429 protein-coding genes, 18 tRNA genes, 6 rRNA genes, 4 pseudogenes, 8 riboswitches and 1 other annotated feature (2 of these 466 cut by a window edge) are annotated in these 461,373 nt (G+C 46.9%); of the genes and pseudogenes, 310 read left to right on the top strand and 147 right to left on the bottom strand.

Going from position 1 to position 461,373, the window contains the following annotated elements:
* The 3 genes from EXW93_RS01460 to EXW93_RS01470 all read right to left on the bottom strand — a co-directional run.
* On the bottom strand, positions 1–1,395 hold the 5' portion of the coding sequence (locus EXW93_RS01460) for a methyl-accepting chemotaxis protein (protein ID WP_174315941.1). The gene continues 684 nt to the left of window position 1, outside the view; only the first 1,395 of its 2,079 coding nucleotides appear in the window; the start codon lies at positions 1,393–1,395; the stop codon falls past the left edge of the window.
* Between the two features lie 73 nt (positions 1,396–1,468).
* A complete protein-coding gene (locus EXW93_RS01465) occupies positions 1,469–2,500 on the bottom strand; it encodes an ABC transporter permease (RefSeq protein ID WP_174315942.1) in 1,032 nt (343 codons plus the stop codon).
* Positions 2,493–3,173 (bottom strand): ABC transporter ATP-binding protein, encoded by a 681-nt coding sequence (locus EXW93_RS01470; protein ID WP_174315943.1) that lies wholly within the window; start codon positions 3,171–3,173, stop codon positions 2,493–2,495. Before EXW93_RS01470 ends, EXW93_RS01465 begins: the two co-directional genes overlap by 8 nt.
* A gap of 149 nt (positions 3,174–3,322) precedes the next feature.
* On the opposite strand from EXW93_RS01470, the gene EXW93_RS01475 reads away from it, so the two are divergent.
* Together EXW93_RS01475 and EXW93_RS01480 are read left to right on the top strand one after the other, a co-directional pair.
* Positions 3,323–3,703: a hypothetical protein gene (locus EXW93_RS01475; RefSeq protein WP_174315944.1), complete on the top strand. Its 381-nt coding sequence runs from the start codon at positions 3,323–3,325 to the stop codon at positions 3,701–3,703.
* Positions 3,700–4,053, top strand: a complete 354-nt coding sequence (locus tag EXW93_RS01480) for a hypothetical protein (protein WP_174315945.1) — start codon at positions 3,700–3,702, stop codon at positions 4,051–4,053. Before EXW93_RS01475 ends, EXW93_RS01480 begins: the two co-directional genes overlap by 4 nt.
* A gap of 19 nt (positions 4,054–4,072) precedes the next feature.
* On the opposite strand, the gene EXW93_RS01485 is transcribed toward EXW93_RS01480, so the two are convergent.
* Positions 4,073–4,624: a DUF4352 domain-containing protein gene (locus EXW93_RS01485; RefSeq protein WP_174315946.1), complete on the bottom strand. Its 552-nt coding sequence runs from the start codon at positions 4,622–4,624 to the stop codon at positions 4,073–4,075.
* Between the two features lie 271 nt (positions 4,625–4,895).
* Positions 4,896–5,285, bottom strand: a complete 390-nt coding sequence (locus EXW93_RS01490) for a RidA family protein (RefSeq protein ID WP_174315947.1) — start codon at positions 5,283–5,285, stop codon at positions 4,896–4,898.
* Between the two features lie 89 nt (positions 5,286–5,374).
* Here EXW93_RS01490 and EXW93_RS01495 point away from each other — a divergent pair, with 89 nt between their 5' ends.
* The 7 genes from EXW93_RS01495 to EXW93_RS01525 all read left to right on the top strand — a co-directional run bounded on the left by EXW93_RS01495 (position 5,375) and on the right by EXW93_RS01525 (position 18,051).
* On the top strand, positions 5,375–5,698 hold the full coding sequence (locus tag EXW93_RS01495) for a nucleoside triphosphate pyrophosphohydrolase (RefSeq protein ID WP_174315948.1): 324 nt from the start codon (positions 5,375–5,377) through the stop codon (positions 5,696–5,698).
* Positions 5,695–8,019 carry a DEAD/DEAH box helicase family protein gene (locus tag EXW93_RS01500; protein ID WP_174315949.1) on the top strand — a complete coding sequence of 775 codons (2,325 nt, stop codon included), beginning with the start codon at positions 5,695–5,697 and terminating at the stop codon, positions 8,017–8,019. Before EXW93_RS01495 ends, EXW93_RS01500 begins: the two co-directional genes overlap by 4 nt.
* A gap of 80 nt (positions 8,020–8,099) precedes the next feature.
* A complete protein-coding gene (gene dptF, locus EXW93_RS01505) occupies positions 8,100–10,316 on the top strand; it encodes a DNA phosphorothioation-dependent restriction protein DptF (RefSeq protein WP_174315950.1) in 2,217 nt (738 codons plus the stop codon).
* Positions 10,317–10,433: 117 nt separating this feature from the next.
* A complete protein-coding gene (gene dptG / locus EXW93_RS01510) occupies positions 10,434–11,690 on the top strand; it encodes a DNA phosphorothioation-dependent restriction protein DptG (protein WP_174315951.1) in 1,257 nt (418 codons plus the stop codon).
* Positions 11,671–16,749: a DNA phosphorothioation-dependent restriction protein DptH gene (dptH, locus tag EXW93_RS01515; protein ID WP_174315952.1), complete on the top strand. Its 5,079-nt coding sequence runs from the start codon at positions 11,671–11,673 to the stop codon at positions 16,747–16,749. Before dptG ends, dptH begins: the two co-directional genes overlap by 20 nt.
* 99 nt (positions 16,750–16,848) lie before the next feature.
* Entirely contained in the window at positions 16,849–17,115 is a 267-nt protein-coding gene (locus EXW93_RS01520) for a hypothetical protein (RefSeq protein ID WP_174315953.1), read from the top strand.
* Positions 17,116–17,295: 180 nt separating this feature from the next.
* Positions 17,296–18,051, top strand: a complete 756-nt coding sequence (locus tag EXW93_RS01525; RefSeq protein ID WP_174315954.1) for an HNH endonuclease — start codon at positions 17,296–17,298, stop codon at positions 18,049–18,051.
* Positions 18,052–18,113: 62 nt separating this feature from the next.
* Here EXW93_RS01525 and EXW93_RS01530 read toward each other — a convergent pair whose 3' ends face one another.
* Complete coding sequence (locus EXW93_RS01530; protein WP_174315955.1) at positions 18,114–18,413, bottom strand: nucleotide pyrophosphohydrolase; 300 nt, start codon at positions 18,411–18,413, stop codon at positions 18,114–18,116.
* Positions 18,410–20,044 (bottom strand): DUF2075 domain-containing protein, encoded by a 1,635-nt coding sequence (locus EXW93_RS01535; RefSeq protein WP_174315956.1) that lies wholly within the window; start codon positions 20,042–20,044, stop codon positions 18,410–18,412. Before EXW93_RS01535 ends, EXW93_RS01530 begins: the two co-directional genes overlap by 4 nt.
* A gap of 145 nt (positions 20,045–20,189) precedes the next feature.
* On the opposite strand from EXW93_RS01535, the gene EXW93_RS01540 reads away from it, so the two are divergent.
* A complete protein-coding gene (locus EXW93_RS01540; protein WP_174315957.1) occupies positions 20,190–21,041 on the top strand; it encodes a P-loop NTPase family protein in 852 nt (283 codons plus the stop codon).
* Between the two features lie 36 nt (positions 21,042–21,077).
* Here the strand turns inward: EXW93_RS01540 and EXW93_RS01545 are convergent, their stop codons facing one another.
* The 4 genes from EXW93_RS01545 to EXW93_RS01560 all read right to left on the bottom strand — a co-directional run bounded on the left by EXW93_RS01545 (position 21,078) and on the right by EXW93_RS01560 (position 23,197).
* Complete coding sequence (locus EXW93_RS01545) at positions 21,078–21,548, bottom strand: hypothetical protein (RefSeq protein WP_174315958.1); 471 nt, start codon at positions 21,546–21,548, stop codon at positions 21,078–21,080.
* A gap of 319 nt (positions 21,549–21,867) precedes the next feature.
* Positions 21,868–22,275 carry a type VII toxin-antitoxin system HepT family RNase toxin gene (hepT, locus tag EXW93_RS01550; RefSeq protein ID WP_174315959.1) on the bottom strand — a complete coding sequence of 136 codons (408 nt, stop codon included), beginning with the start codon at positions 22,273–22,275 and terminating at the stop codon, positions 21,868–21,870.
* 1 nt (position 22,276) lies between these two features.
* Complete coding sequence (gene mntA, locus EXW93_RS01555; protein ID WP_174315960.1) at positions 22,277–22,678, bottom strand: type VII toxin-antitoxin system MntA family adenylyltransferase antitoxin; 402 nt, start codon at positions 22,676–22,678, stop codon at positions 22,277–22,279.
* A 90-nt stretch (positions 22,679–22,768) separates the two neighbouring features.
* Positions 22,769–23,197, bottom strand: coding sequence for a VOC family protein (locus EXW93_RS01560; protein ID WP_174315961.1), 429 nt, complete (start codon positions 23,195–23,197; stop codon positions 22,769–22,771).
* Between the two features lie 221 nt (positions 23,198–23,418).
* Here EXW93_RS01560 and EXW93_RS01565 point away from each other — a divergent pair, with 221 nt between their 5' ends.
* From EXW93_RS01565 to EXW93_RS01620, 12 genes are all read left to right on the top strand, one after another.
* Positions 23,419–24,432 (top strand): LacI family DNA-binding transcriptional regulator, encoded by a 1,014-nt coding sequence (locus tag EXW93_RS01565; RefSeq protein ID WP_174315962.1) that lies wholly within the window; start codon positions 23,419–23,421, stop codon positions 24,430–24,432.
* A gap of 204 nt (positions 24,433–24,636) precedes the next feature.
* A complete protein-coding gene (locus EXW93_RS01570) occupies positions 24,637–25,944 on the top strand; it encodes an ABC transporter substrate-binding protein (protein WP_174315963.1) in 1,308 nt (435 codons plus the stop codon).
* Between the two features lie 60 nt (positions 25,945–26,004).
* Positions 26,005–26,901, top strand: a complete 897-nt coding sequence (locus tag EXW93_RS01575; RefSeq protein ID WP_023466912.1) for a carbohydrate ABC transporter permease — start codon at positions 26,005–26,007, stop codon at positions 26,899–26,901.
* A 3-nt stretch (positions 26,902–26,904) separates the two neighbouring features.
* The gene (locus tag EXW93_RS01580; protein WP_174315964.1) at positions 26,905–27,828 is read left to right on the top strand and encodes a carbohydrate ABC transporter permease; all 924 of its coding nucleotides are present in this window, start codon (positions 26,905–26,907) and stop codon (positions 27,826–27,828) included.
* Positions 27,829–27,851: 23 nt separating this feature from the next.
* Positions 27,852–29,198, top strand: coding sequence for a GH1 family beta-glucosidase (locus EXW93_RS01585; protein ID WP_174315965.1), 1,347 nt, complete (start codon positions 27,852–27,854; stop codon positions 29,196–29,198).
* 61 nt (positions 29,199–29,259) lie between these two features.
* Positions 29,260–31,617 carry a carbohydrate binding domain-containing protein gene (locus tag EXW93_RS01590; protein WP_174315966.1) on the top strand — a complete coding sequence of 786 codons (2,358 nt, stop codon included), beginning with the start codon at positions 29,260–29,262 and terminating at the stop codon, positions 31,615–31,617.
* A 153-nt stretch (positions 31,618–31,770) separates the two neighbouring features.
* Positions 31,771–32,244, top strand: coding sequence for a hypothetical protein (locus tag EXW93_RS01595; protein ID WP_174315967.1), 474 nt, complete (start codon positions 31,771–31,773; stop codon positions 32,242–32,244).
* Between the two features lie 18 nt (positions 32,245–32,262).
* On the top strand, positions 32,263–32,424 hold the full coding sequence (locus EXW93_RS01600) for a hypothetical protein (protein ID WP_156357227.1): 162 nt from the start codon (positions 32,263–32,265) through the stop codon (positions 32,422–32,424).
* A gap of 109 nt (positions 32,425–32,533) precedes the next feature.
* On the top strand, positions 32,534–33,052 hold the full coding sequence (locus tag EXW93_RS01605; protein ID WP_052017215.1) for an RNA polymerase sigma factor SigV: 519 nt from the start codon (positions 32,534–32,536) through the stop codon (positions 33,050–33,052).
* A complete protein-coding gene (gene rsiV, locus EXW93_RS01610) occupies positions 33,036–33,890 on the top strand; it encodes an anti-sigma-V factor RsiV (protein ID WP_174315968.1) in 855 nt (284 codons plus the stop codon). The genes EXW93_RS01605 and rsiV overlap by 17 nt, the downstream gene beginning before the upstream one ends.
* A 113-nt stretch (positions 33,891–34,003) precedes the next feature.
* Entirely contained in the window at positions 34,004–34,300 is a 297-nt protein-coding gene (locus EXW93_RS01615) for an excalibur calcium-binding domain-containing protein (protein WP_174315969.1), read from the top strand.
* A 153-nt stretch (positions 34,301–34,453) separates the two neighbouring features.
* Positions 34,454–34,633, top strand: a complete 180-nt coding sequence (locus EXW93_RS01620) for a hypothetical protein (protein WP_035399099.1) — start codon at positions 34,454–34,456, stop codon at positions 34,631–34,633.
* Between the two features lie 75 nt (positions 34,634–34,708).
* Here EXW93_RS01620 and EXW93_RS01625 read toward each other — a convergent pair whose 3' ends face one another.
* A complete protein-coding gene (locus tag EXW93_RS01625) occupies positions 34,709–35,032 on the bottom strand; it encodes a thioredoxin family protein (protein ID WP_023466923.1) in 324 nt (107 codons plus the stop codon).
* A 299-nt stretch (positions 35,033–35,331) separates the two neighbouring features.
* Here EXW93_RS01625 and EXW93_RS01630 point away from each other — a divergent pair, with 299 nt between their 5' ends.
* Entirely contained in the window at positions 35,332–36,201 is an 870-nt protein-coding gene (locus EXW93_RS01630; RefSeq protein WP_023466924.1) for a cation diffusion facilitator family transporter, read from the top strand.
* A gap of 46 nt (positions 36,202–36,247) precedes the next feature.
* Here the strand turns inward: EXW93_RS01630 and EXW93_RS01635 are convergent, their stop codons facing one another.
* Positions 36,248–36,589: an ASCH domain-containing protein gene (locus EXW93_RS01635; RefSeq protein WP_174315970.1), complete on the bottom strand. Its 342-nt coding sequence runs from the start codon at positions 36,587–36,589 to the stop codon at positions 36,248–36,250.
* Between the two features lie 157 nt (positions 36,590–36,746).
* On the opposite strand from EXW93_RS01635, the gene EXW93_RS01640 reads away from it, so the two are divergent.
* From EXW93_RS01640 to EXW93_RS01665, 6 genes are all read left to right on the top strand, one after another.
* Entirely contained in the window at positions 36,747–37,232 is a 486-nt protein-coding gene (locus tag EXW93_RS01640; RefSeq protein ID WP_029343299.1) for a MarR family winged helix-turn-helix transcriptional regulator, read from the top strand.
* A complete protein-coding gene (locus EXW93_RS01645) occupies positions 37,225–38,949 on the top strand; it encodes an ABC transporter ATP-binding protein (RefSeq protein WP_174315971.1) in 1,725 nt (574 codons plus the stop codon). Before EXW93_RS01640 ends, EXW93_RS01645 begins: the two co-directional genes overlap by 8 nt.
* On the top strand, positions 38,946–40,802 hold the full coding sequence (locus tag EXW93_RS01650) for an ABC transporter ATP-binding protein (protein WP_023466928.1): 1,857 nt from the start codon (positions 38,946–38,948) through the stop codon (positions 40,800–40,802). The genes EXW93_RS01645 and EXW93_RS01650 overlap by 4 nt, the downstream gene beginning before the upstream one ends.
* A 215-nt stretch (positions 40,803–41,017) precedes the next feature.
* Complete coding sequence (locus EXW93_RS01655) at positions 41,018–42,814, top strand: mechanosensitive ion channel (protein WP_023466929.1); 1,797 nt, start codon at positions 41,018–41,020, stop codon at positions 42,812–42,814.
* 216 nt (positions 42,815–43,030) lie between these two features.
* Positions 43,031–44,419: a branched-chain amino acid transporter BcaP gene (gene bcaP / locus EXW93_RS01660; RefSeq protein WP_023466930.1), complete on the top strand. Its 1,389-nt coding sequence runs from the start codon at positions 43,031–43,033 to the stop codon at positions 44,417–44,419.
* 93 nt (positions 44,420–44,512) lie between these two features.
* Positions 44,513–45,292, top strand: a complete 780-nt coding sequence (locus EXW93_RS01665; RefSeq protein ID WP_158408683.1) for a GNAT family N-acetyltransferase — start codon at positions 44,513–44,515, stop codon at positions 45,290–45,292.
* Between the two features lie 21 nt (positions 45,293–45,313).
* On the opposite strand, the gene EXW93_RS01670 is transcribed toward EXW93_RS01665, so the two are convergent.
* On the bottom strand, positions 45,314–45,760 hold the full coding sequence (locus EXW93_RS01670; RefSeq protein ID WP_174315972.1) for an NUDIX hydrolase: 447 nt from the start codon (positions 45,758–45,760) through the stop codon (positions 45,314–45,316).
* On the bottom strand, positions 45,757–46,851 hold the full coding sequence (locus tag EXW93_RS01675; RefSeq protein WP_174315973.1) for a nitric oxide synthase oxygenase: 1,095 nt from the start codon (positions 46,849–46,851) through the stop codon (positions 45,757–45,759). Before EXW93_RS01675 ends, EXW93_RS01670 begins: the two co-directional genes overlap by 4 nt.
* A gap of 187 nt (positions 46,852–47,038) precedes the next feature.
* On the opposite strand from EXW93_RS01675, the gene EXW93_RS01680 reads away from it, so the two are divergent.
* Entirely contained in the window at positions 47,039–47,896 is an 858-nt protein-coding gene (locus EXW93_RS01680; protein ID WP_023466934.1) for a YihY/virulence factor BrkB family protein, read from the top strand.
* A 50-nt stretch (positions 47,897–47,946) separates the two neighbouring features.
* Here EXW93_RS01680 and EXW93_RS01685 read toward each other — a convergent pair whose 3' ends face one another.
* Positions 47,947–48,795, bottom strand: a complete 849-nt coding sequence (locus EXW93_RS01685; RefSeq protein ID WP_174315974.1) for a sulfite exporter TauE/SafE family protein — start codon at positions 48,793–48,795, stop codon at positions 47,947–47,949.
* A 115-nt stretch (positions 48,796–48,910) separates the two neighbouring features.
* Here EXW93_RS01685 and EXW93_RS01690 point away from each other — a divergent pair, with 115 nt between their 5' ends.
* The 12 genes from EXW93_RS01690 (at position 48,911) to EXW93_RS01745 (ending at position 62,180) form a co-directional block, all read left to right on the top strand.
* Positions 48,911–49,759, top strand: a complete 849-nt coding sequence (locus EXW93_RS01690) for a LysR family transcriptional regulator (RefSeq protein WP_058265538.1) — start codon at positions 48,911–48,913, stop codon at positions 49,757–49,759.
* A gap of 144 nt (positions 49,760–49,903) precedes the next feature.
* Entirely contained in the window at positions 49,904–50,167 is a 264-nt protein-coding gene (locus EXW93_RS01695; RefSeq protein WP_023466936.1) for a metal-sensitive transcriptional regulator, read from the top strand.
* A 56-nt stretch (positions 50,168–50,223) separates the two neighbouring features.
* Positions 50,224–50,703 carry a DsrE/DsrF/DrsH-like family protein gene (locus tag EXW93_RS01700; RefSeq protein ID WP_023466937.1) on the top strand — a complete coding sequence of 160 codons (480 nt, stop codon included), beginning with the start codon at positions 50,224–50,226 and terminating at the stop codon, positions 50,701–50,703.
* Between the two features lie 22 nt (positions 50,704–50,725).
* The gene (locus tag EXW93_RS01705; RefSeq protein WP_075642697.1) at positions 50,726–51,085 is read left to right on the top strand and encodes a rhodanese-like domain-containing protein; all 360 of its coding nucleotides are present in this window, start codon (positions 50,726–50,728) and stop codon (positions 51,083–51,085) included.
* A gap of 25 nt (positions 51,086–51,110) precedes the next feature.
* On the top strand, positions 51,111–51,407 hold the full coding sequence (locus EXW93_RS01710; protein ID WP_174315975.1) for a rhodanese-like domain-containing protein: 297 nt from the start codon (positions 51,111–51,113) through the stop codon (positions 51,405–51,407).
* 28 nt (positions 51,408–51,435) lie between these two features.
* Positions 51,436–52,011 carry a sulfurtransferase TusA family protein gene (locus EXW93_RS01715; RefSeq protein ID WP_058265541.1) on the top strand — a complete coding sequence of 192 codons (576 nt, stop codon included), beginning with the start codon at positions 51,436–51,438 and terminating at the stop codon, positions 52,009–52,011.
* Between the two features lie 35 nt (positions 52,012–52,046).
* Positions 52,047–53,183, top strand: coding sequence for an MBL fold metallo-hydrolase (locus tag EXW93_RS01720; protein ID WP_174315976.1), 1,137 nt, complete (start codon positions 52,047–52,049; stop codon positions 53,181–53,183).
* A gap of 43 nt (positions 53,184–53,226) precedes the next feature.
* Complete coding sequence (locus tag EXW93_RS01725) at positions 53,227–53,454, top strand: sulfurtransferase TusA family protein (protein WP_023466945.1); 228 nt, start codon at positions 53,227–53,229, stop codon at positions 53,452–53,454.
* Positions 53,455–53,640: 186 nt separating this feature from the next.
* Entirely contained in the window at positions 53,641–54,741 is a 1,101-nt protein-coding gene (gene msrB / locus EXW93_RS01730) for a peptide-methionine (R)-S-oxide reductase MsrB (RefSeq protein ID WP_174315977.1), read from the top strand.
* Between the two features lie 145 nt (positions 54,742–54,886).
* Entirely contained in the window at positions 54,887–57,733 is a 2,847-nt protein-coding gene (locus EXW93_RS01735; protein WP_055970109.1) for a S8 family peptidase, read from the top strand.
* Positions 57,734–57,878: 145 nt separating this feature from the next.
* The gene (locus EXW93_RS01740; RefSeq protein ID WP_055970112.1) at positions 57,879–60,449 is read left to right on the top strand and encodes a HAMP domain-containing sensor histidine kinase; all 2,571 of its coding nucleotides are present in this window, start codon (positions 57,879–57,881) and stop codon (positions 60,447–60,449) included.
* Between the two features lie 192 nt (positions 60,450–60,641).
* On the top strand, positions 60,642–62,180 hold the full coding sequence (locus EXW93_RS01745; RefSeq protein ID WP_023466950.1) for a GGDEF domain-containing protein: 1,539 nt from the start codon (positions 60,642–60,644) through the stop codon (positions 62,178–62,180).
* Positions 62,181–62,258: 78 nt separating this feature from the next.
* Here EXW93_RS01745 and EXW93_RS01750 read toward each other — a convergent pair whose 3' ends face one another.
* Entirely contained in the window at positions 62,259–62,897 is a 639-nt protein-coding gene (locus EXW93_RS01750) for a FusB/FusC family EF-G-binding protein (protein WP_023466951.1), read from the bottom strand.
* A gap of 123 nt (positions 62,898–63,020) precedes the next feature.
* Between EXW93_RS01750 and EXW93_RS01755 the strand changes: the two genes are divergently transcribed.
* The 3 genes from EXW93_RS01755 to EXW93_RS01765 all read left to right on the top strand — a co-directional run bounded on the left by EXW93_RS01755 (position 63,021) and on the right by EXW93_RS01765 (position 64,747).
* A complete protein-coding gene (locus EXW93_RS01755) occupies positions 63,021–63,755 on the top strand; it encodes a hypothetical protein (protein ID WP_023466952.1) in 735 nt (244 codons plus the stop codon).
* Positions 63,756–63,819: 64 nt separating this feature from the next.
* A complete protein-coding gene (locus EXW93_RS01760) occupies positions 63,820–64,269 on the top strand; it encodes a general stress protein (RefSeq protein ID WP_023466953.1) in 450 nt (149 codons plus the stop codon).
* 28 nt (positions 64,270–64,297) lie between these two features.
* Positions 64,298–64,747, top strand: coding sequence for a universal stress protein (locus EXW93_RS01765; RefSeq protein ID WP_023466954.1), 450 nt, complete (start codon positions 64,298–64,300; stop codon positions 64,745–64,747).
* 40 nt (positions 64,748–64,787) lie between these two features.
* On the opposite strand, the gene EXW93_RS01770 is transcribed toward EXW93_RS01765, so the two are convergent.
* Positions 64,788–64,985: a hypothetical protein gene (locus EXW93_RS01770; RefSeq protein WP_023466956.1), complete on the bottom strand. Its 198-nt coding sequence runs from the start codon at positions 64,983–64,985 to the stop codon at positions 64,788–64,790.
* A 128-nt stretch (positions 64,986–65,113) separates the two neighbouring features.
* On the opposite strand from EXW93_RS01770, the gene EXW93_RS01775 reads away from it, so the two are divergent.
* The 17 genes from EXW93_RS01775 (at position 65,114) to EXW93_RS01850 (ending at position 84,750) form a co-directional block, all read left to right on the top strand.
* Positions 65,114–65,557, top strand: coding sequence for a MarR family winged helix-turn-helix transcriptional regulator (locus tag EXW93_RS01775; protein ID WP_023466958.1), 444 nt, complete (start codon positions 65,114–65,116; stop codon positions 65,555–65,557).
* 31 nt (positions 65,558–65,588) lie between these two features.
* Positions 65,589–68,255: an MMPL family transporter gene (locus EXW93_RS01780; RefSeq protein WP_174315978.1), complete on the top strand. Its 2,667-nt coding sequence runs from the start codon at positions 65,589–65,591 to the stop codon at positions 68,253–68,255.
* Between the two features lie 84 nt (positions 68,256–68,339).
* Positions 68,340–69,188 carry an MBL fold metallo-hydrolase gene (locus tag EXW93_RS01785; protein ID WP_023466961.1) on the top strand — a complete coding sequence of 283 codons (849 nt, stop codon included), beginning with the start codon at positions 68,340–68,342 and terminating at the stop codon, positions 69,186–69,188.
* Between the two features lie 77 nt (positions 69,189–69,265).
* A complete protein-coding gene (locus EXW93_RS16560; protein WP_256429265.1) occupies positions 69,266–69,394 on the top strand; it encodes a hypothetical protein in 129 nt (42 codons plus the stop codon).
* A gap of 107 nt (positions 69,395–69,501) precedes the next feature.
* Positions 69,502–70,206 carry a hypothetical protein gene (locus EXW93_RS01790; protein ID WP_035399056.1) on the top strand — a complete coding sequence of 235 codons (705 nt, stop codon included), beginning with the start codon at positions 69,502–69,504 and terminating at the stop codon, positions 70,204–70,206.
* 110 nt (positions 70,207–70,316) lie between these two features.
* Positions 70,317–71,477 (top strand): ROK family transcriptional regulator, encoded by a 1,161-nt coding sequence (locus EXW93_RS01795; RefSeq protein WP_023466966.1) that lies wholly within the window; start codon positions 70,317–70,319, stop codon positions 71,475–71,477.
* 221 nt (positions 71,478–71,698) lie between these two features.
* Positions 71,699–72,181: a hypothetical protein gene (locus EXW93_RS01800; protein ID WP_050678941.1), complete on the top strand. Its 483-nt coding sequence runs from the start codon at positions 71,699–71,701 to the stop codon at positions 72,179–72,181.
* 29 nt (positions 72,182–72,210) lie between these two features.
* Positions 72,211–73,521: an ABC transporter substrate-binding protein gene (locus EXW93_RS01805; RefSeq protein WP_035399053.1), complete on the top strand. Its 1,311-nt coding sequence runs from the start codon at positions 72,211–72,213 to the stop codon at positions 73,519–73,521.
* A 72-nt stretch (positions 73,522–73,593) separates the two neighbouring features.
* The gene (locus EXW93_RS01810) at positions 73,594–74,556 is read left to right on the top strand and encodes a carbohydrate ABC transporter permease (protein WP_174315979.1); all 963 of its coding nucleotides are present in this window, start codon (positions 73,594–73,596) and stop codon (positions 74,554–74,556) included.
* Positions 74,557–74,569: 13 nt separating this feature from the next.
* Entirely contained in the window at positions 74,570–75,355 is a 786-nt protein-coding gene (locus tag EXW93_RS01815; RefSeq protein WP_023466970.1) for a carbohydrate ABC transporter permease, read from the top strand.
* 25 nt (positions 75,356–75,380) lie between these two features.
* Complete coding sequence (locus EXW93_RS01820) at positions 75,381–77,375, top strand: beta-galactosidase (RefSeq protein WP_075642688.1); 1,995 nt, start codon at positions 75,381–75,383, stop codon at positions 77,373–77,375.
* A 14-nt stretch (positions 77,376–77,389) separates the two neighbouring features.
* Positions 77,390–79,513 carry an alpha-galactosidase gene (locus EXW93_RS01825; RefSeq protein ID WP_174315980.1) on the top strand — a complete coding sequence of 708 codons (2,124 nt, stop codon included), beginning with the start codon at positions 77,390–77,392 and terminating at the stop codon, positions 79,511–79,513.
* Entirely contained in the window at positions 79,510–80,682 is a 1,173-nt protein-coding gene (locus EXW93_RS01830; protein ID WP_035399048.1) for a galactokinase, read from the top strand. The genes EXW93_RS01825 and EXW93_RS01830 overlap by 4 nt, the downstream gene beginning before the upstream one ends.
* The gene (galE, locus tag EXW93_RS01835; RefSeq protein WP_075642686.1) at positions 80,683–81,681 is read left to right on the top strand and encodes a UDP-glucose 4-epimerase GalE; all 999 of its coding nucleotides are present in this window, start codon (positions 80,683–80,685) and stop codon (positions 81,679–81,681) included. It abuts the gene before it with no gap.
* 30 nt (positions 81,682–81,711) lie between these two features.
* Positions 81,712–83,208 (top strand): UDP-glucose--hexose-1-phosphate uridylyltransferase, encoded by a 1,497-nt coding sequence (locus EXW93_RS01840; protein WP_075642685.1) that lies wholly within the window; start codon positions 81,712–81,714, stop codon positions 83,206–83,208.
* A complete protein-coding gene (locus EXW93_RS01845; protein WP_055970140.1) occupies positions 83,205–84,209 on the top strand; it encodes an aldose epimerase family protein in 1,005 nt (334 codons plus the stop codon). The genes EXW93_RS01840 and EXW93_RS01845 overlap by 4 nt, the downstream gene beginning before the upstream one ends.
* Positions 84,210–84,339: 130 nt before the next feature.
* Positions 84,340–84,750 (top strand): VOC family protein, encoded by a 411-nt coding sequence (locus EXW93_RS01850; RefSeq protein WP_058714019.1) that lies wholly within the window; start codon positions 84,340–84,342, stop codon positions 84,748–84,750.
* On the opposite strand, the gene EXW93_RS01855 is transcribed toward EXW93_RS01850, so the two are convergent.
* From EXW93_RS01855 to EXW93_RS01885, 7 genes are all read right to left on the bottom strand, one after another.
* Positions 84,724–85,224 (bottom strand): methylated-DNA--[protein]-cysteine S-methyltransferase, encoded by a 501-nt coding sequence (locus tag EXW93_RS01855; protein ID WP_075642683.1) that lies wholly within the window; start codon positions 85,222–85,224, stop codon positions 84,724–84,726. The two genes, EXW93_RS01850 and EXW93_RS01855, sit on opposite strands and share 27 nt — an antisense overlap.
* Before the next feature lie 78 nt (positions 85,225–85,302).
* Positions 85,303–86,700, bottom strand: a complete 1,398-nt coding sequence (locus EXW93_RS01860) for a dihydrolipoyl dehydrogenase family protein (RefSeq protein WP_174315981.1) — start codon at positions 86,698–86,700, stop codon at positions 85,303–85,305.
* Between the two features lies 1 nt (position 86,701).
* Positions 86,702–87,919: a dihydrolipoamide acetyltransferase family protein gene (locus EXW93_RS01865; RefSeq protein ID WP_174315982.1), complete on the bottom strand. Its 1,218-nt coding sequence runs from the start codon at positions 87,917–87,919 to the stop codon at positions 86,702–86,704.
* Positions 87,920–87,932: 13 nt separating this feature from the next.
* The gene (locus EXW93_RS01870) at positions 87,933–88,931 is read right to left on the bottom strand and encodes an alpha-ketoacid dehydrogenase subunit beta (protein WP_174315983.1); all 999 of its coding nucleotides are present in this window, start codon (positions 88,929–88,931) and stop codon (positions 87,933–87,935) included.
* A gap of 1 nt (position 88,932) precedes the next feature.
* Positions 88,933–89,982 carry a pyruvate dehydrogenase (acetyl-transferring) E1 component subunit alpha gene (pdhA, locus tag EXW93_RS01875; protein WP_174315984.1) on the bottom strand — a complete coding sequence of 350 codons (1,050 nt, stop codon included), beginning with the start codon at positions 89,980–89,982 and terminating at the stop codon, positions 88,933–88,935.
* A gap of 13 nt (positions 89,983–89,995) precedes the next feature.
* Entirely contained in the window at positions 89,996–91,138 is a 1,143-nt protein-coding gene (locus EXW93_RS01880) for a Glu/Leu/Phe/Val family dehydrogenase (protein WP_050678955.1), read from the bottom strand.
* A gap of 37 nt (positions 91,139–91,175) precedes the next feature.
* Positions 91,176–91,577, bottom strand: a complete 402-nt coding sequence (locus EXW93_RS01885; RefSeq protein ID WP_174315985.1) for a thioesterase family protein — start codon at positions 91,575–91,577, stop codon at positions 91,176–91,178.
* A 331-nt stretch (positions 91,578–91,908) separates the two neighbouring features.
* Here EXW93_RS01885 and EXW93_RS01890 point away from each other — a divergent pair, with 331 nt between their 5' ends.
* The 12 genes and pseudogenes from EXW93_RS01890 to paaX all read left to right on the top strand — a co-directional run bounded on the left by EXW93_RS01890 (position 91,909) and on the right by paaX (position 102,303).
* Positions 91,909–93,186 carry a phenylacetate--CoA ligase family protein gene (locus EXW93_RS01890; protein WP_023466988.1) on the top strand — a complete coding sequence of 426 codons (1,278 nt, stop codon included), beginning with the start codon at positions 91,909–91,911 and terminating at the stop codon, positions 93,184–93,186.
* 18 nt (positions 93,187–93,204) lie between these two features.
* Complete coding sequence (gene paaA / locus EXW93_RS01895) at positions 93,205–94,176, top strand: 1,2-phenylacetyl-CoA epoxidase subunit PaaA (protein ID WP_023466990.1); 972 nt, start codon at positions 93,205–93,207, stop codon at positions 94,174–94,176.
* A 14-nt stretch (positions 94,177–94,190) separates the two neighbouring features.
* Positions 94,191–94,535 carry a 1,2-phenylacetyl-CoA epoxidase subunit PaaB gene (paaB, locus tag EXW93_RS01900; RefSeq protein WP_023466991.1) on the top strand — a complete coding sequence of 115 codons (345 nt, stop codon included), beginning with the start codon at positions 94,191–94,193 and terminating at the stop codon, positions 94,533–94,535.
* Positions 94,532–95,317, top strand: a complete 786-nt coding sequence (gene paaC, locus EXW93_RS01905; protein WP_023466993.1) for a 1,2-phenylacetyl-CoA epoxidase subunit PaaC — start codon at positions 94,532–94,534, stop codon at positions 95,315–95,317. The genes paaB and paaC overlap by 4 nt, the downstream gene beginning before the upstream one ends.
* Before the next feature lie 14 nt (positions 95,318–95,331).
* Positions 95,332–95,826, top strand: coding sequence for a 1,2-phenylacetyl-CoA epoxidase subunit PaaD (gene paaD / locus EXW93_RS01910; protein ID WP_035399031.1), 495 nt, complete (start codon positions 95,332–95,334; stop codon positions 95,824–95,826).
* A gap of 15 nt (positions 95,827–95,841) precedes the next feature.
* On the top strand, positions 95,842–96,165 hold the full coding sequence (locus EXW93_RS01915) for an EthD family reductase (protein WP_023466996.1): 324 nt from the start codon (positions 95,842–95,844) through the stop codon (positions 96,163–96,165).
* Entirely contained in the window at positions 96,143–96,922 is a 780-nt protein-coding gene (locus tag EXW93_RS01920; protein ID WP_023466997.1) for an enoyl-CoA hydratase/isomerase family protein, read from the top strand. Before EXW93_RS01915 ends, EXW93_RS01920 begins: the two co-directional genes overlap by 23 nt.
* 5 nt (positions 96,923–96,927) lie before the next feature.
* A pseudogene (locus tag EXW93_RS01925) lies at positions 96,928–98,435 on the top strand (aldehyde dehydrogenase family protein).
* Positions 98,436–98,509: 74 nt separating this feature from the next.
* Complete coding sequence (locus tag EXW93_RS01930) at positions 98,510–99,376, top strand: 3-hydroxyacyl-CoA dehydrogenase (protein ID WP_174315986.1); 867 nt, start codon at positions 98,510–98,512, stop codon at positions 99,374–99,376.
* Entirely contained in the window at positions 99,373–100,581 is a 1,209-nt protein-coding gene (locus EXW93_RS01935) for an acetyl-CoA C-acyltransferase (RefSeq protein ID WP_023467000.1), read from the top strand. The genes EXW93_RS01930 and EXW93_RS01935 overlap by 4 nt, the downstream gene beginning before the upstream one ends.
* Entirely contained in the window at positions 100,578–101,345 is a 768-nt protein-coding gene (locus tag EXW93_RS01940) for an enoyl-CoA hydratase-related protein (RefSeq protein ID WP_023467001.1), read from the top strand. The genes EXW93_RS01935 and EXW93_RS01940 overlap by 4 nt, the downstream gene beginning before the upstream one ends.
* Positions 101,346–101,418: 73 nt before the next feature.
* A complete protein-coding gene (gene paaX / locus EXW93_RS01945; RefSeq protein ID WP_023467002.1) occupies positions 101,419–102,303 on the top strand; it encodes a phenylacetic acid degradation operon negative regulatory protein PaaX in 885 nt (294 codons plus the stop codon).
* A 56-nt stretch (positions 102,304–102,359) separates the two neighbouring features.
* Here the strand turns inward: paaX and EXW93_RS01950 are convergent, their stop codons facing one another.
* Positions 102,360–102,899, bottom strand: a complete 540-nt coding sequence (locus tag EXW93_RS01950) for a gamma carbonic anhydrase family protein (RefSeq protein ID WP_023467003.1) — start codon at positions 102,897–102,899, stop codon at positions 102,360–102,362.
* A gap of 91 nt (positions 102,900–102,990) precedes the next feature.
* On the opposite strand from EXW93_RS01950, the gene EXW93_RS01955 reads away from it, so the two are divergent.
* The 4 genes from EXW93_RS01955 (at position 102,991) to EXW93_RS01970 (ending at position 105,674) form a co-directional block, all read left to right on the top strand.
* Complete coding sequence (locus EXW93_RS01955; protein WP_023467004.1) at positions 102,991–103,929, top strand: NAD(P)H-dependent flavin oxidoreductase; 939 nt, start codon at positions 102,991–102,993, stop codon at positions 103,927–103,929.
* A 137-nt stretch (positions 103,930–104,066) separates the two neighbouring features.
* Positions 104,067–104,495 (top strand): DMT family transporter, encoded by a 429-nt coding sequence (locus EXW93_RS01960; RefSeq protein ID WP_023467005.1) that lies wholly within the window; start codon positions 104,067–104,069, stop codon positions 104,493–104,495.
* A gap of 15 nt (positions 104,496–104,510) precedes the next feature.
* Positions 104,511–105,179: a Crp/Fnr family transcriptional regulator gene (locus tag EXW93_RS01965; RefSeq protein WP_023467006.1), complete on the top strand. Its 669-nt coding sequence runs from the start codon at positions 104,511–104,513 to the stop codon at positions 105,177–105,179.
* Between the two features lie 12 nt (positions 105,180–105,191).
* Positions 105,192–105,674, top strand: a complete 483-nt coding sequence (locus EXW93_RS01970; RefSeq protein ID WP_174315987.1) for a DMT family transporter — start codon at positions 105,192–105,194, stop codon at positions 105,672–105,674.
* 53 nt (positions 105,675–105,727) lie between these two features.
* Here the strand turns inward: EXW93_RS01970 and EXW93_RS01975 are convergent, their stop codons facing one another.
* The 4 genes from EXW93_RS01975 to EXW93_RS01990 form a co-directional block, all read right to left on the bottom strand.
* Positions 105,728–106,948, bottom strand: a complete 1,221-nt coding sequence (locus tag EXW93_RS01975) for an MFS transporter (RefSeq protein ID WP_174315988.1) — start codon at positions 106,946–106,948, stop codon at positions 105,728–105,730.
* A gap of 14 nt (positions 106,949–106,962) precedes the next feature.
* A complete protein-coding gene (locus EXW93_RS01980) occupies positions 106,963–107,562 on the bottom strand; it encodes a winged helix-turn-helix domain-containing protein (RefSeq protein WP_075642670.1) in 600 nt (199 codons plus the stop codon).
* Positions 107,563–107,793: 231 nt separating this feature from the next.
* Positions 107,794–108,324: a peptide-methionine (S)-S-oxide reductase MsrA gene (msrA, locus tag EXW93_RS01985; RefSeq protein ID WP_023467010.1), complete on the bottom strand. Its 531-nt coding sequence runs from the start codon at positions 108,322–108,324 to the stop codon at positions 107,794–107,796.
* Positions 108,325–108,419: 95 nt separating this feature from the next.
* Positions 108,420–108,523: riboswitch (SAM riboswitch) on the bottom strand.
* Positions 108,524–108,585: 62 nt separating this feature from the next.
* Positions 108,586–109,764, bottom strand: a complete 1,179-nt coding sequence (locus EXW93_RS01990) for a M20 metallopeptidase family protein (protein ID WP_174315989.1) — start codon at positions 109,762–109,764, stop codon at positions 108,586–108,588.
* A gap of 77 nt (positions 109,765–109,841) precedes the next feature.
* Here EXW93_RS01990 and EXW93_RS01995 point away from each other — a divergent pair, with 77 nt between their 5' ends.
* A complete protein-coding gene (locus EXW93_RS01995; protein ID WP_174315990.1) occupies positions 109,842–110,135 on the top strand; it encodes a putative quinol monooxygenase in 294 nt (97 codons plus the stop codon).
* 58 nt (positions 110,136–110,193) lie between these two features.
* On the opposite strand, the gene EXW93_RS02000 is transcribed toward EXW93_RS01995, so the two are convergent.
* Entirely contained in the window at positions 110,194–112,548 is a 2,355-nt protein-coding gene (locus EXW93_RS02000) for an SH3 domain-containing protein (RefSeq protein WP_254606173.1), read from the bottom strand.
* A gap of 141 nt (positions 112,549–112,689) precedes the next feature.
* The gene (locus EXW93_RS02005) at positions 112,690–113,244 is read right to left on the bottom strand and encodes a GNAT family N-acetyltransferase (protein WP_023467014.1); all 555 of its coding nucleotides are present in this window, start codon (positions 113,242–113,244) and stop codon (positions 112,690–112,692) included.
* A 269-nt stretch (positions 113,245–113,513) separates the two neighbouring features.
* Between EXW93_RS02005 and EXW93_RS02010 the strand changes: the two genes are divergently transcribed.
* From EXW93_RS02010 to EXW93_RS02020, 3 genes are all read left to right on the top strand, one after another.
* The gene (locus EXW93_RS02010) at positions 113,514–113,843 is read left to right on the top strand and encodes a DMT family transporter (protein WP_023467015.1); all 330 of its coding nucleotides are present in this window, start codon (positions 113,514–113,516) and stop codon (positions 113,841–113,843) included.
* Positions 113,840–114,157, top strand: a complete 318-nt coding sequence (locus EXW93_RS02015) for a DMT family transporter (RefSeq protein ID WP_023467016.1) — start codon at positions 113,840–113,842, stop codon at positions 114,155–114,157. The genes EXW93_RS02010 and EXW93_RS02015 overlap by 4 nt, the downstream gene beginning before the upstream one ends.
* A gap of 128 nt (positions 114,158–114,285) precedes the next feature.
* Entirely contained in the window at positions 114,286–115,029 is a 744-nt protein-coding gene (locus EXW93_RS02020; protein ID WP_133208351.1) for a general stress protein, read from the top strand.
* Between the two features lie 111 nt (positions 115,030–115,140).
* Here the strand turns inward: EXW93_RS02020 and EXW93_RS02025 are convergent, their stop codons facing one another.
* Positions 115,141–115,956, bottom strand: coding sequence for an aldo/keto reductase (locus tag EXW93_RS02025; protein WP_174315991.1), 816 nt, complete (start codon positions 115,954–115,956; stop codon positions 115,141–115,143).
* Positions 115,957–116,088: 132 nt separating this feature from the next.
* On the opposite strand from EXW93_RS02025, the gene EXW93_RS02030 reads away from it, so the two are divergent.
* A complete protein-coding gene (locus tag EXW93_RS02030; RefSeq protein ID WP_174315992.1) occupies positions 116,089–117,114 on the top strand; it encodes an iron-containing alcohol dehydrogenase family protein in 1,026 nt (341 codons plus the stop codon).
* Between the two features lie 51 nt (positions 117,115–117,165).
* Here the strand turns inward: EXW93_RS02030 and EXW93_RS02035 are convergent, their stop codons facing one another.
* The 8 genes from EXW93_RS02035 to EXW93_RS02070 all read right to left on the bottom strand — a co-directional run bounded on the left by EXW93_RS02035 (position 117,166) and on the right by EXW93_RS02070 (position 123,719).
* The gene (locus tag EXW93_RS02035; protein WP_023467020.1) at positions 117,166–118,128 is read right to left on the bottom strand and encodes an EAL domain-containing protein; all 963 of its coding nucleotides are present in this window, start codon (positions 118,126–118,128) and stop codon (positions 117,166–117,168) included.
* 178 nt (positions 118,129–118,306) lie between these two features.
* Positions 118,307–118,570 carry a DUF1294 domain-containing protein gene (locus tag EXW93_RS02040; protein ID WP_023467021.1) on the bottom strand — a complete coding sequence of 88 codons (264 nt, stop codon included), beginning with the start codon at positions 118,568–118,570 and terminating at the stop codon, positions 118,307–118,309.
* An 18-nt stretch (positions 118,571–118,588) separates the two neighbouring features.
* Positions 118,589–119,326, bottom strand: coding sequence for a TPM domain-containing protein (locus tag EXW93_RS02045; RefSeq protein ID WP_023467022.1), 738 nt, complete (start codon positions 119,324–119,326; stop codon positions 118,589–118,591).
* Positions 119,323–119,916, bottom strand: a complete 594-nt coding sequence (locus EXW93_RS02050) for a LemA family protein (RefSeq protein WP_023467023.1) — start codon at positions 119,914–119,916, stop codon at positions 119,323–119,325. The genes EXW93_RS02045 and EXW93_RS02050 overlap by 4 nt, the downstream gene beginning before the upstream one ends.
* Positions 119,917–120,023: 107 nt before the next feature.
* Positions 120,024–120,860 carry an undecaprenyl-diphosphate phosphatase gene (locus EXW93_RS02055; protein ID WP_023467024.1) on the bottom strand — a complete coding sequence of 279 codons (837 nt, stop codon included), beginning with the start codon at positions 120,858–120,860 and terminating at the stop codon, positions 120,024–120,026.
* Between the two features lie 359 nt (positions 120,861–121,219).
* Positions 121,220–122,032: a ZIP family metal transporter gene (locus EXW93_RS02060; protein ID WP_023467025.1), complete on the bottom strand. Its 813-nt coding sequence runs from the start codon at positions 122,030–122,032 to the stop codon at positions 121,220–121,222.
* A gap of 51 nt (positions 122,033–122,083) precedes the next feature.
* The gene (locus EXW93_RS02065; RefSeq protein WP_023467027.1) at positions 122,084–122,413 is read right to left on the bottom strand and encodes a YolD-like family protein; all 330 of its coding nucleotides are present in this window, start codon (positions 122,411–122,413) and stop codon (positions 122,084–122,086) included.
* Positions 122,397–123,719, bottom strand: coding sequence for a Y-family DNA polymerase (locus EXW93_RS02070; RefSeq protein WP_023467028.1), 1,323 nt, complete (start codon positions 123,717–123,719; stop codon positions 122,397–122,399). The genes EXW93_RS02065 and EXW93_RS02070 overlap by 17 nt, the downstream gene beginning before the upstream one ends.
* Before the next feature lie 176 nt (positions 123,720–123,895).
* On the opposite strand from EXW93_RS02070, the gene EXW93_RS02075 reads away from it, so the two are divergent.
* Positions 123,896–124,534, top strand: coding sequence for a pentapeptide repeat-containing protein (locus tag EXW93_RS02075; RefSeq protein WP_023467029.1), 639 nt, complete (start codon positions 123,896–123,898; stop codon positions 124,532–124,534).
* A 68-nt stretch (positions 124,535–124,602) separates the two neighbouring features.
* Here the strand turns inward: EXW93_RS02075 and EXW93_RS02080 are convergent, their stop codons facing one another.
* The 6 genes from EXW93_RS02080 to EXW93_RS02105 form a co-directional block, all read right to left on the bottom strand.
* The gene (locus tag EXW93_RS02080; RefSeq protein WP_174315993.1) at positions 124,603–125,358 is read right to left on the bottom strand and encodes an MBL fold metallo-hydrolase; all 756 of its coding nucleotides are present in this window, start codon (positions 125,356–125,358) and stop codon (positions 124,603–124,605) included.
* A 60-nt stretch (positions 125,359–125,418) separates the two neighbouring features.
* On the bottom strand, positions 125,419–125,907 hold the full coding sequence (locus EXW93_RS02085; RefSeq protein ID WP_174315994.1) for an arsinothricin resistance N-acetyltransferase ArsN1 family A: 489 nt from the start codon (positions 125,905–125,907) through the stop codon (positions 125,419–125,421).
* A gap of 125 nt (positions 125,908–126,032) precedes the next feature.
* Positions 126,033–126,569, bottom strand: a complete 537-nt coding sequence (locus EXW93_RS02090) for a 1,2-dihydroxy-3-keto-5-methylthiopentene dioxygenase (protein ID WP_023467032.1) — start codon at positions 126,567–126,569, stop codon at positions 126,033–126,035.
* Positions 126,570–126,585: 16 nt separating this feature from the next.
* Positions 126,586–127,206 (bottom strand): methylthioribulose 1-phosphate dehydratase, encoded by a 621-nt coding sequence (locus tag EXW93_RS02095; RefSeq protein WP_023467033.1) that lies wholly within the window; start codon positions 127,204–127,206, stop codon positions 126,586–126,588.
* Complete coding sequence (locus EXW93_RS02100) at positions 127,203–127,862, bottom strand: 2-hydroxy-3-keto-5-methylthiopentenyl-1-phosphate phosphatase (RefSeq protein ID WP_174315995.1); 660 nt, start codon at positions 127,860–127,862, stop codon at positions 127,203–127,205. The genes EXW93_RS02095 and EXW93_RS02100 overlap by 4 nt, the downstream gene beginning before the upstream one ends.
* Positions 127,859–129,049: a 2,3-diketo-5-methylthiopentyl-1-phosphate enolase gene (locus tag EXW93_RS02105; RefSeq protein ID WP_174315996.1), complete on the bottom strand. Its 1,191-nt coding sequence runs from the start codon at positions 129,047–129,049 to the stop codon at positions 127,859–127,861. The genes EXW93_RS02100 and EXW93_RS02105 overlap by 4 nt, the downstream gene beginning before the upstream one ends.
* 70 nt (positions 129,050–129,119) lie before the next feature.
* Positions 129,120–129,221, bottom strand: a riboswitch (SAM riboswitch).
* Between the two features lie 205 nt (positions 129,222–129,426).
* Positions 129,427–129,530: riboswitch (SAM riboswitch) on the top strand.
* Positions 129,531–129,608: 78 nt separating this feature from the next.
* Here EXW93_RS02105 and mtnK point away from each other — a divergent pair.
* The 35 genes from mtnK (at position 129,609) to ligA (ending at position 172,624) form a co-directional block, all read left to right on the top strand.
* Positions 129,609–130,775 (top strand): S-methyl-5-thioribose kinase, encoded by a 1,167-nt coding sequence (gene mtnK / locus EXW93_RS02110; RefSeq protein ID WP_174315997.1) that lies wholly within the window; start codon positions 129,609–129,611, stop codon positions 130,773–130,775.
* The gene (mtnA, locus tag EXW93_RS02115) at positions 130,772–131,821 is read left to right on the top strand and encodes an S-methyl-5-thioribose-1-phosphate isomerase (RefSeq protein ID WP_174315998.1); all 1,050 of its coding nucleotides are present in this window, start codon (positions 130,772–130,774) and stop codon (positions 131,819–131,821) included. Before mtnK ends, mtnA begins: the two co-directional genes overlap by 4 nt.
* A gap of 11 nt (positions 131,822–131,832) precedes the next feature.
* Positions 131,833–132,915 carry a sugar ABC transporter substrate-binding protein gene (locus EXW93_RS02120; protein WP_174315999.1) on the top strand — a complete coding sequence of 361 codons (1,083 nt, stop codon included), beginning with the start codon at positions 131,833–131,835 and terminating at the stop codon, positions 132,913–132,915.
* Positions 132,912–134,420, top strand: a complete 1,509-nt coding sequence (locus EXW93_RS02125) for a sugar ABC transporter ATP-binding protein (RefSeq protein WP_174316000.1) — start codon at positions 132,912–132,914, stop codon at positions 134,418–134,420. The genes EXW93_RS02120 and EXW93_RS02125 overlap by 4 nt, the downstream gene beginning before the upstream one ends.
* Positions 134,417–135,421: an ABC transporter permease gene (locus EXW93_RS02130; protein WP_023467044.1), complete on the top strand. Its 1,005-nt coding sequence runs from the start codon at positions 134,417–134,419 to the stop codon at positions 135,419–135,421. Before EXW93_RS02125 ends, EXW93_RS02130 begins: the two co-directional genes overlap by 4 nt.
* Before the next feature lie 365 nt (positions 135,422–135,786).
* Entirely contained in the window at positions 135,787–136,743 is a 957-nt protein-coding gene (locus tag EXW93_RS02135; RefSeq protein WP_174316001.1) for an AAA family ATPase, read from the top strand.
* Positions 136,740–137,822, top strand: coding sequence for a DUF58 domain-containing protein (locus EXW93_RS02140; protein WP_023467046.1), 1,083 nt, complete (start codon positions 136,740–136,742; stop codon positions 137,820–137,822). The genes EXW93_RS02135 and EXW93_RS02140 overlap by 4 nt, the downstream gene beginning before the upstream one ends.
* Positions 137,819–139,891, top strand: coding sequence for a transglutaminase TgpA family protein (locus EXW93_RS02145; protein WP_174316002.1), 2,073 nt, complete (start codon positions 137,819–137,821; stop codon positions 139,889–139,891). Before EXW93_RS02140 ends, EXW93_RS02145 begins: the two co-directional genes overlap by 4 nt.
* Before the next feature lie 40 nt (positions 139,892–139,931).
* Positions 139,932–140,033, top strand: a riboswitch (purine riboswitch).
* A 129-nt stretch (positions 140,034–140,162) separates the two neighbouring features.
* Positions 140,163–141,683 carry a glutamine-hydrolyzing GMP synthase gene (gene guaA / locus EXW93_RS02150; RefSeq protein WP_051353615.1) on the top strand — a complete coding sequence of 507 codons (1,521 nt, stop codon included), beginning with the start codon at positions 140,163–140,165 and terminating at the stop codon, positions 141,681–141,683.
* A 296-nt stretch (positions 141,684–141,979) separates the two neighbouring features.
* The gene (locus EXW93_RS02155) at positions 141,980–142,513 is read left to right on the top strand and encodes a hypothetical protein (protein ID WP_174316003.1); all 534 of its coding nucleotides are present in this window, start codon (positions 141,980–141,982) and stop codon (positions 142,511–142,513) included.
* 151 nt (positions 142,514–142,664) lie between these two features.
* A riboswitch (purine riboswitch) is annotated at positions 142,665–142,766 on the top strand.
* A gap of 135 nt (positions 142,767–142,901) precedes the next feature.
* The gene (locus EXW93_RS02160; protein WP_035398981.1) at positions 142,902–144,206 is read left to right on the top strand and encodes an NCS2 family permease; all 1,305 of its coding nucleotides are present in this window, start codon (positions 142,902–142,904) and stop codon (positions 144,204–144,206) included.
* Positions 144,207–144,289: 83 nt separating this feature from the next.
* Positions 144,290–145,201 (top strand): proline dehydrogenase family protein, encoded by a 912-nt coding sequence (locus EXW93_RS02165; RefSeq protein ID WP_023467063.1) that lies wholly within the window; start codon positions 144,290–144,292, stop codon positions 145,199–145,201.
* Positions 145,202–145,519: 318 nt separating this feature from the next.
* Positions 145,520–147,081, top strand: a 16S ribosomal RNA gene (locus EXW93_RS02170).
* Positions 147,082–147,247: 166 nt separating this feature from the next.
* A 23S ribosomal RNA gene (locus tag EXW93_RS02175) occupies positions 147,248–150,161 on the top strand.
* Between the two features lie 46 nt (positions 150,162–150,207).
* Positions 150,208–150,323, top strand: a 5S ribosomal RNA gene (gene rrf, locus EXW93_RS02180).
* Together the 16S, 23S and 5S rRNA genes form the textbook arrangement of a ribosomal RNA operon.
* 99 nt (positions 150,324–150,422) lie before the next feature.
* Positions 150,423–150,620: an NETI motif-containing protein gene (locus EXW93_RS02185; RefSeq protein WP_023467064.1), complete on the top strand. Its 198-nt coding sequence runs from the start codon at positions 150,423–150,425 to the stop codon at positions 150,618–150,620.
* Between the two features lie 209 nt (positions 150,621–150,829).
* A riboswitch (purine riboswitch) is annotated at positions 150,830–150,931 on the top strand.
* Between the two features lie 89 nt (positions 150,932–151,020).
* Complete coding sequence (gene purE / locus EXW93_RS02190) at positions 151,021–151,512, top strand: 5-(carboxyamino)imidazole ribonucleotide mutase (protein ID WP_023467065.1); 492 nt, start codon at positions 151,021–151,023, stop codon at positions 151,510–151,512.
* Positions 151,509–152,612 carry a 5-(carboxyamino)imidazole ribonucleotide synthase gene (gene purK, locus EXW93_RS02195; protein ID WP_174316004.1) on the top strand — a complete coding sequence of 368 codons (1,104 nt, stop codon included), beginning with the start codon at positions 151,509–151,511 and terminating at the stop codon, positions 152,610–152,612. Before purE ends, purK begins: the two co-directional genes overlap by 4 nt.
* Complete coding sequence (gene purB / locus EXW93_RS02200) at positions 152,609–153,904, top strand: adenylosuccinate lyase (protein ID WP_035398969.1); 1,296 nt, start codon at positions 152,609–152,611, stop codon at positions 153,902–153,904. The genes purK and purB overlap by 4 nt, the downstream gene beginning before the upstream one ends.
* A gap of 59 nt (positions 153,905–153,963) precedes the next feature.
* A complete protein-coding gene (gene purC / locus EXW93_RS02205; RefSeq protein WP_023467068.1) occupies positions 153,964–154,671 on the top strand; it encodes a phosphoribosylaminoimidazolesuccinocarboxamide synthase in 708 nt (235 codons plus the stop codon).
* Entirely contained in the window at positions 154,668–154,916 is a 249-nt protein-coding gene (gene purS, locus EXW93_RS02210) for a phosphoribosylformylglycinamidine synthase subunit PurS (RefSeq protein WP_023467069.1), read from the top strand. Before purC ends, purS begins: the two co-directional genes overlap by 4 nt.
* On the top strand, positions 154,913–155,596 hold the full coding sequence (gene purQ / locus EXW93_RS02215) for a phosphoribosylformylglycinamidine synthase subunit PurQ (protein ID WP_023467070.1): 684 nt from the start codon (positions 154,913–154,915) through the stop codon (positions 155,594–155,596). The genes purS and purQ overlap by 4 nt, the downstream gene beginning before the upstream one ends.
* On the top strand, positions 155,577–157,796 hold the full coding sequence (gene purL / locus EXW93_RS02220; protein WP_035398968.1) for a phosphoribosylformylglycinamidine synthase subunit PurL: 2,220 nt from the start codon (positions 155,577–155,579) through the stop codon (positions 157,794–157,796). The genes purQ and purL overlap by 20 nt, the downstream gene beginning before the upstream one ends.
* Positions 157,772–159,181, top strand: a complete 1,410-nt coding sequence (gene purF, locus EXW93_RS02225; RefSeq protein ID WP_035398966.1) for an amidophosphoribosyltransferase — start codon at positions 157,772–157,774, stop codon at positions 159,179–159,181. The genes purL and purF overlap by 25 nt, the downstream gene beginning before the upstream one ends.
* A gap of 16 nt (positions 159,182–159,197) precedes the next feature.
* Positions 159,198–160,232 (top strand): phosphoribosylformylglycinamidine cyclo-ligase, encoded by a 1,035-nt coding sequence (purM, locus tag EXW93_RS02230; RefSeq protein ID WP_174316005.1) that lies wholly within the window; start codon positions 159,198–159,200, stop codon positions 160,230–160,232.
* A complete protein-coding gene (gene purN / locus EXW93_RS02235) occupies positions 160,229–160,804 on the top strand; it encodes a phosphoribosylglycinamide formyltransferase (RefSeq protein WP_023467073.1) in 576 nt (191 codons plus the stop codon). Before purM ends, purN begins: the two co-directional genes overlap by 4 nt.
* Complete coding sequence (gene purH / locus EXW93_RS02240; RefSeq protein ID WP_035398962.1) at positions 160,801–162,321, top strand: bifunctional phosphoribosylaminoimidazolecarboxamide formyltransferase/IMP cyclohydrolase; 1,521 nt, start codon at positions 160,801–160,803, stop codon at positions 162,319–162,321. Before purN ends, purH begins: the two co-directional genes overlap by 4 nt.
* 15 nt (positions 162,322–162,336) lie before the next feature.
* Complete coding sequence (gene purD / locus EXW93_RS02245) at positions 162,337–163,599, top strand: phosphoribosylamine--glycine ligase (RefSeq protein ID WP_023467075.1); 1,263 nt, start codon at positions 162,337–162,339, stop codon at positions 163,597–163,599.
* A gap of 210 nt (positions 163,600–163,809) precedes the next feature.
* On the top strand, positions 163,810–165,549 hold the full coding sequence (locus EXW93_RS02250; RefSeq protein ID WP_023467077.1) for an adenine deaminase C-terminal domain-containing protein: 1,740 nt from the start codon (positions 163,810–163,812) through the stop codon (positions 165,547–165,549).
* A gap of 68 nt (positions 165,550–165,617) precedes the next feature.
* The gene (locus EXW93_RS02255; protein ID WP_023467078.1) at positions 165,618–165,932 is read left to right on the top strand and encodes a YerC/YecD family TrpR-related protein; all 315 of its coding nucleotides are present in this window, start codon (positions 165,618–165,620) and stop codon (positions 165,930–165,932) included.
* 37 nt (positions 165,933–165,969) lie between these two features.
* Positions 165,970–167,349: a TrkH family potassium uptake protein gene (locus EXW93_RS02260; RefSeq protein WP_035398960.1), complete on the top strand. Its 1,380-nt coding sequence runs from the start codon at positions 165,970–165,972 to the stop codon at positions 167,347–167,349.
* A gap of 12 nt (positions 167,350–167,361) precedes the next feature.
* Positions 167,362–167,586 carry a hypothetical protein gene (locus EXW93_RS02265; protein WP_035398958.1) on the top strand — a complete coding sequence of 75 codons (225 nt, stop codon included), beginning with the start codon at positions 167,362–167,364 and terminating at the stop codon, positions 167,584–167,586.
* A gap of 74 nt (positions 167,587–167,660) precedes the next feature.
* Positions 167,661–168,344, top strand: a complete 684-nt coding sequence (gene pcrB / locus EXW93_RS02270) for a heptaprenylglyceryl phosphate synthase (RefSeq protein ID WP_035398956.1) — start codon at positions 167,661–167,663, stop codon at positions 168,342–168,344.
* A gap of 45 nt (positions 168,345–168,389) precedes the next feature.
* Complete coding sequence (gene pcrA / locus EXW93_RS02275; protein WP_174316007.1) at positions 168,390–170,615, top strand: DNA helicase PcrA; 2,226 nt, start codon at positions 168,390–168,392, stop codon at positions 170,613–170,615.
* Positions 170,616–170,629: 14 nt separating this feature from the next.
* Positions 170,630–172,624, top strand: a complete 1,995-nt coding sequence (gene ligA, locus EXW93_RS02280; protein ID WP_174316008.1) for an NAD-dependent DNA ligase LigA — start codon at positions 170,630–170,632, stop codon at positions 172,622–172,624.
* A gap of 72 nt (positions 172,625–172,696) precedes the next feature.
* Here ligA and EXW93_RS02285 read toward each other — a convergent pair whose 3' ends face one another.
* Positions 172,697–173,278, bottom strand: coding sequence for a class D sortase (locus EXW93_RS02285; RefSeq protein ID WP_023467085.1), 582 nt, complete (start codon positions 173,276–173,278; stop codon positions 172,697–172,699).
* A gap of 134 nt (positions 173,279–173,412) precedes the next feature.
* On the opposite strand from EXW93_RS02285, the gene EXW93_RS02290 reads away from it, so the two are divergent.
* From EXW93_RS02290 to EXW93_RS02300, 3 genes are all read left to right on the top strand, one after another.
* Positions 173,413–174,591 carry a CamS family sex pheromone protein gene (locus tag EXW93_RS02290; RefSeq protein WP_023467087.1) on the top strand — a complete coding sequence of 393 codons (1,179 nt, stop codon included), beginning with the start codon at positions 173,413–173,415 and terminating at the stop codon, positions 174,589–174,591.
* A gap of 272 nt (positions 174,592–174,863) precedes the next feature.
* Positions 174,864–175,718: a MurR/RpiR family transcriptional regulator gene (locus tag EXW93_RS02295; RefSeq protein ID WP_023467090.1), complete on the top strand. Its 855-nt coding sequence runs from the start codon at positions 174,864–174,866 to the stop codon at positions 175,716–175,718.
* Between the two features lie 13 nt (positions 175,719–175,731).
* Positions 175,732–176,907 carry a M20 metallopeptidase family protein gene (locus EXW93_RS02300; protein WP_035398948.1) on the top strand — a complete coding sequence of 392 codons (1,176 nt, stop codon included), beginning with the start codon at positions 175,732–175,734 and terminating at the stop codon, positions 176,905–176,907.
* A 56-nt stretch (positions 176,908–176,963) separates the two neighbouring features.
* Here EXW93_RS02300 and EXW93_RS02305 read toward each other — a convergent pair whose 3' ends face one another.
* A complete protein-coding gene (locus EXW93_RS02305) occupies positions 176,964–177,158 on the bottom strand; it encodes a YwbE family protein (protein ID WP_023467094.1) in 195 nt (64 codons plus the stop codon).
* Between the two features lie 195 nt (positions 177,159–177,353).
* Here EXW93_RS02305 and EXW93_RS02310 point away from each other — a divergent pair, with 195 nt between their 5' ends.
* The 3 genes from EXW93_RS02310 (at position 177,354) to glsA (ending at position 181,854) form a co-directional block, all read left to right on the top strand.
* A complete protein-coding gene (locus tag EXW93_RS02310) occupies positions 177,354–178,211 on the top strand; it encodes a DnaJ C-terminal domain-containing protein (protein ID WP_035398947.1) in 858 nt (285 codons plus the stop codon).
* Between the two features lie 6 nt (positions 178,212–178,217).
* A complete protein-coding gene (clpB, locus tag EXW93_RS02315) occupies positions 178,218–180,794 on the top strand; it encodes an ATP-dependent chaperone ClpB (RefSeq protein WP_075642980.1) in 2,577 nt (858 codons plus the stop codon).
* A gap of 127 nt (positions 180,795–180,921) precedes the next feature.
* Positions 180,922–181,854, top strand: coding sequence for a glutaminase A (gene glsA, locus EXW93_RS02320; protein ID WP_023467099.1), 933 nt, complete (start codon positions 180,922–180,924; stop codon positions 181,852–181,854).
* Here the strand turns inward: glsA and EXW93_RS02325 are convergent.
* Positions 181,845–182,633, bottom strand: coding sequence for a CHAD domain-containing protein (locus EXW93_RS02325; RefSeq protein ID WP_023467100.1), 789 nt, complete (start codon positions 182,631–182,633; stop codon positions 181,845–181,847). The two genes, glsA and EXW93_RS02325, sit on opposite strands and share 10 nt — an antisense overlap.
* 92 nt (positions 182,634–182,725) lie before the next feature.
* On the opposite strand from EXW93_RS02325, the gene EXW93_RS02330 reads away from it, so the two are divergent.
* The 5 genes from EXW93_RS02330 (at position 182,726) to EXW93_RS02350 (ending at position 190,141) form a co-directional block, all read left to right on the top strand.
* Positions 182,726–184,081: an MATE family efflux transporter gene (locus EXW93_RS02330; RefSeq protein ID WP_174316009.1), complete on the top strand. Its 1,356-nt coding sequence runs from the start codon at positions 182,726–182,728 to the stop codon at positions 184,079–184,081.
* Entirely contained in the window at positions 184,078–186,636 is a 2,559-nt protein-coding gene (gene mprF / locus EXW93_RS02335; RefSeq protein WP_023467102.1) for a bifunctional lysylphosphatidylglycerol flippase/synthetase MprF, read from the top strand. Before EXW93_RS02330 ends, mprF begins: the two co-directional genes overlap by 4 nt.
* A gap of 183 nt (positions 186,637–186,819) precedes the next feature.
* The gene (nagA, locus tag EXW93_RS02340) at positions 186,820–187,977 is read left to right on the top strand and encodes an N-acetylglucosamine-6-phosphate deacetylase (RefSeq protein WP_035398942.1); all 1,158 of its coding nucleotides are present in this window, start codon (positions 186,820–186,822) and stop codon (positions 187,975–187,977) included.
* Entirely contained in the window at positions 187,974–188,735 is a 762-nt protein-coding gene (gene nagB, locus EXW93_RS02345; RefSeq protein ID WP_023467104.1) for a glucosamine-6-phosphate deaminase, read from the top strand. Before nagA ends, nagB begins: the two co-directional genes overlap by 4 nt.
* Positions 188,736–189,034: 299 nt before the next feature.
* Positions 189,035–190,141 carry an LCP family protein gene (locus EXW93_RS02350; RefSeq protein WP_238987958.1) on the top strand — a complete coding sequence of 369 codons (1,107 nt, stop codon included), beginning with the start codon at positions 189,035–189,037 and terminating at the stop codon, positions 190,139–190,141.
* A 51-nt stretch (positions 190,142–190,192) separates the two neighbouring features.
* On the opposite strand, the gene phnF is transcribed toward EXW93_RS02350, so the two are convergent.
* On the bottom strand, positions 190,193–190,927 hold the full coding sequence (gene phnF / locus EXW93_RS02355; protein ID WP_023467107.1) for a phosphonate metabolism transcriptional regulator PhnF: 735 nt from the start codon (positions 190,925–190,927) through the stop codon (positions 190,193–190,195).
* Between the two features lie 128 nt (positions 190,928–191,055).
* Between phnF and EXW93_RS02360 the strand changes: the two genes are divergently transcribed.
* From EXW93_RS02360 to lysA, 12 genes are all read left to right on the top strand, one after another.
* Complete coding sequence (locus EXW93_RS02360; RefSeq protein ID WP_035398938.1) at positions 191,056–192,204, top strand: alanyl-tRNA editing protein; 1,149 nt, start codon at positions 191,056–191,058, stop codon at positions 192,202–192,204.
* The gene (locus tag EXW93_RS02365) at positions 192,201–192,629 is read left to right on the top strand and encodes a GNAT family N-acetyltransferase (protein ID WP_023467111.1); all 429 of its coding nucleotides are present in this window, start codon (positions 192,201–192,203) and stop codon (positions 192,627–192,629) included. The genes EXW93_RS02360 and EXW93_RS02365 overlap by 4 nt, the downstream gene beginning before the upstream one ends.
* A 118-nt stretch (positions 192,630–192,747) precedes the next feature.
* Positions 192,748–193,953 (top strand): argininosuccinate synthase, encoded by a 1,206-nt coding sequence (locus tag EXW93_RS02370; protein WP_023467113.1) that lies wholly within the window; start codon positions 192,748–192,750, stop codon positions 193,951–193,953.
* Complete coding sequence (gene argH, locus EXW93_RS02375; RefSeq protein WP_174316010.1) at positions 193,950–195,320, top strand: argininosuccinate lyase; 1,371 nt, start codon at positions 193,950–193,952, stop codon at positions 195,318–195,320. Before EXW93_RS02370 ends, argH begins: the two co-directional genes overlap by 4 nt.
* A gap of 70 nt (positions 195,321–195,390) precedes the next feature.
* Positions 195,391–195,568, top strand: a riboswitch (Lysine riboswitch).
* Positions 195,569–195,680: 112 nt separating this feature from the next.
* Positions 195,681–196,880 (top strand): aspartate kinase, encoded by a 1,200-nt coding sequence (locus EXW93_RS02380; RefSeq protein WP_023467116.1) that lies wholly within the window; start codon positions 195,681–195,683, stop codon positions 196,878–196,880.
* A gap of 13 nt (positions 196,881–196,893) precedes the next feature.
* Positions 196,894–197,886: an aspartate-semialdehyde dehydrogenase gene (locus tag EXW93_RS02385; RefSeq protein ID WP_023467117.1), complete on the top strand. Its 993-nt coding sequence runs from the start codon at positions 196,894–196,896 to the stop codon at positions 197,884–197,886.
* Between the two features lie 17 nt (positions 197,887–197,903).
* Positions 197,904–198,785, top strand: a complete 882-nt coding sequence (dapA, locus tag EXW93_RS02390; RefSeq protein ID WP_023467119.1) for a 4-hydroxy-tetrahydrodipicolinate synthase — start codon at positions 197,904–197,906, stop codon at positions 198,783–198,785.
* A complete protein-coding gene (gene dapB, locus EXW93_RS02395) occupies positions 198,782–199,528 on the top strand; it encodes a 4-hydroxy-tetrahydrodipicolinate reductase (RefSeq protein WP_023467121.1) in 747 nt (248 codons plus the stop codon). The genes dapA and dapB overlap by 4 nt, the downstream gene beginning before the upstream one ends.
* On the top strand, positions 199,515–200,222 hold the full coding sequence (gene dapD, locus EXW93_RS02400) for a 2,3,4,5-tetrahydropyridine-2,6-dicarboxylate N-acetyltransferase (protein WP_029340774.1): 708 nt from the start codon (positions 199,515–199,517) through the stop codon (positions 200,220–200,222). The genes dapB and dapD overlap by 14 nt, the downstream gene beginning before the upstream one ends.
* Before the next feature lie 25 nt (positions 200,223–200,247).
* A complete protein-coding gene (locus EXW93_RS02405; protein WP_035398934.1) occupies positions 200,248–201,180 on the top strand; it encodes a branched-chain amino acid transaminase in 933 nt (310 codons plus the stop codon).
* Positions 201,177–202,235 (top strand): alanine racemase, encoded by a 1,059-nt coding sequence (alr, locus tag EXW93_RS02410; protein ID WP_035398933.1) that lies wholly within the window; start codon positions 201,177–201,179, stop codon positions 202,233–202,235. Before EXW93_RS02405 ends, alr begins: the two co-directional genes overlap by 4 nt.
* Positions 202,236–202,248: 13 nt before the next feature.
* Positions 202,249–203,565 carry a diaminopimelate decarboxylase gene (lysA, locus tag EXW93_RS02415; protein ID WP_174316011.1) on the top strand — a complete coding sequence of 439 codons (1,317 nt, stop codon included), beginning with the start codon at positions 202,249–202,251 and terminating at the stop codon, positions 203,563–203,565.
* 125 nt (positions 203,566–203,690) lie between these two features.
* On the opposite strand, the gene EXW93_RS02420 is transcribed toward lysA, so the two are convergent.
* Positions 203,691–204,686, bottom strand: coding sequence for a LysM peptidoglycan-binding domain-containing protein (locus tag EXW93_RS02420; protein ID WP_035398929.1), 996 nt, complete (start codon positions 204,684–204,686; stop codon positions 203,691–203,693).
* A 192-nt stretch (positions 204,687–204,878) separates the two neighbouring features.
* Here EXW93_RS02420 and EXW93_RS02425 point away from each other — a divergent pair, with 192 nt between their 5' ends.
* Positions 204,879–206,006, top strand: a complete 1,128-nt coding sequence (locus EXW93_RS02425; RefSeq protein ID WP_035398927.1) for an ABC transporter ATP-binding protein — start codon at positions 204,879–204,881, stop codon at positions 206,004–206,006.
* The gene (locus EXW93_RS02430; RefSeq protein ID WP_023467129.1) at positions 206,003–207,586 is read left to right on the top strand and encodes an ABC transporter permease/substrate-binding protein; all 1,584 of its coding nucleotides are present in this window, start codon (positions 206,003–206,005) and stop codon (positions 207,584–207,586) included. The genes EXW93_RS02425 and EXW93_RS02430 overlap by 4 nt, the downstream gene beginning before the upstream one ends.
* A gap of 145 nt (positions 207,587–207,731) precedes the next feature.
* Here the strand turns inward: EXW93_RS02430 and EXW93_RS02435 are convergent, their stop codons facing one another.
* Together EXW93_RS02435 and EXW93_RS02440 are read right to left on the bottom strand one after the other, a co-directional pair.
* On the bottom strand, positions 207,732–207,917 hold the full coding sequence (locus EXW93_RS02435; protein ID WP_023467130.1) for a hypothetical protein: 186 nt from the start codon (positions 207,915–207,917) through the stop codon (positions 207,732–207,734).
* A gap of 111 nt (positions 207,918–208,028) precedes the next feature.
* Positions 208,029–208,568 carry a gamma carbonic anhydrase family protein gene (locus EXW93_RS02440; RefSeq protein WP_023467131.1) on the bottom strand — a complete coding sequence of 180 codons (540 nt, stop codon included), beginning with the start codon at positions 208,566–208,568 and terminating at the stop codon, positions 208,029–208,031.
* Between the two features lie 124 nt (positions 208,569–208,692).
* Between EXW93_RS02440 and ade the strand changes: the two genes are divergently transcribed.
* Entirely contained in the window at positions 208,693–210,426 is a 1,734-nt protein-coding gene (ade, locus tag EXW93_RS02445; protein ID WP_055966612.1) for an adenine deaminase, read from the top strand.
* A gap of 262 nt (positions 210,427–210,688) precedes the next feature.
* A complete protein-coding gene (locus EXW93_RS02450) occupies positions 210,689–210,946 on the top strand; it encodes a hypothetical protein (RefSeq protein WP_023467133.1) in 258 nt (85 codons plus the stop codon).
* 116 nt (positions 210,947–211,062) lie between these two features.
* On the opposite strand, the gene EXW93_RS02455 is transcribed toward EXW93_RS02450, so the two are convergent.
* Both EXW93_RS02455 and EXW93_RS02460 read right to left on the bottom strand, forming a co-directional pair.
* Positions 211,063–212,697, bottom strand: coding sequence for a peptide ABC transporter substrate-binding protein (locus EXW93_RS02455; RefSeq protein WP_023467134.1), 1,635 nt, complete (start codon positions 212,695–212,697; stop codon positions 211,063–211,065).
* Positions 212,698–212,806: 109 nt separating this feature from the next.
* On the bottom strand, positions 212,807–213,490 hold the full coding sequence (locus EXW93_RS02460) for an MgtC/SapB family protein (protein ID WP_023467135.1): 684 nt from the start codon (positions 213,488–213,490) through the stop codon (positions 212,807–212,809).
* A gap of 111 nt (positions 213,491–213,601) precedes the next feature.
* Here EXW93_RS02460 and EXW93_RS02465 point away from each other — a divergent pair, with 111 nt between their 5' ends.
* Positions 213,602–214,999 carry a basic amino acid/polyamine antiporter gene (locus EXW93_RS02465; protein ID WP_200934658.1) on the top strand — a complete coding sequence of 466 codons (1,398 nt, stop codon included), beginning with the start codon at positions 213,602–213,604 and terminating at the stop codon, positions 214,997–214,999.
* Positions 215,000–215,056: 57 nt separating this feature from the next.
* Here EXW93_RS02465 and EXW93_RS02470 read toward each other — a convergent pair whose 3' ends face one another.
* Positions 215,057–217,084 (bottom strand): EAL domain-containing protein, encoded by a 2,028-nt coding sequence (locus tag EXW93_RS02470; protein WP_055966617.1) that lies wholly within the window; start codon positions 217,082–217,084, stop codon positions 215,057–215,059.
* 186 nt (positions 217,085–217,270) lie between these two features.
* Here EXW93_RS02470 and EXW93_RS02475 point away from each other — a divergent pair, with 186 nt between their 5' ends.
* From EXW93_RS02475 to nagE, 3 genes are all read left to right on the top strand, one after another.
* Positions 217,271–218,473 carry an ornithine--oxo-acid transaminase gene (locus EXW93_RS02475; RefSeq protein ID WP_023467138.1) on the top strand — a complete coding sequence of 401 codons (1,203 nt, stop codon included), beginning with the start codon at positions 217,271–217,273 and terminating at the stop codon, positions 218,471–218,473.
* Between the two features lie 154 nt (positions 218,474–218,627).
* Entirely contained in the window at positions 218,628–218,825 is a 198-nt protein-coding gene (locus tag EXW93_RS02480; protein WP_023467139.1) for a CsbD family protein, read from the top strand.
* Between the two features lie 212 nt (positions 218,826–219,037).
* A complete protein-coding gene (nagE, locus tag EXW93_RS02485; protein WP_035398909.1) occupies positions 219,038–220,546 on the top strand; it encodes an N-acetylglucosamine-specific PTS transporter subunit IIBC in 1,509 nt (502 codons plus the stop codon).
* Positions 220,547–220,567: 21 nt separating this feature from the next.
* On the opposite strand, the gene EXW93_RS02490 is transcribed toward nagE, so the two are convergent.
* The 4 genes from EXW93_RS02490 to yhfH form a co-directional block, all read right to left on the bottom strand.
* Complete coding sequence (locus EXW93_RS02490; RefSeq protein ID WP_035398907.1) at positions 220,568–221,470, bottom strand: EamA family transporter; 903 nt, start codon at positions 221,468–221,470, stop codon at positions 220,568–220,570.
* 100 nt (positions 221,471–221,570) lie between these two features.
* Positions 221,571–222,212 carry a YkyA family protein gene (locus EXW93_RS02495; protein ID WP_052017209.1) on the bottom strand — a complete coding sequence of 214 codons (642 nt, stop codon included), beginning with the start codon at positions 222,210–222,212 and terminating at the stop codon, positions 221,571–221,573.
* A gap of 15 nt (positions 222,213–222,227) precedes the next feature.
* Positions 222,228–222,854: a polysaccharide deacetylase family protein gene (locus EXW93_RS02500; RefSeq protein ID WP_235515858.1), complete on the bottom strand. Its 627-nt coding sequence runs from the start codon at positions 222,852–222,854 to the stop codon at positions 222,228–222,230.
* 411 nt (positions 222,855–223,265) lie between these two features.
* Positions 223,266–223,412: a protein YhfH gene (gene yhfH, locus EXW93_RS02505; RefSeq protein ID WP_064505459.1), complete on the bottom strand. Its 147-nt coding sequence runs from the start codon at positions 223,410–223,412 to the stop codon at positions 223,266–223,268.
* A 185-nt stretch (positions 223,413–223,597) separates the two neighbouring features.
* Here yhfH and EXW93_RS02510 point away from each other — a divergent pair, with 185 nt between their 5' ends.
* The gene (locus tag EXW93_RS02510; protein ID WP_035398905.1) at positions 223,598–224,224 is read left to right on the top strand and encodes a nitroreductase family protein; all 627 of its coding nucleotides are present in this window, start codon (positions 223,598–223,600) and stop codon (positions 224,222–224,224) included.
* Positions 224,225–224,362: 138 nt separating this feature from the next.
* Positions 224,363–224,435, top strand: a tRNA-Val gene (locus EXW93_RS02515).
* Between the two features lie 47 nt (positions 224,436–224,482).
* Here EXW93_RS02515 and EXW93_RS02520 read toward each other — a convergent pair.
* Positions 224,483–225,037 carry a YdhK family protein gene (locus tag EXW93_RS02520; protein ID WP_035398904.1) on the bottom strand — a complete coding sequence of 185 codons (555 nt, stop codon included), beginning with the start codon at positions 225,035–225,037 and terminating at the stop codon, positions 224,483–224,485.
* 148 nt (positions 225,038–225,185) lie between these two features.
* Here EXW93_RS02520 and EXW93_RS02525 point away from each other — a divergent pair, with 148 nt between their 5' ends.
* From EXW93_RS02525 to EXW93_RS02535, 3 genes are read left to right on the top strand one after another with little or no spacing between them, the layout of a single operon-like run.
* Positions 225,186–226,535 carry a HAMP domain-containing sensor histidine kinase gene (locus EXW93_RS02525; protein ID WP_035398902.1) on the top strand — a complete coding sequence of 450 codons (1,350 nt, stop codon included), beginning with the start codon at positions 225,186–225,188 and terminating at the stop codon, positions 226,533–226,535.
* 1 nt (position 226,536) lies between these two features.
* Complete coding sequence (locus EXW93_RS02530; protein WP_023467148.1) at positions 226,537–227,187, top strand: response regulator transcription factor; 651 nt, start codon at positions 226,537–226,539, stop codon at positions 227,185–227,187.
* A gap of 16 nt (positions 227,188–227,203) precedes the next feature.
* A complete protein-coding gene (locus tag EXW93_RS02535; protein ID WP_058713860.1) occupies positions 227,204–227,770 on the top strand; it encodes a histidine phosphatase family protein in 567 nt (188 codons plus the stop codon).
* A gap of 59 nt (positions 227,771–227,829) precedes the next feature.
* On the opposite strand, the gene EXW93_RS02540 is transcribed toward EXW93_RS02535, so the two are convergent.
* Entirely contained in the window at positions 227,830–229,317 is a 1,488-nt protein-coding gene (locus EXW93_RS02540) for a phytoene desaturase family protein (protein ID WP_174316012.1), read from the bottom strand.
* A gap of 16 nt (positions 229,318–229,333) precedes the next feature.
* The gene (locus tag EXW93_RS02545; RefSeq protein ID WP_023467151.1) at positions 229,334–229,879 is read right to left on the bottom strand and encodes a methyltransferase family protein; all 546 of its coding nucleotides are present in this window, start codon (positions 229,877–229,879) and stop codon (positions 229,334–229,336) included.
* Positions 229,880–230,092: 213 nt separating this feature from the next.
* On the opposite strand from EXW93_RS02545, the gene EXW93_RS02550 reads away from it, so the two are divergent.
* On the top strand, positions 230,093–230,926 hold the full coding sequence (locus tag EXW93_RS02550) for a M15 family metallopeptidase (protein ID WP_035398898.1): 834 nt from the start codon (positions 230,093–230,095) through the stop codon (positions 230,924–230,926).
* Between the two features lie 65 nt (positions 230,927–230,991).
* A complete protein-coding gene (locus EXW93_RS02555) occupies positions 230,992–231,468 on the top strand; it encodes a hypothetical protein (RefSeq protein ID WP_035398896.1) in 477 nt (158 codons plus the stop codon).
* Positions 231,469–231,528: 60 nt separating this feature from the next.
* Here the strand turns inward: EXW93_RS02555 and EXW93_RS02560 are convergent, their stop codons facing one another.
* Positions 231,529–234,669: an efflux RND transporter permease subunit gene (locus EXW93_RS02560; protein WP_058713859.1), complete on the bottom strand. Its 3,141-nt coding sequence runs from the start codon at positions 234,667–234,669 to the stop codon at positions 231,529–231,531.
* A 186-nt stretch (positions 234,670–234,855) separates the two neighbouring features.
* Between EXW93_RS02560 and EXW93_RS02565 the strand changes: the two genes are divergently transcribed.
* Positions 234,856–234,928: transfer RNA gene (locus EXW93_RS02565), tRNA-Val, on the top strand.
* Between the two features lie 97 nt (positions 234,929–235,025).
* Here EXW93_RS02565 and EXW93_RS02570 read toward each other — a convergent pair.
* On the bottom strand, positions 235,026–236,048 hold the full coding sequence (locus tag EXW93_RS02570; RefSeq protein ID WP_029340800.1) for a PTS sugar transporter subunit IIC: 1,023 nt from the start codon (positions 236,046–236,048) through the stop codon (positions 235,026–235,028).
* Between the two features lie 362 nt (positions 236,049–236,410).
* Here EXW93_RS02570 and EXW93_RS02575 point away from each other — a divergent pair, with 362 nt between their 5' ends.
* Positions 236,411–237,145 carry a metallophosphoesterase family protein gene (locus EXW93_RS02575; protein ID WP_058713858.1) on the top strand — a complete coding sequence of 245 codons (735 nt, stop codon included), beginning with the start codon at positions 236,411–236,413 and terminating at the stop codon, positions 237,143–237,145.
* Positions 237,146–237,180: 35 nt separating this feature from the next.
* Here EXW93_RS02575 and EXW93_RS02580 read toward each other — a convergent pair whose 3' ends face one another.
* Positions 237,181–237,459, bottom strand: a complete 279-nt coding sequence (locus EXW93_RS02580; protein ID WP_174316013.1) for a hypothetical protein — start codon at positions 237,457–237,459, stop codon at positions 237,181–237,183.
* A gap of 125 nt (positions 237,460–237,584) precedes the next feature.
* Here EXW93_RS02580 and EXW93_RS02585 point away from each other — a divergent pair, with 125 nt between their 5' ends.
* On the top strand, positions 237,585–238,220 hold the full coding sequence (locus EXW93_RS02585; RefSeq protein ID WP_058713857.1) for a sterol desaturase family protein: 636 nt from the start codon (positions 237,585–237,587) through the stop codon (positions 238,218–238,220).
* Positions 238,221–238,236: 16 nt separating this feature from the next.
* On the opposite strand, the gene EXW93_RS02590 is transcribed toward EXW93_RS02585, so the two are convergent.
* The 3 genes from EXW93_RS02590 to EXW93_RS02600 all read right to left on the bottom strand — a co-directional run bounded on the left by EXW93_RS02590 (position 238,237) and on the right by EXW93_RS02600 (position 242,214).
* Positions 238,237–238,791, bottom strand: coding sequence for a TetR/AcrR family transcriptional regulator (locus EXW93_RS02590; RefSeq protein ID WP_023467163.1), 555 nt, complete (start codon positions 238,789–238,791; stop codon positions 238,237–238,239).
* Positions 238,778–241,096 carry a YhgE/Pip domain-containing protein gene (locus tag EXW93_RS02595; protein WP_058713856.1) on the bottom strand — a complete coding sequence of 773 codons (2,319 nt, stop codon included), beginning with the start codon at positions 241,094–241,096 and terminating at the stop codon, positions 238,778–238,780. Before EXW93_RS02595 ends, EXW93_RS02590 begins: the two co-directional genes overlap by 14 nt.
* Positions 241,097–241,248: 152 nt before the next feature.
* Positions 241,249–242,214: a quinone oxidoreductase family protein gene (locus EXW93_RS02600; protein ID WP_058713855.1), complete on the bottom strand. Its 966-nt coding sequence runs from the start codon at positions 242,212–242,214 to the stop codon at positions 241,249–241,251.
* A gap of 104 nt (positions 242,215–242,318) precedes the next feature.
* Between EXW93_RS02600 and yidD the strand changes: the two genes are divergently transcribed.
* The gene (gene yidD, locus EXW93_RS02605) at positions 242,319–242,603 is read left to right on the top strand and encodes a membrane protein insertion efficiency factor YidD (RefSeq protein ID WP_023467166.1); all 285 of its coding nucleotides are present in this window, start codon (positions 242,319–242,321) and stop codon (positions 242,601–242,603) included.
* 108 nt (positions 242,604–242,711) lie between these two features.
* On the opposite strand, the gene EXW93_RS02610 is transcribed toward yidD, so the two are convergent.
* Positions 242,712–243,101 carry a tautomerase family protein gene (locus EXW93_RS02610; RefSeq protein WP_035398885.1) on the bottom strand — a complete coding sequence of 130 codons (390 nt, stop codon included), beginning with the start codon at positions 243,099–243,101 and terminating at the stop codon, positions 242,712–242,714.
* Positions 243,102–243,157: 56 nt separating this feature from the next.
* Positions 243,158–244,642, bottom strand: coding sequence for an aldehyde dehydrogenase family protein (locus tag EXW93_RS02615; protein ID WP_081637438.1), 1,485 nt, complete (start codon positions 244,640–244,642; stop codon positions 243,158–243,160).
* 181 nt (positions 244,643–244,823) lie between these two features.
* Between EXW93_RS02615 and EXW93_RS02620 the strand changes: the two genes are divergently transcribed.
* The 6 genes from EXW93_RS02620 (at position 244,824) to EXW93_RS02645 (ending at position 249,479) form a co-directional block, all read left to right on the top strand.
* Entirely contained in the window at positions 244,824–246,053 is a 1,230-nt protein-coding gene (locus EXW93_RS02620; protein ID WP_023467172.1) for a DUF2254 domain-containing protein, read from the top strand.
* Positions 246,054–246,090: 37 nt separating this feature from the next.
* A complete protein-coding gene (locus EXW93_RS02625; RefSeq protein WP_023467174.1) occupies positions 246,091–246,573 on the top strand; it encodes a DUF456 domain-containing protein in 483 nt (160 codons plus the stop codon).
* Between the two features lie 192 nt (positions 246,574–246,765).
* Positions 246,766–248,103: a hemolysin family protein gene (locus EXW93_RS02630; RefSeq protein ID WP_023467176.1), complete on the top strand. Its 1,338-nt coding sequence runs from the start codon at positions 246,766–246,768 to the stop codon at positions 248,101–248,103.
* A gap of 176 nt (positions 248,104–248,279) precedes the next feature.
* Positions 248,280–248,714, top strand: coding sequence for an organic hydroperoxide resistance protein (locus tag EXW93_RS02635; protein ID WP_023467178.1), 435 nt, complete (start codon positions 248,280–248,282; stop codon positions 248,712–248,714).
* A gap of 52 nt (positions 248,715–248,766) precedes the next feature.
* The gene (locus EXW93_RS02640; RefSeq protein WP_023467179.1) at positions 248,767–248,940 is read left to right on the top strand and encodes a hypothetical protein; all 174 of its coding nucleotides are present in this window, start codon (positions 248,767–248,769) and stop codon (positions 248,938–248,940) included.
* A gap of 26 nt (positions 248,941–248,966) precedes the next feature.
* Positions 248,967–249,479, top strand: coding sequence for a type 1 glutamine amidotransferase domain-containing protein (locus EXW93_RS02645; protein WP_075642965.1), 513 nt, complete (start codon positions 248,967–248,969; stop codon positions 249,477–249,479).
* Between the two features lie 46 nt (positions 249,480–249,525).
* On the opposite strand, the gene mce is transcribed toward EXW93_RS02645, so the two are convergent.
* Positions 249,526–249,936 (bottom strand): methylmalonyl-CoA epimerase, encoded by a 411-nt coding sequence (gene mce / locus EXW93_RS02650; protein WP_058714095.1) that lies wholly within the window; start codon positions 249,934–249,936, stop codon positions 249,526–249,528.
* 262 nt (positions 249,937–250,198) lie between these two features.
* Here mce and EXW93_RS16585 point away from each other — a divergent pair, with 262 nt between their 5' ends.
* From EXW93_RS16585 to EXW93_RS02685, 8 genes are all read left to right on the top strand, one after another.
* Positions 250,199–251,638, top strand: coding sequence for a murein hydrolase activator EnvC family protein (locus EXW93_RS16585; RefSeq protein WP_023467184.1), 1,440 nt, complete (start codon positions 250,199–250,201; stop codon positions 251,636–251,638).
* A gap of 198 nt (positions 251,639–251,836) precedes the next feature.
* Positions 251,837–252,085, top strand: a complete 249-nt coding sequence (locus EXW93_RS16345; RefSeq protein ID WP_254606175.1) for a hypothetical protein — start codon at positions 251,837–251,839, stop codon at positions 252,083–252,085.
* A gap of 47 nt (positions 252,086–252,132) precedes the next feature.
* Positions 252,133–253,113 (top strand): murein hydrolase activator EnvC family protein, encoded by a 981-nt coding sequence (locus EXW93_RS02660; RefSeq protein WP_254606176.1) that lies wholly within the window; start codon positions 252,133–252,135, stop codon positions 253,111–253,113.
* A gap of 64 nt (positions 253,114–253,177) precedes the next feature.
* Positions 253,178–253,288: riboswitch (TPP riboswitch) on the top strand.
* Positions 253,289–253,403: 115 nt separating this feature from the next.
* Positions 253,404–254,207 (top strand): bifunctional hydroxymethylpyrimidine kinase/phosphomethylpyrimidine kinase, encoded by an 804-nt coding sequence (gene thiD / locus EXW93_RS02665; protein WP_023467188.1) that lies wholly within the window; start codon positions 253,404–253,406, stop codon positions 254,205–254,207.
* A complete protein-coding gene (thiM, locus tag EXW93_RS02670) occupies positions 254,188–254,955 on the top strand; it encodes a hydroxyethylthiazole kinase (RefSeq protein ID WP_055966644.1) in 768 nt (255 codons plus the stop codon). Before thiD ends, thiM begins: the two co-directional genes overlap by 20 nt.
* A complete protein-coding gene (gene thiE / locus EXW93_RS02675; protein WP_035398847.1) occupies positions 254,945–255,583 on the top strand; it encodes a thiamine phosphate synthase in 639 nt (212 codons plus the stop codon). The genes thiM and thiE overlap by 11 nt, the downstream gene beginning before the upstream one ends.
* Before the next feature lie 20 nt (positions 255,584–255,603).
* Complete coding sequence (locus EXW93_RS02680) at positions 255,604–256,038, top strand: hypothetical protein (protein ID WP_035398846.1); 435 nt, start codon at positions 255,604–255,606, stop codon at positions 256,036–256,038.
* Between the two features lie 56 nt (positions 256,039–256,094).
* Complete coding sequence (locus EXW93_RS02685) at positions 256,095–256,463, top strand: ArsR/SmtB family transcription factor (RefSeq protein WP_041254995.1); 369 nt, start codon at positions 256,095–256,097, stop codon at positions 256,461–256,463.
* 370 nt (positions 256,464–256,833) lie between these two features.
* Here the strand turns inward: EXW93_RS02685 and EXW93_RS02690 are convergent, their stop codons facing one another.
* Positions 256,834–257,472 (bottom strand): CHASE3 domain-containing protein, encoded by a 639-nt coding sequence (locus tag EXW93_RS02690; RefSeq protein WP_035398843.1) that lies wholly within the window; start codon positions 257,470–257,472, stop codon positions 256,834–256,836.
* A 191-nt stretch (positions 257,473–257,663) separates the two neighbouring features.
* Positions 257,664–258,530, bottom strand: a complete 867-nt coding sequence (locus EXW93_RS02695; RefSeq protein ID WP_023467195.1) for a YitT family protein — start codon at positions 258,528–258,530, stop codon at positions 257,664–257,666.
* Between the two features lie 136 nt (positions 258,531–258,666).
* Here EXW93_RS02695 and EXW93_RS02700 point away from each other — a divergent pair, with 136 nt between their 5' ends.
* Complete coding sequence (locus EXW93_RS02700) at positions 258,667–259,044, top strand: hypothetical protein (RefSeq protein WP_174316014.1); 378 nt, start codon at positions 258,667–258,669, stop codon at positions 259,042–259,044.
* Positions 259,045–259,450: 406 nt separating this feature from the next.
* Entirely contained in the window at positions 259,451–260,287 is an 837-nt protein-coding gene (locus tag EXW93_RS02705; RefSeq protein WP_023467197.1) for a formate/nitrite transporter family protein, read from the top strand.
* A 36-nt stretch (positions 260,288–260,323) separates the two neighbouring features.
* On the opposite strand, the gene EXW93_RS02710 is transcribed toward EXW93_RS02705, so the two are convergent.
* Positions 260,324–260,743 carry a YkvA family protein gene (locus EXW93_RS02710; RefSeq protein WP_023467198.1) on the bottom strand — a complete coding sequence of 140 codons (420 nt, stop codon included), beginning with the start codon at positions 260,741–260,743 and terminating at the stop codon, positions 260,324–260,326.
* Positions 260,744–260,841: 98 nt separating this feature from the next.
* Here EXW93_RS02710 and EXW93_RS02715 point away from each other — a divergent pair, with 98 nt between their 5' ends.
* Complete coding sequence (locus EXW93_RS02715) at positions 260,842–262,065, top strand: aminopeptidase (RefSeq protein ID WP_023467199.1); 1,224 nt, start codon at positions 260,842–260,844, stop codon at positions 262,063–262,065.
* A gap of 55 nt (positions 262,066–262,120) precedes the next feature.
* Here the strand turns inward: EXW93_RS02715 and murB are convergent, their stop codons facing one another.
* A complete protein-coding gene (gene murB / locus EXW93_RS02720) occupies positions 262,121–263,032 on the bottom strand; it encodes a UDP-N-acetylmuramate dehydrogenase (RefSeq protein ID WP_035398835.1) in 912 nt (303 codons plus the stop codon).
* A gap of 247 nt (positions 263,033–263,279) precedes the next feature.
* Here murB and EXW93_RS02725 point away from each other — a divergent pair, with 247 nt between their 5' ends.
* From EXW93_RS02725 to EXW93_RS02740, 4 genes are all read left to right on the top strand, one after another.
* Complete coding sequence (locus EXW93_RS02725) at positions 263,280–263,795, top strand: GNAT family N-acetyltransferase (RefSeq protein WP_023467201.1); 516 nt, start codon at positions 263,280–263,282, stop codon at positions 263,793–263,795.
* A gap of 14 nt (positions 263,796–263,809) precedes the next feature.
* A complete protein-coding gene (locus EXW93_RS02730; protein ID WP_055966650.1) occupies positions 263,810–264,295 on the top strand; it encodes a GNAT family N-acetyltransferase in 486 nt (161 codons plus the stop codon).
* A 28-nt stretch (positions 264,296–264,323) separates the two neighbouring features.
* A complete protein-coding gene (locus tag EXW93_RS02735; protein ID WP_050678267.1) occupies positions 264,324–264,683 on the top strand; it encodes a hypothetical protein in 360 nt (119 codons plus the stop codon).
* Positions 264,684–264,795: 112 nt separating this feature from the next.
* A complete protein-coding gene (locus EXW93_RS02740) occupies positions 264,796–265,731 on the top strand; it encodes a hypothetical protein (protein WP_023467204.1) in 936 nt (311 codons plus the stop codon).
* On the opposite strand, the gene EXW93_RS02745 is transcribed toward EXW93_RS02740, so the two are convergent.
* Positions 265,720–266,559 (bottom strand): GNAT family N-acetyltransferase, encoded by an 840-nt coding sequence (locus EXW93_RS02745; protein WP_035398871.1) that lies wholly within the window; start codon positions 266,557–266,559, stop codon positions 265,720–265,722. The genes EXW93_RS02740 and EXW93_RS02745 overlap by 12 nt on opposite strands.
* 128 nt (positions 266,560–266,687) lie before the next feature.
* Here EXW93_RS02745 and EXW93_RS02750 point away from each other — a divergent pair, with 128 nt between their 5' ends.
* Complete coding sequence (locus EXW93_RS02750; protein ID WP_023467206.1) at positions 266,688–266,951, top strand: hypothetical protein; 264 nt, start codon at positions 266,688–266,690, stop codon at positions 266,949–266,951.
* An 88-nt stretch (positions 266,952–267,039) separates the two neighbouring features.
* On the opposite strand, the gene EXW93_RS02755 is transcribed toward EXW93_RS02750, so the two are convergent.
* Positions 267,040–267,951: a hypothetical protein gene (locus EXW93_RS02755; RefSeq protein WP_023467207.1), complete on the bottom strand. Its 912-nt coding sequence runs from the start codon at positions 267,949–267,951 to the stop codon at positions 267,040–267,042.
* 144 nt (positions 267,952–268,095) lie between these two features.
* Between EXW93_RS02755 and nfsA the strand changes: the two genes are divergently transcribed.
* From nfsA to EXW93_RS02780, 5 genes are all read left to right on the top strand, one after another.
* Complete coding sequence (gene nfsA, locus EXW93_RS02760; RefSeq protein ID WP_023467208.1) at positions 268,096–268,842, top strand: oxygen-insensitive NADPH nitroreductase; 747 nt, start codon at positions 268,096–268,098, stop codon at positions 268,840–268,842.
* 15 nt (positions 268,843–268,857) lie between these two features.
* On the top strand, positions 268,858–270,099 hold the full coding sequence (locus EXW93_RS02765; RefSeq protein WP_023467209.1) for an LCP family protein: 1,242 nt from the start codon (positions 268,858–268,860) through the stop codon (positions 270,097–270,099).
* A 156-nt stretch (positions 270,100–270,255) separates the two neighbouring features.
* Entirely contained in the window at positions 270,256–270,966 is a 711-nt protein-coding gene (locus tag EXW93_RS02770; protein ID WP_023467211.1) for an NAD(P)H-binding protein, read from the top strand.
* Between the two features lie 240 nt (positions 270,967–271,206).
* On the top strand, positions 271,207–271,659 hold the full coding sequence (locus EXW93_RS02775) for a TlpA family protein disulfide reductase (protein ID WP_371811107.1): 453 nt from the start codon (positions 271,207–271,209) through the stop codon (positions 271,657–271,659).
* Between the two features lie 2 nt (positions 271,660–271,661).
* Positions 271,662–272,114, top strand: coding sequence for a hypothetical protein (locus tag EXW93_RS02780; RefSeq protein WP_023467213.1), 453 nt, complete (start codon positions 271,662–271,664; stop codon positions 272,112–272,114).
* Positions 272,115–272,205: 91 nt separating this feature from the next.
* Here EXW93_RS02780 and EXW93_RS02785 read toward each other — a convergent pair whose 3' ends face one another.
* Both EXW93_RS02785 and nhaC read right to left on the bottom strand, forming a co-directional pair.
* Positions 272,206–272,415, bottom strand: coding sequence for a DUF3006 domain-containing protein (locus EXW93_RS02785; protein ID WP_023467214.1), 210 nt, complete (start codon positions 272,413–272,415; stop codon positions 272,206–272,208).
* A gap of 259 nt (positions 272,416–272,674) precedes the next feature.
* Entirely contained in the window at positions 272,675–274,051 is a 1,377-nt protein-coding gene (gene nhaC, locus EXW93_RS02790; protein ID WP_023467215.1) for a Na+/H+ antiporter NhaC, read from the bottom strand.
* A gap of 507 nt (positions 274,052–274,558) precedes the next feature.
* Here nhaC and argC point away from each other — a divergent pair.
* From argC to argF, 7 genes are read left to right on the top strand one after another with little or no spacing between them, the layout of a single operon-like run.
* Positions 274,559–275,590 carry an N-acetyl-gamma-glutamyl-phosphate reductase gene (argC, locus tag EXW93_RS02795; RefSeq protein ID WP_055966654.1) on the top strand — a complete coding sequence of 344 codons (1,032 nt, stop codon included), beginning with the start codon at positions 274,559–274,561 and terminating at the stop codon, positions 275,588–275,590.
* 30 nt (positions 275,591–275,620) lie between these two features.
* Positions 275,621–276,838 carry a bifunctional glutamate N-acetyltransferase/amino-acid acetyltransferase ArgJ gene (gene argJ, locus EXW93_RS02800; protein WP_035398822.1) on the top strand — a complete coding sequence of 406 codons (1,218 nt, stop codon included), beginning with the start codon at positions 275,621–275,623 and terminating at the stop codon, positions 276,836–276,838.
* Positions 276,835–277,608 (top strand): acetylglutamate kinase, encoded by a 774-nt coding sequence (argB, locus tag EXW93_RS02805; RefSeq protein WP_023467220.1) that lies wholly within the window; start codon positions 276,835–276,837, stop codon positions 277,606–277,608. The genes argJ and argB overlap by 4 nt, the downstream gene beginning before the upstream one ends.
* Positions 277,574–278,719 (top strand): acetylornithine transaminase, encoded by a 1,146-nt coding sequence (locus tag EXW93_RS02810; RefSeq protein ID WP_058265753.1) that lies wholly within the window; start codon positions 277,574–277,576, stop codon positions 278,717–278,719. Before argB ends, EXW93_RS02810 begins: the two co-directional genes overlap by 35 nt.
* Positions 278,716–279,765 carry a carbamoyl phosphate synthase small subunit gene (locus tag EXW93_RS02815; protein WP_174316015.1) on the top strand — a complete coding sequence of 350 codons (1,050 nt, stop codon included), beginning with the start codon at positions 278,716–278,718 and terminating at the stop codon, positions 279,763–279,765. Before EXW93_RS02810 ends, EXW93_RS02815 begins: the two co-directional genes overlap by 4 nt.
* A complete protein-coding gene (gene carB / locus EXW93_RS02820; protein WP_174316016.1) occupies positions 279,755–282,787 on the top strand; it encodes a carbamoyl-phosphate synthase (glutamine-hydrolyzing) large subunit in 3,033 nt (1,010 codons plus the stop codon). Before EXW93_RS02815 ends, carB begins: the two co-directional genes overlap by 11 nt.
* Complete coding sequence (gene argF, locus EXW93_RS02825; RefSeq protein WP_174316017.1) at positions 282,784–283,713, top strand: ornithine carbamoyltransferase; 930 nt, start codon at positions 282,784–282,786, stop codon at positions 283,711–283,713. Before carB ends, argF begins: the two co-directional genes overlap by 4 nt.
* A gap of 53 nt (positions 283,714–283,766) precedes the next feature.
* On the opposite strand, the gene EXW93_RS02830 is transcribed toward argF, so the two are convergent.
* Positions 283,767–284,576 (bottom strand): MBL fold metallo-hydrolase, encoded by an 810-nt coding sequence (locus EXW93_RS02830; RefSeq protein WP_023467227.1) that lies wholly within the window; start codon positions 284,574–284,576, stop codon positions 283,767–283,769.
* Positions 284,577–284,728: 152 nt separating this feature from the next.
* Positions 284,729–284,802, bottom strand: a tRNA-Gly gene (locus EXW93_RS02835).
* 169 nt (positions 284,803–284,971) lie between these two features.
* On the opposite strand from EXW93_RS02835, the gene EXW93_RS02840 reads away from it, so the two are divergent.
* A complete protein-coding gene (locus tag EXW93_RS02840; protein ID WP_023467228.1) occupies positions 284,972–285,517 on the top strand; it encodes an imm11 family protein in 546 nt (181 codons plus the stop codon).
* Positions 285,514–285,933, top strand: coding sequence for a hypothetical protein (locus EXW93_RS02845; protein ID WP_023467229.1), 420 nt, complete (start codon positions 285,514–285,516; stop codon positions 285,931–285,933). The genes EXW93_RS02840 and EXW93_RS02845 overlap by 4 nt, the downstream gene beginning before the upstream one ends.
* A gap of 73 nt (positions 285,934–286,006) precedes the next feature.
* Here EXW93_RS02845 and EXW93_RS02850 read toward each other — a convergent pair whose 3' ends face one another.
* Both EXW93_RS02850 and EXW93_RS02855 read right to left on the bottom strand, forming a co-directional pair.
* Complete coding sequence (locus EXW93_RS02850; protein ID WP_041254998.1) at positions 286,007–286,963, bottom strand: alpha/beta fold hydrolase; 957 nt, start codon at positions 286,961–286,963, stop codon at positions 286,007–286,009.
* A gap of 16 nt (positions 286,964–286,979) precedes the next feature.
* On the bottom strand, positions 286,980–288,659 hold the full coding sequence (locus tag EXW93_RS02855; RefSeq protein WP_023467231.1) for a formate--tetrahydrofolate ligase: 1,680 nt from the start codon (positions 288,657–288,659) through the stop codon (positions 286,980–286,982).
* A 166-nt stretch (positions 288,660–288,825) separates the two neighbouring features.
* Here EXW93_RS02855 and EXW93_RS02860 point away from each other — a divergent pair, with 166 nt between their 5' ends.
* From EXW93_RS02860 to EXW93_RS02880, 5 genes are all read left to right on the top strand, one after another.
* Positions 288,826–289,713, top strand: coding sequence for a carbohydrate ABC transporter permease (locus tag EXW93_RS02860; protein WP_023467232.1), 888 nt, complete (start codon positions 288,826–288,828; stop codon positions 289,711–289,713).
* A complete protein-coding gene (locus EXW93_RS02865; protein WP_023467233.1) occupies positions 289,710–290,597 on the top strand; it encodes a carbohydrate ABC transporter permease in 888 nt (295 codons plus the stop codon). Before EXW93_RS02860 ends, EXW93_RS02865 begins: the two co-directional genes overlap by 4 nt.
* Before the next feature lie 144 nt (positions 290,598–290,741).
* Positions 290,742–290,989: a binding site (T-box leader), on the top strand.
* Positions 290,990–291,055: 66 nt separating this feature from the next.
* On the top strand, positions 291,056–292,030 hold the full coding sequence (gene asnA, locus EXW93_RS02870; protein ID WP_035398809.1) for an aspartate--ammonia ligase: 975 nt from the start codon (positions 291,056–291,058) through the stop codon (positions 292,028–292,030).
* A gap of 250 nt (positions 292,031–292,280) precedes the next feature.
* A complete protein-coding gene (locus EXW93_RS16350; protein WP_238238902.1) occupies positions 292,281–292,418 on the top strand; it encodes a hypothetical protein in 138 nt (45 codons plus the stop codon).
* Positions 292,419–292,434: 16 nt separating this feature from the next.
* The gene (locus EXW93_RS02880) at positions 292,435–293,058 is read left to right on the top strand and encodes a DedA family protein (protein WP_023467236.1); all 624 of its coding nucleotides are present in this window, start codon (positions 292,435–292,437) and stop codon (positions 293,056–293,058) included.
* Positions 293,059–293,123: 65 nt separating this feature from the next.
* Here EXW93_RS02880 and EXW93_RS02885 read toward each other — a convergent pair whose 3' ends face one another.
* Positions 293,124–294,584 carry a potassium/proton antiporter gene (locus tag EXW93_RS02885; protein ID WP_174316018.1) on the bottom strand — a complete coding sequence of 487 codons (1,461 nt, stop codon included), beginning with the start codon at positions 294,582–294,584 and terminating at the stop codon, positions 293,124–293,126.
* 188 nt (positions 294,585–294,772) lie between these two features.
* On the opposite strand from EXW93_RS02885, the gene EXW93_RS02890 reads away from it, so the two are divergent.
* Positions 294,773–296,053 carry an ABC transporter substrate-binding protein gene (locus EXW93_RS02890; protein ID WP_023467238.1) on the top strand — a complete coding sequence of 427 codons (1,281 nt, stop codon included), beginning with the start codon at positions 294,773–294,775 and terminating at the stop codon, positions 296,051–296,053.
* A 58-nt stretch (positions 296,054–296,111) separates the two neighbouring features.
* Here EXW93_RS02890 and EXW93_RS02895 read toward each other — a convergent pair whose 3' ends face one another.
* Positions 296,112–297,401: an NCS2 family permease gene (locus EXW93_RS02895; protein ID WP_023467239.1), complete on the bottom strand. Its 1,290-nt coding sequence runs from the start codon at positions 297,399–297,401 to the stop codon at positions 296,112–296,114.
* 197 nt (positions 297,402–297,598) lie between these two features.
* On the opposite strand from EXW93_RS02895, the gene EXW93_RS02900 reads away from it, so the two are divergent.
* The 11 genes from EXW93_RS02900 to EXW93_RS02950 all read left to right on the top strand — a co-directional run bounded on the left by EXW93_RS02900 (position 297,599) and on the right by EXW93_RS02950 (position 308,499).
* Positions 297,599–299,362 carry a sensor histidine kinase gene (locus EXW93_RS02900; RefSeq protein ID WP_055966660.1) on the top strand — a complete coding sequence of 588 codons (1,764 nt, stop codon included), beginning with the start codon at positions 297,599–297,601 and terminating at the stop codon, positions 299,360–299,362.
* A complete protein-coding gene (locus EXW93_RS02905) occupies positions 299,359–300,063 on the top strand; it encodes a response regulator transcription factor (RefSeq protein ID WP_023467243.1) in 705 nt (234 codons plus the stop codon). Before EXW93_RS02900 ends, EXW93_RS02905 begins: the two co-directional genes overlap by 4 nt.
* A gap of 24 nt (positions 300,064–300,087) precedes the next feature.
* On the top strand, positions 300,088–300,795 hold the full coding sequence (deoD, locus tag EXW93_RS02910; protein WP_174316019.1) for a purine-nucleoside phosphorylase: 708 nt from the start codon (positions 300,088–300,090) through the stop codon (positions 300,793–300,795).
* Positions 300,796–300,895: 100 nt separating this feature from the next.
* The gene (locus tag EXW93_RS02915) at positions 300,896–302,278 is read left to right on the top strand and encodes an aldehyde dehydrogenase (RefSeq protein WP_174316020.1); all 1,383 of its coding nucleotides are present in this window, start codon (positions 300,896–300,898) and stop codon (positions 302,276–302,278) included.
* A gap of 40 nt (positions 302,279–302,318) precedes the next feature.
* Positions 302,319–303,512 (top strand): CDP-glycerol glycerophosphotransferase family protein, encoded by a 1,194-nt coding sequence (locus tag EXW93_RS02920; RefSeq protein ID WP_023467248.1) that lies wholly within the window; start codon positions 302,319–302,321, stop codon positions 303,510–303,512.
* Between the two features lie 17 nt (positions 303,513–303,529).
* Positions 303,530–303,919: a glycerol-3-phosphate cytidylyltransferase gene (gene tagD / locus EXW93_RS02925; protein WP_023467250.1), complete on the top strand. Its 390-nt coding sequence runs from the start codon at positions 303,530–303,532 to the stop codon at positions 303,917–303,919.
* A 63-nt stretch (positions 303,920–303,982) separates the two neighbouring features.
* Positions 303,983–305,116 carry a CDP-glycerol glycerophosphotransferase family protein gene (locus EXW93_RS02930; protein ID WP_235515859.1) on the top strand — a complete coding sequence of 378 codons (1,134 nt, stop codon included), beginning with the start codon at positions 303,983–303,985 and terminating at the stop codon, positions 305,114–305,116.
* Positions 305,117–305,274: 158 nt separating this feature from the next.
* A complete protein-coding gene (locus EXW93_RS02935) occupies positions 305,275–305,988 on the top strand; it encodes a Crp/Fnr family transcriptional regulator (RefSeq protein WP_023467252.1) in 714 nt (237 codons plus the stop codon).
* A gap of 221 nt (positions 305,989–306,209) precedes the next feature.
* Positions 306,210–306,323, top strand: coding sequence for a hypothetical protein (locus EXW93_RS02940; protein WP_023467253.1), 114 nt, complete (start codon positions 306,210–306,212; stop codon positions 306,321–306,323).
* Positions 306,324–306,335: 12 nt separating this feature from the next.
* Positions 306,336–306,806: a cytochrome c oxidase subunit II gene (locus EXW93_RS02945; protein ID WP_023467254.1), complete on the top strand. Its 471-nt coding sequence runs from the start codon at positions 306,336–306,338 to the stop codon at positions 306,804–306,806.
* A gap of 1 nt (position 306,807) precedes the next feature.
* Positions 306,808–308,499: a b(o/a)3-type cytochrome-c oxidase subunit 1 gene (locus tag EXW93_RS02950; RefSeq protein ID WP_023467255.1), complete on the top strand. Its 1,692-nt coding sequence runs from the start codon at positions 306,808–306,810 to the stop codon at positions 308,497–308,499.
* Positions 308,500–308,796: 297 nt separating this feature from the next.
* Here EXW93_RS02950 and EXW93_RS02955 read toward each other — a convergent pair whose 3' ends face one another.
* From EXW93_RS02955 to EXW93_RS02975, 5 genes are read right to left on the bottom strand one after another with little or no spacing between them, the layout of a single operon-like run.
* Positions 308,797–309,426 carry a response regulator gene (locus EXW93_RS02955; RefSeq protein ID WP_023467256.1) on the bottom strand — a complete coding sequence of 210 codons (630 nt, stop codon included), beginning with the start codon at positions 309,424–309,426 and terminating at the stop codon, positions 308,797–308,799.
* Positions 309,423–310,448: a sensor histidine kinase gene (locus EXW93_RS02960; protein ID WP_035398797.1), complete on the bottom strand. Its 1,026-nt coding sequence runs from the start codon at positions 310,446–310,448 to the stop codon at positions 309,423–309,425. The genes EXW93_RS02955 and EXW93_RS02960 overlap by 4 nt, the downstream gene beginning before the upstream one ends.
* Positions 310,445–311,164 (bottom strand): cell wall-active antibiotics response protein LiaF, encoded by a 720-nt coding sequence (gene liaF, locus EXW93_RS02965; protein WP_023467258.1) that lies wholly within the window; start codon positions 311,162–311,164, stop codon positions 310,445–310,447. Before liaF ends, EXW93_RS02960 begins: the two co-directional genes overlap by 4 nt.
* A 59-nt stretch (positions 311,165–311,223) precedes the next feature.
* Positions 311,224–311,841, bottom strand: coding sequence for a PspA/IM30 family protein (locus EXW93_RS02970; protein WP_023467259.1), 618 nt, complete (start codon positions 311,839–311,841; stop codon positions 311,224–311,226).
* Between the two features lie 51 nt (positions 311,842–311,892).
* Positions 311,893–312,270, bottom strand: a complete 378-nt coding sequence (locus EXW93_RS02975) for a lmo0954 family membrane protein (RefSeq protein WP_023467260.1) — start codon at positions 312,268–312,270, stop codon at positions 311,893–311,895.
* A gap of 273 nt (positions 312,271–312,543) precedes the next feature.
* Here EXW93_RS02975 and rsgA point away from each other — a divergent pair, with 273 nt between their 5' ends.
* Positions 312,544–313,593, top strand: coding sequence for a ribosome small subunit-dependent GTPase A (rsgA, locus tag EXW93_RS02980; RefSeq protein WP_055966661.1), 1,050 nt, complete (start codon positions 312,544–312,546; stop codon positions 313,591–313,593).
* A 72-nt stretch (positions 313,594–313,665) separates the two neighbouring features.
* On the opposite strand, the gene abc-f is transcribed toward rsgA, so the two are convergent.
* The 3 genes from abc-f to pflB all read right to left on the bottom strand — a co-directional run bounded on the left by abc-f (position 313,666) and on the right by pflB (position 318,644).
* A complete protein-coding gene (gene abc-f, locus EXW93_RS02985) occupies positions 313,666–315,366 on the bottom strand; it encodes a ribosomal protection-like ABC-F family protein (protein WP_055966666.1) in 1,701 nt (566 codons plus the stop codon).
* A gap of 274 nt (positions 315,367–315,640) precedes the next feature.
* Positions 315,641–316,360 carry a pyruvate formate-lyase-activating protein gene (pflA, locus tag EXW93_RS02990; protein ID WP_023467263.1) on the bottom strand — a complete coding sequence of 240 codons (720 nt, stop codon included), beginning with the start codon at positions 316,358–316,360 and terminating at the stop codon, positions 315,641–315,643.
* A 34-nt stretch (positions 316,361–316,394) separates the two neighbouring features.
* Entirely contained in the window at positions 316,395–318,644 is a 2,250-nt protein-coding gene (gene pflB / locus EXW93_RS02995; protein ID WP_055966668.1) for a formate C-acetyltransferase, read from the bottom strand.
* Positions 318,645–318,983: 339 nt separating this feature from the next.
* Between pflB and EXW93_RS03000 the strand changes: the two genes are divergently transcribed.
* The 3 genes from EXW93_RS03000 to EXW93_RS03010 are packed head-to-tail and all read left to right on the top strand — an operon-like array spanning position 318,984 to position 321,254.
* Positions 318,984–319,412, top strand: coding sequence for a hypothetical protein (locus tag EXW93_RS03000; RefSeq protein WP_023467265.1), 429 nt, complete (start codon positions 318,984–318,986; stop codon positions 319,410–319,412).
* A 28-nt stretch (positions 319,413–319,440) separates the two neighbouring features.
* On the top strand, positions 319,441–320,613 hold the full coding sequence (locus EXW93_RS03005) for a DEAD/DEAH box helicase (protein ID WP_023467266.1): 1,173 nt from the start codon (positions 319,441–319,443) through the stop codon (positions 320,611–320,613).
* A complete protein-coding gene (locus tag EXW93_RS03010; protein ID WP_023467267.1) occupies positions 320,610–321,254 on the top strand; it encodes a hypothetical protein in 645 nt (214 codons plus the stop codon). The genes EXW93_RS03005 and EXW93_RS03010 overlap by 4 nt, the downstream gene beginning before the upstream one ends.
* Positions 321,255–321,309: 55 nt before the next feature.
* Here the strand turns inward: EXW93_RS03010 and EXW93_RS03015 are convergent, their stop codons facing one another.
* From EXW93_RS03015 to EXW93_RS03045, 7 genes are all read right to left on the bottom strand, one after another.
* The gene (locus EXW93_RS03015) at positions 321,310–323,097 is read right to left on the bottom strand and encodes a GGDEF domain-containing protein (protein ID WP_035398791.1); all 1,788 of its coding nucleotides are present in this window, start codon (positions 323,095–323,097) and stop codon (positions 321,310–321,312) included.
* Between the two features lie 10 nt (positions 323,098–323,107).
* Positions 323,108–324,949: a diguanylate cyclase domain-containing protein gene (locus EXW93_RS16615; protein WP_174316021.1), complete on the bottom strand. Its 1,842-nt coding sequence runs from the start codon at positions 324,947–324,949 to the stop codon at positions 323,108–323,110.
* A gap of 171 nt (positions 324,950–325,120) precedes the next feature.
* Positions 325,121–327,022, bottom strand: coding sequence for an ABC-F family ATP-binding cassette domain-containing protein (locus EXW93_RS03025; RefSeq protein ID WP_058713982.1), 1,902 nt, complete (start codon positions 327,020–327,022; stop codon positions 325,121–325,123).
* A 1-nt stretch (position 327,023) separates the two neighbouring features.
* Positions 327,024–327,722: a lysophospholipid acyltransferase family protein gene (locus tag EXW93_RS03030; protein WP_174316022.1), complete on the bottom strand. Its 699-nt coding sequence runs from the start codon at positions 327,720–327,722 to the stop codon at positions 327,024–327,026.
* 78 nt (positions 327,723–327,800) lie between these two features.
* Positions 327,801–328,058, bottom strand: coding sequence for a hypothetical protein (locus tag EXW93_RS03035; protein WP_023467272.1), 258 nt, complete (start codon positions 328,056–328,058; stop codon positions 327,801–327,803).
* 38 nt (positions 328,059–328,096) lie between these two features.
* Positions 328,097–328,402 carry a hypothetical protein gene (locus tag EXW93_RS03040; RefSeq protein ID WP_075642943.1) on the bottom strand — a complete coding sequence of 102 codons (306 nt, stop codon included), beginning with the start codon at positions 328,400–328,402 and terminating at the stop codon, positions 328,097–328,099.
* A gap of 125 nt (positions 328,403–328,527) precedes the next feature.
* The gene (locus EXW93_RS03045) at positions 328,528–328,695 is read right to left on the bottom strand and encodes a hypothetical protein (protein ID WP_023467274.1); all 168 of its coding nucleotides are present in this window, start codon (positions 328,693–328,695) and stop codon (positions 328,528–328,530) included.
* 232 nt (positions 328,696–328,927) lie between these two features.
* Here EXW93_RS03045 and EXW93_RS03050 point away from each other — a divergent pair, with 232 nt between their 5' ends.
* The 5 genes from EXW93_RS03050 to map all read left to right on the top strand — a co-directional run bounded on the left by EXW93_RS03050 (position 328,928) and on the right by map (position 334,085).
* On the top strand, positions 328,928–329,782 hold the full coding sequence (locus EXW93_RS03050) for a CvfB family protein (RefSeq protein ID WP_023467275.1): 855 nt from the start codon (positions 328,928–328,930) through the stop codon (positions 329,780–329,782).
* Between the two features lie 332 nt (positions 329,783–330,114).
* Entirely contained in the window at positions 330,115–331,674 is a 1,560-nt protein-coding gene (gene cshA / locus EXW93_RS03055) for a degradosome RNA helicase CshA (RefSeq protein ID WP_035398788.1), read from the top strand.
* A 106-nt stretch (positions 331,675–331,780) separates the two neighbouring features.
* Positions 331,781–332,047 (top strand): hypothetical protein, encoded by a 267-nt coding sequence (locus tag EXW93_RS03060; protein WP_023467277.1) that lies wholly within the window; start codon positions 331,781–331,783, stop codon positions 332,045–332,047.
* A gap of 72 nt (positions 332,048–332,119) precedes the next feature.
* Positions 332,120–333,310 (top strand): EAL-associated domain-containing protein, encoded by a 1,191-nt coding sequence (locus tag EXW93_RS03065; RefSeq protein WP_023467278.1) that lies wholly within the window; start codon positions 332,120–332,122, stop codon positions 333,308–333,310.
* A 13-nt stretch (positions 333,311–333,323) separates the two neighbouring features.
* Positions 333,324–334,085: a type I methionyl aminopeptidase gene (map, locus tag EXW93_RS03070; RefSeq protein WP_023467279.1), complete on the top strand. Its 762-nt coding sequence runs from the start codon at positions 333,324–333,326 to the stop codon at positions 334,083–334,085.
* Positions 334,086–334,163: 78 nt separating this feature from the next.
* Here the strand turns inward: map and menC are convergent, their stop codons facing one another.
* The 6 genes from menC to EXW93_RS03100 form a co-directional block, all read right to left on the bottom strand.
* On the bottom strand, positions 334,164–335,234 hold the full coding sequence (gene menC, locus EXW93_RS03075) for an o-succinylbenzoate synthase (RefSeq protein WP_174316023.1): 1,071 nt from the start codon (positions 335,232–335,234) through the stop codon (positions 334,164–334,166).
* Positions 335,231–336,604 carry an o-succinylbenzoate--CoA ligase gene (gene menE, locus EXW93_RS03080; RefSeq protein WP_174316024.1) on the bottom strand — a complete coding sequence of 458 codons (1,374 nt, stop codon included), beginning with the start codon at positions 336,602–336,604 and terminating at the stop codon, positions 335,231–335,233. The genes menC and menE overlap by 4 nt, the downstream gene beginning before the upstream one ends.
* Before the next feature lie 72 nt (positions 336,605–336,676).
* Positions 336,677–337,501, bottom strand: a complete 825-nt coding sequence (gene menB, locus EXW93_RS03085) for a 1,4-dihydroxy-2-naphthoyl-CoA synthase (RefSeq protein WP_023469886.1) — start codon at positions 337,499–337,501, stop codon at positions 336,677–336,679.
* An 18-nt stretch (positions 337,502–337,519) separates the two neighbouring features.
* Positions 337,520–338,296 carry a 2-succinyl-6-hydroxy-2,4-cyclohexadiene-1-carboxylate synthase gene (gene menH, locus EXW93_RS03090; RefSeq protein WP_055966678.1) on the bottom strand — a complete coding sequence of 259 codons (777 nt, stop codon included), beginning with the start codon at positions 338,294–338,296 and terminating at the stop codon, positions 337,520–337,522.
* Positions 338,293–339,936 carry a 2-succinyl-5-enolpyruvyl-6-hydroxy-3-cyclohexene-1-carboxylic-acid synthase gene (gene menD / locus EXW93_RS03095; protein WP_174316025.1) on the bottom strand — a complete coding sequence of 548 codons (1,644 nt, stop codon included), beginning with the start codon at positions 339,934–339,936 and terminating at the stop codon, positions 338,293–338,295. The genes menH and menD overlap by 4 nt, the downstream gene beginning before the upstream one ends.
* Positions 339,926–341,311, bottom strand: a complete 1,386-nt coding sequence (locus EXW93_RS03100) for an isochorismate synthase (protein WP_174316026.1) — start codon at positions 341,309–341,311, stop codon at positions 339,926–339,928. The genes menD and EXW93_RS03100 overlap by 11 nt, the downstream gene beginning before the upstream one ends.
* 159 nt (positions 341,312–341,470) lie before the next feature.
* On the opposite strand from EXW93_RS03100, the gene EXW93_RS03105 reads away from it, so the two are divergent.
* From EXW93_RS03105 to EXW93_RS03120, 4 genes are all read left to right on the top strand, one after another.
* Entirely contained in the window at positions 341,471–342,364 is an 894-nt protein-coding gene (locus EXW93_RS03105; RefSeq protein ID WP_023467284.1) for a 1,4-dihydroxy-2-naphthoate polyprenyltransferase, read from the top strand.
* 178 nt (positions 342,365–342,542) lie between these two features.
* The gene (locus tag EXW93_RS03110; protein WP_023467285.1) at positions 342,543–343,454 is read left to right on the top strand and encodes a guanosine-inosine kinase; all 912 of its coding nucleotides are present in this window, start codon (positions 342,543–342,545) and stop codon (positions 343,452–343,454) included.
* Between the two features lie 28 nt (positions 343,455–343,482).
* Positions 343,483–343,911, top strand: a complete 429-nt coding sequence (locus EXW93_RS03115) for an NUDIX hydrolase (RefSeq protein ID WP_058265777.1) — start codon at positions 343,483–343,485, stop codon at positions 343,909–343,911.
* Positions 343,912–343,997: 86 nt separating this feature from the next.
* Positions 343,998–344,906 carry a YihY/virulence factor BrkB family protein gene (locus EXW93_RS03120; RefSeq protein ID WP_174316027.1) on the top strand — a complete coding sequence of 303 codons (909 nt, stop codon included), beginning with the start codon at positions 343,998–344,000 and terminating at the stop codon, positions 344,904–344,906.
* Positions 344,907–344,955: 49 nt separating this feature from the next.
* Here the strand turns inward: EXW93_RS03120 and EXW93_RS03125 are convergent, their stop codons facing one another.
* Positions 344,956–346,905, bottom strand: a complete 1,950-nt coding sequence (locus EXW93_RS03125) for a heavy metal translocating P-type ATPase (RefSeq protein WP_023467288.1) — start codon at positions 346,903–346,905, stop codon at positions 344,956–344,958.
* A gap of 185 nt (positions 346,906–347,090) precedes the next feature.
* Here EXW93_RS03125 and EXW93_RS03130 point away from each other — a divergent pair, with 185 nt between their 5' ends.
* Both EXW93_RS03130 and EXW93_RS03135 read left to right on the top strand, forming a co-directional pair.
* Positions 347,091–348,020, top strand: coding sequence for a DMT family transporter (locus tag EXW93_RS03130; RefSeq protein ID WP_023467289.1), 930 nt, complete (start codon positions 347,091–347,093; stop codon positions 348,018–348,020).
* Between the two features lie 163 nt (positions 348,021–348,183).
* On the top strand, positions 348,184–348,471 hold the full coding sequence (locus tag EXW93_RS03135; RefSeq protein ID WP_023467290.1) for a hypothetical protein: 288 nt from the start codon (positions 348,184–348,186) through the stop codon (positions 348,469–348,471).
* Between the two features lie 41 nt (positions 348,472–348,512).
* Here EXW93_RS03135 and EXW93_RS03140 read toward each other — a convergent pair.
* The 3 genes and pseudogenes from EXW93_RS03140 to yfkAB all read right to left on the bottom strand — a co-directional run.
* A pseudogene (locus tag EXW93_RS03140) lies at positions 348,513–349,667 on the bottom strand (MFS transporter); the annotation flags it as partial.
* A 68-nt stretch (positions 349,668–349,735) separates the two neighbouring features.
* Positions 349,736–349,918, bottom strand: coding sequence for a hypothetical protein (locus EXW93_RS03145; RefSeq protein WP_023467292.1), 183 nt, complete (start codon positions 349,916–349,918; stop codon positions 349,736–349,738).
* Between the two features lie 87 nt (positions 349,919–350,005).
* Positions 350,006–351,118, bottom strand: a complete 1,113-nt coding sequence (yfkAB, locus tag EXW93_RS03150) for a radical SAM/CxCxxxxC motif protein YfkAB (RefSeq protein ID WP_035398770.1) — start codon at positions 351,116–351,118, stop codon at positions 350,006–350,008.
* A gap of 84 nt (positions 351,119–351,202) precedes the next feature.
* Between yfkAB and EXW93_RS03155 the strand changes: the two genes are divergently transcribed.
* Positions 351,203–351,415 (top strand): SE1561 family protein, encoded by a 213-nt coding sequence (locus tag EXW93_RS03155; RefSeq protein WP_023467294.1) that lies wholly within the window; start codon positions 351,203–351,205, stop codon positions 351,413–351,415.
* Between the two features lie 40 nt (positions 351,416–351,455).
* On the top strand, positions 351,456–352,841 hold the full coding sequence (gene rlmD / locus EXW93_RS03160) for a 23S rRNA (uracil(1939)-C(5))-methyltransferase RlmD (RefSeq protein ID WP_035398768.1): 1,386 nt from the start codon (positions 351,456–351,458) through the stop codon (positions 352,839–352,841).
* 50 nt (positions 352,842–352,891) lie between these two features.
* On the opposite strand, the gene EXW93_RS03165 is transcribed toward rlmD, so the two are convergent.
* The 7 genes from EXW93_RS03165 to EXW93_RS03195 form a co-directional block, all read right to left on the bottom strand.
* Positions 352,892–353,770, bottom strand: coding sequence for an aldo/keto reductase (locus EXW93_RS03165; protein WP_035398766.1), 879 nt, complete (start codon positions 353,768–353,770; stop codon positions 352,892–352,894).
* Positions 353,771–353,802: 32 nt separating this feature from the next.
* The gene (locus EXW93_RS03170) at positions 353,803–354,369 is read right to left on the bottom strand and encodes a TVP38/TMEM64 family protein (RefSeq protein ID WP_023467297.1); all 567 of its coding nucleotides are present in this window, start codon (positions 354,367–354,369) and stop codon (positions 353,803–353,805) included.
* Positions 354,366–355,760, bottom strand: coding sequence for a sensor histidine kinase (locus EXW93_RS03175; protein ID WP_023467298.1), 1,395 nt, complete (start codon positions 355,758–355,760; stop codon positions 354,366–354,368). Before EXW93_RS03175 ends, EXW93_RS03170 begins: the two co-directional genes overlap by 4 nt.
* Positions 355,757–356,440: a response regulator transcription factor gene (locus tag EXW93_RS03180; protein ID WP_023467299.1), complete on the bottom strand. Its 684-nt coding sequence runs from the start codon at positions 356,438–356,440 to the stop codon at positions 355,757–355,759. The genes EXW93_RS03175 and EXW93_RS03180 overlap by 4 nt, the downstream gene beginning before the upstream one ends.
* Positions 356,441–356,567: 127 nt before the next feature.
* Positions 356,568–357,128 carry a GNAT family N-acetyltransferase gene (locus tag EXW93_RS03185; RefSeq protein WP_174316029.1) on the bottom strand — a complete coding sequence of 187 codons (561 nt, stop codon included), beginning with the start codon at positions 357,126–357,128 and terminating at the stop codon, positions 356,568–356,570.
* Positions 357,129–357,358: 230 nt separating this feature from the next.
* Positions 357,359–358,498 carry an amidohydrolase gene (locus EXW93_RS03190; RefSeq protein ID WP_023467301.1) on the bottom strand — a complete coding sequence of 380 codons (1,140 nt, stop codon included), beginning with the start codon at positions 358,496–358,498 and terminating at the stop codon, positions 357,359–357,361.
* An 18-nt stretch (positions 358,499–358,516) separates the two neighbouring features.
* Positions 358,517–359,425: a TIGR01777 family oxidoreductase gene (locus EXW93_RS03195; RefSeq protein ID WP_023467302.1), complete on the bottom strand. Its 909-nt coding sequence runs from the start codon at positions 359,423–359,425 to the stop codon at positions 358,517–358,519.
* A gap of 133 nt (positions 359,426–359,558) precedes the next feature.
* On the opposite strand from EXW93_RS03195, the gene EXW93_RS03200 reads away from it, so the two are divergent.
* The 5 genes from EXW93_RS03200 to EXW93_RS03220 all read left to right on the top strand — a co-directional run bounded on the left by EXW93_RS03200 (position 359,559) and on the right by EXW93_RS03220 (position 365,148).
* Positions 359,559–360,374, top strand: a complete 816-nt coding sequence (locus tag EXW93_RS03200; RefSeq protein ID WP_058265788.1) for a RecX family transcriptional regulator — start codon at positions 359,559–359,561, stop codon at positions 360,372–360,374.
* A 321-nt stretch (positions 360,375–360,695) separates the two neighbouring features.
* On the top strand, positions 360,696–362,423 hold the full coding sequence (locus EXW93_RS03205; RefSeq protein WP_174316030.1) for an ABC transporter ATP-binding protein: 1,728 nt from the start codon (positions 360,696–360,698) through the stop codon (positions 362,421–362,423).
* A gap of 14 nt (positions 362,424–362,437) precedes the next feature.
* On the top strand, positions 362,438–364,498 hold the full coding sequence (locus EXW93_RS03210; protein WP_174316031.1) for an ABC transporter ATP-binding protein: 2,061 nt from the start codon (positions 362,438–362,440) through the stop codon (positions 364,496–364,498).
* Between the two features lie 60 nt (positions 364,499–364,558).
* Positions 364,559–364,879 carry a DUF1811 family protein gene (locus EXW93_RS03215; protein ID WP_023467306.1) on the top strand — a complete coding sequence of 107 codons (321 nt, stop codon included), beginning with the start codon at positions 364,559–364,561 and terminating at the stop codon, positions 364,877–364,879.
* Complete coding sequence (locus tag EXW93_RS03220) at positions 364,876–365,148, top strand: YfhJ family protein (protein ID WP_023467307.1); 273 nt, start codon at positions 364,876–364,878, stop codon at positions 365,146–365,148. The genes EXW93_RS03215 and EXW93_RS03220 overlap by 4 nt, the downstream gene beginning before the upstream one ends.
* 47 nt (positions 365,149–365,195) lie before the next feature.
* On the opposite strand, the gene EXW93_RS03225 is transcribed toward EXW93_RS03220, so the two are convergent.
* A complete protein-coding gene (locus EXW93_RS03225; RefSeq protein ID WP_058265791.1) occupies positions 365,196–366,179 on the bottom strand; it encodes a metal-dependent hydrolase in 984 nt (327 codons plus the stop codon).
* A gap of 103 nt (positions 366,180–366,282) precedes the next feature.
* Between EXW93_RS03225 and mutY the strand changes: the two genes are divergently transcribed.
* The 4 genes from mutY to EXW93_RS03245 all read left to right on the top strand — a co-directional run bounded on the left by mutY (position 366,283) and on the right by EXW93_RS03245 (position 370,207).
* A complete protein-coding gene (mutY, locus tag EXW93_RS03230) occupies positions 366,283–367,299 on the top strand; it encodes an A/G-specific adenine glycosylase (RefSeq protein WP_023467309.1) in 1,017 nt (338 codons plus the stop codon).
* On the top strand, positions 367,299–367,724 hold the full coding sequence (locus tag EXW93_RS03235) for an SRPBCC family protein (RefSeq protein ID WP_023467310.1): 426 nt from the start codon (positions 367,299–367,301) through the stop codon (positions 367,722–367,724). The genes mutY and EXW93_RS03235 overlap by 1 nt, the downstream gene beginning before the upstream one ends.
* A 116-nt stretch (positions 367,725–367,840) precedes the next feature.
* On the top strand, positions 367,841–368,383 hold the full coding sequence (gene ntdP / locus EXW93_RS03240) for a nucleoside tri-diphosphate phosphatase (protein WP_023467311.1): 543 nt from the start codon (positions 367,841–367,843) through the stop codon (positions 368,381–368,383).
* Between the two features lie 90 nt (positions 368,384–368,473).
* A complete protein-coding gene (locus EXW93_RS03245) occupies positions 368,474–370,207 on the top strand; it encodes an ABC transporter ATP-binding protein (protein WP_055966722.1) in 1,734 nt (577 codons plus the stop codon).
* Between the two features lie 49 nt (positions 370,208–370,256).
* On the opposite strand, the gene EXW93_RS03250 is transcribed toward EXW93_RS03245, so the two are convergent.
* Complete coding sequence (locus EXW93_RS03250) at positions 370,257–371,555, bottom strand: glutamate-1-semialdehyde 2,1-aminomutase (protein ID WP_174316032.1); 1,299 nt, start codon at positions 371,553–371,555, stop codon at positions 370,257–370,259.
* 175 nt (positions 371,556–371,730) lie between these two features.
* Between EXW93_RS03250 and perR the strand changes: the two genes are divergently transcribed.
* On the top strand, positions 371,731–372,153 hold the full coding sequence (perR, locus tag EXW93_RS03255; RefSeq protein WP_369792039.1) for a peroxide-responsive transcriptional repressor PerR: 423 nt from the start codon (positions 371,731–371,733) through the stop codon (positions 372,151–372,153).
* 14 nt (positions 372,154–372,167) lie between these two features.
* On the opposite strand, the gene EXW93_RS03260 is transcribed toward perR, so the two are convergent.
* Positions 372,168–372,530, bottom strand: a complete 363-nt coding sequence (locus tag EXW93_RS03260) for a DUF2614 family zinc ribbon-containing protein (protein WP_029340912.1) — start codon at positions 372,528–372,530, stop codon at positions 372,168–372,170.
* Between the two features lie 114 nt (positions 372,531–372,644).
* Between EXW93_RS03260 and EXW93_RS03265 the strand changes: the two genes are divergently transcribed.
* From EXW93_RS03265 to EXW93_RS03375, 23 genes are all read left to right on the top strand, one after another.
* The gene (locus EXW93_RS03265; protein WP_035398755.1) at positions 372,645–373,514 is read left to right on the top strand and encodes a nucleotidyltransferase-like protein; all 870 of its coding nucleotides are present in this window, start codon (positions 372,645–372,647) and stop codon (positions 373,512–373,514) included.
* 345 nt (positions 373,515–373,859) lie between these two features.
* Positions 373,860–375,421 (top strand): 16S ribosomal RNA (locus tag EXW93_RS03270).
* Between the two features lie 166 nt (positions 375,422–375,587).
* Positions 375,588–378,501 (top strand): 23S ribosomal RNA (locus EXW93_RS03275).
* Positions 378,502–378,603: 102 nt separating this feature from the next.
* Positions 378,604–378,719 (top strand): 5S ribosomal RNA (gene rrf / locus EXW93_RS03280).
* Between the two features lie 6 nt (positions 378,720–378,725).
* Positions 378,726–378,800, top strand: a tRNA-Asn gene (locus EXW93_RS03285).
* A 26-nt stretch (positions 378,801–378,826) separates the two neighbouring features.
* Positions 378,827–378,917 (top strand) — tRNA-Ser (locus EXW93_RS03290).
* Positions 378,918–378,938: 21 nt separating this feature from the next.
* A tRNA-Glu gene (locus EXW93_RS03295) sits at positions 378,939–379,013 on the top strand.
* 10 nt (positions 379,014–379,023) lie between these two features.
* Positions 379,024–379,097 (top strand) — tRNA-Met (locus EXW93_RS03300).
* 8 nt (positions 379,098–379,105) lie between these two features.
* Positions 379,106–379,181 (top strand) — tRNA-Asp (locus EXW93_RS03305).
* Positions 379,182–379,188: 7 nt separating this feature from the next.
* A tRNA-Phe gene (locus tag EXW93_RS03310) sits at positions 379,189–379,264 on the top strand.
* Between the two features lie 31 nt (positions 379,265–379,295).
* A tRNA-Tyr gene (locus EXW93_RS03315) sits at positions 379,296–379,379 on the top strand.
* Positions 379,380–379,383: 4 nt separating this feature from the next.
* A tRNA-Trp gene (locus EXW93_RS03320) sits at positions 379,384–379,454 on the top strand.
* A 9-nt stretch (positions 379,455–379,463) separates the two neighbouring features.
* A tRNA-His gene (locus EXW93_RS03325) sits at positions 379,464–379,536 on the top strand.
* Positions 379,537–379,546: 10 nt separating this feature from the next.
* Positions 379,547–379,618 (top strand) — tRNA-Gln (locus tag EXW93_RS03330).
* An 8-nt stretch (positions 379,619–379,626) separates the two neighbouring features.
* A tRNA-Gly gene (locus EXW93_RS03335) sits at positions 379,627–379,701 on the top strand.
* 6 nt (positions 379,702–379,707) lie between these two features.
* Positions 379,708–379,781: transfer RNA gene (locus EXW93_RS03340), tRNA-Cys, on the top strand.
* 36 nt (positions 379,782–379,817) lie between these two features.
* Positions 379,818–379,898 (top strand) — tRNA-Leu (locus tag EXW93_RS03345).
* A gap of 4 nt (positions 379,899–379,902) precedes the next feature.
* Positions 379,903–379,973, top strand: a tRNA-Gly gene (locus EXW93_RS03350).
* A gap of 38 nt (positions 379,974–380,011) precedes the next feature.
* A tRNA-Gly gene (locus tag EXW93_RS03355) sits at positions 380,012–380,082 on the top strand.
* 87 nt (positions 380,083–380,169) lie between these two features.
* The gene (gene queG, locus EXW93_RS03360; RefSeq protein ID WP_023467317.1) at positions 380,170–381,330 is read left to right on the top strand and encodes a tRNA epoxyqueuosine(34) reductase QueG; all 1,161 of its coding nucleotides are present in this window, start codon (positions 380,170–380,172) and stop codon (positions 381,328–381,330) included.
* The gene (locus EXW93_RS16590) at positions 381,305–381,784 is read left to right on the top strand and encodes a methylated-DNA--[protein]-cysteine S-methyltransferase (protein ID WP_023467318.1); all 480 of its coding nucleotides are present in this window, start codon (positions 381,305–381,307) and stop codon (positions 381,782–381,784) included. Before queG ends, EXW93_RS16590 begins: the two co-directional genes overlap by 26 nt.
* A 3-nt stretch (positions 381,785–381,787) precedes the next feature.
* Positions 381,788–382,261: a tRNA (uridine(34)/cytosine(34)/5-carboxymethylaminomethyluridine(34)-2'-O)-methyltransferase TrmL gene (trmL, locus tag EXW93_RS03370; protein ID WP_023467320.1), complete on the top strand. Its 474-nt coding sequence runs from the start codon at positions 381,788–381,790 to the stop codon at positions 382,259–382,261.
* Positions 382,262–382,499: 238 nt separating this feature from the next.
* On the top strand, positions 382,500–383,066 hold the full coding sequence (locus EXW93_RS03375; protein WP_023467322.1) for a DUF5366 family protein: 567 nt from the start codon (positions 382,500–382,502) through the stop codon (positions 383,064–383,066).
* A gap of 1 nt (position 383,067) precedes the next feature.
* On the opposite strand, the gene EXW93_RS03380 is transcribed toward EXW93_RS03375, so the two are convergent.
* Entirely contained in the window at positions 383,068–384,843 is a 1,776-nt protein-coding gene (locus EXW93_RS03380; protein WP_058713998.1) for a transglycosylase domain-containing protein, read from the bottom strand.
* A gap of 206 nt (positions 384,844–385,049) precedes the next feature.
* On the opposite strand from EXW93_RS03380, the gene EXW93_RS03385 reads away from it, so the two are divergent.
* Genes EXW93_RS03385 through EXW93_RS03400 form a run of 4 tightly spaced genes read left to right on the top strand, consistent with a single transcriptional unit; the run spans position 385,050 to position 391,242 of the window.
* A complete protein-coding gene (locus EXW93_RS03385; protein WP_023467324.1) occupies positions 385,050–386,210 on the top strand; it encodes a glucose-1-phosphate adenylyltransferase in 1,161 nt (386 codons plus the stop codon).
* A gap of 13 nt (positions 386,211–386,223) precedes the next feature.
* Positions 386,224–387,324: a glucose-1-phosphate adenylyltransferase subunit GlgD gene (gene glgD, locus EXW93_RS03390; protein ID WP_023467325.1), complete on the top strand. Its 1,101-nt coding sequence runs from the start codon at positions 386,224–386,226 to the stop codon at positions 387,322–387,324.
* Positions 387,325–387,338: 14 nt separating this feature from the next.
* On the top strand, positions 387,339–388,790 hold the full coding sequence (glgA, locus tag EXW93_RS03395; RefSeq protein ID WP_029340919.1) for a glycogen synthase GlgA: 1,452 nt from the start codon (positions 387,339–387,341) through the stop codon (positions 388,788–388,790).
* A 28-nt stretch (positions 388,791–388,818) separates the two neighbouring features.
* Positions 388,819–391,242, top strand: coding sequence for a glycogen/starch/alpha-glucan phosphorylase (locus tag EXW93_RS03400; protein WP_035398490.1), 2,424 nt, complete (start codon positions 388,819–388,821; stop codon positions 391,240–391,242).
* Positions 391,243–391,283: 41 nt separating this feature from the next.
* Here the strand turns inward: EXW93_RS03400 and EXW93_RS03405 are convergent, their stop codons facing one another.
* A complete protein-coding gene (locus EXW93_RS03405) occupies positions 391,284–392,102 on the bottom strand; it encodes a sulfurtransferase (RefSeq protein WP_035398489.1) in 819 nt (272 codons plus the stop codon).
* A gap of 92 nt (positions 392,103–392,194) precedes the next feature.
* On the opposite strand from EXW93_RS03405, the gene EXW93_RS03410 reads away from it, so the two are divergent.
* Positions 392,195–393,931, top strand: a complete 1,737-nt coding sequence (locus tag EXW93_RS03410; protein ID WP_058714000.1) for a phospho-sugar mutase — start codon at positions 392,195–392,197, stop codon at positions 393,929–393,931.
* Between the two features lie 138 nt (positions 393,932–394,069).
* Positions 394,070–394,966 carry an aldo/keto reductase gene (locus EXW93_RS03415; RefSeq protein ID WP_058714001.1) on the top strand — a complete coding sequence of 299 codons (897 nt, stop codon included), beginning with the start codon at positions 394,070–394,072 and terminating at the stop codon, positions 394,964–394,966.
* Between the two features lie 188 nt (positions 394,967–395,154).
* On the opposite strand, the gene EXW93_RS03420 is transcribed toward EXW93_RS03415, so the two are convergent.
* The 5 genes from EXW93_RS03420 to EXW93_RS03440 all read right to left on the bottom strand — a co-directional run bounded on the left by EXW93_RS03420 (position 395,155) and on the right by EXW93_RS03440 (position 399,121).
* Positions 395,155–395,343, bottom strand: a complete 189-nt coding sequence (locus EXW93_RS03420; RefSeq protein WP_174316033.1) for a hypothetical protein — start codon at positions 395,341–395,343, stop codon at positions 395,155–395,157.
* A gap of 141 nt (positions 395,344–395,484) precedes the next feature.
* Positions 395,485–396,135: an amino acid ABC transporter permease gene (locus EXW93_RS03425; protein ID WP_023467332.1), complete on the bottom strand. Its 651-nt coding sequence runs from the start codon at positions 396,133–396,135 to the stop codon at positions 395,485–395,487.
* A complete protein-coding gene (locus EXW93_RS03430) occupies positions 396,132–396,899 on the bottom strand; it encodes a transporter substrate-binding domain-containing protein (protein WP_023467333.1) in 768 nt (255 codons plus the stop codon). The genes EXW93_RS03425 and EXW93_RS03430 overlap by 4 nt, the downstream gene beginning before the upstream one ends.
* Before the next feature lie 163 nt (positions 396,900–397,062).
* On the bottom strand, positions 397,063–398,169 hold the full coding sequence (locus EXW93_RS03435) for an ABC transporter ATP-binding protein (protein WP_023467334.1): 1,107 nt from the start codon (positions 398,167–398,169) through the stop codon (positions 397,063–397,065).
* A gap of 118 nt (positions 398,170–398,287) precedes the next feature.
* On the bottom strand, positions 398,288–399,121 hold the full coding sequence (locus EXW93_RS03440) for a PucR family transcriptional regulator (RefSeq protein ID WP_023467335.1): 834 nt from the start codon (positions 399,119–399,121) through the stop codon (positions 398,288–398,290).
* Positions 399,122–399,195: 74 nt separating this feature from the next.
* Here EXW93_RS03440 and EXW93_RS03445 point away from each other — a divergent pair, with 74 nt between their 5' ends.
* The gene (locus EXW93_RS03445; protein ID WP_035398483.1) at positions 399,196–400,332 is read left to right on the top strand and encodes a DUF445 domain-containing protein; all 1,137 of its coding nucleotides are present in this window, start codon (positions 399,196–399,198) and stop codon (positions 400,330–400,332) included.
* A 20-nt stretch (positions 400,333–400,352) separates the two neighbouring features.
* Positions 400,353–400,727: a YlbF/YmcA family competence regulator gene (locus tag EXW93_RS03450; RefSeq protein WP_023467337.1), complete on the top strand. Its 375-nt coding sequence runs from the start codon at positions 400,353–400,355 to the stop codon at positions 400,725–400,727.
* Positions 400,728–400,779: 52 nt separating this feature from the next.
* Here EXW93_RS03450 and EXW93_RS03455 read toward each other — a convergent pair whose 3' ends face one another.
* From EXW93_RS03455 to EXW93_RS03465, 3 genes and pseudogenes are all read right to left on the bottom strand, one after another.
* Complete coding sequence (locus EXW93_RS03455; RefSeq protein ID WP_023467338.1) at positions 400,780–400,992, bottom strand: YhzD family protein; 213 nt, start codon at positions 400,990–400,992, stop codon at positions 400,780–400,782.
* Positions 400,993–401,050: 58 nt separating this feature from the next.
* Positions 401,051–402,129: pseudogene (gene dinB, locus EXW93_RS03460) on the bottom strand (DNA polymerase IV).
* Between the two features lie 63 nt (positions 402,130–402,192).
* Positions 402,193–403,098: a magnesium transporter CorA family protein gene (locus EXW93_RS03465; protein WP_023467340.1), complete on the bottom strand. Its 906-nt coding sequence runs from the start codon at positions 403,096–403,098 to the stop codon at positions 402,193–402,195.
* Between the two features lie 104 nt (positions 403,099–403,202).
* Here EXW93_RS03465 and EXW93_RS03470 point away from each other — a divergent pair, with 104 nt between their 5' ends.
* Together EXW93_RS03470 and namA are read left to right on the top strand one after the other, a co-directional pair.
* A complete protein-coding gene (locus EXW93_RS03470) occupies positions 403,203–404,123 on the top strand; it encodes an HD domain-containing protein (protein WP_174316034.1) in 921 nt (306 codons plus the stop codon).
* A 12-nt stretch (positions 404,124–404,135) separates the two neighbouring features.
* Positions 404,136–405,167 carry an NADPH dehydrogenase NamA gene (gene namA, locus EXW93_RS03475; protein ID WP_055967023.1) on the top strand — a complete coding sequence of 344 codons (1,032 nt, stop codon included), beginning with the start codon at positions 404,136–404,138 and terminating at the stop codon, positions 405,165–405,167.
* 63 nt (positions 405,168–405,230) lie between these two features.
* On the opposite strand, the gene EXW93_RS03480 is transcribed toward namA, so the two are convergent.
* The 4 genes from EXW93_RS03480 to EXW93_RS03495 form a co-directional block, all read right to left on the bottom strand.
* Positions 405,231–406,148 (bottom strand): peptidylprolyl isomerase, encoded by a 918-nt coding sequence (locus tag EXW93_RS03480; protein ID WP_023467343.1) that lies wholly within the window; start codon positions 406,146–406,148, stop codon positions 405,231–405,233.
* A 259-nt stretch (positions 406,149–406,407) separates the two neighbouring features.
* Positions 406,408–406,977, bottom strand: a complete 570-nt coding sequence (locus tag EXW93_RS03485) for an HTH-type transcriptional regulator Hpr (protein ID WP_023467344.1) — start codon at positions 406,975–406,977, stop codon at positions 406,408–406,410.
* 83 nt (positions 406,978–407,060) lie between these two features.
* Complete coding sequence (locus EXW93_RS03490) at positions 407,061–407,402, bottom strand: hypothetical protein (RefSeq protein ID WP_023467345.1); 342 nt, start codon at positions 407,400–407,402, stop codon at positions 407,061–407,063.
* 114 nt (positions 407,403–407,516) lie between these two features.
* Positions 407,517–407,942 carry an HIT family protein gene (locus tag EXW93_RS03495; RefSeq protein ID WP_023467346.1) on the bottom strand — a complete coding sequence of 142 codons (426 nt, stop codon included), beginning with the start codon at positions 407,940–407,942 and terminating at the stop codon, positions 407,517–407,519.
* 128 nt (positions 407,943–408,070) lie between these two features.
* Between EXW93_RS03495 and EXW93_RS03500 the strand changes: the two genes are divergently transcribed.
* A complete protein-coding gene (locus EXW93_RS03500; protein ID WP_023467347.1) occupies positions 408,071–409,123 on the top strand; it encodes a TcaA second domain-containing protein in 1,053 nt (350 codons plus the stop codon).
* A 36-nt stretch (positions 409,124–409,159) separates the two neighbouring features.
* Here the strand turns inward: EXW93_RS03500 and EXW93_RS03505 are convergent, their stop codons facing one another.
* Entirely contained in the window at positions 409,160–409,411 is a 252-nt protein-coding gene (locus EXW93_RS03505; protein WP_023467348.1) for a GlsB/YeaQ/YmgE family stress response membrane protein, read from the bottom strand.
* Positions 409,412–409,444: 33 nt separating this feature from the next.
* Entirely contained in the window at positions 409,445–409,693 is a 249-nt protein-coding gene (locus tag EXW93_RS03510; RefSeq protein ID WP_023467349.1) for a GlsB/YeaQ/YmgE family stress response membrane protein, read from the bottom strand.
* A gap of 328 nt (positions 409,694–410,021) precedes the next feature.
* Between EXW93_RS03510 and EXW93_RS03515 the strand changes: the two genes are divergently transcribed.
* Positions 410,022–410,756 (top strand): ABC transporter ATP-binding protein, encoded by a 735-nt coding sequence (locus tag EXW93_RS03515; protein WP_023467350.1) that lies wholly within the window; start codon positions 410,022–410,024, stop codon positions 410,754–410,756.
* Complete coding sequence (locus EXW93_RS03520; RefSeq protein ID WP_023467351.1) at positions 410,753–411,889, top strand: ABC transporter permease; 1,137 nt, start codon at positions 410,753–410,755, stop codon at positions 411,887–411,889. Before EXW93_RS03515 ends, EXW93_RS03520 begins: the two co-directional genes overlap by 4 nt.
* Before the next feature lie 55 nt (positions 411,890–411,944).
* Here EXW93_RS03520 and EXW93_RS03525 read toward each other — a convergent pair whose 3' ends face one another.
* Positions 411,945–413,243 (bottom strand): ammonium transporter, encoded by a 1,299-nt coding sequence (locus EXW93_RS03525; protein WP_023467352.1) that lies wholly within the window; start codon positions 413,241–413,243, stop codon positions 411,945–411,947.
* A 117-nt stretch (positions 413,244–413,360) separates the two neighbouring features.
* Between EXW93_RS03525 and EXW93_RS03530 the strand changes: the two genes are divergently transcribed.
* The 7 genes from EXW93_RS03530 (at position 413,361) to mscL (ending at position 420,131) form a co-directional block, all read left to right on the top strand.
* A complete protein-coding gene (locus EXW93_RS03530) occupies positions 413,361–413,663 on the top strand; it encodes a MerR family transcriptional regulator (protein ID WP_023467353.1) in 303 nt (100 codons plus the stop codon).
* 143 nt (positions 413,664–413,806) lie between these two features.
* Complete coding sequence (gene hemE, locus EXW93_RS03535) at positions 413,807–414,853, top strand: uroporphyrinogen decarboxylase (protein ID WP_023467354.1); 1,047 nt, start codon at positions 413,807–413,809, stop codon at positions 414,851–414,853.
* Positions 414,850–415,782 carry a ferrochelatase gene (gene hemH, locus EXW93_RS03540; RefSeq protein ID WP_174316035.1) on the top strand — a complete coding sequence of 311 codons (933 nt, stop codon included), beginning with the start codon at positions 414,850–414,852 and terminating at the stop codon, positions 415,780–415,782. Before hemE ends, hemH begins: the two co-directional genes overlap by 4 nt.
* On the top strand, positions 415,772–417,181 hold the full coding sequence (hemG, locus tag EXW93_RS03545; RefSeq protein WP_174316036.1) for a protoporphyrinogen oxidase: 1,410 nt from the start codon (positions 415,772–415,774) through the stop codon (positions 417,179–417,181). The genes hemH and hemG overlap by 11 nt, the downstream gene beginning before the upstream one ends.
* A gap of 136 nt (positions 417,182–417,317) precedes the next feature.
* Positions 417,318–418,769, top strand: coding sequence for a cardiolipin synthase (gene cls, locus EXW93_RS03550; RefSeq protein ID WP_023467357.1), 1,452 nt, complete (start codon positions 417,318–417,320; stop codon positions 418,767–418,769).
* A gap of 75 nt (positions 418,770–418,844) precedes the next feature.
* On the top strand, positions 418,845–419,726 hold the full coding sequence (locus EXW93_RS03555) for a Cof-type HAD-IIB family hydrolase (RefSeq protein WP_023467358.1): 882 nt from the start codon (positions 418,845–418,847) through the stop codon (positions 419,724–419,726).
* A 12-nt stretch (positions 419,727–419,738) separates the two neighbouring features.
* The gene (mscL, locus tag EXW93_RS03560) at positions 419,739–420,131 is read left to right on the top strand and encodes a large conductance mechanosensitive channel protein MscL (protein WP_055967014.1); all 393 of its coding nucleotides are present in this window, start codon (positions 419,739–419,741) and stop codon (positions 420,129–420,131) included.
* A gap of 261 nt (positions 420,132–420,392) precedes the next feature.
* Here mscL and EXW93_RS03565 read toward each other — a convergent pair whose 3' ends face one another.
* Positions 420,393–422,555, bottom strand: a complete 2,163-nt coding sequence (locus tag EXW93_RS03565) for an ATP-dependent helicase (protein WP_174316037.1) — start codon at positions 422,553–422,555, stop codon at positions 420,393–420,395.
* A gap of 246 nt (positions 422,556–422,801) precedes the next feature.
* On the opposite strand from EXW93_RS03565, the gene EXW93_RS03570 reads away from it, so the two are divergent.
* Positions 422,802–423,299 carry a GNAT family N-acetyltransferase gene (locus EXW93_RS03570; RefSeq protein WP_035398466.1) on the top strand — a complete coding sequence of 166 codons (498 nt, stop codon included), beginning with the start codon at positions 422,802–422,804 and terminating at the stop codon, positions 423,297–423,299.
* Positions 423,300–423,346: 47 nt separating this feature from the next.
* Here EXW93_RS03570 and EXW93_RS03575 read toward each other — a convergent pair whose 3' ends face one another.
* The 3 genes from EXW93_RS03575 to EXW93_RS03585 all read right to left on the bottom strand — a co-directional run bounded on the left by EXW93_RS03575 (position 423,347) and on the right by EXW93_RS03585 (position 426,981).
* Positions 423,347–424,813 carry a glycoside hydrolase family 32 protein gene (locus tag EXW93_RS03575; protein ID WP_035398465.1) on the bottom strand — a complete coding sequence of 489 codons (1,467 nt, stop codon included), beginning with the start codon at positions 424,811–424,813 and terminating at the stop codon, positions 423,347–423,349.
* Between the two features lie 88 nt (positions 424,814–424,901).
* Complete coding sequence (locus EXW93_RS03580) at positions 424,902–426,485, bottom strand: diguanylate cyclase domain-containing protein (protein ID WP_023467365.1); 1,584 nt, start codon at positions 426,483–426,485, stop codon at positions 424,902–424,904.
* Positions 426,486–426,510: 25 nt separating this feature from the next.
* Entirely contained in the window at positions 426,511–426,981 is a 471-nt protein-coding gene (locus EXW93_RS03585; protein ID WP_023467366.1) for a GNAT family N-acetyltransferase, read from the bottom strand.
* Positions 426,982–427,134: 153 nt separating this feature from the next.
* On the opposite strand from EXW93_RS03585, the gene EXW93_RS03590 reads away from it, so the two are divergent.
* Positions 427,135–428,052: an ABC transporter ATP-binding protein gene (locus EXW93_RS03590; RefSeq protein WP_023467367.1), complete on the top strand. Its 918-nt coding sequence runs from the start codon at positions 427,135–427,137 to the stop codon at positions 428,050–428,052.
* On the top strand, positions 428,030–428,773 hold the full coding sequence (locus EXW93_RS03595; RefSeq protein WP_023467368.1) for an ABC transporter permease: 744 nt from the start codon (positions 428,030–428,032) through the stop codon (positions 428,771–428,773). Before EXW93_RS03590 ends, EXW93_RS03595 begins: the two co-directional genes overlap by 23 nt.
* A 59-nt stretch (positions 428,774–428,832) precedes the next feature.
* Here the strand turns inward: EXW93_RS03595 and EXW93_RS03600 are convergent, their stop codons facing one another.
* Positions 428,833–429,474, bottom strand: a complete 642-nt coding sequence (locus EXW93_RS03600; protein ID WP_023467369.1) for a YczE/YyaS/YitT family protein — start codon at positions 429,472–429,474, stop codon at positions 428,833–428,835.
* A gap of 170 nt (positions 429,475–429,644) precedes the next feature.
* Here EXW93_RS03600 and EXW93_RS03605 point away from each other — a divergent pair.
* The 14 genes and pseudogenes from EXW93_RS03605 (at position 429,645) to EXW93_RS03670 (ending at position 443,031) form a co-directional block, all read left to right on the top strand.
* Positions 429,645–430,207 (top strand): annotated as a pseudogene (locus EXW93_RS03605) (glycerol-3-phosphate responsive antiterminator).
* A gap of 195 nt (positions 430,208–430,402) precedes the next feature.
* Positions 430,403–431,227 (top strand): MIP/aquaporin family protein, encoded by an 825-nt coding sequence (locus EXW93_RS03610; RefSeq protein ID WP_023467371.1) that lies wholly within the window; start codon positions 430,403–430,405, stop codon positions 431,225–431,227.
* 30 nt (positions 431,228–431,257) lie between these two features.
* Complete coding sequence (gene glpK, locus EXW93_RS03615; RefSeq protein ID WP_023467372.1) at positions 431,258–432,748, top strand: glycerol kinase GlpK; 1,491 nt, start codon at positions 431,258–431,260, stop codon at positions 432,746–432,748.
* Between the two features lie 132 nt (positions 432,749–432,880).
* Entirely contained in the window at positions 432,881–434,536 is a 1,656-nt protein-coding gene (locus EXW93_RS03620; RefSeq protein WP_174316038.1) for a glycerol-3-phosphate dehydrogenase/oxidase, read from the top strand.
* Between the two features lie 145 nt (positions 434,537–434,681).
* Positions 434,682–435,362, top strand: a complete 681-nt coding sequence (locus tag EXW93_RS03625) for a DsbA family oxidoreductase (protein ID WP_023467374.1) — start codon at positions 434,682–434,684, stop codon at positions 435,360–435,362.
* A gap of 39 nt (positions 435,363–435,401) precedes the next feature.
* Positions 435,402–436,391, top strand: coding sequence for a lipoate--protein ligase (gene lplA / locus EXW93_RS03630; RefSeq protein WP_174316039.1), 990 nt, complete (start codon positions 435,402–435,404; stop codon positions 436,389–436,391).
* A gap of 50 nt (positions 436,392–436,441) precedes the next feature.
* Positions 436,442–437,329, top strand: coding sequence for an SDR family oxidoreductase (locus tag EXW93_RS03635; RefSeq protein ID WP_023467377.1), 888 nt, complete (start codon positions 436,442–436,444; stop codon positions 437,327–437,329).
* 124 nt (positions 437,330–437,453) lie between these two features.
* The gene (locus EXW93_RS03640; RefSeq protein WP_174316040.1) at positions 437,454–439,001 is read left to right on the top strand and encodes a fatty acid--CoA ligase family protein; all 1,548 of its coding nucleotides are present in this window, start codon (positions 437,454–437,456) and stop codon (positions 438,999–439,001) included.
* A gap of 66 nt (positions 439,002–439,067) precedes the next feature.
* Positions 439,068–439,502, top strand: coding sequence for a methylglyoxal synthase (gene mgsA / locus EXW93_RS03645; protein WP_023467379.1), 435 nt, complete (start codon positions 439,068–439,070; stop codon positions 439,500–439,502).
* Positions 439,503–439,598: 96 nt separating this feature from the next.
* Positions 439,599–439,754: a hypothetical protein gene (locus tag EXW93_RS03650; protein ID WP_174316041.1), complete on the top strand. Its 156-nt coding sequence runs from the start codon at positions 439,599–439,601 to the stop codon at positions 439,752–439,754.
* A gap of 134 nt (positions 439,755–439,888) precedes the next feature.
* A complete protein-coding gene (locus EXW93_RS03655; protein WP_023467381.1) occupies positions 439,889–440,551 on the top strand; it encodes a response regulator transcription factor in 663 nt (220 codons plus the stop codon).
* On the top strand, positions 440,548–441,942 hold the full coding sequence (locus EXW93_RS03660) for a HAMP domain-containing sensor histidine kinase (protein ID WP_058712901.1): 1,395 nt from the start codon (positions 440,548–440,550) through the stop codon (positions 441,940–441,942). The genes EXW93_RS03655 and EXW93_RS03660 overlap by 4 nt, the downstream gene beginning before the upstream one ends.
* 110 nt (positions 441,943–442,052) lie before the next feature.
* Positions 442,053–442,526, top strand: coding sequence for a competence protein ComK (locus tag EXW93_RS03665; RefSeq protein ID WP_035398461.1), 474 nt, complete (start codon positions 442,053–442,055; stop codon positions 442,524–442,526).
* Positions 442,527–442,623: 97 nt separating this feature from the next.
* Positions 442,624–443,031, top strand: a complete 408-nt coding sequence (locus EXW93_RS03670) for a hypothetical protein (protein ID WP_023467385.1) — start codon at positions 442,624–442,626, stop codon at positions 443,029–443,031.
* A gap of 42 nt (positions 443,032–443,073) precedes the next feature.
* Here EXW93_RS03670 and EXW93_RS03675 read toward each other — a convergent pair whose 3' ends face one another.
* Together EXW93_RS03675 and EXW93_RS03680 are read right to left on the bottom strand one after the other, a co-directional pair.
* Positions 443,074–443,415 carry a hypothetical protein gene (locus tag EXW93_RS03675; RefSeq protein WP_023467386.1) on the bottom strand — a complete coding sequence of 114 codons (342 nt, stop codon included), beginning with the start codon at positions 443,413–443,415 and terminating at the stop codon, positions 443,074–443,076.
* A 60-nt stretch (positions 443,416–443,475) separates the two neighbouring features.
* Positions 443,476–443,853 carry a truncated hemoglobin gene (locus EXW93_RS03680; RefSeq protein WP_035398458.1) on the bottom strand — a complete coding sequence of 126 codons (378 nt, stop codon included), beginning with the start codon at positions 443,851–443,853 and terminating at the stop codon, positions 443,476–443,478.
* A 137-nt stretch (positions 443,854–443,990) separates the two neighbouring features.
* On the opposite strand from EXW93_RS03680, the gene addB reads away from it, so the two are divergent.
* The 9 genes from addB to EXW93_RS03725 all read left to right on the top strand — a co-directional run bounded on the left by addB (position 443,991) and on the right by EXW93_RS03725 (position 459,538).
* Complete coding sequence (addB, locus tag EXW93_RS03685) at positions 443,991–447,422, top strand: helicase-exonuclease AddAB subunit AddB (protein ID WP_058712900.1); 3,432 nt, start codon at positions 443,991–443,993, stop codon at positions 447,420–447,422.
* Complete coding sequence (gene addA / locus EXW93_RS03690; protein WP_058712899.1) at positions 447,419–450,970, top strand: helicase-exonuclease AddAB subunit AddA; 3,552 nt, start codon at positions 447,419–447,421, stop codon at positions 450,968–450,970. The genes addB and addA overlap by 4 nt, the downstream gene beginning before the upstream one ends.
* A 194-nt stretch (positions 450,971–451,164) precedes the next feature.
* Positions 451,165–451,542, top strand: coding sequence for a response regulator (locus EXW93_RS03695; protein WP_023467390.1), 378 nt, complete (start codon positions 451,165–451,167; stop codon positions 451,540–451,542).
* Positions 451,523–454,066: a HAMP domain-containing sensor histidine kinase gene (locus tag EXW93_RS03700; RefSeq protein ID WP_023467391.1), complete on the top strand. Its 2,544-nt coding sequence runs from the start codon at positions 451,523–451,525 to the stop codon at positions 454,064–454,066. The genes EXW93_RS03695 and EXW93_RS03700 overlap by 20 nt, the downstream gene beginning before the upstream one ends.
* 84 nt (positions 454,067–454,150) lie before the next feature.
* On the top strand, positions 454,151–454,531 hold the full coding sequence (locus tag EXW93_RS03705; RefSeq protein WP_023467392.1) for a DUF1516 family protein: 381 nt from the start codon (positions 454,151–454,153) through the stop codon (positions 454,529–454,531).
* A 140-nt stretch (positions 454,532–454,671) separates the two neighbouring features.
* On the top strand, positions 454,672–455,670 hold the full coding sequence (locus EXW93_RS03710; RefSeq protein ID WP_023467393.1) for a class I SAM-dependent methyltransferase: 999 nt from the start codon (positions 454,672–454,674) through the stop codon (positions 455,668–455,670).
* A 106-nt stretch (positions 455,671–455,776) separates the two neighbouring features.
* Positions 455,777–457,267 carry a phytoene desaturase family protein gene (locus EXW93_RS03715; protein ID WP_035398449.1) on the top strand — a complete coding sequence of 497 codons (1,491 nt, stop codon included), beginning with the start codon at positions 455,777–455,779 and terminating at the stop codon, positions 457,265–457,267.
* A complete protein-coding gene (locus tag EXW93_RS03720; RefSeq protein ID WP_023467395.1) occupies positions 457,264–458,745 on the top strand; it encodes a phytoene desaturase family protein in 1,482 nt (493 codons plus the stop codon). The genes EXW93_RS03715 and EXW93_RS03720 overlap by 4 nt, the downstream gene beginning before the upstream one ends.
* Complete coding sequence (locus tag EXW93_RS03725; RefSeq protein WP_023467396.1) at positions 458,705–459,538, top strand: phytoene/squalene synthase family protein; 834 nt, start codon at positions 458,705–458,707, stop codon at positions 459,536–459,538. The genes EXW93_RS03720 and EXW93_RS03725 overlap by 41 nt, the downstream gene beginning before the upstream one ends.
* A 421-nt stretch (positions 459,539–459,959) precedes the next feature.
* On the opposite strand, the gene EXW93_RS03730 is transcribed toward EXW93_RS03725, so the two are convergent.
* Positions 459,960–461,373, bottom strand: the 3' portion of a protein-coding gene (locus EXW93_RS03730) for a phytoene desaturase family protein (protein WP_035398446.1). It continues 59 nt past the right edge of the window; only the last 1,414 of its 1,473 coding nucleotides appear in the window; its start codon lies beyond the right edge, outside the window — the gene reads right to left on this strand; it ends in the stop codon at positions 459,960–459,962.

Raw genomic sequence — 461,373 nt, forward strand, 5'->3', positions numbered from 1 at the left:
TGAACGACTAGCGTTATCGACGACGAGAGCCGATGTCTGCGCAGTTTGCTCGATTGTTGCCGTCAAGGATTGTAAGGACGCTGTATGCCCATCAAATGCGCCAGACTGTTGCTGGGCGGTTGCGGCAATTCCAGTCATTGCTGTTGCCATCTCTTTTGTTCCGTGTCCGGTCTCTTCGGCTTCAACGACGAGCTCAGCGAGAGAGTCATCAATCGTCCGTGACATTGCATCGACTCGCTGTACCAAATTGATTAAAGAGAGGCGCATTGTCTCGAATAAACGGGAGAGCTGTCCAATTTCATCACGTGACGTCGCAACGACCGGTTGTGATAAATCGTGTTCGGCAATCGCGCCCGCACTATGCAGTAACGCGCGAATTGGTCGGACGAGCGTGCGTGTGAAGAGGATCGCAGCAAGTGCTACCAAAGCAATTAACGCCACTAACGCAATCAATAGCTTTTGAACGAAATCAGATAAAGAAGCAAACACTTCTTCCGTATGGACTTCTGTGATCAGTCCCCAGTTGAGACCAGCGATTTTTAGTGGTGTGAAAGACGTCACGACTTCATGACCATCGGTGTCCGTTGTTTCTGTCGTTTTCGTCTGACCGGCAATGACTTGTTTGACCGGCGTCGACTGGATACGTTTTTCACCGACTTCGGTCTGTTTTGTCGCTCGGAAATCAGAGCGTAAGCGTTGATCGGCACCGACAAGATACGATTCACCGGTTTTGCCGAGTCCAGCTGTTGTTTTCATGATCTGATTGATTCGATCACCGGCGAGCTGAAGCGCAAGAACTCCACGTGGTTTGTTCGTCTTTGGGTCGACATAGGGAATCGCAAAGAAAGCAGCAGGAGCTTTTGACGGTTCGTAGTACGCATAATCAGCAATGACGCCTGTTTGTTTTGTTAAGGCGTCCTGATACGCTTTTCCGAGCCCTGACGATTTGAGATCACCGGTGACGACATTCTGACCGAGATCTGGTTCTTTGAACGCCGTATAGACGACATTTCCGTCCGGATCAATAAAGAAGACATCATAGAAGCCGAACTGCTCGATGTATTGATTGAAGTAGGTATCGAATTTTTTGGCTTCTTGTTGGTAGGCGTCGTTTGCCAGTCCACCGTCCGCAAACTGTTTCGTTAAGGGAGCGAATGCTTGCTGGACTTGTTCGTTCTCTGCTAATGCTTCGAGGTTCAAAAATTTCTCATCGATATGTTGCGTGACAGTCGCTTTTTTAGCATCACGAATCGCCTCAAGTTTCGCGTAAGCTTCGTCCGTTAAGGCACTCTTCGTTTCAACATACAAAAACGAACCGATCAAGACGATCGGTACGATCGCAAGACCGAGGAAAGCGAGTAACATTTTCGGATACAGACCCCACTTCATACGCATACACTCCGTTCGTTTTAGGTTACCTTTAGTGTACGAAAGGAATACGAGAAGAGATATTGGATTCCCATATCTTTTAAATGACTTTATTTTCCGCAGAAGCTGTAATACGAGAGTCAACGAGCCGATAGAAGCGCTGCTGTCTAAACCACAGAGCGTGTTGTTTTACTTCTTGATACAGGACGAACAGAACGAAGGCGATGACAAGACCACGTCCGATCCATGGTAAGACGAGAAGACCATAGTTCATCGCAGCAAACAGCTGAAGTAAGAAACGACGTTTACTCGAATCCCGCAGATACGTGATCAGCGGGAGTTGCTGATGCGTCTGATTGAATAATCGCAGATGAAGGAACGGACGCTTTCGATGCGACGGTTTTGGTAAGGCACCGTTCAATTCAAGGACGGTCGCCGATAAACTCGACTGTCGTTTCGTCGATAGCAGGATGTCCTCCGTTAATCCGTCCTCGCGCCGTGACCAGCGCCGGACATGAAGGGATCCGAGCAACAACACACACAGTGCGACGACGAAGAGGACAGAATGCGGTTGCAGCCAAAGCAGGAGTAACAGGGTGATACGTCCGGTTGCTAGGACGAGATGACCGCTCCATTTCCGCAAGAATCGTTGCCCGGATAGCCGGTATGTCCAAAAGCTAAAGAACGGTTGGAGCAAAGAGAGCACGAGACTAATCAGCAGTACTGTGATACTAGATTGGTCAAACCGGATGCTATGTAACGGAAAACAGAGTAGATGTAATCCGGCAGTCATTAGAAAAATCCGCACGAAGTGATACCGAACGGAATACCACTTCATTCGAACGATCGCTCCAGGAACCGGTTTGAAGAAGAGGCGATCTGCGGGTTCGAACCAAGCGTAAAAAGCGGGCAGGAATCCATACAAGATCCAACCGAGTAAAATCCAAGCGACCGGAACTGTTTGAACCCAGTCCGCTTGACCGTTTAAAATCTGAACCGTCTCATAGATGATGAATAGACCGACCGGAACGACGAGATACAGCAAGATTGTCCAGTCAAAGATTTCTCGAAAGAAGCGACGTTGTTCCGCGTGCCGTCGACGGATCCGTTGCTTCAAAAAGGTTTCAATCATGCTCGAGCACCATCGCTTCCATGATGTCGAACAAGCGAGCGCCGGGTTGACCAGAGGCTTCACCGATTTGAGCGAGTGTTCCTTGATGTTTGATGCGCCCCTGATCAATCCAGACGAAGTCGTCACAAAGACGTTCCGCGGAATCAAGGACGTGGGTGACGAGCAGAATCGCTACGCCACGCGTTCGTTCTGCTTCGAGTAAATGTAACAAGCGAATCGTCGCGACCGCGTCAAGACCAACGAACGGTTCATCGATGATTAAGCAGTCCGCGCGTTGCATCAAGGCACAGACGAGCATCACCTTCTGTTTCATTCCTTTAGAGAAAGAAGAGACATAGTCACCTGTGACAGCATGCAGTTCGAACGTCTGTAAGAGTCGTTCTGTATAGGCATGATCCGTCTCGTGGAGCGAGGCGACCAGCTCAAGGTGCTCGGCGAGCGTCAAATATTCGTAATAGGTCGGTTGCTCCGGAATATAGGCGAGTGAGACCGGTAAATCGATCTCTCCTTCGACCCAAGGTAGCGTACCGAACATCGCTTGAATCGTCGTACTTTTTCCCGCACCGTTCGTACCGACCAAACCGGTGATGGCTCCAGAGTGTAAGTCAAACGCGATTTCTTGTAAGACAGGCTGACCGACGTCATATCCAGCTTGCTGTATGGATACATGCATAGTAAACATCTCCTTTCACTCCATCTACTGATAGAAGAAGAAAAATGTTTCACAGCAATAGAAATCAGTAGAACCATAGTAAAAAATGTAACAGGTTGAAAATAATAAATGGAGTATACTGGGAACATCAAATTTAGGGGATGATTATGATGGAGACAGTAAAACAGATCTATTACCGCGAGTCCGGCATGGGAAAAGGACAAACGTTTTGGTGGGACCGCGCAAGTCGGATGATTCGAGCGGAAGATGAAGAAAATCGATTGACGGCACCCGGAGGACGCACACTGACACAAGACGATCTAGCGTTCATGGATACGTGGATGAGGAAGTATGATCTAGTAGCGTGGGGGACGTATCCTGAGTCAGTCCATGAGATGCTAGACGGGACGGATTGGACGCTTGAAGTAACAACGAATAACCAAACCGTCTGTATCAGCAAGTCAAATGTCTATCCACCTGGATGGAGAAACATCCGTGACGCGTTGTATCGTTTTTTCACATCACAAGCGAGTCAGGAGGGGCAGCGATGAAACGAACATGGTTGTATGTGATTCCCTTTGCTTGGTTTGGACCCTATTTTGATTGGAAAGAAGGTTCACTTCTAGGCTATGCCTTATTTTTGTTTGGACTCGGTGCTCTATCGTATTCACTTGCGCGGAGTGGGAAACCGAAATATATCGTCATCGGCAATCTAGTTTCGTTTGCGATTTCATACGGGATCGCGCTCAGCGTAGGGAGAGGATATGGCGAAGGGTACTTCAATCCATTGACGATCAGTCAACTAGTGATCGGAGTAAGTATCTTGAATCTGGTTGTACAAATACCAATCGTGATGCATGCGATTCAACGACGAGCAAAACAAAGTAAAAGCGCTCCTTAAAACTAGGAGCGCTTACTCATTAATTTTCACCTTTAAAGACGACTTCGTTATCGTTCCATGAGAAAGAAGGTTTGTAGATAAGTTCGAGGGACTGACCTTTTGGTGCATCGTAAAAGAGTTTACCTTTTAACGTCTTACCTTTGTTTAAATCACCACTGATTGCCATGTCATCTCCGAAATAAGAATCGACTTGTTCATCATTAATATAGAGGTTGAATTCCGTATCATCGATGAAAGCAGAATCATCTCCTTTATTGATTGCTGTTACATCAAATACAACGACATTGCCATTTTTTGATTCGCTGTATTGAGCAGGAGACTGGTTTTGAGCTTTTGAAATCGTGAGCTGTACATCACCGACTTTGATCGTATCGCCGAATGCAAAATGCTTAGGCGTATTTTTTTGTTTATCGCCTTTAGCCTGTTTTGAATCGACTGTAGTGACTTCTCCTCCTTTTTTGAGCTCTTTGTCTACTTCGTTTGCGAAGAATGATGTACATGCGACCATTGCAACGATAAGAATGACGATTGCGATGATCAAACCAAGTACCAATTTAAGAAGCTTTTTCATACTGATAAACCGATCCCTTCGAATTCAATAAGAATTGCTATGTATTTCCTACACTTATTAAAATGGAAAAAATGCTATACTTTTTAACAAATAACAAATTTTAATATAAAATAAGTAAGAATTAATAATAATCTATCATAAAACCCAAATTAATACCATAATTTATTTATATTAAAATAATTTTGAAATTTCTATTTTTTAGGTTTTGAATAGAGAGGACACCACAAGGATTTACAAATAAAAAACATCACGCAAAATGCGTGATGTGTGATTAGAGGAGTCCTAAAATCTCGACTTCGACCAAGGCACCTTTCGGTAGTTCTTTCACAGCGATACAAGACCTAGCTGGGAAGTGATTGTGCGGTGCGAAGTAATCGGAGTAGATCGTATTAAAAGAAGCGAAGTGTTCCATGCTCGTTAAGTAGCATGTCGTCTTGACGACGCGGTCAGGTGTCAGTCCTGCCTCTTTCAGGATGGCATCGACGTTTCGCATGACTTGTTCCGTCTGCTCCGTGATCCCGCCTGGTACAAGCTCACCTGTTGCTGGATCGATCGGGATTTGCCCGGAAGCATAGAGTGTTCCGTTTGCGATAAAGCCTTGCGAGTAAGGACCAATCGCAGCAGGGGCGTTCGTTGTGTCGATCTGTTTGAATATAGACATGAAAAGAACCTCCTCTTATAAAATACATATGTACGACACCGAGTGATTCGACTCGGATATCCCTCAACCCTTCAAAGGAGTGAATTGATATGCCACTTTATCATAAATTAGTTCGAGACGCGATTCCAAACATCATCGACCAAAACGGGAAAAAAGCGACGTTCCGCACGTTGGACGAAAATGAATTCCTAGTGGAAGCGAAAAAGAAATTACATGAAGAACTCGCTGAATACGAGGAAGCGACGACGGACACAGACGCTGTCGAGGAGTTAGCTGATTTACTGGAGCTCATCCAAGCGTTAGCGAAGATACATCGCGTGACAGTCGAGGAACTGGAAGCCGTCCGAGCGAAGAAACAGCAACAACGCGGCGGATTCGAAGAACGTCTCTATCTGATTGAGGTCAAAGATTGATCCCGGAAGCGAAGCTGACGACGCATCATGTATATGACTCACTTATCGAAGCCATTGATTTGGCAGAGGAAGTCTATATCGTCGCAGCGTTTGCTCAGAAGTCAGGCGTCGCTTTACTCGTCCCGGCGTTTCGTCGTGCGTTGCAACGAGGAGCCGAGATTCGTCTGTTGATTGGCGACTATCTACATATCACTGACCCAGAAGCATTAGCACAGTTGCTTGCGCTGGATGGGTTGTCAGTTCGCTTTTATCGGTCTGGTGGACGCTCTTTCCATCCGAAAGCGTATCTGTTTCGAAACGCAGAGACTGGCTTATCAATCGTCGGTTCGTCGAACATCTCGAACAGTGCACTTCGGTCTGGAATCGAATGGAACGTCCATCTACCACAAGCTGTCGCTCCACAGATCCTTGATGATGCGATTGATGCCTTCATGGATCTTTACCTCAGCGAATCGGCAGAAGAACTGAATCCGGTTGTCTTAGAAACCTATCGTCAAGAGTATGCGGCACGTCAATATGTCGCAGAACCAGAAGTCGAGTATGACGAAGGAACAGTCGTCGTTGCACCAGAAATCCTGCCGCACCGAGTGCAGGAAGAAGCGCTCCGCGCGTTACGGGAAACGATGGAAGAAGGGCGGACACGGGCGTTGGCGGTGCTTGCGACTGGACTAGGGAAGACCTACCTCAGTGCGTTCTTTGCGGGAGACTTTACACGAGTCCTGTTCCTGGCACATCAAAAAGAACTATTACTGCAAGCGGAGCGTTCGTTTCAAAAAGTCAATCCGGCGTGGCAGACCGGCTTTTATATCGGTAGTGACCGGACCGTCACGGAGACGACAGAGATCGTCTTCGCTTCCGTCCAGACGCTGGCGCAAAAGCGTCACTTGGACCGTTTTGCAACGGATCAGTTTGATCTCATCATTGTTGACGAGTTCCATCACGCGGCAGCGACGAGTTATCGAAAGATCATCGATCATTTCACGCCCCGTTTCCTGCTCGGTCTGACAGCGACACCAGACCGGATGGACGGTGCGGATGTCTATGCAATCTGTCACCATAACGTTGCTTTCCAGATGCATTTTACAGCAGCGATTGCTGAAGGATTTTTGACGCCGTTTCATTATTACGGTATTCATGACACGATTGACTATTCCCAGATACGACGAATCGGGCGGACCTATGATGCGACGCAGCTCGAGCATAAACAACTTGATCGAGAGGTCGCGGATAATATCTATCATTCGTGGGAGAAACATCGGCAAACGAAGACGATTGGCTTTTGTTCGTCGATCAAGCAGGCAGAATATCTGGCGCAAGTATTCCGGGAAAAAGGAACGACGGCATTTGCACTGACAGGGCAGACGACGAATCGCGCGAAATATATGCAAGCATTCGAGCAAGGTAAGATTGACGTTCTCTTTACCGTCGATTTGTTCAACGAAGGTGTCGATATTCCGAAAGTGGATACACTCCTGTTCTGTCGACCGACTGAATCTGTCGCCATTTACACGCAACAAATCGGACGCGGCTTACGTTTAGCGCAAGACAAATCGCACTGCGTCATCATCGACTTGATTGGGAACTATCGTAACGTCGAGACGAAACTGAAACTGCTAGGAACAATGAAAGAATCGTTCAAGCGAGGGGAGAGAGAACCGATTACGCCACCGCCCGGCTGTGTGATTGAGTTCGATACGCGGGCACTGGAATTGATTCATCGACTACGACAGCCAAACCAGCGAAAGTTACGATTGATTGAGCAATACGAGCAAATCAAATATGAACTCGGTCGTCGACCATCGTATGTTGAAATCGGAGAATATGCAGCAGTTCCACAAGGTTATAAACAAGAGTGGGGTTCTTATGTTGGGTTCTTGAAGGAGCATCAGGAGCTATCAGACGAAGAGGTCAAAGCGTACGACGCAAATCGAGAATTGATCGAGCAGGTTGAAAAAACGATCATGAACCGAAGTTATAAGATGGTCGTTCTGTTAGCGATGCTTAAGCGGGGAGAAGAGCGCTGGATGGAACCGATCACTGCAGAGGAAGTCGCACCATTCTTTTATGATTATTTGCATGCGGAAAAGTATCGAGAGTCGAAAGATGCACAAACAGCGGAGTTGAAAGGACCGTTTGATTCAGCAAAAGTAGAACGGTTATTGAAAAAGATGCCGTTTCCGAAAATGGGTAATCCATTCGTATTCGAAAACAACAAATTAACCATTTCGACAGTTGGTTATGCGTCGGATGATTTTTATGAAATGATATTAGAAATTGTTCGATATAGAATTAATATATATTTTGCTAAAAAAGGAAACTGAATGTTCATTCTATCCAAGTAATGATAAAATTAAATATAACTTACTAAAATAAATGTATAAACTAATTGGGGTGAGATTAATTGAAAGAAGTAGAGGTTTGGGGAGAGTTACAGACGCTTCTTCATGTAGACGAAATAATTTTTCATTTCGATGAGATTAATCAAATGATTGAAGATAGTCCGACGGAAGCATTAGCGTATCTTGATGGATTATTCATAGCATTATCTGAAAAGCGTTCGACACAATTAGCTGAGCAAATTGGCCAAGATAAAACGAAATCACACTTATTTCAAAAAAATTTATTACATTTGGCATGGAAACATATGCGAGTTGGACTTAATGTATCGATGCGCGAATTTCAAATTGCGAATGAATATATTAAAATAAGCGATTCAATTTATGCAGAGAATCTTCGTGTTTCAAAAGGATTTAGAGCGCTTAGTATTTTAATCGAAATAGCTCAATATTGGGTCAGTGCTCGTAAGTTCTTTGCTAAAGAGAATGAGATTTCAGATTTTCCGATGTCTAAAATTATTGAGACGAGTCCTACACCCGTTGAGATGGCTATCGAGAAACCCGAACACTTTGAAGACAAAGAAGCGAACACTAGTTTCAGAACAGAGTCTGGTGACTTTTTGACGCGAATGCGTGTCTTACAATCTTCATCGAAAGAATCTGTTGTTCATGCAGAATCGTTTGGATCTCTTCGGGCTTATATGCATGTTGTTCGTCCTATTCAGGAAATATTGACGGAAAAACTGGAAGTGGCTCGCAAGAGTCCCTCGCCTAGCCTGATTCTCTTATGCGGTAGTGTAGGGGATGGGAAAAGTCATCTACTTGCTTATTTGATGGAGAATCGTCCTGATCTTTTTGAAGAGGTGCTGGTACATAATGATTCGACCGAAGCACATAATCCAAGTGAAAATGCGCTTGAGACACTGGAGAGAGTCTTACATCATTTCGATGCATCACCGGAAAAGGCGAGGACGACAATTATTGCCATCAATTTAGGGGTCTTGCATAATTTTTATCATCTTCAAAAATCTAAAGGGCGTTTTAATCAAGTGACGTCATTTATCGATCGAAGTGAAGTGTTTGCATCAGCCGCGAGTAACGGAAAAAGCGAAGGGCATTTCCATCTACTTAATTTCTCTGGAGAACAATTTTATGAAGTGACGTCGAATGGGGCCACTTCTAGAGTTTGTTTGGAAATCATCCGACGTATCACAGCGAAGGATGAAAAAAATCCATTTTATGAATCATGGTTAAAAGATATTCAACAAGAAAATGTAACGGTAGCTCATCAGAATTTTGAGTTGTTGCAACATGAATCTGTACAACAAGCAGTCGTCAAAGCTTTAGTCGAGGCGATGATTAAGCAAAAAGTAATCATATCTATGCGGGCATTGTACAACTTCATTTACGATATCATCGTACCGGTAAAGGTGACGACAGCTATCTCTTCACTTCAAGAACATATTGACGCTATGTTACCAAATCTATTATTCGCACACCCTGACCGTTCTCCTCTTCTTCATATTTTACATGAAGTTGATCCTTTGAAGATGCGCCTTCAACATTTCGATATGATGTTGACACGTTTCATCATGACTGAACATCCTGAAAGAATGGTTAAAGAAATTCTAGGTAATCGAGCATTGGGTGGTATATGGGAACGTCTATCAGAAGTTGATGGTCGTGAGACACAGCTTGCATTCGCACGTCTGTTGATTCGTAACTATGCTTTACTCTATCCAGAAAAAATTGATGATATCTATGAATCATTCGTCCAGTTATTATTTGCTTACTACACCGGGGACGAAGAAGGTATGGGCGAGGTCTTTGAACTATTAAACAACGTATTGTATATGTGGAAAGGTTCGCCGCGCGATGGTTATATATACATCGATCCACCGAATAAACGATTCCGTATGGCCATCACGTTAAAAGTCGAAGAAAGTGTCGACGAAGAAACGTATGGGATGGCTGAAGGGCAGAATATCTTAACTCGTTTTGAGCCTTCGGTCCGTATCGGATATCAACAAGATGCGACAAACCACTTATTTGATTTGGATTATTCTTTGTTTGCTTTACTGAAAAAAGTAGCATCCGGCTACCGTCCTACAAAACAAGATGTACAAAATGCACTTCAATTTGCTGAATTTCATGAAAAGCTAATTCAAGGGGCAGATAAAACGAATAAATTATTGCTTGTCCATACACTAGATTACTCGATGCTAGAAATTTCAAAACCAAAATTCTCAAAATCACGATACGAAGTAAAGAAGGTGAAGTAAGTGTATCAACTTAAGAAGGAAAGCATTCGGCGTTTTGCAGGAAAAGGTGGAAAATATGTTTTTGCACGAAGAAAGAACGTCTATCTTCTGCCTTTTCCTACCCGAGAGCCAGAGCGTGTGAAATTTGAGAACGGTTTTTTATCAGTTACCGGTGCATTCGTACGGATGATTAAAGGGAAATCTGCAGAAATCGATTTAAAAAGTCAGTCTTTTGATGACGTGCTAAGACTAGGAAAATTCGACGATGATGAGTCTAAGCAACTGTTTGAGTACTATCTCGAAGAATCAAATCATGACGTAACAAGTCAGCGAATCGATAAAATTGAGCAATTGGAGCGAGTACCTCTCTCGGAAAATGAACGAGAACAAATAGGGGAAATCGACTTTGCTCGGTACCTATATGACACATATGCGAGAGAAAGCCGAACTGTCTTACATGACCACTTCCAGACGACTGAGGAGATGGATATCATCACTACAGTACTCATGGAGCAATTATCTCCAGTAGCGCGCTACGATCAAGGAGAAGAGACGTATCGCTCATTATTTCCTGGACTTGAGGAACGTTTTCAAGAGGATGTAGCACATATGCGGCGTAATCCAAAATTCCTAATAGAGAATCTGTCAGCATTACTTGTCCATTATGCATTCACATCGATTACGCAAACTATCTTCAAGGTGAACAAAATCGGGCATTTTGAGGCGCACCATCTTCAACCTTTATACTTTCTTCTTCGATGGGAAAAGGGAGCAAAATGGCGTGAAAATTATGAGAGTGGATACAGACTGATTAAGTACGGACTGGAACATTTCTATGCACATGAGCATGCATTGAATATTTTATCGATGAACGATTTTATGGATCATGATAAGAACCGTCTATATCATGACTACTTCGAGTTTTTCGCTGAAAAACCAGAAGGAAGACACCAATTCATATCATCGATTTATGAATGGTTAGAAGAAGAATATGCCACTTGGACGAAACAGGATGTACCACATAATTTAGAAGGAAAAACATTACGGGATGCCTTCGAAGATTTACATCGAACGATTCGGATAGGAGTATCAAAAGAATTGAATTCCCGATATCCGAAGACACTTGAAATGCTTGTAAAACAATTCTATCGGAAAAACGGTGGTTCACTTGGAACGTTGTTATCCTTGTCACAAGAACAGTTATTGATGTTGGTTGCAGTATCAGTAAAAGAGGAGCGAATCGAATTACGTGAGCTATGGAATCGGCTCGAAGAACGAGGTGTTTGGTTCGACTATAATTCGAAAGAAGAAGTCGTTAAACTACTTGATAAATTAAATTATTTGGAAAAGAAAAGCGATAGTGGGGATGCTCAATATGTCAAATCCATTCTTTAATCATATTAGTCAACAATTGAATCGCTTCTTTCAGCAAGAGGCACTAAATCAACAAACGGATCGATATTATGTTCACTTGCCCTCTAGGAAACACGTCGTAGAAATGTATGATGCACTATCCAATTTATCGACGAGTAAACCATTTCAGTACCGTCATCCATCTGGAACGCGAACGTACGAGACGATTTCCTTAGAATACGGCAGTCAAAAATTCGTTATTGCTGCAACGGGGATTGATACGAGTATCGACTTCTTAGTTACACTTCGAAATGAGATGAGTGAACAAAAAGGAATTTGGAAGGGAACTTCTCTGGTCCTTCTTTCCGACACGCTTAATGACTCAATTCGTGGCGGTGGACGGAATCTCATGAGTGAGGGACTTCCACTACACGTCAGTCAGATGGTCAAGAGTATGGATGAGTTGCTAGAGGTCAGTCGATTTTCGAAGGTAGAACAAGCCGCCTTCATGCATTATCTAAAGAATCGTGAACAAACAACGCGTATGCAAAATACATCCTTCCTTGATTTCGAGGAGACGCTTGCTTTGCTAGAAAAGGGGAATTTAGAACAAGCGGATTATCGTGCGCTTCATTACTTCCAAGATAGTGGACTTGGTATCTTATTAGAAGAGCAAGCGCAGTATGAAATGACCTCGAGAGAATGGATCAAACGTCAACGAGAAATCGACCGACGTCTTGACGTGAATACTCGAAAGCATGAAGAAATAGGTCGGTTAGTCGAGATGGGGAATGCAAGAGATCGTTTAGAGGAATTGTATGACAAAGGGGCTTCGATCTTAAGTGATGATGAAAAGTGGTATGTACAGGATTTCAATAAGATTCTTGAGTGGGAAGAGGTCGCTTCAGAGAAGAAAGTGATTCATTTCGAGGCAAACGGCATCCAAGTATCAACGGATGATATAACACCAATCGAGGAAGTCCAACTTGAGAAACGACCTAAGGCAGACACAAAAGCCGGACGACGCGAATGGAATCTATTGTTATTTGCTCCTCCACATGTTTCGACTATCGAACTAAAGTTACCATTTGATCGTCACGTTAGTAATAAGTTCATCTCGACAGGAAATGCTGTATCGAGCGGACACTCAATTCGAGTTAACATTGATGCTTCATCAGGTGAAACGTTGTTCGAGCGAGTAGTTTACAAACACGAGAATAAAGCGGCGAGTACGTATAAATTTAATATTGCTATCTTACGTTGTCCGAAGGAATGGTTAGTACCTCATTTTTCTTCTTTCCAAGTCGATACGACACCTAAAAGCAAACAGGCAATCCGGTTGAATTTTGATGGAAGAGGTGTTCGAATCGGCGAAGGAGAAACAGAAATTCCTGTTCTAGTAGATGATGAGACGGTAACTATCGATGAAGGAGCTATCTTACTTTTTAAAGGTGACCAAATCGAGGAGCAGGATGAGTTTCGATTCCGAATCTCGGATGGGCGAACTTCGATACCAATCGTCGTTAAAGATATTGCGATCCGTTCGATTCCATTGGAAGGTTCGAAGTTATGGGAAAAGAAACGTCAATCTCGTTCTTCTTTTAAAATGCTTGAAGATGGAAAGCGTGTCGAAATTGATAACCTACCTTACACGATTTATGAGAATGACCGCCGTTATTTGATGATGGAGAAAAACTGGACGACTACACAAATGCGATCTGCTGTAATTCGTTTGGATGAACTGGAGGAAGTTGAATTAGAGCTTCCATACACACTTGAAGAGATATACATGGAATTTTTACAAACTATCGAGCGAAAAGGCGGAATGCCTTCCTTGATTCACTATGATGAAGAAATGATTGAGGTGGGAACACGATATGTCGATGCATATCTCGATAGCATCGAACAAATAGAAAGTTCACAAGTCATGATAGACGCAGAACGAAATCTTTTCCGTCTGGGAATGATTCGGGAAGGGAAATCCATATATTTCTCACCTTTCGCTCCATTAAATGTCGCCTATCAGCTGCAGGTATCGGCAGAATTAGCTGAAGAACAAGTTGATTCAAATATATTGCGGCGTTTGAAAGCAATGTATGTTATACCCTATCTAAAGGTGCAAGATGATTTATACATGCCGATTGATGAAAGTCGAATGGCAGAGTGGCATTTATATCGGCCGAGTGAAGAGGCGTCTGTAGGAGAAACAAGCAGTTATTTGGCTAAAATCGTTTCAGAGAAGATGACACAATTCGTTGATCATTATGAGTATCTATTCTCCATTGATGAAAGAGCTGCACTTCGTATCAACGTCGTAAATATTGCGAATGATCGTGAAGTTCTTCGTGGTATCGTGGATTGGCTGAAGAGTCAAGTACGTCAGTCAGGTCACTTGGATGCATTACGCCATATTGAGGTGACTTCTTATAAACTAGATGAAAAAACGTCTAGTGTCTTCGATGAACTGAACGAAGCGAGTTCAGCATCAATTTTCAAAGAACGAATTGGTATAGATTTCGCAACAAAAGATTTTGAAGCGGATGAGGTGATGGTCGCTTTCCAGTCTGCGATTCATTACATGAAAAAGGATTTTGAAGAAACGATGGAGTATGCGCATGTAACTTTTTATAAGATGCGAAACGAAGAGAACATATCCCGTCAATTGATGACGAGTTTACCATGCAGTATGAATCTTAACGGATTATTCACGACGAGTGTTTCTTCACGAACAGATAGTAGTGGATATCGTTCAGGGTATGGAATCGGTGAAAGTGACACGAGAAGAACGCAACTGACACGTTTTGGTTATCAGATGAACGAACTTATCGCCAATATGCAAGGAGGCGGACATGATGCATACACTAAAGGTATTGCGCTCGCAATGCACGTGCGTACCGAGAGTGAACGCTTCTTAAAATCTCTCTATGAAAGCGCACATTGGGTGACGTTCATTGATCCGTCCGTAGATTTGAAATATTTCCAAGAATCTTCCGACCATCTCGTTATTGTCCATTACAGTGACCAACTGTCCTCATCGAGTAGTTACGATGCAATCACAGTAACTGATAAATCAAACCTTTACTTCAATGTCATCGAAGAAATCATGCAGAGTCAGCAGGTAGAGATGACGAAAGAGGCGATTCAGAACGTCATTCTTGCATTCAACACTTTTAATGGAGAATGGTTGTTACGGGCTGTCCAAAATCGTAGCCATGATAAGCGTGAAAAGATGAGTTTGGTCTCAGCGATCAAAAGAATCTTACTACATGTTGACCATCCGAATATTCGATGGGTCCCTGTTGCGATGGAGGAAATTGTAAGGGTGACTGGGAGCGTAGGACTCAGTAGAAAAGATGGATTGTTCTCAGGCAAGACAATTGGTAGACGTGGGAATTGTAGTGATGATTTAATGTTGATGGGTCTTGAACAAGTGGATGGTCGACTTAAATTACATCTTTATCCGGTCGAGGTTAAAATTGGTTTAAATGAAACACCTATTATTGATAAAGGAATTTCGCAGGTCAAAGAATTAAAACAACGCTTGCATGATTATCTTGTTGCAGACGAAGGTTTTGATGCACGGTTCCTGAGAAATTATTTCGCGCGAATCTATCTCAATAATCTTGAAAAGATAAAGCATAATCAGGTTTGGCCAGAACGCGATTATACAGTATCAGGTGAAGAAATCGACGGTCTCTTGAATGACGATTTTGATATTACGAATGAGCTTGAAAAAGAATTCGGTGCAGGTTTTGTCGTCTCTTTCCGTAAAGCAGCAGAAGCAGCAACGAGTCAAAGACGAAACGGTGTAGTGGTGCTTGAATATCCAGAATATGAAGGCTATGCTACTCTTGCATATTCAATGAAAGAGCTTTCGGAGGGTGTGGCGATTAAACCGCCACCGAAGCCGCCAGTAGTGACACCGCCAGTAGTGACACCGCCAGTAGTGACACCGCCAGTAGTGACACCACCAGTAGTGACACCACCAGTAGTGACACCGCCTGATAAAGAGATACGCCCTTGGATTGGGAGAAGCTTAGGTAAAGCAGTTCATTGGGAGTTCATGGATAAAAATTTATCGAATCGTCATTTGCTAATCGGTGGAAGATCAGGTCAAGGGAAGACTTATTTTATTCAATCAATTTTGCTTGACTTGGCTAACAGTGGACAATCGGCACTTGTGATAGATTATTCAAGTAGTTATACGTTAACACAACTGGATGAAGTTTTTTTAAAGCGAATGGAAGGGAAACTGACGGAACGCATTGTTTATCATGAAGGATTCCCGTTGAATCCATTCCGCCGTCGTGATAAAGAAGTTGTGGGACGGATTGAGAAAGAAAAGCCTAATGAAGTGGCAACACGTGTCGCGGATGTATTCCAAGCTGTCTACAAGACATTCGGTCCACAACAGAAGAGTGCGCTTTATGAAGCGACGAAACGTGGAATCATCAAACATGGCGACCATATGCGAATGGAACATTTATTGGAGGAAATTAAAGAGTTGGATATAGCTACTTCGAGCGTAATCGCATCGATCACAAGTAGATTGACACAATTTGTTGATATGGATCCATTCGACTATGAAGGAGAAGATAAATGGAAAGAATATTTTGGACCAGGTGGAAAGGTGACCGTCATTCAACTCGCTGGTTACGACCAAGATGATATTAAGAAATTGATGACGGAATTCATTCTATGGGATTTATGGTACTTTACACAGGATGGAACAAAGGATGAACCCATTCCAGTTGTATTAGACGAAGCACAAAATTTATCATTTACAGATGGTTCGCCGGCAGCAAAAATTTTACGTGAGGGTCGAAAATTTGGTTGGTCAGCATGGTTTGCGACTCAAACTTTTAATAATTTCGCAAAAGATGAACTATCAATTTTAGATAATGCTGGGACAAAGATATATTTTTCTCCTGCTGAAAGCGAACTCAAAATTCTTGCGAGTCGAATTGGCATGGCGAATCCGGACGATTTACGCCAATTACGCAAAGGACAGTGCCTCAGTGTAGGGCATTTCCTGGATGAGCAAGGTCGTTCATATAATGGTCAGCATATTGTAGATATACCGGCGTTGAATGAGAAGTGATGAAGCATTTTTTGAGAATCAAGTAGGAAATATTATGTCTGTTCCACTAAAAGAAATAGTATTAGAGGCGAGGAACAACGTTACGACTGCTCATTATCCTTGATTGGACAAAAACGTATTATTTATCGAGGAGTAACAAGCGAGAATAAAACGATTAAACTTTGTACACCGGAGACGAAGTTATATAAAGAAGAGCATGGATGGTTTGATTTAACTACAAAGCAAGTAGATGAGTTGGATCAGGCAGATATTTCGATTATGGCAATTCGTGTTGAAGGCGGAAAAGTATATTATGTTGAATTTAGAAAATTACGTCGTTTGATGACGGAGGAAATCACTCTTGATTACTCAAATGATGCAAAATGAAGATTCTATATTTGGGAAAATCATATTAAGTTGCGAGGTAGTGACGAGAAGTTCTATGCAAGTGGAGAAATAGTAAGGACTATACAATCAGTTTGATAAGTAATGGTTATGAAGGCTGACATCGTTTTTGCGAAGTTAGCCTTCATTTTATAAACAAGAAAGTAAAGAGGGGGAGCTGAGATGAGCAAATCTAATTTTATTATATGGATGCAAGAGACATCGACCGTTTCGTCACAATCGATCAAAAAGTATGCTTTTGCTATCGATAGTGTCTCCAGAGAGCTAGATTCATATGGGTTGTCTAATGAAAAGGAGCTATTCGATATCGAGTCTGAAGAAATGATTAGAAAAATTATGGAACATCCAGATTTCATCGATAAGAACAAACGCGGAAATAATATGTATGGTGCGGCATTGAATCATTTATTGAGGTGGAAACAAGAACTTGAAGTTAGAGAAATAGAGGATGAGTACGCATATGAGATGCGTGAGTTTCACCAGTATTTGCTAGCGGATTCTGATAATGGAATCAGGATGGAAGAGGCTCCTAAAACAACACCTAAAAAAATCATTGTTCATGGAAGAGAGGTCTGGTTCCGTAATCCGAGATATGCTCGCGAGGCACTGGAACGAGCTGGATACTTATGCGAATTGGATGAAACGCATCAGTTGTTTGTATCTAAATTTACTGAGGAAAATTATGTTGAAGCTCATCATCTCATTCCGATACAGTTTCAAAATAAATATACGAATAGCTTAGATACACATGCTAATATCGTTTCTATTTGTCCAATGTGCCATAGAAAAATTCATTATGGTACATTTGAAGAGATTCAAAATATGATTAAAAGATTATTTCATAGCAGAAAAGCACGCCTCAACTCTAGTGGGATAGATTTAACTATTGATGAATTATATGATTACTATAAGCAGTGATGAAAATCAATAAGAAGGACAACTCATGAAATTTTTATACAGAAATTGCCTTCTAATTTAAATTATATTTTGTATTTTATCCCATTTTTTAGAATCTTATCTATTACAATTTTTTCTACATCGATATTTAATTCACTACATAAAGTCAATGCGTAAATCAATACATCAGCAATCTCTTCTTTAATATTCTCTTTGTTTTCTTTCCAAGCTTCTTCACTTGTCTTCCACTGAAAAGCCTCCAATAACTCAGACGCTTCGATAGATAAAGAAATCGCTAAATCTTTAGCGTTATGGTATTGCCTCCAATTCCGTTCATCCCGAAAGTCATCGACTTTTTTTATTAAAGATTCAATTTCATTCATGAGTCATTCTCCTTTAGCTGTAATAGACGTTTTCGCAATTGCAGATTCGTAGCATAAAGATAAAGTCCTTTTACGCCTCGCTTCATCAAAACATTTAATGAATTTAATATGATATCTTCTTTGGCTTGTTCATTTTCTGATTTACTTAAGTCCTGACGCGAAACAAAGGCGCCTTTATCCTTATACTGCGTAGAATCAATGACTAGCTGCTGAGTCTCTTCGTCATATTGAATGGAAGGACCAAGCACAACACCTACATAATTTAAATCAAATCCTTGAATTGTATAGATTGATCCAACTTCATTTATCGTTTCGGTTTTTTCGGCCCACGTTATATTTGAATAACTACGATTCCAGGGAAGGTTGATGCCATCCTCGTCTACATAATAGTCAGCACCGTCTTTTTTATGCAGATAATCAAAGGTTGATACCATTCTTGAAAGCCCATATTCTTGATCTTTTTGAAAAACTGCGTGTTTGAATGCTTCAGGATCTTCAAAAATTTGAAAATCATAGTTAGAGTCTGATGGTAGTGGTAGAATCTCTCGTTCTACAAAACGATTGATCCAATGTAATGTTTTTTGACTAGCCTGCATTCGAAATTGCTTGGATAATCGTAACGTTTTCGTTGCGAAGGGACCTACGATTTCCTCAAGAGTAGTACGTCCCCAGTGGCTCTTGATTTTTAACACTTGTTTAGGATCAAAAATTAGAATAGTGATTTTACTACGTGTGATGATTTCGTTCAGCTGATTTTTTTGATGAAAGTTGTTATACGTATCTTCTTTTGTTAAGAGTAGGTGTGCTTCATCAATTAGTACAATGTCTACCATTGTGTTTTGATTACTCAATGTATTTATGAATGGTGTAGGTTTTTGAAATTGTTTTTTCTTCAGATTCGGTAAGCTTCCCGCAATCGATTTATACGTTTTTAGCATTTCACTATGATTAACAAGTAAGTAATTGTCTGTTTGATAAAGAGCGGAACTTGTATCTTTCGACAGGTCCTGGATTGTATTGAATAAAGAACTAAGCAAAACACTTTTGCCTGTCCCAGCATCTCCTTCAACAATAAATACATGATGTCCTGATTGTGTAATATTTATTTTGCAATATTCTAGTATTGCTTGTTTTACTTCGAGTTGTTGCTCAGACAATTCACGATATGGAGAAAGTTTATAAACATCTTTATTGCGTAGGTGTTCAAGTGTTCCTTTAGCAATGCTTTCTTCACGCAATCGTTGCCAAATGTTTTCGAAGACCGTCTCATTAAAAAAGGACTTTTGATAATAATTATGAGTATAGCGAGAGGCTGTTTGACTGACGTTCTGCAACTTATAATTGCCGTCAGCAATCAGAAAGTTGATCAAATTAGACTCTATGTTATAAGTGGCCGATTGGTTAAACTGCTCGTGTCCAATTAAAATTGTTTGATCAAGTTGTTTACGTCGAGAATCTTTTAAATGGGATTTTAATCTTTGATTTTTTTGAACCGTTTGCCCCACATATGCTTGTTCTTTAGTTGAATTATACAATAGGTAAACGATCGGATAATCGTCTATAAAATCCGACTGTGTATTGATTACGTCACTATAAGTAAATTTGCGTTTCTCGAAATAGAGATTTTTCACTGTATGAGATCCCCTCAAGTTAATAATAAGTGATTTGACTCACATGTAATATAATGTAATTTATATAACTGAATAATACTATAAATTGTAATGTATATAGTGTATGAATTTTTAACATGCTATTTAGTTAGGAGGAGAAGGACTAATGACAAGATTGTTTATAGTTGAAGGGCTCCCAGGCTCGGGCAAAACAACAACAGCTGAAGCATTAACTCGCTTACTACAAGAGAAAAAAACAAACACGCGTCTTCATATCGAAGGAGATCTCAACCATCCTGCAGATTATGAGAGTGTCGCTTACTTAACGATGAATGAATGGACAGACTTTCAAAGCAAGTATGCTTCACTCGATGTCTCACGATTTGCTGAGGTGTTCAATGACTACGTGCTGGTTTCATATCGCCAGTGGCAGTCAGAACAGGATATTCCTGAAGCAGCACTTGCGTTTCTGCAAGTAAGAGATATCTATGAACTACCGTTCGAGTTACATCAGTCATTGATCTTTAAAAAGTGGGAAGTGTTCGTCGCTCAAGCGTTAACGACGGATACAACATATGTTTTTGAGTGCTGTTTCTTACAAAATCCATTGACGATGGGACTCATCAAATACGATCTACCGAAAGCGACGTTGCGAGCGTATATTGAACGCATAGCGACGATTATCGCACCGTTACAACCCGTTCTCGTTTATGTTGATCAAAAGGACGTAGAAAAAAGCTTTCGTAAAGCATTAAACGAGCGTCCGACAGAATGGGCGGACGGATTCGTATCCTATTACACTGAGCAAGCATATGGTGTAAATCGCTCTTTATCAGGAGTGGAAGGGACGATTACGATTTTACAGGCACGACAAGTACTAGAGCATCAGTTGTTAGAAATGCTTCCGTTCAGAGTAGAGGTATTCGGAAATGAAGATTTTTCAGTAGAAGCAAGACAAGTCTGGTTAAAGCAGTTGATTCAGTCAACTGTGCGTTCGACTTCTTTAAGTGAGAGCTAACTAAAAGGCGATTCCAAGTCACGGAATCGCCTTTTATCATTGCGACAAGCTCTCTATTTTTTCGAGTAAATCATCCTCGTATTTTTTATCAGAAATGATCTCGACGAGCTGATGAAAAGATAAAGCTGCTTGTTTAAAAGCTTGAATGAAGTCTGATGTATCATAGACTGCTTCTTCTTGATCAATGGTTAATGAGAAGCGATTTTCACTTATTTTTTTAAAGCATACTTCGATAGGTATGTTCGGGTAATAGAATGTAGCAGATCCATCCTCTAGACAGTTTTTCAAAGCATCTGCATAGTACTGCCACAATGGTGCAAGTTCGTCTGAGTGATCGGCTCCTTGCATGATTCCATTCTGGGTAAAAGAAATCGTACCGTCTAGATTTAAAAAGCCATCTTCTAACCAATCCTCTTTTTGCTGAATATACACTTGAATGCGATCTTGCTCTGTGATGTTCACATGTTTCTGTTCATTTTCTAAAAAGATAAAGGCTTGGATATCCATAAAGCACACTCCTTCTTCCATTCATGAATTAAGTTAATATATATGTCCTTCTTCAACGCCTATGACATATTTTAAATCATCAACCATTCCTATAAATTGCTTTGAACCTGTAGAAACATTTGAAAGATCACTCTATTTTGTTTGGCTACATTACAATGGAGAGGTCTGTGGAAATGGAGGATTTTCCACACATAAGACAATAATAGTTGGAGCCGTTAATTCAGCCAATTATGCATGCAACTTTTTAAGCGATAGCTAAACAAAAGGCGATTCCAACTTACGGAATCGCCTTTACCTATAAAAAAAGCTTCGTAGCGAATCAATCTTCTAGTTCAATGACAGTTCGAGTGAATGTCAAAAAATCATTAAGATGACGATCTAATATCGCTTGAAGAATGTCTAGATTCAGTGATTGATAGTCATGTACTGCAATGTTACGAAATCCGACCATGTTCATGAGGCTAGTAGCTAGGGAAGTATCGATGAGCTGAGCTTCCTCGAGCAACTGAAATCCATCACGACTCGATTTAGGTAGACCAAGCTTCCGTGTTCGAACTAGATGCATGGCAATATCGATACTTGCCTCACATGCCCGCTGGATGTTCAAAATGATACTATCTTGTTTGGTGTAATCCTTTAAATGACTAGGTTCGTTCTGGTAGACGTCCTGTATTCTTAATAAACAACGTTCAATGGTCGCTATCTTATTTAACAACACATCGTTCATATTAAAAAACACTCCCCTGATCTTTGATTGACTGTACGATTGGAGCCCTCTCCTCAGAAAAGGCAGCATACATGCTATAAGCACGCATTTGTTGTCGTGTCAGCTCATTCGGATTTTGACAGTCGATGACTAAACCTTCTGTGAAGATTTGCATCGTCAAAATCGGATCAATCTGTTTTATATCGACGAGATCAACTTCACGACCAGCGAGTCGTGCTAATTGACCCGCCAATAAAAATCGATCGTAGGAGGAGAGGGTGTGGTCACTTAAATAAGCGATATCCAAATCACTATCGTCTGTCATGTTTCCCGTAGCTCCGGAGCCGAATAAGATAATAAAATGAGCATGCACGTGTACGTTAATCGCTTGAACGAGTTGTTGTCGCAACGTCACCGATATCATATGATTCGCTCCTTCTAACCCTTTTTTCAAAGTATACCATGGCTTGATAGACTAAAAATAAACTCCCCGGGTTTTCGAGGAGTTTAAAGGTTACACCGCTACTTCACTCTCTACATGATTGACCTGCCACTGCACACCAAACGCATCTTCGACGATTCCGTAGGCTTCACTCCAAAATGTCTTTTGGATCGGCATGATGACGGTGCCGTCTTTTGCGAGTTGATCAAATGTCTTCTGTAACAGATCCACGTCAGATAAGTGGAGTGCCAAGGTAACATTCTGACCAATCGTGACCGGATCATGCGGCATTGCGTCTGAGAACATTAAGCGGGTACCATGAACGATCAGTTCAGCATGTAGAACAAGTGACTGCATCTCTACTGGGTAGGGCTGACCGTCAGGACCGGGTCCTGGTCCGAACTCCATGATATCCGGTAGTTCTTGACCAAAGACCTGTGCATAAAACGTCAGTGCCTCACGCGTGTTGCCGTTGAAGACAAGATACGGATTAATGGGCATGGGAAAGCTCCTCTCTAAAAAAGGCGAAGTGTGTTTTTAAAAGTATACCAAACATTTGTTCGTATTAAAAGAAAAATCGATTTCTTTTTGTATTGAATCCAGTATAAATGATAACGTTTTCAATTTATCTGATTTTTCATAAAAAAATAGGTTGCAACTTCCAGAGAGACTTCGTATACTAAATTTATCGAAAGCGCTTTCGGTGAAATGGAGTGAGTAGCATGGGAACAATTTATGATTTAGCGAAGATGACCGGTTTTTCAATTACAACGGTCTCAAAAGCCTTAAATAATTATTCGGATGTCAGCGAAAAGACGAAAGCAAAAATCGTCCAAGCAGCAGCCGAGATGGGATACTTACCGAACGCGCACGCCCAGTCGCTCTCGACGAAACGTTCGTGGACGATCGGTGTCATGTTCTCGGAAGCACATGGCGTCGGAATGATGCATCCGTTCTTCAACGCGATCATTGAGAGTTTCCGAAAAGCAACAGAACAACAAGGGTATGACCTCATCTTCGCATCGCGAAACTTACGCAATCGTGATATGAGTTACCTCGAGCATTTCCGACACCGGGCAGTCGACGGCATCGTCGTCATCTGCTCCGATCAGATGGACCAGCACGTCCAGGAGTTGATTCAAAGTACGATTCCGATCGTCGTCGTCGACATGGACAGTGCCGATTGTAGTGTCGTCTACTCGGATAACATCACTGGTGGCACACTCGCCATCAATCATTTGCACGAACTCGGTCATCGGTTGATCGCCCACATTGCGGGGGATACGTCGACAGATGCGGGAAGAGCGCGGATTGAAGGCTATCAGCAAGCGATGGAACAACTTGATTTGCCGATTCCGGACGGATATCTCGTCAACGGTGGATTCTTTTCCGGGGAAGAAGGCAAGCGGGCAATGAACGAATTGCTAGCATTACCTGAACGACCGACAGCGGTCTTCGTTGCCGGGGATGAAATGGCAATCGGTGCGATTGAAGCGATTCATGAAGCCGGGTTACGGATTCCAGAAGACATCTCAGTCATTGGGTACGATGATATCTATGTCGCGAAATACATTACACCGAAGTTGACGACGGTCCGACAAGATACGGAAACGATTGGTCAACATGCAGCATCAGTCTTGATTGAACAGATCGTCAACAAAAAACGGGTTACGACACGCGATGTCATTCCGGTTAACTTGATGGTTCGTCAATCGACAGGTCCAGTACCTGAATAACACAATGGTTGTTTCGGAATCGCTCTCGCTCGTTGTCAGTGAGGAAAAGCGAGAGCGATTTCGAAATCATTTTTTATCACTTTTTCCGAAAGGGCTTTCGGGAATTTTCTTTAAAGCCTTTTCGAAAGCGCTTTCGGTATTTTTGAATAATTAATTGAAACCGCTTACTTACAAGCGGAATACTTAACAAAAGGATGAGATGAGATGAAGAAACAATTAGTTAGCGTGTTAACAGTCGGTGCGTTAACAGCAAGCGTCCTTGCTGGATGTTCAGGTAGCAGCGAAGAAAAGACGAGCGGCGGGAAAGAAGTCTTGAAAATCTGGTCGTTCACGGATGAGTTAAAAGAGCCTATCAAAAAGTTCGAAGAGAAAAACGGAGTCAAAGTCGAATTGACGATCGTGCCAATCGCCGACTACCCGACGAAGTTGAAACCAGCTCTTGAAAGTGGCGTCGGCGCACCGGATATCTTCACAGGTGAGATCGCGTTCTTGAAACAGTGGGTTGATGCCGGCTACTGGGCGAACCTCTCTGAAAAACCATTCAACGCAGGCGAAGTCAAAGATGACTATATTCCGTACGTCTATGACATGGGGAAAGATAAGGACGGCAACGTGCGTGCGCTGTCATGGCAAACGACACCAGGTGGCGTCTACTACAAACGAAGCATCGCGAAAAAAGTTCTCGGTACAGACGATCCAAAAGAAATCGGCGGCATGATGGACTCGATGGACGGCGTCTTCGAAGTCGCTGAAAAAATGAAGAGCAAAGGCTACAAGATGTTCCCGGATGAAGGATCGATTCGTTGGTTCGCACAAGGGAACGACCCACAACCTTGGGTCAACGATAAGCAAGAGCTTGTCTTGACGCAAGACAAGAAAGATTACATGGATTACGCAAAAGAACTCCGGACGAAACAATATACGGCACTCGCACCAGAATGGTCACCATCATGGTTCGCAGGCATGGATAAACCGGTCAAAGTTAAAGAAAACGGTAAAGAGACTGAAACAGAAGTCTTCTCTTACGTCCTCCCGACATGGGGTCTTCACAGTGTCCTCAAAGAAAACGCGAAAAAATCAGCGGGTGACTGGGCGGTCACAAGCGGACCGAGCCCATACTTCTGGGGCGGTACATGGTTAGGTGTCTACAAAGATTCGAAGAAACAAAAGCTTGCGTATGATTTCGTCAAGATGATGACGCAAGACGAAGCGTTCTTAACAGATTGGGCAAAAGAAACAGGTGACGTGTTAGCGTACAAACCAGTCACAGACAAAATCAAGACAGACTTCAAAGATGAGTTCCTCGGCGGACAAAACAACTATGAGTTCTTCCTTGATCAAGCAGATAAGATCACACCAGGGATCGTCACGAAGTATGACCAACAGCTCGATACATTGTATGGTGCATCGGTCATGGAATACGTCCAAGGTAAAAAATCAAAAGACGAAGCACTTGCTGAGTTCTACAAAAAAGTCAAAAACGCGTATCCGGACGTAAAAGTACCGGAATAAGGAGAGTAGGTGGGGCGATCCTCGCCTCACCTCTTCTTGTTTAAGAAAGGGGTTTGACCTGTGAAAAAACTCGATCGCCATGGGTATCTGTTCATCGCACCGTTTTGGATCGTCTTCTTGATCTTCAGCATCTATCCGGTTGCTTTGACTTTCTATTACAGTTTCACGAACTACACGGGCGCTGAAGGCGAACAACTCGTCGGACTCGCGAACTATACGCGGTTACTCGGGGATACGTACTTCATCGAAGCGTTCTTTAACACTCTGAAGATTTGGGGTCTGAACTTCATCCTTCAGATCGGTGGCGCTTTATTGCTCGCTTTGTTGTTCTCGGATCTCCAGTTGAAATTAAAAGGGCTTGCCTTCTTCCGGGCGACGTTCTACTTACCGAACTTGATCACGATCAGCTCGGTCGCCTTATTGTTCGGCATCTTGCTCGACTGGCAGCATGGTTCACTGAACATGATGTTGATGAAAATCGGAATCATCTCGGAGCCGATCAACTGGTTGACGCAACCGGTGACCGCACAAATTTCCGTCTCGCTTATCCTGACATGGATGTGGCTCGGTCACTCGTTCATCGTCGTCATGGCGGGCGTATCCGGGATCTCGAAGGACTACTTCGAAGCAGCCTTGATTGACGGGGCAACACGTTGGCAGATTTTCTCACGCATCACGTTGCCACTCTTAAAACCGATTTTGCTCTACATCATGATCACGTCGTTGATCGGTGGTCTGCAATTGTTCGACCTCCCGATGTTGATTACGGATGGTGTCGGTGCGCCAGATGGTGCCTTGAACACGATGGTGCTCTATCTCTATAACCAAGCTTTCAAATACAACAACTATGGCTACGCCGCTGCTGTCGCATACGGACTGTTTGCCATCACGCTCGTCTTTTCAATCATCGTCTTCAAAGGGATGTTCCGAAAAGAACGTTCGCCGAAAGGAGCCTGACCGATGGAACGAAATGCAGAAGCACGTCGGATCGTGCCACAAACGGAGGAACAACCGGAGCGTTCCGAACGCCCGCTCAAGTTGACGCCACCACCGAAACAAAAGAAAGCCTGGTTCGGCAAAAGTGTCATCTATATTGGTCTCGTCGTCTTAACGATCGCCTGTATCATCCCGTTTTTGATGATGATCATCAACGCAACGCGCTCGAACGAAGAAGTCTTGTCCGGATTCTCGTTGATTCCGGGGAACTCACTCGCTGAGAACTACGCCGCACTCAGCGCTTACGTCAACATCTGGTCCGGTTTCAAGAACAGCTTGATCATCGCTGTTCTTGTCACTGTCTTATCGGGGTATTTCTCGGCGTTGACAGCATTCGGATTCGCTTTTTATCAGTTCAAAGGGAAGAATGCGATGTTCGTCTTCATGCTCGTCATGATGATGGTTCCGGGTCAGCTCGGATTGATCGGTTTCTACGAATTAAGTAAAAATCTCGGGTTGCTCGATAGTTATATCCCCTTGATCGTTCCGGCGATTGCAAGTCCGTTCACGGTCTTCTTCGTCCGACAGTATGTCCAGACGGTCTTGCATCCGAGTCTGATCGAGGCAGCACGGATGGACGGAGCGAGTGAGTTCCGGATCTTCCATACGATCGCTTTGCCGATGATGATGCCGGCGATCGCGACGATGTCGATCTTTACATTCATCGGTTCATGGAACAACTACATCATGCCGCTCGTCTTACTCTTCTCTCCAGAAAAGTATACGTTACCGGTCTTGATGGGCTTCTTGAAAGGGTCACAAGTCGCAGAGAACTTAGGCTCGCTCTATCTCGGGATCGCGATTTCCGTCGTACCGATCATGATCGCCTTCTTGTTCCTCTCGAAATATATCGTCAGCAGTATCTCGGCAGGTGCCGTTAAAGAATAAGTAGCTTAAAGGAGAGTACACATATGAAATTTGCACCGAACTTCGTATTCGGAACGGCGACGTCGTCGTATCAGATCGAAGGAGCCCACAACGAAGGCGGACGTACGCCTTCGATCTGGGATGCCTTCTGTGATGAGGACGGAAAAGTCTTCGAACAACATAACGGCGATGTCGCTTGTGACCATTACCACCGTTATGAAGAGGACATCCAGCACATCAAACGTCTCGGCGTCGACACGTACCGCTTCTCGATTGCCTGGCCACGGATCTTCCCGCAAAAAGGGGTTTACAATCCGGAAGGCATGGCGTTCTATAAGAAACTCGCGACACGTCTGCGGGCTGAAGGCATCAAGCCAGCCGTGACGCTGTACCACTGGGACTTACCACTTTGGGCACATGAAGAAGGCGGCTGGGTCAACCGGGCATCGGTCGACTGGTTCCTCGACTTCGCCCGTGCTTGTTTTGCGGAGCTCGACGGGATCGTCGACTCGTGGATCACACACAATGAACCATGGTGTGCCGGGTTCCTCAGCTACCATCTCGGACAACATGCACCAGGTCATACGGACATGAACGAAGCCGTTCGTGCCGTGCACCACTTGTTGTTATCACACGGAAAGGCAGTCGAGCTGTTGAAGGGTGAGTTCAAATCGGTCACACCGATCGGTATCACGTTGAACTTGGCACCGAAGTATGCGAAGACGGATTCCGTCAACGATCAGCTGGCGATGAACAATGCAGACGGATATGCGAATCGATGGTTCCTCGATCCAGTCTTCAATGGTCAGTATCCAGTCGACATGATGAACCTGTTCTCGAAATACGTCCATTCGTACGCGTTCATCGAGGAAGGCGACATGGAGACGATCTCCGTCCCGTGTGATTTCTTCGGGATCAACTTCTACAGCCGAAACCTCGTCGAGTTCAGTGCTGCGAACGATTTCCTGCAGAAGGATGCGTACTCGGATTACGACAAGACAGGTATGGGCTGGGATATCGCCCCGAGCGAATTCAAGGACTTGATTCGTCGTTTGCGTGCCGAGTATACGGATTTACCAATCTACATCACGGAAAACGGTGCGGCATTCGACGATGAATTGGTCGATGGTCGCGTCGCTGACCAGAACCGGATTGATTACGTCGCACAACACCTCCAAGCGGTGTCTGATTTAAACGAAGAAGGGATGAACATCCAAGGCTATTATCTTTGGTCACTGCTCGACAACTTCGAGTGGAGCTTCGGCTATGATAAGCGTTTCGGAATTCTCTACGTCGATTTCGAGACACAGGAACGGATTTGGAAAGACAGCGCCCACTGGTACGCGGGCGTCATCGAGCAACATAAGGCAACGATTCCACAAGAAGCGTGACAAAGGAGGCAAGGTCGAACATTCGTCCTTGCCTCTTTTTGACTAAGAGGAGGAAACAGACATGAAGACATGGGTAGCACTGGCGGTCGGGACCGGTTTATTGCTGAGCGGTCAAGCGGTCGACGCGAAGGCAGACAAAAAAGAGACGAAGTGGAAGCTCGTCTGGTCGGATGAGTTTCAGACAAAACAACTCGACCGGACGAAATGGACGTATGATACGGGGAACTGGATCAAGGATGCGAACGGACAACCGGTCTCACCGGGTTGGGGCAACAATGAAAAACAATACTACACGACGAAGCAAGATAACTCGTTTATTCGCAACGGGAAACTCGTCATCAAGGCGAAGCAGGAAAAGACGACGGATGATCTCGGTACATACGATTACACGTCAGCGAAGCTAAAGACGAAAGGATTATTCAGTAAGACGTACGGTCGTTATGAAATCAAAGCGAAGCTCCCGACCGGAAAAGGGCTTTGGCCTGCGTTCTGGATGTTACCGGAGCAAGATAAATACGGGGCCTGGGCAGCGTCCGGTGAGATTGACGTCATGGAAGCTTGGGGCAGTCAGCCGGACAAGGTCGCCGGAACGATTCACTACGGAGAAAACTGGCCGAACAATAAATACACGGGGAAAGACTATCACTTCCCAGACGGACAGCGGATCGACCAATGGCATACGTACGCAGTCGAATGGGAGCCGGGCGAACTCCGCTGGTACGTTGACGGCAATCTCTATCAAACACAAAACGATTGGTACAGTAAAGGCTTGAACGCAGCAACGAATTATAGTTATCCGGCACCGTTCGACCAAAACTTCTATCTCGTCATGAATCTCGCGGTCGGTGGTTGGTTCGATGGAGAAGTCGATGCGACGACGAAGTTCCCAGCCGAGATGGAAGTCGACTACGTCCGGGTCTATGATTTGAAAAATCGAGCGTACCGTGAACCGGTCGAACCGAGCTACGAAAACGTGACGTTACCGGACGGAGCTAAGCAACCGATCGATGGTAATCTCGTCTACGACACAGCATTTGAACAACCGGTCACGATGATCACCGGGAATCAGTCGTTTAATCCGCTGTACTGGAACTACGTCACGCTCCCGGACTTCGGTGGCAAAGGAAGTCTTGCGATCATTGAAAAAGAGGGGCAACGGATGGCGGACGTCACGATTGATCAGCCGGGTTCACAGACGTACTCCCATCAGTTGATTCAAAACGTATCCCTCGCGCAAGGTGGACGTTACCAAGTCAGCTTTGACGCGAGCAGCACAGCAGACCGGAAGATGATGGTCAAAGTCGGCGGTGGAGCAGAGCGTGGGTACACGAAATATTCGAATGAACAGTCGATTGCTCTGACACCGAGCGTCAAACGGCATACGTTCACATTCGATATGGCGGCAGAGACGGATCTCGCAGCACGTCTTGAGTTCAACCTCGGACTTGAAAAAGCGGGTGTTCAGATCGGGAACGTCCGTGTCGAACAGATTCCGCGCGGCGTCATCGATGAAGATGCAACAAAACCGGCACTACCGGACGGGAATCTCGTCTACAACGGGACGTTCGATCAAGGAGCGATGGACCGTTTGACGTATTGGCACTTCAACGGTAACAAGCGGACGACAGGGGCTGTTGATCCTGAGTCACGTGATTTCCGTTATGAAGGACATGGACAAAAAACGACGGCACGTTTAACGCAAAAGGGACTTCAACTAGAAGCCGGGCATGCGTATCAGCTTCGATTCACAGCAGGTGCGAAAAAAGCGAAATCACTTCAGGTGAAGATCACTGGGGCACAAGAGCAATTGAAGCAGACGACTGTACCGTTGACGAAACAAGCAACGACCGTCGACATTCCGTTTACGGCTTCACAAACGGCAGATGACAATCAGCTTGTCTTTGACTTCAGTGGACAAGCGGGAAAAATCTCGCTCGATGATGTGGAATTGATCGATGTGACACCAGTGCCGGTCGATCCGTCACCACTGAAGAACGGTTCGTTTACAAACGGATTGACGTCGTGGTCGTCATACGTCCACTATGATGCGCAAGCCGCTATCGCAGCGGTCAATGAGGCGGCAAAAGTCCAAGTCACGGCGGAAGGACAAGAACCATGGAGTGTCTTGCTCGAGCAAGGAAACTTGTCACTCGCGAAAGGCAAAACATATGAATTGAGCTTCACGGCATCGTCGACTGTATCGCGTCCGATCGAAGTGACGATTGAAAATGCTTCGTACACGCGTTACTTCAGTCAAGTCGAGCCAATCACGACAACACCGAAGACGTATAGCTATACCTTTACGATGGAACAAACGGATACAGGTGCGTTGAAGTTCCTGATGGGACGCGCAGAAGGTTCGCCGTTCGCTGTCCATGACGTAACGATTGATGATGTGAATCTCAAAGTGAAGGAATGACTAAGGCAAGGCAATGGACACGTCCATTGCCTTGTTGTGGTTTAAACGACAGAGACGAATAATTTATTGAAATGGAAGAGGAACAAAACCTATCATATGGAATATTAAGTAAAAGAAAAGATAGGTACTTATGCTTTGGGGAGGAAACATATCATGCGTCAAAGGAACATACCATGTCGACTGCTCTTTCTGTTAATTTTAATGAGTATGATTGGCATCAATGGCTGGTCCGCTATACTTCATCCCGACGGAACGATAAATGGATGGCAAAGCATTGCTTCAGTCATCTGGTTCGGCTATTTAGTCGGCTCGCTGTTTTACATAAAGGAAGAGAAGATGTATCGATTAATCGCGAGGTATCTTTGGTTCGGTCTGATTTCGACACTGTATATTTATAGTGTCTGGTTGCTCGAAGGAATGTTTTCAGAGACACTTTGGTTTGATCTATTAGCGAGTCTTGAGTTTTTACTGTATTTTATTTTTGTCATTCCATTGTTTGGATTAAATGCTTGGACGAATGTCCTGTTTGGTGAATTTTCGTTATACATGAGTGTCTTATATGGTATCGCGCTCATTTTACTTCAGGTGAAAATGTGGAGTGATACATCACGACATTTGCATTATTAAGTAGAAAAGGTGAGTTGTATGTTGAGTCCCGTAAATGAACGTGAAGAACGGACGGGGAAACGTGAACGCCGAAAACAGCGAAAGGTTGATATTGGATGTATCACGATTGTCGGCATTCCATTACTTTTCATCGTTCCGTTTCTGTTGATTATCCTTATCTTAATGAAGTCTGCTCCATGAAAAGGTGACCTTGTGTCACCTTTTTTTGTTGTGTCGTCAACTTTTTTCTCGACTCGCCCGTCTTAATGATGTATACACAGAACGATATCGAAAAAAGGAGCCGCGGCCTATGACCTCTCGTCAAATGAGAAAACGGGAAAAAGCATTCGTCCGTTTTTTAAAGCAATACAAACCGAATCTCTACTGGTTGACCTACAGTTATATGAAAAATGAACAGGATAGTCTGGATGTGATTCAGGACAGCATCCAAAAAGCGTTGCAATCGCTCGATCGACTCGAAGATGAGGAACGGATGAAAGCCTGGTTCTATCAGATTTTGACACGAACAGCGATTGATGCGATCCGGAAGCGTCAGCATAGTATCAGTTACGATACGGATCGACTGATCGAACTCGTCGCGACAAAAGAAGATACGTATCCCGATTCCGATTTGCGACAGGCGCTTGAGGAGCTCCCAGTTATGTACCGGGAAGTCGTCATCTTACACTATTTCGAGGACTTGATCTTAAAAGACGTCGCAACGATTTTGGAGCTGAATTTAAGCACGACCAAGTCCCGGCTGTATAAAGGATTGACCTTATTAAAAATGAAATTGAATGGAGATGAGTTAGATGTCGAACAAACTTGACGATCTGAAACAAGCTTACCAACAACCACCGGTTCCAAAAGAACTCGATGAGATGATTGCACAAGTCGAGCGCCAGATGCGTCCCTCGCGAACAAAACGCTCCGTGTGGATCACAGCCGCCGCGATCACGTTATTCGTTGGTGGATTAAATAGTAATGCGTCGTTTGCGGACGCGATGGCGAAGGTGCCAGTTTTTGGTCAACTGACTGAGATCGTGACGATTGACTGGAAAGAGACGAAAACACAGCAGTCGGCTGATATTAAAGCTCCTCAAGTGACGTTACCGGACAAGGCACTCGAGCAACAATTGAACGAAAAGTATATTGCGGAAGGACAAGCGCTCTACGAAAAGTTTGAGCAGGAGACGAACGGACAGGAAGGGGCATTTGCCGTCGATAGCCGCTATGACGTCAAGACGGATACGGAAGACTTGTTGTCGATCGGTCGAACCGTCACTGAAACACGGGCGAGTGCATCAGAAAGCGTCCAGTACGATACGATCGATAAGAAACAACAGCTCATCCTGACATTACCATCTTTGTTCAAGGATGACGGATATATCACGACGATCAGTGATTACCTAAAAGAAGAGATGCGTCGGCAAATGAAGACGGATGAAGGGAAAGTCTACTTCGCCGAAGGAACACCGGATGTACCGGAGGACGAGCAGTTCAAACAGATTTCCGCAAAGCAAAACTTCTATATTACGGCAGATCACAAATTAGTCCTATCGTTTGATGAGTACAGTATCGCTCCAGGATATATGGGCATCGTCGAATTTAAGATTCCGACGTCGATCTTAAAAGATGAACTCGTCAGTTCGCATTATATTCGCTGAATTTCAAAAAATGTAACCATTGATATAAATTCTAAAAAAATAGCCATTTTTTAAAAATAACCTCTTATAATCAAAAGACGAATCGTTGTTTTTTGAAAAAAGGAGGAATCCCTATGAAAAAATGGAGTCGGCTTGTACTCGCGGGTGTCGTCAGTCTCGCCTTGATCCATGTTCCAGCAGCTAGTGAAGCGGCAACGAAAGCAAAAGCCTTTAAAAACTGTACGGAAATGCAGAAGACGTACAAAGGCGGCGTTGCGAAAAAAGCGGGGCTAAAAAATCGGACAGGGTATGACAAGAATGGAAAACCGATCTACAAAGCAACCAAGTACAAGACGTACGTGAGCCTTGCGACGTATAACGTAAACACGAAGAGCGACCGGGATAAAGACGGTATCGCGTGTGAACGTTAAATAAGCAAAAGTAGTCTTTCTCGAGCGGGAGAAAGACTACTTTTTTGTAGAGGCTCGTTGTTCCTTTCAATTATGTAATCCTTAGAAATCATTATGTATGGTAGTGTTGTAGCGACAAAAGACGACAAATATGTATTGAGTAGGAGGACTACGATGCGAAAGCGAGATTATCTCATTTTCTTTATTTTATTTTTTATTCTGAACCTTATTAATTTCTTAGGAACACTAGGCATGCAGGATGTTTTAGCGATTGTAGTCGTCGCTATGATCGAAGCAGCGATAGCGGGAACGATTACGAATCTATTCACCCGTATCTTTTTTAAGAAAAGCTGAGATGGATTGAAGTAGCACCCAAATCAGATCGATACATAAAAATAACCTGACGCTGCGGCGTCAGGTTATTTTTGCTTAGTTGAAGTTTTGCTTTAAGAATGCTGTAACTTCTTCTGGTGTTTTGGCATTTGCACTATGCAAATGCGCCAGTTTTTCATTGTTTTTGAAGACGAGCAAGCTTGGGATTCCCATGACATCGTGGTTCGATGCGATTTCAGGGAACTCATCCTTGTCGATCGTATGGATTGGTAAGTGGTCGAATTGTGACTCGACGTCCGGCATGAAGTAATCCATCCGTTTGCAGTCCGGGCACCAGTCTGCTTCGAACTTGATGATGACCGGTGCATCACTTGAAATCAATTCCTTGAATGTTTCTTCACTCTTAATGAATTCTGCCATTGTGAGAACTCCTCCTCTTGGTGTTGTACCTTTAGTCTACCGATTCCCTTCAGAACTTGCACGAATTATGTTCGTTAAAGAGTCTGACAAGTCAAAAAAGTTGGTTGCTCTTTAAGATAATGCTACCGATTTTCTTGAAAAGAGCCACATGACTCAATCGAATTTGGTTTGGTATAGGGAAACATTATTGCGCTTTTGTTAATTACCTAGTTCGAAACAAAATGATTTCTCTAGACCCACTCGATTTCCGACTGGTACGATGAGGTTTGCTAATCGCAGAGAAAGTGGGGGCGACGAGAATGGAACAACAAAAATACGATAATCTAAAACGCGGTGAACGCGGTGCGATGATCAGTATCGCAGCCTATATCTTGTTATCATCTTTAAAATTAATCATTGGGTATACAGCAGATTCTGCCGCACTCCGGGCGGACGGTTTGAACAACGCGACTGACATCATCGCGTCGATCGCGGTCTTGATCGGCTTACGGATTTCACAACGTCCGGCAGATGACGATCACAAATACGGACACTGGAAAAGTGAGACGATTGCCTCGCTCGTAGCTTCCTTCATCATGATGGCAGTCGGTCTTCAAGTCTTGATCGATACGATCTCGACGTTGTTCGAAGGCAAACAGGAGTCACCGGATATCCTCGCGGCATACGTCGGAATCGGTTCAGCCCTCGTGATGTACTTCGTCTACCGCTACAATAAGAAGTTATCCGAGGAGATTGAAAGCAAAGCCGTCATGGCAGCGGCGAAAGATAATCTATCGGATGCTTGGGTCAGTGTCGGGACGACGATCGGGATCGTCGGATCACAGTTCGGCATGCCATGGCTCGATGTCGTGACCGCGATCATCGTCGGCTTCTTGATCTGTAAGACAGCGTGGGACATCTTTACGGAAGCGTCACACGAACTGACGGATGGCTTCGATGAGAAGAAGCTGAAGATGTATGAAGATGTCATTTTCGATCTCGAAGGCGTCAAAGGGATCAAGTCAATCAAAGGACGTAACTACGGCAACAATGAAGTCGTCGATGTCGTCATCCTCGTCAACTCCACATTGAATATCCATCAGGCGCACGATATTGCGACACGTGTCGAGGATACGCTGACAGAAGAATATGGTGTCTACGATATCCATGTTCACGTCGAACCGGAATGAATCGAAAAAACGTCTTTTCTACTGTAAGTGTAGAAAAGACGTTTTTTTATGGTTCTAATGTGATCGTCAGAGCCAGTGCCCCGTACTGTTGCTCGGCTTCCGGTGAATAGATCGAGTAAGTTGACGTTACGAGTTCGTCGAGCGACCAACCGACACAGTCGACAGCTTCGTTTGGGATGTGTTCATAAAGCGCTCGGAAATCAGGAAAGACTTGTCGTTTTGTTACACGAACAAGTAGTGTCTCGCTCGTTTCCGTATGCGTGAACCGAATCTGATCACCGACGTGTACCTGTTGTCGTTTTAAATCATTTAGTTGAATCTCGACGGTCTTTCGTCCTTGTTCAATCGAACGAAACGGTTCTTCGAATAAGCCCATTTCATGTCTCATCTATGCTCACTCCTTGTCTTCCTTGAGCATAGCAAAAACTATGTGATTTTTCACATTGCCTTTTCGTTGACAATCAAAAATAATCGGCGTAATTTAATTCATATAAGTAATTGTTCCTTTTGGAACGATTTGAAATGGAACAAGGAGGCGAAACAAGATGGATCAAACGGAAACGACCCGTTCGACTGCGATGATGCAGTCGTTTTGGAATGTCCAGCGCCATCTGGTCCGAGCAGCGCATCAGACGGCACAGGAAAACGGACTCAGTTTACCGCAATTTCATAGCTTGATGACGATTGCACCGCGTGGACCGATCTCGCAAAAAGAGCTCGCCGCACATACGCACTTACCGAAAAGTACCCTCAGTCAGTCGATTGAAGGTCTCGTCCAATCGGGCTGGGTCATTCGGGAGACGAATCCCGACAATCGACGGGAAGTCGTCTTAAAGCTTAGTGATCAAGGGCAGCAATTCGTCACTGACATCAAGGAACAAGAGAAGGGGATGCAACGTCAACTGGAGCAAGTGCTTGCGACGATTGACCCGGACGTATTCGAACAGATGCTTGAAACACACGCAGTGATTGCTGAGGGAATCGGTCAGATTTTACGTCCAGATCTGAAAGGAGGATGTTCGGATGATTAAGTTACTCAAACGGTTGACGGTCTATAAATGGGCAGTCTTTGCTGTGCTTATCCTTGTATTTGCGCAGTCGATGTCCGATTTGTATTTACCGACACTGATGGCGGACATCATCGATAAAGGCGTCGTCACCGGCGATACCGCGTATATCTGGAAAATTGGTGCCGTCATGCTCGGGATTACCGGTATCGGAGCGTTAGCCGCGGTTGCCGCCAGTTATTATTCATCGAAGGCATCGATGGGACTCGGACGGGATATCCGTCGTCAAGTCTTCAACCATGTCGAACGATTTTCTCTGCAAGAGTTCGACCAAGTCGGAACGGCGTCACTGATTACGCGGACGACGAACGACATCACACAAGTCCAACAAGTCGTCATCATGATGTTACGGATGGTCGTCAGTGCACCGATCATGTTCATCGGTGGATTGATCATGGCCGTCTCAAAAGATGCCAAACTATCGCTCGTCATCGTCGCGGCGATGCCGGTCCTTGTGATTTCAATCCTGTTGATCCTGTGGAAAGGGGTTCCGTTGTTTGGGAAAGTCCAAAAACGACTCGACCGTCTGAACCTCGTCTTGCGGGAGAACTTGACCGGAATTCGTGTCATCCGTGCCTTTAACCGAGAACGCGATGAACAAGTACGATTGACGAAAGCGAACGCGGATTTGACAGAAGTCTCGATCAAGGTCAATAAGATCATGGCGTTCTTGATGCCAGTGATGATGCTCGTCATGAACTTGACCGTTGTCGGTGTCATTTGGTTCGGGGGCATCCGGATCGATAATGGTGGCATGCAAATCGGTGACTTGATGGCGTTCATCCAGTACGTTATGCAAATCATGTTCGCGCTCGTCATGGCATCGGTCATGTTCGTCATGATTCCGCGGGCAGCCGTCTCGGCGAAACGGATCAATGAAGTCCTCGAGATGACTCCGACGATGACAGATGAAGGTACACAAACCGCTGACCGTGAAAAAGGAACGCTCGTCTTTGATCGTGTCACGTTCCGTTACCCAGGAGCTGAGACACCTGTCTTATCCGACATCAGCTTTGCGGCACGACCAGGTGAAGTGACGGCTGTGATCGGCGGAACGGGTTCCGGTAAATCAACGCTCGTCAATTTGATTCCTCGTTTTTATGACGTGACGGAAGGGAGCATCCGGGTCAACGGTGTCGATAGCCAGGATGTACCGCAAGAGGAACTGCGGTCGAAAATCGGCTTCGTTCCCCAAAAGGCGTTACTGTTCACGGGGACGATCGCGGAAAACATTCGCTTCGGGAAAGAGGACGCGACAGACGAAGAAGTCGCGCATGCAGCGCAAATCGCACAAGCGACCGATTTCATCGAACGGATGCCGGACGGTTACGAAGCACGGATCGAACAAGGTGGGTCGAACGTCTCCGGTGGGCAAAAACAACGGTTGTCGATTGCGCGAGCACTCGTTCGTCGACCAGATTTATATGTCTTTGATGACAGTTTTTCAGCGCTCGACTTTAAAACTGATGCGGCACTTCGAAAAGCGTTACGGGAAGAAACACGCGATGCAACCGTCTTGATCGTCGCTCAACGTGTCAGCACCGTCATCGATGCCGATCAAATCATCGTCCTGGATGAAGGGAAAGTCGCTGGAATCGGAACGCACGATGAATTGTTTGCTGACAATGCCGTCTATCAAGAAATCGTTAAATCACAACTATCAGAGGAGGAAATCGCATGAGTGAGAAAAAACGACCTGCCGGCGGTCCTCCGCCTGGTGGTCCCGGTGGCGGAAATATGATGATGCTCGGAGAAAAACCAAAGGATTTCAAAGCAACGTTCCGTCGTCTGCTTCGGTATCTGCGTCCGCGTCGGACGGCACTCGTTGGTGTTTTCCTTGCAGCCATCCTCAGTACGGTCTTCATGATTGCCGGTCCGAAAATCATGGGAACGGCAATTACGGAATTGTTTGAAGGGGCATATGCGAAGTTCCAAGGTGTACCGGGAGCAGCGATCGATTTCACGAAAATCGGACAAATCCTGCTCTGGCTGGCTGGACTGTATATCATCAGTAGTCTGTTCAATTACTTGCAACAGTATTTGATGTCAGGTATCGCTCAAAAAACAGTCTACGATTTACGCGAAGACGTCAATCATAAACTCGAACGCCTGCCATTGAAATATTACGATGGTCGTCCGAACGGGGAGACACTCAGCCGCGTGACGAATGATATTGATACGATCGGGAGTACGTTACAACAAAGTGTGACATCGTTCATCACCTCAATTGTGACAATCGTCGGAATTCTGATCATGATGTTGACGATTAGTCCGATTCTGACATTGATTTCACTTGTCTCATTACCGGTCTCGATTTTTGCGATCCGTCCGATTTTGAAACGGTCCCAAAAATACTTTGCCGATCAACAACGGACGCTTGGACAATTGAACGGACACGTCGAAGAGATGTATACCGGACACTCGGTCGTCAAGGCGTTCGGACATGAACGCAAAGCGGTCGAGCAGTTTGATGCCGTCAACGAAGAGTTGTATGAAGCAGGACGTAAAGCACAGTTCATCTCCGGGATCATCATGCCAATGATGATGTTCATCGGGAACATCAGTTACGTCTTGATCAGTATCGTCGGCGGGATTCTCGTCACGCAACGGGCGATCTCGATCGGGGATATTCAAGCGTTCATCACCTATACACGCCAGTTCACGCAACCGATCACACAGACGGCGAACATCGCGAACATCGTCCAATCGACGGTCGCAGCAGCGGAACGTGTCTTCGAATTACTGGACGAAGAAGAAGAAATCAAGGAAGTGACGACACACCGTCTTACGCAGGCTGAAGGGGCGGTCGCGTTCGAACACGTTGATTTTGGTTACGGAACCGATCTCTTGATCGAGGACATGAACATCGATGTCTCACCGGGACAAACCGTCGCAATCGTTGGACCGACGGGTGCCGGTAAGACGACAATGATCAATCTATTGATGCGCTTTTATGAGTTGAACGGGGGGACGATTCGGATTGACGGCATCGATACCCGCGAGATGTCACGCGAAGACTTACGGACGACGTTCGGGATGGTCTTACAAGATACGTGGCTCTTCAACGGTACGATCCGGGATAATCTTGCTTACGGTAAGAGTGGAGCGACCGAGGAGGAAATCATCGCCGCAGCCAAAACGGCGCACGCTGATCACTTCATCCGGACGTTGCCGGACGGGTACGATACGGTCTTGAATGAGGAAGCCTCGAACATCTCGCAAGGTCAGAAACAGTTGTTGACGATCGCTCGGGCCGTTCTTGCCGATCCTCCGATCATGATTCTCGATGAAGCGACCTCTAGTGTGGATACACGGACGGAAGTCTTCATCCAGCAAGCGATGCGTCGCTTGATGGAAGGGCGGACGAGCTTTGTCATTGCCCATCGTCTCTCAACGATCAAGGATGCCGATTTGATTCTTGTCATGAATCAAGGAAGTGTCATCGAACAGGGAACACACGAAGAATTGCTCGAGGCAGATGGTTTTTATGCGGATCTGTACAACAGTCAATTCTCTGAAAAAGAAGTCGTTTGATATAAGGCAGTGTCGTCATTTAGACGATACTGCTTTTTTACGAAATGATTGTTGTAGCAGTGTATCCTCACATATAGTAAACATCCAGTTTTTTGTAGGAGAAACAAGAAACGCCACATTCTGGTACGGACAAGGGTTTAATAAATCCTTTAGCTGGGGAAATTAAAGAAGTGTCAGAAATATATAATTTTATTTAGGTGAAGGAGTGTGGCAGGATGAATAACATTTGGAACGGAACGTCGTTGAACTTGAACGGCATTCTCGGATCACTCGGCAACTTGCTTGGAGCGATCATCATTTTCTTGATTGGATGGCTCATTGCCAAGCTGATCGCGAACGGAGTTCAAAAAGCGTTAGAGAAGTCTGGGGTCGTCAACAAGTTGTCACCTCAAAAAGAGGGTACGCCACCAAAGAAGAAAAAGTGGACACCTGAAAAAATCATCGGGACCGTCGTCTTCTGGGTTCTCATGGTCTTCGTTCTTATCTTGGTCTTCAACATCCTTGATCTGAACATCATTGCTGGACCACTTGCGGATACGATGAGTACATTACTCGCGGCAATCCCGAATATCTTGAAAGCAGCTCTCATCCTTCTCTTGGCATACGTCATCGCGGTCGTTCTCCGCATGATCATCGTCAAAGCAGGAACGAAGCTGATGGCGAACGACAAAGTACGTTCGAACAAGATGCTTCAAGGTCAGACGGATCTTTCAGCTTATCCAAAAGTAGCAGGGGAGATCGTCTTCTACCTCGTCTTGCTTCTGTTCCTACCGGGTGTACTCGGTGCCTTGAACATTGAGAGTGTCTCACAACCGTTCAGCCAATTGTTATCGTCATTCCTTGGATTCATTCCACGCTTGATTGCTGCGGCAGCCATCTTCTTCGTCGGCTTCCTCGTAGCGAAAATCGTCCGCGATATCGTGACGAATTTCCTTCATGCTGTTGGAACAGATAAATTCGCAGCTCGCTTCAACCTCGGGTCAACGGATCAAAAAGATGCGAAATCACTTTCGTCGATTCTCGGAACAGTCGTCTTCATCTTGATTCTGATTCCAATCACGATTTCAGCACTTGATCAATTGAACATTAAAGGAATCACAGGACCAGCGATCAACATGTTGAACGATGTCCTCGGTATGATTCCAAACATCATCGTTGGTGTCGTACTGATTCTTGTCGGTCTTTACGTCGGACGTTTCGTTAAGAAATTCGTGACGGATCTCTTATCACGTCTTGGTTTCAACAACCTGACACGTCACTTGAAAATCGGTACGTGGGATGCAAACCAAGCTTCTACATCACCAGCTTCGATCGTTGGTGCACTCGTTGAGATCGTCATCGTCGTTCTCTTCGTCGTCGAAGCCTTCAACTTGATTGGTCTTGACTTCATGGTCGACCTCGGTCGCGCCGTCCTTGCGTTCTTACCGAGCGTCCTGACAGCGATCATCATTCTCGCAATCGGGATCATCGTCAGCAACCTCGTCAAACGTACGATGGACAGCCTGTTCGGTAACTCTGAACTAAAAGTCCTCTCAAGCGTTGCGAAGTATGCAATCCTTGCACTTGCTGTCTTCATGGCACTTGATCAATTGGGTGTTGCTGATACGATCGTCAACTCAGCCTTCATCTTGATCTTGGGAGCACTTGCGCTTGCGTTCGGTCTTGCCTTTGGTCTCGGTGGACGTGATAATGCATCGCGTTACCTCGATCGTCTGCAAAAGAAAGCAGAGAACACGGAAGTTGACACATCGAACCTTCCAAGTAAGTCAGCATCGACTTCTTCATCACCGAGCTTGAAAGATGCAGCAAAAGGTGCAGCTTCACAAGCAGCAGATGATGTCACACCAGATCGTGCACCACGTTCAGCGCGCTCTTCTTCAACAGATGAGACGACACATGGTACACCAAAAGGTGCATTGCCAGAAAACGATTTAGCACAGCAAGATGATTACCCGATCGATCCAGATGATCATAAAGGTCCTAACCTCGATCATCCAAACGATCGTCCGTAATACGAGTACATCCTTTCCTCTCATTTTGAGGAAAGGGTGTTTTTGCGTTGACGCATCAAAGCGTTGTCGCATTTTCACAAAAGTGGTTTGACCACTTTGTGAAAAAATACAGAAAAAAAGACTTATCGAACCTGACATCGTTTGTTATGATAAGAAAGTCAATTACCTCAATGATTTGAATATTCAGAAAAAAGAGAAAAGTTCGGAGGATGAAACATGAGTTTGCTTCGCAAGAAAGATGTCAGTGTGATGATGGACATGAAACAACATTCCAAACTGGCACGTCACTTATCAGGGTTTGACCTTATTTTACTTGGAATCGGTGCCATCATCGGTACCGGGATTTTCGTTCTGACAGGAACGGGCGCTCTTTATGCAGGACCTGCTTTACCGATCTCATTTATTATTTCCGCTATCGTCTGTGCGCTCGCAGCCCTTTGTTATGCTGAATTCTCGTCGATGATTCCCGTCTCAGGTAGTGTATATACGTATACATACGCAACGATTGGGGAAGTCGTAGCTTGGATCATCGGCTGGTGTCTCATTTTAGAATACGGACTCGCTTCGAGTGCCGTTGCGACCGGCTGGTCAGGGTACTTCCAGTCACTGTTAGCAGGCTTTGGTCTCCATTTACCGACAGCTTTAACAGCTGCTCCAGGTGCTGTACCAGGAAGCGAAACGTTCTTTAACTTACCAGCGTTCTTGATTCTGATGGTCATCACGCTCTTGCTTTCGCTTGGGATTAAAGAAACAAAACGCGTCAACAACATCATGGTACTCGTCAAAGTTGCCGTCGTCGTCTTGTTCATCGTCGTCGGGATCTGGTATATCGAACCAGGCAACTACAAGCCGTTTGCGCCGTTCGGTATGAGCGGTGTCTTGCAAGCATCAGCGATTGCCTTCTTCGCTTATCTTGGATTTGATGCCGTCACATCGGCAGCAGAAGAAGTCAAAAACCCGGGACGTAACTTACCGATTGGGATTCTAGGATCGCTTGCGATCGTTACCGTTTTGTACGTCGTCGTCTCTGCTATCATGGTCGGAATCGTTCCATTCAAACAGTTTGAAGGTGTTGATAGCCCAGTATCCCTTGCCTTAAAAGTGGCTGGGCAAGACTGGGTCGCTGGATTCGTTGACTTAGGAGCCATCGTTGGTATGACGACGGTCATCCTCGTCATGACATTTGGTCTCGTCCGTCTCTTGTTCGCGATGAGCCGTGACGGATTATTACCGAAAGTCTTCTCAGACGTCAATGAAAAGTCACACACACCAGTTAAAGCGACTTGGATTCTCGGAACGACTGCTGGTTTAATCGCTGGATTCGTGCCGCTTGGTACACTTGCTGAATTGATCAACATCGGAACATTGGCAGCCTTCTCGCTCATCTCGATCGCGGTCATCGTCCTACGCCGGACGCGTCCCGATTTGAAGCGCGCCTTTAAGGTTCCGTTCGTCCCAGTCTTACCGATTTTGTCAGTCCTTGCTTGTATCATGCTTATGTTCAACTTACAACCATTCACGTGGATTGCCTTCTTTGTCTGGACAGCCATTGGATTACTGTTGTACTTCGGATATGGACGCAAGCGTTCGAAACTCCATCAATGAATCGACTAACACCCTTGGCGACAAGGGTGTTTTTGTATGCAGGAAATGAGGCGAACGAAAGCGAAACAGCTCAGTGGAAAAGGAGGTTTTTCGATGATTCATATTCAACGCGCACCTGGCGTAAAAACGGCGTACAAAGCGATGCAGGATGGATTCCAAGATTATTTGATTCCACTGCACTTATCGGAAGCAGAATTCCAAGAGCGCATCATCGAACGAGACGGGAACCAATTGGAGCATTCATTCGTTGCCTATCATGGAGAAATACCGGTCGGTCTCTGGCTGAACGGTTGGAAGGAGATCGAGGGTCAACGCATCATGCGGTGTGGGGGACTGGGGATTTCACCACAATATCGTCGTCTTGGGATCGCGAAAGCCTTGTATCAAGCACAACTGAGCCATGCTAAAGAAATCGGAATGGATGGTCTGATGCTTGAAGTCATTCAAGGGAACGATCCGGCAATTCGCTTGTATGAATCGCTTCACTACACGATTGTTGGAGAAATCGGTTATTTTCATTTAACGGATGAACGTCAAGAGGTCGCTCTGCCGACGATCGAAGAAGTGGAGTTTTTAAAACAATACCATGGACAAGGAGAATACATCTGGCAGCAAGATCCTCATGTCATGCAGCAATTACAAACGGATTATTACCAATTAGAAGCAAGTGTAGTGGCAGTAGCCGGATCATCTCTCTTGTCAGTCGTAGGTCCAGCAGAACAAAAAGCACGACATGCCACAGAAGTCGTCCGTCGTTTACCGGGAACGACCTACCATTATCAATCAACAGATGTGCAGGTTTGGGAGGCATTACGTTCTGAAGGGTGGACTCAGCGGGATTTGAAACAATACATCATGCGTCAGTCGCTATAAACAAAAACCGCTGCTATTCATTTAGCGGCGGTTTTTGTAGTCTTCAATCATTCGAGCGTGAGAACCGACTAAGTGATCAGGTAAGTCATCAAGCGGGATAAACTGGAGCTTGATACTCTCATCACTTTGTTTTAACATTCCGATCGGATGTTCACCGATATAGGCGAGGGTGACGCTTTGAAAGATGTCTCCGTTCGTTAACGTCGTCACGTATTGCGGACCGGAGTAGACATTGAGTAACGTTAATCGTTCCACCTCTAAGCCAGTCTCTTCTTTAAGCTCTCGACGCGCGGTCTCTTCCGGTGATTCGGCCCATTCCATCAATCCGCCTGGTAAACCAAAGCGAGCTTGTGCTTCGTTCCGTTGTTCGAGCAAAATGTGTTCATTTTGTACGACGAGGACGACGGAGCCGACTAGAATGACTGGGTCATGACCGATTTTTTGACGTAACTGTTCGACATAATTCATTTCAATGCTCCTTGGTGAAACGGACAGCCGGTCACAGGTGCCGTCTGTGTTGATTTTGGAAAGAAGTTCGGTCGTTTGATTTCTGGGTCGTAATCCTTATGGAACATATGCGTCGTTGCCCCACTCATCGGTGGCACGAGCCAGGACCATTCCCCGGTGACATCACGACCACACGCGGCTTCGTTTTTTTCAAAACGAGCGAATTGTTTCGCAGCCGTATGGTGATCGACAATCGTCACACCGGCGCGTTCGAACGATTCGAGTACGGCAACGTTCAGTTCGACGAGCGCTCGGTCTTTCCAAAGCGAACGTTCACGCGAGGTATTCAGACCGAGTTGTGTCGCGACGAGCGGTAACAGATCGTAACGATCCGTATCAGCGAGGTTACGGGCACCGATCTCTGTTCCCATGTACCATCCGTTGAACGGAGCACACGGATAGACGATGCCACCGATCTCAAGCTGCATGTCGGCAATCATCGGCACAGCATACCAGCGGACTTCGCGACCACCGAACAGGTCAAAGTCAGGATGTGTGATGCTGACTTCGAGCACGAGCTCATCTGGAATCGGATGCAGGCTGACTTGTCCATCGAGTTCAATCAAGAGGGGCAGGATATCAAAGGGGGTACGCGCTCCGGTCCAGCCAAGTGCTTCACATTGTCGCGTCAGTTGGATCGAAGCCGGATCGCCGATGATTCCTGCTGCGGTTTCGTAACCAGCGTAGCGGATCAGTTGGTGATTATGCAGCCGGACACGTGTCGGATGGAAAATCGTGATCGTCGAGCGAATTCGTCCCTCGTTCGTCGCGAACCGGATATGCTCAAATAACGCGTCGCGGACCGCTTCGACGGTCAATGCATCCCGCGCGTCAAAGACATGGAGTTGTTCCCAAAAGAGACGTCCGACACATCGGTTACTGTTCCGCCAAGCGAGCTTCGCGCCGAACGCGAGCTCGGAAGCCGTCTGTTCGTACGTTCCTGTCGTTTCAATCGACCGGATGACTTCTTGCTGACGTCCGGCCATTTCGGGGTATTGCTCTATATAAGAAGTAAAGAAGCGTTCTGCTTCGGTTTGAATGAGTGAGTACACGAATCGAAATCCTTTCTAAAAAACAAGCACGATACAATCTCTGTTCCTAGTGTACCCCGCGCAGAACCGAAGCGCCAAACTTGAATGATGTATAAGGTTGTTATAAGTTCAAAAGACTTCCAAAAGTTTAAAGGAGGTATGAAATGGGGGATAGTGTAGAGAATTAGTTGAAAGTGAGGAAATTTGTATGTCTTTAATCAAACCTGTATTTGCCCGTTTTTTTGGTGAAGCCTTTTTTGATAAATCGGCTCAGCTCGCCTATTATTTGATGTTGTCCTTATTCCCGTTCTTATTATTCGTAGTTGGGATCGTCTCGTTCTTACCGTTTACGTCCGATAACGTGCTGGATTTAATTCGACCGTTTGCTCCGGCAGAGACGTACGATTTGATTCAGCGGAACGTCGTTGGAATCTTTGATCAAGGCGGCTTTAAACTTGCCTCGATCAGTTTCCTTGCCGCCTTTTGGCTTGCTTCGATGTCGGTCCAGTCACTTGTCCGCTCGCTGAACGATGCGCTCGAAGTGACACGAAAAGCGCCATTTTGGCGCGGACTGTTGCAAGACTTCGCTTTTACGATCGGGATGATGATCATCTTACCGATTTCATTGATTGTTCCGATTTCAGAAAAGTTAACACGGCGTTTCATCAACCACTTTGCAATCGTCGCTGATTTCGTGACGAACTATTCGTGGATCTGGTTCTTATTCCGCTGGGGACTCGGGACGTTGTTCTTACTTGTCTTTTTCATCTTATTGTATCGGATTTTACCGAGTGTCCGACTGACGGTTCGTCAAGTACTCCCTGGAGCCATTTTTGCGACGATCGCTTGGCAAGTCGTTTCGGAATTCTTCTCTTACTATGCCGAGTTCGGGAGTTACGATCGTCTTTACGGTCAGCTTGCCGGAATCATCGTCTTGATGACATGGTTCTATTTATCTGCTGTCGTCCTGATGTTAGGGGGACTAATGAATGCAGAACGCATGCGTCAGAAAAAAGAAGCAAAAATCATGAAACCACAAAAAATCAAAGAAGAAAGCGTACGTTAATCATTAAGCACGCACAAAAGCAGCTGACGATGTGTCAGCTGCTTTTTCATTTAGACCGTTTTAAGAATCCGGTAACCGAAGACGCTTAACAGGCTGAGTGTGAACAAAGCGAGTAAGACGAGTGACAGATAGGGAAGACCGAACACTTTTACGATGACGCTTAAGGCGACAACACCATAAAAGATTCCTAACGTCTTTTGAACGAACGGTTCATTGAAGCGATGCAAAAGTGAAGCACCGAGTGGTGAGCCGATGAACGCACCGATGATTAAAGCAATCCCGAGTGATAACGGAGCGCTGGTTCCGGAAGCAATATAACTCGTCACTCCTCCAAGAACAATCAATGTCGCAGAGGCGATACTCGTTCCGATTGCTTGTTTGAGCGGAAAACGAACCCATCCGAGCAAGAGAGGCGTCAACAAGAATCCACCGCTGACCCCCATCAATGACGAGAGGATTCCGGCAGCAAGTCCGATGACGGCGAGCTTTACGATCGAAGCATCATAGACCGGAAAAGACGGACGTTCCTTGGAACGGGGACGAAGGAACTGAATCGAAAAACCAATCAGTAAAACGATGTAGAGACTCGATAATACGACATCAGCACCAGCATGACGCTCGAGCCAAAAGACAATTGGTGTGATCAACGCAGAACCGATGATGCCGGACAGACCAATAATCCCGGCATCACGAAAACGGAATGTTTTTAATCGAAGATGTGAAAGCGTGCCGGTCACAGTCGATCCGAGTGTCAGCAACAGACTGAGGACAATCGCGGTGCTGGCTTCATAGCCGAGAATCAATAAAAGTGGGGTCAGGATGATGCCGCCACCGATTCCGAAAAAGCCGGAGAGTATGCCGATGGTTGCTCCTAATAACATAAATGAGATATATATCATGAAACAGTCCTTCTTTCTAATACGTGATACCTTGAGTATGAAAGAGGAATACAAGATTATAAAAATGAATTAATTATATATAAATGATTATGAAATGTAATAAGGAGGGGTATTGTTGAAATTAACTGAACTCAGAACGTTCGTCACACTCGTTGAAACACGTCACTTTACGAAAACAGCGGAACAGTTATTTCTGTCGCAACCGACGGTCAGTGTTCACGTCAAACGACTAGAAGAAGAGATCGGACATTCATTGTTAATACGTGATTCATTCACAATAGGGGTCGAGGTATCGGAAATGGGCTGGATTGTCTATCGCCATGCAAAAGAAATTCTATTCCAACTCGAACAGATGCAGTCCCAGCTGGATGAATCGGAAGGTGTCTTCCGCGGAACCTTACGGATAGGAGCAACGCATACGATTCACGAAATGTTGCTCGATGACATGATTCATCTGTTTTCAAGCGCTCATCCCGAGGTATCACTAGATATCCAATTAATGAATCACGATCAAGTGGCAGCAGCCTTAAGACATCGTGATATTGATCTCGGGATGATCGAAGGAGAACTGACACTTGATGGGGTCAAACAAATCGTCTTTGCAAAAGATCAACTGCACATCATGGGTGCGTCCCACCTTTCGTTAAACGATGCAACGTGGATCGTTCGCGAAGAAGGATCTGCCTCCCGCTATGCGCTCGATCGTTGGCTAGATGCTTCGTCGATCGTTCCCGCACGAAAGATTACAGTCGATGCCAACTATTTAGTGCGTCAACTTGTTTTTAATGGGAGTGGCATTGCAGCATTGTCGGAACGACTCGTCACGTCTTTCCCGTCCGAGTCCTTTACGCTTCATGCGAAAGGGATTTCTAAACGAACGTTTCGTTATCTGTTACCAGAGAAGATGCCGACTCGCCTAGCAGAACATTGGATCACTTTTTTACAGGCGAATTGGAAAGGTTAAATGCAAAAAGATTTCCGGACGTTCTACAATGGCGACAAAATCGGAAATCTTTTTCGTTGACTTATACCCCTATAGGTATTATTGTATGAAATGTACCAACGAGATATGACGTATGTCACATTCAAAAAAGGAGATGAACTTCATATGGAAAACGGTTATGAAGATCGCATCATTCATCGGATGAATCGGATTGAAGGACAAATCCACGGTATCGTTCGAATGATGAAAGAAGAGGCGTCCTGTAAGGATGTCGTCACACAACTGAGTGCGACACGTAGTGCAATCGATCGTGTCATTGGTCTTGTCGTCAGTGAGAACTTGATCGACTGTGTCCGTCAGGATGATGCGACGGAAAATCATGAACAAGCCGTTGCAGAAGCCGTTCAACTCTTAATGAAAAGCAGATAAAAAATTTTTACGAATTAATATACCCCTTAAGGTAAGTGATTGGAGGAATTACGTTCATGTCAGATACGAAAAAAACAACCATCGTTTTATTTAGTGGAGAGTACGACAAAGTCATGGCAGCTTATATCATTGCCAACGGTGCAGCCGCATACGATCACGAAGTCACGATTTTTCATACCTTCTGGGGTTTGAATGCGATGCGTAAGGATGAACCGATCCAGCCGGATAAAACATTCCTTGAGAAGATGTTCGGTAAGTTCATGCCACGCGGTGCTGATAAGATGCCACTCTCGAAAATGAACTTCGGTGGTGCAGGTCAAAAAATGATTAAAAACGTCATGAAGAAGCACAATGCGATGCCACTTCCAGACTTAATCGAATTAGCGAAAGAACAGGATGTCAAACTCGTCGCCTGTACGATGACGATGGATTTACTCGGTTTGAAACAGGAAGAATTACACGATGGGATTGAGTATGCAGGTGTTGCCGCCTACCTCGCCGATGCGGAGAACGGAAACGTCAATCTATTCATCTAATGATCTGAAGGAGGAATGACGCATGGATGTACGATCGATTATCTTGTTGCTCGTCGTCGGCTATCTCGCTTATAAGATGTTCGCCCCAACAAAAGGCGTCAAGCAAGTGTCGACCACGGAACTGAAGCCGTTACTAAACGACCGCAAACGATTTTATCTCGATGTTCGGACACCGGCAGAATTCAAAGGCAATCACATCAAAGGATTTAAGAACATTCCGTTACAAACGCTAAACAGTCAACTGAATCAAATCCCGAAAGACAAAGAAGTGCTCGTCATCTGTCAAAGCGGGATGCGAAGCAAACAAGCCGTTAAAGTACTAAAAAAAGCCGGTTATTCAAATGTCACGGAAGTCCGTGGCGGAGTGAATGCCTGGCGCTGAATCGAATCAAGAGGAGGAATTGAACATGAAACGCATGACAGCAACAGAAGTACAGGAAAAAATCGAACGTGGTGAACAACTGAAAGTCATTGATGTCCGGGAAGTCGATGAAGTCAAAGAAGGAATGATTCCGGGAGCGATCCATATTCCACTCGGATTGATTGAATTCAAGATGAACGAACTCGACAAGAAAAAAGAGTATGTCATGGTATGCCGTTCTGGTGCGCGCAGTGGTCGCGCAACGACATATCTCGAAGGACAAGGATATGACGTGACGAACATGGATGGCGGCATGATGTCGTACGAAGGCGAAACGAAATAATACCCCATACCGTAAAGGAGCGGATTGTATGACTAGGATTAAATCAGATATCGTATTGGACGCTAAAGGTCTCGCTTGTCCGATGCCGATCGTTCGGACGAAAAAAACGATCAAGATGTTAGAACCGGGACAAGTCATAGAAGTCCAGGCGACGGATAAAGGATCAACTGCAGATCTCCGTGCCTGGGCAAACAGCACCGGCAATCATTATTTAGGCACGATCGAAGAAGGCGAAGTACTCCGTCATTACGTTCGGAAATCAACAGGTGATGTCACGGAACCAGCAGCATTCGCTCAAACCGTCGACAACGCAACAGTCGAAGCAGCACGCCAAGACGACTCGATCACGGTGCTTGATGTTCGTGAACAAGCAGAATATGCCTTCGCCCATGTACCGGGAGCCATCAATATTCCGTTAGGCGAACTGGAGACACGCCATGCAGAATTGGATTCAAATCAGACGATTTATGTCATCTGCCGGACAGGTAGCCGAAGTGACATGGCATGCCGACAGCTCAGTGACAAGGGGTATACGATCCACAATGTCGTACCGGGTATGCAGGAATGGGCGTCTGAGACGACGACACTCGTTTCAGCGAAATAATACAACAGCGTAAAGTAGAGGAGGAACGAGTAGATATGGCACAAGCAATGACAGCCGCACAAGTTACAAAAAAAATCATTGGAAGTGAGTCTCTGTTCATCTTAGATGTCCGGAATGAGGATGCGTTTCAAGATTGGAAAATCGAAGGAGGGAACTTCAAGTACCTCAACATTCCGTATTTTGAATTGTTGGATGGTGTCGAGGAGATTCTCGATCAGCTTCCGACGGATCAGGATGTTCTCGTCGTTTGCGCAAAAGAAGGGTCATCGATTTTCGTCGCCGATATGCTAGAAGAAGCAGGACGAGACGTATCGTATCTGTCAGGCGGCATGAAAGCATGGAGTGAACATCTAGAACCGATTTCAATCGGAACGCTGAACGAAACAGGAACTGATCAAGGCGAAGTCGTTCAGTTCGTCCGAATCGGTAAAGGGTGTCTCTCGTATATGGTCATCTCAGAAGGAGAGGCCGTACTCATCGACGCGACACGAATGACGGATGTGTATTTGGATTATGCCGCATCACGCAACGTCACGATTAAGCATGTATTTGATACACATCTTCATGCGGATCATATTTCTGGAGGACGCGACATCGCCGAAAAAACAGGCGCGACATACTGGTTGCCGCCAAAAGATGCGTCGGATGTCACATTCGATTATGCACCACTTGAAGACGGTAGTACGGTTCAAGTGGGGGATACAGCGATTGAAGTACGCGCTCTTTATTCCCCGGGACATACGATTGGATCGACTTCATTCATCGTCGATCAGCGTTATTTATTGACAGGTGATATCTTGTTCATCGACTCGATTGGTCGTCCGGATTTAGCCGGTCTCGCGGAAGACTGGGTCGGTGACTTACGCGATTCGCTCTACAACACGTATCGTGATCTTTCACCAGAACTCATCGTCTTACCGGCACATTTCATGATCATTGAAGAATTGAACACGGATGGTAGTGTAGCGGAAAAATTAAGCATCTTGCTTGCGAACAATCATGGTCTCAACATCGACGATGAAGCAACATTCCGGAAAATGGTCACAGAGAACCTGCCGCCACAACCGAACGCGTATCAAGATATCCGTGAAACAAACATGGGGAAACAGACACCCGATCTTGAAACACAACGGGAAATGGAAGTCGGACCGAACCGCTGTGCGGTACGCTAAGCCGATGCATAACGAACATCAAATCATTCAGGAGGAATACAACATGAAATCAGAACTCGTACTCGACGCAAAAGGACTTGCTTGTCCGATGCCAATCGTAAAAACAAAAAAAGCCATCGCTGGACTCGAATCAGGTCAAATCCTTGAAGTCCATGCAACGGATAAAGGGGCAAAAAACGATCTTCAGGCGTGGGCGACATCAGGTGGTCATGCACTCGTCAAACATGAAGAAGAAGCAAGCGTCCTAAAATTCTGGATTCAAAAAGGTTAATTTTCGAAAAGAGTCGATATGAGGCTCTTTTTTTTTGTGGAGAAACACACAAGAACTCTACATAGTATTGAATGTGCTTCTTTTGAGCACATGCTACGACAAGACGGTATTAGCGCGGTACAGTTAAATAAAAGAACATCCAATCGACGTCATGCGACGTAAGCTAAATAAAGGAGGCGAAGGGAGATGAAGAAACGAATGTGGACGATTTTATCAGTCATCGGTCTCATCGTCATCATGGTCGGGGGATACTTCGTGTTCCAGCAACAGCAAGCAAAATCAAGTGGCAGTAAGGAATTGAGTTATCGACCGGAAGAGACAGCGATTTTAGCTGGAGGATGCTTCTGGTGTATGGAGCCCCCGTTCGAAGAATTAAAAGGAGTCAAGTCCGTCATTTCTGGTTATACGGGCGGTGATGTTGAAAATCCGACGTATAATCAAGTGTCAGCGGAGACGACAGGTCATCGGGAAACGGTATTGATCACGTTTGATCCGAACGTCATCTCGTACAAGCAATTATTAGATGTCTACTGGCGCCAGATTGATCCGACGGATGCAGATGGTCAATTCGTCGATCGTGGTGAGTCTTATACAACGGCGATTTTCTATACGAATGAGAAACAAAAAGAAATCGCAGCACAATCGAAACAGGATTTAGAGAAACAACAGATCTTCGATGATAAAATCGTCACACCGTTGATTGCGGCAGGTCCTTTTTATGAAGCGGAAGCATACCATCAGGATTACTATTTGAAGAGTGAGAAGAAATATAAGTTTTACCGGGCAGCTTCTGGACGCGACGACTTCATCGATCGCTACTGGAATGATCAACCCAAACTCGATCTTCCAACCTATCCAAAATTATCAGACGCAGAAATCAAAAAGAAATTAACCGCCATCCAGTATAAAGTGACACAAGAGGATGGAACGGAGCCAGCGTTTGATAATCCGTATCACGATTTGAAAGCAGACGGGATCTATGTCGATCTGATTTCTGGAGAACCACTGTTTTCATCAAATGATAAATATGATTCGAAGACAGGATGGCCGAGTTTTACGAAACCACTTGAGCCAGGTAATATCATTGAGAAAAGTGATTTTTCAATCGGCATGAAACGGATGGAAGTCCGAAGTCGACATGGAAATGCCCATCTTGGACACGTCTTCTCGGATGGTCCAGAGCCAACAGGGCTTCGGTATTGTATGAACTCAGCCGCCTTACGTTTTATTCCGAAAGAGGACTTGAAACAAGAAGGATACGGCGAATATGTAGCAGATTTTAAATGAATGGAGTCAGACGCATCGTGTTCTTTAGAACATGATGCGTCTTTCTTTCAAAATTGTAAGATTTCACTATAAATTAATTATCCATTTTATCCATATACTGTTTATAATCAAATTAAAGTATATCCATTTTGAAGGAGGAGCATGTGTGAAGAAACTGATGATTTGGGTCATGCTGAGCTGTTTAGTTTTAACGCTCGGCGTAGGACCAACTACTGCAAAAGCGGAGACCGCTCTTGCAAGCGCAACACTTTTACAAGCAGGACAAGAAACGACACTTAAGACCGGAATGGAAGAAAAAAATACATATTGGTACCGTGTCAATCATGAAGCAGGTGTAGAAAAAACAGCGTCACACTTTGAGTTATCAATCGATACGGATCAACCTGTTCAAGTGACAGCTTACCCGAGCGAAGCGATGGCAGCTGAAGATGATACATTTGATCGTTACCGGACAGAAGCAGAACCGAATGAAAAAGCAACGACAAAATTAGCCGTTCCATATGCATGGGATGGACCGTATTATGTCAAAGTCGAATATTACCCGAACATCGAAGAGGGGAAAACGACAAAAGCAGCAAACGTTAAGCTGACATACAATAACGTCAAATTAGCTGTCGAATATGAGCCAATCAGTGATATTAGCTGTATGGCAGAAGAAGCATTAAAACAAACAAAAGAAGAAAAACCAATGCTTGCTCTTATGCACTCGATCCAAAAACAGGTATTGAGTCAATCGGACGCAGGTCGTGCCTTGACGTCGCTTTATTACAAAACATCGCCTTACGTTGTCAAAACGCTTCTTTTCAATAAAGATAAGCGTCAACAAGCGTACGAAGATTTAAAAACATTGAAACCTGCAATGGAGGCACTCGTACGTGGAACATCGTACACGCTGACAAAGACAGATCAACAAGCCGTTGACCGTCTTTATACATTATCACGCGATGCATCGCCTGCTGTGATTGCAGAAGAAATCGATGGATATGCCAAAAAAATGAAGATATCTGAGATGAGCGGCAGTACGTTAGACGATACGTTCGGAACATTAGGGATGAACATTCAGTCAAAAGAAACTACGCGATTCATCGTTAAGTTAAAGCCAGGGAAAACAGTCAGTTCGATGAAAATTGCTGGAATTCAATCAGCAGATGTTGAGCGTTTACCGCTTGGTAAAGCTGGTGATTTCATTGTAGTGACAGAAGATCCAACGGTGAAGGGACAATCAGCGTCAGCATTAAAGCAATCGATTGGTCGCTCATCAGCAGTCGAATATGTGGAAAAGATTCAAACTTACAAAGCAACAAGTGATATCAATTTTGATTACCAATGGGCCATCAATAAGAAAACAGTCTTCGAACAGTTCCCGAATGTTGGAATTGGTTTTGAGGAGTTCCAAAAACGATTTAGTGGGAAAAAATTAGCACCTGTCAAAATTGCGGTCATCGATACAGGTGTTGATTATCGCTTAAAGGATTTACAAGGGAAAGTTGATATTGCGAATGAGAAGAACTATGTTTCCGTAAACGGAGATGGCGACGCGATTGATGATAATGGTCACGGAACACACGTGGCAGGTGTCATCGCAGCGACAATCAACAATGATTACGGGATCCAAGGGATTCATCAGTCGGCACAAATCTTACCAGTTAAAGTATTGAATGCAAATGGCGAAGGAGAAACGGATGCCATCGCACTTGGAATTAAATATGCTGTTGATCATGGAGCGAAAGTCATCAATATGAGTCTTGGTGGCGGTGAAAGCCGCACGATGGCTTATATGATGAAATATGCAGCAGATCATGGTGTTACGGTCGTTGCGGCTTCAGGAAACGACTACGATATGATGGTCGGGTTCCCAGCAAACTCAGAATATGCGATTTCTGTTGGAGCGACGAATACGCTCGGTATGGTTTCAGATTACTCGAATTATGGAGTCGGCCTTGATGTCGTTGCACCGGGTTCAAAAGTAGCGAGTTTGATTCCAGACGGAAATACGGTGTATATGGATGGAACAAGTATGGCTTCACCACACGTCGCAGCTGTTGCGGGAATCTTGAAGTCACTTAATCCTAAACTAACACCTAAACAAATCGAACAAATTCTACAAAAAAGTGCAGAACCACTAGCTTTCGAAAATCCGAATGATTGGTTTGAGGAAGAAGAGGGAGAAGAGCTTGAATTCAAGTTTCCTGCCTATGTCAGTCCGGTTTCAGGATACGGTAAAGTCAGTATTCCTCGGGCAATTTCGCAATTGAATCTGAACGGAACTGTCAACAACGTATATGATAATAAACTGACTGTCACAGGAACGGTTAAAACCGGAACAAAAGTGGAAGTATGGTCCACTAAGAAGTTGGGTTCTACTACAGCTAAATCCGGAAAATATAGTGTGACGATTCCACGTCAAAACAAAGGTACGGTCCTAACAATTCGTTACACAAATGGACTGGATATCACGTCAGAACGTACAGAAGTCCTTCCTGGAAAAGCGCCAGCAGCTCCAAAAGTTAAACCAGTACTTGCCGGTGCAACAAAAATGACAGGTACAGCTCTTGCGGGCGGTACGGTTACTGTCAAAGATGCAAAACAAAAGAAAATCGCCACAGCGAAAGTCGACGCAAAAGGTCACTTCAGTGCGAAATTACCAAAACAAGTCGGTGGTTCAAGCTTGATCGTCACAGTGACGGATATTGCTAAACGCACAAGTAAACCGACGATCGTAAAAGTCCTACCAGCCCCAGCAGCACCGAAAGTGAAATCCGTCTATGCCGGACAAACGAAAGTAACCGGGACAGCTGAAAAGAAATTAAGTGTTTATGTAAAAGATGCGAAGAAAAAAGTCATCGGAAAAGGAACGGTTTCTGCAAAAGGAAACTATTCTGTCAAAATTCCGAAGCAAAAAGCAAAAGCGAAGCTTTCTGTCTACGTTAAGAATACGCGTGGTCAAGTGAGCCCTGTGACTTCTGTGACAGTGAAGAAAGCAAAAAAATAAGCGGATAAAAAGACCTTTTTTCGGGTACATTCCGAGAAAAGGTCTTTTTTTGTATATCCTAGCTGTTGCTTCGAAAGCGTTTCTATTATATTTAAAGAAACAAATGAAAAAGCATCATTCGATGAATGATGAGGAGGATACATTCATGGTGAATTGGATTCGGCGACGAATCGGTCGGCAGTTGCTGACTGTTTTTTATGCGGTACTGATCGTAGTATCGATTACTTCGTTCTTTGTCTATGACTATATGGAAGGACGAATCGAAACATCAAAACAGAATCTCGAGACGATCAGTGAACAAAATCGCCGGGCCAATGATTTGTGGGACAATTGGCAAACCGTCCAGTTTGGATTGCGAGGATTCGTCATTTTTGGTAACCAAGAACGGTTTGATGAGATTCAGGCGCTCCGAACAGATATCAAAAGTGAGACGGATTGGTTCATGCGAAACGCAAAAACGGATGAAGAAGAAGAATTCGCAGCGCAAATGACGAATTTATATGAGTTATACTATGATGCCTTGTTCCCGTTGACCCAGTCTTACGTCAATGAGAAAAAGGCGAATCGGATCAATGAGGACTTCTTACAGGGGGATAGTCTGTTTTCTTTACCGATTGCGGAGCGTCTTGTCGATCAAGGGCGATTAAAGCCAACTGCCGATGGTTCGATTGATATTACACCAGACATTGAAAAAGCCTCTGCAGCACTTGATGAATACCGGACGAATCTCAGCCAACAACAAGAAACGGCTGTCGGGGAACTGCGGAGTGAAGTCGCAAAGTCACAATGGATTTGGATATCAAGTATCGTTGTGCTCATTGCCTTCATCCTTCTCTTCGTGCACCCGTTCCTTCGCCGGATGACACGGCAATTGTTACGTTTGATTGATGATAATCAAAAACTTGCTCGAAAAGAACCAATTAAGATTGATAAAGCTGCCGAGCAGCGACCAGACGAAATCGGATTATTGCGCGCAGCCTTTAATCGGATGGTCGTGACGACGAATGCCCATACGGATGCGATGCAAGGAAAAAATGAAGAGTTGCAGGCGCAAAGTGAAGAGTTGCTCGCGCAACAAGAAGAATTGCAGGCGCAACAAGAAGAACTCGAAGAAGCTTATCAAACGACGAAAAAGAATGAGGAAAAGCTCCGATTACGTAGCGAACTGACAGAGGCGCTTGCTGTTCGCGAAACCGTCGAATCGTATCCGGCAATCGTTCAAAAGATGATCGATATCACCTCTTCGGAGTACGGTGCACTATTGCTCTATGAAGAAGGAGCGTTCATGGGTGCGACAACGAATGGGATGACGATGGATTATTTAAAAGTTCTCCTGAAAGATGAGATGTCCGTCATCAATCGATCGGTTCGGCAGATGGAATTTATCCAATCGGAAAAACGAGTCACGCGTCAAAAAGACTATCCGTATTCATTTAGCACGTATGAAGTGACGATTCCGATCGAAGATCCGGAAACGCATGAACTAATTGCAGCGATTTATCTGGTTCGTTATAAATCTGCCTATAAAGGGCAACAGTTGACGGATATTCGCGAGTTTGCGCAACAGATGACGTTATCGCTCCTGCGTACGCGTTCGTATGAAGGAATGCGTCAAGAAAAAGAAAAGACTGAGCAAGTGTTAGACTCCATCCGAGAAGCGATCATTTATCTTGAAGATGGAAATGGAGAGTTATACGTCAACCGTCCATTGTTTGAATTGATTCCAGAACTTCAATCGGAATTCACAGTAGATCGGACGTTACCGTCGAGTGAGTATGTCATCGATGTGATGCGCCAGTTGGTGGATGATGTCGAGGCTTTTAATACGTATCTAGATTTGATTCGTTCCGGTGAGATTTCACCGGAAAAGGTCCGATTTGATATTCGAAATAACACAGCTCATCTGGAAGTCTACGCGGAACGTATTGATGTCGTTGGTGGATGGAAGGGAATCATTCTTGTTTTACGAGATATTACCCGGGAAACAGAAGCCGATCGTCTCAAAACAGAACTCGTCTCAACCGTGTCGCATGAGTTGCGGACACCGCTCTCTTCGATTTACGGCTTTACAGAATTGATGTTGAATCGAGAAATCGATGACTCGAAACAGAAGAAATATCTAGCGACGATTCATAACGAGACGGAACGGTTATCAAACCTTGTCACGGACTTTTTAGATGTTCAGCGCATGCAGTCAGGTGGGCAGTTATACCAAATGGCACATCTCGATTTATTTAGCCTGACTGAACAGGTGATGTCCTTATACGACGCTTCAAGTGAACGACACGATCTTCATTTGCAATTGCTTAGTCCGGATCGTCCGTTCATTTTAGGAGATGAGGACCGAATCAAACAATTGATGAATAACTTGATCAACAATGCGATCAAGTACTCTCCGGATGGTGGGCGTGTTGACGTCTGGATTGATACGAAAGACGATCAAGCCATCATTGAAGTGAAAGATGAAGGAATTGGAATTCCGCATCATGCCTTTGCCCACTTGTTTGATAAATTTTATCGCGTCGATAATTCCGATACACGTCGAATCGGTGGAACGGGACTCGGGTTATCAATTTGTAAGGAAATTGTCAAAGAGCATGAGGGTGTTATTCATGTGGAATCTGAAGTAGGAAAAGGCAGTCGTTTCATCATCGTATTACCCCTCAGTCTGACCGAATCGATCGAGTCGACAGAAGAAAATCGACGTTCTATTTAAAGAACTAGAATACATTCCAACTAAACCGTGTTCAATCCGCTAGGTGCGATCACGGTTTTTTCTTATGTTTAAAACGAGTAATCTTGTCAAAAAAAGATTCCAATAAAATAAAAAAAGGTGAATAAAATGCAATGATGAACCGATATACCTATAGGACAAACGGACTATGATTAAAAAAGGAGGGGGATCGTCGTGTATCAGAATTGGTTAGGAGTCGTTGTTTTTTGGCTTCTTTTACACATCGGTTGGGTGACATACGTTGGGACGGATACAGTAATCGGACAAGTCGTCAATAGTCTGTTCACGATTGGTGGTGTCTCGGTCTCTCTCTATTTAATTTGGCAGGCACGACGTCGCCAAATGCGACGTCCTTTTACCTCTCGTTTATTTCTTCTTTTATTGTTTGCCAATACGATGCTCGGTCTAGGTGAATGTGGACAACTCCTTTATTTCCTTCAAGGACGTACACGAACGGAACCGTTTGATTGGATCGACTTGATCTTTAGTCTTCAAATCTTGATCTATATCATTGCTTTCGGTTATTTCCTGCGTAATCGACGACAAGAAGTTAATTTGCGGGTCTTTTTGTTTGATGAGTTCATCATTTTAGTCGTTGCAGGATCTCTTTCGTGGCACTATTTAGTGACACCTTATTTAGAAGGAAATGCCTTGCTGACGATCGAAACGCTTTTATGGCTTCGTTATCCGATTGGTGATTTATTGTTGCTCGGTGGAATGATTGTCTTATTCTTTGGTTTGATGAAACGTGGCAATGGAAGCTCGCTATTATTGATTCTACTCGCATTTCATTTTCAATTACTTGCCGACCTCCTATACGTCGTCCTAGAACGATTTGATTATCCATTTCCTTCGAGTTGGCTCGATCCGTTATGGTTAGCGACTGTCCTGATTGTCGGGCTTGCCGCATATCGCTTTGACGCTGAAGAATCTCTCGTTCCTCTTGACGTTACACGGAGATGGATTGATGTCTTACGTTTAATTACACCTTACTTATTCTTATTGATTCTATTCGTGACGATGGCACGGCAAACGATTAGTTGGAACGGTTTGACGATTGGTTTGATGATTGCGATCCCGTTATTGATTTCCCGTCAAATCCGGATTGTCGTTGACAATCAACGGTTGCGCGAAAATCTCGAAGCGAAGGTGGAAGAGCGAACGGAAGCATTAGCAACTGCCATGGAGGAGATGCGGCACATGGCATACCACGATGCCTTAACAGGGTTACCGAATCGGTATCTGTTTGCGCGACTGTTCCAAGATGCCTTGTACCGGGCGGAAGCGAGTGAAGGACAAGTCGGATTATTCTTTATCGATATCGATCACTTCAAAGAGATTAACGATACGTACGGTCATCGCGTCGGAGATCAACTCATCGTCGATGTCACGACGCGCTTACAAAAGAAATTGCCGCCCAATACAGTCATTTCAAGACAAGGCGGAGATGAGTTCGTCGTCTTATTGTTTGACGTTGAACAAGAAGCAGAAGTGGTGCAGTGTGGAGAACATCTCGTTTCCTTGTTCCAAAAGTCGTTTCGCCATGGCATCATTCCACTTCCCGTAACGGCAAGCATTGGTGGAGCGATCTATCCGGCGCATGCAGCCTCTCGATCAGATTTGATCGAGCAAGCAGACCTAGCGATGTATGAGGCAAAACGTCGCGGGAAGAATCAATTTTGCTTACATGATCCAGCGATAACGAACACCTGAACGCCGTCACATGCAAAAACACGCTCGTATACTGAACCTCATCGGATCAGTCATACGAACGTGTTTTTTTGATGCCGATCATTTCTTTTGCGTGCGTGCTAAGAACGTTTCAATGACTTCTGGATTCGTCACAGCTTGATTACATGCATCGCTGTCGATACATATATGATGACCAATCGTCTGATGCTGTTCAGCTGAACGACGTGTCGTTGCGGTTACGAGCGTGATGTCACTATACGTATGGCAAATCGCACAGATCCCTTTTTGGATCGATGGCAGATAGGTTCCCTCGACGCCGATCCATTGACCGTCCAAAGGATAGACGAAGTATTTTTTTCGATTTCCGGTATCGTTCCAGCTTAAAAACGTCGTGTGAGCCCATTCAAAGGAGTGAAGTGGCGGAACATGTAACTTTTTCGTTTTTTTGAAGAGCTGACGGATCCGTGATTCAGAAATGCTCGGAAACGGTTGGACGAACGGTTCGACTTGTGCTAAATACGCGAGGAGATCTTGTTCGGATTCAGCGTCACGAATGTTCGTCAACAGCGCTTCCTGTTCCGGTGTAAGTACGGGCAATAGATCGAATATTTTTTCAGCAGCACTATACCGGACAGCATCACGAACATCGGGATCATGAACGGCAGCGAATTGATGTTGCAGTAGGTCGACTTGATTCCGAATGAAGTTGTATTGATAAGGCAATAAAAATGCGTCCATTCGCGTTCCTCCTTTTCTTTTTATCGTACCGGAATTTGGCAGCAGAACAAAGCGACATTTTTGTTTTTCTGCCTCTTGCAACGGGAATTGAATAACAGAATGAACGAGGAGGTGAAGGGGGGCGTGCAGTATTTAACATTTTTACGCTTCATGAATATAGGAGCATTCCTCTTTGCATTGCTAGCGCGCGTCGTTTGGTCAAATCCGGTTACCATTCCTGCGTTACCTCTTGTTCCAGCACCTTTTTTTGATGCGATTACAGGTGTCGTGTTCACAACGTTGTTAATTTGGTGTATTCGACCGATTCGTGCCTTTCCTGCAGATCGAGAACTGATTGAAGATATCGGAGGATGGCTCGCGTTATCACTTGTGACGCTTGGCGTCAGTAGTATGACCGGACCACCGTGGGAACTTGTCTGGACAACGATTTCATTCATTAGTCTGTGCTTAGTTTATATGAAAATTCAACACCATCCGCGACGATCGCCTTGGATGCGCTCTCCGATTTCAGTCCTTCTCGCTTGGATGAGTACGATGTTGTTGATTTTACCATTTCGGATCTTATCCGATTTTCAGTTCACTTCGCTATTTGGTCTTTCCGAACAGCAATGGAGTACGATTGCACTCATCGTAGCGATTATCGGAGGACTATTGTTTGTCGTCATTCATTCCGATTGGGTGTTTGGTCTCGCGCTCGTCTGGTATTTGATTGGATTGTACTTTAACGATCGCCTCTTTCTTCTGCAACAAATCGTAACAGGGGTCGGAATCGTATGTGTTTTACTCTTGTGCTATTACGTCTTCTATAAACGGCAACGTCTTTTTCGACAGCAATCGCCGAAGTCTTCTTCATCCTAGTCATGTTTTAGATGAATTTGGGGTATATCTCATATAGTTGTTATAAAAGGGGGAGACGTGTGACATGGGAAAAAAACAATGGATCGGTGTATATCAAAATGAAACGGATTTGATTCGAAAAATTGAGGATCTACATTTTGCGGGTTATCTAGAAGAAGATTTATATGTCGTGTTACAAGATAAAACCGATATGGCGATGTTACGCGGACAATCAGCGGCGCAACTCGTCTCTGGAAAACGGACGCTGTTTGAGCGATTTACAGGCAAACAGGCTTCGGCTGAGGAAATTCAAACTGCCTTTACGGAACTCGGATTACCGGAGTCGGATATTCGTCAGCATGTCTTACGTGTTCAACAAGGTGAGTATGTCCTGTTAGCAGACGAAGCAGGGGCAACACGTCCTGCGCCGAAACCAAAAAGTATTTTGGAGACAGAGCCAGAAGGAATCGAGGCAGAACGGAAACTCGATCATGAAAACCGCGCCCTCGAAAATGAAAATGACCGGATGCTGTAAGAGAGTCGTGCAGAAAGGATGATTCTTGATGGAGAGCCAGTATCATACGATTTTAGTGGCAGTCGATGGATCAAAGACGGCAGATCTTGCCTTTGAAAAGGCAGTGAAATTCGCCAAACTCGATCATGCCAAACTCGTCATCGCCCATGTCATCGATATTCAGACATTTGCTAATGTACGTGCCAATAAGCGTTTCATTGATCAAAACGTCACGGAATATGCACAAGGACTGCTCGATCGTTACGAGAAGCGGGCACGAGAAGCAGGCGTCGAGACAGTTGAACTGGTCATCGAAAATGGCTCTCCAAAAACATTGATTCCGAAGGTCATCGCACCACGTGTCGGTGCTGGGTTGATTGTCTGTGGGGCGGTCGGGATGAATGCGATGGAACGCATCATGATCGGGAGTGTCTCTGAAAACATCTCCCGTTATGCAAAATGCGATATCTATATCGTCCGTCCGAAAACCTTGAAGTGATATAAAACAGCACACATCGGTTGATGTGTGCTGTTTTATATCATGTTAAAAAATAATAGAAGATGCCTAATAAAATCAAAATGATCGGAAGAAAAATGAAATACATCCAAGACATGTTTTTGGCCGAAGTTTTGTGGTCATACTTTTCTTCTGCTGGTTGCTTGGCAATACGTAACGTAAAGACAAGACCTACGAGACAGATGACTAACGCAATCCAAAACAAAGTCAACATAAGCATGCTCCTCTCTTCCTTTATCATACAGAAATTGGTCATGTTCTGCATCGGTAAGTTGTGACAGTTTAGAGTTGACAGACTTCTAGTTGAGGGGCTAAACTAACTTCATAAGTTTAGGGGGTAAACTAAAAATGAAAGACAATTTACGTGAAGCAGTCCTCCTGTTTGAAGAAGTCATGATCCACGGAACAGAACGCGTGTTGAAGTCGGTCGAAGCACCCGTTTGGCAAATGTATTCACCGGAACAACTTCATGTGTTGAAGCTCGTCGGAAAATATGGACCGATTTCGTCTGGGCGTCTCGCGGCAGTGCAGGGTGTTCACAAAAGTGCCATCTCGAATCGGCTGAAAAAGTTGACGGAAAAAGGTCTCGTCATCGTCGAACGTCGAGAAGATGACCACCGAACGAAGTACATCTCGTTGACGGAAGCAGGTCGGTTAGTGGCAACTGAAGCAGAGCAAGAAATCTATACGTATCTGGAGAATTTGATTGAAGGAAAGGTCGAGGAAGAAGAAATCATCCAGTTCATCGAAACCTTTAAGAAGATCAAAGAGATTTTGCAGTTGAACGACTAAAGACAGAATCGAAGGAAGAGGAGAATCGGATATGCGACAAATCGTCAAATGGCGTTGGGCAATTCTTGCATTATTGCTTATCGTCACAGTAGGTTTACTATTTACGGCACCAAACTTGGCTAAACAAGCAGAAGAAGCAGGTGCGATTCAGCTTGCAAATGATGCCGATTCACAACGGGCAGCTGACATTTTAGAAAAAGCGGGGGCAAGTGAAGAAACCATTTCTCTCGTCATTCCGCTCAAAGACAAAGTCAGCGATGCCGATCGAACATCAATCGGGCAAATCGTTCAGGATTTAGAAGCACTTGATCGTCCGGTCACGGATGTGCTCGATCCGTTTGAAAACAAAGAGACAGAAGGACAGCTCGTCTCAAAAGACAAAAAGACAGTTCTCGTGCCAATCACGGTCGACGGTTCGCAAGAAGAGATCGTCAAACTGGCAAAACAAATCCGGACGGACCTCTTACCAAAGGATCAAACGATTTATCTAACGGGTGAAGCGTTAATCAATGATGACGTCAATACGAGCTCGCAAGAGGGACTGAAGCGGACGGAACTGATTACGGTCGGATTGATTTTCGGACTGCTTCTGCTCGTCTTCCGTTCAGTCGTCACACCGTTCGTCCCACTCGTTGCAGTTGGGTTTACGTACCTGATCAGCCAATCACTCGTCGCCTTTTTCGTCGATTGGTTCGGCTTCCCAGTATCGAACTATACGCAAATCTTCCTCGTTGCCATCCTGTTCGGGATTGGGACGGACTATTGTATCTTGCTCCTGAGCCGGTATAAGGAAGAGTTGACGGCAGGACACGACGTTGAGACAGCAATCGTCAACACGTATAAGACAGCAGGGCGTACGTTACTAATCAGTGGTCTCGCTGTTCTCGTCGGCTTCTCGGCGATTGGATTTGCGGACTTCCCGATCTTTAAATCGTCGGTCGCAGTTGCAGTCGGGATTGCCGTACTCTTGCTTGTCTTGTTTACACTTGTTCCATTCTTCATGGCGACATTAAAAGAAAAGCTATTCTGGCCATCGAAGAAGGCGGCGAGTCACCAAGACAGTAAACTGTGGGCACAGTATGGTGGATTATCGATTCGTCGCCCGTTGCTTGCGATGATCATCGTTGCGATCATCACGGTCCCGACACTCTTTACGTATGATGATGACCTTTCGTTTAATACCGTCGATGAGATTGGTGCGAAGTATGAGACGGTCAAAGGACTGAATGCGATCTCGGATGGATTTGGTGCAGGTGAGTCGCTCCCGGTCAACGTCATCCTGAAGAGTGACGATGATTTGATTACTGAAAAAACAGTTCCTTATGCGGAACAACTCAGTCGCGAACTGGTGAAGATTGATGGGGTCAAATCGGTTCGTTCGATTTCTCGTCCGACAGGCGAAGTCATCAATGATTTCTACGTCGATCGTCAATTAAAACAAGTTGCTGATGGTATGAAGAAAGCTACCGCCGGCCTCACGGATGTTCAGTCTGGTCTGACGACAGTGGAAGATAATTTGAATGGGATTACAGGACAGCTACCAGCAGGAGACGCGGCTTCAGCAGGTGCGAATCAGTTGCAACAAGCAGCAGACGGACTTGGGCAAATTAATCAACAGTTGACGCTCGTCGGTCAAGGTCTACAATCGACCCAAAACATTCCGCAAACCGTCGGAACGTTGAATGCCTTGTCTGGTCAATTGAGCCAAGTTCAAGCCGGCATCAGTCAAGCAGCAAGTGGGATTGCGTCTCAAGGTGCGCAAGCCGGTCAACTTGGAAGTGGGTTGACTCAACTCGCGGACGGTGTCGGTCAAGCGAACGCAGGATTGACGAAAATTGAAAGTGGTCTTGAAGACATTTCTGATCTTCTGACCGAGATGGGACAAGCGACATCGATTCGGGGGACAGGTGTGTTCGTTCCAAAAGATACGCTGTCGGATAAAGCCTTTAAACCAGCAATTGATCGTTACGCGATCGATCAACAGACGGGATTGAAGTTCGAAGTCATCCTCGAAGATGATCCGTATTCTCCGGAAGCGATTCAAACCGTCGCTGCAATAAAAGAGACGACAGCGAAGACAATCAAAGGTACACCGTTTGAAGATAGCACCGTTGCATATGGTGGGATTTCAAGCGTCAACAGTGATTTAAACGATACGTCGAAAGCCGATTTCAAACGAACAGTGACGGTCATGCTGATCAGTCTCTTCGTGATTCTAGCAATCATGTTCCGTTCGTTGATCATGCCGTTGTTCATGATCGGTTCGTTATTGCTGACGTATTATACGTCGATGTCGATCGCAGAGCTGATCTTCGTCAACGGACTCGGATATGACGGTATCAGTTGGGCCGTTCCGTTCTTCGGATTCGTTATGTTGATTGCCCTTGGTATCGACTACTCGATTTTCCTACTCGACCGTTTCCGGGAAGAGACCATCAAGGGACTCGATACGAAGGAAGCGATGTTCCTGTCGATGAAAAAGATGGGATCTGTCATCATCACGGCAGCGATCATCCTCGCAGGAACGTTCGGAGCGATGATGCCGTCTGGTGTCTTGAGTCTCGTTCAAATCGCGACGATCGTCATCACAGGTCTACTCTTGTATGGTTTGATCGTCTTACCACTCTTGATTCCAGCGATCACGGTATCGTTTGGCAAAGGGGTCTGGTGGCCGTTTCGACCAAACGCTAAAAAATAATAACTAACCAGACCGGGTTCGTCTTCTAGATGAACCCGGTTTTGTCATGACGTATACTAAAAGCAGATGATAAGGAGGTAGAGCATGCAACACTTCAAACAACTAACTTCACGGATTTGGTATCAGACACCGGTCAGCGAGACGGACCGCCCGATTCTCGCCGTCGTACGTGGGGAAAATCATCAATTGATGATCGATGCGGGAAACTCGTCAGCTCATGCAGCACTATTCTTAGAAGAAATGAAGAAACACAATCTTGGATCACCTGATTTATTGGCATTGACCCACTGGCACTGGGATCATATTTTTGGGATGAAACATCTCGGTCTGCCGTCAATCGCGACCAAGCAAACGATCGAACGAATGAAGGAGATGCAACCATACGCTTGGACAGATGGAGCGTTACAAGAACGAATGGATCAAGGCATCGAGATTCCGTTTTGTGCGGACGCGATCAAGCTCGAGTTCGGTTCGACACGTGATATTGAAGTCGTTTTACCGACGATCGGCTTTGAAGGACAACTGGATCTTGATTTGGGCGGGGTACACTGTCAGTTGATTGAAGTCGAAAACGATCATTCCCCGGGAAGTCTACTCGTCTACATTCCGGAAGAACGTGTCGTGTTCTTAGGCGACGCGATGTATGCCGATATCTTTTCACCGAAGTGGAATTATACGGTCGAACGGACGACGCGTTTACTAACGACACTCGATCGTTTAGATGCCGACTATTATATCTGGTCGCATGGAGAAGCGATGCCGAAGTCGGAATTTGAAGAAGAGATCAACATGTTGCGTCGAGCCATTCGCGTAACAGAAGCGACCGGAGGACGACTGAAGGACATGCGGACCTTATATGCAGAAGAGACAGGACGACCGTTGACAGAAGATGAGACCGAAACATTGATTTATTTCGCAAATGGAACGAAATGACAGATCATAACAAGGGATTGGATACGAGACGTCGAAAAAGAGAAGTACTACGAGCTTGTTAAAGGGAGCGGTACTAGATGACGAAGCCAAGATTCGAACGAGATGAAACCGTCGATCGCGTCTTTTTTGGGAAAACGGGCATCTTCTCATTTGTAATCATCGTCGGAGGCATTCTATATCTACTATATGATTTGTATTTACAATGACCGGGACGCATGCGTTCCGGTTTTTTGAATTCAGGGGAGTGCACGAAAACCAGATATTGGGTAATAACTTGCGTGAGGCTGTTCGAGAAGGTGAGAGGAGATGTCGGATGAAACGAATTCAAATTGCGGATTTTGATCGACGCATGCCATCGATTGAACTGGTCGAAAAGGATGATCACTATGAAGCGATGCTTGTTCCGAGTTATGACCATACGTATCCTTCGACACAAATCCGGACGATCCGCTTAGCGGATATCTCCGTCAATCTGATTGTGACTCCGCAAGAAACACTGCTTGTTTCTGCGCTTTTTCATAAACCGGTTCAAGTGACGGATATTGTTTCCTGGATGCAATTGTATACGATTAGTTTTGCCCAGTCGGATGAGACTGGTTATTTCGTCGAACAAGCGGATGAAATTTTAGAAGTCGTCTTGTATCAGAAACATCCGATCGTCATCGCGACACGTGGTCAGGATCGATTGTATTACGATACGACGGGGGCGATCGAGGTCCGACGGGCGATGAATGAATCGGTCGGCGAGCGTCCGTTGCTTTATTTGAATGGGGAAGCCTGGTACGGTGTTCCACGTCTGACGTTTAATCGCATGAAGGATGAGTTACACGTCAACGGCACATTTTTATATGCGGACTATATGGATGCGTATCATGGAAAAATCGGTTTCTTTCGCGAGAATGATCCGTCTCAACCGATTGTTTTGCTGGTCGGTCAAGCCATCGTCGAAATTGAACTGACCGAGAATCCGGACGGTTCACGTGTCTTGATCTTGGAACAACCATACGACGAAGCATGAAAGTGCACAAAAACCGTTCAGCAGATGAACGGTTTTTGTGTGAGACCGTGAAATCCCTTACAAAATATGCGAAGATAGTAAAGAGACAGACCAAAGGGGTTGAGGGGGACATGGCGAAAGAAACACCGCGTAATTCTAAATGGATGCGTTCTTATAATCGAGCACTCGTCTTGCGACTGATCCGGATGCATCAACCGATTTCGCGGGTCGAGTTAGCACAACGGACGAACTTGACGAAGCCGACGGTATCAAACATCGTCAGTGAATTGATTGCAGAACAACTCGTGACGGAGCGAGAGCTTGGGGTATCAAATGGGGGACGAAAACCGATCATGCTCGAACTCGTCGCAACAGAGCAATACGTCATCGGCATCGATGCAACAAGTCACCAATTCATCGGTGTCGTTGCGGATTTAAGTGGGAACACGATTCATGAGTCCGAAGCCGTGGGACGCTTTGAGACGAATGAAGAACTGATTGAAGCAATCGGTCGCTTATGCGAGACCTTGATTGCACAGACAAAAGGACGGGGAACGATTCACGGAATCGGGATCTCCGTCCACGGGATGGTCAATCCGGAGACAGGTGTCATTCTTTTTGCTCCACGATTCCATCTGCATGACGTTGAGTTGAAGGTACAACTCGAAGCACGTTTTGACTATCCTGTCTTCATCGAAAATGATGTCCGGGCACTCGCTTCGTTTGAGTTATTGTTCGGTGAAGGCGTCGGGGTCGAACAATTCTTCTATCTCTATGCTGGGGAAGGGATCGGGGGTGCTTATGTGCTCGACGGACAGCTTGTCGACGGACAACATCATATTACGGGAGAGGTCGGACATATGCGCCTTGATCTCGATGGTCCGATTTGCTCGTGTGGAAACCGAGGATGTCTTGAAGCGTTGGCAGGCGAAAAAGCATTGTTACGGGATTATGCTGTCGTTGATCCACAAGTCTCGACGCTTGCTGATTTGCGCAAGCGGTTGAACGAGGGAGACGAGCAGGCGGTTCGTGCGTATGAACGGGCGGGGGAATATATCGGAATCGGGGTCTTGAATACGATTCATCTTTTGAATCCACGCCGGATTTTACTTGGGGGACCGATGTTCGAGCTCGCACCTACGATCGTTGATCAAATCAAGGAACGGGTCGAGCATACGGCGTTGACCGCTGCTTCACGTGAAACCGATGTCAAGATGGTCCCGTGGGGTGAAAAACAGGGAGCACTCAGTGCTGCGGCCCTTGCAACGAACAGTTTATTTCAAACGATTTAATGAGCCGATTCCGTGTCTTGCGAACCAGCAAGAGATGGAATCGGTTTTGTTATTCAAAAATAATTTAATGAAACCGTTTACAAATTAAAAAGTGATGTGCTATAGTCGATGTAAAGTTAGATAATAAATTTAATTTACTAAGTTCATGGTCAACTAAGTGGAGGTGGATGCAGGTTAGCAGGGGCTAATCAAGCTGAAGCAGGAAAGGGAGGCATCGCGCAATGGAACCATACGATCCATGGGTTTCGTACCGTGAAGCTTTCGGGCGTTACGGAGCAATCCGCGGTTTTTATTTTCATCGGTCGACGCAACAGATGACAGAACAGGGTCCAGGCGATGTCCCGACAGACGAGCAGGATATCGTGCTCGTCCGACCACGACGTGACGGTGTGTTTCAATTCCGGATGTCATCGGTACAAGGGGTCCTGACGATCCGTTCATCCGAGCTACACATTCGAAAAAATGAGAGCGGATACATTGAATTACGCGCACTCATGCAACACATGCGCTCTGCCGGTTGTTTAACGCTCGGTGGGGAGTTATATCTCTTCGTCCGACCGGACGTTGATACGCTGGCGTACCGTCTTCGATTGATTGCCCGCGTATTGATTCAGCTACAGGGAATGCCGATTCAGACGAAAGTGATCGAAGAATGGTGCAAACAAGCACAAATTGAAGGGGAACACGCTAGACGATACGCTTGACTACTTACACATAAAAGGGGAGCTCTTACATGAAATTCAAAAAAACGAAACTCGTTGCTGCAGCATCTGTCCTGACATTATCCGCATTCCTTGCTGCTTGTGGTGGAGAAGATGAGCAACAAACGAAAACGAAAGACGGTAAGACGATCGTCACATGGTGGGGCTGGGCGCCACAACCTGAAGCGGGGAAAGCAGTTGTTGATGCGTTCAACGAATCGCAAGATAAATACGTCGTTCAATTCAAACGCTACAGTGAAGACTATGAAAAACAATTACAAGTCGCGATGTTGTCAGGTAAGGGTCCAGACATCATCGGTCTAAAAGAACCGATGATCCAACAGTACAAGGATCGTGTCGTACCGGTTGATTCGTACATGGATAAAGCAGCCGGCAAAGGCTGGAAAGATAAGTTCGTCGAGCTTGGAATCGAACAGACGACACTCGACGGTAAACAATACGCGGTCCCAATCGGGTTCACAGGTCAAGCGTACTTGATGTACAACAAGACGATGCTCGACAAATACGGCGTGACACCACCGAAGAACTACAAAGAAACAGTCAGCGCAGTCAAGAAGATTAAAGACTCAGGTGATAAAGTCATCCCACTCATGCTCGGAGCAAAAGATGCGTGGATCGATATCGACGTCTACAACGTCCTCAGTCACCAAGTGGCGCCAGGTTACATCCAAAAAGTTCTTTCGGGTGAAGCGAAGTGGACAGACGACGAGATGGTCAAAACAGCACAAATCTGGCAAGACCTCTTCAAGGATAAAGTCTTCCAAGAAGGTGCACTTGGTCTAGCGACATACAATGATGGGATGAACCAGTTCTTCGATAAAAAAGCAGCGATGTGGGTCATCGGTTCATGGGAAGCACACTCGATGACGACGAAAGAGAAAAAAGAAAAATGGAAAATCGATGATGAGCTCGGATTCGTTCCACTCCCGAACTTAGCAGGCGGAACAGAGCAACCTGTCATCGCATCGATCGATATGGCACTTGGTGTCAACAAAGAGTCAAAACAACAAGAGGGTGCAGCGGAGTTCATCGCTTTCATGAGCCAAGGGAAAGGACAAGAAGTCTACATGGGTGAGTTCGAGATGGCGCCTGGCATCAAGGACGTCAAAGTCGATTCGGATGCTGCCTTCACAACGGAAGGTGAAAAAGAGTCGTACAAGATGTTGAACGACACATTAGCAAAAGCGGTTGCTAGCCGTGGTATCCGGGATACGAAATTAAACGATATCCTCGGTAAGGAACTTCAAAACATCGCGACAGGACAAGATCCGAAAGAAGCATTACAACGCGTTCAAGACGCAGCGGATCAATCAGCGAAATAAGACTCGACAGTGAAGTGGTACGCCTGCGTGCCACTTCCTGATTTTTGGACTTGAGGAAAGTGGGGAATCCATATGCAGACAGAGCGACAGGAATTGCCGATTAAACCAAAAGCAGAACCGCTCCAGCCGGTAGCGACACGTACGCCTGCGCCAAGGAAGAAAAAGAACATGAAGCGGAACATGGTCGGATGGGCTTTCGTTGCCCCGATCGTCTTGTTCGTTGTCAGCTTCATCTATTATGGGATCTTCTATAACGCCTATAACTCGTTCTTCTCGTGGGACGGAATCTCGTTTGACAAAGCGTTCGTCGGACTCGACAACTATGCTGAGATGTTCCAAGATCCAGACTTCTATCTCTCGCTGAAGAATACGTTCATCTTCACGATTTTAACAGTCACGATCCAAGCCGGTATCGGTCTTGTCTTGGCGTACTTCCTGCATACACCGGGACCATTGCGGACGGCGATGAAGTCGGTCTTCTTCTTCCCGGTCGTCTTGAGCCCTGTCGTACTCGGTGCGGCATTCTCACAAATCTATGATTTCCAGTTTGGTTACATCAATGAGTTCCTCCGTGCGATTGGTCTCGGTAGCTTCGAACAGAACTGGCTCGGTGATCCGGACATCGCGCTTTATTCCGTCATTGCAATCAACATCTTCCAGTGGACGGGTTCTTCAATGGTCATGTACTACATGGCGATGTTGACGATTGAGAAGGAAATCTTCGAAGCAGCAAAAATCGATGGAGCTGGATTCTTCCGGACACTGTGGAGCATCGTCTTCCCGAACTTGAAAGGAACGACGTTCACACTTTCGATCCTCGGTGTCATCGGTGGTCTGAAGACGTTTGACTTAGTCTGGATCACGACAGCCGGCGGACCGGGATCGTCGACGGAGTTCATTTCGACTTATCTATTCCGGAAATCGATGTTGCAACAGGAAGTCGGTTACTCGAGTGCTGTTGCCATCATCCTATTGACGATTGCCCTGCTCATCACGTACTTCCAATTGCGCGTACAAAAGAAAATGGATAACTAAGGAGGAACGACCCATGGATGTAGAATCTAAAAAAAGCCGCTGGATGATCAACCTTGTATTGGTGCTGGCATCAATCGTCTGGTTATTCCCGATTTTCGTCATGTTCAAAGAGAGTCTCCGAATCAATGGATTCGACAACTATATCGCGACACTACAAAACCCGAACTTCCCAACGTTCGTCTTCAACAGTTTCTTCGTTGCCTTCTTCATGATCATCATCTCGATCACGATTCTGGCATTCGCGGCGTTTGCCTTCTCGAAACTTGAGTTTGCTGGAAAACGCCTGTTGTTCAACATGGTCTTAGCGGGTCTGATGTTACCCGTCGCTTCGATGATCGTTCCATTGTTCTTCACGCTCCGTTCGTTTGACGGACTGAACAACCACTGGGGACTGATCGGAGCGGAAGTTGCGTTCTTCTTACCATTCGGTCTAATGCTCATCAAAGGATACTTTGATGAACTACCAAACGAACTGATGGAAGCGGCGTATATCGATGGGGCGACGATTCTTGAAGTGTTCTTCAAAGTCATGCTACCACTCGCAAAACCAGCGCTCGCAACAGCTTTAATCTATGCGTTCCTTAACTCATGGAACGAATACTTGATGGTTCTTACGTTCATGACGGATCCTGCCTATCAGACAGTGACGATGGCACCAAGTTTCTTCAAGGATGCGCTCGGTGGGGATCCAGGAAAAATCTACGCATCACTTGTTTTGATCAGTTTACCGACGATGATCTTCTATATCTTCTTCCAACGTTTCTTCCAAAAAGGAATGACGGCGGGTGCAGTAAAATAATTGTTTTTGCGTAAGGGGGAGCACAATGTATTTAGGAGTCGATTATTATCCAGAACAAACACCACGAGCACTATGGGAGGAAGACTTCCGACTGATGAAGGAACTTGGCGTCAACGTCGTTCGTCTCGCGGAATTCGCTTGGTCGATGATGGAGCCGGAAGAAGGCGTCTATGACTTCAGCTTTTGGGATGACGTCATCGAACGCTTGAGTGCGGAAGGATTCGATATCGTACTCGGAACACCAACTGCGACACCACCGGCTTGGTTATGTACGAAGTATCCAGAAATCTTACCGGTCGATGAGAACGGTGTGACGATCAGCTTTGGTGCCCGTCGCCATTATACGGTCCACAGCGAAACGTACCAGCGTCTATCCGTCAAGATCACGGAAGAGATGGCGAAACGCTACGGTCAACATCCTCGTGTCATCGGGTGGCAAACGGATAATGAATACGGGCATGAGAAATCGGATCGTTCTTACGGTGATGTCGACCGCACTGCTTTTCAGCGTTGGTTAGAAAATCGTTACGGAACGCTCGATGCCTTGAACGAAGCGTGGGGAACCGTCTTCTGGAGTCAGACGTACACGGCGTGGGAGCAAATCCCGGTACCGCGTAAAGTCTATCAGGAACACAACCCATCACTGCTCGTCGACTTCGATCGCTTCTGTGCCGACGGCTATACGTACTACAACAAATTACAAGTCGATGTCTTACGTCGCTACATTCCAGAGAACGTCTTCATCACGCACAACCTGGTCTACAGTGACATGGCGGTCAATCAGCAACAAATGGCGCAAGACCTTGATTACGTGGCGTTCGATAACTACCCAGTCTGGGGTGGACTACCTGAGCCGAACCGGTTCGAGAAGATGGCGAGTGATCACGATCTTTGCCGCTCTTCGAAGCAAGGAAAAGGGTTCTGGGTCATGGAGCAATTGAGTGGCGCACAGGGCTGGAGCAAAATCGGTTACTTGCCACGACCAGGACACATTCGCCTCTGGACGTACCAAGCGGTCGCGCGGGGAGCAGAAGCGATTGTCTACTTCCGCTTCCGGGCTGCTCATTTCGGAACAGAGGAGTTCTGTCACGGTATCATCGATCATGATGGCAAACCGAAACGGAAATTCGAAGAAGTCAAGCAGATCATGACGGAACTGAATACGTATGGCGATGAGATCAACGCGAGCCGTTACGACGCGAAAGTCGGTGTCTATTTCGATCAAGAAAACGTCTGGGCGTGGACACACCAGCCACACAGTGATGCGTTTGATTTCCGGACGGAGTTCGTCCGCTTCTATGGTGGAGCGGTTCGTCAACAAGTCGCAACCGACATCGTCTTCCCAGGTGATGATCTATCTCGTTATAAACTGATCATCGTTCCGCTCTATTTCTTGACGAATCCAACGTTCGATGACGCCTTGATTGCGTACATGGAACAAGGCGGTCACGTCATCTTCACGTACCGGACAGGCGTGAAGGATGCACGGAATCATGTCGTACCGACGACGTTACCAGGTAAGTTCGCACCGTATGCGGGCATCGAGATCGACGAATACGAGTCACTCCAATCCGTTCAGCAACATCAGGTGGCAGGCATCGGCGAGATGGCAGGACAATCCTCAACAGCCCGCCTCTGGTGTGATCTCATCACACCAACGACAGCGGAGACGCTCGCTGTTTATAAAGATACGTTCTACGAGGGTGTAGCGGCTGTGACGCGCAATGCCTATAAAGGAATGATTACCTACATCGGCTCATCGATTGATGACGCGATGATCGATACGATTTACCGTCAAGCGTTCACGGAGGCCGGCATCGAGATGATCGAGGCGCCGGATCAAGTCGAAATCGTGCGTCGTCACGGCGAAAAACGCGATTTCCTCTTCTTGATGAACCATGACACGAAAGAAGCACGGGACGTTAACTTGGACGGCACATATAAAGTATTGACAGATGAAGAGACATATCGTGGAACGGTCCGGCTCGCACCACTCGAGACACTGATTCTGACGACGTAAGGAGGAAGAGAACCATGGCAATCTTTGAAGTAGCAGGACGTCGTTTCGTCGTCGAAGGGAAACGGGTCGCTCACGTCGTGACGGTCGGTGCGAACGGTAAGCTGATTCACACCTATTTCGGTGCCAAGTTACCATACCGGGATGATTATAAAGCGTTACCGAATCCAGTCGTCGCGCACAGTTCGTTTGAATCACCAGACGGCGTCGCGACGTACGATTTCGTACCATTCGGCGAGATGTTGTATACGGAGCCAACTTTGAAATCGGAACGAGAGGATGGACAGCGGATTCACCAGTTCCAGTTTGAGCGCTCCGAACAGACGGAAACGAAATTGACACTCTGGCTGTTTGATCCCTTGCAGGAGATGCGTGTCGGGGTTCAGTACGAAGTGTTCGCTGATTACGACATCATCGGTCGTTCGATTGTCGTTGAAAACACAGGTCGATTACCTGTTCGTTTAACAGCAGCCCAGTCCTTTGCGATGGGACGCTGGCATCAACCGAATTTAAAACTGCATCACTTCGCTGGCATGTGGATAGGTGAGTTCAAGAAACAGATCACACCAGTGACACCAGGGCGCCAGACGATTGAAAGTCGACGTGGAGTGACAAGTCACCAAGCGAACCCTTGGTTCGCACTCGAGCAGGACGCGACAGAAGATGGCGGTGAAGTCGTCTACGGACATTTTGCTTATTCCGGTAACTGGGCGATTCACGTCGAACAAGATGCGTTCGGTTTCGTTCAGCTATCAGGTGGCATGAATCCGTTTGACTTCAGTTGGAAACTATCACATCAACAACAGTTGACGACACCAACGTTCTACATCGGCTATGCGGACGGTTTCGCGGATATGAGCGCCCATGCGCATGCCTTTCAGCGTGACGTCATCATGCCACGTGCGACCGATCGTCCGGTTCTTTATAACTCATGGGAAGCGACGTATTTCGATGTCACGGAATCTGGTCAACGTGAACTCGTTGATCTGGCAGCAGGAATCGGCTGTGAACTGTTCGTCGTCGATGACGGGTGGTTCGGTGAACGCCATACCGATCAAGCGGGACTCGGTGACTGGCATGTCAATCGAGAAAAGTTCCCGAACGGTCTTCAGCCTTTGATCTCGTATGTGAAACAACAAGGGTTACAATTCGGTCTGTGGGTCGAACCGGAGATGGTCAATCCGGATTCTGATCTATACCGGGCGCATCCAGACTGGATTTACCATGCGCGCGATGCGGTTCGGACGACGTCACGGAATCAATACGTCTTAAACCTCGGATTACCAGAAGTCGAGCAATTCATTCTCGAGATGATGGACGACTTGCTGACGCGTCACGCGATCGACTACATCAAATGGGACATGAACCGCGCCTTTTCAGAACCAGGTGTTCCAAAAGACCAGACGGATCGCCAACAGGAATTATGGAAACGTCACGTCGATGCGTTGTACCGAATCTTTGATGAATTACGTCGCTTGCATCCGACGGTCGACTTTGAAGCCTGTGCAGGTGGTGGCGGACGGATTGACCTTGGAATCCTCTCACGGACGGAACAAGTCTGGACGAGTGATAACACCGATCCACTCGATCGCTTACAAATTCAGTACGACTTCTCGTATGCTTACAATGCGAAAATGATGAGCTGTTGGGTGACGGACGGACCGAACTGGTTAAATGGACGCAACGTACCGCTTGCAACACGCTTTGTCTCCTCGATGCAAGGCACACTCGGCATCGGTGGTAACTTAAGCGAATGGTCAACGGATGAACTTGCGGAAGCAAAAGGCTGGATCGAGACATATCAAGCGATTCGTCCGACGATTCAACGCGGTATCCAGTATCGCTTATCTGCTTTTACACAACAGACGCCAAGCGTCATGCAGTATACATCAGAAGAAGAAACGGTCCTACTTGCGATCGCGCCACTTCGACAATACGGAACACATCAGTATCACTTCAAGCTAAAAGGACTCGACCCAGCAATGCGTTATCAAGTCGAGGACCGGACGTTAAGCGGCGCTTACTTGATGCAGCAAGGCTTGACATTCTCATACACGACGGACTATGAAGCCCGCTGCTTGCGGATTCAGCCAGTCCACCGTGCGCTCTCACTACTCGAATCAAAGGAGACGATCGTATGACAGACCAGACGTTAGAAGAACAATTTGAACAGCGGTTTGGCTTACCGTCGACGCATCGCTTCTTTGCACCAGGACGGATCAACTTAATCGGCGAACATACGGATTACAATGGCGGTCACGTCTTTCCATGTGCGTTGACGTTCGGTACGCATGCGATCGCACGAAAACGAGACGATCAACGCTTCCGCTTCTACTCACTGAATTTCGAGCAAGACGGCATCATCGAAGTCGCGCTCGACGAACTTGCGTATGACGCGACGCACGGTTGGGCGAACTATGCGAAGGGTATGATTACAGTCTTACAGGAAGCAGGATACCGAATCGATACGGGATGTGACATCCTGATTCAAGGTGACATCCCGAACGGGGCAGGTCTTTCATCATCGGCTTCGCTTGAACTCGTCATTGGTGTCTTGCTCGATCGATTATACGGATTAGAGATTCCACGTCTTGATCTCGTCCGGTTCGGTCAACAAGTCGAAAACCGTTATATTGGCGTCAACAGTGGCATCATGGATCAATTTGCGATCGGTATGGGAAAAGCAGGAGCGGGATTGTTGCTCGATTGTGAGACGCTCGATTATACGTATGCCCCACTCGATTTGACAGGATATACGATCATCATCATGAATACGAACAAACGCCGTGAACTAGCGGATTCAAAATACAATGAACGCCGTGCAGAGTGTGAAGCAGCACTCGCTTATCTCAATCAATTCACGCCACGGGAAGCACTCGGACAATGGACGACGTCAGAATTCGCAAAAGTGGCGTGGGAAGAAGAAATCTTGATGCGTCGCGCTCGCCATGCGATTTCAGAAAATGAACGAACGCTTCAGGCGCTAGCGGCACTCGAAGCGGGAGAACTGACGACGTTCGGTCAGTTGATGAATGCGTCACACGTCTCGTTACGGGAAGATTATGAAGTGACAGGGATTGAACTCGATACACTCGTCGAAGCCGCTTGGGAGCAACCGGGCGTACTCGGCGCACGGATGACAGGTGCTGGTTTTGGTGGCTGTGCGATTGCGATCGTTGAAGACGAGGTAGTCGATGCGTTCAAACAATCTGTCGGCGAACACTATGAAGCACGGATCGGATACCCGGCGACGTTCTATACGGCGACGGTCGGTGACGGAGCACGTGAAATCGAACGGGAGGTCATCTAAATGGCAACGTTAGTCGTAGGTGGAGCTGGTTATATCGGCTCCCATGCCGTCTATCAATTGATTGATGCCGGAAAGGATGTCGTCGTCATCGACCATCTGCAATCCGGTCATCGTGAAGCGGTTCACCCGCAAGCACGTTTATATGAAGGAGATATACGCGATCGTGCTTTTCTCGATCGCGTCTTTACGGAAGAGACGATTGAACAAGTCGTTCATTTCGCTGCTTTTTCACTTGTCGGCGAGTCGATGACGGAACCATTACGCTACTTTGATAACAACGTTTACGGGACACAAGTGTTGCTCGAAGCGATGATTGCTCACGACATCAAACAAATTGTCTTCTCTTCGACGGCAGCGACATACGGTGAACAGGAACAGATGCCGATTCTCGAAACAGCGGAAACGAGTCCGACGAATGCATATGGCGAGACGAAGTTGATGATGGAGAAGATGATGCGCTGGTCTGAACAAGCGTATGGCTTACGTTACGTTGCGTTACGTTACTTCAATGTCGCCGGTGCACGGGCGACAGGTGAGATCGGGGAAGACCATACACCAGAAACACATTTGATTCCGCTCGTCCTTGAAGTCGCCAACCGACAACGGGCAGAAATTTCGATCTATGGCGATGATTATCCAACGCCGGATGGCACATGCATTCGTGATTACATCCATGTTGAAGACTTGATCGATGCCCATGTACGAGCACTTGATTATTTAGCGGACGGCAACGACAGCGCAGTCTTTAACCTCGGTTCAAGCCAAGGGTTTTCCGTGCGGGAAATCATCGAGGCAGCCCGTCGCGTGACGGGACACCCGATTCCGGAACGCATCATTGAACGTCGTGCAGGGGATCCGAGTATCTTAATCGCTGGATCCGCCAAAGCAAAAGAAGTCCTCGGCTGGACGCCACAACGCACCGACATCGAAACAATCATTCGTGATGCTTGGAATTGGCATGCGCACAACCCAGAAGGATACCGGACGAGCGTTCGTTAATAGAGAGACAGAAAGAGGAGAGTGACGGCGATGAATGAACTCATCCAACAGTTAGTAGCACAAGCGATCCAGGAACGCTTGATTGAACCGGAAGATGCGATCTATGCCCGAAATCGAATTCTAGCACAAATTGGTCAAGCCGATTATGAAGAACAGGCAGACGTACCATCACGTCCAATTCCGGATATTTTGGACGACATGATTGAAGTGTTGATCACAAGCGGACAGCTACCGGCGCGCCTTGAGGATAAAGAACAGTTTGCTGCAGACGTGATGGATGTCTTCGTCGCCCGTCCGTCTGACGTGACAGCGACATTCCGGCGTCTGTACGCTGAATCACCAGTAGCGGCGACGGATTACTTTTATCAACTCAGCCAAGCGAGTAACTACATCCAAACAAAACGAATTGCTAAGAATAAACGCTATCAAGCGGATACGGCTTACGGGACGATTGATGTCACGATCAACTTATCGAAGCCGGAAAAAGATCCACGTGAAATTGCGGCAGCTCGAACGGAGGTACCAACGACATCGAACTATCCAACGTGTCTGTTGTGCGTCGAAAACGTCGGCTACGCGGGGCGTGCGAATCATCCAGCCCGTGCGAACCACCGGATTGTTCCGTTGACACTGACGGAAGAATCGTGGGCATTGCAGTATTCACCATACGTCTATTACAACGAACATAGCATCATCTTGTCGCAGGAACATCGTGACATGGTCATCAATCGGGATGCGTTTGCACGTCTGCTCGCCTTCGTCGAGCAGTTCCCACATTACTTTGCTGGTTCGAATGCGGACCTGCCGATCGTCGGTGGATCGATTCTGACGCATGATCATTATCAAGGTGGACGCTATACGTTTGCGATGGACCGGGCAAACGCATTAACATCCTTTACGTTCCCGGATCAGCCGACAGTCACTGGCGAAACCTTACACTGGCCACTGAGTGTGTTGCGTCTGAAGAGTGAAGATGCGTCGGCACTACTCGATGCTGCGACGACCGTTTATGAGACGTGGTTGACGTATACGGATGAGAGTCAAGAGATCCGTTCACATACTAGTGAGACGCGACACAATACAGTGACGCCGATTGCCCGTCAACGTGATGGACAATTCGAGCTCGATCTCGTCTTACGGAACAACCGGACGTCAGCAGAACATCCGGACGGTATTTTCCATACGCATGCCGATATTCACCACATCAAGCGGGAAAATATCGGTTTGATCGAAGTGATGGGACTGGCGGTCTTACCGGCACGCCTGCTCCAAGAGTTGCAACAGGTCGAACAGTTCATTACAGGTGAAGTCGACGAAGTAGCTGTCGCTCATGCTGACTGGGCGCAAGAACTAAAACAAGCGTATGACGGTCAAGATGTCACAATGTACGTCGAGCAAGCAGTCGCTGCGAAATTCGTACGTGGTCTCGAAGACTGTGGCGTCTTTAAACAGACGGAAGAAGGTCAGACGGCGTTCGGACGATTCGTTCAACTCGTGACGCGCCAACCGGTGGAGGAACAACGATGACACAACTACTTGAGAAAGAATTGATCCGACATACGTTACGTCAGGAAGGCATCGAAGTGACGCTCTGGAACTACGGTGGCATCATCCAAAATATCCGGACGACCGATCGGGATGGTCATTTGGAAAGTGTCGTCCTCGGTCTTGAGACGGTAGAAGAGTATCAACAGCACTCGCCTTACTTCGGGGCAATCGTCGGACGCGTCGCTGGTCGAATCGGACAGGCACGCTTCGAAGTAGCGGAAGAGGTCTATCCGCTCGTCGCAAACGACGGTGCGAATCATCTGCATGGGGGGATTCACGGATTCGATCAAGCATGGTTCGATGTCATCGAAGCGACGGATACATTGTTTCATTTGCGTTTGAACAGTCCGGATGGAGAAGAAGGGTATCCGGGAACGGTCACACTCGACGTGCATTATCGATTAGAGGGAACGACATTGACGCTTGAGATGACAGCCGTGACGGATCAGACGACACCCCTCAATCTAACGAACCATACGTACTTCAACTTATCGGGAAATGCAAAGCGAGACGTGCTAGATCACGTCTTGACGTTACCAAGCGACTGCTACTTACCGGTCCAGCCAGACGGCTTACCGACAGGGGAACAACGGGATGTCTCCGGAACCCCGTTTGATTTCCGTAACGGTCAGTCGATTCGTGATGGGATTACGCTTGATCATCCCGAGACGATTGCTGTTGGAAATGGCTATGATCATCCCTTCGTATTGCGGGATGACACACTTCGACTTGAAGATCCGGTGTCCGGTCGTTTCGTCGACGTGACAACGAATCAACCTGCAGTCGTACTCTATACCGGAACGCAACTGCTGACCGATTATACGGTTCATGGTGTTACTGCTCGACCATCACTTGGTTTATGCCTTGAAGCACAAGTGCATCCGAATGCAGTCCATGAATCTGATTTTCCATCAATCTTGTTGTCACCAGGTGAGACCTATCACTGGAAAACAGCTTATCGCTTTGGTGTAGTGTCTTAATGGATTCGAAGAAGAAGCCCCATTTTCCATGTTCGGTTGGACAGGAAAGTGGGGCTTTTTGTGTATAGAAGGAAATCGGGAAGAAAAGTGCGAAAGGTGATACTAAACCATAATGAAAGGAGGGCTTTCCATGCAGTATGCCGCTACTCCTTGTCTCGTTTTTTCGGGACAAGCCAAGCAGGCGATCGTGTACTACGAAAACGTATTTGCGATGACACGTCGGCGTATCATAATGGATGAAGCAGGAGATACCGTCTACCACGCGCATTTATCCAATGGGGCGTTTGAATTGATGCTCTGGGACGAGAGTGACGCACCGAATACCTCTTCTTCGCTCCATCTGTTGTTGACTTTTACGTCGCTTGAAGAGCTCGAGCAAGTGTATCTGCAATTAACGACAGACGGTCAAATCGTCACACCCCTTGCGGTAGCAGACTTTGGAGGTTGGTATGCGCAAGTCCGCGACCCGTTCGGGATTCTGTTCGCTCTATCTTTCAGCGAAGAGGGACGAGAATCAGAGGCGTTGCTCGAGCGCGAGTAGTGTCCGCTTCATATTCAGACCGCCATGATAGCCGAGTAGATCGCCTTTTTTGCCAATGATCCGGTGACACGGAATCGCGAGCAGTAATCGATTTTTCCCGATTGCCGTGCCAATCGCGCGAGTCGCGTTCGGTCGAAAGAGACGTTCCGCGATATCGGAGTAGGTGGCGGTTTGACCGTACGGTACCGCGCGTAGAGCATGCCAGACTTCAAGTTGGAACGGGGTACCGACTGGTGCGATTGGAAAGGACAGTGTCGTCGACTGTTGATTCAGATAAGCCAGTAGCTGTTCCGTATACGGGGCAAGCGCGGTATCAGAAGCAATCCGATCGGCTCGGGGGAAGTGTTTCCGCGACCAGTCGTCGAATAAATCCTCCGGTTCATCCCAAGCGCCAACATAACAGAGACCATCTGCTGTAGCAGCGACCGGAAACGTATGCGTATTCCAGTGCAAACGAGTGAAGTACAGTTCCATGACATGTTTTCCTTTCTACGCGAAATGAAGTGATGAATCCAAAAGAGGTGCTTCTGACGCAGAGGCACCTCTTTTGGATTACGCGCGCGATCCGACCTGTTGACGTGGTGGAAGATGGATCGATTGACCAAATAAGGCTTCCATCGATTCCGTCAAGGCTTCGCTTCGACTCGGATGTGCCATGACAGGGAAGAGGAGATCTTCCCGTTTTGCTGTCAGTTCCAGTGCTTGGGTGAATTGTCCGACGAGACGATGGGCATCGTCCCCAATCATGTGAATACCAAGGATCAGTGATGTTTGCTCGTCAGCGATGACCTTGACGAATCCACTACCACCTTCGATCGTCGTCGCTCCGTTTGCATTCAGCGGGAACTGTCCGCTCTGAACAGCATGTCCGGCTTCGACCGCTTCTTGTTTCGTCATCCCGATCGAAGCAATCGGTGGGAAGGTTCGTAGAACCGTCGGATAATACGGTGTCGTCGGATCGACGTCTTGACCAGACAAGTGGGCTGCCGTTCGCTTCGCTTCATGAATCGCACGGATGGCGAGCTGTGGACCCGGTGTGACATCACCGATTGCGTAAATGTGGGGTTGATTCGTTCGTCCATTTACGTCAACTAGAATCGTCCCGTCTTCTGCAAGCGTCACACCAATCCGTTCGAGACCGAGTGTCAAACTGTTCGGGATCCGGGAAAGGGACTGGAACAGATAGGCACCCTGATAGGCGACTTCTTCTCCGTTTTTCATGACGGTGACGGTCGCGTCCGATGAAGCCTCGATACGTGTCACGACATCCGACACGAGACGGATTTTTTGTTTTTTGAATGTCCGCTTCAGTTCCTTTTCAAGGCTTGGTTCGAGTGGCAATTGATCCGCGAACAACGTCACCTCTGTCCCAAGTGCATGGAAACAGGCGGCCGCTTCGAGTGCTAGCGTGTCAGATCCAATGATCAATAAGCTCTCTGGTAGTTGCTCGAGTTGATAAAGCTGTTCGGCATTCAAGCGGCACGATTCCTCGTGTTGGATGCTGTGACTGCCGGTCGCAATGATGACGTCCTGGAACCGGTACGTATCGAACTGATGTCCCGACTCGACGCCGATCCGGTCCTCTGACAGGAAGGAGGCTGCACCAGTGATATGCTCAATCTGGTTCGCCTGACAGAGGGCGACCACTCCTTGACGTAATTGTTGCACGACACGATTCCGGTAAGCACTCAGTTTACTGAAATCATGGACAGCAGGGGCGGTGAATCCAAGGTCTTCAAGATGCGGCAAGCGTAACATCTCTTCTGCCGCATGCGCATAGACCTTGGACGGGATACAGCCTCGGTTCAGACAAAGTCCACCGAGTTCAGCTTGTTCAATCAATGTAACGTTTCGACCGCCTTGTGCAGCACGGATCGCTGCCGTATAACCTGCGGGACCTCCACCGATGATCAGAAGATCCCGTTCTTGTGTAAGTTCGCCAACAACCATGTTAGATCAACTCCAGAAGTAGGGTAGTCGGATGTTCAATCAGTGACACGAATCGGTTCGTAAAGGCAACAGCCGTTGCCCCGTCTGCGACACGATGATCGAACGACATCGACAAATTCATCATCGAGCGAACGACGATTTGATCGTTCTCGTCGACACAGGCTCGTTTTTTCGTCTTATGGAAGGCAATCAGTGCTGTCTCCGGATAGTTGATGATCGGTGTTGCTCCCGTACTGCCGAGCGGACCCACATTACTCATCGTAAAAGTGCTTGTTTTTAAATCCGCTGCGCGCAAGGCACCGTTTTGAGCACGTTGTTGCAACGCGACCAATTGTTCATGCAGTTCCGTCAGTGAGAGCTGATCGGCATGACGGATGACCGGAACCATCAACCCGTCCGGTGTTTCGGTTGCCATGCCAAAGTGGAAATCTTGCTCTAATCGAATACACGCATTCGTTTCATCAAGCTTGGCATGAAAGACAGGATATTCTTTTAAGGCAACGATCAAAGCTTTGATGAAGAAAGCGTTGACGTTGATGTTTCGTCCAGCTGCTTTCCATTCGGCACGTAGTGCGAGTAAACGCGTCATGTCGACTTCCTCGAAGTGAGTGACGTGGGGAATCGTGTACAGCGACTGGGTCATCTTTTTCGCGATTTGCTTGCGAATGCCGCGGAACGGAATCGTTTCCGCTGTTGTTTCTTGGTACGTGACCTCTTCAATAATCGGCGCAGCTGTCTCTTGTGGAGCAGTAGCAGCCTGGACGAAGCGAAGCACGTCGTCCTCCGAGACGCGACCCGATGGATCGGAAGCCGTGACAGCTTCGATATCAATCCCGTGATCACGAGCGATTTTTCGTGTATATGGTGTCGCGAGGACCCGTTTTGCTGGAGAAACTTGAACAGGTGGGGCAGTGACAGCAACCGATGCTGGTTCAGGAGCGGACGACGCTTCAGGTGTTACCGCGACCGGCATGTCGGAAGCGTTACTTGCTTCGATGTGCAATAATGTCGTACCGACTTGCACCGTCTGACCGACCGGGATGATGATTTCCTTGACGATCCCGGAAACAGGAGCCGGTAGTTCGGCGACCATCTTATCGGTCGCGACCTCGACGACCGGTTGATCCGTCGTGACATGGTCTCCGACTTGGACGAGGTAATGGGCGATTTCACCTTCTGTCATTCCTTCACCGACATCATGTAATTTAACTTCGATCATGGCATTCAGCTCCTTAAAACTCGACCGTACGCTGAATCGTCGCAAGGACACGTTCTGGCGTCGGAATGTAATGGTCTTCGAGGGCGAACAGCGGAACGGGAACATCAAAACCGGTCACGCGGGCAATCGGTGCCCGTAAATAAAGAAACGCTGTATCGTTGATCAACGTCACGAGATCATTACCGAGACCACCCATCGCTGCGGCTTCATGCACGATGACGGCACGACCTGTCTTTTGAACGGAAGCAGCGATTGTTTCCCGGTCGAGCGGATAGAGCGTCCGTAAGTCGAGTACTTCGCAAGAGATGCCGCGTTCCTGTGCAGCCGTTGCTGCCTTTTGAGCTACTTGAACCATTGCTCCCCAGGCAATTAACGTCACGTCCGTTCCTTCGCTGACGCAGCGTGCTTTTCCAATCTCAACAGTATACGATTCGCTCGGTACGACTTCCTTGAATGAGCGGTAGCTACGCATCGACTCAAGAAACAACACGGGATCTGGATCTTCAATCGCAGCAATCAATAACCCTTTTGCATCGTATGGCGTCGCCGGACAGACGACCTTGAGACCAGGCATCGATGTAAAGAGTGCTTCTGTGCTGTCGGAATGGATTTCCGGTGCCCGGATGCCGGCACCATAAGGCGCACGAATGACCATTGGCACACTGTACCGTCCCATCGTCCGCATCCGGATCCGGGAGACGTGCGTCATGATTTGTTCATAGGAAGGGTAGATGAAGCCAAGAAATTGAATCTCGACGATCGGTTTAAAGCCATTGATGGCAAGACCGATCGACGTACCGACGATGCCAGCTTCGCTAAGCGGTGTATCGACGATCCGGTCTTCCCCGAATTCTTCCTGTAAGCCGTCTGTCGCTCGGAAGACACCACCGTTTTTTCCGACGTCTTCTCCAAGAACGAGCGTTGTCTCATCCTCCGACAATTTTGTCCGCAGGGCATCCGTGACAGCTTGAACGAGTGTCATTTCTGTTTGACGATTGATTGGTGTTGCCATCTCATTTCCCCCTTGCTAGCAGATACGCTTCTTTTTGTTGCTGGACATCAACCGGTAAGGTCGCGTACGTATGGTCGAACAAGTCATTGACGTCTGGTGCCTTGAATTGCTCCATCGCAGCTACTGCCGCTTCTACTTCTGTCTGGTGCCGTTCCTGCAGCTGTTGCATCCAGGTTTCGTCAAAGTAGCCTTGATGTTTTAAGAACTGTTCGAGTCGATCGAGCGGATCGACCCGATCACGCGAACGGGCTTGATCACGGTATTTCGTTGGATCATCTGCTGTCGTATGGGCACCAAATCGCCATGTGACGGCTTCAATCAATGTTGGTCCACCACCAGAACGGGCACGCGCAACGGCTGCTTGCATCGTGAAATAGACGGCAAAGGCGTCGTTCCCATCGATCCGGACGCTTGGCATCCCGTAGGCGATCGCTTTTTGTGCGATCGTCTCGGAATGCATCTGTTTTTCGATCGGAACAGAAATCGCGAATTGATTGTTTTGGTTGAACAGAATGACCGGTGCTTGGAAGACACTGGCGAAGTTCATTCCTTCGTGGAAGTCACCTTCAGACGTCGCCCCGTCACCAAAGTAGGCGACCGCAACGTTCGTCGTACCTTTTCGTTTTTCTGCCCATGCGGCACCGACGGCATGCGGAATTTGCGTCGCAATCGGTACGGCAGGAGGGAAGATGTGTTTCTCAGACGGCACGCAACCTTCGACGCGACCGTTCCAGTAGAGGAGGGTCCGCACCATATCGGCACCGAACGTCAACGTCGCACCGTGATCTCGGTATGTCGGGAATAACCAGTCCTGATCGGACAACGCCAGTGCACTACCGACTTGCGCTGCCTCTTGTCCTTCGAACGGTGCATAAGTGCCAAGGCGCCCTTGGCGTTGTAAGTTGATCGCCTTCCGGTCGAACGTCCGGATCCGGTGCATCTGTTCATATAGGGTGAGGGCGAGCTCTTTCGTCAGATCGTGTTCTTTTGAGGCGTCGATGATACGACCTTCTTCATCGATGATGCGTTGAATCGGAAAATGTTGCTCCATGTCAGTCCCTCCTTCAGTGGTTACGGATATCCCATTTTGGCTTTGTCGTATTCGTAAAGATGTTGTTGTGTTTCGCCCGGATCTGCATCCGTTTTTCACACATCCGGTTCGCTGCTTCGACCGTCGTGATGTTCTCTGCTTGCGACTCCTTGAAGACTTCGAGCACTGCGTCATAGATGTGACGCGTCTTCAGGAGAACCCGTTCATGATTTGCTCCGTACAGTTCGTCAGCAACTTGGATCAACCCACCACCGTTGACGATATAGTCTGGTGCATACAAGATGCCGCGATCCATCAAGACGTGAGCGAGCTGTTCATCTGCAAGTTGATTGTTCGCCGAACCACAGATGGCTTTGCACGGTAAGAGCGCGATGTTTTGAGCGTGAATGACACCGCCGTATGCACATGGAACGAAAATATCAGCGTCTGTTAAATGGATTTCGTGAGGCGAGACGACGCGAACCGTGCCAGGTGCCATTTCGGCTTGGGTCACGATTGCTGCGAGCGCTGCTTCGTTGACGTCTGAAACATAAATCGTCGCACCGGCGAGTAACAGTTGTTCTGCAACCTTGAAGCCGACCTTTCCAAGTCCTTGAATCGCATAAGTCGCGCGACTTAAGTCGTCCGAACCGAATAACATCTCGATCGTCGCCCGCAGTCCGTAGACGACGCCTTCAGCCGTCGGGATCGATGAATCACCACTCCCGCCAAAGGCTTCCGGAATGCCGACGATCCGTGACGTTTCCCGGCTAGCGTGAACGAAATCATCCATCGTCGTGCCCATGTCCGTTCCGGTGTAAAAACGTCCACCGAGCGAATCAACGAAACGACCGAAGGCGCGGAAAAGCTCTGGTGATTTATCCGTTGCCGGATTGCCGATGATGACGGCTTTACCGCCACCAAAATCAACATCAGCGGCAGCGCATTTATACGTCATGCCACGCGACAGGCGGAGGACATCGTCAAGTGCTTCATCGACAGAAGCGTAAGGCGCCATGCGGCAACCACCGAGAGCGGGGCCGAGCGTCGTATCGTGGATGGCGATGATTGCTTGTAACCCTGAGACAGGATCGTTGCAAAAGACGACTTGTTCGTGACCCGCGATTTTTTCCATGATCGAGAGCGTTGGATTCGTAGATGGGTTTAACATGTTCATAGTAGAGTCCTCCTCTATCAAATATAAGTAAGCGCTTTCATTTTGCTGGAGCATTCACTTGCAATTTTTCTTGAATCCGGCTTTTTTCTAAAATGAATTGTGTCACTTCTCCTGTACCGATGATCGATTGTCCATCTCGGACTTCGATGTCAGCGTCAACGCGACGTGCTGTGACGCGTGTTACTGTAGCGGTCACGATCAATCGTGCGCCTTCTGCTGCCATGCCAAGATGCTTCAACGAAACCGCGCCCCCGACACCTTCTTCGCTTGCCTCTAGGTAAGGCAGGATGAGTTGACGTGCTGCCCATTCCATATGGTAGACCATCGAAACGGTGGAGTATGCTGGATGAACCAATTGACCTTCGAACCGTGCAAACATATCTTGCGAGACGACCGCTTGAATCTCTGCTGTATCCCCGACAGCTAAACCTGGTTTCATCGTGATCCCCCTTCACTACAACGAATCCTCATTCAATCAAGTGGTCTTACCAAAAATAGTATAACACTTGTCACACGATATTTTATCAACCCGTTACAAAATGAGCAAATCATTTCAGAAATATTTTCCAAAAAAAGACTCTCGATCATGAAAAATAGCTTTATAAGCCAATTGATTTACTGATAAAGTGCGTTGAAGTGATAAAGTGAGAATCGTTTGGGAGCATTTAACAAAACAAGATTGACAACATTGTGAACGTGTCGTACGTTAAACATATAACTAAAAATAAACGACCGTTTTATTATTGTATACATGATGAGGAGGTGCAGGTATGTACGATCAACATCACGAAACGATGGATGCGCAAACGCGGGAGCAGCTACAGATGGAGCAATTGCGTCAAACGATGGAACACGTCACGCGTGTCCCGTTCTATCAAGAACGCCTCCAGGCCTTACAGATGACAGCGAATGACTTTCAAACGATTGAGGATCTACGAAAGTTTCCCTTCACACGTAAACAAGATTTACGCGATCATTATCCGTTCGGGCTATTTGCCGTCGAACGAGAACAGATCACCCGGATTCACGCGTCGTCTGGAACGAGCGGTAAACCGACCGTCGTTGGTTATACGCAAGAAGATTTAGATGACTGGGCCGGTGCCGTGGCACGCAGTTTAGTCTTAGCTGGTGGATCACCAGCCGATTTGTTGCACAATGCATACGGTTACGGACTGTTCACAGGTGGTCTCGGTCTTCATGCAGGTGCCGAAAAACTAGGCATGACGATCCTACCGATTTCCGGTGGCAACACGGATCGCCAAATCACGTTGATCGAAGATTTCCGACCGGACGGTATCTGCGGTACGCCTTCGTATATTTTGCGATTGGCAGAACGCATGATTGAACGTGGTATCGATCCAAGGAAGACAAGCATGCGTTATGGCATCTTCGGAGCTGAACCATGGTCGGAAGAGATGCGGCAGACACTCGAAAAGACCTTTGATCTACAGGCACTCGATATTTACGGACTCAGTGAAATCATGGGACCGGGGGTCGCGATGGAGTGTCAAAAGCAGGCAGGTCTGCATATCATGGATGACTTATTCATTACAGAAGTCGTCGATCCCGTTACGGGGGAACCGTTACCAGATGGCATGGTCGGGGAACTCGTTTTTACAAGCTTGAAAAAGAAAGCGCTTCCAATCATTCGTTACCGGACAGGTGACTTAGCATCGATCACGCATGAGGCATGTGCTTGTGGTCGGACGACGACACGGATGTCACGTGTCAAAGGGCGAACGGACGACATGCTGATCATTCGAGGGGTCAACGTCTTCCCGTCAGAAATCGAGCGGGTCTTGCTCCAACAACCGGACGTGACGCCGCATTATCAAATCCATCTTGTGCGCAAAGCGGGACTCGATGCCGTTGAGCTACATATCGAATTCGAAAATATCTCGGAGCGACAAATGCGTTCGATATGTGACGCCATCAAGTCGGAATGCCTCATTTCCATTGATCTCGTCTGTCACCCGCACCAAGGGTTACCACGATCGGAAGGGAAAGCCGTTCGGATCGTTGATCGACGCTCGACATCACTCGTCTGATTCAAAGGAGGAACTAGCATGTATGATGCAACACAACTGTTCGAACCCGTCCAACTGACGGAAGAAGAAAAATTAGCTCGCTTCAAGGAACGAATCGAGCAAGGTGAAAAGATCGAAGCCGATGACTGGATGCCTGATTTTTACCGGGACACGCTGATTAAATTGATTTCGATGCACGGTATCAGTGAAATCATGGGTGCGCTTCCGGAAAAAGAATGGGTTCCAAAAGCACCATCACTTCGCCGGAAGCTCGGCATCATGGCGAAGGTCCAGGATGAGATGGGGCATGGACAACTGTTACTTCGTGTCGTCGAGGATTTGATGAAGCCGTATGGCAAGACACGCGGGGATTTGATGGATGATTTGTTCACGGGACGATTGAAGTTCCACAACGTCTTCCACATGCCGACGCGGTCATGGGCTGATGCCGGGATGATCGGTTGGCTCGTCGATGGCGCGGCGATCATCACGCAGACAAACATGCTCGGGGCTTCGTACGGTCCTTACGCACGGGCTTTGCAACGAATCTGTGCGGAAGAGGTCTTCCACGCGCAACACGGGGAATCAATCATTATGGCACTCGCAGAAGGAACACCGGAACAGCGGGCGATGATTCAGGAATCACTGGATGAGTGGTGGGAATCCTTGTTGATGTTCTTTGGACCAGCCTCGAAAGAGACGACCGGGACATCAAAACAGGACGTGACGATCGCTTATAAGATTCGGACGAAAACGAATGAAGAGCTCCGACAAAACTTCTTTACGAAGTACGTGCCACGGATTCGTTCACTCGGACTCGTCATTCCAGACCCGACGTTACGTTTTGATGAAGAGACCGGGCAATGGGAATATGCACAGCCAGACTGGACAAAATTCAAGACAATCATCCAAGGGGGAGGACCACGTTCGAAAGAGCGACTGGACCTGCGCCGGACATCTTACGAAAATAACGCCTGGGTACGGGATGCACTCGCTGAAACGAAGGCATGAGAGGGGAAAGCACGATGAACGAGACGTTCTATCACGAATTTGAAGTCTTTAGCAAACGGACGCCGAACGCGGCGTTCACCCATCAATTCAGCTTGCTCGCTCCAAACAAGGAGATGGCACTGTTGATGGCGCAAGAAAACTTCATGCGCCGGGAACCGGTCGTCGACATCTGGGTCGTCAAACGGGAGGATATCCGTGGTTTATCACCCGATGAGAAGCAGATGCTCCAACGCCTCGATAATAAGGACTACCGAACAACGAAAGGGTACGGCTACTTGAAGAAAAAATGGCGCCATTACGAGCAACAGATGCTCGATGAAAAAGAGATCATGTCTTGGCAAGGAGGCGATTCCAAATGACGGAACAAGAACGGACGGCACTCGCTTCCTTACTCTATCAACTCGCGGATGATGATTTCCTTTACGCGTATCGTGGTTCGGAATGGCTCGGACTCGCACCGCATATCGAAGAGGACGTCGCTTCGTCGTCGATTGCGCAAGATTCGATGGGACACGCGGCGATGTATTACCAACTTCTCGAAGAACTTGGCGAAGGAAATGCTGATGCATTAGCTCATGTCCGACTGGCGCATGAACGAAAGAATTCGATTCTCGTCGAACGTGTCAACGGACCTGGCTACTACATGGAGAAGCCTGAATATGACTGGGCATTCGCCGTCGTACGGAACTATTGCTACACGGTCGCGAAAAAGATCCGGATCGATGCTTTGAAGTCGAGCAGTTATGAGCCACTCGCTACGGCTGCCGTCAAGATCAACATGGAATTGTACTATCATTTGCTGCACTGGCAAACATGGTTCACCCAGCTTTATCAATCGACGGAGACGGCGCGGCAGAAGATGGATGCAGCCCTAGAAAAAGTCCTCTATGACTTCGGTGACATGTTCGATTATGGCGAACACGGTCAATTGATCGAAGAGATGCGGTTGATCGAAGGACAAGGCATTTTACTCGATCGTTGGTATCAGACGATCACACCGTTACTCGTCGAATTGAACGTGACGCTTCCGGAAATGCAGATGACGCGTAACGGGCGGGACGGCGATCACACGGAAGATTTGAACGACGCGCTTGCGACACTCGGAGAAGTCTACTTGATCGATCAGACGGCGACGTGGTGAAAGGAGAGGGAAGCATGACGACGACACTCCAGGATGCAATCCGGGAAGCCCTGAATGGGGTGAAGGATCCGGAAATTGATAGCGTCAGTATTTTAGATCTTGGCATGGTCGAGACGATGGACGCGGAGGCGACGGAGCATGGTTACCTGGTGCGCGTCACGCTTCTCCCGACGTTCCTCGGTTGCCCGGCGCTTGAAATCATTAAAAAAAACACCGAATCTGCCTTGCAGGTGATTCCAAATGTCGAACAGGTCGACGTCCAGTTCCGGTTTGATCCACCGTGGACATCGGACCGGATCACGGAACAAGGCATGCAAGGATTGAAGGAATTCGGTATCGCTCCTCCTCGGTTCGAGCAAGGAAAGTGGGAGATCGACTGTCCGTATTGTGGATCGACGTATGTGACGATGGAAAACTTATTCGGACCGACCGCTTGTCGAAGTATTCTCTACTGTAAATCATGTAAAAATCCATTCGAGGCGATGAAACCCGTCTCTACTCTCATGTGAAGGAAGGTAATCAAGATGGCAAAATTAATCGCACTTTACAAACACCCAGAAAACAAGGAAGCATTCGATCAGCACTACTTTGAGGTCCATGGTCCATTGACAGCAAAAATTCCAGGACTGCAAGAAATGAATGTCACGAAAATCGTCGGCTCACCGATGGGCGGAGACGGAAAGTACTACTTGATGTGCGAGATGGTCTATGAAAGTCAGGAAGCGATGCAAGCAGGTATGCGTTCGCTCGAAGGAAAAGCATCCGGGAAAGACTTGATGAGCTTTGCGGGGGATCTCGTCACATTGATGATTGGTGAAGATGTCCATGCCGACACAACAGTACGTTAAGACGGAAATGGTTGATCGGATCGGTCGGATTCGACTCGACCGAACGGCACGATACAATGCGCTGAACCGGACGATGGTCCGGGAAATCGTCGAGGCGATGGAGACATTCGACCGAGACGAACGGGTGACGGTCATCGTCTTGACCGGAAACGGAAAATCGTTCTCAGCGGGCGCCGATATCGAGGAGATGCTCGAGGCGACACCGATCTCGATGGAACTCCTCGATCCGTTCGCGGACTGGGACCGAATCAGCCGAATCAAAAAGCCGATCATCGCAGGTGTCCATGGTTTCGTCCTTGGCGGCGGTTTTGAACTGGCACTCGCTTGTGATTTAATCTACGCCGATCCTGAGACACAGTTTGGATTCCCGGAAGTCGGACTCGGCGTCATGCCAGGAGCAGGCGGGACGCAGCGCTTGACGAAATGCATCGGTCGAACGCGGGCGCTCGAGTGGCTTTTCACCGGCGACCGGATGAAGGCAGAGGAAGCGGAACGACTTGGTATCATCAACCGGGTGACGGCTGATGTCGAAGCGACGGTGCTGGCAATGGCAGAGCGGTTATCAAACCAACCGAGTATGGCGTTACGACTGATCAAGGACGCGGCAAACAAAGCCGTCGATTTATCGTTACAGGATGGGATGGAGCACGAACGCCGTAACTTCTATCTCTTGTTCGCGACAGCCGATCAAACAGAAGGCATGCAAGCGTTTCTCGAAAAACGATCACCGATTTTCAATCAACAGGAACAGGAGTGAATACAATGTCGACAGTACATGAAAAAACACTTGAAATGAAACGGTCCGTCTATCACTTGCTCATCAACGGCGAACAGGTCGAGGGCGCAACAGGCGAGACGTTCAAAACATACAATCCGGCAACGGGCGAAGTGATCGCAGAAGTCGCAAAAGCGTCGAAGGAAGACGCCGATCGTGCTGTTCAAGCGGCACGTGATGCGTTTGATCACGGAAAGTGGAAGATGTGGCCGGTCGGGCGTCGGGCACAAATCTTGAATAAGATTGCGAGCATCATGCGTTCCCGCTTCAACGAAATCGTCGAACTGGAGATTCTTGATACAGGGAAATCACTGGCAGCGGCGCAAGGACAAGTCACGCAAGCGATTGAAGACTTTGAATTCTATGCGGGTGCGATCGTCGGTCATCGTGGTGTCGTCAATAACGTACCGGGGCAATTCCATAACTACACGGAAAAAGAAGCAGTCGGTGTCTGTGCACAAATCATTCCGTGGAACTATCCGTTGATGATGGCAGCTTGGAAAGTCGCACCAGCAATCGCAGTCGGTTGCTCGGTCGTCGTCAAACCAGCGACATTGACACCATTGACAGCAATCATTCTCGGAGAGATTTGTCTAGAGGCTGGCGTACCAGCAGGTGTCGTTAACGTCATCCCGGGATCCGGACGCGAGATCGGCAACCATCTCGTCGAGCATCCTCACGTCGATAAAGTCGCCTTCACGGGCTCAACGCCAGTCGGTAAAGACATCATGGGACGTGCGTCCGAGACGCTAAAACGAGTCACACTCGAACTCGGTGGGAAATCACCGAACATCGTCTTTGAAGATGCGGACGTGACAGCAGCCGTTGATGGTTCGTTGTTCGGCATCTTCTATAACAGCGGTCAATCGTGTGAAGCGCGCTCGCGCCTGTATGTCCACGAAGAGATCTACGAAGCATTCATGGAACAGTTCGTCGCAAAAACAAACAACTCGTCCTTGGTAATCCATTCGATAAAGGAACACACGTTGGAGCGATCATCGACCAACAGCAAGTCGATGTCATCGATGGATACGTCCAGTCAGCGAAAGCGGACGGGGCAACAATCGTCACAGGAGGTCATGCTTCAGCACCAGAAGGATACGAAAAAGGCTTCTGGTACGCACCGACGATTATCACAGACGTCACACATGAGATGAAAGCGGTCAATGAAGAAATCTTCGGACCGGTCGTCGTCGTCATGCCGTTCAAAGATGAAAAAGAAGCGATTCGTCTAGCAAACGATACATCGTTTGGACTCGGCTCAGCTGTTTGGACGAAAGACGGCGCGAAAGCGACACGTGTCGCAAATCAAATCAAAGCTGGCATCGTCATGGTCAACTGTCCGTTCTCTGCCTTCCCGGGTACACCGTTTGGTGGCTATAAACAATCGGGCTTCGGTCGTGAACTCTGTATTGAAACGCTTGATCTGTACACGGAAACAAAAAGTATCTTGTCGTATTACGGCAGTCGTCCACTCAATCCGTTCGGACTATAAGCAAGAGGGAAGGCTGGGGTTCCGTCGGGAAGTCCAGCCTTTTTTAACAGCACAGGGGATAAGGGGGAATTCAGATGGTAGAACAAATCGTCGTTGTCGGATCCGGTGTCATGGGACGTGGCATTGCGTACGTTGCCGCACACCGCGGATTTCAGGTGACACTCGTTGATATTAAAGAAGAATATATCGAAAGTGCCTATCGAGAACTCGAACGCATCGCAGAGAAAGGAATCACGCGAGGGAAGATGTCCGCGAATGAGGTCGAGGGACTGTTCGATCGACTGCATCTGTCGACCGACCTAGCTGAGGCGGCACAACAAGCGGATCTGGTCATTGAAGCAGTACCGGAACAACTTAGCATCAAACAGCAAGTCTTTGAAACGCTAGAAGCGAATGCGCGCCCGGACTGTTATTTCGCGACGAACACGTCGACTATGAGTCCGACGGAGATCGCCTCCTTTACGAACCGGGCGGACCGGGTCATGGCGATGCATTTCTTCAATCCGGTCCATCTGATGCCACTGATCGAGCTCGTTCGTGGTCTTGAAACATCGGATGAGACGGTCGCAGCTCTTGAGCAGGTAGCGCGTCAGATGCAGAAGGAAACGGTCGTCATCCGTGAGTTTCCTGGGTTCGTGACTTCGCGGATCAGTGCGCTCGTCGGAAACGAAGCGTTCTACATGTTACAAGAAGGACTCGGGACAGCAGAAGAGATCGATAAAGCAATCAAACTCGGCTTAAACTATCCAATGGGACCATTCGAACTCGGGGACTTAGTCGGACTCGATACCCGTCTCCATAACTTAAAGTATCTGCATGAGAAGCTCGGCGAAAAATACCGTCCGGCACCACTGCTCGAACAGTATGTCAAAGCCGGACGACTCGGACGTAAAACCGGTCGTGGCGTCTATGACTATACGAATCGCGAGGTGACATCATGAAACGGGTCGCCATCATCGATGCCGTTCGGACACCGATCGGTCGCTATAACGGCGCATTGCGTCAGGTTCGTCCAGATGACTTAGGAGCACGCGTCATCGAAGCGTTGCTTGAGCGTAATCCACAAGTCGATCCGAAGACGATCGAGGAAGTCATTTTTGGCAATGCGAATCAGGCGGGAGAAGACAATCGCAACGTCGCCCGGATGTCGGGACTACTAGCTGGTCTACCGGTCGAAGTCGCCGGTACGACGATTAATCGCTTATGTGGGTCAGGGCTCGACGCTGTCATCGCGGCGGCACGAGGGATTGCCTTAGGTGAAGGCGATATCTATATCGCTGGTGGGACGGAAAGCATGACGCGTGCACCGTTCGTTCTCGCGAAGCCGGATCAGGCCAACCCACGTGGCAATCAGACGATGTACGATACGACGATCGGTTGGCGCTTCGTCAATGATCGTTTAGCAGATCAATACGGAACGGATTCGATGCCGGAGACAGCCGAGAACGTCGCCCGTCAGTACGGGATCTCACGCGAAGCGCAGGACGACTTTGCGTTCGAAAGCCAACAACGCGCGAAACGAGCAATCGAGACAGAGCGCTTCACGGACGAACTGGTTGCGGTCACACAAATGGACCGGAAAGGCAACGTCAGCGTCTTCGATCGTGATGAACATCCTCGTCCCGAGACGACACGTGAGAAACTGGCGACACTTCGTCCGTTATTCCCAAGTGGTACCGTGACGGCGGGGAATGCATCTGGTGTCAACGACGGTGCGTCGGCACTGTTATTGATGAGTGAAGAAAAAGCGAACGAACTCGGTTTGACGCCACTCGGGTATTACCGGGCGAGTGCGACAGCAGGGGTCGAACCTGCCATCATGGGAATCGGACCAATCGACGCGACGGAAAAAGTTCTCCGGCGGGCAGGGTTGACGGTCGAACAGCTCGATCAAATCGAGTTGAACGAAGCCTTTGCGGCTCAAAGTCTTGCCTGCATCGAAGCACTTGGTTTACCAAGCGAAAAAGTCAACGTCAACGGTGGTGCGATCGCTTTCGGTCATCCACTCGGTGCGAGTGGAGCGCGGATTTTGACGACATTATTGCATGAGATGCGCCGAACGAACCGGACGTATGGTCTCGCGACGATGTGTGTCGGAGTCGGACAAGGGATCGCACTCGTCGTCGATCGGGAGGGACTCGTATGATTCACTTAGAACGAGAAGGCTATATCGCAATCGTCCGGATTGATCGTCCAGAACGTTTGAACTGTCTCGATTATCCGACGCTTGTCGCTTTGCAAGAACAGGTCGATGCGTTATCGGTCGACCCGGAAGCGCGGGTCGTCCTGTTTACGGGAACGGGGAAAGCATTTAGTGCGGGTGCCGATTTAAAAGAACGCGTGCATTTAAACGAAGAAGAAGTCCGGCGCAATGTCCTTGCGATCCGCAATGTCTTCACTTCGATCGCACAATTACCGCAACCAACAATCGCAGCCGTCAACGGTCACGCGCTCGGCGGTGGGTTCGAGTGGATCCTTGCCTGTGATTTCCGTTTTCTCGTCGAGGATGCACTCGTCGGCTTGACGGAAACTAGCTTCGGGATCATTCCAGGAGCCGGTGGAACACAACGCTTGCCACGACTGATTGGGGAGACGCGGGCAAAGGAATTGATCTTCACGGCGAAAAAAATCGATGCGATGACAGCAGAACGGTACGGACTCGCGACAGCCGTTGTTGCCCGGGAAGCGTTGATGACGACGTGCCTTGAGTTTGCTAATCAGATGTTACAGAATGGTCCGATTGCCTTGCGCCAAGCGAAGCGAGCGATTGATCAAGGGCGGGATGTCTCACTCGAAGAAGGACTACAGCTCGAAACAGAAGCTTATGAAGTCGTCATTCCGACGGCTGATCGTCAGGAAGCGCTACAAGCCTTCGCTGAAAAACGACCACCACGCTTTGAAGGAAGATGAGGATGGTCGACGTTTGAAATAACCCGTATACTAACGATACACACTATGAACGACTGAAGAGAGAGTGAATACCATGAGTGCGAACACCCAATCGATGATCTTTACGATTTACGGCGATTACATTCGCCATTACGGCAATCAAATCTGGGTCGGGAGTTTAATTCGACTCGTCAAAGAGTTCGGACATAACGAACAAGCCGTTCGGGTCGCGGTATCCCGAATGGTTAAACAAGGCTGGCTCGTCTCCGAGAAACAAGGAAATAAAAGCTTCTATTCATTGACACCACGTGGGGTGGAACGGATGGAGGAGGCCGCACGTCGGATCTACAGATCAACACCGCACGACTGGGACGGGAAATGGCGGACGCTGATGTACACGATTCCGGAGGATAAACGCCAGATTCGCGATGAGCTCCGCAAAGAACTGACGTGGAGTGGGTTTGGCAACTTATCGAACGGGGTTTGGATTTCACCGAACCCGCTTGAAAAAGAGGCGGAACGATTGATCGCGTCGTATGAGATTGAAGAGTATGTCGATTTCTTCGTCGGTGAATACCACGGTCCGAAGCAGGATCAATCCCTTGTCGAGCGTGCGTTTCCGCTGGAGGAATTGCAGGAGCGTTACGAGACGTTCATCACGGATTACAGCCGGCAATATATCGTCCATCAGAGTCAGCTCCAACTCGGAGAAATGACGGATGAACAGTGTTTCGTCGAACGGACGATGCTCGTACATGAATACCGGAAGTTTCTATTCACGGATCCCGGATTACCGCAAGAATTGTTACCAGATGCATGGAGCGGACATCATGCGGCACTCTTGTTCGAGCAATATTACCGATTGCTCGCACAACCAGCGAGTCGGTTCTTCGAATCGATCTTTGAAGAGACGCATGATGTATCCCAACGCAGTGCCTCGTACGACGCGGCGGAACATCCGCTGTTTGCAGAGCGGTGAGCATTTATTCGAATGAAAAGAGCGGGACGGATCAGTTGATCCGCCCCGCATTCGTGTCATTCAGATATATTCTGTTCAGCAGATTCTGCGAGAATGTTTCGGAAGGCATATCCTTTATCGACATAAGAATCAATTGACTCCTGAATCATCGCAAGATCCGCTTCTGTTAGTTCACGCACGACTTTACCGGGTGAGCCGATGATCAGCGAACGGGGTGGGAAAACTTTTCCCGATGGAATTAGCGTATTCGCCCCGATGATGCATTCTTCACCGATCTCTGCATGATCAAGAACGGTCGCACCCATTCCGACGATCGAACGACGTCCGATTTTGCAACCGTGTAAAATTGCGTTATGTCCGACCGTTACTTCATCTTCAATGACGACGGGTGCCCCTTCATAGAGATGAATCGTCGCATTGTCCTGGATACTGCATCGTTTCCCAATTGTAATCGGTCCTTCGTCACCGCGTAAGACAGCGTTGAACCAGACGGTAGACTCGGAACCGATCGTGACGTCTCCGATCAGATAAGCGCCAGGAGCGATGAACACATCGGAGGCGACGTTCGGATGAATCGATTGATACGGAATCTTCATAACAGAATGACCTCGTTTCTATAATAAGATGAACTACTATTCATTCCATGTCAGTATAGCATGTGAGTGAAGGCGAGAACGGAGGAAAGACATGTTTCCGATTTGTGAGCTCTTTAAAATTCGATATCCTTTGATCCAAGGAGGAATGGGTAACATTAGTCATGCGGCGCTGACGGCAGCGGTTTCGAATGCCGGGGGACTCGGAACGCTCGGGTGCGGGACATTGTCGGTCGACGAAGTGGCGTCGCGGATTCGCGAGACACGAATGCTGACGGATCAACCATTTGCCTTGAACATTGCGATTCGTGTGTCTCCCTATACAGAAGCACTGATTGATCTCGCGATCGCAGAAAAGATTCCGGTCGTCTCCTTGTCGGCAGGAAATCCAGCACCTTACATAGCGCGACTTCAAGCTGCTGGCATCAAAACGATCGCGGTTGTCGCTTCAGTCAAACAGGCGTTAAAGGCAGAACAGGCAGGCGCTGATGTACTCGTAGCGGAGGGAGTTGAAGCGGCAGGTATCAATTCACCGCTCGAGTTGACGACGCTGACCTTGATTCCGCAACTCGTCGATCGGATCAACATTCCGATCCTGGCAGCGGGTGGGATTGGTGACGGGCGTGGACTAGCAGCTGTTCTGTTGCTTGGTGCGGCTGGTGCCCAGCTCGGAACACGATTGATCGCGACGGAAGAGGCGAAGGTTCATTCGGCATACAAGGCGCACTTAATGGATGCGACCGATACCGATACACGCATCATCGGACGTTCCGTCGGATTCGTCCGACGTGTCCTTGATGGTCCTTACGTCGAACGACTCACAGCAGAGACACCTGCTGCTTTTCTTGATCAGACGAATGAGTCGTATCATATTACGGGCGCTCTTGAGGGCGATGAGGAGAAAGGGTATGTCAACGCTGGACTAGTTGCGGGATTGATTCATGATGTGCCGACTGTTGCGGAGTTGTTTACGCGCATGATGACGGAAGCAGAGGAACAGCTGAAGCAAACGACGACTCGTTTTACGACATGAGCATATAGTGAGGGACCCGTGATTCCACTTGTGGACAGCGGGTTTTTTCATGTTTTTTTGAAAATGGGACATTTGTCCTTTTCAAGTAGGGCACGAGTAAGGTCTACTCTAGTGTAGAGATTAAAGGAGGAGATGACGTGCAAGGAGTCATGTTTGCTTTGATGAGCGGTCTGTTCATCGCCCTGCAAGGCATATTCAATGCGCGCCTTGCGACAGGCGTCGGACCGTGGTTGTCCGTATTGATCGTCCACTTTGTTGGTCTGATGGGTTGTTTAGTCATTTATAGTTTCGTACGAGACCGGAAAATCGGTGGCTTCCGTCAGTTACCGTGGATTTATGCGAGCGGCGGTTTGATTGGTGTGCTAGTCGTCGTAACGGAACTGACAGCAATCCAAAAACTCGGGATGACATGGGCGATGTGTTTATTACTCGTCGCACAGATTTTATGTGCGTTTGTGATTGATTTAAAGGGATGGTTCGGTGTCTTAAAAAAACAAGGAAATCGTGGTCAATGGGTTGGTGTGGGTCTCATGCTTGCAGGAGTTGCGATTTTCTCACTTGCCTAAACGGGGGAAATGAACATGGAAACCGTCATTCAACAGTATGGACTGGATACGATTTTGACGGAAGAGACGCGCGCTTGGTTGCGTCAAGAAACCTTCCAAAAAGGGGAACTCCTCTGTACGACAGGGGCAGCGATCGACCGGATGTACTTCATCGTCGCAGGCAAAGTTAAGATATCTGCTGCCTCGTCAGAAGGGAAACAACGGATTCTACGATTCAAGACACCACTGACGGTGATCGGTGACGCTGAGTTCATCAATGAACGGGAAGTGCTGAATACGGTCGAAGCAGTGACCGATGTCGAGGTGTTGAGCGTACCGTATGCGATTTTACGCGAGCACAATACAACGAACGTCTTTCTGCAATTCTTATTACGCACGATCACAGCGAAGTGGTATGCCGACTCGAAATCAGCGTCGCACCATGTGTTGTATACAGTTGAAGAGCGATTTGCAGGGTATTTGTTATCGATCGCTTCTGAAGCCAGTGACAGTTTATTTTATCAGGAGATGCGGACGTCGAACTTACATGACGTCGCCGACTGGCTTGGAACGAGTTATCGCCATCTCAATCGGATCATCACGAAATTGTGTGAAGAGGAGATTCTCGTTCGACGACGCGGGAAAATCATCATCGTTGATCTGGAGAGGATTCGCGAGAAGGCGAACGGCAATAGCTATGAGTAAGGAGGAACGAACATGGTAATAGGCATCGTGTGTGCCGTATTGGCAGGGATGTTGATCAGTTTACAGACGGTATTGAACGCCCGGATGAGTGACGCGTTCGGTGCTTGGGCGACAACGACGCTAGTCTTCTTCGTTGGCTTCATCGGAGCAAGTGTCACGTATGTTCTGTTTCGTGGTGGAACAATCGGACAGATTCAAAACGTATCGCCACTCTATTGGTTTGGTGGACTTGTCGGTGTCGGCGTCGTTTTTTGTGTCATGCGTGGGATTCAGTTACTTGGTCCGTCCGTCGCGATCTCTGTCGTTCTGATTTCGCAGTTAAGCTTTGCTCTTGCTGTTGATACGTTCGGCTGGTTCGGTTTACCACAAATTGATTTATCGTTCGGTCAGCTCTTCGGTCTCGCCGTCATGGTATGTGGGATCTTCGTTTTGAAACGGTATCAAGTCGTCGCGCCGGAAGAGAAGGCGGCGGATCAAGTAGAACGTGTTTCGTAATAACCGAATACAGAACGAGGACGGTGGTATTCCAATCCACTGTCTTTTTTTGACTAGTTTTTGACCTGGATCATGCGTTTTCTAAAGTAAAGCGAGAGGACAAGGATGAGAAGACCACAGTACAACATGATCGTCGTGATTGAAACATGAAACGACAGTAGAAAAGAGAGAAGCGCATAAGATAATGGAACGAGACCGTTTGACGCGGCATTCACGACACTCATGACACGTCCCATCGTCTGTTCCGCACACTGAGACTGGATGAACGTAATGAAGCGAATATTGATGATGGAAGAAAGGACACCAAGTGACAACAGGATGATCAGGTACAACGAAATCTGCTGGACTTGACTAAGCAGGAAGAAAAGCAAACCTAAGGCGCCAATCAATCGGACCGATGAGGTAAGCCCGTTTTCTTTCTTCTGCGTTAAACCACTCCAGAGCGCCCCTCCGAGCATTCCCATTTGATAAGCCCCTTGCATATAACTTAAATCCATCGCATCTCCTTGGAGCACATCATGAACGAGTAAGGGGATTCCGAGTAAGAGTGGTCCAAAGAAAAAGAAATTGACACAGATGACAAGAAAAAGTGTCTGCTTGAGTTGCTGAAGGTGAAAGACGTAATGTAGCCCTTCTTTTAGTTCAAAGAGAGCTGAATGCTGAAGCGATCGCTTGATCTTAGATTCACGAATACCATACGTGAAGAGAAGCGTCAGACAGAGTGTGCCGAAAATCACGAGAAAGACGTGCGAGTAAGAAGAATGGCTGAGGATGACTCCACCAAGAATCGGACCTGAAAAGAGGGCGATTTGATTAGATGTTTGAATCAGTGAATTGGCTTTAGTGAGTTGTTCTTTCGGAACGAGTGTAGGCAGTAAGGAAGCATTCGCCGGCGAAAAGAATGCATCCACACTACCGAATAGCAAGGCGAATACTAAAATCGTCAGCAATGTAAGCTGATCGGTATGAAGTAATGCGAGAAGACAGAGAATGAAACTGATCCGTAAAGCGCTCGAGATGCGCATGATCGTCGAACGTTTATAGCGATCGGATAGGACGCCACCGAATAACATGAGAAAAATACGGGGTAACAAGGTGGCCATGAGGATGAATCCGAGATATGACGCCTGGTTTAGCGTATGGATGACATACCATTGTTCAACAAACAGATAGGTTGATAGGGAGAGGGCAGAGCACATACCGGACCCCCATAAAAATAAAAAAGATGGATTTTTAAACAGCGATTGTTGCGTATCCATTTCAACAGGCAGCATATGGCACCTCCGGTTTAGACGTCGTCATTCTCAAATAGTGGTTCATCAATTGCAAAGGCAGTCGTCATGATATAGAAGTGTTTTTTATCTTCTTCGTCTAGTGAAGGGGACTGTGTGAACTCGTCCAATAGAGCACGATATTTGGTAGAAAATTGCCGAAAATTGGCTTCAGACATCGTCAGTTCCTTTTGAAGCGATAAGCTCATCCAGTCTTCAACGTTTGAAGACACAGGAGAAAAAGCAGTAGTTGGAGCGGTGAGGACGCGTGTCTTTGCTCGGTCCAATACTTCGAGATACGACTGCCGGGTCGCTTCATTCGTCTCGACGAAGTTCAGTAGATGATCGGCAGGAATGTAGCCTCGAGCAATCGCTTGATAGTATTTCAATAGATTGCCGCCCTGTTCTTCCGTCCGGACGAGGCGAATCAAGTCATGCTTTTCAAGTTCTCGTACATGATAGAGGATCTTTGCGCGGGATAACGTCAGCAAGTGGGCTAACTGATGTACCGTATGTGGTTTTTCGACGAGAAACATGAGGATTTTTGTTCGTAACGGATCACTGATCACTTTTAACTGTTCATAGCTCTCTAATATGTGAATCGCTTTTTGTTCCATGCAATAATCTCCTTTTTAACCGGTTAATTTTTATTAACCGTAAAACAAAAGACTTCATTTGTAAACGATTACAAATTTATGTGAGGGTGTTGGTAAAGAAGACATCATTTGTTTACATACAAAAAGACTGACTCCAGTGACATCTCGGTCATCCTCCACTTTCTACTGGAAAGTAGGGGAAGAACGAGATGTTTGAAATCAGTCTCAGCTACTGTATGTGGTTCGAGGTGATTAGACCGTCGTCGTATCTTTCCATTCCTGCTCGATGAAAGCATCGCGACCAGAAGCAGCACGATCTTTTTTATAGTGTTCTGGATTTTTCTTATGGAAGTCTTGATGGTACTCTTCCGCCGGATAAAATTCAGAAGCGGCATCGATCCGCGTTACGATTGGTTGTTTGAAACGATTGCTTGCAGCAAGGGCGTCACGGGAAGCGATTGCTGCTTCATGCTGCGCATCCGTATGATAGAAAATCGCTGGTGCGTACTGCGTGCCACGATCTTGGAATTGACCTTCTGCATCCGTCGGATCCGTTTGTGGCCAGTAGAGTTCGAGCAGACGCTCGTACGGGAATAGGCTCGGATCAAACGTGATTTGGACGACTTCGAGATGTCCCGTCGTTCCTGTTTTGACTTGCTCATACGTCGGATTGTCGACGTGACCGCCCATGTAACCTGATACGATTCCCTCGATTCCTGGTAATTCTTCAAATGGTGTCACCATGCACCAAAAACATCCACCTGCAAATGTTGCTTTTTCCATCCGTCTCTTCCTCTCCGTGGGAAATTCCCATTGTATGTCTGACAGCGAGAAAAACGAAAACGACTCCTTCGCTTGGTTGCAAAAGGAGTCGCCGCTTTTTATCAACCAAAGCTTTCGCTTTGCTGGTCGTAGCACCTTGCTATGCGCAGGTTGCTGGGACGTCATCGATCCAGATCTCTCGGTCCACTCTTGATAAGGGTATATGAAGTTGATGTCATTCGTTATCATTGTTGTGATGATACCATTCACACAGAAATAAAGTCAATCCTTAGGTTTCAAGGCACGTAAAACCGTCGCTCCGAGTGTCTTCGCACCAATCAACAACGCCTGTTCGTTGATTTCGTACTGCGGATGATGCTGTGGATAGTTGACGCGACCGTCCGTATATCCGGAGCCAGTAAAGAAATAACTTCCCGGGACATGTGTTAGATAATGCGCGAAGTCATCCGCAGCCATCATTGGTGTGAGTGCCCGGACGGATGTTTCCGGTAAGAAAGAAGCGGCTTCCTGAACAAGTTTTGTCTCGTCCGGATGATTCCAGAGCGCCGGGTAACCAGTCGTGAAGTCGATTGAATAGGTGGCACCAATACCGGCACATGTCGTTTTGGCGACAAGATCGACTTCTTGCCGGAGCTGATGCCGCAATGTCTCATTGAACGTCCGAATTTCACCGACGATGCGTGCTTCACCCGTGACGATGTTCGGTGCCGTTCCCGCATGGAAGGATCCGATTGCGAGAACAGCCGGCTCGAACGGATCGACCCGTCGACTGACGAGATGCTGTAAGTTACAGACGAGCTGCGCTCCAGCGACGAGCGCATCTTTTGTTTTGTGCGGTGCTTGCGCATGTCCACCTTGACCATGAACGATGATTTCGAATTCGTCGATTGCACATAATGTATGTCCTTCCCGAAACCCAATCGTACCGACTGGTAAATCATTTTCGAGATGTGTCGCAAAAATCGCATCGACATCTTCGAGGACGCCGGCTTCGATCATTTGGATGGCTCCGCCAGGAAAGACCTCTTCTCCATGCTGATGGATGATTCGAATCGTTCCTTGCAATTGATCGCGTAACGGATAGAGTGTAGCAGCAAGGGCCATCACCATCGCCGTGTGACCATCATGCCCGCAAGCATGCATGACACCGGGATGGATCGACCGGAAGGCAAGCGTCGTCTCTTCTTGAAGTGGTAAAGCATCGAAATCTGCACGGACCGCAATCGTCGGACCAGGCTGTTTGCCTTCGATCGTCGCGACGACACCACGACCTCCGACGGCTGTTTGATAAGGGATGCCCTGCTCCGCGTAAAAGTTTGCAATTCGTTCTGGTGTGCGGACTTCCTGGAAAGAGAGTTCCGGATGTCGATGAAAATCACGACGTAACGCGATCATCGTCGGTTCGAATTGTTCAAGTGCTTCAAAAAGTTGAGTTTGCATCTTCAAGCTCCTTTGACGTGTGTCTTTTCGTGAAAATGGGTACAGATACAGGTAATCACGAAAGGGGATAATGAAACATGGGAGAAATCGTCGTCAACGCTATACTTACAATCAAAGCAGGACTCGCGGATCAAGTTTTCCCGATTCTACAAACGGTCTATCATGCCTCACAAAAAGAAGAAGGATGCTTACGTTATTCCTTGCACCAATCGATCGAGGATGAGCATCAATTCATGCTGTATGAAGTGTATCGGGACGAAGAGGCGCTTGAAGCGCATATCGCATCCGATCATTATAAAGCATACCGTGAACAGATCGAGTTATACTTGATGGATCGACAAGTAACGAAATACGTCGAGATGACATTCTGACGTGTTGCGATAAGAAGAGACGAAGCCGTCGAATTCGACGGCTTCGTCTTTTTTTGTCTTACATCGATTTAAATCCGAGGAAATGCTCTTGCCAACGCGGTTCATAAATCGAATTGATTTGGAGCTGTGAACCGCCCGCATGGATGAAGTGTTCGCTATCGAGCATGATTCCGATATGCGATGGACCATCCGTGTAGGTGTTCTGGAAGAAGACGATATCCGAGCGTTTACCACTCGAGATACTCGTCCGGCGATTCGTAAAGAAAGCACCGTACCAGTAGCCGCGAACGTTCGTCCGACCACCGTATTTTCCAGCCTTATTTGTCGCGTAGTGAATCAAACCGGAACAATCGAAGCCACCGTTCACGGCATTTTGCGATCCCCATGTGTAAGGTGTACCGATATGTTGGACGGCTGCTTGAATCAGCTTTTCACCGCGCGTGTTATTCTTTTTAATGACCCGTTTATCAGACGTAATCGTCACAGCTGAGACCGGAAGATAGACGGGTGTCCAGCCTGACTGGATGACATAGAAGTTTCCGACCCGGTGACGCGGATAAACACGTTTGCCTTGCTCAACGAGTCCGCTGCCTTTTGGACTGGTTGGACTCGAAAAGAAGGATGTCGTCTGTTTGACGGTATAGATTTTCGTTCGATTGATTGCTTTTTGTGTCAGTTTCATATCGGGTTTGCTCGTGCTGATATAAGGGTTGAGGACGTAACCCGTTTGACCGCTGACTAAGCGAACTTGCCAAAAATCATCATCAATTGATTTCAGACCAATCAATTTTGTCCCTTTTTTCAAATAGGCAGCTGGCCGACTGTAAGCGACGTCAGCAGAGAAGAGTGGCGTTTGGTCCAGATGGACATAAAACGTTGTCCCTTTTTTCGCTTTTGCTTTTGGTTTATTTAGTCCGATCCGACTCGAATCGACGAAACCAAAGATATTGTTATATTTGACACGTGTAAAATAACCGCTTTTTCCATAGATGGTGATCGATTTTCCTTTTTTCAACGTACCGATTTTTTTACCCGACAGTTTTGCCTGTGACCGAATGACGACGTCGTCCTCTGTCACGTAACGTTGACCGGTAACGTCATACAGATCCGGCTTTTTCGTGACGAGATCACTCGTCTTGACGTAACCATAGACCGTCCCTTTTTTTAATCGTGTGTAACTACCGCTCGTGCCGTAAATCGTTAGTTTGTCAGCTCGTTTGACAGAATACATCATTTTACTTTTCGTTGAAGCAGACGTATAGACGGACAAGTTGCGTTTGGCGTACCGTGTTCCGGTTGCGGTGTATACTTTTTCACTACCAAGATCAGCTGTTTTAACGTAGGCATGGACTCCGCGGAAAATAATTCGACTGTAGACGCCACTTTTACCGTAGATCGTTAATAAAGTATTTGTTTTTTGTTGATCGATTATGGAGCCGGAAGCATTCGGTGCATTATAGATCGGTGTAGCGCGCTGAACATAGAGGCGTGCGGTCTTTGGATAGTATTTCAACGTACCGAGATGTGCCGTCAATACATAGGCATACTCGTCGTTTCGTTTGATTCGTGTAAATGAACCCTCGACGCCGTACGTCTGAAGAGAAGTATTCACAGGAAGCGATTGTACGACTTCTCCTTTCGTAGTCGCAGTGGCATAGACCGTCGTCTGCTGTTGGACGTAACGCACTCCTGTTTCTGGATGGCTCACGACCTGCGTATCAGCTAAATCAGTCGTCAATACGAAGGCGTAACCGGTCTTAGTCGCCACACGTGTAAAAGTACCCGTCGTCCCGAACGTTTCGAATGCTTGATTTTGAGTGACGGCAGTCTTCGCGCTCGTCGTCTTCGGCTCAACGAAAAGAGAAGTCGCTCGTTTGGCATAACGCGTCCCAACCAATTTCGGAAGTTGCTCGAGTTGTGTCGTTGATACATAGACGTATTGCTCGTTCCATTTCAGACGCGTGAACGTGTCGAAGGTGCCGTATGTATCGATTCGCTGATAAGCGGGAAGTGTCGTCACGACGGTGGGATCAAATGGTGAAGCAACTAATGAGAGTGGACTTTTCGACATCAGCGTTGCTTGTTTTTGAAAAACAGGTGCTGTTTGCGTTAACGCGTTTGTTGCGACATAAGCAGTACCTTCTTGCCAACTGACACGAGTGAAGTCACCGTCCGTACCGAGTGTCTTGAATGTCGTTCCCGCTGGTAGTTGTTGGATGACCGTTGTGGAATCAGCCGTTTGTAGCAACGCAGCATCCTCTTTCAAATAAGCCGTCCCGGTTGTCTCGGTGACTGTTTGTGTTTCTGCTGTCGGTTGAACAGGTGGCGATTCAGCAAAAGCGGGTGCGGGTAAAACCGAGCTCAACATTAACGTTGCGGCAAGTCCAGCAACATGAGCAGTCCATTTTTTCATCAAGAGGTTCACTCCAATTCTTAAAATTTGTCATTATGAATAGTGTAGCATGCGCTTGTTTAAAAATTGATAAAAATCAAAAAAATAGGAGGTTGTTCATGAAAAAACGGTATGCCTCGGCACACCGTTTGAAGTCATATGTTAGTTATCTTCTTCGTGATCCACTTGCCATTCCCAGTCGAGCATGCCGTAAATCAAGGAATCACGCCAGTGGTCTTCGAGATAGACCGTCTCGCGAAGCTGTCCTTCCTTCGTCATGCCGACCTTTTGCAAGACACGTTCGGAAGCGACGTTTCGTGGGTCACACGTTGCCGTGATTCGGTGTAGTTCTAGTTTTTCGAAACCGAATTGGAGAAGGAAAGAGGCGATTGACGTCGCGTATCCGTTCCCCCATTCATCAGGCGAGAGGACGTATCCGATTTCGGCGATTTTATTCTCAACGTCTGTGATGACGAGTTCACCGGCACCGATGACGACGTCACTTGGAAACGTCACGGCAAAGACATAACGACGTCTTGGTGTCTCGAGTTCACTTTCAAGCGCATCGTGTAGGAATTGTTTCGTATCCGTTTCGGTATTCGGTCCCCATGACTGGAATTGACTGACGATGGGTTGTGAGGCATAGGCGTGAACCGCTTCTACATCTTCTGGTGTAAAACGACGAATCCGAAGTTGATCATTGATTTTATAACGCATGCAGCATCCTCCTCATTCAGATGAAGTCACTTTGATTCTATTTGACAGATGGGGAACAGATTCCTGTTTGACATGGGAAAAAGGGCGTGCTAGGGTGGTTGTATCGAATGGAATAGGGAGTATCCTCTAGGGTTCCGTACGGCTGGACCGAGGGAGGAACATGGACGTTTGTCCATGCAACGGAGGGATAAAAGCCCGGGAGTAAAGCGAATCGTCTCGCTTGCTCCCGGGCTTTTTCATTTGAATTTACCTATTAGGAGGCAATTATTATGGCAAAGTATTGGATTGGGATCATCGTCGCAGCGTGTTTTGAAGTGGGCTGGGTCATCGGATTAAAACATGCGGCAACACCACTTGAGTGGGCTGCAACGATCGTCTGTATCATCGTTAGCTTTACCGTGCTAATTAAAGCGAGTAACCATTTACCAGTTGGAACGGTCTATGCTGTTTTCGTCGGTCTTGGAACAGCAGGAACGGTCGTGACGGACATCGTGTTATTCGACCAAGCCGCTTCCGTGATGAAATTAGTATTGATCGCTGTCTTACTCGTCGGCGTCATCGGTCTGAAGTTAGTCAGTGGAGAGGAGAAATCAGCATGAGTTGGATTTATTTAATCATTGCCGGAATCTTTGAGATGTTTGGTGTCGTCTTGATCAATACGTTCAATCAAAATAAGAATGCGAAGAATTTACTGTTGATGGGAACAGGATTCGGACTCAGTTTCCTATTCTTAACGCTTGCAATGAATGGTTTACCGATGGGAACGGCGTACGCGGTCTGGACGGGAATCGGAGCAGCGGGCGGTGCGATCCTCAGCATGGTGCTCTATAACGAATCAAAAGACTGGAAGCGACTGGTTTGTATCGGTCTTGTCTTAAGTGCGACGATTGGTCTGAAACTCGTCGGCGAATGATCGTTTACATGTCAAACAGATGACGTTTTAACGGAACGCATGTTTTTTGGCATATTTTAACGCAAAAGAGGAAATACTCCTTATAGAAGTCACGCATGACAAATCGTGTTAATAAGGGGAGAACATCCATGAAAACGAAACAATATATCGGAACGTTCTATTCAGAGGAAGAATTGATCTCAAAAATGGACGAACTGCACATTCAAGGACACCGGGAGGAAGACTTCTACGTCATCGTCAAGGAGAAGTCGAACATCGCACTCGTCCGTAGCCAAATGGACGCAGAAATCGCGACGACGAAACCGTCTTGGATTGATCGGATTCGTGGGAATAAAGGACGCGATCAAGAAGTCGATGATTTGTTTGGGTCACTTGATCTATCAGACAATGAAATCGAACAACGCAAAACGGAAGTCGAAGGTGGGGGCTTCGTTCTGTTACTTGAAGTCCAAGACATCCAGTTCGATCCACATTTAAATACAGACAATACGCATCCTGATGTAAAAGTCCGTTATGGTAGTGGCGAAGAGACGCATACGTCATCAGATGCGAACTCCAATGCACAGCTCGGCTCCGGTAATCCGCTTGATGTTGATAAAGATTCGAAGGAAGAGCATGCGGAAATTGATTTGCATCGCGCCGGTACGGATAAGATGCCGCAAGACGAGCAGGCAATCGATCATTCAAAAAAACTCGACGGGAACCGAGAACCGGATATTGCAATGCGTCGGGATGACGATTTCCGACGTCCGGAAACAGAACGCGAGGAAAAAGAACATGATGCAACGCAAGACGGCGAAGAACGTCGTCAATCGAAACATCAATCGGATGACATCGCCAAGCAAGATCATGGAAATAATTTAGACCGCTAAAATAATCGATTGGAATCACGCGTTAGGGTCATCATCAAAGAAGGTACTTTCCGGATCAAATCCGAAAAGTACCTTCTTTTTGTATGGAGATTAAATGAGAATCGTCTCGCCTTATTTATGATCCGGATTTGATCCTGTACGCACGTTGGCGTTCAATTGATCAATCGCTTGCATATCAACGTCTGACAAGCTGAAGTCGAAGACATCAAGATTTTCGCGAATGCGGCTTGGCGTGACGGATTTCGGAATCGCGACGATGTCGTGTTGCAAGTGCCAACGGAGGACGACTTGAGCCGGCGTTTTCTGATGACGATTCGCGATATCGACGATGACCGGATGCGTCAACGCGTCGCGTCCTTTCATCAACGGACTCCAAGCTTCAACGACGATACCGTGCTTGCGGCAAAAGTCTCGGATCGCTTCTTGGCTAAGGAACGGATGGAGTTCAATCTGATTGACGGCAGGAACGATCGATCCTTCGGCTAAAATTCGTTCCAAGTGCGGAATATGGAAGTTCGAAACACCGATAGCACGCGTCTTCCCTTCGGCATAGAGATGTTCGAGCGCCCGCCATGTCTCGACATAACGATCTTCTTTTGGCATCGGCCAATGAATCAGATACAAGTCAACATAATCGACACCAAGCTTTTGTAGACTCGTCTCGAAAGCGGCAAGTGTCTCTTCGTAGCCGTGATCGGAATTCCAGACTTTCGTCGTCAGAAAGATCTCTTCTCGGGGAATGCCGGAGTCACGCAGCGCGCGACCGACACCTTCTTCATTCTCGTAAATCATCGCCGTATCGATCGAACGATACCCGGCGCGGAGTGCTTCGCTGACCGCTTCATATACTTCTTCTTCCGGTACTTTAAAGACACCATATCCGAGTTGGGGCATGCTGATACCGTTGTTTAACGTAACCTGTTGCATCGATTCATCGACTCCTTCTTAGTAAATTCTTCTCTTTTCTAGTGTACGCGCTCCTCTTATAAAAATCGAATGATTGCCGAAGCGGGTTCTTTTGCGTATACTGAGCGATAACAAATATTAGGAGGCGATTCTGTGATTCGACAAGCTGTTTTGCAATACATACATGAGGAAAACGCGCTCGATCAACTCAAAGAAGTGATAGGTAATCGTTCAGCAGTCCTGATTCATGGACGTCAAGCCTATGAAGCAGCCGCTTTTGCTTTACCAGCATTACCACGTCTTTTATTTGAAGGGCATTGTACGGATCAACAGGTGGAAGCTTTCAAACAGGTATGTGCTCCATACGATGTGATTCTCGCGCTCGGAGGTGGGAGTGTCATTGATACGGCAAAACAGGTCGCGTTTCAATTACAACGCCCGGTCATCGTCATTCCGACGATCGTCTCGAACTGTGCTCCGTGGACTCCGCTCAGTGTCATGTATAACGAAGAGGGACAGTACATCCGATTTGATACGTTCCCCGTCGTGATTGAAGCCCTTTTACTCGATCATCGGATCATCGCAGCAAGTCCGTATGCTTATTTTGTAGCGGGACTCGTCGATACGCTAGCGAAGTGGTATGAAGCACGTGCCTTAAGCGGATCATCGGCTGAAGATCCCATCATTGAGATGGCGCTTCGGACAGCTGAACGTTGTAAGGATCTTATCTTGTCGACGAATATAACGGAAACGCGTTTTCGTGAGTATCCCGTTGAAATCCAACATCTCGTCGAAACCGTCATTCCGTTAGCCGGAAGCATTGGTGGTTTTGGTGACGCGGCGACGCGTGGTGCAATCGGACACGCAGTGCATAACGCGTTATCGCCTCATCCAGAAACGCATGCGTTTTTACACGGGAGTAAGGTCGGTTACGGACTACTCGTTCAGGAGAAGTTACTCGGACATGATGACGATTATGCAGAGTTGCGTGACTATCTTCTTGTACAAGAACAGCCGACGACACTCGCAGACTTCGCATTATCGCTCGATGTCGTCGAAGCACTTGCTTTACGGACATCAAAAGAGGAACTGTTTCGTCTGTTGCGTCCGATTGTATCAACAGAACAATTAGTCGATGCTATCACACGGAACGAGACGGTTTCCGTTTCGACGACTTAACATAAAGATACGCACATGGACCGAATCATCAGACGGTCCATGTGCGTATTTTTATTGTGCTTTCGCAAAACGAGCGTAAGGAGCAGGGCGACCGAGTAGGTATCCTTGACCAAGATCAAAGCCGAGTTCGCGGCAAAGATCGAGTTCTTCTTGCCGTTCGATACCTTCCGCTAAGATTTGAATCCCCATTTCTCGTGTCAGATGGCGGGCTTTTCGTAAAAAGGCTTCGTTTTCTGAGTTTGTATCGCAGTGATCGATGAAGGAACGATCGATTTTAATATAATCCGGTTGAAGCAAGGACAACATATCGAGTGTCGAGAAACCAGCGCCAACATCGTCCAGTGCTACTTGAATGCCTTGCTTTTTATACTGTTCGAAGACGTGTTTCAAATGGTTGACGTCTTCAATTTTTTCCGTTTCGACGACTTCGAAGACGAGCCGACTCGGATCGACTTGATAACGTTCGACGATCTCAAACGTATGGCGCAGGCAATACTCCGGATTATAGATCGTCGAAGGAAGGAAGTTGATGAACGTTTTTGCTGTGCCACCAATATGGTGCGTCGCACGGATGGCTTCTTCACGCGCTCGTTGATCGAGACGGGAATGAAGTCCCATCTTCGAGGCCGTTGAAAACAGGACACCTGGTGAAATCGGCGTATTGTCATCAGCTGCTCGTAGCAAGGCTTCGTTCGCGACGAGCACGTTACGCTGGATATCATAAATCGGTTGTAGGTGGCTCGTCATGACCCCATGCTGGATGAAATCAATCGCAGATCGATGCTTCAGTTGTTCTAGAAGCGCTGAAGCTAGGATAGGTGCTGTCACGTAACGCGATTGTGTGGCGCGACACGACACTGGATAATCCGCTACACGTAAGAGCGATGTCAATAACTGTTCGAGCTGTTCGAACGATTGATAGGAATAGATTTCTGGCGTTGGTGATTGAATATGGAGTGCTCCCGCTTCAACGAAACGGATTGATGTCGTACATTCGGCGCAAGGATGCCACATAAAGGGATGTCCACCTCTCAGTACATCAAAAAAAGATGTATTTATTAAATTGGTTAAATTCTTTACCCTGAACAAAAAAGAAATTAAACCTGTTATTCATAATCATTGACCTCATACAAAAAAAGAAGGAACGACGGACACATTTCCGTACGTTCTCTTCTCTATCGGTCACATTCTTTCATTGTGAAGTGTAAACAAACCAGAAAGCGAGATGCAAGATAGCGGCTATTGGAACGAGCCATTGGAACTTCGCTTTCCGTGTCTTGTGCCGGACTGTGTACATACCAATCCAAGAACCGAGCGCACCACCGAGGAAAGCAATCGTCAATAGTGTTGCTTCGGGTGTCCGGTAAGCATGTTGTTGCGCTCGACGTTTATCCTGCCACATCGAGACAAATCCGATGAGTGTCAGGAGGAGGTAATACCCTAAGATGATCCTCATGAAAAAACGACTCCTTTTCTACCGTTCGGCACCACCACCGCCGGAACTTCCGCCACCACCACGACTGCCACCATTTCCACCGCCACCACGCATGATCGCGGAGAAGATGTTCAAAATCGCGAAGAAGAACATACCACCGGTGAACTTCATATCGAGGAACAATAAGATCAGTAATCCAGCACCGATCAGAATCTTCGTCCAAAGCGGAAGTCCGTCGTCATTTTGTGTTTTCGGAGGATCCTGTGACTCAAGCGACTGATCCTTTGAAATGACACTGACGACCGCTTTATATGTTTCAGACGCTGCTTTCCCATACTCACCGTTCTCTTTATAGGGAACAGCATATTGATCGAGAATACGTCCGGCTGTGATGTCTGTCAAAATCCCTTCGAGTTTATACCCAACCTCGATCCGAAATTGGCGATCCTTTTCGTTTGGAGCGACGACGACAAGAACACCATTGTCTTTTCCTTCTTGACCAATGCCTTGGCGCCGGAACGTTTCATTGGCGTAAGAGCTTAAATCCTGTCCCTTTAGATCGGGAACCGTCTTGAGGACGACTTGTGCCGTCGTATATTGTTCGAGTTCCTGACCGAGTTGCGCGAGTTCGGCTTCTTCCGAAGGGGTGAGCAGCTGAGCATCATCCTGAATGAAGAAGGCTGCTCCCGTCCGTTCTGAAACGGCACTAGCTGTTGGAACGAAGAGGAAGAAGACGAGGAACGCGCTCAATAGAAGTCGCGTCCACCGCCGAATCATTTCGAATCACTGTTAAAGTCGACGGTCGGATTTTCCCGGTCGCTGTCTGAAATCTCGTAATATGGTTTTTTCTCGAATCCGAAGGCGGATGCGTAGAGTGTCGTTGGGAAGCTCCGACGTTTTTTGTTATAGAGGGTTACAGCATCGTTGTAATCTTTGCGGGCGATCCCGAGACGATTTTCTGTTCCTTCCAGCGTATCCATCAAAGATTGGAACCGTTCGCTTGATTTTAGTTCAGGATAAGTCGTCTGCAAGGCAATCAATCCGCGAAGCGAAGACGTGACTTGTTGGTCGGCTTCGATCCGTTGTTCGGTTGACGCAGCACGCGCAAGACCAGCTTGGGCTTCTGCGACTTTTCCATATACTTTTTCTTCTTGACCCGCGACACCTTTGACAGTTTCAACGAGATTCGGAATCAAATCCGCACGACGCTTGATTTGGTTGTCGACTTGCGACCATTTATTCGATACATCTTCTTCTACATTGACGAGGCTATTGTATTGTCCGATTGCTAAAAAGGCAATCACGGCAACAATAACGACTCCGATGATGATTGGGAGTTTTGATGTACTCCGACTTCTGCGTGCCATGTGGCATTCACTCCTTTAATTATGTCTCATCCCTATATACCCTTAAGCGACTGAATTAGTTTCAAAAAAATGAAAAACCGTCAGCTAAAATAGCTAACGGTTTGAACTTACATGTAGACGATGACAGCTAAGACAGCCGCTAAGACAAGACGGTAGATGGCGAACGGAACGAGTTTGATCTTGTTGATCAGCTTCAAGAAGAAGCGAATCGATAAGAGGGCAAACACGAACGACGCAACGAAACCGACAGCATAGAATGCGAAGTGGTTCGGTTGAATGTTCTCCCAGTTCTTAACGAGCGAAAGGAAACTAGCACCGAACATGATCGGTACAGCCATGATGAACGTAAAGTCAGCTGCCGTCCGGTGATTCATCCCGAGGAAGACCCCTCCGGAAATCGTTGAACCAGAACGAGAGAAGCCAGGCCAAAGGGAAATACATTGGAACAGACCGACGAGTGCTGCTTGGCGATATGTAATCTGATCAAGCGATGTCGTTTTTGGTTCCTTTGGTCCGAATTTATCGGCTGCAATCATCAAGAGGGCACCGACTGCAAGACCGATGATGACCGTCTCAATCGAGAAGAGGTTCTCATCGATGAAATCTTCGAATAACAATCCGAGAACAGCTGCTGGTAGAAGACCGATCAAGACGTGCCGTAGTTTTAACTTGTGTGTCCCTGCTGCGTCATGTTCGCCTTCAATCTTATACAAACCGATCAAGCTGAAGAGGCGTTTCCAAAAGACGACGACGACCGCAAGAATCGATCCGAGCTGAATGACGATTTTAAAGGTGTTCGCCGAATATTTACCGAGAAAATCGGTAGTTTGCAACCACATGTCATCGACGATGATCATGTGACCCGTGGAAGAGACCGGTGCAAATTCCGTCATCCCTTCGACGAAACCGAGTAAGAGCGCTTTTAAAAGTTCAATGATTGTCATGGTAATCTCCTTCTATACGATGTGCTAGTTAAAAACATATCATGTTTTATTCTTGTGAGATAGAACTAATCGGAATATCGGGCGCAGGTCTGAGAAAGTATGATGCGCTTCAGACGAAACCCGATGCCTAGATTCGTTTGAATAAGAGTGAGCAGTTATCTAGATTCCATAGGATATGACTAAGACACTCCGTCGTGTCCATTCACATTGAGATAGTTATGAGAGATAGGGAAATTTTTCTGTTAGGACACAAGGTCAGAAAAACTTCAAATCGATTGGTTTTGCTAGAATGCGCCTGAATCTACAAACAGAAAAACGAGCAGAAGACGGTATCATCCACTGCTCGTTTTGCAACGGCTTCATCCTAAAGCGACGTCAAGAATCATCATGACCGTAAAACCGACCATCAAACCAAGCGTTGCTAAATCGGATCCGTTTTCTGCTTGTGATTCCGGAATCAATTCTTCGACGACGACGAAAATCATCGCTCCGGCAGCAAACGATAACGCATACGGGAGGAGCGGTTGAACGAAGAAGACCGCGGCTGCTCCGACCATCGCGGCAATCGGTTCGACGATCGCTGACAATTGACCGTAATGGAAGGCGCGCCGGCGCGACATCCCTTCACCGCGTAATGGAATCGATAGGGCAGCTCCTTCCGGCATGTTTTGAATCCCAATCCCGAGTGCGAGCGTCAAAGCACCGGCGACGGTCGCTCCGTCCATGTTCAAGGCAGCGGCGCCAAAAGCGACACCAATCGCAAGACCTTCGGGAATATTGTGCAACGTGATCGCAAGAAATAGTAACGTCGTTTTCTTGAGTCCTGTCGAAGGACCTTCCGCTGTCTCGAGTGGTGCAGATAAGTGCAAATGCGGCGTAACGAAGTCGAGGAGACGGACGAAAAATCCACCAGCGAGAAAACCGATGGCGGCAGGAATCCAGGCGATTCCTCCATCCTGCTCCGTGAACTCGATCGCAGGAGCAAGCAGCGACCAAAACGACGCGGCAATCATGACGCCGGCAGCAAAACCGAGCATCATGTTCATGACGCGTTTTTCAATCGTCGTAAAGACAAAGACGAGTGCCGCACCAAGTGCGGTTAACCCCCACGTCATCATTCCGGCAAGCAGTGCTTGCACGACGACGGGGAGAGAAGTAAACCAATCCAACATGACTATTCCTTCTTTCCGGGCACGATTTAAAGCATCCATCTGTATGAGAGCTTACCCGTTTTCGATCCGGACGATTCGTGTGAAGGGAATTTCAATGACTTCACGTCCGCGCAGAAAGAGAACGGAACGTTCGGGTTCTAATCGTTCGACGAAACCGACGACCGTCACGTAGCTACTTTCCTTATAATACGTGATTTCAAGTTCGTTTCCTTCTATTAAAGCTTCTTGAAGCAGAAAGTGCCATGATTCTTGCAACTGTTCATCAATTTCAGGCAAGTCGAGCTGATGCATCTGGACATAGTATTCCCGCAGCAATTGCAAATGTTCCGGCATGAGAAAAGGAATCCATTTTAAATTTCCCCGATCACGATACGCTGTCATGAAGATCACCTCCCGGATGACCGCCGACAAAACGAAGGCGACGTTTGGCGACACTCGTATCAAGAAACGAGACAGCGAGGCGAATCGTTCCTTTTCCGTAGCGGAGGTTAACGACATCCATTGCTTTTAATAACCGTCGCCGTTTCCAGAGCCGCGCATTATCCTCGAACAAAGACAACTGTAAGGTGCCTTGATCGGCAGTCAAATGCCCCACTGCAACGGATAAAAATCGAACAGGTTCCCCATCGAGCCAATTCGGTTCGAACAATTGTAAGACGTGACGCAAAATGATGCGTTCATCGGATGTCGGGTAAGGCAACCGCACTTGACGGGAGAAGCCACTTCGGACGACGTTTCGAGAATAACGGACACCGATGTGAACGGTCCAGCCGACTTGATTCGAAAAGCGGCAACGTGCGGCGACATCCTGCACCAGTTCATTGAGCACATTCTGGATGCGTTCGAACTGATAATAGTCCTGCATTAAGGTCACACCGTGTCCAATCGTCCGTTGAGGAGCTTTCTCGAACAGATGACGCGGGGGGAGCAGTGTCGGTGATGCGTCGAGTCCCCAAGCGTGATGCCACAGTTCGGCACCGATGACACCGAAGCGTGCGTGTAACTCTTCGACAGGGCGCATGGCAAGATCACCGATTGTTTCAATCCCCATCATCTGCAGATGTTGTTCCATGCGGTGTCCGACTCCCCACATCTTCCGAATCGGAAAGTCATGAAGACGTCGTGCGACATCAGCATATCCACATCGCGCGATGCCTTCTTTTTTCCCGATTAAATCAAGCGTCAGTTTTGCGATGACGTTATTTGGACCAATCCCGATGCGGACGTGGATGCCGGTCTGTTTCAGGATCGCTTCTTTAATTTTGAGAGCAGCTTGCAGGTCGGAACCAAATAGGCGATCGGTTCCGGTCATGTCAATGAAGCTTTCGTCAATCGAATAGACGCGGATGGCTTCAGGTGGTGCGAATTGGTGCAGAACATCCAGGACACGAATCGACGTCTTCATATAAGCAAGCATACGTGGTTCGACAAGTCGAATCGTACGACGAACAGCGTATGGCAATTGCTCGATTTCATACAGTCGACCGGCTGTCTTGATTCCAAGTGCTTTTAAAGCAGGGGTGGCAGCGAGAATGACGGATCCGCTTCTTTTTAAATCGGAGACGACCGCCAGGCGTGTCGTCAAGGGAGGGAGATTGCGATACTGGCATTCACAGCTGGCGTAGAAGGACACACTGTCGACGCAAAAAATACGTTTATCTTGTGGTAAAACGACGGAAGGAAACATCTGAATCACTCCTTTACATAAAAGAACGTATGTTCTTATTTTAATTTTCCTTGACTATAGCATGGTCTCAAAGTGTCTCAAAATAAAAACTGTTGGAAAAAGGGGGAATTGAACGATTTTCCCTCATATAAAAGGAGTTTGGTACACTAAGGGAGAGAAAAAAGGGGGAACCTTCATTGAAAGAGACCGTTATCCGATTACCAGAATTACCGAAGACGCTTCAGCCAGAGACGTTCGATCAAGTCGAAATCGATGACCCGTATCTAAAAGGAGCGCGTTATGAGAAAGAGTCGATGCCGAGTGAACTGACAGAACGCATCGATGCCTATCAAGTGTGTTTTCAAAATGTCTCGTTCGCGAATCTGACCTTTGACCGTGGTTCGTTCGAAGATATTCGTTTTGAGCAATGCGACTTAACGGGATGTCACTTCCAAGAAACTCGTTTTCACCGTGTGTCCTTCGTCGGATGCCGGATGACGGGCATCCAGTTTGAAGATTGTACGCTTGACCATTTAACGATTCAGGAAGGGCTTGCGGATTACGCACAGTTCATTCGCAGTACGGTCCGTCATCAACACTGGAGCGAAACGACGATGAAAGAAGCACAGTTCTTCGAAGTGAAGCCGACCCATTGGAAACTCGAAGCGGTCCGGCTTACAGATAGCCAATGGATTGAAACACCGTTAAAAGGTCTCGACCTCCGGCAGACGGAACTCTCTGGTATTACGATCGATCCGCGATTTTTACCAGGCGCTGTCATTACGGAAGAGCAAGCAGTCGCCTTTGCTCGCTTGTTAGGTCTTGTCATCCCATAACAAAAAGAAGTCCTGCTTTCGATTGTTACTCGAAAAGCAGGACTTCTTTTTAATGAAGGTTACTGTTCTTAAAATGACATCGTTTCGCCATCCTCTGGAATCAGGAAATGGGCAGAAAGGTGGAAGGCGGCTAAAAAGTCAGCAATCATATCACGTCGCAAGAGACAGTGGTTGACGGACTCGAGGTGCGAGACGATGATCGTCGCTTCCGCCGCCGCTTCGTGTACGGCAAGGAGATCACGCTGTGACATCGTGATCGGCTCTCCGGTCAAGAACTGGGCGGCGCCACTGTTGACGACGATGATATCGGGTGTATGTTGTTCGATTGCATGCGCGACCTCGTCGCACCAGATCGTATCACCTGCGATATAAAGTGTTGGTTCGTCCGGATGGGTGAGGACGAGCCCAGACACACGTCCCATCCGTTCGCCGATTTCACCGACACCATGCTGTCCACCTGTTCGATGGATTTGGATATCACCGATCGTCACACCGGAATCGAAGGAAGAGACGTTCGTGAAGCCGGCTTCTCGGATATGCTGCGCGTCTTCTTCTTGCTGCGCATAGAGTGGCAAATGCTTGGGTAATAGTTGTTTAGCAGCATCATCGAAATGATCAGCGTGCAGGTGCGTGACGAAGATGGCGTCAGGATCGAGCAGTGTGTTGACATCGACCGGTAAGTCGACGAGTGGATTAGCGATGGCATTCGGTGTTTGACCGAAGGGAGGCAAGCTGCCTTTTTCGCCGAGGAACGGATCGATCAGTAAGACTTGATTGGCATACGTGACAACGAGTGTTGCATTGCGAATTTGTTGAATATCCATTAGGTTCATCCTCTCTCAATGACTCGAATTGACTATTCCCCGTCTGGCATTCAATGAATCCTATCGCAAGCGTTTCTCCATCGCCATGACGTCGACATATTCACCGTTCAACTGTCCTTGCTCCTTAAACGTTCCGACGATCCGAAACCCGGAGCGGATATAGAGTTTTTGTCCGATTTTATTGAATGGGAAGGTGAAGAGAATGAGTTTATGCATCTGATGATCACGGGCGTATTGCTCAGCCGTTTCAAGCAAACGTGTGCCAATCCCTTGTCCACGATGAGTCCGGGTGATATAAACCGAAATCTCACCGACGGATGCATAGACAGGACGCGGATTATACGGATCGAGGGAAATGAAGCCGAGGACACCTGTGTCATCTTCAGCGACATATCCGGCATATCGATCGGTGCGTTCTGCATACCACTGGGTCATGAAGGATAAGTCCTTTTGGTCGGTCTCAAGCGTTGCGATTCGATCTTCGATGCCTTCGTTATAGATGGCGAGAATCGCTGGTAAGTCGTGTTCCGTTACGGGACGAATATGCATGACGCTCACTTCCTCATCGCTTTTCCTTCATTATATCGGTTACGTGTCAATGTAGTGATATGTTTGTGCGATAAGAAAAAGCGCCGATTCCCTTCATATAAAGGAAATCAGCGCTTTTATCGTTCTTAAGAGACCGTTGACGTCTCGTTTTCATAAATCGGAACCCAGCCGTCTGTCGTGACGAAGATCCGAACAGCAACGACTTTACGATCGTCTTGAAGCGTAAAGTAGTGGCGTGTGTTAACAGGAACGGAAATCAAATCACCAGGATTGAGTTCGATGTTATAGTAGCCGACTTCTTCGTCTTTGATCGCGAAGACGCCATGACCGCTAACGATGAAACGAACTTCATCATCCGTGTGATGATGTTCTTTCTGGAAGTTGACGAGTAACTCATCAAGGTTCGGTGTCGTATCCGAAAGTGAGATGATATCAGCTGTCTGATACCCACGACGTTCTGATACGTCTTTGATTTCGGGAGCGAACGTATCGAGAATCGTTTGTTTGTCTGCATCCGTCAGTGTGAAGTTCTCAACGAGAGGCGCTGGAAGTTTCGAAACGTCCCATTGTTCGTAAAGAACGCCCCGTGACGCAAGGAAGTCAGCGACTTCCGTTTGATCCGTATACCGTGTGTTTGTTTCTTGGAATAAGACTGTTGCCATGAGATGATTCCTCCTTTTAATGAATGGATTGACGGCATGATTGCAACGTCAACGTGTAATTGAATAAAAACTCGAAGGCTTCGAGGTGTTTCTTTGCTTCAAAGGCGGTCGGTGCCCAGACCGTGATTCCGTGATTGCGGATCAGGACGGCACCACTGTCTGCTGTGACATGAGGTGCAAAAGCAGCGGCAAGCGTCGGAATGTCCGCATGATTCGGAATGATCGGTACCGTGACCGTCGCATCCTCTTCCCAGTGTCCGAGTGCCTTGATGATTTCTTGACCGGAAAAGGTGATGCTGCCTTGATCGCCATAGAGTTCCGAAATCACATTGTTCGCAATCGTATGGACATGCAGGGAACAACCGGCGTCCGTTCGATTGAACACTTCGACATGGAGCAATGTCTCAGCGGAAGGACGCCCGGATTGCTCACCGATCAATTGACCGGTCGCATCGACATGAACGAAGTCGTCAGGAGTCGTCTGCCGTTTATCTTTTCCGCTTGCCGTCACAAGGAATTCAACCGGGACACCGGATGTCCGAATGGCGAGATTGCCACTCGTACCAGGGAACCAATCGCGAGCCGCAAGCTCTTGTTTGATGGCGCGTAGCTCTTCATAGCGTCGCATGAATGTCATGTTGTCACCTCCGCTCGTGTTAAATCATGAACGATATCATGGAACGTCTCAAACGGTGTATAGGCGATATCGTTCTCTTCACACAACGTGATCAGATAATCACGGGCATAGACACGATCCGCTTGTTTTGAGAGTTCGAAGTCCGTCACCGAGTCGCCGATGACGATGATGACGTCACCGTCTTTACGTAGTGTCCGGGCAACGGACGTTTTACAACAGCCGCACCCGTTCGTACAATGGGCATCGCAGGCGTTTGGCCAATCGATATGGACGAATGGACCACTGAAATCGGCGACGTTACAGTAAATCTGTTCTTGTTCAAGGAATGGCGCTAAGATCGGTTCGACGAAAAAGTCCATTCCGCCGCTGACGATCGAGAAATCGATGTCTTGACGACGACTGTACTGCAGTAACTCCGAAAATCCGTCGCGAATGACGGCGCGCTCCAGTAAAAAGTCAAGATAGGACGCTTTCCCATCAGATGGCAGAAGTGCGAACATTTGCCCGACACCACTTTGAATCGATAACGTCCGGTCGAGTACGCCGCGTTTTAACGGTTCGAAGTCACTCGCTGGCGCAAATGCCTGCATGAGTGCGATGATGTTATCCTGTGTCGTCACGGTACCGTCGAAGTCACAAAGAATCCGTACGGTCATGACTTGATCCCCCAAGCGTCGAGGGCGATCCGTAATTCTTCATGACGCGATGCTGCCGTCGATAGGGATTCATTTGCGAGTGCCGCATCGAGTGCCTGACGGAAAGCGGTGACACCAGCCGCAGCACCTTGCGGATGACCATGTACGCCGCCACCGGCGTTGATGACGGAATCGATACCGAAGTCCCGTACGAGTTGAGCGACGAGTCCAGGATGAATACCGGCTGAAGGAACCGGGAAGATCGATTTCGTCTGACCGAGACGGGTCGCTTCGACCGCGATGCCACGGGCGACATCCTTTGGCAAAGCGACATTGCCGTAAGGAGACGGGAATAGCGTCAAGTCTGCTCCAGCAGCACGCGGTAATGTGCCGAGTAAGACAGGAGCTGCGACTCCGTGATTCGGGCTAGCGATCAACGCACCGCTATATGCCGGATGATTGAAGATTGGAACGTTGATTTCCGGATCACTTGCCAGTTCGCGTAAGACGTCGAGTCCGTATGTGAAGGTATTCAGCAAGAAAGCAGTCGCTCCAGCGTCAATCAATCGCTTGGCTTGATCCTTGAGCGTAAAGACGGGACCGCTGAGTGTGATCGCATATAACGCACGTTTACCAGTCCGGTGGAAGTGAGCATCGATGACCTCACGTCCGATTCGTGCCCGGTCAATCGTCGGTGTCAACGGATTGTCGTATAGGATCTCATCGTCTTTGACGAGATCAATCCCACCAGCGAGTTGTCCTTCGAGTTGATCACGAAGGAACGATAAATCGCGTCCGATGACTCCTTTGAAGATGCTCATTAACAATGGGCGATCTTCGACACCGATCAAGGAACGGACCCCTTCAATCCCGAATTTCGCACCTGGAAAGTCCGACGTAAATGTATCGGGTAGTAGCAATTCCGTTAATTTGATTTCACCGTCGAGTGAGAGTTTCCCGAAGACGGTCGTCAGAATCGCAGAAAAGTCGCGCGACACGTTATGTTCCGGATAACGAATCGTGATATATCCTTTGCCATCGCGCTCTTCGGTATGTACGACTTCCCCTTTGAACGAGGCGAGTTGTTGTTGTTCGAGATGATTCAGTTCCGTCCAAGAACCGACTGTCAGACCAAGCGCGAGTTGTTCAGCGCGCTGCTCGAGTCGATCACGGGCAGTCAATTGATAAGTAGCAGTGATATAAGCCATGTCTTTCCTCCTTCAACAAAAAAATGGTCTCTCGTCAGCGACAAGAGACCATGAATGATTCGAACGTGGACTCTTATCTGTCAGCTTAGTAGCTGCAAGAATTAGCACCGTGCCAAAAGGTCGGTTGCTGCGACATCGTAGGGCTTGTCCCTCCGTCTGCTCTTGATAAGAATTGGATGAAATTGTGAAATCTAATTGCAATTTTTACATGAGAATCGTGACTTGTCAAACTATTTTTAGAAAATTTATTTTTTTGGAAATACTCTTTCTATAGATGACTTAAAAATGATGTCCGTTTCTGCTTGATTTCGATTTGACAGCGAGGAAGTCGATTGCGTAAGATTCAAATCAATATCACACACGACAACTACATACGACTCTTATCGCGAGTTGGCAGAGGGAATTGGCCCGATGACGCCGCAGCAACCGACCACTAGGCACGGTGCTACATCCAACAGACGTTTCGTCTGAGAGATAAGAGGACGCAGTGACTTTTCTGCGCCTCTTTTCGATGACGAAAAGAGGCGCTTTTTCGTGTATCACATAGGGGGAAACTGAGATGACATATAAAGCATTCACAGAACAGGACGCGATTGATCGTGTTCGGACATTAGGACTGATCGGCGATGGAGCCGTCGAAGCAGAAGAGATTGGCGACGGGAACCTCAACCTCGTCTTTCGGATTCGAGAAGGCGAACATCGCTTGATTTTAAAACAAGCATTACCATATGCGAAGGTCGTCGGGGAGAGCTGGCCGTTATCGCTCGAACGAGCGTGGATCGAGCAATCCGCACTCCGTGAATTCGCGCGACATGCCGTACCGTTCGTACCACGTGTTTTTCATGCTAGTCACGAAGAGGCGTATACGGTCATGGAAGATCTTTCACATTTGACGATCGTTCGAAGCGGTTTACTCGCAGGTGAACAGTATCCGTTGCTTGCGGAACATATCGGTTCTTATCTCGCTCGGACGTTATTCCATACATCGGACTTTGCGCTTGGTCCGGTTGAAAAGAAACGTGTCGCCCGAACGTACTACAATCCAGACTTGTGCGACATCACGGAAAAATTAATCTTCACGGATCCGTTTCATGACGCGGAGACGAACGAGATTGAAGTCGGACTCGAAGAAGAGGTGGCACGTCTATGGGCAGACGATGAGTTGAAACGCGAAGTCGCAAAACTCGAAGCGCTCTTCATCACGAAAGGAGATGCATTGCTGCACGGCGATCTACATACAGGAAGCATCTTCGCCTCAGCGACGGAAACGAAAGTCATCGATCCTGAATTCGCCTTTTATGGTCCATTTGGATTCGATGTCGGACAGTTCATCGCCCACTTATTCTTCGCGGCATATCCGGATTACCCTACACGACGTGACGCCCGAATCAAGGATGTCGATACGTTCTGGCTGACGTTCGCTTCAACGTTCCGTGCCTTATGGGAACGGGAAGCCGTCGAACCGTTCCAGGCACCAGGACTCGTCGATGATGTATTGAGCACGATCTTGCAGGATGCCCTTGGCTTCGCCGGTTGCGAATTGATTCGGCGGACGATCGGTCTAGCACCGGTCGCTGATTTAGAATCAATCAATTCAACGACGGAACGCTTAGAGCGGAAACGTCACGCTCTCCGTCTAGGAACAGCGTTAATCAAACGCCGTACAGAATGCCGGACATTCGATGATTTACGAAACTTTGACGTAACGGAGGAACTTAGCCGATGACTACATTCGTTCAAAGTATCCGTTACGAAGACCGTGTCTTGACGATTCTCGATCAGACACGTCTACCGCAGGAAGAGCACTATGAAGTCATTGCTGATCTCGCGCAAGCCGTTGAGGCGATTAAACAACTGCGCGTTCGGGGCGCACCTGCGATCAGTTTATTTGGGGGATTCGTGCTCGTTCAAGAAGCATACCGGTTTGAAGCGGCGCTTCCGGTCTACAAGCAAGCCTTGCTTGAGACATCGGCGACGTTACTCGCGACACGACCGACGGCCGTCAACTTGCGAAATGTCCTCGATCAATTGAATCCAATCATTCAAGACGGGACGTCGGTAGAAGAGATTCGCGAACGGTTGGAAAAACGGACGGTCGCTTTATACGACCAGGATGCGCAGACGTCACGTCAAATCGGGATTCATGCACTGGAATTATTCCAGTCAGGCGACCGGATTCTAACAATTTGTAATGCTGGATCGATTGCGACCGCTGCTTATGGAACAGCACTTGCGCCGTTCTACATCGCAAAAGAACGCGGCATTGAATTATCCGTTTTTGCGAGTGAGACGCGACCGTTACTGCAGGGAGCACGATTGACGACATGGGAGCTTCAACGTGCCGGGATCGATGTCACGTTAATTACGGACAACATGGTCGCTCACACGCTGAAAGAAAAACAGATTGACGCGATCATCGTCGGTGCCGACCGCATTACACGAAACGGCGATACCGCGAATAAGATCGGGACGTTCCAATTGGCATTGCTCGCGCAAGCTTTTGGTATTCCGTTTTACGTCGCAGCACCGCTCTCGACGTTCGACTTCTCGCTCGTTTCCGGAGACGCGATCGAAATCGAAGAACGTGATCCGCAGGAAGTGACGACTGTCCAAGGTATTGCGACAGCACCGGAAGGCGTCGCTGTCTTCAACCCAGCGTTTGATGTCACACCACACACATTGATTACGGGCATCATCACCGAACTTGGTGTCATCACGCAACCGAATGAAGAAACGATTGAACAATTAACAGGGCTTCAACCCCTCGGATAAGGAGATATGTCATGAAAAAACTAGCTTACGCCGTCCTAGCACCGGCACTGTTACTAGCGGCTTGTGCGAATGGAGAAGCCACGACGACGAAGGTCGTCAAGGATGTACCAAAAGGGGTTCAATCGGACGTCAAGATCGCCGTGATCCGCAACCTGGCATCGGATGATCATACGAAACAATTCCTTGATGGCGCACGAAGTGAAGGCGAAGCGCTCGGCTTTAAAGTCAGCACGTTCATTTCGGAAGGTAACGACGTCAAGTTCAAGGAGCTTGTCGCGCAAGCGATTCAACAAGATTATGATGGGCTCATCATCTCGCACGGTAAGGAAGACTACGCCTATGACATGATCAAACCAGCGGTCGACAAAGGACTGAAGGTCGTGACGTTCGATACGGTCACGAAGAAAAAAGGAACGGCGTTAAAAGGTGTTACGGAAACGTTCCAAAACGATCATCAACTCGCGAAGCTATCGCTCGATGAAGTGACGAAGGTGACGGACAAAAAGCCGGTCCGTGTCATCAAACTCTGGTTCGGACCAGGTTTTGCCCCACTCGATCGTCGTCAGGAAATCTATAAGACGTACGAAGCAGACGGTAAAATCAAAACGCTTGAGACGGTTGGACCGACAAACTTCCAAGATGTCCAAGGGGATATCGCAACGAAGATGAATGCGATTCTCGCGAAATATCCGAAAGGAAGTATCGATGCGGTTTGGGGTGCATGGGACGAAGTTGCAAAAGGGGCTTACAAATCGCTCAAGGATAATAAACGTCAAGAAATCCCGCTGATCTCGATCGATGTCTCGAATCAGGACATCAACCTGATGCGTGAAAAAGGCAGTAACTGGGTCTCGACGAGTGCGGTGGATCCATTCTTGATTGGACAAACGGACATGCGATTACTGGCTAAGAAAATCGCCGGAGAGAAGACGCCGGAGAGCTTTGATCTCGACGCGAAACTCGTGGAGCAGAAGGCGTTGAAGCAGGACACGACGATGTACAATCTCGATACGATCATCAAAGGATGGAGTACATCGGACAAATTCAATGAACCGTGGATGGACCGGTTGCGTGACGTCCATAAGAAACAATGACGTCTACCAATCATCACTTGAAGATGACCGGGATTTCACTGGCGTTTCCGGGAGTGCAAGCCTTAAAACAAGTCTCGTTTGAAGTGAAATCCGGTGAAATCCACGCGCTTGTCGGTGCGAATGGTGCCGGTAAGTCGACGTTGATGAAAGTCTTATCCGGAGCGGAAACGGCGGACGAAGGAACGATCCGTCTCGACGGGAAGAAGTTGACCATCACGTCACCGCGTGATGCGAAACAGATTGGAATCGACCTCGTCCAACAAGAGGTCGATGTGGCGCTTGTCCCGTATTTGACGGTCGCTGAGAATATCTGTCTCGATCTGTTGACGGACGGAACGATGACTGGCTTCGTATCCCAACGCCGTTACATACAGCGTGCCAAAGAAGCGTTAGCAACATTACAGGCGGATATTTCCGTCAAGACACGTGTCGAGGAGTTGCGGCTTGCTGAAAAGCAACTCGTATTGATTGCCCGCGCCCTCGTCCAAGAACGCCGTTTTTTGATTTTTGATGAACCAACGGCACCGCTCAGTCAGGCGGAAACAAGCCATCTCTTTTCAGTCGTGCGTCGTTTAGCCGAACGAGGGCTTGGGATCATCTTCATCTCGCATCGTTTACAGGAACTATATGAGATTTGCGACTCCATCTCGGTCATGCGCGACGGTCAACTCATCTCACGACATCTTTTGACAGACATCACGAAGGAAGCTGTCGTTGAGCAAATGCTCGGGCGTCAGCTTACGTCTGTTGCGAAAACGTCACGGGTAAACGCGACGAACGTACTGACGGTCGAGAGTGCTACGAATGCGGACGTCCACAATATCTCCTTGACGGTTCAAGCAGGTGAAGTCGTTGGTATCGCGGGTCTTGTCGGTGCCGGTAAAACGGAATTATGCAAAGCATTGTTCGGTGATCGCCCGTTTCAGGAAGGGGAAGTTCGGATAGGTGGAAAAGCCCATCGCCTTCGCAATCCACAAGCTGCGATTCAAGCGGGAATCGGTCTCGTTCCTGAAGAACGGCGAAAAGAAGGAATTCTTGTTGCCGATTCTGTCGCAGAAAATCTAACAGCAGCGGCAGCTCATGATTTCGTCAACTGCTGGGGGCTGATGGATCGTCGCAAAGAAGCAAATCAGGCATCGCAATGGGTCAAGGAGCTGGGCATTAAAGTGGCAGACGTGAAACAGGAAGTAGGTCAACTATCCGGTGGGAATCAACAAAAAGTCGCCATCGGAAAATGGTTACTGACCGATGTTTCTGTACTCGTCTTGGACGAACCGACAAAAGGTGTCGACGTCGGAGCCAAACAAGATATCTATCGTCTGATTGACGGACTCGCGCAACAACAAAAAGGGATCCTTTACGCGACGAGTGAATGGGATGAACTTTTGACCGTCACGGACCGAATCTACGTCATGTTCGATGGACGGATCGTCCATGAAACGAAGACGGCGGACACATCAGAAGAAACCTTGTTGTGGTATGCGACAGGAGGAGGGCAACGATGAATGAGGTAGTATCAAAACAAACGAACCGAGGGAAGGGTTTACGTCCTGTCCTCGGATTCTTGAACGACTGGGGGATCGTCCTCGCGATCCTTGCCCTCGTCCTGTTTTTTGCGACGACGGCTCCAACATTCCTACAAGGGACGAATTTAATTAATATTTTACGAAGTATTTCCATCGTGACGATTATCGCGATCGGCTTGACCGTTTCTTTGACGGTCAATGGATTTGATTTATCGGTCGGGTCGACCGCGACGCTTGCGAGTTCTTTCGTCGTCTCGTTCTTCGTCTGGTACAGTCTACCGATCGGTGTCTCGATTGGTTTAGCACTTCTCTTATCTCTTAGCGTTGCTCTGGTGAACATCTTACTCATCGTCTGGTTTAAGATTCCGGATTTGTTTGCGACGCTTGCGACGATGTTCATCGTCGAAGGTGTCGCGATGACGTATACCGGTGGTGGTTCAATCAGTGCCGGAATGCCGCGCCTGGACGGTACACCAACAGTCGGCACGATTCCGGAGGCATTCGCGAAAATCAGCCAGGCGCCTTGGATCATCGTCATCATGCTCGTCGTCGTCGCTGTGACACACGTCTTCTTAAGCCATACGCGACACGGTCGTTTTCTCTATATCATCGGTGGGAATCCGGAAGCCGCACGACTGACAGGAATTCGTGTCAACCGCTACCGGGCACTCGCGTATCTGATTGCTGGGTTACTTGCGGCAATCGGTGGGATTTTACTTGCGTCACAAGTCGGATCGTCACAAATCAATGCCGGTTCCGGTTATCTGATGCCAGCGGTCGCAGCCGCATTCATCGGCTCGTCGTTCGCAGGACAAGGGAAGCCGAATGCGCTTGGCACACTCGTTGGCGCTTGTCTTGTCGGGATTCTTGAAAATGGTCTCGTTATGCTGTCTGTTCCATACTATTCGTTGAATATCATCAAAGGGCTGGTCCTTGCGGTCGCACTCGCGACGACCTATGCGCGGTATCGAAAAAAATAATTAAAATTCGACGTTTCGTTTATAACATATTCGGTAATATTCAATATATGAAAGGATGGTGATGCACATGAATGATTACCAATGTAGAGGGAACGATCGCATGTCGCTTCTGAAAGAAGAGGATCACCGGACTTGACGAACGTTGTCCATTGACACGGATGTATTCGTGTTTTACGTGCAACTGCACGGTTCAAGAACGGATCACGGCATGTGTTCGTTCCTGAAACAAATAAGGGGGAAACGCTACGGCGTTCCCCCTTTTTCATGTGCTAGAAACTGCTCGTATTTCTTTAAAAGCGTAGCGGAATATGAGATGATATAAAAAGTCAGAAAATTCAACTACTACGAGAGCAAGGGGCCTGACAATGCGAACATACACTAAGGAGATTCAAGCGATTATCGACAACGTAGAGAAAGTCATCATTGGTAAGGAAGATGTCATCACACAATCATTGGCAGCATTACTAGCGGGCGGTCACGTCCTATTAGAAGACGTACCGGGAGTCGGGAAGACGATGCTCGTTCGTGCGTTCAGCCGATCGATCGGGTTGACCTTCAAACGTGTTCAGTTCACGCCAGACCTACTTCCGTCAGATTTGACGGGTGTATCGATGTATAATCAGAAAACTAGCCAATTCGAATATAGACCGGGTCCTTTAATGGGAAACATCGTCTTAGCCGATGAAATCAACCGAACATCACCAAAAACTCAATCTGCCTTACTCGAGGGAATGGCGGAAGCGAACGTCACCGTCGATGGTGAGATTCATACGCTTCCGAATCCCTTTTTCGTCATGGCGACACAAAATCCGATCGAACACGAAGGAACGTATCCGTTACCAGAAGCACAACTCGACCGTTTTCTCGTCAAAGTCAAAATGGGTTATCCTGATTTCCACCAGGAAATGAAGCTACTGACACGTTTCGAACGGGATGAACCAATTGAAACGCTCGAAGCGGTGATTGGTCGCGAGCAATTGCTCCAGATGAAAGAAGATGTCAAGAACGTCCATGTCTCACAGCCCGTCAAAAAATATATCGTCCATCTCGTCCAAGCGACCCGGACGAACGGTTCACTTTATCTCGGCGCGAGTCCCCGTTCTTCGATCGCTTTGATGAAAGTCGCGCAAGCGTGGGCATACATGGAAGGACGCAGTTTCGTCTTACCGGATGATGTCAAACATCTCTTGATTCCGGTCCTGTCACACCGCTTGATTTTGACAGCGGACGCGCGTTATCACGGTCAATCGTCAGAACGGATTTTAGAACAAATCAAAAAAGAGGTTGCTGTACCAATCCAACAAGACGTGGAGTCCCTATGACGAAGTGGCAAATTGGTTGGCGTTACGCTGTACTCCTTTTGACGACGGTTGCCTTATGGACATATGCGCGCGTCGATGGCGGAAATGTCGCTTCCTTGCTGTTTTATGTCATGGCGGGTTTGACCGTCTACTGGACGCTCTTCCTCGTTTGGCCCGTCACGCAGGCACTGGCGACGCGTGAAGTATCGAATAAGATGCTCGTTGCTGGAACGGATATCCCGGTTTCCTTACGGGTTCGCCGGCGTTTCCCGTTCCTTGTCGGAGCCGTCGAGGTGACGGAGGCGATTCCAAACGAACTCAGCGAAGAAAAACTCGATATTAGCCGTCCGCTCCGTGCCCACTACCGGAAGACAGAGCATATCGACTACACGATTCCATCGATTCGTCGAGGCGTGTATCAGATTCCTGGCTGTATCGTTGAAATTACGGATCCGTTCGGGCTGTTCAAGCGAAAGCGGATGTTTCCGGTCGAAACGTATCTTGCGATTGAACCGGCACGCCTTGCCGTTCAACTTCCGCATGAGGAGGATCGCGGCGATGGGGGAATCTCCCCTGTGTCGCTTGATCTTCGTCAGTCGTCCTTTACTGTCGTTGGTGTCCGAGAATACGTCAGTGGTGACCGGATGAATCAGATTGACTGGAAAGCGACGGCAAAACGCCAAGGTTTAATGACGAAAACGTTTGAACGAGAGCAGGAACGGGAGACGACGATCGTCTTTGATGAGGGGACGGAAGCGGGTGAAGCTTTCGAACGCGTCATCTCGATGCTGGCAGAAGCGACGGATCAGCTAAATAAAAGACGGCTGAGCTACCGCATTCACCTCGTCGGACATGCTGTTCAATCGTTATCATTACCACTCGAGGGTGCGAAACTGACGCATTACTTGATGACGGCGCAACCGAGTCGGACGCGGACGTTCATCGAGTCATGGGAGTACTCGTCTAAGGCACTTCGATTGAGCGGGAACGTCCTTTTCATCACACCGGATCTTGAATCGAACAATGAACTATGGATTTCGAAGATTAATCAAGAAGCCACCGTTCATGTCTATACACCAGAACGGAGGGGAGTGCGATGATGCGACGCTTGATTTGGAACGCCATCGCGGCATCCGTCCTGACGTGTTTCATGCCACCACTTCTCGAACTGACGACGTTTGAACATCTTTGGTCCTTCTTACCGATGCTGTTTCTGCCGTTGCTGTTGTCGCATCTATCGCGGCGTTACTTTTTACTCGGAAGTCTCGGTGGACTACTCCTATCGTTTTATTTGATTTTGACGCCGGGAGCAGCACCATGGGGCATCTTTACGGAAATCAGCTCAGATGTTCAAAGTGTCATCAATGGTGAGTTACCGGGACGACCAGCCTTTGCACTTTCGATCGGACTGATCAGTTTCTTGATCGCTTATTTAGCACGGCGGACATTCCCGAATCGCGGATTTGTGTTTGGTCTTGCCTTCGGTGTCATCGGATTTATCGCCTATTGCGATACGTGGACGGATTATTCGGGAGAGACGTTCATTTTCTATCCGATCATTCTATCTTTATTATTACTCTATGCGACGGAAGTTAACGAACGACCGCGCGCTTCTTACGTTCGTCCGCTGAGTGCTTTATTCATCATGGGTGCTGTCATCGTCGCTGCTGTCCAAAGTCCTGTCATCAATGCGACATGGCAAGACAGTTGGTACGATTTGACGTCCGGTCTTGAAGGTGAAGGAGAGCCGTCAAATGCGATTCAAAAGGTCGGCTACGGTAACAATGATGAGCAACTCGGTGGACCGTTCCAGATGGACGATCGAGAAGTTTTCCAAGTCGAAAGTGAAGGGAACCGCTACTGGCGAGTCGAGACGAAAGATATCTATACCGGCAAGGGGTGGGTGCTGTCGGAATCGAATCCGGAAATCGATGCGCGTGGTTTCTTCTCGCATTTCGGAAAAGAGGTCAAGACAAGAAATGAGACGGCAACGTTTGAGATGGCACGTGAACTGCCGTTCGTTCCGTACAATGGTGATAATGTTCGGTTGACGGTCGACCAGCAACGACAAAATGTACTGGTTGATCCTGAGAATCAAAAAATCTCGTATCTCGACGATACGAATCAGCAGCGCAACTATCAAATCGAATATGCCTATCCACTCTTCACAGAAGAGCAGTTACAGACAGATGAGCCGCTCGATTTATCAGCGGATGACACACGTCGGTACCTGCAGCTACCAGATGGATTACCACAACGTGTCCGTGATTTAGCGAATCAAATCGTTGAGGGTGAAGAAACACCGTGGGACAAGGCGCGAGCGATTGAAAACTATTTCGAAGAAGAAAACTTCGAATATAATACGGAGGAAGTCGCCGTACCAGGAGAAAATCAAGATTACGTCGATCAATTCCTGTTCGAAACGAAGCTCGGATACTGTGATAACTTCTCGACGTCCGCCGCTGTGTTGCTTCGGGCAGCTGGATTACCCGCACGCTGGGTAAAAGGGTTCACGGGAGGCGAGTCCGATGTCATCGGCTCCGCCGTGACCAGTTATACGGTACGAAATAAAAATGCCCACTCGTGGGTCGAAGTCTACATTGAAGGACCAGGCTGGGTACCGCTTGAGCCGACTGTTAGCTTCGACGGAGCAGGTCAATATACGATTGACCGAGAAACGAACAACGAGACGGAGCAAACAAATCCACAACGCGAAACAGAAAATAATACAGAGACGACGACACCAAATCGTCCGCAGGAAAATCTTCTCGACGAAGAACAGACGACTAGCGCCGGACAGACGGAGCAGAAGTCAATTCCGTTTTGGCCAATCCTTATGACGGCACTCGCTCTCTTGTTCCTTTACCTGTTCCGAAAACCAATCATTCGAACACTCGCGATTCTCTTCTTCCGGAGACAAATCGAGCGACCAGAAGGATTCCGACGGATGTACCGGTACCTCTTGCGACGTCTTGATAAAAAAGGATTCCATTATCAAGATGGTCGGACGCTTGCGGAACTCGCTCACGAAGTCGATGGGTACTACGAGACGTACGCGATGCGACCGTTGACGGATGCTTACGAACGGATGGTCTATGGTGGAGAATCATTATCTGCCGAGAAAAAACGTGAATATTTCGAAAATATCATTCGTCATGTAGAGGGTTGATATTTACGAAACGATACAGTTACAATGGGAACAACGTAAATCACACACATGCAATCTCCTTTGTATATACTCGCGAATATGGCGCGAGAGTCTCTACCGGGTCACCTTAAACGACCTGACTATGAAGGAGCAGACCCTTCGTATACATTTTTTTGTGAAGCGGCCTGCTCTTTTTCCATTTTATCCATGGGCGAAGAGTGGGCTTTTTTCATAGGGTGCGCATGAAATCAGAAAGGCGGGAACAGATTTGGAAGCACATTTGGACCAGGAAATGATTCTCGTCCTCGATTTTGGAGGACAGTACAATCAATTGATCACACGTCGTATTCGGGACCTTGGTGTCTATAGTGAATTGCATTCGCATAAAATCACTGCAGCAGAAGTAAAGGAAATCGCACCTGCTGGTATCATCTTCTCAGGTGGTCCACGTAGCGTCTACGCAGAGGATGCGTACCGGTGTGACCCAGAAATCTTCGACCTCGGTATTCCAATCTTCGGGATCTGTTACGGCATGCAGCTCATGTCACAACATTTCGGCGGAACAGTAGAACGTGCGGGACATCGTGAATATGGAAAAGCCACATTGACGTTACAAGACCCGTCACCGATGTATGCGAACCTACCGCTTGAACAAACGGTCTGGATGAGCCACAGCGACCTCGTCACATCTGTGCCAAACGGATTCGTCGTCGATGGAACGAACGTGTCATGTCCGATCGCTTCGATCAAGAACGAAGAATTGAAAATGTACGGTGTGCAGTATCACCCGGAAGTGAACCATACGGTCTTCGGAAAAGAATTGCTCAAGAACTTCCTCTTTGAAGTCTGTAAATGTGCAGGCGATTGGTCGATGGAGAACTTCATCGAAATCGAAGTAGCGAAGATTCAAGAACAAGTCGGCGACAAAAAAGTCCTCTGTGCACTTTCTGGTGGTGTCGACTCGTCTGTCGTCGCAGCCTTGATTCACAAAGCAATCGGTGATCAATTGACATGTATGTTCGTCGATCACGGTTTACTGCGTAAGGGTGAAGCGGAGAGCGTCATGAAGACATTCGCGGATCACTTCCACATGAACGTCATCAAGATTGATGCCCAGGACCGTTTCCTCGACAAACTCCGTGGTATCTCAGATCCAGAGCAGAAACGTAAAATCATCGGCAACGAGTTCGTCTACGTCTTTGATGAAGAAGCTTCAAAACTAACGGACATGGACTTCCTTGCCCAAGGTACGCTCTACACAGATATCATCGAGAGTGGTACGGATACGGCACAAACGATCAAGTCACACCACAACGTCGGTGGATTGCCGGAAGACATGCAGTTTGAATTGATCGAGCCGATCAACACGTTGTTCAAGGATGAAGTCCGTGAACTCGGGAAAGAACTCGGTCTTTCCGATGAAATCGTGTGGCGTCAGCCGTTCCCAGGACCAGGTCTCGGAATTCGTGTCCTCGGTGAAATCACAGATGAGAAACTCGAAATCGTCCGCGAATCTGATTTCATTCTTCGTGATGAAATTAAAAAAGCTGGACTCGAGCGCGAAATCTGGCAATACTTCACAGTCCTTCCTCCAATCCGTTCGGTTGGTGTCATGGGCGATGAGCGGACATACGACTATGCGGTCGGAATCCGCGCTGTCACGTCAATTGACGGAATGACATCGGACTGGGCGCGTATCCCATGGGACGTGCTCGAGAAGATCTCGGTTCGAATCGTCAACGAAGTCCAGAACGTTAACCGTGTCCTGTACGATGTGACGTCGAAACCACCTTCAACGATTGAGTGGGAATAAGTACTGGGCTTACTGAGACGATTCGTCTCATGAAGCTTGTGGTATCAACGATTTAAAGGGGATAGGTGAAAGTAAGTCTGTTTCACCTTCAACCACTTTATTTCAAAATGAAGCTCTCTTTTGTTCACATTATTTGTGAATGGAAGGGGGCTTTTTGTGAACGAAATTATGAAACCGTTGGACGTTTTTAAACTAAACCGACGAATTTAGGTACTTTAGTTCTAGTTTGCTGAGATGTGTGGACTCTTCCTGTATTATGGAATACATCATCTAATGGAAAAAAGGGATACTGCCTCATGATAGACTGGACATGGATTGAAGTTGATCAATTAGAAAAACAAGAAAAATGGAATGAAGCTAAACGATATCTTTTGAATTCTTGGAGACAACATCCCGAAGATCTCAAAACAGTCATTCGACTGGGCTTTTTTTGTTGGTACGTCTCCTTTGAACATGGACCATTGGGAATTACAGAGAACAATATAGATATTGAGGAATTAGAATCTTTACTAAAGGAAGTTACACATGATGGTTTACGTCATTTTATGAACCATGAGGACTTTCTATGGTGTTTTGGTTATATGGTTTCGATGACCCCTTATTATTTTGGAGAGTACAACGAGTGGGAAGAAAAAGGCGCATCCATGTTACGACGTGCTCATGAATTATGTCCGAATGAAGCAATTTATGCTTATTCTTATCTTGGATCGTTCTCAAATGCTTACGGAACACGTGAAAATGAATTGCAACAGGTACAGAATGTTTTAGAGGATCGTTTTAAAGGAGAGGGACTATTATCCGACTACTTTAAGAGTATATACGCTCAGTGATAGGGCTGATTTCTAACAATCATGAAATAGCCTTCAAAAAACCGTTTTCAAAACCGAACGTTCGGATAAAATAAGTAGTTAAATTTCGCTTTTATGGTTGACCCATGAATTTGACCGTGCTACGATGTGTCTGTTCTTATTTTTCATACCACTAAAAAAACATAAATAATGCCGTATAATTCTGGGGATAGGGCCCGGAAGTCTCTACAGGAACACCGTAAAGGTTCCTACTACGGCGCACACGCAGCATCGTGCGCTTATTGAAACGGCTTTTACCGCTTAGGTAAGGGCCGTTTTTTGTTTTCAAGGAGACGGCTTATTTGGAAGGAAGGCAATCATGAGCACACAATTGAAACAGCCACACCAACCGAAAGCAAAAGAAAATGCGATTGCGCGTTTCTTTGATTTCAATGGGCTTGGTACGAACATGCGTACAGAGTTCATCGCCGGCATGACAACATTCTTCGCGATGGCGTATATCTTATTCGTTAATCCGAATACATTAGCCGAAGCAGGAATGGACGCAGGAGCAGTCTTCGGTGCCACAGCACTCGTTGCGATCATCGGTTCCGTTACGATGGGATTACTGGCGAACTATCCAATCGCGCTCGCACCAGGAATGGGACTAAATGCTTTCTTCGCCTACAGCGTCGTCATCGGAATGGGTATTCCATGGCAAACCGCACTTTCAGGCGTTCTCGTCTCAGGTCTCGTCTTCATGGTATTAACAGCTTCAGGTATTCGTGAGATGATAATCAATGCGATTCCAGAACCATTGAAAATGGCAGTTGCAGCAGGTATCGGATTGTTCATCGCGTTCATCGGATTAAAAACAGGTGGTCTCGTCGTGGCGAATGAAGCAACACTCGTCTCGCTTGGTGATTTAAGTAAAGGAACAACGCTTCTCGCGGTATTTGGTCTTGTCGTATCTGCGGTCCTAATGACGCGTGGTGTCAAAGGGGCGATCTTCTTCGGAATGATCCTAACGGCAGTCGCTGGAATGATCTTCGGTTTGATTCCGATTCCAACAAGTCTTGGTGAAGTCATTTCAGCACCACCAAGCATCGCACCTACATTTGGACAAGCATTCCTTCACTTCGATGAAATCTTCACGGTTCAAATGATGATCGTCATCTTAACTTTCTTCTTCGTTGATTTCTTTGATACAGCAGGTACACTGGTTGCGGTAGCAAACCAAGCCGGTCTGATCAAAGAAAATAAAGTACCACGCGCTGGTCGCGCATTGATCGCTGATTCAACAGCAACAGTAGCAGGTTCGATCCTTGGAACGTCGACGACGGTTTCTTACATCGAATCAAGTGCAGGGGTTGCAGCAGGTGGTCGTTCAGGAATGACGGCGATCGTCACAGCTTTATTCTTCGGTCTCGCTTTATTCTTCTCACCATTGCTCGCAATCATCACCGCACCGGTCACAGCACCCGCATTGATCATCGTTGGTGTGTTGATGGCAGCTTCACTGCTCCAAATCGATTGGAAAAAATTCGAGTATGCGGTTCCCGCTTTCTTGACCGTCATCATGATGCCGTTGACGTATTCAATCGCAACAGGGATTGCATTCGGTTTCCTCTTCTATCCGGTCACGATGATCGCGAAAGGACGAGCAAAAGAAGTGCACCCAATCATGTACGTGTTGTCACTCGGATTCCTCGGTTACTTTATCTGGTTGCATTAATCCAAACTGCGTCTTTCTTCTATATAGAAGAAAGACGTTTTTTTATTGGGAGAGGGTAAGGGAGAAGAGAGAGGGTGATTCAGATGTTACAGCAGATTACTGGAGCTGTATTCGAATACTTGGCTGAGAATAGACTGTTGATTCAATTAGCGAAAAAAGTCGGATTGCCGCTTGGTGGAACATTATTCGTCGGAGGACAGGGCGCAGAAGAGACCCTCGATACCGTGAAACAATTTAATCAAGATGGACGAGCCGCTACAGTGGATTGTCTAGGAGAGTTCATTGAGACAGAGCAGGACGCGGTAGACATCGCAAATGAATGTATTAAAGTCATCGGGCAAATCAAAGAACATGGTCTAGACGCACAAGTATCTCTAAAGCTAACATCGATCGGATTAAGAATCGATCCGGATATCGCCTATCAACAGTTGAGTCGTATTGCAGAGATTGCCTATCAGAGAAACATGCGCGTGACAGTCAACATGGAAGAAGCGATGATGGTCGAGTCGATCGTTCGAGTATTCGAACGCGTACATGAACATTATCCAAACGTCGGAATTGCGCTACAGGCAAATGTATTCCGTAGTCGTTTTGATCTAGAACGTCTTCAGGCAACAGTACGTATCGTCAAAGGGGCATACGATGGAGACGATGAAATCTATATTCAACCGAAGAAGACAGTAGATGAGACATACCTTCAATTAGTAAAAGTTAATTTGTTAAATGGGAACTACACGCAAATCGCGACACATGATGAACAGATCATCCAGCAAATCATTGACTTTGCTCAAATGAAACAGATTGATCCATCACGGTTTGAATTTCAAATGCTTCAAGGCATGCGACCGAAACGACAACAAGAGTTAGTTCGACAAGGGTATCGTGTCGTTATCTACGTTCCGCATGGTGTGGACTGGTATACGTATTTGATGAGACGGTTAGCAGAACGCCCAGCGAATATCGCGTTTACAGTAGGAGCCATGTTAAGAAGGTAAAGACTTTGCGAAGAGGATTTAAACTCTTTGCAAAGTTTTTTTAAAATAATGCTTGTGTTTGTCGAATTTTGTTGTTATATTAATAAATGTTCCAGCGAGACGCCTTTTATAAACGGTTCGTTGGGGCTGAAAAGTTTTTTAAAAAGCATGGTTGACATAATCAAAACAACCTGTTAATCTATTAAAGTCGCTAAGGCGGCAGACGAACTTTGAAAACTGAACGATGAGGCAAAAATCGTATTCTACGGAATACAAAAACGAATGAAGCGCAAGCTTCGTCAATCGTGACTTCGGTCACACAACGAGCAAGTCAAACACTTCATGGAGAGTTTGATCCTGGCTCAGGACGAACGCTGGCGGCGTGCCTAATACATGCAAGTCGAGCGCAGGAAACTGACGGAACTCTTCGGAGGGAAGGCAGCGGAATGAGCGGCGGACGGGTGAGTAACACGTAAGGAACCTGCCTCAAGGATTGGGATAACTCCGAGAAATCGGAGCTAATACCGGATAGTTCAACGGACCGCATGGTCCGCTGATGAAAGGCGCTCCGGCGTCACCTTGAGATGGCCTTGCGGTGCATTAGCTAGTTGGTGGGGTAACGGCCCACCAAGGCGACGATGCATAGCCGACCTGAGAGGGTGATCGGCCACACTGGGACTGAGACACGGCCCAGACTCCTACGGGAGGCAGCAGTAGGGAATCTTCCACAATGGACGAAAGTCTGATGGAGCAACGCCGCGTGAGTGATGAAGGTTTTCGGATCGTAAAACTCTGTTGTAAGGGAAGAACACGTACGAGAGGGAATGCTCGTACCTTGACGGTACCTTACGAGAAAGCCACGGCTAACTACGTGCCAGCAGCCGCGGTAATACGTAGGTGGCAAGCGTTGTCCGGAATTATTGGGCGTAAAGCGCGCGCAGGCGGCCTTTTAAGTCTGATGTGAAAGCCCCCGGCTCAACCGGGGAGGGCCATTGGAAACTGGAAGGCTTGAGTACAGAAGAGAAGAGTGGAATTCCACGTGTAGCGGTGAAATGCGTAGAGATGTGGAGGAACACCAGTGGCGAAGGCGACTCTTTGGTCTGTAACTGACGCTGAGGCGCGAAAGCGTGGGGAGCAAACAGGATTAGATACCCTGGTAGTCCACGCCGTAAACGATGAGTGCTAGGTGTTGGGGGGTTTCCGCCCCTCAGTGCTGAAGCTAACGCATTAAGCACTCCGCCTGGGGAGTACGGCCGCAAGGCTGAAACTCAAAGGAATTGACGGGGACCCGCACAAGCGGTGGAGCATGTGGTTTAATTCGAAGCAACGCGAAGAACCTTACCAACTCTTGACATCCCATTGACCGCTTGAGAGATCAAGTTTTCCCTTCGGGGACAATGGTGACAGGTGGTGCATGGTTGTCGTCAGCTCGTGTCGTGAGATGTTGGGTTAAGTCCCGCAACGAGCGCAACCCCTATCCTTAGTTGCCAGCATTTGGTTGGGCACTCTAGGGAGACTGCCGGTGACAAACCGGAGGAAGGTGGGGATGACGTCAAATCATCATGCCCCTTATGAGTTGGGCTACACACGTGCTACAATGGACGGTACAAAGGGCAGCGAGACCGCGAGGTGGAGCCAATCCCATAAAGCCGTTCCCAGTTCGGATTGCAGGCTGCAACTCGCCTGCATGAAGTCGGAATCGCTAGTAATCGCAGGTCAGCATACTGCGGTGAATACGTTCCCGGGTCTTGTACACACCGCCCGTCACACCACGAGAGTTTGCAACACCCGAAGCCGGTGAGGTAACCGCAAGGAGCCAGCCGTCGAAGGTGGGGTAGATGATTGGGGTGAAGTCGTAACAAGGTAGCCGTATCGGAAGGTGCGGCTGGATCACCTCCTTTCTAAGGAAAACGTCCCTTACGGGACATGCCCATCGTTCAGTTTTGAGAGCTCGTCTCTCACGTCTCGAAAGAGACACTCGCACCTTGAAAACTGAAGACATCAACAAGACATCAAACTTTTAATTAACCATGTCATTAGACGTGTGTTCTTAGAATACCAACGCTAGATCAAGGTATGAAGGGCGTACGGTGGATGCCTTGGCACTAGGAGCCGATGAAGGACGCGACGAACAGCGATATGCTTCGGGGAGCAGTAAGTATGCTTTGATCCGAAGATTTCCGAATGGGGGAACCCACCATCTGTAATGGGATGGGACATGTTACATGAATACATAGTGTAGCGTGAGGCAGACCCGGGGAACTGAAACATCTAAGTACCCGGAGGAAGAGAAAGCAAATGCGATTCCCTGAGTAGCGGCGAGCGAAACGGGAACAGCCCAAACCGGAGAGCATGCTCTTCGGGGTTGTAGGACACTCTACACGGAGTCAAAAAGGAAGACAGTAGGTGAAGGACCTGGAAAGGTCGGCCGAAGAAGGTGACAGCCCTGTAGCTGAAACTGTTTTCCCTCCAGAGTGGATCCTGAGTACGGCGGGACACGTGAAACCCCGTCGGAATCCGGGAGGACCATCTCCCAAGGCTAAATACTCCCTAGTGACCGATAGTGAACCAGTACCGTGAGGGAAAGGTGAAAAGCACCCCGGAAGGGGAGTGAAATAGATCCTGAAACCGTATGCCTACAAGTAGTCAGAGCCCGTTAACGGGTGATGGCGTGCCTTTTGTAGAATGAACCGGCGAGTTACGATAACGCGCGAGGTTAAGCCGATGAGGCGGAGCCGTAGCGAAAGCGAGTCTGAACAGGGCGTTCAGTGCGTTGTCGTAGACCCGAAACCAGGTGATCTACCCATGTCCAGGATGAAGGTCAGGTAACACTGACTGGAGGTCCGAACCCACGCACGTTGAAAAGTGCGGGGATGAGGTGTGGGTAGCGGTGAAATGCCAATCGAACCTGGAGATAGCTGGTTCTCCCCGAAATAGCTTTAGGGCTAGCCTCGAGGTTGAGAGTTCTGGAGGTAGAGCACTGATTGGACTAGGGGCCCCCACAGGGTTACCGAATTCAGTTAAACTCCGAATGCCAGCAACTTATACTCGGGAGTCAGACTGCGAGTGATAAGATCCGTAGTCAAGAGGGAAACAGCCCAGACCGCCAGCTAAGGTCCCAAAGTGTATGTTAAGTGGAAAAGGATGTGGCGCTGCCTAGACAGCTAGGATGTTGGCTTAGAAGCAGCCACCATTCAAAGAGTGCGTAATAGCTCACTAGTCGAGTGGCGCCGCGCCGAAAATGTAACGGGGCTAAACATACCACCGAAGCTGCGGATTCCGTAAGGAATGGTAGGGGAGCGTTCCAAACCGCTGTGAAGCTGTACCGGAAGGAGCAGTGGAGCGTTTGGAAGTGAGAATGCCGGTGTGAGTAGCGAAAAGAGGGGTGAGAATCCCCTCCGTCGAAAGCCCAAGGTTTCCTGAGGAAGGCTCGTCCGCTCAGGGTTAGTCTGGACCTAAGCCGAGGCCGAAAGGCGTAGGCGATGGATAACAGGTTGATATTCCTGTACCGCCGATCCACCGTTTGAACAATGGGGGGACGCAGGAGGATAGTGACGCATGCGGATGGAAGTGCATGTGCAAGTTTCAAGACCGTCTGATTGGCAAATCCGTCAGGCACCAAAGTCAAGGAACGATGCGGAGTCCCGTAGGGACGTAGGTCACGATTTCACACTGCCAAGAAAAGCCTCTAGTGAGGGGGAAGGCGCCAGTACCGTAAACCGACACAGGTAGGCGAGATGAGAATTCTAAGACGCGCGGGATAACTCTCGTTAAGGAACTCGGCAAAATGGTCCCGTAACTTCGGGAGAAGGGACGCTCTACATGAGTAGAGCCGCAGTGAATAGGCCCAAACGACTGTTTAGCAAAAACACAGGTCTCTGCTAAATCGCAAGATGACGTATAGGGGCTGACGCCTGCCCGGTGCTGGAAGGTTAAGGGGATGGGTTAGCGCAAGCGAAGCTTTGAACCGAAGCCCCAGTAAACGGCGGCCGTAACTATAACGGTCCTAAGGTAGCGAAATTCCTTGTCGGGTAAGTTCCGACCCGCACGAAAGGCGTAACGATTTGGGCACTGTCTCAACGAGAGACCCGGTGAAATCATAGTACCTGTGAAGATGCAGGTTACCCGCGACAGGACGGAAAGACCCCATGGAGCTTTACTACAGCCTGATATTGAGGCTTTGTGCATGATGTACAGGATAGGCGGGAGACGTCGAGCCCGGAGCGCCAGCTTCGGAGGAGTCACCCTTGGGATACCGCCCTTCATGCATAGAGTCTCTAACTCGCAGCCGTAATCCGGCTGGAGGACCGTGTCAGGCGGGTAGTTTGACTGGGGCGGTCGCCTCCTAAACAGTAACGGAGGCGCCCAAAGGTTCCCTCAGAATGGTTGGAAATCATTCGTAGAGCGCAAAGGCAGAAGGGAGCTTGACTGCGAGACCTACAAGTCGAGCAGGGACGAAAGTCGGGCTTAGTGATCCGGTGGTTCCGCATGGAAGGGCCATCGCTCAACGGATAAAAGCTACCCTGGGGATAACAGGCTGATCTCCCCCAAGAGTCCACATCGACGGGGAGGTTTGGCACCTCGATGTCGGCTCATCGCATCCTGGGGCTGGAGTAGGTCCCAAGGGTTGGGCTGTTCGCCCATTAAAGCGGTACGCGAGCTGGGTTCAGAACGTCGTGAGACAGTTCGGTCCCTATCCGTCGTGGGCGCAGGAAATTTGAGGAGAGCTGTCCTTAGTACGAGAGGACCGGGATGGACGCACCGCTGGTGTACCAGTTGTTCCGCCAGGAGCATCGCTGGGTAGCTACGTGCGGACGGGATAAATGCTGAAAGCATCTAAGCATGAAGCCCCCTCCAAGATGAGATTTCCCTTTGAGTAATCAAGAAAGACCCCTCAGAGACGATGAGGTAGATAGGTCACGGGTGGAAGCATGGCGACATGTGGAGCTGAGTGATACTAATCGGTCGAGGCCTTGTTCTAGCAGATGCTTGTTGATGACTTCAGTTTTGAGGGCGCGAGCCCGTCGTCTGGTGACGATAGCCAAGTGGTCACACCCGTTCCCATGCCGAACACGGAAGTTAAGCACTTGAACGCCGAAAGTAGTTGGGGGCTTCCCCCTGTGAGGATAGGACGTTGCCAGGCAAACGGTGGTTCTGGAGCATACGCTCAAGGGCCGCCGCTTTTTTGTGTCTTTTTGTAGAAAGACATGTATTCATTTTAATGAAGGGACTGAACAGGGATATGGCGAAAAAAACGAAACTACGCGTAGCCGTCGAAGAGAACGAGACGATTGGTGCCTGTTTGGATCGTATCGATGCCATGGGATACCGCCCGACGGTCCGACGAGAAGAACCGATCTTTGGATTAGACGCTAATGGCGAACCGTATCCAATTCGTCAGCAAATCGTCTTCGATTGCAAAGTGAAAGAGAACGAATAACTGCCTAGAGCATCCTCCGAATCATGTGGAGGGTGCTTTTTTTAGTGCTTGATTCCATGTGATGCCTTTCAAGAAAATAAACTCCGAATGGACACTAGATGAAATCAGAAAAACTACTTTTAAAACCGAACGATAAATTTTCAGACAATTAAATTGTTCGCCTTTGGTTGACGCCTTGGGATGGACTTGTTAAGATGAAGTCGTGACAGGATGATTGAATATAAACACCTCGTATAATAGCAGGGATATGGCTTGCAAGTTTCTACCCAACGACCCTAAATCGTTGGACTATGGGGTATATGGATGTTCGTCGATATTTCTTTGGCGTACCTTTTTATACCCTAAGCCACCCTTTTAGCCGTGGTTTGGGCTTTTTTTATGCACAAAGGAGGAAACAGCGATGGGAAATGTAGAAGTCGGCGTCATCATGGGAAGTCAATCGGATTGGGAAACGATGAAACATACATGTGATGTGTTGGAGCAACTTGAGATTCCATACGAAAAGAAAGTCGTTTCCGCACACCGGACACCGGATCTAATGTTTCGTTATGCTGAATCAGCACGTGAACGAGGACTGAAGGTCATCATTGCCGGTGCAGGCGGTGCTGCTCATCTACCGGGCATGGTCGCTGCTAAAACGACATTACCCGTCATCGGTGTTCCTGTGAAGAGTAGAGCGCTCCAAGGAATTGATTCCTTGCTCTCGATTGTTCAAATGCCAGGTGGCGTACCGGTCGCAACGGTTGCCATCGGAGAAGCAGGCGCAAAAAACGGCGGATTGCTAGCTGCTCAAATTCTCTCGATTCAAGATGAACGACTTGCCCGCAAGCTCGATCATATGCGAGTCGAACTAGAAGGAGACGTCATTGCATCTGGAGGGAACCTGCTATGAAACGAATCGGGATATTAGGCGGCGGTCAACTTGGTCGAATGATGGCTCTGTCGGCGCGTGAGATGGGCTTTGAGATTTTGACACTCGACCCAACAGACAACGCACCATGTGCGCAAGTGGCGGATCAACATATCCAAGCTCCCTTCACGGATGTCGAGGCAGCCAAACAGCTCGCAGCTGAATCAGATGTCGTCACCTACGAATTTGAGAACATCTCAACGGAAGTCGCTGAAGCAATCGGGACGAAACTGATTCATGGAACGGATCTCCTTTTTCAAACGCAACATCGGGTACGGGAAAAAGAGATGATTGAACGCATTGGACACTCTGTCGCTCCGTACTATCCGGTGACGCATCCTTCTGACTTAGAGGAAGCAAAACAGCGACTCGGGTTACCGTTCGTCTTGAAGACAGCACGATTCGGCTATGACGGAAAAGGACAGACCGTCATCCGGACGGAAGAACAGTTCCAAGCGGCAATCGAACGATTCGAACCGACAGAGTATGTTGCGGAGCAGTGGTTACCGTTTGATCAGGAAATTTCCGTCATCGTCACTCGAAGCGCAACAGAAACACGTGTCTTCCCAGTCAGTGAGAACATTCACCAAGAGAACATTTTGCATCTATCGATTGTACCGGCACGCATTTCTGAATCGCTCGAACAAGAAGCAATTGCGCTCGCTGAATCGATCGCGGATGCCGTCGGGCTGATCGGTACACTGGCCATCGAGTTGTTTGTCGTTGGTTCTCGACTAATCGTCAATGAACTAGCACCCCGACCACACAATTCGGGTCACTATTCGATTGATGCTTGCGAAACATCCCAATTCGAGCAACATATCCGTGCCATCAGTGGTCTCCCACTCGGTGATACCCGTCTGACGACACCGGTCGTCATGGCGAACATCCTGGGTCAGCATGTCACAGCATTATACGAGGAACTGCCGAGACTAAACGCTCGGACGAAAGTTCACTTATATGGAAAAGCAGAAGCCAAGACAGGTCGCAAGATGGGACATTTGAACATTCTTGCGGATACCGTCGACGATGCTTTGGCAGAAGTCGAACGCCTGTCGATATGGAAGGAGACAGTTCAATGATCGAACGGTATACACGTCCTGAGATGAAAGCAATCTGGACCGAACAAAACAAATTCGAGGCTTGGTTAAAAGTCGAGATTCTTGCATGTGAAGCATGGAGTGAACTAGGTGTCATCCCGAAAGAGGACGTCCAGTTGCTTTGGGACAATGCCTCATTTGATGTCAACCGCATCCTTGAGATCGAACAAGAGACACGTCATGATGTCATCGCCTTTACGCGTGCCGTCTCTGAAACACTCGGAGAAGAACGCAAGTGGGTGCATTACGGACTCACGTCAACGGACGTCGTCGATACAGCACTCTCGTATCTGTTGAAGCAAGCAAACGACATTCTTGCTGCAGATCTCGATCGGTTCATCGACATCTTAAAAGTCAAAGCGAACGAACATAAATATACGGTCATGATGGGACGCACACATGGCGTACATGCAGAACCGACGACGTTCGGTCTGAAACTAGCGCTTTGGTATGAAGAGATGAAACGAAACAAAGTCCGTTTCGAAGCAGCACGTGAGACGGTCGAATATGGCAAGATGTCAGGTGCCGTCGGAACATTCGCGAACATCGATCCGTTCATTGAAAAGTATGTCTGCGAAAAGTTAGGGACAAAGCCTGCTCCGGTCTCCACGCAAACGTTACAACGTGATCGTCATGCACACTACATGTCGACACTGGCTTTGATCGCGACATCGATCGAAAAGATGGCAACGGAAATCCGAGGTCTGCAAAAAACGGAAACACGTGAAGTCGAAGAATTCTTCGCTAAAGGTCAAAAAGGATCATCGGCGATGCCGCACAAGCGAAATCCGATCGGTTCAGAGAACATGACAGGTCTTGCTCGAGTCATCCGTGGACACATGGTGACGGCATACGAGAACGTCTCACTCTGGCACGAACGTGACATCTCGCATTCTTCGGCCGAACGCATCATTCTTCCGGATGCGACAGGACTACTCAACTATATGTTGAACCGTTTCGGAAACATCGTGAAGAACTTGACGGTCTTCCCGGACAACATGAAGCGGAACATGGACCGGACGTTTGGTGTCATCTTCTCTGGACATGTCTTACTCGCTTTAATCGAAAAAGGCTGGTCGCGTGAAGCAGCGTATGATTTCGTTCAACCGCGTGCGATGCAGGCGTGGGAAGAACAAATCATGTTCCGTGACTTATTGTGGCAAGAACAGGACATTCAACAGCTTTTCACAGAAGAAGAGCTCGATGCGTGTTTCGATCCGACGTATCATACGAGTCGTGTCGATGAAATCTTTGAACGGTGTGGCTTGAACTAATCAACCTGAGACGGGGCACTTGCCCCGTCTACATCTTAGGATCATGGGGGACGAAAGCGATGCAACCACTTTATGAAGGAAAAGCAAAACGATTGTACACGACGCAGGAGCAGGATGTGCTCCGGATCGTCTATAAAGACGAGGCCACGGCATTCAACGGCGAGAAAAAAGAAGTCTTTGCTGGAAAAGGCGAATTGAACAACCGGTTGACGAGTCATTTCTTTGAAATCCTCGAACAAGCGGGCATTCCGACACATTTCATTGAACGTGTCTCGGAGCGCGAACAGCTCGTACGTCGTGTCACCATCATTCCACTCGAAGTCGTCGTCAGAAACGTCGTCGCGGGAAGCTTGAGTAAACGGCTCGGTATCGAAGAAGGTACGGTACTCGAAACACCAATCGTTGAGTTCTACTATAAAGATGATACGTTAGGCGATCCACTCGTCACCTCATCACACATCAATTTACTGAAGATTGCGACTTCTGAAGAGTTGAAACAGTTGTCGGACAAGGCACTTCGCGTGAATGAAGTCTTGCAACCTTACTTCCGTCAAAACGGAATCACGTTGATTGATTTTAAACTGGAATACGGAAAGATGGCAGACGGAACGATTCTACTAGCTGATGAGATTTCACCAGATACATGCCGTTTGTGGGATCAAGCAACTGGAGAACATCTCGATAAAGATGTCTTCCGCCGCAACATCGGTTCACTGACAGAGACCTACCAAACACTATTCAATCGCCTAGGAGGAAACACACAATGAAAAAAGTCATCGTATCGATCGCATTACGGGAAAGCATTTTAGATCCACAAGGAGTTGCTGTAAAAGGCGGATTGCAACAGCTTGGTTTTACGGGTGTCGAGAGTGTCCGAATCGGAAAACAGATTGAACTGCTCGTTGAAACGGAAACGACAGAAGCGATGATTCATGAGATGTGTCAAAAACTACTCGTCAACACGGTGATGGAAGATTACCAGATTACGATCGAAGAGGTGACGCCAGCATGAAGTTCGCGGTCATCGTCTTTCCGGGATCGAACTGTGATTTAGATATGTACCATGCGGTCAAGGATGCTCTCGGAGAAGAAGCTGAATACGTCTTCCATACCGAAACATCACTTGAAGGCTACGACGGCGTCCTGTTACCGGGCGGATTCTCCTACGGAGATTACCTTCGTTGCGGCGCGATCGCGCGCTTCTCACCGATCATGGAAGAAGTCAAACGTTTTGCGGCAGAAGGGAAAACGGTCCTCGGGGTATGTAACGGATTCCAGATCCTTGTCGAAGCGGGACTCTTACCAGGTGTCTTGCACCGAAACAACGGCTTGAAGTTCATGTGCCGGACGGTTGAACTAAAGGTTGAGAATACAAAGACACGTTTTACATCGGATTACCTGCCAGGCGAGACGATCTCGATTCCAATCGCGCATGGTGAAGGAAACTACCACTGCGACGATGCGACTTACGCGATGCTGCAAACGAACGGACAAATCGCCTTCACATATGTCGACAATCCGAACGGCTCGCGCGGCGATATCGCCGGAATCACGAACAAAGCCGGCAACGTTCTTGGGATGATGCCACACCCGGAACGAGCGGTCGAACTCTTGACCGGCGGAACAGATGGACTAAAACTCTTTACTTCACTCGTCAAACAGGGGGCACACCATGCTAAAACAACAGTCTGAACCAACACCAGAATTGATTCAAGAGCAACGCGTCTATGCCACGATGGGCTTGAGTGATACAGAATACCAGATGGTCGTCGATTTACTCGGACGCCAACCGAACTATACGGAAACAGGATTGTTCTCAGTCATGTGGTCCGAGCATTGTTCATACAAGACATCTAAACCTGTCCTCCGTCAATTCCCGACGACTGGACCACGTGTCTTACAAGGACCAGGGGAAGGTGCAGGTGTCGTTGATATCGGCGATGAGCAGGCAGTCGTCTTTAAGATCGAAAGCCACAACCATCCATCCGCTGTTGAACCGTATCAAGGGGCTGCGACAGGCGTCGGCGGAATCATTCGTGACATCTTCTCGATGGGCGCACGACCGGTCGCACTCATGAACTCGCTCCGTTTCGGTCATCTCGGTACACCACGTGTCAATCAATTGTTCGAACAAGTCGTCGCCGGAATCGCCGGTTACGGCAACTGTGTCGGTATTCCAACGATCGGTGGCGAAATCGGATTTGATCGCTCGTATGAAGGCAATCCACTCGTCAACGCGATGTGTATCGGTTTAATCAACCATGCCGATATTCAAAAAGGTCAGGCAAAAGGTGTCGGCAACTCGGTCATGTACGTCGGTGCAGCTACTGGACGCGACGGGATCCATGGTGCGACGTTTGCCTCGGAGGATCTCGGAGAGGATACGGAAGCAAAACGTCCGGCTGTTCAAGTCGGCGATCCATTCATGGAGAAGCTATTGATTGAAGCGTGTCTTGAAATCGTCGGGCATCCGGCACTCGTCGGGATGCAGGACATGGGTGCTGCCGGACTGACATCGTCTTCAGCAGAGATGGCTTCAAAAGCCGGTATGGGCATCGAGATGCACCTCGATGACGTCCCGCAACGAGAGACAGGGATGACTGCCTACGAAATGATGCTCTCGGAATCACAAGAGCGGATGTTACTCGTCGTCAAGCGTGGTCGCGAAGCAGAGATCGAAGCAATCGTCAGCAAATGGGGACTCCATGCCGTTCACGTCGGAGAAGTCATTGAAGAGAAAGTCTTACGGTTGATTCATCATGGAGATATCGTCGCAGAAGTTCCGGTTGATGCGTTAGCAGAAGAAGCACCAGTCTACGAAAAACCATCCCGCGTTCCTGCGTATTATGAAGCATTCCAAGCGATGGAAGAGACGCTTCCAGTCGTCGAAGATGTCGTTGAGACATGGCGGGCGTTACTCCGTCAGCCGACGATCGCTTCAAAACGCTGGGTCTACGATCAGTACGATCATATGGTCCAGACATCGACCGTCGTCGCACCAGGATCAGACGCAGCCGTCATTCGTGTCCGCGGCACGAACAAAGCGCTCGCGATGACGACCGACTGTAACAGCCGTTTCGTCTACTTGGATCCATACGTCGGTGGACAGATTGCGGTAGCAGAAGCAGCACGTAATATCGTCGCGAGTGGGGCGACACCACTCGCCATCACGGATTGTCTGAACTTCGGAAATCCGGATAAACCAGAAGGCTTCTGGCAGTTGCAACAAGCAACAGCCGGTATGGCAGAAGCATGTCGTGTCCTTGAGACACCTGTCATCGGTGGAAACGTCTCACTCTACAACGAGTCAGCCGGTCAAGCGGTTCACCCGACACCGGTCGTCGGAATGGTTGGATTACACGAGCAAACCGAATGGATCACGACACAACACGTCAAACAAGCTGGTGACCAGATTTATCTATTAGGAGAAACAACAGCCGAGTTTGGCGGCAGTGAACTTCAATATATGCAATTCGGTAAATCATTCGGTCGCGCACCACAGATCGATTTAGCCGTCGAACACGCACGCTTACAATTGTTACAGCAGGCAGTACAAGCAGGTGAAGTCAATGCGATGCATGATGTATCAGAAGGTGGTCTTGCCATCGCTCTCGCTGAGATGACGTTTGGGACGAACCTCGGGTTGACGGTTCAGTTCGACGGACCGACCTTACACCTGTTCAGCGAATCGCAATCACGCTTCATCGTTACGGTGCCACAAGCGCACGTCACAGCATTCGAACAACGGACTGGTGCTCAAGCGATCGGTGTCGTTACGAACGATGAGCTTCTCGTCATCGAAACGGCAGAGACACGGATCGAAGCAGACCGTTCGACCTTACAGGGAGACTGGGAAGGAGCAATCGCGTGTTATATGACATCAAAGGACTAAATGAGGAGTGTGGCGTCTTCGGGATCTTCGGACAACCGAATGCGGCGCAACTTGCTTATTACGGCTTGCATAGCTTGCAACACCGGGGACAAGAAGGGGCAGGCATCGTCACGAGTGACGGTGACGACCTCTTCCCACATCGCGGGCAAGGACTCGTAACGGAAGTCTTTTCGGAAGAGACACTGACGAATCTGAAAGGACATCATGCAATCGGACATGTCCGGTATTCGACAGCAGGAGGAAACACGCTTGAGAACACTCAACCGCTGCATTTCAAATCGCGGACGGGAGATCTTGCTCTCGCACATAACGGAAACCTCGTCAACGCGGATTCACTGAAGCACCTGTTAGAAGCAGAGGGTGCCATCTTTCAGACGACGAGTGATACGGAAGTCGTCGCCCATCTTGTCAAACGCAGTAAGCTCGACACACTCGAAGACCGGATTGCCGACAGTCTCGCGCGTCTCGTTGGGGCGTTCGCCTTCCTTTTCTTAACGGAAGACACGTTATTCGTAGCAGTTGATCCACACGGACTGCGTCCACTGTCACTTGGGAAGACACCAGACGGCGGCATCGTATTCGCGTCAGAAACATGTGCCTTTGATATCGTCGGCGCGGAGTTCATTCGTGATATCGAGCCAGGGGAGCTCGTAACGATCACAGAACACGGCATGTCGTCTCGTCAATACATGGAACCACGTGAACGAGCAATGTGTTCGATGGAATACATCTACTTCTCGCGCCCAGATTCAATCATTGATGGCGTCAACGTCCATACGGCTCGCAAAGCACTCGGGAAAAAGATGTATGAAGAAGCACCGGTCGAAGCAGATGTCGTTACCGGGGTGCCGGATTCAAGTATCTCGGCAGCGATCGGCTACGCGGAAGCGAGCGGTATTCCATATGAAATGGGATTGATCAAGAACCGGTATGTCGGACGGACGTTCATCCAGCCGTCACAAGAGTTACGGGAACGTGGGGTCAAAATGAAGTTGTCCGCGCTACGCGGCGTCGTACAAGGAAAGCGTGTCATCATGGTCGATGATTCAATCGTCCGGGGAACGACGAGTCGTCGCATCGTCGGTTTGTTACGTGAAGCGGGTGCGACGGAAGTGCACGTCCGCATCACGGCACCACCGATTACGAATCCATGTTATTACGGGATTGATACTTCATCGAAGGAAGAACTGATCTCTGCTCGGTTGATGCCGGAAGAAATCCGTCAGGAAATCGGTGCGGATTCCCTTGAATTCTTAACTGTACCGGGCATGGTCGATGCGATCGATCGCCCGTTCGATGGACCGTTAAAAGGACAATGTACCGCTTGCTTCACAGGAGAGTATCCGACACCGCTCGGTTCGCTCGAGTTAGAAGCTAAACTTTGATAGATGGGGGAAGAACATGAGCAAACATTACGAAGCAGCAGGTGTGAGTCTGACAGCAGGATATGAGTCAGTCACCCGAATGAAAAAACACGTCGCCCGTTCGATGCGCAAAGAAGTATTGACGGGACTCGGTAGCTTTGGTGCGATGTTCGACCTCAGCCAATTGCAGTTGAAAGAACCGATCCTTGTCAGTGGGACAGATGGTGTCGGTACGAAACTCAAGCTCGCTTTCGCACTGGAACAACACGATACGATCGGGATCGACTGTGTCGCGATGTGTGTGAACGATATCATCGTCCAAGGCGCGGAACCACTTTATTTCCTTGATTATATCGCGCTCGGTCAGGCGATTCCGGCGAAGATCGAACGGATCGTCGCAGGTGTCGCAGAAGGTTGCGTCCAGGCGGGATGTACGTTAATCGGCGGCGAAACAGCGGAAATGCCAGGGATGTATGCGGACGGCGAATATGATATCGCCGGGTTCGCCGTCGGTGCCGTCGAGAAACAAAAATTAATCACAGGTGATAACGTCGCAGCAGGAGATGTCATTCTCGGTCTCGCTTCGTCTGGCGTCCATTCGAACGGGTTCTCACTCGTCCGTAAAATCGTCGCCGACAGTGGACTCCGCTACGAAGATGAAGTCATGATGCTCGGTCATACGCTCGGAAATGCGCTCCTCATGCCAACACGTATCTACGTCGAAGCAGTCAAAGCAGCCCTTGAGACGGAAAAGATCCAAGCGATGGTCCATATTACGGGTGGTGGATTCTACGAGAACGTACCACGCGTCTTACCGGAAGGGCTCGGCGCATCGTTCGATCCGAAAAAGTGGCCGACGTTACCAGTCTTCGACTGGCTCGAGCAAGCGGGTGACCTGCCACGACATGACATGTACAATGTCTTCAACATGGGGATTGGTTTCATGTTGATCGTCAAACCAGAAGATGTCGCGGAAGTAACAGCACGCCTCGCTCGTGAAAATGAGACGGCGTACGTGATTGGTCACGTGACCGATCAAGAAGGTGTTCGAATTCAAGGAGTCAACGCATGAAGATCGCCTGTTTTGCATCGGGAAGCGGTAGTAATGTCGAAGCACTTTTTGAAGCAATCGAGGCAGGAACGTTACATGCCTCGATTGAACTGATCGTCTGCGATCAACCGGACGCAGCAGTCATTGAACGGGCGAAACGACGCGGATGTGACGTCTTCGTCTTTCGGGCGAAGGACTATCCGGATAAACCGAGTTTTGAGCGGGAAATCATTGCCCGTCTTGAAGCAAAAGGCGTTGAACGGATCATTCTCGCCGGCTATATGCGATTGATTGGGGAAGAGTTGCTCGGACGATACGCAGGGCGGATCGTCAACATCCACCCGTCGCTACTGCCGGCCTTCCCGGGAAAAGATGCGATCGGACAAGCATTTCGTGGCGGAGTTAAAATCACAGGTGTTACAATTCATATAGTCGATGAAGGCATGGACACAGGACCGATCATGGCCCAAGAAGCCGTCCGGATTACAGAAGAGATGACGCGTGAAACATTGCAACAAGCGATTCAGCGTGTCGAACATAGACTGTATCCGCAAGTCATCGAAGAGTGGATGAAAGAGGAGGCAAACGTATGAGAGCGTTAATTAGTGTGTCGGATAAAACAGGAATCGTCGAATTAGGACGAGCGTTCCATGAAGCAGGGATCGAGCTCGTCTCGACAGGCGGAACACATCAAGCATTAGAGGAAGCTGGGCTTCCGGTCATTGGTATCAGTGAAGTCACACAATTCCCAGAAATGCTCGATGGGCGTGTCAAGACGCTCCATCCAATGGTTCATGGTGGATTACTCGGTCGTCGTGATCTTGAATCCCATCGTGAGCAGATGGCTGCGCAACAGATTCAACCGATTGATTTCGTCGTCGTCAATCTGTATCCGTTCAAGCAGACGGTCCTACAAGAAGACGTCGCCTATGCCGATGCGATCGAGAACATCGATATCGGTGGGCCAAGCATGTTGCGTTCAGCAGCGAAAAACCACGCGGCTGTCACGGTCGTCGTCGACCCAGCTGATTACGAAACGGTCGTTGCTGAGATTCGTGAAGGCGGTACGACGTTTGAGACACGTCAACGTCTTGCGGCGAAAGCCTTCCGGCATACAGCGGCGTACGATGCGTTGATTGCGGATTATTTCTTGACGCAAACAGGCGAGAAGTTCCCCGATCAGTTGACGATCACGCTTGAGAAAGTCCAAGACCTTCGATACGGAGAAAATCCACATCAAGAAGCAGCCTTTTATAAAACACCGATTTACCGTGGGGCTTCCCTCGCTTCAGCGAAACAGTTGCACGGTAAAGAGTTGTCGTATAACAACATCCAAGATGCCAACGCCGCACTCGAAATCCTTGATGAGTTCCGCGAAGCAGCAGCCGTCGTCGTCAAACACATGAACCCGTGTGGAGTTGCCGTCGGTCCAACGATTGGAGAGGCATTCCGCCGCGCACATGCAGCAGATCCAGTATCAATCTTCGGTGGCATCGTCGCCTTGAACCGTGAAGTTGACCTAGAGACAGCAGAACAATTAAGCGGCATCTTCCTTGAGATCATCATCGCACCATCCTTCACGGAAGAAGCATTCGCCTTGTTGTCAGCGAAAAAGAACATCCGTCTGCTTGAACTCGACGTCAAACGTGTCCAAGCGATCCGTTATACGGCAGTCGCTGGCGGCATGCTCGTCCAAGACAGTGACGATGAGACGCTCGATGATGCAGCAGCACGTGTCGTGACAGACCGCAAACCGACAGCAGCGGAATGGGAGGACTTGAAACTCGCATGGCGCGCCGTCAAACACGTCAAGTCGAATGCGATCGTTCTCGCGAAAGACGAAGTAACGGTCGGCGTTGGTGCAGGACAGATGAACCGTGTTGGTTCAGCGAACATCGCGATTACGCAAGCCGGAGAAAAAGCAATTGGCGCGTCCCTTGCTTCCGATGCCTTCTTCCCAATGGGCGATACGGTCGAAGCGGCAGCAGCAGCTGGCATTACGGCAATTATCCAACCAGGCGGCTCGATTCGCGACCAAGAGTCAATCGATGCGTGTAACAAACATGGCATTACGATGGTCTTTACGAACGTTCGACATTTCAAACACTAAGCGGAGGCGATTTGAATGAAGGTATTGGTGATTGGTAAAGGAGGGCGTGAACACGCGCTCGTCTGGAAGCTGGCACAGGATGAACGGATCGAGACCGTGTATGCTGCGCCTGGGAATGCCGGGATGACACAAGCCACATGTGTTCCGATCGCCGAAGATGCTATCGATGAACTCGTGACGTTCGCACAAGACGAACAGATCGATTGGACGATCGTCGGACCAGAAGGACCACTTGTTCTCGGAGTCGTTAACGCCTTTCAGGCAGCGGGACTGCAAATCTTCGGACCGACACGGGAAGCGGCGGCGATCGAAGGAAGTAAGCAGTTCGCGAAAGAATTGATGGAGCGTGCCGGTATTCCGACCGCTGCTCACGCCGTCTTTACTTCAGCAGCAGATGCAGAGGCGTATGTTCGCAAAGCGGGTGCACCGATCGTCATCAAAGCCGATGGACTTGCTGCCGGAAAAGGAGTCACGGTCGCAGAAACCGTGGACCAGGCGCTTGTTGCAATCCACGATACGTTTGCCGGAGAATACGGTCAACAAAGCCGCGTCGTCATCGAAGAATGCCTGATCGGAGAAGAGTGTTCGTTGATGGCATTCGTTCACGAAGAGACGGTCATTCCAATGGTATTGTCGCAAGATCATAAACGGGCGTTTGACGGTGACTTAGGTCCGAACACAGGAGGAATGGGCGCGTATTCTCCGCTACCTCAGTGGGACGAAGCGGCGTTGACGACAGAAGCTGTTGATCGCATCATTCAGCCGCTTGTCGATCAGATGGCAAGCGAAGGGATTCCGTTCACCGGCTTCCTCTATGCCGGTCTGATGCTGACGAAACAAGGACCGTTCGTCATCGAGTTCAATGCTCGGTTCGGTGATCCGGAGACAGAAGTCATTCTCCCGCGCTTAGAGACGCCGTTGCTTGATGTCATCATGCCGCTGATGGACGGACAGACACCAGAAGTCGTTTGGACGGATCAAGCAGCTGTCGGTGTCGTCGTCGCAGCAGAAGGATATCCGGAAGCGCCAAAAACGGAACAAGTGATTCCACTTGACCAGATCGGGGATGATCTTCTCGTTTTTCATGCCGGAACGGCAGGACGAAACGATCAACTTGTCTCAGCTGGTGGACGTGTCCTCGTGTGTGTCAGCCGTGCCGAGACAATCGAGCAGGCTGTTGAACAGGTCTATGCAAACTTACCAGACGTGACGGATCAGCCATTCTTTTACCGAACTGATATTGCTCAAAAAGCCTTTCGTGCCTCGCATGAATCATGATATCTGAACCAGACGTGCTCGAAGGAGCCTCGTCTGGTTTTTTGTTTCTTGGCGAAGTGCACGAAAAGATTTGTCTTCCATGGCGAATTTGTGTTATTTTGACCAAATGAATCCGGAACGGGGCAAAACTTCTTGAAACTTACTTAGCAACATTTTAGTATAAGAACTATAAGAAAGCGTTTTCAATAAAACAAAGGAGGTCGAGCTTTCGTGAAAAAAAATTGTGGAAGATCCCCTTGGACGAAATCTGAAGTACGAACACACCAAGCGGTCATCAGCGGAAAGCTTGCACCGACACTTGTCATACAGAATGCCACTTACCTGAATCATGGTGTCAAAGCATGGCGGACGGCGAACATCTGGATTAGTGGCGACCGGATCGTCTATGTCGGTCCAGAGATGCCGGAACAAGCCGATGCGTACCATGATGCGACAGGTCAATATATCGTACCCGGTTACATTGAACCCCATGCCCATCCGTTCCAACTTTACAATCCAGCGAGTCTTGCAAAATTCGCAGCAGAGCGGGGAACATCGACGCTCGTCAACGACAATATGTTGTTATTATTAGAGCCGACGGAGCAAGCGTTTGCTCAAGTTGAGGCGCTAGCAGACTTACCGACCTCGATGTACTGGTGGGCACGACTCGACGCACAAACCGAGCTTGATGCCGACAGTATCTCGATCGATAATCGCCGGATTCAAGCGTGGCTCAAGCATCCACAAGTCATCCAAGCAGGTGAGTTGACGGGATGGCCACGTCTCTCGCAAGGGGACGATGAATTGCTCCATTGGATGCAGGATGCGATCAAACTCGGAAAACCGATCGAAGGTCATTTCCCTGGTGCTTCAGCGAAGACGCTGACGAAGATGGCGCTGTATGGCGTGACGAGCGATCACGAAGCAATGACGGTCGAAGAAGCGATGACACGTCTTGAACTTGGCTATACGACGACAATTCGTTATTCATCGATTCGTCCAGATCTACCGGATATCTTTAAAGGTCTCGTCGAAGCAGGGTTGACGCAGTTCGATAAGGTGCTAGTGACGACAGATGGTTCAACGCCGTCCTTTTATAAGGCAGGCATGATGGATGAGACGATCCGATTGATGCTCGAGGCAGGCATCCCGGTCGAAGAAGCGTACCGGATCGCGTCGTACAATGCAGCGCGTCATTTTAATCTCGATCATCTACTCGGGAGTATCGCACCAGGACGAATCGCGCATCTCAATTTCCTTGAGGCAAAAGATGCACCGACACCTGTCGCCGTACTTGCGCGCGGCACATGGGTCCGTCAAGCCGACATCCCCTGTTACCCGGCAGAAGCGCTTGATGCTGTCTATGCGCTCATGCCACGCTCGGAAGTCCAGGTTTCCTTAACGGAACAGGATTTTTCGTTTAGCATGCCGGTTGGTCTTGAGATGGTCAATTCCGTCATCATGAAGCTCTATCAAGTCGAACACGATACAAGTGTGCCTGTGCTACCGACAGGATGTGATGAATCCTTCCTGATGTTACTCGACCGGGAAGGGAAGTGGCGACTGAATACCGTTCTGAAAAACTTTGCGACACAAGTCGGTGGTCTCGTCAGTTCGTACTCGATTAGCGGTGATATCTTGATGATCGGTAAATCGAAACGAGACATGCAAGTCGCGTTTGATCGAATGAAAGCGTTCGGCGGCGGAATCGTTCTCGTCGAGGACGGAGAAGTCATCGCTGAAGTTCCGTTGACCTTGATGGGGCAGACGTCCGACTTGCCACTCGAAGATTTGATTGTTCAGGAAACCGCTCTACGGGAAGCCTTGTTCGAACGCGGTTATGCGTTTGAAGATCCTGTCTATACGTTGCTATTCCTAGCGTCAACTCACTTGCCATATGTGCGGATCACGCCGCAGGGAATATACGAAGTCCTTCGGAAAAAAGTCCTTTTCCCAGCGATTTTGCGATGATGCTTGAATTTTAAAACGTCGCGCTTTAAACTATTAAAGAGCAATTGAATGGGAAAGGGAGTCACAAGATGCAACTCGATAAATTGCGTGGAAAAGAATTGGATCAGTTATTTACAGCCATCATGAAGATGGATTCATTAGAAGATTGTTATACGTTGTTCGAAGACTTAGCGACCGTCAACGAAATCCAGGCGCTCGCCCAACGTCTTGAAGTCGCACGTCAATTACGTGAAGGCAATACGTATCACAAAATCGAAAAGGCGACCGGTGCTTCAACAGCAACGATCTCGCGTGTCAAACGTTGCTTGAACTACGGTTCGGGCGGTTATGATCTAGCGCTTGCCCGCCTAGGTCTTATCGAGCAAGAAGTAGCGGATAACTAATGTTATCCGCTACTTCTATGAAGGGGGGCGTGTCATATTGGATTTTGCGTTACAACAAAGAATTCAACATTTCATTCGAAAGTTGACGCCCATCCAGTCACTCGTCATCATCTACTTCGTTGCGGTCATCATCGGGATCATTCTGCTCGGTCTGCCGTGGTCGACGAAAGGAAATTACGACTGGGACTTCACGGACCTCGTCTTCATGGCGGTCAGTTGTGTCAGTGTCACGGGTTTGACGACGGTCTCGGTCTCAGAAACCTTCACGACGTTCGGTTACTTCATGATCATGATTTTAGTACAAGTCAGCGGAATTGGCTTGATGTCGCTTCATATCGCGATGTGGGTCATCCTCGGAAAACGAATCGGCTTTCGGGAACGCCAGCTTGTCGTCCGAGATCAGAACCAGACAACGATGCAAGGGGTCGTCAAATACATTCGCGAAGTCATCTTGATCATCGTCTCGATTGAATTGATCGGGGCTTTGATTCTCGGACTATATTACACGAAATATTTTCCGACACTCGGAGAAGCGATGCTCCAAGGACTGTTCGGATCGGTCAGTGCGACGACGAATGCTGGTTTTGATATCACGGGTGAATCGTTACTACCATTTCGGGGTGATTTATTCGTCGTGTTCATGCAAATTTTGTTGCTGACGCTTGGCGCAATCGGGTTTCCTGTACTCGTCGAAGTCAGACGCTATATTTCCTACCGGGCGACACGCCAAGCGACTCGTCAACCGTATCATTTTTCACTATTTACAAAATTGACGGCGTCAACGTTCTTCATTCTCGTCCTGTTCGGAACGGTAGCATTGCTGCTATTTGAATGGAACCAATCCTTTAAAGGTTTACCGATCGATGAGAAGCTCGTCGACGCCTTGTTCCAATCCGTCACGACCCGAAACGGGGGATTGACGACGGTCGACATCACGTCCTTCTCGCAGGCATCGATTTTCGTCTTGTCGCTCTTAATGTTCATCGGAGCGTCACCGTCTTCCGTTGGTGGGGGGATTCGAACGACGACGTTCGCCGTCGCCGTCTTGAGTGTCATCGCCTTCATCCGAGGCGAATACGGGATCAAAATCTTCGGTCGTGAGATTGGTCAGTCAGACATCTGGAAAGCCTTCGTCGTCATCGTCGTCTCGACTGGTGTGACGATGGTCGGATTGATCGTCTTATTGCTTGTCGAAGATGCCCCGTTCCTCGTGCTGTTTTTTGAAGCCTGTTCAGCGTTCGGAACGACCGGTCTATCGCTCGGCATCACGGATCAATTATCGGATATCGGAAAATGGACGTTGTCCGTGTTGATGTTCATCGGTCGAATCGGTGTCATCTCGTTCGTTCTTCTCCTGAAAGCGAACCAACCGAAACGTAACTACAACTATCCGAAGGAATCCGTCATCATCGGATAAGGAGGCTCTTTTATGAAACGTGCCTTTTGGATCAACTTCGCCTATATCTTTGCTGTTCCTGTCTTACCGTTTTTGGCGCTCGTCAACGGCCGAGCACTCTGTTCACCGGATTCGCCGTTACTGGACGTTCCGGTACTCGGCTTCTTTTTGGCAGAACCGTGGGCGTTCGTGCCGGTATATGCCGTCTTTGCGTTGTTACTCGCATCGTTATTGACGAAACGACGGACACACGTCTGACCATCTCGCCCTGCGCGAGATGGTTTTTTGTTTTATACTGAATGTGGAATGAGAAAGAGAGGATGGGACGAACCGTGTTATTACCTTTTAATGAATGGCGACATGTCTTTAAACTAGATCCAGCAAAACCAATTGATGATGCTAGCCTGCAGGCGATTGCGACGTCCGGAACGGATGCGATTCTTGTCGGTGGAACAGATGACATCACACTCGATGCGACGCTTGATCTCTTGATGCGTTTGCGCCGGTATCCAGTCGCAGTGGCACTCGAGATTTCTGAACTCGAAGCCGCAACGATGGGATTTGATACGTATCTGACACCGACGGTCCTGAATGCGGGTACATTAGAGTACGTCGTCGAAAAACAAGTCGAGGCGTTAGAACAAGTCGGTCATATGCTGGCGCATGCTGATCTTGTCGGGGAAGGGTATATCGTCCTGAATCCTGATGCGAAGGTCGCGCATGTGACACAAGCAAAACCGCTAACATTAGATGAGACCGTCGCTTATGCGCAGTTAGCGGATAGCGTCTTCCGTCTACCGGTCGTGTATCTCGAATACAGCGGCGTTTACGGGGAACCGGAACGAGTCGCAGCCGTTCGCGATGTCTTGAAGCAGGCACGCCTGTTTTACGGTGGAGGAATCGACTCCGAAGAGCGAGCGCGTGAGATGCTACAGTATGCGGATACGATCGTCGTCGGGAACGTCATTTATGAGGATTTAAAAGCAGCGCTTGCGACCGTCGCAGCGACACGATAAAATATAGGAACAAAAGTTCGGAATATAAGAAATGAGGCTATTGATATGTTTAATTTGAGTGAACAGCTCGTCAGTGGACTAAACCCTGAGCAAGCAAGAGCAGTCAAGCATACGGAAGGTCCACTGCTGATCATGGCAGGAGCCGGTTCCGGGAAGACACGCGTCCTGACACATCGGGTCGCTTATTTGATGGCGGCTAAACAAGTCGCACCGTGGAACATCCTCGCGATTACGTTCACGAACAAGGCGGCGCGAGAAATGCGAGACCGGATCGGTCGTTTGGTCGGTGGTGTCGCGAACGATATTTGGGTCTCGACCTTCCACTCGATGTGCGTCCGGATGTTACGTCGCGACATCGATCAGCTTGGATACGATCGCAACTTCACGATTCTTGATTCAAGTGATCAGCAGTCGGCGATCAAGCTCGTCTTAAAGGAACAAAACTTGGACCCAAAAAAATGGGATCCACGTTCGATGCTGACGATCATCTCGTCACAGAAAAATGAATTACGCAGTGCTGAATTCTACGCCTCGATCGTGACGAGCCCGTATGAAAAGACAGTTGCTGAAATCTATAAAGGATATGAAGCGGTCTTACGCCGGAACAACGCGCTCGACTTTGATGATTTGATCGGAAAAACGACGGAATTGTTCAAGAAGAGTCCGGATGTCCTTGCTTACTATCAGAAGAAATTCCGTTACATTCATGTCGATGAGTATCAAGATACGAACAAAGCCCAGTATGATCTCGTCAACCTGTTAGCATCGGGACATCAGAATCTCTGTGTCGTTGGAGACTCGGATCAGTCGATCTATCGCTGGCGTGGTGCTGACATCGCGAACATCCTCTCGTTCGAAGAGGACTATCCGAATGCAGCTGTCATCTTACTCGAGCAAAACTACCGTTCTTCCAAACGAATCTTGGAAGCAGCCAACCATGTCATCCAAAACAACTCGACACGCAAAGATAAGAAACTTTGGACGGATAATGATGAAGGCGAGAAGCTCGTCGTTCATACGGCGGAGAATGAGCGGGAAGAAGCCTTTTATATCGTCCAGGAGATTCGGAACTCAATTCGTTACGGGATGAAACTGAGCGATATCGCGATTCTGTACCGGACGAATGCACAATCGCGTGCGATCGAGGAAACGCTTCTTAAGTCGAACGTTCCGTACAAAATGATCGGCGGCACGAAGTTCTACGATCGTAAAGAGATCAAGGACGTGCTTGCTTATCTCCGATTGATTTCGAATCCAGATGAAGACCTGTCATTCGCGCGGATCGTCAACGAACCAAAACGCGGGATTGGTGCGACGACGATTGATAAGCTGCGTGATTTCGCCGACTTACAAGGTGTGTCATTGATGGAAGCGATTCGCGATATCGAATTGTCGAGTATCGCACCAAAGACAGCAGCGAAGCTGACGGATTTCCGGACGATGATTCTCGGACTCAGCCAAATGCAAGAATTCATCAGCCTTTCGGAACTAGTCGAAGAAGTGCTCGAGAAATCAGGCTACCGCCAAGTACTGAAGGAAGATAAGACACTTGAAGCGCAGAGTCGTCTCGAGAACATCAACGAGTTCATCACCGTTGCACAAAACTTTGAGAAGGAGACGGCGAAAGCCGATCCAGAAGACCGGACGATCATCGCCTTCTTGACTGATTTGACACTCGTCGCCGATGTTGATTCACTCGACGAGACGGATCCGGAAGAACAAGTCACGTTGATGACGCTTCACTCGGCAAAAGGACTCGAGTTCCCTGTTGTCTTCTTGATTGGGATGGAGGAAGGATTGTTCCCACATAGCCGCTCGCTTCAAGATGAAGACGAGATGGAAGAAGAACGTCGCCTCGCGTATGTCGGGATCACACGTGCTGAGAAACGCCTTTACTTGTCACATGCGCGGATGCGCTCCCTTTATGGACGGACGAACGCGAACCAAGAATCACGGTTCCTAGCAGAGCTGCCGGAAGTCGTCATCGAGCGGACTGGTAAAAAAGCGAAGCCACTCCCATGGGAAGACCGTCCTGTCCCGCAAGGCAAGGCCGTCATCGGTCGCTCGATCAGTAAACCGACAGCAATGAAGACGTCAGGTGCGGAAACGCTCGGTTGGTCGGTCGGAGATAAGGCAGAGCACGGGAAATGGGGACTCGGTACAGTCGTCCAGACTCGTGGTGAAGGGGATAATCTTGAAATCGATATCGCATTCCCAGCAGTCGGAATCAAACGATTGCTCGCGAAATTCGCACCGATTAAAAAGGTATGACGGGAGGTCCACAGATGGACGCAAGCCAGCGTATAAATGAGATTCGTCAAACATTGAACCGATACAGCTACGAATACTACGTACTGGATCAACCAACGGTACCGGATGCGACGTACGATCAATTGCTTCGTGAACTGACGGAGTTAGAAACAGAGCATCCAGAACTGATCACACCGGATTCGCCAACGCAACGCGTCGGCGCGGCACCGCTCGAAGCGTTCGAGAAGGTGACGCATGATTTACCGATGCTGTCGCTCGGAAACGTCTTTGATGAGACGGAAATTCGCGAATGGGTCGCTCGGATTGAGCGGTCGCTCGGACGTTCGACGACGTATGTCGCCGAACTGAAATTCGATGGACTTGCGATCTCGCTGAAATACGAAGACGGTCGGTTCGTTCGTGGGGCAACGCGTGGCGATGGAACAGTCGGCGAGAACATCACGCAGAATCTACGGACGATCAAAGCGTTACCGCTTCGTCTGCAGGCGGAAGAGACGGTCGAAGTCCGCGGTGAGGCTTACATGCCGAAACAATCGTTCGAACGCTTAAATGAAGACCGGGCTAGCCGGGAAGAGACGTTGTTCGCGAATCCGCGTAACGCGGCAGCAGGTAGTCTGCGTCAGCTGGATTCGTCGATCACAGCGTCGCGTAATCTGTCGTTATTCGTGTATGGCGTCGGTGTCAATACGTTGACGGCCCGTTCACATAGCGAAGCGATGGCACAACTCGCTTCACTTGGGTTACCGACCAATCAACATATGCAGACGTGTGAGACGGTGGAAGAGATTCTTGCCTACATCGCACATTGGACGGAAGCACGCGCGAGCCTGCCATATGAGATCGACGGAATCGTCTTGAAAGTCGATCGATACGATGATCAGGAGGAGCTCGGCTTCACAGCAAAAAGTCCCCGCTTCGCGACAGCCTATAAGTTCGCGGCGGAAGAAGTCATGACGACAGTCGAAGACGTTGATTTCAGTGTCGGTCGGACCGGGAAAGTCACGCCTCGTGCCCGTTTTGCACCGGTCGTCGTCGCGGGATCGACGGTGACATATGCGACACTACACAACGCCGACTTCATCGCTGAAAAAGATATCCGCCTTCAGGACTCGGTCATCATTAAAAAAGCGGGCGATGTCATCCCGGCAGTCGTACAAGTCGTCACGGCAGAACGGACAGGGGAAGAAACACCGATCGTTTTCCCAACGCATTGTCCGGCCTGTCAATCGGAACTTGTCCGTCTCGAAGGTGAAGTCGACATCCGCTGTGTCAGTCCGGAATGTCCAGCACAATTGATGGAAGGCATCATTCACTTCGTTTCGCGTCAGGCGATGAACATCGACGGTCTCGGTGAAAAAGTCGTCCGTCAATTGTATGACCATGAAGCAATCCGGACGATTGCCGATTTATATCGACTCGATCGTGAAGAGTTGTTGACGTTCGACCGGATGGGTGAGACGTCCGTTGATAAATTACTTGCGGCGATCGAAGCTTCGAAACAGAACTCGGTCGAGCGTCTCTTGTTTGGTCTCGGAATCCGTCTCGTCGGTCAAAAAGCAGCATATCTTTTAGCGGAACGTTTTGATTCGTTAGCAGGAATTGCAGCTGCAAGCTACGATGAGATTGTCGCAATCGATGGCATCGGTGGGAAAATCGCAGATTCAATCGTGAAGTACTTCGAACATCCGGAAGCAAAGGCATTGATTCGTGATTTGGAACAACTCGGCGTTAATCAACGTTTCCTTGGGGAACGGGTTGATCAGACGAATGCACCACTCGGTGGCAAAACGATCGTCTTGACGGGGACGCTCGAGAGCTTAAAACGGTCAGAGGCTGGTAAACGACTCGAAGCACTCGGTGCCGATGTGACAGGAAGCGTCAGTAAAAAGACAGACGTACTCGTCGCAGGGGAAAAAGCAGGTTCTAAGCTGACGAAGGCTGAATCGCTTGGTATCGAAATTTGGGATGAAGCACGTCTGTTAGAAGAACTAGCTAAACACGAAGCGTGAGAAGAATGAATGAGAACAATCAAATAAAAAGGAAGGCGGAATTCCGCCTTCCTTTTTTCGTGTTCATCCTTGTCACGAAGCAATCGTCTCGCTCCGAATCAAAGTACCTTGTTTGATGAGACGATTCGTTGCCGTTTCTGGTGGATCACAGGTGATTAATGTGATGGTTGGGGAAGCGACAGATTGATCGAGGACGGACAATGTCGTCGGTGTGACAAGACGACTGGATGTGATGCGGTACGTATACCGATGTGTTTTTGTCGTGACGACGACGGTATCGCCTTTTTTGACGTCAGGCAGGCGATTGAAATGAAGCCCTTCCGTGAAACTTCGGTGTCCGGCGAGCGCATAATTGCCTTTTCCGGGTGATCCGGTTTCTGGAATATGACCGATACTACGGTCTAAGACCGCTGTCGTCGAGCCTTCTAAGATGACTTGCTCGAAATCTATGCTTGGAATCGATAGCAGTCCAACACCTGATTTTGCGAGCGGTTGTTTCGTCTCTTTTGCATCGACGGTCTTTAGACTTTTTGTCCATTGTTCTTTTAAATTGGCTGCCTCTTGTTCACGCTGATAGTCACTGATGAAGGGCCAAGCGATCAGAGCGATGCCTGCGAGTAAAAAAAGCAGACCGATGAATTTACGACGTGTCATGAGAAAAAGTCCTTTCGGATACGCTAAGGCGCATCATCTTTTTTAAAAATCAGGGAAAAACTTGTCCTTCCCCGATGGAAAACGATTCTGTTATGATAAAGAGAACGATTTAAAAACATGGGGTGCAAATAGAGATGAACTATAAAACAGCAGTAGCGTTGACGTTATCGAGCACGTTATTTTTAGGTGCTTGTTCGTTCGACCTTTCGCCAACGAGCGATACGAAAGAAGTCATTACTGAAAGTGAACAAGGTAAGGAAGTCCAAGCCGTTGTCAGTCCAGCCATTGATACGACGGATTCGTACTACCGGACGGTCTTGCCGTTTCGTCCAAGTGTTGCACGTGGAATGACACAAAAACGTGTCAGTTCACGTCTTGAGCTTGATGAAATCGAAACGGGTTTAATGCGTCACTCGACACAGTTTTTTGATCCGGAAAAATACTATTATCAAGAAGGTCAGTTACTCGAAGCTGACCAAATCGCGAAATGGTTGTTACGAAAAGGAAAAGCAGGAGATGGGGTCAGCGATCCAGAAGGTCTGAACCCAGCTTATACGTCTGGTAAGTCGTATAAAGAAAAAAATCAAAAGTCACCTATGATTCTATCGCATATCTTAGAGCAAGACTACATGCTTGAAGAAGATAAGAAACTCGAACTCGGTGGCACGTCGATTGCGCTTGTCTTAAATAGTGAGTATGTGTTCCAAGATGAAAACTATGGACCAACCTATACCGTTAAACTTGATGAAAAGAAAGTCGTTGCTGAAGGAAAGCGGATGGCGAATGATTTAGTCAAGAAGATGCGTAAGACACAAGGGATGAAGACGACACCGATTCACGTCGCTCTCTACCTCCAGGAAAAAGAAGGTTCACCGGTTTCCGGTCACTATCTCTCGTCTGCCTTCATCGGTCGCGGGAATCAAATCAGTGCAAACGACTGGAAAAACTACAATGAGCGCTATTACTACTACCCGTCAGCACGCGCGACGAATGATGTGCGGGATGATGCGGCGAAATTCGATTTATTCAAAGACCGTCTAGAAGACTACTTCCCGAACTACACTGGTATGATGGGGGAAGGCTTCTATCAAGAAGATGAACTGAAAAAGCTTGAGATGAAGATTCCCGTTCAATTTTACGGAAAAGCAGAACTCGTCGCATTCGTTCAGTACGTGACGTATCTGCTTGAGAATCGTTGGGAGTATAATCGAAACATTCCAACGACGATCACTGTGACGAACTTGAACGGGGATACGGAAGCGATGCTGTTCCTCGATCCGGATACAAAGAAACCGATCGTCAAGATTCGCTGATTTCTCGATTCACTTTATGAAGCGACATTCCTCCAATGGACGGAATGTCGCTTTTTTTTGTGTAACGGATGCTGAAAGAGAGAAGTATATGAATCAGAAAGGAAGGGTATGGAAGAAGAATGGTATTTTGTTTCACTTTCCCATTTTTTAGATTTACGAAAGCTAGTAGGAGAGAGCATAATGAAAGAAGAACAGTTCTACACACAGGAACGACGCGGTAAGTGATGAATCGTTAGTTCTTTTAAAAAGAAGAGGATAAAGGGGAGATTTAGATGAAAGGCGGTATCTATTCACAAATCGGTGCAGTTCGAGAGGAACTACCATCATCCTCACGAAAAGTCGCAGACTATGTCTTGACGCATATGAACCAAATTGCGCGCATGACGATTCACCAACTTGCAGAGGAATCAGATACAAGTGCCGCTGCAGTCGTCCGCTTTTGCCGCGCGCTCGGATTAAAGGGATACCCGGAGTTGCGGATGCGCATCTCTGCCGATACAGCACGGACGGATTTAAAAGGGTATCACGATATCGAAAAGGATGAACGTCCTGTCGACTTGATTGAAAAAACGCTTAGTAACAGCATTCAAGCGTTACAGGATACTGCGAAGCAGTTGAATGATGAACGGATTGCGGATGCGATTGATGTGATTGATCAGGCACGCGCGATTTATTTTTACGGGATTGGGGCATCGCATGTCGTAGCTGAAGACGCTGCTCAAAAATGGACGCGTGTCGGGAAACTGGCGATTCAAGAAACGGACCAGCATCTACTTGCAACGATTTTAGCGAATGCACGTAAAGAAGATGTCTTCTTTGCGATTTCCTACAGCGGAGAAACGGAAGAGGTCGTCGAGTTGATCCGTTTGGCGAAAATCCAAGGGCTGAGGGTCATCAGTCTGACACGTTTCGGGGACAATCGGATCAGCCAACTCGCGGATATCGCGCTTTGGACATCCCGCGCACCGGAAGCGCCGCTTCGTAGTGCAGCGCTCAGTTCGCGTCTCGCCCAACTATTTGCAATCGATGTCTTGTTCTTATCGTATGCTGCGGGACATTATGAAGACACGCTCGAACGTCTTCAATACACGCGAGAAAGCGTTAAGACACTGCATCAAAAGAAATAAGGGGGATACATATATGTCAGAACGAACTGCCGGACTAGACGCGTTGTATCCAGAAATGGTCGAGCGCCGTCGTTATTTACATCAGCACCCAGAGTTGTCGTTTCACGAAGTCGAGACCCCGCGTTATATCGCGCGACATTTAAAAGCGCTCGGAATCGAAGTCAGGACGGAGGTCGGCGGACGTGGTGTCGTCGGGTATATTCGTGGAGGAAAACCGGGGAAGACCGTCGCGTTACGTGCTGACTTTGATGCCTTACCGATTGCTGACGCTAAAGAGGTCGCGTATCGGTCAACGGTTCCGGGTGTGATGCATGCATGCGGTCACGATGGTCATACGGCGACGTTGCTGGCCGTCGCAGAGACGCTCATGCAACAGCGGGAATCATTACCGGGGAACGTCGTCTTGATTCATCAACATGCGGAAGAAGTCGTTCCGGGCGGTGCACGCGATATGATTGCGGACGGTTGTCTCGAAGGGGTCGATGTCATCTTCGGAACGCATCTTTGGTCAACAATCGATTTAGGACATGTCGGTGTTCGGACCGGTCCGATCATGGCAGCGGCTGATAAGTTCGAGCTGACCTTATATGGAAAAGGCGGACACGGTGCGAAACCACATGAGACGATTGATGCTGTCTTACTCGGGGCAACGATCGTTAAGGAATTACAATCAATCGTCAGTCGTCAACTCAATCCACTGGAACCGGCAGTCGTGACCGTTGGAACATTACATGCTGGGAATACGTTTAATGTCATTGCAGATCAAGCGATGTTGACAGGAACGGTCCGGACGTTTGATGAAGCGACAGCGGACGAGATCATTGAGCGGATGGAGCGGACGATCAAAGGAATCTGTGAGGCAGTCGGAGCAACGTATCACTTTGCGTACGAAAAAGGCTATCCAGCTGTCATCAACCATGCTGCACCCACCGCATTGATTGAATCTGTCGCACGAGAAGTTTTAGGAGACGAGCGTGTATTTGAGATTGAACCGACGATGGGTGGCGAGGACTTCGCTTATTACTTGCAACACGTACCGGGCGCGTTCTTCTTTACAGGAGCGGGAGATGCTTCGTATCCACCGCATCATCATCCGCAGTTTGATTTTAAGGAGCCGGCGATGCTCGATGCAGCGCGTATTCTCGTCGAAGCGACGTGGCGGTATTTAGAACAAGCGACTGAAGCATGAAAAAAATCGCTCGTCTTGACTCCGAAAAGGAATCAGGGCGAGCGATTGCTGTCTTTTTATCCTAAAATTTCTTGAACACGACCGACTTGACCGTCTTCTAAGCGCACTTTAATCCCGTGCGGATGTTGCGGAGATTTCGTGAGAAGGTCTTTGACGATTCCTTCTGTTCGTTTACCTGTTCGTTGATCTTGCTTCAACACGATGCTGACTTTAAGACCGGGCGTGATATTTTTACGTGTTTTACCATCCATCTGTAGATCCTCCCATCGTTCATTTCCTGTTTGGCTATCAGTATAACATGGTTCAGTCGGTGAAACTTGTTTGTCGCAAGGACGTAAAGTGAAAAGAGAACAGAATGTCAGAAAAAAGTTTGACTATATTTGACCAATTAAGATACGACTTTTATAATTAAGGTAATGAAGTATAGGAAAAGGAAGTGAATTCGAATGGCAAAAGACTACTACCAAACACTCGGTATCGCAAAGGATGCATCGAATCAAGATATTAAGCGCGCGTACCGCAAATTGGCGAAGCAGTATCACCCAGACGTCAATAAAGAGGCGAGTGCGGACCAGCGTTTCAAGGATATCCAAGAAGCCTTCGATGTGCTTGGAGATGAGGAAAAACGAGCGAAGTATGATCGATACGGCAGTAACTTCGATCAGATGGCAGGTGCTGGAGCTGGTGGCGCTGGAGATTACGAAGATCTGTTCCGACAGTTCGGAGGTGGTGGACGGACACGACCTGGACAATCGTTCGGATTTGAAGACATGTTCGGTTCGTTCTTTAGTCAGGAAGAAGTGTCGACCGATGAAGAGCTTGAATTGACGGTCCCACTCAGTCATCTTAGTACGAACGAAAAAGTCACGGTGCGTCTTGCGACGGGTTCGATCCAGCTGACGCTTCCGAAAGATGTCTATGACGGTAAAAAAGTCCGCTTACGTGGAAAAAGTTCAATGCGTAACCGACAAGGTGTCGCGGGAGATGTTTACGTGACGATTCACTTGAAGGATGACGATCAATTCCGACGGGTCGATCAAGACGTCATTTCAACCGTCCGTGTTCATCCGACGACGCTTGTGCTTGGAGGCGAAGTCGTCGCAGATACGCTTGAAGGGAAACGAATCAAACTGAAAGTCAAACCGGGCACGAAACCAGGAGCACGACTCCGGATTCCAAATCGTGGTCTCAGTCAAGCGAATGGTCATCGTGGGGCGTTACTCGTTCAACTCGAAGTCAAGTTACCTGAGATGGACCGTGCCTTTTATGAAGAGTGGGAACGTCAACTTGCAGTGAAGGAGTGATCAAGGATGGATTTTGAACGTTTAACGGATCGGGCACACGAGGGAATCGTCTCTGCCCAAGCGATCGCGAAACAACGTCGTCATAGTGAAATCACAGAATGGCATTTGTTACTCGCCTTACTTGCTCAAGAAGAAGGAATTGCACGAGTTGTCTTTGAAAAGCTGAATCAACGGATTGAGACATTGAATGCTGCGATTGACGAGGCGATTGGTAAACTTCCTGCCTTGTCCCAGGCGACGACGCCTCGGATCGGGGGCTCGTTGCTGAACGTGTTGACGGAAGCAGAGACGGAAGCGCGCCTCATGCAGGATGACTATGTCTCCGTCGAACACTTATTGCTAGCATTGATCAAACAATCAAGTCCAGCAGCTCAGTACCTACGTCGTCAAGGCATCACAGAAGAGACACTCCGGGAAGCGATCGTCAGTATGCGAGGCAATCGGAAGGTCACGACGAAAAATCCTGAAGAGACGTTTGATGTGCTGAAAAAATATGGACGTGATCTCGTAGCGGATTTCCGGTCTGGGAAAACAGACCCGGTCATCGGTCGTGATGATGAGATTCGACGTGTCATCCGGATTTTGAGTCGGAAGACAAAAAACAATCCCGTCTTGATTGGAGAACCCGGCGTCGGGAAAACGGCAATCGTTGAAGGACTCGCGCAACGGATCGTCCGAGGAGATGTACCGGAGAGTCTGAAGAACAAGCAGTTGTTCAGTTTAGACATGAGTGCGCTCGTCGCTGGTGCGAAATACCGTGGTGAGTTCGAAGAGCGACTGCAAGCAGTCTTGAATGAAGTCAAGGAAGCCGAAGGACAGATTCTCTTGTTCATCGATGAGCTGCATACGATTGTCGGTGCTGGGAAGACGGACGGCGCAATGGATGCCGGAAACATGCTCAAGCCGATGCTTGCGCGAGGAGAATTGCACTGTATCGGTGCGACGACGCTGGATGAGTACCGGAAGTATATCGAAAAGGACCCGGCGCTCGAACGTCGCTTCCAACAAGTCCTCGTCGCGGAACCAGATGTCGAGGATACGATCTCCATTCTGCGTGGACTAAAAGAACGATTCGAGATTCACCACGGTGTACGGATTCATGACAATGCGCTCGTCGCGGCGGCGATGTTATCCGATCGGTATATTACGGATCGGTTCATGCCGGATAAGGCGATTGATCTCGTTGATGAAGCATGTGCGATGATTCGGACCGATATGGAGTCGATGCCAGCTGAACTCGATTCGCTCGTCCGTCGAGTCATGCAGCTCGAAATCGAGGAAGCAGCGTTAAAGAAAGAGACGGATGAAGCATCCCGGAAACGACTCGCCGTCTTACAGCAAGAACTCAGTTCTGTCCGAGAAGACGAGAGTGCGCTACGGACACGATGGGAACGGGAGAAAGAGAGTTCGCAAAGTGTTCAGCAGTTACGTGCGGATCTTGAGAAAGCGAAACTGGCGTTACAAGAAGCGGAAGGGCGCTATGACTTGAACCGAGCATCGGAAATCAAGTACGGGCAAATTCCGGATCTTGAGGCACGTCTGAAAGTCGCGGAAGAGTCATCTGAACACGTCTCACACGAACTCGTTCGAGAAGCGGTGACGGAAGAAGAGATATCCGACATCGTTTCGAAATGGACCGGTATTCCGGTGACGCGGCTTGCTCAGGGCGAACGCGAAAAATTACTTTATCTTGAAGATACGCTTCATGATCGCGTCTTCGGTCAAGACGAAGCAGTCCGTCTCGTCGCGGACGCTGTCATTCGAGCGCGAGCAGGCATTAAGGATCCGAACCGTCCGATTGGCTCGTTCTTGTTCCTCGGTCCGACAGGGGTCGGGAAGACAGAACTCGCAAAAGCCTTGGCAGCCGCGATGTTCGATAGTGAAGATCACATCGTCCGCATCGATATGTCGGAGTATATGGAAAAACACAATGTCTCCCGTCTCGTCGGTGCGCCTCCGGGATACGTCGGTTATGAAGAAGGCGGTCAATTGACGGAAGCCGTCCGACGGAGCCCGTATTCGGTGCTGTTGTTCGATGAGATTGAAAAAGCGCACGGAGACGTCTTCAATATCTTGCTTCAGTTGCTCGACGATGGTCGATTGACGGATGCGCAAGGACGCGTCGTCGACTTCAAGAACACGATCGTCATCATGACGTCAAACATCGGGGCGCCAATCCTGCTTGAAGCAGCAAAAGATGGTGTCATCGATGCAGCGGAAGAGGAAGCCGTTCGCCAAGAACTGAAGCGCCACTTCCGACCGGAGTTCTTGAACCGGATCGATGATACGATTTTATTCCATCCACTCCACCGGACGGAAATCGAACGAATCATCGACAAAGCGGTCGAGAAAATGAGTTCACGTTTATCTGGACGTGGTATTACGATTGATGTCACGGATGCTGCGAAGACGTTGATTTTCGAAGAAGCATTTGAACCACAATACGGCGCGCGTCCAATCAATCGTTATATGCAACGAACGATTGAGACGAAACTTGCCCGTGCCTTGATTAGTGGGGCGATTCAAGATGGTGCCCGGATTGCGATTGATGTAGAAGACGGTGAACTTGTCGTCCACGGATGAAGCAGATGCTAGAAAAAGGAGTCGACTCGGCTGAAACGAGTCGACTCCTTTTAGCGTTTACGGAAGAACCATATCCGTATCCGTCAGATGCGTGATAAGCTAGAAAAAAAGAGAAAGAGGGAACGCCATGAATGTTACACAAGCACAACTCGAGGAGTTGATTGAAGAATGCCGTCCGTATACGGTGCTTGGACAAGTCGCCAGTTACATCCCAGAGCTTGCGAAGGTTGATCCGACACAGCTCGGAATCGCCGTCTGTAATGCCGACGGAACGTTCGTTTCGGCAGGTGATGCGGATACGATGTTTACGCTACAGAGTGTATCGAAGATCATCACGCTCGCATTCGTCCTCGAGACATTCGGAGAAGATTATGTCTTTTCAAAAGTCGGGATGGAACCGACGGGCGATGCGTTCAATTCGATCGCAAAACTCGAAGAGACGATTCCAACAAAACCGCTTAATCCAATGATCAATGCAGGAGCACTAGCCGTGACGAGCATGTTACCGGGAACGGATGCTGCCGATAAATTACTTCAATTGCGTCAATTCATCGCAAAGCTATTGGATATTGAAGTAGAAATGGTAAAATATGACGCAGATGTTGCTGAATCGGAATTCGAAACGACGGATTTAAATCGCGCATTGTTGTACTTCATGCGCTATCACGGTGTCATCGAAGGCAATGTCGAAGAAATCATCGACGTCTATACGAAACAATGTGCGATTTTGACGAACTGTAAAGGACTTGCCATGATGGGGAAAATTTTGAGTACATCTGGAAAAACACCATCAGGACGCCAAGTCATTTCACGTCGGAACGCACGAATCATTCGAGCGATCATGACGACGTGTGGCATGTACGATGCATCTGGAGAATTTTCCGTCCAAGTCGGGCTTCCAGGAAAAAGTGGTGTTTCCGGTGCAGTCGTTGCTTGCGGTCGAAGTGATTTCGATATGGCTGATCTCGGAATCGGTGTCTTTGGACCATCGCTTGACGCAAAAGGAAACTCCATTGCCGGAACAAAAATGCTGGAATTACTCGTTCAACGTCATCCATGAGCGATTTCAATCTGATCAAGCGCAGAACGTAGCTCGTCCTCTAACCGCTTGATCTGACGCAAACGCTCTTCTTGATAAGCAGATGGAACCTCGAAAGAGCGCCATCTTTCTAATCGCTGATACGTATCATTGATGTGTCCGAGTCGTGTCTGGGTTGTCTTTAGACGATCAACAGCAGACTTCGGTTGATGCGTGTAGGGACGAAGGTACTCGACCGTATAACGGTATGCTTTTGTAGCAAGCCGTAATTCATGCATCCGTTCGACACGCTTCGTTCCATCCTTTCGTTGCACTTTTTCAAATTGTTCACGTTTTTTCTCATAGCGTTTCTCAGCGGCCTGAATCAGCTCTTTTTCTGACATCCGCTTGAGGCGCTTTGTCATCGGACCAGCTAAAAAGCGACGAACGGATCGATCCAGTTCATTGGAGATCAAGAGATGCATCGTCTCGATTAAAGTCGAACGTTTTCCTTGAAGTTGCAGAGCGACATGGTTCGCGAACAACTGATCGATTTCTGTTTTGTTTGAGGTCGCTTCGAGTTGTACGTCGAGGTCACGGACTTCGCCGAAAGCATGCATCAGCCGCTTCCAAATCAAATAAACGGGTTCCTCCGTCAAATCGACCAATCGGGCGAATGTGATCAGTTTCCGTAACCGAATCCGCGCTTGATGGACATCTTCCGGATTCTCAAACGTTTGAGCCTCTTTGGCATAATGATTGAAGGTAGACCATGTCTCAAGCAGTTCGAAAGTCAGCTTTTCAGTATCTCGATGGTTCATGAGATGAATCCCTCCTCGGATTATTTTCGTAAGAGTTCAAGAGTGCTAGGTTTTAAAATTAAGGAGGACTCCTCCTGAAATGTGGTGGAAACATGTTAGAAACAGTTACGTTCTCAGGAAAGATGAAGCAGTTCATGAAAATTTTCTTTCCCACCCTCGTAACGCAAGTCGCGTTTTACTTAATTAGTTTTTTCGATACGGTCATGGCCGGTCGATATGGTCCTGCTGATTTAGCAGGAGTCGGTGTCGGAGCAAGTCTCTGGGCACCCGTCTACACAGGACTGACCGGTATTCTACTTGCCGTCGCACCGCTCGTTTCCCAAGCGATGGGAGCGAAACGCGAGCGGGAAGTCAAACGGATCGTCATGCAGGCGTTGTACGTTGCTGTTGTGATCATTGGTTTGACCGTAGTCATCGGACTTATTGCTGTCAATCCGATTCTCGAACGGATGGAGTTATCAGCAGAGGCGCGTGAAGTCGCGCGAAATTATCTCGTGATGTTAGCACTCGGGATCGTACCGATGTTCGTTTTCTTCGTTTTACGAACACTCGTCGATTCATTAGGTAAATCAAATATCACGATGGTCTTACTACTAATCTCTTTACCCATTAACGTCCTTTTCAATTATCTATTCATCTTCGGAAACTTCGGTTTTCCGGAACTTGGTGGAGTGGGCGCGGGAGTTGCGACTGCCATCACGTACTGGATTCTCTGTCTAGCGATCATCGCTGTCGTCTTCAAAGGAGAATTATTTCAACGCCTTGGGATTCTGCGGCGCTTTTACCGTCCAGATATGAAGCGAATCAAGGAATTGATTCTACTCGGTGCTCCGATTGGTCTAGCGATTTTTTCTGAAGTCAGTATTTTCTCGGCGGTCACGTTGCTGCTCGGAGCGTACGGCGATGTCATCATCGGTGCCTATCAAGCGGCCATCAACTTCGCTTCGTTCGTCTATATGATCCCATTATCTGCTGCGTCCGCTTTGACGATCACAGTCGGTTTTGAGGTCGGTGCCAAACGAATCAAGGACGCTGTCCAGTACGTCGTCATTGGATTGACGATGTGTGTTGCCGTCTCCTTGTTCTCCGGGATCTTGTTGTACTTAAAGAATGAAGAACTTGCCGCTTTATATAGTCGTGATCCTCAAGTCATCGAAGCAGCCGCACACTTCATGATTTTAGCGATTTTCTTTCAACTGTCGGATGCCGTTGCTGCACCGACGCAAGGTGCATTACGTGGATTCAAGGATGTCAACGTCACCTTCTTGTTGACGATTGCTGCCTACTGGGTCATTGGACTACCATTAGGTTTTTATCTCGAACGCTATACGACGCTCGGGCCAGATGGTTACTGGTGGGGATTGATCATCGGTCTTGCGGTCGGAGCAACGCTACTACTTGTTCGTCTTATGCATTTAATCCGTAAATCAAGGAGGCTGGCAGCTTGAAATTCTCAAAACAACGCATCATGACGATTGCGAAGATCATCTTGCCGATCGTCTTGATTGGATTCATTTTTTATCAAGGACAAAACGAATTGCGTAGTTTGTCGCTACAGGAATCGATTCAAGCGATTCGTCAAGTCCCATCTTGGCAATTCATCCTGTTGATTCTCGCAGGTCTTGCGGCAGTCTCGACGATGTTCTTTTATGACTTCTTCTTATTACGTTCATTGGAGGCGAAAGCACCGATCGGACTAATCTTCCGAGCATCCTGGATTGCGAACTCCTTTAACGGCATCATCGGATTCGGCGGTCTCGCTGGGATGGCGATCCGCTCCGCTCTTTATCGACCATTCGTTGAAGGTGGTCGTTTGTTGAAGGCGATCGGCTGGATGGCACCGACGTTGATCAGTGGATTGTCCATCTTATCTGCCTTATCGCTTCTGCACGTTTTTCCGGCGTTTGAAGTGCTCGATTTAAAAAAATGGCTGTGGCCCGTCATCATTGGTGTCGCATTCTTCTTTCCACTCTATCTGCTGTTCTCGTTTCGACGAGGCAATAGCAGCATCCATCCGAAATCGATTGCGTTATATTCACTCGTCTCACTCGCAGAATGGTTCAGTGCTGGCGTTGTCGTCTATCTGATTTTGGCAGCGCTCGGAACGGATGTCAGTTTCTCAAAAGTCATCGGTGTTTTCATCATCGCTGCGACAGCCGGTTTGATCTCGATGGTACCGGGTGGGTTTGGTTCGTTTGACTTAGTGTTTTTGATCGGCATGCAGCGTGCGGGTGTTGAGGAAGGCATCGTCTTGACAGGATTATTGATCTACCGTCTTGTCTACTACTTGATTCCGTTCCTGATCGGTGTCATTTTCTCAGCTCGGGAGTTCAGCGGTCCGGTCGTCAAGATGATCGAAGACAAACCGATCGTTGGTCCATCGATGGAGGTCGGGGGCGTCATTTGGCGCTTACAACTGCGATTCCTCAGTAAAATTCGTCATTTCACACTCGCATTGATCACACTCGTTGCCGGGATCACGATCTGGGGATTGGCGATTTTACCACCTGTCTCGACGCAATATGAATATTTGGAATCGAAATTACCGCATGAAGCGCTGTTACTCGCGAATAGTTTCTTCTTGATGGGCGGCTTATTGTTCGTCCTCTTATCGACAGCACTGTATCGTCGAACAAAACGGTCGTTATATATGATGTACGGGGCATCTTTTTTCGCATTGATTGGAATGGCACTTCGTGGTTTTAACTTGATTTCTTTCCTTGCCGTCATCCTCGTTCTCGTCTTGCTACTGATGTCGCGAAAAGCATTTCACCGAGAACGAACGCTCATTACGACGACACGCTTCATCCGGGTTGCCTTCGCTGGTCTATTGTACATTGGAGGATTCGTCTTTTTTGGATACGCCTTCTATACACTCGGATCAGCAGATGGAACAAAAGTGTATCCGGCACACGAAATTTTCATGTTTGCAGCGAGTGCCTCTATCTTTGCGCTCGTGTATGTTCTCGTCTTCATCCGCTTATTCAACACATTCAATCAACCGGTTCTCGGTGAGCGATTCGATGCTGAAAAGATCGAATCGGTATTGCGTGAGCAGGGTGGGAATTATTTGAGCCATCTCGCGTTTCTAGGTGATAAACGTTTCTTCTTCTCCGAAACAGGACGTTCATTCATCCAGTTCAGTCAGACCGGTAATCGGATCATGGTCCTTGGCGACCCCAGTGGAGATCCGAAGGAACATTCACAAGTCATCGCGTCTTTCTTACGTCGCGTCGAAGATCTTGGATATATTCCGAACATCTATCAAATTCAAGCGCAAAATATGTCTCTCTATCATGATTTTGGCTTCAACTTCTTCAAACTTGGTGAAGAAGCGATCGTTGATATTCCATCTTTCACTGTATCAGGAAAAAAACGAGCTGGACTTCGGTCGATTAAAAATCGCTTTGAACGAGAGGGCATGACGTTCGAAGTAGTCGAGCCACCTATTTCAGGAACTCTATTAGCAGAACTACAAGAGGTCTCCGACGAATGGTTAGGCGGTAAGTCCGAGAAAGGCTTTTCGCTCGGTTACTTCCACGAACCTTATTTAAATCGAGCGCCGATTGGCATCATGCGTGAAGCGGAAGGACGATTGATCGGGTTCATGACATTCATGCCTGCTTACCAAGAAGGGGTCCTATCGATTGACTTGATGCGTTTTCGACCAGATGGACCGAATGGAATCATGGATGCGATGTTCATCCGACTATTCGAGTATGCGAAAGATGAAGGCTACCACACGTTCAACATGGGAATGGCTCCGCTTTCGTCCGTCGGAGAGGACGAGACGTCCTTCTGGCAAGAACGTGTGGCAGCGGATGTCTTCAATAATATTCGCTACATGTATAGTTTCACCGGTCTACGACGATACAAAGAAAAGTACGATCCAAAATGGGAAGGACGATATCTTGCTTACCGAAAGCGTCAATCGTTACCGATGGCAATCTTAAAAGCAACGCGTCTGATTTCTCGAAAGAAAGACCGGATTTTATTACCATGATCGACTGACGCATGAAGTCGGCAATCGACGGGTATACAAAGGGCGACCCTATATCTACGGATATGCGGGATCGTCCTTTTATAATTTTGTTTAAATGTACAAAGGTCTATACAACTAGAATTAATCGCGTTATACTAGATACGGAAGCAAGTCATGGAACGGATAGAGAAAGGAAGATGCCAGATGACAGTGATCATCAATGCTCGGATTTACACGGGAGAGCAGACGATTGAAGACGGCTTCATTCGTTTTGACCGAACAATCGAGGCGATTGGACCCATGTCGAAATTCGAGGAAATCGCAGGAGAAGAGATGATCGATGCGCAGCATCAATCACTCATTCCGGGAATGATCGATGTGCATATTCATGGGGGATATGATGTCGATGTCATGGATGGAGATGTCGAGAGGTTGCGTCATTTCAGCCGACAGATGTTACAAGAAGGTGTGACATCATTTTTAGCGACGACGATTACTCAGGACTGGGGAAATATCACACGCGCGCTTGAGACGGTCCGAGAAGTCGTAGCGCAAGACGATACAACGATCGTCGGCGTTCATCTTGAAGGACCATTCATCAATCCGGATTATGCGGGTGCACAGCCTCACGAACATATCGTCGAACCGGATGTCGAGCAGTTCTTGAAATGGCAAAAAGCAGCAGGGAACACGATCAAGCTCGTCACATACGCTCCGGAACGCCCGGGAGCACGGGCGTTCGAAGAAGCGGTGCGCTTGACGGGTGCGATTCCGTCAGCCGGACATACAGACGCGACGTATGCCCAAAACCAAGCCGGTCACGTCACGCATGGTACCCACCTCTACAATCAAATGCGGGCACTTCATCACCGGGAACCAGGCACGGTCGGATATTGCCTCCTGACACCAGACGTCTATGCGGAGATCATTCCGGATGGGATTCACATTGCGCCAGAAATGGTCGACTTCGCCTACCGAATGAAAGGCGCAGATCGACTGATCGTCATCACGGATGCGATGCGTGCAAAAGGATTAGCTGATGGTGAATATGAGTTAGGTGGTCAGGCTGTATTCGTTCGAGACGGTGCGGCACGTCTTGAAAACGGTAGCTTAGCTGGAAGTGTCTTAACGATGGACGCCGCCTTACGGAATATCATCGCCTATACAGGCTGTTCGCTCGAAGAAGCGGTCCGCATGACATCGGTCAATGCGGCAAAAGAACTTCAATTGACTCAAAAGGGAAGCCTCTCGGTCGGCAAGGATGCGGACATCGTCCTGCTCGACGAAGCGCTACACATTCAAGAAACGATTCATCGTGGTACGCGACACCGGATCACGAACGGAAAGGAGTCTACCTCATGAAATGGATGATCGTAGAAAAAGGAGAAGAATTAGCACAGGTGGCCTATCAATTTTTGAAACAGGAAATTGAGCGTCACCCGGAAGGTTTGACGGTAGGACTGGCAACGGGAAGTTCACCGGTCGGCGTCTATGAAGAATGGCGGAAGGATTCGCTCGATTGTCGACATGTGACGACGGTTAATCTAGACGAATATGTCGGTCTCAGCCCAGAGCATCCACAAAGTTATCATAAGTTCATGCAAGAGCATCTATTCAAAGATGTCGCGTTTAAGGAATCATTCGTTCCAATCGGGGACACAGAAGATCCCGTGCGCGAAAGTGAACGATATGAAGCGCTCGTCCGCAATCGAGGAATCGACATTCAATTACTTGGAATCGGAGCGAATGGACACATCGCCTTCAATGAACCAGGTACACCGTTCGATGCTAAGACACACGTAACGGAATTGACAGAGTCGACACGAGAAGCGAACCAACGATTCTTTGATCGATTAGAAGAAGTACCGACGAAGGCGATCACGATGGGAATCGGTACGATCATGGAAGCGAAGAAAATCCTTCTCGTTGCTTCTAGTGAACGAAAGGCAGAAGCGGTTCGCGACATGATGGAAGGTGTCGCAACAACGGATTGTCCAGCGACTGTACTCAAGCGTCATGCTGATGTCATGGTGATTTTGGACGAAGAAGCTGCATCTTTATTGTCAGATGACGCTAAACGTACAGGACGAGCGGCTTATCTGAATTTCATGAAAGTATGACGATGGAAGAGCGATGAATCAAAAGGGATAGAGACAATCATTGGATTGACTCTATTCCTTTTTTTGATTCTGTTGAGCCTAGTCTCAAGCGATTTTTTATTTTGATAGAAAGGCATCAACAGGACATATACCAAGATCATTCAATCTCATGATACAGCGCACTAAGGGTCCATGATTTTTTCAGTGCAACGATTCCATACGATTTCTTTAATCGAAACGTAAATTGACATTTCATTAAATGTACGGATAATGGAGATTAGCGAACTTTACGGAAAATTTACATGAAAATGAGGGTTTACATGATGGAAACGCGATCCGCACGAAAGAGACAGCCAAGTGCTGGCAAGATGTTCATGAAAGTCATCGCTGCACTCGTCCTGCTTGTCACAATCATCGGTTCTGGATATGCTGGAGCTGTTTTTATTAAAACGCAAGAAACATTGGCAAAGACGCAGATTAACATTCCCGGCTCGAAGGTGAGCTCTAAATATGATGATGTTCCGTCTGAATCGTTCTTGATTCTTGGGACGGATGAAACGAAAAAAAGTAAAGAACGAAATGAACCGGCGCGATCAGATGTCATGATCGTCGGAATCTTAAATAAAAAAACGGAACAATTAGTGTTGACGAGTATTCCGCGTGATTCACTCGTGAACATCGATTATTCGAAATACGATGTACCTTATGGTAAGACAGGTGTTGAGCAAGATAAAATCACCCATGCCCATTACTTCGGTTCGATGGATCAATCGAATTCCTATAATGGGATTAAATTAGCACGTGAAACGACAGAAAACCTACTCGGTATTCAAATCGATCACGTTGTTAAAGTTAATTTCCAAGGATTTGTTCAATTGATCGATGCATTGGACGGCGTAGACATCGATGTACGATATGCGTTCAAAGAGCAAGATTCAAAACGTAAAGCCGGTACTGTCACTGTTGATAAAGGGATGCAACATTTAACAGGAGAGCAAGCACTTGCTTACGTCCGGAACCGTCATGATGATCCGCTCGGTGATATCGGACGCGGTCAAAAACAGATGCAAGTCATTCAGGCGGTCGCCAAAGAAGCGGCAAGTTTCCGTTCCCTCAGTGCATACCGTGATATTTTGGATGCTGTCGGTGATAACGTCGAAACGAACTTAGGTCCGAACGATTATACACGCTTAGCAGATTTCACAGCAGCGCTACGTAATACGACGGAGTACCAACTCGCTGGAGAAGGCTACATCGGTATTAGCGGGAAATGGGAATACCATCTCGATCCGAATCAATTGGAGCAAGTGAAAAGTAATTTAGCGAAAGCGATGCAAGGTCAAGAAGTCGAACCGATCAAGGAAGAGACAGACCCGGCACAAAGTACGACAGAAGAGTCAATTCCCAATACAGAAACTCAACAATAAGCGTTGGAAAATCCCCTTGTATCGTCACTGTACGACGATACAAGGGGATTTTTAGCGTTGGCGTTCCATTTCGACGGTGAAGGTATAGCGGTCGCCGCGGTAAGCGGAGATGACGTATTCAAACGGTTGCTCCGTCGCGAGATACGTCAGTTGCTCGACGGATAAGACAGGCGAAGCGGTCGATAGACCAAGATGACCCGCCTCTTCCTTTGTTGCAAGACGTGATTCGAACGTTTGACTCGCACGTCCAAGATTTAATCCGCTCGCTTCTGCAAATGCATAGAGCGATGCGGTCGCGACGTCTTGATCGAGTCCAGGTAAGAGCTGTTCCGGGATATAGACGGTCTCAAGGGCAAGCGCTTGCTCATCTGCGATTCGTAAACGTTTCAATTCATACACGGATGCCCCTTCGCGAATCCGGAGCTTGTTTGCGATCGTCATCGACGCGTCGATGATTTGATAGGAGAGAAGCGCACTCGTCGGTTCTAGTCCAAGATGTTCCATCTCTTCTGAGAAACTCGTCAAGCCAGACAGTTGCATGACGATTTTTTTATTCGCGACGAATGTTCCTCGTCCTTTTTGACGAATCAAGTAACCGGCGTTGACCAAGTTTGAAATGGCTTGCCGGACCGTCATTCGGCTAATTTGATGCGCTTCCGCAAATTCGCGCTCGGACGGAATTAGATCGCCAGGTTGAAGAACACCGCTTTCGATTTGTTGTTTTAAGGCAGCTTCGATTTGATAGTAGATGGGGAGTGGTGAATTTTTATTGATATGCTGAATCACGGCATTTCGTCCCTTCGCGATCGGTAGTCTTTCGTCTAGTGTACTAGGAAAAAGGCAAGCCGACAAACGATTCTGGATGAAATATGGCATAATACAGAGTGAAACTGACAGAGAAAGGTGGTCGAGGCATGCGCCCCGAACAAATAGAATCCGATGTCCGAACCTTTCAGACATCCATTCGCGCAACAAAACAAGTAGACGGCTATTGGGTTGCTTTAGAGAAAAGTTACTTCTATCCGGAGAGCGGTGGACAGCCGGCGGACCGTGGAACATTGAACGACCAACCGGTCCTTGACGTCCAAATCGAAGACGGTGTCGTCTGGCACCAACTGGCGACGCCGCTCACAGGTGACGTCACCGGGATCGTAGATGACGCAGTCCGGATCGATCATGCGGCGCAGCATACGGCACAACATGTCATCTCTGCAATCCTACAAGATGAATCAAATATCAAGACACTTAGTTTTCGGACGGGAAGTGAGGTCTCGACGCTTGATATCGAGACACCTGAATGGACAACTCTACAACAAGAACAGCTGGATCGACGATTACGCCAGGTGATTGAACAAGGATTACCAATCACAGCGACCGAGTATGACGAGGCGGAAGCGCTACGCTTACCATTACGAAAAACACCACAAGTCGAAGGACGAATTCGCGTCGTTCAAATCGGTACACTCGATTATAGTGCCTGTGGTGGAACGCATCTCGATTCGACGGCACAGCTCGAGTCGATTCTCTTTACTGGAGTCGAACGAATTCGTGGAAATATTCGTCTTTCTTATGTCGCAAAGGAACGGGCATATCAACTCCTACAGGCAGAACGACGAGCTTTACGGGAAGCAGCGCAAGCTTTATCAGTCAAACCCGTTCAAATGCTAGAAGCCGTCCAAGCGTTACAAGAAGAGCAGAAACGCTTAACGAAACAGGTCGAACACGCCCAGGAACAACTTGCGACGTTCACACTCGCTCATGCTTTAGAACAACAAGAAGGCATTCTTGTGTTCGAACATCTGGATGAAGAAATCAAAATATCCGAGCAACTTGCTAAAGCGATTCAAGAAGCGGGACGCGTCGGCGTCGTCTGGAATGCGACGACGAACAAGTTACTGATGAGTAGTCCAGGTGAACCCCATCTCGGGAAGTTCGCTAAAGCACATGTCAAAATATTTAATGGGCGAGGCGGAGGAAATGCGGTTCAGGCACAGGCACAATTTACGAATCGGGATGATGCGATGGCATATGTCGATCGATTACGGGAGGAATATCAGTCATGACAGTCATTCAAGTACGTACAGCAGAACAACATCAAGCCGTCCGGATGATCCGGGAGCGTGTCTTCGTCGAGGAACAAGGCGTACCACGCCATCTTGAATATGATACACATGATGAAACAGCAATTCATCTGCTTGTCCTCGATGAGCAGAGTCGACCGGTCGCAACGGGGCGTACCCGTCCATATGACGACCAACGGATGAAGGTAGAGCGTGTCGCGACGCTAGCGACAGCGCGAGGAAAAGGATACGGTGGCGAGTTGATGCAGGCGATGGAACGAGTCGCACGTCGCGAAGGGAAGCAATTGCTAACACTCGGCGCACAAGTCCAAGCGATCCCATTTTATCAAGGACTCGGTTATACGATCGTCTCCGATGAATTCGATGATGCGGGCATCCCACACCGGACGATGGAGAAAAAAATGTAAGTTATTTTGAAAGAAATCCTGCAAAAAGGGTTTCTTTTTTTTGTTTTCTATGTATATATATAATTCATAATGAATTTTTATACAGACAGATGAATTTAAAACTAGGAGGGAATTATACATGTCGAAACAAAAATTGATCTTAGCGTACTCTGGGGGACTTGATACATCGGTAGCCATCAAGTGGTTGAGCAAGGACTATGACGTCATTGCCTTATGCATGGATGTCGGAGAAGGAAAAGATTTATCCATCATTAAAGAAAAAGCACTCCTCGTCGGTGCGATCGAATCGATCGTCCTCGATGTTAAAGAAGAATTCGCACAAGACTTCGTTTTACCGGCACTTCAATATGGCGCGCATTACGAAAATGCCTATCCGTTGATTTCAGCGCTTTCGCGTCCGTTGATCGCAGAAAAGCTTGTCGAAGTCGCGCATCAGCACGGTGCGACGGCAGTCGCTCACGGATGTACCGGAAAAGGGAACGACCAAGTCCGGTTCGAAGTTTCAGTCGCAGCACTTGATCCATCACTCGAAGTCATCGCACCGGTCCGGGAATGGAAATGGTCACGGGAAGAAGAAATCGCCTATGCGAAAGAAAACAATGTGCCGATTCCGATCAACCTCGACAGCCCATACTCAATCGACATGAACCTTTGGGGACGGAGTAACGAATGTGGCGTCCTAGAAAACCCTTGGACAGAGCCACCGCAAGACGCTTATGCGTTGACAGTAGCGCCAGAAGACGCTCCGGATCAGGCAGAAGAAGTCATCATTGGCTTTGAAGCAGGTGTTCCGGTCTCGATCAACGGAACGACGTATCCACTGGCGAAACTGATCACGGAACTGAACATCATCGCTGGTGCACATGGGGTCGGACGGATTGACCACGTCGAGAACCGTCTCGTCGGTATCAAATCGCGGGAAGTCTATGAGTGCCCAGGCGCAACGGTGTTACTCAAAGCGCACGCTGCACTCGAGACGATTACATTGACGAAGGACGTCGCGCATTTCAAACCACTACTCAGCAAACAATACGCAGAAACGATCTATAACGGTCTCTTCCATGCACCATTGACGAAAGGCTTGAAAGCATTCTTGACAGCGACACAACAGGACGTCACAGGAGAAGTTCGCGTTAAACTGTTCAAAGGAAATGCAACTGTGACAGGTCGTCAGTCCGCTGTCTCGCTCTACGATGAGAAACTTGCGACGTACACGAAAGAAGACGCATTCGATCATGAAGCAGCAAAAGGCTTCATCAAATTACACGGACTTGCCGTTTCGACGCATGCGAGCGTACATCGTCAGGCGGGTGTCACGAAATGACCAAACTCTGGGGTGGACGTTTTACGGAAAGTGCTTCCGCTCAAGCGGAAGCCTTCGGAGCATCGATCACGTTCGATCAAAAATTAGCGAGCGTCGATTTAAAAGGCAGTCTCGCACACGCGCAGATGCTATTTGAACAAGGGATTCTTGCTCAAGACGAGTGGACACAAATCGAGCAAGGACTGAAGCAACTGGAAACGACGTTAGCAGACCATTCCTATACGTTAGCGGATGAGGACATTCATATGAACCTCGAGCGTTTATTGACAGAACAGATTGGTCCGGTTGCAGGAAAACTGCATACGGCACGGAGTCGAAATGACCAGGTCGCAACGGATTTACATCTATGGATGGAACAACATGTTGAGGCGTTGACGACAGCATTACGCGAGCTCCAGTCGGTCATCACGGAACAAGCGGAGCAACATATCGAGACGGTCATGCCAGGGTATACGCATTTGCAACGGGCACAACCGATCTCGCTTGCGCATCACTTGCTCGCTTATTTCTGGATGTTCGAACGTGATGTCGAACGGTTGACGGATAATCAAAAACGAATTCGGAAATCACCGCTCGGGGCAGGTGCGCTCGCGGGGACGACATTCCCGATCAATCGTTTCCGGTCTGCTGAGTTGCTCGGTTTTGAGTCGGTCTATCCAAACAGTCTTGATGCTGTCTCGGACCGTGATTTCGTCATCGAATACCTCGGGATCGCTTCGACCGTCATGATGCATCTCTCGCGCTTTTGTGAAGAAATCATCATCTGGGCGTCGCAAGAATTTAGCTTTATCGAGTTATCCGATGCCTTCTCAACAGGATCGAGCATGATGCCACAAAAGAAAAATCCTGATTTCGCTGAGTTGATTCGTGGAAAAACGGGGCGCGTCTACGGTAACCTGATGGGCTTCTTGACGACGATGAAGGCATTACCACTCGCTTACAATAAAGACATGCAAGAGGATAAGGAAGGGGTCTTCGATACAGCAGATACCGTTCTCCAATCCGTTCAAATCTTCACTGGAATGATTGAATCTGCGACGTTTAAGACCGAAGCGCTCAAGAAGGCGACAATGCAAGACTTCTCGAATGCAACGGAACTCGCCGACTACCTTGTGACGAAAGGCATACCATTCCGGGAAGCGCACGAAATCGTCGGCAAAGCCGTCCTTTACTGTGTGCAGAACGGTTGTTTCCTGAAGGATTTGAATCTCGAGACGTATCAAACCTTCCATCCGGATATCACGGAAGACGTCTATCCGCTCCTCGATCCGGTTCAAGCAGTGGCACGCCGGACAAGCTACGGCGGAACAGGGTTTGCTGCCGTGTCGGAGCAACTCGAACTCGCGAAACAGCATCTTGCGAATTGACGGATTTTGAAAAAAATCAGTCAAATGACTGGATTTAACAAAAGATGTCTGCTATAACTGTAACTAACAACCGACAGATAGAGGCGCGGATGACATGAGTAGTATCATTCTTGAAGGCAAGCATGCCGAATGATGTGAAAGGGGAAGTCCGCCGAAGTGAACGAGAAGATGCTTCTTCTCATTTGCTGGTACAACGGTTAAGATCCGTTGTACTGCCGAAACCGATGTTTCGGAGCGCTATCTTACGTAAAAGAACGAATGACTTTGTCTTCGTTTGTCCGATCGTGATAACGACGGGCCGTAGGAACGCTCCTACCGGCCCGTCGTTTTTTTCTGTATCGGGACAAAGGAGATAGGATTGTGACAACTGTACTTAAATTTGGTGGAAGCTCGGTTGCGACTGTCGAACAGATTCAGTCTATTGCGAATTATTTGAAGAGTCGCGCAGCCGAAGGTGAAAAACTTGTCGTCGTCGTTTCAGCGATGGGCAAGATGACAGATTCTTTGATTGCTCAGGCGCAAGCCATCACAGATCGCCCCGAGCGCCGAGAACTCGATCGTCTGCTTGCCATCGGAGAAGAACAGACGATTTCATTACTCAGCATCGCCCTCAACTCACTCGGCGTCAAAGCGTTATCGCAAACAGGCGCTCAAGCGGGAATCAGTACGATGGGATTGCATACGAAAAGTAAGATCAAACAGATTGATGGAAATCTATTACGACAAAAACTCGAAACATACGATGTCGTCATCGTCGCTGGATTCCAAGGTGTCAACGAACTCGGTGATGTCACGACGCTCGGACGTGGTGGATCGGATACAACGGCTGTTGCCCTTGCGGCAGTCCTTGATAAACGGTGTGAAATCTACACGGATGTCGACGGTGTCTATACGGCTGATCCACGAATCCATGCTGCTGCTCAACCGATTCCGCACATCTCATATGATGAGATGATGGAGATGAGCGCCCTCGGGTCGAAGGTCATGGAAATGCGGAGTGTCGAACTAGGAAAAAAATACGGCGTACACATCTTCGTCGGGAAAACACTTGAATCGAAAAGGGGAACATGGATCATGGAAGCGACGGAAACAATGGAACAAAAAGCGGTGACGAGTGTCAGTGTGACGAAGAACGTCTTGACGGTATCAATCAAACACGTACCGCAAACGAATGCAGCAGTAGCCGATATCTTCGAACTGTTATCCAATCGCCACGTCAACATCGACATGATCAGTCAAACGACGTTCGACAGTGACATTTTCTTATCGTTCTCATGTCCACTCGATGAGGAAGAGTTCCTCGATGAAGCATTGAAAGACATCATGGATCGCTTCACGACAGTCAAGGTCGATCGCCATAATCAACACGCAAAATTATCTGTCGTCGGAATCGGGATGCGGGATGCAACAGGTGTCGCTTCGAAGTTGTTCGCAATCTTCCGAGCAGAGAACATCCCGTTCTATCAAGTCACGACATCAGAAATCAGCATCTCGTACACGATTGCACAAGCAGACATTGAACGGACGGTTGCAGCGATTGCAAACGCGTTCGAGTTATAAGGAGGAAAACAGGATGTATCATGTAGCCGTCATTGGAGCAACCGGCGCCGTCGGTCAAAAAATGTTACAAGTCCTAGCAGAACTGGACTTCCCGGTCAGCCGCCTGTCCGCTTACGCTTCTGCTCGTTCAGCAGGGAACACGGTACAGTTCAAGGGAGAAGATATTACGATCCAAGCGCTGACGCCAAATATCACAGAAGACGGGATCGATGTCGCGTTGTTCGCAGCAGGCGGAACGATCAGTGAGCAATATGCCCCGTTACTAGCTGAAAACGGAACACTCGTCGTTGATAATTCAAGTGCTTTCCGGATGCAGGAGACGATTCCGCTCGTCGTGCCAGAAGTCAATCCGCAAGCGATTCAAGCGACGGACCGCTTGATCGCAAATCCGAACTGTTCGACCATTCAATCCGTCGTCGCTTTAGCACCGCTCCAGTCACTGGGATTCGAACGGATCAACTATACGACGTATCAGGCCGTATCTGGTTCTGGTCAAAAAGGAATCGAGGATCTGGCACGTGGAGCACGCGGAGAAGAGCCCGTCAATTATCCGCATCCGATTCACGATAACATCTTGCCGCATATCGATGTATTCCTTGAGAACGGCTATACGAAAGAAGAGCAGAAGATGATTGATGAAACACGGAAAATCTTCAATCTTCCAGCATTACCTGTCAGTGCTACATGTGTCCGGGTTCCAGTCACGAATTCTCACTCGGTTGCAATCAACGTCACGTTTACACAACCGACGACGGTTGCAGCGATCCGTGAAGCACTTGAAAACGCACCGGGCGTCGTCCTCATCGATGATGTCGCGAATACGCGTTATCCGATGCCACTTGACGCGAGTGGGACGGACGATGTCTATGTCGGACGAATTCGACAAGATGATAGTCTCGCGAATACGTTCCATCTCTGGTGTGTAGCCGACAACATTCGAAAAGGTGCCGCCTCGAATGCCGTACAAGTCGCACGCCAAGCCATCGAACAGTCGATTCATTCATAAAAAAGGAGGAGTTCTTCATGTTCAAAGGAGCAGGTACAGCGCTCGTCACACCATTTAATGAAGCAGGCGAGTTGGATCTACACGTATTCGAACGCTTGATCGAGCAACAACTCGCAGCAGGAATTCAGGCGCTTGTCGTCGGAGGAACGACAGGAGAAGGATCGACACTGACGAACACGGAATTCGAACAACTACTGACGACTGCCGTTCAAATCACGGCAGGACGAGTACCAGTCATTGCCGGAACGGGTTCGAACAACACGGCAGCAACAATCGAGAAGACGTTACTCGCAGAGCGCCTCGGTGCGGACGCAGCGATGCTCGTCACACCGTACTACAATAAAACATCGCAAGCGGGTCTCGTCGCACATTTCACGGCGGTCGCTGATGCAACCGAATTACCAATCATGCTGTACAACGTTCCGTCGCGGACAGGAGTTGCGATCGCAGTCGAAACAGCAGTGACGTTAGCACGTCATCCACGAATCCAAGCCTTTAAGGAAGCGAGTGGAGATGTCAGCTTCATGGGTGAACTGATGGCGGCGATTCCTGAAGACTTCGCGGTCTTCTGTGGAAATGATGATCAAATCCTGCCGTACATGGCATGGGGCGCACAAGGCGTCATCTCAGTTCTTTCGAACCCGTACCCAGCAGAGACACAAGCACTTGCTGAGGCGTTACTAGCGCAAGATCTCGTCACGGCACGCCGGATTCAGGCAGACTTGTTACCGGTCATCGGTGCCTTGTTCAGTGATGTCAATCCGATTCCAGTTAAAGCATCGCTTGAAGAACTCGGCTTTGCTGTCGGTGCGCCACGCTTGCCGCTCGTCCGTCAATCGGAAGCGGGGCACGCCCACTTACTCGAAACTATGCGGGCTTACAAAGGGGTGGTTCGATGAAACTCGCGTTACACGGTTATGGGGCGACAGGACAATACGTCGTCGAACTCGCACCACAAAGTGTCGTAGCGATCGTTGACCGGACGAAGTCATCCGATACGATCGCTTCATATGCCGAGCTAACGGAGATGTCAGAAACGGTCGATGCGATCATCGACTTCTCGCATCCGAGTTTGCTACCGGATCTGCTCGCATATGGACTGGCGACAAAAACACCACTTGTCATCGCGACGACTGGTTTTTCGGAGGCGGAACTGGCATCGATCAAGGACGCCGCAAAAGAAATTCCAATTTTCCAGTCGTACAATATGTCGTACGGCATCGCGATGGTGCAGCAACTGCTGAAGACACTTGTGCCACTAGCAGGAGCGTATGACATCGAATTGCTCGAGAAACATCATAACCAAAAAGTCGATGCGCCAAGCGGAACGGCTGAGTTGTTATTGCAAACGATTCAGACGGCACGTGACGTCACACCGGTATATGACCGGTCACAGACGCGGCAAAAGCGAGAGACGAACGAGATCGGGATGCACGCGATGCGCGGTGGAACAATCTTCGGAGAACACGAAGTCTTATTCGCAGGTGTCGACGAATTGATTGAAATCAAACATACAGCGCTATCGAAAAAAGTATTTGCTTCTGGTGCGATCAAAGCAGCTGAGGCACTCATTCAAAAAACAGCGGGACTCTATACATTAGAGACGCTCTACACACAGGAGGATTCACATGTTACTCACTGATGCTTACGAAATTGCTAAATTCATTAAAGATGCTAAAAAACAAACACCGGTAAAACTTTACGTCAACGGCGATTTGGCGGGCTTGACGATCGAAGGCGCTACAGCGTTCGGATCAGATGAATCAAAGATTTTCTTCGCGGATGCAGGACTTGCGGCTACTTTCTTAGAAAAGTATTCAGATCGCATCACGGATGTTCACGTGGAGTATGACCGTCGCAACAGTGCAGTACCAATGCTTGATACACGTCACTTGAATGCGCGTATCGAGCCAGGTTCATGGATTCGTGATCATGTCGTCATCGGCGATAACGCAGTCGTCATGATGGGTGCGATCATCAATATCGGTGCATCAATCGGAGATGGTACAATGATTGATATGAACGCTGTCGTCGGTGCACGTGGGACGATCGGGAAGAACGTTCATGTCGGCGCAGGTGCCGTGGTCGCGGGTGTCCTCGAACCACCTTCAAAAACACCTGTCATCATTGAAGACGGTGTCTTGATCGGTGCAAATGCAGTCATCCTTGAAGGCGTCAAAGTCGGCAAAGATGCCGTCGTCGCTGCTGGTAGTGTCGTCACAGAAGACGTACCTGCTGGAAGCGTCGTTGCCGGAACACCTGCACGTGTCATCAAACAGAAAGATGCGAAAACAGAAGAGAAGACGCAATTGGTGGATGATTTACGTTCACTCTGATTGACGTCGAAGAGGAGGAAAACACATGGCAGTGGATACACAGTATGGAGAAGCAATTTGGTTAGATGGAGTCTTTCATGATCCGAAAGATGCGAACACAAGCGTCATGTCACATGCGATTCACTATGGTAGTGGATTCTTTGAAGGAATTCGTGCATACGCGACACCGGACGGACCGGCGATTTTCCAATTGAAGGAACATATCGAGCGTCTCTTCCGCAGTTGTGCGTATTACCACGTCACGATTCCGTATACTGTCGACGAACTTGTTCAAGCAACGATCGATTTAGTTGCGAAAAACGGATTTGAATCGTGTTATATCCGTCCATTCGTGTTCCTCGGTACGCCATGGCAAGCATTGATGGCGAAAGATACGACGGTTCATGTCGGCATCTCTTGCTGGGAGCTTGGGGAATACTTCGATAAAGGTGCTGGCATCCGTGCCAAAGTCGCATCATACCGCCGCGTCTCATCAACGATGATGCCGATGCAAGCGAAAGCGGCTGCGAACTATATGAACTCACAACTCTTAAAAGGTGAAGCGATCCGTGATGGATTTGATGAAGCCATCGCGCTCGACATGAACGGAAACGTCAGTGAAGCGAGTGTTGCGAATCTTTTCCTTCTTAAAAACGGAACGATTCATACACCGTCACTTGATTGTTCAGTACTCGACGGTATCACACGCCAAGTCATCATCCGTTTGGCACAAGATCAAGGCTATCCTGTCATCGAACGTCACATCGGACGCGATGAGTTATATGTCGCAGATGAGATCTTCTTAACAGGAACAGCTGCTGAAATCACGAGTGTCGGTGAAATCGATCATATCTCGATCAACGGCGGAACACGGAACGTCGCAGATGAGTTGCTCGATCTTTACCGTCAAGCCGTCACAGGTCAATTGCCGCAATATGCGGATTGGTTGACGTATGTGACACCCGCTGTCGCAGAATGACGACGCGTACACTCGTCACGATCGATCGGAAGGCGGTGCGACAGAACGTCGCATCGGTCTTCGCTCGGTCACGTAAACGTATTTTTGCCGTGGTCAAGAACAATGCGTATAACTTAGGTATGCTCGAGATGGTCGAGACGCTGATGGCATCTGATGTGCATCACTTTGCTGTCGCCGAGTTGTATGAAGCCATTGAAATCAAAACGAATTTTCCAGACAGTTATGTACTGGTGATGAATCCGACGGAGGATTTTGAAACAGCACGACGTTTCGGAATTGCACTCGGTGTCTCATCGCTAGAATGGCTCGCCCTAAACAGTAAACAGCTGCAAGGAATCGAGTTACATTTGAAGATCAACGTCGGGATGAATCGTTTTGGTGTCAGTTCGCTTCAAGAGGCGGAAGCTGTTCTTGCGCTTGCGCAAGCAGATTCGCTCGCTTTAACAGGTTTATATACACACTTTCCGCTTGCCGATGAGCCGGATGCGGATCACGATGGACAAGTCGAACGTTTCATCGCTATTGCCGATGTGTTACGAAAGCGCCATACGTTTACGTATATGCACTCGGAAAACAGTGCGACGATCGTCAAACACGATCCGCGTCTCGCATTTTGTAATTATGTCCGCCCTGGCATCTTCTTATTCGGCTATTCACCGATTGAAAAGATGGACTGGCTCGTTCCTTCGCTACGGATGACGACGGAGGTCGTTGAAATTCGCGAAATCGGACCGGGTGAACACGTTGGGTACGGGACGAACTTTACGAGTACAGAACCGATGCGGATTGCTATTTTACCCGTCGGCTATGGAGACGGTGTCGTCCGTGGGCGTGCCGCGTTGCCTGTTCATATTAAAGAAAAACCTTATCCGGTCATCAATAAATTATTCATGAGTCATACGTTCGTCGCTGTCGATGGGACGGTTGAGGTCGGAGATGAGGTCGTGCTATACGGGGATGGCGTTGAAATTGACGATATTACTCGGACAGGAGCAGCGAACAATTCAGAGCAGATGTGTGCCCGGTCGTGGCGTTTGACGCATCAGTATCTATAAGGAGGAACTTATTATGTATGGAAGTCAATACCTGACAGAAGAAAACAATACGTTGCACATCGATGGTGTCGCAGCGACCGATCTTGCAACACAGTACGGAACACCGTTGTATGTGATGGCAGAGCGGGAGCTGACGGATCGATTAGCGACCGTCCGGGAACACTTCCTTGATAAGTATCCGAACACGTATGCTTCCTTCGCTTCTAAAGCACTGACGGTCAGTGCCGTATATGAACAAGTCGTTCGTCATGGTCTTGGAATCGATGTCGTCACAGGCGGGGAACTCTTCATCGCCCGTCAATCCGGGGTTCCGGCAGAACGAATCTATTTCCATGGTTCGAATAAATCAACGGCTGATCTTCAGTATGCCGTTGAGGAAGGAGTCGGACGGATTGTCATCGATCACTTTGCAGAGATTGCACAACTGGAATCGATTGCGGCACAAGCCGGTCAAACGGTTCATGTCCTGATCCGGATCGTGCCACAAGTCATCGGGGGAGCGCATACGAAAATTCAGACAGGTGGTGTCGATACGAAATTCGGTTTCTCGACGCATGCGTCAGATTACTTGGACGCAATCGAAGCGATTTTAGCATCGGAACATCTGTCGTTACTCGGCATCCATTGTCATGTCGGTTCGCAAATCCAAGATCCGTCACTGTTCGAACAGACGGCTCGGACGATGATGGGCTTCGTCGAAACGATTCGTGCGCATCATGGCTTTACAGTCAGCGAAGTTAATGTTGGTGGTGGCTTCGGTATTGCCTATACACAGGACGATCATCCGCTTGATTTTGAAGCGACGATTGCACGCGTCATGGATGTCATCGAGACGGAAACGGAGCGACTCGGCATCGAACGTCCGCGCATCGGGATCGAGCCAGGGCGCTGGGTCGTTGCGAATGCAGGAACGACACTGTATACGGTCGGGGCAATCAAAGAAATCGAAGGCGTCCGAACATATCTTTCGGTCGATGGCGGAATGACAGATAACATTCGCCCAGCACTTTACGGTGCGGTGTATGAAACGGTCATCGCTAACCGGATGAGTGGCGAAACGACCGAAGTGACGGTCGTTGGAGCAGCTTGTGAATCAGGGGATCTTGTCGCTGAAAAAGCACAGTTGGTTACACCGAACGGTGGCGATACACTTGCTGTCTTTGGGACAGGAGCGTATAACTTTTCGATGGCAAGCAACTACAACCAGTTCTTACGTCCGGCACTTGTCTTCGTCCGGGACGGGGAATCCCGTGAAGTCGTCCGTCGACAAACGTATGCGGATTTGATTCAGTGTGATCTTGGAATCAATGGGGTCCGATCAGAGTCGTAAGAGGTGCGGGGTCAAACTAGAGTACAAAAAAACCGACGCTATCGCGCCGGTTTCATGCATACGATCTAAAGCGATTCTTCTCTTGAATAGAGAGGGATCGTTTTTTTGTGTTGCGATCAGCATATTCATTTTGGAATTTTTAAGACTTGTCCAACGAGCAAGAGGTTCGGATTCGTAATGTTGTTTGCCTGCATCAATGCTGTGACGGTGACACCATATCGTGTCGCAATCGAGTAAAGTGTATCACCGGCTTTAACCGTATAAGTCGTTGTTGGAATTTTCAAGACTTGACCGACGTTCAACAGATTCCAGTTCGTGATGTTATTCGCACTCGCGAGGGCAGAGACCGAGACATTGTATTTACGGGCGATCGAATAGAGTGTATCGCCAGCTTTGACGGTATACGTCGTACCGGTTGGAGTTGGTGAGCGGAGGAGTTCTGAAATCGTGACGAACGAATAGCCTTTGGCTTTGAGTTTCGAAATCATCGTCGGCAAGGCGGTCGGTGTTCCTTTCGCACCAGCACCGGTATGCATCAGAATAATCGATCCGGGAACGACTTTTGGTAATACACGATCCAAGATGGCTGTTGAAGAGATGCCTTTCCAATCCGTCGTATCAATATTCCATTGAATCGTTTTCGTGTAACCTGCCGCCCCAACGGCACTCAACACGTTGCTATTACTTGCACCAAACGGCGCTCGGAAAATTGGTTTCGTCGTTTTTCCGGTCAAGGACCGGATGAGAGATTCTGTTCGGGATAATTCACTCGTCATCTGGCTTGCTGTTAAGGTCGTAAAATCCGGATGCGAATATGAGTGATTGCCGATTTGATGTGTCGGAGAAGCGGTTGTGATGTTTTTGATCGATTGGGGATGGTTGGTTGCACCACTGCCTGTCAAAAAGAAAGTCGCTTTCACTTGGTTACTTTTTAAGATACTTAAGATTTTGGCAATGTTCGTTCCATCTGAACCGTCATCAAACGTCAATGCGACGACTTTTTGCGTCGTCGTTCCTTTCGTAACGAACGTAGAGCTCGCTGCATTAACCTGTGAAGGAATCGAAAGTGGACTAAGGAGAAGTAATCCAATCATCATGATGGTAGGTTTCTTGATGTTCATCGTCTAGTACCTCCTTCATCAAAAACATGCTTTACAAGTACTCTTTATTAAGGTATTCCCTTTATTTTAAAAAAAGAACTAAGAAATTCCCGTTTTGCAAAGAAATAAAACTAAATTACAGAAAATTTGTTTAAACCGTAATCTTTTTGGGAAACCATAATATATGGAAATAGTAAAAAGGAGTGAGAAGGAATGATCGAATTCAAAAACGTCGGTAAGCAGTTTAAGGACAATGTCGTCTTGAAAGGCTTATCGCTCGAGATTCAAAAGGGTGAACTCGTTGTCTTCATCGGACCAAGTGGTTGTGGGAAGACGACATCACTTAAGATGATCAATCGATTGATTGAACCTTCTTCAGGTACGATTTTAGTCAACGGGAAGGACATCATGAAGACGGATACGATTGAATTAAGACGTCATATGGGATATGTCATCCAGCAAACCGGCTTGTTCCCCCACATGACGGTCCGGGAAAACATTCAATTGATTGCGGGGCTTGAGGGGAAAGATCACGATGAAATGGATCAACGGACAGAACAATTGTTGACGATGGTCGGGCTTGATCCAAAGCAATTCATCGATCGTTATCCGAGCGAACTCAGTGGTGGACAACAACAGCGTGTCGGTTTCGCACGAGCTTTAATGAATGATCCTGATGTCATTTTGATGGATGAGCCGTTCAGTGCACTCGATCCCGTTACCCGTAACGATCTACAGGAAGAACTTTTTAACTTGCAAGAAGAAGTGAAGAAGACGATCGTTTTCGTCACCCATGATATGGATGAAGCGATCAAGTTAGCGGATCGGATATGTATCATGCGTGATGGGGAAATCGTCCAGTTCGATACTCCAGAAGAAATCTTGCGTCATCCAAAAGATGAATATGTCGAATCGTTCATCGGAAAAAATAAAATCTGGAGTAGTCCAGAATTCATCAAGGCAGAAGATATCATGATCGAGGACCCAGTTTCAATCAGTGGCAAACGGACGTTGTTGCAGGGAATTGAAATCATGCGTGGACGCAAAGTCGACAGCCTGTTGATCACCGATCGTGACCGTGTCTTACAAGGGCTGATTAAGTTGAAGAACATCCAGACGATTCCGGATAAGAGCCAACGGATCGAAGAAGTGATGGAGGGCGAAATCATCGCTGTCAATGAACACGATTCATTACTCGATGTTCTTGAAGTCATGAATCAGGAAGAGACTGGTTATCTACCAGTAACGGATGTAACAGGAAAACTCAGAGGGTTGATCACACGTAGTAGCTTACTTTCCGTCTTGAGTGAGCAATTCATTCATGAGGAGGAAGTCCAATGAGCGGATTCTTTGATTATGTAAAAAATAATACCGATCAGATCGGTGATTTATTGCTAGAGCACTTACAGCTGACGGTCTTTGCCGTCGTCATCGCGGTCGTTCTCGGGATTCCGATCGGGATTCTGATCACCCGTTACCAAAAGTTCGCGAAGCCTGTCCTTGCGCTGACGAGCGTCGTGCAAGCTGTTCCGAGTCTTGCTTTACTCGGTTTCTTGATTCCGTTCATTGGTATCGGGTCGACACCAGCGATCATCATGGTCGTGCTTTATTCACTCTTGCCAATCGTTAAAAATACGTACACGGGTCTGTCGAGCATTCCAGGGGACACGCTCGAAGCAGCTAAAGGAATTGGTTTAACGGATCGACAAATCCTCAGTAAGGTTCAGATTCCACTTGCCTTGCCGATCATGATGGCAGGGATTCGAATTTCAGCCGTTACAGCTGTTGGTTTGATGACGATCTCAGCATTCATCGGTGCCGGTGGTCTTGGTTACCTCGTCTTCTCGGGTATTCAAACAGTTGATAATAACCAGATTCTCGCCGGAGCAATTCCAGCCGGTATTTTAGCTCTTGTCATCGACTTCGTCGTCAGTCGGATTGAATACTCCGTGGCGCCAAATGGGATTCCTCTTGCAGATGGTCGAATCAAGAATAAGGCACGGAAGCGTCGCAAGGCGATGCCAGCTGGACGCAAGATCGCGATCGCAAGTATCGTTTTCATATTAATTGGTGGATCGGTCGCTTACTCTTTCCTTAAGGACGATAAGATCGTCATCGGATCGAAGAACTTTACAGAACAATTGATTCTCGGAAATATGTTAGCGGATTTAATCGAAGATAAAACGGATTTAGAAGTCGAACGTCAATTAAACCTCGGAGGGACGAAAGTCGCTTACGGGGCGCTTGAAAAAGGGGAAATCGACGCGTATGTCGAGTACACAGGTACTTTGTTGATCGACGTGCTCAAGCAAGACGTCGAGACGGATCCGGAAACGGTCTATGCAAAAGTCGGGAAGATGATTCCGGAAAAAAGTCAGGTCGACGTCCTGGATCCAATCGGTTTCAACAATACGTATGCCCTTGCCATGACGAAAGAAGATATCGAAAAATATGACTTGAAGACGGTATCAGATATGTCAAAAGTCAGTGATCGTTTGATTCTCGGATCAACAATCGAATTCGCGAACCGGGAAGATGGTTATCTTGGTTTGAAGAAAAAGTATCCAGATATGAAATTCCAAGATGTACAACCAGTCGATGGAGGACTCCGTTATACAGCACTGACAAATGGTCGAACGAACGTCATCGATAGCTTCTCAACAGATGGTTTGTTACAAAAATTCGATTTAACAGTGCTAGAAGACGATAAAAAGTTCTTCCCACCATACTATGCGGTACCGCTTGTTCGTCAAGAAACACTTGAAGAACATCCGGAGCTGAAAAAAGTCCTCAACACGTTAAAAGATAAAATTACGGATGAGAAGATGCAAGAATTGAATTACAAAGCAGATGTCGAGAAACAGCGCCCTGAAAAAGTCGCGCGTGATTTCTTAATCGAAGAAGGATTAATTTCAAAATAAACAGATAGAGCCGAGGCGGGAATCCGCTTCGGCTCTTTTGGTATGCGCGCTGACGCGCTATATCGTTTTGGAAAATACGTAATCAAGTGATTAAATTATTTTTTGATGCGACTAGCGAGCCAAGCGCGAACAGTGCGTTGCTGAATCATACACGTTCTTCCTCTCGGTTTAATGTTCCAAGGCGGTGCTCGGCATCTTTAACGATACGTGTTTGAATCTCGACTGTCAACCAATCCGTTTCCGATTCGGGTAACGTCGGCAAACCGTAACTTGGGTTATTCGTAGATGAAAACAAATCAGACATGATGCGTTCTTCGTATACTGGAATCATATAAAATCCCCTCTCTGTGTCTTGATTCATCTCTTACACCTCTAGTGTACGAAAGAATTGTAAAGACGGAAGAGGGGAGGTATTAAGAACCTGTGAACTTTGTAAACGTTCTCACAAACTTGTCATATCCTCTGTGATAGCTTCAAAACTGTCAGCATACTGCTGACCTCGTTTCACGTATTTTCGGACTGTTCGTTCCATGATGAATCGATCATGGTCACTGATATCCCGGACGATTTTTGCAGGAACACCCATGACCATCGCGCCGGCAGGTACCTTCATTTTTGGCGGAACAAGGCTTCCGGCAGCAACGAATGCTCCTTCTCCGATTTCGGCTTCATCGAGGATCGTCGCCGACATTCCGATTAACGCTCCTTTTCGAATGATTCCGCCGTGAATCATCGCCATATGACCAATCGTCACTTCATCTTCAATGATAGTCGGATACCCTTCATACTGATGAATCATCGAACCGTCTTGGATGTTGACGCGTTCCCCGATGTGAATCGGACCTTCATCTCCGCGTATGACCGTATTGAACCAGACAGATGAGTCTTTTCCGATCGTGACCTCTCCGATGACTTTAGATCCGTCCGCTAAATAAACGGATGGATCGATGTTTGGAACAAGTGAACCGACACGATATTTCATGCGTTTTTCCCCCTCAGACATTAAATCGATACTCTTTCATCTTGACGTTACAAAAAATAAATTGCAACAGCTTCCAAACTAATTGTAAGATGGTAAAAATACGCTTACAACAGGAGGAGACAGGATGGAACAAACAGTGCGTGAACGATTGATCGCGATTGCTGCCAAAAAAGAGAAAGCAGCCGTCGTCTATCAGAATATTTCAGTCATTGATGTCATGACACGTGAGACATATACAGCAGATGTAGCGATTGATTCAGGTTATATTGCTGCTGTCGGAGAGGGGTATGACGGAATCGAGAATCGTTTGGGAGAAAGACTTTTCATCGCACCAAGTTTCGTCGATGCCCATGTCCATATTGAATCATCGATGGTGCCGCCAAGTGAGTATGAGCAAGCGATTCTACCGTTAGGTGTCACGACAATTATCGCCGATCCGCATGAGATCGCGAATGTCAAAGGAGCAGAAGGATTATCCTTTATGCTAGACGATGCTGAAGGTCTCGCGCTTGATGTCCGTATGATGTTACCGAGCTGCGTACCGGCGACTTCGTTTGAACACGCGGGAGCATCACTTGATGCGGCGGCACTTGCACCATTCGTCAATCATCCTGGTGTCCATGGTTTAGGAGAAGTCATGGATTATCCAGCGGTCGAACGAGCCGATCGCGATATGCTCCAAAAAATTAAACAGATCGAAGACGCAGGAAAACTGGTCGATGGTCATGCTGCGGGACTTGGACCACGCGAAATTAACATTTATGGTGTCGCCGGAATTCGAACGGATCATGAATCTGTCAGTAAAGAAGATGCGATCGCCCGAGCGCGTCGTGGTCTGTATGTCGAAGTGCGGGAAGGATCAGCTGCCCGAAACTTGAAGGAAGTACTCGATGCTGTGACGGAAAGCAACGCGAGCCGTTTCCTCTTCTGTACGGACGATAAACATTTGGATGATACGTTACGAGAGGGAACGATCGACTATAATATCCGCTATGCCATTCGTCATGGAATTAAACGCGAAACAGCGTATGCGATGGCATCGTTGCATGCGACGAATGCCTATCGTCTGGACGATCGGGGAGCCATCGTACCAGGACGCCGGGCGGACTTCGTCTTGTTATCCGATGCCGATAACGTCGTGATTGACGAGGTTTATATTAAAGGTGAGTGTGTCGCACGAGCAGGAAAAACGACCCGAACAGTACGACGCGCGCATGTTCCAGAATCGTTACGAGGTGCATTGAATACAAAACCGATTACACCAGAAGTATTTGCCCTTCCACTTGAATCATCACGGGCGCATGTGATCGGAGTCATTCCGAAAAGCATCGTCACGGAACATCTGGTTCTCGACGTTCCGCTTCAAGACGGACATTTCGTGCCTGTACCGGAGCAGGATCTCTTAAAGATTGCTGTCATTGAACGGCATCACGGCACATCCTTCTCGGCAGTCGGGATCGTCAAAGGTTTCAAGATGAAACGCGGAGCGATTGCGGCGACTGTTGCCCATGATTCGCACAACCTCGTCATCGTTGGCGCATCAGACGAAGAGATGCAACTGGCTGCGGAACGTCTCGTCCAAGCGGGTGGGGGAGTCATTGCCGTCAATGGGCAAGAGGTACTTGCTGAGTTACCGCTTGAAATCGCTGGACTGATGACGAATCGTCCCTTCCAAGAAGTTGGAGATACACTCGAAGCATTGAATGATGCCCTCGATGTGTTAGAGGCGGATCGTTCCTTTAATCCCTATTTGACGATGTCATTCCTTTGCTTACCGGTCATTCCGGAATTAAAGCTGACCGACAGTGGATTATTCGATGTGAAACACTTCCAGCATATTTCAGTACAAGCAGACTGATGTCCGTCGTGAGTCTGAGTCTCTTTCCGGGACTCAGACCGTTTTGTGTTAGGAATAGATGATCTAAAATCAAAGAAAGGAACTTTACAAAACGGCTAAAATTCCTTAATGAAACTTAATAGTTTGGATGTTGAATCATTTTGGAAAGCTTGTTATAGTAAGGTCTATATCATTTGTGAGAAATCTCACTTTCTATGAAACTTTTATCTAAAAGGTTCGTAGAAAACAGTAGGACAACAAGGTTAGAAAGGAGATCATCATTATGGATAAGACATATTTTGAAGGGCACGAAGCTTTGATTGCGGATGTCTATCGTTCATTTACGCGTCAGTTCCATGCGTTACCAACACATCGACGAACAAAACGTCAGTTGCGAAATCTTGCATTCTCCGTCATTCGTCAAGCTCGACCAACGTATGAGGAACGCACCGTTCTTTATGCTTACTTCGCTGAATTCTTCCGAGCAGTTGAGGAAGGACAGGATGAAGAGATTGCTTTTTATAAACAAATCGCACAGTAAAGACCCCCGATGGCTCCGTCAGAAGGGGTCTTTGTTGTTTTCTGAGAACCGCGTTGGAAAATAAAAAAACAAGTAGGGAACGAGATCCGCTACTTGTTCATCAATATTCTAAAGGGTTATTTTAATTCCATCCATTTAAAGCTCATATCGGCACCGAATGGGTGACGGTATAATTTATCAATGTTTGTCCGTTGCAAGTAAGCTTCACCTTTTTGGTAGATCGGCGCAATCGCGTAGTCATCTGTTAGCAAGATTTTTTCAGCTTCTTGCATATCAGACCAACGCTTCGCTTCATCGGCTTGTTGTTTCGCTCCTTTGATGAGATCATCGAACTTTTTGTTCGAGTATTCCATCCGGTTGAAGCTTCCGCCTGTCAACCACATGTCGAGGAACGTCATTGGATCCTGATAGTCAGGTCCCCATCCAGCTGCAGAGATGTCATAATCACCCTTCGATTCGAGATCGAGGAAGTTTTTGAATGGTTGTTGTTTGATATTGATCGTCAAACCAGGAAGATGTTTCTCTAGGTCACCTTTTAAGTACTCAGAGACTTTCTTGAAAGCATCTTCATCCCGTGAGAGCATGCTGAGTTCGACTGTTTTGACACCAAGTTCCTTCAAACCAGCATCCCAAGCTTTTTTCGCTGCATCTGCATCGTAGCTTTGAAGATCCGGATACTTCGTACGGAAGTCTTCGCCATCTGGTGTAAATGTGAAATCCTTCGCAACGATAAAGTTCGCTGGTTTTGATCCATCGTTTAGGATGACATCGGTAATCCCTTGCTTCTCAAAACCGAGTGCAAGTGCTTTACGAATGTTTTTGTTTTTCAATGCTTTATTCTTTTGGTTAAAGCGAAGGAAGTTGATCCGAGCATCTGGACGAGTCTTGTAATCCTCTGATTTTTCGTACTGTGAGACGAACTCCGATGTAATTGGTGCAAAATCGACTTCTTTTGATTCAAAGAGGTTGACGCCAGTCGAAATCTCTTTGACGACTTTAACGTTAATTTGATCCATCTTGACGCTTGCTTTATCCCAGTAATCCGGATTTTTCTTATATGTCCACCCAGCGTTCGCTTGCCACTTATCGAGTACGAAAGGTCCGTTGAAGACCATTGTATCAACACTTGTCGCAAACTTATCGCCTTTATCTTCGACGAATGATTGCTTTAATGGTAAGTACGTTGGGAAACTCGTTAAGCCAAGGAAGTAAGGAGCAGGAGCTTCGAGTTGTACTTCAAGTGTTTGGTCATCGACTTTCTTGACACCGAGTTCATCGAGTTCAGCGTCTCCAGCCATGATTTTATTGGCGTTTTTCAAATCTTGTAAAATGTACGCGTATTCTGCTGCTGTCTTTGGATCAAGTGCACGTTTCCAAGCATAAATGAAATCATCTGCTGTGACGGCTGATCCATCTGACCATTTCGCATCTTTACGCAATTTGAACGTGTATGTTTTTTTATCGTCTGATACTTCGACACTTTCTGCGATTCCAGGTGTTGGCTTGTTATCGCCGTCAAGACGATAGAGTCCTTCAAAGACGTTGTTCGTAACAATGATGGAAGTCGAGTCCGTCGTTTTCGTCGGATCGAGCTGAGGTACATCTGTCGTCGAAACGAGCGTGACTTCCTTTTTCTTATTTTTCGAATCCGAGCCGCTTGCATTCTCATCATTTCCTTGCCCGCATGCAGCGACAGCAAGTAGTGCAATGCTGGATAGTCCAGCAAAAGCAATTTTCGATGGTTTATTCATGGAACGATGACCCCCCGAGAGTTAGTTTTAAATATTTCAGAAAAATGTGAACATATTGTTAATTTAAGTGAAAGTGATTAAAAATGCAACATAAATTTTCAGATAATTCTTACTGATCAAGGTCTATATCCTTAATTCCAAGTGATTTTAAATAGTCATAAAGTAGGAATAGGGTCAGCGAATGAGGGGAATACATCCGTAATGTTAATCGAATTGGATTTCCTCGCATGCGTATATTCGTAATCCGAACACCTTTTTGTTCAAGGGCGAAGATGATGTCGGATGGATCAAGATCGGCGGGAAGAAGTAAATGTGCGACGAGGACGTTCGCTTCAAATCGACTATTGTTGATGTGACGCATCACCCAAGTCAGACCTTCTAATAGGAAAAACAGAAAGAGAACGAGAAAAATCGATTCCCAAATGAATCCGGCACCGACAGCAATCCCAATCCCACTTGCACTCCATATAATGGCGGCAGTTGTTAGTCCGCTGACGATATCATGTGGTCGTCGTAAGATGACACCAGCTCCGATGAATCCGATTCCGGTAATGATTTGCGCGACAAGGCGCATCGGATCCATCTGGACATGAGTCGCCATATCGTGATAGAGCAGGACGGATTTTATAGAGACAATGGTTAAAAGACAGCTGATGAGGGTAATTACGAGGCTAGTGCGTATACCGACCGGTTTATTTTTAATTTCACGCTCGAATCCGATGAAAATTCCAAGTGTAGCAGCCAATAGGAGTTTTAGAAGGTCTTCGAGCTGAAATACATGAATCCAGTTCATTCGTCTCAAATCCTTTCTTTACTTTAGAAGGTGATTTGTTATAATGACTTTTGTGTCTTTCGAATGAATATACGTAAGATGTAATAGATATACGGAAAAAGGAAGTGTCTCATCATGAATCAGCAAAAAATCGGCTTCTTTGCGCTCGCGGCAATGGTCATCGGGTCCATGGTCGGTGGAGGAGCTTTTAACCTCCCTGGTGCAATGGCCCAAAGTGCAAGTGCAGGACCTATCCTCATCGGATGGAGTATAACGGGGATCGGAATGATCATGCTCGCGTTAGTATTCCAGCATCTCGCCAATAGTAAACCAGAGCTCGAAGGCGGCATTTATGCCTATGCGCGTGAAGGATTTGGACGTTTTGTCGGCTTTAACAGTGCGTGGGGATACTGGGTATCGGCGTGGATTGGAACGGTTGCGAATATCACGCTCGTGTTTAATGCGATTAGTTATTTCTTCCCGATTTTCGCAGCAGAAAATCGAATATTCCTCCTTTTGATGAGTGTAGTCGTCATTTGGGGATTGTTCTGGCTCGTCTCAAGCGGAATCAAGGAAGCGACACTCGTCAATTTGATTACGACGATCGCAAAGCTCGTTCCGATTTTGATTTTCATTCTTCTAGTCGGAATTGCCTTTAATATCAAAACGTTTAATTTGGATATTTGGGGAGAGGGAACAGAACTCGGTTCGATCTTCGATCAAGTAAAAGGAACGATGCTCGTCACACTTTGGGCGTTCGTCGGTATTGAGGGTGCTGTCGTCTTGTCGAGTCGTGCCAAAAACCGAAGTGATGTCGGAAAAGCGACGGTAACAGGACTCGTTGGCGTGTTAGTCATCTATATCTTGATTTCTGTTCTATCACTCGGAGTGCTTAGTCAAGAACAACTAGCTGGATTAAAAGAACCGACGATGGCGTATGTATTAGAAGCAGCGATTGGACCAATCGGTGCGACGATCATCATGATCGGTTTGATTATTTCACTATCTGGCGCACTTCTCGGATGGACGATTCTCGCATCAGAAATATCGTATCTTGTGGCGAAAGACGGTGCGTTTCCGAAAGCATTCGCAAAAACGAATCGAAAAGGAGCTCCAGTCGGTGCGCTGTTAATTACACAGATCGCGACACAAGTCGTCGCAGGAATCGCGCTTTTCTCAGCGCAAACCTATCTTGTCTTATCGAGTATCGCCGGGATTTGTGCGTTATTACCGTACCTATTATCAGCGTTGTATAGCATTCGGACATCGCGCGAAGAACGCAATCAGAAAATGTTACTTTTCTCTGTCATCGCATCAGCGTATTCGATTTGGCTCGTCTATGCGTCGGGTATCTGGTACATCGTCATCGCGGCATTAGTCTATGCTCCAGGGATTCTCGCGTACGCGTTAGCAGAGCGAGAACAGCAACGGACGGGCATGTCACGTTATGAGTGGATTGCTAGTATGATCCTCGTTGTCTTAGCAGGAGTAGCCGTTTACGGAATGGTTGTAGGAGAAATTCAGTTGTAAGAAATGATATGCAAAAGAAGTCACGGTGATTGTTATCCACCGTGACTTCTTTTTTGATTAAGGTGCTAAGAATCGTTTTTCGATATCCTGTACAGATAGAGGTTCAGAGAAAATAAACCCTTGCATATGCTGACACGATGTTGTTTTTAGATAATCTAACGCGTGTTCTGTCTCAACACCTTCAGCGACAAGATTCAACTCTAAGTTGTGACCAAGTTGAATGATGGAATCCAGCAAGGCATGGTCATTTTTCGCCAGACCATCAATGAATACTTTATCAATTTTTAATTCGTCGATTGGAAAAGCACTGAGATACTGTAAAGAAGAATAACCGGTACCGAAATCATCGATCGATAAACGGAAGCCGAACGACTTGATGAGGTGCATACGTTCGACCGTTCGTTGCGTCTGTAAAATCGCAATATTCTCTGTCATCTCCAGCGTAACGGAAGATGGTGAAACGAGTCGCTCCGTTACGATATGTTGCAACGTTCGAATAAAAGAGTCACTTTGGAACTGATGCGGTGAAATATTGATTGCCATCGTCAGTTCAGGATTAATCGTCTGTTGCCACTTCGCGAGCTGTTCACATGCTTCAATGATGACCCAGTTGTTGATTGGTGTGATCAGTGAAGCTTCTTCAGCGAGTGGGATGAATTCATCTGGTGGAATACTCCCGAGTGCCGTGTGATTCCAGCGTAATAACGCTTCGAAGCCTTTAACGGCTTGTGTCTGAATTTCAATGATTGGTTGATAAGCAAGATATAGGGATTGATCTTCGAGTGCCGTGAAGAGGGAACGTTCGAGTTGGATTTTCCGTGTGAACTGTGTGTCCATCTCGTGTGTTAAGTACTGAATCGTTCCGGTACCAATTGATTTTCCTGCATATAGAGCAGTTTCAGAGCGGCGGTATAAATCTTCCAGTGTTTTTGCTTCCGACGGATAGACGGTGATCCCGAATGTACAAGAAACGATGAGTGAATGACCGTTAATGTAATAAGGACGCTGCAGTGCTTGTTGTAACTTTCGAGCATACTGAAAAAGTAGATTGCTCGACGGTGCAGGTAACAAGACACCAAACAGATCACTCGTCGGATGAAAAGCAAGTACATCTGTCGTATGTTGCAAAAGACGCGTTGCCATTGCTTGAAGAAGTTGATCGCCGACATGTGTTCCAAACGAATCGTTGATGACTTTGAAACGATCGATATCGAACAAAATGAGTGCAACGGGATCATGTGATCCAGCAGAGCGGAATAAGGATTCTCCTTCGCGTAAAAATCCACGTTTATTCAATAAATGCGTCATCTCATGATGATGCACTAAAAAATCAAGTTCTTCTTCAAGCGCAGTTGTTTCCGTGATGTCGTTGCCGATGAACAGGTGCTGAAAACGAACGCCGTTCGCATCATAAATTGGAATCAATGTCGCTTGGAGATGTTTTCGTTCGCCCGTTTGCGAAGTGAGGCTAAGGCGACCAGACCAGGCTTTTCGTTCACGAAGTTGTGCACGAATCTCCGAAACGACGGGACTGGATGGGTCTAAGATGAGCGACCATGGTTGGTTGAGAAGCATCTCAGAACAATATCCTGTCACATCGATGAGTTGATCATTCGCGTACGTGATCGTTCCTCGTGCATCGAAGACAGCGACAGAAGCAATCTGATCGAATGCATAGCGCAAATCCATCAATCCTTGGAAGAGTGGTTTCATGTTCGTTTGTTGCTCAGCTGAAGGGATACAGCAAGCAAAAGCGGCAATAACGGTTCCTGTATCATCAAGTAAAGGAGACAGAAGGAGAGTTGATGTTACAGAAGTGCCCGTCTTATGCAATAAGGAGGCATTCGGTAATTGGACCGATTGACGGCGTTCCAAGAAGGCACGCCAAATCTGATGACTGAATGCCATGTCTTCCTGTTCAAGAAGTGGAACAGTCTGATCCACGACTTCTTGTTGTGTCCAGCCCCACTGGCTTTCGGCTAGTTCATTCCAAGAACGGATGGTCAAATCAGTATTCAGGATGAAAGCGGGTAAAGGGAATTCTTGAATGACGACTTCATAGGAATCAATGGTCGAACGATCCATTACGTGCGCACGCTCCTTTATGATGAAAAGAGATGACGGTTCACTTGTCTTGTCTTTTCCCAATATATTCAATTCTTACGCATCGTAATCCTCTAGGTTATACATTTTTTAGATGAAGATTATACAAGAAAATCTGCTATAATGATTTTGAAAGCGTTTTCTAAAGAGCTATAAGGGGGAATCTCGATGAATCAAACAGAGAAAATCATTCAACAGACAGAACAGTTCGGAGCACATAACTACCATCCACTCCCGATCGTCATTTCAGAAGCAGAGGGTGTCTTCGTAACGGATCCGGAAGGACGTCGTTATATGGATATGTTGAGCGCTTACTCAGCTGTCAACCAAGGGCATCGTCATCCGAAAATCATCGAGGCTCTAAAACGACAGGCGGATAAGATCACGTTGACGTCACGCGCCTTCCACAATGACCAACTGGGCTTTTTCTATGAAAAAGTAGCACAACTGACGGGTAAAGACATGGTATTACCGATGAATACAGGTGCGGAAGCTGTTGAGACAGCAGTAAAAGCAGCACGACGCTGGGCATATGAAGTCAAACAAATCCCAGGTGATGCTGAAATCATCGTTTGTGAAGGAAACTTCCATGGTCGGACGATGACAGCCGTCTCAATGTCAACGGAAGCAGAATACCAACGGGGATTTGGACCGCTTCTTCCTGGAATCAAGACAATTCCATACGGCGATCTTGAGGCATTAAAACAGGCGATCACTGAGAATACAGCGGCATTCATCTTGGAACCAATTCAAGGCGAAGCAGGCATCTTAATTCCTTACGATGGTTTCTTAAAAGATGCGCAAGAAGTTTGTCGTGCGCAGAATGTTCTGCTCGTATCGGATGAGATTCAATCTGGACTCGGCCGTTCTGGCAAATGGTTCGCCTCTGATTGGGACGAAGTGACGCCAGATATGTATATCCTCGGTAAAGCACTGGGTGGTGGTGTATTCCCGATCTCATGTGTGGCTGCGAATAAAGATGTCCTTTCCGTCTTCAATCCAGGATCACACGGCTCGACGTTCGGTGGAAATCCACTCGCTTGTGCCGTCTCGATTGCTTCACTTGAAGTATTAGAAGACGAAAAGTTACCGGAACGTTCACTCGAACTCGGTACGTACTTCATGGAGAAATTAAAACAAATCAACAACCCGATGATTAAAGAAGTACGTGGACGTGGATTATTCATTGGTGTTGAATTAACAGAAGCAGCGCGACCATATTGCGAAGCGTTGAAGGAAAAAGGCTTGCTCTGTAAAGAAACACATGAGACAGTCATTCGTTTTGCACCACCGCTCGTCATCACAAAAGAAGAGTTGGATTGGGCGTTCGAACGGATTGAACAAGTATTAGGTGTTTCCGTCGCCCAGTAAAAAGAATAGCTTTAGATTAAACAACAGTGGACAGGACGTTCACTGTTGTTTTTGTTTAGGTAAGTGTCGGTTTTAATACAGGAAACGTTTGAAAATCAGTGACAAGGGAACAGACAACTATCGCAAAAAAAACTTTTAAATGGGGGTAATGGTTATGTCAAACAACAGTGGTCTCAATAAAAAAGTAGATGGTCTCGTCGATAAAGTAGCGGGTAAAGCAAAAGAAGCGCTTGGGAAAGCAACAGGCGATAAATCGACAGAGCGCGAAGGTAAAAAAGATCAAGTAAAAGGCGAGGCGAAGAAAACAGTCGGTAACGTCCAACAAAATTTTGAAGATACAAATCGCCGCTAAGACCGTTGAAATCAAATAGAAAAACCGGACTGGAGAATGACTCTAGTCCGGTTTTTAGCGTCTGCTATAATGAATTTTTATATCAATAAAAAAAGATAATGAATAATTTGTATAAAGGTCTAGTCATTTAGATGTTTATGTGGAATAATAAAAAACGTAAAAGCGTTTACATTGTTCTGTCATTATCGTTTATTCAAGAAAGGGTGAAAGGTATGTTGCAGTTTCTACAACGCATTGGTAAAGCCTTGATGTTACCAATCGCAGTATTACCGGCTGCCGGAATCGTACTCCGATTAGGTTCAGCGGATATGTTAGATATTCCGTTGATGGTAGCAGCAGGAGGGGCTATTTTTGATAACCTGCCATTGATCTTTGCCATTGGTGTCGCGATTGGTCTATCGATCGATGCGAGCGGGGCAGCGGGTCTTGCCGGGGCCATCGGGTATCTCGTCTTAAAGAATGGCGTCGACTCGATGAACAAGGATTATTCCAGCGCACAGATTCAGGCGAAGTATGATGCGATCGCGGCGATCGTCAATGATTCCTCGACTAAGGTCGACGGAGCGACACTTGGTTCGATCGCGAATCAGGCGACACTCGGTTCGACCGTTAATATGGCGGTATTCGGTGGAATCATCGCGGGTATCGTCGCAGGACTTCTATACAATCGGTTCTATAACATTAAGTTACCGGATTGGTTGGCGTTCTTCGGAGGTCGTCGTTTCGTTCCAATCATTACATCAGCGGTCATGCTCGTACTTGCTTTCATCTTTGGTTATGTCTGGCCGTTCATTGAGCAAGGCATCAACGGTGCTGGTGAATGGATGGTTGGTCTTGGTGCAGGAGGCGCTGCTCTATTTGGGTTCTTTAACCGTCTCTTGATTCCTGTCGGCTTACACCACGTCTTAAATAATATTTTCTGGTTCGTCTTCGGTTCATATGAAAAAGCAGATGGTACGGTCGCGAATGGTGACATCGCGCGCTTCTTCGCTGGAGATCCGACAGCTGGGATTTATCAAGCGGGCTTCTTCCCAATCATGATGTTCGCCTTACCGGCTGCAGCTTTTGCGATCGTCATGGCTGCGCGTAAGGAAAATCGAAAAGCAGTTGCTGGAGCGATGATTGGTCTTGGATTGACGTCCTTCTTGACAGGTATCACGGAACCGATCGAGTTCTCGTTCATGTTCTTATCACCTGTTTTATATGTCATTCATGCAGTTTTAACAGGTCTATCGATGGCCATCGTTAACTTACTTGGTATTTTACATGGCTTCTCCTTCTCGGCTGGTTTCATTGATTATGCCTTGAACTTCGGGATTGCCACAAAACCATTACTTCTCATCCCGGTTGGTCTCGCGTTCGCGGTCGTCTACTACTTCCTGTTCTACTTCATGATCACGAAATTTGATTTGAAAACACCAGGTCGTGAAGATGAATCGCTCGTCACAGACACGGGAGTCGTTTTGACAGATTCAGACGATAAATATGAGCAACAAGCAGCACGCATCTTTGCGGGACTAAAAGGAACAGAAAATGTCACGTCGATTGACAATTGTGCGACACGTTTACGTCTTCAAGTCAAAGATCCAAACATCATTGACGAAGCAGCGATTAAAGCGGCTGGAGCAAAAGGTGTCATGAAGATGGGGGCGACTAGCGTTCAAATCATCATCGGCACGGACGTCGAGTTCGTTGCGGATGCGATGAAACGACAGAAGTAAAGAAAACGACCTTTCCTGAGCTCAGGAAAGGTCGTTTTGCTGTACGTTCGCAACAGATGCTGTTTTGCTTGAGCGATAAATTGGATAAAAGATTCCGATCAAGATGATGACGATCCCGATCCATTGGGAACTCATCAGATGTTCTCCTAAAATTAAGACGGAACAGATGACTGCTGTCGGTAGTTCAGCCGCTCCAAGTAAAGAAACGCTTGCTGGGGAGAGATGAGGCGCGCCAGCAGCAAATAAGAGCGGTGGTAAAATCAACGCGAACAGACCGAGCGGAATCGCGTATAACAGAAGTCCATTTTCGAAGTTCGCAGACGACAAGAATGTTGTCGGTGGATACATCGTCATGACGAAAGCAAGACCACCTGTCATCATGTAAAAACTTTTCTTAATGACGGGTAAATGATTGGCGATGCGTCCGCTGGCGAGTAAGAAAATCGAGAAGCTGACAGCCGCTCCAAGACCGAATAATGTTCCACGCAGGTCGAGTGGGCTCGAGTAAGCAGCACTCGCAAGAATGGCTCCACCAATCAATAGAATCGCAGACAAGAAGTGTGCGCGAGATGGTAAGCGTCTGAATGCGAGCGCATCGATGATGACTCCGATCCAAGTAAATTGGAATAAGAGAATAATTGCAACGGATGCGGATACGGTTTGAAGACTTTGATAGTACAGATAACCAGTTGTACCACTTGAGATACCGATCAGCATGAGAAGACCAGCTGTTTTGAGATCGAGACGAAGATTTTTCGTAAATAAGGCAAGTCCGAAAATCATCAGCCAGCCGAAGAAAAATTGACTACCTGAAACGGCTGCTGAGTTGAATCCAGCAGCATAAGCGAGTTTGACGATCGTTGAGAGGACACCATAACTGATAGCGCCGATGAGAACGAATAAAGTGGCTTTTGAGCGATGCATGAATAATTTCCCTCCATTTTTAGTAAAAACCACACAAAAAAGGTTGCAACGGGGCCTTGTCCAGGTTTTTTGGACAGGGTTTGGTTGCAACCTGTGTGATTTATTGAGTTGATGTGTCGAGCAAACGATACAGCCGGGTTTTCGTTTGATTATACTGAACGGTCAGCGTATTCCACTTCTTTAATGACGCGGTAGCTTTCCGTGTTAAACGATTTAAATCCGCTGTTGACTCATCAATCTTAACGAAATCCGGTTTTTTCGTCAAGCGTGAAAGCACTTTCTTTTCGGCGTCCATCGCTTGTCGATACGTTTTCGAGAACGTTTGAAACGTCTGCTGGCGTTCCTTGATGATTGTCACTAAGGCAGTTCCTTCTGTTTTTGCTTTACCATCAAGTTGGTTGACAGCATCCTGCAATTCTTCAAGATCAAGTTCAGCGTACGTTTCTTTACGTAACGTTTCTTCTTGTTTCAATAAAGCAAGCCGTTCGTCATTTAAGGCTTCTAATTCCTCTCGTTCATTTTGAGAGCGTTTGATTTCTTCAGCACCTGCATCAAGAACGGCTTGATACGTATTAACTGAAATTTCGTCCTTACGAGCACGTTGATCAGCTAGCGTGAATGCTTTCTCTTCACCTTTGACTTGTTGCTCTAGCTGTTCATGAAGAGAGGTTGGTGAATCGTTGGAACAGGCAGCGAGTCCAAAGCTCGACAGGAACAGTACTGCTACGAATGTTTTTTTCATCTGGATAGTAACTCCTTATAAATTCGAGTGTTGCGCGAAGTTGTACGGAATATGGAAATCTTCATCATAAATCGCGAATTGATAGCCTTTTTTCTGAAGTCCGGCAACAATGGCTGGAAGTGCTTTGATGGCTTGTGGTTGTTCATGTAAGAGAATGATTTCAAACGGACGCTCTGCTCGCCGAATGACTGTATTCGCGACTTCTTTTGCACTATCTTTGTAATACCAGTCCATTGAATCGATCGACCAGTCCCACACACGGAAGTCTGCTGAATGAATGGCAGATGCCATTTTTTTTGTGATGCCTGGATCAGAGCCATAAGGTGGTCGTGTCAAATGTGGTGTTAGCTTCGTCAACTCATGGATTTTCTTCTGAACACTTTGCATCTCTGAGACATACTTTCCTTTTTCGTACAATGTATCGTAATCGTGTGTTTCCCCGTGTAATCCGATATAGTGTCCAGCTTTAGCAGCAGCTTTGACTTCTTGTGGAAAAGCATCTACTTGTGTTCCGAGATAAAAGAAAGTGGCACGAGTCTGAAGTTGATCCAATGTTCGAAGTAAGTCCGGTGTTAATGCGGATGGACCATCCTCGAATGTTAAATAAGCGACTTTTTTCGTCACACCATTCCATTTTTCCACGCGTGCTTTTTCCATATTGACGACAGGCACTTCAATAATGGATTTACCTGTCGTAATGGAATGTTGTTCAGGAGTAAAAACATATCGGAAAGCGACATATCCCCCAACTCCGAGAAAGACCAGTGTGAGAAGTAAGAAAAACCGAGGGAAAAACTTTCTTTTTTTTGTACGCGGTCGTGGACCGAGTTCGCTAGCGTGGCTTGAGGTAAATGGATCCATCGTTGTCTGTCGCTCCTTTTGTCAAAAATATCATATACAGATAATGTAACATTCTGACTGTTTCTTTTGTAACAAACAGATGACAAAAAGATGACGGAAAATCGATTTTTCTAAAAAATATTGATTTATTTAGAAAGAGTTTAAAAGAAATAAAAAAACAACCACTAAGTAAGTGATTGTTTCATGTATTATTTAGTGTTCTGTTACAGCACACTCATCGCATTCCGTTTGATAGGATTCACATTGTTCATCCATCTCTTTTCCGCAATGGGCACACGTCTTGACGGGAAGCTCACGATAGAATGCAGCAGATGCTTCTTGGTAAAGGGGTTGTTCCATGTGTTTTTCCTCCTTCAAAGTAAACGCAATGATCTTTTTTCTTGATTTTATTGTATTAGTACAGAAGTTGAATGTCAACTATTGTTTTATAACAGTAGATTCGTTTGAAGTATTGATAGAGGACAATGAAAATAAGACATGCTACGATATCTAAGTAATCTGATAATGATAAGGGGGATTTACACATGACACAGGCAACACTTGATACAATGCGTGTCTTAACAGAAAGACGTTCCGTTCGTCATTACGACGAAACGTTCAAGCTTTCAAAACAGGAAGTAGAAGAACTATTAGAATGGACGACAGCCGCGCCGAGTGCTTGGAATTTGCAACACTGGCATTTCACGGTCTTTCATTCGGAAGAAGCGAAGCAGCAGCTTGCACCGATCGCATACAATCAGCCGGCTATCACTTCGGCTTCAGCAGTCATTGCGATCTTAGGTGATGTTCAAGCTAATCGAAACTACAATCCAGTGTACGGTCCAGCAGTGGAAGCAGGTGGCATGACAGAGGATCTGTTTGATTCGATCAAGGCACAGGTAGAAGGCGCTTATCAAAGTGAGGCGTATGGACGCGACGCGGCTATGTCGAATGCGAGCCTTGCTGCGATGCAATTGATGCTTGCGGCAGAAGCGCGTGGATTATCAACACTCGCAATGGGTGGATTTGATCATCAACGTTTTGCGGAAACGTTCATCACCGAGTCACGGTATGTACCAGTCATGCTGATTGCTGTCGGAAAAGCGGTTGAAGATGCGAAAAAACGTCCGGCACTACGTTTACCGATTGATCGAGTATCAACCTTCCTGTAAGTCATTCAAAATGGGGGAAGCGGGGTGGATTCCCCCATTTTAAATTTTTTATTTTTTTTCAGAAAAAGACTTGTCAGCCTTTTAGTTTCTTGATATATTAATACATGTCCTAGCAAGTACATAACGTACTGCAAACATGATTCTGTAGCTCAGCTGGGAGAGCGCTACCTTGACAGGGTAGAGGTCGCTGGTTCGAGCCCAGTCAGAATCATACCGAAAGCCCGCTTCTCCTTTAAAGGAAAAGCGGGCTTTTTTTTATTATTTCTTTATCTCATCCTCTGTGACCCATTTATGATTTTTCACCATCTCTCCACCGTCCGTTGGTTCATAGTTCACCATATAAACCGTCGTTTCTTTTACTTCGTCAATCGTCGCTTTAGCTCCATCCATACCCTTCATATGATCCGCTTTGACAGTCGCTTCATCACCAACTTGCAGTGGCTTAGTTGGAACGGGATCGAGTTCTTCCTGAATGACCCATTTATGATTTTTCACTATCTTTCCACCAGTAGTCGGTTTGTAACTAATCGCATAGACGACGGTATCATAAGCTCCCGCAATCGTTGCTTTAGCTCCGTTCATTCCATCCATATGATTCGTCGTCAACGTGACGTTGCTTCCTTTCGGATAAGTCGGATCACTGGCTTCCTTTAGACCAGACGGTATCTTTCCATCACTCGAATGCATCATATCTCCATGAGACATGTCGTGTGAGTCGCTATTGCTTCCTTCGTCATTTGAAGCGGATCCGCATGCACCGAGCCAAAGCGTAGAACTAAGAGCCAGTGCGGTTAACGTCAATGATTTTTTCATAATAAAACCCTCCTGAATTCACTAGTCTTTTTTACTATACCCAGCGTATGTGCAAATCGTGTGCAGATGAGGTGACAGTTTTGTTTGTCTGCGTCGATCGCGTTTTTTTTAGCTATACTAAAAGTGGAGAGGAAAAGGAGGAATCGTCATGCGTCGTATTTCATACTCGGTCGGAGGGATCGTGCTTGCGGCATTTTTAATTTGTGGCAGTGTGTTGTTTGGGACGTTGTATTATCAGTTGTCTCAAACACGAACGCAGGAAGTAGTGGACGGTTTACTGAACCGAGGAAATACCCATCGTGATGTCCTTGTCGATTCCTATGACCAAACGACGATGCGCCATGTCAGCATGATGGAAGCAGATTCATCGTTTACTGTAGTGATCACTGATGCAGATGGAAAACGACTCGAAGCGTCACGACCTTTGTCGAATGAGATGAAAAGTGTGCTAGAGCATACGGATTTCGATTACCGTCAACAAGGAAAAATCGTGACGATGCGTGACTTTTTAATGACGGACAGTCCCATCACCATCGACGGGAAACATCAGGGTCATGTCTTCATGTTCGCTTCTAAAGCAATCGTGGATCACGTACTTAATCCGTTGAAACAGCAGTTTTTCCAAGTGGGTCTGCTCGCACTTTTATTAGCAGGTGCGGCAAGCATTTGGACGACCCGACTCATCTCTCGTCCGCTGGTTCAAATGGAAAAAGCGACGGCACGTCTATTAGATGGGGAAGATGGAGCGTTGCCGATTGATCGACAAGACGAACTGGGACAATTGGCGCGTTCGATTCAGCAATTAAAACAAGATCTCGATTTTTTGAATCGGGAACGATCCGAATTTTTAGCAAGCGTATCTCATGAACTACGAACACCATTGACATATATAAAGGGATACGCGGACATTCTCGAACGTCAAACGTTGACGCCGGATGAGCAACAACGCTACGTTACGATCATTCGAGAAGAAAGTCAGCAAATGAATGAATGGATTGAGCAATTATTTTGGTTAGCACGCATTGATGCGAATGCTTTTATGATGGAACGAAAACCTGTCGATGTCGAAGACTTGATTCATCAAGTGATACGATTGATGCGCCTGGACATCGAACAAGAAAATGTTTCGTTCGAGATAGAAGGTGAGCGAATAGAAGTGATGGGTGACGCTCAGCAGCTCCGCCAGATGATCGTGAATATCGTTGAAAATGCACGGCGACATACGACGTCGGGAAAAATTATTGTTCGTTATGGTGTCAACGCAGTAGGGGCTTTCATTCAAATCGAAGATACAGGAGAAGGGATCGCTGCAGAATCTTTACCTCATGTAACGAAACGGCTCTACCGAACGGAAGCATCTCGTTCTCGAAAACATGGAGGAACTGGAATCGGACTCTCCATCGTTGAAGCAATTGCTCAGACACATGGAGCAGAATTGAACATCAAGAGTCAGCTTGGACATGGAACACAAGTGACACTGCAGTGGAAGGAGAAATAAAATGCCGCATGTATTGATCGTAGATGATGAACCAAGAATGCTTGAACTGCTCAAACTGTATATTCAGCCGTATGGGTACACGTGTCAGCTTGTGGATTCTGCGCAACAAGCTCTTGATCTCTGCCGTCAGCACGTATTCGACCTGATTTTACTAGATGTCATGATGCCGGATATGGATGGCTGGACATGTTGTCGTCTCATTCGAGAACACTCTAACATCCCAATCTTGATGGTTACGGCTCGGAATCAGCGGGAAGACATCATTCGGACACGAGAAGTAGGAGCGAATGATTACATATCAAAACCGATTCAAGAAGGGGAACTGATCGGGCGAATGGAAGTTTTATTACAGCAACAGTATGATGGTCTATCCTATGACCGGGAAAGCTATCGTTGTAGTTACCTCCAACAAAAGATTTCGTTAACGAAGACGGAGTTTGAGTTGTTAGGTGTATTTTTAGATTCTCCACGACGTGTTTGGACACGCGATCAACTAACGACGATGTTATGGGGAGCGGAAGCGTCTGTAGACGAGCGGACGATCGACTCGCATATCAGACATTTAAGAGAAAAACTACGTGTTTGCGGTTTTCCGATTGAACAGCATCTCGAAACAGTTCGCGGAATCGGATACCGATGGACACACCAATAAAGGGGAAAATCAAAACATGACGACACTCTATTTCGTACGGCACGCACACTCGACATATTCACCAGATGAACGGAAACGGCCACTTTCCGATAAAGGACGAGCAGATGCGATACGTTTACTTGAAACGTTTCAAGAAATTCCAATCGACAGGTTCTACAGCAGCCCGTATCAACGGGCGATCGAGACGATTGCACCGCTTGCGGAGGCACGTCAACAACCAATCATTGAGGTAGAGGAACTACGAGAGCGATTGTTAGCACCGGGAGAGCTTGACGATTTTCAAGCAGCGGTCACATATGTATGGCAACATCCGAATGAAAATCCGTATGGAGGCGAAACGAACAACGAAGCGTCGCAACGCATTCGGCCATTCATCGACGAACTAGTGGAGAAGCATCCTGACGAAATAGTCGTTCTTGGAACACACGGAAACATCATGGTGTTACTCTTAGAAACATTTGATTCGACGTTTGATTACGCATTTTGGAAATCCTTACCAATTCCAGCCGTATGTCGAATGGATGTGAGATTAGGAGAAAAGGCGGACATTCATGTCGTACCACTTTTGACGAATACAAAGTAAAAAAAGAGACGGAACTGATGAGTGAATCAGTTTCCGTCTCTTTTGTAATTGGAGAAATCTTAAGGCGTAGGAACCGCACCTTCATGTTTTCGGATCAAATCAGCTGTTAATTGACCGGACAAGGTGACCATTGGTACACCGCCGCCTGGATGTGTCGACCCACCAACGAAATAAAGTCCTTCGTACAAGTCACTCTTCGATGGAATCTTGAATCCACCATTTTTCTTCCGATCGGCTGCGACACCATAAATCGATCCACCGTTTGGACCGTATAATTCTTTCAAATCCTCTGGGGTAAAGCGATATTCAAACTCGATCGATTCCCGAAGTCCATGAAGTCCCATCCGCTCCAGTTTATCGAGAACGACTTCGCGGTACGCATCCCAGTCGACCTCACCTTTTTGAAGTATTAGCGGTGGAACGTGTGTCAAGACGAATAAGTTATCCTTCCCTTCAGGAGCTTGGGAAGCGTCGGATTTTGACGAGACACCGACATAAATCGTTGGATCCTCTGGAGGAGTACCTTCTTTGAACATTTGGGCGAATTCACGCTCTGGATTTTCTGAGAAAAAGAAATTATGATGCGCTAGCCCGCGATACTCACGATTTACACCGAGCAATAGGACAAGACCTGAAACGGAAGGGGCAAACGACGCTTGTAATTTTTTTGCCTGTTTCCGGGCTTTTTTCTCCGGAACGATCCGTTCGTAAGTCGGGATGACCTCAAGGTTTGAGACGACGATGTCGGCTGCATGGAATGTTCCGTTTGATAGAACGCCCACCGCTTTTTTATTTTCAAGGACGATTTGTTCAACGGGGGAGTTGAGGTGAACTGTGACACGGAGCTCATCAAGTAACCGTTTCATGGCACGCGCGATTTGGTACATCCCACCTTTGACATAATAGATACCGAGACCCATTTGAACATAAATCATCTGATTGAAGACAGCAGGTGCCTGATATGGGTTGGAACCGACATACATGACCATATAGTTGAATAGCTGTTCGAGATACGGATCATTGAGATGTTTTTTGGTTCCGGTCGCAACGGTATTCATCGGGTCCATCTTTAATAAATCAGACATCGTATGGTATTTTTTTAAGTCCTTTAAATCTTCAAGACTGTATTTATAAAAACTGTCGAGGCACAAGTCGTACATTTGTTTGGAGTACCGGAACAATTCGACAAAATCAGCCCGTGACGAGACGTGCTCGACTTCTTCGAGCATTCCAGGTAAGTCACCTTTGACATCGATTTTTGTTCCATCCTCAAAGAATGTACGCCATTGCGGTTCAATGCGCTCGATTTCTAAGTAATCATCCAAGTTACGATGAACGCTTGAGAAGAGTTGTTCGAGTACCCAAGGCATCGTTAAGATAGAAGGACCGGTATCGAAAGTAAATCCCTTTCCACTACGTTGATTCAGTTTCCCTCCAACGTTCGCATTCTTTTCAAGCATCGTGACTGCATAACCATCTCCAGCCAAACGAATGGCAGCAGACATACCAGCAAGACCAGCTCCAATGACGATTGCACGTTTCTTCAAATGGATCACTTCTCCTTTAGTAGATGAATGGAATCAATCGTTTTCGTTTTGCAGCCCATACCGTATAGGCGGGTCCAAAACCTTTCGTTAACATCGCTTCTTCGATTCGAATCCGGTAGAGCAAGAAAATGAACATCAGAAGTCCGGAGAGAATGAAAAGTCCGAACTGACCGGTGAACAGGGGGAAGCTCATCGTAATCAACAACAACCCACTGTATAACGGGTGACGTAAAAAGCGATAGGGACCGCTACTGACGAGCTGATCACCAGACGCCACGACGACATGACGAGTGAACTGTTGTTTTAAGTGGAGAATTCCCCATAGGCGTAAGGAAACACCACACCATAATAAAATGCATGAAGAGATGCGCATGACAGAAGAAACAGTTTCATTCGCAAAGAGGAAAGCGCAGACGATCGTTCCGCTTAGGACAAGGAAAATCAAATAAAAACTAACTTGTTCTGCTGCGCCTGACTTAGACTCGGAGCGATTCCGGAAACGAATCATCTCGCCAATCCAGCAGATGCTACCGATACTGAAAATCCATTCCCAAAGTGACACGTACGCTACTCCTTTCTACATCAGAATCATGTTTCGAAAACGCATACATCGTTATTTACCCATTGTAATTCGTCCTTAAGCTACATTTAGAAAACTTCAGAAATACTTCATTTTCATGACAAGCATTCCGAAAGAACCATGTTTGAAAAAAAGAATGGTATTCTAATCTAAAATATGGAATGTAAATATTATTAGATGGAGTGAAAATCGAAAATGAAGAGAAAACAGATATTCATCATGACATTGGCAGTGATAGCTACGGTTACGTCCACGACGACTTACATACCAGCAGTCGATGCATCAACATCTTCTTATCGTCAAGCCAAGACATCCCTTCATTTACGTCAAGGGGCATCACTCGAGCAACCGAGTCTTACGGTTATTCCAACAGGGATCTATGTGACGGAACTGTCGAAAGTCGGTACCTGGTCAAAAGTACAATATGGTACGAAGATTGGTTATGCGAGCACAAAATATCTACTAACGGATGAACAAATCGGTGGAAAACGGATCGGTCATACTCTCATCGCGAATAAGAACTTAGCGCTCCGCTCGACATACGCTCCTGGTGAGAATCAACAAGCAAGAGCAGCGTTTGAGAAAATGCGTGTAGCGGCTAAAAAAGAGGGAATTACGCTCGTTGCATTTAGTACTTATCGCTCCTATGCCTATCAAAAAACGTTGTTTGATAAATATGTTGCGCGTGATGGATATGAGAAGGCGAGTACGTATAGTGCGGAACCCGGGAAAAGTGAACACCAAACAGGTCTTGCGTTTGATATCGGAGGCGCTGATTCAACAAAATACGCCACGTTCAGCTTTTCAAAAACAAAAGAGGCAAAATGGTTGTTTGCGAATGCTCACCGCTACGGCTTCCATCTCCGTTATCCATCTGGTAAAGAATCTTGGACTGGTTATACGTATGAGAGCTGGCACTATCGGTATGTCGGAGCAACGCTTGCCGCTCGTCTAAAAGTCAGTGGATTAACAATGGAGGAGTATTTCCACCTCGCACCATGGAAACCAGTAAAGGTTTCGACTCCTTAAAAACATGGTAAATAGAGGATGTTGGCTTAGTCGGTTATTCGTCTCGGGTGAAAGAGGTGGAACGAATGGCAAAAAAAGATGCGAAACATCACATCATGACGTTTACGTTCAAAGAAGAAGCGACATCCTATCAAGTATTTAGTGAATTGAAGAAATATCATGCACGAGGTCAAGTCGATTTCGAACAGGTTGCCGTCATCAAGCGAAATGAGAATGGTGCTTTTTCGTTTGAAGATGCTGTAGACCTAAGCGGATCGAATCGCGCCGTCAAAGGCTCATTGATTGGAATGGCCGTTGGTATCTTAGGTGGACCATTTGGCATCTTGCTTGGTTCGATGACGGGTATGCTGATTGGTGGATCGAAAGACATGAAGGAAAATCAAGAAATCCAAGAAACGTTCAAACGAACACTCGGTGTCATTCCACCTGGACAAACAGGAATTATCGCGATCGGTGAAGAGTTTGAACCATCCGTTCTTGACGGATTAGTAGCGCAACATGATGGTACATTAGAACGAACGGATGAACAGTTAGAGTCGTAAGCCTGATAGAACGAAAGGGGCCTATCGCTTGGATCGCGATAGGCTCCTTTTCATGTGCATTTACTTAGTCGTACGTTCTTTTTTTGCTTTTTTGAAGAAGAACAATTCATAGACGACAGGAACGATGATAAGTGTTAACAACGTAGAAGTCGTTAATCCACCGATGACCGTCAAGGCAAGACCTTTTGAGATCAATGTTCCTGAAGAAGTGGTTAATGCGAGAGGCACCAATGCCATGATTGTTGCAAATGCGGTCATTAGGATTGGGCGTAATCGCGTTTTACCAGCTTCAATCAATGATTCGCGGATCGGCATACCACGTCCGACGTTTTGACCAATGCGGTCGACGAGAACGATTGCGTTCGTGGTGACGATTCCGATCAACATCAGGAAGCCGATCATGACACTAACAGACAATGGTTCATTCGCAAGGAAGAGCGTGACGAGTGAACCAATCGGAACAAAAATCAGAGAGGACAAGATGATGAACGGAATCCGAGCTTTTCCGAATGTGATCAACATTGTCAGGTAAACAAGTCCGATTGCAACGACGATCGCAATTCCGAGTGATTGGAAGATTTCGACCGTATCGTCATTTCCGCCACCACTTGTCAGTGAGACACCGTCTGGTAAATCGATTTTTTCGACGTCAGCTTTTACAGCGTTCGAAACGTTTTGAACGTCGTCTCCTTTGACTTGTCCAGATACGCGAGCATATACTTTTCCGTCGAGTTTCTGAATCGATGTGAAGGTCTCGACTTCATTGACATTCGCAACATCTTTTAAAGCGACAGGACCGTTTGCTGAGAAGAGTTGGACATCTTCGAGATCTTCTTTCGAGACGAGTCCTTCTTCATAAGATAATTGTACGTCTTGATCCTTATTGTCGAGATTGAGCGTTCCGACCGTGACTGGCTTCGTTTGATCGTTGACGGTACCGAGAATTTGGAAACCAGATAGTCCGCGATCACTTGCTTTCTCAGGATCGATTTCTACGAGATACTGCTTTTGTTTTTCGCTGAAGTTGTTCGTGATATATTTCAAATCATTATTTTTCGACATGTTATCCTCGACGAGTTTTGCCGCCTCTTGAAGAGCTTCGAGGTCGTTCGAGAACAAGTCGACATCGACGTTGTTATTCGACGGAGGACCACCTGTCGATAGTTCAGCCACACTGATTTTGACATCGACGTTTTCATCTTGAGCGATGTCTTCCATCTGTGTTTCAAGTGACTTGATCGTTTTCTCGACGTTTACACCGTCTTTTAGATTCAAGAAGTAACTTGCTTTATTATCGAGACGTAAGCCTGTCGTGAAGTCACGTGCTCCGACAGAAGTCGTCACGTCAGCAATGGCTTTTTCTTTATCAAACATTTTTTCCATCTCAAACGAGACGTCACTTGTTTTTTCAAGTGATGTGGCAGCTGGAAGTTCGAGCGATGCCGTCAAGGTTTTCGATGCCTCGTTCGGAATGAACGTAAATCCGAGACGCGGTACGATCGCTAGGGAACCACCGAGAAGGACGAACGATACGACCAAGATGATCGCCTTGTGCGAGAGTGATTTTTCAATCAGCTTTCCATACCAACGTTGGAGAGCGCCTTCTTTTTCTTCTGCTGGTACCTTCTTGAAGGCAAATTTCGCGAGAATCGGTACGATCGTGATCGCAACGAGTAGTGAAGCAAGTAATGAGAAAATAATCGTCAAAGCGAACGGTAAGAAGAACTTACCAGTAATCCCACCGACAAATCCAATCGGCAGGAAGACGACGACGGTCGTCAGCGTTGATGACGTGATTGCTTTTAGAATCTCTTTTGTCGATTGTTCGATGATCTCATCCGTCATACCGGATTCGGATTTTCGGACGCGCCGGAAGATGTTCTCGATGACAACGATACTATCATCGACGACACGACCGACTGCAACAGCCATCCCACCAAGTGTCATGATGTTCAGGGAGATATCTTGCCAGTTCAAGAAGATAGCGGCGATGAGTAATGACAATGGAATCGAGACGATGGCGATGATCGTCGCGCGGATGTTCCGCAAGAATAAGAGTACAGCGAGTGATGCGAAGAGGGCACCAAGTAATCCTTCTTTGACGAGTGTCGCAACGGACTCCTCGATATCCTTCGCTGAATCAATCCCAATCGTATAGTCGACTTGGTCGTCATATTTATTGAGGATCTTCGTGACTTCATCTGCGATTTCGACCGTATTGGCATCTTGTTTTTTCGTGATTGCCATCGATAAGGAATCTTTTAAATCGTAACGTGTTTTTTCACTTTGTTGTGAGACGGCTTCGATTTTTGCGATATCCTCTAGGCGAATCGGCTCTGCAGGTTCAGACGCCTGATCTGCAGCTGCACCACCTGTTGTACTTGGTGGTCCTTGCGTTGCCCCTTGTGGTGGACCGCCAGCAGATGAACCACCTGTTTGACCGTTACTTGATGAACTAGCTGCACCTGTAGCAGGTGTCAATTGTAGATTTTTTAGTTTATCTAGATTTTCTAGTTTTTCCTCAACACGAATCGGAATTTTCGAATCGTTTTCTGATAGCTGACCAGATGGGAACGAGACATACTTTCCATTGATTTGTTCCTTGATGCTTGAGAGCGAGAGACCCGCTTCCGTCGCTTTCTCCTTATCGACGGTGATTTGAACGAGATCATCCTTATAGCCACCAACCGACACGCTGTTGATGCCTGGAATCTTATTAAGTTCAGGCTCGATGTCTTCCTTAAGGATTTTTTCGATGTCTTTACCATCCTTGCTAAAGAAGGAGATATTATAGATCGGGAACGATCCAAAGGACAGACGATTTAATTTCGTCGTTGCTTCCTCCGGTAGATTCGCATCTTGGATGGCAGCATCGATTTGTTGTTCGACCTTATCCATATCGGTATCGAACGGGAATTCGATGTTTAAGATACCGATACTTTCATAAGAAGAACTTGTTAGCTTGGTAGCCCCTTCAATTCCTTTAAGGGAAGTTTCAAGCTTTGAGACGACTTGTTTATCGACATCGTCAGGTGATGCACCAGGGTAAACCGCTTCGATTGAAATCTGAGGAAACTCGATTTCCGGGAACTGATCAACTTTTAATTGTGAGAAGGAATACACGCCTCCTAAAATCAATAGGATTGCAATGATGAAGACAGCAACCGAGTTCTTCAAACTAAATCGGGTTAAAAAGTTCATATGAACGCTCCTTTCTTTTTATATGTGCTTATTTACATAGTAGAGGACACTCATAGAACCCGCAACTTTAAAACTGTTTTTATTTAAAAAGATCTTTTTGGAAAAAGATAATTTTTTTTATGAAAAAGGCTTTACACTTTTCGATATGCTGCTATAATAAAAATATACCCAGTAACAACACAGCATGATTCTGTAGCTCAGCTGGGAGAGCGCTACCTTGACAGGGTAGAGGTCGCTGGTTCGAGCCCAGTCAGAATCATACCGAAATCGTTCCTTTTCGAAGGGACGATTTTTTTTTGCGTTAAAAAACTATTCCCGAAATCAATCAGGAATAGTTGGAAGGGAGGTAAATTGTTTTATTGAATTTCAAGATGAAGATCGCCGCGCTTTGTCCACCCTGCGACAGTCGTCAATCGATAGAAGACGAGCGTCAAGACACCAGGTAGAACGACACCAGTCAAGAAGAAGACGAGGAACGCCTGAGGACCTTGGTTGACGAAAATATTGAGTGGGGCAATCATCGAATTTAATCCAAGTCCTGCGAGTTCGTACGGTACTTTCAAAGAGAGAAGAAGCGTCGCGACAGGAGCTGAAATCATCGCTGCGAGAAACGGTGCAACGACCAGACGAGGATTTTTAACGATATTCGGGAATTGTACTTTAGGTGTTACAAAGAATGAAGCAATCAAACCACCTGGATCCGTCTGACGGTATGCCATCAACGTGAAGCCGACGAATTGAGCGGAACAGCCAATCAGCGCAGCGGCACTTGCTACAGGATCAAGTTGCAAAGCGATAGCGAGTGCAGCGGACGAAGCAGGAGACATCAATAAGACACTAAAGATGAGTGCGATGACAAGAGAAGTTGCGATTGGAGATGATTCAACGGATGCTGTGATCATGGCACTGAATTTTGTAAGGAGTGGTGTCGTGACGGCAGCAGCACCGATTCCAGTCACGCCGCCAGCAAGGACAGCGCTCATCGGGATGACCATCATGTCAAATTTCGTTTTTCCAGTCATGCGTTTTCCGACGTATACAGCGACGGCAGCTGCGAGTAACGCACTGATCGGCTGACCGGGTACAAGAACGAGTCCAGAAGCAGTTGATTGAAGCGCGGCACCACCGATCGTTGCTGCGATCATCGCGCTGAACAGGACAAGTGTGTTTCCTCCAAGCTGAAAGGCAATACCGGCACCAAGTGCAGGGGCGAGTAGTACTTTTGCGACACCACCAATCGTCAGTAGCATTTGGATATGTAGAAGATTTCCGAGTGTCTCAATCAGAAGTCCGACACCAAGTGTTACAAGAACGGCATTTGCCATTCCAGCTGATACTTTTACCATTCGATCCATCGCATATTCTTTCAACGTTGTCATCCTCTCTCTATCTATCTCTATTTTTTGCCATGAAAAAAGCCTATCCGTTTTTGGGATAGGCGCCACTCATTCTGTGCGGGCGCCTCATTCGATGCATCGAAAGAAGGGCCCAAAAATCATTTCCGTTTCATCATCGGAAAAGTTTTCAGTCCCTCATGCATAGAATAATCAGTCGTCCGGCTTGGTTAAATGGCTGTTGCGTCGGAATCATTTGATCGTGCCCCTCTCTGTGAATTTTTCTAAGCCTAACATGCTCTTGAATAATAATCAATATTTTCTGACAATTTATTTTTTCCTGAAATCTGACAGGAATTCACGGTATCATCTGGAAATCCTAATGTACCAACAATGGAGGCGTTTACATGAAAGTCATGCTTTTTACAGATATTCACGGCAATGCATCAGCTTTGCGTGCGGTTTTGTCCTATCTTGATCAACAATCAGATATCGATGCCGTCTATTGTCTCGGTGATCTTGTCGGCATTGGACCAGAACATAATGAAGTCATTGATCTATTGAAGCAACGACCTGATATTCAAACGATTTCTGGGAACCATGATGAATGTGTCCTTGCTTTAATCCATGGGGAGACCTATCCCGATAGTTACCGCCATGCGAAAGAGCACCACCAATGGATCGTGGATACGTTGACACAAGAAAATAAAAAGTATTTGGAACGTTTACCGCGTGTCTTAAATATCATGCATCAGGAACAATCGATGCACCTGACGCACTATGCTTATGCCGATCAGACGAAGAAGATTGGTGAAGAACCCTTAAAGCAAGCAATGGATGGAACAAAAGATAACTTATCCGCCTTGTTTGCTGGAAGTGAGGCGCGGATCATTGGTTTCGGTCATCATCATCCAGCGCAACAAGTCGAGACAGAGCAAACGCTCTTTATTAATCCAGGTGCACTTGGATGTCAGCAAACAGCTATTGCTCCAGTAGCAATCATTGATTGGGAGAAGGATCAAGTCCGTTCAGAAATCCTGAAGCTTTCATATGATGATCGACCATTTTTAGACGTCCTCAATACGACGGAGATGCCGGAACGTGAGTTGATGCGCCGACTCTTCTTCGGTAGTAGAACATGAAAAAACCTTCATGAGACATTCATGAAGGAATTCAATCAAGACGACAGTTTTGTCATGATTGAGATGAGACATACGACAATCAGTAACACGATACCGATGTTTCGTTTCAATGGATGGCGTGACCAGTAAAAGAATAGCGTAAGGACAGGGGCCACAAAAAAGGCAACGATGAGACTGATTAATGTTGCAAGAAACAATACAAACATCCAAAGTTTGCTCGTTATCCGGTATACCTGCCACATGTCGTAAAGCGACATGAGTGTATAGGCGAGTAACACGAAGATGATTCCGGTCGATAAACTCAAAGTGATCATCACTCCATTCTCTATTTAGTATAAGGGAGGGAGCGAGAATGATTACACGACTTGAAGTAAAAAACGTGACGAATCGATGAACGTACGATTATATGCTGTAACGAAAGAGAAAGGGGAAGGCACCTATGTTAAATATCTATCGTCGTTTTTTTCTGTTTCCGGATATTTTGATCATGCTCGTATTACTGATTGCGGTCAGTAGTTATGTCCTTGCTCAGCCGTTTCATTGGTCAATTTTACTGTTCTTTTGTCTTGGATTGATCGTCTTTAGTTTCAGTGAATATTTGACGCATCGTTTTTTGTTCCATTTACCACCGCCTAAAAATGTGCTTGGACGAAAATTATTGAAACGACTTCATTACGATCATCATGCGCATCCGAATGAACTGCATCTGTTGTTTTTACCGGTCTGGTATTCCTTGCCGAATCTTGGTTTCTTTGCGGCGCTGACCTATTTTCTGACGCAATCTGTCGTTTCGACAGCTGCAGCCGCGAGTGGATTGATCGTCATGTTGCTTGTGTATGAATGGAAACATTACGTGGCACACGTTCCGCTGAAACCGAGAACACGCTTTGGGAAATGGATGAAAAAGACGCATCTGTTACATCATTTCAAAAATGAACACTATTGGTTTGGTGTATCGAATCCGGTGGGAGATTGGTTATTTGGTACTTTGAAGGATGAAAAAACAGTTACTTCTAGTCAAACGGCACGGAATTTAGAAAAGAATCGAGAATATGAAAAACCGCCGATCCACTGACCGGCGGTTTTTTGATTCATAAAATACGTAGCATGGCACGACGAATCGTATCGAGCTCAAGTGGATGCGCAATCGATGGCCATTCGGCAATCAATGCGATATACGTCCGGAAAATCAGAAATGCTGTGACATCTACTGGTACGTCACGATCATTTTGTCCAAGGCGAGTCTCAAGGAGCGTTTTAAGATATTCGACGACATGCCGTTCGATACGTGTCCGTAGTTCCTGCATTTCTTGTAATTTGAGATTACGTGTTTCTTCAATGATTTGAAGAATGAACAAATGTTGTTGCTGATGATAGACGATAGCATCGATCATTGCTTGCTTATTTTCTTCTACCGTCGCATGTTCGACGTAAGCGCGTTCTGCTTCTTCTTTCATCTCTTGCAGCACACGGGTTACGAGCGATTCGAACAAGTTGAGTTTACTTTCAAACAGTTGGTAGACGGTCGGTTTTCCGACGTGAGCGCGTCGGGCGACACGCTCGATCGTCGTACCCTTATAACCAAGTTCAGAAAAGCAAGCCATCGCTGAGTCTAGTATCAGTGTTTCTTTATCAGACTGTGTCATGTTGTTTTCGTCTCACTTTCGTTGAGAGTAGAATCCGCTTGGCTCCGAGCCCTCCAACGAAGCTGATGATCAATGCGACGACTAGGATGGTCGCGAGGACTTGACTATTTGAGATGAGAGTGTCCGTCACACCGAGTCCAAGGGCTTCACGGAATCCACCGACTGAATACGTCATTGGTAAGAAGGCGTGAATCGCTTGGAAGAAGCTTGGCGTCATCTCGACTGGGAACGTACCGCCACTACCACCGATTTGAAGCAGAAGTAGTAGGAAGGCAAGGAATTGTCCGACGCGACCAAGTAGCATCGCGAGCGTGAACAGAATCGTGATGAACGTCATACCTGTTAAGGCAGCGAATCCGTAGAGTGCAGGAACGCTCGCGACATCAGAATCGAGAACATAGACGATGGCCGTAGCTGCTGCGACACCTTGTAATGCGCCGATCGGTAAGATGAGTGATAATTTACCGACGAGGAATCGCCATGTCAGACTCTCGCCATGTTCTGGACGAATCTGGTAGACAGACGAGAACATCAAGGCACCTGCGAATAAGGCGATACTAAGGATGTAAGCTGATAAACCAGAACCGTAGTTGTTGACCGTCGAATAGTCATGTTCTTTTAAGACGACAGGTTCTGCCAGCATGTTATCCCGCTCTTTCGTAGGCTTGACAGTTGCGTCCTTAGCCCCTTTGCTAAGCTCATCCTTCAACGTTTTAGCCCCATCTTCAAGTTTCGTATTGGCATCCGCGATTTTTGAAGCCCCATCGGTCGTTTTGCCGATACCGTCTGTAATCGTAGTTGAACCAGATGCCAATTGACCTAATCCGTTAGTTAACGCGCTAGCTCCTGTTTGGAGTTGGTGTGTGCCATCAGACAACTGGTTCGCACCGTCAGCTAGTTGTGCCCCGCCTGTTGCCGCTTTATGCACGCCCGCAGTATACTGACCGAGTTTTTCATTGAATGTCTGTTGTCCGCTTGCTAATTGTTGTGCGCCAGATTCGACTTGTTTCGCACCGTCGACAAGTTTTACTTGACCTGCGTTCAGTTGCGATACGGCGGACTCGACTTGTTTACCGCCTGCAGCAAGTTGACCGATTTTTTTCGTCGCTTCGGTTGCTTGAGCAAGACTTTGATCGATTGCCCCTTCTTGCGCAGCGAGGCTTTTAATATTTTCTTCTAATGTTCCAATTGTTCCAAGTAACGTTTGTTTTTCCTCATCTGATAATTGATCAGAAGCGGAAATAACTTGTTTTAGTTGAGCGGCATTTGCTTCAAGCGCTTCTCGACGCGCACGTAGATCTTGTTTAGATTGTGCAGCATCTTGATTCAATTGATTTAATAATGCATTAGCTGCCTGAGCTTTCTCGTCCAGTTGATTTAATCCGTCCGTCAACTGAGGAATTTTTTCGTTGAGCTGAGCCGTACCCGCAGCCAGTTGCTCTGCCCCTTGACGGACTTGTGTCGAGCCACCGCTGAGTTTTGTTGCTCCGTCTTCTAGTTGAGCGGCACCGGCTTGCAACTTACCACCATTTTCGTCTAGCGTGTTCAACCCAGAAGACAACTCACCCGTTTTTTGAGCGAAGAGAGCAGTTTTTTCGTCGAGTGTCGTGACACCGTCACTGAGTTTTTTTGAACCCTGATTTGCTTCCCCGAGCTTTTCAGATAGTGTCAGACTGCCATCCGCAAGTTTTCCGAGGTTCGTAGCCAGTGTTTTAGCACCATCCGCTGTTTTGTGGTTGCCATCTTCTAGTTTAGAAGAACCGTCCGATGCCTTTTCCATACCGTTTGCAATTTTCTTTAACGCACCGAAGATCGCACTACTGTATTGTTTTGTCACGGATTTACGGATCTTTTCGTTTAATTGTTTGGCAGCCGTACTCGAAATTTGTGTGCCCGAGTAGTTTTTGGCTGGGTTCAAGTAATATTCCAACTCAATCTTTTTTGGATGATCATCGAGTAGTGTCGTTGCATTTTTAGAGAAATTCTTCGGGATGACAACCGTCATGTAGACTTTTCCGTCGCGTAGTTCTTTTTCGGCTTTGTCCTGAGACAAGAACTGCCAATCAAAATCATCATTTTTTTTGAGTTTGTCGACGAACTGATCCCCGATGTCGACTTTTTCTCCTTTAAACTTCGTTGCTTTGTCTTCGTTGACGATAGCAACCTTAATATCTTCTGTACGACCGTATGGGTCCCAGAATGCAGATAAGAAGATGGAGTTGTAGAGAAATGGCACGAGGATGAGGGCAAGAATGACGACGATCATCATCGGACTCTTCAATTTCTTCCATTCTGAGCGAAACATAAATACAAATCCCCTTTCTAAAACTCAAAACTAATTTGAGTTTTAGGTTTTGATGAGGTTTACTTTACTCTCTTCATTAAAAAAAAGCAATCGATAATCTTGATTTCACATAAAAAAGACGACTCGCAGGGAGTCGTCTCGAAAAAAGCGAGTTAAGGGAGCAAAAGTAGTTTTCCTGTGCTGCGTCGACTTTCTAAAAAGTCATGTGCTGCTTTGCCATCAGATAATCTGAATGTTGTAGGCGAAGACAGGGTGAGATGATTAGATAGAATCCAATCAAACAGTTCACCCGATCTACGGATGCGTTCTTCAGAAGATGTTAATACGTTCCAAAGATCACCACCCGTCAATGTTTTGGACGTATCCATCAAAAAGCGGGGATCAACAGGTGCAGGATCACCGCCTGCCATACCGTAGAAGACAACTGTTCCATGGACTTTTGTGACATGGAAACTATCCATTAAGGTAGAACCGATAGACTCATAAACGACATCGACCCCTTTACCAGAAGTTTGCGCGAGTACGTGCTCGACCCAGTTCTCGGAATATAAATAGACAGATTCACAGCCAGCAGTTTTAGCGATCCGTGCTTTCTCAGGAGAAGACGTCAATCCAATCGGAGTTGCCCCAAGCAACCGAATGAGCTGTGTCAACAACTGCCCAACGCCACCGGCGGCTGCGTGCACTAAGACGACATCTCCCGGTTGGACATGATAGCTATCTCGAGTTAAATAATGCGCTGTTAACCCTTGTAATAAGACAGAAGCTGCTGTTTCGTATGAGATACTATCAGGAAGCGGAATCAATTTATCAACGGGTGCTGCGACGTACTCAGCGTTCGCAAGCGGAACGTCCGCAAAAGCAACTCGTTGACCTACATGGAATGTTGAAACGCCTGCACCGACCGCTGTGATGATTCCAGCTCCTTCATACCCTAAAATATAGGGAGGCTGACCTTCTAAATGATAGTTTCCTTTTCGGCGATAGATGTCTGCAAAATTCAGACCGATCGCTTTCATTTCAATCAGAACTTCCTGTTCAGTGATTGTTGGCGTTGGCACGTCTTCGAAGCGTAATACATCAGAACCTCCAAATTCGTGGAAAGTTAATGCCTTCATCTCAACACATCCTTCTTTTAAATCTGCTTTTAGTATAAGGCAGAACATCTGAAAATGATGGACAGATGCGTTACACTAGAAAAAAAGAGGAAAGAAGGGACGTTATGAAACGTGTCTTAATGGGAGGAATTCGTTTTTATCAGAAAGTCATCTCTCCCATGAAGCCAGCCACATGTCGATTTTATCCAACATGCTCCCATTACGGGATGGAGGCGATTGAACGTCATGGTGCAGTAAAAGGGAGTTATTTGACGACGCGTCGATTGTTACGGTGCCAACCGTTTCATCCAGGTGGTCTCGATTTCGTTCCAGAACCTGATCAATTTAGTTGGAAAGCACCGCTGCAACGGGAAAATCCGCGGGAGAAGGCGGAAGAAACGAAGGAGTAAGTCATGTGAAGGTTCTCTTTTGTTTAATGAAGTAAGAACAAATAAAGGGACGTATGTTACCGGAAATTACCGATAACATATGTCCCTTTTTGTTCTATTTACAGACGATCATAGTTTACCCGTTAAAAACTGTGCTTCGCCAAGACCGAAGCTCCAGTCGGCTGCATCATTTTCGACGATCGACACCATCAAATCAGTCGGTGCGAGTCCGCAGTTTGCTTGTAAGCGTTCGGCGAGTAAGTGGTAGAGACGTTGTTTTTTCTCTTCCGTCCGCGTTTTACTCGTCACACTAATAAGAACGATATCTTTACTCCGTTCAAATCCAAGTCCTGTATCTTGAATGACCATCTCATGTGCTTTATGCGTATGCACGATTTGATAACGATCGCGCTCCGGCACATCAAATGCTTCGACCATCGCATCGTGTGCGGTGTCGAGTAACGTTTTTAACTCTTCTTCTGAACGTCCTTCAATGACGTCGAATCGTAATAACGGCATGTGGAATCACTCCTTAACAAAATTATGTAGAGTAGGGGGAAAACCCTACTCATATATTACTCGAAGAATGGTTTGTATTGACGACGATCGTGCATGACAGACAACCATTGGACAGTCGAGAATTCTTCAAGTACCCACTCACCGTTGAAGCGACCGAGTCCTGAATCTTTTTCACCACCAAATGGCATATGTGGCTCATCGTTGACCGATTGATCGTTGATGTGAATCATACCTGTCTCGACTTCAAGCGCAAAGGCAGTCGCGCGTTCAATAGAAGAACCATGGACAGCGCCACTCAATCCGTATGGAAGTGAGTTCGCGATTTCGAGTGCCTCTTCATCCGTATCGAACGGGATGATGACAGCAACTGGTCCGAAGATTTCATTTTTAGCGAGTGGCATATCATTCGTAACACCAGTGACGACAGTAGGTGCGATGACATTATCTTTTGCTTCGCCGCCGACACGAACGGTTGCACCCGCAGCTTTTGTTTTCTCGAGATCTTCAAGAATCCGTTCAACTTGTGATTGGTTGATGAGCGGTCCGACTTGTGTCCGCTCATGTGATGGATCACCGTATTGTAGCTCTTTTACACGAGCGACGTATTTTTCGACGAATTCATCATGTATCGAAGAAGCGACGAGAATTCGGTTCGTCGACATACAAATTTGACCTTGGTGATAGAACTTGCTGTAGACAGCAGATTCGACCGCACGATCGAGATCAGCATCATCAAGTACGACGAAGACGTTGTTTCCGCCAAGTTCAAGCGCTGTTTTCTTTAGATGTTTACCAGCAAGTTCACCGATATGACGACCTACTTCAGTTGATCCTGTGAATGAAATCAAACGTGGTACAGGATGTTCGACGATAGCATCACCGATTTCTGAACCGCGACCGACGATGACATTCAAGACACCTTTTGGCAATCCAGCTTTTTCAAACAGACTAGCAAAAATCAATCCGCCTGAAACAGGTGTGTCCGTAGCTGGTTTGACAACGACTGCGTTCCCGATGGCAATAGCAGTAGCGATCGACCGTACAGCTAAGTGGAACGGGAAGTTCCATGGACTGATGACACCGATGACGCCAAGTGCTTTACGGTAGATCCGGTTTTCTTTACCTGGTACGACCGATGGACGAATTTCACCGTGCATCCGAAGTGGGAATGTCGCAGCTTCCTTGACGATCAAGACAGAAGCAAGGAATTCGCCTTCCGCTTTAATACGTGTACTTCCTGACTCTTTAATCAACCATTCGATGATCGTTTCTTTCTCCTCGTACAAGACTTTCAAGAAGTTTTCGATCAAGCCTTGGCGTTTTAAGGCAGGAACTTTCGCCCAGTCTTTTTGAGCGACTTGAGCCGCTTCATATGCGTCATCTAAATCTTGTTGATTCGCTGCAGAGATTGTAAAGAGCTCTTCACCCGTGAAAGGATTCGTGTTCGTCATGTTGCTGTCACTTGCGCCTGTGCGCCACTGACCGTCAATATAAATCTTCGTGAAATCTGTATGCAATGTTGCTTCGTTTTGTTGAGCCATATCATTTCATCTCCCATTCGTTTTCATAACAATTAAGTTATTCACGTTATGAAAAGAAGTAAAACACATCCGTGCACTTCGACCAAATATATTGCTCAAAATCAGTCAGGCAGATGGGTTTTAAAGCGCTTTAAATCAGGAATTCAATCAATATAGTGCTATAAAAAGGAGGGATTTTATTTTGAAGAAGCTGAAAGTCCTGTCTCGAGAAATCAACTGGTGGTGGCCATTGTTATATGGTCTCATTGGGATTGGTTTGACGGGAATCGTGACGTGGTTGGATGTGTATGTATCAGACTGGTTTCCAAAAGAGTGGCAAACGACACTTGGCTTAGCGCAGACGATCCATAGTTCGGTTTTTACCGGACTGCTCGCCATGATGACGTTCACGTTCTCGACCATTCTTGTCGTATTGACGACCTATTCATCACAATTCTCACCACGAACATTGCCTAACTTCATCGAGAATCGGCAAGTGCAACACATCTTCGGTATATTCATTGGAGCGGTCAGTTACTCGATGACGATGCTCTTTTTTCTTCGTCCGGCTTTGAAGACGAGTGTCGTCGCTTCAACAGTAGCGGTTCTCGTCGTGTTGATATCGATCGTGGCATTCGTCGCATTCATTCATATCGTCAGCCAGTCGATTCGCGTGACGACATTACTGGATCGATTACACGAAGAAGGGAACGAATTATTGAAACGGCAAGTCGAACATCTAGAATCGGGAGAACAAAAGATTACTGAAAGAAAGATGACGACAAATTATCCACATCTTATTCAGGCAACTCGAACCGGATATATTCAAGCAGTCGATTATGATGCTTTTGATCAGAAAGACCGCGTGTATATTGATCGAACGGTCGGCTCATTCGTAACAGAGGGAGAAGCCATCGGACGGGCGACTTGCCGGGATATCAATGAAAGTATCTTAATTGGACCGACGAAATCTTCAGAACAGGATTTTGCATTTGTTCTTGAAAAATTAAGTGAAGTTGCTTTACGTGCGATTTCTCCAGGAATCAATGATCCGAATACAGCGAGACATGCGGTTCGGATCATTGGTGACTTAATGCGACAGTATGCCGTAATACCAGATGGTGTACTAGTTGTTGGAAAGGACCAGCAACATATCGTCGTCAGGGAAACCTACCAACAATTGTTGTACACGACGTTTTATCAACTCCGACATTACGGAGCAGAGGATATTTCAGTTCTCGCAACGATGCTCGAGTCGCTTGGAACGATGAAGCGACAAGCCTTACCTGCTCACTATGAAACGATTCAACGATTCATTCCATACATCTGTTCGGAAGTACATTTTGAAACAATGAACGACTGGGATCGTGATTTTTTACAAAATCAAATCCATCGGGCGTTGAATGAAACTTTTGTCTCCCCTTCGACGTAAAAAGGGCAAGAGAATCAAAAGAAGGGAGGAATAGAAAGTGACAATCTTGTTATGGAGTCTGATCGTCGTCTGTTTTCTAGTCGCTTTTGCAGGTCTCGTGTATCCGATCATCCCAAGTGCGCCGATTTTAGTAGTTGGTTTTTTGATTTATGGATTCGGATTCGGGTTCTCTGAACTATCGATTAGTTTTTGGGTGATTCAAGCGATTTTCATCATTCTCTTATTTACGCTCGATTATCTCGTCAGCGCCTACACCGTCGATCGACGAGGAGGCTCACAAGCGGCTAAGATTGCAACGACAGTCGGATTGATTGCGGGACCGTTTATTTTGCCAGGTATCGGATTATTAATTTTCCCGTTTGTCTTTGCCATCTTGACGGAAAAAATCATTAGTAAAAAAACATGGCAAACCTCGGTTTCAGTTGGGATCGGAACAGTCCTTGGTATCTTATCAAGTGCCTTATTAAAGGGAATCGCGATGTTACTCATGATCGTAATCTTTATTCTCTATGTCGTCTGACGGTCTGAAATGATGTCTTCAAGTACACATTTTATGAAAGTTCCGTTATAGTATGAATATGAAAAAGTAGGGAAGCTTTGAAAGTCTGAAGCTTCTTTTTGCTGTAAACCACCAGATGCCTCGGCATCTGGCTTTATATTAATGGAGGTGAATCCCCTTTCTTCGGGGAAACGATTGGACAGTACACACTCAATGGAGACATTCGACACGACGACGATCATCATTCGGCTACTCGTCATTGCACTACTCATCGTCTTAACCGCTTTTTTTGTAGCTGCCGAATTTTCGGTCGTCAAAATGCGAATGTCTCGAATCGATCAGTTGATTACAGAAGGAAGCAAGACTGCGAAAGTGGCGAAGAGGCTACTTGAGAATTTGGATTATTATTTATCGGCCTGTCAACTTGGAATTACCGTGACAGCGCTTGGTCTCGGGTGGTTAGGAGAATCAACGGTAGGTGCGATTCTCGGTATGTTGTTCGAAGAGATTGACATTCCGAACTCCGTCTCGACGATCATTTCGTTCGTTCTTGCATTCTCGATTGTAACGTTTCTTCATGTCGTGCTTGGAGAACTTGCTCCAAAATCTTTAGCGATTCAAAAAACGGAAGCGATCACGATGTTACTCGCGCCACCACTATATTGGTTCGGTAAAATCATGAAACCTTTCATCTGGACATTGAACGGTTCAGCACGAATCATTCTTCGGTTGTTTGGCGTCGAGCCAGCGGGACACGAAGAAGTCCATTCTGAAGAAGAGATTAAAATCATCATGACACAGAGTTATAAGAGTGGAGAAATCAACCAGACTGAGCTTTCCTACATGCAGAACATCTTCTCGTTCGATGAGCGGATCGCGAAAGACATCATGTTACCGCGGACGGACTTAATCACGATTTCGAACGATGCATCGATGGAGGACATCATTCGCCTCGTTGAAGAGTATCAGTTCACACGTTACCCAGTAGCGGAAGAAGGAGATAAGGATAAAATCCTTGGCTTCATCAATGCGAAACAATTATTTACGGATCATATGGCGAATAAAGGAAAAGCATTAAGCTATTACATCCACAACTTGCCGATTGTATCCGAATATTCGCCGCTTCAAGATGCCATGCTGAAAATGCAGGTGGAACGGACACCGATGGCACTCGTCATCGATGAATACGGTGGTACGGCTGGTGTCATCACGATGGAAGACATCTTGGAAGAAATCGTCGGAGAAATCCGAGATGAATTCGATAAAGATGAGAAAGCAGATATCGAACAAATTCATGAGCGATTATACCGCATCTCAGGCCGTGTCTTGATTGATGACCTAAATGAACGCTTTAACTTAGGAATCGAAGAAGAAGACATCGATACGATTGGTGGCTGGGTCATGGCACAGGATACGGAAGTGTCGAGTGGTCAAGAATTCCGCTATCAGGAATACACGATCAAAGTCATGGAAGTCGATAATCATCAAGTGAAATCGATTTATCTTCAATTGCCTGATCAAGAAGAAACTGCAACAGAAGAGATTGGATAAGAAATAGAATGTGCAAGACGATGAACTTCGAGTTCATCGTCTTTTTTTGTCTACTTAAAAAATGATTAGCTAAGGTGATAGACACATCTTGTGTTTATCTCCCTCAGTGACGGGTATTACTGTCTATGTGGCAAAAAAAGCATTTTTTAATTCAACAGGAAAAGGGGTTTTCTATCATGTCAAACGTCATTCTTACTTCACGTGCATCTGCAGTCGGTGGTCGCGACGGGAAAGTCGCTTCAGACGATAACGTCATTAATCTCGATTTAGTCATGCCAGGAACAAAAGGCAAAGAAGACATTCCGACATCAAACCCGGAACAGTTATTCGCAGCAGGATATGCCGCTTGTTTTGATGGTGCCTATAACTTAATGGCGCGCCAAGCAAAAAAACGAGTCGAGACGCGGACGAATTCAGAAGTCAGCCTCTTACAGGATGAAGCGGATAACGGTGTAAAAATTGCAGCGAAACTCGTCGTCGAGGTCGTTGGCGTATCGCAGGAAGAAGCCGAAGACTTACTAGAGAAGACACACAATTTCTGCCCGTACTCAAAAGCGACACGTGGCAACATTGATGTTGATCTTTCTGTTAAAGTCGTCGATTCACTATAAGCATAATCGACGAATCATGACGAATCATGACGAATCATAAGGAGGGTTTTCCATGGCACCGAAAGAAACCGATCGTCCAAATGAAGAGTTTGAAGATGAACGGGATCGTCTGTCGGATAAAGAACGGAAACTGACAGAGGAGCAACAAAAGGAAATCCTAAAAGGAAAAGACGAAATGCCAGATGATACGGTTTCTCCACGAGATCGCGGAGAAGATCCGATTTAAATCAAACAACTTGGGGGATGAATCACATGTCTAAAAAAGTAGCAGTCGTACTCGCCGATCATTTTGAAGATGTAGAATTCACAGGACCGGTTGATGCATTAAAAGAAGCAGGGCACGAGATCACTGTCATTGGTGTTAAAAAAGGTGCAGAACTCGTCGGCAAACAGGAAGAGGCAAAAGTAAATGTTGATCTCTCGATTGATGAGACTTCAGCAGCAGACTACGATGCTCTCCTTATTCCAGGCGGTTTTTCACCAGATTTACTTCGAGAAGACGAGCGTTTTGTCTCATTCGTCGAAGAATTCGATATGTCGAAAAAACCAATTTTCTCAATCTGCCATGGACCACAATTGATGATTAATGCAAAAATCGTCAAAGGAAGAAAAATGACAGGTTATAAATCAATTCGAATTGATTTAGAAAATGCTGGTGTGGACTTTGCAGATGAAGAAGTCGTCGTCGATGATAATTTCGTCTCAAGTCGTCAACCAGATGATATTCCTGCATTCAATCGGGAAATCGTTGCAAAACTTGGCTAATGGTATAGAACAAAAATCAGCACTGCGATAACGCAGTGCTGATTTTTTAGGGTTTTTTTGGATAATCACAGAGTTCCGTAATGACGCCGTGTGAATGACGAGGATTCATATAAATCAGTCGTCGTCCGAACGGCGTCGTTCGATACGTATCTTCTAAAAATGTTAAGCCTTGTTTTTTTGCTTCTTCAATCGCTTGATCTAAATTCTCTACGCGATAAGCAATATGGTGGACACCTTTCCCACGTTGTTTTAAAAAACGAGCGATTGGACTATCCGGACTTGTTGGCGTTAACAACTCGATGTGCGCATCATCGAACTCGATGACCGCAATATTGGAAGCAACACCAGGCGCAGGATTCGAGTACTCTTTTGTTAAGGTTCCTCCAAGTACGTTTGTATAAAATGAAATGGCTTCCTGCATGTCGCGAACGGCAATTCCAGTGTGGTCTAATTTCATATGACATCCTCCTTCTGTTCGCTTCAGTTTCCCAAAAACACTCCAAAGTTGCAACGATGAGTTACCTTCCAAATGTTTCTATTACATAGAAGAGGAAAGATTTATTTAAATTGAAATATCACTGAAATATTATGGAAGAGGAATGAATGCTATAATCAAAAACGTTCTTATAAAAAGAAAAAAGATTACAGAATTTAAATTTAACTTAAATATTCTACGATAAATCATAAAACATATACTACAGAAAAAGAGGGAATACTACATGAAAAAAACGTTCGCGTCGCTCATCGTTTCCGCACTGGTTCTTTCATCAGCACCTCATTTTGCAGCAGCAGACGATTTAAGTGAACAGAAAGCCAAAAACGAACAACAGCAACAAGACAATGCTAAAAAGCAAAAAAACTTAGAGTCTTCTGTTAATCAAGAAGGTAAAAAAATCTCTAAAACACAACAAGAAGTCAATCGACTAGACGAAGCGTTGAACGAAAAAATCTTTGCTGTCGAAACAAAAGATCGTCAAATCAAAGCAACAGAACGTGAAATCGTTGAGCTTGGAAAAGAAATCGAGAAATATAAAGCGAAACTAAAACGCCAAGAAAAACTACTCGGTGATCGTCTTCGTGTCATGCAAGAGAATGATGGAAACTCAATTAAATGGGAAGAAGTCATCTTTGGCGCTAAAAACGTTGGTGACCTCGTAAGCCGTGTCATGGCAGGGAAATCCATTTCAAAACAAGATGATAAAATGATCACGGATTACCAAAATACGCAAAAACAATTAGCGGATGCGCAACAAAAAGTAAAAGAAAAGAAAGCGCAGTTGGTCGTTGAGAAAAAAGAATTAAAACGTCAACAAGCGGATCTTGAATCACAATTAAAAGAGCGGAACAAACGCTTAAAAGAACTACGTAAGAAAAAAGAAAAGTTCGAAACACAATTGATGGATGCAAAAGAAGTCCAGCAAATTTTGATCGCTCAAGAAAAAGCGATTGCAGCTGAAAAAGCAGCGCGTGAACGTGAAGCACGAATCGAAAAAGAACGTCAAGCTCAAGCGGCACGTGAAGCAAAAGCACGAGCAGAAGCTGAAGCAGCTCAAGCAGCAGCTCAAAAAGAAGCGGAACAACAAGCCGCTAAAGAAGCAGCAGCTCAGCAAGCAGCACAAGAGAAGGCAGCGCAATCAGCAAAACCTTCTGGTTCGACGAAACAATCGGCACCAAAACCATCTACACCAGCACCAACTGCGCCAGCACCGTCAGCTCCTGCGACACCTAAACCGTCACCATCATCAGGCGGACTCTTCATTCATCCAACTGCTGGTGCTGTGACACAAGGGTATGGTTCTGCAGGCGGAGAAAACGGTTATACGTTCCATAACGGGATTGACTTCGGTGGTCCAGTTGGCACGCCGATCGTTGCAGCTGCAACTGGTACAGTCATTACAGCATCAGGTGGCGGCCCTTACGGAAATCACATCATGATTGCTCACCAATTGAACGGGAAGACATATACGACAGTCTATGCACATATGAGTTCATTGAACGCTAGTGCAGGTCAACGCGTCAGCCAAGGTCAACAAATCGGTACACGTGGTAGCACAGGAAACTCAACAGGTCCACACTTGCACTTCGAAATTCACGTTGGTGGATACAGCTACAGTGCAACAGGTCCAGCTAACTCAGTAAATCCAATGACTATGTTTTAAACAGTGAAGAATCGTTGCATATGCAACGATTCTTTTTTTTATATTTGATAAGAAATATATATTACAAAAAAACGTTTTCACTTGAAATGTAAATGAAATTTTTTTGAAACGATTAGGGTGCTATAATCTATTTCAGATATGAGAGAAACTTGAATACTATAATAAAAAATGAAAATACATAAGTGAGGAAAACGATATATGCTAAAAAAACTAATTTCTACCATTGTTTTAGGGGCATTACTTACAACAGGTACACAACCGATCGCGGCAGCAACGATTAAAGAAAAAAAGGCAGAAAATGCCGCTGAACAACGTAAATTAGAAAAAGAGATTAAAAAGCAAGAAGCTAAAATTTCAAAAGAACAACGTCAAATCAATCGAATCGACGCAGCGATTAACGAAAAGATTTTCCAAGTTTCCGAAAAAATAAACAAATTAAACAGTTAAGCAATCGAATCGATGAGTTAAAGGCAGACATCGTTCGTTACGAGGAGATGCTACAGAAGCAGGAAGAACTTCTCGGTGATCGTTTACGTGTTTTCCAAGAAAACGATGGAAACTCGATTAAGTGGGAAGAAGTCATTTTTGGATCAAAGGATTTAGGTGATTTATTCAGCCGAGTCATGGCGGGTAAAAAGATTGCTGAACAAGATGATAAAATGATTTCAGATTACATCGCGACACAAAAAAAATTAGCAGAAGCAAAACAAGCACTCGTTGAGAAAAAAGCGGAGCAAATGCAAGAAAAGAAAGTATTGCTTGAACAAAAAAAAGCGTTGAAAGCTCAAATGAAAGAGCGTAGTGCTACACTCAAAAAATTACGAAAAGGGAAGACGAAGTTTACGACAGAACTGTTAGACGCAAAAGAACTGCAAGCGACTCTCGAAGCGCAAGAACGTGCGATTGCGGCAGCGAAGGCAGCGGCTAAAGCAGCGGCTGAAAAAGCAGCAGCAGAGAAAGCGGCAGCTGAAAAAGCTGCTAAAGCAAGTGCTCAAGCAGCAAAACAAGCCAATAAGAATACAGAATCAACAAGTTCAGATACAACACCAATCGCTTCAGGTGGTGGGAAATTTGTCCGACCATCTTCTGGTGGGGTATCACAAGGGTTCGGACCAGCTAGTGGAGCAAATGGTTATACATTCCATAATGGCGTCGATTTCAAAGGTCCCGTCGGATCTCCGATCGTCGCAGCAGCAGCCGGAACCGTCATTACAGCATCAGGTGGTGGACCTTACGGAAACCACGTCATGATTTCGCATTTCTTGGATGGAAAAGTCTATACGACGGTTTACGCTCATATGAGCTCATTATCTGTTCATGCAGGACAAACGGTCTCTCAAGGTCAGCAAGTCGGAACACTTGGTAGTACAGGAAATTCAACAGGACCACACTTACATTTCGAACTACATGTCGGAGGTTATCAATATAGTGCTTCTTCTCCTCTGAATGCAGTGAATCCATTGGCATATCTGTAATCAAAAAACGGGCTTCGGCTCGTTTTTTTTTGCTGCTATGCTACAGTTAAGGCGAAACGAATACTTGAGCAACTAGGGGAGCTGGAGGAATCCGGCTGAGAGGAAAACCAATCTGTTTTCGACCCTATTACCTGAACTGGATAATACCAGCGTAGGAAAGTTGAGCCGAACGGATACCGGAATGCGTGTATAACGCTTTCGTATAGCGTCGACTGCTTTTTTACAGCGGTCGACGCTTTTTTTGTCGGTCACGACTCCCTTACATTGCTCGATGGGAAGGTGAAAAGAACATGAAACATGTACTGACGATTGCAGGATCCGACTCCGGTGGTGGAGCTGGGATTCAAGCAGATTTAAAAACCTTTTCGGCTTTAGGCGTTTATGGAATGAGCGTCCTGACAGCTGTCACGGCGCAAAATACACTGGGTGTTCAAGCGGTGGAAGAGTTATCTCCAGAAATCGTAGATGCCCAGTTAACGTCGATTTTCTCAGACATTCGTGTCGATGCGATCAAAATCGGAATGGTCTCGAATGCGCAGACGATTCGTGTCATTGCTACACATCTCCGCAAACAGACAGTTCCGATCATATTAGATCCCGTCATGGTCGCTAAAGGGGGACATGCCTTATTACGGACGGAAGCCGAACAAGCATTGATTTCGGAGCTTTTACCGCTTGCGACACTCGTCACACCAAATTTACCGGAAGCGGAGCGTTTAACAGGACGATCGGTCACCAATCTAGATGAAATGCGACTGGCGATGCATCAATTAGCTACACAGACAGGGGCAGTATTACTAAAAGGTGGACATCTCTCAGGAGCTGCGACGGATTTGTTGTTTGATGGGGAAGTAGAACACCGCTTCACATCGGAACGGTTAGACAATCAACATACTCATGGAACTGGTTGTACCTTATCTGCGGCGATTGCGGCGCGGATGGCGCTTGGAGAAGATTTGACAGATAGTGTAAGACAAGCAAAGAGCTATGTCACGGAGGCGATTCGTCATGGATTTGCTCTCGGACAAGGTATTGGACCGACACATCATTTTCATTCACTTTGGAGGGATACACATGTTTACGACCATTCTTGAACACAAACCACTCATTCACCATCTGACGAACACGGTAACGATCAACGACTGCGCAAACGTCACACTCGCTGTTGGAGCATCACCCGTCATGGCGGAAGACATTCGCGAAGTAGAAGAGATGGTTAGACTCGCGCAAGCCCTTGTCTTAAACATTGGTACGATCGATGCAGACATGCAAGCAGCTCAACGACTTGCAGCCGGTGAAGCGGGACGTTTGAATGTCCCGATCGTTCTTGATCCAGTTGGAGCAGGGGCAACGACATTACGTACTGCCTTTTCTAAAGAACTCATTAATCTCGGGTGTACGGTCATCAAAGGAAATACTTCTGAAATCAAGACGTTACTTGGGGAAGACGGACGAACTAAGGGAGTCGATGCTGCGGGAGATGCAATGATGGATCGAGAAAGTATTCGTGCATTCGCTCGCAAACACAAATCTGTCCTCGTCGTGACAGGTCCGAACGACTATATCACGGATGGAACGCGCGAAATGGAATTACATGTAGGAACACCTCGTCTAGGAGACATCACGGGTACGGGCTGTATGACGGCTTCCTTGATTGCGAGCTTCCTCGGCGCAGGATATACGGCGTTTGAGGCGGCTGTTCACGGAACATTCGTCATGGGAAAAGCAGGAGAACAAGCAGTCTCTGCGCAAGGTCTTGGTGATTTTAAACGAGAATTGTTCAATGCGATCAGCCTCATGACGGAGCAAGAACTGGTGGAGGTGACAGAACGTGTCAATTGATTACTCCATCTATGCAGTGACGGATCGTCGTTACCATCCTGGCGTCGCGATCGAGACGGTCGTTGAGGAAGCTGTTTTAGGTGGTGCGACGATCGTGCAACTACGAGAAAAAACCGCACAAGGAAAGGAATTCTACGATCAGGCAGTTCGGTTGAAGAGACTGACGGATCGACACGACATTCCTTTGATCATCAATGACCGGATCGATATCGCGTTACTCGTCGGAGCTGGTTTGCATATCGGACAAGAAGACATTCCTTTAACCGCAGCACGTCGCCTTTTACCAGATGCTGTAATTGGTGTGTCGGTAGCCACTGTTGCACAAGCGATTGAAGCAGAACGAGACGGAGCCTCTTATTTAGGCGTGGGATCTCTATTTGCGACGTCATCCAAAGCGGACGCTGATTCCATGTCGCATACGATGCTTCAGGCGATTCGGGAAGCCGTACGATTACCTCTAATCGGTATTGGTGGAATCACAGCAACAAATGTCTCCACCCTTCCCATCCCGCTAGAAGGGTACGCCGTCATTTCAGAAATTTTCGCTAAAGAAGATCGGCAACTCGCTGCGCAGCAAATGACAGATGCTGTGCGAGAATGGCATCAATCACTTCAGAACAGGGTATAATCCGTTCAGAGGTGATTGTATTGAAATGGCAGACGATCCGTTTTCGCGGCTATTGGATTCGATATCGGTTAGAACCACAAATCATTCGAGTCGATAATCAGGGGATCTACCATCTAGGAAAAGTCTTATTTCCGCGTCCTAATCGTATATCTTATGAGATGGCCCTTTTATTGAAAGAAAAGTATGAAAGACGCTACAAACGTCCGTTGTATATTAAAACGAGCTCGATTGCGACGGAAATTTGGGGACATACTCATTTAGACATCTATTACCGGGTACTTCTTCGTCTACCGATTCCGACTCGGCTACGACAGCGCTATTCGAACCGATTAGAGAGTACGAAAATCATTGATATCGGCGTACGCGCTGTCGATCAAAATCGAATCGTCTGGGATATCGGAGATTATGTTGGAGGATGGTTCGTATTTTGGCTCATTCGTAGGCGCATGCGCTAAACTTGCAATGTTCTGTTTTCCCATGGTGCAATATAGGTAAAAACGAGGTGACGGACATGGATATTCCCCGTTGTGAAACGATTGCGATTGACGAACAACGTGCGTCTGAAATCGGACAAGTCGTGGATACGATCCCAACACTTGAAATCGGAAAGCTATTTAAGATTCTTTCGGATGCGACACGACTGCGAATCGTTTATGCGTTGACGATTGAAGAAGAACTATGCGTTTGTGATGTCTCAGCCTCTGTCGACTGTTCGATTGCGACGGCGTCTCACCATCTTCGGTCTTTGTTGAAACAAGGACTCGTCAAGTTCCGAAAAGAAGGCAAAGTCGTCTATTATTCCCTGGATGATCATCATGTCTCATCGCTTGTGCATATGGCTATGGAACATGTGCATGAGGGAAAAGCAGTACGTGAATGATTCTTTAGAATAACGAAAAGCGTAGCTATTGCTGCGCTTTTTTTGTTCATCTCGGATCGTTTTCCTAGGACAAGCATCGACCTCGTCCTGTCAATCAAGATGACGCCTCTATAATCTGAAGAGGCTGACTCGAAAAAAGAATAACTCATCTTTTCAGACCCTTTCCTCAGGCGAGACACAAGCTGGCTTTCTTGCTTCATTCCAGCAGAAAAGCAGGTCTCGTTCGTCTCTGATAGCGCAAAATCGCGCTTGTTCCTGTAGAAGTGGCGTGTGACGCGTCATTCTTTTTGTTACGAGATAAGGGTGGCAGAATGATGATCTGCCACCCTTATCTTTGTAAAGACTGACTTTTGAGTCAGCTCCTTTTTGTTTATTCTTGTGCTGATTTCTCTGATATGGCAGGAACGAAGCGATGGAAGAAAAAAATCGTTGCACTAATCATCAAAAAGGACAGAATTGACAGGCCGAGGCACATCCATTTATATGTAGCAATTAACGCATCCGATTGTTGTAATTTTGCCTGAAGCGTTCGATATAAATCATCTTTTACACGTGATAAGTCTTCAAGGATCGTCTGAGTCGTTTGAGTCGATTGTCTGGCGAGACGTTTTGCTGCTGCTGGACTTTGGCGTTCATATACGACGAAAACCCGTTCGATTTCTGACTCCCAGACATTGTTGCGACGAAGAAGATCTTTAATTGTTCCTGGAGTAGTCGAAGATTGATTCAGACTATTACGTAAGTCATGAATTTTCGAAGTCGAAAAATAATATTGTTCAATATAACGATTATCTTCGTACAATAAGAGGCCGCGGACTGCGTTTGCTCGATCTCGATTATGTTCAACCAACTGATCGACTTGATTAATTAACGGTATATCATGATCCTTCATCTGCGCTGTCATCGCCGCAATTGTCCGATAACCAGATAAGGCATAAATGATTGGTATAGAGGCAAATAAACTGATCAAAAGAATCAGCAGAACACGCTGACGCCATAGTGAGTGCATGCAATCATTCCTTTAAATAAAAAGACATGTCATTAGCTTAACTACTATTACAAGAAAAGTGAAGCCTGTCTATTTTTTGAATAGGGATAGGAAAGTAAGAAGTCAGTATTCTGAATAAAAAAGCAGGAAAGCTAGTGCAATCCGAGAAGCTGTTTTATGTAGAAGAAAAAGCGCAGCTTGGCTGCGCTTGGTTAAAACGAATAGGAATGTTCCTTATAGTTTCCGAAAACCGTATGAATTTCTGAGAATGTAACGAATGCATTTGGCTCAACGGAAGAGACGATCTCTTGCAAACGGACGATTTCATTATTTTGAACGACGACATAGACCATTTTTTTCGTTCGGTTGGAATATCCTCCACGTGCATCGAGAATCGTGACACCACGACCGAGTTCTTTTGTAATGACTTCATTGATTTCATCTGCTTTCTCACAAATGATGATACATTGCTTAGAAGCAGAATAGAAACTGTAAACCGTCTGAAGGGCTTTGGCGCGAACGAAGCTCATGATGAGCGCGTACATAACGTGTTTTAAGTCAAACACCCACCAAACAAGGATGTAGATGACAAGATCTTGCATCAGAAATATGCGAGGAAGTGGCCAGTTATGAAAACGAGCGAAGAAAAATTTTCCAAGAATATCAAGCCCTCCAGTTGAAGCACCACCGAAGAATATCAATGCCATCGCAAGTCCAGAGACTAGACCGGCAAAGATGGAGGCGACGAGCGGATCATTTAAAGATTCCGGAACAATTTGAGTCGGAATCCAGTCGATTAAAAAAGAGGAAGCAACGACGATGATGCCGGATAAGAACATGAACCGTTTACGCAGAAAACGAAAACCTAAAAGGAAGAGTGGGATGTTTAAAAGCAATTGCGTTAAACCGATTGGCGTGTGGAAGAGCTCTTGGATGATGAGTGTGATCCCCATGATACCGCCTGATCCGATATCATTTGGAGATAGTAGTAAACTGATGTAAAGGGAATAAAGCAATGTACCGATGATTAAAAAACTAATTTTTTCAACTCTCTTTTTCTGTGGGTGTGTTGTAGTCATGGCAATATGATGAGTGACCTCATGCTCCTCCTTCTGTGAGTATCTGCCTGCAAGAGTACGCCCATATGCATAAAATTTCAACCCTTCTTATGAAAAAAGATGAAAAAGGGTACGTTTTTTTAGGAAGGTGATGAAAATGAAAAAAACGTTCTTGCTTATTGGTTGTATTTGTTTAGTAATACTAATTGGTATTCGCATTTTTCAACCATCGGATGAAGAAAATCGAACGTCTATTTGGCATGATGGAGATCTCGTAGCGAGACAAGTGGGTGCTTCGATGATGAATACGGTAGCGGTTCGTCAATTAGCCGAACAACTTCCGTTCTCATCAGATTTAAAACAGGTAGATGTCGAAGGGGAATCGTTGCGGCTTGTTTATGAGGTTACAGGAAAAGAGCGACAAGCCTGGATTGGTACCGATACTGGAACACTACAAGTGAATCAGGATTTTTTGAAAGCTCGGTTATCTAAAGTGCTGATGCATCATACACTTTTTATTTTCAACGATTCCTGATTTGACCGATCTCGAAATTTACTACACGGATCCGTATTCAGGTGCAGATTTTACGATGGACCGGAAAACATTCGACGCCTACACTCCGACCGATATTGAACGAGCTACTTCCTCTTCTAGACGCTTTAATCGGGTCGTCATTGATGGTTATGTGCTCGATGCATCAAGGCGAAATACTTTCTTTGAACGCTTCGCATCACGACTACGAATTCAAACTAATTAGTTGTATAAAGCAAGAAAAGGCATTTTTCACAATCTCGACACAATGATATCGTTTACATCTCGTTCTTTTATAAAAACGATAAAACAGGTCTATTCAATACTTGAACATCTTTTAAGATGGAAGTATGATAATAAATGAACAAACATTGTGAAGTGTTGAACAAAAGAAAGAGAGGTTTCTACGATGAACGAGGTAGAAGCATTAGAAGGATTACGGAATAAAGCAATCAAGTCGACGCGCATGCTACAAATGCGTCCTCTCGAGTACTTAGTTCGTGCCATGCTAGCAGGGATTTTCATTGGATTTGCAATTATTTTTACCTTAAAAGCAATTAACGGTCTATATATGGCGGAGTCACCTGTTGCGACACTTGTTGGTGGACTGACCTTCGGAGTGGCACTCGTCCTGATCGTTTACGGTGGGGCAGAGCTGTTCACAGGAAATACGATGTATTTCACGACGGCGACGATGCGCGGCTATACGACGAAGATGGATACGATGAAGGTCTGGTTGATCTGTCTGATTGGAAATGGACTTGGAGGATTAGCATTTGCGCTACTCTTTTCTCAAACAGGAATCATCCAAGAGCTTGGTATGAACAACTGGTTATTTTCTGTCTCAGAAACGAAGATCCACCATACGACGTGGGAAATCTTCACACGAGCTATCTTCTGTAACTGGATGGTCTGTTTAGCGATTTTCATTCCAAAGAACATGAAGAATGAGTTGGCGCAGATCATGATGATGATGGTACTGGTCGCAGTCTTCTTCGCATCTGGATTTGATCACGTCATCGCCAATATGGCCTTGTTCTCCATTGCGTTAGTCGTACCACATCCGGATACGATCACATTTGCCGGAGCGATGCATAACCTGTTGCCAGCTTTAGCTGGAAACATCATTGGTGGAGCAGTCTTCATGGGAATGATCTATACGTGGCTGAATAAAGAAAAATTAGAAGTAGATGAATCACGTCAATCCACGACACCTGTTCATATTGCTTCGAAACAAAATGCATAATCAAAAAGCAGCTGTCGCGACAGCTGCTTTTTTCATTCATTCCATATGTTGAAAGCGATCGACGTCTGCAGCCAGTTCTTCGTAAATCGTCTCGACGATTTGTGCATCATCGAAGAGCCCGAGGACGTTATCGTCCGGTAAGGCGTCAACAGGAGACGTAAAGTACAGAACGGCCGTCAATAACAATTGTTCCTGCTCCGCATGCATTTCGAATTTTTTCTGATAGAGAGCACGAAGCATTTCAAGCAGTTGTTTTAATTGAAAATAAAGGACGAGTTCTGCCTCGCGTTCGATGTCCGAGCTTTCTGTAGACGCGATATCTTGCGTCAAGTGCGCAAGTCCGATTTCTGCTCGAACTAACAATTCTTGCTGTGCTTTTTCATCACCAACGAGGTCGAGTGCCTGTCGGTGAAAATACGTATAAGCCGATTTAAAATCGCCGGGTGTGAATTCCATGGTGATGCCTCCTTCTCTTCTCTTTCTAGTTTCGCCTTATTTCTTGCAAAATTGCAACTATTTCGTGAAAATAAAGATACAAGAAAGGGGATTACATAATGCCGACACAAGCAGAATTACAACAATACGCGTCTTTAGCCGTGCGTACGGGAATTAATCTACAACCAGGACAACAACTCGAGGTGCGTGCAGGAATCGAAAATTTGCCGCTCGTTCGTGAAATCACGCGTGTCGCCTACGAAGTAGGAGCTACGCAAGTATATGTACAATGGTCAGACGATGAGATGACGAAAATCCGTTATTTCGATGCACCGGAAGAGTCGTTTGATACGTTCCCGGATTGGTTAAAAGCACGTTACGACCAACTGGCAGAAGAAAAGACAGCGTTCTTATCGGTCGTCAGTGAAGATCCAGATTTATTGAATGGCGTGGACTCGAGCCGAATCGCACGTGCGAATAAAGCAGCCGGTGTCGCTCTTGCTAATTGGCGGAAGTTCGTCATGAGTGACAATGTCAGCTGGTGTGTCGTAGCAGCACCTTCTGAAAGCTGGGCGAAGAAAGTATTCCCTGATTCAGAGAATGCTGTTGAAGAGCTCTGGTCAGCTATTTTAAAGGCTACACGTGCCGATCAAGCGGATCCGGTCGCTGCATGGGCGGATCATGATCAGAATCTGCGTTCAAAAGCAAAATTCCTGACAGAGAAGAAATACAAAACATTGCACTACACAGCTCCAGGAACAGAATTATCAATCGAATTACCAGAACGTCATGTTTGGTTAGGTGGCGGTGGTCCGAATGCAGATGGTGTTGATTTCATCGCGAATCTGCCGACAGAAGAAGTGTTCACGTTACCGAAAAAGACAGGAGTCAACGGACACGTCTCGAGCACAAAACCGCTTAGCTATAGTGGGAACTTGATTGATGAGTTCACACTCTGGTTCGAGAACGGAAAAATCGTTAAAGCGGAAGCGAAACAGGGTCAAGAAGCATTAGATGACTTGATTTCACTTGATGAAGGTGCACGTTATCTTGGAGAAGTTGCGCTCGTGCCACACCGTTCGCCGATTTCTGACTCGGGTATCCTATTCTATAATACATTGTTTGATGAAAATGCTTCATGCCACTTAGCGATTGGTCGTGCGTACTCGACGTGTCTCGAAAATGGTCCTAGCCTTTCAGCAGAAGAACTAGAAGCACAAGGCGCGAACGACTCGATGACGCATGTCGACTTCATGATTGGATCAGCGGATCTATCGATTGAAGGAGAACTTGCAGACGGAACGCGTGAATCAGTCATGCGTGACGGAAACTGGTCAATCTAAACGAACAAAAAGGTGAGTCCGAATACGGAGCTCACCTTTTCTTGTAAGATTCTTGTTATGCTTCTTCACCAATAATTTTCACTTCTGTCTCAAGTAAGATACCGAATTTTTCTTGAACCGTTTCTTGGACATGACGAATGAGCGCGATATAGTCGGATGCAGAGGCATTCTCGACGTTGACGATAAAACCAGCGTGTTTCTTGGACACTTCAGCGCCACCGATGCGTGTTCCCTGTAAGTTGCTATCTTGAATCAGCTTCCCTGCAAAATAGCCTTCTGGACGTTTAAAGACGCTACCACAAGAAGGGTACTCGAGTGGTTGTTTCGTTTCTCGCTTATGCGTCAAATCATCCATGACTTCCTTGATTAGTGCTGGGTCACCCTCTGTTAAGGCAAATCGACCTTCGAGGATGATGTATTCTTTCTTCGAGAAGCAACTTGTCCGGTATCCCAGTTCGAGTTCATCATGCGAAATGTTCAACAGTTCTCCTTGTCGTGTCAATACAGTAGCGCTATGGAGGCAATCCTTGACTTCACCACCGTATGCTCCCGCATTCATGATCAATGCGCCACCAATCGTTCCTGGAATCCCACAAGCGAATTCAAGACCGCTGAGCTGATGCGCGTAAGCTACACGAGACGCTTCGATGATTGCTGCACCACTTTGAGCAACGAGTTCATGTCCTTCAACCGAGATATCGGTTAACTTCTCAAAGGAGAGGACAATGCCGCGGATGCCGCCGTCACGTACGACAAGATTCGATCCGTTTCCAAGCAACGTCAAGGGAATACCTTGTTCGTAAGCATATCGGACGACAAAAGCCGTTTCTTCATAAGAGGTTGGAATGATGAATAAATCCGCGATTCCTCCCATTTTTGTATACGTATGATATTTTAAAGGTTCATTGATTAGTACGGACTCTTTTGAAATGCCTTCATACAGTCCCGTCATTACTTGTTCAGTCATTATGGTCTCAGTCCTTTTCATGAATTCCTACCAGCGCTCATGCGCTCAAAATATATTTTAACATTAATCGTGCGGTCGTTGTTCAACATACTGTTCCCAAAATACCGACTTATGCCGGGAATTGCAAGCACTAGGGAGTGAATGTCATCGATTAGTAATGAAAAATGTCACAAGGAAAGCAGAGTCAGGAAGAGGAATGAAGCGAAAAGAACTCGGGAAAAGAGAAGTATAGAAGGAGGCGATGACGATGGAAAGTGAACGTTTATGGATGCGACCGTTCGAAGAAGAGGATTTCAGTTTTTATAAGTCGCTTGTCCAAAATGAGCAAGTCATGCGTTATATCAATGGAGGTACTGCCCTGAGTGAAGATGAAGCACGAGAGTGGTTCGAACGGCAATTGGAGCGATACTCGGATGAGCGACAAACTGGTTTTTTGCTGTTATTCAAAAAAGAAACGAATGAACCGATTGGTTTCGCCGGATTATTGATGCAGGAAGTGGATGGAATTGAAGAATTAGAAGTCGGTTATTGGCTCGAACCGAAGCACTGGAAAGTCGGTTATGGTCGTGAAGCAGCGAAACAACTAATGATGGAGGCGTTCAACCGAGGGCATGATCGAATCATCTCGATCATTCATCCCGATAATCATGCTTCGCAAAATGTCGCTCGCGTAAACGGGCTGAACTGGGAAAAAGATACGGTGTTTAGAGGCATTCCTGTCACGATTTACGCTGGACAACTATCACGACTTTGTCGTAACTAAAGAGGAGAGTTTTTATGTACGAATTTAACTTCGCGTCTTTTCACTCCATGACACCTGATACCTTATATGCACTTTTGAAATTACGGACGGATATCTTCGTCGTCGAGCAGGAGTGCGCGTATCCGGAGCTAGATGATCAAGATCAACAAGCGACACACCTAATCGTCCGGAGTGAGAGTGGTCAAATCGTCGGATGTCTTCGGATGTACGATCACCCGACAAAAGGAGTCGCGATTGGACGGGTAGCCGTTCATCGTGCACACCGGTCGGTTGGGTTAGCGAGACAAATGATGGAGAAAGCGATGGTTCATTTGCAGAAAGAAGCTGCGATCTACTTACAGGCACAAGCACACCTAGAAGGGTTTTACGGATCGTTTGGTTTCGAAACCGTATCCGACCCTTATTTAGAAGATGATATTCCACATGTGGACATGCAGTTTCACGCAAAGGATTCAAAAAAAGACTTCACGTCGACGATCGATGAACCGATGAATAAGTAGAATGAACTTTTTCGGAGGTGGATCAGTCATGAAGAAAGTGCTGGTCATTTTCGCTCTTAGTCTAATTGGTATCCTATCTTTAGGAGTCGGTATTTCGTATGCTCAATTGCAGGGGAACTATCGTGACTCTGAAAAAGAGTTGATGACGATTTTAGAGCGGCAACATGATTTATCAGCTTCCTCCTTTCTTGAAGTGCGCGCATCATTCTCTTTACGACATCGACAAATCATACACGTTCGACTTCGGGGTGAACCTGCCATCACATATGAGTTCATTCAGCCAAAGGATGAAATCGAATACCTGGGGTCTGTCGGAACAAGTGTTGAAAAGACAGGAAAACAAGATGCCGTCTTTCGAAACGCTCATTTAAAAGTCGGTAAAAAATAAAAAATGGAGGATCTTCCTGAAACGACGGAAGATTCTCCATTTTTTGCTTTCAAGACGATAGGATATTGCGTACACTACGAAGAGATACTGGAATGAGGAGGTCGAGGGAATCATGTGGAAACCCTTTATAAAAAATCAATCAATTGCACCGGCGTTACAAGCCTTCCGGGAACTTGACATCGAAATGTTTCGGACACATGTTGCCCAACTGAACGATGCGGAACAACAGGCCTTACAATTCATTAAGCGGGCGCTAGAGCAGGATTCACCTGCTCATTTAAAAATAGCGCTTGAAATGAAACAACCACTCGTCGAAGTCGATCGTCTGTTTCAAACACTCGTCACGTGTCAAAATCGTCAGCAGTTACTCGAAATGCTGCTAGCATACGGTCTAGACGTCAATCAAGTCTATACACTTGAAGGGCATCGATCGATCGTCCGCCAACCCCTTCACTTTCCGGTAGGTCTATATGCGGCGCGCCATTCCGAGTTGTGGGCACTTGTTGCTGAAAAGCTGGACTTTACTTATACGATGCATCTTCAACGCAGTGATCAATTCATGGAGACGCATGAATTGAATCTACTTGATCTCGTCTTATTGCTCGATATCGAAGAGGAGTTGACGGTTCGAGTGCTGGATCAGCTGTGCGAATGCAAGGCGACCGTTGGACTTGCAGAACGATTACAACGTCCCGCTTCACCATTGTTACTAAAGACGATTGAGGCGGATGCCTATCTAGCGACGTTTGTTTATGCTAAACATTATTTCCCGTTTTATGCGCTGATCGGACGACAAACCGTACTGTTCCAATCTTTATTGAACCGTGTGATGCAAGCGTCCATTGCTTCTGAAATGATTGAAGATGCCTTGCTTGCTTTTCATAACCATCAACCTGGACTTGCTTTGACATGGGGAGACGCTTACATCGAACAATTATACGAGATGGGGCTAGTGCTTCTTAAAACGGGTCATGTTGATTTTCGAGAAATGGATGCGGAGTATGTGTTGCCTGAATACGATGAAGTGATTGAACGATTACGTGGTTAACGATTTATTTTGAACTTGAAACGTATGCCAATGAGAAAAAAGTTGGATATCGCAAAATGTACTTTTTTGGTATAGTCTCAACACATCTAAGTTTGTGGAATGAAAAATGGTTTCGAACGTCTTGATGTTTGCTTTACACAATTTGGCTTGAAAGGTATCTAAAATTCGCCGACCGTAACCTTGATATTTCAACTCGGGCAAACACGTGATTTCAAGGAGACGAATCGTACGACCATATTTTTGATAGAGCAGTGTACCGATCACTAATTGTTGGTCGTATATTAAATAAGGTGATGTGTTTGAATGGCTGAATTGTTCATAATGTTCTTGATGATATGGAAAAAGATGATCACATCCTTTTATAGAGTGATTTCGAAGAGTGAGGTATAATTCTTGATTACGGGCATGTATAGGTTGAAAGCGTAAAGATGATACACGGTCATTTGAAATTCCGATTAAGCGAAATTGTTCAGCAGAAAGTGTATATCCGAGTGTTTTCCAAACCGATGATAGCGCACCATCTTGAGGCGGAACGACCTGTACTTTAATTTGTTGGGCACCTTGACGAACAAGATACTCATGTAAGTGTTTCGCAAGAAGGTGAAATGCGGAGATATTTGAGTAGGCACCGTTCATCAGACAAGTCATTTCATTTGAAATACGATAACCAAGAGTCGCATAGACTAGATCATGTTTGAGATAAACGAATTGATGACCTTCAAGTAATTGAAAAAAAGGAATGTCGTGTGCCCATTGATTATGTTGTAATAGTTGGTGAACATGTCGTTTTTGATTCCGTGACAGTTGATTATAATGTACGATAGACAAAATCATAGTCCTCCCTTAATTATATGAAGTTTATTCACCTATTATTTTACAGTAAATTAAAGGTATTTATATATTGTTTTTGAAATGGAAAGTAGATGGATTATTTAAGAAAATGAGGTTAATTGATTATGAAATATCTTTGGGGCGTGATTGGATTAACACTCTTTTTACTTCTCGCTGATGCGACAGTAGGAGAAGCAAAGGATTATGACGAGCCTGATATCAGTATGTCTACGACATACGGCGATTATGGAGCACAAAGTCATATTATCGTCGATCGAAAAGAACCGATCTATGAAGGGTTCGATTCACCGAACGACATGGCATTCCTATTCGCTTGTATTGCATTACTCGCAACAGTTGGACTTGGCATCGTCAATGCCTCCGATTGAAATGAATCTGACTAATAAAAGGCAAGTGACGAATCCATCGTCACTTGCCTTTTATTGTCTACTACGTGTGATCAAGAAGAATCTACTCTTAGAAATGAATTCGTTTTTTTCGACCAACGCGTGCCATTCGTTCGTGTTCTTGTTCGAGTCCGGCTCGTTCGAGGAGATCGAGGTAATAGCGAAACGGAGTCGAGCGATGCGAAAAATATGGGATATATTCAGTGAAAAGCATCGTCTCCGCTCGATCTAACGCGCGTAGGGAAATGAGAGCATGTAGCTCTGCGAAACGAATTTCTTGATAGGTGGATAAAGCGTCTGCATCAATCCGAACATGCGACTGTAGTTTTTTAGCATGCGCATTCAAGCAATGGATATATGCTTCTTGATGTTCGGGTTTCTCGCAATGGGCAAGTACGGCAAGCAAAAGGTCACTGCGCTCGGTATCGACGTCCATCGGAACCTTCAACGCTGTATAGAGGGCGCGTTCCATCCACTCGACACCATGACTATCATTTTTATAATAGCCGACTAATTCTTGAAAAAAATCGACTTGCGAGACTTTCAATAATCGAAACGGATCATTACTTAAAAATAAAGGTTCTTCCCCGGCAGCCGACGAAAGAAGAAAGAAAAATTCCTCAAAGGCAATCCGGGTTCCGTTTTTACGATGAGCGTAATGGCGTAAATGCTTCAACAGGCGTTTTGCGGTGATATACCAATTCTTTTGTTCGCGAAGCGGTACGATCGTATTTGGCTCAAGGTACTGGAGATCGTATGCTAATTGAATAAACCGTTCCGTCTGAGCAATCGTCTGTTCGACGGTCGGTTGTTCCTGTTCTTTTTGCAAATCCTTATACTTCACGAACTGTGTCAACATGGCGTCGAACTCTTTCTCTTCGATGACTTGTCTCGGGAGTTGACGATAGATTTCGACGATGATATCGCGAAGGGTCGTATCGCCATATTGTTCTAGTAAGAGTCGCAGTTTCCGTATTCTCATGATCGCCCTCCTTCGCAAGAAAAGCACAGTACAACACTATTCAATTCCCGCTTTTTTCATAAACCGAACCTCTTCATTTGCGCTTTTTAGTCAGAGACGACTATCTTAAATAAGAAGACTCATTACAGAAGGGGACGATTACACATGAATGAAACCATTCAACATTTACTCAACCACCGGTCAATACGGAAATTCAAACAACATCAATTAGACGAAGAGACGATTGAAACACTCATAAAAGCCGCACAAGCTGCCTCGACATCCTCTTATCAGCAAGCCTATGCGATCATCGGTGTCGAAGACGAAGGATTGAAACGACAATTAGTCGACGTTGCAAGTGGTCAACGATATGTGGCAGAAAACAGTTACTTCTTCGTCTTTTGTATGGATTACCACAAACATACGTTAGCGGCAGAACTAGCAGGAGGCGACGTGAGCCGGACGATCGAGACGACGGAAGCGCTTGTCGTAGGGGCTGTCGATGCGGGACTTGCCGCTCAAAATTTAGTCGTAGCTGCCGAGTCGCTCGGCTACGGAACGGTCTACATCGGTTCACTACGAAATGATGCTCGTCGTGTCAGCGAACTCTTACAACTTCCAGATCACGTCGTACCATTATTCGGAGTCGCGGTCGGTCTTCCGGATCAACAACCGGGTAAAAAACCCCGCCTTCCGATGGATGCGGTCTTCCACCGGAATACGTATACTGATGACGATACGATGCGTGAGTTACTGACAGGATACGAAGAGTCAACGTCATCGTATTACGGAGAACGGACCGGTGGTCAACGGACAGAAGGGTGGGTCAAACAGATGGCTGCCTCGATGCACGAACCGAAACGGACGTATCTCCGCGAGTTCTTGAAAGAGAAACAGATCGCAAAAGATTGATACGGAGGTATCTGAATGGCAGAACATCAACCACACCGCTCTCGCTTGGAGCGACGACGTATGCAGTTAGAAGAGCAAGCTAGACAAGAAGAAGAGCAGGCTAGGCAAGAAGAAGCTTTTTCGAAAGCGTACGCGCCGGACGAATCATTTTCTCAACAATCCTTTGAGAAGCAGCAAGAACCGGCTACGTATCATCGATATGTCGAAGAGCAACCGCGAGATCGAAAAAGTACATCGCGTCGTTCCGGAAGCGGCATGCTTAAACAGGTCGCACAGATGATCGGGGGTGCCGGATCACGGTTGTTTGCTAATCGGGAACGCTCGAGACGCCCGAGGAAGGCGGGGCGATCAGAGCAATCGGTACAGCAGAATCCTGACGTCTCTTCACGCGAAGCTCATCCTAAAAAAATCAAGAAAAAACGTCGTTTTAAACGAAAGCTTCTTGGACTATTTTTATTGTTGCTCATCGCATTCGTTCTTTTTGCTTCACAACCATTCACGTTCTTATTGATCGGTAGTGATGCACGACCTGGAGAGTCGTTGCGTGGATCACGTTCAGACTCCCTGTCGGTCATGCAATTCATTCCACTTTCTCGAACGATTCAACTGACGTCGATTCCTCGAGATACGTATACACCGATTTCCTGTGAGAATGGAAAGAAGGATAAAATCACACATGCCTTTGCCTTCGGTGGAGAAGAATGTACGCAAGATGCTGTTTCGGGTCTACTCGATGAAGAGATCGATGGAAAGATCGTCATCTCCTTCGATAGTTTCATCGGATTAGTGGATCAAATCGGCGGAATCGACCTTGTCTCGACAGGAACATTCTCCGAGCAGGATGCGAGTGGGAAAGCAAATCAGTATTCATTCCAAAAAGGGAAGGAATATCATATGGATGGCGCGATGGCACTTGCCTATTCGAGACATCGAAAAACGGATAATGACGGAGCGCGCGCGAATCGTCAGTCGGAAGTCATCCAAGCCGTCGCGACACACTTGATGAAGCCGACTGGATGGTCGAAAATTCCAGCAGCGCACACGTATATGAAAGAAGAGATGAACCTTGATTTAAGTGTCCGCGAGATGGCGACGGCAGGGTTATCGATTGCCTTGATGTCAGAACGAAAACATTATGAAATCGAAGCCGTCAGCCAACGACTGAACGGGATTTTCTATGACTTACCGAATGAGAAGGCACTGCAAGAACTACGTGATCAGCTCGATACGACGTTTTATGGCACATTGAAGAACTAATGGGGAGGGGTTTCCTTCCGTTCATTGCGGGTATAAATTGATGTACGTTGCTCCTTTGGTGGATTGTTTTAGGTTATCTCTGAAATCGACGATTTTTGGACATGACATCATGACATTCCACGAAGGTGACTAACTTATCGAGGAGGGACCCCCCATATGAAAGTACTAGTCGTAGGTGCATCCGGTACGATTGGAGCGCGCGTCGTCAAATCGCTTGCCAAGGGTCATCAGGTCACGGTCATCGTTCGTCATGAACATCTGGTGGAACGATTCGAAAAACTCGGTGTCAAGGCGCATTACGTCGATATCGAAACAGAACTCGAAAAAGTCATTGAGCACGGAGTCGCAGGGCAGGATGCAGTCATTTGTGCGGCGACCGCAGGAGTAGACGGCGAAGCAACTGAAATAGAACTGCTGGATCGAACAGTCGCTTTGAAAACAATTGATGCAGCTAAAAAAGCGCGAGTACGTCATTTCGTGCTACTGAGCGCTTATGGTGCAGATCGACCTGAGCAATTCAAGAAAGATGTCTATCCGTTCTACGCTGCTAAGAATGCAGCAGAGGAACAGATTGAACATAGTGGTTTGACGTATACGATCATTTGTCCGGTTGCCATCACAACAGGTGAAGGGCGTGGCTTGATTGAAGCCGATGAAGATTTGAAGGACACGAAGGACGCGACGATTTCGGAAACGGATGTCGCATCGATCCTCGTTGCTTCTGTCGATAATCGATCGGTATTCAATCGACGTCTAGAAGTCAAGGAAGGGAAGACTTCCTTGAATGAGGCCTTAGGGGGAGCGGAAGCTGTCGGTAGCGTTAAAGATAACCGTCAAGTCAAAAAACAATTACCACGTTTTAACTAACTGTTTGTCTCGTTAAAACGTGAATTCTCTAAAATGAAGCGAACTCATTTCCGCGTATAAGACGGAAGAGTTCGCTTTTTTGTTGATAAAAGTAGATAGTCGAAAAGAGGAAGTCTGCTACACTGAACAAAGAAGGAGGGGGTTAGATGTGAAAAAACCGTTGATCTATCTGATCCTAGCGATTGCTATTATCGGCATTGCCTATCAAAGTTATCAAACATATGATGCAAAACAAAAAAAGTGGAGCAACAACAAAAACAAGTATCACAAGGTGGTCTCGAAGTAGGGATGAAAGCCCCGAACCTATCCTTGCGTCAAGAAGGAAAAACCATTGATCTAGACGAAATCAATCATGATGTCTTTGTCATTAATTTTTGGGCAACGTGGTGTCCACCTTGTAAACAAGAGATTCCAGAACTAAATGCATTTGCACGACATACAGATGTACCCGTTTACGGGATCAATGTCACGACATCAGAACGACGTGTTTCGGATGTTGCCGATTTTCTGAAGCAGACACCTGTTGAATATCCTGTGTTATATGACCGAATGGGAACGTCAGAAGATGCTTATCGTCTCGTAGCAATGCCAGCGACTTATGTATTAGACCGGAAAGGAAAGATTCTTTCGAAGCACATCGGTCCTGTAACGGAACAGATGTTAAAAGAGATGGTGAAACGAACAGGAGGATGACAATGGAACTCCTATGCCACAACTGCTCCTTTCAACAAACATTCCAACTCGGTCAACTAGATGGTTGGCCGACATTTCCTGCTGTCTTGACGCAAGGGGTCGAAGCGTTCATGACAGGTCTCCCGCTTTGGTTCGTTCCGTCGATGCATGAACCGATTTTACAGCGGACGTATGTAGACGACTGGAATCGATTTCGATTAATTCAGCACTATCAGCTTTATCAGGAGGAATTAGCGGATGGTTGGGTACCGTATCAATTGGATTTATACCACTGTCCGACTTGTCACCGATTTTCGAATCGGTTTTGGTGTGCCCTATTTTTACAACTAGATGTCGTTCAACCACTTTACGAATGCCCACATGATCAGACGATACTAGAGCGAATCGAAATATCCGATATCGATCACTTTTCCTGCCCATCGTGTCATGGTCACTCCCTATATGTGCGTAGATAAAGCGAAAAAGCCATTCATTTCATGAAAGACTGATGAGAGAAACTCCTTCTCTATAGTCAATTCATGGTACTGAATGGCTTTTTATCGATCATCAACCCATTTGCCGAAACGAAAATGTTTGAAAGGAAGAGGGTGATGAATTACTGACATCTAACGTATAGGTTGTACCGTCAAAAATAATCGTATCGCCTAACCTTGCTTCAGGTGGTAAATAACGTCGTGGAATGAAACTTGAACCATTTTCCCATAGCAGGACAGCATATTTGCCGTCAAGTCGCTCCAGCGTACCACGTTTGATCATATTAACTCCTCCCACAAATTACATCGAAGTCATCCCTTGGTCGATCAGGAACGTACTCTCTCTCTATCATTCTTTGTAATTTTTAATCTTATGTTTGGTATATTCCCAGTTCATTTCATCTTTACACATGATTCTTTAAAAAAACGTGATTCCAAGCCGTTTTCGTCTTAAATCTGACGTATTTAACAGGAAATAAAGGAGATACTGGTAAGAAAAAAAGACCCGATAGGACATATCGGATCTTTAATATGAAATAGACTCAAGAAGCGAGAGATTGTTTTGTTTCGATTTTCGTTGGACGAAGAAATGCGAGTAAAAACGTAAACAATGGTGAAAGGAGTAAAAAGAATGCGAACGGGATGTATTCAGTTACCGGGACACCAAGAGTAGAAGCAAAGAATGCTCCAGAAACTCCCCACGGAATGAGTGGGTTGACGAGTGTTCCTCCATCTTCGAGTGAACGAGAAAGGAAACGCGGATCAATCTGACGCTCTTCAAAGATTTTCTTGAATGCTTGACCCGGAAGCAAGATGGACAAGTATTGCTCTCCAGCCATGAAGTTAACACCGATCGATGATAAGGCAACCGATGAAATGATGCTGCCATCGCGCTTCAATCGGGAAACCGTTCGTTCAATGACGACATCGATGACACCGATACCACGCAAGACGCCACCGAAAGCGAGCGCGAGCATGACGAGTGAAACGGACCACATCATCGATTGCAATCCACCTTTACTAATGATGGATGTAACCGTCTCACTAGAAGATTCTAGTTTTAATCCGTTCTGAATGACTGCCATCCAGTTCGAGATATTCCAGTTTCCTTGTACAAGACCTGTTAACAACAATCCACTTAAAACACCAGCAACAAGTGTTGGGATGACCGGCATCTTACGTAATGCTAACACCATGACGAGCAACGGTGAAAGCAACGTCCAAGGTGACAAGTCGAACAAACGAGCTAACTCCTGCTGTGTCGTTTGAACAACGGATGAATCAACATTTCCACTACTACGTCCGAAAATGAAGAATAAGATGAATGTGATCGTGATAGCGGGAATCGTCGTTCCCATCATGAAACGAATATGATCGAACACAGACACATTGACGATTCCGGGCGCGAAATTCGTCGTATCTGATAAAGGTGACATCTTATCTCCGAAACAAGCTCCACTGATGATGGCGCCTGCTGCAAGTGCAGGATTGACGCCCAGTGCGATTGCGATACCCATCAAGGCAACACCGACCGTACCGATCGTTGTAAACGAACTACCTGTAAAGGTCGAGACGACCATCGCAATCAGAAGAGCGCTCGGTGCGAACCAAGTCGCTGAAAGGGTCGATAACCCGAAATGGAGAAGGGTCGGCACTGCGCCACTCATCATCCAGACCGCGATTGTCATACCAACGAGCAACATGATCAAGATCGGTTTAATCGCTTCCCGAATACCTTGAATCATATGGTGTTCGACGTCCTCGAACTTAAAACCGCGGTAAACGGCATATCCTGAGACGAAAATAAGACTAGACAAGATGGCAAGATGCGGTTCGGCTTTAGCACCGAATAACGCGGACAATAAGATGATGATACTGATTCCTAGGATAGCTGCGGATTCACGGAATGACATGCGCATGCTTCCACCTCCTTATATGAATATGAGAGTATGATAACGCTCTGTTGCTAACACGCTTTTATGCACAAAAGCATTGAACAAACGTAATACTAACGAATATTATGGAGGACGTCAACCATAAGAGTGTCGATAAAAAATATAAAAAAATAGAAATGTGACGATTTTTTGTCGTAAACGCTTTCTTTTTTTGTTCAAATCTTGCACAATAAGAAGTATCAAATGACATTTTTGTGAACGATGAGGAGGATACATATGTTTACATTGATTTTTGTAGTAGTCGTCGCGATCATGGGTGCAGGCGTATTTGGGATTGATCATCTCGTAGCGCAACGTGCGGAAAAGCGTTAAGTAGATGCGTGTAAAAGAAGCGTTGAAGGGACTGTCTTATAGAAGACAATCGCTTCAACGCTTCTTTTTTTGTGTAAAAACTAATAAAAATTCAATTGACAGTATAAATATACATATGTTTAAATCGGTATAACATTCTTTGAAGGGGAGCGTACTGATATGAAATGTACCATCATCGGAGCAACAGGATACACCGGAATTGAACTGATTCGCCTACTAGAATCACATCCTTCATTTGAGATCATATGCTTGATGAGTGACTCGATGGCGGGGGAATCCATGCATGACGTATTCCCATTTATGAATAAAAAAACATATTCTTCGTTATCTTCCTTTTCGGTGGATCATTTGATGGAAACCGAGACGGACATGGTGTTCTTAGCGACACCGAGTGGGATTTCAAAGCATTACTTAGAACAACTTCAAAACTGGTCCGGTTACGTCATTGATTTAAGTGGCGATTTGAGACTTCCAGCTGAAGCATATGCAACGTGGTATGACAAGGAACCTATTGATGCCCAGTTACAACAAAGAGCAACTTATGGATTACCAGAATGGAATCGTCAAGCTGTTACTGCGAGCAAATGGATTGCGAATCCAGGCTGTTACGCGACAGCAGTTTTGCTTGGACTAACACCATTCTTAAAAGAGAAAAAAATCGATCCATCTCAAATCATCATTCAGGCTTCTTCTGGTCTGACGGGAGCAGGGAAAACGTTGACGGCACAAACGCATCATGTCCATTCAAGCGAAAACGTTCGCTTGTATAAAGTGAATCAGCATCAGCACATCCCGGAAATTGAGCAGGCGCTTTTCGAATGGACCGGATCATCGCATCCGATTACGTTCTCGACCCAACTACTACCGATCAATCGAGGCATCATGGCGATTATGACGGTTCAGCCGTTGATCGATTTATCGGAAACGGAGTGGCGATCTTGGTTGACGGACCAGTATGCAACGGAACCATTCGTCCGAATCCAACAGGCTGATCCGGAAATCAAATCCGTCGTCGGGAGTAATCACTGTGATTTGACCGTTTATAAGGATGATCGGACAGGGCGAGTGACCATCGTTTCAGTCATCGATAACATGCAAAAAGGAGCTGCCGGACAAGCCGTTCAAAATGCCAACATTCTAGCTGGTTTTGATGAGACATCCGGTTTAACGCAACAGCCGATCTACATTTAATCAAGAGAAAAAGAAAGAGGAGGAACGCCTGTGTGGCAAGTACAAGTAAAGACCCCATTGACGATCACGACACCGAAGGGATTTCAAGCATCGGGAATACATGTGGGTCTGAAACGAAAGCGGAAGGATTTAGGTCTGATCTGGTGTGAAGTAGGAGCAAGCGCTGCAGCTGTCTATACGACGAATCAGGTGCAAGCAGCACCAATCACCGTGACGAAACAAGCGATTCAGGCGTCACAAGGTCGTATTCATGCCGTCCTCGTTAACAGCGGGAACGCGAATGCGTGTACAGGGGAACTAGGGTTATCCCATGCGTATATGTCGCAACAAGCGATGGCGAAAAGTTTAAATGTTGCTCCAGAACAAGTCGCGATTGCTTCAACAGGGATCATCGGTCAACCGTTAGCCATTGATACGTTACTGGCAGGTATTCCACAGCTGATGCCTACAAATGACAAGGATGCCGCGGATGATTTTGCTCACGCGATCCTGACGACCGATACTGGTACGAAAACAGCTGGTCAACAATACATGCAAGGGGATGTCCAAATTTCAGTATGTGGCGTAGCGAAAGGATCAGGGATGATTCATCCGAACATGGCGACGATGCTTGGTTTCTTGACGACCGATGCAACGATTGAACCGGATGTCTTACAGACGGTGTTGCGTCGGACGATTCATCGGACGTTCAACTGCATTACCGTAGATGGAGACAGTTCGACAAATGACATGGTCATGATTTTAGCGAGCGGAGCTGCAGGGGGCGCAACGATCGTTGAAGGCACGGACGAAGCGTTGGCATTCGAACAGGCGATCGAAACGGTTTGCCAAGATTTAGCGAAACAGATTGCGCGGGACGGGGAAGGCGCGACGAAGTTGATTGAGGTGACGGTAGCGGGAACACAAACCGATGAAGTAGCACGAATGATCGCCAAACAAGTCGTCGGATCGTCTCTCGTCAAAACAGCCATCTTTGGGGAAGATGCGAACTGGGGACGAATCATCGCTGCTGTCGGAAGTATTAAGGAGCCACTCGATGTATCAAACGTTGACATCAAAATTGGTTCGCAGTGGGTGTTGCAACAGAGCATGCCTGTCTTATTCGATGAAGCAGTTGCATCGCAGGAACTGGCAAAGCAGGATGTCCATATTCATATTGATTTGCATGATGGAGTAGGACAAGGACACGCTTACGGCTGTGACCTGACGTACGATTACGTCAAAATCAATGCGAGTTACCGGACATGACGAAACGAAAAGTCATCAAACTAGGTGGTAGTGTGTGGGAGCAACTGGATGCGCGGTATTTCGAGGAATGGAAAGCGTGGGTCGAAACCGGTAACGAATTATTGATCGTCCATGGAGGTGGTCCTCTTCTATCGAGTTACTGTGAACAAGAGGGAATCAAACCCGTGTTTCGAAACGGTGTCCGTGTAACGACGGATGGTGTCTTACTCGGGGCGCGACGAATCTTAGCAGGGGAAGTTCAATCCGGTATCGTCCAGCAGTTGAATCAAGCGGGGATTCCTGCCGTCGGGATGAGCGGGTTAGACGGCGCAAGCGTCCATGGTAAAACGATCAAAGGACTCGGGGCAGTCGGTCAGATCACGCACATTCATCCACGATTATTCACGGTGTTGAGTACGAATGGTTATGTGCCTGTCGTCACATCCCTTGTCACAGGGGAACAAGGTGTATTGAACAGTAACGGGGACGCGTGTGCGATTGCTGTCGCGAAGGCTTGGTCTGTCGACCGATTTGAATTGTTGACGGATGTTGAGGGTGTAAAAGTAAACGGTGACTATCAATCAGAAATCACGTCTGCAGCCATCGAAGCTGCGATAGCGTCGGGAGAAATCTACGGGGGAATGATTCCGAAGGTCGAAGCGATGATGCAGGCCACTCAGCATGGTATTCCAGAGGTCGTCATTCGGTCTGGGAAAAATGCGTTAGCTGCAGGGACACGAATCAAGGAGGAATTACATGAGTGCACTACTACCCACTTATCAACGTACTGATGTGGAATTGGTCAAAGGACAAGGGTCGATCGTAGAAGATGCGACAGGCAAGACGTATCTGGATTTCATCATGGGAATCGCTGTATGCAACACAGGACACCGTCATCCTTATATTCAGCAACGGCTAGAGGAACAATTGAATCAAATTTGGCATACGTCGAATCTGTTTCAAATCGCGGCACAAGAGCGGGTCGCCGAGCGACTGACGGAAGACAGTCATCTCAGTCATGCCTTCTTTTGTAACAGTGGTGCGGAAGCAAACGAGGCGGCGTACAAACTCGTTCGAAAATGGACAGGGAAAACGGAAGTCGTCACGTTTAAACAATCTTTCCACGGGCGGACATTTGCGATGATGGGCGCAACAGGACAGGAGAAAATCAAAGCGGGATACGGGGAGATGGTAAATGGCTTCAAACATCTACCGTTTAACGAGATGGAGAGCTTATCAGCGATTACGGAACAAACTGCTGCCGTATGGCTCGAAATCATTCAAGGAGAGGGTGGGGTCGTCGTCGCCGACGATGCGTGGCTCGAAGCGTTGATGAAGAAGGCGCAACAATACGATGTCAAAATCATCGTCGACGAAGTACAGACTGGCATCGGTCGGACGGGCTCTCGTTTTGCATTTGAGCAGACACCACTCGTACCGGATATCATCACTCTTGCGAAAGGACTTGGGAGTGGACTCGCGGTCGGTGCGCTACTCGCGACGGCAGAAGCGGCAGAAGTATTTACACCTGGATCGCATGGTTCGACCTTTGGTGGGAATCCACTCGCGATGACAGCTGCGGAAGCCACACTTGACCTTTTGTTAAGTGACACTGTCATGGCAGACGTTCAAGGAAAAGGCGAATATTTACGTCAGCAATTAGAAAAAAAATTACCTAAGTCGATCGTGAGTTCTATTCGTGGACGTGGCTTGATGATTGGTATCGAGTGTGTGATGCCTGTTGCACCGCTGATTGACGCTTTGCGTGAGAATGGTCTTCTCGTCGTCTCGGCTGGTCCTCATGTCATTCGCTTGTTGCCATCATTATTCGTGACAGAACAGGAACTCATGCACGCCATCGAAAAAATACAACTTGTTTGTCAACAGGAGGTCATCGTATGAAACAATCCGGAAAATTAACGCTTGCGAACGGAACGACGTTTACCGGTTCGTGGCAAGGAACAGCTCCAGTCAAAGGAGAGGTCGTCTTTTTTACAGGAATGACAGGATATCAGGAAGTCTTGACGGATCCATCTTATCAAGGACAAATTCTTGTCTTCACATACCCGTTGATCGGTCAATACGGTATTCAAGCGGAAGCGTCAGAAAGCAACCAGATTCAAGTCGCTGGTGTCATCGTCCAAACTTTGGCTGAGGACGGGGAAGGAACATCGTGGTTGGGTGAAGCAAATGTGCCGATTTTGTCGGGAGTCGATACGCGTTCTCTTGTGCATCTATTACGGACGGAAGGCGATCAATTCGGTGACATGATGCAAGTGGATATGAGCGTCACTGCGTCAATCGACACAGCATACATCGCTTCCGTATCGACGACTTCAAACATCGAATACGTACCGGAAGTCGAACAGGGGCACATCGTCTGTATCGATTACGGTGTGAAACAATCGATGATCGATGCTTTGCTTGAACGCCATATGCGTGTAACGGTCGTGCCATATGATACGACACCGGAACGGATTCAAGCGCTGGCTCCAGATGGTCTACTGTTTTCCAACGGACCTGGTGATCCGACACAACTGGATCCATTTCTTTCAGGAATCCGTGAACTGGCGACGAGCTATCCGACACTTGGTATTTGTATGGGACATCAGGTTCTCGCTCATGCCTTCGGCTGTACCTTATTAAAACAACATCACGGACACCGAGGAGCGAATCATCCTGTGCGTCATCTAGCATCCGGACAAGTGTTCATGACGTCTCAAAATCATGGTTATGCCGTTGATGTAAAAAGTATCGAAGCGTCTGAGATGGAACTTGCGTACGAACACATCAATGATGGATCCGTTGAAGGATTGATTCATCCGGTACTACCGATCATGACAGTCCAATTTCACCCAGAAGCGAGTCCAGGACCGACAGAGGCGATGGTCGTCTTCGATCAATTCGTAAATAGCGTATTACATCAGGAGGTAGCATATGTGGGATAAACAGAAAGTACTCGTCATCGGTTCGGGTCCGATCGTCATCGGGCAAGCAGCAGAATTTGATTATTCCGGCACACAAGCCTGTCAGGCGCTTCGAGAAGCGGGATGCGAGGTCATCTTAATGAATTCGAATCCGGCTACTATCATGACGGATCCGAGCACGGCAGATCATGTCTATATTGAGGCGATGACTCTTGAAAAAGCAACGGCCATCATCGAACAAGATCGACCATCCCATCTCCTAGCGACGGTCGGCGGTCAAACGGCACTCAATCTTGCGATGTCACTCGAAGAAGCAGGCGTACTTGAACAATACGGTGTCGAACTTCTAGGGACTTCGCTTGAGACGATCCGAGACGGAGAAGATCGTGAACGATTCAAGCAAAAGATGATCGAACTCGCGCAACCGCTCCCGGAAAGTCAAACGATCGAATCGTTAGCAGAGCTTGAGGAATTCATGGCAGTACACGGGGTACCACTCGTCATCCGACCAGCCTTTACGCTCGGTGGAACGGGCGGCGGAATCGCAGTAACGAAGGACGAGGCACGTCTGTTGGCGCAGAACGGTCTACAAGCAAGTCCGATTTCACAGTGTTTGGTTGAAGTGAGTATCGCTGGCTATAAAGAAGTCGAATATGAAGTCATGCGTGATAGCGCAGATACGACGATCATCGTCTGTAACATGGAAAACATCGATCCTGTCGGTGTCCACACTGGAGACTCGGTCGTCTTTGCACCGATTCAGTCGATTTCGGATCGAATGAATCAACAATTGCGTACGGAAGCGCGTAAAATCGTATCGCATCTCGGTGTCATCGGTGGATGCAACATTCAATTCGCAATCCATCCGATGGAAGAACGCTATTTCGTCATTGAAGTCAATCCGCGTGTCAGTCGTTCTTCGGCACTTGCTTCCAAGGCGACGGGATATCCGATCGCAAAATTAGCGACACGTCTTGCGCTCGGTGAGCGACTCGACGATTGCATCAATCCTGTCACGAAAGAAACGATGGCAAGTTTTGAACCGACGATGGATTATATTACGGCAAAAGTGCCGTGTTTCCCGTTCGATCTATTTACTGGCAGTAACCGGACGCTTGGAACACAAATGAAGGCGACGGGTGAGAGCATGGCGATGGGGAAGACGTTAGAAGAAGCGTTACAAAAGGCGTGGCGCGGTGCAGGAGTCGAGCAATCGCCTCTTTATCCGACATGGATGAAAACAGCGGAATCGGATGCGTTGTGGAAGGAAGTGATGGCGCCGACGGATCGTCGCTTGCTTGCGATGCTCGCGCTACTCGATCGCAAGGAGACGACCGTCGAATCACTCGTCGAACAGACGAAAGTACAAGCTTTATTCGTCAAAGTACTTCAACGCCTCGTCGATCAGCAACAAAACATCGATGTATCGAATGAAAGTTCTCTAAAGCAAACCAAAATGATGGGCTTCACGGACGAACAAATTGCGCTTCTGACAGGTGTTAGTGCTGTAGAGATCGAGCACTTACGTAAAGAAAAAGGCATCCTCCCTGTCTATCATATGATTGATACATGTGCAGGAGAGTTCAAGAGTGCGACACCTTATTTCTACGGAAACTGGAGTGGTCAAACGGAAGTCACAGCATCGACGAAAAAGAAAGTTGCTGTCATCGGTGCGGGACCCATTCGAATCGGTCAAGGAATCGAATTTGATTATTGCTCCGTTCACGCGGTACGTGCATTGCAAGCATCCGGTTATGAAACGATCATGATTAACAATAACCCAGAGACCGTCTCGACCGACTTCGAAGTCGCAGATCGCCTGTATGTCGAGCCGTTGACACTTGAAGACGTCATGCATGTGCTAGAAGCAGAGGATTGCCAAGACGTCCTAGTCCAGTTCGGAGGACAAACGGGAATTGCGCTGGCGTCTGGTTTGGAGAACGCCGGTTATCATCTTCTCGGAACGACGGCAGATGTCATTGACCAAATGGAAGACCGTGAGCGGTTCTATCAATTTTTAGATGATATCGGTATCGATCGTATTCCAGGACAAGAAGTGGCGACGCATGAACAAATGACAGAAGTTGCAACAACGATCGGTTATCCGGTTATGATTCGTCCTTCCTATGTCATCGGAGGTAAAGGAATGCATATCATCCACGATCAAGAGCAATTAGAGACGATCGTGTCTGAATTGGCATTCCCTGTCCTCGTGGATGCCTACCTCCAAGGAAAGGAAATCGAAGTCGACTGTATTACGGACGGCACAACGACGTACGTTCCGATTTTGATGGAGCAATTGGAACGGGCAGGGGTTCACTCTGGAGATTCAACGATGATTCTGCCACCTGTATCGCTCAGCGCTACCGTTCAGAGCGAAATCGAGCGATTTGCACAGATGATCGGGCAACGAATGGATTATAAAGGAGCGTACAATATCCAATTCGTCTTGCATGACGATCAAGTCTACGTGCTAGAAATCAATCCACGTGCCTCCCGCACGTTACCAATCGTCGCTAAAGTAACCGGTCAACCGATCTTGCAGTGGGCAGTCCAAGCAGCGGTCGGTCAAGCGGTCGCACTACCAACGGAACAGACACAACTGGATTTCCATGCCGTCAAGACCCCTGTTTTTTCAACGTTAAAACTACAAGGCGTCGATCCGAAAACAGGTCCCGTCATGCGTTCGACAGGTGAAACGCTGCAATGGACGACAGACGGACTGGCACTGGAACGTTTCATTTTCGACGAGACGACAAAACGACATTTGACGACGAGAGACATCATCGTTGCTGGAGCAGATACAGAGGCTTTCGGAACGGGTGTAGCATTAGATGAAACGATTGACTGGGCACAATGTGCGATTTTCTATTCGCACGTGACAGAAGAAAAAGCGAGTCGCGAAGCAGCGCTTGCTGCCGGGGTACAAGTCCTGACAGAACCTGAATTAGCGCATTATCATCTACAAGCGATAGAAAAGTCCCCTTATGCTGTGAAGCCACTTCATACATGGACAGAGCCGATCAAGGAGGAAGTAAAATGAAGACGATGCAACAACTAAAGCATTTCTTGACGATGACGGAACTGACGCCGGAAGCACTGACGGAGCTATTGGCACTCGCGAAAGACATCAAGCATCAGCCGAGTGTCTACCAAAACGCATTAAGCCATAAAAAAGTGGCCTTATTGTTTGAAAAGGCATCGACGCGAACACGTCTATCGTTTGAGGTGGGTGTCGTCGAACTCGGTGGACATCCGATCGTGCTAAGTGGAGCAGATATGCAAATCGGGCGGGGGGAGCCGCTCTCAGATACGATTCAAGTCATGAGCCGTTACGTCGATGCCCTGATGATTCGGACGTTCGGTCATGAGATCGTCGACACACTTGCGGCACACGGTACGATTCCAATCATCAATGGATTGACGGATCTACACCATCCGTGCCAAGTCCTTGCTGACTTGCTGATAATCGAAGAGACATTTGGAACACGATCTGGAAAGATTTTGACATATATCGGGGACGGAAATAACATGGCCCATTCGCTGATGATTGGTGGAGCGCTCAGTGGAATGGAAGTTCGCATCTGTGCGCCGGAGGCGTATGCTCCTGATCCACAAATCGTTCATGAGGCACAAGTCATTGCGAAGGAAACGGGTGGAAACATCATCGTCATGACGGATCCTGAGGAAGCAGCGAGTGGTGCAGACGTCGTATATACGGATGTCTTCGCGAGTATGGGACAAGAAGAAGAAGCGACGATGCGTCTGCAAGCATTTGAAGGATATCAGGTTAATGCCAATATCATGAATCAAGCAAATGATAAAGCTATTTTCTTACATTGCCTTCCGGCGCATCGCGGGGAGGAAGTCACGGCGGACGTCATCGATGGCAAGCAATCGGTCATCTTCGATCAAGCTGAGAATCGCCTCCACGCACAAAAAGCGTTGCTCGTCACATTACTTGGATAACCCTAAAAGACTCGGTCACCAATTTGGCGACCGAGTCTTTTAGTTGAGCGAAGTTAATCATAATGGCGTCGGGCTAATCGTTCTTCTTGTTCTTTTTTGACTTGTCGCTTATTTTTTTCATGCAGACGTTTCATAAAAGGAGTCGTTTGCCAAGATGGAGCCCAGTCGGATTCTTTTCCGGCACGGAGGGCAAGAATATAATCATAGCTCTGATGAAGTCGTTCGATCATCTCTGTTCGGATATCACAAATGTGACCGTGTCCGGGAATCAAGAGTTTGACTTCATATTCATAAATGAACGACTCGAGTAACTCGAGCGTCGTCAAATACTCAGAGGAATCGTGTTCGATCAAGGGGATTTCAACGTCTGAAGCGTAATCGCCGCAGACTAACAAGTGAAGTGGCATGACGATGAAGGAAAGATGAGTCGCTTCATGACCGGGCGTCAAAAAGAAGATTAACTTCGTTTGTCCGATCGTTAAAATCGTCTCAGACTCATGGATGACATGTGTCACGTCTGGGAAAAGGACGGGAGAATCGATATAGAATTCATCATTAAAATCTTGTACGGCTTGGAGCGCTTCTTGTCGGTCGACATCGATGAACGGTTTAGAAGCGATGACGATGGCATCCGTAAAGGCATAGGCTCCTAAAATATGATCGAAATGGGCATGCGTATAGACGACGTATAATGGTCGTTCGCGACGCACGATTTCGACGTCTCGACGAATCGTTGCAATCTCATCGGGAAGCCAGCCAGGGTCGACGACGATCAGACAATCAGGCGTCTCGATTAATGTCGAAGTCGTTTTCATGAGTGTACTTTGATAGATCGTCACGCCGGGCATTTTCATCTGAATCATACGAATCCTCCTTTACGAATCTCTATCTATATCGTTGTATACCCATAAATTCGTTGGAATCATCAGCAGAATCAATAAAAAAGACGACTCGCACGTCGCGAGTCGCCTGCCCTCTAGAGGGAAATGGTCCTAGACCTATGTTATGTCATAATTGGAGCGGGTGAAGAGAATCGAACTCTCGTCATCAGCTTGGAAGGCTGAGGTTTTACCATTAAACTACACCCGCGTATTGGCTACATGAAATATAGTAGCATAGCAAAGAGGGCATTTCCATAACTTTTATGAAAAAAAGCAATTTCTTTTAAGATTCGGTGTACAATAATACTAGTTAATCGTTTCCAATGGTAATCTTGATTTGCAATATGGGTAAAGTTGGGTAGAGGAGAGAGTGTCTGGTGAATGAAGTGCGAGTTTGGAGCGAACAGCCGATGGGAAAAGGATGGAAGGCGATCTGTCACCATCAATTCGATCGTCATCGCTTATTGATAGGAGAGTGGTTCCATAACGTAGGTGTACTTGCTTTTTCCATCAATCAAGATGCGGATTTGCTACCGGATGTCCTTCCAAACACATTCGATCTGCCGCTCGTCTCGGAACGTGTGCAACGCGTCATTGCAGCATACGCGCCTTTTTCTGTACAATGTCTCAAGGTACATCTTGAGACGAAGGACGGAGTGGTTCCGTACTATCTTCTCAATCTCTTATCTGTCAGTCGGATCGAACATCTACATACGACGGATGTATTCCGTCCGGTCCCGAGACGACGCGTCTATTTTTTGACAGAGCGACGAATCAGCGATTCGATTTGTCCGCATCATCTTATGCGAGATGAGCGCACGCATCGCATGTTCGTCTCTGCTCAACTCGCTCGACAATTCGAGCGTATGGCTGTGACGGGTATCCGCTTTGAAGAGATACAACGAATGGAGGAATTCAAATGAAACAGTACACAGTCGATCATTGGATCACGCTAGAATATCCAAAGGTATTCGAATATCAAGAAGAAGAGACATATGTCAGTTTTTATTCGACGGATGAAAATGCAATGGGAACGCTCCAATTATCCATTTATGAGTCCGATTCAGAAGAATTGACACCGTATGAGGCGGCGGAACAAGAAATCAATCTGTTGGTGGAAGAGTTCGGCATCGAACTAACAGGAGCACTTGAAGTCCGTCGTAATTCAACAAAAGAAGCGTTGCTTGCAGTAGATGGGAAAGAAGAAGATATCTTCTTACGGATCTACGCGTATTCGGACGGGGAACGGTTAGTCTTATTGACGTACTCTGCAGAACGCGAGACGCTTGAAATCGAAGAAATCGAAGCTATGATTTCTTCACTGACTTGGATTCAATGAAGGATACGATAGAAGTGCAAAAGGCAACGGATCACAAGGATTCGCTGCCTTTTTTTATATCGATCGATGTAGCTTAAGAAGAACGGGAAGATGACTGTTTAGCTGCAGGATTGACTTGTTTATTCAACCAGCTCGCGATATCGGCAAAAACGCGGATGCGTTCGAACTCATGGAAGAGCTCATGACGTAACCCTCGATAAATCGTCAGCTGTACAGCATCGACACGGACACGATTATACATATCAAACAAATGATGGATACCTTTTCCGTCGAACGCGACCGCGTCATCTCCACCAGCAAGCAATAAGAGAGGTAAATGACGTGGATGCTGATAGATGGAAGCAAGTGCGTTGACGAGTTTCGTTGCATGTAAGAGTTCGTGGAAGAACCCAAGCGTGACTGTTTGACCGGACAATGGATCTGCATCATAGCGCATGACGGATTGAGGATCCGAAGAGAGCCAAGCATTTTTAGAAAGTGCTGGGAAAAAACGTAAGTTATACCGTCCGAACACGAGTTGTCCAAACCGTTCAGCAGGGTGTATTGCTGACAACTGATGGATTTGACGTTCGACGAGTTTTTGGCTGACATCACCGAGTAAACCTGTACTTGTCGGGGGTCCGCTCGCGATGATTCCAGCTACTGTATGACCGAGTGTTTGACCGATTCGGCGAGCAATCAACGAACCAAAACTATGACCGAAGATGAACACCGGTAGCGTCGGATAACGCTCTTTGATGTCAGAGACGAGTTCTTCTGCATCCTGCATCAATTGTTTAAACCCTTGATTCGGCTCGAGGTGTCCAAGTGTTCCGAGCTGTGCTGCTCGGGTTCCGAAACAGCGTAAGTCTGCGATGATCGTGTGGTAATGATGCGCATAGAGGAATTCGGCGAATTCCTCATACCGCGCGCCATGCTCCATCATCCCGTGAAAGACGATCACGACTCCTTTAGGGTCGTGGGCTTCGAGGCTATGCAATGTCGTAGTATAGCCGTCAGAGGCTATCCAATGTGAATGATCAATCGTCATGTAACTCATCCTCTCATTAAGAAAGTCCAAATACCTGTCCGTCTTCCGATACGCCCATGTGGAAGGCGGCAGGAACTGCCGGTAATCCTGGCATCGTTAATACATTCCCAGTCAATGCAACGATGAACCCTGCACCAACCGATGGACGGATTTCGCGGACCGTGATCGTGAAGTCTTCGACACGACCATAACGAGCAGGATCATCCGTTAAAGAAAAGGGTGTTTTTGCCATACAAATCGGTAACTCATTCAATCCCATCTCCGTACACCGTTCGAGTTCGCGGAGCGCTTTGTCTTCAAAATGAACGTCGGCTGCGCCGTAGACACGCTTTGCGATACGCTCGATCTTTTGACGAAGCGGTAAGACGTCAGGATACAGAGGGCGGAACTGGCTCGGTTCCTCAAGAGCTTGCATGACTTCCGTGACGAGTGCTTCGCCGCCAGCTCCCCCTTTACTGAAGACTTCACTTTCCGCGACACGAATATTACGATCCTGACACCATTCCAAGATCATATTCCGTTCTGCTTCCGTGTCGGTGAAGAAACGGTTCAAGGCAACAACGGCAGGGACACCGAACAGATTCATCGTCTCGACGTGTTTTTCAAGTAACGCAAGACCATCTGTTAAGGCGGCGAGATTTTCTTCGCTGAGTTGCGTTTTGTCGACACCTCCGTGCATCTTCAAGGCACGAACCGTAGCGACGATAACGACGGCATCCGGGTGAAGTCCGCCGATCCGTGATTTGATGTTGAAGAATTTTTCGGCACCTAAATCGGCTCCGAATCCTGCTTCTGTGACAACGTAATCACTTAGCTTCAGTGCAGTTTGCGTTGCAATCAAAGAGTTACAGCCATGTGCGATGTTCGCGAACGGTCCACCATGAATCAGTGCTGGTGTTCCTTCGACGGTTTGAACGAGGTTCGGGCGGAACGCATCTTTCAGGAGTAACGTCGCAGCTCCTGATGCCTGAATATCTTTGACTGTAACCGGCTGTTGATCGTACGTATAGGCGACGACGATGCGACTCAACCGCTGTTCAAGATCCGAAATGGAGTCTGCTAGACAGAGGACCGCCATGATTTCGGAAGCGACCGTGATGTCGAATCCATCTTGACGCGGCACACCATGCGCAGGACCACCAAGACCAATCGTAACTTGGCGCAAGGCACGGTCATTCAAATCAAGAACGCGTTTCCAGACGATACGACGCGGATCGATACCAAGGATGTTACCTTGATGCAGGTGATTGTCGAGCAAGGCACTGATTGTATTATGAGCAGATGTGATCGCATGCATATCGCCTGTGAAATGCAGATTGATCTCTTCCATCGGTAGAACTTGGCTATAGCCACCACCACACGCGCCACCTTTTAAGCCCATCGTCGGACCGAGTGAGGGTTCCCGTAAACAAATCATCGTCTTATGGTTTGCCCGATGCAACGCCTGTCCGAGTCCGACAGTGACGGTTGATTTTCCTTCACCGGCAGCTGTCGGATTGATAGCTGTGACAAGGATCAATTTCCCGTCAGATTTCGTTGCCAATCGGTTCAACAGTCCATCTGTCAACTTCGCTTTATACTTTCCGTACGTATCAAAATCCTCTTCTTGCAAACCAATCCGGTCCGCAATTTCTCGAATCGGGCGTAAGACGGTTTGTTGTGCGATTTCTAAGTCTGAACGAATGGTCTTTTCCATGGTATCGACTCCCTCTTTGATTGGATCTCTCTTTTTTCTAATAGTAGCGTATCTAGTGCGAACGCGCCAAAGGAAAACGTTCAATATTTTCCACCCAATGGGTCAAATGGTGACGTGTTCAAGTGTTAGAGAAAGACGTACTGTAGAGTGGAGGAGGGATGAAACAATGACATCTGGACAAAAGAAGTGGAAACGCGGTCTTGATTTTTGGCTCTTCGTCGGACCGGTCTTTCTTGTATTCGCAGTGATCGTGCTTGTACCGTTTTTCAATGGCGTTATGTATTCGTTCACGGATTGGAACGGTGTAACCGGAGAATTGAATTGGATCGGCTTTGATAACTATGTCCGTCTCTTTACGAGTGATGAGCAGTTCCAGCAGTCATTTTGGTTGACGACGAAATATACGGTCGTTGCCGTCATCTTAACGAATGTCGTCGGTTTCATCTTGGCGTTCTTATTGACACAAAATATTCGCACACGTAATTTCTTACGAACGATTTTCTTCATGCCGAACTTGATCGGTGGGTTGATCCTCGGTTTCGTTTGGCAGTTCATCTATGTCAAAGGCTTCGCATCGATCGGTGAATTGACAGGGTGGAGTATATTTGAACTTCCATGGTTAGGAGATGCCCGGACAGGATTCTGGGGTATCGTCATTGTTTCGATTTGGCAAGGTGGCGGTTACATCATGGTCATCTATATCGCGGCTCTGCAAAACGTGCCACAAGAGCTGATTGAAGCGGCAAAAATCGATGGTGCCAATCGTCTATCGACGTTACGGAACATTACGTTGCCACTGATCATGCCGTCGGTCACAATCTGTCTCTTCTTGACGATTTCATGGTCTTTCAAGTTATTCGATACGAACTTATCCCTAACGAATGGCGGACCATTCAAATCGACCGAGATGCTTGCTCTAAACATTTACAAAGAATCGTTTACGAATAATAATCTTGGACTCGGATCAGCGAAGGCAATCATCTTCTTCGTTGTTGTTGCAGCGATTACAGTCACTCAAGTCTATCTGACGAAAAAACGGGAGGTGGAAGCATGAGTACAGCACAACCATTACCCACTCCGCAAGAGGAGAAACCGAAGCGCTCTAAAAAGACGAGAGGTCGTTATTCACTCCGTCTTGGAACAGTCGAACTGGCAGCCTTATTGATGGGGCTACTGTACATGATCCCGTTTTATTACGTTGTCTCGAATTCTTTCAAGACGCAGGGCGATATCTTTACGAACACAACGGGTCTACCAAAGGAATGGATGACGTCCAACTATTCAGAAGCATGGGAAGCCATGAACTTCGGAAAAGTCTTTTTAAACTCCGTCATCATTACAGTCGGTGCTAACGCAGTCATCATCATCTTTTGTTCGATGGCGGCCTGGAAACTCGTCCGGACGAAAACACGCTTGTCGACGATCATCTTTTTCTTATTCGTTGCGGCGATGATCATTCCATTCCAGTCGATCATGATTCCCTTATCGAAATTGTCTGGTGATCTCGGATTGCAGAACAGTTATTGGGGATTGATTCTGATGTATCTTGGTTTTGGATCTGGATTATCAATCTTCTTATACCATGGATTCATGAAGTCGATTCCTGAAGAAATCGAGGAGGCGGCCATCATTGATGGTTGTTCACAATGGGGTGTGTTCTGGCGCATCGTGTTCCCATTACTCAAGCCCATCACGGTCACGATCATCATCTTGAACACGCTGTGGATTTGGAACGATTTCCTACTGCCATCGCTGATGTTACGAGACGTCGATTTACGGACGATTCCACTCGCGACGTTCTATTTCTTCGGTCAATATACGAAGCAGTGGGACTTAGCACTTGCCGGACTCGTCCTCGGGATCATTCCGTTATTGTTGTTCTTCTTTGCCTTGCAAAAACAGATCATTCAAGGAATTACGAGTGGATCGATCAAATAATTTTTGTAAGCGCGTTCTCGCTTCTGCGAGAACGCTTTTTTCATGATTCACACGTCAGATTAATCTGACAACTTTTATTTTTTTTGAAAAAAAGTCTTTTCAAATGCTTGCGACCTGTTGTACGATGTTCTCAATTCAATTGTAACAACGACGTTGAAGGGAAGAGTAACACCTTGTACGACCGTATAGCGAGCTGGGGATGGTGAGAGCCCAGTCGGAAGCAAGATGCGAAGAACCTCCCGGAGTCGCTACCCGAACCCGAATGTCAGTAGGCGTAGCCGGAGTTGCCTGTCCGTTATCATAAGGCCGAAGATGAAGTGATTCGTCTTTTGAGTGAGCAACATCGTTGCTAACATGGGTGGTACCGCGGAACCGAGTCTTTCGTCCCATATTCTTGGGAAAGAAGGGCTCTTTTTTATGGCTTCTTTTTCAAAACACAATTGAGGAGGAACACCACCATGACAACACTCGTATCGATGAAACACACACAGGAAGCGATCACACTCGTAAAGAAACGCTTTGAAGAACGCTTTTCGACAACACTCGGATTGACACGTGTCGAAGCACCATTGTTCGTAGAAAGTACACTCGGTGTCAACGATCATCTCAACGGCGTAGAGCGAATCATTCGTTTCGATGCTTTGGATCACACAGCAGATCTTGAAATCGTACAATCTCTTGCAAAGTGGAAGCGTCAAGCGCTTCATACGTACGGATTTGAAGCGGGAGAAGGATTATACACGTTGATGCATGCGATTCGTCGCGATGAGATGCTGGATGCGACACACTCCATTCACGTCGATCAGTGGGACTGGGAACGGATCATCACGAAAGAACAACGGACGAGTGCTTATTTACAAGAAACGGTACAAGCGATTTATGCAACGATTCGCCAAGTCGAACAAGAAGTAGAAGCGGAGTATGGTATTTCAGCAATCTTACCGGAAACGATTCATTTTATGACAACACAAGAGTTAGAGGATGCGTATCCGACACTTTCGACGAAAGAACGTGAAACAGAAGTCACGAAAGCATATGGTGCCGTTTTCCTCATGCAAATCGGTGGCGCACTGGCTTCAGGTGAGAAGCATGATGGTCGAGCGGCTGACTACGATGACTGGACGCTCAACGGTGACATTTTAGTACACCACCCAGAAATCGGAGCATTCGAATTGTCTTCAATGGGTATTCGCGTTGATCGTGAAGCGTTGTTGAAACAGACAGCGATTGCTCAAGAAGAAGATAAATTGGCATTCCCATTCCATCAAGGTGTACTCGAAGAGCGTCTACCGTTAACGATGGGTGGAGGAATCGGTCAATCTCGTATGGCGATGTTCTTATTGAAGAAGCGTCATATCGGCGAAGTCCAAGCTTCTGTCTGGTCAGAAGAGACGCGTAAAAGTCTTCAAGCGGAAGGCATCCACTTGCTCTGACATATATATAGTAAGAAAGCGTCAAAACAGGATGTTTTATAAAGCAAAGGGCATGCTCCGATTCGGAAGCGTGCCCTTTTTTAGGTTCGTACGACCTCAGGCGGAGGAAAGACGTGTCGATTCCTGATAGAATGGGGATAACAATAAATAAGAAAGAGGTGAAAGCATGTCTTCTCTATTAATTGTTGGGATACTCATCCCTATTTTATTCATTGCGTTTCTTTGGTTTAACATTAAGGGCTTACGAACGATGTGGCGGGATTATAAACGGACAGGCTCAATCGTTGCACTCGGTTTCTTCATTGTCGGGATCATCGGAATCTTCACAGGCGTCTGGACGACACTAGTCGTCATCATCTATTATCTCCTCCGTCCAGCGAGAGGATGAACGGAGGGTTACTTGTATGTTGGAATGGTTGTTCTCAGCCGGAGAATCCAATCTCTGGCTGTTTTTAGGAATTATGATCGTTGGTCTTGGTACGGAATTGATCCCAGCAGAAGTCGGCTTACCATTACTTGGTCTATATGTATCGAACGGAACAGTCAGTTGGACAGTTGCTGTTCTTGTCGGTTTTTTAGGAAGTCTAATGGGCGCGACGGTCTTTTATCTTTTAGGTCGTTATGCTGGTCGTCCGATACTTATCCGGTACGGCAAATGGTTACTGATTAAAGAAAAAGAAATTGAGCAAGGGGAGCGCATCGTCGCGAAATACGGCACATGGTCTGCTTTGTTCGGACGCTTCTTCCCAGTCGTGCGCTCGGTCGTCTCGATTCCATGTGGTTTGTTCGGCTTATCATTCAAACGTTATCTACTCGCTTCAAGTATTGGACTTTTCCCAGTTTCCTTCTTCTACATTTGGGTTGGTGAACGGTTTGGAGTAGAACGCGCGGAATCGATGCTAAAAGGATTAGAGCAAGAGTTGTGGTGGATCTTAGGTGGAATCGTCGTGATTCTTGGAGGGTATATCCTTTATCGTCGCTCTAAAGCAAAACAGAAGGAACAGACGCAAGACACAAAGACGAAATAATAGAATAAGTGAACATATAAAAAGGGAGTAGATGGCAAGCATCTACTCCCTTTTTTATATGAAGCTCAAGCGGGTGGGAACAAAAATCGTTTCAGTGTTTTGATGCGATGTTTTGGTGTCAGCAATAACAGTTGATCATTGCCTTCAAGGGCAGTGTCGCCACGCGGTGTGATGATTTGATCATCACGAATGATGGCAGTGATCAAAAATTCTTGTGGCAAATCAATCTCTGAGATCGTCGTTCCAATGAATGGATGGGATATTGGTAACGTTAACTCAATAATTTCGGCGTTCGGTTTACCAATCGACATGAATTCAATGACCGTATGAATAGCAGAAGTCTGTGTTTCGTTCAGTCGTAATCGCTCGGAAAGAAACGTCAACATACTCCCTTGAATTAGCGTAGATAGTAAGACTGTGAAAAACACGATATTGAAGATCATCGATGCATTCTCGATATCCGCAACGAGAGGGTATGTCGCGAGAATGATCGGTACCGCTCCTTTTAGGCCAGCAAAGGAAATGAAGACCTTCTCTTGCCACGAATAACGAAACGGAAGAAGACTCACCCAGACTGACAAAGGACGAGCGATGAAAATTAAGATCAGCGCCAGCGCAATGGAAGATAGGATGACCTGGACATCGAGCAATTGTTTCGGAAAGACAAGCAGACCGAGCACGATGAACATTCCGATTTGAGCAAGATGCGCCATACTCATCGTAAAACGAACGAGTGTCTGTCGATAGACGAGTTCATGATTACTGATGTAGATCGCTGTGACATAAACGGCTAAAAATCCACTTGCATGGAACGTATCAGCTAAACCGAAAGACAGGAAAGCAAACGACATGAGCATGATCGGATAAAAGCTAGAAGAGGACAAATCGATCCGATTGATCAATGTCGAAGCTGCCCATCCGATGAACAAACCAATTAGAAGTCCCATCGCCATTTCCCAAACGAGTGATCCAAGTCCCGATAAGAGCGATGCTTCTTCAGGGTTCGTCACGAACTCAAGGAACAAGACAGTCAAAAAGACGGCCATCGGGTCATTCGTACCGGACTCGACTTCAAGTGTTGATCCGACTTTTCGTCGAATCGGCTGACCACTCAAGACAGAAAAGATGGCAGCGGCATCCGTCGAACCAACGATTGCCCCGAGTAAAAAAGCATTCGCCCAACTAAACCCTAGAATATAATGGGAAGCAACGGCAACGATGGATGTAGCGATGAAGACCCCGAACGTCGCAAGCGAGAGGGAAGGGGCTAATTCATGACGCACTTCCTTCCAAACCGTTTGTAGACCACCTTCGAATAAAATGATGATGAGGGCGACAGTTCCAAGAAGCTGAGCCAGTTCCGCATCGTCAAAACGAATGAACCCGGTAATGTCGCTTCCGGCAATCATACCAAGAGCGATAAAAATCAGTAGAGCAGGAATATTCAGACGACTTGATAACTTCGTCGTCCACACGGCGGCAAACAGCAATATACCAATCAATAAAATCGTGAGTTGCAAGGACATGGCATCAAACTCCTATTCATAAAAGAATCTCTAGTTTCATGATACAACAATTCCGATGAAAAGACTCGGATAACGATTGTTCAATATTTTCCACCACACCGGACAACTTTCTCTCTCTTCATTGCAAGCGTTTTCATTTATTGTGAAGATGTAGCACGAAATGAAACGAAATCAGGGAGGGAATCCGAATGCGTAAAAGAAGATGGGCAGCATTACCTGTCGTCACGACGGCGATGGTCGTCGCTTTGGCAGCATGTGGTGGCGGTACATTGAATAGCGATGACTCGAAAGATAGTGGTTCAAAAGACGGTAAGACGCTCAACGTATTCCAATTCAAGGCTGAAATCGCAAAAGACATGGAAAAGATGGCAAAAGCGTATGAAAAAGAAACTGGGACGAAAGTCGTCGTGCAAACAGTCGGTGGTGGATCGGACTATGGCGCGGCTCTGAAATCACAGTTCGCTTCAGGTAATGAACCAGATGTCTTTAACAATGGTGGCTTTACGGAAGCAAAAACATGGCAGGATAAGTTAGAAGATTTGTCAGATGAAAAGTGGGTCGGTGATTTAACGGATCTATCAAAAGAGCCAATGACGATTGATGGTAAATTGTATGGTATGCCAATGAACCTTGAGGGATATGGCTTTATCTACAATAAAGATATCTTCAAAAAAGCCGGTATCACGGAACTTCCAAAAACATTAACGGAATTGACGGAAGCTTCTAAGAAGCTGAAGGCAGATGGAGTGACACCGTTCTCGATCGGATACGGGGAGTGGTGGGTTCTTGGAAATCACCTTTTAAACATTCCGGTCGCACAACAGGATGATCCAGATCAGTTCATTGCAGATCTCAACTCTGGAAAAGCGAAGTTCGAGGACAATAAACAGTTCAAGGAATTCATGAATCTATTTGATTTGACGATTGAGTATGGAAATAAAAATCCGTTAACGACAGACTATAATACACAAGTCTCTCAGTTTGCTGAAGGTAAGACAGCGATGATCCAACAAGGGAACTGGGCACAACAATTGATCACGGATGTCAATCCGGACATCAACATGGGCTTCATCCCGATGCCGATCAATGATGATAAAGAAAAAATGGATCGTCTGCCTGTCGGCGTACCAAACAACTGGGTCGTCAATAAGAACTCGAAGAACAAAGCAGAAGCGAAGAAATTCCTCGAGTGGATGGCGACGTCTGACACAGGAAAAGACTACATGGTCAATAAATTTAAATTCATCCCTGCCTTCAAATCAATCGAAGCGAAGGATTTAGGACCGCTTGCAGATGATATTCAAGCGTACTCGAAAGATGGAAAAACCATCTCATGGAACTGGTTCAAGTATCCGGATGGTGCTGTAAACGAGTTCGGAGCGATCATGCAAGCATACGTTGGTAAGCAAAAAACAGCTGATGAGATGCTGCAGGACTTCACAAAAACATGGGATAAAATGAAGAAATAAGAAGTGATTTAAAAAACATGCCTGTTCCGACTAACTGACGGAACAGGCATGTTTTTTATTATAAGAAGAATAATTGGATGAAGAAGAGAAGCGCGAACACATAGATGAGTGGGTGGACACGCTCTTTTTGGATAGCTTTCATGATCGGATAGACGATGAAACCGAATGCGATACCGGTTGCGATGCTACCGGATAATGGCATGATCAAGATGACGAGGAAAGCCGTGAAAGCTTCGCTGAAGTCATCCCATGGAATCTGCTTGATGTTTTGAATCATGAAGGCACCGACTAAGATCAATGCGGGCGCAGTAATCGCAGGGACGCTCGAAATCGATTGAACGAACGGTCCAAAGACGGCAGATAATGCGAATAGAATCCCGACCGTCACGGATGTGAGTCCAGTCCGTCCACCAGCAGCGACACCCGCTGCAGATTCTACGTAAGCCGTTGTAGGACTTGTTCCGAATAATGAACCAGCGACCATCGCAGTCGAATCAGATAATAGGGCACGTTCGCTGTTTTTCAATGATCCATCTTTTTCAATCAATCCAGCCTGTTCTCCGACAGCGACCATCGTACCTGTCGTATCAAACATCGTCACGAGAACGAAGGAGAGGACACCGCTGAACAGACCGTATTGGAACACGTCTTGAATGGCGTTGAACGGATTCGTGATGATCAATCCTTCTGGTAACGTCGGTAACGCAACGAAGGAATCGGAAAACTTCAATTCACCTGTCAGGAATGCAATCAATCCAGAGAGGATCATGGCATATAAAATAGCACCTGGTACACGTTTGATTGTCAAGATCGCTGCAACTAATAATCCGATGAGTGTGATCAATGCTTCTGGTGACGTCAATGCGCCAATCGTGACGAGTGTATCTTCACTAGCGACTAAAATTCCTGACATCTTGAGACCGAGTGAAGCAATGAAGAGACCGATTCCACCTGTGATCGCAAGCTTTAATGTCATCGGAATGATTTCAATCAGCTTCGTACGAATCGGTGAGAGTGATAACAATAAGAAAATGACACCAGCGACGAAGACAACTGAGAGTGCTGTCTGATATGGAATCTTCTCACCAACGACAAGTGTATAAGTAAAATACGCATTGAGTCCCATTCCAGGTGCGACTGCGATTGGTAGATTCGCATAAAGCCCCATCAGAAGCGTACCGATCAATGTCGCGATGATCGTCGCAGAAAAAGCTTGGGCTTGGGGGATACCGGCATCTGCTAAAATCGTTGGGTTGACGAGCAGAATATAGGCCATCGTAATGAACGTCACGAATCCAGCTTGGATTTCACGTTTTACGGTTGTTTGATGTGCGGCAAGTTTAAACATGGGTAAAAGGACCACCTTCATAACAAATTGATTAAAAAACGAACATTGATGATATTATAGTAAAATTCATTCGGAATCAAGTCGAAACAAAAAAGAATTTTTTATAGGAATCATGAAAGAGAATATCAGGAAATGATGTAAGCGGATTCAAGGTTATGATACGATTGATTACAAGAAAAAGGATGGGGGCGCCTTTCATGAAAAGTATCCGGACGCGTTTGATTCGTCTCGTCGTCCTGGCGATCTTGATTCCGACTGCCCTCGCGACATCGATTTCCTATCTGTATGTGCGGCACCAAAACATTGAACAGGCAGAACGTTCTAGCCTGAACGTATTGACGCGGGGAAATACACAGGTGACCCATTATATAGAGGATATCCGCCGTCTATCGACGAGTCTGTACGCGAATCGTTCGTTGATGAACATCATGCGCGTCGGGGCAGATCAGGAACTAGACGAATCCGATGGAGTCGTTTCGCGGGCGATGTTAGGTCTGTTTTTATCACGTCAGGATATCGAGCAGTTACATTTCGTCATTTTAAATGGTTATTCGGAGTATTCGGTCTATAACATGAAAACAACGAGTCGAGGAAAGTTTGATTGGATGCAAGAAACGGATTATTTTCGATTGATGAAACAAAAAAGCGGCTGGTTGATTGACGAAGCGCACACGATTGAACCATATAATGTGCACACGATGATTCTTGATGAAAAACAAGTCGTTAGTTTTCGTTATCGCATCGATCGTGTCGAAACAGATGAGCCACTCGGCTTCCTTTCGGTGGATATTCCCGTCCGTGTATTTGAACAACAGTTAAAACTGTTCGAGAATGATCCGGAAGAGTCGTTATGGTTGATGACAGAACAGCGTGTGTTGGCACAGACTGGGGCAGAGATGGAACTACCGGTCGATCGATTCACTGGGCAGAGTGGGAGTTTACGTGTCGGAAAATCGTTCATCGTCTACTCAAAGACGATGACGAATGGCGTTCCACTCATACTTGTCAAACGGATTCCGTATGCGTCAGTCATCCAAGGGGCGAATGAAACGGCATTGATTCTTGTTTTGATTGGTCTCGTCTCACTGTTCGTTATGATCATTGCCGCAAGTCTCGTTGCCATGCAGATCACGAAGCCAATCAAACAGTTGACAGCAAACGTCTGGCGAGTCGAACAAGGGGATTTATCAGCACCATTCGTTGCGACGACGAATGACGAGATTGGATTACTCAACCGTCAGTTCCAACGCATGATTCAACGGATTGATCGTTTAATCAAACGGGAGTATCGACTGGCACTCGAAAACCGGACGAATGAGCTACGGGCATTACAATCTCAGCTCAATCCGCACTTCTTATTCAATGCCTTACAATCGATCGGAACGACGACGTTACAAGGAGACCGGAAGATCGCGTACCGCTCCATCACCGGATTATCACAAATGATGCGCTACTCGATGAATAATGAGCAGACGATCGTGACGTTAAAACAAGAAGTCGATCATCTTCAAGCGTATATTCGTTTGCAACAGCAACGTTTTCCGGAACGTTTCCGTTATATCGTTGACGTCCCGTGGCATCTCAATGACATTGAAGTGCCGAAGATGATCTTGCAACCGTTCGCTGAAAATTACTTTAAACACGGCTTTCGACAGCAATTAGCAGCGACGGAGAACTATCTTGCTTACAAAGTCCGGACGGATGGCGGACGCCTCATTATTCAAATCGAGAATAGCGGTGCCGTCCTCGAAACAGGACGACTTGAAGAGATTGATCGTAAAATGCGCATGCATCGTAGCCCAGAGGATCTCGAGACGAGCGGCATTGGTCTCCATAATATTTATGAACGGCTCTTGATTTTTTACGGGGAACAAGCAAATATGACGCTCTCTTCTTCAGCTGTAGAGGGCGGATTCAAAATCGTGATTCGGATTCCATATGAGAAGGGGGACTTGGCATGAACGTGTTGATCGTAGACGATGAACGACATGTACGGGAAGCGGTCAAATTGCTCGGGGAATGGGACAGTTGGCAGGTCTCACATATTTACGAGGCGGAACATGGGGAAGAAGCGAAACGATTACTGGATACTGGAACGATCGATTTAATGCTGACAGATGTCGAAATGCCTGGACTCGACGGATTAACATTACTAGAATGGACAAAAAATCATCATCCAAAGGTCGTCACGATCGTGCTGACAGGGTATGATGATTATACGTATATGCGACGTGCCATTTTGCATCAATCCTTTGATTATTTATTGAAGCCGGTTGATCCAGATGTACTCAATGATGCCTTGTCCCGCGCGATGGAATGTATCCATCCGGTAGTGGAATCAGGGGAAGCGATTGATCAAATCGCCAAATACATCGAAACGCATTATGCGGAAGAATTGACACTGCAATTCATGAGCGAACGGTTTTACTTGAGCCGAGAGTATATATCACGACGCTTCAAACAGCGTTTTTCTGTTAACTTATCTGATTACATCCAAACGATTCGCTTGAATCGGGCGAAGGAATTATTGAGTGAGACGGAAGCACGCATTTACGAAATCGCACTTGAAGTCGGATATCAGGACGATAAGTATTTTCGGAAAGTGTTCAAAAAACAATTCGGTATGACACCGAATGAGTTTCGTGAATTGTTGTCGATTTAAACGACTATCGAGGAGGAATCGTACATGAGTGTACACATTAACGCAGCTGAAGGACAAATCGCCGAAACGGTCTTACTTCCAGGAGATCCGTTACGTGCTAAATACATCGCTGAGACGTTTTTAGAGGATGTTGTTCTTTATAACGAGGTTCGAGGCATGTATGGCTTCACAGGTACTTATAAAGGGAAAAAAGTTTCGGTTCAAGGAACAGGTATGGGTGTACCATCGATGTCGATCTATGCGAACGAACTCGTTCAGTCATACGGTGCGAAGAACTTGATCCGTGTCGGTACTGCCGGTGGGATCACGCCAGACGTTAAAGTTCGTGACGTCGTCATCGCGATGAGTGCTTCGCATGACATGGCACAGAACCGTGTCCGTTTTAATGGACTAGACTACGCACCGACAGCTTCTTTTGATCTGCTGCATAAAGCATATACAGCAGCTAAAGAACAAGGTATCGATTCAAAAGTCGGTCAAATCTTCACGACGGATCAGTTCTATCAAGATGATTTCCATCATTTCAAAAAATGGGCGGATTTCGGATGTCTCGCAATCGAGATGGAAGCGGCAGGTCTTTACACACTTGCAGCAAAACATAAAGTAAACGCACTGACGATCCTGACGATTTCAGATCATCTGTTGACAGGTGAAGAAACGACATCGGAAGAGCGCCAGACGACATTCAACGATATGATGAAAGTCGCGCTTGAAACAGCGATTCAATTATAAGAAGTAAGACGGAGAAGCCTCTCCGTCTTTTTTCATAGTCGAAAAGAGATATGGTAAGATAAAGGCAGTGTTATAGATCAGTTAAAGGGGAGATTCTCGGATGGAGACAACGATGACAGAGACAGTGCTTTCAGAGCGCCTTGAGACACAGCGTCACTTTTTCCAAACAGGTGCAACACGTAGTCTAGCTTTTCGCTTAAGCATGCTGACATTCTTACGCCAAGCGATTGAAACGCATGAAGCGGAGATCTATGAGGCATTAAAACAAGATCTCAATAAAGTACAGCATGATGCTTTTACGACGGAAATCGGTTTCGTTTATGGGGAGATTCAACGGATGGAGCGACAACTCCGTCGACTGGCACGCCCGAAGCGTGTCGCAACACCGCTTCTGCATATCGGCTCAAAAAGTGAAATCCAGTATGAACCCTATGGCAACGTTCTTGTCATCGCGCCATGGAACTATCCTTTCCAGCTGGCACTTGCTCCGGTCATTGGTGCGATTGCAGCGGGGAATACGGTCGTCCTTAAACCATCCGAGCTGACACCGAACGTCTCTCGTGTATTACGAGAAGTTTTTGAAACGGCATTCCATGAACGATTCGGAATCGTCATAGAAGGAGATGCTGAAGTCAGTAGCGCTTTATTAAACGAACGCTTTGATTATATCTTCTTTACGGGTTCCACACGCGTCGGAAAAATCGTGCATCAAGCTGCAGCGAAGCATTTGACACCGGTCACACTTGAACTGGGTGGTAAATCACCGACAATCGTTCACAAGGATGCGGATCTTCGTCTAGCAGCGAAGCGGATCGCATGGGGAAAATGGCTGAATGCCGGACAGACATGTATCGCCCCGGATTACGTATTGATTCATGAGGACGTTAAAGAACGTTTCTTGCAGTTGATTGAAGAAGAAGCCTTCAAACAGTATGGGAATGGCGTCGGCGTCTCATCCTACGTCAAAATCGTATCGGACGATCATCTGAATCGCCTCAGCAGTTACTTGTCGCAAGGGACGATCGAATTCGGTGGACAAGTCGATCCGGAAACGCGTAAGATGGCGCCGACCGTCATGACGAATGTAGCGGTGGATGCTCCAGTGATGCAAGACGAAATCTTCGGACCGATCCTGCCGGTGTTGACCTACCGTGAAATCGAAGAGGTCATCGCGTTCGTCAATAATCGTGACAAACCGCTTGCACTTTATCTGTTCACAGAGAACAAAGCCGTCGAACATCGTATCCTTGAACGGATTTCATTCGGTGGTGGATGTGTCAATGACACATTGATGCACGTCGCACAACATCACTTACCATTTGGTGGAGTCGGGGCGAGTGGCATGGGTGGATATCATGGCAAGTATAGTTTCGAGACGTTCAGCCATCGTAAAGGAATCGTCAAAAACACGACGACTTTCGATTTACCTTTCCGCTACATGCGAACAAATAGCAATTCCAAATGGATGCGCTTTTTGTTATGATGAGCTGTATTGAATACGTGGTATGAGAGGGATTTTGATTGTGAAGAAGAAATTAATTCGACTCATGAAAAAAACAGGTATGGTGGAGCGAAGTCTTCGGGTCATGATGCGAATCTTCACCTTATTTCCGGTACGGAAAAATCGTGTCATGTTTGAAAGCTTTTTGGGCAAACAGTACAATGATAGTCCTAAAGCCATCTACGATGAGTTGAAAAAGATGAACGTTGACTTAGAATTGATCATCAGCAAACAACGCGGTGTTTCTATGACGGATGAACAGGTGACATCTGTGAATCGGATGACGATCAAATGGATTTTTTTATTAGCTACTTCTCGCGTTTGGGTGTCCAATAGTCGCCTTCCTTCATGGCTAGTAAAACGAAAAGGTACTCTATATTATCAAACATGGCACGGAACGCCACTCAAAAAATTAGCGCTTGATATGGTGGATGTCCGAATGGCGAACACATCAACTGATCAATATAAAAAAGATTTTGTAAAAGAATCAGCAAAATGGGATGTCCTTCTCTCTCCGAACGCATACTCGAGTGAAATTTTTAAAAGAGCGTTTGGATACGAAGGAAAAATGTTAGAAATCGGATATCCTAGAAACGATGTGCTGTACCAAAATGAAAAACATGAAAGTATTATTGAGCGGGTAAAGGCACATTATCAAATAGAAACCGATAAAAAGATTATTTTATATGCTCCAACATGGAGAGATGATGATTACGTTGAGCAAGGAAACTACTCATTTACGTTACCTTTCTCCATTGAACGATTTGAGGAAGAATTTGGAGATGAGTATACAATGCTTGTACGACTCCATTATCTTGTTGGCGATCAATTGGATTTGAGTGCTGTCTCAGCGATTAAGAATGCCTCTAGATATCCGGAAATTTCTGAGCTATACTTAGCGGCAGATATCTTGATAACGGATTATTCCTCAGTGATGTTCGATTATGCGCACTTAAAACGTCCGATGCTATTCTACACCTATGATCTCAAACATTATCGTGATCATCTAAGAGGATTCTATTTTTCTTTTGAGGAAGAAGCACCGGGTCCGTTGATTCAAGAAGAGCAAATTCTTTTTGAAGAAATCAGACAGATCGAGTCGTGGGAGCGACGATTCGATTTGAAAAGTGAAGCATTTCGTCGTCATTATTGCGAATGGGATGACGGTCACGCAGCACAAAGAGCTGCGCTGGATATCTTAGAGAATATTAAATAAACGGGGAGTGTTTTTAGATGAAGAAGGTCATTACGTACGGTACATTTGATTTGTTACATTGGGGACATATCAATATTTTACGTCGCGCTAAAGAAATGGGAGATTACCTCATCGTGGCAATTTCGACAGATGAATTCAATCGTCTTAAGCATAAACAAGCGTACCATAACTATGAGAATCGTAAATTAATCTTAGAAGCAATTCGTTATGTGGATGAAGTCATTCCAGAGAACAACTGGGAACAAAAAGTAGAAGACGTTCAAAAACATAATGTTGATGTATTCGTTATGGGTGACGACTGGAAAGGTGAATTCGACTTCTTAAAAGACCATTGTGAAGTCGTTTACTTGGAGCGCACTGAAGGAATTTCAACTAGCCAAATTAAGAATGAGCTAGGCTCGAATTAATGGATGAAGAGACCTCGCGGGAGTGAGGTCTCTTTTTTAAGGGAGTCACTAAATATGCGTTCAATGATTATTTCGATCTATTTATTTATCTTTCGAATAGTCTATCAACTATTTTGTTTTTTACCCATTCAAGAAAAGACGTTATTTTGGATGAGCTATGGTGAAAATGCTATGCCAATACATCTTCGCTTAAATCAACGAAACAACCAACAAAAGCAAGTTCTTATCTTCGACGAACGCTATATGCGGGCGACAGATTGTTGGAATGTCAGTCGCAAAATTGCTTATCATCCAATGCGATTGATTACGATTTCTTATCATTTAGCTACTTCTCGTCATGTTTTTTTAGATAATTATATTGGAGAATTCAGCGTTTCCTCTACTCGAAAAAATACAAGGCGGATTCAATTGTGGCATGCCGCTGGAACGTTAAAACAGTTTGGGCTGACCTCATCGAAAACTCGTTCGATGTCCACGTCGACACAGAAACGATTTCGACGTGTCTATCAAGAATACGGAGATTTTATTGTTCCAGGAATGCGGTGTGCTGAACAATTCATGATGCCGCACGATTTAGAACGATCCCACTTTAAAGCGTTCGGCATGCCACGAACGGACTATTGGTTTGATGAGGAGCAACGAAAACAGAAAACAGTGGAATTAAGAAAACAATACGCAAAGACTGATCGTCGGATCTTATTGTATGCACCGACATACCGGGAATACAAAGAAACAGAAGATCATACGATTCAACAGTTTGAAAAACTTGCTCAAGCGGGATGGACGATTCTCGTTAAATTGCATCCGACGATTCAAGCGCTTTCGACCTATCGTTCTAGCCATATCCATCTTGTGGACGATACGTATTCAATCAATGATTACTTGCTGATCACAGATGTGCTCGTAACTGATTATTCCTCCATTCCATTTGAAAGCTGTCTCCTCAACATTCCGGCGTTCCTGTACACACCGGATATCGATACATATCGACAACTACCAGGTCTCGTCGATCAGTATCCGAAACCATTGCCTGTGCGACAGACGGAGCGAATGGAACAATTGATGGATTGGATCATGTCTGAGACGATACTAGAAGAGTGCCGTCAGCACATGGAGGAATTTCAAACGAGTTGGTATGATCATCCCCCTGGTCAAGCAGTGGAACGCATCGTTGATCATTATTACGGAGATATATGATACTCAATCTGACGATTGCTTTAGTTTTAGAAAGCGGTCGTCAGATAAATTTTCGAAAACAAATGTGAAACATTGAACAAAGTTTGACAATCTTTTGAAAATCCATTCTTTTCGACTGTGATGTTCTATACTAAAAGCAGAAGAAGAGGAGAGGAGAAATGGATATGCTAACTTGTGGAACGACTGAAGCCAATACGTTCGTCTTATCACCCGAAACGCGAACGTTGCTTGAGAGCTTCATGACAGAAACGACGTTCAAAAAGGATTCCATTGTCTGTTGGGAAGGGGAAATGAACGATAAGTTGTTTTATGTGAAACAAGGAGGCGTCAAACTATCGAAGTTGACGAAAAAAGGCAGTCCATTACTCATGTTTTTATATTTCAAAGGAGATTTGTTTGGCGAATTTGATGTAGGAGAAGCTTTTCCGAGTTCCTACAGTATTGAAACGATGGAAGATAGCATCATCGGATTCTTATCGAAAAACCAATTAGAAGAGCTTATGAAAAAAGACGGTGCCTTTGCGCTTGAGATCATGCGATGGCAAGCATTAATGCGGAAGCAAACGGAAACGAAATTACGTGACTTACTACTGTTTGGAAAACCAGGGGCATTAGCTTCGACGTTACTTCGCTTGATTGCGATGGAAGGGGAACAAGTGGGAGAAACGTATCGTCTTGCGAAGCGACCATCCGACGGTGAGTTTGGTCAATTGATTGGTGCACCACGTGAGACCGTTAATCGTATGTTTTCTCAGTGGAAAAAAGAAGGGGTCGTTTCGATGACAGCAAAAGAAATCACCATTCACGATCCGCAATATCTACGGGATCTGTGTCATTGTGAAGGGTGTCCAGCAGGTGTTTGTCGAATTTAATAAGATGTACGAATCATCCCGACGCGAAACAGGACTTTCCTGTCTCGCGTTATTTTTGTGTATAAAATTTTTTTCTACGCTCGTTTAGATGTGAACTTTCTGTGTGTTTTCGAAATGAAAAGTGCGGAATTTTCATATTTAAAGTGATATTTATCACAGTTTCCAGACTTGCTGAATTCTTACAATAAAGACAAGTTCAGAGTAGGAAAGGAGTAATCACGATGAGTCAAAAGACAGAATCGAACCTAAAAGGAACATTCGTTGCCGTCCTGATCGTAGCAGGTGTCATCATCGGGATGTGGAGTTCAATCTTTCTATTGTTCATATCACGTTAAGGAGGAATCACGATGCACATTCATCGTTTAGAAAAAATCTGGCTGATCTTCGGAGTAGCGATGCTCGCGATCTTCTTGACGATCATCGGTATATCCGCTTTTGCATCCGGAAATCAACCGCCATCCGATGCGACATTGATTGATCCGACGAAAGTCGATCAGACGAAACCGTTTGATAAGCCAGGACTAAAGAAAATTGATGACAACCGATATGAAGCGGTCATCGTTTCACAAGCTTTTCAGTTTACACCCAAAGATATGGTCATACCTAAAGGGGCGACAGTCGATTTTCTCGTGACATCGAAGGACGTCGTTCATGGATTTGAAATCGTTAAGACGAACGTCAATATGATGGTCGTTCCCGGACATATTAATTCGATTGAGTATACGTTCAAGGAAGCAGGCGAATATCTCATCGTCTGTAATGAATATTGTGGTAATGCCCATCATATGATGGCAACGAAAATCAAGGTGGTGGAATAAGATGAATGCTATATCAAATAAACTAAGACAGTTCGAGATGGAGCGTGGTCTACCCGCTACCGTCATCGGAGTCAAGGAAGCGAAACTGGCCTTTGCACATGTTAGTTTTTCACTTGTCGCCTTATTGATCGGTGGTCTATGTGGATTACTACAAACGATGGTACGGACAGGTGCCATTCCAGAAATCGCTGGAATCGGATACTATGAGCTTCTGACTGCTCACGGATTGATGCTTGCAATCGTCTTTACGACGTTATTCATTTTCGGATTATTGTTCTCATTTTTAGGTCAATCGTTCGGACGCTTCGAAGAGTTTCCGCGACGTCTCGGATGGGTCGGGTTCTGGTTCATGATTCTTGGTGTCGTCCTCGTCACGTGGATGGTGCTTGCAGGTGAAGCTTCCGTCCTCTATACGTTCTATGCACCACTCAAGGCACATCCTGTTTTTTATATCGGACTCGTCATCTTCGTCGTCGGAACGTGGATCGCGTCTGGTGCCATGTTCCGAATGTATGCTGATTATAAGCGGGAACACCCTGGTGTTCATCCACCGCTTCAAGCCTACATGAGCATTATGACTGCCTTGTTATGGGTGGTTGCGACACTCGGCGTAGCGGCAACGATTCTCTTTCAACTTCTTCCTTTATCTCTTGGTTGGACGGATAAGGTCGGGATCGAGCTATCTCGGACGCTATTTTGGTACTTTGGTCATCCGCTCGTCTATTTCTGGTTGTTACCTGCCTACATCGTCTGGTATACGGTCATTCCGAAAATCGTTGGTGGGAAGATTTTTTCTGACGCGTTAGCACGCATGTCGTTCTTGTTATTCCTACTCTTTTCATTCCCTGTAGGTTTTCACCATCAATTGTTAGAGCCAGGGATTTCTGCATTTTGGAAGTATGTCCAAGTCGTCTTGACATTCCTCGTCATCATTCCATCATTGATGACTGCCTTCTCGATGTTTGCGACATTTGAGCTAGCAGGTCGCCGTAAGGGAGCAACTGGCATATTTGGTTGGGTGAAGAAAATGCCATATCGGGATGTCCGGTTCCTTGCACCGTTCATCGGGATGTTGTTCTTCATTCCAGCAGGTGCAGGTGGTGTCATTAATGCATCGCATCAGCTGAACATCATCGTTCATAACACATTATGGGTTACGGGACACTTTCATATCACGGTCGGTGCTGCTGTCGCACTAACGTTCTTCGGAACAGCCTACTGGCTTGTCCCGCTCTTACGTGGTCGGACGTTAACAGCGGCAATGAATCGTCTTGGACTTATTCAAACGGCTGCCTGGACGATCGGAATGCTCTTCATGTCGACTGCGATGCACATCTCAGGATTACTCGGTAATCCACGACGGACGGGACCAGCCACCTACTTCAAGGATTCAATCGTCGCTGACTGGATTCCATATCATGTCGCAATGGCGATCGGCGGAACGATTTTATTCATCTCGATTCTGCTATTCCTCTATGCGATGTTCCAACTGGCCTTCCGAGCGCCAAAAGGAACGGAAGAATTTCCGATTGCTGAAACGGAAGAAGAGGCGATGGCAACGCCACTCTTCTTTGAAAATTGGAAGCTATGGATTTTCGTGACGTTCGCTTTGATTGCGTTTGCGTACACGGTACCGATTTGGCATATGATTGAAAATGCCCCTCCAGGAGCTCCCGGATGGAGACTCTGGTAAGACAGTGAAGAGGGGACTGACTCAAAAAAAGAATGACGCGTCATTTCACGCCCTTTCCTCAGGCGAGACAAAGCCCCCCTTTCCTACTTCATTTAAGCAAGAAAGGGGGGCTTGTTTGTCTCTGACAACGCATAAATGCGCTTTTCCTGTAGGAGTTGCGTGTGACGCGTCATTCTTTTTATTACGAGATAAGGGAGGCAGATCATCAATCTGCCTCCCTTATCTTTGTAGAGACTGACTTTTGAGTCAGCCCCTTATTTGCGTGAGCTTAAGGAATAAGTAATGAAGGGCTAAATCTTATTTGACGAGATTATGCTTGAAGGCATAGACGACAGCTTGTGTACGGTCTACGACATCGAGTTTCGATAAGATGTTCGAGACGTGTGTCTTAACGGTTTTTAAGGAAATGAATAATTCGTCTGCGATTTCTTGGTTCGCCATACCACGAGCCATCAATTGAAGAACTTCCTGCTCACGTTCCGTCAAATCGTCATGCAAGTGTGTCGTAGGACGACGAAGACGTTCCATCATTTTACCGGTCACTTGTGCTGCCATGACAGATTGACCGTTTGCCGTCTTGCGAATCGCTTCTGCGATGTCAAAGGCGCTAGCCGTTTTTAAGACATAACTCATCGCACCGGCTTCAATGACAGGATAAACTTTCTCATCATCAAGAAAACTCGTCACGACGAGAATTTTTGCTTCCGGCCAGTCTTTGCGAATCAGTCGCGTTCCTTCGACGCCATCGACTGGCTCCATCACTAAATCCATCAAGATGACATCCGGTCGGTGTTCAAGCGCAAGCAAGGCTCCTGCTTGACCATCCGACGCTTCGGCGACGACCTCGATGTCTGGTTGTGTGGAAAGGAAAGCAGACACACCGGCCCGGACCATCTCGTGATCATCTACTAATAATACGCGTATCATACTTGCACCATCCGATCTTTTCTAAGTTTGACTTCGATTTGGGTTCCTTGTCCTGGAACACTGACGAGACGAATCGTTCCGCCCATCTCAGCCGTTCGTTCCCGCATCGAATTAATGCCATAAGAGGCAAGTTTTTTTTCATCAACGACGAATCCAACACCATCATCATTCATGCTCAGAATGATCGTTTCGTTGAATTGTCGGAGCTCGATATCCATATGAGACGCTTTCGCGTGACGTAATGCATTCGTCAATCCTTCTTGGACGATCCGGAACAACTCGTTTTCGATTTGTCGTGGAAGTGTCATCTCTTCTAACTTCCAACTCAACTGTGTGGACTGCTTTCTAGATAATTCTTCGAGCAGTTGCGAAAGTCCTTGTTGTAACGTCATCCCTTCTAGTTCGACAGGGCGAAGCTGAAGTAAGAGGGAGCGCATTTCAGACTGCGCCGTTTGCGCCATCGTCTCGACCATCTCGATCTGTTTGGCTGCAGCTTCAGGTTGAGACAGAATCGTCTGTTTAGCTGCTGTCGTCATCATGGAGATGGCATAGAGCTGTTGCGAAACGGAGTCGTGTAAATCACGTGCGAGTCGCTTTCGTTCCTCCGTGACGGCTTGAACTCTTACTTGTTCAACGTGTTGCGGACGTGTACTGATTTTTTGGACGGTCTCGACTTGTTCGTCGATACGTTTTCCAATCCGCGACAAGCGCGTCAACGTATGAAAGTAGGGACCCGGAACGATCGTCACATCTTTTCCTTGTTCCAGTTCAATGATGGCAGTCGTGACACGTTTGAAGTCACGTCGCAAGAAAAAGTAATGCATGCTACCGATGGCAAGCGGTAGTAATAACGAGAGTCCGATGACGAGTAGAAGGACAGGGAAATCTTGTTGACGGACGAATAGGACATGCCAATCGACTTGTCGTGTACTTAAGAATAACAACGTCGTCATGACGGCAGTCAAAAAGCCCGTCATGACTTGGAGTGCAATGACACCAAGCGGGAATTGATCACGCTTCATATCGAAGACACCTCCACGTTGCCAATACCGAGCATGACATGAATGCGAACCTTCCGCGTCGCTTCGCCGTATTCCGGTGCCCGGAATTGAATGCGTCGATTAAAGAAGGTCGGAATCCGGCGGATATCTGTCTTGACGCTTCCGAAGCCGATTGACGTGTCGAGTGTATAGTCGTAGCCGGACGGTAAAAGAATTCGGACGTCCCCGACGACACCACTGACGACGATCAAGGTCTCGCCTTCTGGAACATAGGCGTGCGTCAAATCGATTTCTAAATCCTTGACGATGAACTGTTCGCTCAAATCCTGTAAGACGTACGGTACATCGGCTTGAGTCGAGAAGGAATAAGCGGGTTGAATCTTGATCCCTTCCTCTTCATATTGATGCGGAGCAATCCGTGAAAATAAAAATTCGCGGACAGAATGTCGTGTCACGAGAATGATCCCAAGGTAGAGCAAGATACCAGCAATGACAAAACCGATGGCAGCCGAACTAAGGACGACGCCAGCAAGAATGATCGTACCGACGATGTAGAAGAGGATTGCTAATTTTTCATGATTGCGTCGCCGGAAATGAATCCCGACATAATACAGCAGGAACGGAAATAAGACACCAAACAATACATTTCCTGCACCGGACAATAGGTCATAGAACAGACCGAGGGCGAACAGGATCGATACGTAACCGACCAGTTGTTTCGTACTTAATCGTCGCACGATCAATCTCCTTTCTAACATGACAAAGGGAGGCATACGCCTCCTTCATCATTGACTGCTTATTGGTGAATGCGGCGTTCGAGTTCAGCGATACGCGCATCGATATCATCTTCATCAACGGCTGGTTGTTTTGCTTCAGGCTCTTCTGCCGTGAACGGATGTGCTTCTTCTTTTATAGTAGCATTTGGTTCGCGATCTAGCACCTGGTTCATCTTGTTTTTTAAGTTCGAGACGTTTTCGCGCATCATCCATTCGTACCGTTTGTTTTGTAGATCTTCGAGCTTTAACTTCAATTCGAGGGCTTCACGTTCCAATTCGTTCAGCTCGCGTTTCGTCTCAGCGACGAGTTCTTCAAAGAACCGGTACTGCTCCCCGTAATGCTTCGATTCGATGGCTGCACGCTCAGCCAGTTGTTGTTCACCGGCTTCGTTCGCGATTTCGACTTGCTTGAAGCGTTTATCGGCTAAATCCTTCGCTTCTTCCTGTTTTTGTGTCAGTTCCAGCAGCAATGTCCGTTGACGCTCGAGTAGTCGATCAATCTCTTTTAAATCAGCTTCTGTTGATCGGATATGACGAACAAGTTTCTTAGCAGGTACTTCGCCCTGTTCAGCAGCTTTTTTGACTTCTGTCATCATTTGTGTCGCAAAATCGTTGAGTTGATCAAATACGTTTTTCATGAAAAAATTCCTCCTTGGAAGTGGCGAATGATATCGGGTCACACATTTTGATTAGAAACGTTTTTCGTCTAGGTCTTTCCAGTCTGCTTCGAAATGTGTCGTTGATGTACGGCGACGGTTAAAGAGATCTTGAACATTGACACGTTGTAGTTTCATACGCATGTAACCGACGTACAATGCGATGGCTGCTGCGATTCCGATGACTGCCCAGATGTTCGAGAGGGCAAGCCCGATTCCGATGGCTGCTAGGAATCCGAAGCCGAGTTTCGCTGGCCATTTGTTCGACTGCATGAACTTACTGATCGAATAGAACGCGAGTAACGCCCCTAAACCAAGTCCGATCATATGCGGTAATGTTCCGATGACGACGGCAAGTAACGCCAGTCCGGCGAGAATCATCACCAGTTGTTTTCCTTTCGATTGCTTCATGAGGAAGCCTCCCTTGTGTTGATACCTTTATGATACGGGAGTCCTTCTATTCCTACGACACTCTTTGGACCGTATTTGCTCTCGGGCTTAAGGCGGAGAGAAGGTCTGACTTTAAGGGAAGCGCTATCAGCACCAATGATTCATGTGATACTCTATAAGGGAATCGAATCGAGAGGAGTGATGTTGATGAGTGCAACAATCAACGTAAACCAAGTAACATGTGTCGGAAACCAGGGAGGGGTTTCCCTCCCTTAAATCAGAGGAGGAAACCATTTGAACGAATGGGGTACACCACCTGTCTACGAAACGACAGGAACAGAACGATTAGGACGGATCATAGCCGTCTATCAAACACATTATCGCGTCATGACGGAAACAGGAGAATCGCTGAGCGAACTGTCTGGTAAATTGCGTTTTCAATCGGGAACGAAAGCTGAATTGCCAGCGGTTGGTGACTGGATCATCCAAACAGAGCGAGAGCCAGGCAAAGGACGGATCGAACGTGTCTTGCCACGATCTTCTCAATTTTCCCGAAAAGCGGCAGGAACGGAAACCGAGGAACAAATCATCTGCGCGAATGTTGACGTCGCCTTGCTCGTCATGGCTTTTGGACATGACTTCAACGTCCGTCGACTGGAACGTTATTTAACGGTTGCTTGGGATGCAGGGGTGACACCAATCATCGTCCTGACGAAAAAAACTTTGATGCCGTCGATTGAAACGGAAATACAGGCTGTCGAAGCGATTGCGTTCGGAACACCAATCCTTGCCGTTGATTCTTTAACTGGTGACGGATTAGAGGAGTTGCGTGAACAGTTACAAATCAAGCAGACAATCGTGTTAGTTGGGTCGTCCGGCGTCGGGAAGTCGACGCTCGTCAATGCTTTAGCTGGAGAACAGTTAATGGAGACGGGTGGCGTACGAGAAGACGATGAACGTGGACGTCACACGACGACACATCGCGAACTGAAACGACTATCGAACGGTCTATTGCTTGTTGATACACCGGGGATGCGAGAATTGGCCTTATGGGATGGCAGTGACGGTTTATCGTCGACGTTTTCCGATATTGAGGAGCTTGCTGAAAACTGTCGTTTCCGAGACTGTGAACATGATAAGGAACCGGGCTGTGCCGTTCGGACAGCTTTAGAAGATGGCACACTAACTGCTGAACGCTGGAATAGCTTCGTCAAGCTAAAACGAGAAATCGCTTATGCGGAACGCAAGCAAAATGTGGCGTTGCAGGCGGCGGAGAAAGAAAAGTGGAAAAAAATCCACAAGCAGGCCCAAGCGCATACGAAAGTGAAGTATCAAAAGCGATAATACGACTGAAATATGAAAAGCATCTGCAACGGAAAAAGGAGTCTCTTTTTCTATGCAGATGCTTTTTTCTCGTTATTCTTTTGAAAGGAATTCATTTGGTTCTGTATGGAACGGCACGTTACCCGTCAACGCATCAAGACGATGTAAGTCGGATTGAATCGCTTCAGGGTCACTTCGGCGCGCGTTTCGTACCGTGGCCGTTCCGACCGGATGATCGTTGAATCCAGTCGTTAAATCAAACGTCCGATTCGACAGCCGATCAGTAAAATAACGATCGTGGGAGACGAAGAGGAGCTCACCAGGGAAAACATCGAGGGCGGCTTCGATTTGTTCACGAGTCGCAAGGTCCAAATAGTTCGTTGGTTCATCGAGAATAAGCAAGTGAGCACCAGAAAAATACAGGCGTAAGAAAGCAATCCGACATTTCTCACCCATACTGGCGTCGGAAATCGACCGGTAAACATCATCGCGACGGAATAAAAAACAGGCGAGCAACGTCCGGGCGTCCGTCTCACTCATCGTGCCGTACTCAAGTAATGCCTCTAACAACGTACCTGATGTCGGTAAGTGGGAAAGGGCTTGTGAAAAATAGCCGGTCTTCAATCGAGGATGACGGATTATGTTCCCTTGATGAGGAGCATATTCGCCCTCAATGAGACGCAGTAAGGTCGTTTTCCCGCTTCCATTCGGTCCGATGACAGCAATTCGGTCGCCACGTTCTACCGTAAACGAAACATCCTTTAGGATCGGTTTCGTCTCATGCCTAAACGAGACACGTTCGAACGAAATCAGTCGTTTCGCACGAATCGCTTCATGTTCGAATGCGACGTGAACAGTCGGTGCAACTTGTGGTTTTTGTACACGATCCTCGAGTAGACGCTCGAGTTGCTGCTCTTTTGCCTTGACCTTCGTCGCATGTTTAGCAGCCTTCTTTTTCGCATACGGATCCCGTTCACTCGCTTGATTCGAGGCTTTTTGATGCCATTGCCGGTATCCTTGAATCATGCGTGTCAGCTCTTTGCGGGTGCGTTCTTGTTTTTCGTACGCTCGTTGTTGCGACAGAGCTTGATGTTCCTTTTGTTCTTTATAGGACTGATAGTTTCCGTTGTATCGCGTTGCCCCTGATTCAGATAATTCAATGACGGCATCAGCTGTTGCGTCGATGAAGAATCGTTCGTGTGAGACGTAGAGAATCGAGGTCCGTGACATGTTGACCCATTCCGTGAGCCACTCGAGCGTCTCTTGATCCAGATGATTCGTCGGTTCATCGAGAATGATGAAATCAGGTCGTGACAGAAGCAGGCAGGCAAGTTGGAGGCGCGTCTGTTCACCACCGCTTAAACTGGATGCTTTGTGTGTCCAGAGTGCTTCCTCTAATTTGACTTCTTTTAAGACGCGTGCTGCATCTGCTTCAAGCGAGAAGGCGTCCTGATCGAGTGCTTGTTGATAGATCGTCAAGTCACCATTCATGGCATTAGCGCGAAGTTGATAACGAACCGCATCCGCTCTTTCGACGACATCAAGAACGGTGTGATCGCCCGCTACGAAGTGTTGTGATAGTAGACCGAGTTTTTTGTAATGACGCTTGATCGAACCGTCAGTCGGCTGAAGTTGGTCAGCGATCAAGTGTAACAGTGTCGTTTTTCCGATGCCGTTCGGACCGATTAAGGCGACATGTTCACCGGTATGAATATGAAAAGAAACGTCCGAGAAAAGACGTCGTTCGTCGTAGTCCATCGATAGGTGTTGGATCGTAAGTGTTTCAGTAGGCATAAAAGCAGCTCCTTTAGTGTTCATTTCCGATAAGATGAAATGAAAAACACACCATCCGAAGCGAGCGGATGGTGTGCCGGAGTGTAACTCAAAGAAGGTGCTGGCCAGAGGTTGGTCACACCGAAATAGAGCAGACTCGTAGCGTCAGACATCCGCAACTGCATTGCGAAAGAGATGATTTCATTCATCAAGCGACGTGTACGAGTGATTGCTTCATTTCGGTGTTGTACCTCCTGTTCATAGTCTATGCCGTCATTGTAACAAACTGGAAACGTTAACACAAGTACGATTCAAGTAAGGTTTGCGCAGTATCCGTTTCTTCTGATGAAGGGGGAAGCACATCAGTTAACGGATATGCGAGACCGAGGTTTTCCCACTTATAGACACCGAGTTGATGATACGGGAGTACTTCAACGCGCTCGACGTTTCCGAGCGTCCGGATGAACTCGCCGGTCTGACGGAGGAAATGTTCCGACATCGTAATACCTGGAACGAGAACGTGGCGAATCCAGACGGGAATGTTTCGCTCGGCTAGGCGTTTTGCGAAGGCGAGTGTATTGGCGTTACTCCGTCCAGTCAAGACGCGACAAGCGGCATCGTCGATATGTTTGATATCGAGTAGTACCAAATCCGTCGCATCGAGAATCGCATCGATGTTTTTTGGGACGACGGATCCCGCGGTATCGATGACCGTATGCAGTCCATGGCGTTTTGCTTCTGTTAAAGCAGCCTCCAAGAATTCTGGCTGAGCGAGTGGTTCACCTCCAGAGAAGGTGATTCCACCACCCGTGGCCTCGAAAAAGGAGCGATAGCTGATCGCTTCTTTTACGACTTCGTCTGCTGAGACACGCCGTCCGCAACCGAACTCCCATGTATCCACGTTATGACAGTATTGACACCGTAGTGGACATCCTTGCGTAAAGACGATGAATCGAATGCCAGGACCATCGACTGTTCCACATGATTCAACGGAATGGATCATACCATAGGTCATCCTGCTCACTTCCTTTCACATACTACACATCATTTTAGAGAGAACCGTGGAACGTTCGATTGATGACATCGATCTGTTGTTCACGCGTCAGTTTAATGAAGTTGACTGCATAACCGGATACCCGAATCGTTAACTGTGGATATTGTTCTGGATGCTCCATGGCATCGAGTAACGTCTCACGGTCAAAGACGTTGACATTCAAATGGTGTCCTTTTGAAGTCGTACCACCCATATATCCGTCAAGTAATCCGACTGTATTGCGAATGCGTGTGGCTTCATCCTTACCAAGTGCTTTTGGCACGATCGAGAACGTGTAGGAAATCCCGTCGAGCGCATGTTCATATGGTAATTTTCCGACAGACGTCAAGGCGGCGACAGCACCACGGGTATCACGTCCATGCATCGGGTTAGCACCCGGTGCGAATGGTTCACCCGCACGGCGTCCGTCGGGTGTATTTCCTGTCTTTTTACCGTAGACGACGTTTGAAGTGATCGTCAGGACAGACTGCGTCGGAAGGGCATTGCGATACGTTGGATGTTTACGGATTTTCTCCATGAACAGTGTGACGAGATCGACCGCCATCTGATCGACCCGTTCATCGTTATTCCCGAACTTCGGAAACTCGCCTTCGATCTTGAAATCAACTGCAATCCCATCCGCATCTCGGATTGGACGAACTGTTGCGTAACGGATGGCAGATAGACTGTCAGCGACGACCGATAAACCAGCGATACCGCATGCCATCGTCCGTAAGATTTCTGGATCATGTAAAGCCATCTCAATCCGTTCGTAGCTGTACTTATCATGCATGTAGTGGATGACATTCAGTGTGTTGACGTACAGTTCTGCGAGCCAATCGAGTTGACGATCATAAGCCGCCATGACGGTTTCGTAATCGAGTACTTCATCAAGCATCAATGGACTTGCTGGGGCGACTTGGATTTTGAGCTTCTCGTCCATTCCGCCATTGATCGTATAAAGTAATGCTTTTGCCAGGTTTGCTCGCGCACCGAAGAACTGCATCTGTTTCCCGATCTTCATCGCGGAGACACAACAAGCGATGCCGTAATCATCTCCATAAACCGGTAACATCAAATCATCGTTTTCATATTGAATCGAGCTTGAAACGATCGACATCTTCGCACAGAATTCCTTGAATCCGCGTGGAAGCTGAGTAGACCAGAGAACGGTTAGATTCGGTTCCGGTGCCGGACCAAGTGTCGAGAGAGTGTGTAAGAAGCGGAATGAACTTTTCGTGACGTTTGATCGTCCATCTTCACTCATTCCACCGATTGATTCCGTTACCCACGTCGGATCACCCGAGAATAGATCGTTGTAGTCTGGTGTCCGTAAGAACTTAACGATCCGAAGCTTCATGACGAAATGATCGACGAGTTCTTGTGCAGTCTCTTCCGTCAAGCGACCAGCCGCAAGATCACGTTCGACATAAATATCAAGGAACGTCGAGACTCGACCGAGTGACATGGCTGCCCCGTTTTGCTCTTTGATGGCAGCAAGATAGGCAAGATAGACCCACTGGAATGCTTCTTGTGCTGTTTCTGCAGGGCGGGAGAGATCGAAACCATAGCGAGCTCCAAGCTCGGTCAATTCCGTTAATGCGCGCAACTGTTCATTCATCTCTTCACGGTCGCGAATCATCGATTCAGATAAGAACCCGCCACGTGCCTTTAAATCCTTCTTACGTTCTTCGATCAAGCGTGCCGTTCCGTACAAAGCAACACGACGATAGTCACCGATGATCCGTCCGCGACCATAAGCATCAGGTAATCCGGTGATAATACCGGCTTTACGTGCAGCGCGCATTTCAGGGGTATAGGCATCGAAAACCCCTTGGTTATGTGTCTTCCGGTACTCGCTGAAAGTTTTCGTGACGGTCTCGTCTGCTTCAAAGCCATACGCAGCTAGGGCATCATTCACCATCCGAATCCCACCGTTCGGATGAATCGAACGTTTAAACGGTTCGTCTGTCTGTAAACCGACGATTTTTTCAAGTGAGCGATTCAGATACCCTGCATCATGCGAGAGGATCGTTGATGGTGTTTTAGCATCGACGGCATATACACCACCACGTTGTCGTTCTTCATTCGTCAGCTGTAGAATTTGTTGCCAGAGACGTTCCGTTGCTTGCGTCGGACCGACTAAAAAGTGATCATCTCCTGTATATTCCGTGCGATTGAGTCGAATGAAGTCTGCGACATCGATCGTCTTTACCCATTCACCAGACGTAAAGTTCGTCCAAGCACTCGTTTTTTCTAATAACATGGATACCACTCCTTTAATATTGAGCTAATCATCAGTTCCTTATGTGAATAGTGTAACAAAAGGAAGGGGTGATTCCCTTTACGTTCATGTGAATGTTTTAACAAGTGGACAAACGTTGATATGACGGGCTTTCTTTATTTCTGTATTCATATGAAAATAGTTTTAAAAAAACAGTTTTAGATTGCTAATTCAAGGTTTTTTGGAAACTGTATGAGTTGATTTGAAAAAGATTCACTAGAACAGTTGAAACTGTGAGGAATGTCACGCTACGGTGCCTTGTATTTTTAAGACGTATCGTTGACAATGAAAAAGGGAATATAGAACGTGGAGGTGTGCCAAATGGAGTATGTATCATTAACACAACAAGGAGAGTATCAGTCGGGAGACTGGGTCTCGCTGAAAATCGGATCGGACGGTTCAACGCGAACGGGAATGATCACGGAATTCGAAAATGATGGATTCTGGATTCGATTTGAAGATGATTTTGATTATGAAGACTTTATCGGCTATGATGAATCGTATTGGATTGCGCTTGTTCGTCGTCCGGTTGACGTAAAAGCGACGTATGCGAGTCTTGCGGAGTACCCGGCACTCGCTGCAGAATTACAGGATCGTGTCATCCAAGGATTCGAGATTTTAGAAGAAGAAGCCGGTGAAAGCGAGATTCGATTCCACATTCGATTGCTCGACGCAGGAAATGAATATACACAGACATTACGGGGATACCGTGATGCATCAGGAGATCATGTCGAATACGTAACGGCATGATGGAATTAAGAGAGTAGGAGAAATCGTTATGAACTTTACAAAACCATTTTTACAGGAAGCATGGGAACGGGCGCGCTTTACCGAGTTGATGCCTGTTCAAGAACAAGCGATTCCGTTGTTGCGCGAAGGAAAAGATGTCCTGGCTGAAGCGCCAACAGGAACAGGGAAGACGCTTGCTTATGTCATTCCAGCTTTAGAAAAGATTGAAGTAGAAGAACCACACGTGCAAGTCGTGATCACGGCACCAACACGGGAACTCGTCATGCAAATTCATCAAGTCATTCAATTGTTTGCTCAAGGAAGTGGTATCAAATCCGGTGCATTCATTGGTGGTGTTGAATTAAAACGACAATATGAACGATTGAAGAAAAAACCACAAATCATCGTCGGAACGCCAGGGCGTCTCGTTGAGTTGATCGATTCGAAGAAGCTAAAGATGCATAAGGTGAAATTGATCGTCTTGGACGAAGCGGATCAAATCTATGAGAGTGGTATGAGTGACTCGGCGACGCGAATCGCAAACAGTGCACTACGCGATCGTCAGTTAGCATTCGTCTCCGCGACATTGCCGGAACGGACAGCAGAATGGGGACGGACGCTTGCAAACAACCCTGAGACGATTCGGGTTGAGCGTGCCGTCAGCACACAAGTGACATTCGGTTATTTGGAGACTTCACGTCGTCAGAAGCCGGAATTGTTACGTCGCCTGGCGAACATGCAAGGATCAAAAGTGCTGACATTCATCAACAACCGCTCCTTCCTCGGACCATTAAATGGTGAGTTGAGTAAATTCTCATTGAAATATCGGATTTTGGATGCTGAAAAAGGAAAACGAGAGCGAATGGAGACATTACGTTCTTACAAAAAAGGAGAGTTTCCTTTACTCGTCACGACAGGTCTTGCGGCACGTGGTCTAGATATCGAAGCAGTCACGCATGTCGTCCATTACGATTTACCGGAGTCGCTTGACGATTTCGTACACCGTTCAGGTCGGACGGGACGTGGAAATGCGAACGGAATGGTACTTGCTCTTGTTACGGATCAAGACTTAAAACACTTAAAAACACTTGCGAAGCAAATGGGCGTCGAGATGGAAGCAATGGAAATTTACCGTGGGGAAGTCATTCCAAAACGTGAATTCACAGCACCTCAGACGATTAAACGACCGGCTACTCCTCACCGGAAAGGGCGATCGAAATGAAGAACGATCGAAAAGTAATTCCGTTTCCGACGACGGTTTCTGAAGCGGAAATGAATGCAGCCTTGAAGAAGATGTATCAAGAAGCAGCGACAGCACGTAGTACGGATTGGGTCGCTTTCATAGAAGAGATTGCAACGGAGGGACGTTGGTATTTAAAAGATGCTGAGTTGTTCCGGGACTTATTCGTAGATTGGGCCATCTTCTATGAGACGGATGATCAAGGAAAAACGCCGCACGGTCGTTTTCTTGAGCAGGTCAAAGAAGAGTTATCGCCTAGCCTCTATCGTGCCTTGCGTGGATTAGCGGACCCGATGCCCTCGCTGTTTCAAGTCGAGGCGGATGGTGTCGTTGATTTGATGTCAAAACAGACGTATCAAACGGATTTGTCTGAGATTGAAGTCGAACCAGGTGATTTGTTGATTGGAAAACTGCTCTACATTTCTGGGAAATGGCGCTTTGCGATTGCCTACATGAAAGTAGCGCGCGCACTGGTACCAGAAGTCCTCGCCTTGTTGACAGATTTCGTGGATGAAGTAGGAGAAGACGCGTTGCTTCGCCAGTACCCTGAGTTTTGTGCGGAATTGATCGACTTACTCCTCGATATCGAAGAAGGCAACATTGCGCCGAGACCAGAAGAATAATCGAAAAAACCTAGGACACATGACCGATTATGATCAATGTGTTCTAGGTTTTTTTTCAAGAATCTGCTCGATATAGGGCGACATCGTTTTTATCCCGATGTTTCACGCGATACATGGCAAGGTCGGCTTGCTTTAAGCATGTTTCAAGATCAGCTTTATGACACGCGGTCACACCGATGCTTGCAGAAACGAATAAGGATTGTCCTTTATAGACGTAAGGACGTCTTAAAAAGTGTAAGAAGGATTTACATTTTCGACGTAAGGACAGTTCATCATCGGCGTGTAAGAGGATCGCGAACTCATCTCCACCCAGTCGATACACCTGTTCTAAAGAATTCGTATGCTCGCTCAATCGTTTCGCGACCTCGATCAATACGTAATCACCTGCTTCATGACCATACGTATCATTGACTTGCTTAAAACCGTCTAAATCGACTACCGCAAGATAATTCATCTCGAGGAGATGGTTCGAAAAATCTCGCTCTAACGAACGACGGTTTCCGATACTTGTCAAGGCGTCATGGTAGGCGTGGTATTCGATCCGTTTTTGCCGGAGCTTTCGTTCAGTGACGTCATGTAAAATCGTGAAACGTCCCATCGAGGTGGCAGCAATTTGAATCGGAATATCAATGATCTCATATCGTCTATGTTGTTCATCTTCATACTCATCGATATCTGTCTCAAGTGTTTCTAATAGGTGACGCATCGTACGAGGAATATGTTCAATCGTCATGTCGGGTAAATGAAACAGACGTTGGGCAGCTAAGTTCGCGTATAGTGCCGTTCCGGATTGATCGAGTCGAATCATCGGATCAGGGTGACCGAGAAAGAGTGGGATGACTTGCTGTTCGCTATCTTTAATTTGTTGTTTTCGATGTTCGATGCGTGAAGCGAGTTGTTCATTCCGTTCGTGTAATTGTGCGACGATCAACCCATGCTGACGAGCAATCAAGATTTGTCGAATGATTAGTAAAACTAAAATGATAAAGATATCGAGCTTTCCGCCTTCTCGTTCCACCATGTAATGAATGAATAAAGGAACGGCCAGTAGAGGGAGCCAGGAGCGGGGAATGACCGTCGTTCGAGTGGTTCCTTCTTCGATATGATCAATATGCCATAGAATAGCTGCACTTTGCACCAAACGGATCAAGATCGGGAAAAACAATAGATAATTCGCTGAGAAGTCCGGGAAATAAACACTTGAGACTTCGTAGATACCGCGAATAAAAATGGATAAAAACAATAAGAACAATGCCATCCTTGATACCCAATGGGTTTCTTGGATGAACGTGAAATAGAAGAAAACGAATAAACCGAGTGATGTATTCGTGATGACGATGATGGCATAAGGAACAGTTTGCAGTCCAGGATTCGTCAATTCATTGAGGACGTGAAACGCGACAAGTCCAATGAAAACGACGATGATCGCGGCATCGACGAAAGCGAGTACGTGTTGTCCGAGTGTCCGTTTTGTGATGATTCGGTAAAAAATCGCGTATAAGAATACGTAATGGGATATTGAAAATAAAATTAGGCTATAAATAGATGGAACTGGAAAGTCTGGATTGAAGAAATGTAATGTCTCAAGAACGGAACCGATACAGGATAAAACTAGTGATCCTAAAGCGATCAGCCAGAATTTTCGTCTTGGTACGACTAATGCTTGTTCCTTACGATAAGCAGTAAGAATAAAATAAGCAATCAATCCAAGAGAGGCATACTGTAGTACTTGTTCAACGATCCGATTAGAGATGGAAGGGGTCCATGTGGCAAGGATCATTAGAGCAAAAGACATGACGAGCATGGCAGGAAACCAACGGATGAAATAGTTCGATTTAAGCATGGACTCCCTCCTAACGTTTAATTTGAGTAGCGAACAAAAAATTGTTTTTTTCGGTCTTCTTAATATGGTACATGGCTTCATCTGCTCGAATCAATAATTGTTCTGAGCTTTTACCATCTTCAGGGTATAAGGAAATTCCGATTGATGGTGTGACTTGAAGCGTATGTGTCTGAATATAGAACGGATGATTTAGAACTTCGAGAACGTGTTCGGCAAACTGACGTGTTTCCGAAGCAGATGCCTGAATGAAGATCAAGAACTCATCTCCTCCAAGACGTGCAACGAGATCAGTTGACGTCGTCATCGATTGAAGGCGGCTCGCCGTCTCTTGTAACACGAGGTCACCAACATCATGCCCATAAGTGTCATTGATTTGTTTGAAACCGTCTAAATCAATGAATAGTAAGGAGCCGTATTCTAACGTCGGCAGAGTTAGATAAAGTTGTTCCTCGAAGTAACGTCGGTTTGGCAAATGCGTGAGCGAATCATGGTACCCCATACGTTCTAGCCATACTTCCTGTTGATAATCTTCCGTGATATCCGCCAAGATGACGAAATAGCGTTGTTGATCCGGGATATCGATGATTGTCGTATTCAAAAAGATTTCCGGATGTTCCTCCGTGGCCGGTACATGTAGCAAATGAGAGGGATAAATCAGCTGCGCTTGTTGAAGCAATGGAATGAGTCGATCGAGTTGTAGCCGTTGGCTCGGTCCGAGCGGTAAATCGCTCCATCCAGCTTCGACAGCAGCTGGATTGACAGATCGAATCTGATACGTAGCATCGATTTCAAGAACAACTTCTGGATAAGATAGAAAAAGCGACGTTAGTTCTTTTTCACGTAACTGTAAGAGTGCTGTCTTTTGATGGACGATGTCTTCTAGATTCGTTTGCAATGCTGTTGTTTCCTGTAACAACCGCAGATTTTCCTGATATGAAAAAAGCTGTCGTGTTAAAAATAATAAAAACGTAATGCCGACGGAAAGTGAGAAAAAGGTTTGGGAGACAGGGAAGAATGTAATATAGAGAATCAGTACAGATAATAAGATGTACGACATCAAGGAACGCGTAAGTGTTTCGACCCGAATAAGAGTTGCTTGTTGTTCATGACTGATGGGAAGAGCGCGAGTATTCATGAAGGCAAGGGTGAAGAGTCCGCTGAGTGGGTATAGCGGAAGCAATAAACCAGCTATTCGCGGTTCACCGTTCAATAACAACGTATAAAAAATAAAGTTCGTCATACCGAGCACGAACGTTCCGAGTACGAGAAAGAGGAATCCTAATCTCGATACGTTTCGCTTTAGTCCAGAAGCATAAAGTAAGAAAAAAAACAGCGTCAACAGAATCGTCAAGAAGGCATAGAAGGTCCAACTGATTTGCTCGAGCACCGTTCGCGTATAAGAGGGGACAAAGCGGAAAATAGCGATGTATCCAGCAATCATCGATACAGTGAACAATGTTAAAGAATCAAGAATCAATAATTTTTGTTTTTGAAACAAAGTCAAATCCAACTGCCGAAATAAGAAGATGACTATCATCGTTAAATGAACCGTGTAAGGCAAATCCAGTAAGACGTTCAGGTTAACAGCGTTCCATTGAAAAAGACGACCAATCATATTGAGGAAATCGCCTAGAAAATACGAGAAAAAGGCGACCGATAACCATTTATATGGAATGGAAGATTGTTTGAAAGCCTTCGATTGACTAAGTAGGAAAATGACGAAAGAACCGACTAGACTAATGATCGCTGAAAGTTGTAACGAGCGATCTTGTGGTAATAGCCAGAGCAGGGTGTACGTGACAACTAAGTAGAATGCGACGGTAGGGTAGATGTTTTGAACGATCCGTTTCACCGGAACTCCTCCTTTCGCAAGCCTTCCATAAAAACGAAATATGCTATAACATTACCCGATATTTAGTTTGAATTCACATTTATTTTCAGATTTAAAATGAAAATAAGAGGTGATTCCCATTTCATGAAAAAAGCGGGGTTCTTCTTTAAGGAAGAACTCCGCTTATCGAAATTATTGATTAGATTGACGATAGTTTTCAAATGCCTCGATTTTTTCAGAAAGGTACGTCCAATACTCCATCCGTTCATCAAGCATCGCTTTCGTTTTTTCAATGGCTTGATACAGTTCATTGACTTTACCAAGATCGCTTCCTGCCGAAGCAAGTTCGGCTTCTAATTGCTCCAGTTCTGTCTCACTTTCTTCGATTTGTTGTTCAATGATTGCCCAATCTTGTTGTTCCTGATAACTTAGTTTTTTTGGCGTCTCTATCTTTGGTGCTGTAGCAACCTCAACCGTCTTTTCAACAACGATTGATGGAACGGGTGCTGTCATTTGCTCAAGATAGTCTGTATATTGTCCATAATAAAAGACGACATTCCCGTCTTCAAATGCAATCAAGCGATTGACGACCCGGTCGAGGAAGTAGCGATCGTGGCTGACCGTGATGACGGTGCCTGGGAATGATTCTAAATAATCTTCGAGGACGGATAACGTCTCAGTATCCAAGTCGTTCGTCGGCTCATCAAGGAAGAGGACGTTTGGTTCTTCCATCAAAATCGTCAACAATTTCAGACGTCGTTTTTCGCCGCCGGAAAGCTTACCGATTTGTTTATATTGGGCTTCCGGTTTAAAGAGAAACTGTTCGAGCATCTGACTTGCCGTGATCTCCTCACCAGCGAGTGTCGTGATGACTTTTGCGATCCGTTCGACCTCATCGATGACACGGCGTTCGGGATGCGTGAACTCGGCAAATTGCCCATAAAAGCCGATCTTCACCGTTTCGCCGTGAATGATTTCACCGGTTGTTGGTTCTAAGCGTTGCGCAAGGATTGAAAGAAGTGTTGATTTTCCACTCCCGTTTCGCCCTACGATGCCATACCGTTCTTTCCGTCCAATCAGAGCGTTAAACGATTCAAAAAGGGTCCGTTCACCAAATCGATGGGAGACGTCATGCGCTTCGATGACTTTTTTACCAAGACGGGTCGAACCGACCTGTACTTCGAGTGTTGATTCTTCTTCCTCGTACGAGAGGTCTTGTAAAGCATCCACGCGCTGGATCCGAGCTTTTTGTTTCGTCGTCCGCGCCTTTGCTCCGCGACGCAACCAGGCGAGTTCGCGACGGAGGATGTTTTGACGTTTTTCTTCCATAGATGCTGTCCGTTCACGACGTTCGGCACGTTTCTCAAGAAACGATTCATAGTTTCCGACATAGAAATAAGCCGTACCGTTCGCGATCTCCATCATATGATTCGTCACACGATTCAAGAAATAGCGATCGTGGGTAATCAGTAGAATCGCACCACGGTATTCCTTGATTTGAGTCTCAAGCCAACTGATCGTCTCAGCATCGAGTTCGTTCGTCGGCTCATCGAGCAGGAGAAGATCGGCTTCATCAAGTAAAGCTTCAGCGAGTCCGACACGCTTGCGTTGTCCTCCGGAAAGAGAGCCGATCAACGCGTTCAAGTCGAGGATGCCGAGTTTGTTTAAAATCATCTTTAAGCGTGATTCCGTGTCCCAAGCTTGCGCAGCATCGACTTCTGTCTGAGCTGTGATGAAGCGATTGAGTAGTGTTTCACTCGTCGGATCTTGTTCGAGTGCTAGACGCGCTGTTTCATAGTGACGTAACGCGTTAATCGTTGGTGTATCACCAGACAACAATACTTCCATGACCGTTTGGTCTTCCGGATAATCGGTCGTTTGCGATAGCAAGCGGATCCGATAATCATTCGGGTGATGCATCGTACCAGCGTCTGCCGTCTCTTTGCCTGCCAAGATATGCAGGAGAGTCGACTTACCGGTACCATTGACACCGATGATGCCAATCCGGTCGCCAGGTGAGACAGAGAATGTCACATCTTCGAAGACGATTTTATCAGCGAATTCTTTTTTAAGATTTTCTGCTTTCATTAACATATTAGACACCTTCTACAATCTGTTTGATTTGCTGTTCGACTGTCTGGACGAGTTCTTTCTGTTTCATCGTACTCGGATCAATCGACGGTAAGATCGTAACGTCGACCGTGGCAGGGCGAATTTTACCCGTTTCCTCCATAACGCGATAACTCCCTGAAATTGCGACGGGTACGACACGAGCACCACTTGATGTCGCGAGTGTGAAGCTTCCCGCTTTGAACTCCGCCATTGGACCGCCTTTAGAGCGTGTTCCTTCCGGGAAGATGATCATCGATTGTCCGTCCTTGATCGTGTCGACACCAGAACGGATTGCTTTCAGCGATTGACGTCGATCTTTTCGATCAATCATGACACACCCCATCAGATTCATCCAAACATTGACGATCGGAATTTTATTCACTTCGATTTTTGAGATGAATGCTTTCGGTTTATCGATTGTTCCAAGTAGAATCGGGACATCGAAGTTCCCTTGGTGATTCGAGATGAAGACGACGGGTTCGTTTGCCGGGATATGCTCACGACCCGTCACGTTGACACGAACGCCAGCGAGTCGGAGAAGAGAGTTTGCCCAGACGCTCGCTACACGCTGAACGAATGCATAGCGCGCGAGATGCGTTCGACGTTTTGCGCTTGGTAAAAACGGTAAGGTACAGGGTAAGACAAGTCCAAAATAAATGAACCAAATGACAGTACGGATCATGGTGAAGTGACAGCTCCTTTTTTCATTGCTGATGTTATTGTACAAAAAAAGACCGGGCGTCGCACCCAGTCTGCGTGATTATTCCCAGTAACGAGGCTCAGATTCCTCTTCGCTTTCTCCAAGTTCAAAGGTGAGGCGACGTGTCGTCGGATCAACAGAGAACGTGGCGTTCGTATTGTCGATCTGTTTGATTTCCATCGTTTCCTCATCCAAAATGAGAGTCAAGCGGACCTTATCTTCGTGATCTACGAGCAGTACGCCATCTTCCTTCAACCATAAATCGATGACAGGAGAGTAGCGAAGTGTCCAACCGTTTGATAAAGGGATTTCGTTCATAATGAATCTGTTCCTCCTAGGTGATGAAATCGTGTTCTTTACTTATCATGCTGGTCTGTCGCGGAGAATGCAAGTGGTGTACTCGGATCTCGATGAGGATAGCCGATTTGATAAGATTGTTCTCGTTTCTTCATCCGTTCGTACTGTTTTTTGACACGACGGTGTTGAATGTATTCAATGTAAGTCAGATAGGACGTACGGATCAACTGGCGGATCGATGATAGTGACAGACAAATCGCTAGTGTAAAGACGAACACACCGATCGAACTCGTATAATAACCGGTAACAAAACTTAAGTATGTAGTGATGAGACCCGTAATCGTCGTAAATAAGTAGAAGAGCACGTCCGTTTCCTCCTCAAAAATTAAAATGATGGCATGTTCATTTAATTCGAGGTCAAACGCAATTTTCCTTTATCGTCCTGTAAATGTCCGGAAAAAATAAAAAATCCACACGGAAGGTGTAGATTTTAAGGGCGATCGATTTGCTGAAGCGCTGGTGTCTTCGGTGTCATATCCGTACTGTTCGATCCTTCTGCGAAGACAATTCCAATCGTAGCAAGGAACGCAAAAAATGCAAAAACCAATGTTTTCGTGAAGCGTCGTGCGAACGAACGCGATTGAATGTTATGAAACATTTTTATCCCCCATATTTACCTAAACTAAACCTTCTTTTTCCTGTTATTTAATCATATATCTTTTTTTCAAAAAATCACGCAAATGTGTTCCGTTCACAAATATGTCACAACTGTCACCATTGTGTCGATATCAGAGATGAATGGAAAAAGAGTATAGTATGGTAGGGAAAGAACAGCAGAACGATTCACAAGAACTGGAATCGATTCAAATACAGAGAGGAGATGACCCGAAATGGGATTACGCGCAGGACAGGTTGTCACATTAAAAGTAGAACGCGAAGCAGAGTTCGGAGTGTTTCTGACAGATGGAAATGAAGACGTGTTGTTGCATAACAATGAACAAACACGGAAAGTAGCCCTCGATGAAGAGGTAGAAGTCTTCTTGTATCAAGATAATGAAGGGCGTCTAGCATCATCGATGACGATTCCAGAAGCTTCATTTGAAGACTATGTCAAGACGACGATTAATGGAACACGCTATAACACAGGAGTGTTCGCGAACATCGGTATTCAAAAAGACGTTCTCGTCTCACTCGACGATTTGCCGCAGCGCCGGATGTTCTGGCCAGAAGAAGGCGATCAACTCTTCATTCGTCTGAAACATGATCAGAAGCTTCGGTTACTCGGAGACCCTGCACCTTATGCATACTTCAACTTACGTGCGAAGCCAGCTCCAGAGGAGTGGAACAACATGGACGTCGAAGGTCTCGTCTTCTCACAACGTGAACCAGGCGTTAACGTCTGGGTCAACGATCAATCGATCGGATTCTTGCATGAACGTGAGATGGAACGTTGGCCGCGTCTTGGAGAAGTCTTGAAATTACGAGTGACAAATGTAAAACCAGATGGTACAGTATTACTTTCAGCACGACCACGTGCCTTTGAAGCCATTGATACAGACGCGGAGTTGATTCTGAACCATCTACTTGAACATGATGGTCAGATGCCGTATGGTGATAAGACAGCTCCCGAGACGATCGATGAAGTATTCGGTCTCAGCAAGGCAGCATTCAAACGAGCGCTCGGTCGCCTGTTGAAAGATAAAAAAATAGAAAAAAATGAAACGGGTATTCGGTTGACGAAATAATCGGACCGAGTAAGCCTGCGTTTCGAATAGATAGTAAGGAATTCATCATTTTGGTGGTTGCGGCTGGTTTGATTACCGGCGACCATTTACTGAATATACCCCATCACTAGTGGGGGCACGCGATGACGTACATCGCACGGTCCGGGCACTTCGCCTTTCCCTCGCCCTTATGGCAACGATTATGATGGTGACTTCCCTAAACATTATTATAAGAGAAACCACTCTATCTTTATGTGATAGATTCTGTTATAATAGGTAGTCGATTGTATTCGTTACGGTAGCGTCTGTTTAGTGGCAGACGCTTTTCATATGACAAAGGAGAGTATTTAGCATTGACAACATTTCGTGAATTAAATCTTAGTGAGGCACTTATCAAAGGTGTCCTAAAAATGGGCTTCGAAGAAGCAACACCAATCCAAGCAGAAACAATTCCAGTCGGACTCAGCGGCGTTGACTTAATTGGTCAAGCACAAACAGGTACTGGTAAAACTGCAGCATTCGGTATCCCAACAATCGAGCGTCTTGACGCAAAATCACGCAACATCCAAGCGTTGATTCTTGCTCCAACACGTGAGCTCGCAATCCAAGTAGCAGAAGAATTGAACCGGATCGGTGAAGTAAAACGCGTTCATGCACTTCCTGTTTACGGCGGTCAGCAAATCGATCGTCAAATCCGCGCACTTCGCAAAAATCCACAAATCGTCGTTGCGACACCAGGACGTTTGATGGACCACATGAACCGTAAGACGTTGAACCTCGATCACGTTCAAACGGTCATCCTTGACGAAGCAGATGAGATGTTGAACATGGGATTCGTCGAAGACATCGAGAAAATCCTCGGTGCACTTCCTGAAACACGTCAAACACTCTTATTCTCAGCAACGATGCCACCACAAATTCGTAAAATCGCAGATCGTTTCATGACGACTCCGACACACATCAAAGTCAAAGCAAAAGAAATGACAGTTGAAAACATCGACCAGTCATTCATCGAATTGAAAGAAAGCCAAAAATTCGACGTTCTTTGCCGTTTGATCGACACGGATTCTCCGGAACTCTCAATCATCTTCGGTCGTACGAAAAAACGTGTTGACGAAATGACTGAAGGTTTGATCCAACGTGGATACACAGCTGACGGTTTACACGGTGACTTAACACAAGCAAAACGTGACCAAGTCATCCGTCGTTTCAAAAAAGGAACGATTGATATCCTCGTCGCGACAGACGTTGCAGCACGTGGTCTTGACATCTCTGGTGTCACACACGTCTACAACTTCGACGTCCCACAAGATCCAGAGAGCTATGTTCACCGGATCGGTCGTACGGGTCGTGCTGGTAAAACAGGATCGGCTGTCACATTCGTTACACCACGTGAATTCGGTCAAATCAAAACAATCGAACGTGTCACGAACAAAAAAATGTCACGTCGTCATGCACCAACACTTGATGAAATCTTAGAAGGCAACTTGAAGCTTGCTGCACAAGAACTCATCAAACGCGTTGAAGCAAAAGACTCAAAAGAATATACGACACTTGCACAAGAACTCTTAGAAGAGTACGAAGCAGTGGAACTTCTTTCAGCAGCACTTAAAGGATTGACGAAAGAGCCGGATGCAACACCAGTCCAAATCTCTTCAATCGAACCAATCCGCGTGAAACGTTTCGGTAGCAACGGTGGTGGAAACCGTCGTCCTTACGGAAACAAAGGTGGAAGTGGAAGCGGCAACCGCAGTGGCGGATACCGTGGAAACAACCCACGCGGTGGCGAGCGTCGTGAAGGTGGTCGTTCATCTTCTTCATCAGATCGTCGTGAAGGCGGTTATGCTGGACGTAGCAACCGTAGCGAAAGCGATCGTAACCGTGGTGGACGTAAACCACGTTTTGAAAAGTAAACGATTCGAACCGATTTGTCACAGACAAGTCGGTTCTTTTTTATGATTTATCTGAGCGGTCATGATAAAATGAGCCATGAACGATAGGGAGAGGGCTGAATCATTCGTGTATACCATTTATGTAGCAGCATCCGTCTGTCTCGTTGCACTGATCGTCGCGACGAAAAAGATTTGTGAGCGGACGACAAAAGGACATTTTCGTTATATTCCGTTGGCGACCTTATTATTTGGCGGCATCATCTTTCTTGTGCTAGCCATCGGTAAGGGAGGAGCCGTCGGAATCCAATACGGTGTCCTGAGTATCATCTACTTGACGGCGACATTCGGTGTGTACTTGTATATCGCATTGCGGAAAGATACGACGTTATCGTAAAACAGGGGCTCTCTCGTTACAGAGAGGCTCTTTTTTTGTTAAGATAGAACAAGAGTACAAGGGGGGAATAGAATGGATGCATTAGATGTCATCGTTCATCCCGAAGAGATAGAGGCATGGTTTCAACCGATCGTAGGCGCTGCCCCTTTTAAGGTGGAAGGGTATGAAATCCAGTCCCATTTTCGTGGAGAACCGTTAAAACCATTTTTTCAGGAAGACGATGTTCCAATCGAGTATCAACTCGAAGTCATGGGGCATGTCGTCCGTCAAGCATTCCAAAAAGTACCCTCCGATGCACAAGCGTTTATTCTGATCCGTTGTCGTCCAGCTTGGCTGTTTGAAAACGGTGGGGAGGACTTCTTGCATGTCTTACGGACGGTCGACTCGTCGTTTCCAAAAGAGCGGATGTACGTTACTTTGACGGATGTCCAAGTCGATGATTTTGACCGTCTGGGTCGGATCGTCGCGTATTACCAGAACTCTGGACTGAAGGTAGCGCTGGACCGTGCGGAAGCAACGAGTCTTGAACGTGTCTTTTCGATGTCGCCGGATATGTTGATCGTCGATTTATCCTCCATGATTGAAAAAAAGACCGTCTCAGCGTCGTATCCACATCTCTTACAGACGATGGAGCATCTTTGCGACCAGCTTGGAGCGCCACTTTTGTATAAGAATATCAGTCATCTCGGTCAACTTCGGTATGCGTGGCAACACGGAGGACGTTACTACATGGGGAATCTACTTGGAGAAGCATCACCTGAATGGGTCATGACCTGTCCTGGTATGGAAGTGTTGATCCATGAAGTCCCGATGTTTTATAAATATGATCGCGAGCAGATGAATCGCTTGTTTCAGCTAGAGCAAGACTGGACGGTTCGATTTAATGAAGATTGTCAGTCCTTGAAGCCGGAGCAAGATCTCGATCAATGGTTGCTGACGCTCGCCCGGAAGATGGAGCCGGAATTCATCCGGTTTTATATCACGGATGCGAATGGATTCCAACAATCTTCAAACGTCAGTAAAAAGAGTGGGGAGTGGAAACTGTATTCCTTCTACAAAGGGTACAACTGGAGTTTCCGTCCTTACTTCATCCGGACGACGGTAGCGATGGAACGACGACATAGTGGATATTTGTCCGAACGGTACGTCGACTTCAGCTCGAGTGAACAAACGCGGACATTTAGTATGCCGCTCAGTAATGGGATGTTCTTATTTGCGGATATCTCTGCAGATTATCTATATCAAGAACGATTGAGTGAATGAGGAGGAAATGAAAGTGTTAGATTATGATTACGAGGCATTACGAGAAATTGGACGAATCGTCGCCATGGCACGCGATGAGATGGCGGATGCCGTCAAACCGGGAATCACGACGAAGGAACTCGATGACATCGGAGCACGCATCCTGAAGGAACAGGGAGCAGAGTCTGCTCCAATCGTCATGTACGATTTCCCAGGAGCGACATGTATCAGTGTTAACGATATCGCAGCACACGGTATCCCAGGGAAGTATGTCATTCAAGAAGGTGATATCGTCAATGTCGATGTCTCGGCTGTGAAGAACGGTTACTACTCGGACACAGGGAAGACGGTCATCGCAGGAGAAGCAAAACGTCCGGAAGATGTCCGACTCGTTGAAGTGTCATTGACGGCGCTTGAGAAAGGACTTGAAAAAGTCAAAGCCGGAACGAAGGTCAACCAGATCGGAAAAGCAATCTATGCCGAAACACGTAAGAGCGGTTTCACGGTCATCCGTAACTTAGCGGGACATGGTCTCGGTAAGACACTCCATGGTGAGCCAGAATCCATCTCGAACTACTTCAATCGTGAAGAGAATGATTTGTTGAAGGAAGGGCAAGTCATCGCTGTCGAGACGTTTATTTCAACAGGAGATGAGTTCTGTATCGAAGATGAGCGGGACGGTTGGACGTTATACACACCGAACCGGAGTCTCGTCTCACAATTCGAGCACACGGTCGTCGTCTTGAAGGACGGGTATGAGATTTTGACGAAAGTCGAAGGCAAAGAATCGTTCTAAGAAAAGCTTATATAGTAAAATACGAAAAAGAGGCAATGGAAGTCAATCCATTGCCTCTTTTTTGTTGTAGTACTCCTATTATAAGGATATCCGGGACGTTGCCAATTTGTTTAACTGTGACTCGGATACGGCTGGAGCGGAATAACGAATGTGTCCGTGTTCGACATGATACGGAGTCTCAAGCAAATCTTCTTCGAAATAATCGGCAGTACTTGCCATATCAATCGGATAAGCGAGTCCAGGAAGTGTTGCAAAAGCAAGGGTCTGACGACGCCCGATACCGCTCTCGAACATCCCACCGAGCCAGTAGGGTGCTTTTGTTCGAAGGGACAAAGCGTTCGTCAGTCCACCGACGCGTGCCGGCTTGATGTTTAGAATCTGACCAGCGTGGAGCGTCTGCATCAACTCGGCATCCACTGGAGCGACGATGGATTCATCCAGACAAATCGGTGTCTGTAAGAGGCTAGCGAGACGTTGATGTCCGGACCAATCCGACGCTGCGAGCGGCTGTTCCATCATAACGAGACCGAATGAATCCCACTGTTGTAATAGAGGGAAGTCTGCTTCAGTGAAGCTACCGTTAGCGTCAAACATCAAGGGCGCATCAGGGAAAGCGGCACGTACTTGCTCAAGAACGACGGTATCCGTCGGAGCGAGCTTCAGCTTGATCCGTCCATATCCGGAAGCGATCGCTTGTCCGACGGCTTCGACGGTCTGTGCTGCGGAAGCCCGTCCGAGTGCTTTCCCGCAAGGTACGAGAGATGATTCATCACCTCCGAGATACGTGGCGAGCGATTGACCGGTAGCTGCTGCGAATAATTCATAGATCGCTCCTTCGAACATCGCCTTTGCCATCGGATTACCTTGGACGATGCGGAAACGATCCGTAACGTCTGCTGGATGATGGAGCGGTTGTTCAAGTAATCGATACAGCAGCGGAGCGATTCCTTGAAGAGAGTGCTGTGTTTCTGATGTATACCACGGTGTATCAAACGCGACACCTTCCCCGTAACCGATTCGTCCTTCCGAATCAGTCAGACGCAAAATCGTCGTCCGACGTACTGTCAGCGTCGAGAGGGCGGTTTGCATCGGACGACGAAAGACGAGCGGAACATCGAACAGTTCGGCAGACCGGAGAGTGATACTCATAATGACTCCTTCAGTTGCTTCCGCAATAGTTTACCGTTCGCATTGCGTGGCAGCGCGCTACGATAGATATAATCAACCGGACATTTATATTTAGCGAGCAATTGACTGATTTCCGTTCGGACGATGACTTCATCGAGTGTACTGACAATGAAGGCGACCGGAACTTGTCCCCATTTAGCATCAAATCGTCCGACGACACCTGCTTCTTGAATTCCATCAATCGAGAGAAGTGCTGATTCGACTTCAGCTGGATAAATGTTTTCCCCACCTGAGATGATGAGGTCGCTTCGACGATCGAGGACATAGAGGTATCCGTCGGCGTCCAGACGTCCTAAGTCACCAGTCTTGAAAAAACCATCTGCCGTAAAGGCGTCTGCCGTTTTCTCTTCCTCATGAAAATAGCCTTTCATGATCGTCGGGCCTTTGACTTCGATTTCTTGATGACGTGTAATGCGAATTTGTGTCGGATGAATCGCTTGTCCGGCCGATCCAATCTTTCGTAAGGCATCCTCAGGCAAGAGGGTTGCGATTTGAGAAGCGGTTTCCGTCATCCCGTATGTCTGCATGACCGGGATATTGCGGTCGAGTGCACGCGTCAGAATCGGTAATGGTACAGGACCGCCTCCTGTCAGTACGACGCGAAGTGCGTGGCGACGTAGCCCGGCTTCGAGCAGCCGATCAAGCATGACCGAGACGAGTGAGACATGGGTGATCTTTTCCGTCGTAATCCAGTGTAAGGCGCGTTCTGGCGAAAAATGTGGCTCGAGAATGATTGGTACTCCATAGATGACTGCCCGATAGACGACAGCTAATCCGCTCATATGGAACAGCGGCGTGACGATCAAAAAACGATCCTCTGGCAGTGATCCGATATGACGCGCGGCGTTCGTCGCACTCGAGAAATGATTCAACATCGTTTGTTCGACGGCTTTCGGATGTCCGGTCGTACCACTCGTAAAGAGCATCGATTGGACGTATTGCTTGGGCATATGGCGTATTAACAGGTCAGGTGCTTCTTTTTCATAAGAGAAAGTACGGCACGGAATCGCTGTATCAAGTGCCCGGTCCGTCACGATGAGCCGTACATCTGCCTGTTTGAATTGACGCAACACTTCTGTCTGCGTCAAACGTGTGTTGATCGGGACGACGGTCAATTCAAGCAATTGAGCTGCGTGAAGTGCGACGATGTAGCGCGCACTCGATGGACCGTAAAGGGCGATCCGGTCTCCGCGTGTCACGATCGTCGCCCAAGTACTTGCTAAGCGATGTGCGCGTGTATATAGTTCAGACCACGACCAACGCTCTGTTTCCGTAATGAGTGCGATGTCATCCGGCTGTTCTTTTGCCCGTGTATAGATCCAAGGATACAAAATAGTCACTTCCTTTTGAGATGAATATACGAAAAAGGTTCAATGTCGTAAGACGATTGAACCTTTTTTTCATTATGGGAAACGTGGGAACTGTCCGAAGTCCGGGTTGCGTTTTTCTTTGAACGCATCGCGTCCTTCTTTTGCTTCGTCCGTTGTGTAGTACAACAACGTTGCATCTCCTGCGAGTTGCTGAATCCCTGCAAGACCATCTGAATCAGCATTGAATGCCGCTTTGAGAAAACGAAGAGCCGTTGGTGAATGTTGAAGGATTTCAGCACACCATTGAATCGTTTCTTGCTCGAGATCTGCGAGTGGGACGACCGTGTTGACGAGTCCCATATCAAGTGCTTGCTGTGCGTCATATTGACGGCAGAGGTACCAGATTTCACGCGCTTTCTTGTGTCCAACAACGCGTGCGAGGTAACCAGAGCCATATCCAGCATCGAATGAACCAACTTTTGGACCAGTTTGTCCGAAGCGGGCGTTGTCTGCAGCGATCGTCAAGTCACACACGAGGTGAAGGACGTGTCCGCCGCCAATCGCATAACCTGCGACCATAGCGATGACTGGTTTTGGGATGACACGAATCAAACGTTGAAGATCAAGAACGTTCAAGCGTGGAATTTCATCGTCACCGACATATCCACCATGTCCACGTACCTTTTGATCTCCGCCAGAACAGAATGCGAGATCGCCTTCACCTGTTAAGATGATGACGCCGACATTTTGATCGTCACGTGCACGTGAAAATGCGTCGATGAGTTCGTGGACCGTGTGTGGTCGGAACGCATTGCGAACTTCAGGACGGTTGATCGTGATTTTCGCGATCCCGTTCCATTGTTCATATTTGATGTCTTCATAGCTGCGGGCTGATACCCATTCCGGAGCATATTTCATGTGAATTCCCCCAATATGTTAGTGATGAATAAGTAGATTCTCTACCATTGTAACAAACTTTTGCGGTTGGTCGATATGTGGGGCGTGCGAAGCGTGCAAAATCACGTGAATTTTTTCAGGTGATGCCGCTCGTGAAGCGATGGCACGGAATTTTTCATCCTCTGCCCCGACAATCCAATCAATCTCTTTCGGAAGGCATGACCATAGGGATGGCATGCTTCCTGTACCTTGTGCACGTAACGAAGCACTCAGACCTTCCACCGTTTGGGACAGGCGCTCCTGACGCAGTCGCGTACGTTGCGATTCCGGCAGAAGGGCTTGGGGTTTAAATAGTCCAAGTGTCTCCCAGTGATCGATGAAAGCTTCGAGTCCGCCTTTTTCGAGTCGCTCCGCAAGCACTCGATCGGATGTACGACGTACTTTTCGCTCGATTGCCGTCTGGATACCCGGTGTCGTACTAACAGCGATCGTCCGAGCGATTTGCTCAGAGACGACGCTCAGCATTAAAGCGATTCGTCCACCCATCGAATATCCGAGGACGATCCATGGCTCGGATCGCATAGCGAGCAGTGCCTCGAGATCCTTGACCTGTTGCGTCAAACGCATTCGTTGCTCAGACGCCGGTGTCGTTTTTCCATGCCCCATCAAATCAAGGCGATAGACGGTGAAGTGAGGCGATAAATGCTCACTTAGCATGTCCCACGTCGAGAGCGAGCCTGTAAAACCATGAAGCAATAGGAGCGGTGGACCCGATCCCTCGATTTTCACATGATACGTATGCCCACGCAAAATCATTGGAACACCTCGGCTAACGCATGATTCGTCACGTCCCAGATCGAACGGTGCATCTGTACGTTTTCTGTTCGTGTCGTCTTGACTTCAAGAATCCGAGTGACGTTCGTCTCTTCCGCAAGTGCTTGACGTAACGCGGCGATGGAATCGATCGCCTGATAGGTTACGCCATATCCGGAAGCGAGAGAAGCGAAGTCGAGATGCTGCGGTGTACCGAAAAGTGGTTCGAACACCTCTTGCTCGAGTTGCTGTTGTGGTAAAAAGCTAAATATTCCGCCACCCGCATTGTTGACGAGAATGATCGTTAACGGAAGCGTCCGTGCTGTCATCAGACCGTTGATATCATGAATGAACGCCAAGTCACCGACGAGTAAGTAGCGGTGTGTGGCGTCAAACGTTGCTCCTAGAGCGCTTGAGAGAATGCCGTCAATTCCGTTCGCACCTCGGTTCGCGAGTAGACGAAGCGGTGTTCCTGTCGGTAGGAACGTATCGACATCCCGTATCGGCATACTGTTCGAAACGAAGAGACTTCCGTCCTGTAACGTCGCCAATGCACGGACGACGTTATACTCCGTCATCTCCTCTTGATCGATTGTCGCAAAAGCAGCGGCGACGCGTCGCTCCGCCTGTTGCAACAGTGTCAGATACGCAGGATCATGCGGAACAGATATATAATGCGTGAGTTGTCGCGCGTGACCAATTACGAAATCCGAATGGAGTTGAGGGTCACGCCAATTTCCTGGATGACCGACGACCGTCGTCGGAATATCCCGAGACCAAAGCAGATAAGGTTTTGACGTCGGCATGGCACCGAAACGAATGATTCGGTCTGGTCGGACGTACTGAGCGGTAGCTGGATGTTTGAGCCATGTATCGTAATAGGCAAAAACGTGAGCATCATGCGATTGTCGTCCTTGACTGAGTGGATCCGCCAATACCGGAATCCCTGCTTGTTTCGCATACGAGATGACAACCTGACTGTCCGCCGCAGTAAGTTGTGGTCCAAGTACAAAAAGAAGACGCTCTTCTTGAAGTGCGGTCGCTAAAGCGTCGTTTACGCCCGGTGTCGGTTCAGGTAAAACACCGACCGGGCGTCCTGTCCGTAAGAGATCGAGTTCCGGCACGAGTGGTTCACGTAACGGAACATTGATTTGAACCGGACCAGCTGGTTCCGTTAGAGAGAGTAGGGTTGCGCGTTGTGCAACATGAGCGACGTAAGGAAGGCTCGCTTCTTCTGCTAACGGAAGATCAAACGCATGCCGAACCTGCTTCCCGTACAGACCAACCTGATCAATAGCTTGTGGCGCACCGACATTCCGTAATTCATGTGGTCGATCGGCGGTCAAGACTATCAGCGGAAGTTCAAAAATATTCGCTTCGGTCACTGCTGAATAATAGTTCGTCGCAGCGGTACCGCTTGTACAAATCAACGCAACGGGACGAACGCGTTCTTCCGTCCGTGTTAGACCTAAAGCAAAAAAACTAGCCGACCGTTCGTCAACAAGGACGTGGGTACGGCTAGAAGGATGCAGAAAAGCAGCAATGGCAAGTGGTGTCGAACGGGAGCCGGGACTGATGACGAAGTCCCGGACACCAGAAGCGACGAGCGTATCGATTAACGTGTGCATCCACTTAGTCAACATAAATATCATCCTTTTCAATCGAACCGACGTGTCCAAGTGCTTGTACCATCGGTGATAGTTTAGTTTCCGTCTCTGCCAGTTCACTATCGAGATGAGAGCCTTCGACGAGACCGCAACCGGCGTAAAGAATGACCGCCCGTTCTGTAAACAATCCAGATCGAATGGCAACGATGAATTCCCCGTCATCCTGTCCGTTCATCCAACCAACAGGTGAACCGTACCATCCTCGTTCGAACGTTTCGATTTCTTGGATGGCATCGACTGCTAACTGCTTAGGTTCGCCCCCAAGTGCAGGTGTCGGATGCAGTTTTTCGATTAATTGGAATAACGTCACATCTTCTTTTAAATGAGCTGTGATTGGTGTATAAAGATGTTGAATATGGCGATTCTTCAAGAGAATCGGCGTATCCGGACAATCCAGTTCCTCTGAAAATACAGATAATGTCCGTTCGATCGAATCCGCGACGATTCCGTGCTCTACCCGGTTCTTTTGATCTTGTAATAACGATTGACCGAGTGCTTCGTCCATCTCATCCGTTGCGTGGCGTGGTGCAGAACCAGCGACGGCTGCCGTTTCAAGACGACGTCCACGTTTTAAGACGAGTCGTTCCGGTGTAGCGCCGATAAAGGCTTCTTCCGGATTTGGTTGGAAACAGAAGACGTAGCTGCCGGGCTGCGTATCTTCGAGTTCAGCGACGACAGCGGCTACGTTGAGTGGACGATCCAGCTCATAGACGACTTCGCGCGCCAGGACGATTTTTTCAAGTGTCGTCTCCAAGTAGTGCATCGCTTGATGGAACGAAGCTTCAAAGGCTTCATTCCCATCTCGCGATAGTCGTAAGCGCGTGACGCCTGCGGCAGTCGATGGTTGCGGTTGATTGACTTTGGCGAAATCGAGTGCGAGTTCATTTAAGATAGAATCGACTTGATCCATTGGCTCGACGCGAGCAAAAATCGTCACACGTGTCTTGCCATTTTGTTCTAGAAATAAAAACTTCGGAATCGTCATCGAAGCGTCTCCGAAGGAAGACCAACGATAATCCGGTTGTTTAAGTTCGGTAAACGAAAATCCGCTGAACGCAAATAAATCATGACCGACATGATCGCGATTCAAGTTTGCCCATTGCGATTGAATTCGTAAAAAACGATCCGTTCCTGAAGCCTGAAGTTGTTGTACGATGCCAAACCCGATGGCCCGCATCGAGCGATCAGGTGTCGCGAAATAAAATCGTTCCTCGATACCCTGTTCGAGGGAACGCATGTCAGTTGCTTCGATTTCCCATGAATACGAAGCGAGTATAGGTCGTTGTGAGGCGTTCGCCTGACTGACGGCCTGTTCGATACACTGTTTTAGCTCTTGTTGAGCGTAAGCCATACCGCTCATTGCCCCCTAGTCTATAGATACTGTGATATGTTTCACTTAATTTAAGTGTAAACTTTTTGCGGACAAAAAAGAAGGAATAAGCTATCTCGGATTGAACATTGACAGCAAAAAACGAAACCCGATACACTTAGACAGGAAAGGGGTTATTATATGAATAAATCAATCGCTGTCTATTGGCGAATGACACGACCGCATACATTAACAGCAAGTTTTGTTCCGGTCGTCGTCGGTACGGCAGTTGTCGCACCACGCGTGGAATCGATACGCTTGGATTTGTTCGTGGCGATGTTGATCGCATCGATGTTGATTCAAATCGCAACGAATCTGTTCAATGAATACTACGATTACAAACGTGGTTTAGATACGGAGGAGTCGGTCGGAATCGGTGGATCGATCGTTCGTGACGGATTCAAGCCGGGAACGATCCTAGCGTTCGCACTTACATTGTATGGCATCTCGGCATTACTCGGTGTGTATCTGTGCATCGAGACATCGTGGTGGTTACTTGTCGTAGGACTCATTTCGATGTTCGTCGGATATATCTATACAGGAGGACCGCTTCCGATTGCCTATACACCGTTTGGAGAAGTCGTTGCAGGCTTTTTCATGGGGTATATTATCATCGCGATTTCGGCGTACTTGCAAATTGGTTATGTTCCGACAGAAGCCGTTGCGATTTCGGTACCAGTCGCCATCTTGATTGGTTCAATCCTACTTGCGAATAACATTCGGGACTTGGATAATGATAAGGTCAACGGACGAAAAACGATTGCCTGTCTCGTCGGACATCGCCGTGCCGTGTACGTCTTGATCGGATTTTTTGCGGCAGCTATCCTGTCTCTCATTATTGCTGTACTCGCATTTGACGTTTCATGGTTTGCGTTACTCGCGTTATTGAGTATTCCGCTCATGATCAAAGCAGTACGTCTCTTCTGGGAAGACTTACCACCGGAAAAGCTGATGCCTGGCATGGCACAGACCGGTAAAGTGAACACGATTTTCGGACTCTTACTCGCAATCAGTCTCGTGATCGCGAATATCTAATCTTTAATCAAAGCAGCAGGCGATCCGCTTGCTGCTTTTTTAACTTGAAGATAGCGAACTGTTAGAAAAAAACTACTTCGGTTGTCACTGATTTAAAATTTTACTATAATTGAAGCAATGTGCCTGAAAGATCAAACAAGGTCGGAAATCAGGAAATATGGTTAGAGGTGGAACTGAAATGAATAAAATCGCGGTAATCGGAAAAGTATTCGTCGACATAAAAGGAACTTCGTTCGCTCCTTTGCATAAGGATGCGAAAAACGTAGGAGACATCACGTTTTCAAATGGAGGAACAGGACGCAACGTAGCACAAAATCTAGCCGTCCTCGGGAATGAAGTTCGCTTTATCTCGACGGTTACGAATGATCAGATTGGCGTGGGAGTGCTCGATGAGCTGAAATCTTACGGTGCAAATGTGGATCACGTCGAAATGTTAGAAGATCATGGAATGGGCATGTGGCTAGCTGTCATGGATAATGAAGGCGATTTGCAAACATCGATCTCAAAACAACCAGATGCCAAGTTGCTCGAAGAAGCGATCTTACGTCAATCAATCTATGCGCTCGATGGAGTCGATGCCGTTGCGATCGATCTTGATTTGTCTGTTACTGTGCTCGAACGTTTGATTCATTTATGCCGCAAAATGGAGTTACCATTGTTTGGTGTTTGTGGTCACTTGAGCGTCATCGAACGAAATCGTCATCTGTTACAAGGATTCACTGGATTCATTTGTAGTCGAGAAGAAGCAGAAATTCTGTCTGATCTGTCGATCGTGACGGTAGAAGATGCGATTCATGTAGCAAACGAGTTAGCAAAAAAAGGTGCTCCGTTCACGGTCGTGACGATGAGTGAACTCGGGGCGGTCTACGTTGATCGTCGTACAGCGACATCAGGTCATGTCGGAACGAAAAAAGTAAAAGTCGTCGACTCGACGGGAGCAGGCGACTCATTCTTCTCTGCTGTCTTGTCTGAATTGACACAAGAAAAGTCAGCAGAAGAGGCATTGAAGCTTGGTATGAAGGTTGCAGCAGAAGTCATCGCTTCGACAGAGAATGGACTCGTTCCTGAAATGCTGGATACTCTTCAATAAGTCGAAATAATAAAAGGGAGGTGGCGTCATGCCGATTCAACGAAGTGCAATCATTTTACGAAACGAACAGGATGAAGTTGCGTTGATTCGTCGGGATAAACCAAACGAAACGTATTATGTCTTTCCAGGCGGTGGGAAAGATGATGGAGAATCGTTAGAAGAAACAGCGATTCGTGAAGCACATGAAGAACTTGGAATCGATGTGGAGTTGACCGGTATTGCCGCCATCGTCCGTTTTAATGGATTCGACAATCCTTATTTTTGGGCGAAAACAATTGGGGGTCGCTTTGGCACGGGTACGGGTGAAGAGTTCGAAGAGGAAGGATCGGGTTATACACCGGTCTGGATCAAGCGTTCGGAGCTACCTTCGTTACCGATTCGTCCACCGTCACTTGCCAAACAGCTGGCAGAAATGACAGAACCATTCTATGAATTGATCCTTTCTGAAAACGAATGAGGTTTTAGTTGAAATAAAATGGGAAAAGTATATTAAAACAATGAGGTGGTCTTCGACTGCCTCTTTTTCATGAAGGAGAGATGACGATGGCGCATTCACGCGATCCAAAAGGGCTTGCCCTGAACTTAAAGCAACGAATGTCCGATCATAACATCACGGATTATGCAGGGACACTCGCTTATTACTGGTTTTTATCCATTTTCCCAGGTATCATTTTCGTCATTTCCGTCTTATCTTTCTTTGACATCGATCGTCAGACGCTCGAATCACAAATTCGCGACTTAGCGCCAGGTGGTGCTGTTAACACATTCACCGATACGATTTTCCAAGCCATCAAGGAACCACAAGGTGGATTGTTATCGGTTGGTGCGATTCTTGCTGTCTGGTCCGCCTCAAAAGGAGTCGATCGTTTGATCACGACGGCGAACCATGCCTATGGTGACTTCTCGCCCCGTGGTTTTGTCGCAGCACGTGGGATTGCCTTATTGCTCACGATCGTACTCGGAATCGGGATGTTGCTGCTGATCGTCTTGAATGTTCTCGGTGGTCCGATCATCACGTATCTTGCCAATTTCGTGCTTCCGATCGATATGGGGCAAAAAATCCTACTGACGGTCTTACGGTATGTCGTGTCGACGATTCTATTGATTGGTATCCTGTCGATTTTTTACCGCGTCGCACCAAAGCGCCCGATTACATTCAAAGAAGCAATTCCAGGAGCCGTTTTTGGTGTCATCGTCTGGCAATTATTATCGGTTGGATTCGGATTTTACGTCTCGAACTTCTCGAATTACAATCAAACGTACGGTTCGCTCGGTAGTGTCGTCATCTTGTTACTATGGCTCTACTTCACAGGGCTGATCATCTTACTCGGTTCTGAATTGAACGCATCATGGGAACGGTTCATGAAAAAAGCGGATCCGAAGAAAATGGAAGAAAAGCGCTTGAAGGAACAAGCCGAACTTGATGCCATTCCGACGAATACGTTCGGATGAAGGTACAAAAAAGCCTGACTGCCATGTGGCGGTCAGGCTTTTTTGATGGTTAAGCAGCTAATCGTTTTTCAGATGAACGCTGTGGAAGACTTGGTAAAGCATCCTGTTGAAGAAGGCGTAAACCGTTCAGGATGACGAGAATCGTTGATCCTTCGTGTCCGACGACGGCGAACGGCATGATGAGGAACTGGGACAAATTCGATGCGATCAATAGGAGGATGACACCGATCGCAAGTGTGATGTTTTGTTTGACGATCCGGTTCATCTTCCGGGCTTTATGAACAGCATAGGCAAGACGACCTAAGTCATTTTTCATCAAGACGACGTCAGCGGTCTCGAGTGCAGCGTCCGTTCCTTCGCCCATCGCAATCCCGACATGTGCTAATGCAAGGGCTGGGGCATCGTTAATGCCGTCACCGACCATTGCGACGGTCCGACCTTCTGTTTGGTATTGTTTGATGTAGCGGACTTTATCTTCCGGTAGGCACTCAGCGACGAAGTCCGTCAATCCCGCCTCACGTGAGATGGCAGCTGCCGTGACCGGATTATCACCAGTTAACATGATCGTTGCGATGCCGAGATCATTTAAGGCAGCAATCGCTGTTTTGGCTTCCGGACGAATCGTATCACGTAACGCATAAAGCGCTACGATCTGTGCTCCATTGCTGACATAAACGATCGTATGCCCTTGCTCTTTCAATGACTGTTCGATCGCGACGAATGGATCGTCTAAACCATCATGGAACGCCCGTTTACCGATACGATACGTGACACCATCGACAGTTGCTTCAATCCCGTATCCTGTCACATCTTTAAACGTTGATGGTTCGCGGACATCGGTTTTTAAGTGATCGACGATTGCTTGTGCGAGTGGATGGTTCGACTGCGCTTCGATGGAAGCGACCGCTTGTTGGACTGCGCGGACGTCCATGCCTTCCGCATAACGACTTTCGGTGACGACGGGTTTCCCTGTTGTCAGTGTTCCCGTTTTATCGAAGACGATCGTATCGACTTGTCCGAGCGTCTCGATGTGGGCGCCTCCTTTAAAAAGAACGCCATTTTTCGCAGATGCGGCAATTGCAGACAAAGCAGCAGGTGTAATCGACGCAACAAGGGCACAAGGTGAGGCGACGACGAGAAGAATCATCGCGCGATAAATACTTGTCTCAAATGTCCAGCCAACGACGTAATGAGGGAGGACCATCATTAGTGCAACGACGAGGAGGACGATTTTGACATAACGGCTTTCGAAACGTTCGATGAACTGAGCAGATGGAGACTGTTCACTTTGTGCGTTTTGGACCATATGAATGATTTTTTGGAACAACGATTCGTCAGCAGCTTTCGTCATCTCAATCGTCAAGACACCATTCATGTTGACAGTCGAGTTATAAACGGTATCACCTGTTTGTTTTTCAACCGGAATCGATTCTCCTGTAATCGATGCTTCTTCGATCGCGGCTTGACCGCGAACGATGACACCATCGACTGGAATCCGCTCCCCAGGACGAACATAGACGAGGTTACCGATCGCTAATTGTTCGATTCCGACGACTTCGAGTTGACCGTTTGCATTCAGACGTGTTGCTTCCTCCGGTTGTAAGGACATCAAGCTTTGCAAGGCACGTTCGTTCTTATTCATCGTGTATGTCTCAAGGGCACCGGATAACGCAAAGATGAAGATGAGGATCGCACCTTCCATCCAGTAACCGATAGCAGCCGCACCGATGGCAGCTAAAATCATCAACAATTCGACGTTCAACGTTTTTTCTTGATACGTCTCCGTCAATCCTTCCTTCGCTTTCGCATATCCTCCGATTACATAAGCCGATAAGTACAATGTGACATAAACGGCAGACGCCGTATTGAATTTTTCGAGTCCGTAAGCAACTAAAATCAATATTCCGCTAAACAATGCTAGAATCAATTCGTGATGCTCATCCCAAGCATGACGGAATACGGAACGCTGTTGAACATCGGTAGTAGTGGAAGTCGTCATATTAAAACTCCTTTCAAAATGTAAATGAGAAATGAAATCATTATAGAAAGAGAATGAGAATGTGATATATCAATGAGTTTAACTGATTGATAATGAGTTTCATTGTCTCTAGATTATAATTATTATTATCTGTAGAATTACTATACCATGCTTCAGTGAAAAGGAACAGGAAAGGAACTAGAAAGATGCAAAAAATTTTAACCCATCGGATTGGACTCGTCGTCTTTGCGTTACTGACGACTTTTTTGTGGGGAAGTGCGTTTCCCTTCATTAAAAAAAGTTATGACTTATTACAGATCACATCTTCCGAATACGGAGAGCAATTACTGTTTGCGAGCTATCGTTTCTTTTTAGCAGGTGTGTTATTACTTGTCGTCAGTGTCTTCGTCTTCAAACAGACGATCACACTGAAGGAGCGGACCTACGCCTATAGTCGTCTCGGCTTCTTTTTGACGTTCTTGCAGTATGTCTTCTTTTATATCGGTCTATCTTTATCAACTGGCGTACAAGGATCAATCATTGCCGGATCGACTTCGTTCTTTCAGATGTTGCTGGCACATTTTCGATATGAAGACGATCGACTGAATCGATTTAAAGGACTCGCCTTATTCCTTGGATTCACAGGTGTCATCTTGGCCAACTGGCCACAAGGTGGGCAAGGTGTCTCGTTTGGAGTAGGGGAAGGATTATTGATCGCAGCAATGGTTTCCGGGGCGTTCGGTAACTTGATTGCCAAAGAATACTCGGCACGTTATCCGGTGGCACCGATGACTGGATGGGCGATGGTCATTGGATCAATCGGTCTCTTTATCGCAGGAGTCATTCTCGATGGTCACGTCGCACCATTCACCTTTTCAACGACAAGTGCTTGGATGCTCGTGTATCTTGCCTTCTTATCAGCGACTGGATTTACGCTTTGGAACTTACTAATGAAATATAATCCAGTCAGTAAAGTGTCGTTGTTCATGTTCTTCGTACCGATCTATGGTGTCAGTTTATCGGCCTTGATTCTCGGCGAGACGATTCCACCGCAAGCGTTGCTTGGGTTACTCTTCGTCGTCAGTGGTATCTTAGTCTCGACGTACCTTCCTGTATGGTTTCAAAAGCGAGGTTGACGAAGATTCAGAATCGTGCAAGAATAGTTTCAATCAAAGTAACTCCCAATCGTTCGTTGCTCAAGCCGACCCGTTCGGCTTTTTTCTGTACGGTCAAGTGAAGACCGATTCGGCCTTGTCTGAAAGGCTAGTGCGACTATAAAACGAAAGGAGATGAAAACGAATGGAACGGAATGAGATCGTTCGAAAGATCATTGCCACTCGTCGTCCACGTGATGAGTTTGCCCGATTCGTCGTAACGTGCGTCAGTCAGCAGTTGAAGGAAACCCATGGAGATGTGGATGTGGAAATCATCGAGGCGGAGAGAGGTTACGATTCAGTGTGGTCAATCAACGGTCGAGAGGTCGTCGTGCTGCTCGAGACAGAAGAGCTGAAGCGTGCAAAAGAACAGCCGTATGCGATCGACGATAAGCTCTGGCGGAGTTTTCGGCAAGAAGGAATCGTGAAATAAAACAAAGGATCTTGCGCATCATTAGCGCAAGATCCTTTGTTTTATATCCGGGATGATTCGTGACGTTTCGCGTATCGTAAGAGAAACGCAAGTGTCGCTAGAACCAGAACGAATAGACTGAAATAAAGCATAGCTGGAAGCAGAACGAACAAGCTGCCAGCAATCGGTCCAAGGATCGAACCAAGACTAAAGGCAATCCCTGCAAGCAAGTTGCCCGTCGGAAGAAGGTGTCGCGGTAACTGTTCCGTCATATAGGCGACACCGAGCGAGTACGTCGAGCCAAGTGCCATCCCGCTGACAGCGAAAATCGCGAATAACCAACCATATCGCTCGAAGACGAAGCAAGCGATGAGGAAAGAAACGGAGCCAATCGAAAGAACGGTTACTAACGTCCGACGTTTTCCGAAGTGATCCGCAAGTCGTCCAAGTGGAAGTTGCATGATCAACGAGCTGACGACGAATGTCGTGATCAAGGTACTCGTCTCAGATAGACCGTACCCGTTACGCGTCGCAAAAACGGGAAAACTGGCATTCAGTGTGGCTTCGAGAAAACCATATGTAAAGCCAGGAAGTAACGTGAACCAAGCAGTTGATAGGACAAGTTTATACCGTGAGGCGGCGCTTTGCAGCTCCTCCGGCATGACGGATGACGGTTTTTCGTTCGGCATACGCGATAATAAGATCAGGACGATGACAGTCAATGTACCAGTCAACACGAATGGTAGCCAGTTGATGACATCGACGAGAGGTGCCGCAAGAGGACCGAGAGCAAAACCGAGACCGAATGCCATCCCGTATAGTGACATCGTTCGTCCTAACCGTTCATTTGGGGTAATGGACGTCACCCAAACCTGTGATCCATAGTGTAACGTCTGATCACCAAATCCGACGAGGAACCGTAAAATCATCCAAGCAATGACGCTTGGAAGAAGTGGAAATAAGAAAACCGCTACTGCAACAAGAGCGAGTCCAAACGAGATGACCGGAATATAACCACGTCGTCGTAGTGGACCTTCCATGAGAGGGGCGGCGACGATGACACCGATATAGAGAACGGCAGCGCTGAGACCGTTGATGAAAGCGGGGGTTCCTTGGCGTTCAAGTAAAATAGATAACAGTGGAATCAGCAGACCTTGCGTGAATCCGGAAATGAAGACGATCGATAAGATAAGAGCAAAACGACGTGACACAAGTAACGACGACCTTTCTTTTTTCTTTTAGCATAACACGCCCCGGTCTCTGAAACGGTAGACCGGGGCGTGCTTCATTTATTTTCTTGTTCAAAACGTGTCGGACGCGGCATATGCAGAAGATGTTCGTCCCAGTCTGTCTGATCGAACACTTCATCATGTTCGATGCTGTGTGAAGCGCGAATACCAACCATCATGACGAACAAGACCATACTGAACGTACCGATGATTGCGACAATACCTACGAGCCATTCCATCCCGGTCACCCCTTTTAGAAAAACAGAATGTGTCTACTTTGTGACATTTTTCCCGGGATGCCATCGTTCAAAACCTATTTTTGATTCTTAAAGCCGACTCGATTGTTTTGTGAAATCAATCTCAGGGTAATAAGCGTTTTTCACAAGCGCGTTCGGTCCAAGGCATTGCACCGCAGGGCAGTGACACGACAAGCTTTTATTCAGTTCTGTCTCTTGCCACTGGGCATACGCATCATTGAAAGACGTCTCATGAATCGTACCGAGCGAAGCGAGTTCGTCGCCGAAATCAGTCACGATGATTTCACCATCAAAGATGTTGACGTTAAGACGAGAACGACCATCTGGGTCATTGCGAACCGATACGTTTTTTTCTTGACGCAAGCGACGGTGCAATTCTAAATCTGCCTCTTCCATCGAACATGCGTAGAAAGGAAGTGTTCCGAACAACATCCAAACGTTCGGATCGCGGACGTCAAGCAAACGATGAATTCCGTCACGGATTTCAGATAAACTAGCTGCTTCGATCATTGACGCGAAGTCAGCGGGGTACATCGGGTGCACTTCATGACGGACACACCCCATATCGACGATTTCCTTATGAATCGCTTCAAGGTGTGGTAATGTCCGTTTATTGATCATCGTCTCTGCAGAAACGATGACACCACGTGCATTCAGAACACGGGCATTCTCTTTCATCGTCTCGAAAAGTTTCGTCCGTGCTTCACGTGACGGTTTTCGTTCCATCATCGCAAAGCCACCATCGATGAAATCGTCGGCTGTTCCCCAGTTATGTGAGATGTGCAAGACATCTAGATAAGGAATGATTAATTCATAACGGGATAACGGAAGTGTTAAATTTGAGTTGATTTGGGTTTTAGCGCCACGTTCGTGGGCATACTTAAGTAAAGGGACGACATACTCCTTGACGGATTTCATTGAAAGCATCGGTTCTCCGCCGGTGATTGAGAAGGCACGCAGATGTTCGATTTCATCCAGACGTTGAATGAGTAGTTCGACTGGGATTTCAGGTGACTCGCTACTGGATAACATGTAACCGACGGCGCAATGTTCACAGCGCATGTTACACAGTTTTGTCGTCGTGACTTCGATGTTCGTCAAACGGACGGTGCCGTATTGTTCAATGTCACGATAAGCTTCCCACGGATCGTTTGCGATCGTGATGGGTGATGATTGTGGCATAGGTACTCCTCCTTTTTAGTGCTCCACTTCGTATCGTATGCTAAAATAACGTCGGAATCCAGCGGAAGAAAGGAAGTCTGAATAATGGGAAAAGCAAGAACTGATAAACTTGGTCAAATGAATGTGCTAAAATCAAGAATGCAGCTTCTCTGTCATACAATCGATTCACTCGATGAATCATCAGATATCGAAGATTTGGAACGACTGATCGTATCACTAGATCAACTCAAGGCGAAGGTCGTTCGATATGCAAAGGATATGAAAGAACAAGAAGAAACGAAAAAAGCGGTAGATTGAGACCGCTTTTTCATTTGCGTAAAGAGAAAGGATGAAATCAATGGCAACAAAAATCAAATTACAGACGGGTGAGGTCCGTTCGGTCACTTGTCTACGAATGGGAATCAACGGTGAAGGGATCGCAACACTTGAACGACAAATCGTCTTCATCCCAGGTCTACTCGTCGGTGAGACAGCACAGATCGAGATCACGGAAATTCATGCGAACTATGCGAATGCAAAAATCTTAAAGCGTGACGATCGTTCACCAGACCGTGTTACTCCACTTTGCCCGGTCTATAGTGTCTGTGGCGGCTGTCAATTACAACACATGAGTTACGATGGACAATTGCGTTATAAGGAAGAAATGCTTCGCAACGCTTTCTTGAAATCAACGAAGTTGAATGTCGAAAAAGCCGATATCCGCCCGACGATTGGTTCGAAGGAGTGGGGATACCGCAACAAGTCGCAATTCGTCGTCGGGAAACAAGGCAATGAAATCGTTAGCGGTCTCTATTCTGCGAATTCGAATCGTTTGGTCGCGATCGATGATTGTGTCGTCCAAAACAAGGATACGCTTCGCGTCAACCAAGCTGTTACGAAATTACTCAATGACTATAAAGTACCCGTTTACCATGCATCAAAACAAGACGGTGTCATGCGCCATATCGTCGTCCGGACAGGAATCAAAACGGGCGAAATTCAAGTCGTGCTCGTTGCCTTTAAAGACGGCTTCCGTGATCTAGAGGGCTTATCGCGCGATATCATGGACATTCCAGGTGTCGTCTCGGTTGCACTGAACATCAATGATAAGTTGACATCACGTGTCTTCGGAGAAGAGACGGAAGTCTTGCGTGGCGTTGAACGGATCGAGGAAGAGATGGGGGAATTCACGTATCAATTGTCTCCGCGTGCCTTCTTCCAATTGAATCCGGAACAAGCAGAGCGGATGTATGAAGAAATTGCGCGTGCTGCTGCTTTGACAGGCGAAGAACGTGTCGTTGATGCCTACGCAGGTGTTGGTTCAATCGGACTTTGGATCGCTAAAGGAGCAAAAGAAGTCCGCGGCATGGAAATTATTGAAGAAGCTGTCGAAGATGCCAATGCGCACATGAAGCAATACGGATTCGACCATGCCCACTACGTCGTCGGTAAGGCAGAAGCCTGGATTCCGCGTTGGGTCAAGGAAGGCTGGATTCCAGATGTCTTCATCGTCGACCCACCACGCTCAGGTTGCGATACACAATTGTTGAACGCGATGATCTCGTCTAAAGCGAAAAAAATCATCTATGTCTCGTGTAACCCGCAGACGCTTGCGCGCGATTGCGATCACTTGATGAAAGCGGGATACAAGGTATCGTACATTCAGCCGTACGATATGTTCCCACAAACAGCGCACGTCGAAGCAATCGTCGTGCTCGAAAAAAAGAAAAAGAAAAAGTTCTAAGTAACAAGCCCGTATGCACTCTTTGAACGAGTGGACATACGGGCTTTTTATCATGTTTGCGAAAGATAACCGAACGTCGCGTCACACTCAGCGAAGCGTTCCTTCAACCGAGCAACACGATCAACAGGAAGTGGACCGCGCTCGATCAGTTGCTGATTCAGCGCGAGGTGTTCTGGTCGAGACGTACCGATGATGGCTGTCGTGATCCCTGGCTCAAAGACTGTGAAACGAAGGGCAGTTTCAAGCCAACTGGATTCCTCGAGTGGATAAGCGAGTTGTTGCGCACGTTCCCAGTAGGGTTCGACGTACTGTCCGACCGGACGCTCTGCGAATCGCCACGGGGCGTTACCGATTGGACGCTTGGCGATGACACCGTGATCTAGAAGGGTGGGCAGGACTTCATCGACACGTTGATCAAATAGATTGAATGACGTTTGGAAACTGTCGAAGCGATTCGTTTCGATAGCATATGTTAAGTCTTCCCGATCACCGGAATAAGCGATGACACGGACTTTTCCAGCTTGTTTTGCTTGGTCAAGCGCTTCGATGACATCTCCCTGGGCGAGAATTTCTCGACTACAAGAATGGAGGTGTACGATGTCGAGATGATCCGTTTGCATCGTCTGTAAGGCTTGATCGATGCCACCATGGACCGCTTCAAAGGTCCAGTCCTGCGTACCGGGAACATCATAGCCGACTTTCGTCGACAGAATGACGTCGTGACGACGATTCTTTAGAAATTGCCCGACGCGTTGCTCCGATAAGCCATAGCCGCGTGCTGTATCGATCAGATTGATGCCGAGATCACGTGCTTGTTCGAGTAAATAAACTGCTTCGCGATCCGTCATCTGTTCTGCGCCGATGTGACCAGCTCCGAACCCAAGCGGGGATACGAGTAGGTCGGATGTTCCAAAACGTCTTAACTCCATGAACGATACTTCCTTTCAGAAAATCTGTAGTTTTATATCGATGATGCTCGTTTTTGTTGAATACGATAGGCCAGATAACCAACGAGTGCCACGCCTGCAATCGACCATTGGATGATGGATGAGGATTGCATGAACTGATGGACGGCGAACACTTCGATTAACATGGCTGGAATTTTTCCGATCGTACTCGCAGTCAGGAAAAGTAGGATGGAAATACCACTAGCAGCACTGACGATGTTGACGATGCCAGACGGGACGAACGGTAACAGCCGCAGCAAGATGATCGTCCAAAATGCTTCATGTCCTTGTTGTGCTTGTAGTTTTTGTTGCAAACGAGCGAATCGATCCGGAAGTGGGCGACGAAGGGCATACCGCAGTCCTTTTCGGTAAAGTAGAAACGCACAAACCGCACCTAGGACTTCACCGATGAAAGAGAGCAATGTGCCCATCCATAATCCGAAATAGACGAGATTCGCAGCGGTGACGAACGTACTCGGTAGGACACCAAGTACACTGACGACGACGCCGACTAAGATACTAACGAACGGAGCGAACGGTCCGAAGAGTTCAAAGGTTTGGATGACATGATGTTCCATCATTCGAATCCATCCTCTTCATCCGGAAGAAGCGGTAACTCGATGTGGACAGTCGTTCCTTCTCCAAGAACGGAGTCGAACCGGATTGTCCCATCATGACGATCGATGATGTGTTTCGTGATGGCAAGACCAAGACCGGTTCCGCCATCTTTACGCGTCCGTGATTTATCGACACGGTAAAAACGTTTTGTCAGTCGATCAAGATGCTCTTCCGGAATGCCTTCTCCTTCGTCCCGGATAAGACAATGCGTCCGGTCGCCGATCGTTTCAGTCGATAAGAAAATCTGTTTTCCAGGCGGTGTGTACCGTAAGGCGTTATCGAGTAAATTGCCGAAGACTTGCTCGAGTCGGTCCGTATCGCCTAAGACGATTTGATCCGGGTCGAGATTCATGACGAACGTGACTCCTTTTGACTGGGCGATGGGTTCCATCCGGTAAATGACATCTTCAAGTACTTGACTGAAGACAAGTGGTTGTTTCGACATCGGATAGGAATCGCGTTCAAGTTGAGCGAGATCGAGTAGATCATTGACGAGACGTTGCAGACGTTCCGTTTCCCGCTCGATGATTTGGTAATACTGCGCACGCTTTTCTTCCTCGAGCGAATCATCCTGCATCATCTCCGTATAGCCACGGATGTAGGAGAGTGGTGTCCGCAATTCATGACTGACGTTCGCGAGGAACTCCTTCCGCTGCTCGTCGACTTCTCCGAGCGATTCCGCCATCTTATTTAATGTTTCTGCGAGTTCCCCGATCTCATCGTCCGATTGAATCGGAATCCGATAATCAAAGTCACCTTGTGCATAAACAGTCGAGGCGCGCTTCATGTCGATCAACGGACGGATGATCGTATCGATGATTTGTCGTCCGAAGATGACGAGATTCAAGACGATCAGTCCGATCATGAAGAAGATCATCAGGCGGAGTGGGCGGAATGGTTCACTGATTTGACCGAGTTCTAGATATAAAATCAATGTACCGACCAGTCGATTGTTTTCGATGATCGGAAATCCGGTCATCAAAATGTCCGTTCCTTCAATCGGATGGGTCCGACTGGAGACGACGGTTTCACCGTTTCGAAGTTCTTCGATATCCGCATTCGTCAAAAAGCGCAGTCCAGCTGGATTTTTCTTCAGGAAATCGATAAAGAAGACTTTCGATTCCGTCAACTCATTCGTATAAGTCATTCCATCGTAAAAAGCACCAGATAATCCTTCAGATTCATAAATGTTGATCAGCTTTTCGCCTCGGTTCAATAAGATATCTTCCTGCGTCTGAAGATAGAACCGGTCGTAGAGATAGAACGTCAACAAGACGAATAAAATGGCGGAAAAAACGCTTGTGAACCAAATCGTGATCCAAATCCGGCGCCGGATCGTATAGCGCTTAATCATACTTCCTCGAATTTATAACCGATGCCCCAGACCGTTTGAATCGAGCCACCAGCTTCCCCAAGCTTTAAGCGAAGTGTTTTGATGTGTGTATCGACCGTCCGTAAGTTCCCGATATAATCCGCACCCCAGATTTGATCGAGTAACTGTTCACGAGAAAAGACCTTATCATTGTTTTGAGCGAACAGGTGCAGCAAATCAAATTCCTTACGTGTCAGGCTGACCGGCTTGCCATTGACGTGGACACTCCGACTTTCAGTGTCGAGTTCAAGCATGCCGAGCGTCAGGGTAGCCGATTGATCAACTGTAAAGCGATGAGAACGACGAAGCGTCGCTTCGATGCGAGCAAGCAGTTCTCGAGGGCTGAATGGTTTTGTAATATAGTCATCAGCTCCGATTTTCAGCCCGTGAATGCGATCGAGTTCATCCGAACGTGCCGTCAGCATGATGATCGGAACGTTTGAGAACTCACGGATGCGCATACATGCTGTCAAGCCGTCCATTTCCGGCATCATGACATCGAGTAGAACGAGATGGAATGTATTTTGTTGAATGAGATGGATTGCTTCTTGTCCGTTAGAAGCTGTCATCGTCGTGTAGTGTTCTTTTTCAAGATTCGAGACGAGAAGATCACGCATTTGTGCTTCATCATCTACTACGAGAATGTTAAACGATTCTGGCATTAGTCTTCGCTCCATTTCCTGTAGAAGAAAGTGTTTCCTCCATAAAGATGAGTTTTCTTATTTATCATACCATTTCAAACTTTAGAAGCGCATGCGTGGACACAAAAAAGCATGAGAGACAAGGCTCTCATGCTTCGAGTTGTTGGTGATCGTATAGTGTTTCGAGTTCCCGACCATGAATGTACATGTGGAAACTAGATTTTGAGACTTCATATAGCGTGAACTGTGTCTCACCGGCATTCAATTGCTCAAGAAGCGCAGGGCGCAACTCATCCGCACAGAACGCATACGGCAATTTTTCAGATGCTTTTTGTGACCGAATATTGCTTTTGCGAATTTTCATGAAGACACTCTCATATCCAAGCTCGAAGAACAGCTCAGAGAAGAAGGCTTCTTTCGCTAAATGATTGTATCCTTTACCATGATACGGTTTACCTAACCATGTACCGAGAAACCCATATTGTCCTTCGATATCGAGTAAACTAATCGTACCAATCGGTTGATCGAATTCATCTAGGATGGTACGTGATACGATTTCACCACGTTCTTCCTCTTCGATTGCCTGCTTTGTAGTAAACAGAAATTCATCAAAGTACCGTGTTTTTTGGCGGACGTACGGATATACGTCTTGATGCTGCATCAGTTCGAACAAATCAGCGCAGTCGCTCAGCTCCCGTTGCTTGAGCATACTTCCATTCCTCCTTTTAGGACCGCAAGAATGATTGTCGAAAGCTACCTGTCTGACTCGTTTGAACCGCGCATGGTATGCCTTCTTCAGTTGTCGGATAAGATAATATTACCTTCTTTTTTTAAAATTGCAAGAAAATAATTTTTGTGAAAAAAGATACAAAAACAAGATGTTTTCCGTAAGCGTCTAAAACCCCCGAAAGGTGCAAAAAACACCTGGCGGGGGTGGGGTTAAGTCAAGTTCAGTTGAGCGTGTTCAAAAATGATTTTTCCGTCAATCATCGTCATGAGCGGCTTCGCTAAATAGTCGAGTGGGAAGTGACTCCATAGGACGAGATCCGCGTCTTTTCCGACCTCGATCGATCCGACGCGATCGTCCACACCGAGCGAGCGGGCTGGATGAATCGTGATCGCGCGCAAGGCGACATCGACCGGTAGACCTTCTCGTGCAGCTAGACCGGCACAGAGATTCAAGTACTGGACAGGGGTGTACGGATGATCGGTCGTAATGGAGATTTCAAGACCATGCTCATGAAGAATTCGATACGTTTCCCATGTCTTATTCTTCAGTTCGATTTTAGACTTTCGCGTGAAGGTTGGTCCGACCGTCACTTTTTCAATCGGTAATTGTTCCATCTCTTTTGCGACGAGATGACCTTCCGTACAATGTTCGATACGTAAATCGAGATCGAACTCTTCCGCAAAACGAATGGCGGAAAGGATATCATCTGCTCGGTGCGCATGTACACGAAGCGGCATTTTATGATCAAGGACCCGTTTGATCATCTGATGGGCGAACGTTTCGGAAACTCGTTGTGTCCGAACTTCAAGAAAGGCTTCGCGCAACATCCCCATGATGCCCATCCGTGTCAGTTCACCGGCGCGACCAGCACTATGGACACGCTTTGGGTTTTCACCGAGCGCCACCTTCAGACCCGCGTACTTTCGAAGAATCATATCATCAATGAACCGTCCATGCGTCTTGATGACACTCGTGACACCACCGATGATGTTCATGCTACCGGGCATGACTTGAACGGTCGTAATCCCGTGCTCGACGGCTTCCTTAAATCCTTCATCAAGTGGGTACACTCCATCAATGGCACGCAGATGAGGAGTCATCGCAAAAATCGTCTCATTCGCATCATTTCCGACGGTTCCGGTACCTTCGTCATATAATCCGAGATGTGTATGGGCATCGATGAAACCGGGTAATAAAAAGTGACCTTCTGCTTCAATGACTTGATCGTTTTCTAAGTGATCCAGTAATTCACCGATTTCAATGATTTTCCCATCACGAATGCGGATGTCCCCGTAAAAACTGTCCGAAGTAATCGGATAGATATGTGCGTTTCGAATTAAGATATCCAAGTATCGTCCACCCCTGTACTAGTTTGAATGCTCGATTGCTCGCAATGCATCCTTTAGTTCAGCATACCGAAACTTGTATCCGTTTTCGAGCGCTTTTTTCGGAACGACACGAGCTCCTTCTAGTACAATCGTACTCTTTTCACCGAGTGCGAGTTCTAACGCGAAGCGTGGCGCCGGGAGCCAGTGTGGGCGATGTAAGACTTTTCCGATCGTCTGACCGAAACGCCGCATCGTCTCCGGATGAGGAGCAGTGATGTTCAGCGGTCCTTCGACTGTCGGGGTCTCAAGTGCGAATACGAATAAATCGACTAAATCATCGATGTGGACCCAGGAGACCCACTGTTTTCCGTCGCCCATCGTCCCACCACCAAACAAGACATAGGGCAGGCGCATTAATGGGTAAGCGCCACCGGCTTTCGTTAGGACGACACCGATTCGTGGATGGACGAGTCGAATGCCAGCGTCGGCAATCGGACGGGCAAGATCTTCCCACGCGACACAGACATGACTTAAGAAGTCAGCGGTCGGTGGAAGGGGGTGATCTTCAGAGAAGGTTTGATGCCGATCTTGTCCGTAAATGCCAACCGCAGAAGCAGACAATACGACATTTGGCTTTTGATCGAGTGCTTCAACGATTCGAACGAGCTCCTTCGTCGTGCTGACGCGACTGTCGAGAATGACGCGTTTGCGTTCATCTGTCCAACGTCCGTCGTTGATCGAAGCACCAGCCAGATGAATAAATGCATCAACGCCCTCTAAGTGCTGTTCCGGTTTTGCGTCTTCTGTCATCCACTTGATATATGTGACATGCGCGTCATTTGCTTTCGGATGACGCGTTAAGATAAAGATATGATGTCCTTGCTCGAGTAAACGCTTCGTCAAGGCTTGACCAATCATACCGGTTCCACCGGTAATCGCAATGTTCATGTAATCCATCCTCCCTGAAATAAGTAAAAGTAGCTTCTTTCCATTTGTTCCCGTTCCATGGTTTCACTCAAACATAGACCTGCCTGTTCATGATATCGTAGAACTACCGAATCAGGTTAGGGGAGGGAACGACATGAAGATCAAACGGATCTCGACGCAGAAAAAGAACAGCGAACGATTCAACATCTATGTCGAGCGTGATGGCAAAGAGGAATATGCCTTTGCCGTAGACGTCGATATCTTAATTAAATACAATCTACAACGCGATAAGGAACTCGATGACGATTTCGTCAAGGAAGTGTTGACGGCTGAAGAACAGCAAAAAGCGTATCGTCTCTCGTTGAATCATTTATCGTACCGCATGCGGGCGACGAGTGAAGTCGTCGCCTATTTAACAGAGAAAGAGACACCGGAGCATGCGATCAAACATGCAATCGAGCGATTGACGGAGCAGCGCTATCTGGATGATCAACAGTTCGCACTTGCTTATACGGCAACGAAAAAAGCGACGACACCTCAAGGACCGGGACGGATTCGACGCGACCTTGAGGCATTGAAGATACCGAAGACGGCGATCGATGAAGCGATCGTGACGTTTACGGATGAAGAGGAATACGAAAAAGTCCTGAAGTTTTTGCGGCAAAAGCAAAAAGAGCTGCAACGGCGTTCCGTGCGGGAACTGACACAAAAGTTACAGATGACGCTCATGCAACGCGGATTCTCGTCCGACTTGATCAAGGCGGGCATCGAAGAGGTGTTTCGAGCTGAAGAAGGGGACGAAGAAGAACAAGCGGCCCTTTATCAAGCACGCAAGTATTATCCGAAATACCGGCAACTTGAACCGTTCGAACGCGAACAGAAAGTGAAACAAGCGCTCGTCCGAAAAGGATTTCCATACGGTCTAGCGGCTCAAGTCCTCGAACAAGTCAAAGAAGAAGAGGCGGAATAATAAAAGCAAGACGAAAAATTGACAATTATCCGACAATTGTGCTATTCTACGCACAGACTAAGAAAAGGAGGAACCGTCCTATGAAAAAGCCAATTGGTTTCACTCATATCCAACAGCTGAATACGACGGAGACTCTTGAGCACGTATAAGTAATTCATTTCATGTGCGAGCAAGGGGATTCGTCTCCCGAGCGCGCAGACGAACAAGAATGCATCATGCCCATTTCAAGGCATACTGATTCTCGGACTGCATCCGGAAATCCGTATGCCTTTTTGCGTGCTCGGAAAAAGTACTTCATTTCACAGTAAAGGGGGGACCCTCATGCGTTTATTTCGGCAATTGAGTTGGTTTCTAAAAGAACACAAATCATCGTATCTCGTAGCAGTCGTCTTATTGATCATCACCGGCTTCATCGATTTAACGCCGCCATGGCTGATCGGTAAGGTCATCGACGGATTGCGGTCGGGATCGATGGACCAGGCGACGCTCTTGCAATACGTCATCGGATTAACAGTCATTTCCATCGTTTCCTTCATCTTGACGTATCTGTGGTTAGCGAAATTATTCGGAACGGCATTTTTATTAGAACGGACACTTCGGAGTCGCTTTTTTACGCACTTATTGAAACTGACGCCGACGTTCTACCAAAAGAATCGGACGGGAGACTTGATGGCGCTCGCGACGAACGACTTGAAGGCGGTCGAGCGGACAGCTGGATTTGGTGTCTTGACGCTCGTCGACTCGTTGAACATGACGGCAATCACGCTCGTCGTCATGGGGGTGGCGATCGATTGGAAGCTGACGCTCGCTGCCTTGTTACCGATGCCACTTCTCGCCTACGCGATGAATAAGCTCGGAAGTCAAATTCACGGACGCTTCATCACTGCCCAGGATTCGTTCGGAACGATGAATGACCAGGTCGTCGAGTCGATTTCCGGACTGCGTGTCATCCGCTCGTTCGTACAAGAACCGGTCGATGTTAAACGGTTCGACGATGTCACGACGGATGTCTTTGAGAAAAACATGCACGTCGCAAAAATCGATGTCTTATTTGAACCGATCATCAAGCTGCTCGTCGGCTTCAGTTACTTGATCGGCTTATCGTTCGGGACATATCTCGTCTTTACGAACGACATCACGCTCGGACAATTGGTCGCCTTTAACATCTATCTCGGGATGCTGATCTGGCCGATGTACGCCTTTGGTGAATTGATCAATGTCATCCAGCGCGGAACAGCGAGTCTTGACCGCTTAGAAGCAACGATGCGAGTCAAACCGTTGATTGCTTCGACACCGCGGGAACACGTCGAACATCCCAAGCGGATCGAGATGAACGATTTGACGTTCACGTATCCAGAGACAGCCCATCCGGTCTTGCGAGATTTGAATATGACGATCAAACAAGGAACAACGATCGGTATCGTCGGACCAACGGGATCCGGGAAAACGACGTTCTTGCGTCAATTCTTACGTGAGTATCCAATCGGACGGGATATGCTGACGGTCAACGGCGTACCGTATGAAGATGTTGCGCTAGAGACGGTTCGCGGATGGACCGGTTACGTCTCACAAGAACATTTATTATTCTCAAAATCCGTTCGGGACAATATTCTATTCGGTGCAGGTAAAGCGACAGAAGAAGAATTGCAGGAAGCGATTCGTCTCGCATCGTTTGAAAAAGATATCGAAACGCTGGAACAAGGACTTGAGACGATGGTTGGTGAACGTGGCGTCACGTTGTCGGGAGGACAAAAGCAACGTCTCTCGATCGCGCGGGCGATGTTAAAAAAACCAGAGTTGCTGTTGCTTGATGATTCACTATCAGCGGTAGACGCGAAAACGGAATCACATATCATTGATTCGATTCGATCGAATCGCCACCAATCCACGACATTGATTGTTGCCCATCGTTTATCGGCAGTAGCACATGCGGACGAAATCATCGTCTTGCAAGACGGAATGATTTCTGAACGAGGAACACATGACAGCCTGATGGCACAAAATGGCTGGTACGCTCAACAATTCGAGCGACAAAGTGAAGAAATGTAAGGAGGTGCCTCTGCATGAATGAATTAGAATTATACCAACTCGATCCGGCACGTCGGAAGACGACGATCCGTTCGTTGATCCGCTATGCGATGCATGAGAAACAAGCGATTTTCTTAGGGTTGTTTCTACTCGTACTGGCAGTCGGAGCGGAATTGACAGGTCCGTATATTGCCAAAGTCATCATTGATGAACATATCGTGGCAATTGAGAAGGACTGGGTCGAAGTTAAAGCGGACGGAGCGGTCACATATGACGGTCGTCAGTTCGCCAAAGCACAAGACGTCTCGAAAAGTCAGATCGTTCAGTCCGTCTCGATCGTTCAAACGACCAACGGCTACTTTTTCGTACCGAAACAAGTCGTCAGTGGAGGAGAGCGGAAAATCAGTGGAAATACGATGACGGTCACGCGTGGAGACGACGTCTACACGTATGATAATATTCAAAAACTGACACAAGGACAGGTCTATGATTTTTATTCAAAAGACTTAAAAGCAATCGGCTGGTTGTCCTTGATCTACGTCCTTTTGCTGCTAGTAGCAGCTGGTTTGAACTGGATTCAGCAAATCTTGCTCCAGCGATCTGCTCATAAAATCATTAAACGGATGCGTCTTGATGTCTTTACGCATCTGCAACGGTTACCGGTTCGTTATTTCGACCAGACACCGATCGGGAAAATTGTCAGTCGCGTCACGAATGATACGGAAACGATTCGCGATCTATATCTCGGTGTTCTCGCCCGGGTCTTCTCGGGGATCATCACGATGGCGGGGATTCTCGTTGCGATGTTCTTCCTCGATTATCGATTAGGACTAGTCTCGCTGATCATCATTCCGATCGTCTATTTCTGGATTCAGCTGTTCCAGAAACTCGCGACGAAAAACAACTTCAAGGTCCGCTCCCTCGTTGCCGACATGAATGGTCAACTGAATGAGAACATCCAGACGATGCCGATCATTCAGGCTTATGCACGTGAGAAGGAAGTCCTTGCTGAATTCGAACAAAAGAACGAAGAGAACTATCAGACACGGGCAAAGTTGTTACGACTTGATGCCCTGATGTCCCACAACTTATCCTACTTTTTGAAAAACTTGACGCTCGCCTTGTTGATTTGGGTCGTCGGTGGAAAAAGTCTGACGAACGGCTCGTTTTTATCGCTCGGGATCTTATATGCGTATATCGATTACGTGTCCCGTTTATTCGAACCCGTCACCCAAATTATGAATCAGCTGTCCCCGCTACAACAAGCACTCGTGTCAGCGGACCGAATGTTCCAGTTGCTCGACGAAAAGGGAGAGCCGGTCGAACAAGGTCGTGTTGCTCGGTTTAAAGGAGCGGTGTCCTTCAAGGACGTCGAATTTAGTTATGAAGCGGGAAATCCCGTATTACGTGAGATTCAAATTGATGCTCGTCCTGGCGCGACGATTGCCCTCGTCGGACACACGGGCAGTGGGAAAAGTTCGATCATGAACTTGCTGATGCGTTTCTATGATCCGTCAAAAGGACAGTTGTTGATTGACGGACAGGACGTGACGACTTTACCGAAACAAGCGGTCCGTGAGCATATGGGGATCGTCCTACAGGATCCGTTCCTCTTCACAGGAACGATTCGCTCGAACATCACACTCGGCAATCCTGATATTTCCGAAGAACGAGTACGACAAGCGATTGAAGCTGTCGGTGCGGATCGGTTCATTGATCGTTTACCGAACGGGCTCGATGAACCAGTCATCGAAAAAGGTGCCACGTTATCAGCGGGGGAACGGCAGTTGATCAGTTTTGCCCGTGCGCTAGCGTTCGACCCTGCGATCCTAGTTCTTGACGAAGCGACAGCGAGCGTTGACTCGGAAACGGAAGCGGTCATTCAGGATGCTTTGCTGACGTTAACGAAAGGGCGGACGACGTTCATCATCGCCCACCGCTTGTCGACGATCAAGGATGCGGATGAGATTCTTGTTCTCGATCATGGTCGGATCGTCGAGCGAGGATCCCATGATGTGCTCCTTGCAACGTCCGGGATTTATGCGAAAATGTATGCGTTACAAAGTAAACGGAATCTTGAATTGAAATCAAGCTAATCCATCCAGTTTCTCCTCCTTTTCGTTTATACTGAAAAACGAAGAGGGGGAGTTTTTGTAATGGAGACACGGATGAGTCAATTATCGAAATACGAGCTTGAGATGTTGATCACGAAATTAAGTGAACAAAAACGAAAAGCGGAGCAACACGGGAACGTCAGTGAAGTGGAAGTCGTGACGCGAAAAATCGCCATTGCGAAAAGTTATTTGATCGATCCGGCACGATTCGAACGGGGAGCCTTTTACCGAATCGAAGGAGAAGAGGCACGATTTGAGTTACACTTCGTCAATGGCGTCATGGGCTGGGGACATTTTGAAGGAACCGCTCAGGAAGTCGCGATTCCGCTCGCGTTATTCACAGGAGAGGGAGAACAGACATGACGAATCGAGAACAAGCCCTTCAGCAACTGGCTGAAGAATTATTGCAAGTGAATGAAGTATTAACCCCGGAAGAAGCACTGACGTGGGTCGAAGTGCTGTGGGAAGATTTCGAAGCGACACTCGCGCGCGCAGGTGAGAAATATCAAGGTGAAGCCGTCGCGGTTCATTTCGTCGAGCAACAGATCAAACAGCACGGGGCAATGTTACACCGATTTAATACGACGAACGAAAAATTCAAACATTTGATGACAGGTCGAAACGTCGAATGAAAAAAAAGCTCCGCACATCGGGATTTCCGTTGCGCGGAGCTTTGTCTTTATAATGCAGGGATGAACAGTTTTTTCTGCAAGGTCCGTTCGCTGAACACCCAGCCGGTATAGGAGCTGACGATTTCTTGTGTGGCAGCGTCGATTCTGACGACGGCAACGAATGGATATACTTCCTTCGTGAAGTAACGCAGGTTGGTGAAGCGGTATTCGACAATGCCATCCTTTCGTGAGACCGTATACGTATGAATCTTCGAAAACTCAAGAAACGCTTGCAAGTCCGCGTTTTGTTTGACGATTTCGTACAAGGCGTCACCGTGTGGTTCGTCCTTGATCCGGAAGTTTCCGCATTCGACGACGGTTCCACTGTTAATCTTAACGACGGAATACTCATCGCGTAAACGTGCCGCGACATGCCACTCATCCCATTTCATGCCAGGGGAGATGAACAGTTTATGCGCGCCGCGATAATAGCGGGCTGCGGTCGCGAGGGCATCGTTTCGTAACTTGAATTGAACAGCGTAGTAGATAATGACGATGGCGATTAAAATCGGGAAGATGACGATCGTCGCTCTCGTTAGTAGCCAAATCCCGAACGCGGCATAATACATTGTGAACAGATATGGATCAAATGTATTGATGACACCCCAACCGATCCAGGATTGTTTGAACGGGTGTAAGGCTTGTGTTCCGTAAGCGTTAAACAGATCGACGAAGACATGAAGAGCGACAGCGATCTGCGCCATCAGCCATAATGAAGTCGGAGGTACACCGAATAACGTGCCGATGACGATTGAAAGTAATAACGGCCAGGCGAGCAAAGCAATCAACCCGTGCGATTTTCCGCGGTGTTGACGCAAGTAGGCGCTGTTTCCTTTAAACTTAAAGACAGTATCGAAGTCCGGTGCGTGTGAACCGACGAGCGCCGTCGTCGTCACGGCAGCAAACATCGTCGTGCTCGCTGCGACGTCAGGGTGTAGCGTCGAGATGGCGGCGAGACAAAGTCCCATGCCGATATGCGTACCAGTATCCAATGCGAATTCGCTCCTTCTATAAAATCGTGATGGTGAATCCATCGAGGTTCTGCCGAGTAATTTTTAATAAATATATCGTATCCAAGAGAAAAGAGGTAACCTTTTGACTGTCGTTCAAGAATATTTCACAAACTTTAATAAAACACAATTTACCACAGAACTGATTGCCTGGTTCCTTCGTGAACAGCGGGATCTCCCGTGGCGAAGAACCAAAAACCCATATCATATCTGGATTAGTGAGATCATGCTTCAACAAACACGCGTCGATACAGTCATTCCGTATTACGAGCGCTTTACGAAACGTTTTCCGACACCGCATGATTTGGCAGAAGCGGATCAAAGTGAAGTTCTGAAGCACTGGGAGGGCTTAGGGTACTATTCCCGTGTCAAGAATCTTCAAATCGCGGTTCAGGAAGTTGTTGAAAAATATGATGGAATCGTTCCGGACGAAAAGGAATTGTTCAGTCAGCTGAAGGGCGTCGGTCCGTATACGACAGGAGCGGTTCTATCGATTGCTTATGGGCAAGCAGAACCAGCTGTAGACGGAAATGTGATGCGCGTCCTCTCGCGTGTACTTGGGATTTATGAAGACATTGCTGCACCGAAGACACGGAAATTGTTTGAGGCGGCGGTACATCAATTGATTGATCCGGCTGACCCGTCCAGCTTCAATCAAGGTTTGATGGAACTCGGTGCGATGGTCTGTACACCGAAGTCTCCGATGTGTGGACTCTGTCCTGTTCAAGACGTTTGTTTTGCATATGATCGAAATGCACAGGAAGAACTACCTGTGAAGACGAAGAAAGGGAAGACGCAAATTATTCCGTATGATGCTCTCGTCTATGAAACGAACGGAAAAATCGCAATTGAACAACGAGCAGAAACAGGTTTGCTCGCAGGGATGTGGCAATACCCACTTCGAGAAGCAGAAGAAGATCGTAATGGGACGCTTGTCGGGCACGTTCGACATATCTTCTCACACCGGATTTGGGAAATTGCCGTCTATCGCGTGACGGAACAGCCGGACCAGACGGTACTAGTTGATCAGGAAACGTATGCGACGCATCCGGTATCTGTCGCGCAAATGAAGATTGATCGACTATTAAAGGGGGAAATCTAATGCATACTTTTCGTTTTGAGACACGTGTCGATACATCAAAGGAGCAAGCGTGGGATTTTTTAAGTGACGCCAAGGCCTTAAGTCGATTGACAGTATTTCCGCAAGTGAAGACGTCGGGTGATACGCGGACGCGAGCAGGAAATACGATTCGTCTGCGCGTTGGTGTTCCTCCACTATTTGTCTCGTGGACGTCTTGGATTCCTTTCGTAGAAGAATATGTCTTCGTCGATGTCGGTACAAAAGTGCCGTATCCATTCCGGGCATGGTGCCACGTGCACCGAGTCGAAGAACGTGAATCTGGCGTCTATTTCGTGGATGAAGTGACGTACGCATCCTTCTTGCCAGCCTTCGTCATTGAAGCATTCATCTTGAAACCGATGTTCAAACAACGAAAAAATGCGATTTTGAATCACTTTCAAGCCTGAATTCCGTCATTTTTCTGAAAAAATACCCTTTCGTTTTTCATGCGTTCTGAAAATGGGTATAATAAGCACGAGAGTATAACAGAATGGAAGAAAAACGCTTTAGAAAGGAGTAGCACATGAGTCGATTCCCAAAAGAAAGTAGCAAGATTGAGATTCAAAGTTTCAAACATAACGGGAGCTTACACAGAGTTTGGGAAGAAACGCTCGTGCTGAAATCGACGGAAGAAGAATTGATTGGGTTCAATGACCGCATCATGGTCAGTGAATCGGATGGTCGTCAGTGGCGAACACGAGAGCCTGCAATCTGTTACTTTTCAACAGAACTCTGGTTCAATGTCATTTGTATGATTCGGGAGGATGGCATTTACTATTACTGCAATCTTGGATCACCTTCTACGTTCGATGAGAAAGATCGAGCAGTCAAGTACATTGATTACGATTTAGATATCAAAGTGTATCCGGACATGTCCTACATGATCCTCGATGAGGACGAGTATGAGAAGCATCGCCGCGAGATGAACTATCCGAAGGCGATCGATCGTATTTTGAAAGACAATGTCCAAATCCTGATTCAATGGATCCGCAGTCGCAAGGGTCCATTTAACCCGGCTTTCGTGGATATGTGGTATCGTGAATATGAAACAAGATATCGGAGATGATGGTTCGCCATCGTCTTTTTTTAATTGAAGGAAGTGAAACACGTGGCAACACAAGCAAAACGTAAGAAACAAGGTTCGATCCGCCGCTATATGGCGTTCGTCAAGCCGTATCAAAAACAGATTCTCCTGACGGTTTTCGTCGGGATCATCAAGTTCTCGATCCCACTTGGACTTCCGTTGTTGTATAAGTACATCATCGACAATATCCTAACTGGAAACACGATGCCGATGGCAGAAAAAAGTAAACAATTGGCGTATTTGATTGGAGCGGGTGTCTTCATCTTCTTGATCGTCAAGCCGCCGCTCGAATACGTCCGTCAGTACCTCGCGCAATGGTCCGCGTCTAAGATTTTATTTGACGTTCGTAATCGATTGTTTGATCATGTTCAGAAATTATCGCTTCGTTTTTATTCGAATACGAAAACCGGAGAAGTCATCTCGCGAATCATCAATGATGTCGAGCAGACGAAAGACTTCGTCGTCACGGGATTAATGAACCTATGGCTTGATATGATTACGATTTTCATTGCGATCGCGATCATGTGGACGATTGATCCGAAGTTGACGCTCGTCGCCATTATTCCGTTACCATTCTACGCCCTCGCCGTTAAGTTCTTTTACGGTCGCTTACGCGGATTGACACGGGAACGTTCGGCAGCACTTGCGGAACTACAAGGTCATTTGACGGAACGGGTCAACGGCATGGCAGTCATTCGTAGTTTTGCACTCGAACCGCACGAGAACAAAGCGTTCAAACATCAAAATGATGGGTTCTTAAAAGCGGCGCTGCGTCAAACGAACTGGAATGCGCGGACGTACGTCGTCGTCTCGACGATTACGGACTTCGCACCAATCCTTATTTTCGGGACAGCGGCGTTCTTCGTCTTGAACGGACAAGTGACACTCGGGACGATGGTTGCGTTCATTGGTTATATCGACCGTCTGTATGCGCCGCTCGGTCGTCTCGTTAACTCCTCAACGACGTTGACACAGTCGATCGCTTCGATGGACCGGATGTTCGAGTTTTTAGATGAGCCGTATGACATCACGGAAAAACCGAATGCACGCGATCCAAAAGATGTCCGCGGAAACGTTCAGTTCGAAAACATCAGTTTCGCTTACGAAGAAGGCGGCGAGCTAGCGATTGATCGCTTAACGCTTGACGTTCAGGCAGGTGAACGGATTGCTTTCGTCGGGATGTCAGGTGGTGGGAAATCGACGCTCGTCAGTTTAATTCCACGCTTCTATGATGTGTCTGCCGGTCGGATCACGCTTGACGGCGTTGATATTCGTGACTTGAAGTTGCGTGGTCTTCGCGATCAGATCGGGATGGTCATGCAGGAGTCGATTCTCTTCAGTGAGTCGGTTCAGATGAACATTAAGATGGGGAATCCGGAGGCGACGGATGAGGAAGTCGTCGCAGCGGCAAAAGCAGCGAATGCCCACGAATTCATCGAACGGTTACCGAACGGCTATCATACGCCGGTCGGTGAACGAGGCGTCAAGTTATCGGGTGGTCAAAAGCAACGTCTAGCCATCGCTCGGGTCTTCTTGAAGAACCCGCCGATTCTGATTTTGGATGAGGCGACGAGTGCGCTCGATTTAGAGAGCGAAGCGATGATTCAAGATTCGTTAGCGCGTCTCGCGAAAGGACGGACGACGTTTACTGTCGCGCACCGTTTATCAACGATTACCGATGCCGATAAGATCGTCGTCATCGAAAATGGTCAAATTACGGAAATCGGAACACACGAAGTCCTCATGCAAAAACGAGGCGCTTATTTCGAACTGTATGCCATTCAAAATCTGGAACTCGTCGAATAACACAAAAGCAGCGACCTTTGCGAGGTCGCTGCTTTTTTAGTGGGGGGACTTAGAGTCGAGCAAAGGCACGATCGACTGCTGCGATCGTCTCTGTGATGTCGGCTTCCGTATGTTCCGTCGTCAAGAACCACGCTTCGTATTTCGAAGGGGCAAGGTTGACGCCTTCTTCTAGCATCAATTTGAAGAAACGTCCGAACATCTCGCTATCTGCACGTTCTGCACCATCGTAATCGATGACTGTTTCATCCGTGAAGTAGACCGTCATGGCACCTTTTAGACGGTTGATCGTAATCGTGACGTCATGACGTTTTGCTGCTTCTAGCACACCTTGTTCGAGTAAGGCGCCAAGGTGATCGAGTTGTTCATAGACACCAGGCTTCTCAAGTAATTCAAGACAAGCGATACCCGCAGCCATGGATGCCGGGTTACCTGCCATCGTACCTGCTTGGTAAGCCGGACCGAGTGGCGCGACGTGTTCCATGATTTCTTTGCGACCGCCATAAGCGCCGATCGGTAAACCACCACCGATGATTTTGCCGAGTGCCGTCATATCAGGACGGATATCGAGTAACTCTTGTGCACTGCCGTACGTGAAGCGGAAGGCTGTGATGACTTCATCATAGATGACGAGTGCGCCGTGTGCATGCGTGATTTCGTTGACCGCAGCAAGGAATCCAGGTTGCGGTTCGACGATACCGAAGTTTCCGACGATCGGTTCAACGAGTACACAAGCGACTTGATCGCCCCATTGTTCCATGATTTGACGGTACGATTCGATATCATTGAATGGTGTCGTAATGACTTCTTTTGCCGTCGCTTTCGTGACACCAGCTGAATCGGGAGAACCAAGTGTCGCTGGTCCGCTTCCTGCTGCAATCAGCATCAAATCCGAGTGACCGTGGTAACATCCACTGAACTTCACGACGAGCTCACGACCCGTATACGCACGTGCGACGCGAATCGTCGTCATGACAGCTTCGGTTCCCGAGTTCGTAAAGCGTACTTTTTCAAGCGAAGGAATCGCTTTTTGTAGTTTATGTGCAAAGTCGATTTCTAGACGGTGTGGTGTGCCGTAAAGAAGACCATTTTGGGCAGCATGGGTGATCGCTTCCGTAATGTGAGGGTGACCGTGTCCCGTGATGATCGGACCGTAGGCTGCTAAGTAATCGATATAGCGATTGCCATCGACATCATAAAAGTAAGCACCTTCTCCGCGTTCCATATAGACAGGTGCGCCGCCACCGACGGCTTTGAATGAACGCGATGGGCTGTTGACGCCACCGACGATACACTCTTGTGCGATTTCATATAACGCCTCTGAAGTAGGACGTGTAGTGTGGATAGACATGAGGATTCCTCCAATCGATGATTCGTGAAAAATATCACGATATGATTGTATCATGGACGTCAAATCCGGTGCAGAGCCGTTGACGGAATGCCTATTTGTAGGTAGACTAATTATAAAGATTACAATCTGATAATCAATGAAAGATAGAAATGAGGGGATGGACGTGGCTAACGAAATGCTGGATGACGCCGTGAAGTCACTTCGGGAATCAGGCGTTCGAATGACACCACAACGTCACGCGATTTTGGAATATTTAACGACGGGACACACGCATCCGACAGCGGATGAGATTTATCGTGCACTCGAACATCGTTTTCCAAACATGAGTGTGGCGACTGTATATAATAACTTACGCGTGTTTCGAGAAAAGGGAATCGTTGAGGAAATGAATTACGGAGACGCTTCAAGTCGCTTCGATTTCGTTACGACACGCCATTACCACATGATCTGTGAGAACTGTGGAAAGATCGTTGATTTCAACTATCCTGTGCTCGATGATGTTGAGACGGTTGCGGCGCACTTAACAGGCTTTAAAGTCGATCGTCACCGATTAGAAGTGTACGGAACTTGTCCGGACTGTCAATCGAATGTCCAATAAAAAAACGAGCTGCCTTAGCGGGGAGCTCGTTTATTATGTTTATTATATTTTTCATCGAATTCTTTTCCTTCAAGAGACGGATCCATCGTCAGTGGTTCATCGCAATGCATACATAAGTCGACGCGACCAAGGACTTTTGTTTCTTTTCCGCAGTTCGGACAAGTGACGACAGCTGCCTTCGTTGATGTCAGACCAATCAAGAAATAGAGTGCCGTACTGGCGAGAACCATGACGAAACCGAGAAGCATGAGTAAGACCATGATGATTTCAAATTGTTTGAGTAATAGACCGCCATACATGACGAGCATCCCACCGAACACAAGAAACATAGCTAAGTTTCTCGCGCGGTTTATTTTATTTTTACGTTGTTTTTTCAAGTGAATTCCCCCTGTTGTCAGTCTAGCATAAGAAGTGGGATTGCCTGAAGAAGGAAAGCTTGTTTTTTTGTCGAAAATGGTAACGACGAGTTCGTATAGAAGGGTGAGAAGTACATGGAACAAGCAACACGAACGATTTATTCGGAATACGCGGCTTATCGTGAAACACAAGGGATCATTGCTGTTGAGAAACGGCAACCACGGGATTCCTTGACGGATCAATTTGATACACTTCTTGTCGTCATCACGAGAGACCCAGAAGTCGAGTGGACGATCAAACATTATCGACTGAATACACTAAAGGTGTCATTACACCTCGTACATGAAGATGTCTTATCACGCTGGATTTTGTTAAATGCGAATCGACGCGCGATTCACTGGATTGCAGAAGGAACGATCGTTTTCGAACGGAACGATTACTTAGTTGACTTAAAACGGCAACTCTTAAACTTTCCTGATGAGGAAAGATGTCTACAGATGACGATCTCATTCGCTAAACTTCTGCGTCGTTTCCAAGACGGAAGGAACTTGTTCAGTCGCGGACATCATTATGATGCCTATACACACGTCCATCACGCTTTGCATCATCTCGCGCGATTATCTGTTCTGGAAAAAGGAAAACATCCCGAAACAGTCGTCTGGGAACAAGCGCGACTCGATGATCCGGATGTCTATAAACTATATGAACAATTATTGATGAGTGAAGAGACATTAGATCAACGTATTCACCTAGCCTTGATTGGACTTGAGCATCTTCTGCAGTCGAAGGTCTTATCGGGAGGACGCTATTTATTTGAAATCATGCGTGAGCGGACAAGTCCTTGGACAATGTATGAATTGATGGAAGAAGAGCGACTGCAAGAAGTCAAAGTGGATTTAAGTAGTCTGATTGATTTCTTTATGCGAAAAGGTCTGATCAGGATTTCGTATCAAACAACTAAAGGAGCAGGGGTCGAACTCGTAACGTATGAGCCGGTCGTATGACGATCGGCTTTATTTTTTCTATGTGTTGTTTTGGCTATATATAGAAGGAAAAAGATTTCAAAAGTTTTTTTAGAAAAACTATTGACGGTATTATACCGAGATAGTATATTAATACATGTCGACAGGGCAACACGCACTGGACGGTGACGAGAAAGAAAAAAGATTTCAAAAAAGGATTGACGCTTAAGTTATTCCGTGATATCTTATTAAAGTCGCTGAAAACGACACGACGAACTTTGAAAACTGAACGATGAGGCAAAAATCGTATTCTACGGAATACAAACATGAATGAAGCGCAAGCTTCGTCAATCGTGACTTCGGTCACACAACGAGCAAGTCAAACACTTTATGGAGAGTTTGATCCTGGCTCAGGACGAACGCTGGCGGCGTGCCTAATACATGCAAGTCGAGCGCAGGAAACTGACGGAACTCTTCGGAGGGAAGGCAGCGGAATGAGCGGCGGACGGGTGAGTAACACGTAAGGAACCTGCCTCAAGGATTGGGATAACTCCGAGAAATCGGAGCTAATACCGGATAGTTCATCGGACCGCATGGTCCGTTGATGAAAGGCGCTCCGGCGTCACCTTGAGATGGCCTTGCGGTGCATTAGCTAGTTGGTGGGGTAACGGCACACCAAGGCGACGATGCATAGCCGACCTGAGAGGGTGATCGGCCACACTGGGACTGAGACACGGCCCAGACTCCTACGGGAGGCAGCAGTAGGGAATCTTCCACAATGGACGAAAGTCTGATGGAGCAACGCCGCGTGAGTGATGAAGGTTTTCGGATCGTAAAACTCTGTTGTAAGGGAAGAACACGTACGAGAGGGAATGCTCGTACCTTGACGGTACCTTACGAGAAAGCCACGGCTAACTACGTGCCAGCAGCCGCGGTAATACGTAGGTGGCAAGCGTTGTCCGGAATTATTGGGCGTAAAGCGCGCGCAGGCGGCCTTTTAAGTCTGATGTGAAAGCCCCCGGCTCAACCGGGGAGGGCCATTGGAAACTGGAAGGCTTGAGTACAGAAGAGAAGAGTGGAATTCCACGTGTAGCGGTGAAATGCGTAGAGATGTGGAGGAACACCAGTGGCGAAGGCGACTCTTTGGTCTGTAACTGACGCTGAGGCGCGAAAGCGTGGGGAGCAAACAGGATTAGATACCCTGGTAGTCCACGCCGTAAACGATGAGTGCTAGGTGTTGGGGGGTTTCCGCCCCTCAGTGCTGAAGCTAACGCATTAAGCACTCCGCCTGGGGAGTACGGCCGCAAGGCTGAAACTCAAAGGAATTGACGGGGACCCGCACAAGCGGTGGAGCATGTGGTTTAATTCGAAGCAACGCGAAGAACCTTACCAACTCTTGACATCCCATTGACCGCTTGAGAGATCAAGTTTTCCCTTCGGGGACAATGGTGACAGGTGGTGCATGGTTGTCGTCAGCTCGTGTCGTGAGATGTTGGGTTAAGTCCCGCAACGAGCGCAACCCCTATCCTTAGTTGCCAGCATTCAGTTGGGCACTCTAGGGAGACTGCCGGTGACAAACCGGAGGAAGGTGGGGATGACGTCAAATCATCATGCCCCTTATGAGTTGGGCTACACACGTGCTACAATGGACGGTACAAAGGGCAGCGAGACCGCGAGGTGGAGCCAATCCCATAAAGCCGTTCCCAGTTCGGATTGCAGGCTGCAACTCGCCTGCATGAAGTCGGAATCGCTAGTAATCGCAGGTCAGCATACTGCGGTGAATACGTTCCCGGGTCTTGTACACACCGCCCGTCACACCACGAGAGTTTGCAACACCCGAAGCCGGTGAGGTAACCGCAAGGAGCCAGCCGTCGAAGGTGGGGTAGATGATTGGGGTGAAGTCGTAACAAGGTAGCCGTATCGGAAGGTGCGGCTGGATCACCTCCTTTCTAAGGAAAACGTCCCTTACGGGACATGCCCATCGTTCAGTTTTGAGAGCTCGTCTCTCAGTCTCGAAAGAGACACTCGCACCTTGAAAACTGAAGACATCAACAAGACATCAAAACTTTTAATTAACCATGTCATTAGACGTGTGTTCTTAGAATACCAACGCTAGATCAAGGTATGAAGGGCGTACGGTGGATGCCTTGGCACTAGGAGCCGATGAAGGACGCGACGAACAGCGATATGCTTCGGGGAGCAGTAAGTATGCTTTGATCCGAAGATTTCCGAATGGGGGAACCCACCATCTGTAATGGGATGGGACATGTTACATGAATACATAGTGTAGCGTGAGGCAGACCCGGGGAACTGAAACATCTAAGTACCCGGAGGAAGAGAAAGCAAATGCGATTCCCTGAGTAGCGGCGAGCGAAATGGGAACAGCCCAAACCGGAGAGCATGCTCTTCGGGGTTGTAGGACACTCTATACGGAGTCAAAAAGGAAGACAGTAGGTGAAGGACCTGGAAAGGTCGGCCGAAGAAGGTGACAGCCCTGTAGCTGAAACTGTTTTCCCTCCAGAGTGGATCCTGAGTACGGCGGGACACGTGAAACCCCGTCGGAATCCGGGAGGACCATCTCCCAAGGCTAAATACTCCCTAGTGACCGATAGTGAACCAGTACCGTGAGGGAAAGGTGAAAAGCACCCCGGAAGGGGAGTGAAATAGATCCTGAAACCGTATGCCTACAAGTAGTCAGAGCCCGTTAACGGGTGATGGCGTGCCTTTTGTAGAATGAACCGGCGAGTTACGATAACGCGCGAGGTTAAGCCGATGAGGCGGAGCCGTAGCGAAAGCGAGTCTGAACAGGGCGTTCAGTGCGTTGTCGTAGACCCGAAACCAGGTGATCTACCCATGTCCAGGATGAAGGTCAGGTAACACTGACTGGAGGTCCGAACCCACGCACGTTGAAAAGTGCGGGGATGAGGTGTGGGTAGCGGTGAAATGCCAATCGAACCTGGAGATAGCTGGTTCTCCCCGAAATAGCTTTAGGGCTAGCCTCGAGGTTGAGAGTTCTGGAGGTAGAGCACTGATTGGACTAGGGGCCCCCACAGGGTTACCGAATTCAGTTAAACTCCGAATGCCAGCAACTTATACTCGGGAGTCAGACTGCGAGTGATAAGATCCGTAGTCAAGAGGGAAACAGCCCAGACCGCCAGCTAAGGTCCCAAAGTGTATGTTAAGTGGAAAAGGATGTGGCGCTGCCTAGACAGCTAGGATGTTGGCTTAGAAGCAGCCACCATTCAAAGAGTGCGTAATAGCTCACTAGTCGAGTGGCGCCGCGCCGAAAATGTAACGGGGCTAAACATACCACCGAAGCTGCGGATTCCGTAAGGAATGGTAGGGGAGCGTTCCAAACCGCTGTGAAGCTGTACCGGAAGGAGCAGTGGAGCGTTTGGAAGTGAGAATGCCGGTGTGAGTAGCGAAAAGAGGGGTGAGAATCCCCTCCGTCGAAAGCCCAAGGTTTCCTGAGGAAGGCTCGTCCGCTCAGGGTTAGTCTGGACCTAAGCCGAGGCCGAAAGGCGTAGGCGATGGATAACAGGTTGATATTCCTGTACCGCCGATCCACCGTTTGAACAATGGGGGGACGCAGGAGGATAGTGACGCATGCGGATGGAAGTGCATGTGCAAGTTTCAAGACCGTCTGATTGGCAAATCCGTCAGGCATCAAAGTCAAGGAACGACGCGGAGTCCCGTAGGGACGTAGGTCACGATTTCACACTGCCAAGAAAAGCCTCTAGTGAGGGGGAAGGCGCCAGTACCGTAAACCGACACAGGTAGGCGAGATGAGAATTCTAAGACGCGCGGGATAACTCTCGTTAAGGAACTCGGCAAAATGGTCCCGTAACTTCGGGAGAAGGGACGCTCTACATGAGTAGAGCCGCAGTGAATAGGCCCAAACGACTGTTTAGCAAAAACACAGGTCTCTGCTAAATCGCAAGATGACGTATAGGGGCTGACGCCTGCCCGGTGCTGGAAGGTTAAGGGGATGGGTTAGCGCAAGCGAAGCTTTGAACCGAAGCCCCAGTAAACGGCGGCCGTAACTATAACGGTCCTAAGGTAGCGAAATTCCTTGTCGGGTAAGTTCCGACCCGCACGAAAGGCGTAACGATTTGGGCACTGTCTCAACGAGAGACCCGGTGAAATCATAGTACCTGTGAAGATGCAGGTTACCCGCGACAGGACGGAAAGACCCCATGGAGCTTTACTACAGCCTGATATTGAGGCTTTGTGCATGATGTACAGGATAGGCGGGAGACGTCGAGCCCGGAGCGCCAGCTTCGGAGGAGTCACCCTTGGGATACCGCCCTTCATGCATAGAGTCTCTAACTCGCAGCCGTGATCCGGCTGGAGGACCGTGTCAGGCGGGTAGTTTGACTGGGGCGGTCGCCTCCTAAACAGTAACGGAGGCGCCCAAAGGTTCCCTCAGAATGGTTGGAAATCATTCGTAGAGCGCAAAGGCAGAAGGGAGCTTGACTGCGAGACCTACAAGTCGAGCAGGGACGAAAGTCGGGCTTAGTGATCCGGTGGTTCCGCATGGAAGGGCCATCGCTCAACGGATAAAAGCTACCCTGGGGATAACAGGCTGATCTCCCCCAAGAGTCCACATCGACGGGGAGGTTTGGCACCTCGATGTCGGCTCATCGCATCCTGGGGCTGGAGTAGGTCCCAAGGGTTGGGCTGTTCGCCCATTAAAGCGGTACGCGAGCTGGGTTCAGAACGTCGTGAGACAGTTCGGTCCCTATCCGTCGTGGGCGCAGGAAATTTGAGGAGAGCTGTCCTTAGTACGAGAGGACCGGGATGGACGCACCGCTGGTGTACCAGTTGTTCCGCCAGGAGCATCGCTGGGTAGCTACGTGCGGACGGGATAAATGCTGAAAGCATCTAAGCATGAAGCCCCCTCCAAGATGAGATTTCCCTTTGAGTAATCAAGAAAGACCCCTCAGAGACGATGAGGTAGATAGGTCACGGGTGGAAGCATGGCGACATGTGGAGCTGAGTGATACTAATCGGTCGAGGCCTTGTTCTAGCAGATGCATTGTTGATGACTTCAGTTTTGAGGGCGCGAGCCTTTCAAAAAAATGAAAAAAAGTCTTGACGTTATGTGAACATAATGTTAAGATAATAAATGTCTGGTGGCGATAGCCAAGTGGTCACACCCGTTCCCATGCCGAACACGGAAGTTAAGCACTTGAACGCCGAAAGTAGTTGGGGGCTTCCCCCTGTGAGGATAGGACGCTGCCAGGCGATCGTTCCGCAATAGCTCAGCGGTAGAGCAACCGGCTGTTAACCGGTAGGTCGTAGGTTCAAATCCTACTTGCGGAGCCATTTATTACTTCTTCACCACGTACAATGGAGAGCTGTCCGAGTGGCCGAAGGAGCACGATTGGAAATCGTGTAGGCGTCAAAAGCGTCTCAAGGGTTCGAATCCCTTGCTCTCCGCCATCATCACTTTCAATTCATAATGGCCCGTTGGTCAAGCGGTTAAGACACCGCCCTTTCACGGCGGTAACACGGGTTCGAATCCCGTACGGGTCACCATTTATAGCGTCGCGGGGTGGAGCAGTCTGGTAGCTCGTTGGGCTCATAACCCAAAGGTCGTCGGTTCAAATCCGGCCCCCGCAATTACATACGGTCCTGTGGTGTAGCGGTTAACATGCCTGCCTGTCACGCAGGAGATCGCGGGTTCGAATCCCGTCAGGACCGCCATTGTTAAGGCTTTGTAGCTCAGTTGGTAGAGCAAAGGACTGAAAATCCTTGTGTCGGCGGTTCGATTCCGTCCAAAGCCACCATCTTTATTAACAACATGATTTTCCCATTTGTGGGGGGGTAGCGAAGTGGCTAAACGCGGCGGACTGTAAATCCGCTCCCTCGGGTTCGGCGGTTCGAATCCGCCCCCCCCCACCACCATAGGGGCATAGTTTAGCGGTAGAACTACGGTCTCCAAAACCGTCAGCGCGGGTTCGATTCCTGCTGCCCCTGTTTACCATGGCGATTGTGGCGAAGTGGTTAACGCACCGGATTGTGATTCCGGCATTCGTGGGTTCAATTCCCATCAGTCGCCCTCTTATTATTGGGCTGTAGCCAAGTGGTAAGGCACTGGATTTTGATTCCAGCACGCGAAGGTTCGATCCCTTCCAGCCCAGCTTTTCAAGCGGAAGTAGTTCAGTGGTAGAATACGACCTTGCCAAGGTCGGGGTCGCGGGTTCGAATCCCGTCTTCCGCTCCAATGAGTGGCGCCATAGCCAAGTGGTAAGGCAGAGGACTGCAACTCCTTTATCGTCAGTTCGATTCTGACTGGCGCCTCCAACTATTTCTCAACTAAATAGTTTTGCAAGAGATTGTGCCGGTGTGGCGGAACTGGTAGACGCGCACGACTCAAAATCGTGTTCCTTTGGAGTGTCGGTTCGATTCCGACCACCGGTATCTTGCGGGTGTAGTTTAATGGTAAAACCTCAGCCTTCCAAGCTGATGACGAGGGTTCGATTCCCTTCACCCGCTTTATACTTTTTACACAATCTGATGTTTCACCTGATCATGCGGGTGTAGTTTAATGGTAAAACCTCAGCCTTCCAAGCTGATGACGAGGGTTCGATTCCCTTCACCCGCTTACCAAAAAAGAGCAATGTGTCGTTTTCGCTGACACCTTGCTCTTTTTGTTTAGGAAGGAATCTTAACAGGAAAGGAGTGAGTCGTGATGGATGGTGTACAATTGAAACTGGCTTTACAAGAGTACGCAGCAGAGATTGGGATCGATGAGCTGAAGGTGACGACGGCTGATCCATTTCTTGTCTTAAAACGTCGCTTGCAAGCGCAACAAGAAAAAGGATTCGCTTCTGGTTTTGAAGAGCCCGATCTCGATCTTCGAACGACACCGTCTCTACTCGTTGAAGATGCTGCTTCAATCATTGCCATTGCGGTAGCGTATCCAAGTACTCTCAAAAATGCACCTCGTGGTAAGGAAGGGGAGCGACGGGGAATCTTTTGTCGATCGTCCTGGGGACTCGATTATCACCAGGCGTTGCGACAACGCTTAACGTTACTTGAAGAAAAAATTCAAGAATTGAGTCCAGGTGCAAGGACGCGCTCGATGGTCGATACAGGAGAACTCGTCGATCGTGCAGTAGCAGAACGAGCAGGTATCGGATTCAGTGGGAAAAACTGCTCGATCATCAGTGAGGAGCACGGATCCTATCTCTATCTTGGTGAACTGATTACAGATATCGTCCTACCGCCGGATCAGCCAGTCGAAGAATTGTGTGGGACATGCAATAAGTGTATCGACGCTTGTCCGACGGATGCGCTTGTTGAACCTGGCGTCATCGACGCTAAACGGTGCATCTCGTTTTTGACGCAGACGAAAACATTACTGCCAGAACCATTCCGAATGGCGCTTGGGAACCGTCTATACGGTTGTGATACGTGTCAGCAAGTATGTCCGTATAACCGGAAGAAAAATGCGACACATCACGCTGAACTGCAGCCGGATCCAGAGCAAGTCAAACCGCTCTTAGTTCCACTCTTATCTATGAGTAACCGTGAGTTCAAGAGCCGGTTCGGGACGTTGTCTGGCGCATGGCGTGGAAAGAAGCCGATTCAGCGTAATGCGATTTGTGCGCTCGTCCATTACCGAGACAAGAGCGCGATTGAAGCGTTACGGTTAATGACAGAAACGGATGCCCGGGAAGACATGCGGGCACTGGCACTCTGGGCAGTCGGCCGGATTGGCGGAATCGATGAGAAGTCGTACATCGAATCACGTCTTTTAGCCGATATTGCAGTGGATGTGCAAACCGAAGGACAACGGTTACTTGAGGAGTGGGGGGAAGCAGATGCCATTTCAACAGCTCACTTATGAGTTTGGTACGTTGCTCGTCGCATGGGAAAAAGAGCACATCGTGTATCTCGATTTTGGATTGAATGAAGAGCGTGCTCGAACCTATTTGCAAAAAGAAACCGACGACGGTGAATTACCGAATGCTTGGCGCATGGCGTTTGATCGTTACGCAGTAGGCGATCGACAAGCGCTTGATGCACTTCCTTGTCAGTTGCGTGTCACGCCTTTTGCAGAGCAAGTATTGCACGCTTTACGAACCGTTCCGTTTGGTCAGACGATCAGTTACGGTGAACTGGCTCGAATGATTGGGAAACCAAAGGCAGCACGAGCCGTTGGCGGTGCCTTGAACCGGAATCCGATCGCGCTAATTTATCCGTGTCACCGTGTCATCGGGGCGACTGGTAAACTGACGGGTTTTGCAAGTGGGATTGCCCATAAAGAAGCGCTTTTAGCGCATGAGATAGGAGAGAATTAAACCATGGCTATTCATGTCGTTATGTATCAACCGGAGATTCCTCAAAACACAGGAAATATTTCACGAACATGTGCAGCGACGCATTCCGTCCTTCACTTGATCCGACCGCTCGGCTTCTCGACGGACGATAAGCAGCTTAAACGTGCGGGTCTCGATTACTGGGAATTCGTCGATGTCCGTTATCATGATTCGTTAGAAGAACTGTGGGAGAAGCATCCGGAGGGGATTTTCTACTATATTACGAAATATGGAGAACAGTACCCGAGCCAGATCGACTTATCGGACGTCGAACAGGATTATTTCTTTGTCTTTGGTCGGGAAACAAAAGGATTGCCGCTTGAAGTCATCGATGCGAACGCGGAGCGTTGTATCCGTCTCCCTCAATCGAACCTCGTTCGTTCACTGAACGTCTCGAACACGGCAGCGATCATCGTCTATGAAGCATTGCGTCAGCAAGGATATGCAGGTCTTCTATAAAGCAAAAGCTCCATCCTGATTCAGGATGGAGCTTTTATGAATTATTCGTTACCTTCAGGTTTTTTGTTGTAGCCTGCAGTGAAGATTGCTGTCAAAAACGCAAGACTTACGCCGACCATTAAGATAAATGCCATTTTTGTTTCCCCCTTCAGTCTCTTGAACCGATATAATCTATTATAGTATACCTGTAAGTGAAATTGTGTGCTACATATGAATTTTCTATGAATGGAGACTCCACATGCGTACGAATGTTTACCTGTTAAGTTATGCCCCGCTGATCAGCATCTTGTTATTTAGTACATCCCTTGCAATTGCAACGACAGAACTCGCATTACATTGGCTCGATCAAGTTGGTGTGTACGATGAACTACTGCAACTCTTGACGGCGCGCGATACGAAGCTCGTCGTTTGGCTCGGCTTTTTGATCGTCTACTTCATGATCTTCAGTTCATTGAAGTTATTATCGGATACGATCAATCAACTCGGTTTCGCCTTTTTCATCAAGGAACAAGAGGGGACGACACTCGGCATGTTACGTCCGGGTAGTATTCTGTTACTTATCGGAGGTTGTGTCAGCTTTGCCTTCATGACGTCCTTCTTACATGTCGGAATCGTGTTGCTTGCGTCCTTCCTCATCTATTTTATCTTTTATACAGTACAAATCAGTAAGATGACGAGTGCAGCAGGAGCCGTCGGATTGATCATCTTCTCCTTCTTGGCCTGGGGCGTTCTACTTGCTGGTCTATCATGGGTCGGTTTGACTTTATTTAATTCCTTCGGGGAAGCAATTTTATTTCCGAGTTGACTCAAGGGCGTAAAATCGTTGCCCACGTCTTAACCTGTAGCGTTGCATTCGCTTCGACAGGGAAAGGACGCGGGCGATCTGCCCCTAGCCAAATCCCTCCGATATGTTGATTTTTGATGCCAACGAACCACATATCCTTATTGTCGTTCGTTGTTCCTGTTTTTCCTCCAATATAACGAGCAGAGGAGTCAAATCCTTTGCGTCCCGTTCCATACGTCATGACATTTTTCAAACCAGCCCGTAATTCCCGGTTCGTCTGACTGGACCAAATCCGTTGTTCCTTTTCTTGTGGTCGTTCGACCGTTCCATTCTTAAGCGTAATACTTTTAATCATCGACGCCGGTCGATAGATCCCGTCATTGACGAATACGGTATAGGCATTTGTCAGTTCATATGGACTAATCCCGTACTGTAAACCGCCTAGAGCACTCGTAAACGCATCATCTTCCCGTGTCCATTGACTGAACTGAAACGGACGGATGGACTTCAATCCTTCCCGGAAGGAGACCGCGAACGCGCGAATCGCTGGTGTGTTGTAGGAATAGGCAATTGCGTCGGCAATCGTCACTCGTCCAAGTATTCGATTTCCGCTATTTGAAGGGCAGTAGCCATCGATACAGACGGGACTACCGTCTAGCGTACTGGACAAGCGGGCTTTCGTCTTCTCGAGATAAGGACCGTAGACAAGTAACGGTTTGATTGCTGAACCAGGCTGTCGGTAGGATTGTACAGCCCGGTTGAATTGACCGGTCAATTCGGATTTATAGCCGACAAGAGCGGTGACTCCGTGTGTTTGTCCGTCGATGCCAACATAAGCACCCTCAATCGGGTTGGGTAGATTGCGAAGAGCTTCTTTAGCCCGTCGTTGTTCTGCTGAGTCGAGATATGTCGAGATGACCGCCCCTTGTTGATGCAGATATTCTGCAGCACGCTGCTCACTCCAACCTTTTTTTTGAGCGGTCATCCGAACAGCAGCTTGAACGGTGGCATCGATATAATCTGGATAAGGAATACGCGGTTTATAGGATCGAGGCGACACACGAGAAACGGTAAATTTATCGGTCAGTACACGATCACGAACTAACGCTTGAACGATTCGTTGCTGGCGCTTTTTTGTATTTTCAGGAAAACGTAGCGGGTCGTAAAGAGAAGGATTATTCGGAATCGCTGTCAAAAAGCTGACTTCTGACCAATTTAACTCGCGTGCCGGCTTATTGAAATACGATTTTGCGGCAAGTTCGATGCCATAAATATTATTCGCGAAATAGGCTTGATTGACATACGCTGTCATCAGTTCTTTTTTCGAATATTTTTGCTCCAAAGACACAGCGATTAACAACTCTTTTATTTTTCTAGTATATGTTTTTTCGTTTGTTAGATATGTCATTCTTGCTAGTTGTTGTGTGATCGTACTGCCACCTTGAGATTTAGAATCAGACTGGTTTTTCGTGAACGCACGCAAGATTCCTGTGATGTCATATCCGTCATGTTGATAGAAACGCTGATCTTCGATAGCAACAAACGCTTGCTCGACTTTTTTCGGCAATGTTCGAGGTGTTAAGTCATCCCGTCGCAATCCGTCATAGAGCTCGACCCGTTTGTTTTCATAGGTTACGGTGATTGGTTGGTAGGAGGTCAGTGGATGTCGTGTCGTCTGTTCATCGGCCCAGAAAAAAAGTGTGCGTGCTGTTTTTAACTCATCTTTAATTGAAAATAAGGAAAACAGAAGCATCATTGTAAGACCAAGTAAGACGAGATATCCTGTCGTAATTCGCATGAGAACTCCTTTCAAAAAGCCATTTCATTCCTATTATCGGTCTTTTATGGAGAAATCAATAGATTTTTTTTCGATTTTTGTATTTTAATAAACCTATTTTGCAGGAATGTTATATTAAAAAGAGAAAAGATTGGGTATATAGAAGTATCTGTGGATTTTAGAACGCGAGTCATCTGTAAAAAAAGAGCATAAATGGAGGGGACGAAATGGCTAAAAAGAATGTCGTTGCGATGTTACTTGCAGGCGGAGAAGGGAAACGTCTGGGAGCTTTGACGAAACACACTGCGAAACCAGCTGTTGCATTTGGAGGAAAATACCGGATCATTGATTTCCCACTTTCGAACTGTACGAACTCAGGAATCGATACAGTTGGCGTGTTGACGCAATACGAACCATTAGAGTTGAATCGATACCTTGGCATCGGAAGTCCATGGGATTTGGATCGTCGTAATGGCGGATTAACGATTCTTCCACCATACCAAGCACAGAACGGCAAAAACTGGTATGAGGGCACAGCAAATGCTATTTATCGAAACATGAGTTATATCAATCAATTTGACCCTGAATATGTTCTTGTTCTATCAGGCGACCATATTTATAAAATGGACTACGAAAAGATGATTGAGGAACACCGTGTGACAGGTTCTGATGTCACGATTTCCGTACGTGAAGTACCATGGGACGAGGCACCGCGATTTGGTATCCTCAATACGGACGATGACTTACGAATCAATGAATTCGAAGAAAAACCAAAAAATCCGAAATCAAATCTTGCATCGATGGGGATTTATGTCTTTAACTGGGATATCTTAAAACGCCACTTGATTCAAGATGCCGGCGATGCGGAATCAAGCTTTGACTTCGGTAAAAATATCATCCCGAACATGCTTTTTGAAAATCTCAATATCCGTGCGTATAAATTCAAAGGATACTGGAAAGACGTCGGGACGATTCAATCCCTTTGGGAAGCGAACATGGATCTATTGACGGCAGAGCCTGAATTCGATTTGTACGAACCGTCATGGAAAGTACATTCGGTCAACCCGAATCAGCAACCACAATACATTGGAAACGCTGCGACAGTCGAGACATCGATCATCAACGAAGGATGCCACATCGAAGGAGAAATCAATCATTCGGTTCTCTTCTATGGTGTCGATGTAGCAGAAGGATCACTCGTCAAAGACTCGGTCATCTTCCCGAACGTCAAAATCGGACGAGACGTCACGATTCACCGGGCGATCTTAGCAGATGGCGTGATCGTAGAAGATGGTGCAACGATTGGTTCTCCAGACGGAGAAGTTTTCGTCATCGAAGCAGACAGTATCGTCAAGAAGAACGAAGTCATCAAAGAAGCGATTCAATAAGGGGGATATTCGAATGAAGGTCGATTTATTAGGTGTCATCAATCTGAGTGGGGAAGAAGGCTTTTTCAAGGAATTGACGGAGCATCGTAACTTAGCGGCAGTTCCATTTGCAGGGCGTTATCGGTTAATCGATTTTACATTAACGAACATGGTACAAAACGATATCGCGAACATCGGGATTTTTACGCTCGAGAAATATCGTGGCATGATGGACCATCTTGGATCTGGTAAAGAGTGGGATCTTGACCGTTCAAACGGTGGACTCTATATCTTCCCACCTGCATTGTCACAAGATGCGAACGAGTTCCGTGGGGATCTATCGAACTTCCACCTTCACCGTGATTTTTTCCTTCGCAGTAAGGAAAACTATGTCGTCGTCTCTGGTTCAAACATCTTATCCGCGGTGGATTATCGCGATGTATTACGTGAACATAAAGAATCGAATGCGGATATTACAGTCGTCTATACGAAGCGTGAACTACCTTGTAAATACTGCCGCCCGATCCGTTTTGGTGAACAGAATCGCGTGACAGCGATTGGATCACGCGGATTCCAGCCGACGGATGAGACGTTCTACATGGAGACGGTCGTTCTATCGAAAAATCTCTTTGTTCGTTTAATTGATGAAGCGATTGCTCGTGGTGAGTACGATTTACTTCAGAGTATCATTCGTTCGCAACTGAACCGTCTACACGTGCACGGTTATGAGTACAGTGGTACATCACAAGTCATTCACTCGCTTCGTTCATACTATCGTGAGAGCATGCTGTTGCTTGAACAATGGGGAGCAATCAATGACTTCCAGCACGTCTATACGAAAATCAAGCATGAGCCACCGACACGTTATCTACCGGGTTCTGACATCAAGAACTCACTTGTCGCGAACGGCTGTAAATTAGAAGGAACGACGACGGACAGCATCTTGTTCCGTGGTGTCAAAGTCGGTAAACACGCTCGTGTCAAGAATTCGATCATCATGCAAAAATCAGTCATTGAAGAGGGCGCAGTCGTTGAGTACGCGATTCTCGATAAAGAAGTCACCGTCAAACGCGGTCAAGTCATCCGCGGAACGGCAGAAGAACCAATCGTCATCAAAAAACAAACAATCGTTTAAAGGAGATGTCATTCATGAAGGTATGGTTTGCTGCCACGGAAGCGACACCCTTCATCAAGACAGGGGGGCTAGCTGACGTCGTCGGCTCGCTCCCTTTAGCGCTTGCTGAGGAAGGGGCGGACGTTTCGGTCGTCTTACCCAATTACGGTCAAATCAAGGAGCAATACAAATCAGAGATGGAGTTTTTATTCGACTTCATCGTACCGGTCGGCTGGCGTCAGCAATTTGGTGCTGTCCTCCGATTGAAACAAGATGGTGTGACGTTCTATTTCATAGATAATGAGTACTACTTCAAACGGGATGGCGTCATTTATGGACATTACGATGATGCGGAACGGTTTGCGTATTTCTCACGTGCTGTCCTTGAGATGATTCAACATCTAGATCGAAAGGAAGTACCGGATGTTATCCATTGTCACGATTGGCAAACAGGTGTGATTCCAGCGTTCTTACGCATCCATTATCAACACCTTGAGCGCTATCAAGACATTAAAACGGTCTTTACGATCCACAACTTACAATACCAGGGTGTCTTCCCGGAAGAAGTGCTCGGTGACTTACTTGGTTTGAGTCATGAACATTTCACAGCGGATGGGATCGCTCATAACGGTCTCGTCAATTACATGAAGGCAGGACTTGTCCACTCCAATCAAATCACGACAGTCAGTCCATCGTACCGTGATGAAATCATGGATCCGTATTACGGTGAGACACTTGAGCCGGTCTTGCAACATCGCGCTGTCGACGTGCGTGGCATCTTGAACGGAATCGACTATCGTCAATTTGATCCTGCTCATGATACGCATCTCGTTGAGACGTATTCCGTTGATACCGTCACGGAAGGAAAAGCAAAAAACAAGGCTGCCTTACAAGAGGAACTAGGTCTCCCGATCAATCCGGACGTACCACTGTTCGGTTTCGTTTCTCGTCTTGTCGACCAAAAGGGAATCGATTTACTCGCGCATATCTTACCAGATTTGTTCGAACTCGATGCGCAGTTCATCATTCTCGGATCGGGTGAAGCGGAATATGAAGGGTTGTTCCATCATGCGACATCGATTCGTCCAGACAAAATCGCTTCTTATATCGGATTTGACGTTGGTCTCGCACAACGGATTTATGCAGGAAGTGATGCTTTCTTGATGCCTTCGCGTTTTGAACCGTGTGGTCTCAGTCAGTTGATTTCGATGAAGTATGGCTGTTTACCGGTCGTTCGGGAAACAGGTGGGCTCCGTGATACGGTTAAACCGTTCAATCAGTTCACGTTAGAAGGAAATGGATTCTCGTTCGCGAATTATAATGCACATGAGTTTTTAGAAGCGATTAAACGTACGATTGAGGTTTATCATGATCGACCAGTCTTTGAGCATTTGATTGAGACAGCGATGAATGAGGACTTCAGTTGGTTGCGTTCAGCCGACGAATACTTGGCTTTATATCGTTTGATTGCACCGTCCGCCACTTGATCGTATCACTGGGAAAAGGGGTTACGTCATGTTCAAAGATAAAGAGAAGTTCAAGGAGAGGTTTACGGAACGATTCGTTTCGATGCATGGCAAGGCAATAACGGAAGCAACAGAAAACGATATCTATCAGACACTTGCCTATCTGGTACGTGAGACGGTCACGACCGACTGGTTACGGACGAAGGAAACGTATATCCATAAAAAAAGTAAGCAAGTCTATTACTTTTCACTCGAGTTTTTACTCGGACGTTTCCTGCATAACAACCTATTGAGTCTTGATGTCTTAAAGGATGTGGAACGGGGACTTGACGAACTCGGATATCAGCTCAGTGATTTGACAGAAGAAGAGCCGGAACCTGGACTTGGGAACGGAGGGCTCGGTCGTCTCGCGGCGTGTTTCCTCGATTCCCTGGCTGCGCTGGGGCTGCCTGGACACGGGAACGGGATCCGGTATCAGTACGGTCTGTTTAAGCAAAAAATCATTGATGGTTATCAAGTCGAGTTACCGGATAACTGGCTGAAGAACGGGAACATGTGGGAAATCAGACGTTCTGATAAAGCGGTCGATGTTCCATTCGGTGGACATGTCTGGCTCGAAGAAGTCGGTGATGGATATCGTGTCCATCATGAGCCGGCTGAAATCGTCCGTGCTGTTCCGTACGATATGCCGATCGTCGGCTATCAAAACAAGGTCGTCAATAACCTGCGACTCTGGAGTGCTGAGTCTCCACTTGATGATGATGAATTACTTAGCCAATACCGTGGGAACTATAAAGATTTACTGGCACATAAACAATCGATTCAGACGATTTCAGAGTTTCTGTATCCGGATGATACGACGTATGAAGGAAAAGAGTTGCGTTTGAAGCAACAATACTTCTTTGTCTCTGCCGGATTACGGAGTATCTTGACGTCCTTTAAAAAGCGAAATCATTCATTGAAGCAACTCGGCAACCATATCGCTATCCATATCAACGATACACATCCGGTCGTCGCGATTCCGGAGTTGATGCGGATTCTTGTCGATGAAGAAGGATTTGGATGGGAAGAAGCATGGCGGATCACGAAGAGTGTCATGTCGTTTACGAACCACACGTTACTGTCAGAAGCACTCGAGCGCTGGCCGATCGATTTGTTCCGTCGCTTGTTACCGCGCATCTACCTCATCATCGAGGAAATCAACCGACGCTTCTGTAAGGATGTGCTTGCAAACTATCCACACATGGAAGCGCATATGCGAGATATCGCCATCATCGCGGATGACCGGATCAACATGGCGAATCTGGCTGTCGTCGGCACGCATTCGACGAATGGTGTCGCTCAGATTCATACTGAGATTCTGAAGCAGCGCGAGATGCGACTATTTTATGAGATGTTTCCGCTTCGCTTTAATAATAAGACGAACGGAATTACACATCGTCGCTGGTTCCTCTCATCGAATCCAGCACTGGCAAATCGTGTGACAGAAGCAATCGGGGATAGTTGGATTCAGCATCCGTCCGATTTGCAAAAGTTGACGAAATGGGCAGAAGATTCAGCATTACAGAAGGACATCGCCGAGATCAAACTTCAGCGTAAAGAAGAATTAGCGTTGCTCATTGAAAAAGAAACCGGGATCGTCGTGGACCCGACCTCGATTTTTGATGTTCAAGTCAAGCGATTGCATGCGTACAAACGTCAACTCTTGAATGCGTTACACATTCATTCACTTTACTATCGTCTGAAGGAAGACCGTTCCTTCACGATGACACCGCGGACATTCATCTTTGGTGCAAAGGCGGCGCCAGGCTATCATTATGCAAAAGAAGTCATTCGTTACATTAATGCATTGGCACGCTTGATTAACGATGATCCAGACGTCAGTCCGTACTTGAAAGTCGTTTTCCTAGAAAACTATCGTGTATCGCTTGCTGAGAAAATCTTCCCGGCAAGTGACGTCAGTGAACAGATTTCGACTGCAAGTTATGAAGCCTCTGGAACCGGCAACATGAAGTTCATGATGAATGGTGCACTGACAATCGGAACGCTCGACGGAGCGAACATCGAAATTCGAGACGAGGTCGGGGATGCGAACATCTTCATCTTCGGCTTAACACCGCAGGAAGTCATGAATTATAAGCAGTACGGTGGTTACAGTGCATACGATCAATACAGTGCCCAACCCGAGCTACGACGAATCATCGATAGTCTCGTTGATGGAACATTATTTGCTCCAGGTGAATTCCAAGCGATTTATGATTCATTATTGACGTATAATGATGAATATTTAATTTTAAAAGATTTCTTATCCTACCAACAAGCGCAGGAACGAATCGATCGGATGTATCAGCAACCAGAAGAATGGTATAAACGCGTCATTCTTAATATTGCACGGTCAGGTGTGTTCTCAAGTGACCGAACGATTAAAGAGTATGCGAATGCGATCTGGAACATCAAACCGATTCAACTCTGAACAAAAAGACACTGACAGATGTTTCTGTCAGTGTCTGATGCTTACGAACGGGAGACATCTTCACCACGGCTGACCCAATCACTATAAGAGCCGGCGTAAAGCCGGACATCGGTTTTCCCGAGTGAATGGAGAGCGATGACATTGACACACGCTGTCACACCACTTCCACAATAGAGGATAGGGGCTTTGACCGGTAGGATGTCGGCGTACAGTTCTTTCAAATCTTCCGCGTCCCGTAAGCGACCATCTGGTGAGAGTGCTTGTTCGAAGAAACAATTCACGGCACCTGGAATGTGGCCAGCGACGTGATCGAGTGGTTCGATTTCTCCACGGTATCGATCGGGTGCACGGGAATCGATGACCATCGTTTCTGTCAGCTGATCTTTCAACTCTTCGAACGAGACAAGCATCTCATCTTGAAAACGAGGCGTGTACTGAGACGGTTCATAAGTAGGAACGTCGTCCGTGACCGGAAGATCGAACGCTAGGTAAGAGGAGAATCCGCCCTCAAGGACGACGACACGCTCATGTCCGATCCATTTAAATAACCACCAGGCACGAGCGGCATACGGAAAACCATCGTCGTACAAGACGACGAAGTCTTCTGGTGTTACACCATGCTGTTCCAGTGTGTGTTGCCACGCTTCTTTTGAAGGAAGCGGATGCCGACCACCGACCTCATCGATGGGACCGGAAAGGTCAGTCGTTAAATCCAGGTGCTGTGCACCTTCGACGTGTTGTTCCAAGAAAGCATTCCGTCCATATTCAGGTTGTTGCAAGTCATATCGGCAGTCAAACCAGCGAATCTGATCCGTTCGGACGAGCTGTTGAAGATCTGCCATTTGAATCGTAGGAAACATGCCTCATCACCTTACCCTTTCTAGTGTTAATCATATGAAAGGTATCGCTTCATCGCAAGTCTTACCCTCATTCAAAAAGGAGTCGATTTACCATGTCATGGAAAGAAACCTATCAAAAATGGGATCAGTTCGCTGATTTAGATAGCGCATTAAAAGAAGAGTTAGTCACGTTAGCAACGGATGAAAAAGCAGCCGAAGAAGCATTTTATAAAGAACTCGAATTTGGAACAGGTGGTATGCGTGGGGAAATCGGTGTCGGAACGAACCGGATGAACGTATATACGGTCCGAAAAGCATCACAAGGGTTCGCAGCATTCATTAAGGCGTCGGGGGAAGAAGCGGCAGCAAAAGGAATCGTCATCGCACACGATTCACGCCATTTCTCACCAGAATTTGCGTTAGAGGCGGCACGGACGCTCGCAAGTAACGGCATCAAAGCGTATCTGTTCGACGGTCTACGTCCGACACCGGAACTTTCGTTTGCGGTTCGGTCTTTACAAGCGGCGGGCGGGATCGTCATCACGGCGAGTCACAACCCACCAGAGTACAATGGCTATAAAGTATACGGGGATGACGGTGGACAACTTCCGCCAAAAGAAGCAGATGAACTCGTTTCGTACGTCAGCCAAATCGAAGATGAGCTATCGATTGAACTGGAGCAAGAAGAAGTCCTTCGCGCGAACGGTTTGATCGTCCGTGTCGGAGAAGAGCTCGACGAGGCGTATCAAGAAAAATTACAAACGATTCGTGTCTTACCTTCGATTCAATCGGAATTAGCGAATCCACTTAAAATCGTCTTCACACCACTTCACGGAACAGGTCTTGTGCCGGTAACAGAAGGCTTGAAACGGTATGGATTCGAACACGTGATAGTTGTTAAGGAGCAAGCAGAACCAGACGGTGCGTTCCCGACCGTGACGTCACCGAACCCGGAAGAACATGCTGCCTTTAAACTGGCGATCGAATATGGTGACCGGACAGATGCAGACATTTTGATTGCGACGGATCCCGATGCTGACCGTGTTGGAGTCGCAACACGTGATGCAGACGGAGAATGGACAGTCCTGACAGGGAATCAGACGGGAGCGTTATTGCTCGACTACATCCTTTCACAAAAAGCGGCACAGGGAACACTTCCAGCGAACGGATTCGTCGCGAAGACGATCGTTACGTCGGAACTCGGCGCGCTGATTGCACGTCATTATGATCTTCATGTCGAGAACACGTTGACAGGCTTTAAGTTCATCGGGGAAAAAATCAAACAATACAACGCATCGGGTCAATATGAGTATCTCTTCGGATACGAGGAGAGCTATGGTTACCTTATCGGTGACTTCTGCCGAGACAAGGATGCCGTCCAAGCGTGCTTGTTAGCTGCTGAGATGGCTGCGTACCATAAGAAAGAAGGACGGACGCTCTATGAGGCATTACAGGCGATTTACGAGCAGTTCGGGTACTTTGAAGAGTCACTCCGCTCTCTGACACTCAAAGGGAAGGATGGCGTGGCACAGATCGGGCGTATCATGGATACGTTCCGTGAGAATCCGCCAAAACAAGTGGCTGGAGAACAGGTCGTCTTATTCGAGGACTATGATGCGAGCATCGCCCACGATTTGAAGACACATCAACCTTCACCGATCAACCTGCCAAAATCCAACGTACTGAAGTTTACGCTTAGCGATGGATCATGGTTCTGCCTTCGTCCATCGGGTACGGAACCAAAAATCAAATTCTACTTCAGCGTCACGTCACCCGATGCTGCTGAGACGACACGGAAACGTCAGCAGATCGAAGATGAAGTCATGCAAGAAGTCGAACAAATTCAATAAGTCCTATGCAGGATCACGTCATCGACGGGATCCTGTTTTTTGTCTGAGAGCATCAAAAAGTGAAATCCGTGCAACCGGTACCATTTTGAGGTACAGTAAACGAGATAGAGTTTATACGATAGAGGAGTTGGAAGACAGATGGAACGGATTCAACTAACAGAAGATTTATCATTCTCACGCATTATTCATGGTTTATGGCGATTGAATGAATGGGAGATGACGAAAGAAGAGCGGCTTGAATTGATCGAAGCATGCCTTGCTTTAGGAATTACGACATTTGATCACGCGGATATCTATGGTGACTACACGAATGAACGCTTATTCGGAGAAGCGCTTGCTTTAAAACCGGAGTTACGTGACCGAATGGAGATCGTTACGAAGACGGGCATCAAGATGAAAGGGAACCATTTCTCGGATCAGTCGTTATCATTCTACGATACGACGAAAGAGCATATCATCAAACAGGTGAATCGTTCTCTTCAAGAACTCGGTGTCGAGTACGTGGATACGTTGTTGATTCACCGTCCAGATCCGTTGATGGACCCGAACGAGATTGCTGAAGCGTTCGTAGAGTTGAAGGACGCAGGAAAGGTACGGACATTCGGTCTCTCGAACCATACACCTGCGCAACAAAGTCTCATTCAGTCGCGCTTACCATTCATGCTCGTGACGAACCAACTCGAGTTGTCGGTTTCGGAACTGAAACATTTCGAGGATGGATCCGTTGATCTCTGTCATGAAAATGAGATGCCGTTGATGGCATGGAGTCCGCTTGCAGGCGGTCGTCTCTTCAAGGAAGAGCAATATGCACCGTTACGCGAAAAATTAGCTGAGATCGCAGAGACGATCGGGGCAGAAGAAATCGATGAAGTCGCATATGCATGGTTGCTCAAACATCCAGCACGTATCATGCCAATCGTTGGTTCTGGTAAGATTGAACGTATCGAATCTGCTGTTCGTTCGACGAAATTGTCTTTGACACGCGAGCAATGGTTTGAGATTTTAAAGGCATCACGTGGTCGTGACGTCGATTAATTGGTTTTAAGATAGAAGCGGATCAATGCGCACGTTGTCCGTTAGCGAAATAAAGTGAGAGGATCGTTTCCGATATATCATCTGGAGGCGATCCTCTCTTTCGTTTACGAATAGAGTGTTCCTCTCATTTAAAAGTAAATAAAAAAAGCCCCATCTCAAGGGGGAGGAGAGATGGGGGATCTATGAGGTTAAGCTTCTAAGCGAAGCATCTCCTGACGATATTTATCTAAACGATCTTTACTTGCTAACATGGCAGCTTGGTCATTGGCTTGAATCGCATCGAAGAGCGTACTGAGCTCATAATCGATTTCGAGACGTAGCACTGGAATTCGCTGCTCTGCATCTTGTCTACGGAAAGCTTCAATTACTTGTTTCATCTAGGCCACGCTCCTTTGTAAGTTGTCAGATAATTCTGATTTTTATTAGTATACTTGATTATTCCCGGATTGCCTAGTGCTAAACCTAAAAAAATCTAAAAAAACACACTTGAAATCCTGACGGTTCCAAGTGTGGAAAATTCATTCTGGAATGCTGAATCGTGCCTCTAAGCGATGTTGAACACTTTGAATGAGTGTCGACATGATCCAGTAAATTGCAGCTGAGAATAGCAACAACGGCATGACGAGATACGTCGTTGCTGAAATCTGGTCAGAGACATACGTCAATTCTTCAACAGCAACAATCGTACCGAGTGATGTTGATTTGATGATATCGATGACAGAGTTCGAAAGTGGTGGAATCGCCCGAGATAGTGCTTGCGGCAAGATGACGTCCTTGAATGTCTTACGGCGCGGAATACCGAGCGAGTCAGCGGCTTCCCATTGTCCACGATCGACAGAGGAGATGGCAGCCCGGAACGATTCAGAGATATACGCAGAAAAGTGAAGCGATAAGCCGAAAGCGAGAGCTTGGAATCCAGTCAATTGAAGGACAACGAGACCATTGTATAAAATCAGGATTTGTAACAGCAATGGTGTTCCTCGGAAGAAGGAGACGTATAAACGTGCAAAACCGCTAAAGACGGCAAGACGGCTATCACGCATGACGGCAAGAATCAACCCGAGAATAAGCGCAAAGACGATGGCGAGACCACTTGCTAGAAGGGTCGTACCAATCGCCTTTGCGTAGACGTCCGAGTTATCCCGGACGATCGTTAGTAATTCACTCACTTACTGATATCCTCGTTGAAATACTTCTCACCGATTTTTGCAAGAGTGCCGTCTTCTTGCATCTCAGAGAGTGCTTTATTGAAGTCTTCTGTATACTTGCTGTTTTTTGCCATCATGAAGCCTGATTCGTTCTTGTCGAACGTCTCACCGACCGCTTTGACTTTATAGCCTGCTTTCTTCAGCTCCGTCAAAACGAAGAGACGATCGTTCATAGCAGCATCAACACGACCTGCTTCAAGATCTTTTAAGACTTGGTTCGCACCTTTGTAGTATTTCACTTTCGCGCCAGCTTCTTCAGCCGTCTTCGCGTAAAGTGAACCTTGTGTCGAACCGACTGTCTTTCCTTTTAAGTCGTCGAGTGTTTTGATGTCGTTCGTTTTATTGTTGACGATGATCGTTGAACCAGAGACCGTATACGCATCAGAGAAAGCGTATTTTTCTTGGCGCTCAGGCGTGATTCCCATTTGGTTCGCGATGACATCGATTCGTTTTGAATCGAGTGCTGGGATGAGTCCTTTGAAGTCCATCGCTTTGTAATCGACTTTATAGCCGGCACGTTTTGCGACTTCGTTCATGACGTCTACGTCATAACCTGTCAATTTTCCTTTTTCTTTATACGTGAAAGGTGGATACGTTGCTTCTGTACCGACTGTAATGACTTTTGACTCTTTATCAGAACCTGCGTTGTCGTTCGAAGCGCCGCATGCTGCAAGCACCCCCGCTGTCGATAATGCTGCTACAGCTAATTTCAAACCGTGTTTCATAGCGCTCTCTCCTTTATAAATGAATGATTTCAATTCCTAGTTTTCGAATAGGATTAATTTTAAGCTACAAGCAGTATCATACAAAGTTACAGGAACGTCTGTCAATAAAAAAGACTGCCCTTAAAAGGACAGTCTGAAACATCGTAACTGATCGATGATGCGATTAACGGATCGTTGCTTCCGTCGCAGAGTCGAAGAAGTGTGCTTTTGTCATATCGAAGAAGAGATCAAGCTGCGATCCCATCTCGACGTGTGAGCGTGAATCAACACGTGCCGTGAACGCTTGTTGTCCGACTTTTGAGTAGAGGTAAGACTCTGCACCCATCAATTCGGATACTTCGATATGTGCTGGGAAGCGGTGTGCTGTTTTCGTGTCTTGGTAGATCAATTCCGCATGGATGTCCTCTGGACGAATTCCGAGGACAAGATCCTTGTTCGTGTAACCACGGTCGCGGAGAACTTTCATTTTTCCTTCTGGTACTTCGAACTTCTCTTCTGTTCCTGAAACGTGGAAGAGACCGTCTTCCGCTAATTTACCTGTCAAGAAGTTCATCGATGGTGAACCGATGAATCCGGCAACGAACATGTTATCTGGGTGATCATAGACTTCTTTCGGCGTACCGACTTGTTGAATGATACCCGCTTTCATGATGACGATTCGTGTCGCAAGCGTCATCGCTTCCGTCTGATCGTGCGTAACGTAAATCGTCGTCGTCTCAAGACGTTTGTGTAGCTGAATGATTTCCTTACGCATTTGTACACGCAATTTAGCATCTAAGTTCGAGAGCGGCTCATCCATCAAGAAGACTTTAGCATCACGAACGATGGCGCGACCAATCGCTACCCGTTGACGCTGACCACCAGAGAGTGCTTTTGGCTTCCGCTCGAGGTATTCTTCAAGACCGAGGATACGAGCTGCGTTATCGACGCGTTGCTTGATTTCATCTTTTGGGAACTTCCGAAGCTTTAATCCGAACGCCATGTTATCGAAGACGTTCATGTGTGGATACAGCGCGTAGTTTTGGAAGACCATCGCGATATCGCGATCTTTTGGCGCTACATCGTTCATGCGTTTGCCGTCGATGATGAAATCCCCACCTGAGATTTCTTCAAGTCCAGCAATCATCCGGAGCGTCGTTGATTTACCGCAACCTGATGGTCCGACGAAGACGATGAATTCTTTATCTTTAATGTGAAGGTTGAAGTCATCAACCGCTTTTGCATCACCTGAGTAGATTTTATCGATATGTTCAAGACGAATTTCAGCCATGTGTAGTTCCCCCTAATGTAAATGATGAAATAATAACGCTTACAAGATTTAGTATAAAAGAAGTCAGGGAGTCTGCCTATGGACAACCTGACTAAATGCAAACGTTTTCAATTAGGCATCATGCTACAAGAAGTAAGGTATAGAGGAAAGTAGCGCCTTCAAATGAGCGAACATCGATTCCAGTCTGCTCTGTCAACCGGTCGAGTCGATACTGGAGGCTATTTCGATGTAAGAATAGATGTTTTGCTGTCAGGGAGACGTTCAAATTAGCTCGACAAAAAGCAAGAATCGTCTCACGAGACTCTGGCTCGAGTAAACGGATGAACTGATCGACGAGTGTCGCGCGGTGCCGGTCATCTAGACTTGCAAGACGGATCATGGCAGGCAAGAAACGTTCGATTTGCATCGAAGGAACGAAAGCAAGCGCTGCTTGTTCGAGTTGGAACTGAACGGCGATATCACCTGCAGCACGTTGTTGACCAAGCAATACCTTACCGTCGAGTACAAAATCAGATTGTAATGCAAAAAATAAATCGGATAGTTCGGACTCGATGACAAACTCTTCGCGTTCAACGACCGTGAAGCGGTGTGTGCTAAAAGGAATAAGGATGCTCGTCTGCGAAAAGAAAGAGGAGAGCAATTGTTGAATTTCTTCACTTGTCCGTTCATCGGTTGGATTGAACAAAAAATGGACAAGTCGGAACGACTGATCCTCGAGGGCATGAGCAGATTGGATACGCTCTCGCCATAGATCGATATCAGACCGCGACGTCGTGATGATGCGTTCAGCGAATACATCAAGCAGTTGTTGTTCGCGGTCAGAGATGGCAGTCGCCTTGATTCCAAAACAGAGTCCATCTTCAAGGCGATATACGCTATACTGTTCCTGGCAATAAACATTCGGATCGGTCGTAAGCTGGTCATTGAATACAGTCATCAGTTGTCGTAACACACGGCATCACTCCTAAATCGTACATAACTATCTCGACTTTACCATAAGTCGAAAATCGGAAGGAATGATAACTTATGTCAGATACGTTTTTACTCGTATTGAAACTTGTCGGAATCATTGTCATTGGGGCCCTGATTGGCGCAGTCACGAATCATCTAGCGATTCGGATGTTATTTCGACCACTTGAACCGAAATACATCGGAAAATTTCGCGTGCCGTTTACGCCGGGTCTGATTCCTAAACGGCGAGATGAACTAGCAGCGAATCTCGGCCGGACGGTCGTCAAGCATCTCTTGACGCCAGAAGGGATCGGGAAACGTCTCGCATCACCAGCTGTTCGTGGAGCTGTCACACGGCTCGTCGAACATGAAGTCATGAAATGGACACGTTCAGAAGAGACGACGGAAGCGTGGATTAGTCGATTCATCGATGAACCCAAACAACGGATTCAAGGGAAAATCAGTTATCACTTGGAGCAGGAGTTTTCACTCCTCATGGGTAAATGGCGTGAGCAGTCCGTGCGCGAGTTGATCGGGGAAGCCGGAGAACAAAAAATCGAAGAGGTCATGCCAAGACTCGTCACATCCGTATTGCACCAAGCAGAGGAATATTTTGATGGACCAGAAGGACGTCTACAACTCGAGGAAACTGTTGCTCGTTTCATCCAACAGCGTCTCGGAGGTGGGATGTTCGGGATGTTGCTCGCGAACGTCAACGTCGTTGATATGATTCAGCCGGAGCTGAAACGGGTACTTCAATCAGAGTCGACGTCTCAGTTCATCCTTGCCTTATTACGTCAGGAATGGCAAAAGGGACTAGATCGTCCACTGTCGTCTTATATGACAGAAGAGACGGAGTCACGGATTCGACAGACCGTCAAAGAACAAGTCTTGGCGCGTTTACCGATTGAATCGATGCTTGCTACACCATTACGCGTCTGGTTGAATCCCCTCGAGTCACAATTACTCGAGCAACATGTCCCTGTCGTCATCGATCATCTATTCGAACGGACGACGAATCAAATCGGGCAAATTCTACAAACGCTTGATCTCGAAACGATTGTTCGAGAAGAGGTCGGTTTGCTGGATACTGCGTATCTCGAGGAAATCGTCTTATCGATTTCCAAGCGAGAATTCCGGGCTATCACTTGGCTTGGAGGGTTGTTAGGTGGTTTAATTGGATTGATACAGGCGGGGCTTTATCTCGTCTAAACAAATTGGAGGTTTTACTCATGGCAGAAACAAACTTATATGATCACGCGTACACACTGGAGCGTGCATTACGTGAGACTTCAGAGTACACGACATTAAAAGATTTGTACACGCAAGTTAACGCGGATCCGGAATCAAACGAATTGTTTGCATCGTTCCGTAACATCCAACTCGAATTACAACAAAAGCAGATGCAAGGTGAAGAAATCACACCAGACGATATGGCGTCTGCCCAAACAAAGATGCTTGAAGTCCAAAACAACCCATTAATCAGTCAGCTGATGCAAGAAGAGCAACGGATGCACACGATGCTGACGGAAGTCACACAAATCATCATGAAGCCGTTAGAAGAACTCTACGCGCCAATGATGGAGCAACAAGACGACGTTCAATAAGTCATCAAAAAGGAAGACGCGCCATTATGGCCGTCTTCCTTTTTTGTATAGCTCAAGATGAAGTAGGGACGATCCGTGGCAAGTAAGCGCGCTCGAAATGAATCAAACGACCTGAACGTGTGACACGAGCTGCATGATGAGCGTACCCACTCTCATTGAGACGCCGAATCCCTTCTTCTCGTGCCTGTCCATCTGCTTCTGCTTCAAAAACGTCATCGAGTAACGTTTCACCACGATCTGAAAAGACTGTAATCGTATACTGCATACTTGTTCCTCCCTTGTCTGATCGGTCTTGTACTTAGTATAATGAATAGCTATTCATTTTACAAGCGCAGGTCTAAGTCTTGCCACGTCAACTGTCGCGCAGCGGGAGGAGTAGTCAGGTGACTGACCGTCATACCAATCAAGCGGATCGGTCCGTCGAAGGTGATACCATTGAACAATTTCGTTGTTTCCTCAAGTAAGCGTTCTTCGTCCGCCGTTTCTTCTGAAAATGTATGCCGTTTCGAACGTGACTGGAATGTATCGGTCTTCCACTTGATCGTGATCGTCCGGCAAACGAGTTCTTTTTTTGAAGACTCGCAATGACGGATTTTGATTCTCGAATCAACGTCTCGAATATCGTATCGATATCCTCCGTATCTTCTTCGAAGGTCGTCTCAGAACCAATCGATTTTCGCTCGCGTTCCGGACGAACCGGACGCTCGTCGATCCCGTGTGCCATCGCATGCAGTTCCGTTCCGCGATCGCGTCCGAGCAATGCTCGTAATTGTTCGACCGGCATTGCTTGGACATCTGCGACGGTTTCAATTCCTTGTTTTCGTAACGCTTGTTCCGTGACTTTTCCGACGCCGTGTAAATCTCCAATTTTTAATGGAGACAAGAAACTGAGGACGTCCTCTGGAGGAACTACCGTCATCCCGTTCGGTTTCTCGTATCCGGATGCGACCTTCGCGACGAGCTTAGAGTTCGAAACACCAGCAGAGGCCGTCAGACCTGTCCGTTCTTTAATTTGCTGAAGAACATATTGCGCGATATAGGTCGCACTTTTTTGATCAAAATAATTTTCCGTGACGTCAAGATACGCTTCATCAAGCGAGAGAGGCTCGACGAGCGGTGTCACTTCTCGAAAAAGCGCCATGATTTGCGCACTGACAGCTCGGTAGACGTCAAAGCGGGGACGAATGAAGACCGCACGGGGGCAGAGCTGGAAGGCACGTCTTGACGGCATCGCGCTATGGATACCGTATTTCCGTGCTTCATAGGAACAGGTCGCTACGACACCACGTGCATGAGGCGGTCCACCGACGACGACGGGAACACCTTTTAATCGAGGACGATCGCGTTGCTCGACGGAAGCGTAAAAGGCGTCCATATCAATATGAATGATTTTTCGTTCCATCGTACAAGCGTCTCCTTTCAGTAGATATGATACAATTAGTATAACGAACTTATGTTCTGATATCTATTTTTTTGGTCGACTGTTCTTTGGCATCCGAACAAGAGCGCCTAACCATCCACGCCAGCGCATCCAGTAGAAGATGCCACCGGTCGAGAGAAAAATTAGACCAAGGGATAGGGCGTAACCGTATTTCCATTCTAATTCCGGCATGATTTTAAAGTTCATCCCCCAAATCGCACCGAGAGCCATCGTTGGTGTCGCGACGGCAGTAAAGATTGTTAATGCCTTCATGATTTCGTTTCCACGGAAGTTCGAGACGGTCGTCGATAAGTCGAGCAGGACCTCAATGTCTTTTTGATAATGTTCAATGAGCATCAACAGACGGCGGACACGTTTCGTAGCTAGTTTCAACGAGAGATCCTCGAGATACGCGTCCTCGTCGAGAAATGATTCTTCACCAGCCATGACGAGCTCTTGAAACGGAACGATTAAATCGGACCAGTTCTCGATCGTGTCGCGTAAAGCGAAGATGCTATCGAGCGAATCTTCATTGATGCTGCCACGTAGTTCATCTTGTCTTGAGAATAGTTCCGTCTCAAACTGATCGATACCGGCAAAATACGTGTTCAGCTGTAAAGCAAGAATCGTATAAAAGGCTGCGAATGGATGCGCGGGAGAATAGGGAGCGACCAGGGACACGATTGAATCCGACAATCCAATCGTGATCAGTTTTTCTTTCGTTACATAAAAGCAAATCGAGCGGCGGTCACTTTTGTCGACAGGATTTTGCCAGGTGACGACAGCTCCATAGAGAACCCCTTTTTCCGAGCGGGTGAAGTTCATGTCTTTCGATCGCAGCTGCGTCACCCAGTCCATTTCGGATTGATCGACGGCAGCCGTCGGAAAGGTTTGTTCATAGTCAGCTAAATCGAGATAGCGAGACCAATTAAATTGAGGTTCCAGTTCCATGTTCATGACTCCCATATAGTAGAATGAAATAGTATATGCCTTAAGTGTAGTCAATGGAATATAAAAAAGACACCTATTTTACAGATAAAGGACGTGTTTCAAGTATGAAAGGAATTGGTAAATTAGCAGTTGGAGAAACGCTCGATCAACGAGCGATGATCAAGCAAGCGGTCAAAGGAATTGCAGCGAATGGGAAACCATACTTGACGCTCATCTTGGCGGATAAGACAGGCGAAATCGAGACGAAGATGTGGGATACGAGTGATCTTGAAAAATATGCGCCGAAATCAATCGTCCATGCTGCTGGAGAAGTCATGGACTATCGAGGGCGGACACAACTCAAGCTCAAACAAATCACGGTTCTAGAGGAGACGAATGTCGAGGACTATGTCCAATCCGCACCGATTCCGCGAGAGCAAATCGAGACGGAAGTCCTCGCGTTCGTAGAATCGATTCAGAACAGTGATATGAAAAAGCTCGTTAAACATTTGATTACTTCGCGATTCGACGCTTACTTCACGCATCCGGCAGCGGTCAAGAACCATCATGCTTTTTACTCGGGGCTGTCATACCACGTCCTTTCGATGTTGCGTCTAGCGGATCAAATCGCTCAACTCTATCCGACCTTAAACCGTGACGTGCTAATCAGTGGCATCATTCTGCACGATTATGCGAAAATCAAGGAGTTATCCGATCCGGTTGCACCGGAATATACGTTGCCTGGTAAACTCGTCGGTCATATTACGATGATGGTAGCGGAACTTGAAAAAGTCGGAGCAGAATTACAAATTGACGCAGAAGTACTGACGGTCTTGCAACATCTCGTCTTAAGTCATCACGGACGACCGGAATGGGGTTCTGCTGTCGCACCACAGATGCGCGAGGCAGAAGTTTTGTTCTTGATCGATAACCTTGATGCACGGATGACGATGATGGATCGTCTCCTTGAATATGTCGAGCCAGGACAGTTCTCGGAACGATCATTCGCACTAGATAATCGTGCTTTTTACCGTCCGAAGCTATAAGGGGGAGAAAAGATGAAGACGAAGTTGTTTGATACGGTTCAACTCGGAACGTTGACATTCCGAAATCGGGTCATCATGGCGCCGATGTGTATGTACAGTGCAAAAGAAGATGGACTCGTTACGGATTGGCATGTCACGCACTATGCAACCCGTGCGATGGGTGGTGTCGGTGGCGTCATCTTAGAAGCGAGTGCTGTTACGCCAGACGGTCGCATTTCAGCCGGTGATCTTGGAATTTGGTCAGATGCTCATATCGAAGGCTTACAACGGATCGCAGAGCAAGTCAAAGCAGCGGGTGCAAAAGCAGGCATTCAACTGGCCCATGCCGGGCGCAAAAGTACGACGGCAGAACCACCCGTTGCACCGAGTGCTTTACCGTTTGATGATACGTATACACATCCACGAGCATTAACGCTTGAGGAAATCGCGACGATCAAACAACAGTTCATCGATGCAGCACTGCGTGCGGAACGAGCAGGGTATGATTTCATTGAAATTCATGGGGCTCATGGTTACTTACTGAACACGTTCCTCTCTCCGTTATCAAACGTTCGTGAGGACCAATACGGTGGATCGGTTGAAAATCGGATGCGCTTGTTGCTAGAGATCATTGATGGCATTCAAGCCGTTTCCAAGCTCTCGATCTGGGTCCGGATTTCAGCAGCCGATCACGCAACAGGGGGAATGACGGCGACGGATTATATTCCACTCGCGAAAGAACTAGCTGCACGTCACATCGATCTACTCGATTGCAGTTCAGGGGCTGTCGTCGCTAATGCCGTACCGGAAGTGTATCCAGGCTATCAAGTGAGCTATGCAGAAGAGTTGAAACGAGAGACGGGTATTGCAACAGGCGCGGTTGGATTGATTACGACAGCTGCCCATGCAGAAGAAATCGTCCGTAACGGTCGAGCAGATATCGTCCTGCTCGCACGTGAACTACTTCGCCAACCTTATTGGGTCTATCATGCGGCAGCCGAACTAGGAGATACGGTCGCCTTGCCGAAACAATACGAACGGGCACCAATCCGGACGGTTCGTTAACTATCGCTCATATGAATGAAAAACGACACGAAAAAAGGAAGCCTTCGCGGCTTCCTTTTTTGATTACTGCTGTTGTTGTTGCATCATTTGTTGTTGCATTTGTTGTTGTTCTTGTTTATCTAAATCAAAAGCATCCTTGAAGTCTTTGTTTTCGATTTTAACATCGTATTCTTTCATGAGTGAACGGTAGATATCGTTCGGGTTGACTTGTGCTGCTTTTTCTTCAGCAAGTGCTTTTTTGATGCGTGCTTTTTCTTTATCAAGTGTAAAGTCTTTCTTTTCTTTACGATCGACTACTTTGATGATGTGGTAACCGAATTGTGTTTTAATTGGATCGGAGATTTTACCTTCAACGCCATCCTTGAACGCATAATCTTCGAATTCCTTGACCATCTTACCTTTTGTGAAGTATCCAAGATCTCCACCTTTTGCACCGCTACCTGTATCTGTTGATTTCTCTTTTGCCAGTTTCGCGAAGTCCGCGCCGTCATCCAATTGTTTTTTGATGTCTTTTGCTTCTGACTCTTTTGCAACGAGGATATGGCTTGCCTTAACTTCGACTTTTTCTTGGTCAAAACGCTCTTGGATTTCTTTATCTGTTACTTTTGATTTCGCAGATTTTGCTTCCGTTAAGAGCATTTGTGTGCGAAGAACTGTCTCGAATTCTTTTTCGTTCTTGATTCCAGCAGATTTCAATGTTGTATTGAACTGCTCTTTATCCGGGAACTGGTCTTTTGTTTTCTTGACTTCTGCTTCGACTTCTTTATCCGTGACTTCTTTGCCGTATTTCTTCTCAAGCAATTTGTTCATTGTTTGCTGGAAAGCGATTTGAGCACCAGCTTTTTCGTATGCTTCTTCTTGGACGTCAGCCTTGTTGACTTCGCCACCTTTGTAATTGATGACGGCTTCGTCATTTGATCCACATGCTGCTAACGTAAATACACTTGCGACTGCTGCTGCGCCTAACAATTTCTTTTTCATACATACACCCCTAATTTACCATTTATTTCAACCGTTTTATCATATCATATTCTCGTCTGGTTGACAGCTGTATCTTGTCATGCCAAGAGATACTTGCTCTTTTCCATGCTATCACATCCAAGTAGTCGGTTGAGGATAATTTTTATGGGAAATTGTGAGGGAAATAACACTCTTGAGACATAGTAGTAATGTCCTTGTCATGAGGAAAAAAGACCTAAAAAAAGCATTCTAGCTAGAGGCTAAAACGCTTTTGGTAAGGTTATGCTTTTTTGATCGAGTCCATGACTGGATCTTGAGGGCGACGATCTGCTTCTTCTGTGATCATCTTTGATGTCTCAGCGAATATGTCCATGAAGCTGTCGCCATACAAGCGACGTACGATCGCAGAAATGTCCGTTAATTCCGGGAACTTCCCGTACAATTCCTGAAGAGGAAGTGAGGCACGGAAGACACCGTTTTCTTCAGGGCGGAACGCTTGAATCGTCTCAAGCAAGAGTGATTCGCCCTCTGGTGTCAACTGGACGTAGGTATTTCGTTTATCTGTTTCCTTTTTCGAGAACGTCAACAGTCCGCGGTCTTCTAACTTCTTCGAGAAGTTGAATGCCGTCGAGACGTGCATGACACCATACTTCGCGATCTCTGAAATCGAGGCACCGCCTAGCGCGTGCGAAATCCATAAGATATGATGTTCATTGATGTTCAGATCAAAGGGCTTGATCCAATTTTGCCAATCTTTTTCTACCGTTTTCCATAGTGCTTTGCTTAACTGGACAATCTTGTGGCTATACAACAAAGCCTCTTGTCCAGGATATAACTTTTCGTGTTCCATATCTGACTCATCCTTTCGAAAGGTGACAATGGCTCAAACGCGCAAAATGCAAACTATACAAAAACAAATCGAAGCAACGGATCTTACTTTTGTGGAGAAAGCTGGTCTGCTTCCTGTTTCGCTTCATCAGCGAGAGACTGGATCTTCGTGAGCGATGCTTGGACTTCCGTTTGGTATTCCGAGACGCTCTGCATGACTTCTTCTTTGAAGTGCATACCAGACGCTTTTGCTGTCTCTACTAAGTTCTTGCCCTCCTGGGTCAAATCCTGCACATTCGTTACGATTGTAGAATAAGAATTTCGACGTTGATGACCGTTCGAAGAGTCGCTTTTCGTACCTTGGCGAAGCGCCTTCAGACCGTAAAAAGTCACAAGTGTTAGCGTAGCACCAAAAGCGACCCAGTTACGGGCGGGACGCTTCGACATATTGAACCTCCTTTTTAATATTAAAATATTTGTTTCATATTATTTTACCGAAAATCGAATGAAAGAAACCTATTTCGGCAATATTTTTCTAAGAATAGAAGAAAAAGAACAGACTTAGATGCGAGAAGCGATCGAGTTAGCGAGTTCAGCTAATTCCTCTGCCGTGTAATCGTCATTATGAACTTCCCATTTTGCACCGAAACCGTCTTGTTTATCGTGACGCGGAATGAGGTGCAGGTGGAAGTGAGAGACCGATTGACCCGCTACCTTTCCTGTATTCGATAAGAGATTCATGCCAGCTGCCTCTGTCTCTTGTTGAAGCGCACGACTGATTTGCGGGATCGTCGCAAATACGTCTTGTGCTTGTTCAGGAGAGAGATCATACAAATTATCGGCATGTTGTTTTGGGATGACGAGCGTATGTCCTTTCGTCACTTGTGACAGGTCAAGGAAAGCGAGAACTTGTTCGTTCTCGAATACGATATGACCAGGGACTTCTTTGCGAGCAATTTTACAGAAGATACATGACTCTTTTTGCATGGAACGTTCACTCCCTTGGGTAAGATAATATTAGTATACGGAAAGTTTCCGACTTCCGCACGATTGACAGTCAAATTGAACCCGATACACTTAGAAACATACAGCTACTGAAGGAAGGAGCGAATTGCATGGCATCACGAGTAGCCTCGACGGCACAAAAAAAACGAAAACGGCGCCTGCTCGTCGGTAGCGTCATCATCGTCGGTCTTTTCTTATTCGTTGCCTTTTGGTTTGGACGTAACATGCAAGAAGCGGCGAGAATGGAGAAAACAGACGAGCGTCTTGCTACCTTGTTAAAGGAAAAGGATCAGCGTGGATTCCAACAACTCGTCACGATGAATGGTAAGTCACTACCGATGAGTGAAGCGACGCGACTCGTTAATTGGTTGACGGCTGACTCAGAACGGACGGACCGGGTCATCGCACAAGTCAAACAGGATCAAGGCGCAGGGAAGCAAGTGAAGACACATCTGTTTTCGCTTCAAGAAGAAGATGGATGGCTTTGGTATGACCGGTACTCTCTCGATGTGAATCCTCAGCGGTTAACCGTTTCAAGTGATTTACCGGGAACGAAGATTTCATTAGATGGAGAAGAAGTCGGGACGATTGATCAGAAATCCCTTGAACTCAAGCGATCTCCTGGAGAGTACGATGTTCAAGCAAGTGCGGAACAATCCGGACAGACCGTCCAGGAATCAAAGACTGTACAACTCGGAGATGAACCGAACGCGACAGTCGACTTTAAATTGGCTGATCGATTCAATACGACCGTTTCGAACGAATATGCAGTCGATATCAAAACGTTACTTGAGACGGAAGTGAAAGCCCGGACTGGAAAAAGTATTGATACGATGACTGGCTATCTCGGACGTTCGCGTGACTCGTTCGAGAATACGTTCGGCACGCCTGATTCGACCGTTGCCAATCGAGCACGATACGATGGATATGAAGTGACCTATCAATCGGGGCAGGTGGAAGAATTGCTAATCCGATTAAATAAGACTCCAGATGAGTTAGAAGCCATCGCTGGAAAACCAGAACGAAAGAAGCGCGAGCAAGTCGGTACCGTTTGGGAATATCCGTCTAGTTTTCTCGAAGGTGTGTTCGAATGGTTGAACTTACGAGCAGAAAAACGAGTCGTCGAGCGAGAGGACGGTATGTGGTTACAATTAAAAGACTAAAAAAATCCTCGGACTAGAACGTCCGAGGATTTTTGGTTATCGTTTATTCACCGCACGGAGAATGAACGATACGATAAGGATAAGAATGATAGCTCCGAGTAAAGCAGGAACGATTGCGAATCCGGCAACCATTGGACCCCAGTTTCCGAATAATGCTTGACCGATCAATGCACCAACAAAACCAGCGATGATGTTACCAATGATACCGCCTGGAACATCCTTACCTAAAATCAAGCTTGCTAGCCAACCAATAATACCACCGACGATTAACGCCCATAAGAATCCCATTTAAAACACTCCTTTTCAATTTAAGATCTATGATTACTTACGTACTGCCCGGAGAATAAGTGAGACGATGAAGATCAAGATGACTGCTCCGAGAATAGCCGGAATGACTGCGAAACCAGCAATTTTTGGTCCCATTGAACCAAAGATGGCTTGACCGATCATCGAACCGATGAAACCAGCGATAATGTTACCGATGATGCCACCCGGTACGTCTTTCCCGATAATTAAACTTGCGATCCAACCGATGAGACCACCAATGATGAGTGCCCATAAGAAACCCATTTCTAAACATCTCCTCTACATATTAGTTTTACCTGTTTTCAGGCAGTTATAAACACGTGCGAAAATGAAAAAATCTGAAATCGTTCATTCTTTAGTTCATTCTTTAAATGACTAGACGATTAGACCACTTGATAGAGAATGAATAGACGATTCATTGATTTCACTTTCAATTTACATGTAAATCGTTTTCATATATTGATGTAACGATTACACTTAGAGTAATTGCCGAAAAAACAAGTATTAAAACATTATATTTTAAAAAACTAGGCGTTACGCTAGAAAAACGAAGCGAGTCTACTTTACGATGAGCCTAAAGGGAGTGGCAGATATGTTATTAGACATTAAAGATTTGTCAGGAGGATACGGATCAAAAACCGTTCTGCATGACATCAATATCGAAGTCGACCGAGGTGAACTCGTCGGTCTAATTGGGTTGAACGGTGCCGGAAAATCAACGACGATCAAGCATATCCTTGGTCTTTTACCGGTCAAGACGGGATCGGTTCGAATCAATGGATTGGATTTAACGACGAACGAAACCGAGTATCGTCGCCAAGTGGCGTATATTCCGGAGCAGCCGATGTTATATGAACAACTGACGTTACGGGAGCACCTTCGTCTGATGGCGCAAGGATATGACGTCGAAGAAGCAATCGCGACAGAACGCGCGCAACATTATGCTGAACGACTTCGAATGACGAAGCAACTCGAATGGTTTCCAAGTGTCTTCTCAAAAGGGATGAAGCAAAAAGCGATGATTTTATGTGCACTCGTCACAGGCAGTGAACTGTTGATCGTCGATGAACCGTTCGTTGGACTTGATCCACTGGCAATCCGAGAGTTACTTCAGATTTTTAGTGAACTGAAGCAGGACGGTAAGGGGATCTTAATGTCGACGCATATTCTTGAGACAGCCGAGCGTCACTGTAACCGATTCGTGCTCTTACATGAGGGGCACATTGCAGCAGAGGGAACGACAGCTGCTTTACGCGCACGATATGGACTGCAAGATGGAACGCTGGATGATCTGTACGTTGCCGCGATCGAGGAGGCGGAACGATGAACAGCCAGTCCTTATGGAAGGAACGCTACCAGGCGGCGATGACGGAAACGGTGAAATATACAAGGTACATGGCGAATGGCGGACTGTTATTTACCGTTTACTTCGTTATTTTGTACGGTTTAGTCGTCTACGGACGTTTCCTCGACCAACTCGATCCATCGTTTCCGGGTCGATTCGTCATGGCAGCCTTGTTTCTGATTTTACCGCTCTATCGGACGAGTCGGACGTTTCTCGTTGAGGCGGACCAAGTGTTTCTATTACCGGTGTTAGCGAAGTTATCAAGTTTCATGCAACAAGTACGAGCGTACAATGCGGTCTTTGGTATCATCCGTGCCGTGATTCCGTTTTTAGCTGTCGTTGTTCTCTATGTTCGAACGGAACAGACGACACCACTTGAACTTGTTTTACTTGGGGTAGCGCTTGCTTTGTTCGGAGCTGCTGCGAATTTATCAAAGCTTGAAGGCATCGCACATCGGACGGTGTTACTGTATGCGTGCGGAGCGGCGCTACTCGTCATCATCGATATGGCGTGGATGACAATCGTCGTCGCACTTCTCTTAATGGTCGTACTCCATTTAAAGCGTCAGGACCATCTTCCTCTACGCGAATGGATTGCGCTCGAACAGGAATCGCGTGATCGTTTTTATCGATTAGCGAACTGGTTCGTCGATGTGCCGCATTTATCGGCAACATATAAACGCCGTCGTCTCTTGAGTAACATGGTCGAGCGGATTCCATATCGAGCGCAAACGACATTCGATTACTTGTATGTCAAACAGTTCATCCGGAGTGGAGACGGGATCGGATTGATTGTTCGTTTGACGCTGATCGGGGCTGTGTTCATGTGGTTAGCGAGTGGCAACGAGTTGTTCGTTGCGCTTGCAATCCCTGCGTTTGCAGGATTGACAAGCTTTCAACTAGCACCGTTCACGAAGGCAGTGGACCAACATCTATTGACTCGTCTATTACCGTTTGGAAATGCTGTACAGGCGAAACGAAAAATCATCCGCTTCGCAGCAATCAGTCAATGCATCGTCTTGACGCTACTTGGATTCTTTTTAAGCGGATCCATCTATGTCGTTGGTGGGGCAGCCTTGGCGCTTGTGATTGGTGAATACTACGCTCGAAAATAATAAACAAGAAAGAGCCTACGCGATGAATCCATCGTGTAGGCTCTTGTTCTTTTTATTAATTGACGCGTTCGTTTGAGAGATCTTCTTCTTCGACCATACGCAATTCTTTGCTGACAGGAGCAGGGAGATCGTAAGAAGATTGACCATGTTCCGCAACGTCCAGTCCGCGGAGTTCATCTTCGCGTGTGATCCGAAGACCAATCGTAAGGTCGAGAACTTTTAAGAATGCATAACTCAAGACACTGACGATGACGACGGCAAAGACGACACCAAGTGCTTGAACACCGAGTTGCGTAAAACCGCCACCATAGAAGAGACCAGCTTGTCCGATCCCTGTGATTTCAACGAGTCGTGGTGAAGCGAAGAATCCAGTTGCGAGTGTACCCCAGATACCAGCGACGCCATGAACGGAGAAGGCACATAATGGATCATCGACACGGCTTGCGAGAAGAATGCTCGTTCCATATGTGATCACACCAGCGAGGAAACCGATGACGACAGCTGCCCACGGTTCGACGAAGGCACAGGCTGCTGTGATGGCAACGAGTGCAGCTAAGACACCGTTGATGATCGAAGGGATATCTGCGACACGACGGTGCCAGAATGAGATGGCAAGAGCACCGAGGGCACCTGCTGCAGTCGCAAGTAACGTCGTCAAGGCAACGTAACTAAAGAATCCATCGGCAATCGTTAGTGTCGAACCAGCATTGAAGCCGAACCAACATAACCAGAGGATGAAGGCACCAACGACAGAATAGATGACGTTGTGTCCGAGTAACGGTGTTTTTTCAGCACCGATTCGTTTCTTGAGCAGTAAAGCAGCAACGAGTGCAGCAATCCCACCTTGTAAGTGAACGACCGTTGATCCAGCGAAGTCTTGCATCCCGAGCGAACCAAGGAATCCACCTGCCCAAACGGAACGTGCAATGATCGGATAGATGATAGCAACGAAAAACGTTCCGAACAACAGGTAGACGGATAATTTAGCACGTTCTGCGAATCCGCCCCAAGCGATCGCGAGGGAGACAGCGACGAATGAGAGTTGGAAGAGGAACTTCACATCAATCGTGATGTTCGACCAATCAAGACTGCTGAATCCTCCTTGTAAAAAGAATCCTTCCGTTCCGATGATAGAATTGCCATCACCAAACGTCAATCCGAATCCGATGGCCCAAAAGGCGAGAGCGGCAACCGAGAAGCTGATGATTTGTTTGACGGCGACGTGCCCCGCGTTCTTCGCCCGTAACATCCCTGTTTCTAGAAGTAAGAATCCGATTTGCATCGTAAAGACGAGCAGTGCTGCGAATAAGACATAAAACGTATCGACTGAGATAGCGAGTTGTTCCAGTTTCATTGTCGTTCCTCCTTTATCCATTTAAAGTATGTGTTTACTTTAGACGGAAATACTTTCAAAGAAACGTGTTGTGTCAGAAAATCTGACATGGTATTTTTGTGGAAAGGAGTGACGAAGATGAACTACCGTGAAAAAAAGGTGATGTCGATCGGAATCGTCTGTGAATTGACCGGCTTGTCAGAACGTCAGATTCGTTACTATGAGGAACGGAAGTTGATCTTTCCAGAACGGACAAATGGAAAAACACGAAAATATTCGTTTACGGATGTCGAGCGACTCGTCGAAGTCGCGGAAAAAATCGAGGATGGCTGGCGTACGCACGAAATTCGAGAAAAAGAACGTAAGGTAACGGAACAGCAACGTTCAGACTTGATCCGCGGTCAGTTAAACGCTGCGTTCGGTCTTTACAAGAAACAGTGAACATTTCATGAACTGGTAACAGAACTGTCATTTTGTAAACGATTTATTGGCACAGACTTCTTAATTTCAGATATAATGTTTCTGTGTTCACAAACTTATCGTACGTTTTTTTGGGGCGTTAGAACGAGTATAAAGGGGTAGTTATGATGAAGAAATTCAATGATACGTTTTTGCGGGCGATCCGTGGCGAGCAGATTGATCACGTTCCCGTCTGGTACATGCGACAAGCAGGTCGTTATCAAGCGGAATATCGTGAAATCAAGAAGACGCGGACGCTTTTCGAGATCACACATGACTCGGAACTAGGCGCATATGTGACAGAACTACCTGTAAAACAATTAGGGGTCGATGCAGCGATTCTGTATAAAGACATCATGACGCCACTTCCATCGATGGGCGTTGACGTCGAAATCAAGAGTGGTATCGGTCCAGTCATCGCGAACCCGATTCGCACGATGGCAGATGTCGAAGCATTACAACCATTCAACCGCGAAGATATTCCATATATCTATGAAACGATTCGTTTGTTACGAGAACGACTCGAAGTACCGTTGATTGGTTTTTCCGGGGCACCATTCACGCTTGCGAGCTATATGATTGAAGGTGGTCCTTCGAAGGGATACCATAAAACGAAAGCATTGATGTATGGACAACCTGAGGTATGGCATGCCTTAATGGAGAAACTAGGTGACATGGTCATCGATTACATCAAGTCACAAGTGGATGCAGGAATCCAAGCGTTCCAAATCTTTGATTCATGGGTCGGAACGACAAGCCGGAAAGATTATGTCCGTTACATCAAGCCAACGATGGAACGCATTTTCACGGAATTAAAAGATACAGGCGTGCCGATGATCATGTTCGGTGTAGGAGCGAGTCACTTGGCAGAAGAATGGCACAGTTTACCGTTAGACGTCGTCGGACTTGATTGGCGTTTGTCGATTGACGAAGCACGTGAGCGTGGATTGACGAAACCTGTCCAAGGAAACCTCGACCCGTCTTATCTGCTAGCACCGTGGGATATCCTTGAAGCAAAAACGAAGGAAATTCTCGACATGGGAATGAAGCAACCAGGATTTATCTTTAACCTCGGTCACGGCATCTTCCCGGAAGTCGATCCAGAAGTATTGAAACGTTTGACTGCATTTATCCATGATTATTCGAAAGAAAAAATGGAGGTAGGAAAATGAAGACGTTAGGACTACTTGTTATGGCGTACGGTACGCCATATAAACCAGAAGATATCGAGCGTTATTATACGCACATCCGTCGCGGGCGCAAACCGTCTCCAGAAGCATTGGCAGAGTTGACGGAACGTTACGAAGCCATCGGTGGTGTCTCACCACTCGCACAAGTCACGATTGATCAGGCTGAAGAGCTACACCGTCAACTGTCTGAGAAATATGCTGGTGAAATCGAGTTCAAACTCTATCTTGGTCTGAAACACATCGAGCCATTCGTTGAGGATGCTGTCGAGCAAATGGCAAAAGACGGCATTACGGAAGCGGTCACGGTCGTTTTAGCACCACACTATTCAACGTTCAGTATCCGTTCATATAACGGTCGTGCGAAGGAAGTCGCGGACCAACATGGTATTCGTCTCGCATCCGTCGAATCGTGGTACAAAGAAGAAGCGTTTCTCGATTGGTGGGGGAAAGAAATCCGCAAGACGTTCGACGCTTTACCAGTACCTGAAGAGAAAGCCATTCTCGTCGTTTCAGCACACAGTCTACCTGAGAAAATCATTGCAAACGGTGATCCATACCCAGAGCAATTGAAGGAAACAGCCGAATTGATCGCGCAACGTGCTGGTGTACCGCATATGATCACAGGCTGGCAATCGGCTGGACAAACGCCAGAACCATGGCTTGGACCAGATGTTCAGGATTTGACACGTGACGTCTACGAAGAAAAAGGATATGAAGCATTCGTCTACGTACCCGTTGGTTTCGTTGCCGATCACCTAGAAGTATTGTTCGATAATGATTACGAGTGTAAAGTCGTCTGCGACGAACTCGGAATTCACTATGCGCGACCTGTCATGCCAAACGCGGATCCAGCTTTCATGAAAGCTGTCACGGAAGCCGTCGCGAAACAGGTGGGTAGTTATGTCCAGTAAACGTCTCGTCATCGTGGGCGGTGGTATATCAGGACTTGCAGCCGCCTATTATGCAGAGAAGCAGTTTCCAGAGATGAACATCACGTTACTCGAGGCAGAGGGTCGTCTCGGTGGTAAGGTGGCGACATATCGGGACGAAGGATTGACGATCGAGCGGGGACCGGATTCATACGTCGCACGGAAACACGTGTTGACGGATCTCATCGAAGAGATCGGATTAGGGGAGCAACTCGTTCGCAATAACACGTCGCAAGCGTATATCTTGGATGCGCGCGGTCTCCACCCGATTCCAAAAGGTGCCGTCATGGGCATCCCGACCGATTTAGAGTTATTCGCAGAGACGTCTCTACTGACGGAAGAAGAAAAGGCAGAGGTGACAGAACGCTTGCTTCACCCTGCTCCTGATTTGACGATTCCGGAAACAGACATCCCATTAGGGGAATACCTGCGTCCGCGTCTTGGAGATGCGCTCGTCGAGAAGTTGATCGAACCGCTTCTTTCAGGCATCTATGCGGGTGATATCGACCGGATGAGTACGTTCGCGACCTACCCGCAATTCGTTGCGAATGAGCAAAAGGCTGGAAGCTTGTTCGAAGGGATGCGCCTCATGCGTCCGCTTGATCAACAACAAGGTCCGACGCTCAAAGCGACAGGTCAATTCCTATCACTTGCTACTGGACTCGAGTCTCTCGTCGAGCGTTTAGAAGAGGTGCTCGAACGGACAGAGATTCGTCTAGAGACACCACTTCGTTCCATCGAACGGGAAGAAGACGGGCGGTATCGTCTCGAAACGGATCATGGTCCAGAATATGCTGATGATATTTTGTTGACGATTCCGCATCGCCAAGTCGTGTCCCTGTTACCAGATGCGACGCTTCCAGGGCTTGCGAACCTTTCAACACACTCGACGGCGACGGTCACGTTGATTTTCGATAAGGAAACAGCGTTACCGATTGATGGAACGGGATTCATCGTCAACCGTCGGGCGCCGTATTCAATTACAGCATGCACGGCGATTGATCAAAAGTGGAATCATGCAGCACCGAATCATACCGTGCTCCGTGCCTTCATCGGACGCCCCGGAAAAGATGCACTCGTTCGTGAATCTGACGAAATGATTGAACGCGTCGTCTTAGAAGATCTTGAAAACATCTGTGGTCGTCCCTTGCACCCGGAACGTGTCGTCATCAGTCGTCTCTTAGACGGCTTACCGGCCTATACGGTAGGACATGCACAGCGGATTCAAGAAGTGCGAGAAATCGTCGCTTCTCATTATCCGCACATTCATTTAGCCGGACTCGCCTATGATGGTGTTGGATTGCCAGACTGTGTAGCAGGTGTCAAAGCGACGCTTGAACAAATGGCGTTACAACAACCGGAACCATGTAAAGAATCATGACACACCTAAACCTTTTTGAAGCTAGCCGTGCTTCAAAAAGGTTTTTTTGTCTTCAGAAGAATGACACGGAAGGAAACGGGAATAAGAGACAGAGGAATCAAAATTGAAGAATACCGTTGAAGCGGGAGGGAATCGTATGGTGGAAGTATGGAGTACGTTCACGATCATCATCGTCTACGGATTGCTTATCATGAATATCTTGGCTGTCCTGACGGTTATTTTTCTTGAGCGGCGCGATATTGGTGCGACGTGGGCATGGGTATTCATCTTGTATTTCGTTCCGCTCGTTGGGTTTCTCGTCTATCTGTTTTTCGGAAGACTGTTGAAAAAAACGAATTTTTATCGTGTCACGGATGAAGAACAACTGGAACAGGATAGACGGATCGCCTTACAGAAAAAAGAACTTGTAACGATGGGACGGCACCCGATGATTCAAAAGCACCGGGATATGATTCGGATGAACCTGATGTCGAACGGTTCCCTGCTCAGTCTCTCGAATCAACTGCAGATTCTTTCGGATGGCGAGCAGAAGTTCAATCGGATGATTCAAGATATCCGCCAGGCAGAGCATGAAGTGAATATCCAATATTACATCATTCAGAAAGATCGTCTCGGGTTGGCGTTGATCGATACATTGACCGATTGTGCCCGTCGTGGGATCAAAGTACGTCTATTGTATGATGCTGTCGGATCACGAAGTCTCAAACGGACGGATTTTAAGGATTTACTCGCACACGGAGGAGAAGTGTTCGCCTTTTTCCCGTCGACGATTGGTTTCGTTAATTTTCGATTGAACAACCGGAATCACCGTAAATCCTGTATCATCGACGGTCGAATCGGCTACATTGGTGGGTTCAACGTTGGTACGGAATATCTCGGGATCGATGAAAAGTTCGGCTACTGGCGGGATACACATTTTCGCTTGGAAGGTGACGTCGTTCACGATCAACTCGACCGCTTCATTCTCGACTGGAACCAAGCAAGTGACGTCTATACGGAAAAATCTTTGTTTTACTATGGAACGCACAGGATTCAGGATATATTACCGATGCAAATCGTCACATCGGGTCCGGATTCCCGTTCAGAGTATTTGAAGCTTGCCTTGATCAAGATGATCAACGAAGCAAAACGGACAATTTATATCCAATCGCCTTATTTCATTCCAGACACGAGTTATTTAGATGCATGTAAGGCAGCCCTTCTGTCCGGAGTGGAAGTCCGTATCATGATTCCGAACAAACCGGACCACCCATTCGTTTACTGGGCAACGACTGCTGCTGTAGGAGAGTTGTTATCGTACGGAGCTAAAGTCTACACGTATGAACCTGGATTTTTACATGCGAAGACGATCGTCGTTGATGGCGAGATTGCTTCAGTCGGGACGACGAATATCGATGCGCGAAGTTTTCGGTTGAACTTTGAAATGAACACGATCGTCTATGATCAGGCAATAGCGATTGAACTAGAACGTCTTTTCCTCGCTGATTGTGAGGTATCAAAGCTCATGACGGTCGAGTCGTATGCCGCGCGTTCAAGAACGATCAAATTCAAGGAAAGTATTTCGCGTTTGTTGTCACCGATTTTGTAAACCGCGTTTACGACCAGTCAAAATGTGAAAAATGGTATAGTGGTATGGAAATAGAAAAAGAGGAGAGTGAAGACGATGGCAAATCCAATCAAGCTACTCGTATCAGACATGGATGGAACCGTTCTTTCGGGCAAGCAACGAATTGAACCGGAGACGATTCAGGCAATTGAAGCGGCACGCGAACAAGGTGTCGAATTTGCAATCGCGACAGGACGTAACTACTTAAATGCAAAAGAATTAACAGATGCAGCAGGAATCCACTGTCCGATCATTGCTTCAAACGGGGCACGTGTGATGACCGTAGATGGAGAAGAGTTGAGTGCGACGACGTTGACGACGGAACAAGCACAGCAAATTTACGGTATCATCAGTCAATATGAAGTTTTCTTCGAGATGTTCTGTGATCGAGGACTCGTGACAGCACAAGGAGCGACGATCGACGCAGCCTATGATTCGCTGAAAGAGTTGAGTGAAGAAAGTGATCGGGCGAAACAAGTGCTTGATTTCTTCCACGATCGTTATTATGTCCACGAAGACGTCAAGATGATTGATGGATTCCGGTCGTATATCCGTAACCAAGCGGGACAAGTATTTAAATTCATCTCATTCTCGTTTGATCAAGAATTAATGAAAAAAATCTGGCAGGAAATCGAGCAGAAGGTCGACGGTGTCTATGTCACGTCGTCAGGACACGATAACATCGAAGTCATGGCAGTCGGTGCCGATAAAGGAACGGCAGTTAAAATCCTCGCAGACCACCTCGGTGTGCCAATCGAACAGGTTGCTGTCATCGGTGATAACCTGAATGATCTTCCAATGTTCAAAGTTGCCGGCAAGGCGATCGCGATGGGGAATGGTCATGATGAGGCAAAAGCGATTGCCCATCACGTGACGAAATCAAATGACGAGCACGGCGTCGGATATGCGATTCAGCAGTTGGCGTCCCGCGCTTGGTAAGGGGGACGTTTCATGTTTAAGGCATTCAAGGAGTTTGCCTTTCGAGGGAATGTGATCGATTTAGCGGTCGGGGTTATTCTGGGTGCTGCGTTTAGTGGGATCATCAAATCCCTCGTCGACAGCGTCTTTATGCCACTGATCGGTATCATCATCGGGGGCATTGATGTCAAAGGATTATCGGTCATGGTCGGAAATGCAGAGTTGCAGTACGGTCAATTTCTTCAAGCGAGTATCGAGTTCTTGTTGATCGCCTTTGCACTGTTTATCTTTGTCAAAGGAATCACTTCATTCCGGAAGAAGGAAGAAATCATCGAAGAAGAAGCGGTACCAACGACAGAAGAAAAATTATTGACAGAAATCAGAGATGCCTTGATTCATCAAAATGAGTCATCGACGAAAAATTAACGGATACAACAAAGGCTGACTCAAAAGTCAGCCTCTACAAAGATAAAGGTGGCAGAATAAAAATCTGCCACCTTTATCTCGTAACAAAAAGAATGGCGCGTCACACGCCACTCCTACAGGAAAAAGCGCATTATGCGCTGTCAGAGACAAACAAGACCCGCTTTCCTGCTTGAATGAAGCAGGAAAACTGGCTTGTGTCTTGCCTGAGGAAAGGTCGTGAAAAGACACGTCATTCTTTTTTTGAGTCAGGTCCATTCTGAATCATAAAATTTCGAGTAACGCATTTTCAGAGCAGACTTGTAACGAAAGCTGTTTTTTCATTCCTTGATCAAATGAAATTTCCAGCACATCGTCAACCAGGTGCAAGACAGTTCCGGGACCAAATGCTGTATGCGAGACACGCATGTTCTCAGTGATCGGAAGTGGAGGAATGCTAGCTCGCGCTGTAACAGCAGTTCGCTTGCGCTCTACTTTTCGTTTTGCAGCATCAGGCGTGACGAGGCGATGGACGTCTTCGACGAATGGTGAGACATCAAATGATTTCGATTTAAAACGATAGGACAGGAGATGTAGTTCGTGTCGCGCCCGTGTCATGCCGACGTAAAACAAACGTGCAGCTTCTTCCATATCATCGAGTTGTCCATTCTTGTACGCCTTGATCGTATCAGCTGATGGAAGAATCCCAGAAACGAGATCAATCATGAAGACGCGATCGAATTCAAGTCCCTTCGCACTGTGAAAGGTCGAAAGGGTGACCGCATTTTGATTTTTATTTTGTTTCGCATCACGCATCAATTGTTCGAGATGCGTGATCCGTTCACGAAAGGCGAGTAGTGTCGGTACATCACTTGCGATGTTATCGATCGTATTCAATGTTTCAAGCAGGTGATCGAGACTAAAACCGAGACTCTCACTCATTTTTCGCAAATTCTTTTCGTAACCCAGTTCATGACGAATCAGAGAGAGGGCGGCAGAGGGGCGAACGGTTTGGATGGAAGCGAATGTGCGCTTCATTTGTTGAAGTTGTTTCTTTTGATAAAACTTCATCTCGATTTTGTTTATGAGTAGATCAAATACAGATTCACCCGTACCGAACTGTTGCAATTGAGAAAGTTGCGCTTTTGAGATATACCCGGCGAATTTCGTATGAATAGTTGCTAGCACATCGATATCTGTCGGATCTTGTGCGAATGTCATGAAGTTTAAGATATCCTTCAAAATCCAATGACTGAAGAATTTATGATCGACATCCTTAATATAAAACGGAATATTTGCTTGATCCAAAGCATTCATCACATTGATCGATGAGGCATTGTTGCGATATAAGATGGCTACTTCGCGGTAATTCGTCTCTGTCCGTAGTTGATTCAACAGATAGCGGGTCTGATCCTCGTAAGTTGGTAACGTCTCTAAGATAATCGGACGAACAGCAGCGTTCTCCGTGAACATCTGTTTCGGATAACGTGCTTTATTGCGCTGAATGAATTGGTTTGCGACGGATACGATGTCTTGAGACGAACGATAATTTTGTTCCATGTAAAGAATCGTCGCATTCGGATACGTATCTTTGAAGTGCAAAATTTTAGAGGCATCCGCGCCACGCCAACTGTATAGCGTCTGATCATCATCTGCAACGACACAAAGACGGTTATGCGGTAAGGCTAACTTCTCGACCAATTGATGCTGGACGAGCGACGTATCCTGACTTTCATCCGTTAGGATATAGTCGAAGCGTCGCTGATAATGTTGCAACAGACGACGGTCTTGCTCCAAAATCGTATTCGCATACGTCAACATATCATCAAAGTCGAGTAACGGATGTAAGGGATCACGCGACTTGAATTGTTCATATGCCACATAGATATCAGGGAAATGTTTGATCGTCGTCGGTACTGCCTTGATCTCCTTTAAAGAAAGAAGACGGTTCTTGACGAAGGAAATCATCCGCAATAACTCATCCATCTGGTCGTCTGTAATGACACTCCGATTAATTTCCTGGAAAATACGCCGGAGTAACATGCGTTTATGTGGCACATTCGGATGTTGTTGATCCATTGGTCCCTCAATGATCGTATAGGAGAGACGTTGCTGGGATGTATGATCCCGAACGACTTGAAAAGCAAAGCTATGAATCGTCGAGAATGCCGCTGTCGTTCCAATTAATTCGTGAAATAGATGATAAAAACGATCCGCCATCTCGCGAGCTGCTGCCTTACTGAAGGTCAGCCCTAAAATACGATGTGGTTCAATCTTTTTTTGTAAAATCAAATAGGCAATCTTAAAATTAAGCGTCGTTGTTTTTCCAGAGCCGGGTGAGGCGAGTAACAGCAACGGACCATGGTCATGTTCGATTGCCTGTTGTTGGACAGGATTCAGTTGAATGCCGGTCAATCGCTCCATCTGTTCGAAAAAATCTTCATGCATGATACAGTTCACCTCGAGCGTATTTATTTCGCGTCCAATAATCGAACTTTCCCTAGTGTATCATTTTTAGTGTCAGGATTGGATTACGGAAAGAAGAACCGTGGAATAAAGAGACAAGAGCCTATTGGATGTTATGTAAGACGAGTACCCTGAATGACTAGGCAAATGGACACAAAAACATTAAAATGGGAATAGATGTAAGAGAGTACTCTCTTGTCCTGTACAAAGAGGGAAGGCGGAATGAGAATGTCTGTAGTGAAATTACACATGTATACGAATGAACATTATGAACAATGTGATGCGTTCATTCTTCCGGAAGAACAAGTCCAGTTTACTTCTTTTCCGACGGATGTCGTCACAGATGCGGTTGCCCATCCAGATAAATTCCCGGTTGTCATCAAAAAAGACGATTTAGTCGTCGGATTTTTTATTCTTCATCTTAATCCCCCTAAAACACATCGAACACATGAACAAAGTGTCCTATTACGTGCCTTTTCCATTGATGCACGCCATCAGCACCAAGGATATGCGAAAGAGGCAATGATGCAGTTGCCAGAGTTCGTGCATCATCATTTTCCAGAAGTCACAGCGATCACACTAGCGGTCAATAAAAAGAATATTGCTGCAAAATCACTGTATTTCAAAACGGGATACGTTGATACGTTACAGTCCGTCATGGGTCCAATTGGGGAGCAGCACATCCTTGCATTTGATCTAGAAAAAGAATCACGATTGAAGCATTGAAGCAAAAAAGCATTTTCCTGATTCTATTCAGGAAAATGCTTTTTTATTTAAGATAAATCGTAGAGTGATAAATGCGCACCTGCTTCACCAGAGAAGACAATACCTCGACTGGATGTTTTCGGGAAAATCCGTCCAGATGCAACGGCTTCTCCGTCATTTAGAAAAAGTTCAAACGAAGAACGATCCACGAACAGACGTAATGTATGCAAGTCCTTCGCAAGAATCGTCGATCGCGAAGTGCCGAATGATTCAGCAGGTACTTCTGCACCTGATCGGCTTCGATCGATCGTAAATTGACGTGATACAGCATCGTAATGGAATACGGTTTCTTCAGTGGCGTCTTGACGAATCGAGAAGCGGAACGAGTCCGACGACAGTTTTAAGTCTGTCATCACGAGCTCGAAAATCTCGGCTTCCGCAATTGTCACGTCTTGTTCGAAAAGAATCGTTTCGTCAAACAGCGTCTCTTTTCGTAGCTGTGTCAGTTCACGGACAGGTCGTTGACGAAGTCGTCCCTGTTCGATCGTTAATTCACGTGGCAATGTTAAAGCATGTGCCCAGTTATAGATGTCAGAAGGATAACTGATATCCGGTAACCCCATCCAACCAACAAGAATCCGTCGACCATCTGCCGCCTCAGTTGTTTGTGGCGCGTAGAAGTCAAATCCGAAATCGAGTTCTTGGAACGATTCGTGTGTGAATGTTAAGTCGGGTAAAGCTAACGGTTCGCCGATGAAATAACCGGACTGGAAAATATTTTGATAGTTCGGACCATCTGGTTCAATCCCTTGAGGGCTAAAGAGGAGGATCCCTTTTCCATCCAGCTCGAAATAATCAGGACATTCCCACATATAACCGAATGTCGAGTAATTCGTCTGTAACTCACCGAGGAATGTCCAGTGCTCTGCATCTTGAGACTGATAGATGACAGTACAACCCGTCAAGTCACTACGCTGTGCACCAATGATGCAGTACCAAATGCCCGATGCATCTTGGAAGACTTTCGGATCACGGAAATGTTCCGTATATCCTTCAGGAACGTTTGGAATAGCAGGTGGTAAATGTTTTTCGATTCGTCCATCCGAGCGGAGATGACCGACGATTTGGCTCGTATGGCGATTCCAATCCGCATCCCGTTTATTACCGGTGTACATGATGTGCACTTGATCATCTTTAATGAAGCCACTACCGGAATAAGCACCATGTGAATCAGGATCGTCATTTGGGATCAAGGCAGCTCCTTCATCGAACCAATGTACAAGATCTTTTGATGTCATGTGATACCAGTACTTCAGCCCGTGTACGGGTCCGAGTGGAAACCATTGATAAAACAAATGATAGAGACCGTCATGATAGACGAAGCCGTTCGGATCATTCAAAAGTCCGGTCGGAGGTTGAATATGGTAAGAAAATCGCCAAGGAGATGTTCGAACTTCTTCCTTCATCGCTTGGTAGACGCTCGGATCGACATCCGAGAGGGGACGGTATCGTGCTTCACGTGTCCATTGATTCATGTTGACAGCTCCTCGTTGAAAAATTATACGCTTCTCTCGTTCACCTTACGGAGGAGAGCTGCGCTTGTCAATCCTCCGTCCTGAATGGTCAATGAACGGACATACATCCTCTGCCATTTTGCTTCGAACGATAGAGCGCTAAATCAGCGCGATGCATGACTTGTTCGAGTGATTCTCCTGTCACCTGTTCGGCGACTCCGATACTCATACCGATGTGGACGGTTTGTTCTTCTAAGTGATACGGCATCGAGACGTGAGCGATCCATTGTTCACCTAAGTATCGTGCTTCTGTTAAGGATTGAGTCGTCAAGACGATGATGAACTCATCGCCGCCCAGACGAGCTACGAATCCACCAGGTGGAAGCAACTGTTCGAGACGTTGACTGACCTCGATCAGCAGGAGATCACCTAGCGCGTGACCATACGTATCATTGACTGCTTTAAAGCCGTCTAAATCAAGGCAAAGATAGATAGAATGCGTTTCTGCAGGCAATTGTTCGATGTATTGAGCGAGACCGTTGCGGTTCGCGAGACCCGTCAGGCTATCGCGTTGTGACAAGCGTTCAAACGTTAATTTCTCTTGTTCGGTATGTAGCAAGCGATGAATCAGTCGTTGTAAGGCATCCGTCAGTGTCTCGATTTCTCGGATTCCACGATGATTCGGGAGTGATTTTGAGGGATCATCCTGCATCTGTTGGGCGGCATATGTGATTTTTAATAATGGTCGTGTCAATAACTTCGCTAACATCCATCCGAGTACCGCTGTGATGAAAGAGGCAATCAATCCGGCGATAAAAATCGTTTGACGTAAAGCGTCGGCATCAGCGAAGGCAATCGAAGTCGGTTGACGCACGAGAACCGTCCAACCTAATCCATCGTAATCCTTGTAACCTCGGCTTGTACTTTGACCAGAGACGAATTCTTTCCCTTGCCAAGAAGCGGTCGCAGAAGCATTCGAAGTCAGCGTTACGCTATCAGGTAATGTTTTACCGCTCCATCCGTTCGGTCCAAGCAAAATCGTCTTTCGATCTTGACTAATGATGAAGACATCGACTTGTTGGAGAGAGGACGTGGCGCTCTGAAAACTTTGTTCGATCGCTTTTGCCCATTCGAAGCTGAGATGTGTCGCAAGGACACCAGAAAATCGCCCCTTATCGTACAAAGGTGTACTAATATCGACGAATTGTAACGGTTCACCGCTTGGGTTTGGCAATAATTTTGCGAGTAGAACAGCTTCATGGACATCCCCGATGAATGGTTGTGATAAGGCTTGTTGGAAGACGGGGCGTTCCTTGATCGATGTTCCTTCAAGAATCTGATTCGTTGACGCAACGACTTTGCCTTTCGCATCTAAGCGACCAATCCAAGAAAAGTCAGGAATCTGTCGTTGTAACTCTTCGAGTGTCTGCCGTGTTTCTGCTTTTTGTTCTGTTTGTTGAATCGTTGATAAAGAACCCAGCAATTTTACTTCGGCATAACGTGACCACATGTAATGATCAAGCTTATCAGACAGTTGGTGAGCAGTCGTTGACAGATTCATCCCGACTTCCGATTGGAGTCGGTTTGTTGCATGTTGACTAATGAAAAAAGTTAATCCGAGCGTCATGCTAAAAAATAGCAGGGAAATCAATCCCGCTAACAAAACATCAAAGCGAAGTGAGAGTCTGAACATTGTGCGATACTCCATTCATGCGTTTTCATTTTTTTTTACTTACATCATACACGTAGACGTCTACCTGTTGTTCGCGGTTCGAGATACTCGTTCGTACATATCGAAATTCGTGTTTTTCCCAAAAACGACGGGCTCTTAAATTATCGGGTAAGACCGCGAGATGAATGTGAGGTTCCTGACTTAGAAACTGATCACAAAAAGCAGATAGTAACCGACTGCTAGTTCCCGTACCGTGCTGAGAAGCATCCAGTAAAAATAGACCGATCCAAGGTGTACCGTCTTTTGGATGCTTCGGTAGGTAATCAATCAGTAAGACGGGTTCTCCGTCTACATACCCAATCAGCGATACGGTATCGGGATTTAAAAACTCTTCCTGTAAGGTCGAATCAGAGAGCGGAAGCACTCGTTCTTCTAAGAGCGCATATGCAGGAACGCTCGCGTACAACGATTGGATGATCGGAAAGTGATCATGTGTTACTTGTTCAAAGCGAATCATCTAGCGACTCCATTCTTTATTTTTAATATAAAATTTCTGTTGTTACGCCTTTTTAATTGGAATCAGATTACATATTTGTAAGAAATGAAACTTATCCTTTAAAATCACGTACACTAATAGCATAGACAAAATATGAATGAGGAGGAAGAGCAGATGTTAAAGATTGAAAATATCTCAAAGCGTCTCGGAAAAGAGCAAATTTTAAAAGACGTCAGTTTTGAGGTATCCCCAGGAGAAGTGTTCGGCTTCCTCGGACCGAATGGAGCAGGGAAGACGACGACGATTCGGATCATCACGGGACTACTCGAGCAGGATGCAGGGAAAGTCACAGTCAATGGATTTGATGTCGTAGAAGAGCGTTCGAAAGCGCTGACGCAAATCGGAGCAATCGTTGAAAATCCAGCGTTTTATCCTTATCTGACAGGAAAACAAAACTTAGTTCATGCAAAAAATCTCATTCCGGGACTCGGTCAAGTGGATTATGATGCACTAGCACGACTCGTTGGTCTTGAAGGAAAGCTTTCAAAAAAAGTCGGAGAGTACTCACTCGGAATGAAGCAACGACTCGGAATTGCTCGTGCCTTGCTACATAACCCGCGCGTCTTGATTTTAGATGAACCGACGAATGGTCTGGATCCATCCGGAATTGCAGAGCTTCGTGAATATTTACGCCAAATGGCGCGTGAGCAAGATATCGCGATTTTAATTTCAAGCCATATGTTGAGTGAGATGGAACAAATCAGTGATCGTTATGCGATCATCGATCAGGGTGTCATCAAGTCGGTCGAGTCCGTTCGTAATGAAACTGGAGCGAAAATCGCTCTTCGTGTCAATGCAGAAGCGATGACAGAGGTACTCGATGCCCTTCGCGTCGCGAACTACCCATCAGAAGTACTCGAGAATAAAATTATTATCACCGCACCGGAAAGTGAATGTCCAGCTATCGCTCGACTCGTCGTGCCGATTGCCGATTTACATGAACTGACCGTTAAACGTTTGACGCTTGAGGAACAATTCCTGCAAGTAACGAAAAAAGAGGGGGATTCACATGCTTTCGCTCATACAAAATGAATGGATGAAATGGTGGACGACTAAAAAAGCGAAAATCGTTTTAGCACTATATGTCGTTATTGCAGTTGGTATTATCATCGTTGCAAAGACGAATGATTTTGAGTTCACACGTTATGATTATTATTCATCAACGTTCCTTTTACTGACATCTCTATTAGGAATCATCACGATTGTCTTCACGGCAGAAGCCATCGGGAATGAAGTACGTTATGACACGATGAAACACTTATTAATGAGTCCGTATTCCCGAATGACGATTTATTTCTCGAAACTTATCTTTTCGATCTTGATCATGTTGTTCCAATTCGTGTTCATCGCTGCGATCGTCTACGCAGGCTCATTTGCGTTTTCAGAGGCAGGAGATCCAATTCTGTTCCGCGATACGATCGTCGAAGTTGTCAGTCCGATTTTTACAATATTCATGACGTTATTCTTCTCATTGTTGTTCCGTTCTGTTGGAATGATTATCGGCTTCACCGTACTAGCACAGTTCTTTACGAGCATTGCGGGTAACTTACTGGTTGGTTTCAAACCAGCAATCGCTAAGTGGATCGTATTCATGCATTTAGACTGGTCAATGTATTTCAAGGATTCTATGACCTATGGTACGAGTGAAGCGATGGGAACAACTTTGACGTTCTCCGCCTTGTTCGTATTGGCTCATATCATCGTCTTGTTAGGTGCATCGATTCTTGTCTTCCAAAGAAAATCATATACGTAAATGAAAGAGCTGCTATTGATAGATGAATTTGTCTATCAATAGCAGCTCTTTTACAGTATTCAAGAACTTGTCCGTTTAGGTGGACGTGCTGTAATCGGGAACAATCGCTGAAACCATTCGATCAGTGGACCGTTCAATAAGAGAAAAATGAAAGTTCCGACTCCGATGCCGATCAGTTCGCGTTCAATCAGTGAAAAGAGACAAGCAATCAAAAAAGGAATGCCGAGGCTGATCGTTGCCCCGAGCGAGGTACTTTTAAAGCGACTGATCAGTGACTTCATCAAGTAATCCGGTGGCATCAATACGAATCCGATTTGTAGATAGAGAGCGAGTCCAAGTGAAATCAATGGCATGCCGATCAACATGTACACAACGCGCATCCAAAGTCCCTGTGGTGTATAAATCAATTGATGGATCGATAAGAAGAAATCAATCGCAGCGCCGAACAGGACGACGAGTGCGAAACTGAGGACGATCGTCCACCAACTAAATCGACTCCCAAGAGAGAGTGCCGCAATCAAAGCGAGCACATGTAAGACGATGATCGCTAGTCCGACAGTTAAAGGGGAGATGGCCGCAACGGCTTCACTCGCTGATGTCCAAGGTGCACTCCCGATCGAGGCGGTCACCATGAAGCTGTTTCCTAAGGCGTTAATTAAAATAGAGAATAAATAGATGACAATCCGTTTTTGCTGACTCATTGACGTGCACAGACGGTAGGACTGCGCGTTCACCTCCTGAAAAGAAATCGTTTCGTTAAGCTATACCCTAATCGTAGCGCTCTTTTCACTTATTTTCATGAAAAGAGCATTGCCTATTCCTTATGTTTCACGACATACTTAGGACACATTACGAATCAGGGGGAGAACATATGACATATTTTGGACAGAAGATCCTGCCTTCCGTTAGAAAATTAGAAGACTTTGAAAAGATGCTGAAGAGTCCATATGAATATGGGGTCTTACTCGAAATGCATGTATCGCGTTTAAAAGCGGTCTATGAGATGGCGCATCGTTACGACAAAAAAATGTTTTTGCACATGGATCTCGTTCAAGGGTTAAAAAATGATGAATATGCCACAGAATACGTCTGCCAAGAATTGAAGCCGTATGGTGTCATTTCGACGAAGGCGAGCGTCATCTTGAAAGCACGTCAAAAAAGGTCAAGACGATGCAACGCATGTTCTTACTTGATTCCAGTTCACTCGAAAAAAGTTATCAACTCATGGAACGGACGCAACCTGATTACATCGAAGTGTTACCAGGGTTAATGCCAAAGTACATTCAAGAAGTGAAAGAAAAGACAGGGCGTCTCGTATTCGCCGGTGGACTCATCGATACGGTCGAGGAAGTGGAACAAGCGATTGAAGCAGGTGCCTCAAGTATCACAACATCGAATAAGGACTTGTGGCGTCATTTTGAACCACGCTCTTAAGTTGATTGTGAGGAAAATCATTCGGATTATTTGACAGCGTTTTCACTGATTGTTATAGTGATATCAAGTTGATACAAAGTGACGGAGAAAAGGGAGATTCACGTGTGAGTCCTGCTTGAAGAACATTCAAGTATGAACTGACGTGGATCTCCTTTTTATGTTGCTTTTTTCACATAACCAAAAGGAGGAACACATATGTCACCCATTTTAGCGGAATTTTTAGGCACAGCTTTGCTTGTCGCGCTTGGGAACGGTGTTGGTGCAGGCGTTAGTTTGACGAAATCGTTTGCGAAGGATGCAGGTTGGATTGTCATCACGTTTGCATGGGGTTTTGCCGTGGCGATTGCAGCGTATGCCGTCGGTCAATTCAGTGGAGCACACCTTAACCCAGCAGTAACGCTTGGTTTAGCCTTTGACGGTTCATTTGCATGGGCAGACGTACCAGGCTATATCGTCGCTCAAATTGCCGGCGGGATACTTGGTGCAAGTCTTGTTTTCGTCCATTACTTACCACACTGGGCGGAGACGAAAGACCCAGCAACGAAACTCGGCGTCTTTGCGACGTCACCAGCGATTCCACATACATTTGCCAATCTAATGAGTGAAATGATCGCGACATTCTTGCTTGTCATTGGGTTGTTATCAATCGGAGCAAATAAGTTCTCAGATGGTCTAAATCCATTGATCGTCGGTTTCTTGATCGTCAGCCTCGGTATGTCATTCGGAGGAACGACAGGATATGCGATGAATCCGGCGCGGGACCTTGGTCCACGTATCGCCCACTTCATCCTACCGATTCATGGAAAAGGATCATCGAACTGGGGGTACTCTTGGATTCCGGTTCTCGGACCAGTTCTCGGTGGAAGTCTTGGCGGATTGTTTTATCGTTCGGTCTTCACAGGGAAAGATACACCGGCTTTTTGGATTGTAGGACTTGTGACAATCGTCATATTAGGCTTATGCTATAGATTCGGTGTTCGTCCGAACAAAACAACGTCAGTGGAGTCAAAGTCAGCTTAACTTATTTAGATACAAAAGGATGGGGAAGAGATGGAGAACTACATTTTGTCATTGGATCAGGGAACGACGAGTACACGTGCGATCCTGTTTAATCGTGCCGGCGAGATCGTCCATTCAGCACAACAGGAATTCACGCAGTATTTTCCGAAACCAGGTTGGGTCGAACACAACGCAAACGAGATTTGGGGAAGTGTCCTTGCTGTCGTGGCGACTTGTCTGACGGAGGCGAACGTAAAGCCGTCGCAGATTGCTGGTATTGGAATCACGAACCAACGTGAAACAGCTGTCGTCTGGGAAAAAGAAACAGGGAAACCGATTCACAATGCAGTCGTGTGGCAATCGAGACAAACGGCTGAAATCTGTGAAGCGCTTCGAGCAGCCGGTCATGCCGAGCTCTTCCGTGAGAAGACAGGTCTATTGATTGACGCTTATTTCTCTGGTACGAAAGTCAAATGGATTTTAGATCATGTCGAAGGAGCACGGGAACGTGCTGAACGTGGTGAACTATTGTTCGGTACGATCGATACGTGGCTCATCTGGAAATTATCCGGCGGAAAAGCACATGTGACCGACTATTCGAATGCAAGTCGTACGTTGATGTATAACATTCATGAATTAAAATGGGATGACGAGTTACTCGACATCTTAGATGTCCCGAAAGCGATGCTTCCAGAAGTACGACCATCTTCTGAAGTGTACGCAGAGACAGCAGGGTATCACTTCTTCGGAGAATCAGTTCCGATTGCTGGAGCAGCGGGCGATCAGCAAGCCGCATTGTTTGGTCAAGCGTGTTTTGATACAGGAATGGCGAAGAACACATACGGTACAGGCTGCTTCATGTTGATGAACACAGGGGAAGAGGCTGTTAAATCAGATCACGGATTGCTGACGACGATCGCGTGGGGCGTCGATGGAAAAGTGGAGTATGCTTTAGAAGGAAGTATCTTCGTCGCAGGATCTGCGATTCAATGGTTACGTGACGGATTACGTCTCATTGATGATGCCAAAGAATCAGAAGGATACGCAACACGCGTCACGTCTTCAGACGGTGTCTACGTCGTACCAGCATTCGTTGGTCTTGGTACACCTTACTGGGATTCAGACGTTCGTGGTGCCGTCTTCGGTTTGACACGTGGTACGGAAAAAGAACACTTCATCCGCGCGACACTTGAATCACTCGCTTATCAGACACGCGACGTCCTATCTGCGATGGAGCAAGATTCAGGCATCGAGATGAAAACGCTCCGTGTTGATGGTGGAGCAGTTAAAAACGACTTCTTGATGCAGTTCCAAGGTGATATCATCCAAGCACCAGTTGAGCGTCCGGAAATCAATGAAACGACGGCATTAGGTGCAGCGTACCTCGCAGGTCTTGCTGTTGGATTCTTTGAGAACCGTGAACAAATTGCGACGCAATGGAAAAAAGAACGTCGCTTCGAGCCGAGCATGGCAAAAGAAGAGACGGATGCGCTCTACGGTGGATGGCAAAAAGCTGTTCAAGCTACGATGTTGTTCAAATGATGTGACGTATGTTATAGTAAGGTCAAGTTAATAAATCGGTCGGAGAATATGGAGAGACCACAGCAGCAGTTGACATAGTCAGCGTGTTTGTTGTGGTCTCTTTTTTTCGAACCTAAACAGGAGGAACTATTCATGGCTAACCAACCATTCTCAAGCAAAAACCGTGCAGATGTCTATAATCGATTAACACGTGAAGAACTCGATCTACTCGTCGTAGGTGGCGGTATCACAGGTGCGGGGATCGCCCTCGATGCGGCATCACGCGGTATGAAGATTGGCCTCGTCGAAATGCAGGATTTCGCGTCCGGTACATCTAGTCGTTCAACGAAATTAGTCCATGGTGGTCTACGTTATTTAAAACAATTCGAAGTTCAGATGGTCGCGGAAGTCGGTAAAGAACGTGCGATCGTTTACGAAAACGGACCACACGTCACGACACCAGAGTGGATGTTGCTTCCGATGCATAAAGGCGGTACGTTCGGACCATTCAGTACGTCAATCGGTCTTCGTGTTTATGACTTCTTAGCAGGTGTTAAACGTTCTGAATGGCGTACGATGCTATCTGCGAAAGAAACATTAGCGAAAGAACCACTCGTCAAACAACAAGGTCTCAAAGGTGGCGGTTACTACGTCGAGTACCGTACAGATGACGCTCGTCTAACGATTGAAGTCATGAAAGAAGCGGTCGAACACGGTGCACGTGTCGTCAACTATACAAAAGCAGAAGAAATCATCTACGATGCTGGAAAAGTCGTCGGCATGCGTGTGACGGACCTCTTGACAGGTGACGTACATGAAATCCGTGCGAAAAAAGTCGTCAATGCGACAGGTCCATGGGTTGATGAATTACGTGAAAAAGATGGTTCTAAAGTCGGGAAACAACTTCGTTTGACAAAAGGCGTCCACGTCGTCATCGATCAATCGAAATTCCCACTCAAACAAGCAGTCTACTTCGATACACCAGACGGTCGGATGATCTTCGCGATTCCGCGTGATGGAAAAGCATACGTTGGTACGACAGATACGTTCTTCGATAAAGATACTGCACATCCGAAATTCACAGTCGAAGACCAGGACTACGTCCTAGACGCGATTCACTATATGTTCCCAGAGGTTAAAGTGACAGCAGAAGACGTAGAATCAAGCTGGGCTGGCGTACGTCCATTGATTTATGAAGAAGGAAAAGATCCTTCTGAAATTTCACGTAAAGATGAAGTATGGCAGTCTGAGTCAGGTCTCATCACGATTGCTGGTGGGAAATTGACTGGATACCGTAAAATGGGCGAGCACGTCGTTGATCTCGTCGCAAAACTCTTGAAAAAAGAAGAAAACGTCGCGTATGCACGTTGCTCGACGAAAAACATGCCAATGTCTGGTGGACACGTCGGCGGAGCAAAAGGATTTGCTGAATTCCTAAAAGCTCAAACAGCAACGAACGGTCTAACGACAGAGGAAGTTCAATTCCTAGCAAAACGCTACGGTTCGAACTTACCGAAAGTACTGGAATATGCAGCAGCATTCGATGCAGCAAAGACAGCTCTTCCACGTTCTGTCTATGCACAACTCCACTACAGCATCGAACATGAAATGGTCGCTCGTCCAATCGACTTCTTCATCCGCCGTACAGGTGCTGTCTTCTTCGACATCGCTTGGGCTCGTGCGCACAAAGATGCCGTCATCGAAGAAATGAAATCTGTCTTGAACTGGACAGCAGAACAAACAGATGCTTATACGAAAGAACTCGATATCGAAATCGAAGATGCAGCACATGCACTCGTGACAGAATAAGCTCTCTAACTCATCAAGGAATCAAGATCAATATGATCTTGATTCCTTTTTTGCATATTCGTATTGGCGCGGGCGGAAAGATTGCAACTCTGTCTAGAGGCGACTATGCTTAATGTATGAAATTACACAAAAGGAGAGAACACAGATGAAAGTAGAAGTATGGTCGGATTACGCATGTCCGTTTTGTTATATTGGGAAGCGTCGCTTAGAACAAGCGATTGCGAACGAAAAGTTAGATGTCGAGGTCGAATTCAAGAGCTTTGAACTCGATCCAGATGCACCAGCAGTACCGACACAAGGCTTATACGAAATTCTTGCGTCAAAATATGGAACGACTCTCGAGCAAGCACGGAATATGTCGCAAGGTGTCGTTGATACGGCACGTCAGGAAGGTTTGCACTACGAGATGGATCGTGTCATCCCAGCCAATACATTCGAGGCTCATCGCTTGACTCAATTCGCTAAAAAACATGGTAAGATGAATGCAGTATCAGAAGCCTTGTTCACAGCGTATTTCATTAATGGAGAAGATTTGAATGACCCAGCCATTTTGACACGGATCGCAGTAGATGCTGGACTTACTGAAGCAGACGTCACAGCGTTTCTTGCGTCAGAAGAGCTGGCGACAGATGTTCGAGAAGAAGAAGCGATGGCACAACAACTCGGAGTTCGTGGTGTACCGTTCTTCGTCTTCGACCGGAAATATGCGATTTCAGGCGCACAACCAGTAGAAGCATTCGAACAAGTCTTCGCGAAGATCCGCCAAGAACAAACACTTGAAGTCATCGCTGAAGGTGATGCGTGTGGTGTTGACGGCTGTAACTGATCACATTATGATTCCATCACAAAGGAGCACGAAACCCTTATGAAATTCATCTTCCATCCTGAGATTCGCGATGCGCGAATCAATCTCGCTGTCGAAGAATTCATCTTGAACAACCTGAACGTCAATGAAGAAGACTATTTCTTGTTTTATATCAACGGTCCATCGATCATCGTCGGAAAAAACCAGAACACGAACGAAGAAGTCAATTTGAAGTATGTCGAGGAAAACGGCATCCACGTCGTCCGTCGTCTTTCAGGTGGTGGCGCGGTGTATCATGACGAAGGAAACTTGAACTTCAGTTTCTTGACAAAAGATGACGGTGATTCGTTCAACAACTATAAAAAGTTCACGGAGCCAGTCGTACAAGCGCTGCATAAACTCGGTGTCGAAGCGGAGCTATCCGGACGAAACGATATTCATGTCGGAAGTCGGAAAATCAGTGGGAATGCCCAGTTCACGACGAAAGGACGGATGTTTAGTCACGGTACATTGATGCTCGATTCGAACATCGAAGAAGTCGTCAATGCGCTTATCGTCAGTGAAGAAAAGATGCGCTCTAAAGGCATTAAATCGGTCCGAAGTCGTGTCGCGAATATCTCGGAATTCCTGTCAGAACCGTTGACGATGGAACAATTCGTCGATCATCTCCTTGCTTCGATCTATGAAGGAAAAGAGATTGAACGGTATATCTTAACCGAAGAGGACTGGGATAAAGTACGTGCCATCTCAGCAGAACGTTATGGCAACTGGGAGTGGAATTTCGGAAAATCGCCGAAATTTGATGTCATTCATAAAAAACGCTTCCCGATCGGTACGATTGATTTCCGGCTGAACGTCAAAAAAGGCATCATTGAAGAAGCGAAGATTTATGGCGACTTCTTTGGTGTCGAGGATGCAGAAGAAATTGCGCGGGCGCTCGAAGGTTCACGCTATGATCGCGCGTCTCTTCGCGAAGTGCTCGGTCGGTACGAATTGAAAAAATACTTCGGCGCTGTCGAACTAGATGAAGTGCTAGACGTTTTAGCGTAAGTCTTTATGGGAAAACTCCTTCTATCAACTGCATAGGGGGAGTTTTTTTCATGGGCTATAATAAAGATAATTTTTTAGAAGGTTCGTTGACGGACTTTATTGATTTTGAACGGATTTCAGAAGGATTACCAAAAACGGAGGATGAACAGCCGTTACCATATTATGAGCGTGATGATTATAAGGCAGCAGGAAAATTAGAAGGAAAAGTCGCGATCGTCACGGGCGGCAACTCTGGCATCGGGCGTGCTGTCTCAATTGCTTATGTCCGTGAAGGAGCAAAAGTCGTCATCGCCTTCTACGGTGATCAAGAAGGAGCGGAAGAAACAAAAGCACGACTTGAGGAATTAGGCGGCGAAGTCCTACTTTCTAAAGGGGATATCGGAGATGCAGATTACTGTGAAACACTCGTCCAAAAAACAATCGATCGTTTCGGTCGCTTAGATATCATCGTCAACAATGCGAGTATGCAAAAACCAGAAGATAGTCTGAAGGACATCACAGACGAGTCGATGGAAAAGACGTTCAAGACGAATATCTTCGGAATGATGCGTCTTGCTCGTGCCGCGCTCCCGCACCTTTCACTCGGTTCTGCCATCATCAATACGACATCGTCGACGGCATACGAAGGAAACGCGCTTTTGATTGACTATTCTGCGACGAAGGGTGCAATCGTCAGCTTCACACGAAGTCTTTCGATGAACTTAGCGAAGGAAGGCATTCGTGTCAATGCTGTCGCACCGGGTCCGATCTGGACGCCGCTCATCACGGAAACGTTCCCGCATGAATCAGTCAAGACATTCGGGAAAAATACACCGATGGATCGCCCAGGGCAGCCGGCTGAGATGGCATCAGCATATGTTTTCCTCGCGTGTAACGATTCAAGTTATATGACAGGACAAGTCCTTCACTTAAACGGTGGCGTCATCGTCAACGGTTAAAAAGAAACTCTGTGAAAACGTTTCCAAAAAGTGTTACACTATCCATACGGTCGCTTTTGACTACGTATGGATTTTTTTTACGTAAAAAATGAATAGTCATTCATTCGAAAGGGGAATTTTGCTCATGCTTGGATTGATTCAATCCGTCGAAGAAACTGCTCGAACACATCCGGATTCAACGGCGTATGTGTTTGAGGACACGCAAGTCAGCTATCGTGAGTTTGTCGAGAAGTTTCACCGGGCAGCCGGTGCGCTTGAAGCGAACGGGATCCGAAAAGGCGATCATGTCGCGCTGATTTTAGGGAATAGCCCAGCATTCCTAGTGGCATATTACGCCATCATGAAACAAGGGGCAATCGCGATTCCGATCAACCCTACATACACACCGGATGAAATCGGGTATATCCTGATGAACGGTGATGTGAAGGGGATTTTAGGGATTGCACCGCTCGTCGAAGCTGCAAAAGATCGTCTCGTGCATTTACCGAATCTTAAGATTGTCGTCTCTGTTCCTTACGCGGATCAAGAAGGACCAAACGAAACACATCAACAAGTGACGTTCATCACGCTCGATCGCTGGCTCGAAATCGAACATCCCTTGACCGAAGTGACGAATGAACTGGACGACATCGCTGTCATTCTCTATACGAGTGGAACGACAGGAAAACCAAAAGGTGCGATGTTATCCCACCGTAATCTGTCGTCGAATGCGCGCTCGATTGGGGATTATCTACATGTATCCAGTAACGACCGGACACTTGCCGTATTACCGATGTTCCATGTCTTTTGTTTGACGGTCGTCGTCAATGCGTCACTCGCACATGGAGCGTCAATCATCATTGCTTCACGTTTTTCACCACAAGAGACGTTTGAGTTAGCGAAAAAAGAACAGGTGACGATTTTTGCGGGTGTACCGACGATGTATAATTTCTTACTGCAAACCGTGAAGGCTCATCCGGAATATGCGACCTATTTTGAATCAACACGTTTGTTCGTCTCAGGAGGAGCGAGTCTTCCAGTGCCGCTCCTTGAAGCATTTGATCGAACATTCCAATGTCATATCCTCGAAGGATATGGTTTATCGGAAGCATCACCCGTCACTTGTTTCAATCCGGTCAATGGTGTTCAAAAACCAGGCTCGATTGGAACATCGATCGTCGATGTCGAAAACAAAGTCGTCGATGAACTCGGACAAGAATTACCAGATGGTCAAGTCGGAGAATTGATCGTTCGGGGACCAAACGTCATGACCGGTTATTACAAGATGCCGGAAGAGTCGCAAGCGACGTTACGCGATGGCTGGTTATATACGGGTGATTTGGCTCGTCGAGATGAAGACGGGTATTTCTATATCGTCGATCGCAAAAAAGATATGATCATCGTCGGTGGGTACAACGTCTACCCGCGTGAAGTCGAAGAAGTCCTCTATCAGCATCCGAACGTCATCGAAGCCGCCGTCATCGGCATACCGGATGAGGAGATGGGCGAAGCTGTCAAAGCATTCGTTGTTGCTCGTGAGACGATGACGGAAGAGGAAACGCAGGCGTTCTGTGCTACATCACTCGCGAAATATAAATGTCCGACACAGATTGAGTTCATCGATCAATTACCTCGTAATACGACCGGGAAGATTTTACGGACCGTGTTGAAGAAACAACCGACGAATTCATGAGTGTCTCAAGAACTTCAGGTTTCTGAAGTTCTTTTTCTGTGCATAGACAAGAAGGAGGGGATACGAATGAATATCGCTTTGATTGCACATGATGAGAAAAAGGATGAGATGATGGGCTTTACACGGGCTTACGCCGCATTCTTTAAGAAAAATACATTATACGCGACAGGAACAACCGGACAACGGATCATGGAAGCAACCGATCTGCACGTCCATCGCTGTAAGTCAGGTCCGCTTGGCGGAGATCAGGAAATCGGAGCGCTGGTAGCACAAGGAAAAATCGATATCGTGATTTTTTTACGCGATCCACTGACGGCCCAACCGCATGAGCCGGACGTCTCGGCACTCATTCGATTATGTGACGTATACGATTTGCCGCTTGCGACGAATGTCGGAACTGCTGAAATTTTAATCAATGGCCTCGAACAAGGACAATTCGATTGGAAGGAAATCATTCGAAAACGCCATGAACTGGAACAACAAAAGTTTTTAGACGATTAATTTCATGAGAACGCTTCTCATTTTCGTTTGAGCGTGATATAGTCAGTTTGAGGATGATACTGATTATCAATTGCGATGGAAAAGGTGGCGAAGAAAATGGAGATTCTATTAATGACGGGTGTAACGGTATTGCTAGGAGGCGGCGTTGGATTTTTAACGCACGTCGTAAAAATGGAACGTCGTCAACAGGTAACACCTGTGACTTCAAAGAACGAGCAAGTAGCGTATCCAGCGCTCCGTCTCGTCAAATAATAGAAAATTTATGACTTCGCCTTTCTTTTCTTTTGAAAAGAAAGGTTTTTTTGAATTATTATCCACTCTCCCATAATTTTGCGGAATTCCTTTGATACACTGAAACAAAGCACATTAGTCGAGGAGTGAGAGCCATGCATACAATCTATTTAGTTGATGATGAAGTGAACTTGAACCGTGTACTCGTGAAATATTTGGAGCAAGAAGGATGGCAAGTGAAATCATTTACGTCTGGTGAGGCAGCGGCCTCTGCCATCGTTGAAAAGCCTGACTTATGGATTTTAGACATCATGCTACCGGATATGGATGGTTTTCAATTGATTAAACGGATCAAGGCACATGATGAGACGACACCTGTCATCTTCATCTCGGCTCGGGATGAGGACATCGATAAAATCATTGGTCTTGAGATGGGATCAGACGATTACATCGCAAAACCATTCCTTCCGCGAGAACTCGTCATCCGCGTCAAAAAGATTTTGGCACGAACGTATGCGACACCAAAGAGTGGTGTCATCCAATACGGTGATTATATGATTTATCCAGAGAAAAGAATCATCGAAGAGAATGGTCAAGAAATCGATTTGACGTCGAAAGAGTACGATTTGTTGATTTTATTCGCTACACAAATCGGGACGCCGATGTCACGCGAGCAGATTCTCGTCAGCGTCTGGGGTGACGATTATTTCGGTTCGGACCGAGTCGTCGATGATCTCGTTCGTCGCGTCCGTAAAAAATTATCGAAACTCGAGCTCGAAACGATTTACGGGATCGGTTATCGCTTGGTGTCTGCATGAAAAACCGCAGTCTCGGATTCCAGATTTGGGCGATGTTTCTGCTCGTCATCGTCACGCTTTCTGCGGTCATTCTCTTGGTCATCCGGTCATCGATCGGAAATTTCATCGATGAACAGGTCTATGCGACACTTGAGAATAGCGAAGTCTTCTTCTCGAAAGATGCTTCTGTCATCGAGATGCTTCAGGATAATCCGATCGAATTCGACCGCCGAAAACAGGAGTCCCGTTCTGTTAATATCCTACTCCTTTCTAAAAACGGAAAGCTCTATTACGGTGGAGCGCCACAACAACTGATCAATCAGATGTACCGTGATGCGATTGATCAAAAAACAGTTACGGCAAAGTATACAACGCGTCTTGATAAAGAAGACGTCTATTACAGTATTCGAAAAATCGAGGATAGTGGTGAAACCTACTATCGTGTCTCTTATGTTTGGGATGCGTATCGGCAAGAACTGATTACGCAGTTATTCTCCAAAATCGGATTCGTCGTCATCATTGGGAGTATCTTTACGTTATTCATTGCCTTTTGGTTAGCGCGACGTTTGACACATCCACTCGTTGAGATCGAGGGAGCGGTTGGGAAAATTGCGGCTCAAAAGTGGGATACACCACTTCCGCTTGACCGTGGGGATGAGATTGGACGACTCGCACGATCGGTCGATGCGATGCGAATGGATCTTGAAAAACAAGATAAGGCACAAAAATCATTACTTCAAAACATCTCCCATGATTTGAAGACGCCGATCATGGTCATCCGAAGTTATGCCCAGTCTATCTCAGACGGGATTTATCCTGATGGTGATTTGACCGGATCCGTATCCGTCATTGATGAAGAAGCGGAACGATTAGAGAAAAAAGTCGCGGCTTTACTCTACGTCACGAAGCTCGACTATTTCGAGCTCGATCGTTCGACGTGGGACAATGTTGACATCGACCGGATGGTGCATCTGTTGAAAAATCGCTTTTCCGGGACGAAGTCACTTGACTGGCATGTCAGTGGAGAAGCAGGAATCGTTCTTGGTGAAGGAGAGCAGTTACGTGTTGCGCTCGAAAATGTCATGGACAATGCGATTCGTTATGCCGAAACACGAATTGATATTCGACTGTCCGGAACAGCGGATCAGGTTCATATCGAAATCGAAAATGATGGACCACCGCTTGACGCCTCCTCGCCACTGTTCCATCAATTCTCACGTGGTAAGGAAGGGAAGTTCGGTTTAGGTCTTTATATTGTCAAACGGATCGTCGAGCGTCATGACGGGACGGTCGCAATCGAGAATCGCTCTGCGGGAAATGGAGTCGGAAAAGTTTGTGTGATTTTTAATTTTCCAAGGCACTTCATCGAACAAATGGAGAATCAAAATGAAAGTAAGACAGAGAAATATTAAAAACGGGATCTTTGGATCTCGTTTTTTTCATTAGGAAATAACTAGCAGGACTAAACAACATAACTGATTATTTGATATAACCAATGTAGTCCAGGAAGGGAGCGAAGAATATGTCATACCCAGTTACGGAAGAAACGTTAGCCTTGATCCCGCAATATGGTCAGTACGGAGAGCCGCAGACACTCGTTATCAAGGAACATTCTGAAAGCATTTTAGATGGTCATCCGATTAAATTAATTGAAGAATCCTGTTTGTATTTTGGTTCGTCGATGCGTGGAAGAATTGAAGCAGCGCGGCATATTCTTGGTCCGAACCGAAAGACACCTGTTTTAGTGGATTGGCAAGCACAGACGATTTTCTTTCCAACGACCGCAAAAGAAAAGGCAGAATGTATTTGGATTAATTTTAAACAGATGAAGACTGTTCAGAAAAAATCGGGAAAAGTACAAGTCGAATTTCAGACCGGGCAATGTATCGATACGGATGCCTCGGCATACAGCATCGAGCGACAACGGATTAAAACGCTGGAACTGGCGTATGAAATGCAACGTCGTTTTCAATTGCCGGAGTTTAAGAATCGGTGAAAAGTGGAAACACATAACAGGAATCTTACTTACGTAAGGAGAAACAGTAGAGAGAGAAATCATAGGGAGGTGAAGCGGTAACTTTTACCGCGACACGATGAATGAATCATACGAATGGTTAAATCGCCGAAAACTACAGCCTGGATTTGGTGCGACTGGAGGCAGACGCTTTATCAGTTCCCGCATCGTACGTCCGGAAAATACACCGGGTAAACGAATCAAAGGAATTAAACGGGCACGACAATTGGTCGTCGATGATGCTGGAAATCGCCGTTGGGTCACGAAACGCATCGTTGTGACGGATGCTGCGAAACACGTCACGATGAACCGTCGGACATCTATCGCCTTGAAGGAGACGAATGAGTCGCGCCTAGAGCAAGTCAAACAAAAACTAGCATCTAACAAAAAGGTCTTATTACCGATCTTAGCGGCAACAGGGATCGCTGTCGCAGGTGGGGTCCTTGCTTACGTCCTTCGTCGGAAGAAAAAACAATCTGATCAATAAAAATAAGCCGTTCTCCAATCGGAGGACGGCTTATTTCATGCATTACAAGAATCGTTTTCGTAAAGATGTCGAGAGTGCTTTTTCTGCGATTTCTTCTAGTTCCGTCAAGTTTGTCGGATCAAAGCTATCATTGTAGAAACGACCTACGAAGTCGACACGGTCGTAATCGAGTTCCTTGAAAATCAAGTGTTTATGGTCGTCATAAAAAACGACACGATAGTAATCAGATCCGCGTTCAAGGGTTACGAGACCTTTGATGTGATCCAATTTTTTTTGTTCTTCGGTTTGCTCTTCCTCGAGCGTGTCATCCTCGTTCGTCGATGCTTCGGCTTGCTCGATCGCATTCTTTACGAGTTCAGGTCGTTGTTCTTGTTCTTCCGTCATGTTTTATCGCCTCCATTTATTATTTTACATGGAAATGGACAGATGAGAAAGAAAAATCCCTCAGTCCATCTGGTGTGCTTCACAAACGCGTAGTACATTCATCGCGCCAATTCGTAATCGATCGAGTAGTTGAAGTCGTGCTTCTTCATTTGGAATTGTATCAAGAGCAGCTACTTCCATCAGTTCCAACCAACGGATGGCATGTTCTTTTTGAATCGGTAATAACCGGTGAATCATCGCTAAACTCGCCGGCGGTTGATCCGGGTCGCGCGGTCCCCCTGTCAATTGGGTCAAGAAGACGAGTTGTGCCTGTTCGACACGTTGTCGATCGTCAGGGAACAACGGTCGCAACAGTGAATCATGGTAGACTTGATGATAGAACGAGCGAACCAAGGATGTGAGTACATGCTCGCCTCCGATGGTTTCGTAAAGTGACAAGGAGCATCACCTGCCTTACATAGGATGTGTCCTGATTATAGCAAATTTATACGTAGAAGACATGCGCCAAAAACAGTACATTTGTTCTTGTTTATGAGATACTAAGAGTAAAGAAAAACGAGGAGGAGGTTTTCTTGATGAACCATATGCATATTGGTCGTGCCGGTAGTGGGAAAACGACACAATTGATCGAGCGCGTCGTACAAGAACTCGAGCAACGACCATTAGGGGAGAAGATGTATTTCATCGTTCCAGATCAGATGTCATTTGAAATGGAGCGGCGGATTGCGACAGATGAACGGATAGCAGGTCTTGTTCGTCTTGAGGTCATGAGTCTACGGCGCTTTGCGTTTCATATTTTACGCGATTACGGGAATCAAGCGATTCCATTTCTTGATGAGACGGGGACACAGCTATTACTGCGACAGGTCGTTGAGGAATCAGAAGACGAACTGAAGATTTTTAAACGAACTAAAAACATGCCAGGATTTTTCCAAGGACTTGATGAGCTCATTGCGTCGTTTAAACGTTCGTTGATTGAGCCAGACATGTTGCGTCAAGTGAGTGATCGCTCTCTCGAACGGTCACCGAAATTAAACGACCTTGCGTTGATTTATGAGCGCTTTACGGAACGAATTGTCGATAAAGCACTCCATGCAGACGATTACTATACGACGTTACTCGAATTACTTCCCAAAGCGCGACTGGATCAAGCGACGATCATCGTCGACGGATTTTATGAATTTTCGCTCCAGGAACAACAAGTTTTACTCGCCTTGATGCAACAAGTGGCTGAAATGCATATTAGTTTTACAATGGACGCAACGGATCCTTATGCGAAACAAACTTCTTTTGGTGTGTCTCAGCGATGCTACATGCAGTTGATCGGTCAAATGCAGGAGCTGTCGATTCCATACGAAGAAATCTTGTATGATCAACCAATCAAGTTTCAATCAGAAGGGCTACGACATTTGGAGCAGGCCTTGTTGAAGCCGGGATATCCTCCTGTCGATCATGACATTGACGGCTTTCAGATGACAGCTGCAGTTAACCGTCAAGTTGAAGCAGAATCAGCCGTGCGGAAAGCGATTCAACTCGTTCGACAAAAAGGGTATCGCTTTCATGAGATGGCATTCGTCGTGCGACATCTTGAGCCGTATGCGGATCACTTGGAACGAGCCTTCCACATGTATGATGTTCCATATTTCTTGGATCAACGTGAGTCGATGGTTCATCATCCGCTTGTTGACTTGATTCAATCCGCTTTAGACATCGTGACATCAGGTTATCGGGAAGAAACAGTCTTTCGTTTACTGAAGACGGAGCTCTTGCCGATTCCCGCAGAAGATGCGCGTCTAGCGCTCGATCGTTTCGAGACGTTCGTGCTCGAACGCGGCATCAAAGGATCGATGTGGCAACAACCGTGGCAATTAAAGCGACGCTTAGCAGAGGAAGTTCGCTTAACGGAAGAGGAGCTTGCGCAAGAAGAAGAACTGAACCATTTACGAACATTCGTCGTCGACTTGATTGAACCGTTGCACCGTAGGTTAAAGCAGGCGAAGACGATGAGCGCGTATACGAAAGGTCTTTATCAATTCCTCGAAGAACAAAAAATTGCAGAGCGTTTAATGGAATGGCGTAAGCAGGCACTAGAGCAGGATCAGTTACTTGTTGCCCGAGAACATGATCAAGTATACGAAGCGATACTTCATCTATTCGAACAGCTAGAAGCTGCTGCGCCTGAGCATACGTTATCGACGGAGCTGTTCGTTCAGATGGTCGAGACAGGACTTGAGAGCCTTCGTTTTGCACTTGTTCCGCCATCGCTCGATCAAGTGATCGCGACGGACTATGTCCGTGGACGATTACAACGAGTAAAAGTCGTCTTTTTACTGGGAGCGAATGATGGTCTGATTCCGTTCGTTCAAGATCAATCAAAGTTACTGTCCGAAAATGATCATGACTTTTTACATGAACATGGTATTCCGGTTGGGAAAGCGTCTCTTGATGTGTTTGATGATGAGCTGTTTTACCTGTATCAAGGGATGATGGCTCCAAGTGAAGCCTTGTATGTCAGTTACGCACTTGTCGATGAAGAAGGAAAGGCGCTTCAGCCGGCAGCGATCACAAAACAATTAAAGCGACAACTGTTGCTCGATCGTCCGATCAAAACACACTTTGCAGAAGCTGGGGAACACGCACCGCAAGAACAACTTGATTTCGTAACGAGTCCAGATCGCGCGGCAGCAGCGACAGCGATTGAACTCCGGCGTCTTCAACGACGTTATCCGATTCAACCGATTTGGTTCGAAGTGTACAACACGCTTCTCGAAAATGGACAGGGACGTGAACGGATGGGGTTATTCTCGAGTGCCTTGTTCTATCAAAATAAAGCGGAAGCCTTGCCGGAAGGGTTGGCGCATCGTTTATATGGTGATTCACTGCAAGCGAGCGTTTCGCGTTTTGAGACCTATAACGCCTGCTCGTATAAGCATTTTGCCCGATACGGACTTCGCTTACGCGAGCGAAAGCTGTATAAATTTGAAGCACCAGACATCGGAAATCTGTTCCACGGTGCATTAAATGATCTGTCGCTCAGTATTAAAGCTTCCGGACGACACTGGCGAGAGGTCGATGGCGAGACGTGCGGGACACTTGCGAAGGAAGCTGTCGAAAAGGTGACACCGGAAATTCAGAATGCGATTTTGATGAGTTCGAGTCGGTTCGGGTATATCAAGAAAAAATTGACGGATGTCGTGGAGCAAACAGCTAAAATGCTTGTTGAACAAGCAAAACGAACAGATTTTGAACCCGACTTATTTGAAATCAGTTTTGGGAACGCGACGTTCCCACCATTACGCTTTACGTTACCGGATGGAACAGAAATTGAATTCACGGGTCGCATCGACCGGATTGATCAGGCGACGATCGGTGATCAGCTATACGTTCGAATCATTGATTACAAATCGAGTGCTCGAGGACTGGATTTTGCGGAAATCTATTATGGGCTTGCGATTCAGATGTTGTTGTATTTGAAGACGGTCGTGGAGCAGTCGGAGTTGCTCTATCAGCGGCAGGCAAAACCAGCTGGTGCGTTATATTTCCACGTCAAAAACCCGATGTTACGGGGCGATTTATCGGCTGACGAAGAAGAGCGCAACCAACTGTTACTCGAGTCCTATCAAATGCAAGGCGTCATTCTCGAGAATGACGAGGTACTACGAGCGATGGATCATATTGCGTACGATGAACGAAAAAAATCACCGCTCGTCAAAGTGACATTCACAAAAAACGGACTGCATAAGACGCAGACGAAAGGTGTCGTACAAGAGGAAGATTTATCAGCGCTGATGGATCATGCATGGGAGGCATTAAAAGACAGCAGTCAAGATATCTATGATGGGGATATCGCCATCAATCCATTCGATTATCAGGAACGGACACCGTGTAGTTTTTGTGAGTATCGTTCAGTCTGTCAGTTCGATGAATCGCTTGGGAATCAGTATCGCCCATTAAAACCGATGTCTGAAAAAGAGGTACTGGAACGGTTGAAGGAGGAAGAAGAATGAGCGTGCGTTGGACGGAAGAACAACAACAAGCCATTTCAGCTAGAGGTGGACATATCCTCGTCTCAGCGGCAGCGGGATCAGGGAAGACAGCGGTCCTCGTTGAACGGCTGACGCAACGATTGATTGATCCCGAAGATGAGCTGTCGGCTGATCGGATTCTCGTCGCTACCTTTACGAATGCGGCAGCACGTGAGATGAAGACGCGAGTCATCGAGGTCATGGACCAGCGCATCAAAGAGGCACCTGATGATTTGTATTTGAAAAAACAGCGTCAATTGATGAACCGGGCACAAATTACAACGATTCATTCGTTCTGTTTGTCGATTCTCCGCGAGAATTATTACCGGATTGGTTTAGATCCTGCGTTTCGAATTGCCGATGAATCTGAATTACTGTTATTGCAAGACGATGTCTTAGAAGCGGTCTTTGAGTCCTTTTATGCTTCTGAGGACCCGGGATTCTATGATTTGATTGATAGTTATACGTCAGATCGCGATGATCAAGCCATGCTGACACTGATTTCGAATCTCTATCGGTTTTCCCGTTCCTTACCGGATCCGGAAGCTTTTTATGCACATTTAATCAGTCAGTACGATCAGCCGATTGACCCGGATGATTCTCCACTCATGCAACGACTAGTCGAATTAGAGTGGGAAAGTCTCTCGAATGTATTAGGACGTTACCGAGAACTTGCTTTTGAGCTGGAGCAGTCTGGTTATACGGAAATGGGACAGATGATGCTTCAGGACATTGCTCCTTTTACCTCGCTTGAGACGTCGGCACGCCACTGGTCGATGGTTGCGCTTGCTTTTCAAGCAGTAGAGTTCGGTCGCTGGAAGAGTCCACGCGGGGATGAAGGAATCAAACCGTTTCAAGCAGAGCGGACGCGACTCGTAGCGGAGTTCAAGAAAATGAAAGAGCTGTTCGTCCAAAAGACTGGTGTTGATTACTTGGAGGACTTGCGGTCGCAGCTTCGACACGTGGAGACGATCGTGACACTCGTACGTCAATTTGCAAGCGATTATCTCGAAGCGAAACAACAACGTGGTATCGTCGATTTTTCGGATCTTGAACATTTTGCATTAGAGATTTTGACGGACGAAGGACAACCGTCAGACGTGGCAAAACTTCTGAAGGAACGCTTCGTTGAAGTACTGGTCGACGAATATCAAGATACGAACGAGGTTCAGGAACGCATCATCCAATTGGTCTCGAAAACGGATGAGGCGACAGGAAATCTATTCATGGTCGGTGATGTCAAACAATCCATCTATAAATTTCGTCATGCAGAGCCAGGATTGTTCCTTGAGAAATTCAAACGATTCCAACAGACCGACGTTGGAACACGGATCGATTTAACAAAAAACTTTCGGAGTCGTCTTGAGGTGCTGGATGGAACGAATCAAATCTTCCGCCAAGTGATGGATGAGACGGTCGGGGAGATTGATTACGATGAAGCCGCGCACCTTCGACTTGGGAATCTGAGTTATCTCGAATCGGAGCAAGTGGCACCTGAATTACTTTTGATTGATCCACTTGATAGTGAAAAGGAAGAGGTTGAAGCACGAGCAATTGCAACGCGAATTTTAGAACTCGTTGATTCGAAGCATCCACATCTGATTTACGATGCGAAAGCGAACCGATTCCGGACCTGTGAATACCGCGACATCGTCGTCTTAGCACGGTCGCGTGGTAAGCGTGTCCAAGCGCTTGTCGAAGTGCTCGAACAGTATGAGATTCCGGTCTATGCGGATACGACAGGTGGATACTTCCAAGCGACGGAAATTCAAATCATGATGGCATTGCTCAAGACGATCGATAATCCGCTTCAAGACATCCCATTCGCGAGTTTGTTACGATCGCCGATTTTTGGGGTGGCGGATCGAGATTTAGGACGGATTCGAGCAAAACAAAAAGAAGGAAGCTTTTATGAGGCAGCGCTAGCAATGGCGGCAGAGGAATCATCACTCGGAATTCGAATGGATGAAATCATCCGTCAGATTCAATCATGGCGAACTGAAGCGCGTGGGAGTGCCCTACCTGCCTTCATTCGATCGCTCTTTGATCAGACCGGCTATTTTGAGTACGTCGGCTGTCTCGCCGGAGGAAAAAGTCGTCAAGCCAACTTAAACGCTTTATATGAGCGAGCGAAGCAATATGAGACGTCCGGTTATCGTGGTCTCTATCGTTTCCTTCGTCTGATCAATCGATTAATTGAACGAGGAGAAGACTTCGCAGAAGCCCGTTCGCTTGGAGAAGACGAGGACGTCGTTCGCATCATGACAATCCACCAATCAAAAGGACTCGAGTTCCCCGTGACGATCGTCAGCCAATTGACGAAGCAATTCAATAAACAGGATCAAATGCAGGCGATTCAGTTGCATAAGACGTATGGTATTGCCCTGGATGCGATTGATCCGATTCGTCGTTTGCGATCTGGGACACTCTTAAAAGAAGTCATCCGCCGGGAAATGGATCGAGAGATGAAGGCAGAAGAGATGCGCGTCTTGTATGTTGCGATGACTCGAGCGAAGGAAAAGTTGATTCTCGTCGGAACAGTCAAGGACTTAGAAAATCAAATGATGACTTGGCAGATGACGCCACCAGATGAAGTCTTACTACCTGAAAATGACCGGCGCCAAGCGAAGAGTTATGCGGAATGGGTCGTTCCGGCAGTCTTACGCAGTGGTTTACTACGTCCGGATGAGACGGATTGGTCGCTTCGTGTGATGTCGTTAGAGGAGTTAGCACCGTATCAAGAAATCTCAACACTCGTGGAGCAACTTGAACACGTCCAGAAGCTTGAAAAAATCGATGTGCCGATTAATTCGCAAGTCAAAGAAATTGTCGAAGCGGCATTTTCATATCAGTATCCGCATGCACTTGCGACAGAGACGGCAGCAAAACAGACCGTCACGGAACTGAAGCGGGCGGAACAGCTAGAACGTGCAGCATTCGAAACGACATATCGCCAGACGACGTATTACCGTACGCCACAATTCCTCGGACCTGTTTTAAGTGGAGCGGAACGAGGAACGGTCTTACACCTAGCGATGCAATTGTATGAACCGGACGAATCGATTTCGCAACAAATTGATCAATGGGAAGCGACGGAACGAATTACGCCGATTGAAGCGACGACGATGCGGGAAGCGACAGCACAGTTACAAGGGTTCCTCGACTCTGAAATCGGACAATTGTTCAGCGAACGATTACGGACGAACCACGTCTATCGGGAGTTGCCGTTCACATATAAGATCGGGGCATCGCGTTTCCGGAAAGACTGGACAGGTCCAGTGGATGACGCAGTCATGCAAGGAATCGTCGACTGTTTGATTCAGGATGGGGAGTCATATATCTTGCTCGATTATAAATCGGATCAAATCGTCACGACAGAAGTCGGACAGACACCTGCTGATGTGTTACGGGATCGATACGCAACTCAGTTGAATCTGTATCAAGAAGCGTTAGAAGCGATTCTTCATATTCGAATTTCACGCAAGGTCATCTATGCGTTTGCTTTAGAAGAAACGATTGATTTAATTTAAATTACTGAGACCTTCCTCATCCTCCTACTTTAGGTAGAGATGAGGGAGGTTTTAGTATGGGTCGAAAGAGGGATGAAGAAGAAGGAGGTAAAATCAGTTTCTGAAGTGATTTCCGTTTCTTATTGTGAAGGAACTGTGTAAAATAAAGAAGATATGTCACTTTGATGATGGATAATTTTGGGAGGTTTTAATAGATGGCGCGTATTTTATTAGCAGAAGACGAAGATGTCTTACGCATGTTAGTACTCGATACACTAGAAGATGAAGGATATACGATTGACGAAGCGACGGACGGTGACGAAGCGTATCAAAAAATCATGAACGCTGAGTATGATCTCGTTTTACTCGATTACATGATGCCTGGAATGACAGGGATTGAAGTCATCGAAAAAGTCCGACAACATCCAGATAAGCAACACTTAAAAATCATGATGTTGACGGCTAAAAGTCAACAATCAGACCGCGAACGAGCAGAAGAAATCGGAGCGAATTACTTTTTCTCGAAGCCCTTTAGTCCGTTAGAACTGATTGATGTCGTGGGAGGAATACTGAGTGATCACCAAGTGGATTAATCGAAAAATCGGACGTCAACTCATGGCCTCCTTTTATGTCGTATTAGCTACATTGATGATTTCATCATTGATCGTCTACAACTACACCGATACGAAACTGCAGGCGACTCGGGCGAAATTAGAAGATATCCGTGACCGGAGTGCACGTGCGGGTGCTTTATGGGAAGAGTGGCAGGATGTCCAGTTCAACATGCGCGGTTATGCCTTGATGGGGAATGGTGATCTATACAATCAAGTCATGGCTCAACAAGATAAGATTGATCAGCAAACAGAATGGTTCGAAAAAAATGCGATTTATGATCAAGGAAAGGCATTCGCCCAGTCCTCGAGAGAATTGTATGGTTATTATTTCGATGCGATTTTGCCGCTTATTCAATCGTATGTCGAAGCGAAAGAATCTGGAGATGTCACGGAATCCTTCTTAAAAGGAACAACACTTGCTGAACTGCCACTTGGTCAGCGATTATTAGCTGAAGGTAAGATTCAATTAGATGCTCAAGGAAACATTGATGTACTCTCGGAAATCAATAAGAGCGAGCTAGCACTCGGCGGTTATCGTGAATTTTTAGAGGATTGGGCACAACGGACGAGCGACCAACTGGAACGGGAAATCCGGACGACACAGCTGATTTGGTTAGCGAATATCGTCGTCTTACTTGCCGTCTTGATTTTCTTTATTTATCCGTTTATCCGCCGCATCACGATGGAATTATTATCTCTCGTCAAGAACAGTCAACGGCTTGCGAACGGTGAAGATGTTTCGAGCGTCAAAGTACCGAATCGTAAAGATGAAATCGGAATTCTGGCGTTATCCTTCAATCAGATGGCAAGTTCGATTTCCGAGAACAAGCAGCATTTATTAGCGAAAAATGAAGAATTACAAGCGCAACAGGAAGAATTGCAAGCACAGCAGGAAGAATTACAAGCACAGCAAGAAGAACTCGAAGAAGCATTAGAGCTGACGATGCGGAATGAGCAACATCTGCAGTATCGGAATGATTTGACAGAAACGCTCGCGGCGCGTGAGTCGTTGACTGCTTATCCGGAAATCATCGAGAAGCTCGTCACGATCACGGATTCTGAGATTGGTGCATTAGTATTTGTTGATGAAGAAGATAGTTATTCTGTCGTTACGTATGGAATGACGGATGAATTGGCAGAACAGCTGCTTCAAAACGATGCGTCTCTCTTAAAACGAGCTGAGTCACTAAAGTCACCTGTTCATTCTTCTAAACAAGTCGCAAGCAATCATCCATTGCCATATCCGTACTATATGTACGAAACAGCTGTACCGATTCTCGACCCCACTGCAGATGATATCATTGCGTACATCTACCTTGTCCGTTACCGCGATCAGTTTACGAACGAACAGATGCGTGATGTCATGTCCTTCTCCCGCCAATTATCGCTATCGCTTTTACGGATGCGTCTGTTTGACGAGATGACGAAAGAGAAAACGAAGACGGAGCGGATTCTCGATTCGATTCGAGAGGCCGTCATCTATCTTGAACCGGGTAAAGAAGAGGTCTTCGTCAATCGACCATTATACGATTTATTCCCGGAATTACGTTATGGTGTCCAGACTGAACAGGAGACATTGCAAACGTGCTTAGAAGTCATTCGATCCGTTGTCGACGAACCAGAAGTCTTTAGCCGTTATGTTGATGCAGTTCTGCGTGGAGAATTACCGACTGATAGTTTACAGTTCTCGATTCGAAACGAAACGGTATTCATTCAATTTTATGTCGAGGTGATCCACATCCATCACGTACATAAAGGAACGATGCTCGTCATGCGTGATGTGACGAAAGAGACTGAAATGGATCGTTTGAAATCAGAACTCGTTTCAACTGTCTCTCATGAACTTCGGACGCCACTCTCTTCGATTTACGGATTTACAGAACTCATGCTCAACCGAGACATCGAAGAGTCGCGCCAAGATCGATATTTGCGGACGATCCATTCCGAAACGGAACGTCTTGCGAATCTCGTCAATGATTTCTTAGATGTCCAGCGCATGGAGTCGGGCACACAATCGTATAAAAAAGCATCCGTGAACATCTATACGATTGCTGAAGAAACGACACAATTTTATGCGGCTTCGACACAGGCTCATCGGATTACGTTCCGTCACGAGGGAAATCAGTTGCCTGTCATTGAAGCAGACGAAGAAAAAATCAGACAGTTGCTCAATAATTTATTGAATAATGCGGTGAAATATTCACCATCTGGTGGTGCGATCGATGTCGTACTCACGACATCACTTGATCAAGTCATTCTTCAAGTTCGAGATGAGGGAATCGGAATTCCAGAACAATCGCTGAGTCGTCTATTCGAAAAGTTCTATCGCGTCGATAACTCGGATAGTCGAAAAATTGGTGGGACTGGTCTAGGACTAGCTATCTGTAAGGAAATCGTCACGGGTCATGGTGGAGAAATTCATGTCGAGTCAGTCGTGAAGGAAGGTAGTCTTTTTACCGTCAAATTCCCACTTGTCCAGTCTACACATGTGACAATCTCCTGAAAAAACCATATATCAACAAAATAACACTAGGTGTTCGTCCTGAAATCAGATACGATGAAATAGGAAAAGAAAGGAGGAAATGAAATGCCAATCACAGCATTCGTTCACACACACGTCTTACTTTGGGTACTTTTATTGGTTACGTTCTTCGTCGCTTTTTCGATGTACAAGAACAACAAAAAAGCTGCAAAAGGGATTCATATGGCATTCCGTCTGTTGCTCTTATTGACGTTCGCGACAGGTCTTTATCTGTACATCAAAATTATGGGGATGTCTGAAAATCCAGACCCACTCTACCATGCGAAGATTACACTTGGCTTACTATCGCTCATCTTCGGAGAGTTGACACTTGTTCGACTTAAAAAAGGAAAAGCTTATTCCGGTTTCGTCATCGGATTCATCGTGCTCGTCCTTGTGACAGTATTCCTAGGCTATTCACTCCCATACGGTATGAAATTCTTCTAAGTTCATGCGGGATCAAAGAGTCCTTTTCGACCTCATAGGTTGAAAAGGACTCTTTTTGTCATGTTCGTTAGTAATTTTTGTTTACAAGTGGTTGTTATTTGGGAAAAGGGATGTATTAAACAGTAGAGAGGGGAACGCTTGTGGCACAGTTGAAGGAATGGACGAAAGTTTTCCGAGCACGAAAATGGATGAAACGCGCAGAACCGGTGTTACCACTTTGGCATGGGTATATCGGTTATAAATATGGATTATTCGATGCTCTTCAAACAGGAGCAACACAAGCAGAGGCACAGCTACGGATGCAGCGTCCGCTGACACAGGAAGCGTTATCCCGCTGGTTCGAAGTCGGCGTTGCAGTCGGTCACTTGAAGAAAAAAGATTTACGCTATACAGCGACTCGCCATGTTCTTCCGGAACTCTCTCAATCAGACGATCGGAGTATCGGATTCATGTTATCGGAAATGATGGAGTTGCACTTGCCAGCATTATTCTCTTATCCTCAATTTTTAGAAGAGGGTCAACAAAAGACTTTTAATGGAGAGGAACATGGAGACATCGTAGCTGAAACTTCAGCTCTCGTTGAGACTGTTGCTTTCCCAGCAGTACGCCATATCATTCGGAGTCGTAATCTGACCTCACTACTTGATATTGGTTGTGCTTATGGTGGGTATCTCCGTAAAATCCATGAGGCATTGCCGGACTTACGACTTGCCGGAATCGATATTGAAGAATCCGTCATCGCAGAAGCAAAACGACGAGATACGAGCGGAGAGATTGATTTTGTCGTTGGAGACATCAAAACGTTTGATGTGAAAGAGACATATGACGGTGTCATGATGAATAATATTTTGTATTACTTCCCGCAACCGGAACGCCTTGCACTATTAAAAGGAGTTCGTCGTTTCGTCAAGGATGATGGAACAGTCATTCTCGTCACACCATTACGTGACAGTTCACATGGTGCACCTTTCTCAGCAGCATTCAATGCCTTCATGACGTTGCATGAGAATCTGTATCCATTACCAAGTAAGGAAGAATTGAAAGAAGATCTAACGAAAGCTGGGTTTGAAAACATTTCGATCACACCATTCTTAAAAGAAGGTGCCTGGTATATCGTCACTGCAAACGCCACTTCCTAAGCGAAGTCTGGCGTTTTTACAGTTGGAAGACAGTTTAAATTTGTTGCTTTTACTATGTGCTTAGTATAATAGTTGAAACGATGAGAGATAAAAAGGAGAGATTTGGGTGAAGCGACGCGTAGCAGTGATTGGAGCAGGACCTGGGGGACTTGCATGTGCCTTGTTATTAGCAGGAAAAGGAGTAGACGTCACCGTTTACGAAAAACAAACGCAAGTCGGTGGACGAACTTCTGCCGTCAAGCTAGGTGACTATACGTTCGATCGAGGACCAACATTCCTTAATATGCCGCATATTTTAGAAAACGTTTTTCACGAAGCCGGTCTTCGGTTAGAAGATTATTTAGATTTAAAGGCACTTGATCCGATGTATACACTCTATTTCAAAGGAGGAACAGAGGAGTTTACGATGACGACGGATCGGGACCGGATGAAAGAGGCAATCGAACGACAATTTCCTGGAAACGGAGAAGGGTACGATCGATTCATGGCAGAGCAAGCACTTAAGCTTGGAAAACTCATGCCAATCTTACAGACACGTCACGATCGGCTGACGGATTACTTATCACCGCGTGTCTTAACGGCACTGCCACGCCTATCGCTCGGACGATCGCTTTATGATGTTTTATCCGATTACTTCACGAGCGAAGAATTGAAGTATTCCTTTACATTCCAAGCGAAATACTTAGGCATGTCAGCTTGGGAATGTCCGGGTGGTTTTTCGATCTTGTCTTACATGGAACATGCTTACGGTGTCCACCATCCGATTGGTGGGATGCATCAAGTACCGCTTGCAATGCAACGTGCGATTGAGGAGCTAGGCGGAACCGTACAGTTGGGTGCGGGCGTCGAACAATTGATTTTAAACGGAAAAGCTGTCGAAGGAGTCATCCTCGAGTCAGGTCAACATGAGTTATTCGATGAAGTCATCATCGGCGCCGATTTCGCACATGCGATGAATCATCTGGTGCCGGAAGGGGTTTTGAAAAAATGGTCCCGACCAAAAATTGACCGCAAAAAATTCTCGTGTTCGACGTTCATGTTATACCTTGGTGTCAACCGGACGTTCGATGCACCACACCATACGATTTACTTTGCAGAGGATTATGAGAAAAACGTTCGCGAGATGACGCAGACTTTAGAATTGTCGGATGACTTTTCATTCTATGTCCAAAATCCATCCGTGATTGATTCAACGCTAGCACCTGAAGGCAAGTCTGCTATGTATGTCCTAGTGCCGGTACCGAACAATTACTCGGAACTTGATTGGTCGATCGAAGGACCGAAGCTACGTCGCCGTGTTCTGGACGCTCTTGAAACGCGTTCACCATATCAAGGGATTGAAGCGGCAATCGAAGTCGAAGAGATGTTCACGCCAGACGACTGGGAAGCGATGGGGATTCATCAAGGCGCGACATTCAATCTCGGTCATCAGTTGACACAGATGATGTATTTCCGACCGCATAATCAATTTGAAGAGCTCGATCATCTGTATCTCGTCGGAGGTGGCACACATCCGGGTAGCGGATTACCGACGATTTTCGAATCCGCGCGTATTACGGCAGAACTCGTGCTCAAAAAAGAAGGGGTGCGGACATGAAGATAGGATTCGTAGGAGCCGGTGTCGGTACACTGCATGCAGCGCTTTTGCTGACAGCAAGACATCCTGGAGTCGAGATTACGATTTTTGAAAAAGAAGCGCATGTCGGTGGTCGATTACGATCCGTCGATTTTGAATCGGGTGGCCGCATCGATGAAGGTCCGACGATCGTTCTGATGCCAGGCAAGTTAAAAGAGCAGTTGGCAGAAGCCGGAGTTACGGGAGTAGAACTTGAACGGGTCGATCCATTGTATGACCTTCACTTCGACGATGGTACGGTCGTTACGAAAGTAGCCGATGTCGTGGATCAAGCGATCGCGATCGAACGTCAATTCGGTGAAGGTCGTGGATTTTATGAATTCATGCATCAAAAAGAAAAGGATTATGAGACGAGTGTATCGAAATTTTTAGAACGTGGTTATCGTCGGAAGACGGAGTTGTTGCACCCAGACATGATGCGTCCATTATTACAGATGCATGCTCTAGAGACTGCACATGACCATTTGAAGCGATACTTCAAGAGTAAATATTTGCGCATGGCATACAGTTTTCCGACATTTTATATCGGCGGAAACCCTTATACAACACCATCGATTTACGGTTTGATTCCGTACCGGGAACAAGCAGAAGGTGTCTGGTATGTAAAAGGTGGCTATTTCTCGCTTGCTGAACGCATGTACGACACATTAGTCGAACGTGGTGTCCGATTCGTCTTCGAAGCACCCGTTGAACGAATCGTCATCGACCAAGGACAGGCGAAGGAAATCGTCTTACAAGATGGCACACAGGAAGCATTCGATCAAATCGTATTAAACGGAGAGTTTCCATTGATGGAACGTCTTGTAGAAGGTAAACAACCTAAGACCTATACGCCTTCAGGCGGTACGCTACTGCTGTATTTCAAGATGAAAGGGAAAGTCGATTTACCGGTGCATCGCTTTTTGATGCCAAACGACTTGGAACCGCTCATGACGAATATCTTTAAAAAAGGACGATTACCAGAACATCCGGCAGTCTATCTGTTCCATCCGAGTCGGATTGACCGTAGTTTAACAGGAACAGACGATAGTGTCGTCTACTCATTAATTCCTTCTCCGCGAGGCTATGGTGTAGAAGATTATGAAGAAGTAGACTTCATTGAGACTGTACTTGAAAAAATCGAGCATCATCATCCGGGATTCCGGGAAAAGATACAAGAAATGAAGATTCGTACACCGAATGATGCACAGGCCTTTGGATTATATCAGGGAGGTAGTTTTGGGATTGCGCCGACGATTCGCCAATCGGCTGCCTTAAAGACACAGGCAAAACCGTATCCGGATATCGATCGATTATATGCCGTCGGTGCATCGGTGCATCCGTGTGGAGGAGTACCAGTCGTCATGATGGGCGCAACGATACTCGTAAACCGAATGGAACAAGAGATGGGGTGGAAACATGAATTCAGTGACGATCCAGAACGCGTATATCAAATGTGAGGAAGTCATTCAGTCCGGATCTAAGACGTTCTATAAAGCCTTTTCACTCTTACCAAAAGCAGATCGACAAGCTGTTTATGCCATCTATACATTTTGCCGGTTCCTCGATGATACCGTCGATGAGTCGGATACGCCGAAAGAGAGTTTACTAGCTTTCTTGAATGAATTCAAACGATTCCGTGATGGCGAAGTATTAGATAAACCGTTATGGATTGCGTTGGCAGACGTATTTGGACGTTATGAAATGGATGAGACACCATTCCTTGAGCTCGCGGAAGGGATGCGTTGGGATATCGAGAAAAATCGTTATCAGACGCTTGAAGAGACAGAGCAATACAGCTACTACGTAGCGAGTACGGTCGGTTTGATGTTGTTGCCCATCCTTGCACCGCAACAGCCTGATCTCCGTAAGTCTGCTATCGATCTTGGAATCGCGATGCAATTAACGAATATTTTACGAGATGTTGGTGAAGATGCAAAACGCGGCCGTATCTACTTGCCTCATTCATGGATGGAGACATACGGTGTCACAGCGGAGTCGTTACTCGCTGGTCGTCCTTCAGGAGACTTCATCGGTCTCTGGGAAGAGGTTGCACTTCGAGCAGAGCATCTGTATGACGCAGCGATTCCATCGTTTGAACGGTATCCACGAGAGAGTCGGCGTGCTCTGAAGGCTGCTGCCTTCCTGTACCGTGGTATACTCGATGCAGCGCGGGATAATCACTACGACGTCTTTACAAAACGGGCGTACGTCAGCCGTTGGCAAAAAATGAAGTTACTTGCAACGATTTAATACATGACCATAGAAAAAAGACCTTGGCGGGGACCAAGGTCTTTTTTCTATGGTCTGAGACCGGGGAGTCTCAGATTACTTCTACACCAGAGCGAACATCTGGACTACGAGATAGGTCTGTTTCGACCACGGGGATGGTCTTTTCTTTATCGAGCTATCTGTGGACCATTCGGATGAGACGATCTAAGGGGGAACGTCGTAAGTCATGCGAATGGACACACGATGAGTCACGTGATGAAATGGGTGGGTCCCATTTGATTTCGCTGGTTAGAAAAAGTAAGTTCTTCAACGCTCTTGACTCGGGGAAGTCACCTTGCGCTTGATTGAGGATGTGGGGTCAATCACTACCTCTTGAACTCGAAGTAATCGTATCAAATCTTAGTTGTCCGTACAAGTGATTGATATGCAATTCACATAACGTTCACAGGGTAGCGGCGACAGCGGAGACGATTCGTTCACTTGCTAGTTTTCCTGAAAGCGTCACCATTGGACTACCACCACCAGGATGCGTTGATCCACCGGCAAAAAACAAATTGTGAACATTCTTTGAACGGTTGCTCGGACGGAGGAAAGACGACCGGATGCCATTGGATGACAAGCCATACAATGAGCCGTGATAGGCAAAGAAGGTTTGTTCGATATCCTGTGGCGTGACCCGTTGCTCGAAGACGACATCGGAAGAAATATCAATTCCAAAGGACTGCAATCGTTGATTGATCAGTTGATCATACGTATCAAAATCAATCGCATGTCCAGTATCTGTTGCCGGTGCATTGACGAGCACGAATAAGTTGTCACCCGCTTGTCCCATTTCTGGTGCTGTGACGGAAGAATTCGAGATATAGATCGTCGGCTCCTCAGCGTAACGTTTTTCATCAAAGAGTGCCTTGAACTCAGCTTCGTAATCCGAAGAGAAGAAGACGTTATGATGAGCCAGCCCTTCGATTCGACGTGAGAGACCGATGCATCGGACGTAGGCCGAAATCGATGGTTCGACTTGAGCAGGTGTCGGATTTTTAAAATCAGGTCGTGCCGTTTCTGAGATCAGACGTGGATATTGTGTCAACAAATCACCGTTCATGACGACGAAGTCAACTGGGAGATATTCCAAGTGATTCAATTCAATTTCCGTTGCTTGTCCATCGACGACTTCGATCTGTGTCACTTCATCGCCAAGACGGAAGACGACACCTAGTTCTTTTGCACGTCGGGCGAACCCTTCTGCGATTGCTGTATTACCGCCATTTGTGAAGTAGACACCGTCATTTAGTTCTAAATGAGCGATTAAACTGAAGGTAGCGGGTGTTTGATACGGACTACTCCCGATATACGTCGCATAACGATCGAGTGCCTGAATTAACCCTTTATCCTTAAAGTAGTGCTTATGCAACCCATGAAGGTTTTGAAAGGGATGCACTTTCAACATGTCTCGCCAGAGGGAGGGGCGGATATACGAATCAATATTCGTAAAGAATTGTTGTTTTGCGATCGTATGCAACTTCGCCACTTCTTCTTGGTAACCCGTAATATCGTTCTTCGCCAACTGACCGTTCGTGAAACGATCTACTTCTGTCCGCATCGCTTCGCGTCCAGACGAGAATGTTAATGTTCTTCCGTCGGAAAAGTGATTGACCGTATGACGCTCAAGTTTCGTGAATGTAAAGTACTCATCGGGATCCGCACCGGATTCAAGAATGACAGACTGAAAAACTTCCGGCATCGTGATCGTGTTCGGACCAAAATCGAAGCGATGTCCTTCTGTGACGATTGGCATCATTTTGCCGCCGATATGTGTATTGCGCTCGATGACCGTGACGCGAAATCCTTTTGCTGCT

Origin of the sequence: Exiguobacterium sp. JMULE1, from assembly GCF_013337175.1 — a bacterium.
Classification (GTDB): domain Bacteria; phylum Bacillota; class Bacilli; order Exiguobacteriales; family Exiguobacteriaceae; genus Exiguobacterium_A; species Exiguobacterium_A indicum.

Bases quoted from the DNA above. Each gene is read 5' to 3' on its own strand.
- EXW93_RS01700 (WP_023466937.1), top strand. From the start codon at position 50,224: ATGTCAGATACGAAAAAAACAACCATCGTTTTATTTAGTGGAGAGTAC.
- hemE (WP_023467354.1), top strand. From the start codon at position 413,807: ATGATGAAGAAATTCAATGATACGTTTTTGCGGGCGATCCGTGGCGAG.
- EXW93_RS03165 (WP_035398766.1), bottom strand. From the start codon at position 353,770: ATGGAGTTAAGACGTTTTGGAACATCCGACCTACTCGTATCCCCGCTT.
- EXW93_RS01975 (WP_174315988.1), bottom strand. From the start codon at position 106,948: ATGCTGCCTGTTGAAATGGATACGCAACAATCGCTGTTTAAAAATCCA.
- EXW93_RS03105 (WP_023467284.1), top strand. From the start codon at position 341,471: ATGAATAAATCAATCGCTGTCTATTGGCGAATGACACGACCGCATACA.
- EXW93_RS03375 (WP_023467322.1), top strand. From the start codon at position 382,500: ATGCGTACGAATGTTTACCTGTTAAGTTATGCCCCGCTGATCAGCATC.
- EXW93_RS02430 (WP_023467129.1), top strand. From the start codon at position 206,003: ATGAGCGGATTCTTTGATTATGTAAAAAATAATACCGATCAGATCGGT.
- EXW93_RS03405 (WP_035398489.1), bottom strand. From the start codon at position 392,102: ATGTTTCCTACGATTCAAATGGCAGATCTTCAACAGCTCGTCCGAACG.
- EXW93_RS01885 (WP_174315985.1), bottom strand. From the start codon at position 91,577: ATGAAACCAGGTTTAGCTGTCGGGGATACAGCAGAGATTCAAGCGGTC.
- EXW93_RS02640 (WP_023467179.1), top strand. From the start codon at position 248,767: ATGGCACCGAAAGAAACCGATCGTCCAAATGAAGAGTTTGAAGATGAA.
- EXW93_RS01795 (WP_023466966.1), top strand. From the start codon at position 70,317: ATGGCGAAAGAAACACCGCGTAATTCTAAATGGATGCGTTCTTATAAT.
- EXW93_RS03065 (WP_023467278.1), top strand. From the start codon at position 332,120: ATGGATGCATTAGATGTCATCGTTCATCCCGAAGAGATAGAGGCATGG.
- EXW93_RS02470 (WP_055966617.1), bottom strand. From the start codon at position 217,084: ATGGATCGTTCGACCATTGATTCCTATGAAGTCGTCATTCAAGAATTC.
- EXW93_RS02325 (WP_023467100.1), bottom strand. From the start codon at position 182,633: ATGAACCATCGAGATACTGAAAAGCTGACTTTCGAACTGCTTGAGACA.
- EXW93_RS01495 (WP_174315948.1), top strand. From the start codon at position 5,375: ATGCCACTTTATCATAAATTAGTTCGAGACGCGATTCCAAACATCATC.
- EXW93_RS02700 (WP_174316014.1), top strand. From the start codon at position 258,667: ATGAAAAAAACGTTCTTGCTTATTGGTTGTATTTGTTTAGTAATACTA.
- EXW93_RS01815 (WP_023466970.1), top strand. From the start codon at position 74,570: ATGGATGTAGAATCTAAAAAAAGCCGCTGGATGATCAACCTTGTATTG.
- EXW93_RS03505 (WP_023467348.1), bottom strand. From the start codon at position 409,411: ATGGGATTCTTATGGGCGTTAATCGTCGGTGGTATTATTGGTTGGCTA.
- EXW93_RS02295 (WP_023467090.1), top strand. From the start codon at position 174,864: ATGAAAGGCGGTATCTATTCACAAATCGGTGCAGTTCGAGAGGAACTA.
- paaD (WP_035399031.1), top strand. From the start codon at position 95,332: ATGACGACGACACTCCAGGATGCAATCCGGGAAGCCCTGAATGGGGTG.
- yfkAB (WP_035398770.1), bottom strand. From the start codon at position 351,118: ATGCCACAATCATCACCCATCACGATCGCAAACGATCCGTGGGAAGCT.
- EXW93_RS02435 (WP_023467130.1), bottom strand. From the start codon at position 207,917: ATGATTCCAGTATACGAAGAACGCATCATGTCTGATTTGTTTTCATCT.
- EXW93_RS16350 (WP_238238902.1), top strand. From the start codon at position 292,281: ATGTGGCGGGATTATAAACGGACAGGCTCAATCGTTGCACTCGGTTTC.
- EXW93_RS02845 (WP_023467229.1), top strand. From the start codon at position 285,514: ATGAAACAGTACACAGTCGATCATTGGATCACGCTAGAATATCCAAAG.
- ligA (WP_174316008.1), top strand. From the start codon at position 170,630: ATGGACGCAAGCCAGCGTATAAATGAGATTCGTCAAACATTGAACCGA.
- EXW93_RS02300 (WP_035398948.1), top strand. From the start codon at position 175,732: ATGTCAGAACGAACTGCCGGACTAGACGCGTTGTATCCAGAAATGGTC.
- EXW93_RS01630 (WP_023466924.1), top strand. From the start codon at position 35,332: ATGGAACAACAAAAATACGATAATCTAAAACGCGGTGAACGCGGTGCG.
- EXW93_RS02165 (WP_023467063.1), top strand. From the start codon at position 144,290: ATGTTACAGCAGATTACTGGAGCTGTATTCGAATACTTGGCTGAGAAT.
- EXW93_RS02000 (WP_254606173.1), bottom strand. From the start codon at position 112,548: ATGAAAAAATGGACTGCTCATGTTGCTGGACTTGCCGCAACGTTAATG.
- EXW93_RS02070 (WP_023467028.1), bottom strand. From the start codon at position 123,719: ATGTTTCCTTCCGTCGTTTTACCACAAGATAAACGTATTTTTTGCGTC.
- EXW93_RS02635 (WP_023467178.1), top strand. From the start codon at position 248,280: ATGTCAAACGTCATTCTTACTTCACGTGCATCTGCAGTCGGTGGTCGC.
- EXW93_RS01750 (WP_023466951.1), bottom strand. From the start codon at position 62,897: ATGGACGCATTTTTATTGCCTTATCAATACAACTTCATTCGGAATCAA.
- EXW93_RS02740 (WP_023467204.1), top strand. From the start codon at position 264,796: ATGTGGAAACCCTTTATAAAAAATCAATCAATTGCACCGGCGTTACAA.
- EXW93_RS02060 (WP_023467025.1), bottom strand. From the start codon at position 122,032: ATGTTGGATTGGTTTACTTCTCTCCCCGTCGTCGTGCAAGCACTGCTT.
- EXW93_RS01915 (WP_023466996.1), top strand. From the start codon at position 95,842: ATGGCAAAATTAATCGCACTTTACAAACACCCAGAAAACAAGGAAGCA.
- EXW93_RS03415 (WP_058714001.1), top strand. From the start codon at position 394,070: ATGGAACGGATTCAACTAACAGAAGATTTATCATTCTCACGCATTATT.
- nagB (WP_023467104.1), top strand. From the start codon at position 187,974: ATGAAATGGATGATCGTAGAAAAAGGAGAAGAATTAGCACAGGTGGCC.
- argF (WP_174316017.1), top strand. From the start codon at position 282,784: ATGAAGACGATGCAACAACTAAAGCATTTCTTGACGATGACGGAACTG.
- EXW93_RS02900 (WP_055966660.1), top strand. From the start codon at position 297,599: ATGAAAAGTATCCGGACGCGTTTGATTCGTCTCGTCGTCCTGGCGATC.
- EXW93_RS02810 (WP_058265753.1), top strand. From the start codon at position 277,574: ATGAGTGCACTACTACCCACTTATCAACGTACTGATGTGGAATTGGTC.
- guaA (WP_051353615.1), top strand. From the start codon at position 140,163: ATGATTCTCGTCCTCGATTTTGGAGGACAGTACAATCAATTGATCACA.
- EXW93_RS02575 (WP_058713858.1), top strand. From the start codon at position 236,411: ATGAAAGTCATGCTTTTTACAGATATTCACGGCAATGCATCAGCTTTG.
- EXW93_RS02905 (WP_023467243.1), top strand. From the start codon at position 299,359: ATGAACGTGTTGATCGTAGACGATGAACGACATGTACGGGAAGCGGTC.
- EXW93_RS02065 (WP_023467027.1), bottom strand. From the start codon at position 122,413: ATGACAGCGTATCGTGATCGGGGAAATTTAAAATGGATTCCTTTTCTC.
- EXW93_RS02610 (WP_035398885.1), bottom strand. From the start codon at position 243,101: ATGCCGTTATTACGATTCGACGTCATTGAAGGACGTTCAGAAGAAGAG.
- EXW93_RS02885 (WP_174316018.1), bottom strand. From the start codon at position 294,584: ATGTCCTTGCAACTCACGATTTTATTGATTGGTATATTGCTGTTTGCC.
- EXW93_RS02130 (WP_023467044.1), top strand. From the start codon at position 134,417: ATGAATGAGGTAGTATCAAAACAAACGAACCGAGGGAAGGGTTTACGT.
- EXW93_RS01605 (WP_052017215.1), top strand. From the start codon at position 32,534: ATGACCTCTCGTCAAATGAGAAAACGGGAAAAAGCATTCGTCCGTTTT.
- EXW93_RS03205 (WP_174316030.1), top strand. From the start codon at position 360,696: ATGCGTTTATTTCGGCAATTGAGTTGGTTTCTAAAAGAACACAAATCA.
- EXW93_RS03000 (WP_023467265.1), top strand. From the start codon at position 318,984: ATGGAGTATGTATCATTAACACAACAAGGAGAGTATCAGTCGGGAGAC.
- EXW93_RS03235 (WP_023467310.1), top strand. From the start codon at position 367,299: ATGCATACTTTTCGTTTTGAGACACGTGTCGATACATCAAAGGAGCAA.
- purC (WP_023467068.1), top strand. From the start codon at position 153,964: ATGCAACCACTTTATGAAGGAAAAGCAAAACGATTGTACACGACGCAG.
- EXW93_RS02950 (WP_023467255.1), top strand. From the start codon at position 306,808: ATGAATGCTATATCAAATAAACTAAGACAGTTCGAGATGGAGCGTGGT.
- EXW93_RS02915 (WP_174316020.1), top strand. From the start codon at position 300,896: ATGGAGACAACGATGACAGAGACAGTGCTTTCAGAGCGCCTTGAGACA.
- EXW93_RS01470 (WP_174315943.1), bottom strand. From the start codon at position 3,173: ATGCATGTATCCATACAGCAAGCTGGATATGACGTCGGTCAGCCTGTC.
- EXW93_RS02695 (WP_023467195.1), bottom strand. From the start codon at position 258,530: ATGACTACAACACACCCACAGAAAAAGAGAGTTGAAAAAATTAGTTTT.
- EXW93_RS03510 (WP_023467349.1), bottom strand. From the start codon at position 409,693: ATGGGTTTCTTATGGGCACTCATCATTGGTGGTCTCATCGGTTGGATC.
- pflA (WP_023467263.1), bottom strand. From the start codon at position 316,360: ATGACCTATGGTATGATCCATTCCGTTGAATCATGTGGAACAGTCGAT.
- EXW93_RS03125 (WP_023467288.1), bottom strand. From the start codon at position 346,905: ATGACGACTTCCACTACTACCGATGTTCAACAGCGTTCCGTATTCCGT.
- mtnA (WP_174315998.1), top strand. From the start codon at position 130,772: ATGACTACATTCGTTCAAAGTATCCGTTACGAAGACCGTGTCTTGACG.
- EXW93_RS02420 (WP_035398929.1), bottom strand. From the start codon at position 204,686: ATGAACATCAAGAAACCTACCATCATGATGATTGGATTACTTCTCCTT.
- EXW93_RS02880 (WP_023467236.1), top strand. From the start codon at position 292,435: ATGTTGGAATGGTTGTTCTCAGCCGGAGAATCCAATCTCTGGCTGTTT.
- EXW93_RS03180 (WP_023467299.1), bottom strand. From the start codon at position 356,440: ATGCCAGAATCGTTTAACATTCTCGTAGTAGATGATGAAGCACAAATG.
- EXW93_RS02140 (WP_023467046.1), top strand. From the start codon at position 136,740: ATGACGAAGTGGCAAATTGGTTGGCGTTACGCTGTACTCCTTTTGACG.
- EXW93_RS01940 (WP_023467001.1), top strand. From the start codon at position 100,578: ATGATTCACTTAGAACGAGAAGGCTATATCGCAATCGTCCGGATTGAT.
- nfsA (WP_023467208.1), top strand. From the start codon at position 268,096: ATGAATGAAACCATTCAACATTTACTCAACCACCGGTCAATACGGAAA.
- EXW93_RS01525 (WP_174315954.1), top strand. From the start codon at position 17,296: ATGAGCAAATCTAATTTTATTATATGGATGCAAGAGACATCGACCGTT.
- bcaP (WP_023466930.1), top strand. From the start codon at position 43,031: ATGAGTTTGCTTCGCAAGAAAGATGTCAGTGTGATGATGGACATGAAA.
- EXW93_RS03660 (WP_058712901.1), top strand. From the start codon at position 440,548: ATGAAAAACCGCAGTCTCGGATTCCAGATTTGGGCGATGTTTCTGCTC.
- EXW93_RS02865 (WP_023467233.1), top strand. From the start codon at position 289,710: ATGAGTACAGCACAACCATTACCCACTCCGCAAGAGGAGAAACCGAAG.
- EXW93_RS03135 (WP_023467290.1), top strand. From the start codon at position 348,184: ATGGAACGGAATGAGATCGTTCGAAAGATCATTGCCACTCGTCGTCCA.
- glgA (WP_029340919.1), top strand. From the start codon at position 387,339: ATGAAGGTATGGTTTGCTGCCACGGAAGCGACACCCTTCATCAAGACA.
- EXW93_RS02855 (WP_023467231.1), bottom strand. From the start codon at position 288,659: ATGGAAAAGACCATTCGTTCAGACTTAGAAATCGCACAACAAACCGTC.
- EXW93_RS02715 (WP_023467199.1), top strand. From the start codon at position 260,842: ATGCCGACACAAGCAGAATTACAACAATACGCGTCTTTAGCCGTGCGT.
- purB (WP_035398969.1), top strand. From the start codon at position 152,609: ATGATCGAACGGTATACACGTCCTGAGATGAAAGCAATCTGGACCGAA.
- asnA (WP_035398809.1), top strand. From the start codon at position 291,056: ATGACAACACTCGTATCGATGAAACACACACAGGAAGCGATCACACTC.
- EXW93_RS01710 (WP_174315975.1), top strand. From the start codon at position 51,111: ATGAAACGCATGACAGCAACAGAAGTACAGGAAAAAATCGAACGTGGT.
- trmL (WP_023467320.1), top strand. From the start codon at position 381,788: ATGGCTATTCATGTCGTTATGTATCAACCGGAGATTCCTCAAAACACA.
- EXW93_RS01790 (WP_035399056.1), top strand. From the start codon at position 69,502: ATGAAACGAATTCAAATTGCGGATTTTGATCGACGCATGCCATCGATT.
- menB (WP_023469886.1), bottom strand. From the start codon at position 337,501: ATGAAATATGCTCCGGAATGGGTATCAGCCCGCAGCTATGAAGACATC.
- EXW93_RS01465 (WP_174315942.1), bottom strand. From the start codon at position 2,500: ATGATTGAAACCTTTTTGAAGCAACGGATCCGTCGACGGCACGCGGAA.
- EXW93_RS01805 (WP_035399053.1), top strand. From the start codon at position 72,211: ATGAAATTCAAAAAAACGAAACTCGTTGCTGCAGCATCTGTCCTGACA.
- EXW93_RS02850 (WP_041254998.1), bottom strand. From the start codon at position 286,963: ATGACGATTGATCATTCACATTGGATAGCCTCTGACGGCTATACTACG.
- EXW93_RS02185 (WP_023467064.1), top strand. From the start codon at position 150,423: ATGGCGAAAAAAACGAAACTACGCGTAGCCGTCGAAGAGAACGAGACG.
- EXW93_RS01685 (WP_174315974.1), bottom strand. From the start codon at position 48,795: ATGATATATATCTCATTTATGTTATTAGGAGCAACCATCGGCATACTC.
- EXW93_RS03565 (WP_174316037.1), bottom strand. From the start codon at position 422,555: ATGCATGAAGATTTTTTCGAACAGATGGAGCGATTGACCGGCATTCAA.
- paaC (WP_023466993.1), top strand. From the start codon at position 94,532: ATGACGGAACAAGAACGGACGGCACTCGCTTCCTTACTCTATCAACTC.
- hepT (WP_174315959.1), bottom strand. From the start codon at position 22,275: ATGAACGATGTGTTGTTAAATAAGATAGCGACCATTGAACGTTGTTTA.
- EXW93_RS03725 (WP_023467396.1), top strand. From the start codon at position 458,705: ATGAATTCAGTGACGATCCAGAACGCGTATATCAAATGTGAGGAAGTC.
- EXW93_RS01480 (WP_174315945.1), top strand. From the start codon at position 3,700: ATGAAACGAACATGGTTGTATGTGATTCCCTTTGCTTGGTTTGGACCC.
- EXW93_RS03250 (WP_174316032.1), bottom strand. From the start codon at position 371,555: ATGTCTATCCACACTACACGTCCTACTTCAGAGGCGTTATATGAAATC.
- abc-f (WP_055966666.1), bottom strand. From the start codon at position 315,366: ATGCCTACTGAAACACTTACGATCCAACACCTATCGATGGACTACGAC.
- mscL (WP_055967014.1), top strand. From the start codon at position 419,739: ATGTTTAAGGCATTCAAGGAGTTTGCCTTTCGAGGGAATGTGATCGAT.
- EXW93_RS02525 (WP_035398902.1), top strand. From the start codon at position 225,186: ATGCGTCGTATTTCATACTCGGTCGGAGGGATCGTGCTTGCGGCATTT.
- EXW93_RS02750 (WP_023467206.1), top strand. From the start codon at position 266,688: ATGAAATATCTTTGGGGCGTGATTGGATTAACACTCTTTTTACTTCTC.
- EXW93_RS03175 (WP_023467298.1), bottom strand. From the start codon at position 355,760: ATGATTAAGCGCTATACGATCCGGCGCCGGATTTGGATCACGATTTGG.
- EXW93_RS03050 (WP_023467275.1), top strand. From the start codon at position 328,928: ATGGGATTACGCGCAGGACAGGTTGTCACATTAAAAGTAGAACGCGAA.
- EXW93_RS02890 (WP_023467238.1), top strand. From the start codon at position 294,773: ATGCGTAAAAGAAGATGGGCAGCATTACCTGTCGTCACGACGGCGATG.
- EXW93_RS03610 (WP_023467371.1), top strand. From the start codon at position 430,403: ATGTCACCCATTTTAGCGGAATTTTTAGGCACAGCTTTGCTTGTCGCG.
- queG (WP_023467317.1), top strand. From the start codon at position 380,170: ATGGATGGTGTACAATTGAAACTGGCTTTACAAGAGTACGCAGCAGAG.
- EXW93_RS03650 (WP_174316041.1), top strand. From the start codon at position 439,599: ATGGAGATTCTATTAATGACGGGTGTAACGGTATTGCTAGGAGGCGGC.
- EXW93_RS01565 (WP_174315962.1), top strand. From the start codon at position 23,419: ATGGGAACAATTTATGATTTAGCGAAGATGACCGGTTTTTCAATTACA.
- EXW93_RS03595 (WP_023467368.1), top strand. From the start codon at position 428,030: ATGCTTTCGCTCATACAAAATGAATGGATGAAATGGTGGACGACTAAA.
- pflB (WP_055966668.1), bottom strand. From the start codon at position 318,644: ATGTTATTAGAAAAAACGAGTGCTTGGACGAACTTTACGTCTGGTGAA.
- EXW93_RS01780 (WP_174315978.1), top strand. From the start codon at position 65,589: ATGCGACAAATCGTCAAATGGCGTTGGGCAATTCTTGCATTATTGCTT.
- EXW93_RS01635 (WP_174315970.1), bottom strand. From the start codon at position 36,589: ATGAGACATGAAATGGGCTTATTCGAAGAACCGTTTCGTTCGATTGAA.
- EXW93_RS03525 (WP_023467352.1), bottom strand. From the start codon at position 413,243: ATGAAACTGGAACAACTCGCTATCTCAGTCGATACGTTTTATGTCTTA.
- EXW93_RS02050 (WP_023467023.1), bottom strand. From the start codon at position 119,916: ATGGCACGCAGAAGTCGGAGTACATCAAAACTCCCAATCATCATCGGA.
- EXW93_RS01530 (WP_174315955.1), bottom strand. From the start codon at position 18,413: ATGAATGAAATTGAATCTTTAATAAAAAAAGTCGATGACTTTCGGGAT.
- nhaC (WP_023467215.1), bottom strand. From the start codon at position 274,051: ATGCGCATGTCATTCCGTGAATCCGCAGCTATCCTAGGAATCAGTATC.
- EXW93_RS03695 (WP_023467390.1), top strand. From the start codon at position 451,165: ATGGCGCGTATTTTATTAGCAGAAGACGAAGATGTCTTACGCATGTTA.
- EXW93_RS02360 (WP_035398938.1), top strand. From the start codon at position 191,056: ATGCGCCCCGAACAAATAGAATCCGATGTCCGAACCTTTCAGACATCC.
- argC (WP_055966654.1), top strand. From the start codon at position 274,559: ATGAAATGTACCATCATCGGAGCAACAGGATACACCGGAATTGAACTG.
- EXW93_RS03640 (WP_174316040.1), top strand. From the start codon at position 437,454: ATGCTTGGATTGATTCAATCCGTCGAAGAAACTGCTCGAACACATCCG.
- EXW93_RS02425 (WP_035398927.1), top strand. From the start codon at position 204,879: ATGATCGAATTCAAAAACGTCGGTAAGCAGTTTAAGGACAATGTCGTC.
- thiD (WP_023467188.1), top strand. From the start codon at position 253,404: ATGAAACATGTACTGACGATTGCAGGATCCGACTCCGGTGGTGGAGCT.
- purD (WP_023467075.1), top strand. From the start codon at position 162,337: ATGAAGGTATTGGTGATTGGTAAAGGAGGGCGTGAACACGCGCTCGTC.
- menD (WP_174316025.1), bottom strand. From the start codon at position 339,936: ATGTTGACTAAGTGGATGCACACGTTAATCGATACGCTCGTCGCTTCT.
- EXW93_RS02490 (WP_035398907.1), bottom strand. From the start codon at position 221,470: ATGCATCGCTCAAAAGCCACTTTATTCGTTCTCATCGGCGCTATCAGT.
- EXW93_RS03530 (WP_023467353.1), top strand. From the start codon at position 413,361: ATGAACTACCGTGAAAAAAAGGTGATGTCGATCGGAATCGTCTGTGAA.
- EXW93_RS01615 (WP_174315969.1), top strand. From the start codon at position 34,004: ATGAAAAAATGGAGTCGGCTTGTACTCGCGGGTGTCGTCAGTCTCGCC.
- EXW93_RS03500 (WP_023467347.1), top strand. From the start codon at position 408,071: ATGGCATCACGAGTAGCCTCGACGGCACAAAAAAAACGAAAACGGCGC.
- EXW93_RS02495 (WP_052017209.1), bottom strand. From the start codon at position 222,212: ATGAAAAAAACATTCGTAGCAGTACTGTTCCTGTCGAGCTTTGGACTC.
- EXW93_RS03580 (WP_023467365.1), bottom strand. From the start codon at position 426,485: ATGTTCAGACTCTCACTTCGCTTTGATGTTTTGTTAGCGGGATTGATT.
- EXW93_RS02040 (WP_023467021.1), bottom strand. From the start codon at position 118,570: ATGAGGATCATCTTAGGGTATTACCTCCTCCTGACACTCATCGGATTT.
- addB (WP_058712900.1), top strand. From the start codon at position 443,991: ATGAACCATATGCATATTGGTCGTGCCGGTAGTGGGAAAACGACACAA.
- EXW93_RS02015 (WP_023467016.1), top strand. From the start codon at position 113,840: ATGAGTTGGATTTATTTAATCATTGCCGGAATCTTTGAGATGTTTGGT.
- EXW93_RS02370 (WP_023467113.1), top strand. From the start codon at position 192,748: ATGTCGAAACAAAAATTGATCTTAGCGTACTCTGGGGGACTTGATACA.
- EXW93_RS01695 (WP_023466936.1), top strand. From the start codon at position 49,904: ATGGAAAACGGTTATGAAGATCGCATCATTCATCGGATGAATCGGATT.
- EXW93_RS02600 (WP_058713855.1), bottom strand. From the start codon at position 242,214: ATGAAGGCATTAACTTTCCACGAATTTGGAGGTTCTGATGTATTACGC.
- EXW93_RS03200 (WP_058265788.1), top strand. From the start codon at position 359,559: ATGAAGATCAAACGGATCTCGACGCAGAAAAAGAACAGCGAACGATTC.
- EXW93_RS02615 (WP_081637438.1), bottom strand. From the start codon at position 244,642: ATGGCTCAACAAAACGAAGCAACATTGCATACAGATTTCACGAAGATT.
- EXW93_RS01845 (WP_055970140.1), top strand. From the start codon at position 83,205: ATGACACAACTACTTGAGAAAGAATTGATCCGACATACGTTACGTCAG.
- EXW93_RS02815 (WP_174316015.1), top strand. From the start codon at position 278,716: ATGAAACAATCCGGAAAATTAACGCTTGCGAACGGAACGACGTTTACC.
- EXW93_RS01830 (WP_035399048.1), top strand. From the start codon at position 79,510: ATGACAGACCAGACGTTAGAAGAACAATTTGAACAGCGGTTTGGCTTA.
- EXW93_RS02100 (WP_174315995.1), bottom strand. From the start codon at position 127,862: ATGACCGTACGGATTCTTTGTGACTTCGACGGTACCGTGACGACACAG.
- EXW93_RS03495 (WP_023467346.1), bottom strand. From the start codon at position 407,942: ATGCAAAAAGAGTCATGTATCTTCTGTAAAATTGCTCGCAAAGAAGTC.
- EXW93_RS01590 (WP_174315966.1), top strand. From the start codon at position 29,260: ATGAAGACATGGGTAGCACTGGCGGTCGGGACCGGTTTATTGCTGAGC.
- EXW93_RS02660 (WP_254606176.1), top strand. From the start codon at position 252,133: ATGCTACAGAAGCAGGAAGAACTTCTCGGTGATCGTTTACGTGTTTTC.
- yhfH (WP_064505459.1), bottom strand. From the start codon at position 223,412: ATGGAACAACCCCTTTACCAAGAAGCATCTGCTGCATTCTATCGTGAG.
- EXW93_RS01740 (WP_055970112.1), top strand. From the start codon at position 57,879: ATGGTGAATTGGATTCGGCGACGAATCGGTCGGCAGTTGCTGACTGTT.
- EXW93_RS03185 (WP_174316029.1), bottom strand. From the start codon at position 357,128: ATGCTCAAGCAACGGGAGCTGAGCGACTGCGCTGATTTGTTCGAACTG.
- purH (WP_035398962.1), top strand. From the start codon at position 160,801: ATGAGAGCGTTAATTAGTGTGTCGGATAAAACAGGAATCGTCGAATTA.
- mgsA (WP_023467379.1), top strand. From the start codon at position 439,068: ATGAATATCGCTTTGATTGCACATGATGAGAAAAAGGATGAGATGATG.
- EXW93_RS03035 (WP_023467272.1), bottom strand. From the start codon at position 328,058: ATGAACGAAATCCCTTTATCAAACGGTTGGACACTTCGCTACTCTCCT.
- cls (WP_023467357.1), top strand. From the start codon at position 417,318: ATGGTGGAAGTATGGAGTACGTTCACGATCATCATCGTCTACGGATTG.
- EXW93_RS02265 (WP_035398958.1), top strand. From the start codon at position 167,362: ATGAAACGTGCCTTTTGGATCAACTTCGCCTATATCTTTGCTGTTCCT.
- EXW93_RS03600 (WP_023467369.1), bottom strand. From the start codon at position 429,474: ATGAGTCAGCAAAAACGGATTGTCATCTATTTATTCTCTATTTTAATT.
- EXW93_RS02365 (WP_023467111.1), top strand. From the start codon at position 192,201: ATGACAGTCATTCAAGTACGTACAGCAGAACAACATCAAGCCGTCCGG.
- EXW93_RS02510 (WP_035398905.1), top strand. From the start codon at position 223,598: ATGACACAGGCAACACTTGATACAATGCGTGTCTTAACAGAAAGACGT.
- EXW93_RS02055 (WP_023467024.1), bottom strand. From the start codon at position 120,860: ATGACAATCATTGAACTTTTAAAAGCGCTCTTACTCGGTTTCGTCGAA.
- EXW93_RS02135 (WP_174316001.1), top strand. From the start codon at position 135,787: ATGCGAACATACACTAAGGAGATTCAAGCGATTATCGACAACGTAGAG.
- purK (WP_174316004.1), top strand. From the start codon at position 151,509: ATGAAACGAATCGGGATATTAGGCGGCGGTCAACTTGGTCGAATGATG.
- EXW93_RS01570 (WP_174315963.1), top strand. From the start codon at position 24,637: ATGAAGAAACAATTAGTTAGCGTGTTAACAGTCGGTGCGTTAACAGCA.
- glpK (WP_023467372.1), top strand. From the start codon at position 431,258: ATGGAGAACTACATTTTGTCATTGGATCAGGGAACGACGAGTACACGT.
- EXW93_RS03430 (WP_023467333.1), bottom strand. From the start codon at position 396,899: ATGAAACACGGTTTGAAATTAGCTGTAGCAGCATTATCGACAGCGGGG.
- EXW93_RS03400 (WP_035398490.1), top strand. From the start codon at position 388,819: ATGTTCAAAGATAAAGAGAAGTTCAAGGAGAGGTTTACGGAACGATTC.
- EXW93_RS03455 (WP_023467338.1), bottom strand. From the start codon at position 400,992: ATGCAGTATACGATTACAGTCTTTTCAGATCGTGGTGAAACGTTACTC.
- paaB (WP_023466991.1), top strand. From the start codon at position 94,191: ATGAACGAGACGTTCTATCACGAATTTGAAGTCTTTAGCAAACGGACG.
- EXW93_RS01655 (WP_023466929.1), top strand. From the start codon at position 41,018: ATGAATAACATTTGGAACGGAACGTCGTTGAACTTGAACGGCATTCTC.
- EXW93_RS03450 (WP_023467337.1), top strand. From the start codon at position 400,353: ATGGCAGAAACAAACTTATATGATCACGCGTACACACTGGAGCGTGCA.
- EXW93_RS03380 (WP_058713998.1), bottom strand. From the start codon at position 384,843: ATGCGAATTACGACAGGATATCTCGTCTTACTTGGTCTTACAATGATG.
- EXW93_RS03385 (WP_023467324.1), top strand. From the start codon at position 385,050: ATGGCTAAAAAGAATGTCGTTGCGATGTTACTTGCAGGCGGAGAAGGG.
- EXW93_RS02895 (WP_023467239.1), bottom strand. From the start codon at position 297,401: ATGTTTAAACTTGCCGCACATCAAACAACCGTAAAACGTGAAATCCAA.
- EXW93_RS01485 (WP_174315946.1), bottom strand. From the start codon at position 4,624: ATGAAAAAGCTTCTTAAATTGGTACTTGGTTTGATCATCGCAATCGTC.
- mntA (WP_174315960.1), bottom strand. From the start codon at position 22,678: ATGATATCGGTGACGTTGCGACAACAACTCGTTCAAGCGATTAACGTA.
- paaA (WP_023466990.1), top strand. From the start codon at position 93,205: ATGTATGATGCAACACAACTGTTCGAACCCGTCCAACTGACGGAAGAA.
- galE (WP_075642686.1), top strand. From the start codon at position 80,683: ATGGCAACGTTAGTCGTAGGTGGAGCTGGTTATATCGGCTCCCATGCC.
- EXW93_RS01625 (WP_023466923.1), bottom strand. From the start codon at position 35,032: ATGGCAGAATTCATTAAGAGTGAAGAAACATTCAAGGAATTGATTTCA.
- purE (WP_023467065.1), top strand. From the start codon at position 151,021: ATGGGAAATGTAGAAGTCGGCGTCATCATGGGAAGTCAATCGGATTGG.
- msrA (WP_023467010.1), bottom strand. From the start codon at position 108,324: ATGGAAAAAGCAACATTTGCAGGTGGATGTTTTTGGTGCATGGTGACA.
- EXW93_RS03435 (WP_023467334.1), bottom strand. From the start codon at position 398,169: ATGGCTGAAATTCGTCTTGAACATATCGATAAAATCTACTCAGGTGAT.
- msrB (WP_174315977.1), top strand. From the start codon at position 53,641: ATGAAGAAACGAATGTGGACGATTTTATCAGTCATCGGTCTCATCGTC.
- EXW93_RS02725 (WP_023467201.1), top strand. From the start codon at position 263,280: ATGGAAAGTGAACGTTTATGGATGCGACCGTTCGAAGAAGAGGATTTC.
- argH (WP_174316010.1), top strand. From the start codon at position 193,950: ATGACCAAACTCTGGGGTGGACGTTTTACGGAAAGTGCTTCCGCTCAA.
- EXW93_RS02125 (WP_174316000.1), top strand. From the start codon at position 132,912: ATGACGTCTACCAATCATCACTTGAAGATGACCGGGATTTCACTGGCG.
- murB (WP_035398835.1), bottom strand. From the start codon at position 263,032: ATGACTGAACAAGTAATGACGGGACTGTATGAAGGCATTTCAAAAGAG.
- EXW93_RS02765 (WP_023467209.1), top strand. From the start codon at position 268,858: ATGGCAGAACATCAACCACACCGCTCTCGCTTGGAGCGACGACGTATG.
- alr (WP_035398933.1), top strand. From the start codon at position 201,177: ATGACGACGCGTACACTCGTCACGATCGATCGGAAGGCGGTGCGACAG.
- addA (WP_058712899.1), top strand. From the start codon at position 447,419: ATGAGCGTGCGTTGGACGGAAGAACAACAACAAGCCATTTCAGCTAGA.
- EXW93_RS03655 (WP_023467381.1), top strand. From the start codon at position 439,889: ATGCATACAATCTATTTAGTTGATGATGAAGTGAACTTGAACCGTGTA.
- paaX (WP_023467002.1), top strand. From the start codon at position 101,419: ATGAGTGCGAACACCCAATCGATGATCTTTACGATTTACGGCGATTAC.
- EXW93_RS02550 (WP_035398898.1), top strand. From the start codon at position 230,093: ATGAAGAGAAAACAGATATTCATCATGACATTGGCAGTGATAGCTACG.
- EXW93_RS01720 (WP_174315976.1), top strand. From the start codon at position 52,047: ATGGCACAAGCAATGACAGCCGCACAAGTTACAAAAAAAATCATTGGA.
- EXW93_RS02940 (WP_023467253.1), top strand. From the start codon at position 306,210: ATGAGTCAAAAGACAGAATCGAACCTAAAAGGAACATTCGTTGCCGTC.
- EXW93_RS16590 (WP_023467318.1), top strand. From the start codon at position 381,305: ATGCCATTTCAACAGCTCACTTATGAGTTTGGTACGTTGCTCGTCGCA.
- EXW93_RS02860 (WP_023467232.1), top strand. From the start codon at position 288,826: ATGACATCTGGACAAAAGAAGTGGAAACGCGGTCTTGATTTTTGGCTC.
- EXW93_RS03215 (WP_023467306.1), top strand. From the start codon at position 364,559: ATGGAGACACGGATGAGTCAATTATCGAAATACGAGCTTGAGATGTTG.
- EXW93_RS01950 (WP_023467003.1), bottom strand. From the start codon at position 102,899: ATGAAGATTCCGTATCAATCGATTCATCCGAACGTCGCCTCCGATGTG.
- EXW93_RS02530 (WP_023467148.1), top strand. From the start codon at position 226,537: ATGCCGCATGTATTGATCGTAGATGATGAACCAAGAATGCTTGAACTG.
- EXW93_RS01600 (WP_156357227.1), top strand. From the start codon at position 32,263: ATGTTGAGTCCCGTAAATGAACGTGAAGAACGGACGGGGAAACGTGAA.
- EXW93_RS03210 (WP_174316031.1), top strand. From the start codon at position 362,438: ATGAATGAATTAGAATTATACCAACTCGATCCGGCACGTCGGAAGACG.
- EXW93_RS01715 (WP_058265541.1), top strand. From the start codon at position 51,436: ATGACTAGGATTAAATCAGATATCGTATTGGACGCTAAAGGTCTCGCT.
- dapD (WP_029340774.1), top strand. From the start codon at position 199,515: ATGTTACTCACTGATGCTTACGAAATTGCTAAATTCATTAAAGATGCT.
- EXW93_RS03030 (WP_174316022.1), bottom strand. From the start codon at position 327,722: ATGATCCGTACTGTCATTTGGTTCATTTATTTTGGACTTGTCTTACCC.
- lplA (WP_174316039.1), top strand. From the start codon at position 435,402: ATGAAATTCATCTTCCATCCTGAGATTCGCGATGCGCGAATCAATCTC.
- EXW93_RS01705 (WP_075642697.1), top strand. From the start codon at position 50,726: ATGGATGTACGATCGATTATCTTGTTGCTCGTCGTCGGCTATCTCGCT.
- dptH (WP_174315952.1), top strand. From the start codon at position 11,671: ATGTCAAATCCATTCTTTAATCATATTAGTCAACAATTGAATCGCTTC.
- EXW93_RS03115 (WP_058265777.1), top strand. From the start codon at position 343,483: ATGCCGATTCAACGAAGTGCAATCATTTTACGAAACGAACAGGATGAA.
- EXW93_RS01545 (WP_174315958.1), bottom strand. From the start codon at position 21,548: ATGGATATCCAAGCCTTTATCTTTTTAGAAAATGAACAGAAACATGTG.
- EXW93_RS03410 (WP_058714000.1), top strand. From the start codon at position 392,195: ATGTCATGGAAAGAAACCTATCAAAAATGGGATCAGTTCGCTGATTTA.
- EXW93_RS01970 (WP_174315987.1), top strand. From the start codon at position 105,192: ATGGTAATAGGCATCGTGTGTGCCGTATTGGCAGGGATGTTGATCAGT.
- purM (WP_174316005.1), top strand. From the start codon at position 159,198: ATGAGCAAACATTACGAAGCAGCAGGTGTGAGTCTGACAGCAGGATAT.
- nagE (WP_035398909.1), top strand. From the start codon at position 219,038: ATGTTGCAGTTTCTACAACGCATTGGTAAAGCCTTGATGTTACCAATC.
- EXW93_RS02460 (WP_023467135.1), bottom strand. From the start codon at position 213,490: ATGAACTGGATTCATGTATTTCAGCTCGAAGACCTTCTAAAACTCCTA.
- EXW93_RS03625 (WP_023467374.1), top strand. From the start codon at position 434,682: ATGAAAGTAGAAGTATGGTCGGATTACGCATGTCCGTTTTGTTATATT.
- EXW93_RS01880 (WP_050678955.1), bottom strand. From the start codon at position 91,138: ATGAACATGTTAAACCCATCTACGAATCCAACGCTCTCGATCATGGAA.
- EXW93_RS03220 (WP_023467307.1), top strand. From the start codon at position 364,876: ATGACGAATCGAGAACAAGCCCTTCAGCAACTGGCTGAAGAATTATTG.
- EXW93_RS02755 (WP_023467207.1), bottom strand. From the start codon at position 267,951: ATGAGAATACGGAAACTGCGACTCTTACTAGAACAATATGGCGATACG.
- EXW93_RS02710 (WP_023467198.1), bottom strand. From the start codon at position 260,743: ATGGAATTCACACCCGGCGATTTTAAATCGGCTTATACGTATTTTCAC.
- EXW93_RS01980 (WP_075642670.1), bottom strand. From the start codon at position 107,562: ATGGAACAAAAAGCGATTCACATATTAGAGAGCTATGAACAGTTAAAA.
- EXW93_RS02020 (WP_133208351.1), top strand. From the start codon at position 114,286: ATGAAAACGAAACAATATATCGGAACGTTCTATTCAGAGGAAGAATTG.
- EXW93_RS02590 (WP_023467163.1), bottom strand. From the start codon at position 238,791: ATGACACAGTCTGATAAAGAAACACTGATACTAGACTCAGCGATGGCT.
- purS (WP_023467069.1), top strand. From the start codon at position 154,668: ATGAAAAAAGTCATCGTATCGATCGCATTACGGGAAAGCATTTTAGAT.
- EXW93_RS03480 (WP_023467343.1), bottom strand. From the start codon at position 406,148: ATGAAAAAGAAATTGTTAGGCGCAGCAGCAGTCGCAAGTGTATTTACG.
- EXW93_RS01965 (WP_023467006.1), top strand. From the start codon at position 104,511: ATGGAAACCGTCATTCAACAGTATGGACTGGATACGATTTTGACGGAA.
- EXW93_RS01935 (WP_023467000.1), top strand. From the start codon at position 99,373: ATGAAACGGGTCGCCATCATCGATGCCGTTCGGACACCGATCGGTCGC.
- EXW93_RS02705 (WP_023467197.1), top strand. From the start codon at position 259,451: ATGAACGAGGTAGAAGCATTAGAAGGATTACGGAATAAAGCAATCAAG.
- EXW93_RS03555 (WP_023467358.1), top strand. From the start codon at position 418,845: ATGGCAAATCCAATCAAGCTACTCGTATCAGACATGGATGGAACCGTT.
- ntdP (WP_023467311.1), top strand. From the start codon at position 367,841: ATGAGTCGATTCCCAAAAGAAAGTAGCAAGATTGAGATTCAAAGTTTC.
- EXW93_RS02285 (WP_023467085.1), bottom strand. From the start codon at position 173,278: ATGACACGTCGTAAATTCATCGGTCTGCTTTTTTTACTCGCAGGCATC.
- EXW93_RS03130 (WP_023467289.1), top strand. From the start codon at position 347,091: ATGCAAAAAATTTTAACCCATCGGATTGGACTCGTCGTCTTTGCGTTA.
- purL (WP_035398968.1), top strand. From the start codon at position 155,577: ATGCTAAAACAACAGTCTGAACCAACACCAGAATTGATTCAAGAGCAA.
- EXW93_RS03490 (WP_023467345.1), bottom strand. From the start codon at position 407,402: ATGTCGAAGCGTCCCGCCCGTAACTGGGTCGCTTTTGGTGCTACGCTA.
- hemH (WP_174316035.1), top strand. From the start codon at position 414,850: ATGAAGACGTTAGGACTACTTGTTATGGCGTACGGTACGCCATATAAA.
- EXW93_RS01670 (WP_174315972.1), bottom strand. From the start codon at position 45,760: ATGAATTATGTCGAACAGTTACGTCAAAAAATCGGTCATGACCCAGTC.
- EXW93_RS03265 (WP_035398755.1), top strand. From the start codon at position 372,645: ATGGAACAAGCAACACGAACGATTTATTCGGAATACGCGGCTTATCGT.
- EXW93_RS02555 (WP_035398896.1), top strand. From the start codon at position 230,992: ATGGCAAAAAAAGATGCGAAACATCACATCATGACGTTTACGTTCAAA.
- EXW93_RS03045 (WP_023467274.1), bottom strand. From the start codon at position 328,695: ATGTTTCATAACATTCAATCGCGTTCGTTCGCACGACGCTTCACGAAA.
- EXW93_RS03170 (WP_023467297.1), bottom strand. From the start codon at position 354,369: ATGATGGAACATCATGTCATCCAAACCTTTGAACTCTTCGGACCGTTC.
- EXW93_RS03720 (WP_023467395.1), top strand. From the start codon at position 457,264: ATGAAGATAGGATTCGTAGGAGCCGGTGTCGGTACACTGCATGCAGCG.
- nagA (WP_035398942.1), top strand. From the start codon at position 186,820: ATGACAGTGATCATCAATGCTCGGATTTACACGGGAGAGCAGACGATT.
- rsiV (WP_174315968.1), top strand. From the start codon at position 33,036: ATGTCGAACAAACTTGACGATCTGAAACAAGCTTACCAACAACCACCG.
- ade (WP_055966612.1), top strand. From the start codon at position 208,693: ATGGAACAAACAGTGCGTGAACGATTGATCGCGATTGCTGCCAAAAAA.
- mce (WP_058714095.1), bottom strand. From the start codon at position 249,936: ATGAAATTAGACCACACTGGAATTGCCGTTCGCGACATGCAGGAAGCC.
- EXW93_RS01865 (WP_174315982.1), bottom strand. From the start codon at position 87,919: ATGATCGAAGTTAAATTACATGATGTCGGTGAAGGAATGACAGAAGGT.
- EXW93_RS02010 (WP_023467015.1), top strand. From the start codon at position 113,514: ATGGCAAAGTATTGGATTGGGATCATCGTCGCAGCGTGTTTTGAAGTG.
- EXW93_RS02455 (WP_023467134.1), bottom strand. From the start codon at position 212,697: ATGAATAAACCATCGAAAATTGCTTTTGCTGGACTATCCAGCATTGCA.
- EXW93_RS01990 (WP_174315989.1), bottom strand. From the start codon at position 109,764: ATGCAAACTCAACTTTTTGAAGCACTTGAACAATTCGAACCGACGATG.
- EXW93_RS16560 (WP_256429265.1), top strand. From the start codon at position 69,266: ATGACGAAGCCAAGATTCGAACGAGATGAAACCGTCGATCGCGTCTTT.
- EXW93_RS03590 (WP_023467367.1), top strand. From the start codon at position 427,135: ATGTTAAAGATTGAAAATATCTCAAAGCGTCTCGGAAAAGAGCAAATT.
- EXW93_RS02735 (WP_050678267.1), top strand. From the start codon at position 264,324: ATGAAGAAAGTGCTGGTCATTTTCGCTCTTAGTCTAATTGGTATCCTA.
- EXW93_RS03465 (WP_023467340.1), bottom strand. From the start codon at position 403,098: ATGGAACTGGAACCTCAATTTAATTGGTCTCGCTATCTCGATTTAGCT.
- EXW93_RS01475 (WP_174315944.1), top strand. From the start codon at position 3,323: ATGGAGACAGTAAAACAGATCTATTACCGCGAGTCCGGCATGGGAAAA.
- tagD (WP_023467250.1), top strand. From the start codon at position 303,530: ATGAAGAAGGTCATTACGTACGGTACATTTGATTTGTTACATTGGGGA.
- EXW93_RS01640 (WP_029343299.1), top strand. From the start codon at position 36,747: ATGGATCAAACGGAAACGACCCGTTCGACTGCGATGATGCAGTCGTTT.
- EXW93_RS16345 (WP_254606175.1), top strand. From the start codon at position 251,837: ATGCTAAAAAAACTAATTTCTACCATTGTTTTAGGGGCATTACTTACA.
- EXW93_RS03010 (WP_023467267.1), top strand. From the start codon at position 320,610: ATGAAGAACGATCGAAAAGTAATTCCGTTTCCGACGACGGTTTCTGAA.
- EXW93_RS02080 (WP_174315993.1), bottom strand. From the start codon at position 125,358: ATGGATATTCAACAAATTCGCAATGCAACACTCGTTGTCACGTATGCC.
- EXW93_RS03635 (WP_023467377.1), top strand. From the start codon at position 436,442: ATGGGCTATAATAAAGATAATTTTTTAGAAGGTTCGTTGACGGACTTT.
- EXW93_RS03120 (WP_174316027.1), top strand. From the start codon at position 343,998: ATGGCGCATTCACGCGATCCAAAAGGGCTTGCCCTGAACTTAAAGCAA.
- EXW93_RS02475 (WP_023467138.1), top strand. From the start codon at position 217,271: ATGAATCAAACAGAGAAAATCATTCAACAGACAGAACAGTTCGGAGCA.
- EXW93_RS01850 (WP_058714019.1), top strand. From the start codon at position 84,340: ATGCAGTATGCCGCTACTCCTTGTCTCGTTTTTTCGGGACAAGCCAAG.
- EXW93_RS03470 (WP_174316034.1), top strand. From the start codon at position 403,203: ATGAAAGGAATTGGTAAATTAGCAGTTGGAGAAACGCTCGATCAACGA.
- EXW93_RS02535 (WP_058713860.1), top strand. From the start codon at position 227,204: ATGACGACACTCTATTTCGTACGGCACGCACACTCGACATATTCACCA.
- EXW93_RS02630 (WP_023467176.1), top strand. From the start codon at position 246,766: ATGGAGACATTCGACACGACGACGATCATCATTCGGCTACTCGTCATT.
- EXW93_RS01665 (WP_158408683.1), top strand. From the start codon at position 44,513: ATGATTCATATTCAACGCGCACCTGGCGTAAAAACGGCGTACAAAGCG.
- EXW93_RS02690 (WP_035398843.1), bottom strand. From the start codon at position 257,472: ATGCACTCACTATGGCGTCAGCGTGTTCTGCTGATTCTTTTGATCAGT.
- EXW93_RS02035 (WP_023467020.1), bottom strand. From the start codon at position 118,128: ATGTGGCATCCTTGCGCCGAATGTACGACATCAATCCGTTTCGTTGAA.
- EXW93_RS03110 (WP_023467285.1), top strand. From the start codon at position 342,543: ATGAATAAAATCGCGGTAATCGGAAAAGTATTCGTCGACATAAAAGGA.
- EXW93_RS01620 (WP_035399099.1), top strand. From the start codon at position 34,454: ATGCGAAAGCGAGATTATCTCATTTTCTTTATTTTATTTTTTATTCTG.
- EXW93_RS02120 (WP_174315999.1), top strand. From the start codon at position 131,833: ATGAAAAAACTAGCTTACGCCGTCCTAGCACCGGCACTGTTACTAGCG.
- EXW93_RS02960 (WP_035398797.1), bottom strand. From the start codon at position 310,448: ATGAAGCGTGATCAATTCCCGCTTGGTGTCATTGCACTCCAAGTCATG.
- purQ (WP_023467070.1), top strand. From the start codon at position 154,913: ATGAAGTTCGCGGTCATCGTCTTTCCGGGATCGAACTGTGATTTAGAT.
- EXW93_RS01650 (WP_023466928.1), top strand. From the start codon at position 38,946: ATGAGTGAGAAAAAACGACCTGCCGGCGGTCCTCCGCCTGGTGGTCCC.
- EXW93_RS01680 (WP_023466934.1), top strand. From the start codon at position 47,039: ATGTCTTTAATCAAACCTGTATTTGCCCGTTTTTTTGGTGAAGCCTTT.
- deoD (WP_174316019.1), top strand. From the start codon at position 300,088: ATGAGTGTACACATTAACGCAGCTGAAGGACAAATCGCCGAAACGGTC.
- EXW93_RS03015 (WP_035398791.1), bottom strand. From the start codon at position 323,097: ATGCTTAAATCGAACTATTTCATCCGTTGGTTTCCTGCCATGCTCGTC.
- EXW93_RS03620 (WP_174316038.1), top strand. From the start codon at position 432,881: ATGGCTAACCAACCATTCTCAAGCAAAAACCGTGCAGATGTCTATAAT.
- EXW93_RS03575 (WP_035398465.1), bottom strand. From the start codon at position 424,813: ATGAATCAATGGACACGTGAAGCACGATACCGTCCCCTCTCGGATGTC.
- EXW93_RS02025 (WP_174315991.1), bottom strand. From the start codon at position 115,956: ATGCAACAGGTTACGTTAAACAACGGTATCAGCATGCCCCAACTCGGA.
- EXW93_RS03005 (WP_023467266.1), top strand. From the start codon at position 319,441: ATGAACTTTACAAAACCATTTTTACAGGAAGCATGGGAACGGGCGCGC.
- EXW93_RS03705 (WP_023467392.1), top strand. From the start codon at position 454,151: ATGCCAATCACAGCATTCGTTCACACACACGTCTTACTTTGGGTACTT.
- EXW93_RS01820 (WP_075642688.1), top strand. From the start codon at position 75,381: ATGTATTTAGGAGTCGATTATTATCCAGAACAAACACCACGAGCACTA.
- EXW93_RS03585 (WP_023467366.1), bottom strand. From the start codon at position 426,981: ATGATTCGCTTTGAACAAGTAACACATGATCACTTTCCGATCATCCAA.
- EXW93_RS02290 (WP_023467087.1), top strand. From the start codon at position 173,413: ATGAACTATAAAACAGCAGTAGCGTTGACGTTATCGAGCACGTTATTT.
- EXW93_RS02090 (WP_023467032.1), bottom strand. From the start codon at position 126,569: ATGGCAACAGTCTTATTCCAAGAAACAAACACACGGTATACGGATCAA.
- EXW93_RS02585 (WP_058713857.1), top strand. From the start codon at position 237,585: ATGTTAAATATCTATCGTCGTTTTTTTCTGTTTCCGGATATTTTGATC.
- EXW93_RS01770 (WP_023466956.1), bottom strand. From the start codon at position 64,985: ATGCTTATGTTGACTTTGTTTTGGATTGCGTTAGTCATCTGTCTCGTA.
- pcrA (WP_174316007.1), top strand. From the start codon at position 168,390: ATGTTTAATTTGAGTGAACAGCTCGTCAGTGGACTAAACCCTGAGCAA.
- EXW93_RS16585 (WP_023467184.1), top strand. From the start codon at position 250,199: ATGAAAAAAACGTTCGCGTCGCTCATCGTTTCCGCACTGGTTCTTTCA.
- mtnK (WP_174315997.1), top strand. From the start codon at position 129,609: ATGACATATAAAGCATTCACAGAACAGGACGCGATTGATCGTGTTCGG.
- EXW93_RS02580 (WP_174316013.1), bottom strand. From the start codon at position 237,459: ATGATCACTTTGAGTTTATCGACCGGAATCATCTTCGTGTTACTCGCC.
- EXW93_RS01995 (WP_174315990.1), top strand. From the start codon at position 109,842: ATGGGAGAAATCGTCGTCAACGCTATACTTACAATCAAAGCAGGACTC.
- EXW93_RS02975 (WP_023467260.1), bottom strand. From the start codon at position 312,270: ATGAAGCAATCGAAAGGAAAACAACTGGTGATGATTCTCGCCGGACTG.
- EXW93_RS03515 (WP_023467350.1), top strand. From the start codon at position 410,022: ATGTTATTAGACATTAAAGATTTGTCAGGAGGATACGGATCAAAAACC.
- EXW93_RS01840 (WP_075642685.1), top strand. From the start codon at position 81,712: ATGAATGAACTCATCCAACAGTTAGTAGCACAAGCGATCCAGGAACGC.
- EXW93_RS03445 (WP_035398483.1), top strand. From the start codon at position 399,196: ATGTCAGATACGTTTTTACTCGTATTGAAACTTGTCGGAATCATTGTC.
- menH (WP_055966678.1), bottom strand. From the start codon at position 338,296: ATGATTTTGCGTGGGCATACGTATCATGTGAAAATCGAGGGATCGGGT.
- EXW93_RS02645 (WP_075642965.1), top strand. From the start codon at position 248,967: ATGTCTAAAAAAGTAGCAGTCGTACTCGCCGATCATTTTGAAGATGTA.
- EXW93_RS02350 (WP_238987958.1), top strand. From the start codon at position 189,035: ATGATGGAAACGCGATCCGCACGAAAGAGACAGCCAAGTGCTGGCAAG.
- EXW93_RS02955 (WP_023467256.1), bottom strand. From the start codon at position 309,426: ATGATACGCGTATTATTAGTAGATGATCACGAGATGGTCCGGGCCGGT.
- perR (WP_369792039.1), top strand. From the start codon at position 371,731: ATGCTGGATGACGCCGTGAAGTCACTTCGGGAATCAGGCGTTCGAATG.
- EXW93_RS02520 (WP_035398904.1), bottom strand. From the start codon at position 225,037: ATGAAAAAATCATTGACGTTAACCGCACTGGCTCTTAGTTCTACGCTT.
- EXW93_RS01490 (WP_174315947.1), bottom strand. From the start codon at position 5,285: ATGTCTATATTCAAACAGATCGACACAACGAACGCCCCTGCTGCGATT.
- EXW93_RS03665 (WP_035398461.1), top strand. From the start codon at position 442,053: ATGTCATACCCAGTTACGGAAGAAACGTTAGCCTTGATCCCGCAATAT.
- lysA (WP_174316011.1), top strand. From the start codon at position 202,249: ATGTATGGAAGTCAATACCTGACAGAAGAAAACAATACGTTGCACATC.
- EXW93_RS02330 (WP_174316009.1), top strand. From the start codon at position 182,726: ATGTTAGAAACAGTTACGTTCTCAGGAAAGATGAAGCAGTTCATGAAA.
- EXW93_RS02480 (WP_023467139.1), top strand. From the start codon at position 218,628: ATGTCAAACAACAGTGGTCTCAATAAAAAAGTAGATGGTCTCGTCGAT.
- EXW93_RS01560 (WP_174315961.1), bottom strand. From the start codon at position 23,197: ATGCCCATTAATCCGTATCTTGTCTTCAACGGCAACACGCGTGAGGCA.
- EXW93_RS02770 (WP_023467211.1), top strand. From the start codon at position 270,256: ATGAAAGTACTAGTCGTAGGTGCATCCGGTACGATTGGAGCGCGCGTC.
- EXW93_RS03675 (WP_023467386.1), bottom strand. From the start codon at position 443,415: ATGACGGAAGAACAAGAACAACGACCTGAACTCGTAAAGAATGCGATC.
- purN (WP_023467073.1), top strand. From the start codon at position 160,229: ATGAAGATCGCCTGTTTTGCATCGGGAAGCGGTAGTAATGTCGAAGCA.
- EXW93_RS02935 (WP_023467252.1), top strand. From the start codon at position 305,275: ATGGATATGCTAACTTGTGGAACGACTGAAGCCAATACGTTCGTCTTA.
- EXW93_RS03570 (WP_035398466.1), top strand. From the start codon at position 422,802: ATGTCTGTAGTGAAATTACACATGTATACGAATGAACATTATGAACAA.
- EXW93_RS01860 (WP_174315981.1), bottom strand. From the start codon at position 86,700: ATGGTTGTTGGCGAACTTACACAAGAACGGGATCTTCTGATCATCGGT.
- EXW93_RS02045 (WP_023467022.1), bottom strand. From the start codon at position 119,326: ATGATTCGGCGGTGGACGCGACTTCTATTGAGCGCGTTCCTCGTCTTC.
- EXW93_RS01870 (WP_174315983.1), bottom strand. From the start codon at position 88,931: ATGGCAACACCAATCAATCGTCAAACAGAAATGACACTCGTTCAAGCT.
- EXW93_RS02155 (WP_174316003.1), top strand. From the start codon at position 141,980: ATGATAGACTGGACATGGATTGAAGTTGATCAATTAGAAAAACAAGAA.
- EXW93_RS03485 (WP_023467344.1), bottom strand. From the start codon at position 406,977: ATGGAACACGAAAAGTTATATCCTGGACAAGAGGCTTTGTTGTATAGC.
- EXW93_RS02730 (WP_055966650.1), top strand. From the start codon at position 263,810: ATGTACGAATTTAACTTCGCGTCTTTTCACTCCATGACACCTGATACC.
- EXW93_RS02305 (WP_023467094.1), bottom strand. From the start codon at position 177,158: ATGGATGGTAAAACACGTAAAAATATCACGCCCGGTCTTAAAGTCAGC.
- EXW93_RS01800 (WP_050678941.1), top strand. From the start codon at position 71,699: ATGGAACCATACGATCCATGGGTTTCGTACCGTGAAGCTTTCGGGCGT.
- EXW93_RS02830 (WP_023467227.1), bottom strand. From the start codon at position 284,576: ATGATTCAGATGAAAATGCCCGGCGTGACGATCTATCAAAGTACACTC.
- EXW93_RS02685 (WP_041254995.1), top strand. From the start codon at position 256,095: ATGGATATTCCCCGTTGTGAAACGATTGCGATTGACGAACAACGTGCG.
- EXW93_RS01540 (WP_174315957.1), top strand. From the start codon at position 20,190: ATGACAAGATTGTTTATAGTTGAAGGGCTCCCAGGCTCGGGCAAAACA.
- EXW93_RS01930 (WP_174315986.1), top strand. From the start codon at position 98,510: ATGGTAGAACAAATCGTCGTTGTCGGATCCGGTGTCATGGGACGTGGC.
- EXW93_RS02970 (WP_023467259.1), bottom strand. From the start codon at position 311,841: ATGAAAAACGTATTTGATCAACTCAACGATTTTGCGACACAAATGATG.
- EXW93_RS01890 (WP_023466988.1), top strand. From the start codon at position 91,909: ATGTACGATCAACATCACGAAACGATGGATGCGCAAACGCGGGAGCAG.
- EXW93_RS03025 (WP_058713982.1), bottom strand. From the start codon at position 327,022: ATGTTAATGAAAGCAGAAAATCTTAAAAAAGAATTCGCTGATAAAATC.
- clpB (WP_075642980.1), top strand. From the start codon at position 178,218: ATGGATTTTGAACGTTTAACGGATCGGGCACACGAGGGAATCGTCTCT.
- EXW93_RS01825 (WP_174315980.1), top strand. From the start codon at position 77,390: ATGGCAATCTTTGAAGTAGCAGGACGTCGTTTCGTCGTCGAAGGGAAA.
- EXW93_RS02310 (WP_035398947.1), top strand. From the start codon at position 177,354: ATGGCAAAAGACTACTACCAAACACTCGGTATCGCAAAGGATGCATCG.
- EXW93_RS03420 (WP_174316033.1), bottom strand. From the start codon at position 395,343: ATGAAACAAGTAATTGAAGCTTTCCGTAGACAAGATGCAGAGCAGCGA.
- pdhA (WP_174315984.1), bottom strand. From the start codon at position 89,982: ATGGAGCAACATTTTCCGATTCAACGCATCATCGATGAAGAAGGTCGT.
- EXW93_RS03100 (WP_174316026.1), bottom strand. From the start codon at position 341,311: ATGGCTTACGCTCAACAAGAGCTAAAACAGTGTATCGAACAGGCCGTC.
- glsA (WP_023467099.1), top strand. From the start codon at position 180,922: ATGAATGTTACACAAGCACAACTCGAGGAGTTGATTGAAGAATGCCGT.
- EXW93_RS03155 (WP_023467294.1), top strand. From the start codon at position 351,203: ATGGGAAAAGCAAGAACTGATAAACTTGGTCAAATGAATGTGCTAAAA.
- EXW93_RS03670 (WP_023467385.1), top strand. From the start codon at position 442,624: ATGAATGAATCATACGAATGGTTAAATCGCCGAAAACTACAGCCTGGA.
- EXW93_RS01595 (WP_174315967.1), top strand. From the start codon at position 31,771: ATGCGTCAAAGGAACATACCATGTCGACTGCTCTTTCTGTTAATTTTA.
- EXW93_RS03195 (WP_023467302.1), bottom strand. From the start codon at position 359,425: ATGAACATTGCGATTACCGGTGGAACCGGTATGATTGGTCAAGCCTTG.
- EXW93_RS01810 (WP_174315979.1), top strand. From the start codon at position 73,594: ATGCAGACAGAGCGACAGGAATTGCCGATTAAACCAAAAGCAGAACCG.
- hemG (WP_174316036.1), top strand. From the start codon at position 415,772: ATGTCCAGTAAACGTCTCGTCATCGTGGGCGGTGGTATATCAGGACTT.
- EXW93_RS02785 (WP_023467214.1), bottom strand. From the start codon at position 272,415: ATGATCAAACGTGGTACGCTGGAGCGACTTGACGGCAAATATGCTGTC.
- EXW93_RS02780 (WP_023467213.1), top strand. From the start codon at position 271,662: ATGGAACTCCTATGCCACAACTGCTCCTTTCAACAAACATTCCAACTC.
- EXW93_RS02105 (WP_174315996.1), bottom strand. From the start codon at position 129,049: ATGGCTTATATCACTGCTACTTATCAATTGACTGCCCGTGATCGACTC.
- EXW93_RS01760 (WP_023466953.1), top strand. From the start codon at position 63,820: ATGGGAAAAAAACAATGGATCGGTGTATATCAAAATGAAACGGATTTG.
- EXW93_RS01580 (WP_174315964.1), top strand. From the start codon at position 26,905: ATGGAACGAAATGCAGAAGCACGTCGGATCGTGCCACAAACGGAGGAA.
- EXW93_RS02560 (WP_058713859.1), bottom strand. From the start codon at position 234,669: ATGAACTTTTTAACCCGATTTAGTTTGAAGAACTCGGTTGCTGTCTTC.
- EXW93_RS01765 (WP_023466954.1), top strand. From the start codon at position 64,298: ATGGAGAGCCAGTATCATACGATTTTAGTGGCAGTCGATGGATCAAAG.
- EXW93_RS02570 (WP_029340800.1), bottom strand. From the start codon at position 236,048: ATGACAACGTTGAAAGAATATGCGATGGATCGAATGGTAAAAGTATCA.
- EXW93_RS02255 (WP_023467078.1), top strand. From the start codon at position 165,618: ATGCAACTCGATAAATTGCGTGGAAAAGAATTGGATCAGTTATTTACA.
- EXW93_RS02095 (WP_023467033.1), bottom strand. From the start codon at position 127,206: ATGACATTCATGCGACGCTATGAAGAGCTACGCGCCATCAAACAAGAG.
- EXW93_RS01725 (WP_023466945.1), top strand. From the start codon at position 53,227: ATGAAATCAGAACTCGTACTCGACGCAAAAGGACTTGCTTGTCCGATG.
- EXW93_RS02145 (WP_174316002.1), top strand. From the start codon at position 137,819: ATGATGCGACGCTTGATTTGGAACGCCATCGCGGCATCCGTCCTGACG.
- EXW93_RS03520 (WP_023467351.1), top strand. From the start codon at position 410,753: ATGAACAGCCAGTCCTTATGGAAGGAACGCTACCAGGCGGCGATGACG.
- thiM (WP_055966644.1), top strand. From the start codon at position 254,188: ATGTTTACGACCATTCTTGAACACAAACCACTCATTCACCATCTGACG.
- EXW93_RS01645 (WP_174315971.1), top strand. From the start codon at position 37,225: ATGATTAAGTTACTCAAACGGTTGACGGTCTATAAATGGGCAGTCTTT.
- EXW93_RS01775 (WP_023466958.1), top strand. From the start codon at position 65,114: ATGAAAGACAATTTACGTGAAGCAGTCCTCCTGTTTGAAGAAGTCATG.
- dapA (WP_023467119.1), top strand. From the start codon at position 197,904: ATGTTCAAAGGAGCAGGTACAGCGCTCGTCACACCATTTAATGAAGCA.
- argB (WP_023467220.1), top strand. From the start codon at position 276,835: ATGACGAAACGAAAAGTCATCAAACTAGGTGGTAGTGTGTGGGAGCAA.
- EXW93_RS01585 (WP_174315965.1), top strand. From the start codon at position 27,852: ATGAAATTTGCACCGAACTTCGTATTCGGAACGGCGACGTCGTCGTAT.
- namA (WP_055967023.1), top strand. From the start codon at position 404,136: ATGAAGACGAAGTTGTTTGATACGGTTCAACTCGGAACGTTGACATTC.
- EXW93_RS02930 (WP_235515859.1), top strand. From the start codon at position 303,983: ATGATTATTTCGATCTATTTATTTATCTTTCGAATAGTCTATCAACTA.
- menC (WP_174316023.1), bottom strand. From the start codon at position 335,234: ATGAGTATCACTCTCCGGTCTGCCGAACTGTTCGATGTTCCGCTCGTC.
- carB (WP_174316016.1), top strand. From the start codon at position 279,755: ATGTGGGATAAACAGAAAGTACTCGTCATCGGTTCGGGTCCGATCGTC.
- EXW93_RS01785 (WP_023466961.1), top strand. From the start codon at position 68,340: ATGCAACACTTCAAACAACTAACTTCACGGATTTGGTATCAGACACCG.
- EXW93_RS02595 (WP_058713856.1), bottom strand. From the start codon at position 241,096: ATGTTTCGCTCAGAATGGAAGAAATTGAAGAGTCCGATGATGATCGTC.
- EXW93_RS02405 (WP_035398934.1), top strand. From the start codon at position 200,248: ATGGCAGTGGATACACAGTATGGAGAAGCAATTTGGTTAGATGGAGTC.
- EXW93_RS01855 (WP_075642683.1), bottom strand. From the start codon at position 85,224: ATGGAACTGTACTTCACTCGTTTGCACTGGAATACGCATACGTTTCCG.
- yidD (WP_023467166.1), top strand. From the start codon at position 242,319: ATGAAACGTGTCTTAATGGGAGGAATTCGTTTTTATCAGAAAGTCATC.
- glgD (WP_023467325.1), top strand. From the start codon at position 386,224: ATGAAGGTCGATTTATTAGGTGTCATCAATCTGAGTGGGGAAGAAGGC.
- EXW93_RS02005 (WP_023467014.1), bottom strand. From the start codon at position 113,244: ATGCGTTATAAAATCAATGATCAACTTCGGATTCGTCGTTTTACACCA.
- EXW93_RS02440 (WP_023467131.1), bottom strand. From the start codon at position 208,568: ATGAAATATCGTGTCGGTTCACTTGTTCCAAACATCGATCCATCCGTT.
- EXW93_RS03245 (WP_055966722.1), top strand. From the start codon at position 368,474: ATGGCGTTCGTCAAGCCGTATCAAAAACAGATTCTCCTGACGGTTTTC.
- EXW93_RS02385 (WP_023467117.1), top strand. From the start codon at position 196,894: ATGTATCATGTAGCCGTCATTGGAGCAACCGGCGCCGTCGGTCAAAAA.
- EXW93_RS01955 (WP_023467004.1), top strand. From the start codon at position 102,991: ATGTTTCCGATTTGTGAGCTCTTTAAAATTCGATATCCTTTGATCCAA.
- EXW93_RS02085 (WP_174315994.1), bottom strand. From the start codon at position 125,907: ATGCATATTCGTCCCGTAACGGAACACGACTTACCAGCGATTCTCGCC.
- EXW93_RS02450 (WP_023467133.1), top strand. From the start codon at position 210,689: ATGGATAAGACATATTTTGAAGGGCACGAAGCTTTGATTGCGGATGTC.
- rlmD (WP_035398768.1), top strand. From the start codon at position 351,456: ATGGCAACAAAAATCAAATTACAGACGGGTGAGGTCCGTTCGGTCACT.
- EXW93_RS01920 (WP_023466997.1), top strand. From the start codon at position 96,143: ATGCCGACACAACAGTACGTTAAGACGGAAATGGTTGATCGGATCGGT.
- EXW93_RS02945 (WP_023467254.1), top strand. From the start codon at position 306,336: ATGCACATTCATCGTTTAGAAAAAATCTGGCTGATCTTCGGAGTAGCG.
- EXW93_RS03145 (WP_023467292.1), bottom strand. From the start codon at position 349,918: ATGGAATGGCTCGTAGGTATTGTCGCAATCATCGGTACGTTCAGTATG.
- dapB (WP_023467121.1), top strand. From the start codon at position 198,782: ATGAAACTCGCGTTACACGGTTATGGGGCGACAGGACAATACGTCGTC.